The sequence below is a fragment of the Zobellia russellii genome, assembly GCF_018728565.1.
Taxonomy (GTDB): domain Bacteria; phylum Bacteroidota; class Bacteroidia; order Flavobacteriales; family Flavobacteriaceae; genus Zobellia; species Zobellia russellii.
Window position 1 is genome coordinate 1 of sequence record NZ_JACSOI010000002.1, and the last position, 461,373, is coordinate 461,373.

General features: G+C 38.9%; 394 protein-coding genes, 5 tRNA genes, 1 other RNA gene and 1 pseudogene (1 of these 401 only partly in view). 160 read left to right on the forward strand and 241 right to left on the reverse strand.

Features of this window, described 5'->3' with window-relative positions; all coding sequences use genetic code 11:
- Positions 1-1,119: PKD domain-containing protein (locus H9565_RS05525; protein WP_215438230.1), on the forward strand; the 1,119-nt coding region annotated here is incomplete at its 5' end.
- 69 nt (positions 1,120-1,188) lie between these two features.
- Here H9565_RS05525 and H9565_RS05530 read toward each other — a convergent pair.
- Positions 1,189-1,498 (reverse strand): annotated as a pseudogene (locus H9565_RS05530) (ATP-dependent DNA helicase RecG); the annotation flags it as partial.
- A 205-nt stretch (positions 1,499-1,703) separates the two neighbouring features.
- Here H9565_RS05530 and H9565_RS05535 point away from each other — a divergent pair.
- Positions 1,704-2,945, forward strand: coding sequence for an ATP-binding cassette domain-containing protein (locus H9565_RS05535; protein WP_215438231.1), 1,242 nt, complete (start codon positions 1,704-1,706; stop codon positions 2,943-2,945).
- 121 nt (positions 2,946-3,066) lie between these two features.
- On the opposite strand, the gene secDF is transcribed toward H9565_RS05535, so the two are convergent.
- Positions 3,067-6,063, reverse strand: coding sequence for a protein translocase subunit SecDF (gene secDF / locus H9565_RS05540; RefSeq protein WP_215438232.1), 2,997 nt, complete (start codon positions 6,061-6,063; stop codon positions 3,067-3,069).
- 157 nt (positions 6,064-6,220) lie between these two features.
- Entirely contained in the window at positions 6,221-7,147 is a 927-nt protein-coding gene (locus tag H9565_RS05545; RefSeq protein ID WP_215438233.1) for a malate dehydrogenase, read from the reverse strand.
- A 354-nt stretch (positions 7,148-7,501) separates the two neighbouring features.
- On the opposite strand from H9565_RS05545, the gene H9565_RS05550 reads away from it, so the two are divergent.
- Positions 7,502-7,879 (forward strand): hypothetical protein, encoded by a 378-nt coding sequence (locus H9565_RS05550; protein WP_215438234.1) that lies wholly within the window; start codon positions 7,502-7,504, stop codon positions 7,877-7,879.
- A 122-nt stretch (positions 7,880-8,001) separates the two neighbouring features.
- On the opposite strand, the gene H9565_RS05555 is transcribed toward H9565_RS05550, so the two are convergent.
- The 6 genes from H9565_RS05555 to asnB all read right to left on the reverse strand — a co-directional run bounded on the left by H9565_RS05555 (position 8,002) and on the right by asnB (position 15,929).
- Positions 8,002-8,844 (reverse strand): universal stress protein, encoded by an 843-nt coding sequence (locus H9565_RS05555; RefSeq protein WP_215438235.1) that lies wholly within the window; start codon positions 8,842-8,844, stop codon positions 8,002-8,004.
- A gap of 11 nt (positions 8,845-8,855) precedes the next feature.
- On the reverse strand, positions 8,856-9,956 hold the full coding sequence (locus H9565_RS05560) for a hypothetical protein (protein ID WP_215438236.1): 1,101 nt from the start codon (positions 9,954-9,956) through the stop codon (positions 8,856-8,858).
- A gap of 32 nt (positions 9,957-9,988) precedes the next feature.
- Positions 9,989-10,951, reverse strand: coding sequence for a hypothetical protein (locus H9565_RS05565; RefSeq protein ID WP_246560349.1), 963 nt, complete (start codon positions 10,949-10,951; stop codon positions 9,989-9,991).
- Between the two features lie 164 nt (positions 10,952-11,115).
- Positions 11,116-11,868 carry a F0F1 ATP synthase subunit delta gene (locus H9565_RS05570; protein ID WP_215438237.1) on the reverse strand — a complete coding sequence of 251 codons (753 nt, stop codon included), beginning with the start codon at positions 11,866-11,868 and terminating at the stop codon, positions 11,116-11,118.
- Between the two features lie 85 nt (positions 11,869-11,953).
- Complete coding sequence (gyrB, locus tag H9565_RS05575; protein WP_215438238.1) at positions 11,954-13,906, reverse strand: DNA topoisomerase (ATP-hydrolyzing) subunit B; 1,953 nt, start codon at positions 13,904-13,906, stop codon at positions 11,954-11,956.
- 358 nt (positions 13,907-14,264) lie between these two features.
- Positions 14,265-15,929 (reverse strand): asparagine synthase B, encoded by a 1,665-nt coding sequence (gene asnB, locus H9565_RS05580; RefSeq protein ID WP_215438239.1) that lies wholly within the window; start codon positions 15,927-15,929, stop codon positions 14,265-14,267.
- A gap of 239 nt (positions 15,930-16,168) precedes the next feature.
- Between asnB and H9565_RS05585 the strand changes: the two genes are divergently transcribed.
- Positions 16,169-16,717 (forward strand): DUF2911 domain-containing protein, encoded by a 549-nt coding sequence (locus H9565_RS05585; RefSeq protein ID WP_215438240.1) that lies wholly within the window; start codon positions 16,169-16,171, stop codon positions 16,715-16,717.
- A gap of 75 nt (positions 16,718-16,792) precedes the next feature.
- Here H9565_RS05585 and H9565_RS05590 read toward each other — a convergent pair whose 3' ends face one another.
- The 3 genes from H9565_RS05590 to H9565_RS05600 form a co-directional block, all read right to left on the reverse strand.
- A complete protein-coding gene (locus H9565_RS05590; protein WP_215438241.1) occupies positions 16,793-18,409 on the reverse strand; it encodes an amidohydrolase in 1,617 nt (538 codons plus the stop codon).
- A gap of 98 nt (positions 18,410-18,507) precedes the next feature.
- The gene (locus H9565_RS05595; RefSeq protein WP_215438242.1) at positions 18,508-18,936 is read right to left on the reverse strand and encodes a hypothetical protein; all 429 of its coding nucleotides are present in this window, start codon (positions 18,934-18,936) and stop codon (positions 18,508-18,510) included.
- An 88-nt stretch (positions 18,937-19,024) separates the two neighbouring features.
- Positions 19,025-19,789: an NYN domain-containing protein gene (locus tag H9565_RS05600; protein WP_215438243.1), complete on the reverse strand. Its 765-nt coding sequence runs from the start codon at positions 19,787-19,789 to the stop codon at positions 19,025-19,027.
- A 159-nt stretch (positions 19,790-19,948) separates the two neighbouring features.
- Here H9565_RS05600 and H9565_RS05605 point away from each other — a divergent pair, with 159 nt between their 5' ends.
- Positions 19,949-20,737 carry an NIPSNAP family protein gene (locus H9565_RS05605; RefSeq protein ID WP_215438244.1) on the forward strand — a complete coding sequence of 263 codons (789 nt, stop codon included), beginning with the start codon at positions 19,949-19,951 and terminating at the stop codon, positions 20,735-20,737.
- A gap of 9 nt (positions 20,738-20,746) precedes the next feature.
- On the opposite strand, the gene H9565_RS05610 is transcribed toward H9565_RS05605, so the two are convergent.
- From H9565_RS05610 to H9565_RS05625, 4 genes are all read right to left on the reverse strand, one after another.
- Positions 20,747-21,856 carry an OmpA family protein gene (locus tag H9565_RS05610; RefSeq protein ID WP_215438245.1) on the reverse strand — a complete coding sequence of 370 codons (1,110 nt, stop codon included), beginning with the start codon at positions 21,854-21,856 and terminating at the stop codon, positions 20,747-20,749.
- A gap of 106 nt (positions 21,857-21,962) precedes the next feature.
- Positions 21,963-23,408: a hypothetical protein gene (locus tag H9565_RS05615; RefSeq protein ID WP_215438246.1), complete on the reverse strand. Its 1,446-nt coding sequence runs from the start codon at positions 23,406-23,408 to the stop codon at positions 21,963-21,965.
- A gap of 147 nt (positions 23,409-23,555) precedes the next feature.
- The gene (locus H9565_RS05620; protein ID WP_215438247.1) at positions 23,556-25,310 is read right to left on the reverse strand and encodes a TonB-dependent receptor; all 1,755 of its coding nucleotides are present in this window, start codon (positions 25,308-25,310) and stop codon (positions 23,556-23,558) included.
- 98 nt (positions 25,311-25,408) lie between these two features.
- Positions 25,409-28,426: a tetratricopeptide repeat protein gene (locus H9565_RS05625; protein WP_215438248.1), complete on the reverse strand. Its 3,018-nt coding sequence runs from the start codon at positions 28,424-28,426 to the stop codon at positions 25,409-25,411.
- Between the two features lie 289 nt (positions 28,427-28,715).
- On the opposite strand from H9565_RS05625, the gene H9565_RS05630 reads away from it, so the two are divergent.
- The 5 genes from H9565_RS05630 to ppgK all read left to right on the forward strand — a co-directional run bounded on the left by H9565_RS05630 (position 28,716) and on the right by ppgK (position 33,896).
- Positions 28,716-29,399, forward strand: a complete 684-nt coding sequence (locus H9565_RS05630; RefSeq protein WP_215438249.1) for a cell division ATP-binding protein FtsE — start codon at positions 28,716-28,718, stop codon at positions 29,397-29,399.
- 161 nt (positions 29,400-29,560) lie between these two features.
- Entirely contained in the window at positions 29,561-30,634 is a 1,074-nt protein-coding gene (locus H9565_RS05635) for an endonuclease/exonuclease/phosphatase family protein (protein WP_215438250.1), read from the forward strand.
- A gap of 93 nt (positions 30,635-30,727) precedes the next feature.
- Entirely contained in the window at positions 30,728-31,543 is an 816-nt protein-coding gene (locus H9565_RS05640; RefSeq protein ID WP_215438251.1) for an NUDIX hydrolase, read from the forward strand.
- A gap of 40 nt (positions 31,544-31,583) precedes the next feature.
- Positions 31,584-33,068 carry a sulfatase gene (locus tag H9565_RS05645; protein ID WP_215438252.1) on the forward strand — a complete coding sequence of 495 codons (1,485 nt, stop codon included), beginning with the start codon at positions 31,584-31,586 and terminating at the stop codon, positions 33,066-33,068.
- Positions 33,069-33,146: 78 nt separating this feature from the next.
- Positions 33,147-33,896 carry a polyphosphate--glucose phosphotransferase gene (ppgK, locus tag H9565_RS05650; protein WP_215438253.1) on the forward strand — a complete coding sequence of 250 codons (750 nt, stop codon included), beginning with the start codon at positions 33,147-33,149 and terminating at the stop codon, positions 33,894-33,896.
- Positions 33,897-33,944: 48 nt separating this feature from the next.
- On the opposite strand, the gene H9565_RS05655 is transcribed toward ppgK, so the two are convergent.
- The 4 genes from H9565_RS05655 to H9565_RS05670 all read right to left on the reverse strand — a co-directional run bounded on the left by H9565_RS05655 (position 33,945) and on the right by H9565_RS05670 (position 38,072).
- Complete coding sequence (locus H9565_RS05655) at positions 33,945-34,847, reverse strand: hypothetical protein (protein ID WP_215438254.1); 903 nt, start codon at positions 34,845-34,847, stop codon at positions 33,945-33,947.
- Positions 34,848-34,947: 100 nt separating this feature from the next.
- Positions 34,948-36,750, reverse strand: a complete 1,803-nt coding sequence (typA, locus tag H9565_RS05660; protein WP_215438255.1) for a translational GTPase TypA — start codon at positions 36,748-36,750, stop codon at positions 34,948-34,950.
- Between the two features lie 191 nt (positions 36,751-36,941).
- A complete protein-coding gene (locus H9565_RS05665) occupies positions 36,942-37,481 on the reverse strand; it encodes a hypothetical protein (protein WP_215438256.1) in 540 nt (179 codons plus the stop codon).
- 117 nt (positions 37,482-37,598) lie between these two features.
- Positions 37,599-38,072, reverse strand: a complete 474-nt coding sequence (locus tag H9565_RS05670; RefSeq protein WP_215438257.1) for a hypothetical protein — start codon at positions 38,070-38,072, stop codon at positions 37,599-37,601.
- Between the two features lie 176 nt (positions 38,073-38,248).
- On the opposite strand from H9565_RS05670, the gene kdsA reads away from it, so the two are divergent.
- Positions 38,249-39,067 (forward strand): 3-deoxy-8-phosphooctulonate synthase, encoded by an 819-nt coding sequence (gene kdsA, locus H9565_RS05675; RefSeq protein ID WP_215438258.1) that lies wholly within the window; start codon positions 38,249-38,251, stop codon positions 39,065-39,067.
- 119 nt (positions 39,068-39,186) lie between these two features.
- Positions 39,187-41,154, forward strand: coding sequence for a DUF3857 domain-containing protein (locus tag H9565_RS05680; RefSeq protein WP_215438259.1), 1,968 nt, complete (start codon positions 39,187-39,189; stop codon positions 41,152-41,154).
- 19 nt (positions 41,155-41,173) lie between these two features.
- Here H9565_RS05680 and H9565_RS05685 read toward each other — a convergent pair whose 3' ends face one another.
- Positions 41,174-41,533, reverse strand: coding sequence for a DUF1801 domain-containing protein (locus H9565_RS05685; RefSeq protein WP_215438260.1), 360 nt, complete (start codon positions 41,531-41,533; stop codon positions 41,174-41,176).
- A 77-nt stretch (positions 41,534-41,610) separates the two neighbouring features.
- Here H9565_RS05685 and H9565_RS05690 point away from each other — a divergent pair, with 77 nt between their 5' ends.
- The gene (locus H9565_RS05690; RefSeq protein WP_215438261.1) at positions 41,611-42,282 is read left to right on the forward strand and encodes a DUF1361 domain-containing protein; all 672 of its coding nucleotides are present in this window, start codon (positions 41,611-41,613) and stop codon (positions 42,280-42,282) included.
- Between the two features lie 68 nt (positions 42,283-42,350).
- A complete protein-coding gene (locus H9565_RS05695) occupies positions 42,351-43,463 on the forward strand; it encodes an Sb-PDE family phosphodiesterase (protein WP_215438262.1) in 1,113 nt (370 codons plus the stop codon).
- On the opposite strand, the gene H9565_RS05700 is transcribed toward H9565_RS05695, so the two are convergent.
- On the reverse strand, positions 43,460-43,729 hold the full coding sequence (locus tag H9565_RS05700) for a hypothetical protein (protein WP_215438263.1): 270 nt from the start codon (positions 43,727-43,729) through the stop codon (positions 43,460-43,462). The two genes, H9565_RS05695 and H9565_RS05700, sit on opposite strands and share 4 nt — an antisense overlap.
- An 81-nt stretch (positions 43,730-43,810) precedes the next feature.
- Complete coding sequence (locus tag H9565_RS05705; protein WP_215438264.1) at positions 43,811-45,010, reverse strand: NAD(P)-dependent oxidoreductase; 1,200 nt, start codon at positions 45,008-45,010, stop codon at positions 43,811-43,813.
- A gap of 322 nt (positions 45,011-45,332) precedes the next feature.
- Here H9565_RS05705 and ssrA point away from each other — a divergent pair.
- Positions 45,333-45,730, forward strand: a transfer-messenger RNA (tmRNA) gene (gene ssrA, locus H9565_RS05710).
- A gap of 173 nt (positions 45,731-45,903) precedes the next feature.
- Positions 45,904-46,128 carry a ribbon-helix-helix domain-containing protein gene (locus tag H9565_RS05715; RefSeq protein ID WP_215438265.1) on the forward strand — a complete coding sequence of 75 codons (225 nt, stop codon included), beginning with the start codon at positions 45,904-45,906 and terminating at the stop codon, positions 46,126-46,128.
- Positions 46,129-46,297: 169 nt separating this feature from the next.
- Here the strand turns inward: H9565_RS05715 and H9565_RS05720 are convergent, their stop codons facing one another.
- Complete coding sequence (locus H9565_RS05720; RefSeq protein WP_215438266.1) at positions 46,298-47,335, reverse strand: hypothetical protein; 1,038 nt, start codon at positions 47,333-47,335, stop codon at positions 46,298-46,300.
- A gap of 1,082 nt (positions 47,336-48,417) precedes the next feature.
- Between H9565_RS05720 and H9565_RS05725 the strand changes: the two genes are divergently transcribed.
- Genes H9565_RS05725 through H9565_RS05740 form a run of 4 tightly spaced genes read left to right on the forward strand, consistent with a single transcriptional unit; the run spans position 48,418 to position 53,509 of the window.
- A complete protein-coding gene (locus H9565_RS05725; RefSeq protein WP_215438267.1) occupies positions 48,418-50,613 on the forward strand; it encodes a DEAD/DEAH box helicase family protein in 2,196 nt (731 codons plus the stop codon).
- Positions 50,614-50,617: 4 nt separating this feature from the next.
- Positions 50,618-50,833: a hypothetical protein gene (locus H9565_RS05730; RefSeq protein ID WP_215438268.1), complete on the forward strand. Its 216-nt coding sequence runs from the start codon at positions 50,618-50,620 to the stop codon at positions 50,831-50,833.
- A gap of 1 nt (position 50,834) precedes the next feature.
- Positions 50,835-53,027: a hypothetical protein gene (locus tag H9565_RS05735; RefSeq protein ID WP_215438269.1), complete on the forward strand. Its 2,193-nt coding sequence runs from the start codon at positions 50,835-50,837 to the stop codon at positions 53,025-53,027.
- Positions 53,027-53,509 carry a hypothetical protein gene (locus H9565_RS05740; protein ID WP_215438270.1) on the forward strand — a complete coding sequence of 161 codons (483 nt, stop codon included), beginning with the start codon at positions 53,027-53,029 and terminating at the stop codon, positions 53,507-53,509. Before H9565_RS05735 ends, H9565_RS05740 begins: the two co-directional genes overlap by 1 nt.
- Before the next feature lie 44 nt (positions 53,510-53,553).
- Here H9565_RS05740 and H9565_RS05745 read toward each other — a convergent pair whose 3' ends face one another.
- The 13 genes from H9565_RS05745 to H9565_RS05805 form a co-directional block, all read right to left on the reverse strand.
- Positions 53,554-54,042 carry a hypothetical protein gene (locus H9565_RS05745; RefSeq protein ID WP_215438271.1) on the reverse strand — a complete coding sequence of 163 codons (489 nt, stop codon included), beginning with the start codon at positions 54,040-54,042 and terminating at the stop codon, positions 53,554-53,556.
- The gene (locus tag H9565_RS05750) at positions 54,026-55,702 is read right to left on the reverse strand and encodes an ATP-binding protein (protein WP_215438272.1); all 1,677 of its coding nucleotides are present in this window, start codon (positions 55,700-55,702) and stop codon (positions 54,026-54,028) included. Before H9565_RS05750 ends, H9565_RS05745 begins: the two co-directional genes overlap by 17 nt.
- Positions 55,703-55,704: 2 nt before the next feature.
- Positions 55,705-56,097, reverse strand: a complete 393-nt coding sequence (locus H9565_RS05755; protein ID WP_215438273.1) for a DndE family protein — start codon at positions 56,095-56,097, stop codon at positions 55,705-55,707.
- Positions 56,081-58,168, reverse strand: coding sequence for an AAA family ATPase (locus H9565_RS05760; protein ID WP_215438274.1), 2,088 nt, complete (start codon positions 58,166-58,168; stop codon positions 56,081-56,083). The genes H9565_RS05755 and H9565_RS05760 overlap by 17 nt, the downstream gene beginning before the upstream one ends.
- Positions 58,165-59,529, reverse strand: a complete 1,365-nt coding sequence (gene dndC / locus H9565_RS05765; RefSeq protein ID WP_215438275.1) for a DNA phosphorothioation system sulfurtransferase DndC — start codon at positions 59,527-59,529, stop codon at positions 58,165-58,167. Before dndC ends, H9565_RS05760 begins: the two co-directional genes overlap by 4 nt.
- Before the next feature lie 350 nt (positions 59,530-59,879).
- A complete protein-coding gene (locus tag H9565_RS05770; RefSeq protein WP_215438276.1) occupies positions 59,880-60,599 on the reverse strand; it encodes a hypothetical protein in 720 nt (239 codons plus the stop codon).
- A gap of 225 nt (positions 60,600-60,824) precedes the next feature.
- Positions 60,825-61,082 carry a hypothetical protein gene (locus H9565_RS05775; protein ID WP_215438277.1) on the reverse strand — a complete coding sequence of 86 codons (258 nt, stop codon included), beginning with the start codon at positions 61,080-61,082 and terminating at the stop codon, positions 60,825-60,827.
- 523 nt (positions 61,083-61,605) lie between these two features.
- On the reverse strand, positions 61,606-62,442 hold the full coding sequence (locus H9565_RS05780) for a toprim domain-containing protein (protein WP_215438278.1): 837 nt from the start codon (positions 62,440-62,442) through the stop codon (positions 61,606-61,608).
- Positions 62,443-62,697: 255 nt separating this feature from the next.
- On the reverse strand, positions 62,698-63,738 hold the full coding sequence (locus H9565_RS05785) for a replication initiation protein (protein WP_215438279.1): 1,041 nt from the start codon (positions 63,736-63,738) through the stop codon (positions 62,698-62,700).
- Positions 63,739-63,740: 2 nt separating this feature from the next.
- Positions 63,741-64,013, reverse strand: a complete 273-nt coding sequence (locus tag H9565_RS05790) for a helix-turn-helix domain-containing protein (protein ID WP_215438280.1) — start codon at positions 64,011-64,013, stop codon at positions 63,741-63,743.
- A gap of 95 nt (positions 64,014-64,108) precedes the next feature.
- A complete protein-coding gene (locus tag H9565_RS05795; RefSeq protein ID WP_215438281.1) occupies positions 64,109-64,816 on the reverse strand; it encodes a hypothetical protein in 708 nt (235 codons plus the stop codon).
- Between the two features lie 27 nt (positions 64,817-64,843).
- Complete coding sequence (locus H9565_RS05800) at positions 64,844-66,109, reverse strand: tyrosine-type recombinase/integrase (RefSeq protein ID WP_215438282.1); 1,266 nt, start codon at positions 66,107-66,109, stop codon at positions 64,844-64,846.
- Between the two features lie 212 nt (positions 66,110-66,321).
- Positions 66,322-67,068, reverse strand: a complete 747-nt coding sequence (locus H9565_RS05805) for an arylesterase (RefSeq protein ID WP_215438283.1) — start codon at positions 67,066-67,068, stop codon at positions 66,322-66,324.
- 22 nt (positions 67,069-67,090) lie between these two features.
- Here H9565_RS05805 and H9565_RS05810 point away from each other — a divergent pair, with 22 nt between their 5' ends.
- Together H9565_RS05810 and H9565_RS05815 are read left to right on the forward strand one after the other, a co-directional pair.
- Positions 67,091-67,780: an ABC transporter ATP-binding protein gene (locus H9565_RS05810; RefSeq protein WP_215438284.1), complete on the forward strand. Its 690-nt coding sequence runs from the start codon at positions 67,091-67,093 to the stop codon at positions 67,778-67,780.
- Positions 67,781-67,827: 47 nt separating this feature from the next.
- A complete protein-coding gene (locus H9565_RS05815) occupies positions 67,828-70,323 on the forward strand; it encodes an ABC transporter permease (protein WP_215438726.1) in 2,496 nt (831 codons plus the stop codon).
- Between the two features lie 103 nt (positions 70,324-70,426).
- On the opposite strand, the gene H9565_RS05820 is transcribed toward H9565_RS05815, so the two are convergent.
- Genes H9565_RS05820 through H9565_RS05830 form a run of 3 tightly spaced genes read right to left on the reverse strand, consistent with a single transcriptional unit; the run spans position 70,427 to position 74,068 of the window.
- On the reverse strand, positions 70,427-71,269 hold the full coding sequence (locus H9565_RS05820; RefSeq protein WP_215438285.1) for an MORN repeat-containing protein: 843 nt from the start codon (positions 71,267-71,269) through the stop codon (positions 70,427-70,429).
- Positions 71,270-71,300: 31 nt separating this feature from the next.
- Positions 71,301-72,131, reverse strand: a complete 831-nt coding sequence (locus tag H9565_RS05825) for a DUF2490 domain-containing protein (protein WP_215438286.1) — start codon at positions 72,129-72,131, stop codon at positions 71,301-71,303.
- 2 nt (positions 72,132-72,133) lie between these two features.
- Positions 72,134-74,068: a hypothetical protein gene (locus H9565_RS05830; RefSeq protein WP_215438287.1), complete on the reverse strand. Its 1,935-nt coding sequence runs from the start codon at positions 74,066-74,068 to the stop codon at positions 72,134-72,136.
- A gap of 389 nt (positions 74,069-74,457) precedes the next feature.
- On the opposite strand from H9565_RS05830, the gene H9565_RS05835 reads away from it, so the two are divergent.
- The 11 genes from H9565_RS05835 (at position 74,458) to H9565_RS05885 (ending at position 88,827) form a co-directional block, all read left to right on the forward strand.
- Positions 74,458-75,519 (forward strand): ATP-grasp domain-containing protein, encoded by a 1,062-nt coding sequence (locus H9565_RS05835; RefSeq protein WP_317195430.1) that lies wholly within the window; start codon positions 74,458-74,460, stop codon positions 75,517-75,519.
- 6 nt (positions 75,520-75,525) lie between these two features.
- Positions 75,526-76,197: a VOC family protein gene (locus H9565_RS05840; protein ID WP_215438288.1), complete on the forward strand. Its 672-nt coding sequence runs from the start codon at positions 75,526-75,528 to the stop codon at positions 76,195-76,197.
- 305 nt (positions 76,198-76,502) lie between these two features.
- Positions 76,503-76,865: a hypothetical protein gene (locus H9565_RS05845; RefSeq protein WP_215438289.1), complete on the forward strand. Its 363-nt coding sequence runs from the start codon at positions 76,503-76,505 to the stop codon at positions 76,863-76,865.
- Between the two features lie 4 nt (positions 76,866-76,869).
- The gene (locus tag H9565_RS05850; RefSeq protein ID WP_215438290.1) at positions 76,870-78,507 is read left to right on the forward strand and encodes an FAD-binding protein; all 1,638 of its coding nucleotides are present in this window, start codon (positions 76,870-76,872) and stop codon (positions 78,505-78,507) included.
- 405 nt (positions 78,508-78,912) lie between these two features.
- Positions 78,913-79,155: a hypothetical protein gene (locus tag H9565_RS05855; RefSeq protein WP_215438291.1), complete on the forward strand. Its 243-nt coding sequence runs from the start codon at positions 78,913-78,915 to the stop codon at positions 79,153-79,155.
- Positions 79,156-79,272: 117 nt separating this feature from the next.
- On the forward strand, positions 79,273-81,024 hold the full coding sequence (locus H9565_RS05860; RefSeq protein WP_215438292.1) for a S8 family peptidase: 1,752 nt from the start codon (positions 79,273-79,275) through the stop codon (positions 81,022-81,024).
- A 59-nt stretch (positions 81,025-81,083) separates the two neighbouring features.
- The gene (locus H9565_RS05865) at positions 81,084-81,344 is read left to right on the forward strand and encodes a hypothetical protein (RefSeq protein WP_215438293.1); all 261 of its coding nucleotides are present in this window, start codon (positions 81,084-81,086) and stop codon (positions 81,342-81,344) included.
- A gap of 32 nt (positions 81,345-81,376) precedes the next feature.
- Complete coding sequence (locus tag H9565_RS05870; protein WP_215438294.1) at positions 81,377-81,685, forward strand: hypothetical protein; 309 nt, start codon at positions 81,377-81,379, stop codon at positions 81,683-81,685.
- Positions 81,686-82,010: 325 nt separating this feature from the next.
- Positions 82,011-86,582, forward strand: coding sequence for a hypothetical protein (locus H9565_RS05875; protein WP_215438295.1), 4,572 nt, complete (start codon positions 82,011-82,013; stop codon positions 86,580-86,582).
- Between the two features lie 111 nt (positions 86,583-86,693).
- Positions 86,694-87,467: a matrixin family metalloprotease gene (locus tag H9565_RS05880; protein WP_215438296.1), complete on the forward strand. Its 774-nt coding sequence runs from the start codon at positions 86,694-86,696 to the stop codon at positions 87,465-87,467.
- A 31-nt stretch (positions 87,468-87,498) separates the two neighbouring features.
- A complete protein-coding gene (locus H9565_RS05885; RefSeq protein ID WP_215438297.1) occupies positions 87,499-88,827 on the forward strand; it encodes a hypothetical protein in 1,329 nt (442 codons plus the stop codon).
- Between the two features lie 3 nt (positions 88,828-88,830).
- On the opposite strand, the gene H9565_RS05890 is transcribed toward H9565_RS05885, so the two are convergent.
- From H9565_RS05890 to H9565_RS05950, 13 genes are all read right to left on the reverse strand, one after another.
- Positions 88,831-89,280, reverse strand: a complete 450-nt coding sequence (locus H9565_RS05890; RefSeq protein WP_215438298.1) for a hypothetical protein — start codon at positions 89,278-89,280, stop codon at positions 88,831-88,833.
- Positions 89,281-89,294: 14 nt separating this feature from the next.
- On the reverse strand, positions 89,295-91,079 hold the full coding sequence (locus tag H9565_RS05895) for an amidohydrolase family protein (RefSeq protein WP_215438299.1): 1,785 nt from the start codon (positions 91,077-91,079) through the stop codon (positions 89,295-89,297).
- 12 nt (positions 91,080-91,091) lie between these two features.
- Entirely contained in the window at positions 91,092-93,845 is a 2,754-nt protein-coding gene (locus H9565_RS05900; RefSeq protein ID WP_215438300.1) for a S8 family serine peptidase, read from the reverse strand.
- A gap of 24 nt (positions 93,846-93,869) precedes the next feature.
- Positions 93,870-94,886 carry a peptidoglycan recognition protein family protein gene (locus H9565_RS05905; RefSeq protein WP_215438301.1) on the reverse strand — a complete coding sequence of 339 codons (1,017 nt, stop codon included), beginning with the start codon at positions 94,884-94,886 and terminating at the stop codon, positions 93,870-93,872.
- A gap of 43 nt (positions 94,887-94,929) precedes the next feature.
- Complete coding sequence (locus tag H9565_RS05910) at positions 94,930-95,685, reverse strand: trypsin-like serine peptidase (RefSeq protein ID WP_215438302.1); 756 nt, start codon at positions 95,683-95,685, stop codon at positions 94,930-94,932.
- Positions 95,686-96,115: 430 nt separating this feature from the next.
- Positions 96,116-97,939 carry a metallophosphoesterase family protein gene (locus H9565_RS05915; RefSeq protein ID WP_215438303.1) on the reverse strand — a complete coding sequence of 608 codons (1,824 nt, stop codon included), beginning with the start codon at positions 97,937-97,939 and terminating at the stop codon, positions 96,116-96,118.
- A 6-nt stretch (positions 97,940-97,945) separates the two neighbouring features.
- Positions 97,946-99,016 carry a phosphatidylinositol-specific phospholipase C1-like protein gene (locus tag H9565_RS05920; protein ID WP_215438304.1) on the reverse strand — a complete coding sequence of 357 codons (1,071 nt, stop codon included), beginning with the start codon at positions 99,014-99,016 and terminating at the stop codon, positions 97,946-97,948.
- A gap of 118 nt (positions 99,017-99,134) precedes the next feature.
- A complete protein-coding gene (locus H9565_RS05925) occupies positions 99,135-100,880 on the reverse strand; it encodes a RagB/SusD family nutrient uptake outer membrane protein (protein ID WP_215438305.1) in 1,746 nt (581 codons plus the stop codon).
- A 48-nt stretch (positions 100,881-100,928) separates the two neighbouring features.
- Positions 100,929-104,006 (reverse strand): SusC/RagA family TonB-linked outer membrane protein, encoded by a 3,078-nt coding sequence (locus tag H9565_RS05930; RefSeq protein WP_215438306.1) that lies wholly within the window; start codon positions 104,004-104,006, stop codon positions 100,929-100,931.
- A 1,028-nt stretch (positions 104,007-105,034) separates the two neighbouring features.
- Positions 105,035-105,958, reverse strand: a complete 924-nt coding sequence (locus tag H9565_RS05935; RefSeq protein WP_215438307.1) for a PorP/SprF family type IX secretion system membrane protein — start codon at positions 105,956-105,958, stop codon at positions 105,035-105,037.
- 9 nt (positions 105,959-105,967) lie between these two features.
- The gene (locus H9565_RS05940) at positions 105,968-115,117 is read right to left on the reverse strand and encodes an Ig-like domain-containing protein (RefSeq protein WP_215438308.1); all 9,150 of its coding nucleotides are present in this window, start codon (positions 115,115-115,117) and stop codon (positions 105,968-105,970) included.
- Positions 115,118-115,529: 412 nt separating this feature from the next.
- Positions 115,530-116,252, reverse strand: coding sequence for a ribonuclease activity regulator RraA (locus H9565_RS05945; protein ID WP_215438309.1), 723 nt, complete (start codon positions 116,250-116,252; stop codon positions 115,530-115,532).
- 21 nt (positions 116,253-116,273) lie between these two features.
- Positions 116,274-117,242 (reverse strand): sugar phosphate isomerase/epimerase family protein, encoded by a 969-nt coding sequence (locus H9565_RS05950; RefSeq protein ID WP_215438310.1) that lies wholly within the window; start codon positions 117,240-117,242, stop codon positions 116,274-116,276.
- Positions 117,243-117,341: 99 nt separating this feature from the next.
- Here H9565_RS05950 and H9565_RS05955 point away from each other — a divergent pair, with 99 nt between their 5' ends.
- The 14 genes from H9565_RS05955 (at position 117,342) to H9565_RS06020 (ending at position 134,877) form a co-directional block, all read left to right on the forward strand.
- The gene (locus H9565_RS05955; protein ID WP_215438311.1) at positions 117,342-117,839 is read left to right on the forward strand and encodes a shikimate kinase; all 498 of its coding nucleotides are present in this window, start codon (positions 117,342-117,344) and stop codon (positions 117,837-117,839) included.
- A 139-nt stretch (positions 117,840-117,978) separates the two neighbouring features.
- The gene (locus H9565_RS05960; RefSeq protein WP_215438312.1) at positions 117,979-120,234 is read left to right on the forward strand and encodes an alginate lyase family protein; all 2,256 of its coding nucleotides are present in this window, start codon (positions 117,979-117,981) and stop codon (positions 120,232-120,234) included.
- 10 nt (positions 120,235-120,244) lie between these two features.
- On the forward strand, positions 120,245-120,598 hold the full coding sequence (locus H9565_RS05965; RefSeq protein ID WP_215438313.1) for a cupin domain-containing protein: 354 nt from the start codon (positions 120,245-120,247) through the stop codon (positions 120,596-120,598).
- A 540-nt stretch (positions 120,599-121,138) separates the two neighbouring features.
- Entirely contained in the window at positions 121,139-124,264 is a 3,126-nt protein-coding gene (locus H9565_RS05970; RefSeq protein WP_215438314.1) for a SusC/RagA family TonB-linked outer membrane protein, read from the forward strand.
- Positions 124,265-124,297: 33 nt separating this feature from the next.
- Complete coding sequence (locus tag H9565_RS05975) at positions 124,298-125,728, forward strand: RagB/SusD family nutrient uptake outer membrane protein (RefSeq protein ID WP_215438315.1); 1,431 nt, start codon at positions 124,298-124,300, stop codon at positions 125,726-125,728.
- A 29-nt stretch (positions 125,729-125,757) separates the two neighbouring features.
- Positions 125,758-126,639 (forward strand): PKD domain-containing protein, encoded by an 882-nt coding sequence (locus tag H9565_RS05980; protein ID WP_215438316.1) that lies wholly within the window; start codon positions 125,758-125,760, stop codon positions 126,637-126,639.
- 43 nt (positions 126,640-126,682) lie between these two features.
- Positions 126,683-127,570, forward strand: a complete 888-nt coding sequence (locus H9565_RS05985; protein ID WP_246560354.1) for a polysaccharide lyase family 7 protein — start codon at positions 126,683-126,685, stop codon at positions 127,568-127,570.
- Positions 127,571-127,811: 241 nt separating this feature from the next.
- Positions 127,812-128,540 carry a FadR/GntR family transcriptional regulator gene (locus H9565_RS05990; RefSeq protein ID WP_215438318.1) on the forward strand — a complete coding sequence of 243 codons (729 nt, stop codon included), beginning with the start codon at positions 127,812-127,814 and terminating at the stop codon, positions 128,538-128,540.
- A 228-nt stretch (positions 128,541-128,768) separates the two neighbouring features.
- Positions 128,769-130,049 (forward strand): MFS transporter, encoded by a 1,281-nt coding sequence (locus tag H9565_RS05995; RefSeq protein ID WP_215438319.1) that lies wholly within the window; start codon positions 128,769-128,771, stop codon positions 130,047-130,049.
- 37 nt (positions 130,050-130,086) lie between these two features.
- Entirely contained in the window at positions 130,087-130,842 is a 756-nt protein-coding gene (locus tag H9565_RS06000) for an SDR family NAD(P)-dependent oxidoreductase (RefSeq protein ID WP_215438320.1), read from the forward strand.
- Positions 130,843-130,897: 55 nt separating this feature from the next.
- Positions 130,898-131,938: a sugar kinase gene (locus H9565_RS06005; protein ID WP_215438321.1), complete on the forward strand. Its 1,041-nt coding sequence runs from the start codon at positions 130,898-130,900 to the stop codon at positions 131,936-131,938.
- 17 nt (positions 131,939-131,955) lie between these two features.
- The gene (locus H9565_RS06010; protein WP_215438322.1) at positions 131,956-133,182 is read left to right on the forward strand and encodes a 6-phosphofructokinase; all 1,227 of its coding nucleotides are present in this window, start codon (positions 131,956-131,958) and stop codon (positions 133,180-133,182) included.
- 72 nt (positions 133,183-133,254) lie between these two features.
- Positions 133,255-134,523: an NRAMP family divalent metal transporter gene (locus tag H9565_RS06015; RefSeq protein ID WP_215438323.1), complete on the forward strand. Its 1,269-nt coding sequence runs from the start codon at positions 133,255-133,257 to the stop codon at positions 134,521-134,523.
- A gap of 192 nt (positions 134,524-134,715) precedes the next feature.
- Positions 134,716-134,877 (forward strand): DUF1328 family protein, encoded by a 162-nt coding sequence (locus H9565_RS06020; RefSeq protein ID WP_194524557.1) that lies wholly within the window; start codon positions 134,716-134,718, stop codon positions 134,875-134,877.
- A 173-nt stretch (positions 134,878-135,050) separates the two neighbouring features.
- Here H9565_RS06020 and H9565_RS06025 read toward each other — a convergent pair whose 3' ends face one another.
- The 3 genes from H9565_RS06025 to H9565_RS06035 form a co-directional block, all read right to left on the reverse strand.
- Complete coding sequence (locus tag H9565_RS06025) at positions 135,051-135,236, reverse strand: CsbD family protein (RefSeq protein ID WP_215438324.1); 186 nt, start codon at positions 135,234-135,236, stop codon at positions 135,051-135,053.
- Positions 135,237-135,335: 99 nt separating this feature from the next.
- Positions 135,336-135,746: an arsenate reductase family protein gene (locus tag H9565_RS06030; RefSeq protein WP_215438325.1), complete on the reverse strand. Its 411-nt coding sequence runs from the start codon at positions 135,744-135,746 to the stop codon at positions 135,336-135,338.
- A 74-nt stretch (positions 135,747-135,820) separates the two neighbouring features.
- Positions 135,821-137,404 carry a hypothetical protein gene (locus H9565_RS06035; RefSeq protein WP_215438326.1) on the reverse strand — a complete coding sequence of 528 codons (1,584 nt, stop codon included), beginning with the start codon at positions 137,402-137,404 and terminating at the stop codon, positions 135,821-135,823.
- A gap of 213 nt (positions 137,405-137,617) precedes the next feature.
- On the opposite strand from H9565_RS06035, the gene H9565_RS06040 reads away from it, so the two are divergent.
- The gene (locus tag H9565_RS06040) at positions 137,618-138,196 is read left to right on the forward strand and encodes a M48 family metalloprotease (RefSeq protein ID WP_215438327.1); all 579 of its coding nucleotides are present in this window, start codon (positions 137,618-137,620) and stop codon (positions 138,194-138,196) included.
- Positions 138,197-138,220: 24 nt separating this feature from the next.
- Here the strand turns inward: H9565_RS06040 and H9565_RS06045 are convergent, their stop codons facing one another.
- Positions 138,221-139,738 (reverse strand): GH3 family domain-containing protein, encoded by a 1,518-nt coding sequence (locus H9565_RS06045; RefSeq protein WP_215438328.1) that lies wholly within the window; start codon positions 139,736-139,738, stop codon positions 138,221-138,223.
- Between the two features lie 197 nt (positions 139,739-139,935).
- On the opposite strand from H9565_RS06045, the gene H9565_RS06050 reads away from it, so the two are divergent.
- Positions 139,936-141,321, forward strand: a complete 1,386-nt coding sequence (locus tag H9565_RS06050) for an exonuclease domain-containing protein (RefSeq protein WP_215438329.1) — start codon at positions 139,936-139,938, stop codon at positions 141,319-141,321.
- 341 nt (positions 141,322-141,662) lie between these two features.
- Here H9565_RS06050 and H9565_RS20235 read toward each other — a convergent pair whose 3' ends face one another.
- Positions 141,663-141,791, reverse strand: a complete 129-nt coding sequence (locus H9565_RS20235; protein ID WP_256439071.1) for a hypothetical protein — start codon at positions 141,789-141,791, stop codon at positions 141,663-141,665.
- Positions 141,792-142,020: 229 nt separating this feature from the next.
- Here H9565_RS20235 and H9565_RS06055 point away from each other — a divergent pair, with 229 nt between their 5' ends.
- From H9565_RS06055 to H9565_RS06065, 3 genes are read left to right on the forward strand one after another with little or no spacing between them, the layout of a single operon-like run.
- A complete protein-coding gene (locus H9565_RS06055) occupies positions 142,021-142,659 on the forward strand; it encodes an SLATT domain-containing protein (RefSeq protein WP_215438330.1) in 639 nt (212 codons plus the stop codon).
- A complete protein-coding gene (locus tag H9565_RS06060; RefSeq protein ID WP_215438331.1) occupies positions 142,656-143,195 on the forward strand; it encodes an ASCH domain-containing protein in 540 nt (179 codons plus the stop codon). The genes H9565_RS06055 and H9565_RS06060 overlap by 4 nt, the downstream gene beginning before the upstream one ends.
- Positions 143,196-143,217: 22 nt before the next feature.
- Entirely contained in the window at positions 143,218-143,646 is a 429-nt protein-coding gene (locus tag H9565_RS06065; RefSeq protein ID WP_215438332.1) for a DUF7079 family protein, read from the forward strand.
- Between the two features lie 84 nt (positions 143,647-143,730).
- On the opposite strand, the gene H9565_RS06070 is transcribed toward H9565_RS06065, so the two are convergent.
- The 9 genes from H9565_RS06070 to H9565_RS06110 all read right to left on the reverse strand — a co-directional run bounded on the left by H9565_RS06070 (position 143,731) and on the right by H9565_RS06110 (position 153,712).
- Positions 143,731-145,140 (reverse strand): MBL fold metallo-hydrolase, encoded by a 1,410-nt coding sequence (locus H9565_RS06070; RefSeq protein ID WP_215438333.1) that lies wholly within the window; start codon positions 145,138-145,140, stop codon positions 143,731-143,733.
- A gap of 124 nt (positions 145,141-145,264) precedes the next feature.
- Complete coding sequence (locus tag H9565_RS06075) at positions 145,265-146,995, reverse strand: SulP family inorganic anion transporter (protein ID WP_215438334.1); 1,731 nt, start codon at positions 146,993-146,995, stop codon at positions 145,265-145,267.
- 76 nt (positions 146,996-147,071) lie between these two features.
- Positions 147,072-148,220: a cytochrome-c peroxidase gene (locus H9565_RS06080; RefSeq protein ID WP_215438335.1), complete on the reverse strand. Its 1,149-nt coding sequence runs from the start codon at positions 148,218-148,220 to the stop codon at positions 147,072-147,074.
- Between the two features lie 140 nt (positions 148,221-148,360).
- The gene (locus tag H9565_RS06085) at positions 148,361-149,221 is read right to left on the reverse strand and encodes an SDR family oxidoreductase (protein WP_215438336.1); all 861 of its coding nucleotides are present in this window, start codon (positions 149,219-149,221) and stop codon (positions 148,361-148,363) included.
- Between the two features lie 65 nt (positions 149,222-149,286).
- Positions 149,287-149,838 (reverse strand): TetR/AcrR family transcriptional regulator, encoded by a 552-nt coding sequence (locus H9565_RS06090; RefSeq protein WP_215438337.1) that lies wholly within the window; start codon positions 149,836-149,838, stop codon positions 149,287-149,289.
- Positions 149,839-149,931: 93 nt separating this feature from the next.
- Entirely contained in the window at positions 149,932-150,564 is a 633-nt protein-coding gene (locus H9565_RS06095; protein WP_215438338.1) for a Crp/Fnr family transcriptional regulator, read from the reverse strand.
- 11 nt (positions 150,565-150,575) lie between these two features.
- A complete protein-coding gene (locus H9565_RS06100; RefSeq protein ID WP_215438339.1) occupies positions 150,576-151,352 on the reverse strand; it encodes an aldose 1-epimerase in 777 nt (258 codons plus the stop codon).
- 59 nt (positions 151,353-151,411) lie between these two features.
- Complete coding sequence (locus H9565_RS06105; protein ID WP_215438340.1) at positions 151,412-152,392, reverse strand: PLP-dependent cysteine synthase family protein; 981 nt, start codon at positions 152,390-152,392, stop codon at positions 151,412-151,414.
- A 78-nt stretch (positions 152,393-152,470) separates the two neighbouring features.
- Positions 152,471-153,712 carry an ABC transporter permease gene (locus H9565_RS06110; protein ID WP_215438341.1) on the reverse strand — a complete coding sequence of 414 codons (1,242 nt, stop codon included), beginning with the start codon at positions 153,710-153,712 and terminating at the stop codon, positions 152,471-152,473.
- A gap of 3 nt (positions 153,713-153,715) precedes the next feature.
- Between H9565_RS06110 and H9565_RS06115 the strand changes: the two genes are divergently transcribed.
- The gene (locus H9565_RS06115; RefSeq protein WP_215438342.1) at positions 153,716-154,978 is read left to right on the forward strand and encodes an exo-beta-N-acetylmuramidase NamZ family protein; all 1,263 of its coding nucleotides are present in this window, start codon (positions 153,716-153,718) and stop codon (positions 154,976-154,978) included.
- A 14-nt stretch (positions 154,979-154,992) separates the two neighbouring features.
- On the opposite strand, the gene H9565_RS06120 is transcribed toward H9565_RS06115, so the two are convergent.
- From H9565_RS06120 to H9565_RS06130, 3 genes are read right to left on the reverse strand one after another with little or no spacing between them, the layout of a single operon-like run.
- Positions 154,993-155,841, reverse strand: a complete 849-nt coding sequence (locus tag H9565_RS06120; protein WP_215438343.1) for a sterol desaturase family protein — start codon at positions 155,839-155,841, stop codon at positions 154,993-154,995.
- Between the two features lie 52 nt (positions 155,842-155,893).
- Entirely contained in the window at positions 155,894-156,376 is a 483-nt protein-coding gene (locus H9565_RS06125) for a GyrI-like domain-containing protein (protein WP_215438344.1), read from the reverse strand.
- Between the two features lie 31 nt (positions 156,377-156,407).
- Entirely contained in the window at positions 156,408-156,902 is a 495-nt protein-coding gene (locus H9565_RS06130; RefSeq protein ID WP_215438345.1) for a YkgJ family cysteine cluster protein, read from the reverse strand.
- Positions 156,903-156,977: 75 nt separating this feature from the next.
- On the opposite strand from H9565_RS06130, the gene H9565_RS06135 reads away from it, so the two are divergent.
- The gene (locus tag H9565_RS06135; RefSeq protein ID WP_215438346.1) at positions 156,978-157,685 is read left to right on the forward strand and encodes a class I SAM-dependent methyltransferase; all 708 of its coding nucleotides are present in this window, start codon (positions 156,978-156,980) and stop codon (positions 157,683-157,685) included.
- A gap of 50 nt (positions 157,686-157,735) precedes the next feature.
- On the forward strand, positions 157,736-158,662 hold the full coding sequence (locus H9565_RS06140) for a hypothetical protein (protein ID WP_215438347.1): 927 nt from the start codon (positions 157,736-157,738) through the stop codon (positions 158,660-158,662).
- A gap of 7 nt (positions 158,663-158,669) precedes the next feature.
- On the opposite strand, the gene H9565_RS06145 is transcribed toward H9565_RS06140, so the two are convergent.
- Entirely contained in the window at positions 158,670-159,302 is a 633-nt protein-coding gene (locus H9565_RS06145; RefSeq protein ID WP_215438348.1) for a 7-carboxy-7-deazaguanine synthase QueE, read from the reverse strand.
- A gap of 192 nt (positions 159,303-159,494) precedes the next feature.
- Between H9565_RS06145 and H9565_RS06150 the strand changes: the two genes are divergently transcribed.
- Genes H9565_RS06150 through H9565_RS06170 form a run of 5 tightly spaced genes read left to right on the forward strand, consistent with a single transcriptional unit; the run spans position 159,495 to position 163,894 of the window.
- On the forward strand, positions 159,495-161,003 hold the full coding sequence (locus H9565_RS06150; RefSeq protein ID WP_215438349.1) for a helicase HerA-like domain-containing protein: 1,509 nt from the start codon (positions 159,495-159,497) through the stop codon (positions 161,001-161,003).
- A gap of 46 nt (positions 161,004-161,049) precedes the next feature.
- Complete coding sequence (locus H9565_RS06155) at positions 161,050-161,598, forward strand: hypothetical protein (RefSeq protein ID WP_215438350.1); 549 nt, start codon at positions 161,050-161,052, stop codon at positions 161,596-161,598.
- A gap of 40 nt (positions 161,599-161,638) precedes the next feature.
- Positions 161,639-162,604: a YitT family protein gene (locus H9565_RS06160; protein WP_215438351.1), complete on the forward strand. Its 966-nt coding sequence runs from the start codon at positions 161,639-161,641 to the stop codon at positions 162,602-162,604.
- Positions 162,605-162,616: 12 nt separating this feature from the next.
- Positions 162,617-163,456 carry an alpha/beta fold hydrolase gene (locus tag H9565_RS06165; protein WP_215438352.1) on the forward strand — a complete coding sequence of 280 codons (840 nt, stop codon included), beginning with the start codon at positions 162,617-162,619 and terminating at the stop codon, positions 163,454-163,456.
- Between the two features lie 12 nt (positions 163,457-163,468).
- Positions 163,469-163,894 carry a VOC family protein gene (locus H9565_RS06170; protein ID WP_215438353.1) on the forward strand — a complete coding sequence of 142 codons (426 nt, stop codon included), beginning with the start codon at positions 163,469-163,471 and terminating at the stop codon, positions 163,892-163,894.
- Positions 163,895-163,940: 46 nt separating this feature from the next.
- On the opposite strand, the gene H9565_RS06175 is transcribed toward H9565_RS06170, so the two are convergent.
- The 5 genes from H9565_RS06175 to H9565_RS06195 form a co-directional block, all read right to left on the reverse strand.
- Positions 163,941-164,912, reverse strand: a complete 972-nt coding sequence (locus H9565_RS06175) for an aldo/keto reductase (RefSeq protein WP_215438354.1) — start codon at positions 164,910-164,912, stop codon at positions 163,941-163,943.
- Between the two features lie 47 nt (positions 164,913-164,959).
- Positions 164,960-165,820, reverse strand: coding sequence for an alpha/beta hydrolase (locus tag H9565_RS06180; protein ID WP_215438355.1), 861 nt, complete (start codon positions 165,818-165,820; stop codon positions 164,960-164,962).
- Between the two features lie 11 nt (positions 165,821-165,831).
- Positions 165,832-167,253, reverse strand: a complete 1,422-nt coding sequence (locus H9565_RS06185) for a Gfo/Idh/MocA family protein (RefSeq protein WP_215438356.1) — start codon at positions 167,251-167,253, stop codon at positions 165,832-165,834.
- Between the two features lie 41 nt (positions 167,254-167,294).
- Entirely contained in the window at positions 167,295-168,053 is a 759-nt protein-coding gene (locus H9565_RS06190) for a 3-keto-disaccharide hydrolase (RefSeq protein ID WP_215438357.1), read from the reverse strand.
- A gap of 236 nt (positions 168,054-168,289) precedes the next feature.
- Positions 168,290-169,594, reverse strand: coding sequence for an MFS transporter (locus H9565_RS06195; RefSeq protein ID WP_215438358.1), 1,305 nt, complete (start codon positions 169,592-169,594; stop codon positions 168,290-168,292).
- A 134-nt stretch (positions 169,595-169,728) separates the two neighbouring features.
- Here H9565_RS06195 and H9565_RS06200 point away from each other — a divergent pair, with 134 nt between their 5' ends.
- Positions 169,729-169,881 carry a hypothetical protein gene (locus tag H9565_RS06200; RefSeq protein ID WP_215438359.1) on the forward strand — a complete coding sequence of 51 codons (153 nt, stop codon included), beginning with the start codon at positions 169,729-169,731 and terminating at the stop codon, positions 169,879-169,881.
- A gap of 24 nt (positions 169,882-169,905) precedes the next feature.
- Here the strand turns inward: H9565_RS06200 and H9565_RS06205 are convergent, their stop codons facing one another.
- The 5 genes from H9565_RS06205 to H9565_RS06225 form a co-directional block, all read right to left on the reverse strand.
- On the reverse strand, positions 169,906-170,991 hold the full coding sequence (locus tag H9565_RS06205; protein WP_215438360.1) for a PAS domain-containing sensor histidine kinase: 1,086 nt from the start codon (positions 170,989-170,991) through the stop codon (positions 169,906-169,908).
- Positions 170,992-171,234: 243 nt separating this feature from the next.
- Positions 171,235-172,314, reverse strand: a complete 1,080-nt coding sequence (locus H9565_RS06210) for a PAS domain-containing sensor histidine kinase (RefSeq protein WP_215438361.1) — start codon at positions 172,312-172,314, stop codon at positions 171,235-171,237.
- Positions 172,315-172,466: 152 nt separating this feature from the next.
- A complete protein-coding gene (folD, locus tag H9565_RS06215; RefSeq protein ID WP_215438362.1) occupies positions 172,467-173,348 on the reverse strand; it encodes a bifunctional methylenetetrahydrofolate dehydrogenase/methenyltetrahydrofolate cyclohydrolase FolD in 882 nt (293 codons plus the stop codon).
- Positions 173,349-173,397: 49 nt separating this feature from the next.
- A complete protein-coding gene (gene ffh, locus H9565_RS06220) occupies positions 173,398-174,735 on the reverse strand; it encodes a signal recognition particle protein (protein ID WP_215438363.1) in 1,338 nt (445 codons plus the stop codon).
- A gap of 174 nt (positions 174,736-174,909) precedes the next feature.
- Positions 174,910-176,280: a hypothetical protein gene (locus tag H9565_RS06225; protein WP_215438364.1), complete on the reverse strand. Its 1,371-nt coding sequence runs from the start codon at positions 176,278-176,280 to the stop codon at positions 174,910-174,912.
- 108 nt (positions 176,281-176,388) lie between these two features.
- Here H9565_RS06225 and H9565_RS06230 point away from each other — a divergent pair, with 108 nt between their 5' ends.
- The 4 genes from H9565_RS06230 to H9565_RS06245 all read left to right on the forward strand — a co-directional run bounded on the left by H9565_RS06230 (position 176,389) and on the right by H9565_RS06245 (position 181,532).
- A complete protein-coding gene (locus H9565_RS06230; protein WP_215438365.1) occupies positions 176,389-176,901 on the forward strand; it encodes an RNA polymerase sigma factor in 513 nt (170 codons plus the stop codon).
- A gap of 140 nt (positions 176,902-177,041) precedes the next feature.
- Entirely contained in the window at positions 177,042-177,953 is a 912-nt protein-coding gene (locus tag H9565_RS06235) for a FecR family protein (protein WP_215438366.1), read from the forward strand.
- On the forward strand, positions 177,934-180,453 hold the full coding sequence (locus tag H9565_RS06240) for a TonB-dependent receptor (protein WP_215438367.1): 2,520 nt from the start codon (positions 177,934-177,936) through the stop codon (positions 180,451-180,453). Before H9565_RS06235 ends, H9565_RS06240 begins: the two co-directional genes overlap by 20 nt.
- An 89-nt stretch (positions 180,454-180,542) precedes the next feature.
- Entirely contained in the window at positions 180,543-181,532 is a 990-nt protein-coding gene (locus tag H9565_RS06245; RefSeq protein ID WP_246560360.1) for a serine/threonine dehydratase, read from the forward strand.
- Positions 181,533-181,539: 7 nt separating this feature from the next.
- On the opposite strand, the gene H9565_RS06250 is transcribed toward H9565_RS06245, so the two are convergent.
- Both H9565_RS06250 and argS read right to left on the reverse strand, forming a co-directional pair.
- The gene (locus H9565_RS06250; protein ID WP_215438368.1) at positions 181,540-182,343 is read right to left on the reverse strand and encodes a zinc-dependent peptidase; all 804 of its coding nucleotides are present in this window, start codon (positions 182,341-182,343) and stop codon (positions 181,540-181,542) included.
- Between the two features lie 77 nt (positions 182,344-182,420).
- Positions 182,421-184,205, reverse strand: a complete 1,785-nt coding sequence (gene argS, locus H9565_RS06255) for an arginine--tRNA ligase (RefSeq protein WP_215438369.1) — start codon at positions 184,203-184,205, stop codon at positions 182,421-182,423.
- Positions 184,206-184,346: 141 nt separating this feature from the next.
- Between argS and H9565_RS06260 the strand changes: the two genes are divergently transcribed.
- The 5 genes from H9565_RS06260 (at position 184,347) to H9565_RS06280 (ending at position 189,020) form a co-directional block, all read left to right on the forward strand.
- Complete coding sequence (locus tag H9565_RS06260) at positions 184,347-184,772, forward strand: hypothetical protein (RefSeq protein WP_215438370.1); 426 nt, start codon at positions 184,347-184,349, stop codon at positions 184,770-184,772.
- 15 nt (positions 184,773-184,787) lie between these two features.
- Positions 184,788-186,215 carry an SDR family oxidoreductase gene (locus H9565_RS06265; protein ID WP_215438371.1) on the forward strand — a complete coding sequence of 476 codons (1,428 nt, stop codon included), beginning with the start codon at positions 184,788-184,790 and terminating at the stop codon, positions 186,213-186,215.
- Positions 186,212-187,120, forward strand: coding sequence for a hypothetical protein (locus tag H9565_RS06270; RefSeq protein WP_215438372.1), 909 nt, complete (start codon positions 186,212-186,214; stop codon positions 187,118-187,120). The genes H9565_RS06265 and H9565_RS06270 overlap by 4 nt, the downstream gene beginning before the upstream one ends.
- Positions 187,121-187,129: 9 nt before the next feature.
- On the forward strand, positions 187,130-188,620 hold the full coding sequence (locus H9565_RS06275; protein WP_215438373.1) for a BCCT family transporter: 1,491 nt from the start codon (positions 187,130-187,132) through the stop codon (positions 188,618-188,620).
- Between the two features lie 250 nt (positions 188,621-188,870).
- A complete protein-coding gene (locus tag H9565_RS06280; protein WP_215438374.1) occupies positions 188,871-189,020 on the forward strand; it encodes a hypothetical protein in 150 nt (49 codons plus the stop codon).
- A gap of 137 nt (positions 189,021-189,157) precedes the next feature.
- Here H9565_RS06280 and H9565_RS06285 read toward each other — a convergent pair whose 3' ends face one another.
- Both H9565_RS06285 and H9565_RS06290 read right to left on the reverse strand, forming a co-directional pair.
- Positions 189,158-189,847, reverse strand: a complete 690-nt coding sequence (locus H9565_RS06285) for a LytR/AlgR family response regulator transcription factor (protein WP_215438375.1) — start codon at positions 189,845-189,847, stop codon at positions 189,158-189,160.
- Positions 189,834-190,862: a sensor histidine kinase gene (locus tag H9565_RS06290; RefSeq protein ID WP_215438376.1), complete on the reverse strand. Its 1,029-nt coding sequence runs from the start codon at positions 190,860-190,862 to the stop codon at positions 189,834-189,836. The genes H9565_RS06285 and H9565_RS06290 overlap by 14 nt, the downstream gene beginning before the upstream one ends.
- 193 nt (positions 190,863-191,055) lie before the next feature.
- Here H9565_RS06290 and H9565_RS06295 point away from each other — a divergent pair, with 193 nt between their 5' ends.
- Genes H9565_RS06295 through H9565_RS06315 form a run of 5 tightly spaced genes read left to right on the forward strand, consistent with a single transcriptional unit; the run spans position 191,056 to position 194,167 of the window.
- Positions 191,056-191,334 (forward strand): CREC-EF hand family protein, encoded by a 279-nt coding sequence (locus H9565_RS06295; protein WP_215438377.1) that lies wholly within the window; start codon positions 191,056-191,058, stop codon positions 191,332-191,334.
- A gap of 34 nt (positions 191,335-191,368) precedes the next feature.
- Positions 191,369-192,139 (forward strand): YHYH protein, encoded by a 771-nt coding sequence (locus H9565_RS06300; RefSeq protein ID WP_215438378.1) that lies wholly within the window; start codon positions 191,369-191,371, stop codon positions 192,137-192,139.
- A gap of 5 nt (positions 192,140-192,144) precedes the next feature.
- Entirely contained in the window at positions 192,145-192,750 is a 606-nt protein-coding gene (locus tag H9565_RS06305) for a toxin-antitoxin system YwqK family antitoxin (protein WP_215438379.1), read from the forward strand.
- Complete coding sequence (locus H9565_RS06310; protein WP_215438380.1) at positions 192,728-193,405, forward strand: SCO family protein; 678 nt, start codon at positions 192,728-192,730, stop codon at positions 193,403-193,405. The genes H9565_RS06305 and H9565_RS06310 overlap by 23 nt, the downstream gene beginning before the upstream one ends.
- Before the next feature lie 6 nt (positions 193,406-193,411).
- Positions 193,412-194,167 carry a hypothetical protein gene (locus tag H9565_RS06315; RefSeq protein ID WP_215438381.1) on the forward strand — a complete coding sequence of 252 codons (756 nt, stop codon included), beginning with the start codon at positions 193,412-193,414 and terminating at the stop codon, positions 194,165-194,167.
- Positions 194,168-194,251: 84 nt separating this feature from the next.
- On the opposite strand, the gene H9565_RS06320 is transcribed toward H9565_RS06315, so the two are convergent.
- The 4 genes from H9565_RS06320 to H9565_RS06335 all read right to left on the reverse strand — a co-directional run bounded on the left by H9565_RS06320 (position 194,252) and on the right by H9565_RS06335 (position 197,430).
- A complete protein-coding gene (locus H9565_RS06320; protein WP_215438382.1) occupies positions 194,252-194,986 on the reverse strand; it encodes a LytR/AlgR family response regulator transcription factor in 735 nt (244 codons plus the stop codon).
- A gap of 3 nt (positions 194,987-194,989) precedes the next feature.
- Positions 194,990-196,027, reverse strand: coding sequence for a sensor histidine kinase (locus H9565_RS06325; protein ID WP_215438383.1), 1,038 nt, complete (start codon positions 196,025-196,027; stop codon positions 194,990-194,992).
- Positions 196,028-196,031: 4 nt separating this feature from the next.
- Positions 196,032-196,364 (reverse strand): DUF4907 domain-containing protein, encoded by a 333-nt coding sequence (locus H9565_RS06330; protein ID WP_215438384.1) that lies wholly within the window; start codon positions 196,362-196,364, stop codon positions 196,032-196,034.
- Between the two features lie 70 nt (positions 196,365-196,434).
- Positions 196,435-197,430: a Kelch repeat-containing protein gene (locus H9565_RS06335; protein ID WP_215438385.1), complete on the reverse strand. Its 996-nt coding sequence runs from the start codon at positions 197,428-197,430 to the stop codon at positions 196,435-196,437.
- Between the two features lie 239 nt (positions 197,431-197,669).
- Between H9565_RS06335 and H9565_RS06340 the strand changes: the two genes are divergently transcribed.
- Positions 197,670-198,983, forward strand: a complete 1,314-nt coding sequence (locus H9565_RS06340; protein ID WP_215438386.1) for a DUF4270 family protein — start codon at positions 197,670-197,672, stop codon at positions 198,981-198,983.
- Complete coding sequence (locus H9565_RS06345; protein ID WP_246560361.1) at positions 198,967-200,223, forward strand: OmpP1/FadL family transporter; 1,257 nt, start codon at positions 198,967-198,969, stop codon at positions 200,221-200,223. Before H9565_RS06340 ends, H9565_RS06345 begins: the two co-directional genes overlap by 17 nt.
- An 8-nt stretch (positions 200,224-200,231) precedes the next feature.
- On the opposite strand, the gene ctlX is transcribed toward H9565_RS06345, so the two are convergent.
- The 38 genes from ctlX to rpsL form a co-directional block, all read right to left on the reverse strand.
- Positions 200,232-201,164: a citrulline utilization hydrolase CtlX gene (gene ctlX, locus H9565_RS06350; RefSeq protein ID WP_215438387.1), complete on the reverse strand. Its 933-nt coding sequence runs from the start codon at positions 201,162-201,164 to the stop codon at positions 200,232-200,234.
- Positions 201,165-201,298: 134 nt separating this feature from the next.
- Positions 201,299-202,213: a dimethylarginine dimethylaminohydrolase family protein gene (locus H9565_RS06355; RefSeq protein WP_215438388.1), complete on the reverse strand. Its 915-nt coding sequence runs from the start codon at positions 202,211-202,213 to the stop codon at positions 201,299-201,301.
- 123 nt (positions 202,214-202,336) lie between these two features.
- The gene (locus H9565_RS06360) at positions 202,337-203,623 is read right to left on the reverse strand and encodes a citrate synthase (RefSeq protein WP_215438389.1); all 1,287 of its coding nucleotides are present in this window, start codon (positions 203,621-203,623) and stop codon (positions 202,337-202,339) included.
- 130 nt (positions 203,624-203,753) lie between these two features.
- Positions 203,754-205,289, reverse strand: coding sequence for a glycogen synthase (locus tag H9565_RS06365; RefSeq protein WP_215438390.1), 1,536 nt, complete (start codon positions 205,287-205,289; stop codon positions 203,754-203,756).
- 132 nt (positions 205,290-205,421) lie between these two features.
- Positions 205,422-206,714, reverse strand: coding sequence for a phosphopyruvate hydratase (gene eno, locus H9565_RS06370; RefSeq protein WP_215438391.1), 1,293 nt, complete (start codon positions 206,712-206,714; stop codon positions 205,422-205,424).
- 119 nt (positions 206,715-206,833) lie between these two features.
- Positions 206,834-207,955: a glutamine-hydrolyzing carbamoyl-phosphate synthase small subunit gene (carA, locus tag H9565_RS06375; RefSeq protein ID WP_215438392.1), complete on the reverse strand. Its 1,122-nt coding sequence runs from the start codon at positions 207,953-207,955 to the stop codon at positions 206,834-206,836.
- A gap of 93 nt (positions 207,956-208,048) precedes the next feature.
- On the reverse strand, positions 208,049-208,615 hold the full coding sequence (gene rplQ / locus H9565_RS06380) for a 50S ribosomal protein L17 (protein ID WP_215438393.1): 567 nt from the start codon (positions 208,613-208,615) through the stop codon (positions 208,049-208,051).
- Between the two features lie 61 nt (positions 208,616-208,676).
- On the reverse strand, positions 208,677-209,669 hold the full coding sequence (locus H9565_RS06385) for a DNA-directed RNA polymerase subunit alpha (RefSeq protein WP_215438394.1): 993 nt from the start codon (positions 209,667-209,669) through the stop codon (positions 208,677-208,679).
- An 18-nt stretch (positions 209,670-209,687) separates the two neighbouring features.
- Complete coding sequence (gene rpsD, locus H9565_RS06390) at positions 209,688-210,293, reverse strand: 30S ribosomal protein S4 (RefSeq protein ID WP_215438395.1); 606 nt, start codon at positions 210,291-210,293, stop codon at positions 209,688-209,690.
- An 86-nt stretch (positions 210,294-210,379) separates the two neighbouring features.
- Positions 210,380-210,784, reverse strand: coding sequence for a 30S ribosomal protein S11 (gene rpsK / locus H9565_RS06395; protein ID WP_038238201.1), 405 nt, complete (start codon positions 210,782-210,784; stop codon positions 210,380-210,382).
- 13 nt (positions 210,785-210,797) lie between these two features.
- Entirely contained in the window at positions 210,798-211,172 is a 375-nt protein-coding gene (gene rpsM, locus H9565_RS06400; protein WP_194524636.1) for a 30S ribosomal protein S13, read from the reverse strand.
- A 2-nt stretch (positions 211,173-211,174) separates the two neighbouring features.
- Positions 211,175-211,291 (reverse strand): type B 50S ribosomal protein L36, encoded by a 117-nt coding sequence (gene ykgO / locus H9565_RS06405; protein WP_013305171.1) that lies wholly within the window; start codon positions 211,289-211,291, stop codon positions 211,175-211,177.
- Between the two features lie 24 nt (positions 211,292-211,315).
- Positions 211,316-211,531 carry a translation initiation factor IF-1 gene (infA, locus tag H9565_RS06410; RefSeq protein ID WP_013751343.1) on the reverse strand — a complete coding sequence of 72 codons (216 nt, stop codon included), beginning with the start codon at positions 211,529-211,531 and terminating at the stop codon, positions 211,316-211,318.
- 2 nt (positions 211,532-211,533) lie between these two features.
- Positions 211,534-212,877: a preprotein translocase subunit SecY gene (secY, locus tag H9565_RS06415; protein WP_215438396.1), complete on the reverse strand. Its 1,344-nt coding sequence runs from the start codon at positions 212,875-212,877 to the stop codon at positions 211,534-211,536.
- A gap of 12 nt (positions 212,878-212,889) precedes the next feature.
- Positions 212,890-213,342 carry a 50S ribosomal protein L15 gene (gene rplO / locus H9565_RS06420; RefSeq protein WP_215438397.1) on the reverse strand — a complete coding sequence of 151 codons (453 nt, stop codon included), beginning with the start codon at positions 213,340-213,342 and terminating at the stop codon, positions 212,890-212,892.
- A gap of 13 nt (positions 213,343-213,355) precedes the next feature.
- On the reverse strand, positions 213,356-213,538 hold the full coding sequence (gene rpmD / locus H9565_RS06425; protein WP_215438398.1) for a 50S ribosomal protein L30: 183 nt from the start codon (positions 213,536-213,538) through the stop codon (positions 213,356-213,358).
- Between the two features lie 11 nt (positions 213,539-213,549).
- Complete coding sequence (gene rpsE / locus H9565_RS06430; protein WP_215438399.1) at positions 213,550-214,074, reverse strand: 30S ribosomal protein S5; 525 nt, start codon at positions 214,072-214,074, stop codon at positions 213,550-213,552.
- Between the two features lie 8 nt (positions 214,075-214,082).
- A complete protein-coding gene (gene rplR, locus H9565_RS06435) occupies positions 214,083-214,439 on the reverse strand; it encodes a 50S ribosomal protein L18 (protein ID WP_215438400.1) in 357 nt (118 codons plus the stop codon).
- A 9-nt stretch (positions 214,440-214,448) separates the two neighbouring features.
- Positions 214,449-214,991, reverse strand: coding sequence for a 50S ribosomal protein L6 (gene rplF, locus H9565_RS06440; protein WP_215438401.1), 543 nt, complete (start codon positions 214,989-214,991; stop codon positions 214,449-214,451).
- A gap of 18 nt (positions 214,992-215,009) precedes the next feature.
- Positions 215,010-215,408, reverse strand: a complete 399-nt coding sequence (gene rpsH / locus H9565_RS06445; RefSeq protein WP_215438402.1) for a 30S ribosomal protein S8 — start codon at positions 215,406-215,408, stop codon at positions 215,010-215,012.
- A gap of 65 nt (positions 215,409-215,473) precedes the next feature.
- Positions 215,474-215,743 carry a 30S ribosomal protein S14 gene (rpsN, locus tag H9565_RS06450; RefSeq protein WP_013305180.1) on the reverse strand — a complete coding sequence of 90 codons (270 nt, stop codon included), beginning with the start codon at positions 215,741-215,743 and terminating at the stop codon, positions 215,474-215,476.
- A gap of 1 nt (position 215,744) precedes the next feature.
- Positions 215,745-216,296, reverse strand: coding sequence for a 50S ribosomal protein L5 (gene rplE / locus H9565_RS06455; RefSeq protein ID WP_215438403.1), 552 nt, complete (start codon positions 216,294-216,296; stop codon positions 215,745-215,747).
- A gap of 3 nt (positions 216,297-216,299) precedes the next feature.
- Positions 216,300-216,614, reverse strand: coding sequence for a 50S ribosomal protein L24 (gene rplX, locus H9565_RS06460; protein WP_215438404.1), 315 nt, complete (start codon positions 216,612-216,614; stop codon positions 216,300-216,302).
- Positions 216,615-216,627: 13 nt separating this feature from the next.
- Positions 216,628-216,996: a 50S ribosomal protein L14 gene (rplN, locus tag H9565_RS06465; RefSeq protein ID WP_013993867.1), complete on the reverse strand. Its 369-nt coding sequence runs from the start codon at positions 216,994-216,996 to the stop codon at positions 216,628-216,630.
- 1 nt (position 216,997) lies between these two features.
- Positions 216,998-217,258: a 30S ribosomal protein S17 gene (gene rpsQ, locus H9565_RS06470; protein WP_013993866.1), complete on the reverse strand. Its 261-nt coding sequence runs from the start codon at positions 217,256-217,258 to the stop codon at positions 216,998-217,000.
- Between the two features lie 13 nt (positions 217,259-217,271).
- The gene (gene rpmC, locus H9565_RS06475; RefSeq protein WP_215438405.1) at positions 217,272-217,463 is read right to left on the reverse strand and encodes a 50S ribosomal protein L29; all 192 of its coding nucleotides are present in this window, start codon (positions 217,461-217,463) and stop codon (positions 217,272-217,274) included.
- Between the two features lie 8 nt (positions 217,464-217,471).
- Positions 217,472-217,903, reverse strand: coding sequence for a 50S ribosomal protein L16 (rplP, locus tag H9565_RS06480; protein ID WP_215438406.1), 432 nt, complete (start codon positions 217,901-217,903; stop codon positions 217,472-217,474).
- Between the two features lie 19 nt (positions 217,904-217,922).
- Positions 217,923-218,645, reverse strand: coding sequence for a 30S ribosomal protein S3 (rpsC, locus tag H9565_RS06485; protein WP_038238165.1), 723 nt, complete (start codon positions 218,643-218,645; stop codon positions 217,923-217,925).
- A gap of 1 nt (position 218,646) precedes the next feature.
- A complete protein-coding gene (gene rplV / locus H9565_RS06490; protein WP_215438407.1) occupies positions 218,647-219,054 on the reverse strand; it encodes a 50S ribosomal protein L22 in 408 nt (135 codons plus the stop codon).
- Positions 219,055-219,057: 3 nt separating this feature from the next.
- Positions 219,058-219,336 carry a 30S ribosomal protein S19 gene (rpsS, locus tag H9565_RS06495; protein ID WP_215438408.1) on the reverse strand — a complete coding sequence of 93 codons (279 nt, stop codon included), beginning with the start codon at positions 219,334-219,336 and terminating at the stop codon, positions 219,058-219,060.
- Between the two features lie 13 nt (positions 219,337-219,349).
- Positions 219,350-220,174 (reverse strand): 50S ribosomal protein L2, encoded by an 825-nt coding sequence (rplB, locus tag H9565_RS06500; protein WP_215438409.1) that lies wholly within the window; start codon positions 220,172-220,174, stop codon positions 219,350-219,352.
- A 9-nt stretch (positions 220,175-220,183) separates the two neighbouring features.
- Positions 220,184-220,474, reverse strand: coding sequence for a 50S ribosomal protein L23 (rplW, locus tag H9565_RS06505; RefSeq protein ID WP_215438410.1), 291 nt, complete (start codon positions 220,472-220,474; stop codon positions 220,184-220,186).
- A 6-nt stretch (positions 220,475-220,480) separates the two neighbouring features.
- Positions 220,481-221,110 carry a 50S ribosomal protein L4 gene (gene rplD / locus H9565_RS06510; RefSeq protein WP_215438411.1) on the reverse strand — a complete coding sequence of 210 codons (630 nt, stop codon included), beginning with the start codon at positions 221,108-221,110 and terminating at the stop codon, positions 220,481-220,483.
- Positions 221,110-221,727: a 50S ribosomal protein L3 gene (gene rplC / locus H9565_RS06515; RefSeq protein WP_215438412.1), complete on the reverse strand. Its 618-nt coding sequence runs from the start codon at positions 221,725-221,727 to the stop codon at positions 221,110-221,112. Before rplC ends, rplD begins: the two co-directional genes overlap by 1 nt.
- A 187-nt stretch (positions 221,728-221,914) precedes the next feature.
- Positions 221,915-222,220 carry a 30S ribosomal protein S10 gene (rpsJ, locus tag H9565_RS06520; protein WP_007094989.1) on the reverse strand — a complete coding sequence of 102 codons (306 nt, stop codon included), beginning with the start codon at positions 222,218-222,220 and terminating at the stop codon, positions 221,915-221,917.
- Between the two features lie 12 nt (positions 222,221-222,232).
- Positions 222,233-224,368: an elongation factor G gene (gene fusA, locus H9565_RS06525; RefSeq protein ID WP_215438413.1), complete on the reverse strand. Its 2,136-nt coding sequence runs from the start codon at positions 224,366-224,368 to the stop codon at positions 222,233-222,235.
- A gap of 6 nt (positions 224,369-224,374) precedes the next feature.
- Positions 224,375-224,851 carry a 30S ribosomal protein S7 gene (rpsG, locus tag H9565_RS06530; RefSeq protein ID WP_013993855.1) on the reverse strand — a complete coding sequence of 159 codons (477 nt, stop codon included), beginning with the start codon at positions 224,849-224,851 and terminating at the stop codon, positions 224,375-224,377.
- Between the two features lie 73 nt (positions 224,852-224,924).
- A complete protein-coding gene (gene rpsL / locus H9565_RS06535; RefSeq protein WP_010519393.1) occupies positions 224,925-225,299 on the reverse strand; it encodes a 30S ribosomal protein S12 in 375 nt (124 codons plus the stop codon).
- A gap of 649 nt (positions 225,300-225,948) precedes the next feature.
- Here rpsL and H9565_RS06540 point away from each other — a divergent pair.
- From H9565_RS06540 to rlmB, 4 genes are all read left to right on the forward strand, one after another.
- Positions 225,949-229,224, forward strand: coding sequence for a SusC/RagA family TonB-linked outer membrane protein (locus tag H9565_RS06540; RefSeq protein WP_215438414.1), 3,276 nt, complete (start codon positions 225,949-225,951; stop codon positions 229,222-229,224).
- A 9-nt stretch (positions 229,225-229,233) separates the two neighbouring features.
- Positions 229,234-230,655 (forward strand): SusD/RagB family nutrient-binding outer membrane lipoprotein, encoded by a 1,422-nt coding sequence (locus tag H9565_RS06545; RefSeq protein ID WP_215438415.1) that lies wholly within the window; start codon positions 229,234-229,236, stop codon positions 230,653-230,655.
- Positions 230,656-230,739: 84 nt separating this feature from the next.
- On the forward strand, positions 230,740-231,399 hold the full coding sequence (locus H9565_RS06550; RefSeq protein WP_215438416.1) for a hypothetical protein: 660 nt from the start codon (positions 230,740-230,742) through the stop codon (positions 231,397-231,399).
- Between the two features lie 234 nt (positions 231,400-231,633).
- Entirely contained in the window at positions 231,634-232,380 is a 747-nt protein-coding gene (gene rlmB / locus H9565_RS06555; RefSeq protein WP_215438417.1) for a 23S rRNA (guanosine(2251)-2'-O)-methyltransferase RlmB, read from the forward strand.
- Between the two features lie 35 nt (positions 232,381-232,415).
- Here rlmB and H9565_RS06560 read toward each other — a convergent pair whose 3' ends face one another.
- Positions 232,416-233,159, reverse strand: coding sequence for a rhomboid family intramembrane serine protease (locus H9565_RS06560; protein ID WP_215438418.1), 744 nt, complete (start codon positions 233,157-233,159; stop codon positions 232,416-232,418).
- A 145-nt stretch (positions 233,160-233,304) separates the two neighbouring features.
- Here H9565_RS06560 and H9565_RS06565 point away from each other — a divergent pair, with 145 nt between their 5' ends.
- The gene (locus H9565_RS06565) at positions 233,305-234,582 is read left to right on the forward strand and encodes a replication-associated recombination protein A (protein ID WP_215438419.1); all 1,278 of its coding nucleotides are present in this window, start codon (positions 233,305-233,307) and stop codon (positions 234,580-234,582) included.
- Here the strand turns inward: H9565_RS06565 and H9565_RS06570 are convergent.
- From H9565_RS06570 to H9565_RS06600, 7 genes are all read right to left on the reverse strand, one after another.
- Positions 234,579-235,439 carry a hypothetical protein gene (locus H9565_RS06570; protein WP_215438420.1) on the reverse strand — a complete coding sequence of 287 codons (861 nt, stop codon included), beginning with the start codon at positions 235,437-235,439 and terminating at the stop codon, positions 234,579-234,581. The two genes, H9565_RS06565 and H9565_RS06570, sit on opposite strands and share 4 nt — an antisense overlap.
- 83 nt (positions 235,440-235,522) lie before the next feature.
- Complete coding sequence (locus tag H9565_RS06575) at positions 235,523-236,953, reverse strand: DUF5723 family protein (RefSeq protein ID WP_215438421.1); 1,431 nt, start codon at positions 236,951-236,953, stop codon at positions 235,523-235,525.
- Complete coding sequence (locus H9565_RS06580) at positions 236,950-237,495, reverse strand: hypothetical protein (protein ID WP_215438422.1); 546 nt, start codon at positions 237,493-237,495, stop codon at positions 236,950-236,952. Before H9565_RS06580 ends, H9565_RS06575 begins: the two co-directional genes overlap by 4 nt.
- Positions 237,496-237,550: 55 nt before the next feature.
- On the reverse strand, positions 237,551-238,240 hold the full coding sequence (locus tag H9565_RS06585) for a YjjG family noncanonical pyrimidine nucleotidase (RefSeq protein ID WP_215438423.1): 690 nt from the start codon (positions 238,238-238,240) through the stop codon (positions 237,551-237,553).
- Positions 238,233-239,528 carry a polysaccharide deacetylase family protein gene (locus H9565_RS06590; RefSeq protein WP_215438424.1) on the reverse strand — a complete coding sequence of 432 codons (1,296 nt, stop codon included), beginning with the start codon at positions 239,526-239,528 and terminating at the stop codon, positions 238,233-238,235. Before H9565_RS06590 ends, H9565_RS06585 begins: the two co-directional genes overlap by 8 nt.
- A 76-nt stretch (positions 239,529-239,604) precedes the next feature.
- The gene (gene radC / locus H9565_RS06595; protein ID WP_215438425.1) at positions 239,605-240,303 is read right to left on the reverse strand and encodes a RadC family protein; all 699 of its coding nucleotides are present in this window, start codon (positions 240,301-240,303) and stop codon (positions 239,605-239,607) included.
- Between the two features lie 109 nt (positions 240,304-240,412).
- The gene (locus H9565_RS06600) at positions 240,413-241,771 is read right to left on the reverse strand and encodes a UDP-N-acetylmuramate--L-alanine ligase (RefSeq protein WP_215438426.1); all 1,359 of its coding nucleotides are present in this window, start codon (positions 241,769-241,771) and stop codon (positions 240,413-240,415) included.
- Positions 241,772-242,046: 275 nt separating this feature from the next.
- Between H9565_RS06600 and H9565_RS06605 the strand changes: the two genes are divergently transcribed.
- The 6 genes from H9565_RS06605 (at position 242,047) to H9565_RS06630 (ending at position 255,657) form a co-directional block, all read left to right on the forward strand.
- Positions 242,047-244,914 carry a gliding motility-associated C-terminal domain-containing protein gene (locus tag H9565_RS06605; RefSeq protein ID WP_215438427.1) on the forward strand — a complete coding sequence of 956 codons (2,868 nt, stop codon included), beginning with the start codon at positions 242,047-242,049 and terminating at the stop codon, positions 244,912-244,914.
- Positions 244,915-244,917: 3 nt separating this feature from the next.
- Positions 244,918-245,856, forward strand: a complete 939-nt coding sequence (locus H9565_RS06610; protein ID WP_215438428.1) for a PorP/SprF family type IX secretion system membrane protein — start codon at positions 244,918-244,920, stop codon at positions 245,854-245,856.
- Positions 245,857-245,858: 2 nt separating this feature from the next.
- Positions 245,859-248,003 (forward strand): OmpA family protein, encoded by a 2,145-nt coding sequence (locus H9565_RS06615; RefSeq protein ID WP_215438429.1) that lies wholly within the window; start codon positions 245,859-245,861, stop codon positions 248,001-248,003.
- Between the two features lie 147 nt (positions 248,004-248,150).
- A complete protein-coding gene (locus H9565_RS06620) occupies positions 248,151-248,462 on the forward strand; it encodes a cupin domain-containing protein (RefSeq protein WP_215438430.1) in 312 nt (103 codons plus the stop codon).
- A 35-nt stretch (positions 248,463-248,497) separates the two neighbouring features.
- Positions 248,498-249,283: an SDR family oxidoreductase gene (locus tag H9565_RS06625; RefSeq protein WP_215438431.1), complete on the forward strand. Its 786-nt coding sequence runs from the start codon at positions 248,498-248,500 to the stop codon at positions 249,281-249,283.
- 320 nt (positions 249,284-249,603) lie between these two features.
- Positions 249,604-255,657, forward strand: coding sequence for an alpha-2-macroglobulin family protein (locus H9565_RS06630; protein WP_215438432.1), 6,054 nt, complete (start codon positions 249,604-249,606; stop codon positions 255,655-255,657).
- 19 nt (positions 255,658-255,676) lie between these two features.
- On the opposite strand, the gene H9565_RS06635 is transcribed toward H9565_RS06630, so the two are convergent.
- From H9565_RS06635 to H9565_RS06650, 4 genes are all read right to left on the reverse strand, one after another.
- Entirely contained in the window at positions 255,677-256,042 is a 366-nt protein-coding gene (locus tag H9565_RS06635; protein ID WP_215438433.1) for a hypothetical protein, read from the reverse strand.
- 209 nt (positions 256,043-256,251) lie between these two features.
- Positions 256,252-256,770, reverse strand: a complete 519-nt coding sequence (locus H9565_RS06640) for a DUF4136 domain-containing protein (RefSeq protein ID WP_215438434.1) — start codon at positions 256,768-256,770, stop codon at positions 256,252-256,254.
- Between the two features lie 103 nt (positions 256,771-256,873).
- Complete coding sequence (gene obgE / locus H9565_RS06645) at positions 256,874-257,875, reverse strand: GTPase ObgE (RefSeq protein ID WP_215438730.1); 1,002 nt, start codon at positions 257,873-257,875, stop codon at positions 256,874-256,876.
- Positions 257,876-258,062: 187 nt separating this feature from the next.
- Positions 258,063-259,169, reverse strand: a complete 1,107-nt coding sequence (locus H9565_RS06650) for an adenylate kinase (RefSeq protein WP_215438435.1) — start codon at positions 259,167-259,169, stop codon at positions 258,063-258,065.
- Positions 259,170-259,279: 110 nt separating this feature from the next.
- On the opposite strand from H9565_RS06650, the gene H9565_RS06655 reads away from it, so the two are divergent.
- The 5 genes from H9565_RS06655 to H9565_RS06675 all read left to right on the forward strand — a co-directional run bounded on the left by H9565_RS06655 (position 259,280) and on the right by H9565_RS06675 (position 264,189).
- The gene (locus tag H9565_RS06655; protein WP_215438436.1) at positions 259,280-260,452 is read left to right on the forward strand and encodes a 5-(carboxyamino)imidazole ribonucleotide synthase; all 1,173 of its coding nucleotides are present in this window, start codon (positions 259,280-259,282) and stop codon (positions 260,450-260,452) included.
- Positions 260,453-260,456: 4 nt separating this feature from the next.
- A complete protein-coding gene (gene purE, locus H9565_RS06660; protein ID WP_215438437.1) occupies positions 260,457-260,945 on the forward strand; it encodes a 5-(carboxyamino)imidazole ribonucleotide mutase in 489 nt (162 codons plus the stop codon).
- Positions 260,946-260,977: 32 nt separating this feature from the next.
- Positions 260,978-261,379 carry a hypothetical protein gene (locus tag H9565_RS06665; RefSeq protein ID WP_215438438.1) on the forward strand — a complete coding sequence of 134 codons (402 nt, stop codon included), beginning with the start codon at positions 260,978-260,980 and terminating at the stop codon, positions 261,377-261,379.
- 22 nt (positions 261,380-261,401) lie between these two features.
- On the forward strand, positions 261,402-263,420 hold the full coding sequence (locus H9565_RS06670; protein ID WP_215438439.1) for a M3 family metallopeptidase: 2,019 nt from the start codon (positions 261,402-261,404) through the stop codon (positions 263,418-263,420).
- Positions 263,421-263,667: 247 nt separating this feature from the next.
- Positions 263,668-264,189 carry a 5' nucleotidase, NT5C type gene (locus H9565_RS06675; protein WP_215438440.1) on the forward strand — a complete coding sequence of 174 codons (522 nt, stop codon included), beginning with the start codon at positions 263,668-263,670 and terminating at the stop codon, positions 264,187-264,189.
- Here the strand turns inward: H9565_RS06675 and H9565_RS06680 are convergent.
- Positions 264,186-264,545 (reverse strand): rhodanese-like domain-containing protein, encoded by a 360-nt coding sequence (locus H9565_RS06680; protein ID WP_215438441.1) that lies wholly within the window; start codon positions 264,543-264,545, stop codon positions 264,186-264,188. The two genes, H9565_RS06675 and H9565_RS06680, sit on opposite strands and share 4 nt — an antisense overlap.
- 120 nt (positions 264,546-264,665) lie before the next feature.
- On the opposite strand from H9565_RS06680, the gene H9565_RS06685 reads away from it, so the two are divergent.
- A complete protein-coding gene (locus H9565_RS06685; RefSeq protein ID WP_215438731.1) occupies positions 264,666-265,220 on the forward strand; it encodes a sigma-70 family RNA polymerase sigma factor in 555 nt (184 codons plus the stop codon).
- Positions 265,221-265,447: 227 nt separating this feature from the next.
- Here H9565_RS06685 and H9565_RS06690 read toward each other — a convergent pair whose 3' ends face one another.
- On the reverse strand, positions 265,448-266,272 hold the full coding sequence (locus tag H9565_RS06690) for a UbiA prenyltransferase family protein (protein WP_215438442.1): 825 nt from the start codon (positions 266,270-266,272) through the stop codon (positions 265,448-265,450).
- A gap of 125 nt (positions 266,273-266,397) precedes the next feature.
- On the opposite strand from H9565_RS06690, the gene gcvP reads away from it, so the two are divergent.
- The 4 genes from gcvP (at position 266,398) to H9565_RS06710 (ending at position 271,952) form a co-directional block, all read left to right on the forward strand.
- Entirely contained in the window at positions 266,398-269,250 is a 2,853-nt protein-coding gene (gene gcvP / locus H9565_RS06695) for an aminomethyl-transferring glycine dehydrogenase (protein WP_215438443.1), read from the forward strand.
- Positions 269,251-269,415: 165 nt separating this feature from the next.
- Positions 269,416-270,471 (forward strand): 3-oxoacyl-ACP synthase III family protein, encoded by a 1,056-nt coding sequence (locus tag H9565_RS06700; RefSeq protein ID WP_215438444.1) that lies wholly within the window; start codon positions 269,416-269,418, stop codon positions 270,469-270,471.
- Positions 270,472-270,516: 45 nt separating this feature from the next.
- On the forward strand, positions 270,517-271,041 hold the full coding sequence (locus tag H9565_RS06705; RefSeq protein WP_215438445.1) for a class I SAM-dependent methyltransferase: 525 nt from the start codon (positions 270,517-270,519) through the stop codon (positions 271,039-271,041).
- Between the two features lie 59 nt (positions 271,042-271,100).
- Positions 271,101-271,952 carry a glycosyltransferase family 2 protein gene (locus tag H9565_RS06710; protein WP_215438732.1) on the forward strand — a complete coding sequence of 284 codons (852 nt, stop codon included), beginning with the start codon at positions 271,101-271,103 and terminating at the stop codon, positions 271,950-271,952.
- A 75-nt stretch (positions 271,953-272,027) separates the two neighbouring features.
- Here H9565_RS06710 and H9565_RS06715 read toward each other — a convergent pair whose 3' ends face one another.
- From H9565_RS06715 to H9565_RS06745, 7 genes are all read right to left on the reverse strand, one after another.
- Complete coding sequence (locus H9565_RS06715; RefSeq protein ID WP_215438446.1) at positions 272,028-272,537, reverse strand: OmpH family outer membrane protein; 510 nt, start codon at positions 272,535-272,537, stop codon at positions 272,028-272,030.
- Positions 272,538-272,679: 142 nt separating this feature from the next.
- Positions 272,680-273,498, reverse strand: coding sequence for an OmpH family outer membrane protein (locus tag H9565_RS06720; protein WP_215438447.1), 819 nt, complete (start codon positions 273,496-273,498; stop codon positions 272,680-272,682).
- 91 nt (positions 273,499-273,589) lie between these two features.
- A complete protein-coding gene (locus H9565_RS06725) occupies positions 273,590-276,199 on the reverse strand; it encodes a BamA/OMP85 family outer membrane protein (protein WP_215438448.1) in 2,610 nt (869 codons plus the stop codon).
- 4 nt (positions 276,200-276,203) lie between these two features.
- Positions 276,204-276,911, reverse strand: a complete 708-nt coding sequence (locus tag H9565_RS06730; RefSeq protein ID WP_394370247.1) for an isoprenyl transferase — start codon at positions 276,909-276,911, stop codon at positions 276,204-276,206.
- A gap of 208 nt (positions 276,912-277,119) precedes the next feature.
- A complete protein-coding gene (gene porG / locus H9565_RS06735) occupies positions 277,120-277,818 on the reverse strand; it encodes a type IX secretion system protein PorG (protein ID WP_215438450.1) in 699 nt (232 codons plus the stop codon).
- Between the two features lie 101 nt (positions 277,819-277,919).
- Complete coding sequence (locus H9565_RS06740; protein WP_215438451.1) at positions 277,920-278,801, reverse strand: NAD kinase; 882 nt, start codon at positions 278,799-278,801, stop codon at positions 277,920-277,922.
- Between the two features lie 106 nt (positions 278,802-278,907).
- Positions 278,908-279,585 carry a CBS domain-containing protein gene (locus H9565_RS06745; protein WP_317195431.1) on the reverse strand — a complete coding sequence of 226 codons (678 nt, stop codon included), beginning with the start codon at positions 279,583-279,585 and terminating at the stop codon, positions 278,908-278,910.
- 72 nt (positions 279,586-279,657) lie between these two features.
- Here H9565_RS06745 and H9565_RS06750 point away from each other — a divergent pair, with 72 nt between their 5' ends.
- From H9565_RS06750 to clpX, 6 genes are all read left to right on the forward strand, one after another.
- Positions 279,658-280,374, forward strand: a complete 717-nt coding sequence (locus H9565_RS06750) for a pyridoxine 5'-phosphate synthase (RefSeq protein WP_215438452.1) — start codon at positions 279,658-279,660, stop codon at positions 280,372-280,374.
- Positions 280,371-281,144, forward strand: a complete 774-nt coding sequence (locus H9565_RS06755; RefSeq protein WP_215438453.1) for an alpha/beta fold hydrolase — start codon at positions 280,371-280,373, stop codon at positions 281,142-281,144. Before H9565_RS06750 ends, H9565_RS06755 begins: the two co-directional genes overlap by 4 nt.
- A 135-nt stretch (positions 281,145-281,279) precedes the next feature.
- Positions 281,280-281,630 carry a phage holin family protein gene (locus tag H9565_RS06760; RefSeq protein WP_215438454.1) on the forward strand — a complete coding sequence of 117 codons (351 nt, stop codon included), beginning with the start codon at positions 281,280-281,282 and terminating at the stop codon, positions 281,628-281,630.
- A 96-nt stretch (positions 281,631-281,726) separates the two neighbouring features.
- Positions 281,727-283,049: a trigger factor gene (gene tig, locus H9565_RS06765; protein ID WP_215438455.1), complete on the forward strand. Its 1,323-nt coding sequence runs from the start codon at positions 281,727-281,729 to the stop codon at positions 283,047-283,049.
- 103 nt (positions 283,050-283,152) lie between these two features.
- The gene (gene clpP / locus H9565_RS06770) at positions 283,153-283,833 is read left to right on the forward strand and encodes an ATP-dependent Clp endopeptidase proteolytic subunit ClpP (RefSeq protein ID WP_215438456.1); all 681 of its coding nucleotides are present in this window, start codon (positions 283,153-283,155) and stop codon (positions 283,831-283,833) included.
- 98 nt (positions 283,834-283,931) lie between these two features.
- Positions 283,932-285,167, forward strand: a complete 1,236-nt coding sequence (clpX, locus tag H9565_RS06775) for an ATP-dependent Clp protease ATP-binding subunit ClpX (RefSeq protein WP_215438457.1) — start codon at positions 283,932-283,934, stop codon at positions 285,165-285,167.
- A gap of 94 nt (positions 285,168-285,261) precedes the next feature.
- Here the strand turns inward: clpX and H9565_RS06780 are convergent, their stop codons facing one another.
- Positions 285,262-285,825, reverse strand: coding sequence for an alpha/beta fold hydrolase (locus tag H9565_RS06780; protein WP_215438458.1), 564 nt, complete (start codon positions 285,823-285,825; stop codon positions 285,262-285,264).
- Between the two features lie 72 nt (positions 285,826-285,897).
- The gene (locus H9565_RS06785) at positions 285,898-287,412 is read right to left on the reverse strand and encodes a GH3 auxin-responsive promoter family protein (protein ID WP_215438459.1); all 1,515 of its coding nucleotides are present in this window, start codon (positions 287,410-287,412) and stop codon (positions 285,898-285,900) included.
- A gap of 77 nt (positions 287,413-287,489) precedes the next feature.
- Between H9565_RS06785 and H9565_RS06790 the strand changes: the two genes are divergently transcribed.
- On the forward strand, positions 287,490-288,284 hold the full coding sequence (locus H9565_RS06790) for a DUF2797 domain-containing protein (protein WP_215438460.1): 795 nt from the start codon (positions 287,490-287,492) through the stop codon (positions 288,282-288,284).
- Positions 288,285-288,398: 114 nt separating this feature from the next.
- Positions 288,399-289,097 carry a TVP38/TMEM64 family protein gene (locus H9565_RS06795; protein ID WP_215438461.1) on the forward strand — a complete coding sequence of 233 codons (699 nt, stop codon included), beginning with the start codon at positions 288,399-288,401 and terminating at the stop codon, positions 289,095-289,097.
- Positions 289,098-289,104: 7 nt separating this feature from the next.
- Here H9565_RS06795 and H9565_RS06800 read toward each other — a convergent pair whose 3' ends face one another.
- Positions 289,105-291,825 carry an AsmA family protein gene (locus H9565_RS06800; protein ID WP_215438462.1) on the reverse strand — a complete coding sequence of 907 codons (2,721 nt, stop codon included), beginning with the start codon at positions 291,823-291,825 and terminating at the stop codon, positions 289,105-289,107.
- Positions 291,826-292,003: 178 nt separating this feature from the next.
- The gene (locus H9565_RS06805; protein ID WP_215438463.1) at positions 292,004-292,714 is read right to left on the reverse strand and encodes a queuosine precursor transporter; all 711 of its coding nucleotides are present in this window, start codon (positions 292,712-292,714) and stop codon (positions 292,004-292,006) included.
- Positions 292,715-292,820: 106 nt separating this feature from the next.
- Between H9565_RS06805 and H9565_RS06810 the strand changes: the two genes are divergently transcribed.
- The gene (locus H9565_RS06810; RefSeq protein ID WP_215438464.1) at positions 292,821-294,920 is read left to right on the forward strand and encodes an OmpA family protein; all 2,100 of its coding nucleotides are present in this window, start codon (positions 292,821-292,823) and stop codon (positions 294,918-294,920) included.
- Positions 294,921-294,994: 74 nt separating this feature from the next.
- Here the strand turns inward: H9565_RS06810 and sppA are convergent, their stop codons facing one another.
- A complete protein-coding gene (sppA, locus tag H9565_RS06815; RefSeq protein ID WP_215438465.1) occupies positions 294,995-296,758 on the reverse strand; it encodes a signal peptide peptidase SppA in 1,764 nt (587 codons plus the stop codon).
- A gap of 71 nt (positions 296,759-296,829) precedes the next feature.
- Between sppA and folK the strand changes: the two genes are divergently transcribed.
- A complete protein-coding gene (gene folK, locus H9565_RS06820) occupies positions 296,830-297,975 on the forward strand; it encodes a 2-amino-4-hydroxy-6-hydroxymethyldihydropteridine diphosphokinase (protein ID WP_215438734.1) in 1,146 nt (381 codons plus the stop codon).
- On the opposite strand, the gene H9565_RS06825 is transcribed toward folK, so the two are convergent.
- Positions 297,972-298,511 carry an RNA methyltransferase gene (locus H9565_RS06825; protein WP_215438466.1) on the reverse strand — a complete coding sequence of 180 codons (540 nt, stop codon included), beginning with the start codon at positions 298,509-298,511 and terminating at the stop codon, positions 297,972-297,974. The genes folK and H9565_RS06825 overlap by 4 nt on opposite strands.
- Before the next feature lie 199 nt (positions 298,512-298,710).
- On the opposite strand from H9565_RS06825, the gene mutS reads away from it, so the two are divergent.
- The 3 genes from mutS to H9565_RS06840 all read left to right on the forward strand — a co-directional run bounded on the left by mutS (position 298,711) and on the right by H9565_RS06840 (position 301,657).
- A complete protein-coding gene (mutS, locus tag H9565_RS06830) occupies positions 298,711-301,293 on the forward strand; it encodes a DNA mismatch repair protein MutS (protein WP_215438467.1) in 2,583 nt (860 codons plus the stop codon).
- A gap of 132 nt (positions 301,294-301,425) precedes the next feature.
- Positions 301,426-301,498: transfer RNA gene (locus H9565_RS06835), tRNA-Gly, on the forward strand.
- Positions 301,499-301,573: 75 nt separating this feature from the next.
- Positions 301,574-301,657, forward strand: a tRNA-Leu gene (locus tag H9565_RS06840).
- 165 nt (positions 301,658-301,822) lie between these two features.
- On the opposite strand, the gene H9565_RS06845 is transcribed toward H9565_RS06840, so the two are convergent.
- Entirely contained in the window at positions 301,823-303,187 is a 1,365-nt protein-coding gene (locus H9565_RS06845; RefSeq protein ID WP_215438468.1) for a DUF4041 domain-containing protein, read from the reverse strand.
- A 465-nt stretch (positions 303,188-303,652) separates the two neighbouring features.
- Between H9565_RS06845 and H9565_RS06850 the strand changes: the two genes are divergently transcribed.
- The 8 genes from H9565_RS06850 to H9565_RS06885 all read left to right on the forward strand — a co-directional run bounded on the left by H9565_RS06850 (position 303,653) and on the right by H9565_RS06885 (position 310,157).
- Positions 303,653-303,844, forward strand: a complete 192-nt coding sequence (locus H9565_RS06850; RefSeq protein WP_215438469.1) for a hypothetical protein — start codon at positions 303,653-303,655, stop codon at positions 303,842-303,844.
- A gap of 56 nt (positions 303,845-303,900) precedes the next feature.
- Positions 303,901-304,716 (forward strand): pyrroline-5-carboxylate reductase, encoded by an 816-nt coding sequence (proC, locus tag H9565_RS06855; RefSeq protein WP_215438470.1) that lies wholly within the window; start codon positions 303,901-303,903, stop codon positions 304,714-304,716.
- Positions 304,709-305,494 (forward strand): glutamate 5-kinase, encoded by a 786-nt coding sequence (gene proB / locus H9565_RS06860; RefSeq protein ID WP_215438471.1) that lies wholly within the window; start codon positions 304,709-304,711, stop codon positions 305,492-305,494. Before proC ends, proB begins: the two co-directional genes overlap by 8 nt.
- On the forward strand, positions 305,495-306,694 hold the full coding sequence (locus H9565_RS06865; protein WP_215438472.1) for a glutamate-5-semialdehyde dehydrogenase: 1,200 nt from the start codon (positions 305,495-305,497) through the stop codon (positions 306,692-306,694). It begins immediately after the preceding gene.
- 31 nt (positions 306,695-306,725) lie between these two features.
- Positions 306,726-307,571, forward strand: a complete 846-nt coding sequence (gene ablB, locus H9565_RS06870) for a putative beta-lysine N-acetyltransferase (RefSeq protein ID WP_215438473.1) — start codon at positions 306,726-306,728, stop codon at positions 307,569-307,571.
- 292 nt (positions 307,572-307,863) lie between these two features.
- Entirely contained in the window at positions 307,864-308,160 is a 297-nt protein-coding gene (locus tag H9565_RS06875; protein WP_215438474.1) for a hypothetical protein, read from the forward strand.
- A 56-nt stretch (positions 308,161-308,216) separates the two neighbouring features.
- Positions 308,217-308,852: a SanA/YdcF family protein gene (locus tag H9565_RS06880; protein WP_215438475.1), complete on the forward strand. Its 636-nt coding sequence runs from the start codon at positions 308,217-308,219 to the stop codon at positions 308,850-308,852.
- A gap of 51 nt (positions 308,853-308,903) precedes the next feature.
- On the forward strand, positions 308,904-310,157 hold the full coding sequence (locus H9565_RS06885) for an NRAMP family divalent metal transporter (RefSeq protein ID WP_215438476.1): 1,254 nt from the start codon (positions 308,904-308,906) through the stop codon (positions 310,155-310,157).
- A gap of 15 nt (positions 310,158-310,172) precedes the next feature.
- Here the strand turns inward: H9565_RS06885 and H9565_RS06890 are convergent, their stop codons facing one another.
- From H9565_RS06890 to H9565_RS06920, 7 genes are all read right to left on the reverse strand, one after another.
- Entirely contained in the window at positions 310,173-312,110 is a 1,938-nt protein-coding gene (locus H9565_RS06890) for an OmpA family protein (protein ID WP_215438477.1), read from the reverse strand.
- Positions 312,111-312,119: 9 nt separating this feature from the next.
- Positions 312,120-313,103, reverse strand: coding sequence for a PorP/SprF family type IX secretion system membrane protein (locus H9565_RS06895; RefSeq protein ID WP_215438478.1), 984 nt, complete (start codon positions 313,101-313,103; stop codon positions 312,120-312,122).
- 8 nt (positions 313,104-313,111) lie between these two features.
- A complete protein-coding gene (locus H9565_RS06900) occupies positions 313,112-316,816 on the reverse strand; it encodes an Ig-like domain-containing protein (RefSeq protein WP_215438479.1) in 3,705 nt (1,234 codons plus the stop codon).
- 151 nt (positions 316,817-316,967) lie between these two features.
- Positions 316,968-317,855 carry an ACP S-malonyltransferase gene (fabD, locus tag H9565_RS06905; protein WP_215438480.1) on the reverse strand — a complete coding sequence of 296 codons (888 nt, stop codon included), beginning with the start codon at positions 317,853-317,855 and terminating at the stop codon, positions 316,968-316,970.
- 69 nt (positions 317,856-317,924) lie between these two features.
- Positions 317,925-318,434, reverse strand: a complete 510-nt coding sequence (locus H9565_RS06910; RefSeq protein WP_155600286.1) for a gamma carbonic anhydrase family protein — start codon at positions 318,432-318,434, stop codon at positions 317,925-317,927.
- Between the two features lie 31 nt (positions 318,435-318,465).
- The gene (locus H9565_RS06915) at positions 318,466-319,194 is read right to left on the reverse strand and encodes a LytR/AlgR family response regulator transcription factor (protein WP_215438481.1); all 729 of its coding nucleotides are present in this window, start codon (positions 319,192-319,194) and stop codon (positions 318,466-318,468) included.
- A 29-nt stretch (positions 319,195-319,223) separates the two neighbouring features.
- Positions 319,224-321,179: a tetratricopeptide repeat-containing sensor histidine kinase gene (locus H9565_RS06920; protein ID WP_215438482.1), complete on the reverse strand. Its 1,956-nt coding sequence runs from the start codon at positions 321,177-321,179 to the stop codon at positions 319,224-319,226.
- Positions 321,180-321,423: 244 nt separating this feature from the next.
- Here H9565_RS06920 and H9565_RS06925 point away from each other — a divergent pair, with 244 nt between their 5' ends.
- Positions 321,424-322,611, forward strand: coding sequence for a vWA domain-containing protein (locus H9565_RS06925; protein WP_215438483.1), 1,188 nt, complete (start codon positions 321,424-321,426; stop codon positions 322,609-322,611).
- Between the two features lie 79 nt (positions 322,612-322,690).
- Here H9565_RS06925 and H9565_RS06930 read toward each other — a convergent pair whose 3' ends face one another.
- On the reverse strand, positions 322,691-323,707 hold the full coding sequence (locus H9565_RS06930; RefSeq protein WP_215438484.1) for a PorP/SprF family type IX secretion system membrane protein: 1,017 nt from the start codon (positions 323,705-323,707) through the stop codon (positions 322,691-322,693).
- Between the two features lie 133 nt (positions 323,708-323,840).
- Here H9565_RS06930 and H9565_RS06935 point away from each other — a divergent pair, with 133 nt between their 5' ends.
- From H9565_RS06935 to H9565_RS06945, 3 genes are all read left to right on the forward strand, one after another.
- Positions 323,841-324,755: a NifU family protein gene (locus H9565_RS06935; RefSeq protein WP_215438485.1), complete on the forward strand. Its 915-nt coding sequence runs from the start codon at positions 323,841-323,843 to the stop codon at positions 324,753-324,755.
- Between the two features lie 83 nt (positions 324,756-324,838).
- Positions 324,839-325,039, forward strand: a complete 201-nt coding sequence (locus tag H9565_RS06940) for a dodecin family protein (protein ID WP_215438486.1) — start codon at positions 324,839-324,841, stop codon at positions 325,037-325,039.
- A 243-nt stretch (positions 325,040-325,282) separates the two neighbouring features.
- Positions 325,283-326,119 carry a mechanosensitive ion channel family protein gene (locus H9565_RS06945; protein WP_215438487.1) on the forward strand — a complete coding sequence of 279 codons (837 nt, stop codon included), beginning with the start codon at positions 325,283-325,285 and terminating at the stop codon, positions 326,117-326,119.
- A gap of 15 nt (positions 326,120-326,134) precedes the next feature.
- On the opposite strand, the gene tsaB is transcribed toward H9565_RS06945, so the two are convergent.
- The 26 genes from tsaB to ruvB all read right to left on the reverse strand — a co-directional run bounded on the left by tsaB (position 326,135) and on the right by ruvB (position 357,413).
- The gene (gene tsaB / locus H9565_RS06950; RefSeq protein WP_215438488.1) at positions 326,135-326,809 is read right to left on the reverse strand and encodes a tRNA (adenosine(37)-N6)-threonylcarbamoyltransferase complex dimerization subunit type 1 TsaB; all 675 of its coding nucleotides are present in this window, start codon (positions 326,807-326,809) and stop codon (positions 326,135-326,137) included.
- A gap of 98 nt (positions 326,810-326,907) precedes the next feature.
- Positions 326,908-328,260 carry a TolC family protein gene (locus tag H9565_RS06955; protein WP_215438489.1) on the reverse strand — a complete coding sequence of 451 codons (1,353 nt, stop codon included), beginning with the start codon at positions 328,258-328,260 and terminating at the stop codon, positions 326,908-326,910.
- 31 nt (positions 328,261-328,291) lie between these two features.
- The gene (locus H9565_RS06960; RefSeq protein ID WP_215438490.1) at positions 328,292-329,431 is read right to left on the reverse strand and encodes an efflux RND transporter periplasmic adaptor subunit; all 1,140 of its coding nucleotides are present in this window, start codon (positions 329,429-329,431) and stop codon (positions 328,292-328,294) included.
- A 63-nt stretch (positions 329,432-329,494) separates the two neighbouring features.
- Positions 329,495-330,757, reverse strand: a complete 1,263-nt coding sequence (locus tag H9565_RS06965; protein WP_215438491.1) for an ABC transporter permease — start codon at positions 330,755-330,757, stop codon at positions 329,495-329,497.
- A 1-nt stretch (position 330,758) separates the two neighbouring features.
- Entirely contained in the window at positions 330,759-331,988 is a 1,230-nt protein-coding gene (locus H9565_RS06970; RefSeq protein ID WP_215438492.1) for an ABC transporter permease, read from the reverse strand.
- Entirely contained in the window at positions 331,978-332,682 is a 705-nt protein-coding gene (locus tag H9565_RS06975; protein ID WP_215438493.1) for an ABC transporter ATP-binding protein, read from the reverse strand. The genes H9565_RS06970 and H9565_RS06975 overlap by 11 nt, the downstream gene beginning before the upstream one ends.
- 108 nt (positions 332,683-332,790) lie before the next feature.
- Positions 332,791-333,903 carry an efflux RND transporter periplasmic adaptor subunit gene (locus H9565_RS06980; protein ID WP_215438494.1) on the reverse strand — a complete coding sequence of 371 codons (1,113 nt, stop codon included), beginning with the start codon at positions 333,901-333,903 and terminating at the stop codon, positions 332,791-332,793.
- A 60-nt stretch (positions 333,904-333,963) separates the two neighbouring features.
- Entirely contained in the window at positions 333,964-335,223 is a 1,260-nt protein-coding gene (locus H9565_RS06985; protein WP_215438495.1) for an ABC transporter permease, read from the reverse strand.
- Positions 335,224-335,255: 32 nt separating this feature from the next.
- Entirely contained in the window at positions 335,256-336,500 is a 1,245-nt protein-coding gene (locus tag H9565_RS06990; protein ID WP_215438496.1) for an ABC transporter permease, read from the reverse strand.
- A 100-nt stretch (positions 336,501-336,600) separates the two neighbouring features.
- Positions 336,601-336,834 carry a hypothetical protein gene (locus H9565_RS06995; protein ID WP_215438497.1) on the reverse strand — a complete coding sequence of 78 codons (234 nt, stop codon included), beginning with the start codon at positions 336,832-336,834 and terminating at the stop codon, positions 336,601-336,603.
- A gap of 38 nt (positions 336,835-336,872) precedes the next feature.
- Entirely contained in the window at positions 336,873-337,406 is a 534-nt protein-coding gene (locus tag H9565_RS07000) for a DUF420 domain-containing protein (protein ID WP_215438498.1), read from the reverse strand.
- Positions 337,407-338,129 (reverse strand): SCO family protein, encoded by a 723-nt coding sequence (locus tag H9565_RS07005; RefSeq protein WP_215438499.1) that lies wholly within the window; start codon positions 338,127-338,129, stop codon positions 337,407-337,409. It lies immediately after the preceding gene.
- 25 nt (positions 338,130-338,154) lie between these two features.
- The gene (locus tag H9565_RS07010; RefSeq protein ID WP_215438500.1) at positions 338,155-338,793 is read right to left on the reverse strand and encodes a hypothetical protein; all 639 of its coding nucleotides are present in this window, start codon (positions 338,791-338,793) and stop codon (positions 338,155-338,157) included.
- Positions 338,794-338,892: 99 nt separating this feature from the next.
- Complete coding sequence (locus H9565_RS07015; RefSeq protein ID WP_215438501.1) at positions 338,893-339,279, reverse strand: cytochrome C oxidase subunit IV family protein; 387 nt, start codon at positions 339,277-339,279, stop codon at positions 338,893-338,895.
- Positions 339,280-339,329: 50 nt separating this feature from the next.
- On the reverse strand, positions 339,330-340,319 hold the full coding sequence (locus H9565_RS07020; protein WP_215438502.1) for a cytochrome c oxidase subunit 3: 990 nt from the start codon (positions 340,317-340,319) through the stop codon (positions 339,330-339,332).
- Positions 340,320-340,416: 97 nt separating this feature from the next.
- Positions 340,417-340,998: a cytochrome c oxidase subunit 3 gene (locus H9565_RS07025; protein ID WP_215438503.1), complete on the reverse strand. Its 582-nt coding sequence runs from the start codon at positions 340,996-340,998 to the stop codon at positions 340,417-340,419.
- Positions 340,999-341,006: 8 nt separating this feature from the next.
- On the reverse strand, positions 341,007-341,906 hold the full coding sequence (gene cyoE, locus H9565_RS07030) for a heme o synthase (protein WP_215438504.1): 900 nt from the start codon (positions 341,904-341,906) through the stop codon (positions 341,007-341,009).
- Between the two features lie 177 nt (positions 341,907-342,083).
- A complete protein-coding gene (locus H9565_RS07035; RefSeq protein WP_215438505.1) occupies positions 342,084-342,788 on the reverse strand; it encodes an energy transducer TonB in 705 nt (234 codons plus the stop codon).
- A 53-nt stretch (positions 342,789-342,841) separates the two neighbouring features.
- Positions 342,842-343,264: a VanZ family protein gene (locus H9565_RS07040; RefSeq protein WP_215438506.1), complete on the reverse strand. Its 423-nt coding sequence runs from the start codon at positions 343,262-343,264 to the stop codon at positions 342,842-342,844.
- Complete coding sequence (gene gcvH, locus H9565_RS07045) at positions 343,236-343,616, reverse strand: glycine cleavage system protein GcvH (protein ID WP_215438507.1); 381 nt, start codon at positions 343,614-343,616, stop codon at positions 343,236-343,238. Before gcvH ends, H9565_RS07040 begins: the two co-directional genes overlap by 29 nt.
- A 156-nt stretch (positions 343,617-343,772) precedes the next feature.
- Positions 343,773-350,969, reverse strand: a complete 7,197-nt coding sequence (gene sov, locus H9565_RS07050; RefSeq protein ID WP_215438508.1) for a T9SS outer membrane translocon Sov/SprA — start codon at positions 350,967-350,969, stop codon at positions 343,773-343,775.
- A 5-nt stretch (positions 350,970-350,974) separates the two neighbouring features.
- The gene (gene ruvA, locus H9565_RS07055) at positions 350,975-351,556 is read right to left on the reverse strand and encodes a Holliday junction branch migration protein RuvA (protein ID WP_215438509.1); all 582 of its coding nucleotides are present in this window, start codon (positions 351,554-351,556) and stop codon (positions 350,975-350,977) included.
- A gap of 57 nt (positions 351,557-351,613) precedes the next feature.
- Positions 351,614-353,911 carry an NADP-dependent malic enzyme gene (locus tag H9565_RS07060; protein ID WP_215438510.1) on the reverse strand — a complete coding sequence of 766 codons (2,298 nt, stop codon included), beginning with the start codon at positions 353,909-353,911 and terminating at the stop codon, positions 351,614-351,616.
- Between the two features lie 110 nt (positions 353,912-354,021).
- Entirely contained in the window at positions 354,022-355,347 is a 1,326-nt protein-coding gene (locus H9565_RS07065) for an MFS transporter (RefSeq protein WP_215438511.1), read from the reverse strand.
- Between the two features lie 121 nt (positions 355,348-355,468).
- Positions 355,469-356,389, reverse strand: a complete 921-nt coding sequence (gene queG / locus H9565_RS07070) for a tRNA epoxyqueuosine(34) reductase QueG (RefSeq protein ID WP_215438512.1) — start codon at positions 356,387-356,389, stop codon at positions 355,469-355,471.
- 1 nt (position 356,390) lies between these two features.
- The gene (ruvB, locus tag H9565_RS07075; protein ID WP_215438513.1) at positions 356,391-357,413 is read right to left on the reverse strand and encodes a Holliday junction branch migration DNA helicase RuvB; all 1,023 of its coding nucleotides are present in this window, start codon (positions 357,411-357,413) and stop codon (positions 356,391-356,393) included.
- 118 nt (positions 357,414-357,531) lie between these two features.
- Between ruvB and H9565_RS07080 the strand changes: the two genes are divergently transcribed.
- On the forward strand, positions 357,532-359,796 hold the full coding sequence (locus tag H9565_RS07080; RefSeq protein ID WP_215438514.1) for an acyl-CoA dehydrogenase family protein: 2,265 nt from the start codon (positions 357,532-357,534) through the stop codon (positions 359,794-359,796).
- A 14-nt stretch (positions 359,797-359,810) separates the two neighbouring features.
- Here the strand turns inward: H9565_RS07080 and H9565_RS07085 are convergent, their stop codons facing one another.
- The 9 genes from H9565_RS07085 to H9565_RS07125 all read right to left on the reverse strand — a co-directional run bounded on the left by H9565_RS07085 (position 359,811) and on the right by H9565_RS07125 (position 372,615).
- Positions 359,811-360,632, reverse strand: coding sequence for a GIN domain-containing protein (locus H9565_RS07085; RefSeq protein ID WP_215438515.1), 822 nt, complete (start codon positions 360,630-360,632; stop codon positions 359,811-359,813).
- Positions 360,633-360,789: 157 nt separating this feature from the next.
- Complete coding sequence (locus tag H9565_RS07090; protein ID WP_215438516.1) at positions 360,790-362,616, reverse strand: cytochrome c oxidase subunit I; 1,827 nt, start codon at positions 362,614-362,616, stop codon at positions 360,790-360,792.
- Between the two features lie 67 nt (positions 362,617-362,683).
- Positions 362,684-363,787, reverse strand: coding sequence for a cytochrome c oxidase subunit II (locus tag H9565_RS07095; protein WP_215438517.1), 1,104 nt, complete (start codon positions 363,785-363,787; stop codon positions 362,684-362,686).
- 30 nt (positions 363,788-363,817) lie between these two features.
- Positions 363,818-365,155: a quinol:cytochrome C oxidoreductase gene (locus H9565_RS07100; RefSeq protein WP_215438518.1), complete on the reverse strand. Its 1,338-nt coding sequence runs from the start codon at positions 365,153-365,155 to the stop codon at positions 363,818-363,820.
- Positions 365,156-365,171: 16 nt separating this feature from the next.
- Positions 365,172-365,732: a c-type cytochrome gene (locus tag H9565_RS07105; RefSeq protein ID WP_215438519.1), complete on the reverse strand. Its 561-nt coding sequence runs from the start codon at positions 365,730-365,732 to the stop codon at positions 365,172-365,174.
- A gap of 2 nt (positions 365,733-365,734) precedes the next feature.
- The gene (locus H9565_RS07110) at positions 365,735-366,265 is read right to left on the reverse strand and encodes a DUF3341 domain-containing protein (protein ID WP_215438520.1); all 531 of its coding nucleotides are present in this window, start codon (positions 366,263-366,265) and stop codon (positions 365,735-365,737) included.
- Positions 366,266-366,267: 2 nt separating this feature from the next.
- Positions 366,268-368,019, reverse strand: a complete 1,752-nt coding sequence (gene nrfD / locus H9565_RS07115) for an NrfD/PsrC family molybdoenzyme membrane anchor subunit (protein WP_215438521.1) — start codon at positions 368,017-368,019, stop codon at positions 366,268-366,270.
- 35 nt (positions 368,020-368,054) lie between these two features.
- Complete coding sequence (locus H9565_RS07120) at positions 368,055-371,213, reverse strand: TAT-variant-translocated molybdopterin oxidoreductase (protein WP_215438522.1); 3,159 nt, start codon at positions 371,211-371,213, stop codon at positions 368,055-368,057.
- A 34-nt stretch (positions 371,214-371,247) separates the two neighbouring features.
- Positions 371,248-372,615, reverse strand: coding sequence for a cytochrome c3 family protein (locus H9565_RS07125; protein ID WP_215438735.1), 1,368 nt, complete (start codon positions 372,613-372,615; stop codon positions 371,248-371,250).
- Between the two features lie 234 nt (positions 372,616-372,849).
- On the opposite strand from H9565_RS07125, the gene H9565_RS07130 reads away from it, so the two are divergent.
- The gene (locus H9565_RS07130; RefSeq protein WP_215438523.1) at positions 372,850-373,221 is read left to right on the forward strand and encodes an SPOR domain-containing protein; all 372 of its coding nucleotides are present in this window, start codon (positions 372,850-372,852) and stop codon (positions 373,219-373,221) included.
- A gap of 62 nt (positions 373,222-373,283) precedes the next feature.
- Here the strand turns inward: H9565_RS07130 and infB are convergent, their stop codons facing one another.
- From infB to rimP, 3 genes are all read right to left on the reverse strand, one after another.
- Entirely contained in the window at positions 373,284-376,151 is a 2,868-nt protein-coding gene (gene infB, locus H9565_RS07135) for a translation initiation factor IF-2 (protein WP_215438524.1), read from the reverse strand.
- Positions 376,152-376,271: 120 nt separating this feature from the next.
- A complete protein-coding gene (nusA, locus tag H9565_RS07140) occupies positions 376,272-377,504 on the reverse strand; it encodes a transcription termination factor NusA (RefSeq protein WP_215438525.1) in 1,233 nt (410 codons plus the stop codon).
- Positions 377,505-377,520: 16 nt separating this feature from the next.
- Positions 377,521-377,982: a ribosome assembly cofactor RimP gene (gene rimP, locus H9565_RS07145; RefSeq protein ID WP_215438526.1), complete on the reverse strand. Its 462-nt coding sequence runs from the start codon at positions 377,980-377,982 to the stop codon at positions 377,521-377,523.
- A 192-nt stretch (positions 377,983-378,174) separates the two neighbouring features.
- On the opposite strand from rimP, the gene H9565_RS07150 reads away from it, so the two are divergent.
- A complete protein-coding gene (locus H9565_RS07150) occupies positions 378,175-379,548 on the forward strand; it encodes a cation:proton antiporter domain-containing protein (RefSeq protein WP_215438527.1) in 1,374 nt (457 codons plus the stop codon).
- A 54-nt stretch (positions 379,549-379,602) separates the two neighbouring features.
- Here the strand turns inward: H9565_RS07150 and H9565_RS07155 are convergent.
- Positions 379,603-379,674 (reverse strand) — tRNA-Gln (locus H9565_RS07155).
- 298 nt (positions 379,675-379,972) lie between these two features.
- Here H9565_RS07155 and H9565_RS07160 point away from each other — a divergent pair.
- Positions 379,973-383,359: a glycosyltransferase family 117 protein gene (locus tag H9565_RS07160; RefSeq protein ID WP_215438528.1), complete on the forward strand. Its 3,387-nt coding sequence runs from the start codon at positions 379,973-379,975 to the stop codon at positions 383,357-383,359.
- Positions 383,360-383,474: 115 nt separating this feature from the next.
- On the opposite strand, the gene H9565_RS07165 is transcribed toward H9565_RS07160, so the two are convergent.
- The 3 genes from H9565_RS07165 to H9565_RS07175 all read right to left on the reverse strand — a co-directional run bounded on the left by H9565_RS07165 (position 383,475) and on the right by H9565_RS07175 (position 385,863).
- Positions 383,475-383,771, reverse strand: a complete 297-nt coding sequence (locus H9565_RS07165; protein ID WP_215438529.1) for a thioredoxin family protein — start codon at positions 383,769-383,771, stop codon at positions 383,475-383,477.
- Between the two features lie 97 nt (positions 383,772-383,868).
- A complete protein-coding gene (locus H9565_RS07170; protein ID WP_215438530.1) occupies positions 383,869-385,092 on the reverse strand; it encodes a metallophosphoesterase in 1,224 nt (407 codons plus the stop codon).
- A gap of 48 nt (positions 385,093-385,140) precedes the next feature.
- Complete coding sequence (locus H9565_RS07175; RefSeq protein WP_215438531.1) at positions 385,141-385,863, reverse strand: copper homeostasis protein CutC; 723 nt, start codon at positions 385,861-385,863, stop codon at positions 385,141-385,143.
- Positions 385,864-385,926: 63 nt separating this feature from the next.
- Here H9565_RS07175 and H9565_RS07180 point away from each other — a divergent pair, with 63 nt between their 5' ends.
- The 7 genes from H9565_RS07180 to tsf all read left to right on the forward strand — a co-directional run bounded on the left by H9565_RS07180 (position 385,927) and on the right by tsf (position 393,769).
- A complete protein-coding gene (locus H9565_RS07180; protein WP_215438532.1) occupies positions 385,927-386,916 on the forward strand; it encodes an isoaspartyl peptidase/L-asparaginase family protein in 990 nt (329 codons plus the stop codon).
- A gap of 58 nt (positions 386,917-386,974) precedes the next feature.
- Positions 386,975-389,815, forward strand: coding sequence for a DNA polymerase I (gene polA / locus H9565_RS07185; protein ID WP_215438533.1), 2,841 nt, complete (start codon positions 386,975-386,977; stop codon positions 389,813-389,815).
- A 103-nt stretch (positions 389,816-389,918) separates the two neighbouring features.
- Positions 389,919-390,266 carry a T9SS type A sorting domain-containing protein gene (locus H9565_RS07190; protein WP_215438534.1) on the forward strand — a complete coding sequence of 116 codons (348 nt, stop codon included), beginning with the start codon at positions 389,919-389,921 and terminating at the stop codon, positions 390,264-390,266.
- A gap of 274 nt (positions 390,267-390,540) precedes the next feature.
- Positions 390,541-390,996, forward strand: coding sequence for a 50S ribosomal protein L13 (gene rplM / locus H9565_RS07195; RefSeq protein WP_215438535.1), 456 nt, complete (start codon positions 390,541-390,543; stop codon positions 390,994-390,996).
- On the forward strand, positions 390,996-391,382 hold the full coding sequence (gene rpsI / locus H9565_RS07200; RefSeq protein ID WP_215438536.1) for a 30S ribosomal protein S9: 387 nt from the start codon (positions 390,996-390,998) through the stop codon (positions 391,380-391,382). Before rplM ends, rpsI begins: the two co-directional genes overlap by 1 nt.
- Positions 391,383-391,637: 255 nt before the next feature.
- Complete coding sequence (gene rpsB, locus H9565_RS07205; protein WP_215438537.1) at positions 391,638-392,699, forward strand: 30S ribosomal protein S2; 1,062 nt, start codon at positions 391,638-391,640, stop codon at positions 392,697-392,699.
- 104 nt (positions 392,700-392,803) lie between these two features.
- Positions 392,804-393,769 (forward strand): translation elongation factor Ts, encoded by a 966-nt coding sequence (tsf, locus tag H9565_RS07210; RefSeq protein WP_215438538.1) that lies wholly within the window; start codon positions 392,804-392,806, stop codon positions 393,767-393,769.
- Positions 393,770-393,965: 196 nt separating this feature from the next.
- On the opposite strand, the gene H9565_RS07215 is transcribed toward tsf, so the two are convergent.
- A complete protein-coding gene (locus H9565_RS07215; RefSeq protein WP_215438539.1) occupies positions 393,966-395,837 on the reverse strand; it encodes a M61 family metallopeptidase in 1,872 nt (623 codons plus the stop codon).
- Between the two features lie 179 nt (positions 395,838-396,016).
- Here H9565_RS07215 and pyrH point away from each other — a divergent pair, with 179 nt between their 5' ends.
- From pyrH to H9565_RS07245, 6 genes are all read left to right on the forward strand, one after another.
- Positions 396,017-396,724: a UMP kinase gene (gene pyrH / locus H9565_RS07220; protein ID WP_215438540.1), complete on the forward strand. Its 708-nt coding sequence runs from the start codon at positions 396,017-396,019 to the stop codon at positions 396,722-396,724.
- A gap of 42 nt (positions 396,725-396,766) precedes the next feature.
- Positions 396,767-397,324: a ribosome recycling factor gene (gene frr, locus H9565_RS07225; RefSeq protein ID WP_215438541.1), complete on the forward strand. Its 558-nt coding sequence runs from the start codon at positions 396,767-396,769 to the stop codon at positions 397,322-397,324.
- Positions 397,325-397,460: 136 nt separating this feature from the next.
- Positions 397,461-399,857 carry an efflux RND transporter permease subunit gene (locus H9565_RS07230; protein WP_215438542.1) on the forward strand — a complete coding sequence of 799 codons (2,397 nt, stop codon included), beginning with the start codon at positions 397,461-397,463 and terminating at the stop codon, positions 399,855-399,857.
- A gap of 77 nt (positions 399,858-399,934) precedes the next feature.
- On the forward strand, positions 399,935-401,368 hold the full coding sequence (gene asnS, locus H9565_RS07235; RefSeq protein WP_215438543.1) for an asparagine--tRNA ligase: 1,434 nt from the start codon (positions 399,935-399,937) through the stop codon (positions 401,366-401,368).
- A 42-nt stretch (positions 401,369-401,410) separates the two neighbouring features.
- The gene (gene rpoN / locus H9565_RS07240) at positions 401,411-402,871 is read left to right on the forward strand and encodes an RNA polymerase factor sigma-54 (RefSeq protein WP_215438544.1); all 1,461 of its coding nucleotides are present in this window, start codon (positions 401,411-401,413) and stop codon (positions 402,869-402,871) included.
- Positions 402,871-403,476: a hypothetical protein gene (locus H9565_RS07245; RefSeq protein ID WP_215438545.1), complete on the forward strand. Its 606-nt coding sequence runs from the start codon at positions 402,871-402,873 to the stop codon at positions 403,474-403,476. The genes rpoN and H9565_RS07245 overlap by 1 nt, the downstream gene beginning before the upstream one ends.
- A gap of 8 nt (positions 403,477-403,484) precedes the next feature.
- Here H9565_RS07245 and H9565_RS07250 read toward each other — a convergent pair whose 3' ends face one another.
- The 8 genes from H9565_RS07250 to H9565_RS07285 all read right to left on the reverse strand — a co-directional run bounded on the left by H9565_RS07250 (position 403,485) and on the right by H9565_RS07285 (position 408,893).
- Positions 403,485-404,174, reverse strand: coding sequence for a porin family protein (locus H9565_RS07250; protein WP_215438546.1), 690 nt, complete (start codon positions 404,172-404,174; stop codon positions 403,485-403,487).
- A 73-nt stretch (positions 404,175-404,247) separates the two neighbouring features.
- Positions 404,248-404,730 carry an ExbD/TolR family protein gene (locus tag H9565_RS07255; protein WP_215438547.1) on the reverse strand — a complete coding sequence of 161 codons (483 nt, stop codon included), beginning with the start codon at positions 404,728-404,730 and terminating at the stop codon, positions 404,248-404,250.
- A gap of 23 nt (positions 404,731-404,753) precedes the next feature.
- Entirely contained in the window at positions 404,754-405,380 is a 627-nt protein-coding gene (locus tag H9565_RS07260; protein WP_215438548.1) for an ExbD/TolR family protein, read from the reverse strand.
- Between the two features lie 15 nt (positions 405,381-405,395).
- Positions 405,396-405,836, reverse strand: coding sequence for a hypothetical protein (locus H9565_RS07265; RefSeq protein WP_215438549.1), 441 nt, complete (start codon positions 405,834-405,836; stop codon positions 405,396-405,398).
- Positions 405,837-405,860: 24 nt separating this feature from the next.
- Positions 405,861-406,607 carry a MotA/TolQ/ExbB proton channel family protein gene (locus H9565_RS07270; protein WP_215438550.1) on the reverse strand — a complete coding sequence of 249 codons (747 nt, stop codon included), beginning with the start codon at positions 406,605-406,607 and terminating at the stop codon, positions 405,861-405,863.
- A 244-nt stretch (positions 406,608-406,851) separates the two neighbouring features.
- Positions 406,852-406,939, reverse strand: a tRNA-Ser gene (locus H9565_RS07275).
- Positions 406,940-407,050: 111 nt separating this feature from the next.
- A complete protein-coding gene (locus H9565_RS07280; protein ID WP_215438551.1) occupies positions 407,051-408,085 on the reverse strand; it encodes an asparaginase in 1,035 nt (344 codons plus the stop codon).
- A 40-nt stretch (positions 408,086-408,125) separates the two neighbouring features.
- Positions 408,126-408,893 carry a TatD family hydrolase gene (locus tag H9565_RS07285; RefSeq protein WP_215438552.1) on the reverse strand — a complete coding sequence of 256 codons (768 nt, stop codon included), beginning with the start codon at positions 408,891-408,893 and terminating at the stop codon, positions 408,126-408,128.
- Between the two features lie 37 nt (positions 408,894-408,930).
- Here H9565_RS07285 and H9565_RS07290 point away from each other — a divergent pair, with 37 nt between their 5' ends.
- Complete coding sequence (locus H9565_RS07290) at positions 408,931-409,371, forward strand: retropepsin-like aspartic protease family protein (protein ID WP_215438553.1); 441 nt, start codon at positions 408,931-408,933, stop codon at positions 409,369-409,371.
- 101 nt (positions 409,372-409,472) lie between these two features.
- Here H9565_RS07290 and odhB read toward each other — a convergent pair whose 3' ends face one another.
- Together odhB and H9565_RS07300 are read right to left on the reverse strand one after the other, a co-directional pair.
- Positions 409,473-410,696 (reverse strand): 2-oxoglutarate dehydrogenase complex dihydrolipoyllysine-residue succinyltransferase, encoded by a 1,224-nt coding sequence (odhB, locus tag H9565_RS07295; RefSeq protein WP_215438554.1) that lies wholly within the window; start codon positions 410,694-410,696, stop codon positions 409,473-409,475.
- Positions 410,697-410,744: 48 nt separating this feature from the next.
- Positions 410,745-413,558 (reverse strand): 2-oxoglutarate dehydrogenase E1 component, encoded by a 2,814-nt coding sequence (locus H9565_RS07300; protein WP_215438555.1) that lies wholly within the window; start codon positions 413,556-413,558, stop codon positions 410,745-410,747.
- Between the two features lie 97 nt (positions 413,559-413,655).
- Between H9565_RS07300 and H9565_RS07305 the strand changes: the two genes are divergently transcribed.
- Positions 413,656-414,192 carry an alpha-ketoglutarate decarboxylase gene (locus H9565_RS07305; protein WP_246560365.1) on the forward strand — a complete coding sequence of 179 codons (537 nt, stop codon included), beginning with the start codon at positions 413,656-413,658 and terminating at the stop codon, positions 414,190-414,192.
- Here H9565_RS07305 and H9565_RS07310 read toward each other — a convergent pair.
- The 3 genes from H9565_RS07310 to H9565_RS07320 all read right to left on the reverse strand — a co-directional run bounded on the left by H9565_RS07310 (position 414,189) and on the right by H9565_RS07320 (position 416,902).
- Positions 414,189-414,542: a hypothetical protein gene (locus H9565_RS07310; RefSeq protein WP_215438556.1), complete on the reverse strand. Its 354-nt coding sequence runs from the start codon at positions 414,540-414,542 to the stop codon at positions 414,189-414,191. The genes H9565_RS07305 and H9565_RS07310 overlap by 4 nt on opposite strands.
- A gap of 86 nt (positions 414,543-414,628) precedes the next feature.
- Positions 414,629-415,645: a UDP-glucose 4-epimerase GalE gene (gene galE / locus H9565_RS07315; protein WP_215438557.1), complete on the reverse strand. Its 1,017-nt coding sequence runs from the start codon at positions 415,643-415,645 to the stop codon at positions 414,629-414,631.
- A 102-nt stretch (positions 415,646-415,747) separates the two neighbouring features.
- A complete protein-coding gene (locus H9565_RS07320; protein ID WP_215438558.1) occupies positions 415,748-416,902 on the reverse strand; it encodes a DegT/DnrJ/EryC1/StrS family aminotransferase in 1,155 nt (384 codons plus the stop codon).
- 91 nt (positions 416,903-416,993) lie between these two features.
- Between H9565_RS07320 and H9565_RS07325 the strand changes: the two genes are divergently transcribed.
- Entirely contained in the window at positions 416,994-418,229 is a 1,236-nt protein-coding gene (locus tag H9565_RS07325) for a 3-deoxy-D-manno-octulosonic acid transferase (protein WP_215438559.1), read from the forward strand.
- 778 nt (positions 418,230-419,007) lie between these two features.
- Entirely contained in the window at positions 419,008-420,207 is a 1,200-nt protein-coding gene (locus H9565_RS07330) for a fumarylacetoacetate hydrolase family protein (RefSeq protein WP_215438560.1), read from the forward strand.
- Here H9565_RS07330 and H9565_RS07335 read toward each other — a convergent pair.
- A complete protein-coding gene (locus tag H9565_RS07335; RefSeq protein ID WP_215438561.1) occupies positions 420,193-420,750 on the reverse strand; it encodes an RNA polymerase sigma factor in 558 nt (185 codons plus the stop codon). The genes H9565_RS07330 and H9565_RS07335 overlap by 15 nt on opposite strands.
- 95 nt (positions 420,751-420,845) lie before the next feature.
- Here H9565_RS07335 and H9565_RS07340 point away from each other — a divergent pair, with 95 nt between their 5' ends.
- Together H9565_RS07340 and H9565_RS07345 are read left to right on the forward strand one after the other, a co-directional pair.
- A complete protein-coding gene (locus H9565_RS07340; RefSeq protein WP_215438562.1) occupies positions 420,846-422,018 on the forward strand; it encodes a FecR family protein in 1,173 nt (390 codons plus the stop codon).
- Positions 422,019-422,079: 61 nt separating this feature from the next.
- Entirely contained in the window at positions 422,080-425,091 is a 3,012-nt protein-coding gene (locus H9565_RS07345; RefSeq protein ID WP_246560367.1) for a TonB-dependent receptor, read from the forward strand.
- Between the two features lie 109 nt (positions 425,092-425,200).
- Here H9565_RS07345 and H9565_RS07350 read toward each other — a convergent pair whose 3' ends face one another.
- Positions 425,201-426,097 (reverse strand): AraC family transcriptional regulator, encoded by an 897-nt coding sequence (locus H9565_RS07350; RefSeq protein ID WP_215438563.1) that lies wholly within the window; start codon positions 426,095-426,097, stop codon positions 425,201-425,203.
- A 182-nt stretch (positions 426,098-426,279) separates the two neighbouring features.
- Between H9565_RS07350 and H9565_RS07355 the strand changes: the two genes are divergently transcribed.
- The 7 genes from H9565_RS07355 to H9565_RS07385 all read left to right on the forward strand — a co-directional run bounded on the left by H9565_RS07355 (position 426,280) and on the right by H9565_RS07385 (position 437,430).
- Positions 426,280-427,350 (forward strand): efflux RND transporter periplasmic adaptor subunit, encoded by a 1,071-nt coding sequence (locus H9565_RS07355; RefSeq protein WP_215438564.1) that lies wholly within the window; start codon positions 426,280-426,282, stop codon positions 427,348-427,350.
- An 8-nt stretch (positions 427,351-427,358) separates the two neighbouring features.
- Positions 427,359-430,478, forward strand: a complete 3,120-nt coding sequence (locus tag H9565_RS07360; RefSeq protein WP_215438565.1) for an efflux RND transporter permease subunit — start codon at positions 427,359-427,361, stop codon at positions 430,476-430,478.
- Between the two features lie 16 nt (positions 430,479-430,494).
- On the forward strand, positions 430,495-431,838 hold the full coding sequence (locus H9565_RS07365; protein WP_215438566.1) for a TolC family protein: 1,344 nt from the start codon (positions 430,495-430,497) through the stop codon (positions 431,836-431,838).
- A 41-nt stretch (positions 431,839-431,879) separates the two neighbouring features.
- Complete coding sequence (locus tag H9565_RS07370) at positions 431,880-432,968, forward strand: adenylate/guanylate cyclase domain-containing protein (protein WP_215438567.1); 1,089 nt, start codon at positions 431,880-431,882, stop codon at positions 432,966-432,968.
- 158 nt (positions 432,969-433,126) lie between these two features.
- Entirely contained in the window at positions 433,127-435,550 is a 2,424-nt protein-coding gene (locus H9565_RS07375; RefSeq protein ID WP_215438568.1) for a TonB-dependent receptor, read from the forward strand.
- A 45-nt stretch (positions 435,551-435,595) separates the two neighbouring features.
- Positions 435,596-436,744: a PepSY-associated TM helix domain-containing protein gene (locus tag H9565_RS07380; protein ID WP_215438569.1), complete on the forward strand. Its 1,149-nt coding sequence runs from the start codon at positions 435,596-435,598 to the stop codon at positions 436,742-436,744.
- 182 nt (positions 436,745-436,926) lie between these two features.
- Positions 436,927-437,430 (forward strand): SHOCT domain-containing protein, encoded by a 504-nt coding sequence (locus H9565_RS07385; RefSeq protein ID WP_215438570.1) that lies wholly within the window; start codon positions 436,927-436,929, stop codon positions 437,428-437,430.
- A gap of 70 nt (positions 437,431-437,500) precedes the next feature.
- On the opposite strand, the gene H9565_RS07390 is transcribed toward H9565_RS07385, so the two are convergent.
- Positions 437,501-437,582, reverse strand: a tRNA-Leu gene (locus tag H9565_RS07390).
- Between the two features lie 113 nt (positions 437,583-437,695).
- Here H9565_RS07390 and H9565_RS07395 point away from each other — a divergent pair.
- Positions 437,696-439,084, forward strand: a complete 1,389-nt coding sequence (locus tag H9565_RS07395; RefSeq protein WP_215438571.1) for a dipeptidase — start codon at positions 437,696-437,698, stop codon at positions 439,082-439,084.
- A gap of 136 nt (positions 439,085-439,220) precedes the next feature.
- Here the strand turns inward: H9565_RS07395 and H9565_RS07400 are convergent, their stop codons facing one another.
- Entirely contained in the window at positions 439,221-439,799 is a 579-nt protein-coding gene (locus tag H9565_RS07400; protein ID WP_215438572.1) for a PhnA domain-containing protein, read from the reverse strand.
- A gap of 272 nt (positions 439,800-440,071) precedes the next feature.
- On the opposite strand from H9565_RS07400, the gene H9565_RS07405 reads away from it, so the two are divergent.
- The 3 genes from H9565_RS07405 (at position 440,072) to H9565_RS07415 (ending at position 443,352) form a co-directional block, all read left to right on the forward strand.
- The gene (locus tag H9565_RS07405) at positions 440,072-440,437 is read left to right on the forward strand and encodes a BlaI/MecI/CopY family transcriptional regulator (RefSeq protein ID WP_215438573.1); all 366 of its coding nucleotides are present in this window, start codon (positions 440,072-440,074) and stop codon (positions 440,435-440,437) included.
- Between the two features lie 2 nt (positions 440,438-440,439).
- Complete coding sequence (locus tag H9565_RS07410; protein WP_215438574.1) at positions 440,440-442,125, forward strand: M56 family metallopeptidase; 1,686 nt, start codon at positions 440,440-440,442, stop codon at positions 442,123-442,125.
- 126 nt (positions 442,126-442,251) lie between these two features.
- The gene (locus tag H9565_RS07415; protein WP_215438575.1) at positions 442,252-443,352 is read left to right on the forward strand and encodes a DUF4407 domain-containing protein; all 1,101 of its coding nucleotides are present in this window, start codon (positions 442,252-442,254) and stop codon (positions 443,350-443,352) included.
- Position 443,353: 1 nt separating this feature from the next.
- On the opposite strand, the gene H9565_RS07420 is transcribed toward H9565_RS07415, so the two are convergent.
- The 15 genes from H9565_RS07420 to H9565_RS07490 form a co-directional block, all read right to left on the reverse strand.
- Complete coding sequence (locus H9565_RS07420) at positions 443,354-443,704, reverse strand: Hpt domain-containing protein (protein ID WP_215438576.1); 351 nt, start codon at positions 443,702-443,704, stop codon at positions 443,354-443,356.
- Positions 443,705-443,934: 230 nt separating this feature from the next.
- Positions 443,935-444,936: a metal-dependent hydrolase gene (locus H9565_RS07425; protein ID WP_215438577.1), complete on the reverse strand. Its 1,002-nt coding sequence runs from the start codon at positions 444,934-444,936 to the stop codon at positions 443,935-443,937.
- A gap of 21 nt (positions 444,937-444,957) precedes the next feature.
- Positions 444,958-446,730, reverse strand: coding sequence for a MutS-related protein (locus H9565_RS07430; RefSeq protein ID WP_215438578.1), 1,773 nt, complete (start codon positions 446,728-446,730; stop codon positions 444,958-444,960).
- 39 nt (positions 446,731-446,769) lie between these two features.
- Complete coding sequence (locus H9565_RS07435; protein WP_215438738.1) at positions 446,770-447,129, reverse strand: MmcQ/YjbR family DNA-binding protein; 360 nt, start codon at positions 447,127-447,129, stop codon at positions 446,770-446,772.
- 16 nt (positions 447,130-447,145) lie between these two features.
- Positions 447,146-447,679 (reverse strand): GNAT family N-acetyltransferase, encoded by a 534-nt coding sequence (locus H9565_RS07440; RefSeq protein WP_215438579.1) that lies wholly within the window; start codon positions 447,677-447,679, stop codon positions 447,146-447,148.
- Between the two features lie 5 nt (positions 447,680-447,684).
- The gene (locus H9565_RS07445) at positions 447,685-448,083 is read right to left on the reverse strand and encodes a Dabb family protein (protein ID WP_215438580.1); all 399 of its coding nucleotides are present in this window, start codon (positions 448,081-448,083) and stop codon (positions 447,685-447,687) included.
- Positions 448,084-448,108: 25 nt separating this feature from the next.
- Positions 448,109-448,732: a DUF4230 domain-containing protein gene (locus tag H9565_RS07450; RefSeq protein ID WP_215438581.1), complete on the reverse strand. Its 624-nt coding sequence runs from the start codon at positions 448,730-448,732 to the stop codon at positions 448,109-448,111.
- Between the two features lie 2 nt (positions 448,733-448,734).
- Entirely contained in the window at positions 448,735-449,085 is a 351-nt protein-coding gene (locus H9565_RS07455; RefSeq protein ID WP_215438582.1) for a DUF4260 domain-containing protein, read from the reverse strand.
- Positions 449,082-449,834: a cyclase family protein gene (locus H9565_RS07460; RefSeq protein ID WP_215438583.1), complete on the reverse strand. Its 753-nt coding sequence runs from the start codon at positions 449,832-449,834 to the stop codon at positions 449,082-449,084. Before H9565_RS07460 ends, H9565_RS07455 begins: the two co-directional genes overlap by 4 nt.
- 99 nt (positions 449,835-449,933) lie before the next feature.
- On the reverse strand, positions 449,934-451,067 hold the full coding sequence (gene hemW / locus H9565_RS07465) for a radical SAM family heme chaperone HemW (RefSeq protein WP_215438584.1): 1,134 nt from the start codon (positions 451,065-451,067) through the stop codon (positions 449,934-449,936).
- Between the two features lie 293 nt (positions 451,068-451,360).
- Positions 451,361-451,915, reverse strand: a complete 555-nt coding sequence (gene ruvC / locus H9565_RS07470) for a crossover junction endodeoxyribonuclease RuvC (RefSeq protein ID WP_215438585.1) — start codon at positions 451,913-451,915, stop codon at positions 451,361-451,363.
- Between the two features lie 10 nt (positions 451,916-451,925).
- Positions 451,926-452,396, reverse strand: a complete 471-nt coding sequence (locus H9565_RS07475) for a hypothetical protein (protein WP_215438586.1) — start codon at positions 452,394-452,396, stop codon at positions 451,926-451,928.
- A gap of 129 nt (positions 452,397-452,525) precedes the next feature.
- The gene (locus H9565_RS07480) at positions 452,526-453,665 is read right to left on the reverse strand and encodes a tetratricopeptide repeat protein (protein WP_215438587.1); all 1,140 of its coding nucleotides are present in this window, start codon (positions 453,663-453,665) and stop codon (positions 452,526-452,528) included.
- A gap of 1 nt (position 453,666) precedes the next feature.
- Entirely contained in the window at positions 453,667-455,631 is a 1,965-nt protein-coding gene (locus tag H9565_RS07485; RefSeq protein ID WP_215438588.1) for a M56 family metallopeptidase, read from the reverse strand.
- An 11-nt stretch (positions 455,632-455,642) separates the two neighbouring features.
- Complete coding sequence (locus H9565_RS07490; protein WP_215438589.1) at positions 455,643-456,023, reverse strand: BlaI/MecI/CopY family transcriptional regulator; 381 nt, start codon at positions 456,021-456,023, stop codon at positions 455,643-455,645.
- Between the two features lie 199 nt (positions 456,024-456,222).
- Between H9565_RS07490 and H9565_RS07495 the strand changes: the two genes are divergently transcribed.
- Positions 456,223-456,738, forward strand: a complete 516-nt coding sequence (locus H9565_RS07495) for a DUF456 domain-containing protein (protein ID WP_215438590.1) — start codon at positions 456,223-456,225, stop codon at positions 456,736-456,738.
- Positions 456,739-456,746: 8 nt separating this feature from the next.
- Positions 456,747-458,063, forward strand: coding sequence for a serine hydrolase domain-containing protein (locus H9565_RS07500; protein ID WP_215438591.1), 1,317 nt, complete (start codon positions 456,747-456,749; stop codon positions 458,061-458,063).
- 14 nt (positions 458,064-458,077) lie between these two features.
- Here H9565_RS07500 and H9565_RS07505 read toward each other — a convergent pair whose 3' ends face one another.
- Both H9565_RS07505 and H9565_RS07510 read right to left on the reverse strand, forming a co-directional pair.
- Positions 458,078-458,632 carry a nitroreductase family protein gene (locus H9565_RS07505; RefSeq protein WP_215438592.1) on the reverse strand — a complete coding sequence of 185 codons (555 nt, stop codon included), beginning with the start codon at positions 458,630-458,632 and terminating at the stop codon, positions 458,078-458,080.
- Between the two features lie 87 nt (positions 458,633-458,719).
- Positions 458,720-459,877 carry a homogentisate 1,2-dioxygenase gene (locus tag H9565_RS07510; protein ID WP_215438593.1) on the reverse strand — a complete coding sequence of 386 codons (1,158 nt, stop codon included), beginning with the start codon at positions 459,875-459,877 and terminating at the stop codon, positions 458,720-458,722.
- Positions 459,878-460,157: 280 nt separating this feature from the next.
- Here H9565_RS07510 and H9565_RS20240 point away from each other — a divergent pair, with 280 nt between their 5' ends.
- Entirely contained in the window at positions 460,158-460,283 is a 126-nt protein-coding gene (locus tag H9565_RS20240) for a hypothetical protein (protein WP_256439076.1), read from the forward strand.
- Between the two features lie 240 nt (positions 460,284-460,523).
- Here the strand turns inward: H9565_RS20240 and H9565_RS07515 are convergent, their stop codons facing one another.
- Positions 460,524-461,373, reverse strand: the 3' portion of a protein-coding gene (locus H9565_RS07515; protein ID WP_215438594.1) for an NAD(P)/FAD-dependent oxidoreductase. Its footprint extends 422 nt past the window's final position; 850 of the gene's 1,272 nt are visible here — the last part of the coding sequence; its start codon lies off the right edge, out of view; the stop codon is at positions 460,524-460,526.

Consider the following 461,373-nt stretch of genomic DNA (forward strand, 5'->3'; position numbering starts at 1 on the left):
TCTGGAGATGCTATATTGGACAATGTAAACCATACAGCCACCATTACAGTGCCCTTCGGAACCGATTTGCTCGTAGCCCCTACGAACCTTGTTGTCTCCACAGGAGCTAGTGTATCCCCATTAGGTAATGTCGAAAGGGATTTCTCTAATCCTGTAAATTATACCGTAATGGCAGAAAACGGTGATTCGCAGGTCTGGCAAGTTATTGTAAATGTGGAAGCAGATACTAGAAGTAATGAAAACGACATCACCCAGTTCACTCTGTCCCCAATCTCTGGAGATGCTATATTGGACAATGTAAACCATACAGCCACCATTACAGTGCCCTTCGGAACCGATTTGCTCGTAGCACCTACGAACCTTGTTGTCTCCACAGGAGCTAGTGTATCCCCATTAGGTAATGTCGAAAGGGATTTCTCTAATCCTGTAAATTATACCGTAATGGCAGAAAACGGTGATTCACAGGTCTGGCAAGTTATTGTAAACGCAAATCCTACTGTAGAAATAAATGACCGAGTATTAATACCACCTGGAGACTATCCAAAAACATTGAATTTTCAAGTAGCTAATTTCAATGATGATGGACGAATAGTAGATTATGAATGGAATTTTGATGATTTAGGTTCCGTAAATAATATCATAAATAATAACGATGATTCTTCGGTGTCCCATACATTTAATGCTGCTGGTACATATAATATTGTTTTAACAGTGACCGATGATCTAGGTGCTACTGGGTCGGACACAGTTGAAATTATTTTAGAAGAACCACTCGCTCCAGATTTTTCTTTTAGAGCAAACCCTTATGAACCAGAACCCTTAGATGGTTATTCCGGTCCAGTTGAAATATACTTTAACATATCTCCTAATAGTGCTTTGTTATCTGGCTCCTATACCATGGTTATGACAACAGGAAAAGCTAGTATAACTTTAGATGGTAGTACTTATAGGGAAGGAAGAAGTATTTCAATGACAACAGGTGCCGTGATAGGTAATTTTATTGATTTACAGCGTACAGAAGTAGTTAATATTACTTTCACCGTTTCTGAAGCGATAACTGGAATATCAAAATCACAAAACGTTACTCTGAGATATTGTATGGGAAATTGTCAATTATAATATTTTCCAATAACAAACCGAACAATCTTATACTACATTAAATTTACTTGAAAGTATATTCAGGTTTGTGAGAATATCATTGTCTCTTACAATGCCTGCTATCTTTAAGTTGAGTACGCCACTTTGCTGCGTGCCCATAATATCTCCTGGCCCCATTAGTTTTAAGTCGACTTCTACAATCTCAAACTATCATTGGTTTGTACCATGGTCTGCAGTCGGTTTTTTGCTTCGGAAGAAAGTTTGTGACCTGTCATGAGGGTACAAAAAATCTGATTAGCACCCAACATACACGACCGCGAGGCTGATGTAGTTGCGAAATTCCAAATCGTTCCGCACTCCCAATGATCATTACCGAAGCGTTAGGAACATTTACACTTACTTAATATTGACTTCAAGGCCAATCTAGCAAGATGTAATTACTTATAAAAGTTATGTCCAGAAACACTAGCTTATCTAATTAATAATTTCTATAATTCATACAAACATCATATCTTCTCAAAAAAAATGGATCTGAATAGTGATATGTATTTAGATAAAACTAAATCAAACCATACCTATACCGTACATATATTTAGAGTTCTTTTATGACACCAAAACATTGGGCCGTTTTTACGGCGAATACTTCACAAAAAGGGGAACTGATAACAGCACTTTTACAAGGACCACTTCCCGGAGGTTTTTATGAACTGAAAAACTTAAAGGGTGCCCTAATGTCTAAATTGGCCGTTGAGCGCTTTATTGACAGAGAAGACCGTCATGATAGCAAGGTTATTACATCAGATACCAAACAAAGTTTAAAATCAATGTCTAGTGGGGAGCAAAAAAAAGCGTTATTAAAATATATCCTTAGCAGCCAGCCAGATTTTATTGTTTTGGACAACCCATTTGATAATCTGGACACCGACGCCCAAGAAGACCTGAAGAATACACTTCAGAAAGTTTCGGTTCATACCCCCATGGTACAAATATTAAGTCGCAAAGCAGATGTAATGCCCTTTGCGAACACGTTTTACAAGCTGGAGGGTAAAGATTTAGTTGCCACAGGTACGCCTGATGGTTTTTCCAATCAGACCAAAAAGGAACTGTTTAAAAATAACATCCCCCAACCTATACACATTTATGAAATTGAAGGAGAGACATTAATAGAATTAAAAGGCGTAGGCGTATCCTACAATGAAAAGCCTATTCTACGTGATATCTCCTGGCATATTAAAAGAAGTGAGTTTTGGGAATTAAGGGGTAGAAACGGCAGTGGAAAGACAACCATACTTTCTATGATAACTGGTGAAAACCCTAAGGGTTATGGCCAAGAACTCTATATTTTTGGCCGTAAAAAAGGTTCCGGAGAAAGCGTATGGGAAATTAAAAAACGAATAGGCTATTTTACGCCTTCAATGACGGATAAATTTACAGGCTATCATTCGGTTAGTCATATGATTATTTCCGGATTCTATGACTCCGTTGGACTGTACATACATCCTACCGAAGCACAATTGAGGTTGGCAAAAGAATGGCTTCAACTTATTGGCCTATGGGGTATGAAAGATAAACTTTTTCATGACCTTTCCATGGGGCAGAAACGACTGATTATGTGTGCAAGAGCCATGATAAAACACCCTCCATTGCTTATTCTTGACGAACCCACAGCAGGACTGGATGATGACAGCGCAGCTCTTTTTGTAGCCTTGGTCAACAAATTTGCCTCTCAAAGCAATACTACCGTTATTTTTGTATCCCACAGAAAAGAACCTGGCCTTGAAGCTGAGTTCATCTATCAACTAGAAAAATCCGATACGGGCTCAACTGGAAAAGTATTGTCCTCCTAAACGACAGTCGCTTTTTTTAAGTCCAAAAACACCGGACAAAGAAAAAGCCGTTTGCAAATGCAAACGGCTTTTTGTAATTAATTGAGTTAGTTAGTTCTTAACTCTTCAAATATAGAGAAATTTATTTTACTTCCTCAGTTTCTTGTTTAGCTGTATCTTTTACTAGGTCACCAGCTCTAGAAGACTTGTTCAACGTATCGAACATTACTGGAGTTGCGATAAATAGAGATGAGTAGGTTCCTACTACAACACCTACTATCATAGCAAACATAAATCCTCTTAACGATTCCCCTCCAAAAATAAAGATAGCCAGCAATACCACAAATGTTGTTAAAGACGTATTTAATGTACGGCTTAATGTACTGTTAAGTGCCAAGTTGATGTTTTCACCACCGCGCCAACCACGCTCGCCAATTATCTCACGAATACGGTCAAAAACAACCACGGTATCGTTCAATGAGTATCCGATTACAGTAAGTATTGCCGCTATAAAAGCCTGATCTATTTCCATGTTGAACGGCATAATAGTACCGAACAAAGAGAATATTCCCAATACAATCATAACATCATGGAAAACCGCCACTACAGCACCTAATGAGAATTGCCATTTACGGAAACGGAACAATATATACAAGAATACCACTGCAAGCGATCCTAAAATTGCCAAGAACGCGTTGTTCTTAATATCATCCGCAATGGTAGGTCCAACCTTAACAGATTGCAATATACCTATTGATTTATCGCCTGAACCTCCTGCTTTAAAGTTTTCTTCACTAATACCGTCTGGAAGGTATTTCTGTAACGAGGTATATAATTTGTTCTGAATCTCATTATCAACCTCTATACCCTCAACATCTACCTTATATGGCGTAGTAATCTTAATCTGGTTGGCATCTCCAAACGTTTTTACGTTAGTTCCACTACCAAATACATCATTTAACTCGGAAGCTATCTCAGATGGATTAACTGACTGCTCAAAACGAACTTGATATGAGCGTCCTCCTATAAAATCGACCCCTTGTTGCAATCCGTTGGTTGCTAAAGAGAAAACACCTATACCTACTAAAATTGCAGATAGTATATAGGCAAACTTTCTTTTTGAAAGAAAATTGATATTTACACTTTTGAAAAGGTTCTTTGTAAGTGCTGTTGAGAAATCCAATGAACGACCTTTTCCTTCAATATACCAATCTACCAATAGACGTGTAATAAAGATTGCAGTAAATAAAGACGTTACAATACCTATAAGTAAGGTTGTTGCGAAACCTTTAATAGGACCCGACCCAAAAATAAAGAGAATAATCGCCGTAAGACCTGTTGTTATATTCGCATCAAGAATAGACGAAAGGGCATTACTAAAACCATCCGCTACCGCTAATGATTTTCCTTTTCCTTTTGCTAATTCTTCCTTTATACGTTCAAAAATAAGTACGTTCGCATCTACGGACATACCAATGGTTAGAACGATACCTGCAATACCTGGCAAAGTTAAAACAGCACTTAAGCTGGTCAACACCCCAAATATCAACAGAATATTCAACAGCAACGCAACATCTGCGAAAGCACCTGCTTTACCATAATAGAAAATCATCCAGACCAATACAATGGCCATAGCGATCATAAACGACATAAAACCACTATCAATAGCTTCTTGTCCCAAAGATGGACCTACAACTTCTGATTGAATGATTTCTGCGGACGCCGGTAATTTACCAGCACGCAATACGTTTGAAATATCTTTTGTTTCGTTGACCGTAAAAGTACCGGTAATCTCTGAACGTCCACCGGAAATAGGTCCCGACGAAACCCCTGGAGCAGTGTATACTTTATTATCTAGTACAATAGCAATACCAGTTCTATTATTATAAGCATCACCAGTAAGCTTTTCCCATTCCTTAGCTCCTTTGGTATTCATGCTCATGGTTACGGCAGGTTTACCGTTTACAAACTCGTCACGAGCATCACTAACAACATCACCACTAATTCTTGGTGTATTGTCACGATTAGATTTTAATGCATAAAGCTCAGCTATCTCCGAACCTTCAGATGGTCTCTCCCATAAGAATTTCACGAACTGCATACTTGCAGGAAGCAATCTCCTAACTTCTTTCATTCTTAGGTAAGAACCTATCTCCGCAGTATCTTGAACAGCGGCAACACCAACTGCATAACTAGGAGCCCCTAATTGAAATTTATCAAACAATGGGTTCTTCTGTCCGGCAATATCCAATGAATCTGTAGATACATCAGAAAGCAAAGAATCCAATTCCGACTCTTTCTTTACCGGCTCTTCATCATCACCCATATCTACAAGCGACTTCAACTTTTCATTGGCCTGAAAAAAGAAACCTTGTAATTCAGGATTATTAGGCTCATAAGTTTCCCAGAACTCCAATTGAGCGGTACTTGACAATAGGCTCTGCGCACGGGCAATATCTCTAGCTCCTGGCAATTCAACCAAGATACGGCCTGAGTTACCTTCACGTTGGATATTTGGCTGTGTTACACCAAAACCATCTATACGCTCACGAAGTACTTCAAAAGCAGAAACAATGGATTCGTCAATTTTTGTACGGATGATAGGCTTAACCTCATCATCTGACATCTGAAAATTAATTTCTCCACTAAGGCCTTTATTAGCAAAAATATCCGGAGAAGCTAGTTTAGTATCTCCTTTTATTTCATCAAAAGCATTAAAAAATAGCTCTATATACGTGTCATCGCTATTTTTTGAAGCGGCATCGGCATCTGCCAAGGCTTTATTAAAAACAGGGTTTTTGGTATTATTGGCCAATCCTTTTAAGATATCCTTTACGGAAATCTGAAGGGTAACGTTAATACCACCCTTAAGGTCAAGACCTTTGTTCAATTCTTTCTTTTTGGCTTCATTATAATTTGTAAAACCTAAAATAGAATTGTCTCCTATGGAGTCTAAATACCTAGTCTCTAATTCTTCACGTTTAGAAACGTAGTTCTCTTCTGCCTCTGAAATACGGCTTTCCGCATACGATTTAGCTTCGTTTTCTACTTTACCACCTATAAAAGTATAGGATAGTTGGTAGATACTTACTAGCCCAAAGAGTAGGGCAAAAAGCTTAATAAGTCCTTTATTCTGCATTGGTTATGTGAATTAATTGCGTGCTTTTTATAACAGCGTGCAAATATATGATTTTCCCATAGGAATTGGCAATATATTTGGAGTTATTGTAAAACGGAAACATCTGCCCCAGAAATATTTCCGGAACAGATGTTCTTATTTATTATTGAACCAACTACTATAATTCTAGTAGACCGTTGGTCTTTTTCACTCCTGCAGCGCTTTCTTGCATTTTAGCTTTTTCGGCATCGCTAAGTGGAATATCAACTATTTTTTCGATTCCGTTTTTACCCAAAACAACCGGAACACCTATACAGATATCGTTTAAATCATACTCACCTTCTAGCAAGGTAGAACATGGGAAAATCTTTTTCTGATCGCAAGCGATAGCTTGCACCAAACCTGAAACCGCAGCACCTGGCGCGTACCATGCACTTGTTCCCAATAATTTAGTAAGTGTAGCACCACCTACTTTAGTATCTGCAGCCACTTGCTCTAAGCGGTCCTCCGATAAAAATTCCGATACTCGAATACTGTTTCTTGTAGCATGAGATGTTAATGGCACCATACCGGTATCACTATGGCCACCTATTACCATACCATCTACATCTGATATTGGAGCCTCAAGAGCTTCGGCCAAACGGTACTTAAAACGTGCACTATCCAAAGCACCGCCCATACCTATAATTTTATGCTTAGGCAAACTTGTAGTTTTGTGCACTAAATACGTCATAGTATCCATTGGGTTACTTACTATGATAAGGGTTACATTTGGCGAGTGCTCTACAAGACTAGCCGATACCGTTTTTACGATACCCGCATTAATACCTATTAACTCCTCACGGGTCATACCCGGTTTTCTTGGAATACCAGAAGTAATTACGGCAATATCACTATTAGCAGTTTTAGAGTAATCATTGGTTACACCTGTTATCTTAGTATCAAAGCCGTTCAATGATGCAGTTTGCATCAAGTCCATGGCTTTCCCTTCGGCATAACCTTCTTTGATATCCAACAAGACTACCTCAGATGCAAAATTCTTTATGGCAATATACTCGGCACAGCTTGCTCCTACTGCTCCTGCCCCTACTACGGTAACTTTCATTTGTTATTATTTATTTGTTATTAAAGACTTTTCTTAAAAAAACGCCCTTTTTTGACCTTAATAAATCTTACTCGACTCTACTGAACCTAGTAAGCTTTGTTCTTATTAAAAATCATTTTTTTGAAAAGGGTTCCCAAAAATAAACAATCTGAAAGGAAAACTACGGTGAAAATTGGGTTAAATGGGAGAAATTTAACCGATAAACTACTCGTTGAAATACACTCCTGTTAAAAAAAATTGCGCTTTAACGAAGATAAAAGGGATTTGTTGCCGTACATCGAATTGTAGCAATAGGAATTTAAAAACAGGCGTTCTAATTTAAAGAAAACCCCCAATCAACTAAAACCTACGACAATGAAAAAAGTCTTTTCATTTTTAGCGATAATTGCCATAGTACTGGTAAGCAACTGTACCGAAATTCCCGAAAACAATGACCCCGTTATCGGCATTTGGTCAGACGTAGAAGTAACAGCAGCAAGTCAGACATCCAAAGGAGGGAGTACCATCCGTAAAGAATGGATATTTAACGATGCCTATTTAGGAAGATACCATCAAAAGAATAATGGGAAAATTACTTTTAAAACCGATTTTACATGGAGTCATGAGAATGACACTTACATAATATCATACCCCGGAACCGATATGGCAGACGAAATTGTCTCCATGAAAGCGTCTACGGAAGGAAGTATTCTATCCGACTCACAAGGCAACACAATGGCCTTACGGGAGTAAAAATTTTACTAGGTTTCAAATACGCTAAACCCCATATTCTTTATTGAATATGGGGTTTTAAAATAGAACAAATTCTCATTAACCCGTTTTCTTTAGTGGGCGGTGTATTTTTCTTTCACAAATCAATCCCTATAAATAGCCATTACGGGTGTATTAATATTCCTTATTAAATCCTCGGTTAAACTATAGGTAAACAATCTTTGATAAAAATTACGCTTATGATTGATCAAACAAACAATATCTATTTCATGCTGAATACAGTAGTCTAATAGCGACTTTTTAATGTCTATGGAATCTATAGTTTCAAACGTAACGTTACTTATATCAAAATTCTTTAGAGAAGCCTTGAACCGATCCATTAGCGGCACAATGGAATCTCCATGAGCCAAATCAAAATGAACTACATGAAGTTTTGCGTTAAACCCTTTAGACTCGTTTATTAAATCTTCCAAAGGTTCTTTCTCATCTTCATGATAATCTACCAAGAAAAGAATATTATCTAAGTTGCCATCAAACTTTGCGTTGCCCGGAACTACAATAACGGGTTTATTAATTTCATCCAGAATCTTTAATGTACTGGTCTCCGTAAACAACTGAAAAAGGCCACTCTTGCTAATTTGTGTCCCCATCACTACAAGATCAATCTTATCTTCCCTTTTATCAATATAATGGGTAAACGTTTCTATAAAATTTCCTTCACGAACCACGTATTTTACCTTTAGACTATCTATTTGTCTTTCTCTGAGTATTTTTTCAAAAGGCGGAAAGGTTTCTTTTTTATTCCTGAAATTCTGAATATCTAGTTTTTCGTACAACGCTTGCTCTACCTCCGAAGTTTCGGTTTCTAAATTATACGCATGAAAAACAATGATTTTCTTTTCTGTTTTTTTTGCATAGTCAACAGCATACAAAAAGGCATTCATTGAAACTTCGGAAAAATCTGTGGGAAAAAGTATACTCTCCATAGCTATTGTTTTTAAAATGATATTTCTAGGTTAAGTTCGTAGATATCTTCTGTATTACCATCTACCGTGGTATGTTCGGTATTTAAAATGAGCCGAATCATTTTATTCACCTTATATGTAAACCCTCCAATGACGCGCTGGGTCTCTTCATTTATCTCCTCTACTGTAAATTCATCAAAACGCCCCCAAATGGAAAAAGGGGATTTGCCAAATTTATACTCACCAAAGAAGCTATACCCATGATTGGCCAAAGCATGCGATGGGTCTTCCGCATCTACATATCTGGCTCTAAAATCCCCCACACCATCATGAAATTGAGCCGTTATTCTAAACTGCTTCTCCGTAAAGGCCAAAAAACCTAAAACCTGATTAAAATCCGGAGAAAACTCACTGTTTCCTTTCCCTCTATTAAAATAACCACTTAATTGCAATTGCGGCAACCTATTGGCCAAAGGGCGTACAGTTAAACGACCGGCCACCACTTTATTATTATTATTTTCTATTCCGGAATAGCCCCCTCCATTATATATTCCCAATGAATAACTAGCATATTTACCTTTCATAACACCGTTTACGTTTTTCAGGAATTCCTCATCCATTTTAGGCCCTATGTTACCCGTAACCGTTACACCAAAATCTGCAGAGTTGAATATCCTGTTTCGCTCTATAAACATGTTATCCTGAACTCTATAGGTGTTTATTTTTTGCTCATAATCTAACCAAGGCCTATGTACCATTCCTACCTCTATTCCGGTACCGGTAAACACCTTACTATTAATTCTAGGCTTGGTCATTAGATAAAGGTACTTTAAGCGTGTTTCAACATTACCCGCATCATCGCCTTCCGTATCTATAGTAAGATCCATAGTATACCTAACCGAAAAAACATCATTCAGCTCTTTCTTTAGCGTAAAATAACTTCGCTTTAAAACAAAACTACTTGTATGCTCATTTTCAACAGGTACGGTCTCGTCTGCCTGAACCTGTTTTATTCCGTCTCGGTAAGCAATAAACCAATCTCCGGACATCTCTACCAAGTCAGCTATATTTATGCCCTTTCTTTCATCCTCATCTTGCGCAATAGCATTGCTACACAGTAAAAAGACAGACATAAATACAAACCCAAGCTTCATTTTAAATAAAATTAAATAGACGTTGCCAAATATTTTACAGCGAATACCAAGATGATACTAACGACAAGACCTATAACCACCTTGACTAAATCCATACCCAACGATTTAAACATTTTTGCCCTGGGCTCGTTTTTCCTTAACATATAGTTCAACCCTATTTCACGACCTGCCAGAATACCAATAAAGACCCATGTGGTGCTCATAGGTACGTTATTCATTTCTTTGAAATAAAAGAGCACAATACCGTAGACGAAATCTATAATCGTTGCAGATCTAATGTCTACCGTATTTGTCTTTGATTTGATTATACTTTGAATTGCCCCACCTTTGGACGCAATGATAAAGGCCAACAAGCCCAAAATAACCACCAAGGAGAAAATCATTGAATAAACATCCAATTCGCGTGGCAAATAAACGTAAATATTAGCAAAATCCTGAATAAGCCACTGTGACCATAAAAAACCGGTAGAACACCATTGCAAGATTGTCCAGAGCCTTTCCTCCTTTGCCGTTATAGACCGTTCTATGAACCGTTTTTCCACCAATCTGGATATTGCCAAATAGAGCACAATAGCCGCTGCAAACGCCACTCCGTAGCCAGAGAGCGATTTAATGACCATACTGCTCAAATTTTTCTCGTTGAAGAAAGTAAGAATCAAAAATGATGTACTCACAGGAATACCTGTTCGTGTTAACAACATAAGGATAATGGGAGGCAATAAATAATACCAAGCAAACGGTTGGGGCATGGGATATTTTGCCAATCTCCCATAAGAAACATCCCCACCGTGGGTTATGTATCCAAAAATTAAGGTCGCCGCCAAGATACCGCCCGCAAACAACCACAGAACCCACCATTTTTTCCGCTCGTTAGAACTTAAAAAAGTACCCAATGTCTGTATGGTATCGTTTCCTACTACGGAGTAAGCGGCCAAGATGAAGCCCAAATACATAACTATAACTGAAAAATCCAATGTGCTCTGGTTTTATATTATGTGGTAAATAAAGAACATTTTAAACCAGAGGAACTTGGCTTAAAGATTATCAAATATTTAAATAATTGACAACTTAAAACAAAAAGGCCGCAATCATACTGATTGCGGCCTTTTTAAAATTATGAGTTGATCTATGCAGGATACTACATGTTATCTTCCAGAACAAACTCTGTGTAATCCAAAATGTATACACCTAACAGACTCCATTTGAATTTCTCCCCTCCGTACTTAGCTTTGAATTTTTCGTTATCCATAAACAAAGATTCAAAATGCTCATCAAAATCTTTCTTGGTCAACCACAGCACTTTTTCATCACCTTTTTTAATATAATACGACTTTGCGATTCCTCCCGCCAACTTCATACCTCCAACTCCAAAACTAGCGGTCTGCTTAGCCCATGGATCAGAATATACTTGAATAACCTGACTGAATTTTGGATTGATAACCTGCATCAAATATTCCGCTTCCTTCTTTTTGTTTTTTAAGGAAACCATTTGATTGGTGTACATGGTATAGCCTTTGTTCATATATTTTGAAGCATCGGTTTTACCCCATTTGGTAGCATCGTTCAAGAAATTACTCTGATTGTTCAATTTTTCAAGCCCAGAAGGAGCCATATACAGATCTACAATTTCTTCTGCCTTTACACGTAGCTTTTTACCATCTGGCTTAATAAATTTAATTTCATTGATCTGACCTTTTTTACGGTCAACATCTTTGATGTCCGCCTCTATCTTGGCTCCATCTTTAAGCGTAACGTAGGCTGGTTTTTTTCTAGAATAAGATGTGTAGGCCGGATCAAAGGCCGCCTGTTTTTCTCTTTCTTTTAGATTCTCCTGTCCAAAGCAAACTACGCTGGACATAAATAAAAGCATTGATACTAATTGTACTTTCATAATAGGGGTTTTGAATTATTGTATCCCCCTAAAATAGTTCGTCCGCCAAGTGGCGGACGAATATTTGTTGTGAAAACGCTAATTGTTATGCATCAATGTTCGCATAAACAGCATTCTTCTCTATAAATTCTCTTCGCGGCGGCACTTCATCACCCATTAACATAGAGAATACCCGATCCGTTTCGGTAGCATTATCTATCTGTATCTGACGTAATGTTCTGAATTCCGGGTTCATGGTGGTATCCCACAACTGCTCGGCATTCATCTCACCCAGACCTTTGTAACGTTGTATACTAACGCCACCACTATAGCTATCCGCGATTTCATCGCGTTCCTTATCTGACCAAGCGTAACGTTTTTTTGATCCTTTTTTCACCAAATATAACGGTGGTGTGGCTATATAAACGTGTCCGCTTTCAATAAGCTCGCGCATATATCTAAAGAAGAAGGTTAAAATAAGTGTCTCAATATGGCTACCGTCAACATCGGCATCACACATGATCACTACTTTATGATAACGCAACTTTTCCAAGTTCAAAGCTTTACTATCCTCTTCGGTACCAATGGTAACCCCTAAGGCCGTATAGATATTTTTAATTTCCTCGTTTTCAAAAACCTTATGTTGCATGGCTTTCTCCACGTTCAAAATCTTACCTCGTAGCGGAAGAATTGCTTGAAACTTACGGTCACGGCCCATCTTGGCCGTACCACCCGCAGAATCACCCTCAACAAGGAAAACTTCACACTGTGCAGGATCCTGCTCCGAACAATCCGATAGTTTCCCTGGAAGACCACCAATGCTCATTACGGTTTTACGCTGAACCATTTCACGGGCCTTAGTAGCGGCATGACGTGCTTGAGCGGCAAGAATTACTTTTTGAACTATAATCTTGGCATCATCCGGATGTTCCTCCAAATAATCCGACAACATTTCTGAAACTGCCTGTGAAACTGCGGAAGAAACCTCACGGTTACCCAATTTGGTTTTGGTCTGCCCTTCAAATTGTGGTTCTGCAACTTTAACGGAAACAATGGCCGTTAGACCTTCTCTAAAGTCATCTCCCTGAACCTCAAATTTCAATTTTTCAAGCATACCAGAAGCATCGGCATACTTTTTCAAGGTAGTTGTAAGCCCTCTCCTAAAACCGGAAAGGTGTGTTCCCCCCTCATGGGTATTAATATTGTTTACGTACGAGTGCAGGTTTTCCGTATAGCTTGTATTATAAATCATTGCAACCTCAACAGGAATATCGTTTTTCTCGCCTTCCATAGAAATTACATTCTGGATTAGTGGCTCACGGTTTCCATCAAGGAACTTAACAAACTCTTTTAAACCTTGATCGGAATAAAAACGTTCACTAACAAACTCGCCGTTTTCGTCTTTTTGACGTTTATCCGTAATAGTAATGCTTACCCCTTTGTTCAAAAAGGAAAGCTCACGCATACGATTGGATAAAGTCTCATAACTATACTCCGTAGTTTGCTTAAAAATTGTATCGTCCGGTATAAAGGTCACCACGGTTCCCCGCTTATCGGTCTCCCCTACACTTTTTACAGGATAAAGAGATTTACCTCTTTCGTACTCCTGCTCCCAAATTTTACCATCGCGGTAAACGGTAGCTTTTAGGTGATTTGAAAGTGCGTTAACACAAGAAACACCAACCCCGTGAAGTCCACCGGAAACCTTATAGGAATCCTTATCAAACTTACCACCGGCACCAATTTTGGTCATAACCACTTCTAGAGCGGATATACCTTCTTTTTTATGTAAGTCTACAGGAATACCCCTACCGTTATCCTGTGTAGTTATGGAGTTATCCTCGTTTATCGTAACACTGATCGTATCACAATAACCACCCATAGCCTCATCTATGGAGTTATCCACCACCTCGTATACCAAGTGGTGAAGACCTCTTACACCAACATCTCCAATATACATGGAGGGGCGCATACGTACGTGTTCCATACCCTCTAGGGCCTGGATACTGTCCGCTGAATATTGTTTTTTGTTTTCTTCTTTATTTGCTTCTTCGCTCATAAAATTAACTAGTTGTTAGACTTAATTTTTGGCAATCTCACAAATATACGCAAAACCCCATGGAATATAGGGTTTTGAGAATAACGATACCTCTAAGTTATCAACAAAAATTGTGGAAAATTACAACTATAGGGCAACATAGGAAATCTACACCTAACCAGCTCCTAAATCACTCAACTTCAACTTATAAAACCTCTGCTTATAAAAAACAGATTAGCAATACCAAAACAACTTTTATGATTTATAGAAACTTAAAAGCATCTCCTTCCATCTAAGGCGCAAACGAAAAAACCTGTTGGCTTCTATTGCACAACAGGTCATTTCTTAGCTAATTCTATAAAAGAATGGTTAAATACTTCTAATAGGCGTCATCGTGAACGTTTGCCACGGCTCTACCAGATGGATCGTTCATGTTCTTGAACGCCTCATCCCACTCCAAAGCTATTTGCGTACTACAAGCAACCGATGCTTCTTGAGGCACACATAATGCCGCAGCATCCGATGGGAAATGAGATTCAAATATAGAACGATAGTAAAATTCTTCTTTTGATGTTGGTGTTTGAATTGGGAAACGGAATTTTGCGTTTGCCAATTGCTCATCAGATACCTCTTCGTTTACAATCTCCTTTAAAGTATCAATCCAGCTGTATCCTACACCATCGGAAAATTGTTCTTTCTGTCTCCATGCTACGCTTTCGGGCAACATATCTTCAAATGCTTTACGCACTACCCATTTCTCCATACGCTCCCCATTGATCATTTTATCTTTTGGGTTGATGCGCATAGCTACATCCATAAATTCTTTATCCAAGAACGGCACACGACCTTCAATACCCCAAGCCGCCAAGGACTTATTGGCACGTAAACAATCGTACATATGCAACTTGCTCAACTTACGAACAGTCTCTTCATGAAATTCCTTATCGTTAGGTGCTTTATGAAAGTATAGATATCCTCCAAAAAGTTCATCTGCACCTTCTCCGGAAAGTACCATTTTAATACCCATAGACTTAATTACCCTTGCCATAAGGTACATAGGGGTGGAAGCTCTAATGGTAGTTATATCATACGTCTCCAAGTTGTAAACCACATCTTTAATGGCATCTAGACCTTCTTGAATCGTAAATTTAATTTCATGGTGAACCGTACCAATATGGTCTGCCACCTTTTGAGCGGCCGCTAAATCAGGAGAACCTTCAAGACCTACCGAAAAAGAGTGTAATTGAGGCCACCAAGCATCTGTAGTATCACCTGACTCTATACGTTTTTGTGCATATTTTTTTGCTATCGCCGATGTAACGGAAGAATCCAAACCTCCTGAAAGCAATACACCATAAGGCACATCTGACATTAACTGACGGTGTACGGCAGCTTCCAACGCTTCTTTAATTTCCTTTATGCTCGTTTCGTTTTCCTTCACGGCATCGTACTCCATCCAATCTCTAGAATACCATTTTTTGAACTCGCCATCTTCACTGCTCAAATAGTGTCCTGGAGGAAAAAGTTGAATTTTTGTACAGGTTCCTTCCAAAGCTTTCAATTCAGAAGCTACATAGAACGTCCCGTTTTGATCCCATCCTACATATAAAGGTATAATACCCATATGGTCACGTGCCACAAAATAAGAATCGTTCTCCGTATCATATATGGCAAAACCAAAAATACCGTTCATCTCATCCAAAAAACCAGCTCCTTTTTCTTGGTAAAGGGCCAAAATAACTTCGCAATCAGATTCGGTCTGGAAATTATACTTTCCTTCAAATTGCTTGCGCAACTCTCTATGGTTATAGATTTCGCCGTTTGCGGCCAAAACCAATTTTTTATCCTCACTGTACAACGGCTGGGTTCCGGAAGCTGGATCAACAATAGCCAAACGCTCATGCGCTAAGATGGCTTTTTCATCGGCATAGATACCACTCCAATCCGGACCACGGTGACGTATTTTCTTAGACATCTCCAATAATTGGGGTCTTAAAACATCTGAACTTTCTTTTAAATCAAATGCACATACAATTCCACACATAACTCTTTGTTTATTTCTAATTTGAAATCAAAATTGCAACTAAACTTTCAATTATAAAACACAAATGCCTTTATTGATTTCATATCGAAATATAAAACAATTTAAAAACTTCAATATATTGTTATTTTTGTTTTTTTTCATTAAAAATAATACATTCTGTAAGTAGTATAAAAATTAACGACTTTTTAGTAGATTTTACATTGAATACTAATTAGTTTTATAGCAAAACAAACACAATTATGAAAAAAGTACTTTTTATTGCTTTAATGGCCTTTGCCATGACCTTTTCTACAGATGCATTAGCCCAGAAATTTAGCGGGTTGGATAAAAGCCCTATGGATATGGCCGCATTCCCTACCGATTACAAGGTATCTACAAAAACCGCTCGTATTATTTATAGTCGCCCACAATTAAAAGGTCGTTCGCTATCCGAACTGGCTCCGGCAGGAAAAGTATGGCGTACCGGTGCCAATGAAGCCGCTGAGATTACATTCTATTCAGACGTAAATTTTGGTGGTAAAGAAATTAAAGCCGGAACCTATTCTATCTTTACTATTCCAGGTAAAAGCGAATGGACCGTAGTATTGAACAAAAATCTTAACCAGTGGGGTGCTTATTCTTATGATAAAAGCGCAGATGTTGCACGTGTAAGCGTACCTAGTTCTGAAGATTCCAATTCATTGGAGGAATTTTCTATTGCTTTTAAAGAAGATGGCGCTGGATTTAAAATGGTTATGGGATGGGACAAAACAAGAATTGCCGTTCCTATTACCGCTGCAAAAATGTAATTTATCCTGAAATCTATAATTAGAAAAACCGAAGCTTTAGGGCTTCGGTTTTTTTATTTTATGAACTCTTGCCCACTATCTTGTCTTACCGTTTATAAAGGTTTGTTCTGCCATAATGGTTGGAATCTCAGCAACGGGAACGGTCATCATATCCTTATCATAGATAACAAAATCCGCGAACTTCCCAGCCTCTATACTACCCTTCTCATCTTCTTCAAAATTAGAATACGCCGCCCAAATAGTCATACCCTTTAACGCTTCTTCGCGCGTGAGTGCATCCTGCATTTGAAAACCGCCTTCAGGGTACCCCTCAACATCCTTTCTGGTTACTGCAGCATAAAATGTTAAAAACGGACTTACCTGTTCTACCGGAAAATCTGTACCTAAAGCAAGTGTTCCTGCCTTATCCAAAAGCTTTTTAAATGCGTACGCTCCTTTCACACGGTCCTCTCCTAAACGGTCTTCGGCCCAATACATATCACTCGTAGCATGAGTAGGCTGCACAGAAGGTATTACCCCATTCGCAAAATAATCAAAGTCCAACGAATCTATAATCTGGGCATGTTCTACCCTCCAACGACGATTGGGCCTGTCCTTTAATACTTCTTCGTAAGTTCTTAGTACCACTGCATTGGCAGAATCGCCAATGGCATGAGTATTCATTTGATATTCCGAAATTGCCAAACGCCGCGCCAAATCCTCTATTTCATCTATAGGTGTAACCATGGCGCCATAATGCCCCCATTTATCGGAATAAGGTTTTTTTAAAGCGGCTCCCCTAGAACCAAGTGCACCGTCTCCATACACCTTAACGGAACGTACATTTAGCCTTTCGGTTTTTATAGGCCCTTTATAGATAAAATAGTCTACGTCTTCTGGATTATTACTCACCATGGCATACACCTTAATCGAAAGTTCTCCGGTTTGTTGCAAACTATCTATTAGCTCTATAGTAGCACGATTTAATCCTGCATCATCAACGGTAGTTAATCCATTATTCAAACAAATTCTTTCTGCATCTTTTAATGCCTTCACTTGAGCATCCAAGTCTGGCATTGGAATTTTAGAATACACCAGATCCATTGGGTTGTCTACCAGTACTCCGGTAATACCCATTGCACCTTTTACAATTTCTCCTCCCTCTACTTTTGTACTCCAATCGATACCCGCCAAATCCAAAGCAGCTTTATTAACTAACAACGCATGACCATCAATGCGACTTAAGGCCACTGGGGTATCCGGAAAAAGTTGATCTAATTCTTTACGGGTGGGATATTCTTTTACCTCCCAATCATTCTGGTCCCAACCATCTCCCAATATGAATTCTTTGGGATTCTCGCTTTGAAAAGCCTGAACACGTTCCAGAACTTCCTCAAAGCTTTTGGTACCTACCAGGTCTACCGTTTGTTGTTTAAGTCCCAAGCCGAAAAAATGGCAATGGGCATCAATAAGTCCTGGGGTTATAGTACGGCCATCTGCATCTACCAACTGGTTCGAGGTATATTTATCCCTAATTTCTTCGGTAGTACCTACTGCAATAAATTTACCTTTATGAACGGCAAAGGCTTCCGCTTTAGAAAACTCGGCGTCTACCGTGTAGACATTTGCGTTCACAATAACCAAATCTACTTTTTCCTTCAGGTATTCACAACCCGTAAGGAAGAGTACTAATAAAGGAAGTATTTTTTTCATAGTAAGAGAATTTGAAGCTTTCCAAAAGTACATAAATATTGTACTACTCCCTTACTACTAACTTTTGAGAAAAAAAGTGTTTTTCCCCAATTCTGGTTTTACATGATTTTTACACGTGCACCTTTTATTTGAAAAGTACCGTCCGCAGAGGTGTACGTACCCGTTAGAGCCTCACCCTTGGCTGTAAGCTTAACGGCAAAAACAGTTCCTTCCAAGGTTACTTCAAAACTGATGGTATTGCCTACCAAATTAACTTTTGTTCCTAAGATTTCCCTTTCATCCAATTGAACGAAGACATTGTTTTCTCCATTTTCATGAAAGATAGAAAGCGCTCCTACTTTGTACTTATCCGGTGCATTTTCGGCAGCGTATTCCCAACTTCCCAGCAACTCACTTTCGGCAGGTTTTGAGGCCTTATAATCTTCTACATCAACATTTATGACCGGGGCATCTATGGCGCTACTAAATGTTACACTCATTAAAAAAGCTGCAAATAAGGCGGATGAATTCTTTTTGAAAGTTTTCATGTATTCAACAAATTAATTCGTACTAATTTCCGGTACATTTTTCATTGAAAAATGAGACCATCTATTTAAAACGAACATAAGACCCTTATTATTTTGTAGAACGGGATTTTGGCTTTTCCGCCATTTTAACGTACACCAATTTTTTGCGCCCTTTAGAATCCTCGCGCCGGTCTACCTCAATTGATTTTATTGAATTTATAAGCGGGGTAAGTTTTTGAAAACCGTAGTTCCTAGAATCAAAATTAGGTTGTTTTTTCTGCAAAAGACTTCCTACATCACCCAGAAAGGCCCAACCATCATCATCGGCCACATCATCTATTGTTGAAGCTATTAACCTAATATCCTTGGCCGTAATCCTATCTACATTGTTCTTAGCAACTTTTGCGGTTTTATTGCTCACGGCATTCTCTTCCTCCTCATCTTCCTTCTTAAGGATTTCTATATAAATAAACTTATCACAAGCTACAATAAACGGATTTGGAGTTTTCTTCTCTCCTATACCAAAAACTTGCATACCGGCTTCCCGCAAACGAGTTGCCAAACGGGTAAAATCACTATCACTACTCACTAGACAGAAACCGTTTACTTTGCCCGAATACAAAATATCCATAGCATCAATAATCATAGCAGAATCCGTGGCATTCTTACCTTGGGTGTACCCGTATTGCTGTATTGGGGTAATGGCATTTTCCAGTAGGACATTTTTCCATTTACCCAAACGTGGATTGGTCCAATCGCCATAAATTCGTTTTATGGTAGGATTGCCATATTTGGCAATTTCCTCCATCATTTCCTTTACATATGCTGAGGGAATATTATCACCATCTATAAGTACCGCAAGATTTAAATCCATGTTATTCTTCTTTCTTGCAAGTTACGTTGATTCTTTCAGAAATAATAAGCTATATAAATTCATAGTTCAACGCTATCGCACAATCACCTTATCCTTGGTTATTTTAGGTTTTACCAGGGTTCTTTGTTAAGTTTGATTTTACCAAACCCTATATTTCATATGAAAAATTGCATCCAGAGTTACTTTACAACACTAGTTTTAATTTTCGCTATTGGCTTTTCTGCAAATGCACAAACTCAAGAACGTGAATTTTACCAGCTAAAAACCTATGTTCTCAAAGATAAAAATCAAGAAACCGCTATGGACAGCTATTTGGAAAATGCCTATCTACCTGCCTTAAAACGGGCCGGAATAGAGCATGTAGGCGTGTTCAAACCTATTCCGGAGGAAGATAGTGAAGAACTTAAAATTTATGTGCTCCTACCCTTTAAGTCGTTTGAACAATTCTTTACCTTGGACCATATGCTGTCTCAGGATAAAAGTTATGTTTCTGCAGGCTCCAGTTATATAAATGCAAAATATGACGATGCACCGTACGAAAGAATCAGTTCTACTTTAATGAAAGCCTTTTCAGAAATGCCAACAATGGAGGCTTCAAAAGTAAAAGGCCCGAGAAAAGATCGCGTATATGAATTACGTAGTTATGAATCTGCCACCGAAGCAATTTACCAGAATAAAGTAGATATGTTTAATGCGGGAGGCGAAGTAGAACTTTTTGAATCCTTAGGTTTTAATGCGGTTTTTTATGCCGAAGTCCTATCCGGTGACCGTATGCCCAACCTCATGTACATGACCACTTTTAAGGATATGGAATCTAGAGATGCTCATTGGGACGCTTTTAGAACCGCCCCAAAGTGGTTGAAACTAAAGGCCGACCCTAATTATCAAAACAATGTAAGCAAAGCGGACATCATGCTGCTTTACCCTACTGATTATTCAGATTACTAAAACATAAAGTTAGGGTGCGGGTTTGCTAATCATAAACTCCACCCTTCTATTTTTTCTCCTACCTTCAGAAGTACCGTTGTCCGCAATGGGTTTTTGGCCTCCATGACCTTTCCAAACTATCCGATTTTTGTTCAACCCTAAATGAACCAAATAATCCGATACCGCTTTTGCCCTTTTTTTGGACAATGACTCATTATATTTCTTGCTTCCAACAGAATCCGTATATCCATTTATTGAAATTTTGAGGGTCGGATTTTCAGACAAGTAAGAATAGATTTCATGAAGCTCCTGTTTTGCCGTTTGGAGTATGGCCGCCTTATCAAAAGCAAAGAGTACATCTTCAAAAACATGAATTTTATTGAGTTCAAACGTGCGCGGTTTTCCCTTGGGTAAGATAGTTTTATTGCCCATAGCTTCGGACACCTCAACCATATCCACATAGTAATATGCGCCTTGCTTGGCATTTCGCTTTGTCTTAAAAAGACGTGTACGCGCATTACTCTTAAAATTACCAATAATTAAATATTCCTCAGAACCTTTTGCTACAAATTGGGTGTGCACCAATATCCAATCTTGGGTATCCGAATAGAAGTTTGAATACCCAATTTCCAAATAATTGTAAACATTATTTTTCTGTTGATACAACTGCTTTTTTGATAGGGCTTTCTTTATGGGTACGCTTAATTTATTCTTAGCGAACAACACCCCAAATTCCTTTATGGCAAAATCTGAACGTTCGGCCAAACTCACAAAAAAAGATACTTTATAGGTAACCCCTTTTGTTAAAGGTCGTAACAATTTGGTCTGAAAATATTCTCTGTAATCATCTGGCGCATATAGATACAACCCTGCATAACCCTGACCAAAATCTGCCGGTTGCGAACCATTGAAGTTTTTTGGTGTACCCATTTCCGCACTACACCCATTAAAGTAATCTGTTGAACCCTCGGTAGGTGTTGACCAACCTTTTACATCTGCACTAAAGTTGCCCAAATGTTCAGGACAATGTACAAAGTCTTCAAAACTGGGGTTTTCAACTAGGTTTTGCGACTCCATGCGAAGTAAAAAACAAAGCCCCAACAAAAGAAATACAAAATCCCTCAGTGAAAATTTGGTCATTATAGAGCGTTTAAACGGACTCTAAAATAAGTAAATTAAGGCGATGTTCCTGTATTTCAGTCTATACAGCTACTTCTACATGAAAATTGAAAAGTATTTTCGAACGTTAATCCAAAGAATCAATATACGCTTGAATTAGATCTACACCTTCCGTATGTAATTGCGTAATGCCAACAAGTGGCATAGATGGGCCGTAAGCTGGATCTGTTTCTACTCTTAACCTAATATCGGCCTTAAAATCCTCTACATTACTATCCGCATACGAGGTTTCATATCTAAAATCCGGACGGACACCTTGGTTAGAATTATGATAACCGCTAGGTTGGTGGCAGTGGGCACAGTTCACATCCATATAGGCTTTGGCACGTTCGGTTAACGTAAAAGAATCATCCAACCAATCCGGCAAACGTTCAATCTCCGAAATGGCAGGCGCACCGGAAAGCAACCCTTTATCAATAAAATATTGAAGTTGATTTTTGCCATTATAGACAAAATTTAAATTTCTTGCCTTGGGTCCAATAGGAATGGTAGTATTGTTAACGTCATGGCACTGCGTACAGTTAACGCTAAACGGAACCTTATATCCTACAGATTGACCACTTCCCGAGCTATCTATCCAGTTTACTTGGATTACCGGTGCCTCGTTACTAAGTTCCGCTTCGGTCTGATCTTCATTCCAAAGGTAGTTCCCCATGTCCCACGTACCGTTGGTCTTTATCAAAATTCGGGTTTCAAGTAGTTTTTTTCCCTTTGATGGGTCTCTTTCATCATTGTAATAAAAGAATGTTTTACTAATAACCGTGTTATCCGGAAACTGTAAAAGGCCTTGGTCATTATAAGTCATCTGCGCACCTTCAGGAAGGGATATCGTTCTGAATTTTTGAGCATAATCACTATAAAGAGGTGTACTTAGACTATATTCATGCGAAGTTGTATTAGGAATTAAATCCGATGGATTTCCTCTAAATATTTTAAGATCGGCCAATTTAGGAAGGAACTGGGCAACGGCATAAACCGTATCATCCAAATATGGATTGCTTCCTGCGGTTACCTCATCGCCATTATTTACACCGTCCGCATCACAATCTGCACTTTTCCAAATGTTGTTCGCAGCGTTGTATCCTGTATAATTTTCATCTTGCACGGGATCACACGGATTCTCTTTATCAGTACCATCCGCATCCTCTTGGAAATCAGGAATACCATCCCCGTCAGAATCTTTAATTTCGTTTACATAAGGGTCCGTACCATTGGCAAGTTCTTCGGAATTGGTAACTCCATCCGTATCACAATCGGCTCCTAGCCAAATGGCATTATCAACATCATAACCTGTATAACCACTATTTTGTTTAGGATCGCACGGATTGGTCTTACTTGTACCATCCAACACTTCCTTAGAGTCAAGAATACCGTCCCCGTCCGTATCCATATCAGATGTAGATGGCGTACCGGAATCATCGGAACCACAGGCAACAAACAGAACCATTGATACTAAAAAAATGGCGCCAAGCACTTTTTGCCCTAAAAGGAACCCGTAATTACTTAGGCTCACACAAGCCTTTTTATTCTTATAAAACATGATACATTTTCTTTATAGCAATAGCTACAAAAATACGTATTCTACCATGAATCTTACATCGGTATAGATAAGACCCTATAAAAATCGGTTGAATACACCCTATTTATTTTTACTTTAAACCTAAAGATCAAACTTATAGGTTAACCCGCCCATAACCTGCAAGCCCTGAACCGGATAGTTCGCAAAGCGCTGGTAATTGTTATTAGCGATATTCGCTACTTTTAAGAAGAAGGAAAGTTGATCGTTCCACCGGTAGCCCACATGAAAATTAGCGTCAAAATAACCATCTAAAGTTATTGGCGTAGCAAAGAAATCTGCCGGGTTTCCGCTTGCGCTGGCAATAGTGGCCACATCATCTCTTTCGCCCACATAAAAAAGGTTGGCTCCAGCATACCACTTTTCCCCTATTTGATAATCCATGAACAACGAGCTTGTTAAGTTTGGTAAGTTCCAAGCCGGGTTATCCGTTTCGGTGTTGTAGTTAAAGTACTCCACATTTACTCCCAAACTAAAATTCCGGTTTACATCTACATTCAACTCTCCAAAAGCTCCAATAGTTTTTACATCGTCATAAAACACCTCAAAAGAGTTACCATAGTAATAGCCTTTTTCATCGGTCCTTGAGTCATTTCTAGCATTAAGTTTATACAATGCCTTTCTATCTTCCGTGGTATAACTTACTTTGGCGTTATAGCTTAAATTAGGCAGGATTTGCCCTTTAAGACCCACATAGGCATCGTACTTCTTGTCCGTAGGAACAATGGTCAATGTTGGAGATACGTACGGGTTGTCCTCTACAAAACCGTAGTATGAATTTTGCATTAAATCACCCTCTACCCCACCGTAAACGATGGCCATGTCATCTAACAACCTGTAAGATGCGGTAACCGCTGGATAAATATAAAAATTACTATCGCTGTTTTGGGTATCCAGACCATACACAAGGTTTACCCCTAAATTCAACGATAAATCCTCATTTACCAATACCAGGGTAGGGTTAATACCTACTTGTAAATTGCTATAATCTATTCCCGGTGTATTAGTTAGGTTGTTAAGACTGGAGTTTTCAAAACTACCGCTTACGTAATCCACTTTTGCTTTGACCTTAAAATCTTCATCTGCCACCGGAAATGAAAAGCCAGTTTTAAAAACAGCCCTATTTTCACCGGATTTAACAGCATCCCAAAATCTTCTGTATTCTAGTTTTGCGTTCTCAAAATAAGAATCCTCAACATTTATGTGACCCGATGCTTCTGCCATATAATAATTCTGACGCTCATCAATACCATCTACGGTTTCCTCCGTAAAGGTAGCATCTGGAATACCGTACCAATTGTAAAGTTGATGTTGAGCACCTACATCTACTCCCCAGTCAAAATCACTATCCCTTTTGGTGTAACTGGCATTTAATTCCGTGTTCGAGTAAATATTATCCAACGCTACACCATCAATATCCCCACGAGAGGAATTATGTCCCAAACCAAGGGTATATCCGGATTCACGATCAATAGTTCTGCTCGTATAAAACTTACCCATTAAATTGGCGGGATTACCAATACCCGCAGAAGCATATGAGTTATACAGTACTGGTGGCGGGGTTTTCTTTACGGCCGAAGCCTTGCCCTTGGCAGGTGTAAATGTTGACGCTACCGGAACGGAAAAAATACTATAATTGATTTTCTTCTTTTGCAATACGATAGAATCATTAAGATTAGGCATGGTCTTAATCTTAAAAGCATCATTGATCGTTGGCGTATAGGCCTTGGTTACTGTAACGGTTTCCGTACCTATATCATCTTTTTCTTCTTCTTGCGCTATGGCTAACTGAAAAACACCCGTAAGAAAAATAAGAGTAAGCTTTATATGTTTGTGCATTCTGTGTTCTTTTTTGAATTTACACCTTAAAAGCGAAGCCGGTTCTAAGACCCCACTCGGATTCAATTTTTTCAATCTTGTTAATCTATTTCTTAATGTTAGTCCGTTTGCACAGATGAGTTGCTCTGTGCTTCCTTAGCCTTAATAATGGAAAGTTCCGCTTTGGCCTCTGAAACGATCTCATCAAACTGACCGAAATTACTTATCACACTATCCAAAATATAAGTAGCTTGATATGCATCTCCCAAGGCATAGAAATTTTTGGCCATCAAAATCAGCCCTTTTCCTCCCCATTCTTTATAACCGGAATAATCCTTTGCCAGTTTCTGTACCGCAATATTGGAGTTTTCATAGTCCTGCGCCTTACTCTTAAAATACGCATCATAGTATAGTGCTTCCGCCGCAGTAGAACCTGATGCTATTTTCAAAACATCTGCATAGGCTTTCTCCGCTTTTGCTTCATCTCCCGTAGCAATTGCAGAACGGGCAATCATTATTTGAGCATCACTTTTAATACGATTATCTATAATAGGTGTGACCAAAACTTTTTCGGCATAGGCCAACGTCTTACCGTAATCTTTTTGCTTGTAGTAACCTTTCATTAAGTTAGACTGGGCAAAAGTTCTGTTTTGCTGAATATCCGCTTGATTTTCCAATCGCTGTAAATAAGGCAATGCCGAAGCATAATCTTCTTTGCCCAAATAGATTTCACAAACCCGTGTCAGCGCCTGCTCTGCATACTCGCTCCCCATTTTATCCGCAACGAACTTATAATTTGGCAATGCCTGTTCCTTTTCTCCTTTTGCAAAATACAATTGCGCCAAGTTGAAATTGGCCTTGACCGCATTTAATCCGTTCGGGAACTGCTTTATGTAATTTTCGTATCCTTTAATGGCAGCATCTTTTTTGCCCTCCATATTTTGCTTATCCGCAGATTCAAAAGTGGCATTATCCAGCTCGCTATCCGTAACCTCTACAAAGTCTAGTTTCTGAACCCATTCTGCATACTCATCAACCCGGCCTAAATCAACATAAATTAATTTTGCCGTAGAAACTGCCTGAATAGCTTCTTGTGTATTAGGAAAATTATGGACCACCGCTTTAAACTCCTTTAAGGCTCGTTCGTTTCGGCTGGCATTATAGTGCACCAAACCTTTGCGCATCATAGCCTGTGGCACCAATGAACTGGCTTTATATTCCGTAATCATCCTTTGATAGGTCTGAAGCCCCTGTTGCTCCTGTCCTGTAGAAATTAAGGTATTGGCCAACTCAAAAAGGGCATCGTCCTTTAAACTGGATTTTGGATAGGCCGACACAAAGGTTCTTAACTCTTCTATTTTGGTATCGCGTCTATCTACAAAACCATAACTGATGGCCTTTTGGTAAGCCGCATAATCTTTCTCCGGTCCGGAAAGGGCAAGTGCCTTGTTATAGGTTTCAATGGCTGGCCAATATTTACTGGTTACAAAGTAACTATCTCCCAAACGCAGATAACCGTCATATAATTTCTGTGTATCGTTAGACCCTGCATTGGTGAAATTACCAAAATACGATATGGCATTACTATAATCCTTCAACTTAAAATAAGTATATGCCAAGTTGTAATCCAACTCTTTATATTCCTCTGTAGATTTAGCCGATGGATTTTGCTGAAACTGAATATAATCTACCAATGCATCTCCGTAATCATTGAGCGCATATTCCGCTTCTGCTTTCCAATAATTGGCTTTCGCCTTAAAAAGATTACCCTCTGCACTACCTAATGATTTTCCTAAATTTTCAACGGCTCCTTGATAGTCACCGTTCATGAACAGTTCTATACCACGATAGTAGGCCACTTTCTGATAGGTAGATTTACTAGCATAATTTTTGTTCTTTTCCAGAAGTTCCATAGCCCCTGCAAAATTTTTGGAAGTGATATAGGAATCTACCAACAGCTCTTGCATTTCTTCTGTATTAGCGCTATCCGGATATTTGGCCAAATAATCCGAAATAACCTGTGGCACCGGCTCATAGGCATTACCCACCTCATAACTCAAACGGGCATAGTTTAAATAGGCATCCTTTTGAATCTCCTGTGAGAAGTCCATTTGCGAAGCATTTCTAAAAGCGTTCAATGCCTCTTGTTTTTTGTCCAACTTTAAATAACATTCCGCTAAATGATAATACGCATTTTGCGAAACACTGTTGGTTCCCCCTATAATTTTATTGAATTGCTGTACCGCATTGGCATAATCTCCTTGCTTGTAGTATGAATATCCCAAAAGGTAGTAATCCGTATTGCTCCACCTGCCTTTTTTACCTTGGTAATCCTCTAGGTAAGGAATAGCATTGGCATATTCGTTCAAGTTAAAATAGCTTTCTCCAATAATTTTACTGAGTTCGGATTTCTCCTTTCGGTCTCCTTTTGCCATTTGCTTCTTTGCCAAAGCTATGGCCTGATCAAACTTACCCAGCTTAAAATTCATATCAGCTTGGTAATAATCCATCTTTTCTTCAAGAATTTCAGGATCCTTTATCTGGTCAAATCGTTGGTTTGCCGTATCGTAATCATCTTGCTGATAAGCTATGTACCCCATGTAATATTTGGCCTGAGAGCCATAAACCGGAGAATTTTCTACCTTTTGAAGGTAGCTTTCGGCCTGCTTTTGTTTTCCCGAAGAAAAGAGCGAATATCCATAGTTAAAATTAAACTTGTCCATCTCCTTACGAGACAAGGCGCTTTGCTCAACCTTATTGTACCATTTTAAAGCATACGGATACTTTCCCGTCTCAAAATAGTATTCGGCTACATCTACATAAGCGGAATTCCTTTTGGTAGAAGTTGGATAATTGGTCACAAAATCCTCCATGAGCCTATCCGCGCCCAACTGGTTGAGCCTTACGGCAGCATTTGCCTCATAGTATGCACTATTGGCCTTGGTCTCCAAATTATTGGTATTGTCCTTGACCTTTGCAAAAATAGACTGTGCCGCTTGGTATTGCTCATTGTTATAGAGCGCCAAGGCATCTTGATATTGTTTTTGATCGTGGGTATAAATTTCAGTTTCTTGAGCAATTCCCATAGAAACCATCCCCAAGAAAATAGGGATAAGCGCGGTGATTTTTTTTAGCATAGTGTTCTAACTAGAAATATGTATTACCGTTAATTAATTTTAATAACGTTGAATATTGCATCTAAGTATATGGCAAGCGGTGTTTTCATTTTAATAATTACACACTCTGAACAATCTTGCAAAAAAGCGAAAAGATTTTGTCCGTGCCTGCCGTACGTTAGTTTTTAACTTATTACTTTTATATCAATATTACGAATCAAAGTTCGAGATTTGGCGATCACAAAGTAAAACTGCGCCCTACCTTTAACGATTGATTAACAAATTAACCTTAAACCCACTACCGCTAAACATGTCCGAAACGATTTTAGAGCTAAAGGATGCAGCAATTTTCCAAAAGGATAGTCTTGTTTTAAACGAGGTAACACTTGATGTACTTAAAGGCGAATTCGTTTATTTGATAGGTAAAACGGGAAGTGGCAAAAGTAGCTTTATGAAAACGCTCTATGGAGACCTTCCCCTAAAGCAAGGTAGCGGGCGTATTGTAGATTTTGACCTCACCAAATTACGGGAAAAGGACATTCCGTTTTTACGACGGAAAATTGGTATTGTTTTTCAAGATTTTAAATTGTTGCCCGATCGTAATATTAATAAAAACCTCTATTTTGTACTCAAGGCAACGGGCTGGAAGGATACCCACAAAATGAACCAGAAAATAGAAGAGGTCCTGAACAAAGTGGGTATGAAGACCAAGGGGTTCAAATTCCCGCATCAGCTTTCGGGAGGGGAACAACAACGTGTAGCCATTGCGCGGGCCCTTTTAAACGACCCTGAGCTTATTCTAGCCGATGAACCCACTGGAAACCTAGATCCGCAAACCAGTGTAGAGGTAATGAAGGTCTTGCAGGAAATCCATAAATCCGGCCGGTCTATTTTAATGGCAACACATGATTACGCCTTAATATTAAAATACCCTTCAAAAACATTGAAGTGCGACGGAAACAAAATTTTTGAGGTCGTACAGCGAGCCGTGTAGCGTATTGCCCCACTTACACATAATATAACCGTATCCCTACAAAAGCATAACATAGAAGGCCGGTAATTTTCATAACTTTAGACAGGTATAGGCTTTAAGCATTTTTTAAAATGCCGGGCAGAACCTTGTTAGGTAATGTAATTTTCTAAATACAAAACGTTATGTCCCACATTAACTTTGCTTGGTGGAATCTCCAAAACTTTTTTGATACGGATGATGACCCAATTTCCAACGACTTCAGTTTTACACCTGCGGCGGGTTGGACAGAAAGTGTTTTCAACAAGAAAAAAGAAAATCTGGCGGAAGGCCTAAATCTTATTTGGCCCAACGAGCAAATTGATCTGTTGACCGTTTGTGAAATAGAAAAAGACACCCTCTTACAAGATTTATTGGACGAGGCGGGTATGAACCACCTTAGCGTGGTTTTTGATGCTTCCGGCACAAGCGATTTAAGGGGAATTGACGTAGCCATGGCCTATAATCCCAGTAAGCTTACCGTGGTTTCAAGAGCATCTCACCTGGTTCACCTAAGATACCGTACCAGAGATATTTTTGAAGTGACTTTTAGAATCAATGATACCGGAGAAGAATTTGTAGTAATTGCATCGCATTGGCCTTCGCGTAGCAGAGGTCAATACCATTCGGAACCTTTACGCATTGCCGTTGCCGAACATATTTCCTTTCTAGTGGATGCGCATACCAAAGTAGAATCTACTACCTATGAAGAGCTACAGGCCAATAATGACCTTGCAGCCATCCAATCTAAATGGGAGAGTAAGGTTTTGGTAGTGGGTGATTTTAATGATGAGCCTTTTGACCGCAGTATCGTTCAACATTTAAAAGCTTCCAGAGACTTGGACAAGGTAACGGGAGGCACCAATGATTTTGACAAATTCGTTCACACTTCAAAATACCGTGCGCGAGAAATTTTCCTCTATAATTTAAGTACGTCTATCATGAACAAATCCGCCACTGGAAATACGGGTACTTACTTCTTAAGCGGATTGTATGACGGCACCGTTTTTGCCAACCGCTACCAAATGCTAGACCAACTTGTGGTTACCCGCGGATTCCTTTCCGGTAACGGCATAGAAGCCCAAATAGAAACTTTTGACATTGTTAACGACCCTGTTTTGGCCACCTCCAGCGGAAGGCCCAGGTCTTTTAAATACAAATCTTCAAGTCCCAAAGGATACTCGGACCACTTGCCACTAAAATTGAAACTTACTTACTGATTACCCACCAAAAACAATGGTTCTACAAATTGAAACGGCTATCTTTAAAATCCTATAAAAGATTTGCTGCAACGGCAGCCTCAAGCCTACATCATGATTTTAAAAAAACAAACCTACAGACCGGACAAACCCGTAAATCCTTTTATTGGTGCACTCCTATTTCTGATTTCAATTGTTCTTTTACTCATTACAGGGCCACTTGGCTTTGTATACGGTGTTTTCCATAGTCTGTTTACCAGAGGTGTAAAAGGCATTGGGGAGTATCTATTAAAAATTGCTATTTCTGTAGACCAGTTAGGCAATGTAATGATGCAGCATTTAATGAACATCTTGTGGACGACTAGAAACGGTTATAAATTCGGAAATAGGGATGAGACTATTTCAAGTGCTTTAGGCCGAAACAAAAAGTTGGGAACCCTCACGGCCGCAGGAAGATTAATGGACAAAATTTTAGATATTATAGACCCTGACCACTCCCTAAATTCCATTGATTACTATGTGGAACCTTCCGAGGATATTATAGATCATTTGGCATGGATACTTATTAAGGACGAACAGATACTATGCTTAAAAAAGACGAATAAAGACTTCTATTTTATCCCCAAAGGAATTCGCATCAAGGGCGAAACCGATGCACAAACCCTCGCTCAAAGCACCAAGAAAAACTTTAACATAGCTATTGATATCCCAACTATGGAGTTCGTGGGTATTTTTGAAGCGCAGGCACATGGCAAAAAACCGGGAATTCTATCCCGCATGACCTGCTATACCGCCAAACACAGCGGCACACTACAACCCGACTCCCAAATTCATGAAATAGCCTGGTTATCTTATGAAGACAAAGAGAATTTAAGTGAAGTAGACCAACTTATTTTTGATGTTTTGTACCAAAACGGTGAGCTTCCTTAAAATCTGTATCTTTAGTTTTTACTTACCAAACCCAACTAAGATGCTCAAACATTTTGCCGCGCTATTACTCATAGTAGGCCTTAGCAACAATAACCAGCTATTGGCCCAAAACCGAGAAAAACCCAATGTCCTGTTCATTTGTGTAGACGACCTCCGTACGGAGCTAGGTGCTTATGGAAAACACTATGTAAAATCGCCCCATATAGATGCCTTGGCAAAAAGCGGAGCGCTGTTCACCAATCATTATGTTCAAGTGCCCACGTGTGGTGCCTCAAGGCATGCTATCCTTACAGGTATGCGCCCTTCAAAACCTATTCATATATCCAATAATGCCATAGTTGAAGAAATTTCCAATCAGCCTGAAAAATCCGTGCCGGAAACATTCATCCATCGTTTTAAACAAGACGGATATCACACAGTAGGCATTGGAAAAATAAGCCATTCGGCGGATGGATTTGTATATGGCTACGAAGAACAACCCTCTACAAAAAAGGAGCTTCCTTATAGCTGGAACGAAATGCTTTTTGACCCGGGCAAATGGAAAACCGGTTGGAACGCCTTTTTTGCATACGCTAATGGAGAAAACAGACAAAGCCTTAAAAAACAAGTAAAGCCGTACGAAGCAGGAGAAACCGATGACCAAGGTTATCCTGATGGTCTAACGACCAATCTTGCTATTTCAAAATTAAAGGAGCTGAAGAAAAATGGAGAACCGTTTTTTATGGGTGTTGGTTTCTTTAAACCCCACCTTCCCTTTAATGCCCCTAAGAAATACTGGGACCTGTATGACGAGGAGAAAATACCGGTTTCACCAAATCCCAATATCCCCGAAAACATAAGTTTAAAGAGCCTACATACCAGCGGCGAGTTCAACCAATACGCTTTAGGGGAAGAAAAGGCTGGTCTTGACACCCAAGTATCGGATGCTTATGCCAGAAAATTAAGGCATGGCTATTTGGCTTCAATCAGCTACATAGACGCGCAAATTGGCAAACTATATCAAGAATTAAAAGATTTGGAATTGGATAAAAACACCATCGTTGTCATTTGGGGAGACCATGGCTGGCATTTGGGAGACCAACGCGTTTGGGGAAAACACACCCTTTTTGAAAATGCCTTAAAAAGCGCGCTAATTATCAATTCACCCTATCCGCAACACAAAGCAAAAAAAGTACGGGCCATTGTGGAAAGTGTGGATATCTACCCCACTCTACTGGATATGTGCGGTATAGACCAAATAAAACCTACCGATGGAGAAAGCTTTGAAAAACATATAAAATACAACATTCCGGATACTGAGGAAGTTGCATATAGCTATTTTAGAAACGGAATTTCAATGCGAACCAAAAATTATAGGTTAACCAAATACTTTAGAAAAGACCAACCCGTAATTGAACTTTATGACCATCATAAAGGCAATGCAATGGAGAATAAAAACATAGCAAAAGAAAACCCTGAGACAATAAAAGAGTTAATGCCACTTTTTGAAAAAGGTGATACCGGCATTTTCACAGTAACCGAATAAAATGTTCGCAAGTCCATAACATTGGATTACTCTGAAAAGTTTTTGTTACTTTGCCCCAACAAATTTTAAAAAGGAATAATGGAAGTTTTAGGTATAGATGTAGGAGGTTCTGGCATGAAAGGTGCCCTTGTAAATATTGAAACCGGAAAATTGGTTTCGGAACGTCATCGTATACCTACGCCCGCATCTCGCAAACCCAAGGATATGGCCAATGTAATTGCCCAAATCGTTGAGCATTTTGATTATAAGGGAAAAGTTGGTGTTGGATTTCCAACGGTTATTAAAAGAGGCGTCTGTAAATCCCCTGGAAACCTTCATAAAAGCTGGCAGAACACGAATGTAGAAGAGCTTTTTGGCAAAAAAACGGGTCTTGACGTTACCGTGGTAAACGATGCCGATATTGCCGGCTATGCTTCTATGAATTATGGCACGGGTAAAGACATGGAGGGCCTTGTGGTAATGATTACAATTGGCACCGGTCTTGGAAGTGGTGCTTTTCTAGATGGTAAATTGATCCCTAATTTTGAGCTAGGTCAAATTCCTTATAAAGAATACAAAAAAATTGAGCTCTGGGCGGCGGGTTCCGCTAAAGACAGAGAAGGGTTATCCTATAAGAAATGGGGCAAACGTTTCAATAAATTTTTAAAATTAGTTGAACTTATCGTTTCACCGGATACTATACTTATAGGTGGTGGTGCCTCAAAAGACTTTGATCAATTTAAAGACTACATTACCATAGAAACTCCTGTTATACCGGCAGGTCTTCAGAACCACGCAGGTATTGTAGGTGCTGCTGCAGCAGCCTTCCACAACATATCATACCATTAAAAAACTATAGAACAAAAAAAAGGCCTTAACTAGATTAAGGCCTTTTTTCTATTTAATTTCCGCATTATCCGGAACTGCAAAGAAATCTTTGTCAATATCCTTTACAAAGTGGATATCCGAAATATCTATTTGAGTAATATACTCTCCCTGTTTACCGTCTTTGGTAGTCCAGTGGGTTTTCAGTTCTTTAGGCAATAATACACCGCTTACATCCAGTAACTCACCAACTTCCATGAATTTTTCAGGATTATGACCTCCATCCTTAAAATATTCCGGATAAGAAACTATGTAACGCGTAGCCGTCAACAAATGGCTTTCCTTATCAAACTGTAGAATATAGTAATCATCTGGAGCATCTCCGGTACCTGCGGCAAAAGTTACTTTTACCACATCATTGGCCTTACCCTTATAAGTTGCTTCAGGTAATAATTCCAAGTTTACACCTTCTCCATCCAAAATAAAAGGGTGCCCCATTAAATATAATGGCGTCAAGGCCCAAAACTTGGTATCATACGCGAATGCTGTAGAATCCTTGGCCTGTACCCAAGCCGTTTTTCCATCCCAACCAAACCTTGCCGTACTATCCGTAGCACTGGTATGCACCGCTTTATTACGCCAAACATCTACCACTTGATAGCTATCACGTTGCGTACTACCGTCCAACGGCTGATAATTAAAACGAAAAGACAACGCTCCGTTCCCATACCAATTTTTAAGACCTCCATGAGCCTCCATAGCTGCCCACACAATCTTACCCGCTTCTGATTGTTCTAATTTATCTTTAGCTTTTTCTACGCGGTTATTTACCCAAGACTCAGGTATCACGTAATCCTGAGCTTGTTCTTGAACAACAGCTGTAGTTTCTGATTTTTTGCTTTTAGGCTGCTCGTTGCACGAGGATAGCAAGGTGCCAATCAATAAGAAACCAGCTATTTGTACGTTAATTTTCATAGACTTGTTTTTAGGTTAAACTGTGTAGTCGAATCCGTTTGGTATACCTTTCAATAGAAGGCAAAAAAAAAGCCCTGAAGAGAAATTCAGAGCTTTTAAATTATGCTATTTTATACCTTTTTCGGTCAACTTCTTTTAGATATATCTTTCTAAGTCTAAGATGGTTTGGAGTAACCTCCACATACTCATCTTTCTGAATATATTCCAATGCTTCCTCTAACGAGAATTTAATTGCAGGAACAATTTTAGCCTTATCATCCGCCCCTGAAGAACGCACGTTAGAAAGTTTTTTGGTTTTAGTGATGTTCACGGTCATGTCATCACCACGAGAGTTTTCACCAATTACCTGACCTTCATAAATATCTTCACCTGGATCTACAAAGAACTTACCTCTATCCTGTAATTTATCTATAGAATAAGGAATGGCTTTTCCGGTTTCCATAGAAACCAAAGAACCGTTCTGACGCTGTGGAATATCTCCTTTCATAGGTTGGTATTCCAAGAAACGGTGTGCCATAATAGCCTCACCTGCAGTAGCCGTCAACAATTGGTTACGAAGACCGATGATACCTCTTGATGGAATCAAGAACTCACAGACCATACGTTCGCCTTTAGCTTCCATACTGGTCATTTCACCTTTACGCATAGAAACCATTTCTACAGCTTTTCCAGAAACTGCTTCCGGTAAATCTATAGTTAGAGATTCAACCGGCTCACATTTAACCCCGTCTATCTCTTTAATAATAACCTGAGGCTGACCAATTTGAAGTTCATACCCCTCACGACGCATAGTCTCGATCAATACGGAAAGGTGCAAAACACCACGTCCAAAGACCAAAAACTTATCCGCACTATCCGTTTCGCTTACACGTAACGCCAAGTTCTTTTCAAGTTCTTTCTGTAATCTCTCATTAATATGTCTAGAGGTAACGAACTTACCGTCTTTTCCAAAAAATGGACTATCATTAATAGTGAACAACATACTCATAGTTGGTTCATCTATTGCAATAGTCTTAAGACCTTCCGGATTTTCTATATCGGCAATAGTATCTCCAATTTCAAAACCTTCAATTCCGGTAATAGCACAAATATCTCCAGTAGCTACTTCTTGTACTTTTAGCCTTCCCAGACCTTCAAAAGTAAAAAGTTCCTTGATTTTGGATTTTACTATAGAGCCGTCTCTTTTTACCAAAGAAATTTGTTGTCCTTCTTTTAATGTTCCTCTTTGTAACCTACCAATTGCGATACGACCTGTAAAAGAAGAGAAATCCAAAGATGTAATCAACATTTGTGTATTACCCTCTTTTGGCTCAAAAGTTGGAATATGCTCAATAACCATATCCAAAAGAGGCTCAATGTTCTCTGTTTCGTTCTGCCAATCATCGCTCATCCAGTTGTTCTTTGCCGAACCGTAAACGGTAGGGAAGTCTAACTGCCACTCTTCAGCACCCAACTCGAACATCAAATCAAAAACCTTCTCATGAACTTCTTCAGGAGTACAGTTTTCTTTATCTACTTTATTGATAACCACACAAGGTTTTAAACCTAGATCAATTGCTTTTTGAAGTACAAAACGCGTCTGAGGCATAGGACCTTCAAAAGCATCTACTAACAACAGAACCCCATCGGCCATGTTCAATACACGCTCTACTTCACCACCAAAATCGGCGTGACCAGGAGTATCAATGATATTTATCTTGGTACCTTTATAAACAACGGATACGTTCTTTGAAGTAATGGTAATACCTCTCTCCCGTTCCAAATCGTTATTATCCAAAATTAAATCTCCTGTGTTCTGGTTCTCACGAAACAATTGACAGTGATACATAATTTTATCTACCAAGGTTGTTTTACCGTGGTCTACGTGCGCAATGATCGCGATGTTCTTAGTTGTTGTTGACATATGTAATTATTTAATAGCAATCCGCCGCTATTTTAAGCGTGCAAAGATACTGCTATTTTTCTAGCAGTAACACAAACTTATGTTATTTTTATGTTGTTGATTTTTAGAGAGTTCGCTACAATTGTAGTAGACAACTTTGAACTAAGCTTATTTTCTCCCGTAAACTGCGCGGAAAAATATGTGTCAGAGGCTTAACGACGTTTTCCGAATGCCCAGCCTATACGTGCAGCCAATAACAAGGCCAAACCATTTTCATTCTGAGTTTCAGAATACCCCAAACCACCTTCCAAACGATAGAAAAACCCTCGTCTATAGGTACGTTGAATTCCATAAACCGGGCCAACGGCAAGAATACTTTCGGACAAGGTTAAATCGCCAATAAAAGGTTTTTGGTCTTGATACGCCATTAATATGGCAATATAGTTTCCTGAATTACCGGAAATATTTTTCCCTTTATCCAGCCGCCTGTCCATATTGTAATAGTAACGCAACTGCCCTCTTAGAATGGGATAAATACCAAATTCGGTCTCGCAACCGGTACAACCTCTTAAACCAAAGCCAGAAACAAACTCCACAGTAGCTGTTGTATTCCTGCCCAATCCTTTCTCATAAAGAATAGCGGGCATGGGCAATCCTAACTGAACTTGATGTTCCTCTACATTTTTTTGGTTCTGTGCATTTGCAAAAATTGTAAAAACAAAAAAAACGAGTAAGATATTGGTATTTTTCATATAATGGTTCAGCTATTAATTGAGTCTAAACAATCATCAAATATCAAGCCTAAAATTCATTTCCCCCAAACAATTTGTAAGAAAAATAACTCGATTTATTTTCGATTAAAAAACACATTAACGCCCTACACACCATCGTTTTTCACTAATAATCCAGCCAATACTTAAATTGGCTACAGGATAAACACCACCTTTAAACTGCCCTGAATAGTAGGCTGCACCAACATCTACGGAAAAATTAAAACCGGAATCATAACTGCGCTGCAATCCTGTTACCAAACCCGCATAACTAAAAGCCGCTTTTACTTCTTCTCCTTTAACTGTTCGAGAACCAGGAAAAAAAACCGCCATAGCAGGTGCTACATAATTGGCGGAATTACCATAAATCTGTCTTCTATTTTGTTGCCTTTTTTCAAAGTTATAGTAATACCGATACTGACCAGCAGCGGCAGGAAAAAAACCTAGTTCTTCGTAAATATTAGATCGTAACGGATCCAAACCCACTTGCATTCCTGCCTTAACATCAAAAGTAGTGTTCGTGCCAAGTGCCATTTCATACTCAAAACCAGGGTTTAAGAGATTGACTTTCATTTGTCTCAACTCACAATTTTTACCAAATTGCGCATTTACTTGGCAAACTAGTAACAATAGTAAAAACAAGGGTAAGCATTGTTTAAAGTACATGTAGATCTTGTTTTTATACAATCTTATGTAAAGACAACAGTTAGCCTCATAAAATAGTATCTTTGCCTAAAAATTTTCGACGAATGGACTTATCCTTAATTCCTCAAATAAAACATACCGATAGCAATAACTTTTTTCTACTTGCTGGCCCTTGTGCCATAGAAGGTGAAGATATGGCGCTGCGCATTGCAGAACATGTTGTAACAATTACCAGTGATTTAAAAATACCATATGTATTTAAAGGTAGTTTCAAAAAAGCAAATAGAAGCAGGCTTGACTCTTTTACAGGTATTGGCGATGAAAAAGCGCTGAGGATATTAAGGAAAGTTTCTGAAACTTTTAAAGTACCTACGGTAACCGATATTCATACAGAACAAGATGCCGTTATGGCTGCGGAATATGTGGATGTATTGCAAATTCCGGCTTTTTTAGCACGACAAACGGATTTAGTAGTTGCTGCTGCAAATACAGGGAAAACCGTGAACATCAAAAAAGGACAATTCATGAGTCCGGAAAGCATGAAACATGCGGTTAATAAAGTTACCGAAACGGGTAACCAACAAGCAATTATTACCGATCGGGGCACCATGTTTGGCTATCAAGATATGATAGTTGATTTTAGAGGCGTACCTACCATGAAACAATTTGCTCCTGTTGTGCTGGATGTAACCCATTCGTTACAACAACCAAATCAATCTTCAGGAGTAACGGGTGGCAGACCTTCACTAATAGGCACTATGGCGAGGGCAGGAATTGCAGCTGGCGTAGATGGGCTTTTTATAGAAACACATTTTGATTGTGCCAATGCAAAAAGTGATGGTGCCAATATGCTAGATTTAGGATTAATGAAAAAATTGTTGACTGATTTGACAGCTATTAGAAAAACTATTAACGATTTTTAATAGTCATTTCATAAGAACATGTCATGTAGTTGATAGATTATCGAAAAAAATCTGTTCAACGACAAAACTTCACAATAATTACTTCTTAAAAGGGTTATCGAATTGATTAAACCATCAATATGCGTATTCGATACACTTTTTATGTTCTTTTTTTCGCTTTGACCAGTATTTTACGAGCTCAACACAATGAGACATTCGGATCAATAAAACCGGACGAATTTAAAATGACGGTCTACCCCAATGATTCCACAGCTAATGCAGTTGTGCTTTACGAAAGTGGCAACAATTACTTTGAGGTTATTAATGATAGAATTCAAATTGTAAAGGAGTACCATGTAAAAATTAAAGTTTTTAATGAAAAAGGCTATGACCAAGCCACTATTTCAATTCCTTTAAGGAGAAATAAAAAGTCTTCGGAAAAATTAGAGGAAATAAAAGCTATTACACATAACGGAGCCAACCAAACCCAAGTACTTTCCAAAGATATATTTACAAAAGACCGGCATGAATTTGCCACGGAAAAGACCTTTACTTTTCCCAATCTAAAGAAAGGAAGTATTCTTGAATACAAATACAAATTGATATCTCCGTTTATTTACAATTTTAAAGGATGGAAGTTTCAATCTGATATTCCTAAAATATTTAGTGAGTTTAAAGCTAAAATTCCGGGAAACTACCTCTATAACAGGGCTATGATAGGAAGTTTGGAATTAGACATAAACGAATCGGATATTAAAAAGAATTGCTTTCACATTGAAGGGTATTCCCAAAGTGCCGATTGTGAAGTATTGACCTATGCAATGAAGGATATTCCGGCATTTGAAGTAGCCGAAGAATTTATGCTTGCACCTTCCAATTATATTTCACGTATTGATTTTGAACTTTCCGAACATAGAAGAATAGATGGCGTAGTTGACCGTTATACCAAAAGCTGGAAAGATGTTGACCAAGAGTTCCGCACCGATAAGAACATAGGAAGACAACTTACCAAAAAAGGATTCTTTGAAAACCATGTACCGGAAACCCTATTGAGCGAACCGGATAAACTACAACGTGCTAAAAACATTTATGCATTTGTCCAGAACCATTTTAGCTGGAACGAAGAATATGGAATTTACGGAAAAGCCCGGGTCAAAGAAGCTTTTGATGAGGGTCGTGGGAGTGTTTCCGAAATAAACATGTCTTTAATAAACCTTTTAAATGCGGCCAATATTAAAACTAACCTAATGTTGATGTCTACCCGTAAAAGCGGTCTGCCCAAAAAATCCCATCCGGTAATGAGCGATTTCAACTACTGCATTGCCAAATTGGATATTGATGGTAAAACATACTTGCTAGACGCTACCGATAAGTACTTAGAATTTGGAATGTTACCTTTTAGAGCCTTGAATTATTATGGCAGAGTAATGGATTTTAAGAATGATAGTTACTGGCACACCATAGAGGCCGAAAGTGCCAACCAACATAAAATACGTATTCAATTAGATTTTGATACGGAAGAAAAAAAAGCAACGGGTCTATTAGACATATCCAATACAGGATACAATGCCATTAGCACTCGCAAGAATATTGACACTCAAACCAATGATGAGTATTTAGACAGCATAGAAGAAAGCTTTGAAGGAGATTTTAGAATTACCTCCTATGAGCAGAAAGAGGAAAAACAAAGTGATCTAAAAACATCGGAACGCCTAGGTTTTGAAATACCCAATGCCTTGAATGGAGAAATGGTCTATTTCAATCCCTTTTTAGTACGCTTTTTCCCAAAAAACCCATTTTTGCTTGAGAAAAGGGCTTACCCTGTAGATTTTGGTTACGCCCGTAAATTCAATTATCTAATGGCCATTACCATTCCTGAAGGTTACCTAGTTCATGAACTTCCAAATTCCAAAACCGTACAAATGGGAGAAAACTTGGTCAGAATGAATTTTCAAACACAAAGTAACAGTAATCATATAACTATTCTATTTGAGCTTTCTATCAATTCCCCACATATAGGCGCAGATGATTATGAAAACCTAAAGGCCGTCTTTAAGCATGTAACGGATATACAGAACAATTCGCTTATAGTATTAAAAAAAATATAATATCTGATGTTTTCTTGGTTTACTTATAAAACTTCGCATCCCGCACAGCATATGCCTCTTTCAGCACGTCTTTAAGGACTCTATCGTTTATATCTTCCAAGGAAGTATAGCGCAAAGATTTCATAACCTTGCGTCCTTGGGTAACCATATGCTCTTGGTGTACGGTCAGGTGGGCCGCTTTCCAAAAACCTAGATCAACATAACTTTTGCTCTGATTTAAATAACAAAAAGGTTTCCCATTGATATAATAAAATGGAATTCTATATTTGAACTTTAAATCAACATCGGGAACCGCTCGTTCTATAACCGATTGCAAATGCAATAAGATACTTCTAAAAGGCTCAGGCTTATCAAGAATATAATGTTCTGCTGGGTTCATTGGCAAAAGTTAAGTTCAACAACAACAAATATAACCACCTCCCGTTCTACTTTATAGACTAAATCTTCAGTTTTTTCATGATTATCAGCGCTTTAAAAAACAATTTATTTCATAAGAGATTACTGTTGCTCACTGCATTGGGCACCATACTTCTGGCGTTACGGGTATATTTAACACAATCCATAGATTTTACTTTTTTACTGTGGAATCTGTTTTTGGCGCTTATCCCCCTGTTTCTTTCCAAGCAATTTTTATTCAATGTTCAGGTTGGAAAATCGCGGACATTACGTATTGTAATCCTAATGTTGTGGATACTTTTTTTACCCAACAGTCCGTATATTATTACAGATTTTGTTCATTTAGATGGCTCAAGACCCACTTTTTGGCTGGATCTTCTATTATTCTTCGTTTTTTCTTTGAACGGATTAATTTTAGGTGTTCTCTCTATGATGGATGTCTTTAGCTACCTTAGAAAACGAAACCATCCTGTCTTGGCCAATGCCATTATGCTATTTGTAAGTTTATTGAGCGGTTATGGTGTTTTTCTTGGTCGTTTCTTACGTTTTAATTCGTGGGATATTGTAACGAAACCTTTGACTTTAGCTCAAAGTCTTTTTGACTCCTTGTTATTAGTTGACGCATGGTTGTGGATTTTTGGTTTCGGAAGTTTTATTTGGGTGTCTTTTTGGGCACTTAAACCGTTCTTACGAGGACACGGTACAACGTCTTTAGATAATTCAAAAATTTAACTTTACTTAATACGGTTTTATAAAGGTTGAAATTGTTGTTGTATATTTTAGCAACATAAACCAACCTCATGAAAAATTTAGCCTTTTTAGTCGTATTCCTTACTCTACAGCACACCTTTTCACAAACACACTCCCATAGTGGAGCGCAACCTATAACCTACCCTGATATTGACGGGTACAAAACCTTAAAAACGGATTTACACCAGCACACCGTTTTTTCGGACGGGAATGTTTGGCCCACCATTCGTGTGCAAGAAGCATTACGGGAAAATCTTGATGCCATTTCACTTACCGAGCATCTAGAGTATCAACCTCATGAAGCGGATATTCCACATCCTAACCGCAACCGTTCCTATGACCTTGCCCTGGCCGAAGCCAAGGAACACAATCTTCTAATTGTTCACGGTTCGGAAATTACACGTTCGGCGCCTGTGGGCCATAATAACGCGATTTTTATTCAAGATGCTAATTTATTGAATGTTGATAAAGCCGAAAAAGCGTTCTCGGAAGCCAAAAAACAGAACGCCTTTGTCTTCTGGAATCACCCGGCCTGGTATGCTCAAAGCCCTAAAGGCACTCCCATTCTAACAGATTTTCAGAAAAAACGCATTAAAAAAGGAGAGTTGCACGGCATTGAGGTCATAAATTCTGTTGACTATTCTGAAGAAGCACTAACCTTGGCGCTAGAAAATAATTTGACGATAATGGGTACAAGTGATATTCACGGACTTATTGACTGGGATTATACCGAAAAAGGAAATCACCGCCCCATTACCTTAGTTTTCGCCAATGAGAAAAATATGCAAAGCTTGCAAGAAGCCCTTTTTGCAGGCAGGACCGTGGCCGTTTACAATGATTTAATGGTAGGCAAGGCCGAATTCTTAAAACCTCTATTGCAAAATAGTTTAGAGGTGGTAAAGGCCAAATACAGACCAAAATCCCAAATACTGGAAATACAGTTAAAAAACATAACCAGCAGCGATCTGTTGTTTGAAAATGAAATGGAATATACTTTCTATGACAGTTCTCCCGTATTTGAAATACCCGCTGGAGAAACAAAACAATTACTGGTCAAGACGTTGGAAACCAAAACTGAAATACTACTAAAATTAAAAGCGCTAGGCTGTTTTACCGCACCTAGACAACAGCCCATTATTGATTGGAAAATATCCGTAAACTAGTGGCTGGCCAATGCCATCTCCATTTTCTTATTAAAATCCGGTTTAATCTGCTGTAGATACAGAAGCGGAGTGTCATCTGACAAGGTTACTTTCTTAGAAACAAGATCAACATTAAAATGAAAACATGAAAAATCCGAACAGCATTCCATATCAAAATGTACAATCAAAAACTTAATGATTTTTGGTCGAAACTCGTATTCAAGTTCTATACATAGACGATGTAGTTTCTCATCTATTTCACGACCAGTAATCCAATTGAATGTCATAGGTTCTTGTTTTAAAAGCATCACAATATAACAATTATTAACAATACCTTAACAATAAAAAAACTATTTATTTACCTTACATTATGACTCCACATAGTCCGATAAATACTGGTAACGTGGTGTAAGCTTACCATTTTTGGTCATTCTTGCCCGTTCTAACACTCCATCCTTATCTCCATTAAAAAAAGCAGGGATAACATTCTTAACAAATGCCTGTCCAAACCCTTCGCTAGCATCTTGAGGAATTTCGCAAGGTAAATTATCTACCGCCATAACGGCTATGGCCGTATCATTTTTGAAATCGGTTTCAGATTCTGTTTTAGGGTCATACCCGTAAATAGGATCCGCAATTGTAGAAGGGCGTATGGTGGTTGCCACAGGACCATCTATATCGCAACTTACATCTGCCACCACCTTTATTTTAAAATCTTCTTTTTTAGCATCTTCCCGAGTAAAAAGGTACGGGGCTCCCTGTCCGTAAAAATGTCCAGCAATAAAAAAGTCCGACACTTGGGTGAAACGGAAAAAATTGCTCCTGTACTCTTCTGGGTTGGCAAAAAAGTCGGCTTTATTGCCTCTTACGCCGTCTTTCCTTTTATTATAATCCGATGCATCTATTTGGCAGTAAACGGGCTCATTGAACGTTTCTTCTAGATATTCCGTGACATTAACTTTTTTAATATTCATGGCATCTAACATTTCGCGCGCGCCATTACCTACCCTGCCCCTACCAGTTAATATAATTTTTATGTTAGGAAGGCTAATTTTATGAAGCTCCGCGATCAACTCTTGCTGATTTGCCAAATCCTCTGCTTTTGGCAATTGATACAAATTGTATTTGAGTCCGTATGTACGTAGTCCGTTATACGCCCCAACAATACCGGCATAACGCCCAAAGGCCACCAAACGTTGTTCTTTTTGATTGGTAATTACCTCATGATCGTACAACTCAATATTATTTTTGAGAACCGCACGTAAAAGGTCTCGGTTATAAGGTTGTTTTTTTATGGTGTGCGAGAAGAAAAAATATTTTTTGTTGGGAACCAGGTTTTTAATAGGTACTTCCTTTACCCCTAAAAGTACATCGCACTCTTCCATTTTTGAAGCTACCGTAATGCCTTTTGCTTTATATGCCGCATCCGAAAAAACCCTGATTGGCGACGGTTCTACAATAATTTCCGCTTTTGGCTGATTGGCCAAGACTTTTTGGCAGGCCTCCGGCGATAATACTACACGGCGATCTGGTGGATTTTTACGCTCCCGAATGATTCCAAACTTCATGATAATGGACTTTTATAACTTATGGATAGACTATGGTTTCAAATGTAACTTATGATTGCAGCCTATCAAAACTTTTTTTGGAATACTTTTTGGGGTATCTTTGCCGACCGTGGTAGTTTTTGCTACAACAGATTTTGCGTTAGGGATAGTAGCGGTTACCCCCGCAGGACAAATTTGTTTTTTTTTGCAAATTGGGCCGAGGAGTAAAAGCGGATAGCCCGCTCGAACGCACTAATAACGATTACGCCTTTCTTAATAAATTGAGGCAGTTCTTTGAAAATAAAATGAGTTTTGGACAAATGAAAATTTGCCATCTTATTACGGGGCCGACTGGTTTTGACAGCGAGACCAATGGTATTGTAAGCATGTTGAGCGCTGGGGTACAGCTCATTAATATCATACTTCACACTTTTAATTGGCGAAAACAATTACGCTCTTGCCGCATAATCTGAATTATAGTAAGATTTGCCTCGTTCCAACAAGGTTGGAAAGCGAGATGTCTCTGAACAGCCCTTGTTGGCGGCGGTTCATTTAGAGGCACCAGAAAAGTCAACATAAGGTCGTTATTGCTTTGGTAACGGCACCAAAACTTTAAGAAGCTAAGTGTATATTAGGCCGTTTCCGGTCAGGTATGCATCGAAAATTAATCGGGAACTAAACATGTAGAAAGCTCTATTATTGCTTGTTTGGACGAGGGTTCGAATCCCTCCGGCTCCACATTTAAACCTCGTAAGACCTTTGTTTACGGGGTTTTTTATTTTTAGTTGACAGAATCGTTGACAATTTAAAGTTTACCACTCAACTCCAAACTAATCTCTTTTTTGTATTCATAATTCTATTGCAGAACTCTTTCCAGATAGTTTACTATATTTAAAATTATACAAAGACTACAAATGAAACTCAAACTTTCAAAAAAGCATAAACAATATATCTCCCAACAAATGGCATCAGGACGATACTCCAATGTTGATGAGTTATTTTCAGAGGCAATTTTGATTCACTCTTTATATTTGAAAGAGAAAAATGCCTATTTAGAAAAAGAAATTTTGAAAGGTTGGGATGGACCGGATAATAAAATTACTATTCAAGATTTGATTGATCGATACAAAGCAAGCTAATGCTCACTAGTTAAAGTCCAACTTTTATAATAATCAAAATGCTTTTCGTAGAAAGGCTAAGAAAAACATTCCTTATTAAATAAATCCTATTTTCTAAAGTTAGAATAATGGGAAAACCAGTATTTGAAGTACAAAAAAGAGAATAGTTGGCTTTGTAAGAGAGATTATTTCAATATGGATTTGTTAGAACCTCTACTTCGACTATACCACTAATAGTATGACCATCGTTCGATATTGCATAAAATAACTCACTCATATTTGGATCTATACGTCTTGTACTCGAACCATTGGGCGTTATGAAACTAACTTTATCATATTTAACATTGCAACGATAGCCACTAATTGAATTTTCATCTTTGTGACAACCTGCTACTGATGCCTTGGAGTTTAAGACAATGTTACCAGTTATCAAATCTTCAGTATTGACCAAATAATCAATTTCATTATTATAATGATAATCATTGGCTAAAGCTCGTTTTCCATAGTTGCTCGACAAAGTACCGACAAATACTATCGAATTATTACCCAAATAATCCCGTATCGTTGAATAACCGTATTGTATTGCTGCTTTGTCATAAACATAATTTAACCTATTATTCTTCAAATTAAATGTAATTGACCCTTGTAATCTTCTACAATCATCATTATGTTCTGGATAGAGATTTAGATTCTTGGTTCTTATCCGCAGTAGTGTAAGTGGTTTATACCCGCTTTCTATAGTTTTTAGCTTCCAACCATACGCTTTGTTGCGAACACTAAGTGGTCCACTAGCCGTAGGGTACACGGGATACAAATATTGTCCGTTTTCAAGCTTTGATTTAATTGAATACAGCCCATTGCCAACTGGTTCTATCATCCATTCTGCTTCCGAACCAGGGGTGCCACTACGCGTTAATCTCACAAAAGGTCTTTCACCTTCATTTGAGCCTTCATAATGGGTCAAATAAGTTGAATAACTTAAAATATTTTGCTTAGGTAATGTAATATAAAAAGATTCATTTTTAGTGTAAGTAAATATTAACTTCACTGGAGTGTTGCCTTCTACAGATGTTTCCAAATCAGGCATTATATCGTATTGATCTCTTGCAGGGCGTAATTGAACTGGAAAATCATCAACTGTGTATAGATTGAATGTACCAGTGGATTGTCCTTGAACATTTGTAATACATATCCCAAAAAATATAATGGCAAATAGTATCTTCCTCATAATGCATGATTATTAGTTATTAAATGATGTGGACTTAAAACTAGTAATTCGGTCTATATATTAGTTTAAATATGTATAACTGGACATAAATCGCACTTAAACTGTAGGAAATAATGTATGTTTATTTTCCACAAATAAATATAATAGCCAATTGAATGAGGAATTTGCATCATGGTTTTAACTACGCCTTTTGTTGTAATGGGCAACTGTAAAAAATACACTAACAGTAACATAACCAATCAATTAAACATTAATAAAGATTATGATTGACTAGAAATTACTATTCAAGATTTGATTGATCGATACAAAGTTAACTAGTTAAAACCCCACTTTTATTATAGTCAAAATGCTTTTCGCAGGAAGGCTAAGAAAAACTCTTTTTAAATTGAACAAAAGCCACACTATCTTAAAATATGAAATAAAATTATCCAGCGCTATTATGGGTAAACCACTAACTAAGTTAGACTACTTTGAAAAATCTCTCAGCGTAAAATATAATGTACTACTTGGGTTGACAACAGTTATCGTAATTTTGTCAATAGTCACATCTATATTACTTAGTCATTAAGACAATCTTCACTTAATTATTTAAAGATAATTACTTCTTATCCGTTATGATTTGCACCGCTCACTATAAGCATATCATTTAACGAGTTGTTATGATTTTTAGCTCTTCAATTAGACTGATTATTACTAACCCAAGAAGCGACTGGTTAAGAACCCAGCATATCTTAATATTCTAGTTAAAATTCAATTTTTATTTTGCAAGTCTTTATAAGATAATGGTTCATGAATTAAAGGATATATTAAAAGGATTGGTTTTATTGTTTGCGAGGGAGGAAAGAAACAATTATAAACTGGAATCTCTTTAGAAAGGAAAAATATCTCCGAACAAGTAGCTTTAAAAACTACAGTAATATTAGTCGATTCTTAGCTGAAGTTCATGTTGACTATTTCCAGATGTTAAATTGTAAAAACAACACTTATTATCTATTTTTAGATACAAATTACAGAATTCCGTAATTTATATCAATATAAAAGATTTAACTTGTTTATTATTTTGAATTTACCAAGCCTTATATATGAATTTTAGAAAAATTCAATTTCCTTCCACTTATAAATATAGCTCTGACTCTCAACATATTCCTCTTGAATTTTACGAGGAAGCTTTTCCTGTTTCCAAAAAAATAGATTTGCTCTTAGGATATTTTAGCTCCAACGCTATTAAAGTATTGTCCAAAAGTTTTGCTGAATTCATTTTCAATGGTGGAGAAATGAGGCTGATTACAAATCACATATTCAGCCTTAATGATTTTGAAAATTTAATTGATAATATTGAGCTTGAAGATGAGGATAAAATCATTGATATTTTCTCTGACTTAACAGAAATTGAAAAAAACCTATCTCAATCTGGAAAACACTTTTTCGATTGCCTGAAGTATTTATTGAAACAGGGTAAGTTGACGATTATTCCAGTAAAATTTAACAAGGTTGATTTAGCTCATTGTAAGAAAATGATTCTTTATGATGGTACAGATTACATTCTAACAGAGGGAAGTATCAATTTCACATTATCTGCACTGTTGAAAAACTCCGAAAGTTTTCAAGTTGAGACTCCATGGAATGGCGAAGTCAGTGTTAAAAGAATTTCTAGTGAGAGAGATAGTTTTGAGAGAATTTTCAATAAAACCCACCCTAGTTACCAGTATATTGACAAAGAACAGATTGAAGTAATAATTAATGCCGTAGGTAGGGACAAAGACATTGCTGATTTACTTGACGATTGCTTACAATTAGAAAAAGATGAGTATAGTGAAAAAGTAAAAGCTATAATTCAAAAGAAAAGTGAACGGTTTGATAAAATAATAGAAGAGTTTACTTCTACTCCCAAATTTCCTTTTGCTGAAGGTCCTAGGGATTATCAAAATGAGGCTTATAATGCATGGGTGAACAAGAATTATTCGGGTGTATTTGCTATGGCCACAGGAACCGGAAAAACAATAACTTCCCTTAACTGCCTACTTAACATATTCAATACTGAAAAATCTTATAGGGCAATCATTTTAGTTCCTTCAATAGCATTGTTAAATCAATGGGAAGAGGAAGTTAAATCCTTCAATTTTAAAAAAATACTTAAAGTTGGTGGAGGTAACAATTGGGAAAAAGAATTTGCAAACTACACGAGCAACTACTCATGGGGTTTAAAGGAAGACTTGGTTATTATATCAACTTATGGCAGTTTTGTTCTAGATAGGTTTCTGAAACTATTTAAAAAAGTTCAGGATGATTTTTTAATGATAGCTGATGAAGCTCATAATATGGGCGCGAACAATATAAAAAGTAAATTAAACAACATTACTGTCCATAGGAAAATTGGCCTTTCTGCTACTCCTAAAAGGATTTATGATCCAGAAGGCACTTTAGCTCTTGATTCATTTTTTAATGACTCTCCCCCATATACTTATAGCTTTGGAATGGAAAAAGCTTTAGAATATGGATATTTAACAGGGTATAAATACTTTCCCAAAATTGTTCAGTTAACAGAAGAAGAGTTTGATGAGTATACTATAATTTCAAAACAACTCTTAAAATTTTTTGATTTTAAAACCGGGAAATTTAAAGATGACCCAATTGTAGAAATTCTTTTATTAAAAAGGAAAAACATAATCCACAAAGCGCATAATAAAATATCACTATTCTCTAGCATAATTGGGGAGTTGAAAAGGGTTAAGAAAGACAAATACGTATTTGCATACATTCCTGAAGGATATACAATAAATATAGAAGGGGAAGACGTTAAATTAATGGATGAGTATATGAAGCGTATAAACGCAAATTATCCAGATATTAAGATGAACTCATATACTTCTGAAGATCAAAACTTAGGTGATATTTTACGCGGTTTTGAAGATGGAAAAATTGAAATCTTATTTGCTATGAAAATGTTGGATGAGGGTGTTGATGTTCCAAGAGCAGAGGTTGGAATTTTTGCAAGTAGTACAGGGAATCCAAGACAGTTTATTCAAAGAAGGGGGAGGCTTTTAAGAAAGCATAAAGACAAAGCATACTCAACCATCTATGATATGGTAGTTATTCCAAATCTTGAGAATCCGTCTGGAGAGCTTTATAATATTGAAAGAAATTTGGTTAAGAATGAATTAACCAGGGTTGCATATTTTGCAAGCTTATCTATGAATTTTTATGACAGTAAAGAAGCATTAATGAATGTTTGCATGAAGTACGATTTAGATTTAGACACAATAATTAACGACCTATAATTTTATGGAAAGAGATCAAATATTAAGGGAAATTTTATCAGACCCTGATTTAATGTTAAAATATGGCATTAAAGAAAGTGAGTTGGAAAATTTGACTACAACTCCACCATATCACAAAAAAATAATTGAAGTACTTTCTGTTATTATCAATGAAAATGATAATCACTTAAATACATCCATGATTTATAAAAAACTTAAAATAATCCACAATATAGGTTAGTATGGCATCTATTATAAACAGTATCTCGTTTAAAAATTTCTTCAACTATTATGGGGAATTTGAAGATACAAAATATGATTTTGAAGAAGGGGTAAATATTATAGTGGCAGATAATGGTGCTGGAAAATCAAAATTTTTTAATGCCTTTCTCTGGTTATTTTATGACCAAATTTTAGACTCCGATGATAAACAAAAGAAGAATGTTAAGGATTTTGCAGTAAAGATTATCTCTGATAAGGCAAAAAATGAAACCTCCATAGGAGACCAAGTGCAAACAGGTATTAAGATTGAATATTCTACTGGCAGGTATAAATATCAAGTCATTAAATCATTTACTGCAACTAGGATTAGTGAAAAAATTACGGATTTTGATAGTTGGCAGGTTACAATTGATGATATTGAAGTTGATAAAACTGACCATGTCCTCCCAAAATACAAGCCTGTTTACGATGCTGAAGAAAAACAGAAAATTATTAGTCAGCTCATTCTCCCTACACTAAGACAATATTCGTTCTTCCAAGGAGAAGAGGTGGATAAGATGATTGATTTCAGTAAAAAATCTAGTATTGAAGATGCGGTTAGAACGCTGACGAACATTAGTAAATATGAAGAAATCGCAAAAATTGTTAAGGATGTAGCTATTAAGGCAGAAAAAGATCTTAACAGCCAAAACAAGTCTACTGCGGAACATAATGAAAGGTTGGAAATCGCAATAAATACTAAAAAAGATTTACAGTTAAAACTAGACCAGGAATCAGAAAAATTAATTGAGTTTAAAGGGTTATATGAAGCCGCAGAACAAGAAAAAAACAATTTAGAACAAAACTTTGCAAATGCCGAAAAAAGAAAAGAATTAGATGATAAAATTGTAGAAAAGAACAAAATACTAAAAAGAGTTAAGGAGGATTACGATTCTTTTTTAGATGGAATTAATAACAGATTTTTCGATGGTAATTTCTCCTGGATATCACTTGGCTTTGAGGAATCTATAAATGACTTCAAAAACAAAATCAAAGAATTCAGGGAAAAAAGATATGAAAAAAGGACACTCCTTCATGCCGCGGACAACCCTAATGAATACTTTACCATTCTACCATCCAACTCTCCAGATGCTGTTACTTTACAAACAATGATAGACCATAAAAAATGTTATGTCTGTGGAACCGATGCACCTGAAGGAAGTAAACAATTCGAATATCTATTAAAATTAAAAAACAGACCCAACGAATCAAATAATAAAAAGGAATTTGTAAAAAATGATTTGGAAGACTTTTTCGGCAATCTTCAAATCAATGCCGCTCCATTTTTAAATAAGTTCGAATCAATTCCTCAAAGTGTATTAAGAACTAGAGAAAGGGAACTAGAATTACGTAAACGTGTTGATAAACTAAATTCAGAACTGAAAGCCTTAAAATCCCAAAGAAAGGATATTCTAATTGCCGGAACAGAGTCTGAAGGTACAGACAATTCTTTATCTATTATTAATCAATATAAAGGTTCAATTCGGAGGATGGAGCAAGCTTCCAATAGGATTGAAAGACTTCAAGAAGCCATAAGTGGTTTTAAATCTAAAATATCTACAACGGAAAAAGAAATTAAAAATCTACGACCAAAAGATATAGCTGAAGGATACGTTACCAATTATGAAATAAGTCAAGATTTAGTTGATGCAACTTTAGAAGCTAAGGAACGGGTATTTGACAAAATGGTGGACCTTCTACAAAATCATGCAAACGAACATTTCCAAAATTTAATAAAGTACAACGATATAAAAGGAGGTGTTTTAAGCTTTGAGAAATCGCCATCAGGAGGTATATCATTAGATTATCTAGATGAGAAAGGAAATGAGGTTTCTGGGGCTTCTGAGGGCTTTCAACGTATGAAAAAGTTTGCTGTAGTAATGTCTATTATATCCGCTAACACATCCCAATACAACTATCCTCTTTTAGCAGACGCTCCCCTATCGGCATTTGGAAAAGCTTTTAATATGGGATTCTTCGATGCTATACCAAATGTTTTTCCTCAGAGCATCATATTAGTAAAAGACCTATATGATAAAGACTCCGCAGATAAATTAACTGATTTAGGTCAAAAGCTTATGAAAAGTGATTTCGTTAAAACACTACACTTAAATGAAGTTGACGAAGAATTGCCGCAGATTGAAAGAACTACTAAAATTGAAAGAAGAAAATAATGAATAGCCAAGAATTCAAATCCAATTTAGTTACCAAAAGGCCAAGATACGCCAATAGTAGAATTCCTTTAATCGAAGCCTTGGCCAATAAAGGAAGTAGGTCATCTGAATACAGCCAATTTGGACCAATATACGAGCTTTATATTTATGCTATGATGACTGGCATAAAAAAGAAAAGACGCTTGCCTCTACCTCCTAGAAATCTAACTTCAGATTTTTTAGAAATTGGTAAATGGAAAAGGGATTCCTCTTTGGTAGATTTTTTGTTAATGGTGATTTTTACCCAAACTGAAGATTTAAACATTAATTGGAATGAGTTAGAAGATATGGAAGAAGACCAATTAAACAAAGTAATCTCAGATGTGGTAACGCTTATTGAAGAGTATGCTAATGGTGGTCTAGAGTACCTTGAAAATCTTTATGAAAAAGGAGAGTTAGAGAACTCTCATTATATGTTTATTGATTTATATAAAGACAGCTGATTATTGCATTATCCAAAATAATCTGGATTAAAGTTCTTAAATGATTAAGTTATGTAATCCACAACTTTTTCAATGATATTTTCAGAATATTGTTCTGCAAATTTCCAGTCTTCAATTTTTAAACTTTTAGGTGTGCTCCTGGAGGTATCGGATACAATTTTAAAATAATCAAATTCTGGCTCATAACTTGGAAAATATGTCTTAAGAAGAATAGATGGTGATTTGGTTAGAAGAACATGTAATGAATGTTCAACAGCCTGAGTAATGGTTCGCCATTTAACTGCAGGATAATTTTCTCTTATCTCATTTAATTCTACGGACACAAGATTTACTTTATCAAAGTAATCTATAGATGGGGTTCCTTGCTTTTTAACTTTAAGGCTAAAAGTTCCGGTCTTGTGAAAATGTTGGACCCATCGAGAAAATGTTATTTTTTGAGTCTCACCAATATAAACTATGTCTTTGGAAAAAATAAAATAAACAAAAGAGCCATCAAGTTCATACTTTGTAAATCCATCAACTTTCAGTTTCATATAAATCCCAGTTGTTATTTACCCAATGGTCGAGTTGGTTCGAAGATGCCCTATTATACTTTTTAAATATTTCTATTGCAATATCCGCTTCTACACTTACAAATTTTTGAATTGTTTGATTTTCACCTACTGCCAATGAAAAAATTAACGCTTCAATTGATTGTCTTTCTGCAGACCCAACGTCAAATTTTGAAATTACCAAATCATAAAAAGGATGTAAAGTATTTATCAATACATATGTACCTTCTAATCTATCTGTAGCACTTTCCCATAAATTTCTTCCTTTTTGCCAATATCTAACTCTTCTAAAAACTTTTTTATCACCTTCTTCTTCATAATCAGGGTCATCTTCAACGGAATGTTCTTCAGATTTCTCTTCTAGTTTAGTTTTCCTTTCAAGAACTTGGACACTTGCAGCATCTGTTGTTTCATCCTCCTCTTCCTCTAGAGTAGCATTATTATTATTAAATTCAGAACCTTCTGTACCATTGTTTTGAAGCGCTTTCACCACTTCATCACATATTTGAAAAAGCTCCTTAGATTGTCCACGGGCTACTTTTGTAAGGGTATCTAATTTCTTTTCAACTTCTTCAGATACCGTTAAATGCTGTTTTGAAACATCAACATCGAATAGATCATCATGTTCTGTCCCAAATGAAATTTTAGCACGAAAACCAAACAACCTAGACAGAAATAATTTTTCTCCCCATTTTATTAATCGTCCATTTCTATAGAAATAGAATCCGCTATTTTTTAAAGTAACATCATATTCTTTGATGTCTTTTCTTTCATCTTCTGAAAAGCTAGCAAAACTCTTCATGCTTGCTTTGGGGAATATTGTAGCCTGAATTCTTATTTTTTCCCCATCAATATCCATTGGGTTTTCGAAGTACTCATCTAGAACCTTACAAGGTTTTTTGCAGTCATAGTCTTCCTTATTAAATGTATCTAATGCCTTATCCCAAAAAAGTATATCTCTAGGTTCTACGTTTCTTTTTTTAACGACAGTTTCAGAATTCTCATCTGCTTTTATAACCTCGACTTTAAAAGTTACATCTTCTGGTTTTAAGTAATCGCAGTAGCTTACTCCAGCTCGGTCAGCTATTTCAGCAATTATATTAGCAGCAGTAACACGACTTGTATAGGTTAACTTGTCAATAGTAATAACTGTTCCTGATTCATAAGTGCTTAATAAACCCAACTGGCTTTCAGGTACATTTTCTTTTTCATACCCAAAAGCATCTTTAGCCCTTATAACATCTCTATCCAAATAGAATTTTTCAGATACGGAACCATTTATTTTACTAACAACCTCTATTCTCTCACCTAATGAAAACCCCGCAGATTTTAAACCTAAACCATATTTAGAAAGACTATTTGTACCATAAGCCACATCAGAACCCAACTGTAAAGCCTTCTCGATGCCTTTATCATCCATTCCTTTACCATTATCTACAATTTGTATCTTATCAATATTTTGAATATTGTTAAGTGTTTTTCCCTTTTTCATAAAAAGCCTAACAATCATATTTTTTGCTTCAGCTACAACAGAGTTATCTACTATATCAAGAATAGCTGAACTTGGTTTATATCCAATTTTAGAAATAGCTTCACAGATTCTATCAGCATTAATCTGTAAAGGTTTAAAATTATCTGACATACTTATATTTTTTTAAGGCCATAATTTATTTTATCAACTAAAAAATCAAATCCATCAATATTAGACCTTTCTACAACTTCATCATGAAGTAATTGCAATCCATCATCAATATGCATTTTAATATATTTAGGGAGGTCCTTATCTGATATATGTATACCATAATGCAAGGCGACCATTCCTAAATAATAATCTAAATAATGACCAAATAAAACAGACTTGGTATATTCTTTGCCGCTAGAGTTTTGAATATCTTCTAGCTTTAATTTTCTATCCTGTGATAAAGAATATGCTAGTGCTATTCTAGAAATAATATTCTCTGTCCCTAAGTTTAAACGTCTAGTTAATTTAGCAACTACCTCTCTGTTTTCTTTACTGGTTCTAATATGCGTAAACATCTTTTTCTTTTTTAAATTCTTTAAACAAATTATTTACACGCGTAGAAATAATCTCAGAGCCTTTATCAGTATTATGAATTAAGAAAGTCTTGTTTAAGTTCGGCTTTAAAAGCTCATACTCTGCTTCTGACAACTCTTTTTCCAATAAAGGGAACAATACTACTTGCTCTGAAATAGATGGGTAAAACTCTCTAATTATGTTCTTAGAATGGTATTTATCAAACTTCTGCAATGGACTATCAATAAATACAGGAAATTTAATTCCAGATTCGTCTACAAGTGCTTTTAATAAAGCTGTAGCATATAACTGTTGCTCTCCTTTTGACAATGAATCTTTATCTATTACTAATCCCTTTTTATCTAACAAGTCAATATCCATAACATCATCAATAATATTAACTCTAACATTTGAGATGAAATCTTTTTTATGCATCAACTTCTTTAAACCCAAAGAGACAGATTTTTGTAATGAGTATTTTTTGTCTTCCTTTATTCTCTTAATCAACTCGTTAATCTTAACCAAAAGCTTTTGAGTTACCTCATACTTCTTTTTATCAGTTTCAACCAAATTAAAATTCTTCTCATATTCAGACCTAACTTTTTTATGCGAAGTTAATTTTAATCTTAATCCACCAAGCTCTTCTAAAAGCTCATTCTTTTCATTTAAAAGGTTTTCAATTTTAGCATCAGCATTAACTTTTTCATTTCTAAACTGTTTAGCTAAATGATTGTCCTTTCTTGCCTCTCCTTGCTTAATTTTATTATTAGTTCTACTAAGTAAAGCTCTATTGATTTTCTCTTTTTTAACAATATCATTAAACTGACTTAAAAATGTTGTTTTAATATTGTTGCAAATAGCTTCAAACTCTCTAAATGACTCCTCACTAAACTCAAGATAAACTTTACCTACTTTAGACTTCGAATCTTTTTCCTTGAATTTTGATTTGATAGAAATACTAATTGCTTTTTCAATTTTATCTTTAACTGAAGTTTCTAAACTTAGTAAGTCTTGATTAGCCAGAATACTTTTTGAAAAGGATTCTAATTCTTTCTTTAAAAGCTTTTCTGTTAAAGCTCCATATAAATCGTCATTCTCTAAAACCAGTTGATTATACAGCTTACTTAGATGCTTTCCAGCAATTACAAGTGGTACTAAATCTAAAAGTTTTCTTAACTCTTGTTTTATGCCAGTAGATTCTTCTTTTAGAACATCACGCTTAGCCTTTAAATCTTTTAATTCTTCTAGTGTAATTGAGTTACCCTCACGAATTAACTTCTCTTGAAGGGAATCACTTTCTGATTTTAAAATAGCAAGATGCTTATCTATTTCATCTTGTTTATCTTGATTGTGACTAATTAGTTTTTCTAATTCTTCCTCCTCAGATAAAAGTTCTTTTAGTTTAAACTCTTCAAGATCTGAAACACCTCTTCTTCGAAGCTTAGTTAAAAGCGACTCTAAGTTGTTTTTAAGCTCTTCATACTTCTTTATGCCTAAAACCTCAGAATATGCTTTACTTAAACTTCTCAATTCAGCTTTAGACTTTGCCTCGGCAAGAGATACTATTTTTTCTGCATCAAAAAAGAAGAACTTAGCAATCTCTCTAGGTAAGATAAAATCATTAATAAAAACTTCAAAACCTACATCTTTAGTCAGCTCATTTTCATCACCGTCAATTAGAATTTGTAATGTTTCTTCTTTGGTTTTAAGGCTATAAGCCCTTCTGATATTCACTGTTCTACAAGGAATAGAAGGAATCAATAAATCTTGTAACTCAACTTCAACTGAAAAGGAGGACTCTGTAGATTCTTCTTTAATATCCCTATTTAATAATGACAGTAAATAATTATCATACCCCCCAATATTCTTAATATCTTTTTTATACTTATCCTCTACCTGAGTCATCAGTTTTCCATAAAAGCACCAAATCAAAGAAGTTAAGAAGGTTGTCTTGCCAAAACCGTTTTTACCAGCTATAACACTAATATTCTTATCCCTTTTAGACATGAGGTTTAATTCATTGGCGCCTTTATAAATTCTAAAATTGTTTAGTTTAATATTACTTATTTTCATTTTTCATATTCATTTACGAAAGACTCTATCCTGTTTTCCACATCATTATGCAATCCGTACTTTGAAATCATGAGAGTTTTAGTCTCTTGTAATGTTATAAGATTGTCTATTAAATGATAATAGGAGACATCTTCTTTACATATATCTTTCAAAATCCTTCTTTCCGTATCGTCAAGAGACTTAATATTATTCGTGCTTATTTCTTTATTATAAACTTCTCTATAGATGTCGCCAACGTTAAAATCAAATATTAAGTCCCTATTCCAAGTAACCTGGATAGCGATTAATTCTTGATTTGTAATTAAAGTGACATGAGGTCTTTCTTCTTGAACCTGTTTTTGTATATCTAGTAATTCTCTTAGAACTCTAGCTCGATAACCTGCCGTATAATTACCTTGGTTATGACCACTCTCATCAATTGCAAGAACCCCATTTCTTCTTGTCTCTGACCTGTTCTCACTTATATTTCTATTCTCAACTAACCTATCCCTAAAATCTAGTAATGGTTTCATCCAATGCTGACCATTGTCTATTAAAGCAGTCATAGATTTATCCTTTTTTACAACGGTGCAGGTCCAACAACCAAATCTACTTTGTCCACATGATGAATGGGCTTTATTCGTAACCACCGTGGGACACTCATAGTCATCTGCACTTGCATCGGCATAGATTTGGAACAATATAGAGTTGTCAAACCCCCATGGTGAAGGAACAGCATTAATAATATACCAAACCTCCTCTAACATTAAATCTTTTATTGGGGCGTAAACATAAGTGTTAGCAGTAGTATTGTGTTTAGAAAGCCTATTACCTTCTACCTCGTGTTTTTTCATTGACCTTTCACGTGTGGCACTTTCCTCGTATCTAGTACCCAACAAAACAACTGCCTCACCCTTTTCATCAATTTGTTCTAACAAAAAATTGGAAGTAGGCCTGATTTTTAGTTTATCCGTACACCACCTAAAGGTATTGTTGGGAACCGGGTAACCTTTTCCAATAACACTTATCCAAAAGGATTCTTCTAACCTAGGAACTGTTTTTTTAACGATTATTGGAATTCCCTGGTCTCTAGCCTCCTCTTCTATTTTAACCAAGACGTCGTCAATATAACTTGAAATAACAGGATTCTCTACCATAGTGTCGTTACAAACAACATATACTGGCCTACCTAATTGAAAGGGGTAAGGTAAATTTTTCTTTATTCGCTGTAATGCTATCCAGACCAATGTTAGTAAAACAGTTGAATCCTTTCCTCCGCTAAAGCCAATAATCCATGGCCTTTCTGATGTATCCGCATAAGTATATTGGTCTATAATTTCAGAAATTATAGCTTCCGCTTTTTTACTTCTTATTGTATTCATTCTTAAAATTGTAAGGAATTGAAAATTATTTATAATAGAACTAAATTCATAGCTTTATAACAAATTATTGTACATTAAATATAAACAACCTCAAAAGGTCTACTTAACATCAAGTTTATAATCCATGACTAAAGATAAATCAGAAAAAAAATGGCTAACGAGCAAAGAAGCAAAATCCTTCGCAAAGATAAAGAGTTGTGACTTAATGCATCTTCGTCAAGCCGGTAAATTAGAATTTAAAAAAGAGGGTAATTCCTTCCTGTACTCAAAAGATAGTTTTTTATTTTAAATTGTAAAAAATACATCAAGGCAATATTTACACTATCTATTCCCCAAAATGTAATCATTCTTTAAGAATCAGATTTCTTAGGAAACAACTGGAAACTTAAATCGTCCCCAATTATATGATATACCTCGTATGAATACTTTGTATTGGCCTTAATCAGATAATCCTCATTAAAACATATTTCTCCAGAGTAATGTGGTTCATCAATATAGTGATTATCAAGCTTTCTCTTTAACCTAATGATAATCCCATCTTTGGCACTATTATCTTTAATTAGATATGAGCGTTTTAATAGCTTCAATAATCTCAAATTTGTTTTAAGTGCATTTTCTAATTCTGAAATCAGTTGTACATCGAATGGTTTTTCACAAAGCTCTTTTTTATCAGCGGTGATATTCGCGTCATAAAAATAATCAGATTCTTTGAGAGAAAAATCTTGTGTAGTTTCAGTTTTCTCTGCCATTCCCCCCTCATTTTGCTGTGAACTTGTACATACATCACATATCCACAACGGAGCTAGAATTCGCTTAGCTTTGGCCTGACTGTCGGTCTTGTACTGTCTTTGAATATGACACTTTTTGCAAGCTTTTGATATTTTTAAAATTCCTACTTTTCTACCAATGCGAGTAACCTCTATTGTTCGTAGACCGTAATGTTTTGCAATTTTAGACGGTTTTTCGAAAACTCCGTGATTCTGTTTCCAGTAGCGCATGGCAATTTCACGTTCCTTAATAGAGAGGTGTTCGGCAAGAATAATTTGGACTGAAGGTTCTTTTTTTTCCATAAAAAAGCGTGGAACTGAACTCACAGGTTAAGAAGGTATCGCCAGACACCCGACAACCAAGCAAGAACAGCCCACGCCGAAGCGTGGGCGTCAGTACTTTGATTGTGGTTGTCTTTAAAACTGGCGATTTTACTTAACCTAATCAAAAGCTAACGCTTTCGTATATTGAAATTCTATTATGTTCCTTATTTCATATTTATAATTAAAAATCAAATTTAGCAAAAACTACATCAACGTAACCCTAGTCCATCCTGATTCGGGTAATTGATACCGGTCTATTTTCATAATAGCAGTATCTCCTTCCAAATATTTATACTTCAAAAATGTACAATCGCTATTACTTTCTATATAAAATGATCGTAGACGCTTAGGTATGCTTAGTTTCATGTTTTCACAAGCAAGCATAAGTTGGTGCTTTCCTATTTCTTTAAGCAAATGCTCTATTGCAAACTTATCTGAATTTCTATAAACAACGTTTCTCATAATATTAGTACTTATTCCAAAATTATGGAAATATTCCAAAAACATAAAATAACATGATATAATTTGGATTTTAGTTTTAAGAATTACTTAGCGATTACCCCCTAAATCTTACTAGGAAGCCGCTTAAAGAGCTTTTTGTAGTCAATCCAAGAAGTTCAGCTAAATAGCAATATGCGAAATTAGAACAGTCCTAAACGACACTGTATGAAATTTGTAGATTATCATATACTATTATAAAGTAATTTTGAAGTAGAACAAAAATGTTACATTATTGTAATATAATAAAGTAACAGAGTATGACTATTAGATTATGAGATTATTATACAGTATTAAGGTATGAAAATTACATTGTGACTTTCGAACCATCAAGATTAAGGAATGGAATTGACCTCTTTTATACATTCAAATTTCACTAAAATTTTCTTTTTTTTCACTTAACGAGTTGCGAGTTGAAATATCCGTTTTTTAAACGGCAAGAGTTTTAAGGGTACTTAAAACACATCTTGCCGTTACATCTTCCGCACTAAGAATGCCGTAGAAAATCATTCAAATCATTGTAATCTTGATACAGATTTGACTTATCTACACAGTTCACGGATCTATTTAAAAAATACTTAGTAGTTCTAACTCCAGTTTCGTCATTATCTAGATAAAGATCTACGAAATCATATTTGTGAAATTCTATTTTGGCTCTATCACGCATGGATGTAGAGTTTAAAACTATTACGTTAGCCGAAGAGAACAAGTTAGGATTTATGGTTAATAATGATAATAAATCAAACATTCCCTCTGTTACGACCAAAGAAGATTTATTGTTATTTATTAATGTGATATCTTTTGGTGAAGTTGAATTTTTAAAATATTTATTTCTGAGTTCCCACCCACCGGAACTATTCTTCAACCCTAATGAGAAGTATGCTCTACCCTTAATTGAATAATGTACTTCATTGCAAATCAATTGTGCTATTTTCAGAGAAACTCTCCGTTTGTCTAAATAATCTATCAAACCATTATGCTGAATATTTCTTATATCAATGATTTCTACTTTTGGTTCTTTAACTACTCTTAAAAAATTTTGCGGGTGAGAAGAAAAAGAACCTTTACGTTCAGACAAAAACTGGAGGGCCGTTGGAATATCAAAACCATAATATTTTATAATAAAATCAACAACACCTCCTCCTACTCCATTTGCATAATCAATCCATAAATTTTTTTCGATTGAAACTTTGAAGGAAGGCTCCTTTTCATCCCTAAAAGGACTAATAAAATAAGCTACCGAAGAGTTAACCCTTCTAGGTACATGGCCCACTAGTTTTAGAATCGACAACATTGGGATAGAGTTAGCTTGTTTACAATTCATAATTTGTTGTTTTACCTCTCTTCCATCAAAAATTCTATTATGGCTGAATAAAATCACACTTTTTTACTAGTTTTTTAACACCAGAATATAACAACAGCGGTAATCCCATTTTTTTTCTCACTAGCAAATTATTAATCCAGACCAACCTTGTATTTATATTGTAGGTTAACCTAATTGTACAAGGTCCTGAAGCCCTATAATCATTAACCTTCCCGAAGACAAATCACACTATTTTACTAAGTTAAAATCTTCAAATCACACTATTTTACTAAACAAATCACACCTTTTTACTAAATCCTTTACCAATTCACACTCCTTATTATTTTGGTGTGAACTTCTATTCTTCTTAGGCTTTGGGAGTCCAAATTCAGGCAGTATAACATACTTCAGCAAATTTGCTATATCTTGTTTAGTCTTTCCATTTGCGAATTCCCTATCGAGTCTTTCAAAACGATAATAAGCTTTATTAATATTGCCTTTTTGAGCAATTCGTTCTACTATTTCCAATGCTTTGTTGTTTTGATAATTAGGATAAAACATTAGCAGAAAATTATAGACGTAAGAATAGTGCTGTTCATTGACTCCCAAATAAGTATCTTCTACATTTATAGTGTTCTTATGTATTTTAATATGAATAAAAGAGTATTTCCTATGCCCGTTTTTCGAAAGTGAATATGAAAAATAGTAATCGGCTTTAGTTTTTAATTCATCCGATGCTACATCTAAAACCTTTTGACGGAGATGTGCTATTTGATTATATTTTCCTTCAATGGCCAAAACTTCCCTAAGCTGTTCAATTGTACAACTGAAACCTCCTTTATCGGCCCATCGACAACAGAACTCATACATTAGTTTGGAATAAATAGAATTGAGATTTATAACAATACAAATTTGAAGTCGAGTGTATCCCCCACCTATATAGCAGAAAAAAACACATGCAGATTTAGGAACATAAAAAGTTACATATCCGGAGTTGACCACATAATCCAAACCACTAATTAACGTAGTTACTTTCTTTTTTATTTTATCGGTACCAGGGACGTTCAACTCGAACTCCACTTCTCTGGACACAATTGAGGAAAAAGCCTTTCTTAACCTTGTGTAATTATTTAATGAAGATATATCACGGAAAGCTATTCTCACCTCTTGCTCTTTAAAATTATAATGAACATCATTTTGAAGGTAACCTTGTAATTTTCCAACAATAGCGTAAATAATATTCCATTCTATGGCCTTAAGTTTCAACTTGGACCTTGTTATGTGATGAGGATGCTTAGACAAAACATTCTTAGTCATATCTATCTTTTATACTTAATAGATTTGACTTCATTCAATGAATCAAATAGCTCCGAGTGGACAATCAATATTCTTCGGCCTATATAACTAGCCTTAATATTGCCTTTATCAATATGGTTCCTGATAGTTTGACGATCAACCTTTAATAACTCTGCAGCTTCATTAATACTATACCATTTAGAAGTATAGTCCTCAGCCGGTTGATTTAAGAGTTTTGTAACCATTCCTTTCAATTCTATAATATCGGAATGAAGTGTTTCGAACGGATTATTCATAATGCAGTAATTTATGTTTATTACCGCAATGTTATCGCTGCCTATAAAATCAACTTGTCAATTTGATGTCAATTGACATCAAATTACATAGCTTATTAGCAACGGATATGTTTGACAAAATCAAGGGTCCGATATGAATTGAGATCCTTTTCGGCAATTTCATCAAGCTCTATGTCTTTTATAAGCTTAGTCATTTCTGCATAGTCAAAGTCTACAGAAAAAGAATCTTTTGCTAGTTGCCAAATTTCTTTCTTAGAGCTATAGTTGAGCAATTCGGCATCAATCAAGATTGCCATTAACAATGATACGTCCCTAGTTCTTTTTAATGGACCACCTACCCATTCGTTTTTAACGTTTATTACTTTTAACTCTCTTAACCCATCAATAAGTTCATTAAAAGAGTTTCCCCTGAAAATCTCCCTTAATTTTCTATCTGTATTGGACTCGTAATCATCTGTTTTAGTAAGATTTATATTTCCCACGCTTGAAGTCCAAAAATACCGTCCTTTCAATAAAAAAATGAAGCTAACAGCAACTAGCATTAAATTTAATCCAGTCAAACCTATTTCAGAGACCCCAAAACTCCTAGAAGATACAGGATATATAGCTAGCAATTCATTCGTTAATAAGCAAATAAGCAGAAAGAACAACAAGTGAAAAAATACCCTCATCCTATCCTTGGATGGATCCCATTTGAACTGACCAGCCATATAGCTCGAGAGATAAGGCATTAAACTAAAGAAAAGAATCCCGAAACCTAAAAAAGCTAGTAAACCGTTGATTGATTGAATTGTTATTTTCATTTCCAAAAATTATACTTTGAAATACTTCTAGTTAACCTTCTTTAAAGCATCGAATTTCACATCAAATACTTTTTCGACTGCCTCATTTCTGGCGTCGTCATCTATCTGATAATATTGGTTTAAAGTTTTCATATCCTTATGACCGGTAATTGAAGCTATTAACTTATCACTGACCCCCTGGCGTTTCATCATAGTTATAAATGTTCTCCTCGCAGTATGACTTGACACGCGATCATGGAACTTAAGAGTCTCACGAATACTTTCCTTTCCCTTAGTAGTTATTTTCTCTGTATCCCATGTATAACCAGCTTTTATAAAAACCTCCTTTATGTATTCATTATGTTTTTGATTGGCAATCAACGGTAATTTATATTCATATTTTCTCAACAAAAATTTAGAAATGTCATTTAGCGGTATTCTACGTTCTGGCTTATCTACATCCTTTTCTTCTTTGAGATGAATTTCATCTTTAATTACATTTTTCTTTGAAATAAACTTTAATTCTCCAAAACGCATACCTGTAACACAAGCAAAAACAAATACATCTCGAACTTTTTCCAATCTAGAAGTTTCAAAATCAAGCTTCATTAAATTCTGTAAATCTTCGATTTTTAATGCCAATTGCTCAGTTACGACAGTTTTCTTTTTTTCAAATTTTCTAAACTCCTCATTATGGGTAAATCCATTATTCAAAGACCATAGCATAAATGTTTTGAATAACCCGAGATTTCTTGAATATGTATTGTTTATATGTTTTCTATCCTTCATGCAGTAATCGGTAAATTCTGCATAAAAATTAGACGTTATTGAATTGAAGGTAAGTTTATAACTTCTTTTCTGTTCAAAATCTTCTAGAATATTTTTAATGTTTGTATACCTAATAATTGTACTAGGAGACCAATCACCTACTTTAATTTTATAGGCCATGAATTTGTCATAAACATCGAAAAACGAATTTTTAGATGCGAATGCTTTTTTAAACTTCTTATCAAATTCATCCTTCAACAATTTTGAAGTGAAAACTTCTCCAAAGGTTTTACACCTAGCTTGAAGAAAATCGAAATGTTCTGGATATCTATTAATTTGAGTCCTAATAATATTCGCTATAGGCGATTTTTTTCCCTGATTTTTAGGTTGATGCGATTTGGCATCCCAAAAATCCGGATGAATCTTCTCTCCTGTAGAATAAACAAACTTCTTCTCCTCAAATTTAAAATAACAGGAAAATAGAATTAAGGTATCTTTCTTACTCTTAGGTTCTTTTAAAAAGAACGTTGATGAAAGGGTTGACATTGTAGTTGACAAATTAGTTGACAATTATTATATATACTAGTATAAAAACGAGTTATAGGTAAATATAACAAAACACTGGTAATCAACCAATTTTATGGATTAATCAAGTTTTAAGAAGTATTAAGATTCGATAGGTGCAATACCCTCCGGCTCCACAAAATTAAAAAACCACCTAAAAGAGTGGTTTTTTAATTTTATCGCAGGTGCAACATCTAACTTTTAAGCAAAGGCTGCAAAGTCTCCCATACCGTATTGGCCACAATTCTATGACCTTCTATGGTAGGATGGATTCCATCGGACTGATTTAACGCAGCAACACCACCTACATCTTTTAAAATAAAGGGAATAAAACCTATATCATTTTTATCTGCTATATCTATAAAAAGCTGCCTGAATTCCGTGGTGTATTTTTCTCCCATATTTGGGGGCAACAGCATACCGGCCAAAATGATTTTGGTATCCGGACTTTTCTCTCGCACTACATCTATTATGCCTTGTAGGTTGGCTCGTGTTTCGGATAAGTCTACTCCGCGTAGGCCGTCATTGGCTCCCAATTCCAAAACAAAAATATCTATATCCTGCTTTATGACCCAATCAATTCGGCTTCTGCCTCCAGCGGTAGTTTCTCCACTCACCCCTGAATTGATTACGGTATAATCCAAGTTCAAGGAATCAATCTTTTGCTGCACCACTCCAGGATAGGCATCATTGCTATCATCAAGCCCATAACCCGCTGTTATACTATCACCAAAAAACAGAATGCGCTTTGTTTCGGTATCTGCCGTTATGGTTTCTTCTACTGCTTCCGAAGTATTCCCTACCTCAGCCGTCTTTTCCTTTTTTGCATCACCACAAGAAAGTAGAAACAGGGCTATAAAAAAATAACTAAACTTTATGAGTTTCCGCTCCAATGACATTGGCAATTTAGAACGGAAATCTTTATTATGCGGCTTGAACATAAATGGTATTTAAATTAAGATCATGTCAAAGATATTAAAGATTACCGGTTTGGAGCGAACCTACACCAGCGGTAACAAGCAATTAACAGTTTTGCACGACATTACTTTTGATGTTGAGAAAGGACAGACTTTTTCAATCGTAGGACCCTCGGGAAGTGGCAAAACAACCTTACTGGGTTTATGTGCGGGTTTAGATGCGCCAAATGCAGGTTCAGTAGCGTTATGCGGACAAGATTTAAATACCTTAAATGAAGACGAGCGTGCCCAGTTACGTAATAAGGAAGTCGGTTTTATATTTCAGAATTTTCAGTTATTGCCCACATTGACCGCTCTGGAAAATGTGAGCGTGCCCCTAGAACTTCAAGGTGCCAAGGACGCAACAGAAAAAAGCAAGAACTTATTGGAAAAGGTGGGCTTAAAAGACCGCTTACACCATTATCCTTCCCAATTATCCGGGGGTGAGCAGCAACGGGTAGCATTGGCAAGAGCTTTTGCCAATTCGCCTTCCATCTTATTTGCTGATGAGCCTACGGGAAATCTAGATACGGAAACCGGTGAGAAGGTCATTCAATTGTTGTTGGACCTGAACAAGGAAAACGGAACCACTTTGGTCATCATTACCCACGATTTAGAATTAGCCAACCGTACGCAACAAATATTGCGGCTTAAAGGTGGAAAAATAGTAACCAATCAACCTACTGCTTTAATTTGATGAATTCTAAATCTAACGAAAGTTTACGAACACCTTGGCTTTTTAAAATGGCTTGGCGCGATGCCAAAGCCAGCAAAGTGCGCCTGCTATTATTTATGGCTTCGATTATTCTGGGCATTGCAGCGGTCGTTTCCATACAATTGTTCAGCACCAATTTAAAGGATAATATACAGCGCCAATCAAAAGCGCTGATGGGTGCCGATTTTAAAATAGACTCAAAACAAATTCCTACGGAACGGGCTCAGGCCATTATAGATTCGTTACAACCCGGTGCTTATGAGGTCAACTTTGTATCCATGGTGGTTTTTCCGAAAAATGATGGCACCAAATTGGTAAAGGTACAGGGCTTGGACGGCAATTTTCCCTTTTATGGAGACATTGATACCGAACCAATAACAGCTGCAGAAACTTACCAAAAGTCGGGCGGCGCATTAGTAGATGCCACATTAATGCTTCAGTTTGATGTACACCCCGGGGATTCCATAAAAATTGGCGAACTTACCATTCCTATTGCAGGGGCATTAAAAGCTATTCCCGGAAGCACGGCCATTTCAAGTTCTGTGGCACCACCGGTAATCATTCCCTATCGCTATATTGAAGCGACAAATCTGTTGCAATTTGGAAGCCGAAAGGAATATCAATATTACTACAAGGTACAAGATACGGTCAATTTAAAGCGACTTCAGGACCAACTAGAACCTGAACTGGAACTAGAAAATGCGGATCTAGACACGCATACCAGTACTACCAACCGTTTAGGCCGGCGTTATGACAACGTGGGCAAATTCTTGAACCTAGCAGCCTTTATCGCCTTGCTTTTAGGGTGTATTGGTATTGCCAGTTCCGTTCACATCTATATCAAAGAGAAATTAAAGGCCATCGCCGTTTTGAAATGCATGGGGGCTTCAAGACTTCAAAGTTTTCTGATTTTCTTAATTCAGATAGGCGGAATAGGTATTGTTGGAGGTCTTATTGGCTCCTTGATAGGTATTGGTGTTCAAGAGCTATTTCCATACCTGCTTAAGGAATTTTTACCTTTTGACCTTGAAATTACCATTACCGCACAACCACTGATTATTGGTGTGTTGCTCGGGCTATTTATGTCCGTTTTGTTTGCGCTTTTGCCTTTATTGAGAACTTGGTACGTATCACCATTAGATGTACTGCGTGTAGATGAAAATTCATCGCAAGAACCGCAATCCATAAGAATGCTGGTGTTCGGGACAATCTTGGTATTCTTGTTTTTATTTTCTTTTTGGCTGATAAAGGATGTGAAATTTGCCTTGGCCTTTGTGGGCGGTACCGTGGTTACATTTGCCGTCTTGGCAGTTGTAGCCCTAATTTTTACCAAGATGGTAAAACGCTTTTTCCCCAAGCATTGGAGCTTTACGGCTCGCCAAAGTTTACTCAACCTTTTTAGACCGAACAACCAAACGGTTGTATTGGTAGTTGCCATTGGCCTAGGAACCTTTTTGATCAGCACTTTGTATTTTACAAAGGATATTTTGCTGGCAAAGGCAGAAATTGGCCAGACCTCCAAAAATGCGAACATTATTATCTTGGATATACAACCAAAACAGCGCGATTCCGTAGCAAGAAGTATTAAGAACAAAGGTTTTCCCGTTCTTAAAGACATTCCTTTGGTTACTATGCGCATGCATAACATTAACGGCACATCTGTAAACGAGCTCAGAAAAGATACTACACACCAAATTCGCCGTTGGATATTGAACCACGAATTCAGGACTACTTACCGTGACTCACTTGCGCCTTCCGAGGAATTACTAGAAGGCACCTGGACGCCTGAGGTAAAACAGGGTGAGCCCGTATTTATATCAATTTCCGACAATCTTGCCAGAGACGCAAAACTAAGTATTGGAGACCCCGTTGTTTTTAATGTACAAGGTGTTTTAATGGAAACCACCGTTGGTAGCATACGTGAAGTAGATTGGGCGCAGATGCAGCTTAATTTTTCTGTGGTTTTTCCTAAAGGGGTTCTGGAGCAGGCGCCACAGTTTAATGTTTTTACCAGTAATATCCCGGACGAAAAAGGTTCAGCATTCCTGCAGCGGGATTTGGTCGCTCAATTTCCGAATCTGACCCTTATCGATTTACGCCAAGTTTCTACGCTAATTGAGGACATACTGGACCAAGTATCCTGGGTTATAAACTTTATGGCCTTCTTTAGTATTTTCACAGGTATAATCGTCCTTATCGGCTCGGTTAGAACTAGTAAATATCAACGTATAAAGGAAAGTGTACTGCTTCGTACTTTAGGCGCCAAGAACAACCAGATTTTAAAGATAAGCGCCCTGGAATATGTATTCCTAGGTTTATTAGGTAGTTTGGTGGGAATTGTACTTGCCTTGGTAAGTAGCCTTTGCCTAGCCGTATTTGTTTTTAAGGAACCTTTTGTACCCTCACTGATACCATTTGTGGTGTTTTTACCGGGAATTACGGTACTGGTATTGGCAATTGGCCTGAGCAATATTAGAACCGTATTAAGTAGTTCTCCTCTGGAAGTACTCCGAAGAGAATCCTAGTAATGTATTTCAGCCGAAAATAGAAGCCAACAAAAATCCCCGTAAACACTATGTTCACGGGGATTTTTATTTTGTATTAAAGAATCTTTTATCGCTACTCTTCTTACTTATCGTTGATTTCAACCAACTTATCATCACTCCATTCTCCCCCCGCAACTAAATCGCCATGGGAGTCAAAGAATTTGCCTGTTCCGCTGCGCTTGTCCTCTTTCCATTGACCGGCATATTTTTCGCCATTGGGCCAGTAGTACGTTCCAAAACCACTACGTTTGTCATTCTTGTACGTACCAATATAATATTCGCCGTCAGGCCAGTAAAAAGTACCTTCGCCCTCACGGTTATTATTTACCCACTGCCCTTCATACCTGCTTCCACTATCTAAAAGAGCAATGCCGTAGCCATTGGCCTTTCCGTTTTTTACTTTTCCTACGTAGTGCATAAAATTGCCCTTGGCACTTTTAAATTTTAGATATTCCCCAAAAGACCTATCCTTCATTTGGCGCTTTAGACGGGCCAATTGTACCTTTGTTTTTTCCAACGTAAAATTTAGGGAATCGTATTTACGAACCTCATTTGCCGAAGCTAGCGCTGGTTTCGGCAGACTGTCTAATTCCGCTCTTAAAGAATCTTCTTTTGGTTGAGCTCCGGACTTCGCTTGCGCCAATTTCTGCGCCAATGCAATGCGTAACGGGATTCCCATTTTATTTTCTTCCTTCACTTTTAAAGAAGCGGTATAGGATTCTATTGCCGTATCGTAGTTACCAGCCAGAAGCATGGAATCTATCAACGCCAATTTTTCATACTCGCCAAGTTCCTCGGAAATCTGGCCTTGTTGCTCCTGCATTTCTTCCAGTTGCTTACTTAGAGAACTAGACTTGGTAAAATAGAACACGGAACTACCAGTAGTTACCGCCAGAATCAAATAGAGAATTATATTCTTTTTCATGGTTTTCTTCATTTTACGTTTTAGATACGCATCAATCGTCCAAATGGATTTCTGGTAATTTGTTTTTAACCCTTCTAAAATCAGGCGAATAGTACATGTGAAAACGTAAGGTCCAAGCCTGTTTATAATATCCTGCATTAGTAAAATCCTGCCCTTGCGAGTACATTAATCCCGCTGCAAATGTTAACCTTGGTGTGGCAATGTACCCAAAGGTGGTGGTCAATCGCAGGTCTTCCATGGGGCTGCCCACAACTTCTTTTCCACTTTGCATAATCAATTCCGCTTCCGGGGAAACGTAAAACGTTTTGGGTTTAAGTTTGTGACTGTTCAACGGTACTTTGGCCCGGAACATATAACGCCATCGGTTTCTAAAGATGTATTCGCTATTTTCTTCGAAACCCTGTGTCCAGCGATGCTCAATTCTGATACGGTGATAGATCATTGCCGAATATAACGGCATGGCAAATTGGTATTGGTGCCAAATACGCCACTCGGGAACTACGTTTCTATCTTCTGAATCCTCATCCGTATTAAAATTAATGCGCACTACCCCACCCAAACTAAAATTCACTTTTTTAGAATAGATATACCCAATGGCATGACGGTTATAAATCTGACCAATTTGGCCAATAAACGGTGTATCCTCGGTTTCTTGAAAACGAAAATGGGTCTGTGCATCCCAAAACAAACGTTTTCCTATTCGGATTTTACCATACGTATTCACCCAAACTTTGGTGGTTGGGTCCTTATATTTTGAATACGCAGGTAATTCTACTTTTTCCTCTTCCTGAGCGACTACACTATTGGTTACAACCAATAGAATAAGTACGAGCCAAATAAAATTGAATTTTCTACTTTCCATTTCTATTTTTCTTTGGCGATTGATTGCTCATGGAGCAGTTTCATAACTTCTTGCGGATTCTTCTCCTTACGCAACTTGCGTTCTAATTTTTTGGTATCTCCCTCCCTAAGCTTTACCATACGCTTATTGGTATGGGTTATTTGCTCCGTAAGTGGTTTTACCTTTTCACAATTTGCTGCTGTAGCTTCTTCTAAAAAATGGGGTATCAATATTTCGTTATAGGCAGAGGTAATACGTTTTTTTACACCTTCTTGCATAACCGTGGCCATAAACGGATTCCAAATGGCATCCTGGTAGAGTTCTTCTATTTCTAAAGATGTATGGGGAAGGTCTCCCAAAACGCCTGTTAACTCGTGTAATTCGGCCAGGCATACCTTTAACTTGTTTCCAAAAGCCAATTTCTTTTCAGGGTTTTTCAACAAAGCATAATCCCCAAGTAACCCATCTGCTAGATTCTTCAAGTTTTTCAAAGGAGCTTTGTAATCCAGAGTAAGTTCCGGTTGCAATGAATCTATTTTTTGAACCAAACTGTCATTAGCCGCAATCAAATCCTTTTCTAGTCCGTTCAGTGCTTGTAGGCGCGCTTCGTTCGTTAATCTATCGGATAAGGACTCCATAAGCTCTTGCAGGCTGAGTTTCGCATATTCGGCTATTGCCGAGACCGTTTTAGTGGAGTTCCCGTTAAAATTGAATTCACCTGTATTGGCAAGCACAAAAGTTCTTAGATTTTGGGCCGTATCCATTACAACTTCAATTTTCGTATTGGGTTTTCCGGAGGGCCACAATTGCTGCATCAATTTAGGAAGCTCCATATATTCCAGAATATCTTCCTCCTTGTACTTTACAAAAGTGCTGAGCGGTTGCAGAAAATCGACATTTATTTTTTTGACCACTTCATATCTGTACTGTGCATCGGCATCGGAGCGACGTACAATATTCAAGTGACTGTTATTTAAAAGGGTATCACTTATTGCTTGAGCAGCTTTGTAGTCTCTTGCTATTTGATTTATGGTCTTCATCTGCAAAGAGTCCAATGCGTAAAACGGGACTTTTACCTTAAAATTGGGAGCAACACTGGCTGGCCCCATTTCATTGAGGATATCATTCAGCTTTTTATAATAACCATTGTTCTTGGACAAAAGTTCGGAAACCCCGCCAGAAAAGTCTACTGATCCATTTGAAGAAATTGTAGCTTTCAACAGCTCTAAATAACCAGGATTTAAGGCTACGACCTTATACGTTTTGTCCGTTCCAAAAACTGGAATCCGATTTGTTAAACCATCCGTTACGGTTACAATTTCTTTTAACACACCTTCTTCAAAAATCCAGTTTTCCGTATCATCTATAGCATTGGCAGCGTAGGAGGTCCACTCGTCATGTGCCAGTCCGTTACGTAAAAACCGGCCTATAAGTACGGTACTATCATTTTCAATCTGAAAGCTTTGCTGGGGTATTCCGTTTTTAAAATTGATTACACTTTTAAAAAGAGTCTTTTCAACCTCCGAAGATTTTATTTGATTTACCTCATACGTCCATTTATCGTTAGGTATCCCATTTACAAGCTTCCCTTTAGATTCTTCTTGACGGCCACTTATCAATACCCGATACTCGTACCCTACTAGTTTGCTTTCACTCTCAGTTTGAAACTCCCCAAACTGAAAATGCCAAGGACCATTGGGCGTGCCCTTGTCAAAATTTCCATCAATAAGAAAAGAGGTATCTTCTTTTTCAACTAAAGCTCCAAGATTGCTACTTTGGAGTTGAAACGTACCATTGTAAAGGGTGTCTTGTTCCTGTACTACATAAGAGTAATTTGCTTTCCCCTCATAGCCTCCCACTTGCAGTGGGCCACTGTACTGCTGCTTCTCTTGACCATAAGACTGGCACAGGAAACCTAGGAAAATAAAAAGAACAAGCCGTTTTTTTAAATAAGTCATCCGGCGTAATTAGGTATTTTATTGGTTAGTCTTCAGGGTAAAATACGGAGCTTACCGCCTTATGGATGTCTAGCCACAATCTTTTTGACAAATACGGAAGGGAGAACGTCTATTTTTATGGATTCATCAGATATTCAACCACTTCCGTTAGAAAACAGAGTAAACTTGCTTAGTTTCAAACGGATGCAAAAAAACATCAATCACACTTAAGCGCTTAATAAAGTCCTCTTTCTTAAGATTATTATCTAGCCCGAATAATTCTGTTAATTCCTTTTTTTACCTTTATCTTTCTAAACTGCCCTAGCCGGTATTTTTACTTTTCCAAAAAAAAACTATACCTATTGAACCGTACAGGGCAATGAGTTTATCAATATTTTATCAAAAATATCGTGAAGAAAATAGCTATACTATATCAAGCCAAACTCCCTCCAATTAAAGATGGCGTACAGAAACCTATGAAGCTTGGCGGATATTCAGATAGTGGGGCAGATATTGCTTGTGAGCTATATAAAAATGGTGTGGAAATTGTAACGCCTGTACACCGACCCAACATAGAAACCGATTTGGATTGGGTTTTTCCGGACACTAAGGAGGGTATTCAAAAAGCTCTGGATAAGGGCGCCAACACATTTTGGCTGAATACCGTTTTATACAAAGACCATGATGTTACACACTTTTTTAGTCGGGATATCAAGTTTGTAGGACAGCTACCTGAGGAGGTAGATATGTATGATGATAAATTTTTTACGAACGAAATTTTAAGGAAAAACAACATCGCCATTCCAAAGACCCAATTGATTTCAAGTGAAAATTTAACGGATTATTCCCTTGAAATGGATTTTCCTCTGGTCGTTAAACCCTTACGTGGCAGGGGCAGTCAAGGTGTATCTCTAGTAAAAGACCCTAAAGAATTGGACCTAAAACTTAACGAGATTTTCTCAGACGAAGAATATGGCAAGCTTGTGTATGTAGAAGAATTTTTAAATGGTCAGGAAATTACGGTAACGGTAATGCCTCAGGGCACTTATACCATCAATGACCAGGAAGTAAATTACAAGAATCCATGGTGTCTTCCAGCCGTTAAAAGATTTAACCATAAAGACGGTATTGCCCCCTATAACGGGACGGTTGCGGTAATGACAAACAGTAGCGTTCTGGAAGAGGATGAGTTGAATTCAAAAGAAATTAAAAGGGCATACGAGCAATGCGTAAAAGCAGGCGAACTATTAAATATTAAAGCTCCCATACGAATAGATTGCCGTGCGGATATAAAGGGGAATTATTTTTTATTCGATTTGAATATGAAACCCAATATGACCGGACCTTCAAGACCCAGCAGACAAAATCAGGATAGTTTGACTTTACTGGCCGCACGAAAAATAGGATGGAGTTATATAGATTTATTGAGAAATATGCTCAAACAAGCTTGGAAACCCCATAACCGACTATAATTAACTATGCAGATCAAAGAATTAAAAATATACAGTTCGCATCTTAAAGAACAAACCCACTTTTACACTAATGTTTTAGGGTTAACCGTAGTAAAGCATACTGAAAAGAATGTTGTCTTTCAAATGGGCAAATCAATGCTCAACATAGAATACAAACCAAAAACAACACCCTACCATTTTGCTATAAATATTCCTTCTAACAAGGAAATTGAAGCGTTAAATTGGGTAAAATCAAAAGTGGATATATTGATGAATGGCAGCCAAGAAATACAGGATTTTGAATTTTGGAATGCCAAGGCCATTTACTTTTATGATAGCGATCAAAATATAGTTGAGCTTATTGCCCGAAAAAATTTGAACAATTCTTCAGAACAAAAATTTGACACTGATCAGTTAATTGAAATTTCAGAGATAGGTTTGCCAACCAAAGACATTGAAAAAGAATTCATTCAGCTAAACAGTATAACTGGCATTGAAATCTACAATGGTTATTTTGACCGATTCTGCGCTATTGGTGACGAAAACGGACTTTTTATATGCATCAACAAAACAATAAAAGATTGGTTCCCCACTAATGACAAGGCCTTTTCTTCCGATTTTGAAATTAAACTAACCGAGAAAGGTAAAACCTACCAAATTGCCTATAAGAATGAAAAAATACAGATGATTGAAGGGTGATTTATTAAATCCTGGGTATCTCAATGAAATTAAAAACAACCTCGATATTAGAGTTAAAATCCTTTGCTAAAACAAGTTAACCGATTTTGATTCTACTAGGTTTTAGTCAGTTTTTAAAATTTTTACAGTTTTAGGCCATTTCAATTCTTCAAAAAATACCACTTATACAAAATATAGGTTAGTCCATACAAATTACCTGTAGACACCTGTCCATTCTATGTAAATTAGAACATCTATTCCCTCTACCGAATATCATCATGTAACGTTTTGTGAAATTTTACTTCACAATTTAATTACTTCTAAAAATGGATATTAAGCTACGTAGAGTCTATATCATTAGCGCAATTTTACTTCTTGCTGCGCTATCCCTACAATCTTGTTACACCACTCGGTTGGTAAGCACACACGGCATGCCCATGCCTCCTGAAACTATGGAAGGCCAAGATTGGTACCGCGATAAAATGTACGGAGAATATACGGCAGTAGTAAAAACTTCTGTACTTACAGATGGTATGATGATCAAAGTACCCAAAGACAAATGTGAATCCGGAAAACTATTTTCGGTTGAATTCACGGACACTTTTGGAGGCAACCTTTTGTACTTAGTAACTTTTGGAAGCCGTAGAAAAGTGAAGATAAAATATGTATGTATGCTACCTGATCTTTAAAATTATGGCCAAGACAAGTGAATTATTAGTTGGAAAATGGGATACGCTGCACGAGAACGGGGCTTTTGACCTGAAGCGTCAATATATTACCCGTCACGAACACAAAGCCACTATGCCCAGCAGGGTGCTGCGCTATAACGATGCTGCGGAAGAAATTCAGCGCTTGATTAAAAAATGTGAAACGGAAAACGAGGGTTTCCGGGCGTACGGTTCGCGTTGGTCCATGTCCAAAATTGCGCATCAGAAAGATAATATGCATCAAAACAATTTGATGTATCTAGACCTTGAAATAGAGGAAAGTGATATGCACCCGGATTCTGAATACGCGCATGAAAACATCTTCTTTTTTGAATGCGGAAATACCATTAAACGTATTTCGCAAAAATTGAACGAATACGGTAAATCTTTAAAAACCACAGGTGCCAGTAACGGGCAAACCATTGCCGGGTGTATTTCCACAGGCGTACATGGGTCCGCTTTTGATATGGGCGCCGTGCAAGATTATGTGGTTGGCCTTAATATAATTACCGGACCAAACGCCACTGATAACGTGTATTTGGAACGGCATACAAAACCCAGTCTAAATGATGCTTTTGCACATAGCATAAATGCCAGGGTCATTAGAAATGATGAGCTTTTCAATGCTGCTTTGGTCAGTTTGGGAAGTTTTGGGTTCATTCATGGCGTAACCTTAGAGGCAGAAGACCTTTTTTTGTTGGATAGATATGTGAGACGAATTGATAAGGACCTGGCCTTGTCCTTATCCAAAACTTTAGATTTTAAGAATTCAGAGTTTAAAATTGATAACGAGATAGATGAAAACGGAAAGCCCAGCAGACCCTACCATTACAAAATTTTCATTAACCCTTATGTAGATGAAGATCAGTACGTAGTTGAGGCCATGTACAAGAAAAAATATACCCTAGCCTATCCAGACCCGTTTACTAAAATTGAAAAATCGCTCTATAAAGACCTTATTTATTTACTCATTAAATTCAGTGAAAAATTCCCAAAAAGTATTCCGTGGTTTATAAAAAGTTTGCAGAAAAGTATTCTTCCGGAAATTACCAAGGACGAAGAAAAAATTAGGGCTACACTGTACGAAACTTTTTGGGATGCCGGCTACAAAGGCCCCGCTTTTGCCTGCTCTATGGGAGTGGCCATTGAAGATTCTGAAAGAGCGCTGAACGCCCTAGTAAAAATGACTAAAGCGCACCCTATTCCAGGGATTTTTGCGATGCGTTATGTAAATAAATCCGAGGGTACATTGGCTTTTACCAAATTCCATAAAACCTGCGTTATTGAAATTGATGGTATTCAATGGAACAAATCCGATAAAATCCCCAGCTTGAAAGAATATGGCACTTTTATGATCGAGGCAATGCAAGCTGAAAACATTCCGTTTACCGTGCATTGGGGCAAAAGTATGGATTATGCGTTTCCTAATTTGGCCAACCACATGTACGGCAATAATGTTGAAAAATGGATGAAATGTAGAAGCTGGCTACTTTCCGAAAAAATGGCGAACATATTTTCCAACGAATTTATTACCACATTAGGATTGGAAGCATATCAAAATGTACCAAATGATTTTATTGAATCTTTGGATAAAAGCGGGCAGCCATTGCATTTAATTGCATAAGCCAAAACCACAAAACCATACTTTCTGATAATACCGATAACGCCTCATCATTTGGTTCATTCCAATTTTGATGAGGCTTCTTCTTTTCTGTACTTTTTATCGATTTTTAACACTGGCAAAACGGTGATAATCGACTAATAAAAATTAGTCCAAAATGTTGAGCACCTTCAAATTAAACATAATTTAATAACAATTTAACATGTTGAAATACAGCTACTTGAGACATAAACAATAAATACCGCAGATTATAATGAATTTCCATCAAACTATACAAATCAGGTTTTTTAAAGTGGCCTAATTCGGTACGTTTGTCATGTAATAAAAAGACACATTCTCCCTTTAAAACTAAACTTGATTCCAGTTTCAAAATTGAAATTGTAATCCGTATTTAGATACAGAATTGGTATGGAATTGGTAATTCAAACCGGGAGACAAGAGAAGGACCTATGGAAAATTCCAAAGGTAAAAACCGTACTCCACCCCTACCATCCGGTAATTTCCGGAGAAGCACTTTGTTTGAATGACAAATGCTATCATTATGTTAGGATAGATGACCATGCTCCGTTTCAGGAACTTATTGATCAATTGATGCAAATCAAGGGAATTACAGCTTCCTACCAAAAACCCCTAGACTTCCCTCCAATGTAGCAGCTTCAATCATTAGATGAAACTGTTATCCGATTTTAAATACCCCCGATCTTATTAGGAACTCATTATTAACCTTGGTCGATACCAATAAAAAGGTCGACCTATAAATTCAATTTTATGGCAACAAAAAAAAGTAAAGTAGTTATCGATTCGCCATCGGGTTCACCACCAGAACTCATTGTCGTCTCAAAAAGCGTTGAGGCCCCTCATGCAGAGGAAGCCCTCACCGCTGCAAAATCGAAATCCAAACCATCTACAAATACCCTAGCGGGTTTTGTAGTGGAAAAAAAACTGCAACTTGTTCCGTTATTCGCAGACACAGATGCAGAAGTGGCAGAACTGGTTTCAAAATCAAATCAAGAAGAAGGTGCCGAGGACCTTTCAAAAATGCGGCAGTTTTATAAACTAGCAGCACCGGAAGGAGAAGACCTGGAAAGTATTGCAGCCTCATTGAACGAACTGGACGAAGTGGATGGTGCGTATGTAAAACCAGGTTGTTTACCTCCCGTTTATTTTGGTGAAGATGGTATGGAAGACGCTCCAAGTGATGATGCTCCGCCCATTGCCCAAAATCTCACGAGCACCCAAGGGTATTTAAATGCGGCACCACAAGGTGTAGATGCACGCTACGCCTGGACTCTACCCGGCGGCCGTGGTAACGGTGTTCGTATAATAGACATTGAAGGCGGATGGAACTTTAACCATGAAGATCTACGGGTTAATGTGGGCGGCCTCCTTGGTGGAAACAACAATACGAGCGACCTACGTTGGCACAATCACGGTACGGCGGTTTTTGGAGAAATGACCGGAGACCGAAATAGCTTTGGGGTAACCGGAATCTGCCCTAGCGCTAATGTCAGGGCCTATTCCATATTTGGTGTTGGTACCGCCAATGCTATTAGAAGAGCTGCTGATAACCTTAGAGCGGGAGATCTTATGCTAATTGAACTGCATAGAGGTGGGCCTAACTACCCAGGTGGTAATACTCAAATGGGCTTTATAGCCATTGAATGGTGGCCAGATGATTTAGCAGCGTTACAATATGCCACCAACAAAGGCATCATAGTCATAGAAGCAGCTGGAAATGGGTCTCAAAATCTTGATGCCGCAATCTATAATACTAGACCAAATGGGTTCCCATCTAGTTGGCGAAATCCTTTCCGTAGAACCGCAGGTCACGATAGCGGCTGTGTTATTGTGGGTGCAGGTGCACCACCTCCTGGTACTAATGGAGGAAATTGGGGTGCTGACCGTAGCCGTTTAGGCTTTAGTAATTACGGCTCTTGTGTTGATACCCAAGGTTGGGGCCAAGGGGTAACTACTTGCGGATATGGTAGAATAACCGGAACAAACCCAAATAACAAAAATGAATGGTATACCACACGGTTTAATGGCACCAGTAGTGCTTCGCCTATCGTTACAGGTGCTGTAGCCTGTTTACAGGGAATTCAAAAAGCAGCAGGAAGGGCTATGCTTACGCCTCGTAGAGCCCGTCAATTGCTGAGAAGCACAGGTTCCGCACAACAAGCAGGAGCTAACCCGGTATCTCAGCGTATTGGCAGACGTCCGGACCTAAGGGCACTGGTTAGGGCTACCGCTTCGCGTAGACCTTGGTGCGGGGTTCAATTTAACGGTAGTGTACCACCTAATGCCACCCGCAGATGGTTCACCCATAGCTGGCCGGACCATTACCATGTGATTTGGACGGTAGTTCCAACAGCGCCGGCAATTGACGGTTCTGCACAAATAGAATTTAAAGTAAAAACTACGAGACAGGCTTTTGGTCTTATCAAATATTACATAGAGATAAAAAATCTCAAAAATTATACGGTAAACGTACAAGCGCGGTACTGTGTAATTGCATCTTAAACGAAAATCATTAATCTGGAAGGACCAAAAAAAAGTCCCTCCCAAAAATCTAAAAAATTATGAGAGTAGGTGTTCAATTTACTGGCAGTTTACCTGCAAATAGTACAAGAAGATGGTTTACCCATAGCTGGCCTGAGGCTTGGCATGTGGTATGGAATTGTGTCGCAAAAAGCCCGATTAGGGATGGGGGCGCGCAATTGGAATGGAAAATTAAGGTATGTAGGCAAAGTAGTACCAAAATCAAGTATTTCATTGAGGCTAAAAATCTTACGGGCTCAACATTACAATTTGAAGCACGGTATGCTATTATGAACCGATAAATTTATTTGGTAACACTAAAAATATATGAACTATGAACATAAATATTAATATAAACGATTCATCTGATGCTACAAATGACAAAACTGTAGATACCATGGAAACTTCAAATCCCGTAGCAGATGCAGGGCTTCCACCCTCTGATATTGCTGTTGATTCCGCAGATGGACATGACACAGATTTTACGAATATAACTGCTTCAACAGAAGACGGGCACGTAGATATTGGAGGTCCACCAGAATGGCTCCTTCAAGCCATATCCGAGACGTCCGAAGTAGACGATGTAACCGCCGCTACCAATGAAGAGATGGACGATGGTGGAACCAGTCCGGAACTGGACTAATTTACAATTTAGAATTCTAGGCCCGTACGGTATAAACTGTGCGGGTTTTTTGTTTTTGGGAAAACGAAAACAGCTATCTCTTTTAGACTAATGTAAATACCAATCATACAACGTATGATACCATCTATACAAATTTGAAATAGATAATTGAAAAATTAAATAAATTAGGTTTTTACTTACTATTTAAATAGGTAAATATTTATAACCCCCTCCAGTTTTGCGCAAATCCAAACCTTGACAATTTCATCTTGTCATGGTTTAATTCAGTTTAGGAATGTAGAAAACAAGAACTACGAGAAGCTAACACTACCTAATTCTAGAGACCATGCCAAACACATCTAACCTAGGTAATTCAATAAATAAAACTTTCACGGCAAGGAAGCGCATGTTTACTATGCTAAGCATTGCCATTGCCATTATCGCTGTATTCTTTGGCCTTTACTATTCTTATATAAAACATAATGAATATCACTATCAGGAAAGCCGATTTCGGAGTCTTGATGCCAATTTTGAAATTATTAAAAAACAGCTTGATAATAAATACCAAGAATTATTCGCTAAAAACACAGATTACAAAAATCTATTTCTCAACGAGACTATTAATAATGAAGCAAAGAATGTAACAGGATTTACCCAATATATTAGTGGTGAAAAAGAAAAAATAGAAGAAAGAAAAAATAACAAAGAAATAGATGAAAACGAAGAAACTAGACTACTAAAGATATATGAGGATTTAGACGACAATTTTGAAAAAAACAATAGTGATTCGCTAGACAATTATTTAAAGTCGATAAAAAGAAATCCTAATGTAGATATTAATGAAATATATAATCTGTATGAAAAATTTGTAGAGACGAAAAATACTATTATTCAAGAAACAATTAATTCCAGAATCGACAGCATCCCTTTATTAGAAAGTGAAGTAAATATCCCCCACCAATTTACTCAAACCTTCGACGAACAAATAATTTTTATCGTAAAAAGCAATCAATCCAAAAATTCTAATGATTCAGAAATAAACAAAGAAAAAAACAATCCAATACCTGTCCATAAGCAACCAATCATAATAACTTCCTTAAAAGGAGCGGTAGTTAAACCTATTCTCGATAGTCTAAAAAAAATTGACCCTTACAATATCGGAGCGACTCTTGCAATTCCTAAAAAAAATATACAATATCAACTTTTTTCAAAAAATTACACCTACAACTATGAAAATAAAAGTATTAAATATGAAATTTCAATGGTCGGTTTTATAGAAACTGAACGCTACAATTCTGCCAATAGAAAATTAGACGCGTGGATAATTGCTATAATGTCCCTATTTCTCCTTCTAGCCATTTTTGGCCTGCCCTATTTTAAGATGTTATTTATTGCAGAAGACGAACGGGTATCAAATAATGATGTTATCCTATCTGGCATCTCCATTATTGTAGGAGCTCCAATTCTTATTTTAGTGTTTTTCTCTTTGACAGAACATTATTACGACTACACCGATCGTGTTCCTAGCGAGCTTGAGAAGTTGAGTACAGAAATAAAAAAACGTTTTGAAGAAGAGAACAAAAATATGGTAAATAGCTTGAATGCTATAAACTTAATCGAGGAAGACAGCAAGTATAGTGAAGAAACCAAAACAGCTTCATTTTACCCCAAGAACGCATACTATTCAAAAAACTTCAAATTCATTGCAAAAGTAGATAATATAGGTAAAGTTGATTATTACATCAAACTTATTTTCAATAATGGAATTGAAGAAATTAACAATCTACAGACAAGGCCTTATTTTAAAGCTTATAATGATTTTAAAAATATCTGGTCTGTTGAAAACAATACTAAACATTTTATAACCGAACTAACGGATAGGCTTGATTCTATAAGCAACATTTCCAACCATGCAGACTCCCTACCAATAACCAAAAGCTTTTTAAATACATTAACCAAATATCTACATAAAAAAGACGACACCACAATTTCTAAAAAAACAGAAAGCCCGGTTGAAACGCTAGACTTTATAACAAAAAGGTTCAATGTTCTAAATGACTCAGTAGAGGCAAAAAAAAGCCCTATAAAATATTCCATGAGCCCCGTAGTTTCAATAGAAGACGATGGTCAAAAAGAAGAACTCGTTTATGTTTTAGAAAATAAATTTGATTATACCACTGGTTATAGAATTGGAGCGGCGCAATTATCCTCCGTTCATGAAACGATTCTACCGTTTGGTTATCAATTTGCCATTATCAATAAAGAGGGAGATGTATGGTTTCATTCAGAAAAAAGACGGGCAACTTTAGAAAACTTAGAAAATGTCAGTAGAGAACATGACAAACTTTTTGCCGCAGTTGCCAAAAGAGTTAGTACTCATGGAAAATTTATCTATCGAGAACAGGGGCATTTATACCATATCCAACCAATAAAAGGAACTGACCTAAGTGTTATGACCTTTTTTGATATTGACTTATTACGCACACAAATTTCAGAGGTGTTGACTATGTCTTGTATTGTTTTACTATTGGCCTTTTTAATCGTGGTTACTATAACTATTCTGTCCCTTATTATCAGAAATCCCAAATTAGGTTTATATAAATACGATACGTTTCGTTTTGATTTTCTAACTCCCAAAAAAAAATTAAGACATAGCTACTTTGTACTTTCCGTACTACTTCTTATATCCTTAATCTTCCTTGCTACAGTGGCCAACTGTTTAAATCCGGTAGAAACATTCTTTCTATGCTTATTAGTATCGATTAACTCTTATCTTATCATATTTTACACTCTTCACAGACAAGGGTATAAACCGGGTACTAAATACTGCGTAAGAGACTTAATTCTATTATCCAGTATTATTTTATTACACGTACTGTTCTATAGAACCAATGATTCAAATTGGTCAAAAGAGTTAATTATAAGTGTCTGTGTTCAGTCTTTTTATATTCTTTATATCATTCACAAAAAACTAACTTACAAAAAGAAAAATACCGATGATAGAGCAAAAAAAACATGGTGGTATACCCGAAAAAAAACAATTCTAAAAAAAATCGCACAGCAAAACGCCCAATTAAAACTTACCTATAAATATTGGTACGCTCTTTTTATGTTTTTATGGTTGGCCTTGGCCTCTATTTATCCTTCATTTCTAATATTTCAGAATGCTAAAGAAATTAATGATACCATATGGCTCAAAATTGATCAGTATGACATGTCCGAAAAATATTTAGCAAAAGAATTAGCGTTGAGAGAAAATTTACCAGCTTTCGATAATCAGAACGCAAAATTTCAAGAAATATACAAAACCCATTTAGACAGCGGACAATATCACCATGATGGATTAACAATAACACCTTACGTTGGCGAATATCCTGACGACAGCAACTCGTCAAATCATAAAAAAAAATACTTGACTGATTTTATTTGGGCCATTAGACCTCAGTTTCACGAAGACACCAATAACTTTCAATCTCTTGTTAAAGAAAACGCTGATGATTCTAGCTGGCTGATAATAGACAAAAAAATAAGTAATTCCCTTAGTTCAAAAAAACTGGTCGTAAAAAGCCCCAGCGGTAATCAAGAAGCTATAAGATCTGAAGTAAATGTTCAGCCTAAATCATATAATTTTTTCTTCCATGTCTTGAATGCAACAGGGCTACTAATTATTCTGGCTGGTCTTTTTTCCCTAATTCTATTTTTTACAGACAGATTTTATGCCTTTAGATTCAACCACCTTAGTGCTGCGGATTTTGACATCAACCCAAAAGCCAATTATCTCAATAAGTTTAAAAATGTCATCTATGATGAGGATAGCAATTCCGGTTTACTTTTAATTGGACCACCGTTTAGTGGCAAGAAACGTTTTGCTGATAAAATTCTTAAAAAAGCCAACTATAAAATTCCTGACACACTCTCAATGTTAAAACTAAACACTGTTAACGTTGATACCGAAATGACAAAACTTATACCTACTCTTTCTACAAAAACAGAAGATCAAAAGCCATACAATTTAGATAACCATGAAGCTTTTATAATTGACCATCTGGAGCACAACATTAAGTCTTATAAATCAAATCATCTTAAACTCAAAATTATTTTATTTCTCATTGCTTCAGGTAAGCGGATTATACTGTTATCTGAGGTTTACCCAAGTCAAATTTTTGCGATGTATGAAAATCCGCCAGAAAACTTGGATTTACCATGGGGCAGTATAGAAGATGATTTTAATTCTTGGAGAAATATTCTTGGTGCCTTTCCCCAAGTGTTGATAAGCATCACAAAAAACCCGGAAAAAATAAAACTGAGATGTGCCTTTAATCTAGAAAAGGATGAAAAGCCGAATGCAAATGACGCTCAATTCTTATTAGGAGAATTGGGTTACAGCAACTTTCTGCCCAATTTGGCTCCTATAGTAGTTTCAAAATCCCTTGTTGACACAAAAAAATCAGGCCTAGATCGCCAACGTTTGGTTATGCATATTCAGAACTTAGCCCATGGCTATTACAATGATATCTGGAATACCCTACCCACTCGCGAACGATATATGCTTTATGATCTTGCCAAAGATGGTTTTATGAATATAAAAAATCGCAATAGCCTATTTTCACTAATGAAAAAAGGACTAATCGTTTGGCGAGACCGGCCTAGAATATTTAATAATAGCTTCAGAAATTTTATTGTCACTTCGGTTTCGTTAAATGAAGCGCTACGACTAGAAAACAAAAACCGAGGCAAAGGGAGTTGGGCGAATACCCGCATCTTATTGTATTTGATTATTGTAGTAATTATTGTCTTTATAGGACTTGGAAACCCAGAGTTTATAAAGGACTTTGAGTCTCTCTTGGCCGCTTTTGGCGGACTGGGAGTGGTTATTCCATTAGTGAGCAGAATGCTAGCCTCTAGTGGCCAAAAGTAGTATTAACCTAATAATTCCTCCAAATAAGAACTGTTGACACTTTGGAACGAAAATTAGCACTGAATTTCAAATAACATAATTTGAATAAATCTAATATAAAATGAAAACATCATGGGAAAGAAAACAAATTCAAAAGAGCTATACGCTCAAAAAAGCAAAGAAGAACTAATGGAAAACGAGCAATTTGGCGTACACAGATACGGCGATAACTTTATTTGTGCCACGGACCGCTCGGGACATTCCACACCGGGTGACCGATCTCCGCTTGAAATTCTGGTAGATGCCAGTGAAGGGTTCATTCCCCTTTGGGCACAACATCAGGTTTTACGTTGGACATTTGACGAAACTGCCCTGTATTACTATCAGAACCCTGAAGGTATAAAAACCTACGTTCGGGAATTGTTGGGCGAAGCCCTATTAGGGTGGGGCGATGCGGTTCCAGTTCGCTTCAATGAGAATGCGGACAATTCCGATTTTCAGATACATGTATCGCCGTCCGATAATTGTAACGCTCACGGATGCGTTCTGGCAAGTGCCTTTTTTCCCGATAGTGGACGGCATCAATTGGTGATTTACCCAAAAATGTTCGAGCAAACGAAACAAGAACAGTTAGAGACTATGATGCACGAATTGGGACACATTTTTGGGCTTCGCCATTTTTTTGCAAAAATCAGCGAGCAGGCCTGGCCATCGGAAATATTTGGGGAGTACAAACCTTTTTCTATTATGAATTATGGTGCAAAAAGTGTCATGACCGAAGAAGATAAAAGGGATTTAAAAAAGCTCTATGAAATGGCTTGGAACAAATGTATTGTGGATATTAATGGTACACCCATACATTTAGTAATGCCTTTTCATACCATAAATACCGCTGCTGTTGTATAACAACTTAAACTCTATATTAAAAGAACCCCTTATGAAAAAAATAGTTCCATTAGTATGGTTTTCCTGCCTCTTTTGTTGTTCAATAGAGGCACAGGAAACCATTACGTTCAAAGCCGATTTAGCAAAAAAAGAATTAGAACATGTAAATACAGACGACCTTAAAGCGAATGAGTTTTACGATTTAAAAATAACAGGAATCAACACCGCTTTTGTTGATATCGTAGTTGAAACGACCGATTACAGTCTAACCTCCAGCACACCGGATTTACTAAAATCGCTTTTACTTAAAATTCCAGATTCGGGTATTTTGGGTTTCATGTCTCAAGAAAGCGCTGGCCCACAGTATAACCTTGTTTACAACCAATCCCTAGAGCACGTTAAAAAACTCGATTCACTTAAGGAGCGTGCCAATGCACTGTACGAGGCCTCCAATGACAATGCTGAGTTTAGAACGCTGGATATGGTCAAAGGCATTCAAAATAAAGCAAAGTTTCATTTACGTGAACTCAACCAAAATTTTAATACAACTCCGGAGTTACTACAACCAAAAGAAGTGGATTATGATGTGTTGAGAAACAGTGTGGCTCAATCCTACCATTACATCCAAAGTGCTAAACACTATTATAAGACGCTTATTGAGAATTCTGACCTGCGTATAGATTCTGGTGTAGTTAATGAATTAATTCTGTATTCTTCCTATTTGGAGGTGTTGAGTGAAGCTATAGATTTAGAAACCAGCTTAAGGTATTTTGATTTTCTTGTGGGTTCTACAGAGATGAAAAACTACAAGCAATTTCCTGAACTGCTAAAGGCGTCCAAAGATATTATGGAGGCAAAAATAACGCTTATCAATACATTTACGAACGACACGATTTTTACTAAAAAAATCGACTTTTTCATAAAGAAAGGTGGTTTTAAGTTCGATTTTTCAACAGGGTTCTTTTATAACAACCTCAATGAAAAATCATATTATTTAGAAAGTCAGGATGATGGACGAAACCAAATACTAGAAGAAAATGGAAGTAATTTTGATGTTTCCATTGGTGCCCTTGCGCATTTCAGTTATCAATTTAAAACGGGCCTACGAGGCGGATTGAATGCTGGCGCTGCGGTATCTCCTTTGGATGGCATTACCCGATATCTTTTTGGAGCCGGTATATTAATCGGCAGAGAGCAGCTCATAGGCATAAATGCGGGAGCTTCGTTAGCGCGATTAGATGTACTCTCAAATAGTGTGGAAGGCGAGAATGGAAATTTGTACGTTCCCGCAGAATCCACCGCAGTCCCCACTTATAAAAAATCCAAATGGGGCATCTATGTTGGACTTACCTATAATCTTACCCGAGAGCGAAAAAACTAAGAATTATCTGTTTAGCTCCGGATACAGTTGCTTTGCTTTTTCTGCAATGCTCTGCAATTCACTCGAGGATATTTCCATTTCCAGACCCCTATTTTCCATTGACTTATTTTGACTGCCTTCCGCTTGCATAATCATTGCACCAAGAACGAGTCCCTTATTGTGCTCCGCTACTTTCTCGTCTTTGATTTTTTCCTTTTGTTCCTCTACCTGTTTCTTTTCGATTTCCGCTTTTTCAGCTCGCTGTCTGTTCACTTCTTTTCCGAATAGAAACCCCACCGCAGCAAAAACAATGGCCTCTACCCCGGAAAACAAATAAATTAACCGGCTCCAACTTGGGTCGCCACTATCTACCTTTCCAATTAAAAAATAGATAAAGAAGCCGTAGGCAATGAGCAAAGCTATAGCAATCACAAACTGCATAACAGCTATTGAAGTCACGTTATTATTGTTCATCTTTTGTCATCATATTAATCAACTAGCTCCACATTAGGCGCATCATTACTAGAAATTATTCTGGAAAAGTTATCTCCTAAAAATTTTGAACCGTTTATATACAGTATCTTTCTCACCACCTTCTCCAAATCCTTTTTCTTCTTGGTAAATTCAAACAGGTCGTTTGTACCTCCGTTTACTTTCTGATATTCCTTGGCAGCTACGGGCAACCATTTCATTAAACAAGCTTCTAAATTTTTCAAATTTCTACTGTCGCTACAAACTCTTAAGGGCTCAATAAAACCATCAAAATCACTGCCAATACAAATGTATTCTTCGGCTGAATCTTTATGTGCAGTCTTTAGACCGATAACCGCCAAAATATGAACGATATTAAAACAAAGGCTCAATGGATGCAGCTCTCGTCGGTTCGGTTCTAGCCAAGACTCTTGGGCCCGTATTTCTTCGGCGGTAGCATACTCAAGAAGTCGTATACTTTTATAGGGGAAAAAGTGGATAAAATCCGGAGTGGTCAGAAATTCGCAATTGTCTTTTTCATCCATAAAATTGGAATCATATCCCAAAATATCAACATCCAGACTTACACCTATAAGTCCTCCGCTATTGGCTATTTCTATGATATCTTCATCCATTAAATTAATCGAATTCGGATTGAAATTAAATCCCTTTTTATCATTTGCTCCCCAATAACCCGCTTCTTTGGGCCGGGTATACGTTTTGATGGTTTTTATACCTTGATCCACATGGTTTTTACATTTTTCAACCTCAAGATTATGTTTCCAGCCGTTAACAGAATAGCCGGTTACCCCAATATGAGAAGCTATTAACGGTATTTTTTCAAAACCTTCTTTTCTTCGGAACTCATATAGATCTTCACGGGATTTTAAACTTAAATGGGTAACATCTATAAACACCGGAGCTGATTGCTTAGCCACACCATCTTCACCTTTCTTATTATTGGGCGTTTTGCTATCATTTTCTTCCACTTCAATTTGCAGGGTGGAGGCGCGTTTAACCACTTCTTTACCAAGTTCAGTCAACCCATTGCCAAATGGGTAAAATGAAGGATGCTTCATAGATTTTGTTCCAAAAGCGTGTGTTGCCAAATGTTGTTCGGGGATATGGGTAAGTTGTGCTAAAGTGAGATAGAGAACTTCTAATTTTTTCTCCCTCATTTTGTCAACCAGCGACTCCAGAACATCGGCAGGGCTCTTAGATGGGATTTTGCCGGGGTCATAAAAATCACCCTTCGTAAAATTTTCAAACTTATCATACTCTAATGCATTCCCTATTTTTTTCATACAAAGGTTATGTCCTCCTCCGATAGCAAAAACCAAATTAAGTACAGATTCGTTGAGCTCATGGGCATTACCCCGGTTTAGATATTTAATATCACATTTTTCTTTGAGGTCTATATATTGCTGTATTTCCTTCAGCAGTAGATTAATATAAGATACCTTGCCTTCTTTGACCATCTCAAAATATGGTTCGGCAATGGGCTTTTTCAAGCCGCTTTTTAAAATATCTGTAAAAAAACCTTTACTTGAAGCCATACCAAATTGCAAAGCGCTTACGGATGCTACCCCAAAACGAACCATGCCCTCGTTTAGATAATCAATACAACTTTGGCTCTCTAACTTTCTTAGTACCGTTTCATTGGTATAATCTTTAAAGTCTTTTGACATTGAGACTGGACCAACCAAGTCTTCAACCCTGTTTTTTTCAGAGGTTTCCTTAGGTTTAAGAGCCAGGTGATTTTTCGCCAGTGGATGAATATGTAGGTCAAAGTAATTGTTCATGACATTGAATTTTTAGTTGAAACTTTCGAAGTATACTTTTAATAATCTTTCCGTTTGATCTTCATCAAACTGATCATAGCTCTCAAAAACTTTATTTACAGGTCTACCGGTCATGGCTGCTACACTTATCCGTGCTCTTTCGGTCAGCGCTTCCTGAGCCGTTGTACTCTCAAAACCAGGAGTCAGTTTTTTCCTTGCCGTATTCCATAAAAAGTGTACCGTTTCCCGAACGCCCAAATCCCACTGAGCAGACTTTTCCTTACCACGGTAGGCATGTTCTAGACTTGTAAACATTTTTTCAATGTCATTAGCCTTAACGGGCATTTTTTGTTTCAGCAATTTTTCTACGTCTAAAATTCCGGCACCAAATCGCTCTTCATTCCACTTACCGCCGTTATGGTTAGGGTCTTTTTCTGCGGTAGCCTTTAAATGTTTTCTAAACAGTTCAACAATTTGCCAAGGTTCTTTTACATGCTTTTTAAGAAAATCGGAATGTTGGGCTTTCCATAAAGCAGCTGCAGAGGCAACATGTGGCGTTGCATAACTGGTTCCGGACCCAAAGACCATAATATCTTCTTGACGTTTGTTCTTGAAAGGAACATACACATCTTCGCCTGGTGCCGCAATATCTACTGCCGGACCATACGAAGTATACCGCCAAGGCTCATTGTTAGGATTTGTTGCCGCCACCGCAATAGTACCCGGATACACCGCAGGAGCGATTACGGATTCTACCATATTGCCCGCTGCACAGACCCAAATAATTCCCCGTTCATAAGCCGTCTTCGCAATACTATAGATCATAGGCCTCGGATAACTACCCATGCACATAAAAATAATATCAGCTTCAGAATTTATGGCTTGGGAAACTGCATTGAACAAATTCCGCCCCCTACCGATCAAGATTACCGACTTAGAAATCCGATATGGGATTACCTTTACCAAAGCCTTGTCCTCTTCACTGACCACCACCCCTTGGTTCCCATCATTTTTAATAGCTCCGTTAGAACGTTTACCAACAACAATGCTAGCGGTTCGCGTGCCGTGGCCCGGTTGCCGCAACAAGCCTACGCTCATTTCATCACGAGCATCTTCGCCATCAATAAAATCTTCGTCCTGCAGTAAATTATAACCGCCCATAACCTTGGAATGGTCTGTGTAGCCCGTATCTAACTGTACTAATTTTACCTTTGGACCATTTACAGCTATTCCGTCCAAGTTTACCTTAGGTAATTTTATGGCTGTCCTGTTCCACTCTCTGTATTCTTGACTTTTGCCATTTTGAATCAAGTCTTTTACCAAATGGGCATTGGCCCATTTTATTTTAAAATCTCCTTCACTTTTATCCCAGTCTGCGGTACCGTCATCCAAAGATTCTAAACTCTCATTTCCCGACCATCGCCCGTAATGCCCTGGTTTAATATCCGTTGACATTTCTAGATCGGGAGTACAGGTTTCAATCTGTGGAAGCCCCTCTAGATCGGCTGCAACTTCCCACGGACTTTTATCTGATTCTACATGGATGTAAAAAAAGTTCCTATGTGCCTTTTCCGTGGACATTGGGTATAGTGGTTCGCTCAAAACAAGCCCTGGAACCAAACTGCTAGCATTCTCCTTCCAGTCATTTTGCATTTCTTTTACCTCGGAAAGTTGAATCTCAAAATATTGCGTTTGCTTAGATGCACTTTTTGAACGATTCATAACATACGGTTTTGATAATGTAGTTTTATTTTCTGTAAGAACAGGGTTTGTATTTGTATCTACAATACCCACCAAAGACGACTTGTATTTTTCCATTGCTTTGCTAACAGGCATTTTCGCTATCATATTCAGAATACTGCTGATACGAATACCTTCATTCCCCATCCAGTCAATCATATTATCCGGGTCTCCGGGCTGTACTACAGAGCCATCTTTTCTCAGCCATTGCCCATGTCTGTTTTTTCTAGGTACGGCACTATGGTGAAGGGCCACTACTTCGCCAGTTCCCAAACCAAGGACCATACTACCGGACGAACCGGGAAGCGTGTCCGATTCATAAATGAGAAAATCACCCTTAAGTACCAGCATGCGAATGTCTTTCATGACTATTTTCTTGTAATCCCCTTTCGGATGCTGTACGATTGCACAGTTTTCGCCATCAATTATCTTACCCAATTTTTTATCCAATCGGGCGATAGGAAAATTACTAATGGGCGTGCCCTCATTAGACACTTTCTCTACAGCAACAATGGTAAAATCCAGGCCGCTATAGGGGTCACCGGCATCTTTTTTATAATGCGAAGTCATAAAGAATTCATCCGGTAATAAATTGAAACTTTCAGATTTATTAGGGTTGCCAAATTGATCTAACTCGTAGTTGAATTGAATGGTAGAATTTCTTGCCGTATCCGCCGTACCCAACACATGGTTATTGGTAAGAATGAGGTTTGGAGCGATCAAAAAACCGGTACCGTAACCTGTGTTGCCCAACCTGGAATTGGTGGTAATCCTACCCACGGCCCGAGACAATTCTACGATACGCTGAATGATACGGATATCCTGAAAATTGGCCTCCCCGTTAATGCGTTCTAATGCCTGAAGTTCCGCTGTTCCTTCTCGCGAAATACGATTGGATAATCGCTCAGTATCGGTTTGAATTTCAGACAGTTCTACTTTCCCCTGGCGTACATGGGTTATATCCGTTTTTATGCGATCTATGTCATTTAAGACACTCGCATAATTTGAATACGATTCTTCAGCTAACTCCCTTAGTTTATCATCCATAATCTACAGCGTTACAAGTGGTTATTAATTGTCAATCAATTCTAAATCCTCTGCATAATTTTCCAATACGGCTTTATTCAACTCATGGGGAGCTCCCATAGTCGCAGATTCCAACTCGGCATAATTCAATTCAAAATTTTGGTATGAGGTATGGAGTCCGTTCAGCATTTCTATAAACTCCGGTTGCGGAAAGCAATCCGTTTTATCGGTTCTCACATTGCAGTGTGTCCATATTCCAGGTTCTCCGTTTTGGGCTTCTTTGCTTATATCAAACCAAGAACTATCGTATTTGAGGTTTTTTACGGGAATGTCAAAAATTGTAGCCATCGTGAGTATCATTCGCTCACATTCCTTGATTTGTTTATCGGTATATTTTTGAAAATATTGATGCCCTCTCCACGGCGTGTTCAACTGACAAACCTCAGATTCTGGCACGGCTATTTTCTTGGAGTTACTCTGAAAATAAAACTGACCATCACTACTTTTTTTCAAATGCCCCAACGAGCATATTTCAATACCGATAGATTTTTGGTTGAGCAGTGTATTGTTTTTTAATTTTGTACCTAAATGATGTGCCCAGAACATTTCATTAAAAGCCCTGTAAGTGACCCCATCAAACATGTCATCACCTTCCAATGACTTTCTACCAATAACAAAAGAGGTGCCTACTCTATTTAAAGTTCCCGGTTTATTATCGTTTTCCCACCAACCAATAGTATAATCGGGTCTGTGCAGTCCTGCCGTATGGTGTAAATAAATGGTGTCCTTCTCCGTGTAATCATGCATCCACTCATCATCTTCAAGAATATAATCTGTAGTGCCCCATCCAAAATCATAGCCAGTAAGCATTAATTTCTGCCAGGTATTTTTGCCAACAATTCCATCTACACCAAGAAAATTGGCACGTTGAAACTGTACCACTTTTTCATGTGTAAGCGCATCAAAATCCGAAGAAATTTCCAGTGGATACCCTGACCGTCCCAATAGTTTTTTTAAGAATGAAACGGAGGAATCAAAACTGCCTTTACGCAATGTTTTCATTACTTTTTGTTTTTGAGGTTAGAAATATGCTATACCTACGATTTTACCAATTGGCAACCCCGTCAATAAATTCTTGATATAAATCCGAGGACTTGTTAGGGCAACCTCCATAATTGTGAATACCTACGCCAATACATCTGTTCCTCAAAAGCGGACTCCCACTTTGCCCACCGAAAGTATCCGCTTGGTATAAAAACCGGCCGTGCTCTTTTACCAAGTTGTCCGACATTTTATATTGAAAAATACCATTGTCTCGATCCGCAGGGTACCCACAGATTTCAGCAATATTGGGGTCTTCCATGGCTGGAGTAATAAAACTGTTATGGCTTACTGGTCTGTCAATCTTAATAGCTCCCATATCATATCTTGGCGAGGCACCATCTATCCATCCTTGAGTAGCCATAAGTTCCGTTGCTTCGTATCTGCCGTAGGGTTCTGAATATCCACATTTACCGGGTATAACAATAATTGATGTTTTCCACCCACCTGTGCCTTTATTGTAAACGCAATGCCCAGCAGTGTACAAACGGTCTCCTGCTACTAACCAACCAGAACCTACATAATTCAGTCCGTTTTTGGCTTTCATGTACAATTTGCAAATAGCCATATACGGCATTTGCAAGGTTGCCAAAACTTTTTGACGTTGGTCTATTCCACAGACGGATTCGTTCGATAAATCTTCGTCACGCTCTATCCATGATTGTAGGGTGATTTCTTTCTCGTTTATTTGCTGATTTTCGTCAACCAGTTTATGAAAAACAAGCTCCTTTTCTAATTCGGTGGTGATTACATCTCCCATGTTTATAAAAATTATTGATAAAAGTTGATTATGATATGCTCAGAGATGACAACATCAAAAACATTCTATAGTTTTTACAGGGGGAACTATCCTAGATACCAATTAGAGACTAGGAACAAATGGATACTCTAACTGATATAAATATGTGTGATTTGAACTTTTTAAGAGGAAGAATATGATTTCATTTTCCCATTAGACAGGCCAATAACCACACATGATCATATATGTAATAAATTGCAAATAGTAACCTCGCTTCAAGCAAGCCACGTTACTTACATAAATTTAATAATCAAATGTTTACACGGAATTTCAAAATGTATGAATGGTATGAATTTACGTACAAATGGCGAATTTCTCTTAACGAGCTCGTGCTAATTTTAGTGATATTAGAAGGCCTTATTCAAAAAAAAATAGAATATATAATTATGAGTTAATACGGAATCAACTCTCCGGTTCTTATGTTTACACTAAAATTTTCTGAGGGCTCTCCTACCATTTGCTTTTTAAATATTGATGCGAATTGCTTTAGTAAAAGTTGCTCATCATTTTTGTTTTCTTGGGACCATTGGTCCAATAAAAACTCATACGCTTTTAAATGTGTAGCATCAATGTCTCTTTTAGCAAGTTCGTCTCCGTTCCTAAACTTGTAAAAGTCAACTATAAGGTCCATTCCTTGCCAAGATGAGAAATCTTCTATGGTCAATTCTTCTTTTTGAAGCTCGGCTTTAATTTTCTCTTCGGAATTTGAAGCGGTCAAAAGCTCCCAACCATTTCGGTTGAGCAACTGCTGAACGAGTTCTTCCGGCCAATCGCTAGGTAAGAATTGTAAGCGTACCAATTCTTGCAAGTGCGTTTTGGTATAGTCTAAATACGAAGCCGTGGAAAGGATATCCTTTTCCCATACCTCATCGGCAAAATGAGAGGCTCGAAAATCATGTTCCCTTTCATACGCATCAAAGAAGATATCGTACCCTTTTACCTCATCCAGAACCACGGTTTCAACCTTCATATGTTTTGGGTTCTTGATCGTAATAATTTTATACGCGGGTACGTAGGCCGCCAAAGACGGGCTCTGAATGTTCACCAACGTATTTCCCCTTTTTGTAGTGAACACCCCTGTATCGTTCAAATGCATATGACCGCCCACATGCACTTTTAGGCCAATATCGGCAAAGGTCTCCCCTACCAAATCTGACGGAATACGGTGTGCTTGAAAGGCCTTTTCACCAAATAAGGCAGCGATGTCTTTGGAAGCACCATCGTTAAAATCCACCATGGGGTAATGACTATATGCGATAAGGGTTTTTCCCAGTCGGTTTGCTTCTTTGACAACTTTTTCCGTCCAGCGGATAAGATGTTTTTTGTGTGTTAAAACTTCGTTGTAACCAATTCCGGCATTACTAAAACCACCATTTTCTTTTGGAAGGTATACATTGGCATCTAAAGCCAATAACCAAAGCCCTTCTACGGGCTCCACCACATAACTAACATCTGGCAGAAGCACCTCAGACGTCTCTAAACGGTAATTTCTACGCGCCAAATCAGAAGCCGTTTTAGCTTTTTCAAAAGTATACTCTTCAACCGAATATTCAGAAAACGGAGTGGACCAAAAAAGATAGTTCTCTTTTGGAAAAAAGCCATGGTTATGCAGCTCTTGCACCATATCTGCATAGCCCCACTCTTGTAAATCGGCCACCACTTGGGTTGGGTTTTGATATTCCTCATTGGCCCTGTATTTTCCCATCTCACTCATAAGTGGCTGGGCTTTCCCGTTCGCACCTAAAAAATCGGACTTCCCTCCTTCATCACCAAAAGGAGTGGTTGGGTCGTGATTTCCGTTAATAAGAAAGAATTCTATATCATATTCGGCAGCGTAGCGGTCCAATATTTTTCTTAGACCTTTTATGTGTAATGGCTGACCATCATCACTAAAATCACCTGGCAAAGCAATGGTTTTGATCCCTTTGGCCACCGCATCATCCAAAGCGGCAAAAAAGGCAAAATAGTTCTCGTTGAAAAGTCGGGTAGAATGTAATTGCGCATTCATAGTTCTTAACAAAGAACTTCGGTTTTGCACACTATCATAAATGCCTTTAAAGTCGCTCTCGTCTAGGTTGGGATAGACATCGGCAAAATGTATATCCGCCATAAAAGCAACTTTAATTTCCTTCTGTGAATTCTCCTTTTGAGATGGCTCTGTTTTACATCCGTAAAAAGCGACAACCAACAGGTAGGGCATTACTTTTCTAAACATTCTTTTTTACTCTCGGATTCTTTCGTAACTGTCGTTTTCAAAACTAACTTTAAAATCGGACTTAAAAAACGTGCTGGGCAAGTAATAATCAGTAGTGATTATTTGTGCACCCGATGCTTTTGCTTTTTCAAACCGATTGTAATCATTATCCCTAGCTTCTTGAGTATTGGCATCTGCACGCGTGCGCACCATGTACCCCAAACTCACCAATTTTTTAATTTGCTCAAAACTCTCAATTGGGTCGTTTAGAATCCGAAAAGCAGCAGTTGGGTTTCCTTCTTCTTGATTGACGAACAAAGCAGCTCCCTTTAAATTGGGGTAACTGGACAAATAGGTTTCCATTTTTTTCCCACCTTCATCCAAGACAAATAAAAATCGATTACGTACTTTGCTCAATAACGGCCAACCTTGTTCTAAAACAGCTTCTTCTAAGGTATCAAAATCACCCCGTACCAAATCTGGGGTCACCAACCGTTCTGAGGAAAAAACCGCTAAGATTTCCGCATTCAAATTTTTTAAAGCTTCCACATCAAACGGTAGTGGTTTTCTGGTGTTTGGTATTTCACCATCTTTTGTATTGATAGTTATGATAATAGGGTTGTGCCCTTCGTTGGCATCGGACCACGATTTTAGCTCCTCTAAAGCTTCCTTAAACACCAATTGATGGCTTCTAAAGTCAATTTCCTGCACATGAAAAACTTTGAGACCAGGTGTTTGTAGCTTTTTCTCCTCATCAAAAGGCTTTGGTTCGGCACCGGCAGCTTTCACGATTTCCAATCCCTTTGGGTTAGAATAATACCCACCTTCCGGATCATGAAAAACATCTAGTTCCAAACTGCGCAAACCTAATTCTAATTGTTCCGAAAGAGTAATATGCTCATACTCCAATCCGGACATAGCAGGATTCTTTTGCAACAAATACTCAAACAACGGTTTTTCAATGGCCACCTTATAGCTGTTGTGGCTACCAATGACCTGAATATCTGTCATCTTAAGGTTCCCTTTTTGTTCCGGCAATGTTTTTTTTACGAAAAATGCCGTCAATACCAATAAGATTAGAAGGTAAATAGTTTTCATATAGACTGGATTAAGGTGTGATCTCTTTAAATTATTTTTTAAATCTTGAATTTAGTGTGAAAAAAAGCGGCAAGAAAGTTTATTTCTTGCCGCATCTTCTTTATTCTTATAAATGAAATTAATAACCAGGATTTTGCACCAAAAAGCCCTGCTCACTTGAAGCTCCATCCATTGCTTTTTGAGGAATTGGGAACAACCTTTTGTTTACATCCGTATCAGTTTTACCCGTCCAGCTATCTTCATATTTACCGAAACGTATTTGGTAGTTTCTTCTGAAACCTTCCCAATACAATTCAAATCCGGTTTCACGGAACAAGATATCCAAATCAATGGCGTCCAACGGCTGTGGAATTTGCTCTGGGCGCGCGGTTCTTGACGTTCTTAAAGTATTGATATCCGCCAATGCACCAGCATTATCGCCATTTCTCAATTTCGCTTCGGCACGCATCAAATAAATCTCACCCAAACGAATCAAAACCAAGTCTACGCTACTGTTCGTACAACAGTTTGGTGCGGTGTGACTGAACTGGTATTTTGAGAAACGGTAACCTGTGTTGTGTAAACTACCTTCATCGGAAAAATCAACTTCTAGATTATGATCTACATAACGAATGTCCGCACCACTACTTCTTTTGTTGATAACCGGGTAAATTCTTACCGTACCGTCATCACAAGTTAAAACATTGCCACCTTCATCTTTTCTAGGTCCCCAAATAATACCACGGATGATACCACGGTCTACTTCAAAATCTTGTGCTTCCACACAGTAATAGTGCTCAGAATCGTTAGTAGGGTTCACTCCCGTTAAATCTTGAAGTTCCTCTGGAATGATAGTATTCGTTTGCGAGAAACGGGCATCGGCATCCGCTGGATCAACATCGCCGTAAGCATCTACCCATGTTTGATAAAAATCAGAAGTAGCCGCTACCGCATCTGTACCACGTGTACTTGGGAATTCAGGTCTCGGAATCTGATCCCCGGACATTGACCAGTAGGCCCAACGGCTATGCTCCGTTTGTAAAACCCCTCTTTGATCCAGCGCAAAAATAAGCTCAGGATTGGTGTTGTTATCGTCATTGAACAATTCAAAATATTCAGCGGATAACGAATAAGGTCCGGAAATGATATCGCTCGTATACTCAATAACCTTATCCATATCCTCAGTGGTGAAATTTGGTGTTCCGTAAGGGTCGCGATAAACGGCAGCATTCAAATACAAACGGGCCAATAAAGCACTAACGGCATCTTTATTCAAACGGCCTGGGCCTTTTTCCGTACTGATAACATCAACAACGGATAAAAGTTCACCTTCTATATAATCTATAGCATCTTGCCCTCTTAAAATTTCAGAGATTTCCTCTGAACTGGTTTTCTTAAAAACAAGACCCCAATTATCTAAAGTAAGCATGTTTAAATACGCTTTCATGGCAATCATTTCGTACAATGCCGCTTGTGCTTCGGCATCACCAGCTTCCGCTTCTGGACGCAACCTTTCTTCTGCTAAAACCGCTCTGGAAATGGTCAAAGTAATATTTGTCCAAGCATCGGATACCAAGCCATTGCCGGGCGTCATAAGGTGTTGGTGAACCGCAATAAATTTACCACCGTCAAACCAATCCGTTCCACCACGATACGGAAGTATACCTTCATCCGAAGCTACTTCCTGCAGTCCAAAATTAACGGTGTGCAACCATACATTTCTAAGCATACCATATACTGGAGCAATGGACCCACTAACGACTTCAGCCTCACCGGTTCCGGTCAACGACTCGTCAAGAATCTCTTCTTCCAAATCCGTACAGCCCAGAAATGGGAGCATCATTATAGCTATCGCCCATATTCTATAAACTATTCTATTTTTCATTTTATTTTGTTTTTCTAAGTGGTATAAAAGTTATCTATTGTATTCCTTTTAGAACGTTACGTTAAGACCTACCATGAACGTTCTTGCCCTTGGATATGTAAAACGATCAATTCCGAAAGTTTGAATTCCGCCATCTGTTATACCTGTATTTACTTCTGGATCAAACCCTGAATAATTTGTGATTACAAAAAGGTTTTGACCGGTAACCGAAAAACGGATATTCTGTACGGCATCTCCAAATCCGATTTTATCCGGATTAAGATTGTAGCCCAAAGTGGCATTGTTCAACCTTAAGAAGGAACCATCCTCCAAGTAACGTGTAGATACAGTATTAGAGTTATTAGGAGACTCACTTGGAAACTCCGTAGCAAAATCAGTACTGTTATTGGATCTAGACAATTGTGCCTTGCTAAAAAGGGTCATAGTGGTATGATTGTAAATCTCGTTACCGGAAACCCCGTTAAAATTCAAACCAAGGTCTAGTTCTTTATACTTAAAGTTCATGTAAAAAGCATAGATTAAATCAGGAATAGCACTACCTACAACACTACGGTCATCATCTAAAACTTCTCCATCTCCATTGATATCTTTAAACTTGTTTAGACCATCTTCCCCAATACCATCAAATGTTAACATGTAGAAAGCACCAATAGACTCATTATTGATGTAGCCGTTAATGGTAGCATCCGTTTGACCCGAACCTTGGGCGGCGCCTGTTGTCAATACCGAATATGGCGAATCTTTTACCTCATTTTGAATGTAGGTAATGTTACCTCCAATGTTATACGAGAAATCTCGTGTAGCATCACTATTGTAATCCAAGCCAAATTCTATTCCTGAGTTGTGGATTTCCATATCCTTAATATTGCTCCAATAGGTAGATGTAGGTTCTACCGGGTCTGCAGGAACAACTTCCAACAAAATATTGGTAGACTTTTTATTGAAGTAATCCAAGGTACCGGTCAATCGATAATTGAAAAGTGCAAAATCTATACCCAAATCTATTTGAGTAGAAACCTCCCATTGTAAATCTGGATTAGCCAAACGTGTAAATACAATTCCGTATGGATACCCATCTATAGAAGTGGCATCGGTATCGATTGGATAAGTGCTTAAACTCTCGCCACCTGTTACCAATCTATCTTCTGCAAAACTAGCTTTTGTGATTTTTGAAGGAATTTCTTGGTTACCCGTTTTACCCCAGCTGGCACGAATTTTTAAATTATCGAACATTGAGTTAGCCATAAAAGCTTCATTGCTAATATTCCAACCCAGAGCAAATGATGGAAAATATCCGTACTTGTTGTTCTCTCCAAATTTTGAAGAACCATCCGCACGAAAGGTAGCCGTGGCTAAATACCTATCATCATAGGTGTAGTTCAACCTTCCAAAATATGACTGCAATTCATTTTTTTCAGCTGCAGAACTTACTGAGGTAGGGTATTCATCCGTACTTGTCTGATCTTGGTATTTAGGTTCTATATTGTTATTCGCAAAACCTCTATATGAAAATGTTCTAGTCTCATCTTCGAACTTCTGATATGAATGGCCCGCTAAAACAATTAGGTTGTGCACATCATTTTCCCAAGTGTAAGTAAGTGTATTTTCAACCAGTTGATTGGTATTGGTACTGATTTCACTTTCCAGCGACCCGTCCGAAACATTAGACTCGTTCACAACAGATGGAAATGGCCTATATTGTCTATCTCTGTTAGTAGCGGAGTAATCAACACCAAGGTTTAGTTTGTACACAAAGCCATCTACTAGAGTTACAGATGGAGAAATACTTGCCAAAATACGGTTGTTCACAGAAGTATCGCTATAAAGTTCATAACGCGCAACTGGATTCAAAGCGTTGGTGTTCAACAAGGTTGGTTCACCGTTGGTGTATGGGGCAATTGTTGGGTTTAAGCTCAACATATCGCTAATGGTAGAATTGATGTCCGGCCTCAAATTTTCGGTGTGGGATGCGGTAATATTATAATCTACGTTTAACCGACCATCAAACGCTTTTTGGTTCATGTTCAGTTTTCCCGAGTATCTTTTCAAATCACTGTTTTTCAAAATACCTTCTTGATCTTGATACCCTGCGGATGCGAAATATGAAAACTTCTCACTTGTAGCTCCGCTCATTGAAAAGTTCACGTTTTGCGAAAGTCCGGTTTGGGTCAATTCATCTTGCCAATCGGTGTTCGCTCCAAAATCTTCAAGCGTTCCGCCAGCGGCAACCACCTCTCTCCTAAAATCATCGGCACCAAAAACATCTATCGTATTTGCCATAGAAGACATTGCCGAAGACACAGAAAAGTTCATTTCGGTTTTCCCTGATTTTCCTCTTTTGGTCGTAATAACCACAACCCCGTTTGAAGCTCTAGAACCATAGACCGCAGTGGCACTGGCATCCTTTAAAACATCGATACTTTCAATATCATTGGGATTCAAAAAATTCAATGGGTTGGTGGCAACACCTGTAGAGGAATTATCCAATAAAAACCCATCTACAACATACAATGGCTGCGTACCTGATCGTAAACTCCCAATACCTCTAATAATGACATTTTGAGATGCTCCAGGCTCACCACTTGTGGCAGCAATATTTACCCCAGCCATTTTACCTTGTAAAAGTTCGCCAGGATTGGCAACCACACCTTGGTTAAAATCTTCACTTTTTACAGAAGCGATAGCACCTGTGATATCAGAACGCTTTTGCGTACCGTAACCTACCACCACCACATCTTCTAATTGTGTAGCATCTGGATCAAGTTGTACGTTTAAATTGGATTGGCCGTTTACGGATACTTCTCTAGTTGAGTACCCTAAATAAGAAACAACAAGCACAGCATTTTGAGAAGCGTTGATAGTGTAGTTACCATCAAAATCTGTGGTAGTTCCGTTGGTGGTTCCTTTTTCAAGTACGGTCGCACCCGGTAACGGCGTGCCAGTTTCATCTGTAATAACACCGGAAATAGCTTGTTGTAGAGGCTCTAAGCTACTGTTAGTTGACACTACCGTAGTTTCTTTACTATTAATAGCTAACGAATCGGATGGACTGGTACTGAACCCCGCCCACGTTACGAACCATACCGAAGCACAGACGATTTTTGAAAATCGAATTTTTGAATACATAAATTAAAGTGTTGAATTATTTAGATTGCTCTACATTTCAGAGCCTAGTTTAATAGGTTCTTTCTTGGCGCAAAACTATTTTATTTGAAGACTGGCATTGTTAAGACACCTTTAGGAATATATTAACTACCCTCTAACGTTTTGGCCTAATGTTAGCAGATTGTTACCTTTTTTGTAAGGCATCAAAAAGCAAACAAACAGCATAGTCTTTAATCAACGTATTACGATGAAATATCTTACAAACACTAAATGGCTGTTTTTTTTGAAGCTTAAGGCGGTTGAAATTTTTCTATGGATAAAGTAGTTCAAGACGAGGCCTTCATATTTCTTTTATAAATTGTGGTCCTAGCTAAATACAGAATATTAACATAGGTATCACCTCCTCCCCCAAAAACCAACAGAGCAACATTAGAAAAATCAGTGCGAATAAAAGTTTGGTAATAAAAGAAGAGACAAACAAGGTCCTGCGCCCAAAAGGTTTACCTAAAATGTGATGTACAAGGGTAATTTTCGTAAATAGAAGAAATATGGCGCATTAAAGTGTCTCAGAGCTAGAAAGAATGAAGAAGCTGAAAAGATGACAATTCACCGTTGAAAAAATCTTTCCACTTGTTTGAGCTTGAACCGATAGATTTTGTAAGGCATGCAAAAAAAACATCTGATACGGTCGCTAAAACTTCAGATGCTCAATAAGGTTATGAAAAGACAGTTAAAATGGTATCTCGTGATTCAATACCCGAGTAATGAAAAAGACGGTCAAAGAAATGACCAAACAAACTATTCCTGCTAAAACATCCTCATTCTCTACCTGACGTATAAGTTTATTATACAGACCTTTCATACCACATAATTTTCTGCAAAATTCCGTTTAAATGGCGATTAACAGACAGAAAATCGATAAACGGAGCGTCTAACGGGTTAAGGTTTATACCCTATTTACATCATCTAAAATTATGTGCTTTGTATCGACTTTATTGTTTTTAAAAGTTAGAACCACAAAACAAGGTAGCTAACATCTACATATAGCCTTAGAAGAAACGAGGTGACTTTAATCGGTTCAATCGAGAAATCCATTGGTAACGCAGGAATATCTCGTGTGTACCCGTATTGTAATTCCCCAGACCACTAGTGGTGTAATCGTACGCGTAACCAATGTTGAACTGTGGAGAAATCTGTAAACCGAAAACACCGGCCAGAGAGTCGTCCCATCTATAGTTGACCCCTAAAGTAAATTTTTCGTTGAACATAAAATTCGCAGATACATCTACCGAAACTGGCGCTCCTATTACCTGCTTTATAAAGAAGGAAGGTTTGAATTTTATTTGATCGTTCAAATCCATCACATAGCCTCCAATGAAGTTAAAATGAACCTCTTCATCACTGGTCTGCTCAATTTCATTATCATAATGCTCCGAAGGAAATAGATTCGGTACCGAAAAACCAAAATAGGCCTTTTCGCTATAATAGAATGCACCGACACCAATAGACGGAAACAATTTACCTTTTATATTTTCATTAAATTGAACATCATCTGCATCTCTTCGTATACCACGGGAAAAGTCTAAATTAAATACCCGAACTCCCGCTTTCAGTCCTAATCCGAGTCGGTCACCCCTTTGGTTGATTACCAATTGGTGGGCATAGTTACCATCTACATACGTTTCCGTAGCCGGCCCCAACTCATCTTGAATCAAAGAAAGGCCTAATCCGTCAAACTTTCCCACAGGGGTATCCATACCAAAGGTTATGGTTTTAGGCGCACCTTCAATACCTGCCCATTGAGTTCTGTACAAAGTCAACAAGGTCAAATGCCCCCTTGAACCTGCATAGCCCGCATTTACACTCAGCGGATTGTATTGGTATTGCGTATACTGCGGATCTTGCTGACCCCAAACGCAACCCGTAACGAACCACAGGCAAATGCATATTTTAAATAAATGATTTACTTTCATTTTGTCTTTTTATCTACTGATATATAACCAACCTGATTTTGGTGATGTTGTGCCGTCACCCAGTTCTAAGGTGTAATAATACGTTCCTACAGGAAGCTGATCCGAATCTCCTAATTTTGCTCTGTCCAATGACCTTCCATCCCAGGTATTGTCGTAACCTATTGTGGTGAAGACCATGGTTCCCCATCGGTTATAGACCGTTAGCACATTATCCGGATATTCTTCTATGCATTCGATAAAGAAAATATCGTTGGCACCATCACCGTTAGGCGAAAATTCATTGTACACCGTTAAACAGCTGGATTGAGTCACATCCGGCGTAGCCTCTGCCCTATCGTTATCCATGTTTAAATCGATTTGATCTACGTAAATCAATTCGGCAACATTGGTATAATCATCAACATCCGTAACCGTTACCGTCATTTCTAAATTCGCTTCGGTATCCACAGGCAAGGAAGGAATTTCCCAAGTGGACGTGGTTTCATTATACGCACCGTAATCCGCCGTATGGCTCACTAAAACATATCCAGAAGGCAAGACATCTTCAATACCAATGTTCGTAGCCTCGTATGCGTCATTATTGCCTACAATAACTCTAAACACTACCGTATCACCATGGAACGTCTGCGACTTGTCTACCATTTTACTGATTTCCAAATCCACACTTGGTGCATTTATGATGTGTAAAACCTCATCGTCTTCACTTTGATTTCCATCATCATTATTCGGACTAGAATCAGGATCAAACTGGTCCATTGCCGTAATCTGTGCAATATTGTCGTATTCACCAATTGCATTTGTTGGTGCATTCAAGGTTACTTCATAACTCACTGTTTGGCTTCCGACACCTACTGTGGCCATAGACCAAGTGATGGTATTTCCGGAAACAACGCCACCATTATTTACCGTACCCAAGGTATAACCGATTGGCAGCACATCTTCTACCGATACGTTGGTTGCGATACCCGGACCGTCATTGGTAACCGTCACTTCAAAAGTTACCGTATCACCTGCATTTGGTGTTGGATTGGATGCCGCGCTCAAATTCTTAGATAGACTTAAGTCCGCTGGAATCAATACAATTTCAGCATTGTCCTCGTCATCTTCGCTTTGATCGCCATCGTCATTATTCGGACTAGAATCCGGGTCCAATTGGTCAACCGTCGTAACTTGAACCGTGTTGAAATACTCACCATCAGTATTTGTAGGCACGTTGATAGTTACCTCAAAAGTTATTGTTTGGCTCGTACCGCCAGGTACCGTAAGTCCGTTCCAGCTGATAGTATTTCCGGTTTGGGTTCCGCCATCGTTAATAGTCGTTACCGTAAATCCGGTAGGCACATAATTTTCAAGTGCAATACCCGTGGCATCATCCGTACTGCTGTTGATAATCTCAATGGAGAATGTTAATGTATCACCCGGGTTACCCGAATCCGGGTTCACCGTATTTACGATTTCCAAATCCGAAGACTGCAGTCGCATAGAAACGGCATCCTCATCATCTTCACTCTGATCACCATCCTCATTATTAGGCACAGAATCTGGATCATACTGATCAACGGTGGTTACCTGAACCGTGTTTAAATATTCATCTGCTACGTTCGTAGGATCATTTACGGTCGCATCATAAGTCAATGTAGTCGTCGTACCATTCGGAATGGTCAACCCTGACCAAGTGATGGTATTTCCGCTTTGTGTACCCGCATCGTTTACCGTAGTTACTGTAAACCCGTCAGGAACGATATTTTCTAGGGATACGTTTGTAGCATCATCCGGACCGTTATTTTGAACGGTTACCGTCAACACCACTATGTCATCAGGATTTCCGCTAGGCTGAGAAATGGTATTCGTTACTTCTAGATCCGCCACTTGTGGAATTACCTCAGCAGAAGCTTCGTCATCTTCACTTTGGTCGCCATCATCGTTATTCGGAGCGGAATCGGAATCGTAATTCGTAGCCGAAATCACCTGCGCAATATTCAAAAATTCGTTAGGTGTAGCTGTTGGAGCATTTACCGTTGCAGAAATATCGATTGCAACTGAATTTCCATTGGTCAATGCAGACAACGTCCAATCTCCCGAAACCGCATCATAGGTTCCATTACCAGCGCCACTAGTATCACCTGTGATGGTATATCCCGTAGGAAGTACATCATTTATAACTGTTCCGCCAATATCATCACTAGGCCCGTCATTATAAGCCGTCAACGTAAATGTTACCGTATCGCCCACATTAGGTGCCGCATCATCTACAATTTTTTCAATTCGAATATCAGAAGTTGCATTCACGGTAATCGTAAGGCTATCGGTATTTTCACAAGTATTTCCATCGGTACCGATTACGGTATAGGTGGTCGTCACTAGCGGATAGACCGTATCACCATCGGTTACACCATTATCCCACACATAGGAAGTCGCTCCGGAGCCCGTTAAAGTAACTGGTTCCCCTGCGTTTATAGTCGTAGTAGTCGCATTTGCCACTACATTTGGCAATGGATGAATCGTTAAGGAAACCGCTGTTCTATTGAAACTTGTACACGCCGAAGTATCGTCACTGCTTTCCGCATAATAGGTTACATTACCCACTGCATCAAGAATTGGATTGGCTACAACAGTACCACCAGTTGCGGCATCATACCAAACTATACTTGCTCCCGCAGGCGCCGTTGCCGTAGCGGTCAACGTTTGAGTTGGGTTGGCATCACATTCTACCTGATCACCACCGCTAATCGGGTCGGCCGGAGTTGCTTCCATCGTAAGTGTAACAGCTGTTCTGGTGCTACTGATACAGTTCGTCACATTCTCTACACTTTCCGCATAGAAAATAGCTGTTCCCACAGTAGATAAAGATGGGTCGGCAACCACACTACCGCCTGTTGGCGCATCATACCAAACTATGGTTGCATCTGCAGGTGGCGTAGCCGTAGCAGTCAACGTTTGAATCGGATTTTGCTCACATTCCGTTTGGTCACCTCCACTTGTTGGCGCATCTACAACTGGACAACTACAATCCGGAGCCGTAATAGCCAAAGTCTTTGTACAGGCATTTGGTGCCGTAACCGTTAACGTAATATTGTTTCCGGCAGTAACTCCTGAAATCGTCCAGTTATTTCCACCATTATCTACTACTGTACCCTCTGTAGAAGTTACCGTTCCTTCGCTTACATCTACAGAAACCGAATAAGTCAATAAGTCCGGCGCACAAGCCGCCGCCGTTGCAATAGAAATATCTGGTGTATCTTGAATCGTTAAGTTTACCGGAGTTCTGGTAAAACTAGTACAAGAAGTTGAATTGTTTTCACTCTCCGCAAAGTACGTAATAGAACCAACCGTATTTAATGTTGGGCTGGCCACAACGTTTCCGCCAGTAGCCGCATCATACCAAACCACGCTTGACCCTGCAGATGCAGTTGCCGTAGCTGTCAATGTTTGAATTGGGTTTGCCTCACATTCCGTTTGGTCTCCTCCGCTAACGGGTGCACTTGGTACAGCCTCAATAGTTAGGGAAACCGCAGTTCTCGTTAAACTCGTACATGAAGTCGTACTATTTTCGCTTTGTGCATAGTACGTTGAAGTTCCTACAGTATTACGGGTTGGGCTAGCAACGATATTTCCACCTGAAGGGGCATCATACCAAACTACCGTTGAACCTGATGGCACAGTTGCCGTAGCGGTCAAAGTTTGAATCGGGTTTTGCTCACATTCCGTTTGGTCACCTCCGCTTGTTGGTGCAGTTGGTGCCGCATCAATAGTTAAAACAATTGCCGTTCTGGTGCTACTCACACAGTTGGTCACATTATCACGACTCTCCGCATAATACGTTACCGACCCTGTTGTATTTAAAGAAGGGTCCGCTATTACACTGCCACCAGTTGGCGCATCATACCAAACTACAGTAGCATCTGCAGGTGGTGTTGCGGTAGCAGTCAACGTTTGAATAGGATTTTGCTCACATTCCGTTTGGTCACCTCCACTTGTTGGAGCTGCCACCACTGGACAGCTACAGTCCGGAGCCGTAATATCTAAAGTTCGTGTACATGCATTTGGTGCCGTAACCGTCAACGTAATATCAGTTCCGGAAGTGATACCCGAAATGGTCCAGTTATTCCCTCCGTTATCTACTACCGTACCTGCGGTAGAAGTCACTGTGCCCTCGCTCACATCAACAGAAACAGAATAGGTCAATAAATCGGCAGCACAGGTTGCCGCAGTTGAAACTGAAATATCCGGTGTATCTTGAATGGTCAAACTCACTGGTGTTCTGGTGAAACTTGCACAAGAACTTGAGTTGTTGCTACTTTCCGCAAAATAGGTTACCGTACCAACCGCATTTAAAGTTGGACTAGCAACTACATTTCCACCAGTTGCAGCGTCATACCAAACCACACTTGAACCTGCAGGTGCAGATGCCGTAGCGGTCAAAGTTTGAATAGGTGTAGCCTCACATTCCGTTTGGTCACCCCCACTTGTTGGTGCATTTGGTGTTTCATTTATTGTCAAAACCACAGCGGTACGTGTAGCACTCACACAATTGGTTACGTTTTGTACGCTTTCCGCATAATAGGTTATTGTACCTACTGTATTTCTTGTTGGGCTTCCTACCACGTTTCCACCCGTTGGCGCATCGTACCAAACTACAGTTGCATTAGCAGGTGGTGTTGCGGTAGCCGTTAATGTTTGAATCGGATTTTGCTCACATTCCGTTTGGTCTCCTCCACTTGTTGGGGCAGCTACTACCGGACAGCTACAATTTGGTGCTGTTAAGGTTATAGATTCTGAACAAGAATTTGCCGCTGTTGTGGTTACCGTGATATTGTTACCCGCAGGGATATTCGAAATGGTCCAGTTGTTACCTCCGTTATTCGTTACCGTTCCTTCTGTGGATGTTACAGTTCCGTTACTCACATCTACCGATACCGAATAAGTTGAAAGGTCTGCGGAACAAGTAGCACCTCCAGTGCTTTCTGTAATGGTAGGCGTATCTTGAATAGTAAGTACCACAGCTGTTCTGTTGTCACTCACACAAGATGTTGTATTATTTTCACTCTCCGCATAATACGTTACCGTTCCTACGGAATTTAGAGTTGGACTAGCAACTACAGTTCCACCCGTAGCAGCAGTATACCAAACTACACTAGACCCAGCTGGTGCCGTGGCTGTTGCCGTTAAAGTTTGAATAGGTGTTGCTTCACATTCCGTTTGGTTGCCTCCACTTGTTGGTGCAACTGGATTCGGTTCAATTGTTAAGCTGACCGCTGTTCGCGCATGGCTAACACAACTGGTGCTAATATTTTCACTTTCCGCATAATATGTTACCGTACCCACAGCATTTAAAGTTGGGCTTGCAACTATGTTTCCACCAGTTGCAGCATCGTACCAAGTAATGGAAGTTCCTGGTGCACTTGAAGCAGTTGCAGTAAGTGTTTGGGTTGGTGTTACCTCACATTCCGTTTGATCACCTCCACTTGTTGGTGCCGCAGGAGCCGCTTGAATCGTTAGGTTTATAGCCGTTCTTGTTGTACTTGTACATCCATTTACATCATCAACACTTTCAGCATAATAGGTAGTTGAACCAACCGTACTCCATGTGGGGCTTGCTACTACGTTTCCGTTAGAAGCAGCATCATACCACACTACACTTGCACCTGTAGGAGCTGTTGCCGTAGCCGTTAATGTCTGAATTGGATTTTGCTCACATTCCGTTTGGTCACCTCCACTTGTTGGAGCGTTTACTGTTGGGCAAGCACAATTAGGTGCATTGATGTTGATAACATCCGTACACGAATTTGCATCCGTTACGGTCACTGTTATATTATTTCCGGAAGGTATAGCTGAAATCGTCCAGTTATTTCCTCCGTTATCGGTTACCGTTCCTTCACTTGAAGTTACCGTACCTCTATCCACATCTACAGAAACCGAATACGTAGATAGGTCTGCAGAACAGGTTTGCGAACTAGGCGTAACCGAAATGGTTGGATTGGGATGCATTGTTAAGGTTACCGCTGTTCTTGTTTCGCTCACACAACCACTACTTGTAGTTCTACTTTCCGCGTAATAAGTTACAGTTCCGACAGCATTTAAAGTTGGGCTTACCGCACTACCACCTGTAGCGGCTGTATACCACATGACCGTGGCACCTGCAGGTGCAGTTGCTGTAGCTGTCATGGTTTGCGTAGGATTCACTTCACATTCTACCTGGTCACCACCACTTGCTGGAGCAGCCGGAATAGCATCAATTGTCAACGTTACCGCTGTTCTTGAAAGTGAAATACAATTTGTAGTATTGTTTTGACTTTCGGCGTAATAGGTAACCGAACCGACCGAACTCCATTCTGGACTAGCCACAACATTACCCGCAGTAGGAGCATCATACCAAGTCAATGTAAAACCTGAAGGTACCGTTGCCGTTGCGGTTAAAGTTTGAATAGGATTTTGCTCACATTCCGTTTGGTCACCTCCACTTGTTGGTGGAGCTGGCGCAGGTTGAATAGTAAGAGAAACAGCTGTTCGTGTTAAACTAGGACAACCTGTACTATTATCTTGACTTTCAGCATAAAAAATTTCAGTTCCGACAGAACTCCAATCCGGATTGGCGACTACGTTACCACCGGAAGCCGCATCATACCATACTAAAGTTGAACCAGCCGGTGCAGTTGCGGTAGCCGTTAACGTTTGAATAGGGTTTTCTTCACATTCTGTTTGGTCACCACCACTTGTTGGTGCTACGGGTGCAGGTTGAATAGTTAAGGTTACTGCAGTTCTACCCACACTTGGGCATCCGTTTACGGTATCATTACTTTCCGCATAATAGGTTATCGTTCCAACTGTATTTAAAGTCGGGCTTGCCACAACATTTCCGCCAGTAGCCGCATCGTACCATATGATGCTTGCCCCTGATGGAGGTATTGCCGTAGCGGTCAAAGTTTGTATCGGGTCTTCTTCACATTCCGTTTGGTCGCCTCCACTTGTCGGAACTGGCGGAGCTGTATTTACCGTTAAAACCGCCTCGTCTGAGGTAGCATCCGAACAGCTTGCAGCTGGACTTGTGGCTATTGCACGATATCTATTACCGCTCATGGTGAGGGTTACATTCGTTACGGTAAGTGTGTTTGTAGTTACTCCACTATGTGGTGCTGTATTGTTTAAATCATTCCAATTAGTGCCATCAAAAAGCTGCCATTGAATAACACCTGACCCAGAAGCCGCTACGTTAAAAGTAACTGTACCGCCTTCACAAACAGCTTCATTTGTAGGCTGCGTGGTTATGGTAGGTGCATCATACACATTGACATTTAATCTTGTTCTTCCTCCTTCACAAGTAGCACTTCCGTTTACACTTGATTGTGTTACCCAAAAAGATTGTTGTCCCGCTGTTGACGTATCAGGAGTAGTCGTTCCTGGAATTTCGTTACCACCCGTTGCCGCATCGTACCATCTTAAATTCGTTCCGGTTGCATGCGAGTCTAATTGTGCGGAAGCATCACCGATACAATAATCAACTGGTGAATTCACCGTGGGTGCCATTGGTATGGCATAAACTATTACATCTATTTGCGTTCGTTCACTTTCACATGTGGTAGAATCATCTATTTGACTTACATAATAAGAAGTAGTTCCTGCAACGGCAGTACTTGGTGTTGGCGCTGTTGCACTAGCTGTTCCCCCTGTTGCTACCGTGTACCATTGTAAGGTATGATTTGAAAGCGCCGTTGCCACCAATGGTGTTGCGGTTTCCCCTACACAATATTCTATAGGGCTATCCGCTGCTGGTGGAGCGGGTCTTGGTATTTGGTAAAGATCTATTGATAAGAAATTTTCACTGGTACACCCATTAGAATTTTGGGAATACACCGTATAGTTTCTAAAAAAATCAGCAGAAGCTGGTGCTGTGTAGGTCGTAACACCACTCGCTACCAAATTTCCGTTCCCGTCATACCAATTAGCTGTTTCACCACCCGCAACATCTACAGTTACGGACATCTCAGGAGGGGTATCTCCTTCGCAATATATGTATTCCGTTGAACCTGATGGTGGGTCTACATCATTCTCTACTGTGATATTAAAAGACCTTTCTGAAAAATTACCAGAAGCATCTCTTACAGTATATCTAATAGTAGTAGTACCAATATCAAATTGATCACCGCTATTAAGTCCGGTTCCATCCGTTCTGAAAATTACATAATCTGCTAATTCACAACTCGTATCATTAATATTCGTAACAACGGTTCCAGGAATCAACAAATCATCTAAATAAGCTTCCATACCAGAGTTGAACAATGAGGAAGATGAATATCTAATCCTTATTTGATAATTCCCGATTAAGTTAAAAGGAATAATTTCTTGTTGAACCCCTGTTGTCGTGTAAGTCTTACTAAAAAAATCAGTAGTAACCGTATTTCCATCCTCATCCAATATATCCAAATGAATAGAAGGAGAGTTCGTGACTGCAGATATACTATGAGAAAAAGTAATTTCTCCAAAGCCATTGAAGTAAAAAACCGGCGTTGTCATTGAACTTGCAAAAAAGGCATTACTAGATATTCCAGTGGAAACTAGATTACGGGAACCATTTATTTGGCCGCCATTAGTAATGGATGAACGCACAAACGTATAACATTGGTTAATAGCCGCTTCAAAATCCTGAAGTACGGGAGCTTCTCCTTCTCCAGGAGGACAGTTATCCGAAGCCGTTGGTTCTGCCCAAGTATGTGGGGCAGTACATGTGTTAGGGTCTGCGGTTAAAGTTACATCAGTAGGGAAAGTATCAAAAACGGGATCTTGGTTATCATCTACCGTTACATTAAAAGAACAAGTAGAAACATTCCCTCCCGCATCTTCGGCCCTATAAATAACAGCAGTAGTTCCCGGCAGAAAAGAATCTCCCGGACTATAATTGCTGGTAACGCTCACTGCATCTGCAGAAGCCGTGGGGGGTGTCCATGTTACTACAGCGCTACACTCATCGGTTGTATAGGTTACTACAACATCAGAAGGCGGACAATTAGAAAACGTTGGAGGTGCATCGACTGAAACTTCATTAGGAAAAAAAGCTTCGGTATCGGGAACGGGAATTTTCTCTACAAATTCAATATTCGTAGAAAAACTTGATAAGCTTGCCAGAAGCAAGATAGCAAAGAACACTTTTGGTAGGTTTCGCATAATTTATGTAAAACTTCAAGACATGCCCTAGATTTTATTCAATCTTGAGCATATTTAGTTATACATAACGCAAATTCCGCATCCTAATATTTGTAAATGCCAAAATTGTTGTGAATAATTAACAATTTGTTGTGTGCATGACTTTTAACAAGGTTATATTATTTAATAAAATGATAAAAACTTAAAAAACAGTGATTTAAAAAGTAGGTATTCAGCCACAAATATACCCTAGGGTATATAGAACCGAAGGCAGTACCAGTTATGCAATTATCGATAATCTGCACATCAAATTTTACTTAAAATATTGCCGAGATCAACTACTGTTTTTTTTACCATTTCTGGTACCCGTTGTTATGTGTTTTATCCGTTAAAGGATACAATATAACTATAGGCGTACCACCTTATACCTCATTCATAACTTATTCTTCAAAAACATCCATTGCTTAAATTGTGCGCTATATGCTTTATCCGTTAGCGGGTATAGACCTACAATAGACCTCCCTTTTTGAACTTCACTCATTACATAACTTTCAAACTGTGTCATTTGTAAACATTCATCGGCTACTATATCTGCAATTTCCGAGGGAATGACCATAACGCCATCATCATCTCCTACGATAAAATCACCGGGAAAAACAGCAACATCACCACAACCAATGGGCTCATTAACGGCAATAGCTTGGTGCAAAGTCAAATTGGTTGGGGCGGTAGGTCTGTTGTGGTAAGATGCAAAATTAAGGTCGGCAATTTCGCCCGCGTCTCTGAACCCACCATCCGTAACCATACCCTCAACCCCACGTACCATTAAGCGTGTAGCCAATATAGAACCTGCAGATGCCGCTCGGGCATCCTTTCTACTATCAATGACCAGAACATATCCTTTAGGGCATTCTTCTACGGCAACACGTTGCAAATGTCTAGGATTTTGAAATACCGTAATAGGATTTAAGTCTTCCCTAGCAGGAATATAACGGAGTGTATAGGCTTTTCCCACCATAGTAGGTTTTCCGCTCTTCACCGGCTTCACATCCTGTATAAACTGGTTCTTTAATCCTTTTTTGAACAAACAGGTAGCAATAGTAGCTGTGCTTACCTTTCTAAGTTTGTCCGTTGTGGTTTCACTTTTTTCTGCCATGTTCAGGTTGTTTAGGTTTTATTATTCTGCTTTTGCCCATGTCTCTTTTAGAAAGATAAGGTCCTTTTTCATTTTTGCATATATTTGGTCCTTATCCATGGTAATTTGTTTTGCACCGTGTTCAGCACCTCCAAGATCATATTCTAGGTGTAGCGATACAGGTACGTTTATCTTATATTTTTTTAATAAAGAAAAGTAGCGATTAAAATCTACCATGCCTTCCCCTAAAGGTGTATTTACCGGCTTCCATTGGCCATTGAACTTTCCCCATTTGAAATCTTTTATAACTATTGACCTTATATACGGAGCAATACGCCGCAAATCCAATTCCCAACTCATACCTCCCTCTACAACTGCATGGCGTATATCATACTGGCAACCCAAATACCTACTTTCGGGAGATGGCAATAAAGGAGGCATGTCCCAAATAGGAGCCCCAACATGGTTTCCTGCGTGATTCTGATAACACCCTATCAAATCTAGATTACCGTTTACCATCTCTAGTTCCTTAAAAAGTTTCCGGTAAGTTCGTTGACAATCCTCTATACTTTGGTCATCAGGATAACTGAGCCACCCGGTCCTATAATGTGTTATACCCAACTTACTAGCTGTTTTCAGTACTTTTTTGTCAACATCCGTTTTAAATTCGAGAACATTGGTTGTCATCATTTTTGGACTAAGCCCATACTTTTTCATGGCCTCAATAGCCTTAGGCAAGTCGCGCTCCACATTTTCCGGAAGAATATGTCCCTTGGGCCTCACGGTTAAATCCAAACCATTAAATCCTATTTTGGAAGCTACTTCAGACATTCCTTCATACCCTAGAAATTGCAAGTGTTTTGAAAACAAATAAATCTGAAGCTCATTATCGGATTCATAGGGTCCTGATGAAAACGAACTTACCAGCGGCAAAACAGGTATTGCCAAAAGTCCAAAACCAGATTTTTTCAAGAAGTTTCTACGGTCCTTCGTACGTTCAGAATTACTCATAATTAGCTATTTAAGGTATATTTTTTTACTTAACATTTTGTTAATAGCCAAATATAACTATATTTGGTAAACCAAATTGGTTAACCAATTTTTTAACAGATGAAGAAAAAAGAAAATTTTATTGTTATTCTAGTAGGCCTTTGCGGTACCGGAAAGAGCATTGCCGGTCAGAAAATTGCACAAAAACTAGAAATCCCCTTTTTTGATGCCGATGTTGTTCTTCACCCTGAATTACAGGAAGATAAGAAAAATAATAATACCAACTCCAAATGGTTATCTGCCATTACAAACCTTATTGAAGAAGAGTTCTCAAAAAAGGGCTGCGTAGTTTCTTGCTCCATATTAAAGAAAGAGCAACGACTACAACTTTCTGAGAATCTAGGCCATGAAATTGATTGGATTTTTATGAGCGGTACCTACGAAGCTATAAACCAACGTCTAGAAACAAGTGGTACTCAACGACAAACTGAATCTTCACTAGAGTCCGACTTTCAACTTTTAGAGATTCCAAAGCGGGCTTTGACCGTAGATATTTCTTTTTCGGAACAGGAAATTGTAGATACCATCCTAAAATATCTAGCTCGTAAATACGGTTGAAAAGCCGTTTAAAACAGTAAACCGTTAAAATTCAAGATATAATACCCCAATAATTTGGTCAACAAAAAAATATTTCTATTTTTGGTAAACCAAACTGGTTAACCAATTTAATTATCTGATTTTGGTCCAATACACAAACATGATAAAGAGCCAATTTAAAATTACTTTACAAATTCTAACCTTATTATGGTTTGTATCCTTTAATGGATTCACCCAAGAGCACCCTAGTCTTATATTAACTAAAGACGGAGTTCAGAAAATAAAGAAAGAATTGGGTAATGTGCCTCTTTTTGATGCTTCTTTAGAACACGTAAAAGCTGAAGTAGATGCGGAAATCGCCTTGGGTATAGATACGCCAATTCCAAAAGATTATTCCGGTGGGTACACGCACGAACGTCACAAACGCAATTTTTTAACCCTCCAAAAAGCTGGTGTCCTTTACCAAATTTTAGACGATGAAAAGTACGCTGAATACGTAAAAGCAATGTTGTTTCAGTACGAGGCCATGTATAAAGATTTGCCCGTACATCCGCAAACACGTTCCTATGCCCGTGGCAAACTATTCTGGCAATGCCTGAACGACTCTAACTGGTTAGTGTATGTTAGCCAAGCATACGATTGCGTTTACAATTACCTTACTAAAAAAGAGCGCAAGCAGTTGGAGAAAAACCTTTTTAGACCCTTCGCTAATTTTATATCCATAGATAATCCCCAATTCTACAACCGTGTTCATAATCACAGTACCTGGGGAAACGCCGCCGTAGGCATGATCGGTTTAGTAATGGGTGATGATGAATTGGTACACCGTGCCCTATATGGTATTGAAGATGACGGATTACCTATAGATGCAAAAGATAATGACGGAGGATTCATAAAAAAGGAAGGCCAAGAGGTAGGTTTTCTTGCCAATGTAAACGAACCTTTTTCTCCGGACGGTTATTATACTGAAGGCCCCTATTACCAAAGATATGCCATGTACCCATTTTTAATTTTTGCTCAAGCACTGCACAACGTAAGGCCCGAAGTAAAGATTTTTGAACATAAGGACAGCGTACTTCTAAAATCAGTAAATGTGCTTCTCAACCTTTCTGATGCGGATGGAGAGTTTTTTCCGTTGAACGATGCGCAAAAAGGAATGTCCTATAAATCACGTGAAGTGGTTACCGCTGTAGATATAGCCTACCTATACGGAGGGCACAACCCACAACTACTGAGTATTGCCAATGAACAAGGCCAAGTTTTATTGGATGATTCCGGGCTAGCCGTGGCACTGGGCATTAGAAATGGTGAATCCACAAAATTTCAAAAAAAGTCCATCAATCTTACAGATGGTGCCAATGGAAACGAAGGAGGTGTAGCTATCCTTAGATATGGTAATGAAGACATGGCGCTAGTCTATAAATATGCCGCACAAGGTTTAAGTCATGGCCACTATGACAAACTATCCTTTTCGCTCTATGAAAAAGGAACAGAAATAGTTCAGGATTACGGTTTGGCGCGTTTTGTAAATATAGAACAAAAAGGAGGCGGCAATTATTTAAAAGAAAATAAAACTTGGGCCAAACAAACCATTGCCCACAATACCTTGGTGCAAAACCAGACCTCGCACTTTAATGGAACATATGAAATTGGCAGTAAGCACCACTCAGAACTTTACTTTTTTGATGCTTCGGACACCAATCTAAAAATCGTTAGTGCCAAAGAAAGTAACGCCTATCCCGGAACGGAAATGCAAAGAACCATGGCACTTATTAAAATTGATGATTTTGAAAGGCCTTTTGTTCTGGACATTTTAAAAGTTGCGTCGCAAACAAAAAATCAATATGACCTTCCCTTCTATTTCATGGGACAAGTCATACAGACCAATTTTAACCTTAGTTTCCCTAAGATAGTAGAACCTTTAGGAAGTGAAAATGGCTATCAACATATATGGTCGGAAGGTTTGGGCCATCCCAATGCAGACAACAGCAAACTAAGTTGGCTTGAAAATGGAAAGTTCTATACATTGACCACTACCAGCCAAAAAGAAGATGAACTACAATTTGTTCGTATTGGAGCCAACGATCCTGAATTTAATTTAAGGAGGGATGCAGGCCTTATTATCAGAAGAAAAAATACACAGAATACCACATTTGTTTCGCTAATAGAATCGCACGGAAACTATAGTCCGGTTTCTGAGTTTTCGGTTAACTCAAATAGTGCAATATCTAAAATAGAACTTGTGTCAGATACAAAAGAATACACGTCCGTAATAATACAAATCAAGACTAACGGAGAAAAACTAATGCTCGTAATGGCCAACAATAATAAAGATCCGGACAAAGATCATACTATAAAAATTAAGAACAAGGAGTACCACTGGACGGGCCCTTATACATTTATCAAAATCAAATAAATTATAGATTATGGAAACTTTTGGAGCAAGTAAAGAATTTTTAATAGGAGAAGATATCCCGTGGGAGACTGTAGGCGAAGGTGTTCAGCGCCAGATTATGGGGTATGATGATAAAATCATGCTTGTAAACGTAAAATTTGACAAAGGCGGAATTGGGCCAATGCATGAACACTATCATTCACAAGTAACATATGTAGTTAGCGGAGAATTTAAAATGACCATAGGAGAAGAGACAAAAATCCTTAAAGGAGGCGACTCTTTCTATATTCCACCTCATGTTATGCACGGGACAACATGCCAAGAAGCAGGGGTATTAATAGACGTCTTCAGTCCAATAAGAGAAGATTTTATGGCTAAAAAGTAAGCCAGAGATTAAACAAGGGAGTCATTTGTGCAAGTAGTAGCACCACAACTACTGCCGTACTCCCTTTCCACAAAGACGGTTGAGATGGTATTTAATTATCATTTTAACAAAATGCAGTTCTTTAAAATAGTAGATAGCCAATTTTAACACCAACTTTTCTTGATATTAATTTTTATTTAACAAACTATTAAGTTATATTTGGTAAACCAAATTGGTTAACCAAAATGGAAAACCAATTAAAGTATAAAATTTAGGCTAATATTAATTAAAGAAACAATTCATGAAAGTATAAGGTACCCAATAAAAAAAGGATGGGTGCACGCCCATCCTTTTAAACTGAAATTACTTCATTCTGAAGGGAAGTAATACTAAGAACATGTACATTTTACTATACACGCTCATTACAAAAATACAAAAATTCAGGGATCTTAATGAGTTTCGTGCATTAGTAAGTTGAAGATTGAATGAGATGATGCTGATCATCCTCATTTGGGGCTCTAGCCTTAAACCGATGAACATTACTAACTTAACATTATTCAAATGAATTTAAAAACTCAACTAACACTTATAGCTTTATTGTGTCTCAACATATCGCTATTTGCCCAAGATGGTTACACACTGTCAGGCACAGTTTCCGATGCGGACAACGTTCCAATACCGGGAGTTAATGTCATAATCGCCAATACAACCAAAGGAACCTCTACAGATTTTGACGGATTATTTCAAATAACCGTATCAGAAGGCGATATTCTTCAATTTTCATACATTGGCTACGTTACACAAACAATTCCCATAACAGGGCAAGCCGAGTTAAATATAACCATGGCCGAAGACGCCAAACAATTAGACGAGGTGGTTGTTATTGGTTATGGGGGAACCCAAAAAAAATCGCATTTAACCGGTTCAATCTCTAAAGTAGTCAACGAAGACCTTGATCAAATAGCAGTAGCTCGTGTAGATGACGCCTTGGTCGGGCAGGTATCAGGAGTAAATATTCAAGCTACCGATGGCGAAGCCGGAGCCGCTCCTACCATAAATATCAGGGGTGTAGGCTCAATGGCCGGTGACTCTACCCCATTAGTTGTTGTCGATGGTGTAATTGTAAGTTCGGATTTCCTAGGTTCATTGAACATGAACGATGTAGAGTCTTTCGAGATTTTAAAGGATGCAGCATCATCTGCCATTTACGGTTCAAAAGGTGCCAACGGTATTATCATGATAACCACAAAAGGTGGTGTTGAAGGTAAGACCCGTATCAACTATAGTACCTATACTGGTTTTAAAGAAGCCAGACATAGTGAAGCGTATACCTTTTCAATAGAAGAAACTGCACAAGCCCAATTGGCCGCAACCGGGTCATTATCCGACAGAACGAAATACAAACAACTCATAGGTGTTGACCGTTCTTGGCAAGATGTCATTTTTGATGGCGGTACCATTACCAGTCATTCCCTATCGGCTCGCGGTGGAAGTGAAAAAACAAAGTATAGCACCGCCATTAACTACTCACATGACGAAGGTGTTTTAATTACCGATGATTTCAAAAAATACGGATTAAGGCTCAAAGTAGATACCAAAATAAACGATAAGTTTTCCTTTGGTGTAAACTTTACCCCTTCTTACACAAACAGAAGAAGGTTTGATGGAAGTACCCACGATATATTAAGACAGACCAATTGGCTGCCTCTCTATCATGATGAAAACACTATTCAATTTGTAAACAGGGTTCAAGATAATGGGGCATGGGCCAATGTTCAAGTTGGTGATTACGCACAACAATATCATTTTGATGGTTACGACCTAGACGCAGGTGCCCCTGCAGATTCTGGCGGGGTAAGCATCAGTAACACATCTAACGCCAACCCAGCGGCCAAAGTATTGGAGCGCGAACGTTACGACAAAAAATTCAAAATGTTCGGTAGCGTTTACGGCAATTACAACATCATTGACGGTTTAAGTTTCCGATCTACCCTATCCGGTTCGTACCAAGACACCAAAAGGACAAGATGGCAAGGTACCCTATCCAGTAGAAACGGTGCTGCAGGCGCCTCAATGGATGAATATTCACAAAAAGAAATATATCTTATTACCGACAACTTCCTATCCTTTAACAAGAGTTTTGGTAAACATGATTTAAGTGTAATTTTAGGTGTAACCGCCGAAACTAAAAAATCGTTTTATTCACAAATTAGCGGAACCGGTTATACTTCTGATGCAGTTAAGCAAATCACCAACGCTACGACCATTTCAAACGCAGATGCTTTTGAATGGGAAAAGAATGGCCTATCCTACGTTTCCAGGCTAAACTATGCTTATGATGATAAATACCTTGCTTCATTTAGCTATAGAAGGGACGGTAGCTCTATTTTCGGTCAAGACTTCAAATACGGTAATTTCACGGCTGCCTCCGTTGGTTGGAATGTTGCCAAAGAAAACTTTTTACAGGATAGTGATATAGTAAACACATTTAAATTAAGAGCCAGTTACGGTCTTACAGGAAACGATTTACTTAACGTAGGTAGTGTTGACCCCGATACCAGTAGTAGTACCAGTTCTTTGAGCACAGGTAATATTTTGGTAGACAACTATCCATACTTAGCTCTTTTAGGCTCAACAACATATTCAGTAGACGGTTCATTACAAGCGGGCTTTAACCCCCTGAACATAGCCAATGCAGGACTTCAATGGGAACGTTTGCGAGAATTTAACCCTGGTTTGGATTTCGGTTTTTTCAATAATAGAGTATCGGGGTCCGTTGATTATTACCAAAGAACCAGTGACCAACTACTATTGAACAATCCAATTTCAGTAACTACAGGTTTCAACAGTGCCCTTGTTAATTTAGGTGAAGTCAAAAACGAAGGTTATGAAATTGAACTGAGAACAAAGAACATTGCTACAGAAAACTTTAGGTGGGCCTCTACAATCATAGCTTCAACGAACAAGAACACTTTAGTAGATTTCGCCGACTCTAACGGTCAAATTACAAATGTAGACTCTAAGAGGGCAGCAGAGTGGATCAACCTTGAAGGACAACCGATTTCCACATTCTACGGCTGGGTCGTAGACAAAGACATTCCGCTTGAATACTTGAACGATGCTTTCCATCCTGTAGGTGGAGAAGCCCAAGATGTTTACGTAAAAGATTTAAATGGCGATGGTATTATTGATGATGAAGATAAAGCCGCTTTAGGAGACCCATATCCAGAATTAGTCTGGAGTTTCACCAACGAATTTAACCTTGGTAAGTTTGATTTTAGTTTCATGTTCCAAGGTTCACATGGTGCTGAAATAAGAAACATGGGAGACCAGTACCTGTTCAACCATTTTAATTCCTCTCAAGATTTTAATCCTGAAACAACACCTAACCAAGAATTTATCAAAGAAAAAATATTCACCGATGATATTATTCAAGACGCTTCGTACATAGCATTGAGAAATGTAAATATTGGATACAATTTCCCACAAGACGTTTTGAGCGATTATGGTGTGTCTGGTTTAAGAATATATGCTACTGGCCAAAACCTTATGTATAAGACGGCAGATGACTATACAGGTTTCAATCCTGAATCTATAGATAGAACAAGTCCAACATCTTACGGTTACCAAAGGGCAGGTTCCCCTATCTTTAGAACGATTTCTATAGGACTTAACCTTGATTTTTAATCAGAACAGTATAAACAAAATTTACGATATATTATGAAACAATTCAAACTAATAACGATGCTTTTGGCGGTAGTCGTAACCTTTACGGCCTGCGAGAAGGACTTCTTGTCTCCCGCACCAACATCTGGAGTATCTTCGGAAACCTACTTCTCTACAGAAGAAGAACTAGAAACCGCTTTAATCAATATGTATGACGGTATTCAAGGTGTAAATTCTACGGATCCCGATGACAGACATGGTATTCAATACGAATTCTACATCACAGAAATGCGGAGCGATAATACCCGCACCAAAAGTAGTGAAGGTGAAGCAGCACAGTTCGAAAGTTATAACATAACACCGAATAACGGTATAATTGCCAACTATTACGAGAGCTATTATAACATTATCTACAGAGCCAATATAGTATTGGACAATCTTGAAGTAATAGAAAACGTAGCCACTAAAGCATCATATGAAGCCGAAGCTAAATTTGTTAGAGCTTATGCCTATTTCAATTTAGTACGCCTCTATGGTGATATTCCTTTAATAGATAGAGTAGTCGGACCTTTAGAAACCGATATTCAATTTACCCGTGTTGCCGCATCTTCTATATATGACTTTATCAAGAGCGACTTGTCCACTGCAGTTGAGGGGCTAGACAACACCTACCGCACTAGAGCGTCCAAAGCTGCTGCACAGACCTTATTGGCAAAAGTATACTTAACCTTGGGTGAAAACTATTCAGAAGCTCAGACCCTATTGGAAAGTGTTATGGCTTCAGGCTACTCCCTAGAACCAGACTTTGAAGATGTATTTTACAACGAAGAAAACAATGAAGTTATTTTCTCAATAGGCTACCTTCCTAACCTGAGTTCAGACAGTCAAAACTTTTCGGCAGAATGGCTGAACGGCGTAGGTAGAACTTCAGGGGTTAACTATGTAACTAGCGAGGCCGTTGCCGTATTAGATGAATTTGGAGGCGATAGGACCGCAATCTCATATAGGCTAGACCCCTCACAAGTAGGTCAGTACCAAGCAACCAAATACCTTCCGAATGGCGAAGATGGTGGTTCGAACGGGAAAAGCTTTGATAGCGACCCGACACTTGCGGGCAACGATTGGATCGTAATCCGATACGCCGATGTACTTCTTCTCCATGTAGAAGCCATTATGGCCGGTGGTGCCAGTACTACCGCTTCAAAAGCTTTGGCCTCATTTCAGGCTGTACGCAACAGAGCGGGTCTTACCGACCCGGTTACCGAAGTTACAAAAGAAGATTTGTTGTTGGAAAGAAGGGTCGAATTAGCCTTTGAGAATCATCGCTTCTTCGATTTGGTTCGATTTGGTCAAGCGGAATCGGTTTTTTCCACCTTCTCCTCAGCTAATAATCTTGGGTATTCTTCAACCGACTTGTTACTGCCTATTCCACAAAACGAGATTAACCTAAGCAACGGATCAATGAGTCAAAATCCGGGATACTAATCACTTAGTTTACCATAAAAACTGTAAAAATGAAACATATTTTAAATATCGAAATATTGAGAAACAAGTACTACGGATTTCTATCGCTCGTCGTAATTTTATCCGGTATTGCTTGTGAAGACACCTTCGAGTACGAACTGCCCGAAACAAATTCAAAGGTTGACTTGACGCCTCCATCGGCAAGTTTTTCAATCTCCCCGACCGATGACTTCCTAACATTTACCTTTGGTAACAACTCCAGTAGTGCTACTGATTATGTATGGGATTTTGGAGATGGTAATTCTTCTACATCTGTAGATGGCACCAATACATACCCAGCCGAAGGAACTTATACGATAACACTTACCGCTACGGATAAATTGGGGGTATCGAGCACCGTATCACAAACCGTTGATGTTATTGAACCAGAGGTACCTCTGGCCATAACACCAAATATTGGCGGTGCCGCTTTTGATGATGGTGTTGATGACAGTTGTGCAGATAGTAGGGATTGCTGGAGACTTGAAGGGGCTACCATTCACCAAACAACAAGTGATGGAGAAGCAGATACAAGAGGTGCCAAATATCCCTCTGGAAGCGATAATAACCGTATTACCTATCAAGCAGTTACAGTTTCGCCGAACACCAAATACGTCTTGACCGCCAGATATGCATTGCAAGCTGATGGAGACAGTGTTCGGGCAAGTGTTATCGATGGACAACTGAGTAATTTCAGTGAGTTTGCCAACGCTGCCTTATTGGCACAAGAATCAGGAACCGTAAATGAAGGCAAAGGCAACTTTAGCACGCTTACGGTAGCTTTCGAGACGGGTGCCAATGGTGACATAAGCATATTGTTTGATCACGACGGTAACGAAAAAGATTCCTACTTGGATAATGTTGCTATTGCACCAGTAGAAGAACAACCTTAAAGAAAAAATGCAGTTTTTAAACAACTTTTTTAGATCTTGTTATTTGAGTTTAGTTTTGGTTTCCGCCGGAAACTGCCAAGACAGTAATGACTTGGCAGTTGCGGCAAATCACCAAGATGAACCCTATGCGAATATAGACACCCCGGAAACCAAGAGTGTCGACATCAAAAAATATAAGTTACCAAAAATAGACCTGAATCATTGGAAGCTTACCCTTCCTGTTGGAAAACCAACAGAAGTTGAGCCTCCAGAAATTTTGGACTACGCTACGAATGAAGTCGTACGCCACTATTTCTACAATGATTCCACCGATGGTTCATTGGTTTTTTATGCTTTTCCGAATTCAACTACGGCCAACACTAAGTATTCTAGAAGCGAGCTGCGCGAGCAAATGGTACCAGGTGAAAACAATGTGAATTGGACATTTGAACAAGGAGGAAGGATGAAAGCAACTTTGGCAGTAGATGAAATAACAAAAGATATCAATGGCAAATACCATCGAACCATAATCATGCAAATTCATGGCCGATTGACCAACGAGCAAAAAGAGCTCATTGGGGCAAAAGACAATAATGCCCCGCCAATATTAAAAATATATTGGGACAAAGGCTATGTGCGGGTAAAGACCAAGGTATTGAAAAACAAAAGCGCTTCAAATCAAGAAATTTTACACGAAGAAGCTTGGACCGACGATGAGGGGTATACCTTCCCTGATTATGTTGGATTTAAAAAGTTTAAACTTGAGGTCAAGGTTTCCAAAGGAAAATTGGTAGTCATTATGAACAATACAGAATATGCGGTCTATGATGATGTTAATATTAAAAGGTGGGGAATCTTCGAAAATTACTTTAAGGCAGGAAACTACTTTCAAAGTAAGGATGAAGATAGCTACGCTAAGGTAAAATTTTACGATTTAGAAGTTGCACACTAGTTAGTTTTTTATAAAGAAGAAATACCTGCTTTAAAAAATAACAGTTAAAATTTTGTTGTTTTGAGTTAGATTGAGAGTAATTTTGCCGACTCGCTCACCACGGGTCGGTAAAATTCAAAAAACGCTGAGAACCCCCCTAAAATAGTAACTCTTTTAATTTAAGAAATACTTTTTTTGTAGTTTAAAATTTTATAATTTTAACAAACCAATCTGGTTAACCAATTTATAATATACATCAAATATGAAGTTAGAAATACTTACAAAACATGAGAACAAAGAAGTTCAAAATGCGATCATTTCTAATATTCGTGATTTAATCAATTACAAAAATCTAGAACCCGGTGATAAGTTGCCTGCAGAACGCGTACTTTCCGAAAAGTTTGGTGTAAGTAGAAGTAACGTTCGCGAGGCCATTCAAAAGCTTGAGTTCTACGGTATTTTAAACTCAAAACCGCAGAGCGGAACGTTCATTGCCGAGATTGGTCAAATTGCCATGAACGGTATGATTGATGATATTTTGAGTTTGGAAGATCAAGATTTCAAATCATTGGTTGAAACTAGGATTTTACTGGAACTAAAAACGGTTAAACTGGCTGCTTTAAGAAGAACCGATGAAGACCTAGAACGCCTAAAATCTGCTTTTGATGCTTACAAGACCAAGATGATAGCTGGCGAAGATTGTTTGGAAGAGGATTTGCTCTTTCACCTTGCCATAGCTTCGGCAAGTAAAAATAGTACAATGAATACCCTTATGCTATTGATAACCCCAGAGATTATCGTTGCATATGACAAAGACCGTGTATGTGATGGAGATGTTGCATTGGCAGAAGTAAAAAAGCACGAAGACATCTATTTGTCCATATTGGAACAAAACCCGCAAAGGGCCAAAGAAACAATGAAATTACACTTTGCCAAATTATACGATTACATTTATGGCGAAGACAGAAAAGTAAAAATACTAGAAGGATAAAAGTGCACGATTTATCTTTTTACAATTCATATACTGAAGGGAAACTAATACTAAAAAAAACTTATCCAATGAAGGTAAACGGCTAAAGCCGGACATACCAATCCTATTACACAATACGTATTTAAACATCTTAAATACAGGCTTTTAGAACTAACAATTCTCCTATCCCATAGAACTAGGACAGCCATTCGTGTATCCGATTATAAAGAATAATTTAAAAGAACGAAGATGAAAGTCAAAGGTTTAAGATGGTGGGTTATAGCCCTAATTTGTTTGGCAACGGTCATTAATTATATAGACCGTACCGCTTTTGGTGTTATGTGGCCAGAGATGGGCAAAGATTTGGGAATGGATGAGTCGGATTATGCCATTATGCTCAATGTTTTCATGATTACCTATGCTGCCGGAAAGTTTCTGTCCGGTAAGCTTTACGATATGATAGGTACCCGTATGGGATTTGTCGTATCCATAGTAGTGTGGTCCGTAGCGTCAATATTACACGCTTTTGCCAGAGGCCTAATTTCTCTCACACTTTTTAGGGCTATGCTAGGTTTAGGCGAAGCAGGTAACTGGCCAGGCGCGGTTAAAAGCAATGGCGAATGGTTTCCCGTTAAGCAAAGGGCCATTGCACAAGGTATTTTTAATGCAGGTGCATCGTTGGGAAGTGTAATAGCACCCGTACTGATCGCTTATTTATATGGTCATTTCGGATGGCGTTCCACCTTTATCATCATTGGAGCCATTGGGTTGTTGTGGGTCATTCCGTGGTTGTTCATCAACAAGGCCAAACCGGAGAAACACCCATGGATAACAGAAGAAGAACAAAAATTGATTCTTGCCGATAAAATTGCTTTAGGCCCTTCAACGGAGGAAAAGGAAAAAGGTCTTTCCGTGGCAAAAATCCTAAGCTACAAAGAATCATGGGGAGTACTTTTGTCCCGCTTTTTTATAGAGCCTATTTGGTGGTTGTTCGTTGGTTGGATGCCACTTTACCTTAACTCTAAATTTGGTTTTAGCATTGAGGAAATAGGGTCTACTATTTGGATTTCCTATCTAGGCGGTATGGCGGGCAGTATCATAGGAGGCTGGTATTGCGGTAAACTCATGGAGACCAAAACTGTAGATGCGGCAAGAAAGATTACAATAACCATTGGCGGCGCATTGATTTTCATGGGCCTATTGGGAATAATTTTCTTAGTAACGGAAAAGAACCCTATGACCTTTATTTATATCGTGGCAGTGGTACTCTTTGGCTTTCAATTTGCCATCGGTAATATTCAGACTATTTCGAGTGATTTGTTCCGCGGACCATCTGTGGGTACTTTGGCAGGTTTGGCAGGTACCGTTGCGGCAGTATCGGTTATCATAATGAACTCATTGATTCCTATGATCGCATCTGTATCATACACCCCCGCATTTATTGTCATCGCGGTACTAGCTCCTCTTGCAGTACTATCAATATTTGGATTAATAAAGAGAATACGACCCGTAGAATTGGAGTCAGTTTAATACATATAAAAATTCACTAACAGTAACTAACATAGAAATGAAAGGAAAAGTAGCAGTAATAACAGGAGCAACAGGTGGAATAGGTTTCGCCGTGGCAAAAAGATTAGGGCAAGATGGGTATACCGTTATCCTTAACGGCATAGACAATGAAGCCGGTGCGCAGAGAGTAAAAGAACTATCTGCAGAGGGCATTGATGCGGAATATTATGGTTTTGATGTCACCAATGAAGAAGCCGTAACCAAAAACATAAAGGCAATTGGCGAAAAGTACGGAAAAATAGATACCCTTGTAAACAACGCAGGTGGTCTAGGTGGCCGATCTAGATTTGAAGAAATGACCACGGAATTTTATAGATCTGTTATGGCGCTGAATCTAGATTCTACATTTTTCGCATCAAGAGCAGCTATACCTTTCCTTAAAAAAGGAGAAGATGCATCCATCATCAACTATACCTCAAACGCAGCTTGGACCGCTGGCGGACCAGGAGCTGGTATCTACGGAACTTCTAAAGCAGGTGTTCATACCATTACCAAAGCTTTGGCAAAAGATTTGGCCGAATACGGTATTAGGGTAAACGCGGTATCTCCAGGTACTATTGACACCCCTTTTCATGCACAGATCAAAGCTACAAAACCAGAAGTTTTTGCTTCATGGGCCAACAGCATTATGTTGGGTAGATTAGGTCAGCCTGAAGATGTTGCCGGTGTGGTATCTTTCCTAGCGAGCAGCGATGCTAAATTCATTACCGCAGAAACCATCCAAATTGGTGGTGGGCAAGCTTTAGGAATCTAACGGTATATATCTAAAACTAGCACTTAAGAACAGTAATACAGTAACACAATTTGAAATGAAAAAAGTAGTAACCTTTGGAGAAATAATGTTGCGTTTAGCTCCTCCGGGATTTTTAAGATTTTCACAAGCCAATACTTTTGATGTTGTTTATGGCGGAGGCGAGTCTAACGTAGCCGTATCGCTCGCCAATTATGGCGTTCCCGTAGATTTTGTGACGCGTTTACCAAAGAACGATATTGGGGAATGTGCACTTATGGAAATGCGAAAAAGAGGCGTAGGAACGGATAAGATTGTCTATGGTGGCAACCGTCTAGGAATTTATTTTCTAGAAACGGGTGCCGTTTCCCGTGGGTCTAAAGTGGTTTATGACCGCGCTCATTCCGCTATTTCTGAGATAGAATCCGGTATGATAGACTGGGATTCTGTTTTTGAGGGTGTGGAGTGGTTTCACTGGACAGGTATTACACCAGCTATCTCACAAGGTGCTGCAGATGTTTGTTTGGAAGCGGTAAAAGCGGCCAGTGCAAAAGGCATAACTATTTCAACCGATTTGAATTACAGGGCCAAGCTTTGGAACTATGGAGGTGATAGAGAAGCTATCATGACCGAACTTACTTCTTACTGTGATATTATTTTAGGGAACGAAGAAGATGCAGAGAAGCACTTTGGTATTCACCCTGAAGGTTTGGATGTTCATAAGGATGGTGCCGATGTTAAAGCGGAAGCATTCTTATCAGTCTGCAAGCAGATGATGAAAAAATTCCCAAAAGCAAAAAAGGTAATTACAACGCTAAGGGGCTCTATTTCTGCTTCTCACAATACGTGGGCCGGTGTACTATGGGATGGTTCCAAAATGTACGAAACACGTCAGTATCAAATTACGGATATTGTGGATCGTGTTGGTGGTGGCGATTCTTTTATGGGCGGATTGATCTACGGATTATTGAAATACCCAGAAGATGACCAGAATGCTCTAGACTTTGCCGTAGCGGCATCCTGTTTAAAGCATACTATAAAAGGTGATGCCAACTTGGTTACCGTAAGTGAAGTAGAAAAGCTAATGGGCGGTGACGCTTCGGGAAGAGTTGCCCGCTAATTTGTAAAACTTGAAACATGGCTTCTAAAAAATCGATATTGATTATTTGTGGTGGAGGCCCTGCTCCGGGCATTAATGCTGTAATAAGCACAGTAGCCAAGATTTTTCTGAAGGATGGCTATCGCGTACTGGGACTTCACGAAGGTTTTAAGGGAATTTTTTCCGAGGAACCCCAAATAAAGGAATTCGATTTTCCCCATGCAGACCGTATTTTTAGTCGAGGTGGTTCTACTCTTATTATGAGTAGATTCAAACCCAGCGATGAAAAAATAAACACGAAGCTTTTTTCCGATAATAATGTAAAACTATTGGTCAGTATTGGCGGTGATGACACCGCCTCTACGGCCAATAGAATTACAGGGTACCTGTCCAAAGAAAATATCTTTATTTCAAACATTCACGTACCCAAAACAATTGATAATGATTTGCCCCTACCCGACCGGAATCCAACTTTTGGATTTCATTCGGCCAAGGACGAAGGTGTTCGTATAGGCAATACCACTTATGAGGACGCCCGTACCAGTCAAAACTGGTTCGTTATGTCTACCATGGGTCGTTCTGCCGGGCATTTGGCATTTGGTATAGCCACCAGCTGTCATTTTCCCATGATGGTCATTCCCGAAATGTTCAACAAGACTTCCATCACTTTTGACAAGGTGGTTCGCTTGATTATTTCATCCATCATAAAGCGAAAAATACTGAACATTAATTATGGTGTAGCACTGGTTAGCGAAGGTGTTTTTCACATTATGCCGGATAGCGAACTGGACCATTGCGGCATTAACTTTACCTATGATGATCACGGCCATCCGGAATTGGGCAATGTAAGCAAGTCTCACATCTTTAACATGCTGGTCCAATCAAAATTGAAAGAACTGGGCGTAAACATAAAAAGTAGACCTGTAGAACTTGGCTATGAGCTTAGATGTTGCAGACCTATAGGGTTTGACCTAACTCTTTGTACACTTCTGGGGCTTGGCGTAAAAAAACTATTTGACCAAGGCGTTAGTGGTTGTATTGTTACCGCAAATTCCAAAGGTGAAGTAACGCCGTTATTTTTAGAAGATTTGCAAGGCAAAGATGGTAAAATTGCCCCTCGTCTAGTGGACATAGATTCGGAATTTGCTCGACTTTGTTTTCAGAACATGCACTTTATTGAGGAGGCCGATTATGAAGCTGCAAAAGCTTATTTACCAGACCCTGAACGTTATGATTTCAATAAAATCCTAGCTCAATTAGAGTAATTATCAAGTTGAATGCAACTTATATTTTACCTCTTCCCCTAAAAGTACTATTTCACCAAAAAGTATCCCAACATGGCAGAACAAAAGACTAGTTTTTGGAAAAAAATAATCGCCCTAGCACTTGCTTTTGGTCCGGGTATTTTTGCTATTGGGTATACTATTGGAACCGGAAGTGTAACCTCTATGATCGTAGCGGGCAGCACCTATGGTATGCAGTTGTTATGGGTTTTGGTATTGAGTTGTATTTTCTCTGGAATGCTGATGTACGCCTATGGAAATTATGCATTGGTAACTGGAGAAACGGCCCTATACGCGTTTAAAAAACATCTAAAATGGGGAAAACCCATTGCCATTTTAATCATTCTGGGCGTTTCGTTCGGGCAGTGGAACTCACTTATGGGAATACTTGGTATTTCGGCAAATATCATCTTTGAGATATTTTTGATTTACTTCCCCTCATTGGCCGATTATCAATATGAGTTGGTTTTGACTATTGCTATCTTGGTTATTGCTATTATGTATCGTTTTCTATTAATAGGAAAGTATGTTTTCTTCGAGAAAATATTGGTGATTTTCGTTACGATTATGGGACTCTCTTTCTTTGTTTCCCTTTTTATGGTCTACCCCTTACCTATAGAAGTAGCCGAAGGGCTTATCCCCACTGTTCCAAAAGTAGAAGGAGGAGGAATGATGGTTGCCGCCTTTGTGGGCACCACTATGGCAGCAGCAACTTTCTTGTCCCGTCCTTTATTCGTTAAGGGAAAAAAATGGACCATTGCGCACCTTAAGCAACAAAAAAAAGATGCCATAATAGCGGCCTCACTTGTATTCGTAATCAGTGCAGCCGTAATGGCCGTAGCCTCTGGAGCACTATTTCACCAAGGCCAGCCCGTTACCAAAGTTTTGGATATGGTAAACACCTTGGAACCCGTTGCCGGAAAGTTTGCGCTTACCCTTTTCTTTTTTGGCACGTTAAGCGCCGGTCTTTCCTCTATTTTCCCCTGTTTACTTATCGCTCCTATTCTCCTTGCGGATTATCAATCCGGCGAATTGGACACAAGCTCTAAACAATTTAAGACCATTACCGCCATTGCTTGTCTATTTGCTTTAATAGTGCCCGTATTTGGCGCTAACCCTATTGAAATGCAGATTGTTTCTCAGGTTTTTAATGTTTTTGTGCTACCGCTGGTAATCTTGGGAATCATACTGCTGTGTAACAACTCCAAATTGATGCACACATATAAAGCCGGACTTCTTCTTAACATTGGGCTTTTTGCCGCGCTATTCTTCTCTATTGTAATCTCTTATAACGGAGCTATAGCCCTTTTGGACTATTTCTAAAATGGTATTGAATGCTGTTCCAGCGTCCCATTTTATTATCAATGTTGCTGAGTCCCTACGGAAATACAGTTAGTTTTAAATTGCATACAGTCAAGGTCATCCACTTCATTTTAAGACCTTTACCTTAAATGATACGAACTACAAATTGTATCAAAAAAGACAATTTATTACTAATCATAAAAACCACAAGATATGTTACGTTGGACAGTTATATTTATCATATTAGCCATTATTGCAGGAGTATTCGGATTTGGAGGAATCGCTGCAGGTGCCGCTAGTATTGCCAAGATTTTATTTTTCATCTTTATCGTACTTTTTATAATCAGCTTGATTATGGGACGTAAAAAGATTTAGAGACCAATAACTCATACACTAAGGATTAAAGGATAGCTTTTGGCCATCCTTTTTTTTTGCAAGAACGCTGAACAACTTCCTGTTCCTTCAATTTTAAATATATCTAAAAATAACATACAAAAAGGCCCGAGCGTAAATGCCCGGGCCTTCTTACTTTTTAAACTACAACTGTATTACCAGCTTGCAATTTCTGCTTTCAGCTCTTCTTTTCCTTTTCCAACTTTTTCCTGTACCCTTCCGAGCATTTCATCAAATTTGCCTTCGGAATAGGTTACGTCGTCATCGGTAAGGTTTCCGTATTTCTGTTTTAGTTTTCCCTTTACTTGGTTCCACTTTCCTTCTAATTGTTCTTGATTCATCTTTATTATTTTATGTGATTAAACTTCAACTTAACTGTACTTAAAATTAGCAATGAAAATTGCCAACAAGTGATACAAAAGAATAGATTCTTAATCTTATTAATTATAAGGCTTGTCTAGCGCAGCACTGTCATCATCCATAAACTTTACAAAATCCGAAGGATTGTGAATAGGAATAAATCGTTCTCCTTTTATAACTACCGGAAAAGCTAAAGTTGATGGGGATTTCTCCAGAATACGCAACCAATCATGCTCATCTAAATCTACCTTCTCGTTCCCATATTTTTCTTTAAAATCAGGATGATCCTGATTTACCAATTTTCCCACAGGTACGTTCATATTATGAGCAATTTCCGCCCATTGGGTACCCGTTACATTTGTTTTTGAAATATCTATAGCCAGAATATCTTCATCTGCAGATTCTACGTAAGCATACGTTTGTTTACCGATTGAATTTTCTGAATTATAATATAGCGTTATCTTCTTTTTATCTTTTGAAATGACTCCCATATCCTTGAATTTTAGTTTCTAAATTACCTTCTTCAAAGTACTTTTTCCCTGCCTTGTAGATTACCTCTAAAAAATTAATTTTTTCTCCTTTTATTTTTTCCGTTACCTATAATAGTAGAAGTCAAACCGTCATTAACATTTAGCCACAGATAATTAAAAAAGGACTTTGTGGGGTCTCTTTCTGCTTCAATACCGCCATATCTGTATCCGTTTTCATCGGTATTGGAGCCGTCGTTCACAAATATTCTTCCTATTGACGTCAATACTTTATTTATGCTCAGACGGTCTTTCTTTAAGACTGAAAATTCAAAATCTTCATACTTCATTTTCATATCGCCTGCGGACGAAACCGCATCTCCGCTTATGGTAAAATAGAGTTCTTGAATTTCGCCTTTAGCACGTACCCGTAAATTGGATTCTAAAAAAGGATTGATGTTCTTTGAACTAAAACTTTTTACGGTACCGGAAGCCAAAAATGCATCTGTATTATTTTTGGCGTCAAACGACCAGTTTAAGGTTATTGGGGCTTCGCCCATGAGCAAAGCGTTGGCGGCTAAACTAGTTTTTTCCTTTCGTTCCGGTACATTTTGAATATGAACGATTTTAGCGTTTACATCACCAAAAATAATCTTGCCGGGAGTCGTTTCCCTATTCACTCGCTCACTATAAGTAATTGCACCATCCTGTATCTGTATTTCGGGAACATCTAGCTGTATGGGCAGTTTACGAATGGCTTCGCTGTACATTTTCTTTCTCTCCAAATCATCGGCCACTAGCTTATCTCTGTACATTTCTAAATTGGGTCCCTGCAAAGTCCCCTTTCCGGTACGCACCCAATATTTAGCATCGGCATAACCAAAAGCAATCTCATCAAAATCTACTTGGGGAATTTTTAAATCTATATAGTCATGTTCTTTTCGCAAGTGCGCAGACAGCTTGGTCTTACTATATTTTGATTTTAGTTTTAAGTCCGTTACCCGGAGATGGCCTTGATCCAAATGAATTTCATTTACGTTTAGCGCCTCGTAGGGACCTAAATCCGCGTAAAGCGAATTCCCATTAAATTTTACATCGGAATAGGCAACGGGAATCTTGGAATTAATACGATTCCTATCTGTAACAACCTCATCCATTTCAAAAAAAACCGAGTCCAATTTCATAGCCACACTATCTTCTGGGTTCTTAAACAGGGTTACAGAACCATTCTTGATGTTGATGTGGTCTATATGAATGGACTTTTTAAGCCCTATACTATCATTTTTTGATTTTGTGGCCTCATCTTCTTTTCCTTTTAAATAGTATTTTACAACCGGCTTATCTACATTAATATTAGTGAGCGTTATTTTCTTGTTGAAAAGAAACTGCCAATAGCCCAACCCCACAACCTCCAATACTTCTATTTTTGCGGATGCCCTAGGCCTGATAGAATCCGAAATTCCAATGTTCAAATCAATAGTATTCAGTTTTGTCGTTCCAGTCAAAACGTTTACATCTATGTCTTCATATGCCAATTGAATATGTGGTGGCAATTTGGTCTTTAAAAAATTCGCGATGGCATCCTTTGCCAGAAGTTGGGCCCCAAGTAAGGTTAGGGCCACGAGTACCAGTAATACCAAAATGATACGGGAAATAATTTTTATGGTTCGCTTCTTATGCATTGTTCAAGTTTAATTTGGCAACGAAACCCTTAGGCATCCTCCCCAATTTTAAAATTCCCTCTTTAAACCTTAAAATGAGTGTGCTTTCCAATTTATAATTAACCGGTTAGGTAAAAGGGTTTTAATCTACAGCAGGGTTTTATATATTATGTCTCATTAATGTAAACACGTATAATTTAGGTTTTGTATCACTTTAAACTATTCATATTCTTCATGGCTTTTGTCCAATTAAATGCACAACATACAGTTCCCGATGTCATAAAAAATGAGGCCCGGATTGCGCTATCGCACTACCCGGAATTGGAACAAACACCCATAACCTTTAAAATTGTAAAGAAGATCAAGCAATCTACCATGCAGGCGCAGCCCAAATTCAACAGTCTTTTTAAAGGACGAAAGAAGCGTGCCTATGTTATTCTAATAAGTGAAAAAATAAAGATTTCCGATACCGTCTTTTTCACCAAAGATGTACCAAGTGACATTATGATTGGTTGGTTGGGGCATGAACTGGGGCATGTAATGGATTACAGGAACCGCAGTACCCTAAATCTTATTTGGTTTGGCCTTAAATATTCATTTTCCGGCTCATATATTAAAGAAGCGGAACGTGCAGCGGATACTTTTGCCGTTGCCCACGGAATGCACGATTATATTCTAAAAACGAAACATTTTATTCTTGATCATGCCGAAATTGAAGAAAAGTACAAAGAACGTATAAGACGTTACTACTTGTCTCCCGAAGAGATTATGGCTATTGTAAAAGAAAGGGAGACTACTGAAAAGAAACCCTAATCTCCTTACCGCTAAAACTCACCCCTATGGATTCACAAAAGCTTCCCATTCCTTAAATTTCTCCTCGCCCATAACACGCTCCATTTTTACTTGTCCGCCTTTCTTTTTATTCTTTCCGTTCCAGTCATGGAAAACGGATGGCGGCACGGTTACGACCTTTACACCCTTTAATGCTTTAGAACGTGCCACTTTATAGTTCTTGTTGGCATTTTTAAGAGATTCGTCCAACGCATTGGCCAATTCAACAGCATCTGTTTTGTCTTCCGTGCCCAGATACCAGCAATGGTAAAACTCACCGTCTATTCGTTTGGCGCATAAGGTATATTCCGGAATTCGGATACTGAATTTTTCTTCCAACTTCTGCACACCCGCATCCATTTTATTTACTGATAGTTGAGAACCCACTGTATTCAAGAAGAACTTGGTTCTACCCGTTATTTTTATTTCTGCGCGTTCTACATTCGTAAATTCAATGGTGTCCCCAATAAGATAGCGCCACGCTCCGGATACGGTGCTTATGATTAATACATAATCCTGACCTTCTTTAACTTCGGAAAGTTTTATGGAGGGTGCATCATCACTTAGCGAACCATCTGGCTGAATGTATTCCGGCTCAAAAGGAACAAATTCAAAATAGATACCGGAATCCGTAGAGAGTTGCATGGCATCTGTTTCGGGTCGGGATTGAAATGCTATAAATCCTTCCGAAGCCAAATAGGTATCTATTACGGTTACGGGTTTGCCCAGCAACGCGTTAAAACTCTTTTTATACGGCCCAAAAGCCACCCCGCCCGAGGTATAGACCTGTAGATTGGGCCAAATCTCGTGAATATGTTGCAAACCATGGTAGTCTATAACTTTCTGTAACATCAACTCTATCCAAGAGGGAATACCGCTTAATGCGCCAATATCCCAATTGGGAGCTTCTTCCGCTATTTTTTGCACCCGCTCGTCCCAATCATCGATCTCCGCAATTTCTTCGCCCGGCTTATAATAACCCCTGAACCAAGTTGGTATATTACTCGCACTTATGCCACTGATCTCCCCTTCTTCGTGACCTTCTACCTTGTTCAAATCCGTAGAACTGCCCAACATTAGAATTCCGAGCTCAAAAAAATCAGGAGGTAAGTCAAAATTGCTCAAGGCAAACACCTGCTCTACCCCTGTACTCCGGATCGCATCTATCATATCATTGGTAACCGGAATTCTTTTACTCGTTTTTCCTGTAGTACCGGAACTCAACGCAAAATAATCCGGTGTTCCCGGCCAAGTTACATCCTCTTCTCCTTCGTGCAGTTTCTGCCACCATTCCTTATTTATTCGGTTATAATCAAAATAGGGAACAGATGCAGCAAAAGCATCTGCAGGACTACTGGATTCGCGGATAGCCTTAAAATTGTAGTGCTTTCCAAAAGCAGTGTTTTCGGCCTTTTTTAAGAGCGCTTCAAGTACGGCTTCCTGTTCCTCAACCGGATTTTTAGTTCCTGTGAGCTTATCCCTTACATCAATGAATCCTTTTATAATATGTCCTATGATCGGCATGTGAATCGTTTTGTGTAAAAATAATCCTAAACGGATTGGAGACTGTTCTTTATGCAATGTTTGATTAACCCAAACGACTGCTTTTTACCCCTATTTTTTCTGCTGAATTCCTGTCCCACTTTTGGCCATAACGTTAAACTTTTTAAAGCCGAAAGAAGTTTGCGTAATTTTACGGTCCAATTCCACCACACATACATTTGTACAGCATAGTAGACATAGAGACTACCGGCAACGGTATTAAGGGTAACAAGATTACCGAGATTTCCATATTTATATTTGACGGTCATGAGATTGTAAATGAGTTTACCTCCTTGGTAAATCCGCAATCTGAAATTCCCTATTTCATAACACGATTAACGGGAATTGATAATGACATGGTCCGTGATGCCCCTACGCTTGACGAAATTGCGGAAGACATTCTAAAAATTACCGAGAATACCATTTTTGTGGCCCACAGCGTTAATTTTGACTACAACGTAATTAAAAACGAGCTGAAACTCTTAGGGTTGGATTTTATACGAAAGAAACTCTGTACGGTTCGTCTATCCCGTAAACTCTTGCCCGGCTACCATTCCTATAGCCTGGGCAAATTATGTTCTTCGTTAAATATACCTTTAACGGATAGGCACCGTGCCCGTGGAGATGCCCATGCCACTACCCTACTTTTTAAAAAACTTTTGCGTGCGGATGGTGCCGCCCAAGTTTTTAAGACCTTTCTAAACGCCCGCTCCCAAGAAGCCACTTTACCTTCGGCATTACCCAAGGAAGCTTTTGAAAAGTTGCCCACGACACCTGGTGTGTATTACTTTAAGAACGGAAAAGGAAAAATCATTTACGTGGGCAAAGCCATTAACGTTAAAAAACGTGTACTTAGCCATTTTTACGATAAGTCCACCAAAGAAATAGCCCTTTGCCAAGCAACCGCGGATATTGATTTTGAACTTTCCGGAAGCGAGCTTTTAGCACTCTTAATGGAATCAGAAGCTATAAAACACCATTATCCGGAATTTAACCGCGCTCAGAAAAGAAAGATTCAGCCGTATGGTATATTCAGTTATGAAGACCGGAACGGCATTATGCACCTGGCGTTCAATAAACTGAAAATGGCCCCCAATTCTGTGTTGACGCTCTACGGCCCAACGGACTGCCGTTTGTTCATAGAGGAAATCTGTAAAAGTTTTAGGCTATGCCCTAAATACTGCCACTTACAGGAGAACGTTAAAAGCTGCAACCATTACCGGTTAGAAAGCTGTGATGGCATTTGTAGAGAGGAAGAAGATATTGCTCTATACAACGAAAAAGTACAATTGGCCTTGCACCATATTAAAGCGCAGAAAGAAGATTTTGTCATTAAGGAAAAAGGGCGGAATCCGGAAGAACAGGCTTTTGTTCTGGTAAAGAACAGTACATACATGGGGTACGGTTTTATAGGCGGGGAAGAAACAATTACTACGGACCATGAATTGGAAACTTTTCTAGTACAACAGAACAACACTCTAGAAACGGAGAGTATAATCAAGTCCTATATCAGTAAAAATCCGGGTAAGATTATGGTGTTAAAAAGTGAACATCTGGGCAGTTAGCGCTTAGGCTATTTATTCAGTTTCCTGTACATAAGAATTACGAACAACAACCATACACTAAATATGACGATTACAACAGTGGTATATATCCATATAGCATCCATAAGTTTGGTTTCAGTTGGTACAACAGTTTGGCGGCTTTAACGGACTAAAAATATTGGCTTAAAAAAAGTCAATCAATTTGTAATCCAATTCCTACTAAAGATAAGTAATAAGATGTAAAAACACCTCATTAGCTTTATGATTGTCTTAACATTTGCAAAAATTGCAAGAAAAAAGTGCTAAGCCTGTCTTATTCGCAACAAAAAGTAACTTAAATGCACAAAACCAAGAAGATACGGTTACTTTTTTCCGCCACTATTTATAAAAAGAATAATCATAACCACCAGAGCAATACATACCAAAGCAAAAATGGCGATCATAACAATACCGTTGCTATAGTTAACGAGAGGTAAATTTTGTGAAATCATAGGTCAATTATTTATAACTCCACAAATCTATAGTAGACCTACTACCCAAACTATGATAATTGTCAGGGTAGCCGGTTTTTAGAAAATAGAACACAATTCCGTAATTGAATTTGTCAGAAATTTCTAGTATTTTTCCATTAGGAAACATTAACAAGTTCGTAATGTTGTTTTTCACATTTTTGTCAAGAGTTTCAAAAAATATGACTAACCCAAAAATTAAAGAATCTTGATGAGTAATGAATTAGAAACCACATCTGGACAGCAATATTTAGATAAAGATTTTAGTGTTGAACTAAACTTTAAATTTTGGACAACGAAAGGAGCTAGATTTGTTGCGAGCCATAGGTTGAAATCAGTTAATAAGCTTTCTTCATATTCATTAGGTTTTTTATCCGCTTATTTAATAATTCTTGGTCTATTAAGTGTATTTGAAGTTGGGCCTGAAACACCAATTTCAGCAAAGAATTTTGCTCTAATCTCAACCAGTCTTTCAATTTTAATTCTTGTATTTAGTCAACTAGAAGGATTTAATGACTATCGACTACGAGCAGAGAAATTTCACGATTGTGCACTAGAAATAAGTGAGCTATATAATAAATTACGATACTTAAAAACAAGCTCAATGAAACAGGATGAGATAAATAAACTTTCCGAGAATTTATCCATTGAATATTCTAATGTTTTAAAAAAATATGAAAACCATAAATACATTGACTTTTTAATGTTTCAAACTACAAAAAATGACTATTTCAAACTAAATCTGTTGAACATTTTAATAATAAAGCTAAGATATTATTGGAGTACCCAATTTTTATATCATGTCTTAATAATCCTTCCTCCAATTTTAATCTATTTACTAATAAAATGAAAAACCTCATCCTAATCGTTTTTCTGATTCTGGCCAGCTGTAAAGGCGAAACCAAAACAGAGCAAGAGGTTGCTATAGACCCATCCGTTCCGGAAATGTGGGAGGTTTTTATAACATCCCATCCAGAGTTTAAGGGTGAGGAACAGCCAGAATCTTGGTTTTTTCATAACAATAAAGCCGATGCCGATCGGCTCGCAAAATTGGTCTTGACAGGCAAAAAGCAAGCAGGTTCCGGGCTGTATGCTTGGTACGAAGAAGCCAACGCAGATTTACCCTCCGTAGGAACCAAACACATCATCACCAATTTTGACGGAAAAGCGCAAGCTATAATTAAAGTAACAAAAGTAGATACCATACCCTTTAATGAAATATCAGAAGCATATGCTGCTCTGGATATGGGAATAACAGATGACCCTCTCAATAAATGGAAAAAAGCCCATTGGGATTTCTTTTCTAGCGCAATGAAAGAAAGTGGAGAAAAACCAACAGAAGACATGCTCATTGTTTGCGAGTGGTTTGAAACCGTATGGCCCTAAGTCCAAAACACTTGTTACACTCATGAAGCCAGACCAAATTAAGTCAAATAAATCGGTACCAACTACCATGCAGATGGAATTGGAGCAAAGATTTCCGGTATGGAATTCCATTTCGGAACTCTACTTGGATACGGAGCTACAAGATTATAATTACGACACCATAACACGCACTTTCATTAACTCCGGCTTTTCTCTAGAGGAATTGAAAGCTATTGACCGCCACGAAGTTTTTCCCGTACTCAAAGCTAACCTATTGAACATCTTTGGCGAATGGAGAGGTTTTGACGAGCAATGGTTGAACGAAGAATGCACCAAGCGTTATTTAAAAAGAGAGAACCGCTGGTTTAAGTATAAGAACCAGTTTTACGATTATTTTTTGTTCTCCATGCGAAAAGACCACTGGACCGAAATTGAAAACCGAATGCAAATACATAGTGCCAATGCCAAATAGCACCCCAAGATTATCTAAAATCCAGAAAACAAAAACCCCCATTGCTCCTCTAAAACAATGGGGGTTTTATCTGTTTGTACGTACTTACAAGGTAGTAGGACAAACATAGTCTGTTGCAGGAACTTCGGCCTTTTTAAGAGCTCCAAAACCACCTGCTATATCAATAAAGTTGTGAATACCGCGGCTCTTTAAAATAGATTCCGCTATCACGGAACGGTAGCCACCGGCACAGTGTACCAAAAAGGTCTTGTCCTTAGGAAATTCGTTCAGGTAATCGTTCAAGCTATCTAAAGGTGTGTTCTCCGCACCTATTACATGCTCGGAAAGAAATTCGCTTTCCTTACGCACATCAAACACCTCAGCTTCTTTACCCTCGATTTTTGTTTTTGCCTCTTCCGCAGAAATAGAGGTGATGGTATCGTAATCCTTACCCGATGCTTTCCAAGCGTTGAATCCGCCTTTCAAGAATCCTATGGTAGCATCAAACCCTACACGGGACAAACGGGTTACCGCTTCCTCTTCCATATCTTCCGGCGTTACCAACAAAAGGGGTTGTTTAGTGTCTGCGATAAGAGCTCCTACCCAAGGGGCAAAATCCCCATTAAGGCCAATAAATATAGACCGTGGAATGTGGCCTTCTATATAATCTTTTTGATGCCTTACATCCAGAACCACCGCTCCGGATTCGTTAGCGATCAGTTCAAAAGCATCTGGATCTAAAGCCGTAGTACCACGGTCAAGAACATCGGCTATATCTTCATATCCTTCTTTGTTCATCTGTACGTTCAAAGGAAAATATTTGGGTGGCGGCATCAGACCGTCCGTAACTTCCTTAATAAATTCGTCCTTGGTCATATCCGCTCGCAACGCATAGTTTACTTTCTTCTGGTTACCCAGGGTATCTACCGTTTCCTTCATCATATTCTTACCACATGCAGAACCTGCACCGTGTGCGGGGTACACAATAATATCATCGGACAAAGGCATGATTTTGTTCCTTAAGCTATCGAACAAGATACCTGCCAAGTCTTCTTGGGTCATATTTGCTGCTTTTTGAGCAAGGTCAGGTCGGCCTACATCGCCCAAAAACAAAGTATCTCCGGAGAAAATAGCATGGTCCTTACCGTTTTCGTCTTTTAACAAATAGGTAGTACTTTCCATGGTATGCCCAGGGGTATGCAATGTTTTTATGGTAATATCGCCCAGCTTAAATTCTTGACCGTCCGTTGCGATCAATGCTTCGAAAGAAGGGTTGGCATTAGGGCCGTACACAATTGTGGCGCCCGTTTCTTTGGCAAGGGTAACATGACCACTAACGAAATCCGCATGAAAATGGGTCTCAAAAATATACTTGATTTTTGCCCCTGCTTTTTCCGCTCTTTCCATATAAGGATGAACCTCGCGCAATGGGTCTATTATAGCCACCTCTCCTTTACTTTCAATATAGTAGGCACCCTGTGCCAGGCATCCGGTATAAATTTGCTCTATTTTCATGATGACATATTTTTAAATTTCCTAAATTGGAAAAATTATACATTTCTAAATGGCCTTCCTAAAAAGGATAACCTTTACTTCTTCTCTTCAAAAATACGGCTATCCCCTAAATTAGAAAGTAACATTAGTTACGGTTACGACGATTCTGGTAGGCAACTTTTTCGCTCAATACCGATAAGGGCGTCATATTATCAAAATAATCTACCGCTTCTTTAGTCTGTACGAATAAATATTGCTTGTGCAAGGCTTCTATAATTCCACTACTAAAAATGGTATCCCTAGTGGGGCCCGTAGCTCCCGAAATATAAAACTGAAGCCCTCTGTCATGTAGTTCGTCTATTACACGAATAAGCATTTGAGCTGCACTGGAATCTATATAACTAATGGCCTCCGCATTAAGGATGACCCCTTTTAGACTATCGCCTTTGGCGTCTACATTCCTGAACAGTTCCTTTTTAAAGAAATTCTTATTACCAAAATACAATTGGGAATCAAACCGAACGATAAGCAAGTCTTCCCGTACCAGAACATTTTGTCCAAACCGGTCTATATTTTTATAATAATCAGAACCGTCTATTCTACCCAACACGGCAAAATGTGGTTTTGAGCTCTTGTAAACCATTAACAGCAAGGATAACAATACACCTATTAAAATCCCCTCGGAAATACCGACAAATAGGGTAATCAAAAAAGTGGTTAACAGCACAAAAAGTTCATCCTTACGGTATTCCCAAAGGCTTTTAGGATAGGCAATATCAATAAGTCCGTAGACGGAAACCATAATAATACTTGCCAATACCGCCTTGGGCAAATAATAAAAAAGTGGTGTTAGGAACAAAAGGGTTACGGCCACTACAATTGCACTGAACAATAAGGCCATAGGCGTTTTTGCACCTGCCTGACTATTTATGGCCGAGCGAGAAAAACTTCCTGTTACCACGTAAGATTGGAACAGCGACCCCAACATATTGGAACTGCCCAAAGCTATAAGTTCTTTATTGGCATCTATGGTCTCCTCCCCTGTTTGTTCCTCCATAGATTTACCGATGGAAATAGCTTCTAGATACCCAATAAGGGCCATTGTTACCGCAATGGGCGCCAATTCCAGTATAGTATCTACCTTTAATTGTGGCATGGTAAAAGAAGGAAGCCCCGTGGGAATCTCCCCAACTATATTAACACCCACAGCCGGAAGCTGTAAAAAATAAACCACCAGAATACCAATGATAACCACAAAGAGTACACCCGGTATACGCTTATCCCATTTCTTTAAACCTACGATTATCAGGATTCCTATAAACCCGATGGCAAAATCATACAGATTGGTTTCGGATAATTTTTCAAAGGCGTTCATTAGCAACAGGTCAAACCGGTTGCTACGCGCAATATCCACTCCTAAAAGGTGCTTTAACTGACTGAACATAATTATAAGTGCCGCCGCCGAAGTAAAACCGCTTATAACCGGCTTAGACAAGAAATTCACCAAAAAACCCATCCGCAGAACCCCTAATATCAATTGCACTGTACCAACTGAAAAAGCCAAGAGCAATGCCATGGTAATATAATTGTCCGTAGAGGTAATGGCCAAGGTTCCTAAACCTGCCGCCACCAAAAGGGAATCCATTGCCACAGGCCCTACGGCCAACTGTCTAGAAGTACCAAAAAACGTATAGGCAATCATAGGCACCAAAGAAGCGTAAAGCCCATAAACCGGTGGTAAACCGGCAATCATGGCATAAGCCATACCTTGGGGAATAAGAATAATGCCAACGGTAAGTCCGGCTATGAGATCTTTGGAAAACCAACTCTTATTATAGTCCGTAATCCACTCCAAAAAAGGAAGAATTCTTCGCATGGGACAAATGTACCATTAAATCTAAAATGGCTGTGTTACCTGTGTTACACCAACGTAAAGAAACCAAAATAAAATCTTATTGAATATTACCGCCTACTGGTAGACCACTGGGCACACTTTCCGGTAAACTCGTATCAAAATTGGTATCGTTAAGCGTATTTAAAAACGAAATGATCTGGGACATTTCCTTAACGGACAATTTCAGTTCCCTAACGAACGGATCGTACTTTTTAACCGGCACATGTTTGTTCCGTTCCTTACCATTGGCAATATCCTCATAAAATTCCAGCACCTTTTTAAGGGTAGTTAAACTGCCGTTGTGCATGTAAGGCGGCGTAAAACGTAAGTTTCGTAGCGTAGGCGTCCGAAAAGCAAAGGTGTCTTTAAAACCTGCATCCGGTTGTACTAACTTTTCGTTCTCCGGCGTGCCCAGGACATGCATTTTGTAATCCGAAAACATAGGGCCGTTATGACAGTTGACGCAGCCAACCGATTTAAAAAGCTCAAAACCCTCCTTTTCCGAAATCAAGATAGCATCCTGATCGCCCCGCATATATTGATCAAACCGGGAGTTATTGGTTACTAGCGACCTTTCAAAAGCTGCTATAGCCTTAGCCAGATTTTCTACGGATACCGCATTAGGTTCCCCAAAAGCATCCGCAAACAACTTTTGGTACTCAGGAATATTTTTCACACGGTCTACTACGGTCTGGAGAATATTGGCTTCGGCAATACCGTGCCCCCGCATTTCCTCAAAAGCCTTTATAGGTTCCAAAGCCTGTTTTTCAAGACTTTTTACACGGTCGTCCCAAAACATGGTTGCCTCAGAAGGTTCATAATTACCAAAAGCATCCATTCCATTATATGCCGAATTAATAATAGTAGGTGCATTTCTTTTTACAAAGGGAATATCATTGGACGCATTAAACTTACGCTTACTGCCCAAACCACTGGCGTTAGGACCGATACTGATATCCAAAAATTCTGCATACCCATTATCCGGATGATGGCAGGTGGCGCAAGCCACATCTTTATTTCCGGAAAGAATAGGGTCGTAAAAAAGTAATTTGCCCAGCGCTTCCTTTTCCGGTGTAGAGGGATTGTCTGCTGGAGATTTTACCGTTTTGGGCAACGCCGTATACGTAGTTACGACCCGTGCTGTATTCTGGGTCTTTTCCTGTTTTTTACCATCACCGCCGCAACCAATGAGAAACATTAGTAGCATGCTCGGTAACAGGATTTTTTCTATTCTAGACATAAAATAACTACGCAACAGAACAGTAAAAATAAACAATAAAAGACAAATGAAATATGATTTTTGTCAGCTAGGCTATTGAAAATCAGCCCAGCTGACATAGTCCCTATTTATAAAAAAGCATTCTTAACCTGGTTTACCAATTTGGTTCCGTCCGGGTCAGCTTTTGTCTTCAACTCACATAACTCTTCTGCCCATTTAGACGTACGAATGCGCATTGGTGGGTGCTCGTTTTCTGCAATATTCATGATTACGGCAGCCACTTCCTGACCCGTTTGGTAAATTTGCGCGGCACCCTCGCTCGCTCTCTCTTGGTTCTTTTTTAAATATTGCTGAAAAATTGGTAAATATTCTCCGGTAGCCAATTGACCATCAACCGCAGTTTTCTCTACGGCGGAAGTCATGAATTCCGTAGAGATCCCGCCAGGCTCAACACAGCTAAATTTAATATTAAAAGCATCGCCAAGATAACTGGCCAAACCTTCCATATACCCTTCTACTCCAAATTTTGCCCCACAATACAGCTCGTTAAAAGGTTGGCCCACCAAGCCACCAACAGAGGTAATACTAATTACCTGCCCGGACCTTTGCTTACGCATATACGGTAAAACGGCCTGTGTACAGAATACCACCCCGTGGTAATTTACATCCGTAACCCATCTGATTTCCTCTTCGCTAGCCTGTTCCGTAGTTTTGGCAAAACCCGCTCCGGCATTATTGACCAAAACATCTATCTGCCCGTCTTTCTCTATAATGGTTTCCACAGCCTTTTTAATGGAATCAACTTTGGTAACGTCCAGTTCCAAAATTTCAATATCCAAATGGGCTTCATCAATTTTTTCCTTTAAAGCAGTTGCCTTTGCCAAGTTTCGCATTGAAGCGTACACTTTATACCCTTTTTGTGCAAAAAGTAATGAGGCCTCTAGCCCTACTCCTGATGATGTTCCTGTTATTAATACGTTTCTTTTCATTTTATCTTAGTTTTAAAATATGTATTTTGGAATGAACATTCACTCCAATTTATGATTAAATTTTTTTAGCCCTTTATTCCATCCCAAACCATGTTCACTTGATGTTGAATAGAATTTGACGGTACACTTTCCTGTGAATGGTACCATCTTAAATAAGAGACCACTGCCCCACCCATAAACTGGATAAGCTCATCTGTTTCTATATTCTTTATAATCAGCAATTCTTTTCCCTTGTTGAGCAAATCATAGACCGGAAGTACCGTTGCCAACCCTTTTTTCTTACTTTCCTCAGTAATAATAGGTGAAGCCCTAATCTGCTCCATGAACATAAAATACTGGGCATTATCAATAAAAAACAGGATTATGTCTTTAAAATATCCTTCAAACTGGGATTTAATAGGTTGGGTTTCATCAAAATCAGGAAAAGCGGTATTCTCCTGCTCCTTAATGCTTACATAGAGTTCGTTGATCAATTCATCCTTAGTAGGGAAATAATTGTATATCGTTCCCATACCCGTTCCGGCATTTTTTGCAATAGCCGACATGGGCGTATTATGCACACCCTTTGTTACCAAAAGTTCCAAAGCGGACCGTAAGATGTTTTCTTTCTTATTCACAGGGCAAATGTATTCTTTTTGGAATAAACATTCCAATTTTTAACTAAACTTTAAATTTGAGGCTTTTAAGCTTCTAAGAAAGTTGAAGAAAATCTATAAATCTACCACCTTAATCCGGTTGCGTTGCATCTCTATCCTTCCTTCTTTTTCCAGTTTTTTCAATAACCTTGAAATCACTACACGAGAAGTATTTAGATCGTAAGCTATATCTTGATGTGTAGTCTGCACAAATTCATCATGGTTTACCATAGCCTTGTCTTGAAGGTGTTTCAGTAATCTTTCATCCATCCGTAGAAAAGCCAAGGTGTCTACTGTTTCCAATAGCTCGGTCATTCGGGTATGGTAGCTGTCCAAGATAAATTGCCGCCATGTAGCATATTTCGCCATCCAAACTTCCATCTTTTCCACGGGAATCATAATGAGTTCCGTGTCACTTTCGGCTACCGCACGTATCTCACTTTTATGGGTACCCACACAACATGAAAAGGTCATGGCACACGTATCTCCCCTTTCCAAAAAATACAATAAAAGCTCGTCTCCGTTCTCATCTTCGCGCAGGATTTTAATAGCGCCACTCAGTAACAAGGGCATATGGGATATGGTTTCGCCAATATCCATAATTACGGTACCCTGCTTAAATTTTTTCAACATACCTACGGTTTGCATTTCTTCTAGGAGGGCATCCTCAAAGAGATAGCCATAATTTTGTAAAAGACCTTCTTTCATATATCTGGAGATTATATGGCACTAATGGAAACCTTATATTCCCGATCGGTATTCTGAAGGTATTCAAACCCTTCGTGAAGTTTTGTTTGCTCTACTGCATACGGATAAAATGTAATAGGCTCTATGCAAACCATATTTGGAACTTCTGTCCACAACATAAAATTACCAAAGCCTTCCGTACGAATACGAAGTTCTTTCTGGTCTTTTAAGATGATTTCAGAACAATCAGGCACTTGTAGCGCCCTACTGCCCACATCCATAATTTCCTTAAGGGTGATTTCTTTTTTACCGGCCAATACTGTTGGACCGTCTGCATAGAGTTTAAAAGCTGGATGATACCCCAACATAAACGGCATATCCCGTTCCCCCGAAACCGTAAAAACAACTTCAAGTCCCGTCTGGGTTAAACGGAAGGTTTTTTTAAAGCTGAAATCATACGTCCAAAACAACCACTCCTTATTGGATTTATTCGGGAATTTTGAGTTTTTTATTCGCGTACCCGCCGTATACTTTTTTTCTAAAACAGCTTCTGTGTCCGTAGTGGAAACTATCTCGTACGTCATCTCGCGAAGAAGACCATGCTGATCTTGGACAGCTATATCCCTTGGTGTCTGTACTTGAAACTTGGCATCGGCCGTAGGCCCGATAATAGGAAACATTTCGGTATCCGAACTACGCCACCCCGGACTCCCTTTTTGGTGAATATATTCATACCCATCTACCGTATACCCCACCAATTCTCCGGCATCTATATTTACTTTTTGATTTTCAAGCTTTAATTCTATCATCTCACTAAATTTTGTAGCTGTTTAACAAGAAGTCGTTTTTCTTATCCTGTCTTACAAAGCTAATCTAAAAACCCTTTTTCACGCATCCAATCATCATTGAACATTTTTCCAACATACCGGCTCCCATGGTCATGAAAAAGTACTACAATCAGGTCATCTTTTTTAAAATGTTCCTTTAATTGTAATACCCCTTTTATAGCCGCCCCGGCAGAATTGCCCAAAAACATAGCCTCTTCTTTAGCCAAACGTTGGGTGTAAACCGCTGCATCCTTATCCGTAACTTTTGTAAATCCGTCAATGACATCAAAATCTACATTTTCCGGTAGAATGTCCTCCCCAATACCTTCGGTGGTATATGGATAAATTTCTTTGGGGTCGAATACTCCGGTTTCATGATATTTTTTAAACACCGAACCATAGGTATCTACACCCCAAATTTTAATATTAGGGTTCTTTGATTTTAAAAACCTGCCCACACCGGAGATTGTTCCGCCCGTACCCACACCCACTACAAAATGGGTAACCTTGCCATTGGTCTGCTCCCATATTTCAGGCCCGGTAGTCAAAAAATGGGCCTTGGAGTTACTAGGGTTATCATACTGGTTAACGTACCAGGAATTAGGTACTTCTTTTGCCAATCTTTTTGCGGTGGAGTAATAACTACGTGGATCACTAGGTTTTACATCTGTAGGGCAAACGTGCACCTCGCTCCCCATAGCCCTTAGAATATCTATTTTTTCCTTGGACTGTTTATCACTTATAACACAAATAAGCTTGTACCCCTTTACCGTTGCCGCCAATGCCAGACCCATACCTGTATTTCCTGAAGTAGCCTCAATAATTGTTCCTCCAGGTTTCAATACACCTGAGGTCTCGGCGTCCTTAATCATCTGCAAGGCCATGCGGTCCTTGACGGAATTTCCGGGGTTAAAAGTTTCGTACTTGGCCAAAACCATGCAGGGCAACTCAGAAGTTAGTCGGTTTAACTTCACTAAGGGCGTATTACCAATGGTGTCCAGAATGTTTTCCGCGTATTTCATGAGCTAACTGTTCGGTTTATATATAGGGAAAATACGAAGAACGTCCCACATATAAAAAGAGGCCATATCTATGTGCCCCTATTCGAACTTAATTGCCTTAACGGGAGTAATTTTAGTGATGATATAGGACGGCACCAAAAGCATAATAACACAAAGTACCAGCACGCCAATATTTAAGGCCACTACGGTAATAAAATCTATATGTACCGGCACATAATCTATGTAATACTCTTTGGGGTTTGGGAATTTTAATACCTGAAATTTATCCTGAATAAAGATGGCTCCCAAGCCAATGACATTACCCCAAACAAGGCCTATACCAATGAGGTAGCTGGCGTTGTACAAAAACACTTTACGTATGCTCCAGTTGGCGGACCCTAAAGCCTTTAATATTCCGATCATCTGGGTTCGCTCTAAAATCAACACTAATAAAGCGGTAATCATATTAAACCCGCTTACGATAATTACGATGCCTATGATCAAAATAATATTAAAATCGAACAGGCTTATCCATTCAAAAATCTTGTAATACTTATCTATAATAGTCTGCGTATCTAACGTGGACAGGGTTTTACCATAAATCTCCCTGCTCTTCTCATCTATATCATCAAAACTATTCAAGAAAATTTCAAAGTTCCCCACTTGATCATTGCCCCATTTGTTCATACGCTGAATATGGCGTATGTCCGTAAACAGATAGAGTCCGTCAAACTCCTCAAAACCGCTATCGTAAAGTCCGGTAATCTTAAATTTCCGTTGGTTGGGCAATTTTGAAACATCGCCATCCTTTAAGAAAAAAGCATAAAATGTATCTCCGGTTTTTAAGTGCAAACGGTTGGCCATGAGCGTAGACATGAGAACTTCCTCATTTAGCTCGCTCGTATAATCGGGCAATTTACCGTCTACCAAATACTCTTGAAAAGCAGACCAATTATAATCACTACCTACCCCCTTGGCAATAATGCCTTCAAAAGTAGTTTCGGTTCTAATGATACCCGCTTTGCTAGCTACTGCCTGTACATGGGCAATACCATCAACGCCCTTAAATTCCGGATAAAAATCCTGTTCTAACGATACCGGCATTACGGAAACGTCCGAAGCATTATTATCGTAACTAGAGATTTGGATATGACCATTAAAAGCGGCCACTTTCTCGCGAATTTTATGCTTAAGCCCCACTCCGGTAGCGATAGCAATGAGCATCATTACAACCCCCAAGGCAATAGCTGCAATTGCTATTTTTATTATTGGAGCGGAAATACTAATTTTATGCGCCTCACCTTTGATGAGCCGCTTGGCCAAAAAATATTCAAAATTCAATCTATGGCGTTTTTAAACTGTTTCAAAAGTACATTTTTCATTTGGTTTTTGCTTATTATAGCCTGCGGAAACACGCCTAAAGCCGAGAAACCTAGTTCAGAACCAATTTTGGTGCCCAACGATACTATTGTTGAAAAGCCCGTTATAGTTGCAGCAAATAGGACCGATGCCTATTTACCCTTATTAAAAGGAAAGAAAGTGGCCGTTGTAGGAAACCAGACTACCATTATTTTTAAAACGACCAAAGCGGACACGGAGTCTTCCGCCCCCTACGTTCACCTAGTGGATTCTTTACTGGCCCTGAATGTTGATATCAAAAAAGTTTTTGCTCCCGAACACGGGTTTAGAGGCAGTGTTGATGCCGGCGAAAAGGTGAAAGACGGAGTTGACAGTAAAACCGGACTTCCGCTCATTTCGCTATACGGAAAAAACAGAAAACCTTCTGCCGCACAGTTAAAGGATATTGATGTGGTGCTTTTTGACATTCAAGATGTGGGCGTTAGGTTCTATACCTATATTGCCACGTTGCAATTGGTAATGGAAGCTTGCGCGGCAGAAAACATACCTCTGATCGTTCTTGATCGTCCTAACCCCAATGCGCATTATATTGATGGGCCTACTATGGAAAAAGCCCACACCGGCTTCTTGGGAATGACGGAAATTCCATTGGTCTATGGAATGACCATTGGCGAATATGCTCAAATGATCAATGAAGAACAATGGATAGAAGGTGAGAAAAAAGCAAACCTTACCGTAATATCCTTAGAAAATTGGACACACGAAACGGAGTATAGCTTGGCCGTTAGACCTTCTCCCAATTTACCCAACGATATTGCCATTAATCTCTACCCCAGTTTAGGTCTTTTTGAAGGCACCAATGTTAATGCCGGAAGAGGAACGGAACTACAGTTCCAATGTTATGGAGCTTCATTTTTAGATAGCACCCAATATAGCTTCAGGTATACGCCAATGCCTAATTTTGGTTCCAAAAACCCAAAAGAGAAAGGAAAAATTTGCTTTGGAAAGGATTTATCCGAATTTCCTAAAATGAGCGGGGTATCCGTTCAATGGCTTATAGATGCCTACACCAACTCCAAGGATAAATCCAAAGTGTTCATCACAAGTGGATTCACAAAACATGCAGGCACACAAAAACTACAAAAACAAATAGAAAGCGGAGAAACCGAGGAAACCATAAAAGAGAGCTGGCAACCCGATTTGATTAAATTCAAAAAAGTAAGAAAGAAATATTTACTTTATCCATAACCATAGAATCGTTATTACAAGCTACTTTCCGTTTCGGACCAAGTGGTGGGCTTTCTAGATTTGTGAAAGGGCTGTTTTAGCAATCCTTTTATGCTTGCGTTTTCAACCTCATCAGGAAACGTATCTACCCCGTAAACGATACTTTCTCTATCAAACTTCATAAAAGTTCCAAACAGACGATCCCATATAGAAAATATGTTTCCATAATTACTATCCGTATAAGGTAATTTATAATGATGATGCACTTTATGCATATCCGGTGAAACAATGACCCAGCTTAAAACCTCATCTAGCTTTCTGGGCATTTTAATATTGGCATGATTAAACTGGGTAGCCACTAGAGAAAGTGATTGGTACAACATAACAATACCAATAGGAGTACCCACAATTAACACCCCGAACAATGTAAAGACAAAACGTATCATGCTTTCTAATGGGTGGTGGCGGTTGGCCGTAGTGGTATCTACATTATGATCGGTATGGTGCACCAAATGAACTCGCCACAAAAGCTTTACTTTATGCTCAACAAGATGTGCCAAGTATGCCCCGATCAAATCCAAAAGCAAAAGACCCACAATTACATACAACCATAAGGGCATTTCCGGCAACCAGTTGATGATTCCAAAATTTTCGGTCACGGTAAAATCTGCGGTTTTTAGCAACAGAAAGGCCAGTACGAAATTTACGATTACCGTTGTAAACGTAAAAAAGAGATTGGGCAAAGCATGTTCCCATTTCTTATAGGTAAAACCAAAGAGGGGTACAATGCCTTCTAACACCCAAAAAAAAGTAATCCCTCCCACCAAGATAAGCGAACGGTGTAAAGAAGGGATAGTTTCAAAATAATCGATTATGAATTCCATACTTTAAATATAGAAAATTTAAAGTATTGCAAAACAAAGGGTGCTATAACTGCTATTTTAATTTTATCGGTATCCAAACCTCTTCTTCGGAATCAGGTTGGTTGTTTTTGTATTTCTCTCCTAAAATTTCAAAATGAGGCCTGCGGTCCAATTCATACTTGGAACTTGGTATCCATTCCTTAAAAATAAAATTCATGGTTTTAGCAAATTCACTAGAGGGCCCCTTGTGAATGAACACTGCGTATAATCCCCCATGTAAATCCAAGGTTTTGAAATCTTTGGCATACGCGCCGTATGCACTCACTTCTGTGACCGCCCACTTTGTAAACTCCGTAGTTGGATTAAACCCCACCTCGCCCGGGAAGGTATCATACACTTGTAAAGAATATAAATCTGAACCTATACTATTTGTAATATGCTTTTTAAGTGACATAAAACCGCTCCATAGCTCAAACGTGCGATTATTGGCCAGACTCATTTTTAAAGCATGTCCTACCAGTTTCTTTTCTTCAAGCTCAACTATTCTGGGCTCCATACAGCGTGTTCAATTAAGGTTCTAAAAAAAATCAGTTACCAATGGCTTTCTTCATTTTCTCTACGATATTGAATGCCGCAGGGCAAATGGCCACGTTTTTTAAAGTTAGGTTAGAGATCTGCTGAAACTTTTTACGGTCCGTATGCGGAAACTCCCGGCAGGCCTTTGGCCGTACGTCATAAATTGAGCAATAGTTATCCGCCCCTAAAAAAGTGCAGGGAACTTGCTGTAACACATAATCGTTCTCCTCATCAACACGTAAATATTGCTCTATGAATTTTTGGGGCTTTAGCCTAAAATATTTAGCAATACGCTCTACATCGGCTTTCGTAAATAACGGGCCTGTTGTTTTACAGCAATTGGCACATTCCAAACAATCGGTTCGCTCAAATTCATCATCATGTAATTCTTGCATTACATAATCCAAATTCTTGGGTGGCCGCTTTTTAAGCTTGGCAAAAAATTTGCGGTTTTCATTGTGCTTATCCTTCGCTTTCTTGGGAAGTTCCTTTAAAATTTGCTCCATCCTCTTAAAAATCTGACCAAAACTAAACAAGAAATACTTAAAAAGTCCAATTTTGCCAAACAAACCACTTCTCCTATGATAGACGTATTTGGCCGTGCCATATTAGATTTTCAAAAAGACAACTACACGGAAGACATTATTACCTTCTCCTCTTTGGATGAAGAAGATGTCATTCCTGTGCCCTATTTGTTCAGAAACTTCAAAGAAATGCCAAAGCTGGAGCAAGAGGCGCTACAGCTTTGTAAGGGATTGGTTTTGGACGTTGGCTGCGGCGCCGGAAGCCACAGTCTGTATTTACAGGAAAAAGGTTTGGACGTGACCGCCCTTGATTATTCCGAAGGAGCCACCAAAACATGTAAATTACGCGGTTTACAAAACGTAGTGTATTCGGATATCTACAGTTTTAAAGACCAAAAGTTCGATACGTTGTTATTATTAATGAACGGTATTGGCATTGTGGGCAAATTAAACCATATGTCCAAATTCTTGGAACACTTAAAAACCCTAATGAACCCAGGTGCACAAATTTTATTGGATTCCAGCGATATCATTTACATGTTTGAAGAGGACGAAGATGGTGGTGTTTGGGTACCGGATACCGGTTCTTACTATGGTGAAATTGAATTCCAAATGAAATACAAAGACCAAAAAAGCGATTCTTTTTTCTGGTTATACCTGGATTACAACACCTTAGAAAAAGCCGCTGAGGCCAATGGTTTTAACTGCAAACTTGTAAGAAACGGCGAACATTACGACTATTTGGCTAAATTATGGCTTAAATAACAGTATTTTTCGCCATTTTTGTTCTTAATGAAGGCCCCTAAAATACAAGGATGAATAAATTACGAATACTTCTAGCAGTTTTAACTCTTATCTTTTTTATAGGATGTTCCAAAGATGATTCCGTACAAACTCAGGAGAGAGAGACTGCCCAGGCCAAAGAAGCTAGCCTTAAAAGTGCCGGGGCTTCGGCAACAGACCTTTTATCTAACGACAACTTTACCAAGCTTTTAATAGAGATTGCCTACGTAGACGGGTTTAAGCCAACCGAAGAGGCCATGGAAGGTTTTGTATCCTATTTAAAACAAAGAACATTCAAAGAAGATATTGAATTAAAATACACCAAACTGGAATCTCCGGACGAAGAAAATCTGACTTTGGAAGAAATAGCCAAACTAGAATCCGAAAACAGAACGGTTTACAATGAAGGCTCTACCCTTGGTCTATACATTTACTTTGCAGATGCTCCTGCGGAAGGCGATGATGACGAAGAAGGATTGGTAACCCTAGGTGCGGTATACCGGAATACTTCTATGATCCTACACGAAGTAACCATTCGTAAACTGGCGGACCGAAGTTTTTTCATTACGGATGCCGATGTTGAAAATTCTACATTGAACCATGAATTTGGCCATCTGTTCGGGCTTGTAAACTTGGGTACACAACCCGTTAACGACCATGAGGATATTGAACGTGATGAAGACGGAAAACCCGTTTTGGACGAAGAAGGCAATACAAAAGGCAACAACCACTGTTCAGTTGAAGGTTGCTTGATGCGAGCCGAACTTCAATTTGGTGGTTTTAGCGGAAAATCTGCCAAAAGTGCAACGGATAACGGTTCCATTACGGCTGCGTGCCGCCTTAGCGGAAATGATGTGCTTAGAATGCTGGAAGCAAAAACTTCCAAAGGTATTCTACCAGAACCTCCTAGTTTAGACGCAGAGTGCCTTCTAGACCTACGCTCTATAGGAGGGCGCTAAAGAAGAATTACGGAATATTTAAATACTTATGCGTCTGTAAGCTTACCTTCCATTTTGGGTTTTGCATAACATAGTCTACGATCATAGGCACCACTTTGTCCCGAACGCTCCATTCTGGTTGTAGGTACAAAATGCAATCTTTATTCGTCTTTGCCGCTTCCTGTTCCGCAAAAATTAAGTCGTGCTTATTGTATACTATAACCTTTAGCTCATGGGCTTCGTCATATACCTTACCCATGGGCAATTTGTTCTTTTTTGGCGAGAGACAAATCCAGTCCCACGTACCGGTCAAAGGATAAGCACCAGAAGTTTCAATATGGGTCTTTAAGTTCTTGGCCTTTAGGGCATCGGTTAAAGGTTGCATATTCCAAGTTAGGGGTTCCCCACCTGTAATAACAATAGTATCGGAATACTTAGCGGCGTTCTCGGTAATCTGCTCAATAGCCGTTGGCGGATGGGTTTCTGCATTCCAGCTTTCCTTAACATCGCACCAATGGCATCCTACATCGCAACCACCTACACGAATAAAATATGCTGCTGTACCTTTATGGAAGCCTTCTCCCTGTATGGTATAAAATTCTTCCATTAAGGGCAACATGTTCCCTTTATCAACTTCCTGTAAAACTTCCTTTTTAACCATCGTGCAAAGATACGCGTTGAAAATACCAAAACCCAAATTCTCAAACTTAAATTATGTGCATGCATAATAATCCGCTAAGTCTGTAATTTTCATTGCCTACGGCCCCTATTCAGCTTTGTTCAAACCCAAACTTCTCTAAAAGTCTCGGCTAAACAGTAAAAATTCCCTTATTTTTACTTCAAAATACGCCGTATGCCAACTAAAGACAAATTTGTAGAACATATAGAAACCGGTTATACCACCAAAGGTGATTATATAGTTATGGGTGCCGCCATGCTCAATGGTGAAGCGGTTACCAATGCCCATGTAAAAGTGCCCCTAAAGACATTAAACCGTCACGGACTTATTGCAGGAGCAACGGGAACAGGTAAAACAAAAACACTTCAGGTACTGGCCGAAAATTTGTCGGACAAAGGCATTCCGGTTCTGTTAATGGACCTTAAAGGTGATTTAAGCGGACTTGCACAACCAAGTCCCGGTCATCCAAAAATAGACGAGCGTCATGCCATGATAGGCAATCTTCCGTTTGAAGCAAAGTCGTTTCCGGTAGAGATTCTATCCCTTTCCGAGCAAGACGGGGTAAAACTTAGGGCCACAGTTTCAGAATTTGGACCAGTGCTCCTATCACGTATCCTAGACCTTACCGAAACACAAGAAGGTATTGTAGCCGTGGTCTTTAAATACTGCGATGACAACAAATTGCCTCTGTTGGACTTGAAAGATTTTAAGAAAGTACTGCAATACGCAACCGGTTCGGGCAAAGCGGAATTCACCAAAGATTACGGTAGAATTTCCTCTAGTTCAACCGGTGCCATTCTTAGAAAAATTATAGAGCTAGAGCAGCAAGGTGCCGATTTATTTTTTGGCGAAAAATCATTTGATGTAGACGATTTAACCCGAGTTAATGAAAATGGAAGGGGCTACATTAACATTTTACGCTTGACGGATATTCAAGACCGCCCAAAACTGTTCTCTACTTTTATGTTGAGCCTACTGGCGGAAATCTACAGTACATTTCCTGAGCAAGGCGATAGTGACAGACCAGAATTAATCCTGTTTATAGACGAAGCCCACCTAATTTTCAACGAAGCTTCAAAGGCACTATTAGACCAAATTGAAAGTATTGTAAAGTTGATACGCTCAAAAGGAATAGGGCTTTACTTTGTTACCCAAAACCCTGCCGATGTTCCCAATGAGGTTCTTTCGCAGCTGGGGCTAAAAGTTCAGCATGCGCTGCGTGCCTTTACCGCCAGAGACCGAAAAGCGATTAAACTTACGGCTGAAAACTACCCTATTTCCGAATATTACGACACTAAAGAAGTCTTAACCTCTTTGGGTATTGGAGAAGCCTTGATTTCCGCTTTGGATGAAAAAGGAAGACCTACTCCACTTGCCGCCACATTGCTTCGCGCCCCCATGAGCCGTATGGATGTATTAACGGAAAGCGAGCTGAAAACTGTGATAAAAAATTCTAAGTTGGTCACAAAATATGGTGAGGTCATAGACCGTGAAAGCGCTTATGAGATCTTGAACGAAAAGATAGAAAAGGCAGAAACAGAAGCAGCAAAGGAAAAGGCTAAACCAAAAACCACATCTAGAAGACGAAGCACAAGCACACGCCAGAATCCGGTTATAAAGGTACTGACCAGCGCCACTTTTATTCGTGGTGTTTTAGGGGTTTTGAAAAAAGTAATTCGATAAAGTAAAACGCAATTTTCAGATAGCAACGAACAATCTACACAAATACATGAAAAGTATACTAATTAGCATCTGCCTAATCCTATGTCTCGCAAGTTGTAATGAAGAAAAGGACACGTCCTTCTCTATTATAAAAGACCGTGTAGGCAAATTGGATCGTATTAGTCTGGTACGCGACTTAAAAATTATATACGAAAACGATTCTATCGTAAAGGATAGCACCAGCATTAATAGCGCTAACAACAGTAAAAAAGTTAAGGTGTTCGAAAAAGGGGGAAAACCCTTATTGACCCTTACTCCAAACTCGGATAGCATACCCACTATTGAGAATATTCGCATTGAAGACCCACGTTTTACTACGGATAAAGGTGTTGGCCTAGGTAGTACTTTTAAGGATATTAAAGACAACTATACTATTCGCAAGGTCATTACATCTATGAACAACGTGGTTATTCTTCTAAAAGATAGCGATGTCTATTTTACTATAAGTAAAGAGGAGCTGCCTTCTAGTTTGCGGTATGCCTCAAGTGTAAATATAGAAGCTGTCCAAATTCCGGATGATGCCAAAATCAAATATATGATGGTTGCTTGGGACTAGGTTTTCCTCGTAGTTACATATTATAATTTAAAACCGTACCATGAATTCAATTTTACAATATCTCTTGGTACAACGCGCCAAAGCCAAATTAAAGGGCGAAAAGGCAATTGCCAAAAGACAACTTGTTAAAGAAGTCAGGTTGAGCCAAGTAGAGTTTGTCCATGCCATAAAAGAAATACTTTTTATTGCAATTGGTGTAGGCGCTGCAGGTTTTGGTCTTAAAGGTTTTTTATTGCCCAATCATTTTATTGATGGTGGGGCCACTGGGGTTTCTCTATTGATCCAGGTAAAATCAAATATCTCATTGGGCATTTTATTGGTATTGGTGAATATGCCGTTTATCCTTCTTGGTGCCAAGACCATCAATAGAAAATTTGCCATACGAAGCATTTTTGCCATTATAGCGCTCGCCATTGTGGTTCATTTTGTCCCCTACCCTATTATCACTAGTGATAAGCTGTTGATTGCCGTTTTTGGGGGATTTTTCTTAGGTCTAGGTATTGGTATGGCCATGCGAGGTGGTAGCGTTATTGATGGTACCGAGGTACTGGCCATCTATCTTAGTAGAAAATGGCACTTGACCATTGGTGATGTTCTTCTCCTTATTAATATTGTCATTTTTTCCGCAGGTGCTTATCTTTTAAGTATTGAAACGGCGCTATATGCTATTCTCACCTACTTAGTAGCCGCAAAGACCGTAAACTACGTGGTTGATGGTGTAGAAGAGTATATTGGCGTTACGGTAATTTCCCCTAAAAATGAAGAGATACGGATAATGCTCACCGAAAAAATGAGCCGGGCATGCACGGTTTATAATGGAAAAGGAGGATATACCAAAGATGGAAATTCCCGGGTTTCAACAGAAATTATCTATACGGTAATGACGCGTTTGGAACTGGCCCGGTTAAGTACGGAAATAGATAAAATAGACAAAAACGCCTTTATAGTAATGGGGGTAGTAAAAGATATTAAAGGAGGGATGATTAAAAAGAAGCCCTTAAAATAGTTCTCAAAACCTATGCAAAAAACCCTGAACAAAATGCTCCCTAAAGTCTATGGGCGCTATTTTAATATGCTCGCAAGAGTGTCCAAGAAAAAAGCCGCTAAGAAAGCTTTTTATGTTTTCTGCACCGTACGAAAAGGCAGGGTACTCCCTAATCAAAAGGAATATCTAGACCAAGCAAAAGGTGACACTATTGAAGTTAAAAAGCATACGTTACAGACTTATCACTGGCCAGGAAATAAAGAGACGGTTCTTTTGGTTCATGGGTGGGAAAGCAACACGTTTAGATGGCGTAATCTCATAGCCAAGCTTCGTGAGGCAGATTACAATATTGTGGCGTTTGATGCTCCTGCACACGGGTATTCTTCCGGGAAATATTTAAACGTACCCCTATATTCCGATGGGGTGCAGGCCATGATTCAAAAGCACGATCCAAAATACCTAATAGGACATTCGGTTGGTGGTATGACCTTGATGTACAATGAATTTAATCATCAAAATCCAAATGTTGAAAAAATGGTTACAATTGGCTCACCTTCCGAGTTTTATGAAATCATGGACCACTATCAGCGACTGTTAAATTTCAACAATACGGTCCGCAAAGCGTTAGAAGCACTTGTCTTAAAACGTTTTGGTTTTACCGTAGCTGAATTTTCGTCTTCACGCTTTGCCGAAAAGAATACCAAAAAAGGACTTTTGTTTCATGATCAAGAAGATAAACTAGCTCCTTTTCATGCTTCCGAAGCTGTTCATGCCCACTGGAAAAATAGTACTTTTGTTCGTACAAAGGGCCTTGGACACTCTATGCACCAAGAACATATAAATGACCAAATCGTAGATTTTTTAAATCATTAATTCCCAAAAAATATGCAAACCGTAACCCCTTTTCATATTGCTATACCCGTTCATAATCTAGATGAATGCCGAACATTCTATAGAGAAACGTTAAACTGTGAAGAAGGCCGTAGTAGTGACCATTGGGTAGATTTCAATCTATTTGGACATCAATTGGTAATCCACTACAAGCCAAAAACAGAGACCGAAGGTATCCATAGCAACCCAGTAGATGGCAAGAATGTACCCGTACCGCATTATGGTGTTGTTTTACCTTGGGACGTTTTTGACTCCTTCTCGCAAGAACTTAAAGAAAAAGGAGTCACTTTCGTAATTGAACCTTACGTACGATTTAAGGGCCAGACCGGTGAACAGGCTACGATGTTCTTTTTAGACCCTGCGGGAAACGCTTTAGAATTTAAAGCATTTAAGGATATGGAACAGTTATTCGCCAAGTAAAAACCGTACCACTCTTTGACTGTGCTCAGAGTGGCACAGTAGTATTCTATTGTGACCACTCGGTGGGCTTTCTTACCCAACGGTGTTTTTTCAATTCTTCTATGAGTTCCTTTGGTAATCCGTTTCCATCACTGGTTGCTGTATTGGCCAAAACATTACGCTCTTTTCGCATACCAGGTATGGTCGTACCAATAGTCTTGTTCTCCAATATAAATCGCAGTGCCATTTCGGCCATGGTCATTCCTTCTGGAATTAATGGTCTTAACGCTTCTGCATGTTCTACACTAGAATTTAAGTTTTCCGGAACAAAATAGGTACCTCGCCAATCTCCCTCTGGAAAGGTGGTTTCCTTGGTAAGGTTACCGGTCAAAGTGCCTTCATCAAAAGGAACACGTGCAATTACGGCAATATCCATCTCCTCACACAAAGGAAAAAGTACGTCTTCGGGATTTTGGTCAAAAATATTATAAATGACCTGTACGGCATCTATCAAACCTGTTTTTAAGGCCTTGATTCCGTTTTCGGGCTCCCACCTGTTTACACTGATGCCCATGGCGCCAATCTTGCCGGACTTCTTTAAGTCTTCAATAGCCCGTTGCCATTCCTCACGGTGAGACCACCCATCGTCCCAAGTATGAAACTGCATTAAATCTATACGTTCCATGCCCAGATTGGTCAAGGTTTTCTCTGTATACTCAATAATGTGATTTGTAGGATAGGAATCCTCAAATGCATATTCCGGTCTTGCCGGCCAGTTAAAATTTTTAGGCGGAATCTTACTTGCGGAATACAATTTGGTTTTGGGATGCCTACGGATAAGTTCCCCTAGCAACTCCTCACTATGCCCCTCACCATAACCCCATGCGGTATCAAAAAAATTAACCCCGTTTTCAACCGCTAAATCCAACGATTTAGCAGACTGTTCATCATCTGATTGTGTCCAACCGGCCATTCCCCACATACCGTACCCTACTTCACTAACTTGCCAACCGGTTCTCCCGAATCTTCTGTAAATCATTCTATATTTTTAATTTTATTTTATTCCCTCAAAACGGATACCTACCATTAATGCTGATGAAAAGCATCGGACACAAAACCAAGAACCTCCGGTAGTGATTCCCGCCAATACGTCCAAGTATGGCCGCCATCGCGCACTCGGTATTCATGTGGAATTTTCTTTTTTGTCATGGCAATATGCACTAAACTATTGCCCTCGAACAAGAAATCATCATCACCACAATCTATATACCACCTAACGGATTTAACATCTTCTTCCGGTACGGTCTTTAACAATTCCAACGCATTATGCTTTTTGAAATATTCCTTTATTTCAGCTTCACTATACTTTACATCGCTTTTCTTTAACCGTTCTTTAAAATCGGCAATAGTTAACGGTCCAACATAAGCACTTAATGGACAAGCCGAAGAAAAGAGTTCAGGCCGGTGCATTGCATACATAAAGGTTCCTCCTCCCCCCATGGAAAGTCCAGAAATAGCCCTGTAACGTTTTTCGGCCTTAATGCGGTACTTCTTCTCTATATGGGGCATAAATTCCTCAAAAAAGAAATCTTCATAACGCCAATCCTTTCCTTGATTAAAATAACCACGTTTACCCGTATTGGCATCGGGCATAACAATTATCATTGATGTGGCCGTACCCGCTTTTATCGCGTTGTCAGTAATGCGTAGAACCTCTCCAAACTGTACCCAACCTGTTTGGTCATCACCCGCGCCGTGCAACAAATAAAGAACGGGATAGGAACGTTGTGAGGTTTCGTAATCCGGAGGCAGGTATACCGCATACTTGCGTTCCCCTTTTAAGATTTCGCTTTTTAGGGTCAATTCGTCAAATACCTTTCCTGTTTGACCGAAAAGGGAAACATTTAGAAAAAGACCGATGAAAATTGTAGTAATTAATCTATTCATAATCCGTCTTATTAAAACTCTCGGTAATCACCACCTAAGAATTGATTGGCTTCATCCTCGGAAAATTTAGCACTCTGCGCATCCCAATGCAAGGTCTGATTAGGAAAACGACCGGCAATTACACCAAGCAAAATAGTCTCTGTTAAACGTCCTGCATACGAAAAAGGAGCCGTAGTCTGCCCTTTACCCAAGCAGGCATCAACAAACTGATGATAATGCTTTGGACCTTCCGTATCATAATTGCGAATAGGCTCTCCTAAATTATTGGCTTTGGAAACCTCAGCAATTTCTTTGGAGATATCCACATATTTACCTTTTACAATTTTCTTTGGCAATTGCATAAAATGAGGTAGTAACAAACGTCCCTTTTTACCAATGAACATAGCACCTTGATCAGGTAATTGACCTGCTCCGGCTACACCTGCATCTAACGATATATCATTTTTTTGACCTGCGCCATTTTTTTGTTGTTTGCCCGCACCTTTACTGTCCGGCAATATTAAATCTTCATGCTCCGGTGGCATTCCAGGGCCGTCATACCAAATCCATTTAAGGTTTTTTGTAGTGTATTCCGTTCCAGGGAATTCATAGGTTACGGTATTGTTCTCAGGAAAACCATACCCGTTAGGCTCACGACATTCATTTTTAATAGTTAAAGGCACATCTAAATTAAGGGCATTATAAGGTGTATCAAAAATATGTACCCCCATATCACCCAATGTACCGCAACCATAATCTAACAGCCTTCTCCATTTGCCGGGATGGTAGTACCCCTCTTTATAAGGGCGTTCTTTGGACGTACCTAACCAAAGGTTCCAATCCAATTGGTCCGGCACCGGGTCTTCCCCTTGAGGCTCATCTCCGTTGTAACCCCATGATTTGGGAGACCAGGCATGTACAGTATGTACCTTGCCTATGATACCACTTTGAATTAAAAGGGTAGCCAAGCGGTAATCATAAAACGAATGCACCTGAATGCCCATTTGGGTCACCAAATTCTTTTCTTTGGCCAACTGCATCATTTTTCTTGATTCATCTACATAATGAGTCAATGGCTTCTGACAGTACACGGGCTTGTTCATTTCCATAGCCATTAAGGAAGCAGGCGCATGGGTATGGTCCGGTGTAGAAACGACTACGGCATCAATCTCATCTCCCATTTCATTTAGCATAGCCCTATAATCAAAAAACACACGTGCCCCTGGGTGCAGTTTATGTGCTTTTGCCAAGTTGACGGAATCTACATCGCATAACGCAACAACATCTACAGAACCATGAGAAGCAATTGCGTTCAAATCTTCAGCTCCCATATTACCCACACCAATATGGGCCGTTCTAAGTCTTTTTCCATTTTGGAAAGCCCACGCCGCATTGGGCAACAAAGCGAACGAAGATACGGCCGCCGCGCTTTTTAAAAATTCTCTTTTATTCATTTTCAAGTAATTTGGATTGTTTGAGTATGTAGTTTAGTATTCTAAAGTTGTTTGATTTTTACATTTTTAAGCCAAAGTGGACTATCATGGTCCTGAAAACCGATATAACCCTTTTTAAAAGATCCGTATTTAGGAGCATCTTTCCATTTTCCTTTGGCCTTACGTTCTTTCCAGTCTTCTGACCAGGGCACGAAAGACAATAGTTTTTTTCCGTTAAGCCAATGCTCTACATTTTCTGGGGTAAAAATGATGCGTGACGTATTCCACTCTCCCGCAGGCTTGACTATTTTTTGACTTACATCCGGTAAGTGCATGGCGTAATCCGCACCTGTTTTTTGCCATTCCTCTAACTTGGCATTATTAATTTCTTCCCATTTAAGGTCATCCAGCATCTGATATTCGGGAGAGACCTCGGGTATGCTCCAATCCCCTTCTTGAATATGATACAACAATCCGCTATTACCTCCTTCCGGTATTTTCCATTCCCAATACAGTTCAAAATTATCGAACTCTTGGGCCGCATAGATAATATCCTTACCGCCTTTTCTATTTGCTTCGGTTCGTTTTTCGGTATCAAAAGTTAGGGCTCCGTCCTTAACTACCCATTGCGGCGGCAAATCATCTCCGTTATAGGCACGCCAGCCTTCTGTAGTAGTCCCGTCAAAAAGGTAAATCCATTCATCTGCTTCCGGGGTGGTTTCGGCCGTGGAAGCCGCTTTTGTCACTTCGTCTTTTTTTGTCTCGGTTTTACATGAGACAAGGGCTACCACAAGAGATAGCGCCAGGGCCATTTTTTTCATTTTAATAGGTTGTTTAGGTTTTCGTTAATTCCATCATCATAGCAAAATTGAGGCACATTGCTACAACACCTAAATCTAGGAACAATAGCGCAAGAATCAAAATGCAACTTTACCAGCTGCCTATCAAAGAACAAACTATGCCTCTTCTAGGGTTTAGAAAAGGATTTAGAACCCAGAGAAGTCTGAAAAAAACAAAATAGAAAGCTATCTAATTGTAATTATAAATCAAATTATGATTACTGCGGATTATTTGCCTTAACCGAACCTATGGCCAAAAAAAGTAGAAAAACAAGTCCTAGATACCCAAGTAACCTATACGACCCAAACGTACTGAAACAAAGACTGAAAATGGGTGGTGCAAGAGCGCTTCCCAAAATTAAAAACGACATCACCTTACCGGTTATGGCCCCTAAATGCGTACGGCCAAAGAAACGAGGCCATACAATAGCGTTAAGTACGGCAAAAAAGCCGCCTAAAACTCCAAAGCCACCAATTAGCATGGGAATACCAAAAGAAGAGGACAGGAACAAAAAACCCACGGAAGCCATAATCCCTCCTAAAATCATCAAATACAAATAAAGTTTAAGATGCAGGTAATCGCTTAAAAAATTAAAAATTAGAGAAATGGTTACTGCTACGACGGATGCCGGCAAAAATATGGATATGGCATCATCTTTCGGAAATCCTTCACTGGCAAAAACGGATACTACGTGAAAAGTTAACCCGGTAATAAAAAAACTATTAAATGATAAGATCAACGCATACATCCAAAATGCCCGGGTCTGCTGTGCTTCTTTTGCCGTATACTGTTTTGCCAAGGGTATGTTCTTGGACTCTTCTTGGTTCACCAAAACTTCGCCATCCGGTAATAGACCGTGCTCTTCCGGTTTATTCTTATAAAACTGTAAGATACAAATTGAGAAAACCACTAGTGCCGCAGCCAATATTTGCCATGTAACCTGCCAACTATAACTTTCAATGAGTGCATTTACCCAGAGCGGTGAAGATGAAAAACCAAACGATATGGCCACACTGCTAATTGCATTGACCTTACCCCTATTCTTATCGAACCAAATCATGATAACATTACGGGAAGCCATAGTAAGTACTCCTTGGCCAGAAAACCTTAGAACAAAAAAGAGGGAAGCCATTATAACAAAGGGAACAAGCCACGTATCAACGTTTAACAAGCTTTTTACGAACGTACTCATTTGTACGGACCAAGAACAGAGCATAAGAGCCACTGCCAATGTAATCGCGGCAAAAAATGCCACGTAGCGAGCCCCATACTTATCAAACCAAACCCCGGCACGACCAATAACCAAAGAACTACATATAGTACCGATCATATACGCATTACTAAACTGGTTCCTACTCAAACCTAAAGCATCCTTTACGGGATCGGTAAATACAGATACACCAATGGTTTGGCCAGGAATACTACAGTAAATACCAATGGTACCGATTACCAAAATAACATAACCGTAAAAAATTGGACTTTTAGCAGGGTCTACGAAAGAAAAACGGTTTGTATTGGCCATGGAATATGCAAAAGCCGCAAAAGTAAAGGTTTTGCCTTAGCACCTGCATTTCAACGTGTAAAGATTATGCAAAATTTATACATAAAACGCTGTTTTAAACGTTATGTACATTCAAATCTATTATTACTTGACCTATGAAAAAGTTCGCGTTTGTATTGTTCCTTCTTACGGTAATCATCGTAATAAGTAGTTGCAGTATTGATGACAGCAATGATATTGAAGTTATAAAACCCGGAGATACCGTAATTACAGGAAAGGTTTTAAAGGAAAAGAAATTTCTAAACTAGGCGTTTGGAACCCGTTATTACTTCTTACGACCATTCTTCGAATACAATGGTAAAGGTGGTTCCCTGATTTATTTTGCTATCCACCTGTATACTTCCGCCTAAACTGGTTATATGCTTTTTTACCAAGTATAGGCCAAGTCCCTTGTTACCATTGGCATTATGGAAGTTTTGACTGAGTTCAAAAATAAGGTGGCCATATTTTTTCATATCAAACCCCAAGCCATTATCCATATAAATCAACTTTTTCCGGCCCCTATCCATTTGAGTCTTGATAGAAATAATAGGTGCGACGCCAGGCCTTGCATATTTGGTTGAATTGGAAATCAAGTTTAGAAAAATACTCTTCATATATTCTCCATTGAACGGAACGAATTCCGCCTCGGAAAAATCCGTAATAAAATCTACATTGTAACCGCTCAGCAACGTACCAATGGATTGTGTAACCTCTTGAAATACCTCATTGAAATAAACGTCATCCAGTGCCTCTGCAACGCTTTCGCTTTCCGTTACGGCGTCAACATAAGCGTTTAATGATTCCTTCAATCCATCTGCAGAGCGTTTTACGTGCTCTAAAATCTGTAAGGTGGTGTCATCATTGATTTTGTTGGTATCCAGCATTTCTACGAGATAGACCAAATTATTTACGGGCGACCTTAAATCATGGGAAGTAATATGGTTTAACTGTTTGAGCTTTTCATTTGTTTTCACTAAGTCACTTACAAGAGAAATGCGCTCATTCTCCAATTCTTTTTTATGTGTTATATCCTTGGCTATGGCATAGACCAAGCCTTCATCTACGGACGGGGTAGCCGTCCAGTACAGCCATACCAACTCCCCAGTTTTAGAAACGTATCTATTTTCAAAATTGCACAAAGGAATGTTATTGATCAAGTTCTGACCATGCCGGGCCGTTAACTCGCGGTCTTCCTCATAAATAAACTCCGTTATGGGCTTTGAATACAGTTCCTTATCCGTATACCCCAAAAGTTTTGTAAAGGCAGGATTTACTTTCTTAAAGAAACCTTCAAAATCTGTGATACAAAGATTATCTGTTGATAAGTTAAAGAACGGATCTAGCTTAAAGTTTTCGGTTTCTATTAACTGTCTCATTGGTTTTGGTAAGGTATAACGAATTTAAAACGCTAAGTATAAGACAATTGTTGCTTAATCTCCAATTATTTTCATCGAATGAACAATTTTTTCTTCAGCAAAACGTTTGTTTGGATTTTTATAAAAAACTCTAAACAAATTACAAACTACTAACCGGATGTCTTAAAATACGAGCCATACGAGAAGCGGATAATCAATGTACGGAAGGATTAATATTAGAATCCCGTTAAAAATTGGCACCGATCAAGATTTAAATTTAATGGTAAAAGTACTACCCTCGTTTACTTTACTTTCTACACTTATACTACCTCCTAGACTGGTTATATGGTTATGCACTAAATATAATCCCACTCCTTTACTGTCTTTAGTATTGTGAAATCTTTGATTTAGGTTAAAGATTAGGTGCCCCACTTTTTCCATGTCAAAACCAAGTCCGTTATCAGAAAAAGTAAATGTCTTTTCACCGTTATTTTCGGTTGTGGTAATCTTAATTTCAGGGAAGCTGTCCGGCCTAGCGTATTTGATTGAGTTGGTAATAAGATTAAGAAAAATACTCTCCATGTAAGACGTATTGAACTCTACACTTTCCATTCCGGAAAAGTCCGCATAAAATTTTGCTTTTGAGTCCTTGATTAAAGAACTGATAGAGTTTTGTACTTTTTGAAAAATAGTTTCAAAATACACTTCCTCTACCCTAACATTAGATTCTTCATTTTCCTTTAACGCATCTACATAGGAGTTTAATGAAGTTTTAAGGCCTTGTGCAGATTGCTTTATATATTCAAGTATTTTTTCATTATCCTCATCACTATTATCGTTAGACCCCAGAATATCCGCCAGATAAAGTAAGTTGTTGACCGGAGACCTTAAATCATGTGAAGTAGTGTAATTTAGCTGTTTAAGTTGTTGGTTTATTTTTGATAAATGAGCCACATGGGAGATACGTTCCGACTCCAAGTTCTTTTTGTGGGTTATGTTTTTGGCTATAGCATAGACCAATTGCTTGTCCGGCATGGGGATAGATGTCCAATGCAGCCATACCAATTCTCCGGATTTACAGATATACCGATTCTCAAAATTGACTAAAGGCTTATTATTTATCAGACTTTTTCTGTGGGAGGCGGTCAGTTCACGGTCTTCCTCATAAATAAATTCACAAATAAGGGAAGAAAACAGCTCCTCTTTAGAATACCCCAACAATTCAATAAACGCAGGATTTATTTTTCTAAAATATCCATCGTATCCAGCAACACAAAGATAATCCATGGATAAATCAAAGAAAGGATCCAATTGAATATCGGCAGAGGCAAGTGCTTCTAACATAAGATGGTTGGTTTATAAAGCGCTAACGCTCAAAACTAAACAATTGTTGCACTTAAACGAGAAAACAGAAAAGAATTAAAGCTATAAAAAACCCATAGCCGCAAAACCCAATTTTATCGACTCAAAAAATCAATAAAAATTCTAATGCACATTTAGCTATTTCTATGTCTTTCTCTGGCTAAAAGGGTATTTTTAAGAAGCATAGCAATGGTCATTGGCCCAACACCGCCAGGAACAGGAGTTATAAATGAAGCTTTAGGACTAACCTCTTCAAAATCAACATCACCGGTAATATAATATCCTTTTTCCTTGGTTTCATCGGAAACCCTGGTAATACCAACATCTATGATAACCGCACCCTCTTTGACCATATCGCCTTTTAAAAAGTGTGGAACACCCAACGCAGATACAATTATATCTGCCTGCAAAGTCAATTCCTTAATATTCTGAGTTCTACTATGAGCTAAGGTAACCGTACAGTTTGCGGCTTCTCCTTTCTGGCTCATTAAAATGCTAATGGGTCTACCTACAATATGACTACGGCCAATAACAACGGCATGTTTTCCCTGAGTATCTACCTTATAACGCTTAAGAAGTTCCATAATACCAAAAGGAGTGGCAGATATGAAGGTTTCCATATCCAATGCCATTTTTCCGAAGTTTGTAGGGTGGAATCCGTCTACATCTTTATCCGGATCAACAGCCATTAAAACCTTTTCCTCGTCTATATGCTTTGGCAAAGGTAGTTGCACAATATACCCGTCAATATCCGCATTGGCGTTAAGCTCATGAACTTTATTTAACAGCTCTTCTTCTGTAGTTTCACTAGGCAAGTGAATTAAAGTAGATTCAAAACCAATTTTTTTGCACGAGCGTACTTTGCTACCTACATACGTTAGACTTGCTCCGTCATTACCTACCAGAACAGCTGCCAAATGAGGTACTTTCTCACCGCGTTCTTTCATCTTCGCTACCTCTAAGGTAATCTCGTCCTTTATCTCGTTGGAAACTTTTTTTCCGTCTAGTAATGTCATAATATTCGGTTAGGTCTTACTGGTCGTATATTTTTTTTTAAACTTGGTTTTATTTCATGCCACGCATGTTCCCCATCATCTGCATCATCTTTTTACCGCCACCACCTTGCATCATTTTCATCATTTTGCTCATCTGGTCAAACTGCTTCAAAAGTTGGTTTACTTCTTGCACTTCTCTTCCACTTCCTTTGGCGATACGTTTTTTACGGCTCATATTCAATTTGGAAGGATTTGAACGCTCATCTGGCGTCATACTATGTATAATGGCTTCAATGTGCTTAAAGGCATCATCATCTATATCCAATCCTTTAAGTGCTTTTCCGGCACCAGGAATCATCCCCATTAAATCCTTGATGTTACCCATCTTTTTGATTTGCTGTATCTGGGAAAGGAAATCATCAAAACCAAACTTGTTTTTGGCAATTTTCTTCTGGATCTTACGGGCCTCTTCTTCATCAAACTGCTCTTGGGCACGTTCCACCAAAGAAATAACATCACCCATGCCCAGAATACGCTCGGCCATACGTGAAGGATGGAAAACATCAATAGCTTCCATTTTTTCACCTGTACCGATGAATTTTATAGGCTTATCTACTACCGATTTAATTGAAATGGCAGCTCCACCACGGGTATCACCATCTAACTTGGTAAGTACTACCCCGTCAAAATTTAAAATATCATTAAAGGCCTTTGCCGTGTTTACAGCATCTTGACCCGTCATAGAATCTACTACAAAAAGCGTTTCTTGAGGTTGTATGGTTTTATGGATTTCAGAGATTTCGTTCATCATCTCCTCATCTACCGCCAAACGACCCGCGGTATCTATAATAACTACGTTGTAGCCTTCTGATTTTGCTTTGGCAATACCGGCCTGTGCAATCTTTACCGGGTTCTTCTCATCACGATTGGAATATACCTCAACCCCAATTTGCTCCCCAACTACGTGCAACTGATCTATTGCCGCAGGACGGTACACATCACACGCCACCAATAAAGGCTTCTTTGTTTTTTTGGTTTTAAGGAAGTTGGCCAATTTACCTGAAAAGGTAGTTTTACCCGAACCTTGTAAACCGGACATTAAAATTATGGAAGGAGTTCCGGAAAGGTTAATCCCTTCTGTTTCCCCGCCCATAAGCTCCGTAAGCTCATCCTTAACAATCTTTACCATTAATTGGCCAGGTTGTAAAGTGGTCAATACATCTTGACCCAAAGCTTTTTCTTTGACCTTATTGGTAAATTCTTTGGCTATCCTGAAGTTAACATCCGCATCCAACAAAGCCCTACGGACTTCTTTAGTGGTCTCGGCAACGTTAATTTCCGTAATCTGCCCATGGCCCCGTAGGGTGTGGAGGGCTTTATCTAGCTTATCACTTAAATTGTCAAACATCGTCTTACTTGCTTTTGAAGAAAGGCAAATTTAATAATAACTACGCTAAAGAACGGGGCGTAAAGAAAAAAATATGATATCATAAAAAAAGCACCTCTCTCACGAAGGGTGCTCTTTAAAAATCTGTGGGGCAAAAATAGGTATCCGGTTACTCTAATCCTTAATTATTAAAAGTTAGTTGCAAACTTTGCTCAGTGCAACAACTTCTTCTTTTCTCTTTATTTTCATGTACTCCTGGCCGCATTCAAGCACCTGCCATTCGCCAATGTAACTTTCTAAATTCTCGGTAAGACCTTTTAAAATCAACACATTTTCCGTAACGTCCCAACTTCCTTCATCTACCACTTCTCCATTGGGGTCATAAACCAGAAGACCTTGTTCCGCGAATTTTACGTTCTGTTCCTCAAAAAACTCACCTTTTTCATCCGCCAGTCTCCAGTTACATACTCCCAATCGTTCAACAATGGTTTCCTTATTACATATTTCCGGTTGATAGTCGCAATTCTTTTCTAACACCATAGAGTCATCGTCTACGAACATTTTTATCTTACCTTCTTTAATTTCGTATACTTTCCAAGTATTGGTAAAATAATCGTTTGCTTCAAAATTAATTTTCACAACAACTCTATACTCCTCAACGAACGTACTCCAATCACCGTCTATTCCGTAGCCATACTTATCATAGGCCGTGACCTTTCCGTCTTCCATAAAGGACAACGCATAACTATTGTATTGTTCAGATTGGTTTTCAGCTTTTGTTTGTACTTGAATTAGATTCCAAGGGCAATCAATTAACACATTGTCTAATTGGGGCTTTGTAAAATCATCATCATTGTAATCGTTATCATCATCTTCATCACATGCCTTTTTGGCCTGTTCCAAAATACTGGATATCTCTGTATTTGAGTTAACCACAACCTCGGTGCCATCTAAATATATTAAGGTGACCGGATAATCAAAACTCACCAAATCCGTATCTTCAAGACCAGCAAAAAATCTTCTTAACTCTGCATCATGGGCAACGGTTACAGAAGCCGTTTGTTGAAAATCAGGATTATAGGTAAATACGGTGGCAGGATAGACCAAGTCTACGCACTCAATATCCGCATCCGCACCTCCTTCAACGCATTGAGTCACAAGTTTTTCCAAATCGGCTCTAGAACCTACGGTAACTTCCGTGTAATCTGCCATAGTAACGGTTACTGGAAAAACAATAACCATAGTACTATTAAAACCTTCTAAAGCATCTAAAAATTCTTCCAGAACCTGTAGGCCCTCCATAGAATCAATTGTTAGCCTTTCATTGTTCACTATAACCGTATAGGGAAATTGAATATTAAAACAACTGGCACCATCTACAATATTGTCATACGAACCATCATTGGAAACCGCTTCTTTTAGAAGTTCTAAAGTGGCGGAATCAACAGTTAAAGTTTTTTCAGCATCTATAGACTCCTCAAAGGGCTCTTCATCTTGACATGCGGTCAAGGCCATTAGCAGAGCCAGTAGGAAAGCTACTAATGAAAATTTAAAACACTTCTTCATACTGATTTGGAATTTAGGGGTACTTTGAAATTGAAACAACCCATTTTTGAAATACCCTACCTGAGCAAATTCATTTTTTTCAAATACCTTTGAAAAAAAATACCCTAATTGGAAACCAAAAATACAGGCAATGTTTGCGAAGAGCAAGTCTTTGATACAATTTTCAAAGCTAATTCTAAAACGGTTTTCAACTATATATATTATAAGTTTGGCAATGAGGAGAAAGCCCATGATGCCGTTCAAGAGGCATTTGTAAAACTTTGGGAGAACTGTGCCAAGGTTTCTCCTGAAAAAGCCAAATCGTTTGTTTACACCGTTGCCAACAATTTGTACCTTAATGTGATAAAAGCCGAGAAGGTACGTTTAAAGTATGCGGACAAGACCTTAAAGGTTACCCATGAATCGCCCGAATTCTTGATGGAGGAAGACGAATTCAAACAGAGATTGAACCGTGCCCTGGACAGCCTTCCGGAAAACCAACGGACCACTTTTCTATTAAATCGAATTGATGGAAAGAAATATGCAGAGATAGCCGAAATGGAAGGAGTAAGTGTAAAAGCTATTGAAAAAAGAATGCATTTGGCATTGAAATCGCTTCGAGAAAAGATTGATGGGATATAGTTTATAGTGGTTAGTGGTTAGTGGTTAGTGGTTAGTGGTTAGTGGTTAAAATAGTTTTTAATACATAGCTACAATGTACCAAAAATAAAAAGTAGGGTATTTACGTAATGAATTGTTACTAAGGCATAAAGCTAGAATTGATGCAAGAAAATCACTTAGCAAAATGGTTGAACAATGACCTCACCGAGGCCGAGCTCGCAGAGTTTAAAAAGTCTGCGGAATATGCTTCCTATGAGCGCATTATTGCCGCTTCGGGCCAGCTAAAAGCTCTCGAATTTGACGCTAACGAAGCCCTTATGGCCTTAAAGAACCAACGTACTTTAAAGGACACCAAGGTTGTACAGCTGCATCCTTTCAAGAAATTTTTACGTATTGCGGCAGCGGCGGCCGTTATTATGTTCGGTTCGTATTTTTATCTCAACTCTTTAGATGAAAACATTGTTACCAAATATGCCGAAAACAAAGAAATTACCCTTCCCGATAATTCCAAAGTACAACTAAATGCAGATTCCGAACTCTCTTTTAGTGAACGGAAATGGAGCAAAGAACGAAATGTTGAACTTAAAGGTGAGGCGTTTTTTAAAGTGGCCAAGGGCGAGCGTTTTACCGTTGAAACAAAAGATGGCGTAGTTGCTGTTTTAGGAACTCAATTTAATGTAGAAAACAGACCGGGCTTTTTTGAAGTTACCTGTTTTGAAGGATTGGTAAGTGTTACTTTTAACGATAAAGAAACCAAGTTGCCCGCCGGAAATTCCTTTTTGGTCATAGATGGTAAAATTACCCAGGTACCGGTATCTAAAACGGAACATCCGTCTTGGATCAATAATGAAAGTACTTTCAAAAGTGTTCCGCTTAAATACGTCCTTAGTGAATTTGAAAGACAGCATAATGTTACGGTTGAAACAAAGGATATAGACACAGAACAATTGTTCACCGGAACTTTTAACAATACGGATGTGGATGTTGCGTTAAAGAGCATAAGCGCACCCTCGCAAATAAAGTTTAAATTTGAGGGCAGCAAAGTGCTCTTCTATGGCGATAAAAATCCGTAAACTTCTTCTTTTTATTTTAGGTCTTACGTGTTTTATAACCTCACACGATACTATAGCACAAACTGGTGAAAAAATAGCGCTGTCTACTTTTTTGCAACAGCTAGAGCAAGAATTTGATATTAAATTCTCTTATGCGGATAGTGAAGTACTTGGCCTTGAAATTTATGTCCCGCAAGAAACTTCATTGCCCATCATTTTAGATGATATTGAGACCCAGACCCAAGTTGAGCTAGAAAAAATTAACGAGCGGTATTACACCCTTACCAAAAGTAATTTTATTTCTATCTGCGCCACGGTTCTGGATAATTTTAAGATGAATACCCTCTACGGTGCCAGTGTAAAGGTCTTGGGAACCAACATTACCACTTTTATTGATGAGACCGGCACATTTGTATTGCACAACGTTCCCAGAAGTGCCTCTGTCCAAATTAAGCACTTAGGCTATAAAACCCTTTTTGTTAACGCTGATGAGCTCATTAAAAAAGCACCTTGTAAAACCCTTTTGCTCGCCCAGTTTTACCAACAACTAGAAGAAGTGGTTGTTTATGAATTCCTTACCAAAGGCCTTGTAAAACAAACCGATGGAAGCTTTCAAATGAACAGTGAGGAATTTGGCATCCTACCGGGACTTATAGAACCTGATGTTTTACAGACAGTTCAAGCATTGCCCGGCATAGAGAGTACGGACGAAACCGTGTCCAACATTAACATACGCGGGGGAAGCAATGACCAAAACCTTATTCTTTGGGATGGTATAAAAATGTACCAATCCGGACACTTTTTCGGGTTGATATCGGCGTTTAATCCTTATTTGACAGACAAAGTAACCTTAATAAAAAATGGCACTGGAAGTCAATATGGCGATGGCGTAAGTGGTATTATAGATATGCGTACCAAAGATGCCATTGCAGACACTTTTTTTGCAGGTGCAGGTTTCAATCTTATTGGCGGTGACGTTTACGGACATCTACCCATTACGGATAAGGTTGCTGTTCAATTTTCGGCCAGACGCTCCCTTACAGACCTTATTGACACCCCGACCTATGATAAATTCTTTACTCGTGTTTTTGATGACAGTCAAGTAACTCAAGAGGGGAATTTCTATTTCTATGATTTTACGGGTAAGGTTTTGTATGATATTAATGACCGGCACAAGTTTCGTTTTAGCTTTATAAACATTAATAATCTATTGGATTACACAGAACGTGACATGTCCGATACCAATGAAATACACAGCGCCTTAAACCAAACCAACTTATCTCTTGGAGCAAGCCTAAGTAGTGACTGGACCGAAAAATTCGCTACGTATATCAACCTCTACAGTACACAGTACCAATTAGACGCCCGGAATATTTCCGCTAATGCGGAGCAGATACTTTTTCAGAATAATGAAGTTGAAGAAACGGCCTTAAAGCTCAGTACCAATTTTATGCCCAATGATAATTTCAACTGGCTTAACGGCTATCAATTTACAGATACGGGTATTGCCAATGAAACATCGGTAACACAACCACCTTTTGAGAGTAACGCCCGAAACGTTATTAAGAGTCACGCTCTTTTTTCTGAACTCACCTTTACATCAACCGATAAAAAAATCTATGCAAGAGGCGGACTTAGATTGAACTATTTAGAAAACCCGGACACTTTTAAGGAGTATATTTTAGAACCAAGATTAAGTTTTAACTATGCTTTTACAAGGCATTTAAAAGTTCAGGCGCTGGGCGAATTCAAGAGTCAAGCTATCAACCAGATTATTGATTTGGAGCAAAATTTTCTAGGTATAGAAAAACGTCGTTGGATAGTATCGGACGGAGAAAACCTGCCTATTACCAAGAGTAAACAAGGCTCTATAGGTATCAACTACGACCATGAAAATTTTTACGTAGGACTTGAGGCCTTTTATAAAGAAGTGAATGGCATTAGCACCTCAACGCAAGGCTTTCAGAACCAGAATCAGTTTAATGGGGAAATAGGAAAGTACGATGTAAAAGGCGTTGAATTTCTAATCAACAAAAAGACCGATAACTATAGTGTTTGGGCCAGCTACACCTACAATTTCAACAATTACAATTTCTCCGAAGTTCTACCCCCCAATTTCCCGAACAACCTAGATATAAGACATGCCGCTACCTTTGCCGGGACCTATACGCTGGAGAACTTTAAATTGGGTATTGGACTAAACTATCGTACGGGAAAACCCTATACGGAGCCAGATCCGGATGAACCATTGGACACTTCTTTTTTTCCTAACAGAATTAATTACCAAGACCCCAATAGTAGCCGGCTACCCGAATATTTACGCGCCGATGCTTCCGCCATTTACAATTTCAACCTTACAGAAAAATTGAAAGCATCCGCAGGTATTTCCGTTTTGAATTTTACTAGTAGAAAGAACATTTTAAACAGTTACTATCGCCTGAATGAAGACAATGAGATAGAAAAAGTAGAAAACGTTTCCTTAGGTCTTACGCCCAATGTTAGTTTTAGAGTCCGATTTTAATAAGAATTCAAGAGCTCTCCCCCATTAATTATAGTTAATTTTAAAGGATTAATTAATTATTTCTTTCACTTCTTAGAAACCTTCCATTTATGCCTACAATAGAAGATATTAAAAATGCCAGAAAACGCATTGACAATTATGTGCTCCAAACCCCAATTTTCACCTCCTCTTTATTAAATGATTGGCTCGGGCATGAAATTTATTTTAAAGCGGAATGTCTTCAAAAAATAGGTGCATTCAAAGCCAGAGGGGCCTGCAATACAATTGCCTGGCTGGTAGAAAACAACAAAAAACCAAAACACATCATTGCCAATAGTTCCGGCAACCATTCGCAAGCGGTTGCTTGGGCCGCACGCCAATTCAACATTCCTGCTACTATTTATATGCCCGTATACGCATCAAAAATTAAGATACAGGCTACTCAATCCTACGGTGCCAAGGTAGCACTTTGCGAAAATAGAAACATTGCCGATGAAAGTGTACTCTCCGCTTCCAAAGAAGAAGGAACGTATTGGATACCGCCATATAACCATAACCAAGTCATAGCCGGGCAAGGAACGGCCGTATGTGAGGCACTTGAGCAGGTTTCAGGTATAGATGCCGTTTTTGCCCCTTGTGGGGGAGGCGGACTTTTATCCGGTACCGTAATCGCAACCAATGCCTTATCTCCAAAGACCAAAGTTTTTGGCGTTGAACCTTTAAATGCCAATGATGCAGCAGAATCATTGCGAACCAACCAAATTCAGAGATTACAGGCCACACCGGACACACTCGCAGATGGTGCAATGACCATGGCAGTAGGAGACATTACATTTGAGTACCTAAAACGTTTGGATGACATGTACGAGGTTGCAGAAGCCAAGTTAATTTACTGGACCCAATGGCTGACCCATTTATTAAAATTGCACGTTGAGCCTACAAGTGCCATGGCAATGGAAGGCGTAGTGCAATGGCTAAAAAACAGCCCTAACAAAAAAAGGGTGATGGTAATTTTATCCGGAGGGAACATTGACCATATCAATCAGCTTAAAATATGGCACACCAACCATTTGGACACTAGACCTAGCTTGGCTATGTAAGACATTATTACGTTTCTAGGGCTACCCCACCTAACGGTTCATTAGGAAGTACTTGAAAATCAAAACCTAACATTTTTTGAATAATACCGTACAATTCCGGAAAATCAGCTAAAAATAGGTGCGGTGTCTCGGCATAATTTTCAACGGCAACGGAGAAGAATTCCTGTAGATTAGTCATACCATAATCCCTAAAATAATTGGAATCCACTAACTTCTGCGCGTAGCCCTCCCTAAGAAAAAGTTCTTTTATTTTCTTAAGTCCCACTCTAAACTTCCGAGCTTCCCATGAGCTCTGTTTAATCATTTCAAAACTTAGCGCATGTGCAAATTCATGCAAGGCCAAGTTTACATTATCATCGGCAATACGGAATCCTTCCCAAATGGTATCTGCAGAAAAAATTACCGTTTTAAAACGAGGATTGTACTCCCCTAGATGGTGCCTTCTATTAATACGGGAATAATATTTTGAGGGATAAATAACAATACGCAACAGTGATCTACGCATTTTATAGCTCTTAAGACCCAAAGTCATTAGAACCACGGACGCACTTAAAAGTAACGTCAACTCCTTCTTTTTATCCACTTTTCCATAGAAAATGAACTTTTTTCTACTTCTGAACCATATAATCCGTTTATCACATTTTGCCTTTAGGGAAGGGCTAAGCTTAGAATACACCGCAAAATTATCAGTAAGAAACCTTTTTTCTTTATCCGTAAGAGGTTTGGTCCTCACAAACGGATTCAACGCATAAAGCCCCAACGTATAGTACACTATATAAAGGGCCTGAATGCAAAGAAATGCTACTGCCAAAATCTTGAAATTGTACTCTGTTAGCATATCCTCTACAACTCCAAAAACGGATTTAAATTGCGTAAAGCCGCTTGGGCTTACATACGATCGGGAACATTAATCCCCAAAAGTTTAAAGGCGGATGCAATTACCTCACTCACTTTTTGGGATAGCTGCACACGAAGTACTTTTTTGTTTTCGTCCGTTTCCCCAAGAATTGAAACCTGCTGATAGAAGGAGTTAAATTCCTTCACCAAATCGTACGTGTAATTGGCAATAAGTGCCGGGCTATAGTTCTCCGCTGCCAATTGTACGGTCTCAGGATATAACTGTAACTGTTTAATAAGTTCTTTTTCTTTGGGGTGTAAACCACCAAGAGCTGTAATTTCTATATCCGTAGCGGTATCAAAATTGGCCTTTCTTAAAATAGATTGGATACGTGCGTAGGTATATTGGATGAACGGCCCCGTATTTCCTTGAAAATCTACTGACTCTTCCGGATTAAACAGAATTGTCTTTTTAGGATCTACTTTTAGAATGTAATATTTTAAGGCGCCTAAGCCTATCAATTTATAGAGGGAGTTTTTTTCTTCTTCAGAATACCCCTCCAGCTTTCCAAGCTCTTCGGATATTTGAGCTGCCGTGCTGGTCATATCGTTCATTAGATCATCTGCATCCACAACGGTACCTTCCCTACTCTTCATTTTACCGCTAGGTAAATCTACCATTCCGTAACTTAAATGGTGTAGGTTTTCAGACCATGAAAAGCCTAGCTTTTTCAAAATCAGAAACAACACTTTAAAATGGTAATCCTGTTCATTACCAACCGTGTATACCATACCACCCACATCTGGATAATCCTTAACCCTTTGTATAGCAGTACCTATATCTTGGGTCATATAAACCGCAGTACCATCGGAACGGAGCACTATTTTTTCATCAAGACCTTCATCAGTTAAATCTATCCAAACACTACCATCTTCCTTTTTATAGAAAATACCCTTTTCCAATCCGCCGGCCACAACGTCCTTACCTAGCAAATATGTATTGCTTTCATAGTACAGCGTATCAAAATCTACCCCAAGATTTTTGTAAGTAACATCAAAACCTTTGTAGACCCAGCCGTTCATTTCTTTCCAAAGCGCTACAACTTCTTCATCACCAGCCTCCCATTTTTGAAGCATTTCTTGGGCTTCTAATAGAATTGGAGCTTCTTTTTCTGCTACTTTCTTGTCTGTTCCATTAGCAACCATTTCGGCAATTTCGGCCTTATAGGCCTTATCAAAAGCTACGTAATAGTTACCTACAAGCTTATCACCCTTTAACCCTGTACTTTCCGGGGTTTCGCCATTTCCAAAACGCTTCCATGCTAACATACTTTTACAAATATGTATTCCACGGTCATTGATAATTTGGGTTTTATACACTTTTTTCCCCGAGGCCTTTAAAATCTCAGCTACAGAATATCCTAAGAGGTTATTTCTAATATGCCCCAAGTGCAACGGCTTATTGGTATTTGGCGAAGAATACTCTACCATTATGGCATTATTGTCCTCTTGGGGTACATGACCGTATGTGGCATCATTTTTTACTCCATTAAAGAAATCAAGATAAAAACCATCTCCGATCACCAGGTTCAAAAAACCTTTTATGACGTTAAAACCGGTAACTTCAGCAACCTCTTTTTCCAAGTAAGCTCCAATTTGCTCACCTATCTGAACTGGATTTCCTTTAACTACACGAAGCATGGGGAATACAACCACCGTAACATCACCTTCAAAATCCTTGCGTGTTGGCTGAAATTCTACCGACGGCAGTTCTTTTTCAAAAATAGCTGCGACCGCTTCCTTAACCTTGGTTTCTAAAATTGCTTGAATACCCATATCATGTTTCGTTTCAGGCTGCAAAACTAATCATTTTTTGCGCTTTTACCCTAAGACAGGCGGTATTGGCCTCGCTTTTCTTTAACTTTATAGAAATGCAGCCCCTGAGCGCAACAATCCAATTTGTAAATAGGACCATATATGCTTTTGAACGTATCATATACCGATAAACAGGTTACAAAAAAAATAGATGAAGCGGTAGGCAAGCCCTTTCCATTAAGGGAACGCTGGAACATGGGCGGTATTGGCTCGCCTAGATTGTTCATTACCGAAACGAGCATTGAAATTAGAAACTTGCTCATTTTGGATAACAATCGCGATCAATGTAACATTGAGCTAAGGCCCAAAGGTATTATTGTTCGTTTCAGGTCTTTATTAGAGACCTTTGCTTTAGTTATTCCGTTTTACAAACTTACTTTATACAAAGGTGACATTGGTATTTACTCCATATATCGAGACCATTATTTTATTAAGGTAAAAGCCGATACCAAAGCGATTCAGAAGTTTTTTATCAAAATTCAGAACTTTAAAGCCGATAATGCCCCTACTTCCATCGAAGACTTATAAACATCCAAAAAGCTTATGAAAATTCTCTTAACGGGCGCTAACGGTTATATAGGAATGCGATTGCTACCCCAATTATTGGAATTGGACCATGAGGTGGTATGCACAGTACGAGATGAAACCCGATTTTCTATTGAAAAAGAAATGCGGGCTCAGATACAGGTCCTAGAAATAGATTTTTTAAAGGACATGCAAAAAGGAGTGGTCCCAAAAGACATAGATGTAGCCTATTTTTTGATTCATTCCATGAGTTCGTCTACACAGGATTTTGACACCCTAGAGGCCAAGACCGCAGAAAATTTTAATGCTTATCTAAGTGAAACCCAAGTAAAGCAAGTCATTTATTTGAGTGGTATCGTCAACGAAGAGAATCTTTCCAAGCACCTCTGGTCCCGAAAAAATGTGGAGCGCATTCTCTATGAAGGTTCTTTTGAACTTACCGTTTTAAGAGCTGGAATTATTGTAGGCTCAGGAAGTTCTTCGTTTGAAATTATTCGTGATTTATGCGAAAAATTACCCGTAATGATTACTCCAAAATGGGTATTGACCAAAACACAACCTATTGCCATCCGGGATATTCTAGCTTTTTTGACCGGTGTTATGGGTAATGAAAAAACCTATAACGATTCTTTTGATATTGCCGGTCCGGACGTACTCACCTATAAACAAATGCTAGAGCAGTATGCGGAAGTACGCGGTTTTAAGAATTATATTTTTACCGTGCCCGTAATGACGCCAAAGCTATCTAGCTACTGGCTCTATTTTGTTACCTCAACATCGTACAAATTGGCATTGAATCTTGTTGATAGTATGAAAATTGAAGTTATTGCCAAAGATCAAAGGTTACAAAAGCTTTTAGGTTTAAAACCTCATTCCTATAAAGAAGCGATTGATTTAGCCTTTAAGAAAATAGAACAAAACCTGGTGGTCAGCAGCTGGAAGGATAGTATGGTAAGCGGCCGCTTTAAAAAGAACTTAGAAAAGTATATTCAAGTTCCTAAGTATGGCGTTCTGAAAGACGAGAAAAAAATAAAAGTAGATAATCCGGAACAGGTCTTGCGCAACATTTGGAGAATTGGTGGAGAAACCGGTTGGTACTATGGAAACTGGCTTTGGAAAATAAGGGGAATAATCGATAAATTTTCAGGCGGGGTGGGATTAAGACGTGGACGAACGCACCCCGATAAAATTTATGCCGGCGACTCATTGGATTTTTGGCGGGTTCTTCTAGCCGATAAAAAAGCAAAACGCTTATTACTTTTTGCCGAAATGAAACTACCCGGAGAAGCTTGGCTAGAATTTAAAATTGACGAAAACAATGTACTGCACCAAACGGCAACGTTCAGACCTAGGGGTCTCAAAGGACGATTATACTGGTACAGTATTGTACCTTTTCATTATTTCATCTTTGGTGGTATGATCCGCAATATTGCCAGAGCAAAATGAACCAACTGCACATATTCATTTTACTATTGGGCCTTGCAACGTTGAACTTTGTTCACGGTCAGGCTTCCGCTTCAAGTGAATTGGAGATGCCTCAAAGGGCTCCCTTGGGCTATGAATCTATTGTAACCGTAAAGCTCAAAGAACCTTTGCAGTTAGGTAAAGCATATGAAATTGGGTTTTGGATTTTTGGAAGACAATTGCCAGACCAAAGTTATTCGTATCCTATAGCCGTATTTCCATCGGACCATGGCGCAATCAATGCGAATGTTTTGGATAGTGTAGATGCTGTTCAATCCGAACCTGAATTAACTGTTCATTCGCCTCCATCCTATACTTCCCGGGGCTATTTCACTTTTATTATTCGTCCTGACAAAGCTTATGACCATGTAACCATAGCCCTTAAAATTGAGAGCAAACAATCTTCATTAATCGATTTTAACAAAGACATTACCGTTACGGGCATTGCTGTAAAAGCCCTCCCTTCCCGACCAAAGGACAAAACCGGACTTCTAAAAAAAGAAGGTGTAACCCATACGAATCCACCTGATAAAATTGCGGACCGCATCTTAATAGACAGTAAAAAAACTTATACAGTTCTTGAAAAAAGAGTGCGCTTGGCACTTTACGACCACCGCAGAATAGATGATGATATCGTGACCATTTACTTGAATGGGGCAGTTGCTATTCAACATGTAAAATTGAAGCGTAAAAAGCAATTTTTCAATCTCACATTACAGCCCGGGAAAAATACGATTACCCTACATGCCGAAAATTTAGGTGAAGTAGCCCCGAACACCGCGGCCATTCTTATACAGACAAAAAAAGAAGAGTTTATGGCAGTATTGGAGTCGGATTTGGGTCAAAGTTCTTATTTTACGCTTGTTTACCAAAAACCCGAACCCTAATTACCGAGCATGCGGCACCTTAAAAACCCTTTACTTTCCGTTTCCATCGGTATAATTTTCCTGTTTACCCTTGTCGTTTTCTTTGCCACGGAAACCAGCTATGAAGCTATTGAAACGGCTTCGGTGTGGGTCAGGAATTATTTTGGGTTCCTCTACCTTTATCTAGGGTTGGGATGCGTGCTTTTTTTATTGGCAATCGCCTTTTCGCCTTTCGGAAAAATTAAATTGGGCAAGAAAAATTCAAAACCCGAACACTCCCTTTGGGCTTGGACGGCTATGCTCTACAGTGCAGGAATGGGCTCAGGAATTTTGCTCCGTGCCGTACAGGAACCTGTTTTTATGCAACAGCACCCGCCCTACACTTCTGATTTGCAACCCGAAATTTTAGCATTGGAATTCACCTTCTATCAATGGGGGTTTACAGCTTGGGCCTTTTACGGACTGTTTGCCATGGTTGTAGGCTATGCACTCTTCGTAAAGAAAAAGAAAGTAAGGGTAAGCTCTACCATAGCGGATACTATTTCCAATCCTTTGGCCAAAAGTGGAATTGATATCATGACCATCATTACCACTGTTTTTGGACTCATAGCTGCAATAGGTTTGGGTACAACACAAATAAACGGCGGTCTTAATCATGTTTTCACCACCAATTTTGGTGTAACCACTACGTTACTTTTGGCCGTTCTCATCTCGGCAATCGCATTCTATTCCGCTTGGCAAGGGGTCAATAAGGGCATAAAGATTATTTCAAAAGTGAATATTCTGATTACAACCGTTCTACTTCTGTTCATTTTTTTTATGAGTGATGTCTTAGGAATAGTGAAGTCCTTTGCCATGGCTACCTTTAACTACCTTGTTGATTTTGTCCCTATGAGCCTCGCATACGGGAACTATAACCCCGGAATGACCTTTCTAACCGATTGGACTTTCTATTATTGGGCCTTTTGGTTGGCTTGGGCTCCGTTTACAGGAATCTTCATTGCACGTATATCAAAAGGGCGCACCCTACGCCAATTACTTTTGGGCGTTCTGATCATTCCGTCTTTGGGGACATTTTTTTGGTTTTCGGTTTTTGGCACTTCGGCTTTTGAACTTATAACGTCTTGGGGTACGTACAACAATGAATTTGGAGATGTCTTTTCCTCCATTTTTGTATTCTTTGAAAACTATCCCATGGCAACGCTCCTAAATTTTACTACCATTTTTTTACTTATTAGTTTTTTGGTGACCTCTGTAGATTCTGCAGTTTTCGTTCTTAGCATGTTTACGGATCATGGGAAAAAGAACCCCAGCAAAAAACACAGACTTATCTGGGCCGTTTTTATTTTACTGGCCACCATGTCCCTACTTCTTTTAGGAAACGCCAAACCGGATATAGATGTACTTACGGCAGTTCAAAAGTTATTGATCGTAACCTCGTTACCTTTTGCCCTTTTCATGGTCTATATGGCCGGAGCTTTTGTTTGGGAGGTTGGTTTTAAGAAGCAAAAACACGACTAATACATCACTCTTTATCATTGTACATGTCTTATAGGACCTGATTAAACTTCAAAAACCAAATTTAATAAGCTTCCAAAAACAGCAGTAAAAACAGCACTTCCGATGAAGTGATAGAAAACATCGTTAAGCAAAAATGGTATTCAACATTATACTTTAGTTTGACATCAGAAAAAGCTCATTTGGCAACAATCGGGTTTTTTGAGTCCATAGTCGCCGTAAATTAGCTTCAGAAATCAAAACCCCCACCATTATGAACAAGAAATTAAAAAGCCTACTTTATTTTGCAAGTTTTGTAACTGCAATTATCGTTTATGACAATGACAATAAGAACCATGAGGCGGATAATGCTGTTGCAGAAGTAACAATAGAACAAAATTCAACCCAAGAGGGATTGAACTAAAAATATTTTGAAAACTATTTAGGTTTCCCAAAAGCCTATCTGTTTTCACCTAGAACATACCTACTTAAAATGCAAAAAGGACCTAGAAATATCTAGGTCCTTTTTTTTTACTCGTACAGCAGACCAATTAAAGCTGCTTAAAACAATTCCTCCTTTACTGCATCAAAATATTGGGCACTCACGGGAATCTCTTTATTCCCTATATAAATATCACGCCCTTTTAAAGACGTTACTTTTTTACGGTTTACAATAAAAGAACGGTGTACCCGCATAAATTGGTCTGTAGGCAATAGTTCTATCAGTTTCTTTAGCGACTGCAAGCTCATGAACTTTTTATCGCCCAAATAAAAATTAACGTATTCACTATCACTTTCAATATAGAGAATGTCATCATACTTAAGCTTGTGAAGGTCATAACCCGACTTAATGGTAATACTATCCGCAGAGTCCTTGTCTTTAGTATATACTTCTTTATTAGGTTTTGCTTTATTTACTGCCGATAAAAAACGTTCAAAACTAATGGGTTTCAACAAGTAATCCAGTGCACTAAGCTCAAACCCCTCCAAAGCGTATTCGGAATAGGCTGTGGTAAATATGACCTGTGTATGATTCGGGACCAGCTTAGCCAAATCCGTGCCTTTTATTTCTGGCATCTGAATATCTAGAAAAAGTAAGTCTACCCGCTCACTTTTCATAATGTTCAGGGCATCCAAAGGGTTGGCAACTTCGGCCACGAGCTTTAAAAAATCCAACCGTTCTATATAGGCTTTTAATAGGCCTCGCGCCAGTTCTTCATCGTCTACTACAATACATTTAATGGGTTCCATCTAAATTGATGCTAAGATTTACGGTATAACTTTTAGGGGTCTGTTCAATATTTAATTTGTGTTTATGCGGATAAAGAATTTCTAATCGTTTTTTAACATTCTCCAATCCTATACCACCAACGGCGTCTTTTTGAGCGGGCGTTTCCGAAACACTATTGGACACATAAAAATCTATCTTTTGGTTATCCGAACGTACTTTTATTTCCAAATATCCATCTGCTGCATGGTCTACATTTCCGTGCTTTAGGGCATTTTCAACAAAGGGTATAAATAGCATTGGTGCTATGATCGCATTGGAATTGGACAATTGAAAATCGGTTTTTATCGGAAAAGGTTTACTGCTCTTTAAACGGAATAAATCCAGATAATTACTAATATAAGCAATCTCCTTTTTAACGGAAACCATAGGCTGTTCGCACTCGTACAATACGTACCTAAGCATATTGGACAAAGTTCCTATACTCTCTTGCGTACGGCCGGAATCAATTACCGAAAGGGCATAAATATTATTAAGCGAATTGAACAAAAAATGTGGGTTAATCTGAGACTTTAAAAACTTCAATTCCATCTGAAGGTTTTCATTTTTGTTTCTAATGGTCTCCTCTTCTTTCTTTTGGGCGAACAAAAAAGTTTCCACAAATGTGGCCAACACGTAGGCAATGGAAAGTATTAAGAACTGAATTAAAATTTGGGGAGGAGCCATTGGCGGACCACCTCTACGCGCTCCCGGTGGGGGTCTCATACTATTCTCAGGAGACATTAAATTTTCAGAAATCAGAAACGAACAACTAATCAATATAACAAAGGACACTACTCCAAAAAGAACATACTTTTTCTTGAAAAGTAAGGCTGGGGCAGTTAGATAAATTAGTGCGGCTATAACCACGATCTGCATGATAAAGGAAGATACGTTTTTGTTTAAAAACCGCGCATTTTCATTAAGTAACAACCAAGCCATAAACCAAATGGCCATCCATAAAAATACATGAAAAAGAAAACGATGTGTTTGTTTCATGCTACAAATTAAAGTAATTATTTCTCGTCAGAGCCCTAAAAATACCATTCTAAACGGCTAAAACTATACAGTTTACAGAGTGTAAACCGGCATTCACTGAAAACCTTCCATCACTTACAGATTACCGTCATTCCGTATCTAACCTTTGCCCACCTTTGTCATCACAAATAGAAATAATTAAAAAATAAATACAATGAACAAAAAATCATTTTACACAGTAATCGCTACTACAGCTTTTACCCTTATCGCAGTTCAAACTTCATCTGCCCAAGAAAAACGAGGTCAAGAGCCACCATCGGCCACCGAATTGATAAAACAGATGGATGCAGATGAGGACGGTAAACTTTCCGAAATAGAGGTAAAAGGCCCTCTAAAAAACGACTTTGTAAAAATAGATACGGACGAAGACGGATACCTTTCTCTAGATGAACTCAAAAAAGCGCCAAAACCCAAAAGAGGAAAAAAGCAATAGAAAGGCCAAAAATCAATTTAATTAAACAAATATTATGAAAAAAAAAGCCCTAAAAAAAATCATCCCATTTGGTTTTGCCGCTGTATTAATATCTATTGGATTTATTGCCTGTAGCTCCGATAGCGTAACGGATTCTGACCTAAACGAAGATTCCGAAGAAGAAATCGTAACAGAACTGCATGCTGCCTTTGCTGCTTTCAATCCCGATGCTACCACTATCTATTTAGATGGTTCCCAAGTGGTTATTGAAACTACCGGCCTACCTAATCACGAAACCGTATACTGGGGCGAAGGTAGCTCCCTCTATAAAGAAGAACCGGATGTGGCATTGACGCCCAGCATCATGACAAGCAACAACAATGCAACCACTATACGCGTAGACGCTACGCTAAACCTGACCGGTAATACCGTAGAGACTGATTTTAACACCATTGGCATTGCCGTGAGCGGCTCCTCTATATTTAATGATCAAGAAGGTGGCGGACCATTGGACCAGGCTGCTGCCAGTTTGGATTGGACCGGCGCTCACATCGGGCCGGGAGTGTACCACTATCACCTAGAACCTAAAGCATTTTCAGATGATGATGATAAGTTAGTGGGCATACTTTTAGACGGTGTCTTTCTATACGGAAGAAAGTGTAATACCACGGGAACATACCCCACAGACCTTGACGCTTCGGGAGGGCATGTTTCCACTACGCAGTATACCGATGGTGAAGAAGAGTACCACTACCATATTATTAATGAGGTATATTCTACAACAGGTTCTTATTTAGCCTTTGCAGGACCTTACCAAGGATACTAGACATTATGGCGAAATCACTTTTTTGTTGTATGCTATTGTCAATGCTCTTTATTTCTAGTTGTAAGGAGGTCTCGGCAGTAGAACCCGTTGCCGAAAAAACCATTGTCATCAATAATTTTGAACTACAAAAAAAGCATTTAACGCTCAACCCAAATGAAGGCAAGTGGTACTATAAAGACGAACCCTTTAATGGGTATTCCATAGCAAATCACCCAAATGGTAACCGAAGTGAGAAACTGGGGTATCTAAATGGCAAAAGAGAAGGCATTGCTAAAAGATGGGAAGCCAATGGTACGTTGCGCATACAATCTTACTATAAACAGAACCGTCTTGTAGGTAATTATAAAGTTTGGTGGCCAAATGGCAAACTGGCCGAACAATCTACCTATGTAGACGGAGCATTGGAAGGAACCCAAAAAATGTGGTACGCCAATGGCGTTCTCGCCAAAGAAAGAAAACTCTCAAATGGCAAGGAAAAAGGTGTACAAAAAGCTTGGCTGCAAAATGGAAAGCTATACGTTAATTATGAAGCTAAAAATGGACGGATTTTTGGCATGCGAAGAGCTAACTCTTGTTATCAATTAGAAGATGAAGTTGTTGTTAGAAATTAAAAATATCACTCTTACACTCCTTTTCACCCTTACACTTTTTACAGGTTGCAAAGAGGAAAAGAACCAAGCGGGAACCAGTAGAGTAGAATATCTTCCCTACTATGAAGACAAATCTTTTACGCCCCATTGGCTAGAACCAGGCTCGCCAGAAGAAAAGGCATTTCACAAAATTGGCAGCTACGCCCTTGTGGACCAAATGGGGGATACCATTACCCCTCGTACATTTGAAGATAAAATTTATGTAACGGACTTTTTCTTTACGACCTGCCCTGGTATTTGTTTAAAAATGACAGGAAATATGCAAAAAGTACAGGCTGCTTTTAAAAATGACCCAGAGGTACTATTGTTATCACATTCGGTGACCCCCACAATAGATTCTATTCCTCAGCTTAAATCATATGCGCAAAAAAATGGCATCCTTAACAACAAGTGGCATTTGGTTACCGGTGATAAAATGGAAATATATGATTTGGGAAGAAATCAATATTTTGTTGAAAACGACTTAGGTTTTCCTAAAGACATAAATGACTTTTTACACACAGAGAACTTCTTGCTCATTGATAAAAACAAACACATTAGAGGCATTTATAATGGGTTGAACCGAGCCTCAATCGCACAATTGATTACAGATATCAAAGCCTTAAAAAAAGAATAGTCACCTATGACAGTCTTTAGAAAAATACGAAAAAAGCTCTTGAGTTCGGGCAAACTCAAAAGCTATTTGGTCTATGCCTTTGGGGAAATTTTTCTTATTGTCATAGGTATTTTAATTGCTTGGAAAATTAACGATCTAAATGAGATCCGAAAAAACAGAATTGTAGAGCTCAAAATCTACGAAAGCCTGTACGACGAGCTAAACACCAACCTAAAAAACCTGAACAGTTCTATTGACCGCTATTCCAACACCACAAAAACACTGGAAGACACAATGAACTATATAGGTCTTTCTTCCGATGAAATTAGCCAGGGCGCAAAGGACACCATTGTACATATAGACTACTCGCAGATAAACCTACTGGACGGTGCCGTAAACTCGGTTATAAGCACTACTAAATTTGAGTTTATTGAAAGTGATTCCTTAAAGAGTTTGATTACCAATTATCCCGGTGAAATCCAGAAATTAAAATCGATAGATTTAAAAATCAGGGACATTATTCTGGGCAGATTACAACCTACCCTTGAGAAACACTTGGCCCTAAAGGATATGCTTTCTAAAGACAACCCAAAATACACACGTATAAAATCTTTTGGCGAGACTTCTGACTACCAGACATTGTTACGTAGTAAAGAATACCAAAATAGTTTAGTAGACCGTCTTTTACAAACCCAGAACTTACTTACAAGTGCCAAAAAACTTAGGAACAGAACCCAGGTAATGTCCATTAAATTAAAAGAAGAATTGGGGTATACCCTCTAGGTTACATGGCTTCCGTCCCGAAAAGAATTTTCATAGACCCAAAGAGCCCAAAAACCTCATTTTGCCCGAAACTCGTCGTATTTATTACAATCCTAACATTGAGAAAAACTGGGATTTATGGCTCTCCCCTATAGGTATACGAATATCGTCTATAACAATTCTATTGCGTTGTATGGTCTTGATAAAGTTCACATTTACCACAAAGGATTTATGAACTCTTATAAACTGGTTTTGAGGTAATTTCTCTAAAATATCCTTAAAACTGAGCAAGGTTAAAATAGCTCTATTACTTCCCACTACATGAATTTTCAGATAATCTTTTAGGCCTTGCACGTACTGTATATCATCTAAATTAATCTTGACACTTTCATGTTCAGATTTTACAAAAATGAACTTTTGGCTTTCATTTCCATCTCCATTGGACGGGAACACATTGGCAGAGACTAAAGCAGCAGGTGCTTCTTTTCTTGACAACAGCTCTTTAGCCCTTAAAACCGCTTTAATAAACCTTTGATACGGAATGGGTTTTACCAGATAATCTACCGCATTAAGCTCAAAACCCTCTACTGCATACTGAGAATATGCAGTGGTAAATATAAAAAGTGGACGATTTTCCAGTGCACTAATAAAATCAAGACCGTTTATCTGTGGCATTTCAATATCACAGAAAATAACATCTACTTTCTTTTCATTTATGGCCGGAATAGCTTCAAGGGGGTTCGTGAATGTACCCACCACCTCAACAAAACCTACTTTCATACAATAGTCTACCAATATCTCTATGGCCAACGGTTCATCGTCAATTAATATACAGTTCATAATCTATAGATTTAAAATTAAATTAACTTCATAATTAACACCGTCATCTTCTATTTCCAGGAAATGGGAATTTGGATATAGAAAATTCAACCTGTTTTTTACGTTTTGCAGGCCAACTCCACTGTTTTCAGTTTTCACCCTATGCTTGCCAATTTTGTTCAGCACGTACAACTGTATAGACCTCTCTTTTATCAAAAGGTTTATTTTAACCATGGTTTTACCTTGGTAATCGGTGCCGTATTTAAAGGCGTTTTCAATAAAGGAGATGAACAATAAAGACGGTATTATCTTTCCTGAATCGTCACCCGAAATTTTTAAGAATACATTTTCGCTATTGGCCAATCTTAACCTTTGTAATGCCACATAACTCTTAATGTATTCAATCTCCTTGTTTAAAGGCACAAGATCTTTATCCGCTTCATATATCATGTAGCGCATTAATTCCGATAAGTTTATAATAGCTTCAGAGGTGTCGGGTGATTTTTTAACCGACAGTGAATAGATGGTATTGAGGGAGTTAAATAGAAAATGTGGATTTAATTGTGTCTTTAAAAATTGAAGTTCAGATTGAACCTTTTCCTTTTCTACCGTTTTACGAAGATTCTCGTTTTTTTGCAACTCATTATAAACCCTAAGCATTATAGCGAAGCAATACGGCACCGCAAAGGTAACCAAGGGCATAAAGGCTCCCCGAAACGGGATTCTATTCCCTCTGTTTTCTTTCATATATTCCGCTAAGGGGCCAAAATTCTTTGGTATTTCAGGCGGAAACAATAGATGAACCCCGTAAGCGATTACCAACAATAACAGGATGGAAATAATTATATATGCCTTCTTCTGATTCTTTAAAAGAAACCTAGGAACCAAATAATAATAGTTGAAGTAAAACAAGGCTGCGGCCATTACCAATTTTATTAGGATATGGGGTGGCACGGACCTTGTTTCCAATAAAAAAGGATAGACTATTAACCCATAAAGGGCACACCATAAGAAGACATGCACCAACCATTGTGGGAAGTATTTTCTTTTAGTTGCCTTCATTTGGTCAATCTATATTGGATATGTTCAAATCTCTAAGCTGGGAAATTGTTACGAACGGAGCTTCCCCTTTTATGATTCTCCTTAAAACCTCATCTCCTACCCTTTTAGCTTCTTTTTTTGAAACGAAGGTCCTATCTTCTTGAACGGCGGGAATAAATTCTTGTTTGACCAAAACTTTCTCTTTGTATAAAATTTGATAGCCATAACCTTTACCAACCGCTATTGTTTCTAAGCGTGGCCTCGCTCCCTTTGTTTCTACTGCTCTATAATTGAGCGTAATATACACAACAGCAACAGTCAAGATTGCCAATAAAAAGTGAATTTTTGTTATTTTCATAGGTAGGTGATTAGAAAAAAGGGACAGCGCCAAAAGTGGTACCGCCCCATAGCTCACTCAAATAATTCTACTAATCTTCCTCTTCATACTCATCAAAAGGAAAAAACTCATACAAATCGTCTAGATAAAGGCTTCCCGTCCTACCCAGCCCTACTACCGCTTTGGTTCCGTTGGAGAAAACAACGCCATCTTGCCTAGTGGTTCCTTCAAAACTGGTTTTTACTTCCCAGTCATCCGTACTTGGATCATATTCCCAAACGGAACCTAAAGTGCCGCTAGATAGACCACATGCTATATATCCATATCCATTAAGGGTAAAGCCTACGGCATTGCTTCTTGTAATGGCATAGTCATCTTCTTCATCCAAATCCAGTTTTTTGTCCCAAGTTTCCGTAGAGGCATCAAATACCCAAAAATCATCAAGATAAATACCGTTGGAAACCCCAGTACCCAAGTATACTTTATTGCCAATAGTAAAAGTGGTAGCCGCTCTTCTTTTATCGCCTCCAAACCCAACTAATTCAGACCATGAATCTGTACTAGGGTCGTATTTCCAAAAATCCTTACGATCGTTTTCTCCGTCATAGCCCGTTCCAAAATAACCAAACCCGTTCACACCAAAAGCGACGGCACTACGCCTTCCTGATGTAGGCAAAGTTGCAATAGCCTGCCATGAGTTAGAGTTTGGATTGTACGCATAAAAGTCTGCCAATTCATCTAGACCATCATACCCAGAGCCTATGTATCCGGTTCCGTTAACTTCAAAGCCTACAGCGGCATTTCTTGCCGTACCAATAAAATCTGCTTTTTGAGACCAAAAGTCTCCCTCCATATCATATGACCAGAAAGAAGTTAGGTAATCATCGCCATCATATCCTACTCCCGTATACCCTATATTACCTATAGTAAAACTAGCAGTTCCACTACGTGGGCTTCCATCAAAAACCGACCTGTCTACCCAATTCCCCAGATATTCATCATCGTCATCACTAGAACAACTCGCCAGTGTACAGGTTATGATGCTAAAAATTGTTACGGTGCCTATATAGTGCTTGAATCCTTTCATTTTCTTTCTGTTTTGTTAGCCAGTTAATTTTCGTCAAAACTAGAGCACGGTCCCCATCCATGAAACCCAAATAGATGAAGCCCTTTATTTAACACATGAACAGGTGATTTTAATCTACCAAATCGATTTTCTTTTTAATAGTAGAAATACAGGCATTGGTCTTATAACTATTGGGGTTGGTCTATTGCTGTTTTTAAGCGCTAAAGGGCACGATACATTTACCCTAAAAATAAATGTGTATGAAAAATGCCTTGGTCGTTTTTGTTTTCCTGATCCTTTTAACCTCCTGTAGTTCGGACACTCTTAACGGTTCAGATTTTGAGGCGGGAGACACTTTTACCGATAGCGATATACGGGTGATTCAACTAGACACCATGACGGTAGACTTTTCAACCATGAAATTTGACAGTATAGATACGTCACAATCAGCACGCATGCTAGTCGGGAAATATAACGACCCTGTTTTTGGAACGGTCAAAACGGCCAGCTTTATGGAATTGGTTCCTAGCAGTTATTCTATTGATACCGATGCGGAATATGACAGCATTACGTTTTTACTAAGACCAGATGGTTATTTCTATAATGACACGCTACAAACAAGCACCCTTCTTATAAAACAAGTAAACGAAAGTCTTAAACCAGCAGACGGCATTAATTTTTACAATACTAGTGTCATAGACTATAACCAAGAAAACTTGGGCAGTCTGACGTATACCCCCAGACCCTTATCTACCGATTCTCTGGAAATAAAAATCAATAACACTTTTGGCCAAGCACTTTTTGACAATCTACAGCAACAAAACATTAGTACTTATGATGAATTTAAAAATCACTTTCATGGTATTACCGTTCAACCGGATGAGAACAACAATGCTTCCATCCAAGGTTTTTCATTGGCCTCCAACATGCGGCTTTACTATAGTATAGCTGGAGAAAATGAACGTATCCAATATTACACTGACTTTAGCCTTAACATTGCCAGCTCCCCTATTCCATTTTTTAACCAAATTTCCGCAGAAGAACCCAATACATATCTAACCGCATTGACGGACCAAGAAACCAACTTGTATAGTTTTGAAACTGAATACCAAAGTTTTATACAATCTGGTATAGGCATAGCTACCCGTATAGAATTTCCACATATAAAATCAGTCTTTAATATACAAGGACAGGGCACATTGTTGGATGCTTCCCTTAAAATTGCTCCAACAGTTGGTTCTTATAATGACCTATTGATGCTGAGAGATACCCTATCCGTATTTATCGTAAATCAAAACAATGAACTCTCCGGCCAATTATACGCTACGGATGGTTCGGCCGCGCTAGCCATTTTAAACCGAAATGATCAAGAGTTTAACGATATCTATTATGAATTGCCTTTTAGTGGATATTTGGAAGGTTTACTCTCAGTAGACCTAGAATCATCGGACGCCCTTATTCTACTCCCCAGCAACTACAATTCTACAGTAGACCGATTTGTACTCAACACAGATATAAACACCACAGGTACCACACTTGAACTTACTTATGCGATTTATGATGAAGATGAATAAAAAGTTACACTTTTTTTACACCATATTTTTGTTTGCCCTTTATGCGGCACAGGCACAATCCGAAGGTTTAACCAGTTCTCCCTACTCCCTATACGGTTTGGGCGCAATAAACCAGAGCAGTATTGGACGAACCAACGGTATGGGGTATACAGGAATAGGCCTTAAGACCTCTAATCAAATAAACAACCTGAACCCCGCAAATTTTGCTTTAATTCCCCAAGGCTCATTTTTTTATGATATAGGAATAAAAGGTGAATATAACCAGTACAGTAATAAAGCGGATAGTGAAACAAAGACCACCATTAATTTTTCTAACCTTGCACTTGCCTTTAGAATAGCGGAGGGACTAGGCGCGGGAATTTCTCTTGTACCATATAGCGAAATGGGATATTCATTGATAGGTATAAATACCAATATTGAAGGAACCGATGAAACTTTTATCAGTAATGTAAACGGAATTGGAGGCTTAAGTGAACTTAAATTTAATTTAGGATATACTGTTCTGCCCAATCTCAGGTTTGGAGCCAACGCGTCCGTACTCTTTGGAAATATAGAGGAGAATGAAAATTTCATCATCAACCAAAGTACATTTAGTGCTACGGAAACCACTAACTATTCCGGTATTCGATTTGGTTTAGGAATGCAGTTTAACGTTACCGAGAATTTCACATTGGGTAGTACGATACAATTTCCCACCAGTCTAAAAGGCGCTATTAAACGCTCCGTAATCAAGAGTCTGGATGGTACGGAAATTACCGTAGAAGATGGAGAAAGTGATTCTTCTTCCGATTTTAATATGCCTCTGGAACTTGGCATAGGGTTAAGCACGAACATCAAGGATTCCTTTACCCTAAGTGCCGACTACAAGAAAAATTACTGGAATGCCACAGGACAGACAGAAAGCTTGGGCAGCTATTCCAATCAGGACATTTACGGCATTGGCCTTGAGTATGTAAAAAAACCCACGGGTTACAAATACACAGACCGTATTCGTTACCGGACCGGATTTAACTATGACAACGGGTATCTTTCCATTAATGGCAAAAAGGTAGAGGGCTATAACATAACTGCCGGAATAGGAATACCCATTGGCCAAGGGCAAAGATCTATGATGAATCTTTCTTATAGCTATGGTTCTAAAGGTCAGATCCAGAACATCCTAATAAAAGAAAACTTTCATCTACTTACCTTAAACTTAAGTTTAGAAGACCTCTGGTTCCAAAAACGAAAAATCAACTAAAAAAATCCTTATTTCGAACGGGGCAGAAAAACTTCGGCCATCATACAGCGTGCACTCCCTCCACCACAGGTCTCTATGGTTTCCAAAGAACTATGGATAATCTCGCAATGCTTTTCAATAGCTTCAACTTGTGCTGGAGTTAAACTATGGTATGCCGAGGAACTCATTACCAAATATCTCTTGTCATCACTACCTGAAACTTGAAGCATATTTCCTGCAAAATGGTGCATTTGCTGCTCAGTAATGGCAATAACTTCCTTACCATCTTCTTTTAGATGACCAATAACATTTTTACGTTCCTTCTTATCATCTATAGTATCCAAACAGATAACCGAAAAATCTTCGGCCAAACACATCATTACATTGGTATGATATATAGGCATTCTCTTACCATCTACAGATTGGTTTGCCGTAAAGATGACCGGTGAATATTCAAAATCTTCACAGAACTCGATAAACAAATCCTCATCTGCCCTACTGGATAGAGCGCAGTACGCCTTTTTATTTACACGGTCTAAAGCCATACTTCCTGTAGCCTCAAGAAAAACACCTTCGGCTTCCGCAGATGTATAATCCACGATATTTTCTATCTGGAACCCGTTTTCCTCAAGAATTTCCAGAATATCCTCTCGTCTTTCATTACGTCTATTTTCCGCAAACATAGGGTACAGACCTACGGTACCGTTCGCATGAAAGGATATCCAATTATTTGGGAAAATAGAATCCGGAGTATCGGGTTCTTTCGTGTCCTCAACTACAACTACGTTTACACCCTTACTTCGTAAAACGGTTACAAAAGCGTCAAATTCCTGTTGGGCTTTTTCGTTAATGGTAGTATTTTGAATATCAATATCTTCTTGAAAGTAATTGTTGACCGCAGTCTGCTCGTTCATCCTAAAATTAACCGGACGAATCATGAGTATAGTGTTCGTAATCTGCATAATAAACTCAATTAAGTTGAGGCAAAATTAGTGCTTTTAAATCTTTGTAGCCTAGTGTAGAACAGAAAAATGAGAGGACACTATTGTTAAAACAAAACACCTAACAACGCCCCTAAAATATCCTGAATGTGGTATTAATCCCTAATTAACGGTAGGGTACTGCAACGTAAAAGGCCTTCCTGTTTTGCAATTTGGGCATACGGGATTTCCTCCACTGTAAAACCTTGCTCGCGCAACCAAGTGTTGAGTCGCGTAAAATTCTTTTCCGAAACTATTACTTCCGGTGAAATAGAGAATACGTTGCTAAACATTTGGTACATTTCATCTGCCGAAATTTCAAATATGTTTTCTTTTCCAAAGAAGTCTACCAACCATTGATACTCCTCTTCTATCAAAAATCCATTTTTATGCAATATGGCCTTTCCTTTTCCCAAGGGCTGAAAACAGCAATCTAAATGAAGTGCATTCTGCTTTGCATCAGTATTGGACTTACGCAACTGAAACGATTTGACCTTTTTATTCGGAAATTGTTCCGTAATATAATCTACGGCCGCTTGATTTGTTCTCGCCGTAATATAACTGGGATAATCATCTGCGGTATAAGTGCCAATAAAAATATAATCTTGCCAAGGCATGACATCACCACCTTCTACATGGACTTCAACAGGTGGATGTAAAATATTCTGGTCTTCAATTTTATCTAAAACGTGAAGAATGGCCTCTACCTCTTTTTCCCTATCCGGCAGAATATTGGCTATGATAAGTTTATCCTCTATAACAAATGCTATATCCCTTGAAAAAATCTGATTACAGTCCTGTAGGACCTCAGGTCTAAAAACCTGTACATCATATTTTTGGAATACCTTGGCAAAGGCTTCCATCTCCAAAACCATATCTTCTTCCTTTGGATAGGTTCCCGCCAAAATATGTTCCAATGATTTAGGGTCATACGCCTCTTCTGGCTTTGGAACGGGACCATTATTCTTGGCAGTACCCAAAACTACGGCCCTTAACCTAGAAATCTCGTCGTTAACATGAAGCTTTAGCATATACTATTTTTTTTGCCAAAGATAAGAGAACGAAATGACGGGCAATACACATTCCCGAAATAAAAAAAGTGTCCATTCTTGAGATTCTCAAAAATGGACACTTCTATAAATAGTTATTATAATCTATCTTAAATCTACATCTACAAAAGGACGTAAAGTAGCCCCAATATAAACTTGTCGTGGTCTTCCTATCGGCTCTCCTCTTAAACGCATTTCTCTCCATTGAGCAATCCACCCTGGCAAACGACCTAAAGCGAACATAACGGTAAACATTTCAGTAGGTATACCTAAAGCACGATAGATTATACCTGAATAAAAATCTACGTTAGGATATAATTTTCTATCTACGAAATACTGGTCCTCCAAAGCTTCTTTTTCAAGACCTTTGGCAATTTCTAAAATAGGATCTTCAATACCTAAATTACCCAATACATCATCCGCTGCTTTTTTAATAATTTTTGCGCGTGGATCAAAGTTTTTATAAACCCTATGTCCAAAGCCCATTAATCTAAACGGATCCGACTTATCCTTGGCTTTCGCCATATATTTCTTTGTATCTCCACCATCTTTCTCAATGGCCTCAAGCATTTCTAAAACTGCTTGATTGGCACCACCGTGCAACGGTCCCCAAAGAGCAGAAATTCCTGCCGAAAGCGAAGCGAACAAACCTGCATGCGAAGAACCTACTATTCTCACGGTTGATGTAGAACAGTTCTGCTCATGATCTGCGTGTAAAATCAATAATTTATCCAAAGCATCTATAACCAAATCGTTCTTTTGGTACACTTGGTTTGGTTTTTTGAACATCATTTTATGAATGTTCTCTACGTAACCTAAAGTATCATCGCCATAATCCAAAGGCAAACCTTTTTTCTTTCTAAGTGTCCAAGCCACAAGAACCGGGAACTTAGCTAAAATACGTACAATGGCATGGTACATGTCCTTATCAGAAGAAACATCTACGGTAGATGGATTAAATGCTATAAGCGCACTGGTCAAAGACGATAATACGCCCATGGGATGTGCAGATTTTGGAAATCCGTCCAAAATCTTTTTCATTTCTTCATCTACATGAGATTCATCTCTTATATCTGCATGAAATTTTTCTAATTCTACTTTATTCGGTAATTCTCCAAAAATCAAAAGGTAGGCAACCTCTAAAAAATCCGCTTTTTCGGCAAGCTCTTCTATAGAATACCCTCTGTATCTTAAAATTCCCTTCTCACCATCTAAGAAAGTTATGGCACTTTCACAAGAACCTGTGTTCTTATAGCCTGGATCTATAGTTATTATACCGTTTGTGGACGCTCGTAAACTCTTGATATCTATGGCGAGCTCATCTTCGGTGCCCTTTATTACTGGAAAATCGTATTTCTTACCGTTATACTCTAAAGTAGCTTTATCTGACATTTTTGAATTTTACTTAAAATTGAAGTGGATGTAAATTTACGGAAAATGTAACATCTTAACAATGATGTTTTTTCCTTTAGTTAATAATTAACAATGATTTAATTGGTTGTTGTAGAATAATAAATTTTTACTAGAGAACATACAATTTCTCATAGTATTCATCCAAAGATTTTTCCCAGGTAAAACGAACCTTTTCTGCATTACCCTTAATTTTTTTCCACTTGGCCTTATCGTTCTCCCAGACATCTATGGCCTCGCTAAAGTTCTTTACCATATTTTTTATTTTTTCATCATAGGTCTTTCCGTCAAAAGCAAAACCCGTAACATGATGTTCAACCGTATCTTTTAACCCTCCTGTATGATGAACAAAACAAGGGTTACCATTACGCATAGCCAACATTTGGCTAATACCACAAGGTTCAAAGAGACTAGGCATACAATACAAATCCGATTCCAAGTAGATGGAATCTATTAAATCTTCTGATTGACCATTGGTAAAAACAAAGTTATGGTGTTTGTAACTCATGCTACGGAAAAACTCCTCGTAATCCGGATCTCCAGTCCCTAAAAGCATAAAGATTCCGTCTACTTTTTGTAGTCTTTCCAGCATTTGCTCAAAGGCTTCCGGCGATCGTTTAAAAAAATAAAACTTTTGCTCCGTTAGCCTAGCTACACTAGAGACAATGAACTTAGGCTTTTCATCTACATGTTGCATGATTTTTTCGCCGGTATGGGCCAAGAAATCCGCTTTGTATTTTTTTGATTCATCCTGTAACCACCCAAAAAGTGCTTTAATCGTATTGCGGTATAGCAACCCTTTCTCGGCCTTTCTAATGTTATTATAGTTTGAAGCGTTTAGAATTCCTATTAAGCGTCCTTCATTATTTGCTTGCTGCAAATCTTTCTCCAAACTCTCTCCACCTACAAATTCGGGCCTGGCACTAGGCAACATTACATCTTCCTTATACGATGGTGACACGGTATGCACCGAATCCGCAAGGCGAATACCCACCGCCATAAGGTTAATACAATCTTCATATCTTGGATCTTTTAAGGCCTCATGATCTAACTGCAGTTCCGGAAACCAGTTATGTACAGATGCATAATTATCATAAAATGGTCGTATACCCTGTATAGCCAAGTTGTGAATGCTATAAACATATCTCATTTTCTTCAACTCCTTGTACCTTGGGTGATAAGTTTTTAGAAATAATAATGCGCTTGCATGCCAATCATGCATATGAACAACATCTAGCTCTCCAAAAGCACCCATTTTTATTGCTTCCGCGACGGCGGTGCAGAAAATGATGTATTTTATAAAATCAGTAAAGAAAGGTTCTGTGGGGTCATCATGATAAATATGGGCTATACCACCTTCTTGAATCTCCGGGTGATGAATGACATAATGAACGATATTGGGACATTCCTTTTTCCCGACTACCTCATAGAGCTCGGCACTGTATGTAGTTCCCCTTAACTGAAAATTAAGGTTTGTTCTAAATGTTCCGTTTAGGTGAAGCCTGGAGTACGATGGTACAACAACCTGTACCTTATCTCCACGTTTGGATATGTGCTTTGGTACATCTCGCACAACATCGCCCATGCCCCCTGCTTTACAATTAGGTATAGCATCATTTTCAGCAGCAACAAAGAGAAAGTTATTCATGCGAAGTTCTGGTTAGAAGTTTGTTAAAAAGGTAGGCAAACTTTGTCATTAGTCCAAAAAAAAAGCCTTTCTAGTTCGAAATATATCGAAAAGAAAGGCTTTTTTTAAATTACATTTAGCTGTCTTAAATCACTACTTGATCTTAAACGCTTTATCCTGAGGATAATAGGCCGTATCCCCTAATTCTTCCTCAATACGAAGCAATTGGTTATACTTGGCCATACGATCCGATCTAGAAGCTGAACCAGTTTTAATCTGACCCGTATTTAGCGCTACAGCCAAATCTGCTATAGTATTATCCTCTGTTTCACCAGATCTGTGGCTCATAACAGAAGTATATCCAGCATTTTTAGCCATATTAACCGCTGCAATAGTTTCAGTTAATGTACCTATCTGGTTTACTTTAATCAAAATTGAGTTAGCAATACCATTTTCGATACCTTTAGATAAACGCTCAACATTGGTTACGAAAAGGTCATCTCCTACCAACTGTACTTTATCACCTATTTTTTCGGTCAAAGATTTCCAACCGTCCCAATCATTTTCATCCATACCATCTTCAATTGAAATGATAGGATATTTAGCACTTAAATTTGCCAAGTACTGAGCTTGCTCTTCAGAAGTTCTTACCACTCCTTTATCGCCCTCAAATTTAGTGTAGTCATATTTACCGTCTACATAGAATTCAGCAGAAGCACAATCCAAAGCGATCATGATTTCATCACCTAATTTATAACCCGCATTCTCAACCGCTTTTGCAATGGTATCCAATGCATCTTCAGTACCTCCTGCCAAGTTAGGAGCAAAACCACCTTCATCACCTACAGCCGTACTTAGACCTCTATCATGAAGTACCTTTTTAAGGTTGTGGAAGATTTCAGTACCCATTTGCATGGCATGAGAAAAGCTCTTTGCCTTTACCGGCATAACCATAAATTCCTGAAAAGCGATAGGTGCATCTGAATGCGAACCGCCATTGATGATATTCATCATTGGCACTGGTAATGTGTTTGCACTTACACCACCCACATAACGGAACAAAGACATACCCAACTCATTGGCCGCTGCCTTTGCTGCCGCTAAAGAAACACCTAAAATAGCGTTGGCCCCTAATTTTGATTTATTTGGAGTACCATCTAAGTCGATCATTACTTGATCAAGAAGATTTTGCTCAAAAACGGACATTCCCAAAATTTCTTCGGCAATAACTGTATTTACATTCTCTACCGCTTTAAGAACACCTTTACCCATAAAGGTTTTTCCTCCATCACGAAGCTCTACAGCCTCATGTTCTCCTGTTGATGCTCCAGATGGTACTGCAGCCCTACCCATTACACCGTTCTCGGTAATTACATCTACCTCTACGGTCGGGTTTCCTCTTGAATCTAAAATCTGACGTGCATGTACACTTAATATGATACTCATAAATATAATTTTATGTTTCGAATTCTATTAAATTTAGCTAGCTGCAAATATACAAAACCGCGTAAGTAATGTATTGTACGGCGCAACTATATTACCGATATTATAACAATTACTTAACCTTATGCCAGGGCTACTGAATTTTTCTCAATCATTTCAAAGAATTGATCAAATAAATATTCTGCATCATGTGGACCAGCACTAGCTTCCGGGTGATATTGCACCGAAAACACGTCTTTGTCCTTCATACGAATACCGGCAACAGTTTGGTCATTTAGATGTACATGTGTAATCTCTAAATTGGTATTAGCCTCGGTTTCTTCTCTATTCACGGCAAAACCATGGTTCTGCGAGGTAATTTCCCCTTTTCCACTGAGCAGGTTCAAGATAGGATGATTAATTCCCCTGTGGCCATTATGCATCTTATAAGTAGAAACCCCGTTTGCCAAAGCAATAACTTGGTGTCCTAGACATATTCCAAAAACGGGTTTACCGCTAAAAATCATACCTTTTGCTGTCTCTATAGCATCAGACAAAGGTTCCGGATCACCAGGACCGTTTGAAATAAAATATCCATCCGCTCCCCATGCTTCCATTTCCTTAAAAGAAGTGTTGTAAGGGAAAACCTTTATGTAACCTCCTCTTTTGGCTAGGTTTCTTAGAATATTCTTTTTAATTCCTATATCTAATGCCGCAATTTTAAGAGGTGCATTGTCATCTCCATAAAAATAAGGCTCAGAGGTTGACACACTAGATGCTAGTTCCAGCCCTTCCATACTTGGCACTTTGGCCAATTTCTCCTTTAATTCTTCAATATTATCTACATCTGTAGATATTACGGCGTTCATAGCTCCATTATCTCTAATATAGCTCACCAATGCACGGGTGTCTACATCTGATATAGCAAAAAGTTCATTTTCATCTAAGAAACTCTCTAAACTCTTGTCCGCTCTTGGTCTTGAATAGTTGTAACTGAAATTTCTACAAACCAAACCAGATATCTTAACTGAATCTGACTCTACTTCTTCGGCAACGGTACCATAATTACCAATGTGGGCATTTGTGGTTACCATTATTTGACCGAAATATGATGGATCGGTAAATATCTCTTGATACCCCGTCATTCCAGTATTAAAACAAACCTCTCCAAATGCAGTCCCCTCTTTATCGCCTACTGATTTTCCGTAAAAAATGGTTCCATCGGCCAACAATAACAATGCTTTCTTTCGGGATTGATACTTCATACGTCTGTATTTTTTTTAATTTCACAAATAAACATAAAAAAAGGATAAACTATTAAGTTTATCCTTTTCCAAATATTATTAAATATCAACATCTTATTCTTCTGAATCGTCTGCTTTAGCTTCAATATCTTTCTGAGACCCCTTTTCAGAATCTTCAGCAACTACTGGTGGAGTCTTAGCTTCCTTAGCTTCTACCTTAGCAGCTTCTTCTTCGCCTTTACCACCACTTCTTCTACTTCTTCTTGTAGTTTTCTTCTTGGCTTTACCAGCATTGTAAAGTTCGTTAAAATCAACCAACTCTATCATAGCCATATCAGCGTTATCTCCTAAACGATTACCAAGTTTAATAATTCTAGTGTAACCACCTGGTCTATCAGCAACCTTTTCTGCAACAGTACTGAACAATTCTGTAACTGCATACTTATCTCTAAGGTTTTTGAAAACGATACGTCTGTTATGAGTTCCCTTTTCTGCAGTTAGATTGTTTTCTACTTTTGATTTTGTAATCAAAGGCTCTACAAATTGCTTTAAGGCCTTAGCCTTAGCTACAGTTGTATTAATTCTCTTGTGCTCGATCAAGGAACATGCCATGTTGGCCAACATCGCTTTTCTGTGCGCTGTCTTACGTCCTAAATGATTAACTTTTTTACCGTGTCTCATTCTTTTGTTCTAATGTATTTCTCCAACCCCAGGGAATTTCCCTTCGTGTAAGAAATATCGATTAATCTTTATCTAATTTATATTTTGAAAGGTCCATCCCGAAGCTAAGCCCCTTATTGATAACCAATTCTTCTAACTCTGTTAATGACTTCTTACCGAAATTTCTAAATTTCATCAAGTCATTTTTATTGAAAGAAACTAAATCTCCTAAAGTATCTACTTCAGCAGCCTTCAAACAATTTAAGGCACGAACGGAAAGATCCATATCTACCAATTTAGTTTTCAACAACTGACGCATGTGAAGTGATTCCTCATCATAAGTCTCTGTTTGGGCAATCTCATCTGCTTCCAAAGTAATACGCTCATCAGAAAACAACATAAAGTGATGAATCAAAACCTTAGCTCCTTCTGTTAAAGCATCTTTAGGATGAATAGAACCATCTGTAACAATTTCGAAAACCAATTTTTCGTAATCTGTCTTTTGCTCTACACGAAAGTTCTCAATACTATATTTTACATTTTTTATAGGAGTAAATATAGAGTCAATAGCAATCGTACCCAAAGCAGCATTGGATTTCTTGTTCTCATCTGCAGGAACATAGCCACGACCTTTGTCTATAACTATTTCCATGTTGATGTTCACTTTAGAATCCATATTACAGATAACCAAATCCGGATTCAACACTTGGTAACCCGAAATAAATTTCTGGAAATCACCAGCAGTCAATTGCTCTTTTCCACTTACGGAAATTGAAACTACTTCTGCTTCAGAATCTTCTATCTGCTTCTTAAAACGAACTTGTTTAAGATTTAATATTATTTCCGTAACATCTTCTACTATGCCAGAAACAACCGAAAATTCATGTTCCACACCATCCATTCTCACAGAGGTAATCGCATGGCCTTCTAATGATGAAAGCAACACTCTTCTTAGTGCGTTCCCTACAGTCAACCCATAACCGGGCTCCAAAGGACGAAATTCGAACTTCCCTTCGAAATCCGAAGAATCGATCATTATTACTTTATCGGGTTTCTGAAAATTAAATAATGCCATATGACTTAGTGTTCTTTATTATTTAGAGTAAAGCTCAACTATTAATTGTTCTTTGATATTCTCTGGAATTTGAAGTCTTTCAGGAACGGTTACAAAAGCACCTTCTTTCTTTTCTGAATTCCAAGTTATCCATTCGTACACTTTACTGTTAGCAGCAAGTGAATCTTGTATGGCCTGTAAAGATTTAGATTTTTCACGTACACCAACAACATCACCTGGCTTTAAAGAATAAGATGGTATGTTCACCAACTCACCATTTACCGTTATATGTCTGTGCGAAACCAATTGTCTTGCTCCTCTTCTTGATGGAGAGATTCCCATACGGAAAACTACATTGTCCAAACGTGACTCACATAATTGAAGTAATACCTCACCGGTAACACCTTCTTTTCTTTTAGCAGTAGCAAAAATGTTTCTAAACTGCTTTTCTAAGATACCGTAGGTATACTTAGCTTTTTGCTTCTCCATTAACTGTACCGCGTACTCAGACTTCTTACCTCTACGTCTTGCGTTACCATGTTGTCCTGGAGGATAATTCTTTTTTTCGAAAGATTTGTCATCTCCGAAAATTGCTTCGCCAAACTTACGGGCGATTTTACTCTTAGGTCCTGTATATCTTGCCATTTTCTTAAATTAAGAAGTGTGATTATGAATTAAGGCTTATCCTTCGATAATCGTAAAAAACACTTCTGTGAAATATTAGTAATTAATTAAACTCTTCTTCTTTTTGGAGGACGACAACCGTTATGCGGCATCGGTGTAACATCAATAATTTCGGTAACTTCTATACCAGAATTATGAACGGCACGAATTGCAGATTCTCTTCCGTTACCAGGTCCTTTAACATAGACCTTTACTTTTCTTAAACCAGCCTCATGAGCAGTTTTAGAACACTCTTCTGCAGCTACCTGCGCAGCATAAGGAGTGTTTTTCTTTGACCCTCTAAAACCCATTTTTCCAGCAGATGACCAAGAAATGACATCTCCTTTTTTATTGGTAAGGGAAATTATAATATTATTAAAAGATGCAGTTACGTGAGCTTCTCCAACCGAGTCAACGATTACTTTACGCTTCTTTGCCGCTTTTGCACCTGATTTTGTAGTTGCCTTTGCCATAATAACCTACTTATTATTTAGTTGCCTTCTTCTTGTTGGCTACCGTTTTTCTTTTTCCTTTTCTCGTCCTAGAGTTATTCTTTGTACGTTGTCCTCTAAGGGGAAGACCTGATCTGTGACGAATACCACGGTAACAACCTATATCCATCAAACGCTTAATATTAAGCTGTGTTTCAGAACGTAACTCACCTTCTATAGTAAAAGAAGAAACCGCATCCCTGATACGACCAATCTCATCATCGTTCCAATCAGACACTTTCGTATCCTCACTTACTTGGGCTATTTCCAAAATCTCTTTAGCCCTACTTCTACCGACACCAAAAATATAGGTCAATGCAATTACGCCCCTCTTCTGTTTTGGTATGTCTACACCTGCAATTCTTGCCATAACTATCCTTGTCTTTGTTTAAATCTAGGATTCTTTTTGTTGATTACGTACAACCTGCCCTTTCTGCGTACAATCTTGCAGTCGGCACTTCTTTTTTTAACTGATGCTCTTACTTTCATCGTTCTTATTCTTCTATCGTATTACTAATATCTATATGTAATTCTGGCCTTGGATAAATCATAAGGACTCATCTCCAATTTCACTTTATCTCCAGGAAGTAACTTAATATAATGCATACGCATCTTTCCTGAAATGTGAGCCGTTACTACATGACCGTTCTCTAACTCTACTCTAAACATTGCGTTTGACAATGCTTCAATTATAGACCCGTCTTGTTCTATTGCTGCTTGTTTAGCCATACTTATGCGACTTTTCTATTTTTCCCAGTTTTCATCAACCCGTCATAATGTCTATTCAGCAAATACGCATTTACTTGTTGTACCGTATCAATTGCCACACCCACCATAATTAAAAGTGATGTACCACCATAGAATAAAGCCCAACCCGCTTGAATATCCATTAATTTAACCACTATAGCAGGTAATACTGCTAAAAGCGCCAAAAATACGGAACCTGGCAATGTAATCAAAGACATTATTTTATCTAAGAAGTCTCCTGTCTCTTTTCCTGGTCTAATTCCAGGTATAAAACCACCACTTCTCTTCAAATCATCTGCCATTTTATTGGTCGGAACTGTAATAGCTGTATAGAAATACGTGAAAATAATTATCAATAAACCGAACAACACGTTGTAAGCTAGACCAAATATATCCTGAAACTGAACTTCCATCCACTGACCCACAGCGGTGTTGTTGAACGTTTTTCCTATTAAACTAGGAGCGAACATTATAGCCTGAGCAAAGATAATAGGCATAACCCCAGAAGCATTCAACTTCAAAGGAATATACTGCCTAGAACCCATTATATTCTTCTCATAACCACCAGAAGCAGTCCTTCTTGCATATTGCACCGGTATCTGACGCGTAGCCATTACCAAAAGTATACTGGCCAAGATCACCAAGAACCAAAGTATAATTTCAATAAGGATAAACATAAGACCACCATTGTTATCTACAGTTCTAGAAATGAATTCTTGAACAAAAGATTGAGGCATAGTGGCAATAATACCGATCATAATCAAAAGCGATATACCATTACCAATACCCTTATCAGTAATCTTCTCTCCCAACCACATTGCAAAAACACAACCGGTTACCAAGATAATAACTGCAGGAACCATGAAATCCAATCCTTTACCTAAAACAAAGGCACTATCTTGAACTCCAAAAGCTTCCAGACCGTATAAATAAGCTGGAGCCTGAACTACACAGATACCAATAGTTAACCAACGAGTAATTTGATTCTTCGTTTTTCTACCACTTTCACCTTCTTTATCCAACTTCTGTAAATAAGGTATAGCAATACTCATAAGCTGAACAACAATAGATGCCGATATATAAGGCATAATACCTAAGGCAAAAATTGATGCATTTGCAAAAGCACCACCAGTAAAAGCATTCAAAAGCCCAAATATACCAGAATCGGTACCTGAGGCTAATTCCGCTAATTGTGTAGAATCAATACCCGGAAGAACAATTTGACAACCAAAACGGTATACCAACAACAAACCAAGGGTTAGCATAATCCTATTCCTTAGCTCGTCTATCTTCCAAATATTGGATATGGTCTCGAAAAATTTCTTCATGGTCAGTTATGCTTATAAATTTATTGCTTCTCCACCAGCCGCTTCAATGGCCGCTTTGGCACTTGCCGTAAATTTATGCGCTGAAACCTTAAGTGAAGCTTTTAACTCTCCACCACCTAATATTTTTACAAGGTCCTTACTTTTGGCCAAACCGTTTTCCACCAACATTTCAAAAGTTACAGCGTCTTTAACCTTTTTGTTATCGACCAACTCTTGTAATTTCTCAATATTGATTCCTTGGTACTCCACTCGGTTTATATTAGTAAAACCAAATTTAGGCACACGTCTTTGTAATGGCATCTGACCACCTTCAAAACCTATTTTCTTAGAGTAACCAGATCTAGACTTAGCACCTTTGTGTCCTCTTGCAGCAGTCCCACCTTTACCAGATCCCTGACCTCTACCTATTCTCTTGCCAGCTCTATTGGTAGAACCATCTGCCGGCTTTAGATTACTTAAATTCATTATAATATGCTATTTAAGCTTCCTCAGTGGAAACCAAATGTTCAACTTTTGCTATCATACCGAGTATATTCGGCGTGGCATCATGCTCTACTACTTGACCAATTTTCTTAAGACCTAAAGCGGACAATGTACGCTTTTGGTTCTGTGGCCTTTTGATGCTGCTCTTTAACTGTTTTACCAGAATTTTCTTTGCCATAATATTTCTACTTATCCTTTAAAAACTTTTTCAAGAGAAACTCCTCTTTGACCAGCTACAGTTCTAGCATCCCTTAGTTGTAAAAGTGCATCAAAAGTAGCTTTAACCACATTATGAGGGTTAGAAGAACCTTGAGACTTAGACAATACATCTTGTACGCCAACTGCTTCCAATACCGCTCTTACGGCACCACCTGCAATAACACCGGTACCATGAGATGCCGGTTGGATATATACACGAGCTCCACCAAATTTCCCTTTTTGTTCATGAGGCAATGTTGCCTTGTTCAAAGGGATACGGATCAAGTTCTTTTTTGCATCTTCAATAGCCTTGGCAATAGCAGTTGCTACTTCTTTAGATTTTCCTAAACCGTGACCAACAACTCCGTTTTCATCACCTACAACAACTATAGCTGAAAAACCAAAAGCTCTACCACCTTTAGTAACTTTGGTAACACGTTGTATGCCTACCAATCTATCTTTAAGTTCCAACCCACCGGGTTTTACGGTCTCTACGTTTTTATATTTCTGGTACATACTACTATTTAAAAATTAAGTCCTGCTTCCCTTGCGCCTTCAGCTAAAGATTTCACTCTTCCGTGGTAAAGGTTACCACCTCTATCAAAAGCAACTTTTTCAATACCTGCTTCTTTACACTTAGCAGCTATAGCCTTGCCAACAAGGTTTGCAATTTCAATTTTAGTACCTTTTTCTTTTGCCAAATCTTTATCTCTAGAAGATACGAAAGCTAATGTAGCCCCTTTTGTATCATCTATAACTTGAGCATAAATTTCTTTATTACTTCTAAAAACGGATAATCTAGGTCTTTCCGCTGTTCCATTGGAAACCTTTCTGATTCTTCTCCGTATTCTCTGTTTTCTTTCGCTTGTTGATAATCCCATGATATACTATTAAGCTGATTTACCTGCTTTTCTTCTTAATTGCTCGCCAACAAACTTAACACCTTTTCCTTTGTAAGGCTCAGGCTTACGGAAGCCTCGTATTTTAGCGGCAATCTGACCCACCAATTGTTTGTCGAAAGATGTCAATTTTACAATTGGATTCTTTCCTTTCTCAGATACAGTTTCAACCTTAACTTCTGGAGCTATGTCTATTACTATATTGTGTGAAAATCCTAAGGCGATATCTAATTTCTGACCTTGATTACTGGCACGGTAACCCACACCTACAAGTTCTAATTCTTTTGTCCAACCTTTAGAAACACCTTCAATCATATTTCTAACCAGCGAACGGTAAAGACCATGCTTTGCCTTATGCTCTTTAGAATCTGACGGTCTAGTTACCCAAACCTGGTTCTCTTCAATTTTTATCTCGACGGCAGAAAACTCTTGAGTAAGCTCACCCAACTTGCCCTTTACGACAACCTCGTTTTCCTTTACCTCAACAGTAACCCCTTCAGGAATAGCTACCGGATTATTACCAATTCTTGACATTTCTTACTATTTATCCTATTAATATACGTAGCAAAGCACCTCGCCACCTACATTCTCATTTTTTGCCTGCTTGCTAGTCATAACCCCATGAGAGGTTGATACTATCGCTATCCCTAAGCCGTTCAAGACTCTTGGTAAGTTTTCAGCTCCTGCATACTTACGTAAACCTGGCTTACTAACTCTTTGTATTTTCTTAATAACAGGCTCCTTTGTTGCCTTGTCATATTTCAAGGCAATCTTAATAGTACCCTGAACTTTATCTTCCTCAAACTTGTAACTTAAAATATAGCCCTGATCGAACAATATTTTAGTCATCTCTTTTTTCACCTTGGAAGAAGGTATCTCTACCACTCTGTGACCAGCTCTGCTGGCGTTTCTAACTCTCGTTAGGTAATCTGCTATAGTATCTGTAACCATCTGTATATAATTCGGTAACGGTTTTCGTTTTCATTAACGAACCTGAAACCAGTTATTCAATAATTCTACCAGCTTGCCTTTTTAACACCTGGTATAAGACCTTGGTTGGCCATTTCTCTGAAGGTAACCCTAGAGATACCAAAAGTTCTCATGTAACCTTTTGGCCTACCTGTTAACTTGCAACGATTGTGCATACGAACAGGTGATGCATTCTTTGGCAACTTTTGCAATGCTTCGTAATCTCCAGCTTCTTTCAAAGCTTTTCTTTTCTCGGCATATTTAGCAACAGTCTTTGCCCTTTTGCGCTCACGGGCTTTCATTGATTCTTTAGCCATACTAGTTCTTTTTAAAAGGTAATCCTAATTCTGTTAATAATGATTTTGCTTCTTTGTCCGTTTCAGCAGAAGTAACAAAGGTAATATCCATTCCGTCAATTCTATTGATTTTATCAATATTGATTTCAGGAAAGATTATTTGCTCCGTTACACCAAGGCTATAATTTCCACGACCATCAAAACCTGTAGCTTTAATACCTTGAAAATCACGAACACGCGGCAATGCACTTGTAATCAAACGATCCAAAAATTCGTACATACGCTCACCACGCAAAGTTACTTTGGCGCCAATAGGCATACCCTTACGCAACTTAAACGCAGCAACATCCTTCTTAGATAGAGTAGCTACAGCTCTTTGACCTGTAATATTGGTCAACTCCTCTACTGCATGATCGATAAGTTTCTTATCTGCAACAGCGGCTCCTACACCTCTACTAACAACTATCTTCTCAAGTTTTGGCACCTGCATTACATTCTTGTAACCAAACTCTTCTTTAAGCGCATCTACTATACGCTCACCATATTCTTTTTTTAACCTCGAAACGTAAGCCATAACTTATATTACTTCATTGGATTTCTTAGAAAACCGGACTTTCTTTCCGTCTCTAACCTCGTACCCTACTCTTGTTGTCTCACCTGATTTTGCATCAATAAGGGCAAGATTGGAAATATGGATAGGAGCTTCTTTTTTAACGATACCACCCTGAGGGTTTTGCGCACTAGGCTTCTGATGCTTAGAAACCATATTAGCACCTTCTACGATGGCTTTGTTCTTTTCAAGATCTACGCTCATTACCTTGCCTTCGGTTCCTTTATGGTCCCCAGCAACGATACGAACCGTATCTCCTGTTTTAATTTTTAACTTTTTCATGCTTGCTATAATATTATAGTACCTCTGGGGCCAATGAAACAATTTTCATGAATTGCTTGTCGCGTAACTCGCGGGCAACCGGACCAAAAACACGGGTTCCTCTCATTTCTCCCGTTGGATTCAACAATACACAAGCATTGTCATCGAAACGAATATATGAACCATCAGGTCTTCTAACTTCTTTCTTTGTTCTAACAACTACCGCCGTAGAAACAGCACCTTTTTTGATACCTCCGTTTGGCGTAGCTTCCTTAACCGTAACAACGATTTTATCTCCGATGCTAGCGTATCTTCTCTTGGTACCACCAAGTACACGAATGGTCAAAACTTCTTTTGCCCCTGTGTTGTCCGCTACCTTTAATCTTGATTCTTGCTGTAACATATTATTTAGCTCTTTCTAAGATTTCTACTAAACGCCAAGTTTTAGTCTTGCTTAACGGGCGTGTCTCCATTATCTTAACGGTATCACCTTCGTTACAATCATTCTTTTCATCATGAGCAACGTATTTTTTCGTCTTCAAAACGAACTTACCGTACATAGGGTGCTTTACTCGCTTTACCTCGGCCACAACAATGGACTTCTCCATTTTGTTACTGGTTACAACCCCTATCCTCTCTTTTCTTAAGTTTCTTTTTTCTTCCATAAAGCCGAACCAGTTATTGGTTTTCCCTATTAGTTAATTCCGTTGCTAATCTAGCTACCGTTCTTCTTGCCTTTCTGATTTGAAGTGGATTCTCAAGAGGCGTAACATAGTGCGCAATTTTAAGATTCGCAGTCTCCTTTTTAAACTCAGCTAGCTTTTGCTTAAGCTCTTCTACAGACAATTCTTTAATTTCTTTGTTTTTCATGGTACAACTTAGATTAAATCTTGATCAACGTAGTCACGTGCCACAATAAATTTTGTCTTAACAGGTAACTTTTGTGCCGCCAACCTCAATGCTTCCTTAGCAACATCCATAGGTACACCAGCAACTTCAAATAAAACTCTTCCAGGCTTAACGACCGCTACAAAATACTCAGGAGCACCTTTACCTTTACCCATACGAACCTCAAGAGGTTTTTTGGTAATAGGCTTGTCTGGAAATATTTTTATCCATAACTGGCCTTGCCTTTTCATATATCTAGTAGCCGCGATACGAGCTGCCTCGATCTGACGTGACGTTATAAATTTTGAATCCAAAGTTTTGATGCCGAACATTCCATTAGACAATTGGAAACCTCTACCCGCATTGCCTTTCATGCGGCCCTTTTGCATCTTACGAAACTTGGTTCTTTTAGGTTGTAACATTGTTTACTTCTTTAAAAAATTACTTTCTACGACGTTGCTTTCTTCCGCCTTCACGTTTATCACCACCTTTTGAAGACTGACCTTTAGTCATACCCACCAACGGAGACAATTCACGCTTGCCGTACACTTCACCTTTCATGATCCAAACCTTGATACCCAATTTACCGTAAGTCGTTTGCGCTTCATGCAAAGCATAATCGATATCTGCACGGAAAGTAGATAATGGAATACGACCATCTTTATAAGACTCTGAACGCGCCATCTCAGCACCGTTCAAACGACCAGAAATCTGAATTTTGATTCCTTCAGCATTCATTCTCATTGCCGCAGCAATAGCCATTTTAATAGCTCTTCTAAAAGAAATTCTGCTCTCAATTTGACGAGCAACACTAGCTGCTACCAAATTTGCATCCAACTCAGGTCTCTTGATCTCATAAATATTGATCTGAACCTCTTTATTGGTGATTTTCTTAAGCTCTTCTTTAAGCTTATCCACCTCTTGACCACCTTTACCGATAATAATACCAGGTCTTGCAGTAGTCACAGTTATTGTAATCAACTTTAAAGTACGCTCTATAATTACTCTAGAAACGCTAGCCTTGGCCAAACGCGCATGAATATATTTACGTATTTTATCGTCTTCAGCTAGTTTATCTCCATAATCGTTTCCACCGTACCAGTTAGATTCCCATCCTCTGATAATTCCTAGACGATTCCCTATCGGATTTGTTTTCTGTCCCATTCTAGCTTTCTATATTATTATTAGACCCCAATACCAATGTAACATGGTTGGAACGTTTTCTAATTCTATGCGCTCTACCCTGTGGAGCCGGACGCAATCTTTTCAACATACTACCACCATCAACACGAATTTCCTTTACAAAAAGATCCGCATCCTCTACACTAGCATCCTCATTCTTAGATTGCCAGTTTGCCAAGGCAGAAAGCAACAATTTCTCTAATTTACGAGAAGCTTCCTTTGGATTAAAACGTAGTATTGCCAATGCTTGCTCTACTTTTACACCTCTAACCAAATCCGCAACCAAGCGCATTTTTCTAGGAGATGTAGGGCAGTTGTTCAATTTAGCGAACGCTATCTGCTTTTTCTCAGCCTTAATTCTTTCGGCCATCTGTTTTTTTCGAACTCCCATAGCTTACTTTTTTCCTTTGTTCTTGGCTCCTGCATGACCTCTAAAAGATCTTGTTGGAGAAAATTCGCCTAATTTATGACCTACCATATTCTCTGTAACGAAAACAGGAACAAACTGCCTTCCGTTGTGCACAGCTATTGTCTGACCTACAAAATCAGGTGTTATCATCGATGCTCTTGACCACGTTTTTATAACGCTCTTCTTTCCAGAAGAAACGCTTTGCTGGATTTTTTTATCCAAACTATAATGAACGTAAGGTCCTTTTTTTAACGATCGTGCCATTGTTTCTTACTTTTTATTTCTTTCTACGTTCTAGAATATACTTATTCGTCTTCTTGGTTCTAGTACGCGTTCTATAACCTTTAGCCGGAATTCCGTTTCTTGATCTTGGATGACCACCAGAAGCCCTACCTTCACCACCACCCATTGGGTGATCAACAGGGTTCATAGCTACAGGTCTAGTTCTAGGTCTTCTACCCAACCATCTACTTCTACCTGCTTTACCAGACACCAATAACTGATGATCGGAGTTTGAAATAGCTCCAATCGTAGCCATACACGTAGACAAAATCAACCTAGTTTCACCTGAAGGCATTTTAACCGTAACGAACTTACCGTCTTTTGCCATTAACTGAGCAAAAGTACCTGCACTTCTAGCCATAACAGCTCCTTGACCAGGTCGTAATTCTATACAAGAAATAATAGTACCTAACGGTATCTCGCTTATTGGCAATGCATTTCCAATTTCAGGAGCAACATTACTACCAGAAGCAACCTCTTGACCTACTTGCAATCCGTTTTGAGCAATGATGTATCTTTTCTCACCATCAGCATACTTCAACAATGCAATAAAAGCCGTTCTGTTTGGATCGTACTGAATTGACTCAACAGTAGCAGCAACATCTTGCTTATCCCTCTTGAAATCAATTACACGATACCTTCTCTTATGCCCACCACCTCTATGGCGAATGGTCATTTTTCCTTGACTGTTTCTTCCTCCCGATTTTTTTAACGGAGCGAGCAAGCTCTTCTCCGGCTTATCAGCAGTAATGGCGTCAAAACCATTTACTACTCTAAAACGCTGTCCGGGGGTTATGGGTTTTAATTTTCTAACTGACATTTCTTGTCTTTATAGATTACTGTAAAAATCAATAGCATCACCTTCAACCACATCAACTATTGCTTTTTTAATTGCATTAGTCTTACCATGCTGTACTCCAGTCTTGGTGAAACGCGTTTTTCTAGACGGACCATAATTCATGGTACGTACACTCTTAACCGAAACACCGTAAGTTGCCTCTACCGCGTCTTTAATCTGAATCTTGTTGGCCCTTGGATCAACTATGAAACCATAACGATTGTACAACTCGCTCTCGGCGGTCATTTTTTCCGTTATTATTGGTTTTATCAACACACTCATGGCTTTCTATTTTGTTAAGTTTGACTCCAATCCTTCTAAAGCACCCTCAAGCAATACGATACTGTTTGCATTAAGAATTTTATAAGTGCTTATTTCTGAGGAAGTTACAACTTCGGAACCTTTCAAATTTCGCGAAGACAAATATACGCTATTATTTGAATCACCCAAGACAAACAACGATTTTTTGTTTTCAAGCCCTAAAGACTTCAAAACACCTTTAAAATCCTTAGTCTTTGGCGTATCAAAATTAAAGTCTTCAACAACTAAAATTGCTTGCTCCTTAGACTTAATACTCAAAGCAGATTTACGAGCCAAACGCTTAACGTTTTTGTTCAACTTTTGCCCGTAATCCTTTGGTCTTGGTCCAAAAATTCTACCACCACCTCTAAAAATAGGAGATTTAATACTACCGGCACGCGCTGTACCAGTTCCTTTTTGCTTCTTGATCTTACGAGTACTACCCGCAATTTCCGCACGCTCCTTAGATTTGTGCGTACCTTGTCTCTGGTGTGCCAAGTATTGCTTAACATCCAGATACACGGCGTGATCATTTGGCTCTATTGCAAAAACAGCATCAGAAAGGTCTGCCTTTCTACCTGTTTCTTTTCCTTTGATATCTAAAACTGCTACCTTCATTACTTCTCGATAGTTACGTAAGCATTCTTATGACCTGGAACCGCACCTTTTACAACTAAAAGATTCTTCTCCGGCACTACCTTTAACACTCTAAGGTTCTGAATGGTAACTCTATCACCACCCATTCTTCCGGCCATTTTCATTCCTTTAAAAACTCTAGCAGGATAAGATGCGGCACCAATGGAACCAGGAGCTCTCAAACGGTTATGCTGACCGTGGGTAGCTTGACCTACACCACCAAATCCGTGGCGCTTTACAACACCTTGAAAACCTTTACCCTTAGACGTACCAATAACATCTACAAATTCTCCTTCCACAAATACGTCAACACCTACTGTGTCACCCAATTTGTAACCTTCATCAAAACCTTGAAATTCAACGACTTTTTTCTTAGGAGATGTACCTGCCTTTTTAAAATGACCTGCTTCGGCCTTATTAGCACGCTTATCTGCCTTGTCATCGAAACCAAGTTGAAGAGCACTATACCCATCAACCTCTTCGGTTCTGACTTGGGTAACTACACATGGTCCTGCTTCTATAACAGTACAAGGAATGTTCTTCCCGTTCTCGTCAAAGATGCTGGTCATGCCTACTTTTTTTCCAATTAACCCAGACATACTGATTTTAGATTATGGAATTCAGATTTTCACAAACCCGCCTTCCGTTTATATATACTTATTAAATACTCATTAACTATGGGACAAAAAAACAGGGTCAAAACAATTCAACCCTGATTGTTTTTCTCCGTTTTTCCCTCGCACGCAGCTCGGGACATGTCCCCCATCCTAACCGGACGGGTTATAACTATACTTTTATCTCAACCTCAACACCACTAGGAAGCTCTAACTTCATAAGGGCATCAATAGTTTTTGATGAAGAACTATAGATATCCAACAATCTCTTGTAAGAACTTAGTTGGAATTGCTCTCTAGACTTCTTATTTACGTGCGGTGAACGCAATACCGTAAATATTTTCTTATGCGTTGGTAAAGGAATAGGTCCAGTTACCACAGCTCCGGTAGTTTTTACCGTTTTTACGATTTTTTCAGCAGACTTATCCACCAAATTGTGATCGTAAGATTTTAATTTTATCCTTATTTTCTGGCTCATCTTTCTAAAAAATTAAGCGGTTGTAACACCTTTTGCTGCCTTAATAACCTGTTCTGAAATATTTGATGGAGTCTCAGCATAGTGAGAGAATTCCATTGTAGAGGTTGCCCTACCCGAAGAAAGTGTTCTTAGAGAAGTAACATAACCGAACATTTCCGATAATGGCACCTCGCCTTTAATAACTTTAGCTCCAGCTCTATCGCTCATACTAGAGATAGTTCCTCTTCTACGGTTCAAATCACCAACTATATCACCCATGTTCTCTTCCGGTGTCAACACCTCGATTTTCATGATTGGCTCCATAATTACGGCACCAGCAGCTTTACCAGCAGCTTTATATCCCATTTTTGCTGCAAGCTCAAAAGAAAGTGCATCAGAATCCACAGGGTGGAAAGAACCATCCTTTAAAACAACCTTCATTGAATCCATTTCAAATCCGGCCAATGGACCATTAAGCATTGCAGCTGCAAATCCTTTTTCTACAGAAGGAATAAATTCCTTAGGAATACGACCACCTTTTATCTCATCAACAAACTGCAACCCTTCTCCTTCGAAATCCTCATCTGCAGGACTCATTTCAAATACAATATCACCAAACTTACCACGACCACCAGATTGCTTCTTATAAGTTTCTCTGTGCGCAGCCATTTTAGTAAGCGCCTCTTTGTACTCAACCTGTGGCTCACCTTGGTTTACCTCTACTTTGAACTCACGTTTCAAACGGTCAACAATAATATCCAAGTGAAGCTCACCCATACCAGAAATAATTGTCTGACCTGAAGCCTCATCTGTTTTCACTTGGAATGTAGGATCTTCTTCAGCTAATTTAGCCAAAGCCATACCCAACTTATCTACATCAACCTTAGTTTTTGGCTCAACAGCAATACCAATAACAGGATCAGGAAAGTCCATACTCTCCAATACAATAGGATGCTTTTCAGCAGACATTGTATCACCTGTTTTAATATCCTTAAAACCTACCGCAGCCCCAATATCCCCAGCTTCGATAAAATCGATAGCATTTTGTTTATTGGAATGCATTTGATAAATACGTGAAATACGTTCTTTTTTACCTGAACGATTGTTCAATATATAAGAACCAGCATCCAAACGACCAGAATACGTTCTAAAGAACGCCAATCTACCAACAAATGGATCCGTAGCAATTTTAAAAGCTAAAGCCGCGAAAGGCTCCTTTACACTAGGTTTTCTAGACTCTTCTTGTCCAGTTTCAGGATTTACACCAACAATGGCATCCTTATCCACAGGAGAAGGCAAATATCTACAAACAGCATCCAACAAGAATTGAACACCTTTATTTTTAAATGAAGAACCACAGACCATAGGGATAATAGCCCTATCCATTACAGCAGCTCTTAATGCAGCATGAACTTCCTCTTCCGTGATAGAATCCTCATCTTCAAAGAATTTTTCCATCAACTCCTCATCATACTCCGCAACCGCTTCGATCAAGGCAGCTCTATACTCCTTAACCTCAGCTTTCATTTCCTCTGGAATATCAACAACATCAAAAGTTGACCCAAAACCTTCTTCGTGCCAAACTATTGCTCTGTTTTTAGCCAAATCAACAATACCTCTAAAGTCAGCTTCATCACCAATAGGCAATACAATTGGAACAGCATTTGACCCTAACATCTCCTTAACCTGCTTACACACGTTCAAAAAGTTAGAACCTTGACGATCCATTTTGTTAACAAAACCAATACGAGGCACTTTATAGTTATCGGCCAACCTCCAGTTAGTCTCAGACTGAGGCTCTACACCATCAACCGCACTAAAAAGAAAAACCAAACCATCCAAAACACGTAGAGAACGGTTAACTTCAACCGTAAAATCAACGTGTCCCGGAGTATCTATTATATTAAAGTGATAATCCTTGGTATCAGGCAACGGTTTTGCGTTTTCCATTGGAAATTTCCATGTACATGTTGTTGCAGCAGAAGTAATGGTAATACCACGCTCTTGCTCCTGCTCCATCCAGTCCATAGTAGCCGCACCATCATGCACCTCACCTATTTTATGACTAACACCTGTATAAAAAAGTATACGCTCAGTTGTTGTTGTCTTACCAGCATCAATATGAGCAGCAATACCTATGTTTCTTGTAAATTTTAAATCTCTTGCCATTTCTGATTAGAATCTAAAGTGTGAAAAAGCTTTATTAGCCTCTGCCATTTTATGCGTATCTACTCTCTTTTTAACCGCTGCACCTTCTTCTTTCGAAGCGGCAAGAACTTCAGCTGCTAATTTTTGTGCCATTCCTTTTTCATTACGCTTTCTAGCGAAGCTAATCAACCATTTCATCGCAGTGGAAATCTTACGATCAGGTCTAATTTGCATTGGAATTTGAAATGTAGCACCACCTACTCTTCTACTTCTAACCTCAACATGAGGCATAACATTTGAAAGGGCATCCTTCCAAAGCTCTAAAGCAGTTTTTTCGTCATCCGTCTTTTTTTCTTCTACGATATCCATTGCATCATAGAAAACACTAAAAGCGATTGACTTTTTACCGTCCCACATCATCATATTAACAAAACGTGTCACCAATTGATCGTTAAATCTTGGATCCGGTAAAAGTGGTCTTTTCTTTGCCTGTCTTTTTCTCATTACTTAATAATTTAGAGTCAGTAGCTTACATTGAAACTCACATCTCAATATTCACCCACAACTCTTTGTTCATTTACTTCTTAGGGCGTTTTGCACCATACTTAGATCTACGCTGAGTTCTTCCTGCAACACCTGCAGTATCCAAAGCACCTCTAACGATGTGATATCTAACACCTGGCAAATCCTTTACCCTTCCGCCCCTTACTAATACTATCGAGTGCTCTTGGAGGTTATGTCCTTCTCCAGGTATGTAAGCGTTTACTTCCTTACCATTGGTCAACCTAACCCTTGCTACTTTTCTCATAGCTGAATTTGGTTTCTTAGGTGTAGTCGTATAAACACGAGTACAAACACCTCTTCTTTGAGGACACGAATCCAAAGCCGCCGATTTACTCTTCTTAGTAATCGTGGACCTTCCTTTTCGTACTAATTGTGAAATTGTTGGCATACTAAATATATATGTATAAATAACCCCTTGTTTAAGGGTCGGCAAATGTAAGACTATTTCGCAGAAATTCAAATAGTTTGGGATTAATTTTCAAGATTTTTATTTCCTCCAATTTTTCATAAAGTTTTAAGACAGTAACCGAAACTATATTCATCTCACAAAAAGCACCATAAAATAAACAGCACACAATTACCAAATTCTGACAATTCAACTATGATAATCATAATACAAAACAAGATAACCATCCATCAATATCAAAGACAGCCACACATATAACAAAGTGTTACCATGGATTTAAAAACAAGCTAAAATAGCAAGCAACCCCTAGAATTCATTTTTTATTAGGATTATTCCTATTAATTTAGTCTTAAATCAATCATATTTTGCCAAAAATCGCTAAATATCGACATAATTGAATAATTCTAATTTTTTTAACACAAACCAACAACCCTTTTCATCAAAGGAACATAAAAATCGTTTTTTCTATAACTTTAACTTAACAAACTGTGTGATTTTACTAAATATATAGACTAAAACTTCATAATATCACACCCAAAAACCTATGCATGCATAATTTAGAGTTAAAAAAAATTGGATTATTAACGTGAAATTATGATTTTTGGCGCTAGCTAATTCAAATAATTATAAAATGAGAGCAAAACAAAAAGGATTGTTAACGCTGTTTTTGGCGTTAATTGTGCAGATTTCATTTGCACAAAACAAATCGATTACCGGTACGGTATCCGACCAAGATGGTCTACCACTGCCGGGAGTTAACATTGTTGTTCAAGGTACAACAAGTGGTACCCAAACAGATTTTGACGGTAACTATGCCATTTCGGCTAGTGAAGGTCAATCATTAGTATTCTCGTATATTGGATACAAAAATGAAACTCGTGCTGTTGGAGCTTCTAGTTCAATTAACGTACAGCTTCAAGAAGATGCTCAAGCTCTTCAGGAAGTTGTTGTTACTGCACTTGGGGTTTCAAGAGAAAAGAAATCTTTAGGTTATGCCTCCCAAGTAGTTGGAGGAGAAGAAGTTTCCACCGTAAAACTAGACAATGTTGTAAACTCACTTTCCGGTAAGGTTAGTGGTGTTCAGATTAAAGCCAACAACAACTTTGGTGGTTCGTCAAACTTTTTAATCAGAGGCTTTAGTTCTTTCACAGGAAACAATCAACCTCTATTCGTGATTGATGGAATTCCTATTTCAAACAGACTTAATAACACTACCTCTCAAGAGGGTGGAAGTACCGGTTATGATTATGGTAATGCTGCCAGTGATATTAATCCCGATGACATTGAATCCATAAACATTTTAAAAGGAGCAAATGCATCTGCAATTTATGGTTCTCGTGGAGCCAACGGTGTTGTGATTGTAACCACTAAAAAGGGTAAACAAGGTAAGCCAAAAATTACTATAACCTCAGGTGTAACTGTAGGTAAAATTGACAAAAATACTTTTATAGAGTACCAAGATAAATACGGCGCGGGCTATGGTCCTTACTATGGTTCAACCGGATATTTTGAAGACATTGATGTTAATGGTGACGGAAATCTTGATTTAGCCGTACCGACTTATGATGATGCATCATATGGCGCTCCTTTAGATGGACAGTCCGTATACCAATGGGATGCGTTTGTTCCTGAGCACCGTAACTATTTACAACCAACTCCTTACGTTGCAGGTGCAACTACTCCAGTAGATTTTTTCGAAACACAATACCAGTTTAACAATTCTGTTGCTATTCAAGGTGGATCTGAGAAAATGACTTATCGTTTAGGTTACACCAATTTTGAGGTAAGTGGTATGCTTCCAAATTCAAATCTTAATAAAAACACTTTTAACTTTAGCGGAACACTTCAGGCATCCGACAGATTAAAAGTTGGGGCTAACACTAATTTCCTAGTTCAAAGAACCGTAGGACGTAACTCCACAGGATACAGTGATAACCTCATGTCCCAATTCAGACAATGGTATCAGGTTAATGCTGACATAGATGACCAAAGAGATATCTTTAATCAAACAGGCCAAAATTATTCATGGAATCATGAAGGCGCACTTGTAACTGATGGAGTACAAGGATCACCTTTGCAACCGCATTACTGGGATAACCCATACTGGACTAGATATAAAAACTATCAGTCAGATGGAAGAACGAGGTTTTATGGTAACCTATTCGCTACTTACTCAATTACTGATTGGCTTGATGTAACAGCTAAAGGTGCTGTGGACACTTACAATGAGTTACGTGAAGAAAGAAGAGCGGTTGGATCGGTCGCCACCCCATTTGGCATATTGAGAGATGACGAGTCTTCAGGATATGATAGAAAAGACATTGACTTTTCAGAATACAATTACGACTTAATGTTTAATGTAAGCACTAACTTAAGTGACAATATTACTTTAGCAGGTGTTGCGGGTATCAATTTAAGAAAAGAGTCTTATAGTTTTTACCATCAATCTACAGCTGGAGGAATTGTTGTACCAGAATTATATGCACTAAGAAATTCTGTTAATGCTGTTCCGAAACCGGTTGAAACTTTAGAAGAGAAAAAGGTTGTAGGCTATTATGCAAACGCTTCTATTGGAATTGGAAACTCTCTATACATTGAACTAACAGATCGATACGATGTCTCTTCTGCACTTCCAGCAGGTAACAATAGTTATAACTATTACGGTGTAAGCTCTAGTTTAGTTTTCTCCAACTATCTTAAATCTGCGAAATGGTTAAACTTTGGAAAAATTAGAGCTGGTTATGCTGAAGTAGGTAACGACTTACCTGCAAACAATGTTTACGATACGTATACAATTATCAACAACTTTGGTAATGCCGTATTAACTTCTTACCCAAGCACTAAACAAAACTCCGAACTTTTACCTGAGAGAACGAAGGAAATTGAAGCTGGTCTAGAGACCAGCATGTTCAACAGAAGGGTTGGGTTTGATTTTACTTTTTACAAAAGAAATACTGAAGATCAATTATTAGACATTTCTCAAACAACTGCTTCTGGATTTTCCAAAAGATGGGTAAATGCAGGAGAAATGGAAAATAAAGGTTTTGAAGTTGGCTTAAACCTTGTTCCAGTAAGGACAGAAGCCTTTGAATGGGGAATTAATGTAAACTGGTCTAAAAACGAGAACAAAGTTATCAGTCTTTTAGGAGACTCTCAGAACTTACAATTACAATCATTTCAAGGCGGTATATCAATTAATGCAACCGTTGGAGAACCATATGGTACGATTAGAGGTAGTGGCTATGTTTTTGATGATAATGGCAACAGGGTAGTAAATGATAGTGGATATTACTTATCACAACCTGATCAAGTTTTAGGAAATGTAAATCCAGATTGGACTGGTGGTATTTCTAACACTTTTAGATACAAAAACTTATCTTTAAGCTTCTTAATAGATATTCAAAAAGGTGGTGAAGTTTTCTCTCTTGACAACTATTACGGTGGTGGAACTGGTCTTGCCGTACATACCGCAGGTCTAAATGATTTAGGCAATCCGCTTAGAGACCCAGTAACTGATGGTCCGGATAGTGGAGGTGTTTTGTTAGAAGGTGTTACAGAGTCTGGAGAAGTTAATACTACAAGAGCGGATGCTACTACTTACGGTGGGGTTTTCTATTGGGGAAATGCGTCCAGAAATCCAGCAGCTATACACGTTTATGGAGCTGATTACGTAAAATTAAGAGAACTGTCGCTTAGCTATAAGTTACCAGTTAAAAAATGGTTTGGAGACAACTTGTTCTCTGCAGCAAATGTTTCACTTGTTGGACGTAACCTTTGGATAATTGATAAAAAAGTTCCTTATGCTGATCCAGAATCTGGTTTAGGAGCAGGGAACGTTCAAGGTTATTTATCCGGTTCTTACCCTACTTTAAAGACCGTTGGATTTAACTTAAACCTAGAATTTTAAAAAAAAAACATGAAAAAATATTTAATAACAGCGATAAGCGCAGTTTTCCTATTCTCATGTGAGGTTAGTGAAGACTTAAATAGAGATCAAAAGAACCCAACGGTGGTTCCGGGAAGCAGTCTCTTTACCAATGCGGCCCGTAATCTATTCGATTTAATGAACGACCCTAGCTCAAATAGCCATGTTACACGGTTATATGCGCAATACTGGGCCCAAACCACTTATCCTGATGAAAGTCAATACAATCAGGTAACAAGAAACAACAGTGGAGATATTTGGAATACATTATATAGAGACGTGCTTCAAGATTTAAGAGGAGCAAGAGAAGTACTTATTGAAGAAGAAGCTTCCAATTTGCAGAATAAACTGGCTATAATAGACATGCTAGAAGTATACTCTTATTCTGTTTTAGTGGATTCATTTGGAGACATCCCTTATAGTGAAGCTGTAGACTTTGAAAATGCAACTCCTACTTTTGATGATGCTGCCACAGTTTATACTAGCATCTTAGAAACTTTAGATTCGGCCATAGCATCCATGAACGGAGGAACCGGTTTTTCTTCCATTCAAGACCCCATTTACAATGGAGACATGACTAAATGGAAAAAAGCGGCCCTCTCACTAAAACTAAGATTAGCTATGAGATTAGCAGATGTAAATCCAGCTCTTTCTCAACAAAAAGCAGAAGAAGCCGCTAGCCAAGCACTTATTGTAGAAAATAGCGATAATTTTGGTATTCAATATTTAGGTTCCGCACCAAATACTCATCCATTATGGGTAACATTAGTCCAAAGCGGTAGATCCGACTTTGTGGGTGCAGATACTTTTATTGACGTTCTAAATGATTTGGAAGATCCAAGAAGAGCTTACTATTTCGATGAATTGAATGGTGAGTATGTCGGAGGTGTTTATGGTAGTGCCAACTCGCCAGCCAGCTCATCTAACATAGACAATATGTTGAAACAGCCAGATTTACTCGGAACTATTATTTCATCTTCCGAGGTACATTTTCTATTAGCTGAAGCAGCAGCTAGGGGTTACGCAGTAGGAGGCACCGCAGAATCTTTCTATGAAAGCGGAATCTCCCAATCTTTTATGGAATGGGGAGCAACTCAAGAAGAACTTGATACTTATTTAGCTTTGCCAAATGTATCCTATGCAACTGCCGATGGAGATTGGGATAAAAAAATAGCTACCCAAAAATGGATTGCTTTGTATAACAACCCTTACGAAGGTTGGACTACATGGAGGATTTTTGACCAAGAAGCTATTACCCTAAAAGCTCCTGAAGGTATGACAGAGGCAGATATACCTGTAAGATATATTTACCCTTTATCTGAAGCTACTTTGAATGGTGAAAAACTAGCTGCCGCTGCCGATGCAATTGGTGGGGACAGTGCTTCAACTAAAGTCTTTTGGGATGTTAACTAGAATAATCTAACAAGTACCTATTAAAGGCTAGCAATTTTATTGCTAGCCTTTTTATGTTTTAATAATACTATAAAATTAATTTTTATGACCAAATCACTAATTATTTTGTTTTCATTTATCTGTTTTTACGGAAGCTCTCAAAATAGAAACGGCCCTCAAAACAGCATGTTTGCTAATAATCTTGATTTTTTTGCGTTGCAAAAGGTAGATGATGTCTATTTCAATTCCAATAATAATAATGTATCGGGCTCACCGTATTTATTCAATGATTGGAAAAAAGTAAGAATAGAAGCCAAATTCAAACAAAATTTTACTTATTCAATTTTAGCAAATTATAATATTTCTACTGATAATTTTATCATTAAACTTGAAGACCAAGAATATATTTTAAACCCAGAATCTGTAATATCAATTAAATTTGACAATAGGACTTTCAAAGTGAATACTTCATTTGACAAAAATTATCACGAGGTACTGGCAGATGGAAGTTCAATTGATTTAATTAGACTATTTAAAGTGACAACTCTAGAATCGCCTACCCAAACGCTCGGTTTAGTTGAGACAAAAATTAAATTAAAATCTGACGAATTTTTAGTAGACAGCACCAATCAAATAACTAAGTTGCCCAAGTCTAAAAATAAAATTTACGAATCTCTAAAAATCGACAAAAAAAATCGAGCTAAGTACAAACAATACAATGTTAAAAATCTTAATGAATTATCTAAGTTAATTTCGGAAATCTAATCATAAAAAGCCACCTCACAGGTGGCTTTTTTATTTAAAACTCCTTAATACAAACCACTTACAGGTTTTAGCAAAAATTAAATCCTCCTTGCTTCAAGTCAATAACTAAAAAATTCAAATGCTAAATAAGATTAATCCCACCTATTTAATTTTACTATTTATTCGAAAAGTTGTTTTCAGAAAGTAAACGAGTAATAACACTAATCATTTATCGAATATCATATATTTGCACCCATGGACAAAACAACTCAAATTTACGGTATACGTGCGGTCATTGAAGCTATAAATGCTAATGAACCTATAGACAAGGTATTTGTACAAAAAGGTCTCAAAGGTGATCTGTCCCGTGAATTGGAGAGTTTGATTCGAAAAAATGGCATCAACACTTCTTATGTTCCTATTGAAAAGCTCAACCGGTTAACACAAAACAACCACCAAGGTGTTGTCGCCAATATCTCCCCAATTACTTTCTACGAGTTAGAGGAACTTGTTGAGTCTGTCATTGCGGATAAAGAATCCCCCTTATTTCTCTTACTTGACCAACTTTCTGATGTACGTAATTTTGGAGCAATAATCAGAACTGCGGAATGTACCGGTGTAGATGGCATCATTATCCAGAAAAAAGGAGCCGCTCCTGTAACTGCAGATACGATAAAGACTTCTGCCGGTGCCGCTTTTAACGTGCCCATAGCTAAAGTAGACCATATTAAAGACGCCGTGTATTATCTTCAGGCAAGTGGCATTAGTGTGGTAGGTGCCACCGAAAAAACGGATACCTCAATTTACGATATTAACTTTACCGGACCATCGGCTATAATTATGGGGTCTGAAGACAGGGGTATTTCACCGTCCACTTTAAAAGCTGCTAATCATTTGGCCAAACTACCTTTGTTAGGAGAAATTGAGTCCCTAAATGTATCCGTTGCTTGTGCCGTATTCTTATACGAAACGGTTAGACAAAGAACTTCCTCCAGATCATAGGAGCCAAGTAAGACCTAGGTTCAATTTTTACAAATTTATTCCAAAGAGTCGGTTTCTTTGTTTTCTTTATAGTGATAGGTAATTTGTACGGTTTCTTCCGGTTTGATTTCTTCAGGTGGACTCTCTATAAAATTACCGTTTTCATCAAATTGACGTAAAAATGCATCGGCTTCTTCGTCATAATCATCCTCTTCCCAAGCATATTTTTTTATAGGCGGTGTTTCTGTCTTTAGTACAAATGCCAGTAGTAATCCCCCAAGAAATCCCCCCAAATGTCCTTCCCAAGATATTCCGTCTTCCACAGGAAAAATATACCAAAGCATACTCCCGTATATAAAGACTACGATTAGGGATAAGGCAACTAGACGATAATGTTTGGTAAATATCCCTTTAAAAAAAATAAAACTTGCCAAAAGGTATATAACACCACTGGCCCCAATATGATATGACGGTCTTCCTATCCCCCACGTGAATAGTCCCGAAATTAAGATTCCGAAAAACAGTACCCGTAATGCTGTACGTCTATAAAAATAAAATAGTGAAGCGCTTAAGACCACTAAGGGAATAGTATTATTATAAAGGTGCTCCAACGAGCCATGAATAAAAGGGCTAAATAAGATGCCTTTTAAGCCCGAAACTCGTTGCGGGTATACACCATAATCATTTAGGTTGATTTTAAAGCGTAATTCCACCCAAAACACCGTCCAAATAGAAATCACCGCCAATAATGGGGCAATTATTACACTGTTAGTGAATTTAAAATAAATGTTATCGGACATATAGTATAAATTTAGCAATAAGTTGGCCAACTGCTTATGGACTGCTAAATCGTCATTTACGAATGACAGTCTTTCTGTGCTTAAAAAAGTTCGTTTGCCTTTTTATAGAAACCATCTTCTAACATCTTTATTATACTTTTGTATTATGAACGAACCTTTAGCGGAACGCATTCGCCCCAAAAGCTTAGAAGATTATATTAGCCAGAACCATTTGGTAGGTAAAGAAGGCTCCTTAACCAACCAGATCAAGAGAGGCATTATACCTTCCCTTATCCTGTGGGGACCTCCTGGCACAGGAAAAACAACCCTGGCCAATATCATAGCAACGGAAAGCGAGCGTCCTTTCTACGTCCTTAGTGCCATTAACAGCGGGGTTAAGGATATACGCGAGGTCATAGAAAAGGCAAAAAAAAGTGGGGGGCTGTTCACTGCAAAAAATCCTATTTTATTTATAGACGAGATTCATCGTTTCAGCAAATCGCAACAAGATTCGCTCTTGGCAGCGGTTGAAAAAGGTTGGGTTACCTTAATTGGTGCCACTACGGAAAACCCTAGTTTTGAGGTAATTCCGGCATTACTATCTCGTTGTCAGGTTTATATATTGAATGCCTTTGGAAAAGAAGACCTAAACAATCTTCTTAAAAGAGCCATTAAAGAAGACAAATACCTGAAGTCAAAAAAAATAGATTTAAAAGAGACCGAAGCCCTCATGCGATTGTCCGGTGGTGATGGAAGAAAATTACTGAATATTTTTGAGCTAGTTGTAAACTCCGAGCCTGGGGATACTATAGAAGTTACGGATACGCTCGTTATGAGCAAAGTTCAAAAAAATACGGTGTTATATGATAAAACTGGAGAACAACACTATGATATTGTTTCTGCATTTATAAAATCCATCCGCGGAAGCGATCCCAACGGTGCGGTCTATTGGCTCGCAAGAATGATCGAGGGTGGTGAGGATATAAAATTCATTGCCAGGAGACTTCTTATTTCCGCTTCAGAAGACATTGGTCTTGCCAATCCTACCGCATTGGTCATAGCAAACAATGCTTTTCAGGCCGTTACTACAATAGGATATCCGGAAGCTAGTATTATCCTTAGCCAATGCGCAGTATACTTGGCTACTTCCCCAAAAAGCAACGCCAGTTACATGGCAATTAAAAAAGCTCAACAAAAAGTCAGGGAAACCGGAGATCTGTCCGTTCCCCTACCCTTACGCAACGCTCCTACCAAGTTAATGAAAGATTTAGGATATGGTGCCGAATACCAATACGCGCATGATTATGAAAATAACTTTGTAAATGTAGAGTTCCTTCCCGAGGAGTTATCCGGTACCTCTTTCTATCAGCCCGGAAACAATTCCCGAGAAAATGCAATTAAAGATTTTTTAAAAAACAGGTGGAAGGGTAAGTATGACCATTAAAATTTAATCGTCAATTCTTCCGTTTTAAGCGCTCCATCTACATATTGCTCAAAATACCATTTTCCGTTTTGTTGAAAAACAACTCCATTTTTTCCTTCGCCTTCAGCTAAGAAATAATCGGGTAATGAACTTTTAAAGATTTTCAACTGAATTTTAGGAGTACTGTCCACCAACTGAAATCCGTTAGCAATTTCTTGGGCATATAACGTACCCATTGCGGACGCCTCAGCCTTTATAGCAACACTAGGCGCTTGAACCGATTTTTTTACATGGGATGGCTGCGGCCTATTATCTTTATAACTTTGGTTTTCACGAGTTGCCACCTGCTGAACCATTGGTTGCTTATTTTTTGGCTCATAGCTCGTTTTTTCCTCTATTTGCTTTACATCATTTTTCATGTTCACGGTTACAGGTTCGGTCTTATCCGCTTTACCGTTATACTTGTAACTAATAGTGTTGAACGCCTTAAAAGCATTCCTTAAGGCCTCGCCGTAAGCCAATTTATAGTCCTTCTCCTTACTTTTACCTACAGGTGTCGCAAAAACTTCTTGTCCGTTGCAATTTTCCAAGACCACACCGGCCTTGGTTGTAAACATAGATGAATCATCAATAAGGTTTGCGGTTAGCCCTAGGCACCTATTGTTGTTCAGTTCATTGGGCAGCTCGTCTTCATAGACAGTTTGGAACCCTTCTTCGGTAAATAAAAATTTCACCAAAGTACTGGTTTGATACTGATTTACTTTTTTAAAACCATCAAACTTCTTTGGAACAATTATGTACTTGTAGTCATTAAGTTGTTCTTGGGCCATACCAATGAGACTTACCATGAAAAAACAGGTCAGGAATATATGCTTCACAATCTTTATATTTAATATTTGTAAATAGGAAGATGAAAAAAGCGTGCCAAACCTTGAAGTTGATCATTATTGACACTACAATATCATTTCTTGCCCCAAGATATGATATTTAATCCTAACTGAAAAGAAGCATAATTACTATCTGCCAAATTGCGATACGATAACAAATTATCTGCCATGGCATAAATATTTACCCGCCCCGCTTGTACGGAAAGGCCTAGACCTATGTTGGAATATGAAAATTTATCTACGGTATAAGTGGTCTTAACACTCATAAAGTTACCAAACCTTCTTTGGTAAAATCCGGTTAGCGCCATCTGTGGGCCCCTTGGCCTACTTATAACATACAATTGCCCACCAACACTATTAACATATTTGGCCCGTGCACGGTTACTAGAGGCATTTACACCACAGGCACAATTTGCCCGGTTGTCTACATGCTCTCCAAAGTTATAGCGCAAAGAACCATATAGCTTTGTTGGCCTAAAAGCTATGTAACTGTCTATATTGTCTTCAAAAGGGACAAAATCCTCTACATCATCAACAAGGTTTTGCCAAAAATCGGCATTTGGGTCTGCCGCTGCTTCCGGCAAAATTATCTCAATGCCCTCTATAGTTGCTCTTCCGTTTAACGTATAACTTCGGATATCTTTGGAATGATATATAAAACCTAGATCCAAAAGACTTCCCGTAAGGACGGTTTGGTCATTAAGTTGGTAAGTGAAGCCCAAATCTACACCAACCCCAAGATTACCTCCCAGAAATGCCCGTTTTGTAATGGTACTTCCAACAGTTCCATCATCTACAGCATCTTTTAACCCGTTAAGCCCTGAAGTACGTAATTGCATATCCGCCTCTACAGTACTACTGTAGATATTGTTTACGCCCTCTTTAGTTATAAAAGTACCTTTGTTTTTAGTAGAATTGAAATCGAAAATACTTGAGTAAAGTTTACCCCTGACCCCAATGGTAAGTTCATTATCTATTTTTTTGTTCAAGCCAATATGAAACACATTCATTAGCTCTCCTCTTGTCTTCAGATGCCCAAGATCAAAAGGTTGGTTGAGTCTGTCCGCATTTCCTTCAAAAGCCAGTATGGCATAATCTTGAAACCAATACCCTATGGCATCACCTTCAATATACATTCCTGCTGTATAGAAATTATCAGGATTTTTACCTCTAAAACCAAAGTTTAAAAATTCAATTTGAAAAGTACCACTTAGCTCATCTCGGGCATTCATTCCAAAAATGGCACGCTCCCTTATTTTGTCATTTATTCTTCGTCCGTCATCGGCAAAAATATCATTTACTGAAAGACCGCTAGAACCCGCCTGAAGTGATAAGCCTGACAATAACGGAACCCCTGCATACCACTGAAAATCCGTATCTACACCTGGGTTAACCATAGCAGATTGCGGAATCTCAACAAAATCGTACAACAGCTGTTTGTTCTGCCCGAACATAGTAAAGCATGCCCAAAAAAGGACTATAAAAAGTAGTTTAGGGGCTCTCATTCTATTTCTACTCTGAATTTTCCACTAGATTTAAGAATAACCTTGGGATCGGGTTCACTTGAAGTACTAGTAGTATCGCCCAAATTATTGGCCGTTACGCGAATGCTTGAGGTGTTCTTTATAATATCTATACTACGTCCTGCGGTTCCGTAAGCCACATCGCGCTGCAAAGAAGATGGTGTTGGGTCTACAGGAATTATTTCAATATCCAGAACGCTCCCATCCGCATCAAGCAATTCTATAGTAACCTCTAGCTCCTTACTCGTCGTATTTTCAACAATATAGGTTATGGTACCATCTAGTACTCGTTTTGAAAAAACGTCCGAGCTAAAGGCATCAAAATTAAAATTCCGAGAAAAAACATTCCCTCCACTTGCTGCATTAACCAAATCTTCAGGGGCTTCTACATAAAGAATGCTCGCCTCTAAGGTAGGTGTAACCCCTACCTCATCGTACTGGTTAAAATCTTGCTCCTCTATACACGAAAATAGTGTGAGGGAACAAACCGTACAAAGTAAAATGGATTTAAGTAATTTTATCATGGTAATACCTAATACAGGCCTTAGTTGGCGCAATTATGGCGTTACCTATATAACTCTATAAATAGATTTTTATTTCGTGTAAATCCTCAATGATTTCACAAAAATCGTGTTTTGGTTCTTGATGTACATTAAAGTGCAGGGCATGGTAGCCTGCAGCCTGTGCTCCCAAAATATCTGCTTCTAGATTATCTCCGATCATTAAGGAAGTCTCGGGCCTTGTTTTTGCCCTTTCCAAAGCCAGATTAAAAATAATAGGGTCCGGTTTCTTAACACCTGCCATTTCAGAATCAATAATCTGGTTAAAATATGCATGAATGTTAGAGTTTCTTAGTTTTCTTCCTTGAACTTCCTGAAACCCATTGGTGATGATATGAAGTTTATATTTGGGTTTTAAATAATCCAGAATGGAAATGGTATTGGGAAACAAGTGATTAAAGGACGATAAATGCGCAATATACTCTTCCGATAATCTATTGATGGTTTCATCGGAAACCCCATACTTTAAATCATCAAAAACCGATTTTAAACGTTGATACCTTAGCGCTTCCTTAGTTATTCTCCCTTCTCTATAAAGTTTCCAAAAAGCAAAATTAGCCGGAATGTATACTTCTAAAAAATCAGGCAGAGCAACTTCTATATGATTTTCCTTAAAAATTTTATCAAAGGTAAGAGCGGAGTTTTTTTCAAAATCCCAGAGGGTGTGGTCTAAATCAAAAAAAACATCTGTAATTATATCCTTAAACATGGCACTGTTGTAATACGGTTTCGTAAAATTTCTTCCAATCCATTTTTTCTTCACCTCCTAAAAGTTCGTTGGAAAAAACCGAGACAAACTCTCCGTTAACGGCCCTTACTTCATCACAAATAATACGTACTTGATCCAGAATACCGTCATCACTTGTATAATTAGAAAAGGCATAATCATGAAAGGCGAACGAATGAATTCTAATAGGCTGTTGCACCTCTAGATTAATATCATAAAAGTAAAAAGGGGTACACGTACTGGCACGAAAACCAATTTCATGTGTGTAGCCCATGGTGTAATCATCTACGAACTCTGCTTCCACCAAATTTCTATAGGTATGTGGAAGGTCTACCCTATTGTACCGCAAACGCGAAGCATTTATAGGCTTGTTGATTACACCCGTTAATTTTTTCTTCTCCTTTTTTAAAAGGTCTATCTCATTGAACGAGCTGTAAGACGCGGCCAGAGCTACCTTACTATAATCCGCGATGGATTTTATAAGAAATCGAAATTTATTATTATCCGGGGAAACGTTTTTATCAAAAGTAGAATAATCTGCAAACTGAAAAAAGAATATATCCTTTACCCCATATTTTTTATGAAGGCCTACCAAAAATGAAAAATTATCATAGGGATCCTCATGGGCATTGAACCACACTCTTACACGCTGTGCTACTCTTTTGAATTTTAAAGAACCTAGATCATAGAAAAACCCGGCAATACTCCGCACAACACCCCTATAAGCGAAACAATGTGACGTTGTAACATCTATGGCCGAAACGTAACGGTATTTCTTGGGCTTGTATTCTAAATCGGGAAACTTAAGCTTCAGTTCTTCCAGCAATCGGTACGCCCAAATATCAACTACGGGAGACCTTAAAAATTTGTGTTTGTAGGCCAAGCTATCCTTAACAGGAAACCTCTCGTGTATATCCTTTACATGAGGTAAATACTCTTCATACCTACTCAACAAATAAAAACTGGCAGAAAATATATCAAAAGGCAGATTACTACGCTCCCCTGCTTTAAAAAAGCACGGAACACCATCCCAATCGCTAACGGATATCTGAAGATCGTTTATACCTTGCTCAAAAAGAAGGTCATTACTCCTAACAAAAAATTCGTTCTGCAAAGGCTGCTTGGTATACGTAATCTTTGCTCCCGAGTGTTTTATAAAATCCTCTACTTTAGTGGTAAATGAAACTTCAATACCCAATATGCGCGTAAAGACCTGTTTCATGGTGTACCTGAAACGCGACGTAATCTTATGGGTATAAATAAGTAACATAACCTGCTAATGATTCAATTTTTGTTCTCTAATGTGGCATGTACTTTTGAGTGTCCGCTATCATTAGACTACAAATTTACAGAATACCTTCATCAGCAAAACTATAATAATCCTTTTGGGTAATTATCAAATGATCCAAAACTTTTATATCCAATGCCGCAGCGGCCCTTTTTAGTTTCTGCGTTACTTTACGGTCCTCCTCACTTGGCCTTAGCGTTCCGGAAGGATGATTGTGTGACAAGATTAAACCAACGGCACCTTGCTCCAGTGCCTGACGCATTACAATCCGCACGTCAACTAAAGTTCCCGTTAACCCACCTTTACTCAATTGGGCACGGTGCAATACCTTATTGGCATTACTTAGGTAAAGAATCCAAAATTCTTCATGTTGTAGCTCTCCAATCTGTGGTTGCAACAAATCAAAAACATCCTTGCTGCTATTAATCTTACTGATTTTCTGCGCTTCCTCACCACGTCTTCTCCTCCCTACTTCCAAAGCAGCCGCTATGCTTACTGCTTTAGCCTCTCCAACGCCCTTAAAGGCCATGAGTTGTTTGATGGAAAGTTTACCTAATTCGTTAAGGTTATTGTTTACGGAAGCAAGAATCCTTTTTGCTAGTTCAACTGCACTTTCGTTTCTGCTTCCCGAGCCAATGAGAATTGCGATTAATTCGGCATCGGATAATACCGACCTTCCTTTATGGACTAATTTCTCTCGTGGTTTATCATCGTCCGACCAATTTTTAATCGAAAACGAGGTTGGTTTTTCATGCATGATATAAATATAGCAAACTCTTAATTTAAAGAGTTCCATCACCGATGAAATAAGCAAACCACTCGCCAAGAGCACTTTGCTTCCAAACCTTACCCATTGACCCCAAATACTATGCGGGAAACTTTTCTTTTAATTTAACAAGATCTAGTCCTCCGTAATTTCCCGAGCTCATTAATAGTAAAACAGAGTTGTCATAATTCTGGTTGAAAACAAAGTCCTTAAAACTTTCCGCATTGGTAAAAATATTAAGATCCTTACGTTCAAATGCTTCTGAAATTTGTTCGGGCGTAACCTCTTTTAATTTTTTGATTGCCACGGACTCCGGCAAGTAGAAAATGACCGCTTCATCTGCGGCATCCAATGCTCCTTTGTACTCTTTCAAAAATTCAGGATTAAAACTGCTGTACGTATGCAATTCCAAACAAGCAATTAATTTGCGGTTAGCGTACTGTTCTTTTACGGCTTTGGTAGTTGCAGCCACTTTACTGGGCGAATGCGCAAAATCTTTATAGGCTACGGAAGTTTTTCCTTCTGCAATTTTTTCCAAACGTTTGGATGCTCCGGAGAACGTTGCAATAGCTTCATAGAAATCGTCTTCATCTACTCCCATGTTTTGGCATATCCACTTAGCACCGGCCAAATTGCTCAGATTATGCTTCCCAAAAACTTCAATAGGCATGGGTCCTTCTGGGGTTTCCAAAAGAGTGGTACCATCTTCAATGCTATACTCCGGGGTGGTGTACGGTAATTTTCTAATGGCATTTTCCGATGCTTCAACCACCTTTTTAACTTCTATATCCTCTTCATTATAAGTAATACTACCTCCTTTAACTATGCTGTCCACAAAAATCTGGAACTGCTCCACATAATTATCAAACGTTGGAAAAACATTAATATGATCCCAAGCTATCCCACTCAATAAGGCAATATTAGGTTTATACAGGTGAAATTTTGGTCTTCTATCTATAGGCGAAGAAAGATATTCGTCTCCTTCCAAAATCATGAAATCGTTATCATCCGTTAAATGCACCATGCGCTCAAAACCTTCCAACTGTGCACCCACCATAAAATCCACCTCCCTATCGTGATAGTTCAGCACGTGAAGAATCATGGAAGTTATCGTAGTTTTTCCGTGGCTTCCACCAATTACTACTCGCGTTTTATCTTTGGCATGTTCATACAGAAACTCTGGGTACGAATATATTTTCAAACCCAACTCTTGAGCCTTTAACAATTCAGGATTATCTTCCTTTGCGTGCATTCCAAGAATTACAGCATCTAAGTTTTCAATTATTTTTTCAGGATACCAGCCAAAACTTTCAGGAAGGAGTCCTTGTGCCTCCAATCGAGATTTGGAAGGTTCAAAAATTACATCGTCACTTCCTGTTACGACATCTCCTTTGTGTGCTAAGGCCAAAGCTAAATTGTGCATGGCACTACCACCAATTGCAATAAAATGAATCTGCATAAACGCTGTATTTATGGCAAATATAGGCATTGATTTGCCGAAAAAAAACATCTAAACCTGCTACAATTAATAGATTAAAAAATCCGATGAAGATTCAAAAACACCGACAAAATGCACACTTTTCACTAATCCTTTCTACGTATTTAGTAAGATTCACCCTTCAAATAAGAGCTTTGACAACATTTATTCCCAAAGGGCTCATCGTCAAACTACATTTGTTTTGGAGCAATATGTATTCTGCCCCCTAACAATACAAAATGACCAACCAGACTTACATGAGAACCATTCTGCAATTGGCTCTGTCCTTTTGCTTGTTTCTCTTTTCCGTAAATGCTACGGCACAATGTGCAGGTACAGACAATACTGTAACCGTATGTACAAAAGATGCCGATGAGGCCAATAAGACGTTTGACCTATTTGCAAAACTAGGTGGAGCCCCAACTCTTGGAGGCGCGTGGTCTACCAATGACCCGGCCAACTATTACGCCCTTGATCGGAACACGGGCGTTGTTAATCTTTGGGAAGTAAAAAACTCAGGGTTTCATGAATTTACCTACACCAATGACTGTAGCGGCACTACCGAGACCGCAATAATAACCATAATTCTGGGAGGATATCCCGGTGAAGACAATATAGATGGTTCCGCAGATGCCTGTGGCGATGATCCAAGAGTTAACCTCCATAGTTTTATAGGAGACGAAACAGAAGGCAAATTTCAAGATTTTAATGGTACTTGGGATGCGGTTACACCGGCTGCCGCACCACATTTATCAACAAACTTTTTTGATGCGGAATCCGCTGGAACGGGAATTTATGAATTTACACACACCGTGCCTGCCGTAGGTTCTTGCCCCAGTAGACAAGTAACCTTACTACTTGAAGTACAGAGACCTGCCAATTCCGGAATTGGCTCCAATTTAGTTGTATGTGCTACAGATGACTTATCTACTTATACCAATTTTGATCTTAACAGTCTATTGGAAGACGAAGACATAAACGGTACTTGGTCCGAAGGTGCCAATACCGATCAACTAGAGGATCTTACCGATCGATTTATAGACATACAGGCCATCCGTGATCGGCATATGTATGGCTCATTTACATTTCGCTATACGGTTTATCCTTCTCATGCCGTTTGTGACATTCATACCACAGATGTAGAAATAATAATCCTGCCCGTTTTACAAGGCACTATGGAATCGCCAAATTACTGCTCGGGCGCTCTAAAATATAGAATAGACATCACAGATTACAACGATATATTAATCGCCGATGGCACTTATAACATTTCCTATTTACTGACTTCTGCCAGCGGAACAGAAACAGGTGGGGACCAACTGGTACTTAACCCCGATAGAACCGGTTTCTTTGAGATTGATGCGAACCTCATCACTTTAAATGAGAATACAACTTTAACCATTACCTCATTAGGAGAAAGTGTTTGCCCTACTATTGAAGCAGACCCTATTTCCTTAGTAATCAGCGACCCCAACGTATCTGTAACGGATACCTGTGAAAATGAAGACTTATCGGTTTCTTTGAGTTCAATTTTTGACCCTTCGTTCTCACCTGCCAACGGAACTTATGATGTTAGCTACACAATTACCGCTCCCGGTGGAACAGAAACCGTACACATCGCAAATGACGTGACTTTTAATTCAGGCAATGCCAACTTAGTGATACCTGCCGCTCAAATTACAGAAGCTGGCGAGCATAGTTTTAATTTTGAAGTAGACAATGGTTTTCCTTTAGATTGTGAAATTACGAGCACCTCCACAATTACAGCCACTCCAGAAGCCATAGATTTAAATCTTGCAGTAGACAATTCTTGCAACGCTACCAGTATTGATGTGCTTGTTAACGCACCTACTTTAGACGATGGGGCCTACATAGTTACTTACGAAGTAGTCTCCCAAGAAACCAATACTGTTTTAATTGATAACACCATCAATTTTACTGGAGGAACGGCAGATTATCAAATTGATGTAGCTACACTTTCTCAAGGAAACTATACGGTTACCGTAAAAAGCACTCAAAATGACACCACACCTTGTAGAACGATATTCGATTTTGAGGTGAATGAAAATTTTGCCATTGAAGGCATCCCCGCTTTACCGGAAGCCGAAGCCGTACAAACCATCTGTCTTGCCGCTTTCCCATCATCCGTACCTACATTGCAGGATATTGAGGTAACTGCGAACGGCCAGATTATGTTTTACGAAACGGCTACGGATATGGATATTCTTCCGTTGGAAACCGAACTTGTAGATGGCGAGGATTATTTTATCTCCAATATAGACCCCAACAATAATTGCGAAGGTTCGGACAGGGTTCAGGTTACGGTCATTCTTTCCGATCCCGAAATGCCCATGTTATTTGTTGGAAATCCCGCTTTTTGCGGATCAGAAAGCCCAACGGTAGATAATTTAAATATGAGCGTTGCCAGCAGCAATTCCATTGTTTGGTATGAAACTGAAACTGGTGGTACGGTCCTGGATAATACCACCGCCCTTGTTGACGCAAAAAGTTATTATGCTGCTACTGAAGTAGACGGTAAATGTCAAAGCTCTATCCGCACAGAAGTTATCCCTACCATTTATGAACTTGAGCCGGCCACATTGGCATTTTCCACCTTGGCCCTTTGCGGGTTGGACAATCCTACAATAGCAGACTTACGGGATGCTGAGAGCAGTTCTTCTTATGTTGTGCTTTGGTACGATACTCCGGAAAATGGAATTCCTCTGGAAGAAGATGTGCTATTGGTCTCCGAAACCACCTATTATGCGGAAAGCTTTAACCCGGACACCGGCTGTATGAACCCAGATCGGATGGCCATTACCGTAGACCTTACCAACTGTGAACCTGAAGCCTATGATTTTTTCATTCCTGACGGATTCTCACCCAACGGAGATGGTAGGAACGACTCCTTCTTTGTTCCTAATATAGAGGTCATCTTTCCAGATTTCACCTTGGAAATCCTAAATAGATACGGAACCAGCTTGTTTAAAGGAGACCGCAAAAACCCCGCTTGGTACGGAAACAATGGAAGCAGCACCGCTCCCAATGGCGTGTACTTCTATATCATAAACTTTAACAAAGAAGGTCATAACCCAGTACAAGGCAGATTGTACCTCAACCGCTAGACCATGAAAGAAATAAAACGTTATTTTATTTTCCTGATGTTGGTATGTGCTGCGACCCATGGACAACAAGATCCCCAGTACACACAGTACATGTACAATATGAGCGTCGTTAATCCGGCCTACACGACCAATGAGCTGGGCATGCTCAATTTTGGGTCATTATACCGCTCCCAATGGAAAAATGCGGTTGGAAGCCCTACAACGCTCACTTTTTTTGCACATGCACCCATGAGCGATAAAATTGAAATGGGAATCTCTTTTATTACCGATAATATTGGTGATGGCGCTTTAAAGGAAAATAATATCTATGCGGACTTTGCCTATATTCTAAAGTTAGATGACAAGAGCAATATTTCATTAGGCCTTAAAGGAGGCTTTACCACTTTTGAGACCAACTTTAACGGTTTTAGACTTCCTGAATTTCAAGATGACCCTGCTTTCAACGAAAACTTGAACAGTACTTTTCCCAATATTGGTGTGGGTGCCTTTTACCATAGGCAGAATTTTTATGCCGGTGTTTCCGCACCAAACCTTTTAACCACAAAACATCTAGAAAATAAAGATGGCATTAACCGTATTGGTTCGGAGAAAATTCACCTTTTTCTCACATCGGGTTATGTGTATGAATTGAGTCCGGATATAAAATTGAAACCTTCGGCACTTGCCAAAATGGTACAGGGTGCCCCTTTAACCGTAGATCTCTCGCTTAATGCCCTTTTCTTAAATCGGTTTGAAGGCGGACTATCCTATCGTCTGGAAGATTCGGTTAGTGCCATGTTCAATATAGCGGCAACACCGGCGTTGCGCATAGGTTATGCTTATGATTATACATTATCCAACCTAAGTACCTACAGTTCCGGTTCACATGAAATTTTTGTTCTCTTTAATCTCGATTTACTGGGCCTCGGCAAAGGATACGACAAATCCCCTAGATTCTACTAAACATGAAAAAGATACTCTTCATATGGTTTATTGTAGGTCTAACCTTACCGACCTATGGCCAACAGGAACTAAAGCGTGCAGATACTTACTTTGAACGGGCGTATTACAGTGATGCTATTCCGTTATACGAGCAATTATTGCCTCGAAACAAGAGCTCAAAACTTATAAAAAACCTAGCCGACAGTTATTACCATACTTTTGATATGAAAGCTGCCGCCCGTTGGTACGGATATCTCATTTCCAACTACGGAACCAACATAGATGAAAGCTATCATTTTAAATTGAACCAGTCCTTAAAGTCGATTGGTGAGTACGAAAAAGCTAAAAAAGTCCTCATTGATTTTTATATCGAGCAAGGGCAAAACGATAAGACCATTCAAATTGAAAACAACTACACCTATATTGAAAACGTAGCTGCCATAGGGGAACGTTTTAATATTGAAAATCTCAATATCAATACCTCCACATCAGAATTTGGCGCGGCACGCATAGATTCTAATTTAGTGTACAGCGCTTCCAGAAAGCGGTCTTCCGGACTACCTAAATTGTACCGGTGGAACAATGAAAATTATCTGGACCTTTACACCCACCCGATTACAGAGATTAGCGCGGGAGATAGCTTAAGTACTCCACTAAGCACTGTTATCAACTCCAAGATGCACGAGGGTACTTTTGCCATTACCAAAGACCGAAAAACCATTTATTTTACCCGAAACAGTAAAAAGAAAACGGAAGAAGATAAAATCAGTAACCTAAAAATCTATCGTGCGGAATTTGTAAATGGCGAATGGAAAAACATCATCACGCTCCCTTTTAACAGTGATGATTTTTCTACGGAACACCCCGCGTTAAGTCCGGATGAAACCAAGCTTTATTTTTCATCTGACCGTGAAGGTGGTTTCGGGTCTTTTGACCTCTATTCGGTAACCATTCAAAAAGACGGATTCTTTGGTACTCCGGTAAACTTGGGAAAGACCATCAACACGGATAAAAAAGAACAATTCCCTTTTCTGGACAACCAAGGCAATCTTTATTTTGCCTCAAACGGCCATCCCGGTTTTGGACTTTTAGATATATTTATTTCAAAAGAAAACAACGGAGAATTTGAAAAACCGGACAACCTTGGTCTGCCGATAAACAGCGGTTATGATGATTTTTCATTATCACTGGACCACAACGGCAATACGGGATATTTTTCATCCAATCGTCCTGGTGGAAAAGGTAGTGATGACATCTATTCCTTTGCTGAAACCAAGCCCCTACTTATAGAAGATTGCAAGCAGTTTCTTGCCGGAATCCTAACGGACAAAACCACCCGAATTCCATTGCCCAACGCAACAATAGAACTTTTGGACGCTAACGGCAACCGCCTTGAAATGATAACCACCTCAACCGATGCTTCCTTTAAATTTCAAATTGAATGTAGCCAAGAATATCTTATAAAAGCTAGAAAAGAAGGCTACGAGGATAATTCCAAATCCATTATTTCAGATACGGAAAGAAATGCCATAAAAGACGGTTCCCTAACCTTGTTCTCGGTAGCGGAAAGAGAAGCCCAAAAGGCAAAAGAACTTTTAGCTAAAAAAGAAGAAGCCGAAAAATTGGCCTTAGTCCAAGAAGCCAAAAGAAAAGAGCGGGAAAAAGCAGCGGAAGTTGAGCGCATTCAAAAAGAAAAAGAAGTGGCCCTGCAAGAAAAGGCTACACAAGAGAAAGAAGAAAGAGAGCGTTTAAAAAAAATTGAAACTGCGATAGCTAAAGAGGATGCCATCGTTAAAGAAAATGAGCGCATCATTATCAAAACCGAAGAAATTCACTTTGATTATAGTCTTTGGTACGTAAGACGTGAAGCCAGGGAACGCTTGTCAAAAGTAGTTGCTATAATGAAAAACAACCCTGGAATGGTCATTGAAATCGGCACCCATACTGATATTAGAGGTAACTCCGAATATAACCGAAACCTATCGCAAAAACGTGCCGACTCCGCCAAAGAGTTCATGGTGAAAAACGGTATTGAAGAAAAACGCATCATCGCTAAAGGGTACGGAGAGTCTCAACCCATCGTAAAGTGCGAGACCGAAGAAAGCTGCTCCGAAGAGGACCATGAGTGGAACAGGAGATGCGAATTGGTAGTCGTAAAATGGGAATAGCTGTCATACACTGAACAGACAAAAAAAATAGAATTCACTTAAACGATAATTACCCATCCTAAACTTTGCCCCGAATACCTAAATAGGGTTCGGGGCTTTTCATTTCTGTTGCTATTCTTTTTATCTTCGTTAAAGAAATTTCAGTTTATGAACCTATCTACTATCCCATCAAAAGAAATTATGCCGGGTTACCACGGTAAACTGGTACATTCCGAAAATATGTCCATTGCTTTTTGGACTGTTGAAGAAGGTGCCGTAGTACCCGAACACTCGCACATGAACGAGCAAATTATGCACGTACAAGAAGGCCGTTTCGAGTTTACGCTTGATGGCAATACAAAAATCTATGAAGCCAATGACATTGTAATTATACCTCCCCATAGTCCGCATAGTGGCAAGGCACTTACACCGTGCAAACTTATTGATGTATTTAGTCCGGCAAGAGAAGAATACAAATAGAGAATCAAAGTACAAACACCCATAAATCGTATCATATGAACATCACTTTAAAAGGCAAAAAAGCATTGGTTGGCGGTAGCTCAGGCGGAATAGGAAAAGCAATAGCACAACAATTGGCCGAAAGTGGAGCAAGTGTAACGCTAATGTCCCGCAGTGAAGAAAAGTTACAGAAAATTGTGAGCAACCTACCTACAGATCAAGACCAAGCACATAATTATCTGGTCGTGGACTTTTCAGATTTCCATAGCTATCGTGAAACGATTTACAATTACTTTCAAACGAACAGTGTAGATATTCTAGTCAACAATACGCAAGGTCCTTCGGCCGGTAGTGCCCTAGAAAAACAGACTTCCGATTATCAAGAAGCTTTTGATTTGTTGTTTAAGACCGTTTCGTACACCACAGAATTGGCCCTGGAACACATGAAAACCAATAAGTGGGGAAGAATTATCAATGTAGCTTCGGTTTCCGTAAAAGAACCTTTGTCCTATTTGGCACTGTCAAATACAATCAGGGCAGCTGTTGTAACTTGGGCCAAATCTCTGGCCAATGACGTTGGGCAATATCATATTACCGTAAACAGCATTCTTACGGGTTATTTTGACACGGAGCGTATAGAACAATTAAACGCCAAGAAAGCAGAACAATTAGGTATTTCTGAAGGTGAAGTACTTGCTGACATGGAATCAAGAGTTCCCGTAAAACGCATTGGAGACCCAAAAGAATATGGGTATCTGTCAACCTTTTTGGCATCGGACCATGCGGCTTACATTACAGGCACTCAAATTCCAATAGACGGGGGACTTTTAAAAAGTCTGTAAGCGGATGGTTTATGAAGCTATTATCAATAAAACAATCAGAACAAAGAATAGTACAAATGTAGATTTGAGGGATGAAGCCCAACTATCAATAAAATTATTATCCATCATATAGGTTTTAGTTCATTCAAAAATAGCTTGATGACACAGGCAGGGTGAGCCCTAAAAACATATTATTTATCTCATACGCACCTTAAAATCCCCTCTTGCAGGCTATTTCCCACAAACTTAAAAACCTATTCCCTAACCGGATGGTAGCGTTCACTCATTTATAGTTTTTATTGGCACCGATTTTGCACAGTTTTGTTCCGTAATTTTATACTATGAAAAGATTCTCCCTCATATTCACCGTAATCCTTTTTTCGCAAATGCTAACAGCTCAAAATAACGGAGACTCCTATACATCGCTTTGGGAAGAAGTCCAAAAGCTAGAGCGCGAAGCATTGACCAAATCTGCTTTAAAGTTGGTTGAAACCATTTCGGCAAAAGCTGAGAAAGAAAAAAATTCAGAGCAGATTGTAAAATCATTGTTATTCGTATCCAAGTATGCGATGACCTTGGAAGAAGATGCGCAATTGCATATTATTAATCGATTTAAAGAAGAAATAGACAAAGCGGAGACCCCAACAAAAAACGTTCTAGAAAGCTATTTGGCCAATCTTTACTGGCAATATTTTCAGCAAAACCGCTATCAATTTTATAACAGGACTGCAACCGAAACCAAGGTAGACAGTCTAGATTTCAGGACTTGGGACCTTACCACTTTGTTTCACGAAATAGACATTCATTTTAAGGCATCTTTAGAGAATGAAAAAGAGCTTCAAAAAACCAATATAAAGACAGTCGACGAATTATTAAACCAACAAAAAGACTCGGAGAAATTTCGCCCTACTCTTTACGACCTGCTCGCACATACGGCGCTTCAATTCTATAAAACCAATGAAAACTCCATTACGCGCCCTGCGGATAAATATGAGATAAACGACCCGGAAACCCTATGTGAGGCGTATCAATTTATTCATCATGACCTAACTACGGACGATGATACTTCGTTGCAGGCCAAAGCGCTAAATGTATATCAAGAATTGATTACGTTTCATTTTGATGAACCAGAGCTAGAACCCTTGGTCATGGCAGATATTGAGCGTTTAAACTTTGTATACCAGAACGCCACTTTTACAAATAAAGAAACCTATTACGAAGAAACTTTAAAGAATTCAGCAGAAAGCCTAAAGCATAGCGAGCTTTCCTCACTTTACAATTACGAGCTTGCCAAGCTCTATCAAAACTTGGGACAAACATTCAGTCCTGAAGCTGCCGGAGAAACCCGTTGGAAGCTCAAAGAAGCTCTGTCCCTATGTGATGCCGTTATTGCTCGGTTCCCAGACAGTATGGGAGCGGAAAAATGCAAGTCATTACGTTCGCAGATTGTTGCCCCAAGCATATCTATTATTACCGAACGACAAATTCCAGTAAACAAACCTTCAAAATTACTGGTAAATTATAAGAACTTGACCTCTTTGCAATTAACTGCCTACAGGGTCAACGAGGGGCAAGCAAAGGAACTGAACCGTCTTTATCCGCAGAAAAAACAACTTGCTTTTATAAAAAAATTAAAGGAAGTAAAAAGTTGGAATGCCCCTGTTAAAAATGAAAAAGACTACCAGCAACATGGTATGGAGGTATTCCTTCCTCCTTTGGAAAACGGGCAGTACATTATTCTAGCTTCCCCAGAAACCAAAAACAAAAGCGATTTTGCTTTTAGTGAAATTCAGGTAACGAACATGGCCTTGGTAGAAACCAAGGGTAATCTGGAACAGCGTTATCAAATAATAGACAGAAACTCCGGAGAGCCTATAACCGGTGCCAATTTAACTTTTTCCTATACCAAGAATTATAACAAGCCATACCTTAAACGAACCGAAACTACGGATAGAACAGGGTTCGTTACTATTCCCCTAACCGATGAGAATTGGAACGATGTAACTATTGAAGTTGACCATAACGGTGAGAAAGCCTTTTTTGGAAACTACTATGTAAACGAAAAGCGAAATCAAACAGACCGCAACACTGTTTCTAACCGTATTTTTCTATTTACGGACCGAAGCATCTACAGGCCGGGGCAACCGGTTTACTTTAAAGGTATTCTTATGGAGACTATAGATGGAAAATCTGAAGTACAGCCAGAGGAAAGTGTATCCGTAACCCTGTATGACGTAAACGGCCAAGAAATAACCGAACTTGAGTTTACGACCAATGAATACGGTTCTTTTAACGGAGAATTTATATTGCCTAATTCCGGTTTAACAGGTGAGTTTTCTATTGAAGCAGATGCGCTGTCTGTAAACGCAAATAACACTCAATATTTTTCCGTAGAGGAGTACAAACGCCCAAAATTTGAAACCTCCTTTAAATCTGTAACCGAAACGTATAAAGTAAATGACAGTATTAAGGTAACAGGTGTTGCTACGGCCTACGCCGGAAGTAATATTACTGATGCCAAGGTAAGTTACCGTGTAAAAAGGGCGGTTTATTTCCCTCGTTGGTACTATTGGCGCATGCCGTATTACAATAATTCTCCCCAAGAAATAGCACACGGAGAAACCACAACGGATGCTTCGGGCAATTACAACATTATCTTTAAAGCCATTCCGGACAGCGGTGTGTCAAAAGAAAATCTGCCCACTTTCAATTATGAAATAACGGCAGATGTAACGGACATTAACGGAGAAACCCATAGCACTACTACTTTTGTATCCGTAGGCTATCATTCCGTTATCGCAAATGTATCCGTACCTGAGCAATGGGATAAAGATAAAAATGAGGATAAAATACATATTTCTACCTCTAACCTTAACGGACAGCCCATACCAGCTAAGGGAACATTAAAAATGTACAAATTACAGGCGCCTAAACACTTACTCAGAACCCGTGCATGGCCTGTGCCGGATTATAAAAACTGGACCCAAGAAGAATACCATAATCTGTTTCCGCATGAAGCCTATGATAAAGAAGACAGGGCGATAAACTGGAAAAAAGGCAAACTGGTTTGGCAGGTAAATTTCGACACCGAAAAATCGAAAAAATTCAGCATTAAAAACCTTAAAAAATGGGCGTCGGGCAAATATATAGTTGAACTGGAAACCAAGGATAAATTTGGTCAACTCGTCAAAGAAAAAGCCATAACCGAACTTACGAGTGAAAACGACAAGCAATTACCGGACAACCGTTTGTTCGATATTAAAACGGACAAAGCTGAATATAGCGTTGGAGATAAAGTGGAAGTTACCGTTTACTCCAATTCAGAAGACCTTGTGGTGACCGTATTTGTTGAAAAAGAGCAAAAAATAATTGACATCCGTAAAGTTCACCTGAGTAGAAACTCAAAATCCTTTTCCGTTCCAATAACAGAAGAAGATTTAGGTGGTTTTGCCATCAATTACACGTTTTCAGCCTACAACTCATTTCAATCCGGCACCATGTCCATTTCTGTGCCCTACCCTAATACGAACCTTGAAATTGAAACTTCTACATTTAGGAACAAGCTGCAACCGGGCACGGACGAAACTTGGTCCTTCAAAATAAAAGGACCCGAAGGTGAAAAAATATCGGCAGAACTATTGGCCAGTATGTATGATGCCTCATTAGACACCTTTAGGCCGCATAACTGGAGTTTTAATCCCCTTGCAAAAGGCTATTATTATTCTACAATTTACGCTAACGCACATACCAGTTATGGAACAAATTCCTTTAGAACATATTTGGAGAATAAAGGCTACAACTATACACCACAAGGCTACGACTCTTTTAATTGGTTCGGGTTGCACTTTGGCTATGCAAACCACTACCGCAGTAGTTTAACGCGAAAAATGTCACGTAGCGAGGCCGCACCTTTAGGGATGATGGCCGATGACGGAGCTGCACTGGAAGAAGTTGTTATTACCTCCCCCGAAGCTCCTGAGGAAAGTGAAATGGGTATGAGTAACCCAAGTCCCGAACAAGCAAACCCCAACGAGAAGGATTCAGAAACGGTACAAATCCGGAAAAACCTGCAAGAAACTGCTTTTTTCTTTCCTGAATTGAAAACGGATAAAGACGGCACGGTTTCTTTTAGCTTTACTACACCTGAAGCCCTTACCAAATGGAAACTACAGCTGTTGGCACATACCAAATCTTTACAGAGTGCCGTAAAAACCCTTCAAACCGTTACCCAAAAAGAACTAATGGTCATACCCAATGCACCACGTTTTTTAAGAGAGGGCGATGAAATCAATATTAGCACCAAAATTGCCAATCTAACCGATAAAAAATTATCGGGCGAAGCTAAACTAGTTCTTGTGGATGCCCTATCCGGAAAGGACATTTCCGAACAGTTATTTATTGGCAAGGGTCAAAATACATTTACTGTAGATGGCCTAGGGAACACTCAAGTTTCTTGGCGATTAAAAATACCTGAAAATTTACAGGCCGTTCAATACACGATATTGGCCAAAGCAGAAGGTTTCAGTGATGGGGAACAAAGTGTACTACCCGTATTGACCAACCGCAAGTTGGTTACCGAAACCCTACCGTTATGGATACGGAGCAACCAGAACAAAACTTTTGTCTTGGATAAATTAAAGGACAACACCTCAACTACATTAAAAAACCACAAACTTACCTTAGAGATTACTTCTAACCCTGCGTGGTATGCCGTACAGGCACTCCCCTATCTTATGGAGTACCCTTACGATTGTAACGAACAAACCTTTTCCCGTTATTACGCAAACCGTTTGGCGAGCCATATAGCCAATTCCAACGGAAGAATACGAGCGGTGTTTGACCAATGGGCCAATTCTGATGCTTTATTGAGCAACCTTGAAAAGAACCAAGAACTAAAATCACTTTTAATTCAAGAAACCCCTTGGTTACGCGATGCTCAATCCGAAACGGAACAGAAAAAGCGAATTGCGTTGTTGTTCGACCTTAATAAAATGAAGAACGAGGAAATCCGTGCTCTTGATAAATTAAAGAACAATCAGAAATACTCTGGAGCCTGGGCTTGGTTCAATGGTGGGCCGGAAAACCGATACATTACGCAACATATTGTAACGGGCATAGGTCATTTAAAACAGTTGAACGCGTTGCCAGCTTCGTCTGAAAATCAATCTTCCTTAAAAGAGCTAACAGAAAAGGCGATTGCCTATTTAGATACCGAGTTTATTGAAGAATACGAACAAATGAAAAAGTTCAGTTCTAACTTGAACAATGACCACCTGAGTCAAATGCAGATTCATTATCTATATATGAGAAGCTTCTTTGAGGATGTAAAAACTTCAAAGAAAATCGATAAAATTACCGAATACTACTTAGGCCAAGCAAAAAAATACTGGACCAAGAAAGGCTTGTATGCAAAAGGCATGTTGGCCTTAACCTTGCATAGAGCTAAAGAAGTAGCCACTTCAAAAAAGATTTTAAAGTCTTTAAGAGAGAATAGCATTGTTTCAGAAGAGTTGGGCATGTACTGGAAAGAAAATACAGCATCATGGTATTGGTATCAAGCCCCGATTGAGACACAGGCGCTTTTAATAGAAGCTTTTGGTGAAATAGAAAATGACACAAAGACTATAGACAACCTAAAAGTATGGCTCCTAAAGCACAAACAAACCAACCAATGGTCCACTACCAAGTCTACTGCCGAAGCAGTTTATGCCCTATTGTTAAAAGGTAGCGATTGGCTTTCGGTTTCCGATGCTGTTAACGTTACCTTAGGAGGCCAAACCATTGCTCCGGAAAAATTAGAAAACACCCAAGTTGAAGCCGGAACAGGATATTTCAAAACCTCATGGAACACCAATGAAATAGAACCAAAAATGGCAGAAGTACATCTAGAGAAAAAAGGAAATGGCATTGCGTGGGGAGCTTTGTATTGGCAGTATTTTGAGGATTTGGATAAAATTACATCTGCAAAAACGCCCTTACAACTTAAGAAAAAACTGTTCTTAAAAAAGAATACGGACACCGGTGAAAAAATTTCAGAAATTACTGAAACCACAAACTTAAAAGTGGGCGATTTAGTCCGTGTACGAATAGAACTGCGTTCTGATCGCGATATGGAATTCATTCACATGAAAGATATGAGAGCAGCGGGTTTTGAGCCGGTAAACGTAATTTCTAGCTACAAATGGCAAGATGGTCTAGGCTATTACGAGAGCACAAAAGACGCTAGCACTAATTTCTTTTTTGACTATCTACCCAAAGGAGCTTATGTCTTTGAGTATGATGTTCGTGTAAACAATGCCGGTAACTTCAGTAATGGTATAACCACTATCCAAAGCATGTATGCCCCGGAGTTTTCCAGTCACTCAGAAGCTGTTCGTGTGGAGGTTGGGGATTAAAACTGGGTAGAAAAACAACCTACAAGCTTACTGTAGGCCAAAGAAGCTTATAGATAATAACTCCCAAAATAAAACCAGAGCCTAAACCGCAGAGAATAACAACGGCGAACATCTGATTGGAAGATTTTTGAGATAATATATTTACCAAAGAAATGGGCGAACCGTTTTTACGAACCTCAAACTTGTTAATTTTTTCACCGTGAGAGGAATCACGACGTGCAATCCAATATCTGTTTTCCCCAATATTAAAGGTATGTTCCGCACGTAGTTTGGTTATTTTTTTGGAAACAGTTCTATCGTTCAAAAGCACTTTTTCCTTTCCAAAGAATGTATTGACCACTTCTATTTTATGATTATCAATATAATACAGTGCACTCTTGGGCATTAGAAAAGACTATTAAGTTTATTGAAGAGATAAATTACCTTAAGCATTTTTCATCACCTTCTTTAGACAATTTAGAATGATTAAATGAAAAAGGTTATTCGAAAATATGGAATAATAAATTACCTACACAGGAAAGTTTTTAACACTACAAACGCAACCATTTAGGCGCTTCTTTTCATAAGAGATAAAGATAAATAGTCCTAATTGAACTATTTGGGCGGATACTTAGAGAAAACCTTTGCTGCTAAAGCATGTAATTTTTCTTCACGTATCTCCGGAGACACATTTTCCTTAAAGTTGCTCAAGCCTTGGCCTTGCCAAAAGAGTTCGTCCTTCTTGGCATCAACAAAGTCAAAACGAATTTCTCGTTCCATTTTGGGTTGTCCTACAGGAATACCCACGGAAACACCACCGCCAACGCTGCGGCCTGTACCCCCCAAACCAACACCAACCGTGTTGTTCCTAGGTGCTTGAAAAGAGTTACTTTCTATGTTGATAAAAAAATCAGGGTCTTCTGAAAAGCGGATTCCTTTTAACTGCATTTCTTCATTTACGGCATCCAACAAGCGTTTAGCATCAAGCGCACTTAGCCCCGTATCCATATCAGGATAATAGTTGTAAGTGCTGTAATTCGTAAAATCCGTGTTTTTGTCATAATCGTAGTTCACACGAATGGTATTGCACGAGGCTAGAAACAAAATAACTAGTATAGTAAGGATACTTCTCATAGTCTCATTTTAAAGGAAACGACCTTTAGCGTATTCCAATCTGTACTCTAGTAAATATAAAGAATATAAATCGGATAAAAACCTGCTGCTCTTACGCTACTGCTTAACTATTCAACATAGTCCAAAGTTTATCTTTCAATTCCGTAATACCCTGCTGTGCAACGGAAGAAATGAACATATACGGCACCTGCTCCAAATCTTTGTCCAATTCCACACTCATTTCTGCCAGAAGCTCTTGATCCAGCATATCGCTTTTAGAAATGGCCACCAAACGCTCCTTATCCAACAATTCCGGATTATACCTTCGTAGTTCATCAAGAAGAATTCTGTATTCCTTTCCAATATCTTTACTATCGGCAGGAATCAAAAATAATAGTGTAGCGTTACGCTCAATATGTCTTAAAAAATAGTGCCCTAAGCCTTTTCCTTCGGCAGCCCCTTCTATAATCCCGGGAATATCCGCCATAACAAAACTCTGAAAATCGCGATATTCAACAATACCTAAATTGGGTTTAAGAGTCGTAAATTCATAATCGGCAATCTTAGGCTTTGCTGATGTAATTACGGACAGCAATGTAGATTTACCGGCGTTAGGAAAGCCTACAAGACCAACATCTGCCAATACCTTTAATTCAAGAATTACTTCTACTTCTTGTCCGGGAACACCAGGTTGGGCATATCTAGGAGTCTGATTGGTACTGGTCTTAAAATGCCAATTACCTCTACCGCCCATTCCGCCTTCCGCTAATATTTTTTCCTCTCCATGCTCGGTTATCTCAAACAATACTTCAGCCGTTTCAGGGTCTTTCACCACTGTTCCAAGAGGTACATCTAAATACACGTCTTCTCCATCAGCACCGGTACTACGGGACTTACTACCGTGTGCTCCATGACCGGATTTAAAATGTTTTTTGAACTTGAAGGTAACAAGCGTCCATAAATTTTGATTGCCACGTAAGATTACATGCCCTCCACGGCCACCATCACCTCCATCAGGACCACCTTTGGTAATGTATTTCTCCCTGTGCAAATGCACGGAGCCTTTTCCTCCTTTACCAGATTCCGCATAAATCTTAACGTAGTCTACAAAATTGCCCTCGGTCATAAAAATATTCTGATTTACATATTGGACGATAGCCAATATTTCTGCAAAAATACGCATTTCGCATGAAGCATTGCCATGCTATGCATTTAGAAGTTAGCCTCATAAAACTAAAAGAGAGTTGAAACGGACAAAAACCGAAGTTTATCTCCTTTTCAACTCTCCTTATTCAATGCTGGTTATTTAGCTGTTAAAGCTCTTCTATAACCTTACCCAAACGATGGGTTATCTCGTCTATAGCACCAATACCGTTTACGCTATGGAATTTATTCTGCTCCTCATAAAAATCTTTAAGAGGTGCGGTTTTCTCATTATACTCATCAAAACGGTTACGTATTTTGGACTCGTCTTGGTCATCACTACGGCCACTTACCTTACCGCGTTCCAACAAACGTTGAATCAATACTTCATCATTAGCTTCTAGAGCAATGGTTGCATCTATTTTCATGTCTTTTGTTGCCAAAAAGGTATCCAAAGCTTCCGCTTGGGCAGTTGTTCGCGGAAAACCATCAAAAATGAAACCGCTTGCTTCTGGGTTTTTCTCTACTGCATCCTGTAACATTTTTATAGTTACCTCATCCGGTACTAAATCACCACGATCAATGTATGATTTTGCCAGTTTGCCCAACTCGGTATCATTTTTCATGTTATAACGGAAAAGGTCTCCTGTAGAAATATGTTTCAGGTTGTACTTTTCTTTTAAAAATTCCGCTTGGGTTCCTTTTCCGGCACCCGGTTTCCCGAACAGCACGAGATTGATCATATGTTTTTGGTTTAATTGGTAAACTTCCCTAAGGTTACGTCCAAGTTCATTGTAATCCAGACCGTAACCCACAATAAATTTATCGGGTATATCTATACCCACATAATCAATGGTGTATTCACCATTGTATACTTCAGATTTATAAAAAAGACTGGCAATCCTAAATTCCTTTACGTTTGCCTTTGAAAAAAGATGCACTAATTTTTTAAGGGTGCGTCCTGTATCTATAATATCTTCCAGAATAATAACGCTGCGCCCTTCAATATTTTCGGAGACATCCAAAAGTGTTTCTACAATACCTGTAGAGGTCAAGCCCTGATAAGAGCTCAGTTTTACAAAAGAAACTTCGCAAGGATGTTGGTATTCCTTTAAAAAATCCGAAATAAACATGAATGCCCCATTAAGTACCCCCACAAAAATGGGCGTCTCGTCCTTATAATCGGCTGCAACTTCATCGGCTACTTTTTTAACGGCAGCCTTTATTTGCGCTTCGCTCAAGAACGGTTTAAAATGTTTATCGTGTAGCTTTATCACATCGCATTTTTAAAGAACGGCTAATATAACACTTTGATTTTGCTTTTTTAAGTACACACCTTGCGTTTTAAGAATTCGATGTATTTTTGCATCAGTTATAAATCAATTGCATGTCTACAGAAAATTCATCAGAGTACTTTTCATCACCTTTTAAACTGGGAATCCTAGGCGGTGGCCAACTTGGAAAAATGCTACTTTACGAAACCCGAAAATTTGACATCCATACCGTAGTTATGGACGCTTCGGAAGAAGCGCCCTCAAAAATAGCGTGCAACGAATTTATTCTGGGAGACCTTATGGATTTTGATGCCGTCTACAATTTTGGGAAACAGGTAGATGTACTCACCATTGAAATTGAAAACGTAAATGTTTCTGCACTTGAAAAATTGGAGAAAGAAGGGTTAAAGGTTTTTCCTCCAACCAAAGCCCTTAGGATTATTCAAAATAAAGCGAAACAGAAGCTTTTTTATGTGGATAACGACATACCCACAGCTGATTTTCAAAGATTCGCCTATAAAAGTGAGATTGAAGATAGTGTCATAAATGGCGGTCTAAACTTTCCTTTTATCTGGAAAGCGGCCCAATTTGGGTATGATGGGCAAGGTGTAAAGGTAGTTCGCAAGATTGAAGATTTAGAGGGGTTACCGGCCGGCGAATGTATTGCCGAAAAGATGATCGACTTTAAAAACGAACTTGCCGTTATTGTAAGCCGAAGCGCAAGTGGCGAAGTAAAAACCTACCCAGTGGTAGAAATGGAATTTCATCCGGAAGCCAACCAGGTAGAATATGTTATCTGTCCTGCCCGAATTAGTGAAACGGTAGCTAACAAAGCGCAAGAAATCGCATTAAAGGTTTCTGAAAAAATACAGCATGTAGGTCTTTTGGCCGTTGAACTTTTTCAGACCAAAGATGATGAAGTCATAGTCAATGAAGTTGCTCCCAGACCCCATAATAGTGGTCATTACAGCATTGAAGCCAGCTACACTAACCAGTTTGAGCAGCATATACGGGCCATTTTGGATTTGCCCTTAGGTGATACCAAAAGTAAAGTGGCCGGTATAATGGTGAATTTAGTGGGCGCCGAAGGCTACACTGGTGAGGTGGTGTACAAAAATATGTCCGAAATTCTAGGAATGGAGGGAGTAACTCCTCATATTTACGGCAAGAAACAAACCCGCCCCTTTAGAAAAATGGGACATGTAACCATAGTAAACGAATCAATTTCCGAGGCGCGTAAAATTGCGCAGCAAGTAAAGGAAACCATTAAAGTTATAAGCAAATAGCCATATGAGTAAAGTAGCCGTAGTAATGGGCAGCACTAGTGACCTGCCCGTAATGCAAGACGCCATAGATATTTTAAAGGGATTTGACATTGAGGTAGACGTAGATATCGTTTCTGCCCACAGAACCCCGGAAAAACTTTTTGATTTTAGTAAAAATGCGCACACCAATGGCTACAACGTAATAATTGCGGGTGCGGGTGGTGCAGCTCATTTACCAGGAATGGTGGCATCTATGTCTCCTCTACCCGTAATTGGCGTTCCCGTAAAGAGCAGTAATTCTATAGATGGTTGGGATTCCGTACTTTCCATTCTTCAAATGCCGGGTGGTGTTCCCGTGGCAACCGTTGCTTTGAACGGAGCAAAAAATGCTGGAATTTTAGCAGCTCAGATTATAGGAAGTTCGGACAAATGCGTTCTGGACAAAATCATCGTTTACAAAGAAGGCTTAAAGCAAAAGGTTATAGATGGTGCAAAATCCGTTAGCACCAAGTAACAACCCCTAAAACATCAAAAAAAATACAATTCATGAATTACCCATCACTTGTTGGTTTTATTCTTGGTGTACTGGCTATTATTGTTTTGGCTTTCGTAGAGAAAAAAGTTAAAAACCCCTATATTAAAAGCCTTTGGAGATGCTCTTTGTTCTTCTTTTCTATGTATATTTTAATTTTGACACTTGTTTTCATAAGGTGGAAATATTACGAAATGCAACTGGACTCTTTTGACCTTAATGGAGATGGCAGTATAAGTCTTACGGAATATACGGATCAATATAGATTTGTTAGGGACAAGGTAATGACCGGAGCAGACCGTAATTTTGCATTCGTAACCGGTGCCGCACTATCCTTTTTATTGGCAGGTCTTGCACTGATATTGGATTTTGTAAATACCTGGATGCAACTAAAGAACAACCCCATAAAATCTTAAACTAACAAAAATCTTGCGCTATATGAACCCTTTATTGACCCCATTTGACACTGCGCCCTTTTCAAAAATTGAAAATTCGCACTTTAAACCTGCTTTTCTACAGGCCATGGAAGAGGCTAGAGCCGAAATAGACCAAATTACGGCTAATGAAGAAGTTCCTTCTTTTGAAAACACCATAGAGGCTTTGGAGTTTTCCGGGCAGCAATTAGACCGTATTTCCAGTGTGTTTTTCAATTTAAACTCCGCCGAAACCAATGAGGAAATTCAAAAAATAGCCCAGGAAGTTTCTCCGTTATTATCGGAATTCAGTAATGATATTACATTAAACGAGGCCTTGTTCAAGCGCATAAAAAATGTTTATGACCAAAAAGATTCATTAGATCTATCGGTAGAACAACAAACATTACTTGATAAAAAATATAAAAGTTTCAGTAGAAATGGCGCTAATCTAGACGAAGATAAAAAGAAGCGTCTTCGTGAAATTGATGCCCAACTATCAAAACTAAAATTAAAGTTTGGTGAAAACGTACTGGCCGAAACCAACAAGTACGAAATGCACCTTACCAATGAAAACGATTTGGACGGTCTGCCCGAAGGCGAAAAAGAAGCTGCCGCCCAAGTGGCAAAAGCCAAGGACAAGGAAGGTTGGTTAGTAACTTTAGACTACCCAAGCTATATTCCTTTTATGAAATATGCCAAAAACCGTGAACTTAGAAAAAAGTTGGCGCTCGCATTTGGCAGTAAGGCCTTTCATGGTGATGAGCTTGACAATCAGGAAAACGTACTTTCCATAGCCAATTTGCGTTACGAAAGGGCAAATCTTTTAGGCTACAAAACCCATGCTCACTTTGTTTTAGAAGAGCGAATGGCAGAAACACCGGAAAAAGTACATGAGTTTCTAAATGAACTACTGGTAAAGGCAAAACCAGCTGCCCAAAAAGAATTTGACCAACTGGAAGATTTTGCAAAAGAACTTGATAGCATAGACCAATTGGAAAAATGGGACGGTAGTTACTATTCTGAAAAGCTAAAACAAAAGTTGTTCAATTTAGATGACGAGAAACTAAAACCATATTTTAAACTAGAGAATGTAATCTCCGGAGTTTTTAAGGTGGCCGAAAAGTTATTTGACCTTAAGTTTGAAGAAGTAACGGATATTGATAAATATCACGAAGAAGTAAAGACTTACAAGGTTTACGATACTTCCAATAACTTCATCTCTGTATTCTACGCAGATTTTCACCCTAGAAAAGGAAAGCGTGGTGGTGCTTGGATGACTTCCTACAAACCACAATACAGACGTAACGGAGACAATGTGCGTCCACACATATCCAATGTTTGTAATTTTACACGTTCCACACCAAGCAAGCCATCTCTTTTAACATTTAATGAGGTAACTACCCTATTTCATGAGTTTGGCCACGGATTGCACGGTATGTTGGCTAACACTACGTACCCTAGCCTTTCGGGAACATCCGTTTTTTGGGATTTTGTAGAGCTTCCCAGCCAAGTCATGGAGAACTGGTGTTATGAACAAGAGGCTCTTGAACTTTTTGCCACACACTACGAAACAGGTGAAGTAATCCCTATGGAACTGGTCCAAAAAATTAAAGAATCCGCTACTTTTCAAGAAGGTATGCAGACCTTACGCCAACTGAGTTTTGGACTGTTGGATATGTCATGGCATGGAGTGGACCCAACAGGCATAACCAATGTAAAGCAGCACGAAAGCGAAGCTTTTAAGGGCACAAACCTATATCCAGAAACTGGAGAAACTTGTATGAGTACAGCCTTTTCCCATATTTTTCAAGGAGGATACTCTTCTGGGTATTACAGCTACAAATGGGCGGAAGTTTTAGATGCCGATGCTTTTGCTTATTTTAAAGAAAAGGGTATCTTTAACAAAGACGTTGCTACTAAATTCAAGGATAATGTACTATCCAAAGGAGGTACGGAAAACCCAATGACGCTCTACAAACGCTTCAGGGGAGCAGAACCCAAAGTAGAGGCCCTATTGGAAAGAGCCGGGCTACTGAACTAAAAAAAAAGTAAAAAAATATACCGAGATTATGTTTTGTAAGTTTTTTCTTATATATTTACTAAACATAAGTAGGTTGAAAAGGTTATATCTAAAGTAATTTTTTTAACGGTTTTAAAAGAGGGTGTGGGGACGCCCTCTTTTTTTATGCCCAAAAACCAAAACATCTTTTAGGTTAAATAATTACTATTTTTTTTCAATTCGGTCCATCATTTCCAACGGTTTTTAGAACTTCGCAAAAAAAATACACATGGTTATATTTGTTGATATGGACGAGGTGATAGCAGACACCTACGGAGCGCACATAGAAGTTTACAATAAAGATTTTAATGAAAATCTAACATTAGACTTGTTTCATGGCAGTGAAGCTTGGCATAAAGTTCCTGTAGACAGACAACAAAGCGTACGTGACCATGCCAGAAACCGCGGCTTTTTTCGTAATCTGAAGCCTATAGCCAATGGCCAGAGCGTTCTAAAAAAATTAAACGAGAAGCACGAAGTGTACATTGCATCTGCTGCAATGCAGTTTCCAAATTCGCTTGAAGAAAAATCAGAGTGGTTAGATGAGCATTTCTCGTTCATACCATGGCAGAACCGTATACTTTGCGGGCACAAACACATTTTACGTGGTGACGTTCTCATTGACGACCGCAGTTACAACCTAGAAACTTTTGAAGGTAGATCACTTTTATTTACATCGCCGCATAACGTAAATACTACTGGTTTTGAACGTGTAAACAACTGGCTAGAAGTGGCGGAAAAACTGCTTTAATCTTTCTTATTGGCCATATAGGCATCATAGCCCCCTTCTAGGTCAATAACTTTCTTAAAGCCCAGTGAATCCAGAACATGGGCCGCTTTTGCACTACGACCTCCTTTTTTACAGTATACGTATATAGGTTTGTTCCTCTGTATAGTATCTACTTTTTTTACAAAGTCGGTATCAAACCAATTAATGTTCACCGCATTATCCAAATGGCCGCTTGAATATTCCTCAGGAGTACGTACATCTACTAAAATACCGGAATCTATATCATTCTGTGAAAATTCTGTGATACGTTTTCCTTTACTTTGAGCACAACCCACACAGATAACGCTCAACATTAGAAGCAAATAGTGGAATTTCATGTTTTTTAAGTTTAATCAAAAATACGAATTATGGCGGCATTAAATTATATTGGAAGGAATGAAAAAAAATTGAAGGTCATTACATCTAATTCTATTACTTTTGATAATGACACGATACGTATGGCAGAACATCAACTAAACCCAGAGACATGGGTAGACTTATATGCTGATTATCTTTTTAACTACGCAATAGGCCGTATTAGCGATGCCGAGGTAGCAAAAGACCTTGTTCAAGAAACCTTTATGGCGGGTTTAAAATCCGCTAAAAATTACAAGGGAGATGCCGCCGAACGCACTTGGCTAATTGCTATTTTAAAACGAAAAGTAATTGATCATTACAGAAAAATCAATTCAAAAAAGGGAAAAGCGGAAGTAAGAATGAACTACAGTTCTCAAACCGATGCCGAGGGCGATTGGCTAGAAGAACAAGTTGCAGACCCGTTTAGTTCCTTTGAAAACAGTGACATAGAGAACGAAGAGTTAGGACTTGCCATACAGTCCTGCATTTCAAAATTGCCAAAAAAACAAGCTTTGGTATTTACCATGAAGACCATTCAAGGAATTAGTACAGAAGATATTTGTAATGAGCTTGATATTAATCCGTCTAACCTGTGGGTAATGATCCATAGAGCTAGAACAGCTCTTATGGGTTGCCTTAATCAAAATTGGTTTTAACTTATGATTTCTTGCGACAAAGCCGCCATAATTTGCAATAAAACCCAATACAGGGAAGCAACTTTTATGGAAAAATTAAAATTGCGTTACCACCTGTTAATGTGTAAAGCCTGTTCTAAAGCAACCAAGCAGAATACGCAATTAACAACCTTATGCCAAAAGGCAGATCTTCATAGCTTAACCGAGCAGGAAAAGCTAAAAATGAAGCAAATTTTAGAGAAGGGAAACTAAAAAATAGCTGAAATTGCCACTAACAGTCCCCACCATAAAATAGATATTCCTTCTACCCAAAAAGAGGAAAAATATTTATGTTGATTTCGTTTTGTAATGAACATCAAACTTCCTAACATTATAAATAGGACACCACCAGCTATTGCCTCCTCAAGGCTTGCGTTATTTTTCAAAAGAATTAAAAAGAAATAAGGTAGCGTACCAAATGCCCCAAAAATCTTGGTGTTGGCCACCCCATAACGTTGTGGCAATGTTTTTAATTCCGGACTGTCATACGCTAAATCACGGATTTCAAAGGGAATCAACAAAATAAGAACGAACAAAAAGCGCTGTACAATCTCGATCCACACATCTCTTTCAAAAGTCCCCCCTTCCGATAGCACAGGAAGAACAACCGTTGCTCCCGCCCAAACCAATGCCACAATAAAAATTTTAAGTCCGCCCCAACTCCTTAAGTTCCTGGTATGCGGCAATAGAGGCAAGGCATATAGTCCCGTAAGTGCCACTAGCCCTCCTACTCCAATCCAAACTTCCAATTTAAGAAACCAACCATGATATAAGGCAATGGCCAACGCTATAAAACTGGCAAATTGGATGTTCTTATGATACCTACTGGCCACCAAAATATATTTTTTGGCCTCTACCCCATATTTCACAAAATTGTAGCAAGCAACGGAACCAAAAAAAAGAAACCACGCCAGATGCTGGTCCACTCCATAACCTAATGTAATATCCGTGACATGTACCAACGCAAAAACACCAAGCGCCACATGAATACTAGCGTCTAGGTAAAAGTCGAATATACGGTTTAAGACCTTCATATTACAAAACTAACCAAACTGTTCATAACCCTCCTTTTTAGTTAAAAACTTTCACCTTGATAAACAATTATGTGATTTTTTTAAGGGATTAAATGCCTAATTTTACGCCACTTTTATTTTAAGCTATGAAAACAGATGTATTTGCTTTACGCCATATAGGCATTAAGGAAGAAAATCAAGAGCACATGCTCAAAACTGTAGGTACAGAAACCTTAGATCAGCTCATATACGAGACCATTCCTGATGATATTCGATTAAAAAAACCGTTAGAACTTAGTGCCGCCATGAGCGAGCATAAATTTCTGGCCCATATTCAAGAATTATCGGAGCAAAATGAAGTTTTTCGCACATACATTGGCTTAGGATATCACGAAAGTTTAACCCCTTCGGTAATCAAGAGAAATATTCTTGAAAACCCAGGTTGGTACACGGCCTACACTCCTTATCAGGCTGAAATTGCCCAAGGTAGATTGGAAGCCCTGTTAAATTTCCAAACGGTGGTAACGGACCTTACCGGAATGGAACTGGCAAATGCATCCCTATTGGACGAAAGTACTGCAGCCGCAGAGGCAATGACCATGTTATTCGATGTTCGTAGCCGTGACCAAAAGAAAAACGGGGTGTTAAAATTTTTCGTTTCAGAAGAAATACTACCACAAACCTTATCGCTTTTAAAAACCCGCTCTACCCCTTTGGGTATTGAACTAGTTATTGGCAATCACGAGGAATTTACTTTTGACCAGGATTTTTACGGTGCTCTATTACAATACCCAGGCAAATACGGACAGATAAATGACTATTCCGATTTTGTAACCAAAGCCAAGGAAAATGATATGAAAGTGGCTGTTGCCGCAGATATCCTTAGTTTAACACTTCTTACCCCTCCTGGTGAATTTGGGGTAGACGTTGTTGTAGGAACCACGCAAAGATTTGGTATTCCGTTGGGCTACGGTGGGCCACATGCCGCATTCTTTGCCACAAAAGAGGCTTATAAAAGAAATATTCCCGGACGGATTATTGGAGTTACCAAAGATACTGACGGTAAAACGGCCCTTAGAATGGCCCTACAGACCAGAGAACAACATATTAAAAGAGACAAGGCTACTTCAAATATATGTACCGCCCAAGTTTTATTGGCTGTTATGGCAGGAATGTATGCTGTATACCATGGTCCGGAAGGCTTAAAATATATTGCGAACAAGGTACACCGCACGGCAGTAAGCTTAACGGATGCCCTAGAAAAATTAGGATTATACCAAACCAATTCGTCCTATTTTGACACAATTACCATTAAGGCCGATGCCAAGAAGGTGAGAAAAGTAGCTGAAGAAAATGCAGTTAACTTCCTTTATATTGATGATGAAACTATTTCCATAGCAGTAAATGAGGCTACATCATTACAAGACCTTAACCAAATTATTTCAATTTTCGCCAAAGCCCTTGGAAAAAATGGGCAGGAAACGAATACTCTTTTAGACAAATCCGCTATCAGTTCAACCGTACAGCGCCAGTCAGCTTTTTTACAGAACGAAGTTTTCAATAGGTACCATTCCGAAACAGAACTCATGCGCTATATCAAAAAACTAGAGCGCAAAGACCTTTCGTTAAACCATTCCATGATTTCTCTTGGTTCCTGCACCATGAAGTTAAACGCAGCTTCAGAAATGTTGCCGTTAAGCATGGCCCGTTGGGCAAATGTTCATCCGTTCGTACCAATTGAACAAGCTAAAGGTTATCAGTTTATATTAAAGGAACTGGCAAAAGATTTATCCACTATAACCGGTTTTGCCGCTACATCGCTTCAACCCAATTCCGGGGCTCAAGGCGAATACGCAGGCCTTATGGTCATTAGAGCATACCATGAGTCCAGAAACGAAGGACATAGGGATGTTTGTATCATACCTGCCTCGGCACACGGCACTAATCCTGCTTCCGCGGTAATGGCAGGCATGAAAGTAGTGGTTACAAAAACAGATGAAAAAGGAAACATAGACGTATCCGACCTAGAGGACAAAGTTTCTAAACATTCGGAAAACCTTGCAGCCTTAATGGTTACCTACCCTTCTACGCACGGTGTTTTTGAGTCTTCTATTAAGCACATTACCCAACTAATACATGATAATGGCGGGCAAGTATATATGGATGGCGCCAATATGAACGCTCAAGTCGGCCTTACTAATCCCGCAATTATTGGTGCGGATGTTTGCCATCTAAACCTTCACAAAACCTTTGCCATACCTCATGGAGGCGGAGGTCCGGGTGTTGGCCCAATTTGTGTTGCGGAACAATTGGTTCCTTTTCTTCCCGGTAACCCCGTGATAGAAACTGGTGGAGATAATGCCATAACTGCAATATCCGCGGCGCCTTGGGGTAGTTCTTTGGTGTGCTTAATTTCCTATGGTTATATTAAAATGCTTGGTGAACAAGGATTAAGGCATTCTACCGAAATTGCCATCTTGAACGCCAATTACATCAAACACAAATTAAGTGGAGCATACGATGTTCTCTATACCGGGGAAAAAGGTCGTGCAGCCCATGAAATGATTATAGATTGTAGACCGTTTAAAAAGAATGGCATTGAGGTCACTGACATTGCAAAAAGACTAATGGACTATGGTTTTCACGCACCAACCGTCTCATTCCCTGTTGCGGGAACCATAATGATCGAGCCCACAGAAAGCGAAAGCTTGGCCGAACTAGACCGTTTTTGTGAAGCCATGCTGTCTATTAGAAATGAAATTAGAGAGGCATCTGCAGATGACCACAACAACGTTCTTAAAAATGCGCCGCATACACTTGAAATGTTGACCGGAGACGAATGGAACTTTCCGTACAGCAGACAAAAAGCGGCATTTCCACTTTCCTATATTCAAGAAAACAAATTTTGGCCTTCGGTTAGGCGTGTAGACGATGCCTATGGAGACCGTAATTTAATATGCACCTGCGCACCGATAGAAGCATACTCAGAAGCGGAATAAAATGGTATAAACCCAACAAATACAAGCCTTTTCAAATGATTGAAAAGGCTTTTCCTTTTCTACGTACATTCTTAAAAACGTCTTGAACATCGTAATAATTATTATGCATGCATAATAATGAAGCCGTTCTTCCGTACCTTGTTAGGTGATAAAATAATTTGCATTATGGCGATTGAGATTACAGGAACAGGAAGTTATATACCCTCATTGGTAGTACCTAACGATAACTTTGAAGGTCATAATTTTTTAAACTCGGACGGCTCCCCTTTTACGCATGACAATGCCATTATTATTCAAAAATTTAAAGGCATAACCGGAATAAAGGAAAGACGCTATGCCGAAAATAATCTAAATGCCTCAGATATTGGTTTTCTTGCTGCTGAAAAGGCAATTACCAATTCAGGCATAGACAAAGAAACATTAGACTATATCATCTTTGCCCATAATTTTGGAGACGTCTCACCCAACAACGCACAAAGTGATATGTTGCCCAGTTTAGCAACACGTGTAAAACAACATTTACGTATTAAAAACCCTTCTTGTGTTGCATATGATCTTATTTTTGGTTGTCCAGGATGGATACAGGGTGTTATTCAGGCCAATGCCTTCATTAAAAGTGGTATTGCCAAAAAATGTTTGGTTATTGGTGCTGAAACCCTATCTCGTATAATAGACCCACATGACAGAGACTCTATGATTTATTCCGATGGAGCGGGAGCTACTATTATACAAAAAACAGAGGAATCCGGAGGAATACTGGCACATGCCAGTGCATCATACACCCAAGAAGAAGCTTATTTTTTATTCTTTGGAGAGTCGTACAACAAACTAAAGGACGATACCAAGTACATAAAAATGTTTGGCCGTAAAATTTACGAATTTGCCGTAACCCATGTACCCCAAGCCATGAAAGACTGTTTGGACGAAAGTGGTGTTGCCATAGACGACCTTAATAAAATATTCATACATCAGGCCAATGAAAAAATGGACGAAGCCATTATAAAGCGGTTCTACGGACTTTACAACCGCGAGGTGCCCGAAAATATTATGCCTATGAGTATAGGAAAACTAGGTAACAGTTCCGTAGCAACAGTACCTACCCTGTACGATTTGGTACGCAACGGAAAAATAGAAAATCAAGAGGTTCAAAAGGGAGATGTTGTTATCTTTGCCAGTGTTGGCGCAGGCATGAATATCAATGCCGTAGTCTACCGGATATGATTGAACCGGTAGAAACGCAAACCATGAAACTTGCAACCTGTTCAAATGTACGAGAAGACCTATCCAAGTAAACGTTTTCAGCATACCTTAGATTTCCTAAAGAAACATGTAACTCCAGACGAAACTGTTTTGGATCTTGGCGTGGCCAATCCGTTTTCAAAAATCATGAAAGAGGAAGGCTACTCTGTTGAAAACACCAAAGGTGAAGACTTGGATATTGATTACTCCTCCTTAGTTAGTTCAAATGCAGACGTGGTTACGGCCTTTGAAATTTTTGAGCATTTATTGGCTCCTTTTAATCCCCTCAGAGAAATCAAGGCGAACAAATTGGTGGCCAGTATTCCCCTAAAACTATGGTTTTCTCCTGCTTACCGCAGTAAAACGGACCCTTGGGACAGACATTATCATGAATTTGAAGATTGGCAATTTGACTGGCTTTTAGAAAAAGCCGGCTGGGAAATAAAGGATAGGGCAAAATGGACCAACCCTGTTAAAAAAATAGGTCTACGCCCCTTACTACGCAGTTTTACACCTCGCTATTATATTGTTTACGCGGAAAAAAACAGATAAATTAGGCTTCTAAACTCAATTCAAATTCATAGCTTCTGACCCATTAATGTTTTATGGCCATGCACTACTATGTAATTGTTCCCGCACATAATGAAGAAGGCTTCTTAGCGGACACCTTGAATTCCATTCTAAGACAGTCTCTGCAGCCCAAAAGAGTCGTTGTAGTGAACGATAATTCTACAGACAATACAGAGACCATTATTGACCAGTTCTTAAGCCTGAGTCCAATTTTTACAAAATTAAACACCGTATCCTCTACGGAACATATGCCAGGTAGCAAAGTTGTAAATGCGTTCAATAAAGGTTTAGAAATACTTGATAACGATTATGACTTTATCGTAAAACTAGATGCCGATATCATCCTACCCGATAACTATTTTGAAAAAGTAGTCTATATCTTTAGAGGACAACCTAAAGTGGGCATTGCGGGAGGTTTCATTTATGAACAGGCTGAAAATGGGCAGTGGAAGCTAAACCACCCCATGGATAAAAACCACGTAAGGGGGGCATTTAAAGCCTATACTAAAAAATGCTTCAAAGCCATTGGGGGTTTAAGGAACGCTATGGGATGGGATACCATTGATGAATTGCTTGCCCAATATCATGGACATGAAATCTACACGGACGACGGCTTAAAGGTAAAACATCTAAGACCTACCGGGAATGCCTATAACCCCAAGGCCAAACTTCTACAAGGAAAAGCCATGTATACCATGAGATATGGTTTGGTCATTACCATAATCGCCTCATTAAAAATGGCTGTAAAACAAAGAAAACCTAAAGCCTTTGCAGATAACATGTATGGATTTTTTGAAGCTCAAAAAGAAAAGAAACAGTTTCTTGTCTCTAAAACCGAGGGTGAATTCATTAGAAGATTACGCTGGCGAAATATTAAAAGAAAACTCTTCTAACACAAAAAGAATAAGTATTAAACAAAAAATGCCCACTGTAACAGCGGGCATTTTTTGTTTGAGTATTTTGATATATTATATACCCAACTCTTTCTTTACGTCTGCCAAAAGGTCTTTACCCTTAGCTACGATCAAACCTCCACCGGCTTGTGCATCAATTACGTAATCAAAACCTTGAGCGGCAGCTACTTTTTCAATTGCAGCCTTAGCTTTATCAGAGATAGGAGCAAAAAGCTCTCCTTGCTTCTTTTGAAGTTCTCTCTGTGCAGCTTGTTGCGCTTCACCAATATTCTTTTGAACTCCTTGAAGCTCTATTGCTCTTTTTTCGTTCTCTTCTTTTGATTTAGAAGGCGCCTCATTTTGGTACAAAGTAGCTTTGTTCTGAAACTCGGTCATTGAACTTTCTATATCTGCATTATAAGTCTCAGACAATTTTTTAAGCTCTGCTTCTGCACTTTTCATCTCCGGCATTGCACTTAATAATTGTGTAACATCAATATGTGCTACTTTGCTCTGTGCGTTAACAAAACTTGTAGTGGCTACAAACAATACTAAGGCTACTGCTATTTTCTTTAAGTGTTTCATGATAATTCTAGTTAAAATAATTGAGTGTTAATTTCTGGTTAATGTATATTTCTCGTTTCACATTTGCTAAGCAAATCGCCGCAATGTATTAAAATTATGTCTATTTAGCAGATGATTGCGAGACTTTGTTCAGTAAACCGTCTTACTCTTCAGTTTCTTCGTCATCTTGCCCGCCTCCTTGGCGTTCTTCTAACTTTTCTTTTCTCTTTGCTTCGCGTTCTTCCAACAACTTTTTTCTGCGTGCTTCATACGCTTTTTTACGCTCTTCTCTTAGCTTTAACTGCTCTGCACGTTTCTCTTCTGCTGTTTTCTCTCTTTCTTGTTGCGCCTTTTCGGCATTTTCTTTTCGCTCTTTAAGCGCATCGCTCATCTCCTCTTCAGCCTCTTCGTCATCAAACTTACTTCTACTATCCTTTTTGGGCTTACTTATCTTACGTGTTCTAGAAATACCTCTTAGCACCAAATCACTAATGTCATGCCTATTTTCTGAGTACAACATAACCACATCGGCAGATTTATCAAAAATAAAATCGTACTTCTTATTGGCACCTATTTTCTGTACTTCATTAAAAACCTGATCTTGTATAGGCTGGATTAAGCGTCTTTTTTGCAAAACCAAGTCGCCCTGAGGGCCAAAACGGTCTTGCTGATACTCTACCATCTCTTTTTCAAGAATCTGGATATCTTCTTCACGTTCTGCAATTAACTCATCTGTTAAGAGCACCCTTTCCGCCATTAGGTCTTTTTTTACCGCCTCTAGCTGACTTTGCTTTTGCTCTATATCTATCTTCCATTTCTGGACCTTATCCGCTAATTGCTTATTGGCATCTCTGTACTCCTCTACGTTCTCCAAGATATATTCCATATCTACGTAAGCAATACGTACACCACGCTGAGCAAAAGTATAGGCAGAACACAAGGTAAGTACCAATACAAAAAGAACGTTTGATTTTGTTTTCATTTCTTTATCGTTTTATCCAATAGAAAATATCGTGCCAAAATTACTAAAACTTTTAAAATGAGTGATTTAGCATAGTGACCGATTCTTTAAATTAAAACTGCTGGCCGATAATGAAGTGTGTTTGAAGTCCACTAGGTCCGTTTCCGATAGACTGTGGTCTAAGGTCTTCATCAAACCCGTAACCAAAATCAATACCTAACAACCCGAATGCCGGCATGAAAATGCGCAGCCCCACTCCGGCCGATCGTTTTATTTGAAACGGATTAAATTCCTGAAAATTGTTGAAGGCGTTACCTCCTTCCATAAATGCAAGCATATAAATGGAAGCTGAAGGTTTTAAAGTTAACGGATAACGTAGTTCTAGAGAGAATTTATTGTAAACCAAACCACCTTCTTGCTGGCCTGTAAGAGGGTCAATAGGCGTTAAGGATTGGTTCTCATACCCTCTTAACTGTACTACATCCCTTCCATCTAAAGTAAAGTTACCAAGACCATCACCACCTACAAAGAAACGCTCAAAAGGAACATCTCCTACATCATTGTTATAGTTGCCCAAGAAACCGAACTCCGCATTGGTACGCATAACCAAATCACCTACCAAAGTTGTATACCAGTCTCCTTTAAACTTTACTTTATAGTACTCTAACCATCTAAAACGTTGTTGATCGATATCCTCTAACTCTGCATCTTGTGCCGTAGTTAATCCAACCTGAGATTTTAGTGTTGTCAACTCTTCACTTCGATCACGCAAGGACTCATAATCTTTATTACTAAAGAGCGAGTAAGGTGGCGTAAACTTGGCTGTAACTTCAAAATTAGAACCTCCTCTTGGGAAAATACGTCCACCAGCGGTGGCGTTTCTTGAAATTCCCAATGTATAGGCAAAAGAGTTGGATTTTCCGTTTCCAAAGTTGAACAATCCTATATCATAGTTATTGAATTCATACAATTGGTAACTTAACGAGTGAGATATAGTAAAATAATCATCAGGCCATTGCACACGCTTAGCCAAACCTGCCGATATACCCGTTATAGCAAAACCACGATCTTTGTCAACCTCTATTCTACTGCTTGTAGAATTGTTATAATCTACTCCAAATTGCTGCGTTCTAGAAAGGTTTAAGCTAAATTGCACGGGTTTTCTTCCCCCTAACCAAGGCTCCGCAAAGTTTAGACTGTACACCCTAAAGGTTCTACTGGCCTGTACCCGCATGGCAAAAGTCTGTCCGTCTCCCATAGGAACCGGTTTATACTCCTCGCCCTTAAATATATTTTTTATAGAAAAGTTATTAAAGGAAAGCCCCAATGTACCGATGAATCCACCACCGCCGTAACCACCTTGTAATTCTATCTGACTGGAACCGGATTCTACCAAGTTGTACTTAATATCTACCGTACCCTCGTTTGGATTAGGGTTAAGAATATCCGGCTTAATTTGTTCCGCATCAAAATACCCTAGCTGTTGAAGTTCGCGAATGGTACGGATAATATCACTTTTATTGTATTTCTGACCGGGACGCGTTCTTAATTCACGATAGATTACGTGATCGTTTGTACGATCGTTACCAACCACATCTATATGGTTAAGAAAGGTCTCTTTACCTTCTATAACACGTATTTCAAAATTAATGGTATCATTCTCTGCAGAAACCTCCACCGGATTAATACTTGAAAATAAATACCCGTTATTCTGGTACAAACTGGTAACATCATTAGGCTCCGGTTTAGAATCATCTGCAATACGTTCCCTTAATAAAACCCCATTGTAGGTATCTCCTTTTTTGATACCTAAAACCGCGGCCAATTGACGGTCTGTATACACACTGTTACCCACAAAATCAATATCTCCAAAGTAATATTTATTACCTTCTTCTATTTGATACTTTAAGATAATATTGTTTTCATCTACCTTGATTAAAGAGTCGGAAATGATACGGGCATCACGATAACCATTCTCTGCGTACTTATCGGACAACAGTTCCAAATCATTCTCATAATCCTCTTCTATAAATTTGGATTTCTTCCAGAAACGCCAGAAACGTTTTTCTTTTGTTTTCTTAAAAGCTCCTTTAAGTTTTTTATCGGACAACTGCTCGTTACCCTCAAAAATCATCTTTTTGATTTTTACCTTATCTCCCTTATTGATATTGATGACCATTTTCTGGGCATTGGTCTCAGAAGTATCCTTTGCAACAATAATGGAAGTTTTGGCATTCAGAAAACCTTGTTTTTTATACTTATTGTCAAGGTAATTCTTGGTATTGGCAATTAAACTCTCGGTAATTTTCTTACCTTTTTTTAGATCGGTATCCTTAAGAAGATCATCAACCTTTCTAGGTTTAACTCCATTTATAGTAACCCCTGAAAGAGTTGGTCTCTCAATAATGTTCAATTCAAGAAAAACCTTATCCCCTTCTATATTAGTTATATAGAAATCGATATTTTTAAAAAGCTCAAGGCCCCAGAGTTTATTGATGATTCCGCTAATTTCCTCTCCTGGAAGCGTAATAGGTTGCCCCACACGTAAGCCGGTGTACGTTTTTACGGTCTGCTCGTTATAACTTTGCAGCCCAGTAACCTCTAACCCACCTAAAATGTATTTTTTACCGTCCTCAAAAGAAAGCTCTTGTGCGGCGCAAAATGTGGTTGCAAAAATTAATAGGAGTGTAATAAAAGGTTCGAAGGATATGAACCTTTTCATATCGCTAATTGAGTTGTTCGCTGGTTTTTCCAAATCTTCGTTCTCTGTTCTGATAACTTTTTATAGCTTCTGCCAAATGTTGACTACTAAAATCGGGCCAAAATACATCTACGAAATATAATTCCGCATAGGCGATTTGCCACAACAAAAAATTGCTGATACGATGCTCACCACTAGTACGGATAAGCAAATCTACATCTGGCAAATCATGCGTGTAAAGATGGTTATTAATAATGGTTTCGTCAATGTTTTCAATTGAAATTATATTATTTTTAACTTTGGCACTTATTTGTTTTACTGCACTTTTCAGCTCTTCCCGTGCACCATAACTTAAAGCCAAAGTAAGGGTCATTCCTGTATTTTCCCTTGTTTTTTCCATGACCTCTTTTAGCTCCTTATTGGCTTTTTTAGGTAAAGACTCAATATCTCCAATAGCATTTAATCTAATGTTGTTCTCGGAAAAAGTCTTTAATTCTTTCTTTAGGGAAGACACTAAAAGTTTCATTAAAGTATCAATTTCAATCTTGGGTCTTTTCCAATTCTCAGTAGAAAAGGTATACAAGGTTAGGTACTTAAGCTTTAGTTTAACACAGTTTTCAACTGTGGCCCGCACCGTCTTAACTCCATTTTCATGCCCAAACACACGAAGTTTACCTTGTTTTTTAGCCCATCTACCATTTCCGTCCATAATTATGGCGAGGTGGCTAGGCATTTTGTTTTCGTCTAATTCTTCTAGATTAACCATAAGGAATTGATCATACCACTCTAATACACATTCATTTATCCGGAGTAAATTTCATTTTCCAGTTTACAAAATGATGTTTTTTTTGAGCGCACGGCAAAAATAGCCTATAAATTTGAATTATACATAGTAAAGACCTAATGAAGAAAGGAAAAATGCCGTGTTACCTGAGTTTAAACTATTCAAAACACTCCATACATGGCTTTCTACCAAAGGTATAGGTCAAGGTGAAACCAGAGAACACATACCAGTCATCACTAAAAACGTTCCCGAACCTAAGATCGTTCAATTGACGGCTAACATTAAGTTTTTCTGGATTACTACCATCTAGATTATCCGTAAAAGTATAACGGGCACCTATTTCGGCACCTAAAATAAGGAACTGGTTTAAACGAATCTTTGCCCCAACGGTCATTGGAATAGCAAAGGAACCATCTCTTTGCGAGACATCCAAAAACTGACCGGCATCAAAATAGTTATAGTCATATCTAAAATAGGTAAGACCCGTATATAAATATGGCGTAAACGCAGGCCCTAACCTATGTAAATTATACTCTACAAAGTTAAATTCCAGACCGGCGGAAGCTTCTAATAAAGAATTATCCATAACGTATCCTCTCTGCTGTCTAGAAGGATCGTTAGACTTGGTATCATCTGCCGTAAATTTACCGTAAATTACACTGGCACGCCATGCATACCGCTTAGCTATATTCCATTTAAATATACCCCCAAGGGCAATATCCGAAGGTAAAATATAATTAGTCCGGCCTACATCTCCAATGGCATTGGCGCCTCCGGCAAAAATACCGGCTTCATAGGTTTGAGCTCCAACACTTCCAAAAGTGCACAGCAAGACTATGATAATGAATTGCTTCATAAATAGTATTAGTTTGCGAATATAACAATTGCACCCAACTATTATATTAATGTTCTCACATGATAAACAGGATTTGCGGTTTTTTATTGCCCGCTCAAGATTCAATTACGCCGATCTTCTCCCCACAATAGTTTATTCCGAAGTGTTTTTAAAAAGCTCTCCGATGTATATTCTATCATTTTAATTGTGAAGCCGGCTTTTTTTATACGAATTTCCTTTCCATTCTCCACAGATGCTATTCTAGAATCCAGAGAAATAAGATGGTTATCTTCCCTTCCCGAAACCTTTAACCTTATTTGCGTATCATCTGAAATAACCAACGGCCTAGCATTTAGGTTATGCGGTGCAATTGGGGTAAGTACCAAAGATTTTGCCGTGGGTTCAATGACCGGCCCGCCACAACTTAAAGAATACCCTGTAGAACCCGTGGGCGTAGAAATAATAAGCCCATCCGCCCAATAAGACGTAAGGTATTCATTGTTCAAATAGGTTTCAACCGTTATCATAGAAGTAGTATCCTTTCTACTTACCGTAATCTCGTTCAAAGCAAAATACAGTTCGTTCAATTCCGAAATCTCATCCCCATTATCAACTTCAACCAAACTACGTTCTACAACAGTATAAGCACCCTTGTTAAATTCTTGCACTACTTTACGCACTTCCTCCTTACTAAACGTAGAAAGAAAACCGAGACGGCCCGTGTTTACCCCAACAATGGGTATTCCCAAATCCCTTACAAATGTAGTTGCCCTTAAAATAGTACCGTCACCACCAAAACTAACGAACATATCAAAAGAACCGTCTAACCCCTCGGTATCCGTGAATACCTGATACCCATCTGATGCATGTTTTTCGGAGAGAAAATCGTGAAATTCCTTTTCAATGGCTATTACGGCACGTGCTTTTTCAAGCTCATCAAGCAACTCCATTACATATTGCAAGGTGTCCTCTTGATACATTTGACTGTAAATAGCAACTTTCATCCCTTAATTTTTATCTTTATTACTAAGGCCTTTTTGACCTTATGCGACAAAAATAAGGATTGTACCCTTGACTAATTACCCTTTTCAAAGATAATCGCAAGAAATTCTATACGTTGAGATATTTATCCAGATAATCGGACCGTTCCTTTAAATCTTCCAAGAACTGGTCATCTGTATTTCCGAACAACACATTGTAGTTATAACGGCGGAATGTCTGCAGAATGTCGTTTAAATTTGAAGAGGCAATTTTAATAGTTATCTGCACAACATCATTCTTAGAATCGGTAATAAAGCCGCCTATCAACTTGGTGTTATTACTTTCAACAATTTGTGCAATTTCACTAAACGAGTAATCCTTAATACCCTTGGCCACAACTATAATACCACCTGGTTCCGTAAAAAATGGGGTATCTATAAAAACGCTTACTATATCCGTAAGGTCATAATAACCATCAATTCTACCTTTTTCATCAATTATAGGCACAAGATTGGCCTCATTTCTAGCAAAAACCTCCAAAACATCTAACCAACTGGTTTCTTTCCGAACAAAAAAGGTCTCCAAATCATAACGATATTGCTCTACCTTTTTATTGGTATCAAAATTTTCTAGGTCATTTTCACTTAACACACCAAGGTAAGCCCCGTTCTCGGTAACTGCAACGTGCGAGTACGTGGTATCCTTAAAAAAGGTGATTATCTCTAATAGTGAATCCCCTATTTTATAGGACGGAATGTTCGTTACTATGTGGTCTTGAATATGCATAACTCTTTCTACTAAACGCAAAATACTAATTAAAAATATCAAAAGGTATGCCTAATTTGTATTTTTGTACCAAATGGTTAATTCTATCGGTAAATGACAAAACTAAGCGTAAACATAAACAAGATTGCAACTCTAAGAAACGCCAGGGGCGGCAATATGCCGGATTTATTAAAAACCTCAGCGGATATAGAGTCTTTTGGCGCCGAGGGTATTACCATACACCCTAGGCCTGACGAAAGACACATTCGTTACCAAGATGCCCGAGACCTAAAAAACTTGGTCACCACAGAATATAACATAGAAGGAAATCCTATTGGACAATTCGTAGACCTAGTTTTGGAAGTACGCCCTACACAAGTTACACTTGTACCGGACGCGGTAGACGCCATTACCTCTAATGCAGGATGGGACACTGTTAAACACCAAGCTTTTTTAATAGACGTTATCCAAACTTTTAAGGATGCAGGAATCAGAACCTCTATTTTTGTTGATGCCGATGCCAAAATGGTTGAAGGAGCTGCCAAAACCGGTACGGACCGTATTGAGCTGTATACAGAAAGTTATGCGGAACAGTACGCCAAAGGAAATCATAGCCAAGGGGTGAGTCCGTTTACCGAAGCTGCCAAAGTTGCACAGCAATGTAACTTGGGCATCAATGCCGGACACGACCTAAGCTTGGACAATATAAAGTACTTTAAGGAAAATGTGCCGCATTTATTGGAAGTCTCTATTGGGCATGCCCTAATCTGCGAGTCGCTTTACCTTGGCTTGGAGAACGTTGTAAATATGTACCTGAACAAATTAAAATGACCGAAACCCTACACTCCAAAATATTAGGAACCGGCACTCCCCTATTGATTCTGCATGGGTTCCTAGGAATGTCCGATAACTGGAAAACCCTAGGCAACCAGTATGCTAAAGAAGGCTTTGAGGTACACCTCATTGATCAGCGGAACCACGGCAAAAGTTTTTGGTCCAATGATTTTGATTACGACCTTCTTAGCGAAGACCTCAAAACCTATATGGAAACCAATCAATTGGAAAATGCCATGATCATTGGCCATTCCATGGGTGGTAAGACCGCTATGCAATTTGCTTGCAACTACCCTAATCGCGTAAGCAAAATGATTGTTGCAGATATTGGGCCTAAATTCTACCCGCCGCACCATCAACCCATTATTGATGGATTGAACGCCATAGACCTAAGCACCATTTCATCAAGAAACGAGGCCGATTCCGAACTCGGGAAATACATTACGGATTTTGGAACAAGACAATTCTTGCTCAAGAACCTTTACTGGGTGGAAAAGGGGCAATTAGGTTTTAGATTCAACCTTAAAGTCCTAAGTGAGAAAATGAACGAAATTGGTGAGAACATAGGCACTACCGACTCTTATGACGGTCCAACCCTTTTTCTTCGGGGAGACCGATCGGAATATATAATGCAAACCGATCTTGAAGTTATAGAAACACATTTTCCAAATTCTGAATTACAAACTATAGATAACGCGGGCCATTGGTTACACGCGGAAAACCCAAAACAGTTTTTTGAAAAATCTATTCGGTTCTTAGAATCATAACCACGCCTTAAAACTATTTTTCTTAACAAAGACGTCTAGAGAGGACCGTACGCAATACTAAAAACAACAAAATCTTTTCTTTATCTTTAAGGGTGGCATAATTATTTGCCCCTAACTAAAAAATACCTTTCAATTATGAAACTCATTTTACGTGTTCTCCTAAGTGCTCTTGCTGTAGTTATACTTTCAAAAATTTTACCACACGTCTCCGTAGACAGCTATATGACAGCGGTTATAGTGGCCATCGTACTCAGCCTTTTAAATTTTATAGTAAAACCTATTTTAGTGATACTTACACTGCCGGTTACTGTACTAACGCTAGGTCTGTTCCTACTCATAATCAACGCAATAATCATTTTCCTTGCAGACAATCTCATAGATGGCTTTAACGTAGACGGTATTTTATGGGCCATAATTTTCAGCCTATTATTATCCTTTCTTCAATCTATATTGTTTTCTCTTTTGAAAGAGGATAAAAAATCGTAACGATTGTTTGAATCTCAACGATTTAAAAACTTGCTAGGGTACATTAATTGTAGTACTTTTGCATCCCATTTTATGGAAACAAAAAAGAAGATTTAGATGAATATTACAAAAGAGCAGATCGACGATCTAAATGCCGTCGTTAAAGTGGCCATCACCAAAGAAGATTACCAAGAAAAGGTAGACAGTATTCTAAGTGACTATAGAAAGCAGGCCAATGTACCTGGTTTCAGAAAAGGCCACGTACCAATGGGGCTAATAAAAAAGCAATACGGAAAGGCCGTTTTGGTAGACGAAGTAAACAAACTTCTTCAAGATAACCTTAACAAATACCTTACCGAAGAAAAATTAGATGTTCTTGGCAACCCACTTCCTAAGCAACAAGATAATTTTGACTGGGACAATGAAGAATTGGCTTTTGAATTTGAGTTAGGTCTAGCTCCTGAGTTTGAGGTTCCTTTAAAAACAAAGAAACCCATCACTCACTATAAAATCGTTGCCGATGATAAAATGGTAAACGAGCAAGTAGAACGTATTCAAAAACAATACGGAAAACTTATCAGCAAAGATGCCGTTGAAAAAAACAACGAAGTAACCGGTACTTTCAAAAACGAGGAAGCGGAAATAGACAATAAAGCCACTTTAGAACTTGACAAAATCAAGAGCAAAAAAGCTTTGGACGCTTTAAAAGGCAAAAAAGTAGGGGATGTGGTTACACTAAAATCTAAAGGTCTTTTTAAAGAAGACTACTTGCTTTCCAGTGTTTTTGGTGTTTCTCAAGATAAAGCTGCAGACTTAGATGTTGAAGCTACTTTTACCATTGAGGAAATTAACGAAAGAGAGCCTGCTGCTTTAGATCAAGAGCTTTTTGACAAGCTTTTTGGTGAAGGCGAAGTTAAATCTGAAAAAGACTTGAAACAACGTATCAAGGACGATTCAGAAAAACAATTTGAGCAACAGTCCGATCAGAAGTTATTGAATGACATTACTGAATATTTTATAGAAAACACCAAGTTTGAACTTCCAACAGAGTTCTTGACCAAGTGGATTCAGATGACCGGTGAGAACCCGTTAACGGAAGAAGAAGCCAATGAGGAGTATGAAAAATCCGAAAAAGGACTTCGTTACCAGCTAATTGAAGGCAAGGTCATTAAAGATAACAATATTGAACTTCAGTTTGACGAGTTGAAAGAATTTGCCAAAGGTTTCATTAAATCTCAAATGGCACAATTTGGCCAATTAAACCCTCAAGAAGAAGAATTGGATAATATAGCTGCTCGTGTATTGGGCAACCAAGACGAAGTTAAGCGTCTATCCGAACAACTAATGAGCCAAAAATTACTTACCCTTTACAAAGAGAAAGTAAACCTTAAGACCAAAGAGGTTACTTACGAAAACTTTGTGAAGGAAGTATACGGGTAATATTTCCAAAAAATTATAAGTATCTTTACGGTGCCGAAAATGTGATTTTCGGCACCTTTTTTTATTTCATGCCCCAGGGTACTTAAACATCGAACAGAAAAATATGGATTACGGAAAAGAATTCAAGAACTACGCTATAAATCACCAAGGTATTAGCAGTACCTATTACGATTCGATCTTAACGAGCATGTATCCCGTTGGTCTTACCCCCAACATTATTGAAGAACGTCAAATGAACGCCGTTGCCATGGACGTATTTTCAAGATTAATGATGGACCGTATCATCTTCTTGGGAACCGGTATTAATGATCAGGTAGCAAACATTGTACAGGCACAATTATTGTTTTTGGCCAGTACGGATGCACAAAAAGATATTCAGATTTACATAAACTCACCAGGTGGAAGCGTTTATGCCGGCCTAGGAATCTATGACACTATGCAGTTCATTGCTCCGGACGTTGCCACCATTTGTACCGGAATGGCCGCCTCAATGGGCGCGGTGCTTCTTTGTGCAGGTGAAAAAGGCAAACGAAGTGGCTTAACCCACTCTAGAGTAATGATTCACCAACCTATGGGCGGTGCTCAGGGCCAAGCAAGCGATATTGAAATTACCGCACGTGAAATCTTGAAGCTAAAATCAGAATTATACGAAATCATAGCCAAGCATTCAGGCCAGACTATAGACAAGGTTAACGAAGATAGTGACCGTGATTATTGGATGAAAGCCGAGGAAGCTAAATCCTATGGTATGATTGATGAAATTTTGGTAAGGGGGAAAGAATAATTTCGACCAAATGCTCATAACTAATTGGTTTTTCGAGTAAAACGATGAACCAAAACGCATTTATTTGCGTTTATTTTTCAAAGAAAGTACACTTTAATATGGCTAAAGAAAATTTAGAATGTTCGTTTTGTGGCAGAAAAAAGCCTGAGACCAATCTTTTGATTGCAGGTCTTGATGCACACATATGCGATCGATGTATAGAGCAAGCCCATGGTATTGTTACCGAAGAATCAAGACAGACCAAAACAAATGACCTTTCTTCAGAACTTACCCTGAAGAAACCTATTGATATTAAATCATTTTTAGACACTTACGTTATTGGTCAAGAGCGTACCAAAAAAGTAATGTCCGTTGCCGTTTACAATCACTACAAAAGGCTTTTGCAGCCCAAGTCAAAGGAAGACGATATAGAGATTCAGAAAAGTAACATTATAATGGTGGGCCAAACAGGTACGGGAAAAACCCTTATCGCAAAGACCATTGCAAAGATGTTAAATGTTCCTTTGGCCATTGTAGATGCTACCGTTTTGACGGAGGCTGGTTATGTTGGCGAAGATGTAGAAAGTATCCTTACCCGATTGTTGCAGGCCGCAGATTACAATTTGGAAAAAGCGGAGCGCGGTATTGTTTTTATTGATGAAATTGATAAAATAGCGCGTAAAAGCGATAACCCGTCCATTACCCGAGATGTATCCGGGGAAGGAGTTCAGCAAGGCTTACTTAAATTACTTGAAGGTACGGTTGTAAATGTTCCGCCAAAAGGAGGAAGAAAACATCCGGACCAAAAGTTTATTGAGGTAAATACCGAAAACATTCTCTTTATAGCAGGTGGTGCTTTTGACGGAATTGAACGCGCCATTACCAAAAGGTTGAACATGCAGGCCATAGGATATAGCGCAGCTAAAAGTGATGACGCCTTGGATTTGGAGAACATTCTTCAATATATAATTCCAAAAGATTTAAAAGAGTTTGGCCTAATTCCTGAGATTATAGGAAGACTTCCGGTACTTACACATATGAATCCGTTGGATGAGAAGACCTTAAGAGCTATTCTTACAGAACCTAAAAATGCGATAATCAAACAGTATGAAAAGCTGTTCGCTATGGATGATATTACTTTTTCCATTACGGACCAAGCCTTGGATTACATTGTTCAAAAAGCTATTGAGTACAAATTGGGCGCGAGGGGTCTTAGATCGTTGTGCGAGGCTATTTTTACCGATGCTATGTTTGAAATGCCTAGTAACGATGAAACGGAATTTAAAGTTACCAAGCCTTACGCCGAAAATAAATTATCTTACGAGACCATTAAAAAACTGAAAGCAGTTTCTTAAATCTCTGGTTATAAAGCAACAAAAAGCGGAATCAAAATATATTTGATTCCGCTTTTTTACTTTCTTGAGTGTTAGTTTAAAACCTCTTTACTCTTTATATCACTTTTTGCTTATTCGTTTTTCCTGAAACCTGTGTAGCCGTATTCAGCAAGTCAAGACAAACCTTTTTAATTATCTTTTCATCAGTGTACATATTATGGCTAAATCCTTTTACAAGCTCTCCCTCTACTCCAACTTCTTTGTACCAAGAAGCTTTGGGCCTATACACGTCGGCATCGCCAAATAAAAGTCTCATTGGTACTTCTGGTTTTTCTACTTCCGAGCGTACCCTGGTAGAAGAGACCGCGTATAATGATTTCATAGGCAAACCGGAAAGCGCCGCTTTCCAAGCTATAGCTCCGCCAATACTAAAACAAAGGTAGTGTGCCGGTTCTTTTTCTTTTTTTAGAAGATGTGCTACTGCCGTTTCTATACCTCCATTAACGAAAGCTTGATGAATATTCTCCTCTGAGTTTACTTTTACATCAATATTTCCCAATTGCTGGCAATCATAAAAAGTAATATTAAAATGCTGCTGAAGATATCCTAGGTATGAAGTAATCCAGAGCCCCTTTTTAGCTCCCCACATGTCGGATATGATTACAAGTCTTTCTGCCATAATATTAAATTTAATTTGCCTTTAGGTTAGTTTTGGGAATCAATTTCAATATTAAACGGGCAAATACCACTTTTAATTGTTCATTTGAAGCAATTCTTCGATATAGTCCCTTTTATTGGATAACCTAGGTATCTTATGCTGTCCGCCCAACTTCCCTTTTAGCTTTAACCAATCATAAAAAAGGTTTTCTCGGGCAATATGAATGGTAGGCATATTCAACGTAATATTATTATAGCGTTTGGCCTCATAATCTGAGTTTAAGGACTTTAAAGCATTATCTAGATATTCCGTAAATACGTTTATATCATCTGGCGGGTTCCTAAACTCAATAACCCACTCATGCGCCCCTTTTTCTTTCTCTACCATAAAAATTGGGCCAGCGGTATAATCCTTAATTTCAGCACCGGTCTTAAGGCAAATATTCTTAAGCGCTTCTTCGGCATTTTCAATAATCAACTCCTCTCCAAAGACATTGATATGGTGTTTGGTACGACCCGTAACTTTGATTCTGTAGGGACTGGTAGATGTAAATTTAATAGTATCGCCAATCTTATAGCGCCACAAACCGGAATTCGTGGTAATTATAATCGCATAATTGGTATTCTTTTTCACCTCCCACAACGGAATGGCCATTTGCCCTTCCGTGCCATACTCACTCATTGGAATAAACTCATAAAATATTCCATAATCCAGCATTAGCAATAAATCATCTGCATTATTACGGTCCTGAATAGCAAAAAAACCTTCGGAGGCATTATAAATTTCATAGTACTTAAAGCTTTTTCTCGGTAGCAGTTTTTTATACTGTTCCTCATAAGGGTTAAAGCTTACTCCACCATGAAAATAGACCTCAAGGTTTTCCCACACCTGGAACAAATTGTCCTTACCCGTTTCTTGCAGTACCTTATTAAGAAGCACCAACATCCAAGAAGGCACTCCTGCCAAACTGGTTACATTTTCTTGGGTACTTTCTTTTATAATGGCCTTTAACTTACTCTCCCACTCGCTCATTAAGGACACCTTACTACTTGGTGTACTGCTAAATTCTGCCCACAACGGCATGTTATCAATAAGTATTGCGGACAAATCCCCAAAATAGGAACCGTTGTCCTCGTACAACTCCTTACTACCCCCTAACCTGAGACTCTTTCCCGTAAATAACTGAGAGTTTTCATTATTGTTCAAATACAGACAAAGTAAATCTTTGCCCGATTTATAATGACAATCTTCAAGCGCTTCTTCGCTTACAGGAATAAACTTGCTCTTGGCATTAGTGGTACCACTACTCTTGGCGAACCATTTAATAGATGTTGGCCAAAATATATTCTGTTCACCGCGGCGTGTACGTTCTATAATCGGTTCAATCTGTTCATAAGAAGAAATAGGGACCCGCTCCCTAAAAGTTTCATAACTATTGATGGACTCAAAGTCATACTTTCTACCAATTTCTGTGTCTTCGGCAATTTCAATAAGTTGATGAAGCACTTCTTCCTGAACCTCTTCCGGGTATTTCAAAAAAAGTTCTATCTGGTGATATCGCTTTTTCAGCAACCAAGAAGCAATAGAATTGAATAAGGTAATCGGCATTTTTGGGTATCTTTGAATTCGCTAAATTTAGCTTTAATACTTATCATTTTCAAATACATTTTAAATCATACTTTTTTATGCAGTACGAAGGCGTTCTAAGAAAAATGCAGACCGAAATAGGAAATCCCATTCAATACTACATGGTTTTTGAAAATGATTTTTTAAATGTAAATCAAATCTTGGACAAAGCGCTTGAAATCAATTTTATAAAATTCCAATGTTTAAATTGTGGTAGGGACCGTCCCATTTTTCGTCAAGGTTTCTGTAAAACCTGTTTTTACGAAACCCCTTCTGCAGGTGATTGGATTATGCGACCCGAGTTGAGCACTGCCCACTTAGGCAAAGAAGACCGTGATCTTGAATATGAGAAAAAAGCACAATTACAACCTCATATTGTTTATCTGGCCAATTCAAGTAATATTAAAGTAGGGGTTACACGTAAAGCCCAAGTACCTACACGATGGATAGACCAAGGGGCGCACGAAGCTATTGAAATCGTAGAAGTTCCTAATAGATATTTAGCCGGAATAACCGAAGTTGCTCTAAAAGACCATGTAGGCGATAAAACTAATTGGCGCAAAATGTTGACTAACAATGTTGAGGACGAAAATCTGGTTGAATGGCGAAATAAGCTAAAACAATACATTCCGGATGAAGCCCAAGAGTACTATATTGCCGATAATGCCGAAACCAACCTTGAGTTTCCCGTCCTTGAATACCCGGAAAAAGTAAAAAGCCTCAATCTGACCAAAACCCCCAATTACAAAGGGATTTTAAAAGGGATTAAAGGCCAATATTTTATTTTTGAGGACAATACCGTTTTTAACGTTCGTAGCAACGAAGGCTACTATGTATCGCTTCAAATTAGCTAATCGCATAAACCCCATAAACCTCTAGCTGATACTTTTGAACCAAAAATTGTACGTTTAGGACTATTCCTCCTCCTCCAGCACAGGTATCTTGTAGCCAGAAGAAAATAGACCTTTATGACGCTAGAAGATTCAAAAAGCAAAAGCAAATGGCCCGTATACCTATCCCTCACCTTGGCAGGTATTCTCGTTGCCGGTTATTTTACGGTACCCTCTCTTGAATCTTTTTTTAACGAGGCTTGGCAAGTTTTAACTAGCGGCAATAGAAAAGAGGTCGAAAACTGGGTGTCACAGTTTGGAGCTTGGGGACCCATTGTTTTAATAGCAGCAATGGTAGCACAAATGTTCATGATAGTAGTACCATCTATAGTACTTATGGTAGCCTCGGTTCTTGCCTACGGACCAATTTGGGGCAGTATTATCATTTTTGGAGCAGTGTTCTTGGCTTCCTCCGTGGGCTACGCCATTGGCAAACTTTTAGGCAAAGACCAAGTAGAACGTATCATAGGCAAGAAAACAGAGGAAAAGGTAACCGGTTTTTTAGAGGATTATGGGTTTTGGGCAGTAATAGTAACCCGCTTAAATCCATTTTTATCCAATGACGCCATAAGCTTTGTTGGCGGTATTCTAAGAATGGGCTACTGGAAATTTATAGGGGCAACCCTTATCGGAATTGCCCCACTTACTCTTTTTATTGCCATTCTTGGTAAAAGCACCAATAGCATGAAAACCGGTCTGCTGTGGGGTTCTCTAATTAGCCTGGCTATATTTTTAGGCTACGTTTGGTACGATAAAAAACACAAGCAAAATGCCTGAATTGGCTCTACTTCTCCTTTTTCTTGCCCAACAGACCTCCTAAAATATTTTTCGCTTTCTCTTTAACCACATCTTCTTCCTTCTTCTTTGGTGTCGCAGTGTCCGTTTTAACCGTGGTCGTATCTTTTTTACTACCTCCTAAAAGACCACCTAAAACTTCTTTTACATCATCTTTAGTAGATGTTTTGGTAGAATCGGTTTTAGATGAATTTCCACCTAAAACATTACCGATTAAATCTTTTGCCTTATCCTTACCTTTATTGACCAATTTTTGTTTCTGAATCTCAACCAATTGATTGGTTAAGGTCTTTACTCCAGAGGTCAAATCCGTACTTACACTAGGGTTTTCATAATTACCCCCAATATTGGCAACTACGGGAATCTTCAAGTCTTTAAGGTCATCCTCACCTATCTGAGCGATCAACTTACCTATATCACTACCTAAATATTTAGCAGGCACCTCCATAGTAGCCTTGTAATCCATTTTTTTATCAAAAGTGTGGCTACCCCCAACATTGATGGCTATATCCTTATATTTTACAGTAAAAGGCTTCACGTTTACCAGACCATTTTCAAAAGTAAGTTTAGTTTTCAGGTCGTCTAGATTAAGCTGCTTTAGGTCAATAAAATTTAACTTACTATCTAGAGCGGTAAGCAACGGGGCACTTTCCGAATCAATTTCCTTTGTCATGATATCCGCAAAGATATCACCGGTCAAAGTCAACAGGTCCGGCACCAAATCATCCGTTAGACTACCGGACAGTTTAATATCCGAATCTAGCGTTCCCTTTAAAATCTGAGCAATTGGTGCAACTGCCTTAAAAAGCTCAAGAGACTTAAAAGTTTCACTTATCCCCAACTGCTTCATATCTAAATTCATGGCAAATCTTGGGGTCTCTTCTTTTGTTGAAACCTCACCATTAAAAGCCATTTTACCATTAAAAATAGAAGAGGTCATATTAGAAAGTGTAGCCTTTTCATCCTTGATCTTCAAATTACCTTTTACATCTTTTAACGTAAGGTTGTCATACAGAACCGTATTTGCCGATGCATTTATATTAGCATCCAAGAAAGATGGAATCTTAATTTTCTCCTCGGTAGTACCTGCTGTTTTGCTTTCTTCAGTTTTGTTTCCGGATACTTCGGGTTCCGTCTCCTCAACCATAAAATCGCTTAATGCAAAAGTGTTTGAAGAAAGGTCAAAATCTCCCTCTACCTTTTCGTCATTGAACATAAAGCCCAACAGGTTCTTAATAGTTCCTTTGGCACTAAAATCAGTCTTTCCGGTAGTACCGCTCAATTCATTAAGGGTAACCGTAGAAGGGTTAAAGGTTAAACTTGTGGTCTTAAGTTTTACAGGGTTTGGTATTTCAGCGGACTTGTATTCAAAATCGCTAACACTAATTTTTCCGTTTGTGGTGGTCTTCTCATATTGCTCCTTCTCTATGGAAGCCATATCAAATGCCGTACTTACATCTGCCACTAGAAGTCCCTTTAAATCTAAATCGGCCGGAACAGGATATGCCTTCTTAAGATTGGCCAAATTCATTTTACCATCTATATGGGCCTTTACCTTGGTATTACCCATTAACTCCTTAATATTAGCAGTCATATTAAACTTATCCTCATCGATCATAAAGGAAAGCTTGTCAATATCTACATACGTATCCTCTGCAATACCAGTGGTATTGTTAATCTCTGTATCTATAAAGACGTTTCTAACGGATTTTGGTAAATCGGGATATTTAAGAGATGCATTTTCTGAATTGATCTTAATATTGAACTTAGGAATATGCTCCTCATCTACAATACCGTTAAACTTACCATCTAACATAAAGTTTCCGGTAGTTTTAACGTTCTCTATATTTTTTGAATACTCCTGTGGAATAACCGCCAAAAAGTTTTTAAAGTCGGAAGATGGGGTCTTGAACGAAATATCAATCTCTTGGTTATCCTCATTCACTTTAATAAAACCATCAAATACTAAAGCCAACTGATTGATTAGGGCCTCATTTTTCAAGAAAGTGTATTTACTTTCCTTTAAGTCAACACCAATAAGGGCATCTAACTGAATTTTATTCTTGTTCAAGTAATTGGTACTGTCCATTTCAAAAGAAACCAAAGCTTCCGTAAACGTATCCAACTCTGATTTCTCCAAAGAAAGGTCGCCTTTACCATTGTGTTGCATCTCCGAAATCTCCAAAAGCATTCCGGTAGATCGGTCATCATATACAATTTTGGTGTCCGTAATGGCATACGATTGCAGGTCAAGGTTAAAACCATCCGTGCTTTCTGTTTCGGCAGGTGCATTGGGCTCATCAGAAGGTATAGCTATGTCAAAACTGGCATTTTCTTCCTTATCAATAGTAACATTAACGAGGGCACCATCTACGGTTAGACTTTTAACCCCTATAGGCTCATCCTGCCCTTTAAACAACTCTCCAATACCCATGGAAAGCGCTACTTTTTTAGAAGCAAAAAGCGTATCGCCTTCAAATGGTGCTTTGTTCAACAGAACTACATCTTCCAGACTTACTTCTGCATTGGGAAAACTACTAAAAAGGCTTAAATCGGCTTCCGAAAAATCAAGTGTAGCGTTCACATTATTGTTTACGTTATTCTTAATAATATCTCCAATTTTGGATTCTAGAAAGAAAGGAGCCGCAATCAACACACCCACTATAAGTAGTACTATTACTCCTATAATCCTGATTATTTTCTTTTTCATATTTTTAATTCAAATACTGATTCAAATAAAATTTAACGGAACAAAATAGGCATGCGTTCATCCAAACCTTAAAATCGCCATTAAACAAACCTCAACCTAACAAAAGTGGAGCGGTCTTTTTAGCTCTTAAATCAAGATTCTTAACCCTATCGGATACAACTCAAAAAAGCATTGAATATTATACCTCTAAGGCTATTTCTTCGCCCACGGCCAATTTGAACCGTTTTCTCATGATATATACGAGCAAATACAAAAAAGGAGTATCTAGAAATGCTATAAAAATCTTAAAAATGAATCCACTTACCACTAAGCCAAAAAATAGGTGCCATGGCAGAATTCCAAAAACACAAAGCAGCCCTACCACGGTGAAGGTATCTACAAACTGAGAAAGAAAAGTAGAAAAATTATTACGCACCCAAAGATACTTGCCTTTAGTAAGCTTTTTCCAAAAGTGGTAAATAGCAATATCTATGTATTGTGCAAAAAGATAAGCGATCATGGATGCCAAAACCGCTATGGGAGAAAGTGCAAAAACATTGGTAAACGTACTATCATCTACCGGAGAAGATGGTATGGCAGGGGCCACCTCTGCCACAAGAATTATCCCCATAGAGAACAAACTTGCAAAAATGCCGGCCGTAACTATCTGGTTAGCCTTTTTTCTTCCGTAAATTTCAGAAATCAAGTCCGTGATCAAAAAAGTAATGGGGTAAGGTAGGATTCCAACGGATACCTCAAACAAGGATACGCCAAAAATAGTAAAATCACCAAACGGGTTCCAATAGAAAAACTTCTGAAAAATAAGATTGGAAACCACCAATGAGGTAATAAAAAGGGCTCCCAAATACAGGTATATCTGATATGCCAAACGGCTATCTCTCACATTCATATGTAATTTCTTATTAAAAACATCGGTGAACGTTACAATTTCGCCGATGGTCGTTCGTTATTGCATCACTACCTAAAAACCAAAAATAGCTTAAAAAATACCAAGCATGAAAAAAACGATACTTACATCATTACTTGTTTTAGGCGGATTAAGTGCCAAAGCACAATCGTATGTCGGTTTCTTGACAGACAACTACAGCGGTGTACACAGCCTAATTTCCAACCCTGCAAACATTACCGATTCCAGATTTAAAACCGATATAAACATTGTAGGCGCAAGTACTTTCTTCAGTAATGATTACTACGGATTGAAATTGGGAGATGTAGTTACATCCGATTTTGACTTTGATACGGACGGCACAAAATACCCAAAAGACAGCAACAACTTTTTTGGAAATGCAGATGTGCTAGGCCCCTCCTTTATGTTCAACCTTACCCCAAAAAGCTCCTTGGCCATTTTTACCCGGGGAAGAGTAGGCTACAACGTAAATAAAATAAACGGAAATACCTTTGAAAGCATCTCCAACGATTTTGATGAGAACGATGATCTTTTGATCGATGAAGACGATGTGTACCTAACTGCAAATGCATGGGCAGAAGTTGGGGTTACCTATGCGCAGGTCCTCATGAACAAAGATCAGCATTTCTTAAAAGGAGGTATCTCATTAAAATACCTACAAGGTATGGGCAATGCCTACGCCAGCGGTAAAAACATTACCATAGATTATGATGCCGATGGCACTCCCCTTCCCGGAGGACGAACTACAGGAAGTATTGAGTCCGTTGGTGAAGTAAACTATGGACATAGTGATAATATTGATGACAACTTTGAAGATTTTGATGTTGAAATCGTTGATGGTGCCACAGGTTTTGGCGTAGACTTAGGAGCCGTATACGAATGGAGACCGGATTACGCTTCCTATTCTTCAAAAGACGGTTTTAACACTTTTAAACATCAGAATAAATACAAACTGAAATTTGCCCTTGCCATTAGTGATATAGGTTCCATTAACTATAAAAATGGTACACAGAACAATTATGATATTACGGGAACGGTAAATGAAGAAGATTTTGAAAACGAAGACAATCTAGAGGATATCCTAGATAATTTATACACCCAGACAGGAACAGGGTCTTCTGAAAAATTCGCTTTACCCACAGCTCTTCATTTTAATGTGGACTATAGTTTGAACCAAAGGTTTTACCTGAATTTAAACACGGATTTCTCATTACGTTCCAACAGCAAGGTAAACACGAATAGAATACCTACTATGGTGTCCTTAACTCCACGTTTTGAAAGTAAATGGTTCAGTTTTTATATGCCCGTAAGCCTTACCCAAGGTTCCGGAGCACAATGGGGTGCCGGTTTTAGAGCAGGACCTTTGTATATTGGTTCCGGGTCTGTTATGACCTTATTGTTAAGTGACAATTCCAAAGCTGCAGATGTATATGCAGGATTAAAAATACCGGTATACCAAGGAAAACCTAAAGATCGAGATGGTGATGGAATAGTAAACAGAAAAGACGATTGCCCCGATGAATTTGGACCAGCGGAAAACAATGGTTGCCCATGGCCTGATACTGATGGTGATACCGTAGTTGACAAAGACGATAAGTGCCCTGAAGAAGCAGGTGAAGTTTTAAACGATGGTTGCCCCTTGGTAGATTCCGACGGTGATGATGTTATGGATGAAGATGATAAGTGCCCAAATGAAGCGGGTGCTGCCGAAAATGAAGGATGCCCATGGCCTGACACTGATGGCGACGGTGTACTGGATAAAAATGATGACTGCCCCAATGAAGCGGGAACGGTTGCCAACAACGGTTGCCCAGAAGCACCTGAAGTTACCGAAGAAGTACAGAAGCAATTGAACGATTACGCCAAAACTATTCTTTTTAATTCTGGAAAAGCGAGTATTAAAGCGGAGTCTACAAGTGTTATGGTAGACATCATTACTATTCTTAAAGAATACCCGGATGCCAAATTTACCGTAGAAGGACACACGGATAGTGTAGGAAGCGAAGCTACCAACCAAAGGTTATCAGAGTCCAGAGCTACGTCCGTAAAAGATTTCTTGGTAGAAAAAGGTATAGACAGCTCCCGATTAACCGCTGTTGGTTATGGCGAAAGCAAACCTATTGCCTCTAACATGTACAAAGATGGTCGTGCTCAAAACAGAAGAGTAGAAATCAACCTTGTAAAATAGAACATCAAAATCAATTATATACCAAAAGAGCCAGCTACACGCTGGCTCTTTCTATTTTAAACAACTGATCTTTGTTATTTTATGTCCAACACAAAAGGCATGCGCGCCTGAACGCCTTCTTGATTCATAGCGGACTTTACTTGCTTTAGTATAGAATATGCTTCCATACCTATTTCCTCTTCTATAAACTCTTGTTTCACCTTTGCGCTGGCACCTCCTAAATCTTCTAAGATACGTTCCAGACCGGTTTTATATTTCGGAAACTTTTTTATTCCGTAATCACTCAATTCTGCCATTCGGGCGGCTTCGGCAATAGCATCCTCTAAATTACCAAGTTCATCTATGAGGCCTATACGCTTTGCATCTACCCCACTCCATACTCTACCCTGTGCCAAGCTATCCGCTTCTGCCATACTAATATTCCTCCCCTGAGAGACCCTTTGCAAGAAGGTATCATATGTATGCTCAATACTTTCCTGAACGTATCCTCTAAACTCACTGGTCATAGGCTCAAAAAATGAATATTCCAGAGAATTTTTGTTGGTCCCCACCTGTTCTGCATTTACACCTATATCCGCGGCCAACTCGGTCATATTGGGCACGGTTCCAAAAACTCCTATAGACCCGGTAACCGTTGTAGGTTCCGCAAAAATCTTGTTCGCACCAACTGCAATATAATACCCACCGGATGCGGCAACGTTACCCATAGAGACTATAACAGGCTTCACCTCTTTGGCCAATTCTATTTCTCGCCAAATGATATCTGAGGTCAGCGCACTTCCACCGGGAGAATTCACCCTAAGAACTATTGCTTTTACATCCTCATCTTCCTTCGCTTTAATAATGGCTTCGTTTATAATACCTTGACCAATTACATCAGGGCCACCTTCGCCATAAAGTATTTCGCCTTGCGCAAAAACAACGGCAATCTTATCCTTACCTTTTTTAAGCACTTTCTTGTTGGAACGAATTACATAGTCCTCTAAGGCTACAATATTTAAATCGTCCTCTTTTTTCAGATTAATGGCATTTCTTAGTTTTTCTTCATATTGATCAAAGAAAATAACATCATCTAAGAGGCCGTTTACTTTAGCATATTCTGGGGTTCTCCCTCCTAAAGTATCTGCAATAATGTTAAGATCGGTATGCGAAATACCTCTTCCTTTAGAGATGTCCTCAATCATTGAATTCCAAAGCGAACCCATTAATTCTTCAATCTGGGTTCTATTGGCCTCACTCATTTCATTAGAGATAAAAGGCTCTACAGCACTCTTATATTTTCCATGGCGAATAACCTCCATCTTTACACCGGTCTTCTCTTGTAAATCCTTAAAAAAAAGAACTTCGGTAGACAATCCACGAAAATCCAATCCACCTACCGGATTCAAAAAAATAGAATCCGCCACACTGGCCAAGTAGTAATCTTTTTGCATGTAAAAATCGCCATAAGTATAAATAAATTTACCCGAAGCCTTAAAATCTTCCAATGCCTTTCTTACCGCCTGTGTCTGTGCCAGACCGGCCATCATAAAGTTATTGTTGATGCTTATACCCTTAATATCATCATCATCTTTTGCTACGGTAATGGCATGCAGAATTTCATCCAAACCTTGGGATTGTTCCATAAATGCCCCGGTAAACGGATCCATATCATTGTTACCCACATAATCACTAATAGGCAACTTTAATTGTAGCTCCAAAATGGAGTTCTTTTTTATGGAGACGGTTTCTTCGGAACTACCTGCAATGCCAATAAAAATAATGGTCATTATGAAAATAACTCCAAAAGCAATCAAGCAGCCAATTATGGCCGCCAGAAGATTTCTTAAAAATTTCATGAAAATTGGGTTAGTATTTTTACCCAAAGATAATGAACTCACCTCTACTTTTTGTTACTTTGCTATATATTATGAGCAACCCCAAAACAGTTTACCTATCACTAGGAAGTAATCTTGGTGACACCTTAAATAACCTGCAAGACGCAGTATTCGCTATAAACAGCACCGCCGGAGAAGTCCAGAAGATATCTCATGTGTATCAAACAAGCTCTTGGGGTTTTGAATCTAGCGACTTCATGAATATTTGCCTGTCGTTAAAAACCACCATGGCTCCGCAAGAGCTTTTGCGCACCCTTTTAAAAATAGAAACGCAATTAGGAAGAAGACGATTTACGGAAGAAGGCTACCAACCTAGGCCTATTGATATTGACATTCTTTATTACGAAAGGGAGGTCCTTATTTCCGAAAACTTGGTTATTCCCCATCCGGAACTGACGTACAGGAAATTCGTGCTTAAACCTTTATCCGATATTGCACCGCAATTTTATCATCCGATAGTGAACAAGGATACACGAAACCTTATTCAAGAATGTAGGGACAAAGGTAAATTAGAACGTACGGCCTTTAAGCTGCATCGCAACAGAGCCGACCTATTTGCCCATTTAAACTTCATTGCTATTGAAGGTAACATTGGAGCAGGTAAAACTACCTTGGCCAACAAAATATCGGAAGATTTTAACGGGAAACTGGTATTGGAGCGTTTTGCGGATAACGCCTTCCTGCCCAAATTTTATGAGGATCAAAGCCGTTATGCCTTTCCTTTGGAGATGTCATTTCTAGCGGATAGATACCAACAGTTTACAGATGACACCTCGCAATATGACCTTTTCAAAAAGTTCATGGTGAGTGATTACGACATTTACAAGTCCCTTATTTTTGCACGGATTACATTGCAGGCGGAAGAATTTGAACTGTACCGAAAGCTTTTTCATTTGATGTACAAAGAGGTGAAAAAACCTAAAGTATACGTCTACCTCTACCAAACTACGGAACGTTTGCTGGATAACATTAAGCAAAGAGGCAGGGATTACGAACAAAAAATAGCCCCTGACTATCTTAAAAAGATTAACAAGGGATATTTTGAGTTTATAAAAGGATATCCGGAACAGAACAACTTGATTATTGAATTGGGAGATATGGATTTTGTAGAAAACAAAGACGACTACAATACCATTATTGATAAGATCACCAAATTTGCCGTTCGGTTGCCCAACTAAGATTTTAAGGCATTCCATTTAGACCAGAGGTCCCAAACAACCACACCTGCACTCACCGAAATATTCAATGAATGCTTGGTGCCGTATTGCGGAATCTCCACTACCGTATGGCTGGCGTTCACCACTTCTTGCGAAACTCCTTTTACCTCATTACCGAATACTAGCGCATACTTTTTATCCGTATTTACGGTAAGCTCATTAAGCATTACCGCATTTTCTGCCTGCTCAATGGCCAAAACCGTATAACCGTCAGATGTCAAGGAATTTACCAGATCAACCGTGTTTTCACGATATTCCCAAACCACACTCTCGGTAGCGCCCAAAGCTGTTTTTCTTATGTCTTTATGCGGAGGCTGCGCGGTAATGCCACAGAGGTATATTTTTTCTATTAGAAATGCATCCGCCGTCCTAAAGACAGAACCTATGTTATTCAAGCTTCGTATGTTATCCAAAACAATAACAATGGGCGATTTTTCGGCCTTTTTAAAAGCTTCTACATCCAATCGGTTCAATTCTTCATTCTTAAGTTTGCGCATGCTAAGATTTCCCTAAACGGGTTATTTTTATGGTTACATATAAGGCAAAACACTGAAGATAAACTTATCCTGAAATATCAACAATGGTTTAACATCCCTATAAAAAATAGTACTTTCGTTTTACTGACTTTCGCCGTAAAATTAAACTATTCTTATCGCTTTGGGAAAATCGCAAAAAACAAAAAAGGTAACGCCTTTAATGAAGCAATACAACACCATCAAGACCAAGTATCCTGATGCCCTGTTATTGTTCCGTGTAGGCGATTTCTACGAAACTTTTGGTGAGGACGCCGTAAAAGCATCCAAAATTCTGGGCATTATACTCACCCACCGTAATAATGGTGGTGACCGCACAGAATTGGCCGGTTTTCCGCACCACTCCCTCAACACCTATTTACCCAAATTGGTAAAGGCCGGTGAACGGGTGGCCATTTGTGATCAGTTGGAAGATCCCAAAATGACCAAGACCATTGTAAAACGGGGCGTTACGGAATTGGTTACTCCCGGCGTTGCCATGAACGACGATATTTTAAGCGCAAAGACCAACAACTTTCTTTGTGCCGTTCATTTTGGTAGAAAATTATTGGGTGTATCCTTTGTTGATATTTCTACAGGCGAATTTTTAACTTCGGAGGGCACCGAAGAACAAATAGACAAACTCCTGCAAAACTTTGCTCCTAATGAGGTTTTGGTTTCCAAAAAGCACAAAAAAGAATTTCTAGATGTTTTTGGGAAGCAGTTTCACACCTTCTATATGGAAGATTGGGTCTTTCAGAACGATTATGCGCAAGAAACCCTAACCAATCATTTTAAGACCAGCACCCTTAAAGGGTTTGGCGTAGACCATCTGGCACACGGTATTATTGCTTCCGGGGTGGTATTGCATTATTTATCCGAAACGCAACACCGCCAACTGCAACACATAAACAGTTTAAAACGTATTGCGGAAGAGGAACATATTTGGATGGACCGCTTTACAATCAAAAACTTGGAACTTTACCATTCCTATAATCAAAATGCGGTAACCCTTCTAAGTATTATAGACAAGACCTTATCACCTATGGGAGGGCGAATGTTGAAGCGGTGGTTGGCCTTACCTTTAAAAAATACGGAGAAAATTAGCCGAAGGCATCAAGTGGTTTCCCATTTGCACGGCAACGATGATACTTTATTAAAAATACAGCAGCGCATTAAGCAAATGGGCGATTTGGAACGCCTTATTTCCAAAGTAGCTACGGGAAAGGTAAATCCAAAGGAAATCGTACAGCTCAAGAATTCACTTGAAGCCATTATTCCCATAAAACAGCTTACGGCACAGAGTAAAGACGAGTCGCTTCAGCTTATATCAGACCAGCTACATGCTTGCGATATGCTTCGTAGCAAGATCAAAGAAATGATCAATGAAGAAGCTCCTGTTCATATTCCAAAAGGTAAAACCATTGCCGATGGATACTCGGACGAGCTGGACGAATTGCGCGGACTGGCTTTTTCGGGCAAGGATTATTTGGACAAAATGTTGGCCAGGGAAACCGAGCGCACCGGAATCACTTCCCTTAAAATAGCCTCCAATAACGTTTTTGGTTATTACATTGAAGTCCGAAATACACATAAAGACAAGGTACCGGAAGAATGGATACGCAAACAGACCTTGGTAAATGCCGAACGCTACATTACGGAAGAGCTCAAAGAATACGAAGCAAAAATCCTGGGTGCGGAAGAACGTATTCTCAACTTGGAACAACAGCTGTTTTCCCAATTGGTAGTTTGGGCACAGGAATATATTGCACCTGTGCAGAACAATGCACAGCAAATTGCGCAATTGGATTGTCTTTGCGGCTTTGCACAACTGGCCAAAGAGAACAACTACGCCAAACCGGTAATTAACGACTCTACCGAAATCAATATTAAAAACGGAAGGCACCCGGTCATAGAAAAACAATTGCCCTTGGGCGAGACGTATATTGCCAATGATGTAATTTTAAACCGGGACGAGCAGCAAATTATCATGATTACCGGTCCTAACATGAGTGGTAAATCCGCCATTTTAAGACAAACGGCGCTAATCGTACTTCTTGCACAAATGGGCTCCTTTGTACCTGCGGAAGCTGCCGAAATTGGTTATGTAGATAAAATTTTTACACGAGTTGGTGCGAGCGATAATATTTCTATGGGTGAATCTACTTTTATGGTAGAAATGAACGAAACAGCCTCCATCCTAAACAACCTCTCAGAACGCAGCTTGGTTCTTTTAGATGAGATAGGCCGTGGAACCAGTACTTATGACGGTATTTCCATTGCATGGGCTATTAGCGAGTATCTGCACGAACACCCGGCAAGGGCAAAAACACTTTTTGCCACACATTATCATGAGCTTAATGAAATGTGTAACACTTTTGAACGCATCAAAAACTTTAACGTATCCGTAAAAGAGCTAAAAGACAATGTTCTTTTCTTGCGTAAATTAACCGAAGGTGGAAGCGAGCATAGTTTTGGTATTCACGTGGCAAAAATGGCGGGAATGCCCTCCCAAGTCATTCACAAAGCGAACAAAATTCTCAAAAAATTGGAGAAATCGCACTCCAGTGAAGAGCTAACGGACAAATTACAAAGTGCCCAAGATGAAATGCAATTGAGTTTCTTTAATTTGGACGACCCCCTACTGGAACAAATAAAGGAAGAAATCACCTATCTAGATATCAACACCTTAACACCCGTTGAAGCCCTTATGAAATTGAATGAAATTAAGCGGTTGCTCACCAAAAACAAGAAGGCCACCTCTTGATTTTTTAGTCCTGAAAACCGTTTTTTTTTATTTTTCAGATTTCATAAAAAATTTCTTTGCGTTTTAGAGAATTGTATTAAATTTGCATCCGCATCTGTGAAAGATGTCACGTTCTTTACCTTAATACAAAACGCGAAAATAGCTCAGCTGGTAGAGCGCCACCTTGCCAAGGTGGAGGTCGCGGGTTCGAATCCCGTTTTTCGCTCTAAGAGCAAAATACCGCTCAACGAATTGAACGCTGCATGACAGCGTTTTTTTGTTAAAGACTTTACCAATAGCGGCTCGAGTGGTGGAATTGGTAGACACGTTGGACTTAAAATCCAATGGACATTAGTCCGTACGGGTTCAAGTCCCGTCTCGAGTACTTTAAACCCTTGTTAATCTTCGGATTTTCGAGGGTTTTTTGGTTTTATCCTCTCCAGAATCTTAATAGTGCATTTTATTTGAAATCAATTTTTCCAAACAATGTATAATACCCACTTACCCAACATGTAGCACTATATAGCTTTACAAAAATTATATACTTATGCTATCTTTGTTCAAATAAATGCTTTGGAAATTTATTTGATTTTTTTGCGGCTTCATTTTGTTCTACTTGAGCTTGTCTAATACTAACAGATTCTTTGAATTCCTTCGCTTCACTAGTTCTCACAAACTCAATATTCTTATCCAATATTTTATTGACCTCTTTCTCTATTTCATCTAATGAAACTTTAAAGAACTCCTTTCTAAAATTTATTAAATTCACACTTCTCTCCTTAAAGACTTGATGTAGCTGATATTCAAGAGCAGGTGCATTTGTCGAGAATATTAATGCATGAACATCGAATTTGAAAGGAACGGAAGAATCACCAAGCTCCTTTACTCTATCTAATGGCTCTAATCTACGTGTCAAACCAATTTTATACATATTCTCTCCAAAGGACCCAATATTAGAAATAACATAAACATAACCCGATTTTGTTTGCTGAGCCATGGACAAAGCCCTTTCTTTCTGATGGCGCGCAATACTAAGGTTAGTCTCTAAATCAGATATTTGACTCTGTAATTTAACAAGTTCTTCTCCGTCTACTAATCCCAAATCGTGCTTGGCTTTTTCTAATGCCTTCTGATACATAGCTTCTTCTTTTTCAGCTTTTCTTTTAGCTATGTTATAATCCCTTTGAGCTTTTTCTTCTTCTCTTATTCTTGCTCTTTCCTCCCGCTGCGCTTCTTTTTCTTCATACTTTTTAAGACTATATTCGTGAGTTAATTCCAGTTCCTTTTCCTTAAGATGCCAATACTCCTCATTGATTAAGATTTGATTCGACTTACCGAGCGCATTGATAGAATTTATTGATTTTAGTATTCTCACTTTTATATTCAATATATTATTCCATTTGACTTTAGAAATCAAAGCATCACATTCATTATTGAAAGCTCTTAACATCAATTTCATTTGACGATTAGTCATAGCCGTTCCCTTACTTGCGCTTCCTTCAACATACCACTGAGTATAGCAAGTAATAGCAGTTTTGTTTGAAATCATTTCTTTCTGTAATGCCTTTACTTTATATATCTCTTCTTTATAGCTGTCAGCAGTTTCGAAATCAAAAATGGGTTCGTAATGGCCATACGACATCAATTCTAACCGATTCTCGTATAATTCTGTCTCACTAACCAATTCATTATAAAGTTTCCTCCCCTTTTCATATCTAGTCTCAAGGGTTTCCATATTTGTTCTTAAAACCTGTAGCTCATTAGTAACAGTCTCAACTTCCTTCTTTAAGTCAATGATTTTTGAATATTTGGATAGTAAGGCCTGCCTCTCAGAATCACATTTATGTTTCTCCGACCTACATTTTTCCAAGTCACTAGTAACCTCCTCTAACTTTTTTTTATTGAACAAATCCATTTTTTCAGGTTATTTATGAGTACTCTATAAATACAAAAGGGGGAACTAAAAATAAAGTTTATTACACTAATTTGAAAAAACCTATTGAATTATCTTCTCTGCTTATTTCGCCCAAAACCCTCCTCACTCTCGAAATGGATCAAAACTTATTCTTCCAATCGTTGATTCATCAGAATGAAACTGCATGATTAAAAAACGATAGCAACCTTACCATCATAATTGTAAGATTGTTTCTTACAAAACAATTACGTCATAAATTCTTATATTTTTCACAAATCCATTGTATTTATTATTCTTCACATTATTTCGGTTTCTTAGGATTCCCCATAAAACAACTACAAGTATATTGAAATACCTTACATTTTAAGTAAGATAGTAACCCATTTGGACTACAATAACAAAACCTTAACACCATATACTTGCGATAGCTATCTATTATGATATGTTACAAGCTAAATAAATTTTATGAGGCTATTATATATCAGAAGAAAAACAAAAACAGAAAAGCACTATAGCGCGAAAATGGGGCCCTTAACCACAAGGGTAACTTCCATTAAGCGCTACTTTTTAGGGCTACCTATCAACACCCTTCAGAAATACCGTAAAACCTATTACGGAAAAATAAAGAACTATGATGAATGTCAACTCTTTATCTAAAACCAACCTCAACACTTTACTTTAAATATTCAATAGTAATCTTTTAAAACAAATTCATGAAAGTACTAGTAATCGGAGCCGGAAATATGGGATTGACCTATGCAGAAGGCATGTCTAAATCTAAATTGCTCAAAAAAAAGAACATTATGGTATTGGACAGTTCCGAAGAGAAACTGAAAGAACTGAATGAAATAGCGCATTTTGACGCTTTTAAAACCTTAGAGGAATGTGTACCGCAAGCGGATATTATTTTCATTGCCGTAAAGCCGTACCATGCCACAAAATTGTTCGAGACCATAAAGCCTATGGTCAATTCGGAACAGATTTTAATCTCCATCATGGCAGGTATTACCATAGAAACCATGAAAGAGCAATCCGGCTTAAGTAAGATTGTACGCGCCATGCCCAACTTGCCGGCCAAAATTGGAAAAGGACTTACCTCCTACACCTCTTCAAGCGAGGTTTCACGAATTGAACTTTTAACCGTAGAAAGTCTCTTGGACACTACGGGCAAATCTATCCGTGTAAGCGATGAGAACTTTATTGATGCCTCTACCGGAATTTCCGGAAGTGGCCCTGCCTATGTGTTCTATTTTATGCAGAGTATGATGGAGGCGGCGCTACAAATGGGCTTTTCCAAAAAAGTATCCACTGTTTTGGTGAGCGAAACCTTTACGGGCGCCATTGAACTTTTTAACCAGAACAACCTAAGTCCTAATTCTTGGATGGACCGCGTAGCTAGTAAAGGTGGCACAACGCAGGCCGCTCTAGATTCTATGGATGACAATAATGTAAGTGAACTTATAAAAGAAGCGGCATTCGCGGCTTTTGACCGTGCTGTTGAACTTGGTAAAGAAGAACATTATGCATAAGGAACTTATAGTAATAAAAGTTGGCACCAACGTAATGACCAATAAGGACAACCGTATTGTACGGCCGGTCTTGCGCAGGTTGGTAGAACAGATTGCGGAACTCTATGAGCGGGGCATTATTACCATTTTGGTTTCGTCCGGATCGGTAATTGCCGGAAAGGAAGTTTTGGGCAATTCCAGTATTGAGAACGATACGCAAAGACGACAGGTATATTCCGCCATTGGCCAGCCTAGAATGATGCGGTTGTACTACAACATATTCCATGATTACGGTATGAAATGTGCTCAAGTACTTCCCACCAAACGCGATTTTAGTCCAGGTGTACACCGCCAGAATATGATTAAATGTTGCGAAGGATTGCTTTCGGAAGGGGTAATACCTATTGCCAATGAAGATGATGCTGTGTCCGTTACCATGTCCATGTTTTCAGATAACGATGAGTTGGCCAGTTTGATAGCTCAACTAATGAATGCCGATAAACTTATTATCCTAACCGATATTGACGGACTTTACACGGGGCACCCAAATGCTGATGACAGTGACCTTATTTCACATGTAGGACCAGAGGACGATTTCAACAAATACATAAAAGACAGTAATAAAGCTGCTGGCGAAGGACGCGGCGGTATGGGGTCCAAACTGGATTACGCCCAACAAGCGGCAGCCAATAGCATACCTACTTATATTGCTAACGGTAAAAAAGACCGTACGATAATAGATATTATAGACGGAAAAGATGTGGGCACTAGAGTTGCCCTAGAAAAACAAGAAGCATAAATGAAACTACTTACAACAGATATAAAGAACAACGTATTGGATTCTATGGTCCGTATTCTGAACGAAAACCGGACAGAATTGCTCCAAGCCAATACAAAGGACTTAGACCTTTTTAATAAAGATGACCAGGCACTCTATGAGCGTCTGATAGTTGATGACAAAAAAATTGACGAGATGATCGCTGCCGTAAACAAGGTGCGCTCGCAAGAAGATCCAGTTGGCAAAGAAATTTCAACTCAGGATTTACCTAACGGACTTCACGTAACCAATAAAACGGCTCCATTTGGCACCATTATGATCATTTACGAATCCCGACCGGACGTAACCATCGAAGCTGCCGTTCTTGCTTTTAAAGCGAACAATACCATCCTGCTAAAAGGAGGTAAAGAAGCGTTGCACAGCAATACGGTCCTTGTTGATTTTTGGCATCGGGCACTAGAGGAAAACAATTTACCCACGGATTATATTCAACTATTGAACATGAACCGTAAAGAAACCCAAGCCTTTTTAAAAAATCCTGAACAAAAGTTAGACTTAATTGTACCCAGAGGTGGTGAAAAATTGATTGCTTTTGTAAAAGAACATGCCAAATGTGCTGTTCTAGTAAGCGGGAGAGGCAATAATTTTCTATATGTTGATGAAAATGCGGATTGGGAGATGAGCCTGAAAGTAATATTGAATGCAAAGACCGCAAAGATATCTGCATGTAACGCATTGGATAAGATTTTGATTCATACTGATATTGAGGATTACTCGCAGAAAATGGTGGACTTGGCAAATATTCTCAAAACCAATGGTGTAAGTCTTTTGGTTGATGAAGATGCCAAAAAGGTTCTAAAGGACGAACCTCTAATTCCCGACCCATCCGTTTGGAAAGAAGAGTTTCTAGCCATGAAATGTTGTATAGGTACGGTCAACAAAACAGATGAGGCCATAGCAACCATAAACGAGCATTCCGGCGGGCATTCGGCCACAATTATGACCACAAACAAGGATACGGCCCAGCATTTTATGGAACAGGTAGATTGTGCTGCGGTCTACCAAAATGCTTCCACTCGCTTCACGGATGGCGGCCAAATGGGCGTTGGGGCCGAGTTGGCCATTAGCACGGACAAATTGCATCACCGTGGGCCTTTGGGATTAAATGAACTTGTAACCAACAAGTACTACATTTTTGGCGAAGGTCAGATCAGAGCGTAAATACAATAAAAAACACAAATCAAATAGATAAATGTTCGATACCCTAGAGAAAATTAATGGGGCCACCTTACAACATGGTCGCGCACATAATCGCGTATACCTTATGGATACGGAACAGTACAACTGGGATTTGCTAATAGAGAACATGAAAACCATAGCGCATAAAAAGGAATACGATAAAATTCTGAGTCGAGTTCCAGAAGAGGCTATTGATGTTTTTAAATCTAAGGGATATACTGTAGAGGCTAAAATACCTAAACTATACAACGGAGAGCAAGCCGGTTATTTTTTAGCCGATTACCTCAGTACCGAACGTGCCAACAGCCCTAGTCAGGTAAAGAAAACCATTACTTCGGTAAAGACAATTGCTCTCGCGGCCAATAGTTCTTCGGAAGATGCGTTCTTTGCTTTGCCTGATCATCTTGAGATACGTAAACTTGGTGAAAAAGATTTACCGTCTATCATTCGTTTGCACGAAATGGCATTTCAGTCCTATCCGTTTCCCATTCATGATCCAGAGTATCTAAAGCAGCTACTACATGAAAACCATGAATTTTATGGCCTCTTTGAAAATGATGCTCTTTTGGTTTCCGCTATCCTAAAAATTCAGGAGAATGAATCTAGCGTAGAAATCATGGATTTTGCCACACATCCCAATTATAACGGGCAAAATCTGAACTACTATTTAGTTCAAGAGATTAAGCAACGTGTTTCAAGCAACAAGTACAAAACTTTATACGCTTTGGTTCGTGCTACCTCATATGGTCTAAACATTACCTTTAGTAAACACGGTTTTATTCTTGGTGGTACCTTGATGAACAATACTGTAATTAGGGGAAACTTAGAAAGTATGAATGTTTGGTATTGTAATTTATAGACTCCGTTAGTCTTTAAATAATTGTAACAGGCCGACTTAAAATTGATTAAGTCGGCCTCTCTAATTTTAGAAAATATGACACCCTAGCTCTGCTCCATGAATTCTAAAATAATAGTCTCGTCAAAATACATTATTCCTAAATACCACATACTATAATAAACAAAATCCTACCACTCATCGAAATAATCAATGTAACTCATAATTTTTAACGTTATCCTCTATACCTCGAAATCATAATATTAACAATATTAGGCTAAGATTAGTTTTAGCCTTCATCTTAATTTATAGCAATATGGCCTCGAACTCTACACAAACATCAATCAATTTACTACACCCCAAATTTGAGCACCCAACGGAAAAGTTGATTGCAAAGCTTCAACAAATAAAACTCAGGTTTCAATCTAATTATTATGGTAATTCCGATGGCAGAAAGTATGAGACAGCCCGTAATTTTAATATTAAATTGAGCAACATTATTTTTGAGGCAAATACATTGGCCTCAAAGCTAGATTTAATTCCCAAAAGAGGGTATCTAAGCATACAATCGGAAATTCAACAACTAGAAAAGGATTTGAACGAGCTTATTTAAAAGAAAGCGCTCCTAGGCTTTCTTTTGCCTATATTTATATCATACTTAATATCTATATGAGAAAAAGGCTCTACAAAATTGGTGGATTACTTATTATAGTCCTTTTTCTCTTTATCCTGTTATGTGACTACATAATAAGTTCATCTGCAGAAGGTAAGACCTTTTCGGATTCAAATGAAATCACGAAAAACAGGGTGGGGTTGGTACTAGGAACTTCTAAAAAATTGATTGGAGGTCTTCCCAACCCGTACTATACTTACCGCATAAAAGCTACGGTTGAGCTTTATAATGCCCAAAAAATTGACTTTGTATTGGTAAGCGGCGATAACGGTACTCGCTATTACAACGAACCCAATACGTTCAAAAAAGATTTAATGGCTAATGGAATACCTCCTGAAAAAATATTTCTGGACTTTGCCGGATTTAGAACTTTGGATTCCATGGTTCGTGCCAAAGAAGTATTCGGATTAGACAACGTTACTGTTATATCTCAAGAATTCCACAACCAAAGAGCCATTTACTTGGCCGAGAAAAAGGGGTTAAAGGCTATTGGCTACAACGCAACAGGCATTAGTGGCAAAGAAGGTCTAAAGGTTCAGCTACGGGAATATTTAGCGCGAGTTAAGGTATTTCTAGATTTACTTTTCAACACACAACCCAAGTTTTTTGGCGAACGTGTTGAAATAAAATAAACCTCCCTTTCGTTTAAAAAACCTATTTTGGTTGCCTAAATTCATTTTAAGGTGTCAAAATTAAAAGTGCTTCTAAACAACCTCGGACCCGGACTACTTTTCGCCAGTATGGCAATAGGAACATCTCACTTGGTTCTTTCTACAAAAGCTGGCGCCCAATACGGATGGGTAATGGCGATTCCTATCATCTTGGCCAACATTTTTAAATATCCATTTTTTGAGTTTGGGGTGCGCTACACCAATGTTACAGGAAAAACGCTTACGGAAGGTTACCTCAACCGAGGTAGAGGTTATTTGTGGTTTTATGCCATTATTAACCTAATAACCACTTTTACCATTCTAGCAGCCTTATATACGGTAACCGCTGGGTTGTTCATTAATCTTTTTCAGATATCTGAAACTTACATTAATTATATATCTCTTGCCCTTTTTGCTTTTATAAGTCTCCTACTTATTATTGGCAAATATAGATTTATGGAGATATCCCTAAAGTTTGTGGTCTCCATTTTATTCCTTGCCCTTTTGGTCACAACCATTGTTGTTCTGCTGAAAGGCCCCGTAATACCGGTTTCAGACTTTACCTCACCACCAATTTTTGATAGCACGGGAATTCTTTTTCTAATTAGTTTAATGGGGTGGATGCCCACTACAGTAGAGGCTTCTAGCTGGGTAAGCCTATGGAGTGTAGAAAAATGGAAGACCCAACCCAAACCTTCCTTAAGGGAATCTCTACAGGAATTTAAGGTGGGGTATTTTACAACATCGTTATTGGCAATTTTCTTTCTGATAATCGGATGTATGACCCTCTATGGTACCAACACTGCGTTAAGCGGAAATGCAGTAACCTTCGCGGATCAAATCGTACAATTATTCACCACCCACATTGGACCATGGGCCTATATTCTAATTGCCATATCTGCCTTCGCAACCATGTTCAGTACATGTATGACGGCACATGACGCCTTGGCCAGGGTTAGCCTAGATATAATAGACCTGCTATTTTCTAACTTGAAATTGTCTGGAAATAAACGGATTTTCGCATTTGGCGTACTTGCCTTGGCATGTGTAAACTTTACCGTTGTAAGCGTCTTTAAATCCAACATGGGGCAATTAGTGGCCTTGGCAACTTTTGTTTCCTTTGTTGTAGCACCTATTGTAGGGTATATGAATTTAAAAAATGTAATGAGCGAAGAAATACCGGAAGCCAACAAACCGAATAAACCATTGCAACTACTGACCTACTTAGGTATTCTCTTTCTATCGCTCTTTTCCGTATACTACTTTTATATTGTAGTCTTCAATTAACCGTAGTAACCAAGCTTACTTACTTAGTTCCTCATAATTCTCGATAACAAATAGCGTTCTAAGGTTTTGCTTATGTAAAAAGTCCAAACAGTACACGCCATTTGTACAGTTATTGGTAATTTTTTCCTCGCCATAACCAACGGCCTTGGTAATGTTTTCATTTGGCACTCCGTTCGCCAATAAATAAGCTTTTATTGCTGCAGAACGTTTTTCAGATATACGTTTGTTAGAACTGCTACCTCCTCTACTATCCGTATGGGTCTCAATTGAAATTTTAAGTTTAGGGAATTTTTTTATGGCATCTACTACCTTGTCCAATTCCGGTGTCATGGCCAAGGTTACATTACTCTTGCCTGTCTCAAAATAGAAATTATTCAGGCTTAGCACATTCTTTCCTTCTTTCTCCCTAACAATATCCTCTAAAGAGACCAATTGTATTTGAGATGGCGCCTTCTGTAATTCTTCTAATTCCTTTGGATTGTATTTCTCTTTAAATGTTGAATAACCATCTTTGGAAATCTCCATGGAAACCACATCTGTATAGGGTATCTCTACTTGATAGGCCCCATTGGCATTAGTAACCAGTTGACTGAGTACAGCACCATCCTTATCAAAAACCGTTACGCCCACATTAGCTATAGGGGTATCGTAGGGAGGTTTCACTACCGTACCCTTAAATATAAGTGTGCGTGGCCCTGGTTTACTTGCTATCTTGAAGCCATAAATATCATCATTACCTTTACCTCCTGGTCTATTAGACGAAAAATATCCCATTAGCTCATGTCCTTCGCTTGGGCGAATAATAAAGCCAAATTCATCATATTTCGTATTGATTCCTTCTCCTAGATTTACAGGAATACTCAAGGTATTATCTGGCTGAATATTGCTTCGGTATACATCCATACCGCCAAGTCCATAAAAAACATCGGAAGAAAAGAAGAGACTATTATCGTAGACAAAAGGAGCAATTTCATTTCCAGGAGTATTGACTCTAGGCCCCATATTGATGGGTTCGGACATAACCTGACCGTTATTGGTTACAACATAATAAAGGTCGGTTCCCCCATAACTATCATCAAAATTTGCCGCAAAATATAATCTTTCGCTTGCCGCATCATAGAAAGGATAGTAAAAAGAGGTACTTAAGTCTTTTAGCAAAAACCGAAAAAGTCCGCCTTCATAGGCCATACCAATTGCCAGTGCATTTTTTCCTTTCTCATCAAACGAAAGTTGTTTTCCGTTAGCGTTGGAAAGCACATAGTACGTTCCTCCTGTAATACTGGAGTAATAAGGTGTAGATTTGTGAAAAGGGGAATCTGGCACGCCTTTGTATACATTTACATTGCTGATGTTTCCACCCTTTTCTATATCGGCCTCATAAATATCCAAGTACGACTCCCCAGATGGCCCATAAATTCGTTTTGATTTGTTCTTTCTACCACTACTAAACAGCAACTTGTCTTCGTGAAAAGCAGGTGAAAAATCGGAAAATTCACTATTACCGTTCAATGTAAAAATAAAGAACCCTGCAGACTCCGTTTCTTTGTTATCCTGTAGTAAATAATTGAAGTCCGCATTTTCTACCAATTCACTTTCAAGAACATTGCTTTTGGACTTCAAAAAGGCCTTTACTCTTTCTTGTTCCGAGATTTTAGCCAAGCTCTGCAACATCTTGTTAAACCGATGTGCAGACATGATAGTATCGTTCTTATTAATATCTAAATATAATTTAGATGCTTTATTATATTCTCCCGTTTTAAAATAGGAATCGGCCAAATTCAAGAGCTGATGGTTGGTAATGAACTTACCCTCTTGCATTTGTTTGTTATATTCTAAAATAGCATCTTCATACGCATAACTATAAAAATACTTATCGCCCTTAGATGTCATTTCTTGACCGAACGATGGTGCCACGGTCAACGTAAAAAGTAATATGAAGATTTTGAATTTCATAGTCTAATATTAGAAAAATCTTGGCGTATCTATTTGTTTTGGTTTTCCTTTTAAGCTCTTGTTGCCTCCTCCGGAACCATCACCTTTACCCAAGAAGAACTTAAGAATAACTTCATGGGAACCACTACTAAACTCTCCTAGTGGGTTTGTGTTGTAATCATAAGAATAACCAATAAAGCTACCACTCGTAATCTGAAAGCCAACTAAACCGCTAACGGCACTCCCCAAACGATAGGATGCGCCCATTGTAAACCGATCATTAAACAAAAAGTTAGCACTAAGATTGGTGTTCAATGGAGCTCCGTTAATATAATTCAATAAAAAAGCGGGTTTGAACTTTAATGTTTCCGAAACATCAAAAACGTACCCCCCAATAAAATTGAATTGCATTTTATCCTCTATAATCGTGGCGACATCATCATTATAGATTCCATCAGTTAAAAAATTGGGAATAGACGCTCCTAAATACCAAATATCATCTTCATACAAGAAGAAACCAGCCCCAATAGTCGGGTAGAATTTTGAAATGGTCTCACGCCCTAAAATAGGTTCTCCGGGGTTTTCGAACGTACCCTTTGAAAAATCTACGTTTAAGAATGAACCACCGGCATCCATACCAAAAGAAAGCTTTGCTTTATCCGATACATTAAATTGATAGGAATAAGCCAACTCTACATATGTCTGAGTTGATGGCCCCAATTGGTCGCTTATAATATTGAACCCCATGCCTGTTCTTTCATTGGCAAATGGTATGTTGGTACCTAAGCGAATCGTACGGGGAGACCCATCTACATCTAACCATTGAGCCCTATAGGCAGCTGCTATTTCAGGATTCTGAACCGATCCCACATAACCAGGGTTGAAGCTACCAATATTGTACATATACTGCGTATACTGTGGTTCTTTTTGGGCAAAACCGTTTGCCGAAATGAACAATACACCTATAGCAAAGCAGATGTAACCGTAAAAGGATTTTAATGTTCTATACTGCATTATCCAAATTATCTTATGAGCTGTATCCAGCCTTTTTTAGTGGTATTGGTATCAAAACCTTCTACTTCTTCTTGTAAGGTTAAATTCAAAACGTAGAAGTAAGTACCGTCTGGGGCCTCTTTACCTTCCCACATTCCGTCCCAAATAATTTCCTCGGTCATCTGATCGCCCTCGAAAACCACTTTTCCATATCTATTGAAAATTTTAATATCGTAAACAAGATCTACCGGGGTTGAATTGAAAGTACCATCCTCATTTCTCTGATACTTATTGATTTTTAATTCATCATTTACACCGTCATTATTTGGCGAAAATTGATTAAAAATCAATCCAAGATCTAAATCGGATTTTCTTGAGACCCTAACACGTACCGAATCAATATTATTCTCGTACTTGCCTTCACTATCTACAGGTGAAGACCTTATTATTTCTGCTTGATTAGTAAATTCTCCTTCTAAAGGAACCAAAACCCTTATTTCCAGAGTAGCCACCTCCCTATGTATAAGTTCAGGAATAGTCCACAAACCGGTTTGAAGACTATATTCTCCTTTATCAGCTACATGGTCTATATAATCAAAGCCACTTTCGCTTTCCTCGGCAATGACATCTAAAACTTGAATACCGGAAACTGCATCAATTTCGGACTCATTGGTAACCTTTATAGTAAAAACAACCTCCTCGCCAATTAAAGGGTTTACTTCACTTAGATTATTTTTTATACTGAAAGCATCCTCCGGGTCAACTATTCTTGCAAACTTTTCCAATACCAAATCAATGCCCTCGGGCAAATCAATATTTAAAGTCACCTCTGAGCTGTCATTATCCGGATTTTCATCAACGGGAAAAGACTGCAACAATTCGGCAACATTAGTATATGGTCCGCCATCTAGAACATCAACAGTTATACTTAAAGTTACCGTTCCATTAGCCGGAATCTCGGCAATTGTCCATTCACCAGTAGCTACTATGTAACTTCCTTCTGTAGCCGTATGTGATTTATACTCAAAGCCGGTTTCTAGCATTTCACCAATAGTAACATTTCTCGCTACCCTATCAGACAAATTATTTACCGCTATGGAAAAAATAACCTCATCTCCCGCTATGGCTTCGGCCTTATCAACCGTTTTTACAACCTGAAGATCTATTGGTGTAGGATCGCAATTTCCATTATTGATATCGGGATCACAAGCATCTAGAGGATTGGTACCGTCTGCCTCCTCTTGACCATCGGTAATTCCATCTCCGTCCGTATCACAAAGTCCGTTGGAGTTATCCGGAATACAGGCATTATTGTTGGCTGGATCTAACTGATCAACAACACCATCTAAATCCGAATCCAAAACATTAGAATCCAACGCATCTATAATACCATCACCATCTTCATCTAAAGGGTTATCAAAATCATCACCCACTTCGTCCCCGTCGTTTATTCCATCATCATCCGAATCCGGATTGTTTGGATCGGTTCCCAAAGTAGATTCTAATCCACCCAACAACCCGTCTCCATCGTCATCCGTATCACAACTGCTCACTGAAATTGTAAGCTCCGCTGTTTCATTTTCGCAAGGCGCCTGCGCTCCCGTGGTTGTATATTCAAAAACATATGTACCATTGGGCAAACCTTGAAAATCTACTACATTTTCTTCATTTATAGCAGGAGTAGCCGGACCAGAGGCCCATGCCCATGTACCCGCACTTGCTGCTTCCGAGAAAGTAGTATCTAAATCCAATGTGGTTGTTCCAAAGTTGGAATCATTACAAGAAGATGCGTCCTCTGGAGCTCCTGCGGTAACAGGAGGAAAAATAACCGCCTCAACCTGTACCCTTGGCGATGATTTACACCCATTGGCTTCTGCTTCCACATAATAGGTAGTTGTACTTGCTAAATTGTTAACGGCAAAACTAGCTCCTGTACCCACTGGTGAACCACCCGTAGCACGTGTAAACCAATTAATTGTAGCGTTTTGGGTTGCCGTAGCCCTAAGCACCACCCTTCCCGGACCACATCTACTGTCGCCCGCTGAACTTGTAATTTCCGGTGTTTCACTCTGAGCCAGCGTTAATGTTAACAAAGGGCTGGCGCAATCGTTTACCGCATCGTAATAAAATCCATAATATGTACCTGGCAAAGGATCATTTAGCCTGTTATTAGGAACAAAGCTACCCGTGGGGTCCGCATCATCGGTTGCCCAACGCAATACGGTACCGTTAGGCCCACTATTAGGCGCATAATCGTTTAGACCAGTGGTTATGTCATCACAAAAAGTTCTCTGTATACTCGTATCTAGAACCGGAGCTGCGTTTCCAGCGGTACAAGGGTCACAATCATCAACATTTATAGTTACCGATATAGAATCATTAGTACAAGGTGCCTCAGCACCTGTTGTTGTAAACGTATAAACATAAGCGCCTGCAGGCTGCCCTCTAAAGTTAACTTGATTATTGGCTCCCGTAGGATTAACCGTTGCTGGTCCTGAAGTATAGGTCCATGTACCTGCATCGTTACCTGTAATTAATGAATTTAATGGAATACGAGTTGGCCCAAAATCATCATTGGCATTATTACATGCGTTTGACGGAGTAGTTACCGTGCCTACGGACGGTGGTGTGTTAAAAGTTATGGTGACAGGGCTACTGGCCGTAAAACAAGAATTATCATCTGCCCAATAAACGGCATGATAAGTTCCCGTGGCAGTTATATTAGGGCTAGGTAATAGAGCACCTACTGTAGTTGGATTTGCATCATTACTCCATCGTAACGAACTACCCGCTGGAGCACTATTTGCACCTCCGGTTACATACGTATTTAAATTAACAGTAGCAGTAGGAGGGTTACAAACCGCATTTGCCCTTCCATTTATGGTTGGCGGGGTATCTCCTGCCGCACAATCATTATCAATAATTGTTACCGTGCGTTGCGCTACAGGCATTTGAGTGTACGAAAATTGGGTATTGTTACTTGGATTCCCGAGTGTTAAGATTATAGTTTCGTTGGCTTCAGGGTCTGTATCAGGGGTAGGGTCTACAACTATTGTCTGCGGGGCATTCCCGCCATTAGGAAAAACCAATTGACCACTTGCAGGACCAGGAGCCGTATAATCCGTACCGTATGTTGCTGTACCTTGATTTGCTCCCGCCGCATTAAAATTATAGGGAACGGTAACGGCCGCTCCTGTGGCATTTACCTTATCAAGAGAAAGCGTATAGGTTGCGGTAGCCGCACCATCTTCAGCCAATGTAGCGGGCGTTCTACTCAAGGTAAAAGTACCTGTATCATTGTCCGCAATAGTAAAATTGACACTGTTCTCCGTAGCACTAATTGCAGCCCCATTAGTTGCACTTGCAATAGAAACAACAATGGTCTCGTCCAACTCAATTAAATTATCATCGTTTATGTTGACTTCAAAGGTTCTTTCCTTAAAAATATTATTTAAAGTAAAAGATGTAGTAAGTGCCTGAAAATCTGCACCACTAGTGGCGTTACCTCCAACATTTATAGTTATAACATTAGGAAGCAGATTATTACCTGTTCTAGTCACTGTATAGGAACCTACTGAACCATTTTCAGAAGGCTGTACAGCTGTACGAGTAATTGATATCACTTGAGCATTAGCTCCAAAGCCAACACCAAAAAATAAAAGCAACAATAGAACGATTTTGCCATGTGCTCTCAAACTACGGGCAAAGCGAGCTTTTTTCTTTTTCAATTTCATAACTGTCCTTTGAACAAAAATTCAATTCACAGCAAATAAAGTAGGTCCTGGCTAAATGGGCATCAATATTACTAAAAAAATCATCCACAACCGTAAATTTGGGGTTAAATCAAGGTTTAATGGATGAACTACATCATATACGGATGAAACATCAACTTGGGATATCTGCCGACTGACTTTCTGCTCCTGGAGCTATTTTTCTAACCAACCCTTGCAACACTTTACCTGGGCCAACCTCTATAAACAGGGTGGCTCCATCGCTTACCATATTCTGCACACTTTGTGTCCATTTTACGGGAGCCGTCAATTGTGAAATAAGGTTCTTTTGAATTTCAGTGGAGTCACTTACCGCTACGGTAGTAACATTTTGATAAACAGAACATTTTGGCGTTGCAAAAGTGGTGTTTTCTATTGCCGATGCCAATTCTTCTCGTGCAGGCTCCATTAAAGGTGAATGAAATGCCCCTCCTACAGGAAGTACCAAAGCCCTTCTTGCCCCTGCTTCTTTCATACTTACACAGGCTGTTTCTATGGCTTCTACCTCTCCGGAAATCACCAATTGACCTGGGCAGTTGTAATTAGCGGCAACTACAACACCCGGTGTTTCTGCACATATTTTTTCTACTATAGCATCTTCCAACCCTAAAACAGCCGCCATAGTGCTCGGTTTAAGTTCACACGCTTTTTGCATGGCCAAAGCACGTTGTGAAACCAATTTTAATCCATCTTTAAAACCTAGCGTTCCGTTGGCTACCAAAGCAGAAAACTCTCCCAAAGAATGACCTGCAACCATATCCGGCTTAAAACTGTCACCCATTACCTTACTAAGAATTACCGAATGTAAAAAAATGGCCGGCTGGGTAACTTTGGTCTGTTTTAGGTCCTCCGGGGTACCTTGAAACATAATATCAGTAATAGAAAAACCAAGAATTTCATTTGCCTGCTCAAACAGTTCTTGGGCCAGTGGATATTTTTCATAAAGGTCCAAGCCCATACCTACAAACTGCGCTCCTTGTCCGGGAAATATATATGCGTTCATTCTTTTTAATTTTTTAGTGCGTGCAAAAATAGCAAATTAAGTATAAGTCCCAAGTACAGGGCACTGTTCTTACTCCTTAAACCAACTACTGTACATAACATAATTATTGGCTATACGGTCTATTTCCCCTGAACTCAGTTCCGGACTAATATCCTTTATCTTTTTTGCGGGTGTACCTGCAAATACACTTCCCGAGGGAATATGCGTGCCTTTTGTAACCACAGCTCCTGCCGCAATAATACTGTTGCTCTCCACAATACAATCATCCATAATGATACTTCCCATACCTACAAGCACATTATCTTTTAAAGTACACCCATGAACAATGGCGTTATGACCAATTGAAACGTTATTGCCAATTGTTGTTGGCGATTTTTGATAAGTACAGTGCACTATAGCTCCATCCTGTACATTAACCTTATTACCCATTTTTATAAAATGCACATCTCCCCTAAGGACGGCATTATACCAAATACTACATTGGTCTCCCATAGTTACATCACCAACAATGGTTGCATTCTCGGCAATAAAACAGTCCGTTCCAAATTGCGGGGTTTTCCCTTTTATCGTTTTTATCATTTTAATTTGCTTTACCCTAATTCTATATGTTCTAAAAATACGCCAAAAACTCTTTTTTCTTAGAGGCCGAAACCAATAACTCTTTTCCGTTTGAAACTACCACACTACCTCCCTTTCCCTTTCTATATTTCACTACCTCGTTAACATTAACTAAATACGATTTATGAATACGGGCAAATGAAAAACCGGACAAGGCATCCTCAAAATACTTTAGGGTCTTGCTGACCAAAATCTTTTTATTCTCTAGATAGATTTCGGTATAATTATCATCGGCTTTGCAATAGAGAATATCAGCAACATTCAGCACTTGAAAACCGTCTTGCTGCGGGAGGGTTATCTTCCCTTCTACGGATTTCAATTTAGGTCGTAATACCGTATCCGCCAGCTCAATTTCTTTTTGTTTAATTTCTTGAACGTATTCCACCGCCTTTATCAATTCATCAATGTTTATGGGCTTCATAAGATAATAGGCCGCATGGCTGTTCAAGGCATCCATGGCATATTGATTGTAGGCCGTTACAAATACGGTCTCAAACGTACGGCTAGGCAACTGGTCCAGTAAATCAAAGGCATTGCCAAAAGGCATTTCAACATCTAAAAACACAAGGTCCAATTCATGTTTTTGAATTAGTTCCAATCCTTCTTGAATGGATGCAGCCTCCCCAACCAAATTGACATCAACACAGTATTTCCCCAAATAGTTCCGTAATATTTCACGGCTGTTGGCTTCGTCTTCTACAAGTATGGCGTTTAATTTCATATTGGAATTTTAATTGAAAAAGCAGCTTATCAATCTTTTCGTAAAACAAATACCACCTTGGTTCCCGAGCCCTCTTTGGTAAGGTCAGAAATAGCAACATCTACCTTGTTTTTATACATATCGTTCAGAATGGCAATACGTTTTTTGATGTTTCCCATTCCTTTGGATTTTTGTTTCTTCTGGTTCTGGGTCTTTAATTGCGATGATTTTTTTCTGCCTATCCCATTATCAGTAATGGTTATTTCTAGGGATGTTGTCCCTTTCGGTTTTACATCAATTTTTAAAAGCCCCTTTTCATCTTTATATCTAAGCCCGTGCCAAATAGCATTTTCTATATAAGGCTGAAGCAACATAGGCGGAATTTCAAAAGCCGAAACATCTAGCCCCTTATCTACATTTAACTCATAACTGAACTTATCCGGAAAACGGGAATGCTCCAACTTTACGTAGAGCTCCAACAGTTCCAATTCCTTGGTCAGGGGAATAAAATCTTCTTCGGAATTTTCCAAAACCGAACGCATTAAGGTTGAAAATTCACTTAAAAACCTATTGGCACTACGCTCATCACTCTTTGCGATGTAATTATTGACCGAATTAAGGGCGTTAAAAATAAAATGCGGATTCATCTGCGAACGCAGGGATTTCAATGCCAAGAGATTGTTCGCTAGTTTTTGTTGTTGATTGCTACGGTAAAAGAAAAACGCCGCCAGACCCAACAAAATCATCCCGAATATCAGGGAATAGATAATCCACTTTTGGCGCTTATTACTCTCTTGAATAAGCTGCTGGCCCGTTACCGCTAAGTCATATTTGCTTTGAGACAACTCCCTCTCTTGCTCCAAACCAGAAATACGATTTTGCTTAGAGGCAATTTCACGATTAAAACGCGCCGCCCTAGAAATTTCTTGTTCCTTTTGCATGTATAGACTATCTACCAAGGATACATAATTACGATAGCTCTCAAAAGCCTTTGGATAATCCCCTTTATATTCAAATACCTCAGAAAGCTTGCGTGTGGCATCTTTTTGCACCACTAGGTCATTCTCTGAACCCGCCTCTTCTATACTCTCTTTAAGATACGGAATAGCCTCATCATACTTGTCCTGAGCAATGTACGCATTGGCAATTTTGTAATTGATACGTTGCGAGGTAATAGAATCAAAATCTCCTCGGGCCTCTTTTTTAGTAGTTCTTCCCTTAGGTAGGGTCTTTAGTTCATTAAGGCTTTTTTTACGAAGTTCTATTTCTGCACCATATTGACTTTTTTGATTGTAGAAATCGGCTACTTTTTCTTTTTCCTGTACCGCTCGTTTGGGGTCCAGACCTTCTGTTAATTGCAAGGAACTATTGTAATACGCACCTGCCTCAACCAGCTTATCATCTTGAGCGTACGTATCGGCAATTTTTGAATTTAAATCGGCTACTTTGGGAGATATCTGGTTCTTCCTAGCCACAATTAACCCTTCCTCATAAAAGGCTACGGCTTTATCTGTCAAACCTAATCCACGGTAAGCATCGCCCAAATTTTCGTTCAAGCTCACCTTTTGATTCGGTTTAAGTCCCTCTATTCTCAGTAAAGGCTGCAGTTCTTTTTCCGCTTCAGAAAATTGTTTGTTCAAAATATAGGCTTCACCCAGGAGCAAGGTGGTCCGGGTAGATTTGTGGGCTTCCAGAGCATCCTTATAATTGGTAATGGCCAAGTCATATTGTTTGTGATATTGATATACTTCGCCCAAAGCGACCAGTGATTCCGAAAGCGACTTTTTATCTGCCTGTTTCCCAAGAACGGCAATGGAATTGGTGATATAATCTATACTCCTTTTAATATCACTTTGCTTGTAGGAGTTGGCAGAATCCAAATACACTTTATGCAGACTACTTTGCGGTCGTGCCATTTTACTGCTACGCACCTCCTTTTGCGCCCACGAGCTCATTGTGGAGCACCCCAGAAACAGAAAAAACAATATGTAGCGAATTGTTTGCATTTGACTATTTATACAACGTAAACTTAGTTGAATTATGCGTCATTAAAAAACGTCATCTCTCACTAAATGGGCAAAAAATGAATTGTTTTAAAGGCTTCACACACCCAAAAGGAACGTTCCCTCTTTCAAAAGGCTAATTCACTCAAAACAGGTTTTACAAGAATTAAGTTGCTTCTACTTTTACCTCATCAACAACACATAAAAATATATTAACTCCCTCTTAATAGAGTTTAAAAATTAAATTATGAAAAACGTTAGACAGATTCTAGGATTGGCTTTTATGTCACTTGCTTTAACAAGCACGTATGGCTGCGAAATAAAAACAAAAAAAGAAACAACAAAACCTGTATTGGCCCAAGGTTTCTTACCTGATACAAATGAAAAGCCTAAAAGTAATACCGTTAAAATTGCCCTATTATTGGATACTAGCAATAGTATGGATGGGCTCATTAACCAAGCTAAGTCTCAACTTTGGGACATTGTAAACAAGTTCACTTATGCTAAATGCGGAAACGAGGACCGTCCCGTATTACAAATTGCCCTATACCAGTATGGAAATGACAACCTATCTTCTCGTGAAGGGTATATTCAGCAAGTATTGAATTTTAGTGGAGACTTGGATGAAATTTCGGAGAAACTTTTTTCATTAACTACTAATGGAGGCGAAGAATATTGTGGCGAGGTTATCCATACTTCTTTAAAACAATTGAATTGGGGAGATAACCCGGATAATCTAAAAATGATTTTCATTGCAGGTAACGAACCATTTACCCAAGGAAAATTAAACTATAAAGACGCAGTCACCAATGCCAAAGAAAAAGACATTGTGGTAAACACTATTTTCTGTGGTAATTATGAACAAGGCATAAATTCCGATTGGAAAAATGGCGCCACTTTAACCGGAGGTGAATATATAGCTATTGACCACAACAGAAAGGTGGTTCATATTGATACACCTTATGACGATGTTATTATACAATTGAATTCCAAACTAAACCAGACCTATATTTCGTACGGTGCTATGGGAAGTGTCAAAATGGAAAAACAACGTACTCAAGACTCCAACGCTTATGAACTGGAAGAAGCCGTAGCGGTAAAAAGAGCCGTAAGTAAAAGCTCCAGACTTTACAACAACAAGAACTGGGATTTAGTTGATGCCCTAGAAGATGAGTCTTTTGATATTGCCATGCTTGAAGAAACCGAACTACCAAAGGAACTAAAAGGGAAGTCAAAAACCGAAATGGAAGCTTATGTTCAAGAAAAGAAGAACGAACGAAGTAAAATCCAAAATGAGATTCAAGAATTAAATGCTAAACGTGAAAAATTCATTGCTGAACAACAGAAAGAAGGCGAAAAGGGAGAGCTAGAAAACGCAATGTTAGAGGCGATTAAAAAGCAAGCAGCTAAGAAAAATTATAAGTGGGAAGAATAAACCTCCTACATCTTAAGGCAAAAAAGCATCCCGATATACCGGGATGCTTTTGTATTATATCTAGTTATAATTTATGACTTTACTGTGCTGCAGGACAATAACAATCGTACTTACGTTCTTTTTGACCAAAATCGTAACCTAAGGTTATTTGGTGAAATCCCCCATTATCAAAAACAACACTTCCTGATTGATAGGAATAATTATAGGACACCATAAAATTTCCAACATTAGCACCCACAATAGGCGTAAACAATTGTAATCGCTGTTCACCAAAGCTATCTGCGGTTGCAAACTGGGCGCCTTCAAAACTTCTACGGTATGAAAGTCCACCCCAGAGACGTCCAAAATCTACATCCTTATATACTTTGGCATTTAAATCTATAGATTTCTCCTCTGTAAATTCACTCATCTGAAACAAAATAGAAGGCTCTAGCTGCCATTCTTGCTTACCAAAAATGTATCCTACAGAAAATAAATACCTTCGTAAATTATCAATTACAGGTACATTTGCAGGATCCTGTCGGCCAAAACGATATAAATTACGCTTACTACTTAACAGATTGTTTACCGCAAAATGGGCGTAAAACTCCATAAAATTATAGGAGAAGCCCAAATCAACATTAAAGTAACCTTCGCTTATTTTACTACCTATCAAAGCATTATCAGGTTGTGCCGAACGAAATTCGGTTTCATCCAAGCTGCTTTGTAAATACGTTGGGCTCAATCCAAAAGACAACTGGTTTAAAGTACGGCCATCTCCACCAAGCTTCAAATGATGCGCATAGGTCAATTTTACGCCGGTCTGAGCGTGATAACCGTTGGCGTCATTAAAAACAATGGCTCCCACCCCACTATTACTTTCCCCAATTCTAAAATTGGCATTTATGGTCTGTAAATTGGGAGCGTCATCAACATCAAACCACTGCATTCTTGCCGTAGCCCTTATTTTTCCTCCCTCGGTTATACCGGCCATTGACGGGTAAACCAAATAATAATTATCGGATAAATAATCAAAATAAACGGGAATACCCTCTTGAGCGTTAGATTGAAATGCAAAGGATAGGGATGCAAGCAAGAGCAGTAAACGATATTTCATCTGTTTGATATAGAGGATGATTGATTGATCGGTTAAATATAAGATATAACGGACGAAACGTAACATTATTATATAGGCAATTCCATACGGACTGTTCAAAAATAGGTTGTATTTTTACAAAAATTTTGACACCATGAAGGAGTACACAATTACGGTTGTTAAAACCAACAACCCAGCGATTCTAAAATTTGAGACGAATCATTTTTTAACTAAAAACAAGAACTACGAGTTCAAGAATATAGACGAAGCCAAAAATTCACCTTTGGCACAACAGCTTTTTTATCTTCCATTTATCAAGACCGTATATATCTCAGGAAACTTTATTGGCCTAGAGCGGTATGATATTGTAGACTGGGAAGATGTAAAGGATGAAGTGGCCCAGCAATTGGTAGAGTACCTTAACGCTGGCGAGCCGGTTGTAAACGAAGTTGAGGAAACCACTAAAAAAGTAGCGATTACGGTTTATGCAGAGGTTACTCCTAACCCATCTGTAATGAAATTTGTTGCTAACAAACCTATTGTACCGGCAGCATTTGAATTCAAAAATATAGACGAGGCTAAAAATTCGGAATTGGCCAAACAGCTATTTAATTTTCCATTTGTAAAGGAAGTTTTCTTTGACCTTAACTATGTTTCCGTTAGCAAATATGATGTAGCGGAGTGGGAAGATGTTACCATGCAATTGCGCGAACACATACGTGAGTACCTTGCTGATGGTAACGATGCCGTTTCCGAAAGTGCAATAGCTAAGACAAAAGAAGCTGCTCAGGATAGTTCATCACCTAATCAACCTGTAGCAGAATTGGATGACACTTCTCAACAAATAGTAGACATCCTAGAAGAGTACGTAAAACCTGCTGTTGCCAGCGATGGCGGAAATATTCTTTTTCAATCCTATGAAGAAGATAGCAAAACGGTAAATGTTATACTGCAAGGGGCCTGTAGCGGTTGTCCTTCCTCTACCTTCACTTTAAAAAATGGAATTGAAACCATGTTGAAAAATATGATGGGAGACAAAGTAAACGAGGTAGTGGCCATTAATGGCTAATGGACTAATTTTTATAGGTTTAGAATCAAGAATCCTGTTCAATAATTTCGTAATTTGAAACGAATCATAAAAAACAGAGTATTATGGCAGTTTTAAAAGTTATAGAAGTATTGGCAAATTCCGATAAAAGTTGGGAAGATGCAGCCAAACAAGCGGTTGCCCAAGCATCTAAATCAGTAAAGAATATTAAATCCGTTTACATTAACGAGCAAAGCGCTACAGTTAAAGATGGTAAAATGGATAATTATCGAGTAAACGTAAAAATTACCTTTGAGGTAAATTAGTACGGAAACCAAAACTAAAAAAAGCGTTGTAATCCTATTACAACGCTTTTTTTTATTGCTTGAATCCCTAAGATTAGTTGTATATCAACAGAAACACAGGCTAGATACACAGTCAATTTGGGCACATATAAACAAACTATTAACGCATTTAATTTTTGCACTCCGGATTAACAATAGTTTAATTAACTGAGTTTGATTGAAGCCTTTGATTTTAGTATGTTGCTCCCTTAAAAAAAATAGTACATGGAAAAATTTGCAGATTACCAAGAACATATTGATAAAGCTATAGATTGGATATGGGAGGTCTTGCCCGATGTTGTTATGGCCCTCATTATTCTGGTAGCCGGATTATGGGTGATTCGATTTTTGAATAAAATGGTCCGTAAGTTCTTCGAAAAGAAAGACTATGACCTAGCCTTAGAAAGTTTTCTACAGAGTTTTATAAGTATAGCACTCAAAGTCTTACTTTTTGTTTTGGTCATAACCCAATTGGGAGTTAAATCGTCATCACTTATCGCTATTATTGGTGCTGCCGGTCTTGCTATTGGTTTGGCCCTACAGGGTTCGCTTTCCAATTTTGCCGGTGGCGTACTTATCCTACTGTTCAAACCTTTTAAAATAGGCGATTGGATTTCAGCTCAGGGGGTTGATGGCTCCGTAAAGGAAATTACTATTTTCTACACCAAGGTAAACACCTTTGGCAACCAATTGGCTATCATACCAAACGGACAATTATCCAATAACAACGTGGTAAATTATAGTGCGATGCCAACAAGACGCGATAATATAAAGGTGGGTATTGGCTATAGCTCCAATATCAAAACCGCTAAAGATATCATGCTAGACATTTGTCAAAAAAACGAGAACGTACTTAAAGACCCCATGCCAGAAGTGTATGTAGATAGTTTGGGCGATAGCTCCGTAAATCTAACATTAAGGTTCTGGGCAGAGAATTCCGTCTTTTGGGCAGCTCACTTCTTTATTATTGAAGAAGTAAAAAGAAGGTTTGATGAAGCAGAAATTGAAATTCCGTTCCCACAACGTGATGTTCATGTAAAGGGTGAATCCTTAAAAGCTTAAATCAAAGCAACAGAATTATTTCTTTTTCTGTTGAAGGATAAAATCTTTTAAATAATAAGGCTCAAAGTAGGCTACATCTTCAAAGTGGCCTGCTTTGAACTTTTTATAGGACAAGCGGGCCATTTCATTTGCCGAAGGTACTACGGAAGTATCAAAACTTAAATTAGTGTTTGAGAGCACGGATTTACACTTTTCGGCGCCATTACCCACCAATAGAACCTTACCTTTTTTCATAAATTCAGCGAATGAATCTTCATCAATAATTTCGGCTTCGGTGGGTCTTACCTCGTTTTTATCCTTGTCAAAAACGGATGAGTACACCTCCATACGCCGCGCATCCAATACGGGAATTACAAAATCTATTTCCTTGGAAGATACTTGCTCTGCCATACTCTCTAGAGTGGCAATTGAAATTAAAGGTATATCCAAAGCAAAACATAATCCTTTAGCCGCAGAAACCCCAATACGAAGACCCGTGTATGAACCCGGACCTTTACTGACTGCAATGGCATCTAATTCGGAAGCATCCATATTTACCTCCTTAAGCACCTCTTGAATAAAAACATGCAACTGTTCAGCATGTGAATAATTAGGCGTATCGTGCTCTTTAATCACTAAAACACGCCCCTCTTTGGCTATACTTACCGAACAATTGGTAGTAGCCGTTTCTAAGTTTAATATTATGCCCATACAGCTGCAAAGATACACGAGAAGGTTTAATTTGCATACAAAAAAAAACCCGCCCAGTATTACACTAAGCAGGTCTTCAGTTTTTGGCAATTAGAATCTTACTTCAACTCCAAAGGCAGTCCAAAATAGAACTCCAATACTTTAAGTCTAAAAATATAGTCGTACTTGGTACGGATCAATTCAGCTTCTGCATTATCTACCCTTGATTGTGCCTGACTAAAGTCAAAAGCATTCATAAGCCCAACATCATAACGTTCTCTTGAATAATCGTAGGCAAGACGTCTTGCATCCAAGGTTTTTTGGGCCGCATCATAAGCCTTTGAAAAACTCTTGACATCTACATATGCTTGATTGATGCTAGTCTCCAAATCCAATTTATCCTGTTCCAACTGCAATTTGGCCTTCTCAACATTAATTTTAGAGCGCTTTATATTGTTCTTTACGGCGAAACCATTAAAGATTGGAATATCCAACCTAGCTCCATAAGAAATACCGTCATTAATCCATAATTGGTTTACAAAACTCTCTGCAGGAACCAGCCTTCCCGTAGCACTATCAAATCCGCCTTGATCTGAATATCTGGTATTGTAATTAAAGAAAGCCCCCAAGGTCGGGTAAATAGCGCCCTTTGCGATATCCAAATCTTTCTTGGCCAAATCTATATTGGATTGCGAAAATTTAATGTCGTTTCTAAAAGTTAAGGCCTCTGCAAAAATTTCTTTTGGTGATTTTGACTGCACCTCGGATGGAGGAACCTCAAAATCGGCATCCAAGACATCAAAATTTTCATAATCCGTTATCTGAAGCAATTGCGCCAGATTGATACGGGAAATCAACACTTGGTTCTGCGTATTTACGATTTGTTGTTCAAGGTTTGCGGCAGTTGCCTCTATTTCCAATAAATCTCCCTTGGGAATAACACCGGCATCCACCAATTCCTTAGACCTTTTTAAATCCTGTTCGGACACAGCAAACTGGGCTTCAAAAACCTTTAATGTTTCCTTATTTGAGAGTATCTGCAAGTAGGCATTGGCTACACTCAAGCGAATATCGTCCTTAAGATCATCCAAACGGTATTGATTGGATAATGCGTTCAGTTTGGCCCGATTTAAACGGTGTAGATTTCGCAAACCGTCAAAAAGTGTCAAAGACGATGTCAGCCCTCCATTGGCAGACAAAATTGTTGTGGTTACCGGCTGATTGGTGGTTGGGTCAAACGAAAGACCTGTACTACCCGTTACGCTTGCACTAGAATTCACCGCAGGTAACATTGCTCCCACCGCGTCCGATTTATCTATTTGTGCATTTTGCAGATCCAACTCATACTGTTCTACGGAAAGGTTATGTTCAACCGCATAGTCTACACACTCCTGCAGCGTCCATTTTTTCTGCTGGGCGCTAACGGCCCCAATAGAAAATAAGAGCAGTAATGCTGTTAGTTTAAAATTCATATTTTGATTATTTGATTATGATTGATGATTTTTACTCTTCTTTAGCTTCCTCTTCCTCTTCGTCTTCTCCTTTTTTAATAGGCTCGGTCTTGTTCCAAATCTTCACTTTGTCCGATTCCGTTAATCCTGATACGATTTCAACGTTAACCCCATCCGAAATTCCTATCTCAATATCCCTTCTTTCAAACTGCTGATCGCCAGTTTCAATCTCTACGTATGGTTTATCGGTCTTTTTATCAAACTGCAACAGCGCTTCGGGAATAACCAGTACGTCGTCTTTTTTCTCAAGAACCAATGATGCATTGGCACTATATCCAGCTCGTATAAAAATATCATCTTTTACCTCAACATCACCTTCAATCTTAAACTGTACCGCACCTGTTTCCTCTATTCCCTTTGGCGCAATAAAACGTAATTTTGCATCCAGCTCGGTTCCTTCTATTGCGCCCAAACTAATTTTTAAAGGTGTACCTACTTCCAATTTGGCAACCTCGCCTTCATCAACCTTTCCTTCAAAAATCATCTTGCTTAAATCGGCAATGGAAGCAATGGTTGTACCATCATTAAAATTGTTACTCTCAATAACCTGATCACCTTCTTCTACCGGTATTTCCAAAATAGTCCCGTCTACCGTAGCGCGTATGTTCGTATTGGCACTGCTGGAACCTCCGGCCGACCCTTGACGAATAATCTGATAGTCGGCTTTTGCATTTTCAAGCTCCTGTACCGCTTGATCGTTCTGTAGTTGTAGGGTATTAAAATCCTGGCTAGAAATCACACCTTTATCGAACAAGGTCTTGTTCCTGTTGTATTCAATTTTTATATTATTAAGTGCCAGTTCGGCATTCCTTACCCTACCTCTAGATTGGTTTAGGGCCTGTTCGTTTGGCACTACCTTAATTGTTGCTATTAAATCTCCCGATTTAACCTTCTGACCTTCCTCCAAGTATATTTTTTGGATGATACCCGAAATCTGAGGTTTTATTTCTACCTCATCCTCTGGAATTACTTTTCCTGTGGCCACGGTTTTCTTTTCTATATTAGAAATGAAAGGGTTTGACGTCTCATACGTAACAGCATCTTTACTGTTTGATTTCACGAAAAAAGCTGCGGCCCATAGGGCACCTAATATCAAAATACCAATTAAGATATATTTTACGATTTTGTTCATTTTTTCAGATGTGTTTATTGTCTATTGGTTCTGTTGTCTTCCGATTTGTTACAAAATAGCTTGTTATTCTTCACGTAGCGCGTCAATAGGCTTAATACTAACGGCACGTTGGGCAGGTATAAGCCCAATTAAGGTTCCTAATACCACCATAATGGCCAACGCCCCTAACACATAGGGTATAGGCACTGTTGGGTTTGTATAAGGGAAATCAATATCTTTTGTTAAACTAGCAATACCCGCCAAAGTCATGGCACCCAAAATAATACCCATGATACCTGCTATGACGGTTAGAAAAACAGATTCCAAAATAATCTGGTTACGCACTTCTGCAGGTGTGGCGCCAAGAGCCCTTCGTACGCCAAGTTCCTTGGTTCTTTCCTTTACCGAAATAAGCAAAATGTTACCAATACCTATAACCCCTGCCAAAATTGTAGCAATACCAACAATAAGGGACAGAAACGTAATTCCGTTGGCAAAACCAACGATTTTATTGAACTGTTCTCCCAAATTGAACGACCCAAAAGCACGGTCATCATCCGGATGTACGTTATGCAGGTTCTTTAACAAGTCCTTTATATTCTCCTCTACTTTTATAACATCTGCATCATCATAGGCCGCAATGGAAAACCATCCTACATTTTCGCCTGTATTGTACAATTTTTTGAAGGTGGTAAAAGGAATAAAAATATCGCCATCACCACCAAAACCACCACTAGGCTCAAATTTATGGACTCCTATTACTTGAAAATATACATTGTCAATTTTAAAATATCCACCAATGGGATTCTCATCCTTATCAAACAGCTCTTTTTGTGTACGCTCACCAATTACCGCCACTTTACGGGACTGCTCAATATCCTCATCATTAATAAAACGACCGCCATCATAAATTTTCTTGGGAGCTATTTTGGTAAAAGCCGGATAATCCCCAAACAAAGAATAACTACCCGTTTTGTTCTTACGGCCAATGTTGGCAGGGGGCGACCCAAAAAATCCACGTACGTTTCGTGGGGCAATATATTCTACTTCCGGTATACGATTTTCTATCATTACCGCATCTTCGATTTTTAATTGCATCTGCCTTCCGGTCTTGTACCCCTCATTGGGCATGCTTGTGCTTTGCCCCCATACGAACATACTGTTCCTGGCAATTGTCTGGAACATGCTCTCAAAACCATTGTCCATGCCCTTGGCCGCACCGGAAAGCGCTATGTAAATAAAGATGCCCCATAAAACCCCAACAACCGTAATGACGGTCCTAATCTTGTTCTTACTGATCGAACCGAAAATCTCTTGCCATGTATTTCTATCGAATATAAAGCTCATATTATTCGTCTCTTAGGGCTACAATGGGTTTTATACGTGCGGCACGCCTTGCGGGAACATACCCTGCAATGGCACCAAAAATAATCAGTACTATAGTAGCCGAAACCGCTATACCTGTATCTATATATGGGTTGGTAATAAAAAAGTCCTTTAGCTTTTCACCCATTGAACTTAAAATGACCACACCAACGAGCATCCCAACAAAACCGGAAACCGTAGTTATAAATACGGATTCCAATAAAATAGTTCCAATTACCGCTTTGGGCGTAGCGCCTAGTGCCTTCCGTATACCCAATTCCTTTGTTCGTTCCTTGACCACAAAGACCATAATGTTACTAATCCCGATAATACCTGCTATAATAGTTCCAAAGGCTACGAAACCTACAATGATCTGTAACACCCTGGCAAATTGCTGATTCTGTTTTAATTGATCGGCCACATTCCTGATGAATATTCCGTTTTGATCTTTAGGATTGATGTATTTTTTTGAGCGGATAAACTTATCCAAACTTTTTTCAAAGGCCATAGCCCCTGCATAGCCAATCTCCGGCTTAAACCCCACAACAATCTGATTGATTTTATCCGTGTTCTTTTCAATCAACTGTCGGGTGGTATATGGTATATAAACCACGCGCTCTTCATTATCTCCTCCATCATCTTGAAAAACCCCAATAACTTTAAAAGAGCTACCGCCTACATCTATATATTTACCCATTGAATTTTTAGCCCCAAAAAGGTCTTGCTCCACTAACCTACCAATTACAGCATATTTAGTCTTGTTTTTTATATCCAGGTCGTTTAAGTAACGCCCCTTCATCATAATGGTCATTTCATTGTACTGGTGTGAAGGCCCTACTGCTTGTGTTCTATAACTATTGGACTCGTTTTTGTAGCTAACCGTATCCTGGCGTGTTAATCTTGGTGAAATATAATCAAGGAACAAGGGGAAGTTTTTCTCAATATCTGCCAAATCACTATTATCGAACTCAATGGCCCTATTGGATTTGTAACCTTTATATGGCATAGTTGTCCTACCAGGAAATATATAGAACACATTGGTGGCATCATCACCAAAAAAATCATCAAAAGTATTGATGAGGCCATTGCCAAATCCAAAAAGCACAACAAAAATAAGAATACCCAAAGCCACGGTAAACCCCGACAAAAATGTACGAAGTTTGTTTTTTTGGATAGTCTCGAAAATTTCTTTCCAGTTGTCTCTACTTAACATATTGAGCAGCCCTAACCTGTTCTACTTTTTTATCTTCTACGATTACCCCGTCCTTTAAATGCACAATACGCTTACACATATGGGCAATGTCTTCTTCATGCGTAACCACAAGAATGGTATTGCCCTCATCATTTATGTTCTGGATAAGGTCCATTACTTCGTACGATGTCTTACTATCCAATGCACCGGTAGGCTCATCGGCCAAAAGTACTTTTGGTTCTGCGGCCATTGCTCTTGCTATTGCCACACGTTGTTTTTGCCCCCCGGAAAGTTCATTTGGCAAATGGGTTGCCCATTCTTTAAGCCCCACTTGAGCTAAGTATTTAAGGGCTTTTTCCTCCCTTTCCTTTCTAGGTACTTTTTGATAGTATAATGGAAGTGCCACGTTTTCCATAGCACTTTTGTAGTTAATAAGGTTAAACGACTGAAATATAAAACCTAAGAACTTGTTTCTGTATTTGGCCGCTTTGGTCTCGTTCAAATTCTTAATAGGAACTCCGTCTAGCGTATATGATCCGGAATCCGCCTCATCTAACATTCCCAAAATGTTTAATAAAGTTGACTTGCCCGATCCGGACGAGCCCATAATAGCCACAAGTTCTCCTTCTTCAATACTAAAATTCAACCCTTTTAAAACATGCAACGAATTGCTACCCATTTTGTAGGATTTATGCAGATCTTTAATTTCAATCATGGTAGTATTGTTAATTGTATTTGGAATTCTTGAACAATATGGCAATAGGACTTGTAAGTTGCCCAATTGTTACAAGATGGACTCCAAATTTTGTGTTAAATAATAAAATTATCCTTTTTCTTCCTCCTTTTCAATGGCATTCCAGACTTTGATTTTATCCGTTTCTGTAAGTCCGGATTTTACTTCAACAAAAATACCATCGCTGATTCCCAGCTCAATATCCTTGCGTTCAAAGCTTTGATCCCCACTTGACACTTCTACATAAGGCGACTTTGTTTTATCATCAAACTGCACCAAAGCTTCCTTAATAGCCAAAACACTATCTGCCTTACCTAGTATTACCGATGCATTGGCACTTAGCCCCGCCCTGATAAAAACGGAATCCTGCTTTTTCATAGTTCCTTTAATTTCAAACTGAATGGCACCGTTCTCTTCTTTTCCCTTAGGAGCTATATAATCTAGAACTGCATCAAACACCTTTCCCTCTAAAGCCCCAACAGTAATTTCAAGAGGCAAATTCTCTTTAATTTTACCTACTTCACTTTCGTCTACCTTTCCTTCAAAAATCATTTTATCTACATCTGCAATGGCGGCAATGGTAGTTCCTTCGTTAAAATTGTTACTCTCTATTACCTGATTACCCACTTCCACGGGCACCTCAAGTACCATTCCGCTAACGGTTGCCCTAATTTGAGTATTCGCGGCATTTCCATACCCTTTTGTAGTACCTGTTTTTACAATATCATAACGCTTGTTGGCCGCAGCATACCCTTGTTTAGCTTGGTCATAAGTAACTTCCGCACGTTCCAAATCTACTTTTGATATCACCCCTTTAGCGAACAACCCCTTTTGACGCTCCAGGTTTCTAAGCTGGTCATCTAAATTAATCTTGGCCTCATCAATTGTATTTCGCGCATCGTTAAGCGCATTTAGATTGGGCACCACCTTAATCCTACAAAGCAAATCTCCCGACTTTACATAATCACCACCTTCAACAAACACCTCTTCTATTACCCCGGAAATATTAGGCTTAATGAGTACTTCCTCCAAAGGAAGTATGCTTCCCGTGGCTACCGTTTTCTTTACAATAGTTTTTTTAGATGCCTGTTCCGTTTCATACACTACAGGGTCTTCAGCGTTTTTTTGGTATAGGTAATACATTGATCCGCCAAAGGCCACGACTATAAGCAAAAGGATGATTCTGGTTACTGACTTTTTCATTTTTATGATTGATTGATGTTACGTTATTCGATTGTTGTTTTTATAAAATTGATTCTCAGTTTACTCGGTTCTGAGTGCATCTATAGGTCTTACTTTTATTGCACTCTGTGCCGGAATAAAACCAGCTAAGAGACCTGAAAAAATAAGAATGAACAGAGCCACTACAACTACCCCTAAGCTTACACTAGGATTAGCGAACATATCTACCGGACCGTTCATATCTAGAAGCACATTGACCCCATAGATGAACAATGCACCTAAAGTAATCCCTGCCATACCGGATATAATGGTCAAAAAGATAGATTCCATTAAAATCTGTAGTTTAATGGACCAAGGGTCTTCTCCCAAAGCCCTACGTATTCCTATTTCCTTGGTTCTTTCCTTTACCACAATAAGCATAATGTTACTTACCCCAATTATTCCGGAAAGCAATACTAGAATCCCTACGAAATAGGCAATAAAACGTAACGCCCCAAATAAACTCTGAACGCGCTGAAATTGTTCATATAAATCAAAATGCCCAACGGCACGCTGATCTTCCGGGTGTACATTATGGTTTTCTTTAACCACGCCCATAATCTTATCCTTTAGACTAGTGATAGAAGTACCATCGTTTGCAGTTATGGCCATCCACCCCACATCATTCCCCCTATTAAAGGCTTGGGAGAATGTGGTAAAGGGCACGAAAATTTCCTTTTGCGCTTCCTCGCCATCGCCATCGTTGCTCTTCTTTTTATAAGTTCCGACCACCATAAAATTCACTCCCTGAATCTTTATAAACGAACCCAGTACTTCTTCATCTTTATCGTAAAGCCCTGCTCGTACTCCCTCTCCTATTATTGCAATCTTTCGTTTTTCCTTTATATCATTATAGTTCAAAAACCGCCCGGAAGTCATGGTCATAGGGTCTTGCTTGCTAATTTCAGGATAATCACCGTACACATTATAGGCTCCGGTCTTAATCCCTCGGACTACATTGTTGGCTCCATTAAACCCGCCAAGTTGGTTTCTTGGAGATATAAATCTTAAGTTGGGCACCTTATCCCTTATCGCCTGAACGTCTTCAACTTTAAAAAGAAAGCTTCTATTTTTTGGAAGACCCTTATAGGGCTTAGTAGTACTTCTAGACCACATGAACATGGTATTGGTAGCAATGTCTCCAAAGTCTTGCATAATGCCGTTCTCCAGCCCTTTTCCTGCCGAAAGCAACAGGATTAAGATGAAAATACCCCAGAACACCCCAAAGGCCGTTAATACGGTTCGGAACCAGTTACCGGTAAGTACTTCCAAAATTTCTTTCCAACGGTCTTTATTGAACATGATTGTGAAATAAAATTGGTTCAGATATTGTTCTATTCATCTCGTAATGCATCAATGGTATGAATATTGGCCGCCCTCCAAGCAGGAAAGAACCCTGCCACTGCCCCTGCCAATACCAAAACAAAAACTGTTGAAATAGCTACCGTAAAATTTACGGAGGGGTTTAAAACGTAGTCCACCTCTATATGAGGGCCAACAAACTCCAAGAGTCCCATACTAAAAATGAGCCCTGCAAAGCCAGAAATGGCCGTAATGAAAATAGATTCGTGCAAAATCATACCAACTATAGACCATGGCTTGGCACCAAGTGCCTTTCGTATACCAATTTCTTTTGTTCTTTCCCTTACCACAATAAGCATAATATTACTCACCCCAACCACACCAGCTATTATAGTACATATGCCAACGAACCAGAAAAACAAAGCAATATTATCCGTTAGACTATAGTACCTTTTAGCTTCTTCCATAGCACTCCATACGAATATAGCATTGGTGTCATCCGGTGCAACGGTATGAGCTTGTTGTAAATACGACTGAAGACTGTTTTTGAACTTTATGGATCGGGAAACTACTTCTTCAAAATTATCCGCGGGCGGTAAAGTATAAGCTAGGTTATTTAATCTATCGCCACCGTTAAAAGTGCTTTGGGCGGTGGTCATGGGTATGTAAATGCGCTCCTCTTCCCTGTCCTCGGTTTCATTGAATACGCCAACAATCTTAAAAGGTAGTCCTGAAATCTTAATGAATTCCCCAACCGGGTTATCAACTTTAGAAAAAACATCATCCGCTATTTTCTTTCCTATTATCGCTACTTTAGCCCTATCCCTTTCATCCTGATGATTTAAAAATCTACCCCCGGACATATTTGCATTCTCTATTAATTGAAATTGGGACGAAACTCCCTGTACCTGGTACACCAATGCTTCATTACCGTAGGTAACCGATACATTCCGAACAAAAATTCTAGGTGATTTAAATTGAATGTCATCTTCGAGCAACTTTGCCGAAAACTCGTAGTTGGCATTGGTTAACTGAATATTTCTGCCAGGGTTGAGCCCCTTATACTTTTTTGTGGTAGTACCCGGCCACACCCAAACACTGGTTGCCGCATCTTGTTCAAACTCATGGGCAATACCATTGCGAAAGCCTTCGCCAAAACCTAATAAAATAACGAGAATAAATATACCCGAAGCCACGGATAAACCGGTAAGGAAGGTTCGCAATTTATTTTTGCGAATCGTATCGAAAATTTCCTGCCACCTTTCGATGTCGAACATGTAGTTGATTTTGATTGATTGATGAGCACGATGGGGGATATCGTACAACTACAAGACTATGAAGGACACTTTTTGTTACACTAAATTACCAAAAGAAATGTTAAACTTCTTCTGGCGACCTATTTTTCATCTTTTTGTATACGAAATAAAAGAGTCCTCCTACAAGAATATAGGGCAAAGCCATAAGGTATACAATGCCGTTGTTTATACCTTCCGCTGCATCAACGTTACCACTACTTTCCAAAGCGGCACGACACATAGCACATTGCGCTTCCATATCTTGAGGAATCATTAAACTAGCTAAAAAAAGTAAGGCAAACAGGCTCTTTTTCATTCTCATGTATTAAACAATTATCTTCTTCCTATTTTCTTCTAACTTATATAGTAAGGTGAAATCATAATGTACACCACAACACCCGTAACCGCAACATACAACCATATTGGAAACGTAACCTTTGCCCATTTTCTGTGGCTTTCAAACTTTTCCAAATAAGCAAAAGCATAGGTTTTTAAGACCATAGGTATGATAGCGATTGAAAGAACAATATGCGAAATCAGAATAAAGAAATAGACATAGCGCATACCTCCTTCACCACCGTAGGATGTAGATTCTGAAGTCATATGATACGCAATATACATTACCAAAAACAACAGAGATAATCCAATACAACTGGTCATTATGTTCTGGTGTAGTTTCTTTTTACCGTTTTTTATGGCCCAAACAGCCACAATCAGCAACACGGCTGTAAGTCCGTTTATTGAAGCATAAATTGGAGGCAAGAAACCAAGTCTTTCTACATTTGGTATTTTAACCCCAAACAATATGGCCACCACTACCGGTACAATTATAGAAACTACCGTAATTAACTTATTGAACTTTTTTTCCTTGGCTAGCGTCTCCTCCATCTATTCTGCTAATAAACGTTTGATATCTTCTTTTAAAATTGAAATCTGCTCCTTTTCACCGTGGTCATTTTCACCTTGCTTCTCTGTAATGGCACCACGGTAGTAAATGATAGGGTTTCCAAAATCGTCTTTTCTTGACCTTAAATATCCTTCTTTGTCCACTAAGGCAAACAGACCGGAATGCTCAAAACCACCTGGTGCATCCGGCATTTCAGAAGCAAATATATTGAAACCATTATTGGCCAAATCGTAAATCTGTTCTTTATCGCCGGTCATTAAATGCCAGTCCAAATCTGTAATTCCATTCTTTTCGGCATATGCTTTTAATACCGTAGGAGTATCAAAATCCGGAGTTATAGAAAATGAAGCTATTCCAAATTGGTCATTACCCTTGAATTGGTTTTGTATTTCAACCAGATTTTGGGTCATGAGAGGACAAATAGAAGGGCAGCTTGTAAAGAAAAACTCCACAACAAACACTTTACCCTTATAATCCATATTGGATATGGCCAAGCTATCTTGATTAATAAGATTAAAAGAAGGCACTCTTTTCTTTTCTCCATTTAAGGTGATGTAGGACAAAGTACTCTTTGCGTTTTCTACATTCAAACGGTCATTCTCTACAATGGTTCCACTAGAAATACGGTTTACAATTTTTGGCACGAAGATGATTCCAAAAACCAGTATTACCAAAGACACCCAAACGTACGTATACTTTTTCATTACAGCATTTAAATCTAAACCGTTACTACTTTTGCCTATCGGCGCTATTCTTTTTTAGGGCCATGCGATATTCCGCCAATATAATCTTTACATCATCTTCCATCTTATTATTAAGTTCGGAAACCGATGAAGCATCAAAACCGTATAGCGTACCTTCCTTACCATCTTCCGTTCTGCCCCTAAGACTCAAATCTTTGTCAATAATAAAGGCATAGGGCGTACTTAAATCGCTTTCAAGCTCTATATCCGTATTCAGCGAATTGAAAAAATCGGTTACTTGCTGGTCATTACCAAAAACAAAGTTCCATTTTTTCATATCTACTAAATGCCCCAACTCCTTCTTTAACTCATCCGCTTGTGCCTCGGTTCCCTTTGGCATTACCATGACAAACTGAAAGTCTTTAAACTGATAAAAACGCTTGTATATTTTTTGATTAAGATTGAAGGCGTTACCATTTTTTTTATCGGGATTTTTACCCAAGAAGCCTACCACGGTAATATTGTCTTTAAGACTAACATTGGGATCCATGTGCGCAACGTCATTCACTCTTTCTGTCAAAACCGATAGCTTCCCAAAGTTAGTTACCCCTGAAGCAAAAAAGAGATATGCCACTATAGGCAAAATAAACAATACCACTAAGACCGAATACTTTTTTACCTGCATAACAAAAGAGTGCCGAACACCAAATTTAGTAAACCACAAAAATAAAAAAGACGGTTGTGAAACCGTCTTAGTATGCTGTTAATTTATTAAGATATTATTTTAGAAATTCCACTGTATGAAACCATCTTTGTATACGTTGTAAACATAATCTGCCTCAAAAAGAAGAATGAACAATAGATAAGCTACTAGAAAAATAGGAGTCCATACAATCGCCCTTCTCAAAGAACTCTTTTCATCACGTAAGTGCATAAAATCCCAAGCAATATAGTACGCCTTTACCAAAGTAAGGATTATGAATATCCAGTTCAACAACTTCATCCCAATAAAGTAGGAATGTGTTAATGATCTTGGTTTTACAATACCCAATACTACTTCAACCGCTGTAATAAGAGAAAGAAATATAAGTACTCCCCAAATTTTCTGGGTGTTGGACTTAAACTTCAACAGTCCTCTAAAAATTTCTAGTTTGTGTGCGTGTTGTGCCATATTATATAAATCTCAAATGCGTTATATATCGTTTTTTCAGGAAGAATAAATTATACCAAGTAGAAAAAGGTAAATACAAATACCCATACCAAATCTACAAAGTGCCAGTACAGACCAACTTTTTCAACCATTTCATAATGTCCTCTTCGCTCATAGGTTCCTAAAATCACATTAAAGAATATGATTACATTGATTATCACACCTGAGAAAACGTGAAAACCGTGAAAACCTGTTATAAAGAAGAAGAAATCTGCAAATAAACGACTACCATACTCATTACGAATTAAGTTAGCGCCTTCAACAACTAATTGACCGTCCTTTATTTTCTTAAGAGACTCCTCTCTATTGAGTAAAGTTTTATGCCCTTCGTGTTCGCCTTCCTGTACTATAGCCTCAGTTCGGATAAGGATGTTCGGGTTAGCCTTAAAGCCTTCCATTACCTCGTTAAACGAATAACTAGGCATATATCCTTCATCAAAAAACCACACTCCGTTCTTACGCTCATGTTCCGCACGCTCCGTAGGTATAGTCTTTGCAAAATCACGAATTGCAGCACGCTCGCCCGTTTCGGCATTTACAAATTGTAAAATACGGCCACCTTTAGTCTCAACCGCACCATAATCACCTTTTATAAACGTACCCCATTCCCAAGCCTGAGAACCTACGAATATAGCACCACCAATAATGGTAAGGAACATATACCAGATTACGGCGTTTTTCTTCATTTTATGTCCTGCATCTACAGCCAAAACCATAGTTACGGAAGACATAATAAGTATGAATGTCATAAAAGCCACATAAATCATGGGGTAATTACCATGAAAGAAAGGAACGTGGGTAAAGACCTCGTCCGCTATTGGCCATGTTTCTATAAACTTAAATCTTGAAAAGCCGTAAGCAGCTAAAAAACCTGAGAAAGTTAAAGCATCAGAAACGATAAAGAACCACATCATCATTTTTCCGTATGATGCTCCTAGGGGACTATTTCCGCCACCCCACACGTTTTCTTCTGCCGTACCAGTTGTTACCGTTGTATCCATATATTTTGTAGTATGGTTAGATTTTGCACAAATTTATAGTTTTCTTATGTATCGTGAAAGCGCTATACACATGAAAAACCAACTTTATTTAATTTTATTACCCTACGAAGTACATAAACGCCAGTAAATAAACCCATAACAGGTCTAAAAAATGCCAAAAAGTTGCTCCTAAATCTACTCCTAAATGCTCTTGAGGGGAGTATTTACCCTTTACCTGATTGTATAAGACCACTAATAAGGATATAAGACCAGCCGCTACGTGCACAATATGCACCATAGCAATCAAGAAAACATAAGACAATTTAATGTTACTTGTTGGACCCGTGAAATAGTATCCTGTGGCTATCATTTGGGAAAATCCGTTGAACTGAAACGCAACGAAGGCAATACCCAGCCCCAATGTAGCCAACAACCAACTTGTTCCTACAGTAGCGCTACCACTTTTTATGGCTTTTTTGGCCATAATATACGTTAGACTACTAGCTATGATCAATGCCGTACTCACAAAGAACGAACTTGGCAAATGAAGGTCACTGATCCAATCTTCACGGGAGCTACTTACAATATAAGCACTGGTCCACCCTGCAAAACCCATGATAAGGCTTACAATACCAAACCAGAGCATCATTTTTTTAGCCCTATCGTTCTTTTCTTTCCCCGTTCCTCTTGTTAAATCCATGATCATATTTAAATAAACTTATCTACTACGTAAACCACCTGCATTAATGTAATATAACTAACACTGGCCAACATTAATTTCCGTGCGGTAACGTTATCCCGTTTTTCGTACAAAAGAAAAGCGAAGACCAACATGACCATTCCCATTAAAAATATAATAATCGCTGCAGGAACGGAAAGTCCTAACCTACCTGTAAAACCAAATACAGGTACAATGGAAATAACCAACATCCAAATGGTATACATTATAATCTGCAATGCTGTGCCTTTGTCCTTTTTTCCAGTAGGTAACATTTTAAAACCTCCTCTTTTATAATCATCATCCAACATCCAACCTAAAGCCCAAAAGTGAGGAAACTGCCAGAAAAACTGAATCATAAATAATGTACCCGGCTCAATACCAAATTCATTAGTAGCAGCTACCCAACCCAGCATAAAAGGAATTGCCCCAGGAAAAGCCCCTACAAAAACCGCCAAAGGCGTCTTGGTTTTTAATGGTGTATAACAACTTGTATAGAGAAAAATGGAAATAGCCCCGAACATTGCCGTCTTAGGGTTCAGCACATAAAGGGAAACTACCCCTAGAACGGTAAGCAAAATAGCAATGAACAATGCTTTTCTAACGGACATCCTGCCAGAAGGAATAGGCCTGTTCTGAGTACGTTTCATTAACGCATCCAAATCCTTTTCAATAATCTGGTTGTAAGCATTAGACGCTCCAACCATACAATAACCGCCAAACGCCAATAACAAAAGTGAAACAAAGTTAATCTGATCGGCTCCCAGTAAATAACCGGCCAAAGAAGAAAAAACCACACTAATTGCCAGTCTGGCTTTGGTAATCTCCTTAAAATCCGCCATTGCCAACGCCAGAAAAGGAGTTGTTGCCGTATTCACCGCTGTCTTCATTCATCTTTTTTCGAACCGCAAAGATAGCTTTCAACCTCTATTTCTGCAACCAATTGGACATCTTTATATTATACCGTACAAAGCCATCAAAAATTAAAGAGCGATTATAAGGTTAATCAACAACAAAAAGCCTGTCTACGTTGTAGACAGGCCTTGAATATATTTTGTAAGCGATGCTTATTGCAATTTAAATGTAATAGGAATACTGAATGGAACCCTTACAGCTCTACCACGTTGCTTACCTGGTGTCATTTTAGGAAGCTTACTAATGATACGAGCAGCTTCTTTTTCTAGGTTTTTGTCCGGTCCACGCATTCTAACGTTACCAATGCTACCATCTTTTTGAATGGTAAACATTACACTAACCCTACCTTGAACCCCCATTTCCTGGGCAATTTCTGGATATCTAAAGTTTTTCCCGATGTGCTTTTGCATCATCTTCTGAAAACAAGCCCTTTTATCAGACTCACTTTCACAACCTGGAAAAATAGGTACATCTTCAATAACTGCAAAAGGCACATCTACATCTTCTACCTCTTCTTCAACGATTACATCTTCAACTTCAATAATCTCTTCTTCCTGACTTGTCTCAGTAGATTCAATTACAGTTTCCTCAACCTCTTCTTCATCTTCAACAACTTCAATAATTTCAGGAGCCGCTGGTGGCGGTGGTGGCGGTGGCGTCTTAATCTGCTCCGTCATAGGAACTTCTTCGTCCAATTCATCATCTACATTCATTGAAATATCGTAGTCATTTGTCTTATCGTACGTTTTCCACTCTAGCGCACCATATACCAATGCCATTGTAAGTGCCAGACCAATAACAAAATAGAGTCCGCTATTGCGGCCTATATCTGCTTTCGGATTCTTTTTCGGTTCCATAATTTTGTGTTTTAATGTTTGCTAATTTAATTAAATATTCCTTTAACAAGCAACTAATTTTTCCATTTTAACCACCTTTCCTTGGAAAAAAGGGATTTAACCGCCAATGACCCTAAGATTGCACCCACACTATTTGCCAATGCATCTAGGATATCGCCATGACGATCTGCTGTAAAACTATACTGTAATACCTCAATAATTATACCATAAATAATAGCCCCCACTACGGCATATAATACAGCCTTGCGTAGCTCCACACTTCCTTTTGTCCTTTCCTTGATAAATAGCACTGCCAAAAAAGCGGCCCCAAAGTAAAAAGAAAAATGAACTACCTTATCAAGGTTGGGTATATCTATATTGTCAGCTTCAGTATCAGAGAAAGAAACTAGGCTAAAAAAGGTAACAAATACCATCCAGCCCAAAAACGCAATCGTATACTTGTTGTTTTTAAGCACCAATAAGTGATTTGTAATCATCTGCAGACAAAAGATCGTCTACTTCAGAGGCGTCACTAATTTTAATTTTCACCATCCAACCATCGCCGTAAGGGTCAGAATTCACTTTTTCGGGAGCATCTTCCAGAGCTTCGTTGAATTCTATGATCTCTCCACTCAAAGGCTGAAACAAATCAGATACTGTTTTTACCGCTTCAACCGTTCCAAAAACCTCTTCTCTATCCAAGGTTTCATCTACGGTCTCTACTTCCACATATACAATATCGCCCAATTCACTCTGAGCAAAATCCGTAATGCCAACGGTAGCTACATCGCCATCTAATTTGATCCACTCGTGATCCTTTGTATACTTTAATTCTGCAGGTATATTCATGGTCTAATTTTTATGAAAACAAATGTATTGTTTTCTGAAAGAGTTTTCAAAAAAACAAGACCAAGTTAATGGGCAAAAGCCAAAAATTACCCTAACTTAATATTAGACCCAGGTATAGCGCACGATTTACACCTCTGCAACCCGTTGGAAAGCTTATTAATTACCAAAATTATACCTAATAGTAAATCCCGAATTGATTGTAGTCTGAGGAAAAGCAGTGGATACAGCAAACTGCGAGAATGAATGATCGTAGAAGAACAAGGCATTCAGGTTTTTGCTTAGCGCATAATCCGCAGTAAATTTAATGGACAATAAGTTTTGACCTGATGTAATCTGGTTATTGTCAATATCTAAATTTCTAATGATAGTGATGTTGTCTCTAAGCGTAACATCTGCCTTTAAATTCAAATCCCCCTTTAAACGCGTCTTGTTTCCGCCAATGTTGGTAACAAACTTAACATCCTTAAACCTATACCCAAGACCTACGGTGTATTCCTTACCGTTCATTTCGGTCATAAGGTTATTATCAAAGCTAAGCGCCAAGGTTCTACTGGTTCTCATTTCGGCTAGAACACTTACGGAGTTTTTCATTTCAAAATCCATACGCACCAACGGGTTGAACTCATCGTTCAATACCACGTTGTTTAAAATAAGGTCTGGCATTAAATCCCCATCAGAATCAACAGCATCAATACCCTCATTTTCCTTTTTAAACTGCACTTTTTCGAGATTAGTCTGAAATGAGTTGATACTATACGCTGCACGATACCCATGACTTACAGAAAAACGCTGAAACCTTTTCTTGAACCACTTGTTACGCATAAGACCTGTAAACTTCAAATTCCAGTTAGGAATTGGGATATCACGGAAAGTATCCAAATTTACACGTTCTGCATCTTGCCCGGTATATGCAGCAAAGAAAGCTGGAAGCAATACATCTTGCTGCGTTTTACTATACTTTTCAGGAAAACCTGTTTCTGGATTTATGTTTGCCACTTCTACCCTATCCGCTACTAAGCGATTGGCGATGATAATACGGTTTTGCTTAAACTGTTCAAACGTTTTGGAATCAAACTCGTCACTTTTATTGAAAATTGTTCCGAGCATTACTGTAGAAATACTAAAGTTCCCGTATTCGTTACCTAAAAGATTATTATACTCCAACGAACCGTCCGTATTACGTATAACACTAAAATTCTCCTGATAACTATTGGAAAACTGTCTATCCGCAGATAAATCTATCGTTAAATCTTTAATGGGCTGTGCGGTGGCCGTAATATTCAATTGTTTGTTGATATTCTGAATGTACTGCTCGTTAAACTCGTCAAAACCGGTCAACCATCCTTTTCTTGCGGCATCAAAACGCACATCTGCCTGACTACCAAAAACAAAACCGAACGAAGGCTTTAACGAACCTACGAAACCAACGGATTGCGTATACCCTGGAAGCACTTTACCTCTGCTTTCATTATAATTAAGGTTCAACCGTTTTACCATAGTGAGGATATCTACCGCCGTATTGAAAAGACCACTAGTTTTCTTTTCTGTCTTTTCACTGCCCGAGGCCGGGTTACCCGCTTTATCCCTTCGCACCGGAGCCCTATTGGCCGCAGATTTTCCACTTCGTTTTTTAAGCCCTATCATATCATAGAACTTCTGCATGGTAAGATTAGCAGTTAGATTGTGCGTACTAGCGTTTTGTACTGTATTAATGTCTTCCAACGCTACTTCCCTAAGTGCATCGCCACCACGCTGCCAATCAAAATTACTGGTATAGCTGTATTGTGCATTTATAAAATCCAGTACAGGAATTTTACTAAAAGGCAGGTCATAGTTTAATTCTAATTGTTGGGCATGCCTATTGGGCTCTCCCAAATCCCAAAAACCGTCCCAAAGTCCCAATGTCTCATCTATACGTTGGTCTTCATCACCAGTACCATTTACAAAATCTTCATAATAATTTCTAACGATGTGGTTGTTACTGGCGGTCATATTTAAACGGAGTGATTTGGTAAGGCTATAATTTACCGCATACTGCCAATTAAACTGATAATTTCTTTGTTGTAACGTTGGCAATTCCAATTTATCTACCCCTTCTTCCACAACATCCCTAAAACGTTGTTGGTTGAATTGCCTATCTATATTAGAGTTAACCGATATACTGGTAGGCAACAGACTTAAGTTCAATTCTTTTAACCACCTCCAATACCGACTAGTAAAGAGCGAGTCGTTTTTCATAAAAGGTGCCACTTCTACAGGCTTAAAATTATGGTTGTAAACCAAGCCTGCAGCAACGTTTTTATCCTCTAAAGAAGCAATTTCAAAATCTCTATGATTGGTTTCGTTGTACGAATAGTTAAAAGTAAAGTTCTCTACATCGTAAAAATTGGCATCGGCCTCTTCTCCTCTATCTTTGCGGACCCCTATAAAGTTTATACTGGTACGTTTGGTATAGTCCTCTGCCTGCTGTTCAATGGCCTTTGCATCTTCAGGGTTATCTGCAGCATCAATTCTGTCCTGTAACTTTAAATCATCATATACCGGATCAAACTCAGGCGTAATCATTTGTTCCGATATACCGTAGTTGAACGGAAGTTGAATACCCCATTTATTAGGAAGTAACTGTCCAAGATTTACATTGGTAACTACATCATAGGAAAGCGCGTCTTCACGAGCACGTTCATTAGGCATCTGATCAATGGCACCAAAACCTGAAGTACTGGTACTACCCGTTGCGGAGACATTCGCAAAATCTGCGAAGTTTGCATCTACGGCGGCCAATGCGGCCCAACCACCTTCATTATCCAAACCTGCCAAACGAAGTTCATTGAACCAAACCTCTCCTCTTGCCGGGGTTCTACTTACATTCTTTACCCCTACCATCATACTACGGATACTTCCTAAAGAAGGGTTACCCTGTATTCCAATACGTAATCTACCGGGAGTTCTTGCTGAAAGCGGATCCACTGAAACCACTTCCCCGTCTATCACTTCAAAATATCTGATTTCACTTAAGTCCGTTCCAGAAATCCAAACCGACTTTACCTTATTAAGGTCTGCTAGCACAATTTCCATCTGGTTATTATCCGGCCAAATAGCTTCTTCGGAAGTAGCTCCAAAAGAGGTGAACTCCAACGGAATTTCCAACTGATAAAAGTTCTCGGAGAAATCAGTTCCTATTCTAAGGAAACCTACCAAAGGTTGGTCAACATCATAAATATCCGTCTCTAAAATTTTCTCGGCATGTATGAACATTTTTAATTTTTCATACTGACGCACATCTATATCAAGATTCTTAAATACACCTCTAGAATCTTGAGACTCCAAATTTTCCACCACCAAAGAAAGAGATTGCTCATTCTGTTGTATAATGGTATTGTTATTGTTCAATTGCTCACGAAGAACACCTGGAGGCAGCACATAAGGAATAGGACTTCTACTTTCGTTTTCCTGAATGTTAACCGCATTAACATCTAAGGTAGTGGCATCATCTGCCGTATTTGGGTCATCTACATCAAGAGACTTAGTATAGGTTCTCCAATCTCCACGTACAAGATCCAACGTAGCAAAACGCAAAAGCACATCACTAGAGAAGCCGGTCATGTACATACGTAATGAGCTTATAGAGCGAAAATCATTGATACCACCTACTGCTTCGGTAAAATCACTTAACGGAATTTTATACTGGATCCATCGGGTACGCACTGTACTTTCATTAGGAATTCTATTTCCTGAAAGCACTAATGAATCACGAATGTCGGTTACATATTTATCGTTAATGGTCGTATTGGGTTTAATAGGAATCCGGTATTCATAGTAACTGTTTACCGTATTCATGGTCAAATCACGATCAATATCCTCTACATCTGGCAATGTGGTAGACCCTCTATTATCATTAGTTACCTCAACCGGCGAGTTTCCTTGCGGGTTGTTGAAGTTCAAATATCTATTAAGTATCCCGCCATCACGTTGCAAGAAGTATTCGTAGTTATCCAAAGCTGGATCTTCTGGATTATCGTTCCCATAAATTGCGGCTTCGGCTCCATCATTAAGACCATCAAAACCAAGATCTTGTTGTGAGCGACTGCCTTCATTAACATCAAAGGCATACACTAAGGCCTGGGTTGCCGGAACCGGACCCCACGTAGGATTTTCCGGTTTTACACTTCCCTCACCGTTAACTGGTAGTCCGTTTTCGTATTGCTTAAGGCCATCCGCCAAAATATCTTCGGAAATATTACCAAGGTTAAACACTAATTCTCCTTGACTTGTTGCAGTTCCTTCTAAATAAGGATCCATCACCCAAAACTGAACAAACTCAACATTGGCCTGCTCAAAATTGGTACTGCTCAAAGACCGCATGATACCACCCCATTTATCATTGGGAGATTCCGTACCAAAATTAGCATTTGCGTTATACGGACCTTTCAACTCAGGGTAATACGCTAAATCTAATGTAGTCTGTTGACGCGTCTGTCCTTGAGCTACTTCAACCTGAGGAAAAACCTCATCTATAAATATCCTTCTTGTGGCGTTTGTGGAAATATCATTATCACTGATACTCGCAGGCCTTTGGTTGGTATAAAAGACAGGGTCAATAGAATACCAAGCCATTTTTGCCCTACCGAAACCAGTTTCCAAACCTTTTTGAGTGGGTGAATCCAAAAATTCCACCGGTGTACTTGCCAGTGCCCAACCCAAAGAAGAGCGGATATCAATTAGAGCCTGAGCCCCTTCAAAATCATCTAAGTATGTTGTTGTTTCCCCTTGAAAGTCGGCATTTTTAGGTGAACTAGGCTTTAACCAAGCAACTTCTCCCCTAACCGAAAGATTAGACGGAACGTCCGTATCTATATTAGGTAGTTTATTGACCAAACGGGTCAAGAAAGGAACTTCGGTTGAAAAATTTCCATTGATTCCGAATACGGTATTATTCACAGGCTCTACGCCAAAGTTGGACTTTTGCGTTAATGGCCTTTCATTTAGGTTTAATAAAGTGGCCCCTAAAACAAAATTCTTGTTGAATTGATGCTCTACGTTTACGCCTGTAAAACGACGGGTTTGCTGACCGAATACGGCATTATTTTCTACTGAAATATTAATTGGGGTATTAGAAGCCTCTAAACTTGGATCAAGAATCTGAACCGTACCTGCCTGATAGTTTACCGTATAGTCTATACCTTCCTGCAACTGTCTTCCTCCAGCGGTAACACGCACAGAACCCCTGGGCACGTTAAAAGCTCCGATCGGAATGCCATTGCTTCCCTCTGACTTGTATCTACCTTTTAATAAGAACTTATCTTTTTCCGGGTTTTGTAAGGCCGCAGATTTGGTAAGCTCATACATATCCCTAAATACATATTTCTCTTGGTTGGCGTTATATCCGCTTTCGGTATTATAATCCCCACCACCTAAACGTTCAAAAAGATACTCTCCAAAAGGCTCAACTTTCGTAAATATAATTTGGCCGTTCTGCGTATCTACGGTTATGCCCGGAACAAAATCAAAAAAACCATCACCACCAGGTTGTACATCATTGTAGGCATTAAGTCTATCAAAATTAAAGACATCTAACAATATGCGCTCTTGCAAAGGTTTTCCTCCATCCGTTTGGGCCGGAAAATCTTCAACCGGAGTAATATAGTTCCTTGGTGTTGGGTTAGAGTAAAGGATATTCATTTTAAAATCTTCCTGACTCAACCTAAAAGCACCGGTGGCATAAATATTTTTCATCATCAAATCCCAAATAGGATCGGACACATTGGTAATATTACTTTTCAGTAATTTCAGCACTAAGGTGTTATTATCAATAATAGGGTTTTCCAAAGATCCGGAAACCGTTGTTGCATCTACCCCACCATTGGCAAATTCACCAACCTGATACACTTTTCCGTTATAGGTATATTGAAAGGCTACCGCCAATACCTCGTCATTGCTTAAACGTTGGTTTAATGAAATGTAGCCCAATTGAGTGTTAAATTGAAAATCCCTACCCTGCTCCAACTTTCTTGCGTTTTCAAGATAAGCGTAGTCAAACCCTTGATTAGGTTGGTAGCCCGAAACATTGAAACCTTGCTCAATGGTAGCCACATCACGAATACTCTGGGTAAGTGCCCCACCTTTACCAATTGACGCAGGATTGTAATCATTTGCATCGTTACGTGGCAACTGGTTAGGTTGCCCTGAATTTACATTGAAAAATCCTGCAGGGGCATTCCCTGAGATTCTAGTCTTATTTTCACCTGCTAACAATGGGTCATATTCTCCCAAATCTTGAATACCAACTATATTACGAACGTTTAAGGTTTGCTGACTACGGTTGGTAACCCAAACTTCTAAACGGGTTATCTGTACTTGGCTCCTGATATAGGGGTAGTTAACCAAAGCTGCATCATAATTATCCCTAAAATACTGGGCCAGGAAGAAATGCTTATCCTCATCATATTGAAGTGCCGAAACGGAAAATTCATTTACCGTACCCCCGCCCTGTGCTACAACTGTATTATTTTGAGAACGCTGTTCCGAGAAAACTGCGGTAACCGTGGTCTTACCAAATTGAAGCTGAGTTTTTACCCCAAAAAGACTCTGCGCGCCCGTTATAAGGGAGCTATTGAGCGGCATGTTTACGTTACCTACCTCTATTGACTGAATGATATCGTCCTCCGTAGGTGTATAATCCAGTTTAACAATATTCTGAAAATCAAAAGTAGCTTCTGTGTCATAATTGGCCGTAACCTGTAATCTTTCGCCTATTTTACCAAGCATACTTAGACTTATACGCTGATCAAAATCAAAAGATATATTGGTACGGTTTCTTGGGGATAAAGAGGGGTTGTCATTTTTTTGCCAGATAACCCCTAGATCCATAGCCACGGATCCCTGTGGTATTACCTCTATAGTGTTACCTCCAAAAATAGATTGAAAAAAACTGTTGTTTACGTAAAAATTGGGGAGTAAGTTTTTTCTTGCTTCTTCACTACCTTCTTTTTTTCCGGCATAGGCATCGGATTTTTCTTTAAAGTAGTCCTTTATTCCTTCTTGGCGTACCAGCTCATAATATTGCTCGGGAGTAAGTATCACCGGGTATCCAATATCAAAATCACCTACCTTTTCAGAGTAGATGTACATATTTAGATTTGGATCGTATTCGTATTTAGAGACAATACTTTCCGGGTTTTCCATTTTGAGCTTACCCAAAGAAAAACCGGTCTTTACGGAATCCACTTCCTGCTCTTCCCTATCTTCATTTTCTGTTTCTTGGGCATACGATACACCGGAGGAAACGAGCAAAAATAAAAATAGGAGTGTAAGCTTAAATGGTGATTTAAGAAATAGTTTGGCCCCTGTTTTCAAACTTGTTATAAATTTTTAAGCGCAAGTTTAATAATGTTCTCTACGCTGAGCGAGGGGTCTTGGATAAGTACTTTGTCAACTACCTTTTCGGCGGATCTTCTTACAAAGCCAAGAACCTCTAAAGCAGATAACGCTTCTTCTTTATTTGTATTGTTCGTAGGAGCGGAAACTTCGCCTATATCGTAAACTTTTAAAATCTTATCCCTAAGGTCTAGAATTACACGTTGGGCCGTTTTGGCTCCTATACCTTTAATGGACTGAATTGTAGCCACGTCTCCATTGGCAATTGCATCTCTAATTTGGGCAGGTTCCAATGAAGAAAGCATGGTTCTGGCCGTACTTGAACCAATACCTGAAACCGATAGTAAAAGACGGAAAATCTCGCGCTCAGATCTTTCGGCAAAACCAAAAAGCGTATGTGAGTCTTCCTTTACTTGAAGATGAGTAAACAAACTAATATTTTCCGAATCGCCTATCTTAGAAAAAGTGTTCAAGGAAATATTTACAAAATAGCCAACTCCAGCACATTCTATCACTACATAGGTTGGGTTTTTCTCTACAAGTTTTCCTTTAAGATGGGTAATCATATCCGGGGTTGTTTTGGGGAATTATTTTGCCCGGTCATTAGAACCGGGCAATTACTATTACTTGGCCTCTGTTTTGGCCTTTTTTCTCTTTTCTCTTTCCTGTGCATCTATAACAGCAACCGCCGTCATATTTACCATTTCATCTACACTTGCACCTAATTGAAGGATGTGTACAGACCTTCTTAGACCAACCATAATAGGACCTATACTATCTGCTTGGTTCAGTTCTTTTAAGAGTTTGTAAGTAATGTTCGCCGATTCCAAGTTTGGAAAAATTAGGGTATTTACCTTTTTACCCGCCAGTTTGGAGAATGGGAACTGACTCTGTAACAATTCTTTATTCAGGGCAAAATCTGTTTGAATTTCACCATCTACCACCAGACTTGGGTTGCTTTCATGTAAAATACGAACCGCTTCCCTTACTTTTTTTGCATGCGGATGGTTAGAAGACCCAAAGTTTGCGTAAGACAGTAAAGCCAATACAGGGTCAAATCCAAAAGTTGAAGCCACATTTGCCGCATTTTGAGCTATTTCTGCAATTTCTTCCGCATTTGGATCTATATTTATAGAGGTATCCGCCAAAAATAATGGACCTCTATCCGTAATCATAATGTTTACCGTAGATACCTTCTTTACATTTGACGCTCTACCAATAACTTCCAAAATTGGTTTTACAACCGTTGGGTACGCTCTTGAATATCCAGATATCATTCCATCTGCATCACCTTCAAGCACCATCATAGCTCCAAAATAATTGCGCTCGCGCATTCTTATTTTCGCACTGTAAAGTGTAGTGCCGCTACGCTTTCTACTTTCCCAGAACTTGGTTGCATAGCGTATATGTTTCTCATCAAACTCTTTGGAAGTTGGATCCAAAATATCTATCTCTGCATCAAAATCCAATTCCTTTTTCAACTCTAAAATAATCTCTTTTCTACCCAAAAGAATAGGCTCCGCAATACCCTCTTCATGCACGATTTGAGCCGCCTTCAACACATCAAGATGGTCGGCTTCGGCAAAAACAATACGTTTTTTGTTCATTTTTGCCCTGTTGTGCAATAAGCGTACTACTTTGTTATCGTTCCCAGAACGTTGTAGCAGTTCTTCTTTATACCGGTCCCAGTCATCAATAGGGCTTTTGGCCACGCCACTATCCATGGCAGCCTTGGCCACGGCCGGCGGAATTTCAGAAATAAGACGTTGATCAAACGGTTTGGGAATTATATATTCTTTACCGAACGTTAATCGTGTTTCCCCATAAGCAATGTTAACCTGTTCCGGCACGGGTTGTTTGGTAAGTTCGGCCAATGCCTTAACGGCGGCCATTTTCATTTCTTCATTAATAGCAGTAGCACGTACATCCAGGGCCCCTCTAAAAATAAAAGGGAAACCAAGTACATTATTCACCTGATTAGGATGATCGGAACGTCCTGTAGCCATAATGATATCTTTCCTGGTCTTTATGGCCAAGTCGTAATCTACTTCAGGATTAGGGTTTGCCATGGCAAAAACAATAGGGTTTTCCGCCATTGAATTCAACATATCCGGTGTTACAATATCAGCTATGGAAAGTCCGATAAAAACATCGGCATCTACCATTGCTTCGGAAAGAGTATCTATTTTTCTATCAGTAGCAAATTCTGCTTTGGAAGCAGATAGATTTTCGGCATCTTTTCTGATAACCCCTTTACTGTCCAACATCACAATATTTTCTGCCTTTGCACCAAAAGCCTTATACAGCTTTGTACAGGAAACAGCGGCAGCGCCAGCACCACTAATAACAATACGGACTTCTTCTATTTTCTTTTCGGACAGTTCCAGCGCGTTTAACAAAGCTGCAGCAGAGATAATGGCCGTTCCGTGTTGATCATCATGCATTACCGGAATATCAAGCTCTTCTTTAAGCCTTCTTTCTATTTCAAAAGCTTCGGGTGCTTTTATATCCTCCAAATTGATGCCGCCAAAAGTAGGAGCGATCATTTTTACGGTCTCCACGAATTTATCAACATCCTCCGTATCAACTTCAATATCTATTCCATCTATATCCGCAAAAATTTTGAAGAGCAATCCTTTCCCTTCCATAACTGGCTTTGAGGCCTCCGGACCAATATTACCAAGCCCCAATACGGCCGTACCATTGGATATAACGGCCACCAGATTTCCTTTAGAGGTATATTTATAGGCATTATCCTTATCCTTAGCAATTTCCAAGCAAGGTTCTGCTACACCTGGCGAATAGGCCAAAGCCAAATCTCGCTGGGTTGAATAAGGTTTTGTAGGAACGATTTTTATTTTGCCAGGTTGCGGTTTAGCATGATATATCAATGCTTCCCTTCTCTGTTTTTGATTGCCCATAGGAATATTAGATTTAAGAAAACAAATTTAAGGGTATTCTTCGGATATGTGTAGCCCGTTTAGAGGATAAATTTCCAAGAATTTACGCGATTTACAGGTATAAAACCCAACTAGCCCACATTCTCCTTTTTGGCCTCCTTTACGTTCAACCGTAAAGAAAGAACCGCAGCAAGAACAAAAAACACCCCAGCGAACAATATAGCGTTAACGGCATTACCACCAAGAAGGTTCTTAAAAATAGGTCCAAAAGTAAGCGTCTCTATCCCCATGGGAATAACGATCATCATATTTAAAATACCCATGTACACGCCTCGTCTATCCTGAGGTACAATCTTGGAAACCATGGTATAAGGTATACCCATCATAGCCGCCCAACCTATACCGAACAAGACCATAGGAAACAACACGGTAATAGGATCGGAAATATATGGAATTGTGAAAAGTGCTAGCCCCGTACCCAATAAACTTGCCGCGTAGACTTTTTTACTTCCAAATTTTAGCGCCAATGGCACCAATGCCAATGCTACGACCATAGTGGTAATATTGTAAGTAGTGCTCATTTTTGCCGATTGCGCGGCAGCTCCGGACAAATCAAACCCCATAGTACTCATGAACAAAGGTGTTATAAACTGCCAATACACAAATAGGGCGTACCATTGAAAAAGATAGACAGCGGAGAGTTTCCACATAAAAGAAGGCATTTCTTTTACCGCTTTGGCAATCTCTATGAAAGGCATATTAAAACGTTCCCCAAAAGAAAGGGCTTTATGAGCTTTGATTTCTTCCATTTCTTCTTCTGTAGGTGGAATTTCGGGAGTTTTTAATACGGACCAAAGAATGGTTGATACAGACAAAAAGGCTCCTATAAAAAAGGAGTAATACAACCACTTAGGTATGGAACCGGCTACATCCGCAACATCTCCGCCCCCAAACCAATCTTGGAACAAAAATATGGATGCGTTGGCTAAAACAATACCGGCACCAACAAATAGACTTTGCATTTGATACCCCAAACTCAATTGCTTTTCAGGCAACTTATCCCCTACAAAAGCACGGTAAGGCTCCATTGCCATATTGTTCCCCACATCTAAAATCCAAAGTAACCCTACTGCAAACCACAAGGCGGGACTTAACGGAAATGCAAAAAGGCAAAGACTACCAATAATAGCTCCAATCAGAAAAAACGGTTTACGCCTACCAAAACGGGGCGACCAAGTTTTATCCGATATAGCTCCGATAATAGGCTGAACGATCAAACCCGTTACAGGTCCAGCTATATTAAGAATAGGCAACATATCTTCCGATGCTCCCAAAAACAAAAAAACAGGATTGATTGCGGTTTGCTGAAGTCCAAAACTGAATTGGATGCCCAAAAAGCCGACATTCATATTGAAAATCTGCCAAAAACTTAAACTCGGTTTTTTAATAAAGCTCATTTGAAGTTGGTTTTGGTATAAAAACTACCAAACAAGATAGCACAATAAATCATCGACCTGAAAAAACTTGTCTAGAAAATATAAAAGATAGCAAACTCTAACGTTTTCGTAGTTCGCTGCTTTATTTTAGAAATTTGATATTGCGCTGTAAACCTGAGAATTTAGTCCTTTTTACTGCCGACTTCCGAAAAACTTTTCGGAAAACATCTTCGGTAATTTCTTCCCAATCCTTTTTGGACATGGATAATAATTCCGGATGTGGATTGAACAAGGGTTCTTGGTGAGGTTTTGAAAACCGGTTCCACGGGCATACATCTTGACAAACATCACACCCAAAGGCCCAATCATCAAACTTACCCTCAAATTCCGTTGGAATTTCATTTTTGAGCTCAATGGTAAAATAAGAAATACACTTACTCCCGTCAACCACATAGGGCTCCACAATAGCTTCCGTTGGGCATGCATCTATACAAGCGGTACAGGTTCCGCAATGATCCGTAACCCTAGAATCATATTCCAAATCCAAATCAACAATAAGCTCAGCAATAAAATAAAAAGAACCTACCCTTTGGGTGAGCAGGTTGCTGTGCTTCCCTATCCACCCCAGGCCACTTTTAGCGGCCCATGCCTTATCCAGAACGGGCGCGGAATCAACAAAAGCCCTTCCCCCAACTTCACCTATATTTTCAGAAATAAAATTTTGCAGCTCACGCAATTTGGATTTAATGACATGGTGATAATCTTGCCCGTAAGCGTATTTGGATATTTTATATGTGTTTTCCTCTTGTGTGTTTTCGGGATAATAATTCAGCAGTAATGAAATGACGGATTTAGCCCCGTCTACCAAAAGACGTGGATCTAAACGTTTATCAAAATGATTGGCCATGTACGACATTTCGCCGTGCATATTGTTATTGAGCCATTTCTCCAATCTAGGAGCCTCCTCTTCCAAAAAATCCGCTTTGGAAATACCACAAGACAAAAAACCGAGGCGTTTGGCTTCGGTTTTTATAAGTTCGGAATATTTCTCTTTAGAATTCATCTTAAAACAATCCTGGTTGCACTCCTCCTTTGAGCTTCCCCAAGTGTTTATACGCCAAATCCGTTACTTCACGGCCACGCGGTGTTCGCATAATAAAACCCTGCTGAATCAAGAAAGGTTCATATACTTCCTCTATGGTTTCGGCACTTTCGGAAACCGCCGTTGCCAATGTGGTAATACCTACGGGGCCTCCCTTAAATTTATCTATAATGGTAGTAAGAATCTTATTGTCCATTTCATCCAATCCGTGAGCATCTACGTTCAATGCCTTTAGACTGAATTTTGAAATATCAATATCTATGCTTCCATTACCTTTGATTTGAGCAAAATCGCGCACTCTTCTTAAAAGGGCATTACAAATTCTAGGTGTACCCCTACTCCTACCTGCAATCTCAATTGCAGCTTCTTGGGAAATAGGAACTTTTAGTATTTCTGCACTACGCTCAACTATGGTTGAAAGTAGTTCCGTAGAATAATATTGTAAGCGGCTCTGAATACCAAAACGAGCACGCATGGGTGCCGTTAACAATCCCGAGCGAGTGGTAGCCCCAATCAGTGTAAACGGATTCAGGTTTATCTGTACGGATCGCGCATTGGGACCCGACTCGATCATAATATCAATTTTATAATCTTCCATAGCGGAATACAAGTACTCCTCTACTATTGGGCTCAAACGGTGAATTTCATCAATAAAGAGTACATCGCGCTCATCCAAATTGGTAAGCAGACCTGCAAGATCGCCCGGTTTATCCAAAACCGGTCCGGAAGTAATCTTGATGCTTACCCCCAGTTCACTCGCAAGAATGTGGGCCAAAGTGGTCTTACCCAGTCCCGGAGGGCCGTGAAACAAGGTGTGATCCAATGCCTCCCCTCGTTGATTGGCGGCCTCCACAAAAACCTTTAAATTCTCCAATACCTGCTCCTGACCCGTAAAGTCATCAAAACTTATGGGGCGCAAAGCTCTTTCTATATCAAATTCCTCAGGGGTAAAATTCTCTCCTTCGGCGTCTAAGTACTCATTCATATTAAAACAAAGATAGCAGAAAAAGAAACAAGCCCACTATACTTCACACCCCTAATCTACCGTTTTCTATATGGCCATAGCCGCATTATTTTGAAGATAATTTTCGTAATTTCATTCTATGCAAGACTCCACTTATTCCTCAGAAATTCTTCAGTACATCCCATTTTACTATGTTATTTGGTCCGATGACCTGCTCACAGCATCCGAAATTAATGTTGTACAAAATGCGATAGATGCAGATAAAACCCTATCCGAAAAGAGCAGGGCACAATTACTAACGTGGCTTAATACACAAAATCCGCCCGCGAATACGGAATTAAAAAAATGGAAACAGACTATTTCCAATTCAGGAGTTAAATTAATTGAAAGTGAAACTTACCCATTAGCCACATTTAGCCAAAAGGTAGTGTGCCACTATAAAGATGAATGTCCATTTAACGAACAATTAAAACATATTGAAATACAACTGGGTATTCAACCCAATCATTACAATCACCTCTTTGATGTTGATGTAATTCATGAAACTACCTCGGAATTTTATGATTCCAAAGAGATCGATACGATTTTAAAAGGGAAACATGCCAAACTGGTGGATGATTTCAGGGAAGTATTGGCCGACCCTATTTTTAAGTGGGAAGTGCACCGAAACAAAGAAGATTTCAGAAATGTTGTTCTGAACCAAGTTAAATTCTTAGCCAATAAGGGCTATGGAGCCATGGCCTATCCAGAGGCATATGGCGGAACCGATGATATGGAAGGTTATGCTTACATGTTTGAAAATATGATGTTTGCCGATGGCAGCCTTTCTATAAAATTTGGAGTGCAGTTTGGTCTTTTTGGAGGAAGTATCCAAAAGTTAGGAACTAAAAAACATCATGACCTGTACCTCTCAAAAACAGGAAAAGCAGAGCTTTTAGGTTGTTTTGCCATGACCGAAACCGGCCATGGGTCCAACGTGCGGGGAATAAAAACTACGGCAACTTACAACAACGAAACAGACCAACTTGTAATTCACACCCCGGGGAAAAACGATAATAAAGAATATATTGGAAATGCATTGCACTCCAAGATGGCATCTGTATTTGCGCAACTCATCGTAAATGGAAAAAACGAAGGTGTTCACGCCATTCTGGTTCCGCTTAGAAATGAAAAACACGAACTTTTACCCGGAATAAATGTAGAAGACAATGGCTATAAATTAGGCCTGAACGGAGTTGATAACGGTAAAATTTGGTTTAATCAAGTTGCCGTACCCAGAGAAAATCTACTTAATAAATATGGGGATATTAAAGAAGATGGGACTTACCACTCTGATATAAAAAACCCAAATAAACGTTTTTTTACCATGTTGGGCACCTTGGTAGGCGGAAGAATTTGTGTGGCCCGAGCAGGTTTGGGAGGTGCTAAATTTGCTTTAACTGTTGCCATTAAACATGCCTTAAAGCGCAGACAATTTAATGACAGTATTAAGGTACAGGAAGACCTTTTAATGGACTACCCAACGCACCAGTTGCGTCTAACCCCTCTAGTGGCTAGCGCTTACGTCTATCACATAACCCTTGATAAGATGATGCAACAATATTGTGACCCATCCCAACCAGACAAGCGAAAGATAGAAACCCAAGTGGCGGGCTTAAAATCTATCATCACCTGGTATGCAAATGACACCATTCAAGAATGCCGCGAAGCTTGTGGCGGTAAAGGCTACCTTTTAGAAAACCGTATAGCCGACTTAAAAGGCGATGTAGATATCTTCACCACTTTTGAGGGTGATAATACCGTACTGTTATTATTGGCCGCCAAGGGGGTTCTATCAGACTTTAAATCGGAGTTTAATAGCGCAGGATTTTCCGCAGTACTAAAAATATTGGGCATACAGATCAATGACAAATTAACCACGATCAATCCTATTTACAGTAACAAAGTAGATAAGGATCATTTATACAATCCTAAATTCCACAAGCATGCGTTTGAATACCGTACCAGACGGTTGACCTACACCCTGGCTATGCGAATTAGAGATTATATTAAAACGGGAATACCTTCTTACCAAGCGTTTCTTAAAGTACAAAGCCACTTGCTGGCATTGGGCAAAGCCTATAGCAATGAACTAGCCTATTCTACTTACAATGATTTTGTAGAAACCATATCCGACGCCAAGAACAAAGCTTTGTTTCAGAAACTAGGAACATTACACGCACTTTATACTATAAGACAAGATGCGGAATGGTACTTAGAACAAGGTTATATTGGTGGGACAAAATCCAAGGCCATCCGCCAACGTGTAGAACGGTTATCAAGTGAATTAAGACCCCATATAGGGGTCCTAGTAGATGGGTTTGGCATACCGGAGCATTGTATGAACGCCCCTATTGCCAAATAACACCGTAGTTCTAACTATTTCTCCTTATGTAACTCAGAAGTATCTAGAAAGTCTATTATCTCTACCTTGCCCTCCCCATACAAATGGGTCCTGGCGTTACCACTAGAAGAAAGTTGTAAAATCTTGGTACTGTTTATATCCGCAGTAGCGGACTCCTCTACAGTAAGATAAACAGCTTCTGACTCTAATTTTTCAGCTTTTAGATTGGAATTTTCAAAAAGGTTGGCATACAATTCAAATGTGGTTCCTTCCAAAATAGCGGTAGCGTTTTTGTACAACTTTACATTGCTTAAATCACTTGTGCCAAATACCTTTACATCAACCCTATCTTTTAAAACCAAATTAATCTCTTGTCCTTTTAAGTTGAATTCCCCTGAACTGTTACCTTCCATATTGATATTAAAAACTTCGGCATCGGCATTTAAATCCAATTTTGCAGATTCATGTAGATCTACATAAAGATCCTTTGCATTAACCGCTCCGTCCATTTCAATTTTCCCATCATACATTGTAATGGCCTCCAGGTAAATATAGTTGACCGTAATCTCCAATTTCTTTTTACGGGTGATGTTATAGAAAGAGCTAATCTGAAGCACGCTATCTTGAACCTTAAACCTTAAAACGTCAATTAGGTTGTCATCAGCAGTGATAGCAACGCCTTCCTCAGTAGAATCATGTAGCTTAATATCAAGGTCATCACGCAGTTCAATTGCATGAAAAGCAGGCAATTCTTGATAAACATCTATCACAACCTTATTCCCCTTTATTTTGGGTTTACGTTGCCCAAAAGCCTGAAAAGTAAATAATAAAACAATTAAAAAAATAAAATTTCTCATACTACAGTCCCTTTGACACCAGTTGATTAGACCCTTCTCTTATAATTTGCAAATGTATCTCTTATTGTTCTTACGCAACAAGAATGTTAAATAAAAGTATCAAAAAAAATGCCCAACTATAAAAGTCGGGCATTTTAATTTGAGTTAGTCTAGTATTTTAATGTTGAAGCTCTTCTTCATCTTTTTGTAAAGGTACGGTCTGAGGAACAAAATCCTGACCTGGAAGAATGTACTCTCCGTTTTCATCTACCTTACTGTAATCATAAGCCCAACGGTGAACTTCAGGAATGGCTCCTGGCCAGTTACCGTGAATATGCTCCTGTGGTGTAGTCCATTCCAAGGTTGTTGCCTTCCAAGGGTTCTTAGGACCTACTTTACCGTAGAAAATACTTCTTACAAAGTTAAATACAAATATAAGTTGAACACCTGCGGTGATAATTGCAAACACGGTCATCAATACTTGAATATCCGTTAATTCATCAAACATTGGGAAAGCGGTATTCTCATAGTATCTTCTTGGCACACCGGCCATACCTACAAAATGCATTGGGAAGAAAATACCATACGAACCAACTGCGGTAACCCAGAAGTGGATATAACCTAAGTTCTTGTTCATCATCTTTCCTTCAAACATAGTAGGGAACCAGTGATAAATACCAGCGAACATACCGTATAGTGCAGAAATACCCATTACCAAGTGGAAGTGAGCAATAACAAAATATGTATCATGTACGTTAATATCCAATGTACTATCCCCTAAGATAATACCTGTAAGACCACCTGTTATGAAAGTTGACACCATACCTATTGAAAACAACATGGCAGGGTTTAACTGTAAGTTACCTTTCCAAAGTGTAGTAATCCAGTTAAAGGCTTTTACTGCAGATGGAATAGCGATCAAAAGCGTTGTAAATGTAAATACAGAACCTAAGAACGGATTCATACCCGAAATAAACATATGGTGACCCCATACAATTGTAGACAAGAATGCAATCGCCAAAATTGAAGCAATCATTGCACGATAACCAAAAATAGGTTTTCTAGCATTTACCGCCATTACTTCGGATACAATACCCATGGCAGGTAAGATTACAATATATACCTCAGGGTGACCTAAGAACCAGAAAAGGTGCTCATATAATACCGGTGAACCACCTTGGTAGTGTAATACCTCACCTTGTATAAATATATCCGACAAGAAGAATGAGGTACCAAAGCTTCTATCCATTATCAACAACAAAGCTGCAGATAATAGTACCGGGAACGATATAATACCGATAATGGCCGTTACAAAGAATGCCCAAATTGTTAGTGGCAATCTTGTCATAGACATTCCTTTTGTACGAAGGTTGATTACGGTTACTACATAATTCAACGATCCCATAAGAGATGAAGCAATGAAAATAGCCATAGAAACCAACCACAATGTCATACCCATTCCCGAACCAGGCTGAGCCATTGGCAATGCACTTAGCGGAGGATAAATAGTCCACCCTGCAGCCGCCGGTCCTGCTTCAACGAATAAAGAGGAAATCATTATTATGGAAGACAAGAAAAACAACCAATACGAAAGCATGTTCAAAAAGCCCGAAGCCATATCCCTTGCACCAATTTGCAACGGAATAAGTAAGTTACTAAATGTACCACTCAGACCCTGTGTAAGAACAAAGAATACCATTAACGTACCGTGAATGGTTACCAATGCCAAATAAACATCCGCATCCATAACTCCATCTGGAGCCCATTTTCCTAAAAAGGTCTCAAAGATACCAAAGGATTCCCCTGGCCATGCCAATTGCATACGGAACATAATTGACATTGCGATGCCTAGCGCTCCCATTATCAAACCAGTAATCAAATACTGCCTAGAGATCATTTTATGATCTTGACTAAATATATATTTGGTTACAAAAGTTTGCTTGTGGTGATGCTCATGATCGTCATGTGCATGGTCATCTAACTGTGCATTTGCAGTAACAGACATATTTGTTATTCTTTAATTTTAATTTTCTTTTAAAGCGCTCCTAGACTATACCTTACGAAAACTCGTATTAGTGACTAGCCGTTGCAGTTTCAATGTTCTTGAATTCATCTGTAGATGCTTGACCCATTACATTCTGCCCAAAGGTTTTTTGCTCGGCTATCCACGCATCATACTCTTCTTGAGTCTCTACAATAATCTTCATTTGCATATTGTAGTGAGACTTTCCACATATCTTATTACAAAGTAAAATATAATCGAACTCCCATGGATCGGAATTTTCCTCTCCATTAGCCGCTCTTTCCGATCTAATCTCGTTTGTACGTTTTACTTTATCAGCCACATCAGGATTCTGACGCATTTCTTCCGTAGTATAAATTGGAGTGAAAGAAAATTCAGTAATCATACCCGGAACACAGTTCATTTGAGCCCTAAAATGCGGCATGTATGCAGAATGAAGCACATCTTGCGAACGCATTTTAAAATTAACCTTTCTACCTACAGGAAGGTGCAATTCTTTAACGATAATATCATCTGCCGCATAGCTATCAGACTCATCCAAACCAAGTACGTTGGCCTTATTGATATCAATCATTCTAACGTTAGCCTTACCTAATACGTTATCCTCTCCGCCATATCTAGCCGTCCAACTAAATTGTTGTGCATAAAGCTCCACAATTAATGGATCGTCTTCGTCATTAACATCCATAATAGTAGTCCAAGTGTACAATCCCCAAAGGATAAGTCCAGAAAGTACTATTACAGGAATTATAGTCCATATAAACTCTAGACGATCACTGTCCGCAAAGAAAAGGGCCTTTTTACCTTCAACACCACGATACTTGTAACCAAAGTAGTGTAACAAAGCCTGTGTAAGTGTCTGCACAATGAAAATGATAATGAAGGAAACCAACATTAAAGAGTCATACTCCCCACCGTGAGCAGATGCAGCTTCCGGAAGTAAAAACTTAGAATATTTCCAGAAACTAAAAATTGTAATACCGTAAATAAAGATAAGAAACGCGAACAGAAGGTATCCGTTTGTTTTGTTATCCGAATCGTTGGCTATTTGAGAATTTTCGGCTTTGAGCTGAGACAATTCAAATATCTTCGTCATCTGCCATATCGCAATTGCCACCAAGGCTAAAACCACTAAAGTCAATAATGTAGTCATCGTATGTTCTACTATTATACGTTAAAAATACTAATAATGAAAATGTCTGCTCTCCTCAATAAACGGGTTACGCTTAGGCTGTAAAGGTGCAGTTGACAATGCACGGAACACCCAGAAAATGAATAGGCCGGCAAAGAAAAGAACAGCCCCTATTTCAGGTATACCTATAAACCATTGATCACCTACAGTTGATGGCATAATCATATTGAATATATCCATATAGTGCCCACCTAAAATAACGATACCTGTTAGAACCACAAACCAGTTCATACGTTTGAAATCGCTATTCATAAGAAGCAACACAGGGAACAAAAAGTTCATTACTATCATTCCAAAGAATGGTAATCTATAATCTGCAATACGAGTTACATAGTAAGTAACCTCTTCTGGTATGTTAGAGTACCATATAAGCATAAATTGAGAGAACCATAGGTATGTCCAGAATATACTAATACCAAACATAAACTTGGCTAAATCATGTATGTGACTATTGTTCACATCTGGCAAGTAACCTCTAGACTTCAGATACACGGTTACCATAGCTATTACGGTAATACCTGATACGAACATACTAGCAAAAACATACCATCCGAACAAAGTACTGAACCAGTGTGGATCAACACTCATAATCCAATCCCAAGACATGATAGATTCCGATACTAAGTAAAATACCAAGAATGCAGCAGACCATTTAAAGTTCAACTTAAAATTGGCATTGTCGTTAGACTCATCCTGTCTTAGTGAAAGTTTTCTAGAATACTCTCTGTAAAATATCCAACCTGCCAAAAATATAGCGGCACGTATTAAGAAGAAAGTAGGGTTTAAATAACCGGCCTTACCTTGTAAAAGGCGATCATGCGCAACTACATCGGCATCCATCCACACAAACAGGTGGTTCATGTGTAAAACCGACAGAACCAGTATTACAAAAACGATAATTCCACCAGGAACTATATATGCGGTAATACCTTCCATAACCCTAAAAAGTAACGGAGACCAACCGGCCTGCGCTGCACGTTGTATTGCATAAAAAGCCAAAACTCCTAAAGCAATCATAAAGAAAAAGAATGCGGCTACATATAAAGCGGCCCAAGGCTTATTCTGTAATTGATGTAAAAGGTGTTCGTCGTGAGAAGAATCATGTTCCTCACCATGAGCCTCAACAGCATCACCGTGTCCTTCTGCAACAGCGCCATGTGCTTCTACCGCACCATGGGCATCTCCATGTCCATCACCATGACTGGCCACTATAGCTTTTGCCTCTTCTACAGTACTTGGTGCCGATATAAATCCGATAGCAATACCAAGTATCCCAAGAGCCATTAAAATAAAGGAACCGATCTTTAATTTGTTTGAAAACGTATACATATCCCTTTTCTAAGTATTATTTCGTTAAGTCTTGTTTCAATTTCATCACGTACTCCGAAACTTGCCACATCTCTTTAGTATTCATCTGAGATGCATAAGAACCCATAGAGTTCAATCCGTAATGAATGGTATGGTAAGCTGTACCTATTGTAATGTTTCGAGCTTCATCCGCATATGTTGGAACACCCAAAATCTTTTCTCTTTTTACAAGCGTACCTTGACCATCACCTTTATCACCATGGCAAATAGCACAATAAATGGTATATAATTGACCACCCGCAGCTAAATCCTTTTCAATGTTCACTGAATCCAATGGACTTTTTTGAACTCTTGCCAACTCTTTACCTTCCGGTGTATTTTCATACCCGTAAGGAATCCAGCCACGAGAAATAGTATTTGCCGGTGGAACCATTGCCTCCTGACGATTAGGAAGAAAATCTACCTCACCATATGCCTCGTAACCTACTGGCTCGTACATATTCGGCATATATTGATAGTTGGGACTGTTCTTATCGGCACAAGCCGTAACACACAGTAGCAACCCAAAAACGATTCCTATTTTGCTAAAACTGTTCATATTTAATGACTGGTTTTTTCAACTATGTTTATCTCCACTGCCCCTGTAACCAACAACAGATCTTTTAACTCTTTTTCGTTACCATGAATATCTATCTCCATTAAGAAATGATCATCCGTAGTACGTACATCTGGATTTTCCGCTTTTTTGAAAGGCCATAAACGGCTTCTCATATAAAAAGTTATCACCATTAAGTGAGCCGCAAAAAATACAGTTAACTCAAACATAATAGGCACAAATGCCGGCATGTTCTCTATATAACTAAAACTAGGCTTCCCACCAATATCCTGAGGCCAATCCTCGATCATGATGTAGTTCATCATAAGCGTAGCCACACTAAGACCTATACAGCCGTAAATGAACGACGTAATGGCAATACGTGTTGGAGCCAAACCCATAGCTTTGTCTAAGCCATGAACAGGAAATGGACAATATACTTCTTCGATGTGATGCTTGGCTGCCTTTACCTTCTTAACGGCAAGCATTAGCACGTCATCATCATCATAATATGCATGTATCGCTTTAGATGCCATAGCTATTGTTTCTTATTATTTAATAATCTTGCCTGACCGGCCCAATCGTCTCTTTGCGCTCTACCTGGGAAAGATTCTGTTATTGAATCCAACAAATCATACTCCCTATTGGTCATTCTACCCACTTGGGCAAAAGTGAATATTCCAATTTCATTAAGTGTTGCTTCCATTTGAGGACCTACACCTTTAATTTGTTTAAGGTCATCAGCAGTCTCTTTTGTTGCATCAAACTTACCAATAGTACTCAAAAGTTCAGAAACGCTCTCGCTGGTATCTTGTTGCGGTACAACTTCTCCCATAAGCACATCATCTGTAATAACTTCTTCCTTAGTATCAGCAGCAGACAATTTAGTTATCTGATATAATGGCTGACCCGCATCTCTTAGTTTTTTATACTTACTTCCAGATGACTTCAAGATAGATTTAACCTCCGCTTGAGCGATTACAGGGAATGTTCTAGCGTAAAGAAGGAACAACACGAAGAAGAATCCAATGGTACCTACAAAGATTCCGATATCTACAAATGTTGGCGAGAACATAGTCCATGAAGATGGAAGGTAATCTCTGTGCAACGATGTTACGATAATTACGAAACGCTCAAACCACATTCCTATGTTCACTACAATAGATATAGCGAAAGAAAACATAATACTAGTTCTCAATTTTTTGAACCACATGAACTGAGGAGAGAACACATTACAAGTCATCATTGACCAGTAAGCCCACCAGTAAGGTCCAGTAGCTCTGTTCAAGAAAGCGTATTGTTCGTATTCAACACCTGAATACCAAGCCATGAAAAGCTCTGTAATATATGCACAACCTACAATAGAACCGGTTAACATAATAACAATGTTCATTAACTCAATATGCTGAACAGTGATATAATCTTCCAAGTGACACACTTTACGCATGATAATCAAAAGTGTATTCACCATTGCAAAACCAGAGAAAATTGCTCCAGCCACAAAGTATGGAGGGAAGATGGTTGTATGCCAACCTGGTATTACCGATGTAGCAAAGTCAAAAGATACAATGGTATGTACAGAAAGTACAAGTGGTGTAGCCAAACCTGCCAAAACCAACGACACTTCTTCAAAACGTTGCCAATCTTTAGCACGACCACTCCAACCAAAACTTAACAGACTATATATTTTCTTTTGAAAAGGAAGGATTGCCCTGTCACGTAACATCGCAAAATCAGGAAGTAGACCCGTCCACCAGAATACCAAAGAAACTGAAAGGTATGTAGATATCGCAAATACATCCCAAAGTAGCGGTGAGTTAAAGTTTACCCATAACGAACCAAATTGGTTAGGAATTGGCAATACCCAGTATGCCAACCAAGGACGACCCATGTGAATAATAGGGAAAAGACCCGCCTGAACAACAGAGAATATTGTCATAGCCTCCGCAGAACGGTTAATAGCCATTCTCCATTTCTGACGGAAAAGCAAAAGTACGGCAGATATCAAAGTACCCGCGTGACCAATACCTACCCACCAAACAAAGTTGGTAATATCCCAAGCCCAGTTAACGGTCTTGTTCAAACCCCATGTTCCAATACCGGTAGAGACTGTATAAATAATACAACCAACACCCCAAAGAAATGCCACTAAGGCAATGGAAAACACAATCCACCAATGCTTATTGGCCCTACCCTCAACCGGAGCGGCTATATCCACACTTACATCGTGGTAGCCTTTATCCCCAATAACCAAGGGCTTTCGTATAGGTGCTTCGTAATGCGACGCCATATAAATCTATTATAGTTGTTTACTTAAATACGGTTTTATGCTTCGTTCGTATTCCTAACCTTAACATGGTAGAATACATTTGGCTTAGTTCCCACATGCTCCAATAAATGGTACATACGATTACTTTCTGCCAATTTGGAAACTTCACTTTCCTTATCATTAACATCACCAAAGATTATAGCTCCTGTACTACATGCAGATGAACACGCTGTTTGGAATTCCTCATCTTTTACAGGACGACCATCTCTTTTCGCATCCAAGATAGACTTCTGAGTCATCTGAATACACATAGAACATTTTTCTATAACCCCTCTTGAACGAACATTTACATCAGGATTCAATACCATTTTACCCAAGTCATTGTTCATATGGTAATCAAACTCGTCATTGTTATTATACAAGAACCAGTTGAATCTACGAACTTTGTACGGACAGTTGTTTGCACAATATCTAGTACCCACACAACGGTTATATGCCATATGGTTTTGACCTTGGCGACTGTGAGATGTTGCCGCAACCGGACAAACAGTTTCACATGGTGCGTGGTTACAGTGCTGACACATTACAGGCTGGAATGCCACTTGAGGATTAGCCGCTGGATGCTCCAACTCACCAAAACCACCTAAAGAACCATTATCACCTGAAAGACCATCAAACTCATCCTTCTTAATATTGTCTCCCTCAAAAGTATCTTCCGAAGAATAATATCTATCAATACGCAACCAGTGCATATCCCTACTCTTTCTAACTTCTTCCTTACCTACCACAGGAACATTGTTCTCCGCATGACAAGCAATAACACATGCACCACAACCGGTACACGCATTTAAATCTATGGACATGTTAAAGTGATGACCTATAGTACGATCAAAACTATCCCACAAATCAACAGATGTAGCCGGAACCTCTTGGTGATCCAAAGAAACCACCGGAACTTCGTTCCACTCAGCGTGATCCTTTGTATTGAATATCTCCAAGGTAGTCTCCTTAATGATATCACCCCTACCCATTAAGGTCTTATGCAACTGAATACATGCAAACTCATGCATTCCCGAAGCTTTCTCAATAGTAGCTGCCTGAACATTGGTGAAATTCTGATACAACGGATAAGCATTAACACCTGTCTGCATCTCAGATTTCATTCCTACTTTTCTTCCATATCCTAATGAAAGACCAATAGAACCAATAGCTTGACCCGGCTGAATAATTACCGGAACGTTATTTAGTACAACTCCATTTACGGTAACGTTGGCATAACTACCGTCCAAACCTCCATTGGCAACGTGCTCGTTTACAAAACCTAAACGCTCAGCATCTGCCTTGGAAACGGTAACATAGTTATCCCAAGAAACTCTAGTAATTGGATCAGGAAACTCCTGCAACCACGGGTTGTTAGCCTGCTGACCTGCACCCATACCCGTTTTAGAGTAAAGAGTAAGCTCAACACCGCCTCCGCTGGTAGCATTTACCAAACTATTAATAGCCGTAGCAATAGGAATACCTGCCTGAGCAGTCACTTCCTCAATTACATCGGCACTTGCCGTTTCTTTATCTTCTTCTTCGGAAACCGCATTTTCTGGATCCGCATCAGAGCTTAAAGTCATACCTGCCGCAGAATAAACACCATCATGCAATGCTTTATTCCAATCATTTCCAGCCAATATTGACTGAGACCAGGTTTCCTTTACATATTCGTAATATGTTTTATCACTACCTAACCACTTTAACAATGCAGTCTGAAACTGTCTTGTATCAAAAAGTTCTTTAATGGTAGGTTGCATCAAACTGTATTGCCCTTTCTTGATTTGGGTATCTCCCCAAGACTCCAAGAAATGATTAGCTGCTGCAGTATACTGCGCTACTTCTGTAGTTTCATTCCAATTATTGGAGAACACAACAGAAAGACCAACTTTCTCAACACCTTCTTTAAAGTCAGTCGCATTAGGAAGCGTATACATAGGGTTAACACCGTCTACGATTAACGCGCCAACTTTGCCCGCCTTCATATCCGCAATCAACTTCTGCACTGCCTTAACATTTCCTTGTCTTACATAACGAGGAGAAGCAGGATCAAAAGCCTTACTACCCAACATTTCATTAATTGCAAGAACAACCGTTTGAGCATGTATATCATCAAGACCCGTAACTACTACGGCCTTACTTTTATTCTTTCTTATATGAGCAGCCACACCATCTATGGTCTTCTGAACATTTTCAGAAAGCTCACCACCAACACTTGTACCGTTCAACTTAGCATACAACTGAGCCAAAGCTATTTTCTGTTGCATTGGCGTTAAGGGCACACGCTTATCCGCATTGGCACCACTCAAGGTCATGTTTGCCTCAAACTGTACATGACGCGACATCTTACCATTTTTAGGCACTCTACCTTTTGCATACCCCCCATCATAGCTTCCTCCTTGCCAATCTCCTAAGAAATCCGCCCCAAAAGAAACTATAAGGTCTGCCTTTTCAAAATCATAATCCGCCAAAGCACGCTCACCGTATTTAGCTTCATAAGCACTAGCTGCGGCATCTTCGGCAATAGCATCATAAACCACATGGTTTACATTACCATACTCAGCTTTTAATTCACCGATTAATCTATCCGTAGACGGACTAGCATATGTTTGTGTCAACAATGCGATTTGCTGACCAGAACCTTTAAGGCTTCCTAATTTTGCTTTTACAGCAGCATCCAAAACAGACCACTCAGTAGGCTCTCCATTTGCCATTGGCCCCTGTAAGCGTGTACTATCATATAAAGAAAGTACAGATGCCTGAACTCTTGCATTGGCAGATCCGGCAACCTTGGCATCTTTATTATTTTCAACCTTAATAGGACGACCTTCCCTTGTTTTAATAAGGATACTTGCAAAGTCAAAACCGTTCGCTATAGTTGTAGCATAATAATTAGCAACGCCTGGAACAATATTTTCTGGCTGAACAACATAAGGAATAGATTTATGCACAGGTCCTTCACAAGCAGCCAATGAAGCCGCTGCGGTACTAAAACCAACGTACTTAAGAAAATCCCTCCTATTGGTAGATGTAGCAGATAGACTTTCCTTATCTCCCAAAAAATCATCTACTGGAATTTGCTCAACAAACTCGTTCTGTCTTAGCGTCTCAACAATGGAATCGTTCGGATTTAATTCCGCCTCGTTCTTCCAATATTTTTTGTTTGATGCCATACTTTCTATGTAATTAGCTACTTTCTAGATTCGATTAATAATGACACTTCCCACATTCCAGCCCGCCCATTTGCGCAGCCGTTAACTTTTCAACACCATATTTCTTGGAAAGCTCGGTATGAATTTTTTCGTAGTAAGCATTACCTTCTACCTTAATTTCAGTTTCTCTGTGACAGTTAATACACCATCCCATTGTTAGAGGCGAAAATTGATACATAATCTCCATTTCCTCAACAGGACCGTGACATTGCTGACACTCAATACCAGCAACACTTACGTGCTGAGAGTGATTGAAATATGCAAAATCAGGCAAATTATGAATACGCACCCATTCTACAGGCTGACTCTCACCAGTATATTTCTGATTTTCCTCGTCCCAACCTACAGCTGCATAAAGCTTTTTAATTTCTTTGTTATAATCAACACCATACTCACGCTTACCTTCTTCCAAAGTTTCATCAGCAACTTGGTAAATTGATTTATGACAGTTCATACACACGTTCAAGGAAGGAATTCCCGAAGTCTTAGAAACACGTGCAGACGAGTGACAATACTTACATTCTATTTTATTATCCCCAGCATGGATACGGTGTGAGTAATGTATTGGCTGAATTGGCTGATACCCTTGATCAACACCTACCTGCATCATCCATCCGTAAGCAAAATACGCACTACCCAACAAAAGAAAAATAACTGACACCAATACCAAAAATTGGTTTTTAGCAAACGCTTTCCAAAGTGGCAATCTCTTCTCGGATGCTTCATTTTCCAAAACAACCCCATTAGCTTCGGCTATTCTTCTCAATGTTTTGTTCACCAAGAACAACATCACCACCAAAAGACCAAAGACGAGCGCCAAAGCACCTAGAACTATTTCATTTGAAATTCCATCGGAAGCACCACCAGAGCCACCAGCAGCTTCACCACCAGCCGCAGCCGCAGGAGCAGCGGTTTTTGGAGGAGCGGCCGTATAAGCCAAAATATTATCAATATCCTCGTTAGACAAGGTTGGAAACGGAGTCATTGCCGCCTGATTGTACTCAGCATAAATCTTATTAGCATAAGAATCACCTGAAGCGATAAGCCCAGGACTATTCTTAATCCATTGATACAACCAATCACGACTTAAACCTTCGTCATCTGACAATCTAGTCTCTACATTGGCCAGAGCTGGACCTGTCATTTTTCGATTTAAAGAGTGGCAAGCAGCACAATTCTGATTGAACAACGCTTTACCTTTAGCCGGATCTCCCGCAGTATCACCAGATGCAGCAGCTTCGGAAGAAGCCCCATCTTCACTTCCACCATCTTGAGCAGATATAGAAACGGAAAATAAAAGGAAAACAAATAGAGTTAAACCTAAAACCTTAGAAATCGAATGGCGGTACGGAACCTTTTTCATATGAATCTTATTTCTATCGACATCTTGGCACGATAATTTCATTTATAGAAAACTTGTGTTATTCTTATCAGTGCTAAAATCGAAGGCAAAAATACGTAATAGACTTTATTTTGAAAATGTTAACGGATTGATAATTCCTAATTTATATCTATTCTAAATAATATGTCATCCTTTACAATGCCGAGGAATACGCTACTTTTGTATAAATTATTAAAACCCAATTATTTCACTACAATGAAGACAATTTTTGCACTCAGTTTCTCCCTTGCGTCTTTAACATTTGGATATGCCCAACAAGGCCAAATTAACATTGAACAAGACCAAAAAATCACTGATTTAATAGAAATATATAAAACCTCCAACGAAAGTTCGGAATATTACCGCATTCAAGTAGGCTTCGGCTCCTATAATAAGGCTCAAAGTATTCAAGCTAACGTTGAGCAAGATTTCCCGGACCTACCCTCAAAAATAGATTTTGATTCACCTACATACCGAGTAAGAGTAGGAAGATTCCAGAACAAGCTAGACGCCGAACGAAAGTTTAAAGAAGTCCGACAGAAATATCCGGACGCCATGTTATTAAAACCAAAAAAATCGACCCGTTAAGGTCGATTTTTTTTTGCTCTATACTTTCTCACTTAACAGTGATATGTATATTCTCAAGAAGTCTATTTAGATTTTAATTTCTTCTTAACCTCTACCTCTTTGAAAGCCTCTACAATATCCCCTTCAACTATATCATTATAGTTCTTAAGCTGCAGACCACAATCATACCCTTTGGCCACTTCCTTAACATCGTCTTTGAAACGTTTTAAGGATGTCAACTCTCCTGTATAAACAACTACACCATCTCGTATAAGACGTATACCTGCATTACGGAAAATCTTACCATTGGTTACCATACAACCGGCAATCGTACCAACTTTGGATATCTTAAAGGTCTCTCTAATCTCTGCGGTACCCGTAATCTCTTCTTTGATTTCAGGAGAAAGCATTCCCTCCATAGCATCCTTAAGATCATTGATCGCATCATAGATAATAGAGTACATTCTAATATCAATTTCTTCCTTCTCCGCAACATCTCTTGCATTACCCATTGGCCTTACGTTAAAACCAATAATAATAGCATCGGATGCCGAAGCTAACAACACATCGGATTCGGTAATAGCACCAACTCCTTTGTGTATAATATTCACTTGAATTTCTTCAGTAGACAATTTTTGGAACGAATCCGTTAAGGCTTCCACAGAACCATCAACATCACCCTTCAAGATAATGTTAAGTTCCTTAAAGTCACCCAAAGCAATACGTCTTCCGATTTCATCCAACGTAATGTGACGCTGTGTTCTAACAGACTGCTCACGCTGCAATTGCGAACGCTTAGTAGCTATCTGCTTAGCCTCTCTCTCATCTTCTAACACATGGAATTTATCACCTGCTTGTGGCGCTCCATCCAAACCTAGAATAGAAATTGGCGTGGCCGGACCAGCTTTTTGAACACTTTTTCCGCGTTCATCCTGCATAGCCTTAACCTTACCACTATTGGTACCTGCCAATACATAATCCCCAATTTTAAGGGTTCCACCTTGTACTAATATGGTAGAAACGTAACCACGTCCCTTATCCAAAAAGGCTTCTACTACAGTACCATTGGCCATCTTATTAGGATTAGCCTTAAGCTCTAACAATTCGGCTTCAAGCAATACTTTTTCAAGCAATTCCTTTACACCTTGACCTGTCTTGGCCGAAATATCGTGAGACTGTATCTTACCGCCCCAATCTTCGACCAATAAATTCATTTGAGCCAACCCATCCTTAATTTTCTCAGGGTTTGCCGTTGGCCTATCCACTTTATTTATAGCAAAAACAATTGGTACTCCAGCTGCTTGAGCGTGACTTATTGCTTCTTTTGTTTGAGGCATGATAGCATCATCTGCAGCAATAACAATAACTGCAATATCCGTTACTTGTGCACCCCTTGCTCTCATCGCGGTAAAGGCTTCGTGACCCGGTGTATCTAAGAAAGTGATTTTCTGACCACCTTCCAAAGTTACACCATACGCACCAATATGCTGCGTAATACCACCACTTTCACCTGCAATTACATTAGCTTGTCTAACATAATCCAACAAAGATGTTTTACCGTGATCCACATGCCCCATTACGGTAACAATAGGAGCTCTCGGTTCTAGATCTTCAGGAGCATCTGCCTCAACTTCTATTGATTCTTCCAGATCAGCAGTAACGAATTCAACTTCGTAACCAAACTCATCTGCAACAATAGACAAGGTTTCAGCATCAAGACGTTGGTTCATCGTAACCATAATACCAAGTGACATACAAGCCGAAATAATTTCAGTAGTACCTACACCCATCATGGTAGCAACTTCACCTACGGTTACAAACTCCGTAACCTTCAATACTTTGCTCTCTAATTCTTGCTGCTCAAGGTCTTTCTCCGTTTGTTGACGGTGTTGATCCCTCTTATCCCTTCTATATTTAGCACCTTTTCCTTTCTTAGACTTTCCTTGTAATTTCTCCAAGGTCTCTCTAATCTGTTTTTGTACATCTTCTTCAGTAGGCTCTACTTTAGGAGCACCGTATCTTGGATTTCCACCGCCACCTTTTCTAGCCGCTGGACCAGTACCGCGCTGTCTTGGAGCATTGCTCTTATTACCGCCGCCACTACCAGGACTACTAACTATACGTCTTCTGCGTTTTTTACGATCACCGGCAGCATCACCTGTTTTAGGCTCCTCTTTTTTCTTCTTAGGCTTGTTGAACTGAGAAAGATCAATTTTAGCCGTAATCTTTGGACCGGTAAGCTTCTTATACTTTGTAGTTAAGACACCATCGTCTTTTTTCTCTTCTGAGTTCTCAGAATCAGATTCCGCTTTGGTCTCTTCTACTTTTTCAGGAGCTTTTTCTTCTACCTTAGCTTTAGGTTCTTTTGGTGCTTCCGGTTTCTTTTCCTCAAGCTTACCAACAATTTTAGGTTTCTGAAGTATAGTCCTAGTTGGTTTCTCTTCAACCTTAGGCTTCTCTTCTTCCTCCTTTTTAGGCTGCTCTACTTCTTTTGGTTTTTCAACCTCAGCAACAGCCTCTTTTTCAACCTTTTCTTCTTTTTCCTCTACAGGAGCAGGAGTTTCTTTAGGCTTCTTACCGGCATCCAAGTCTATTTTACCAACTGTTTTGGGACCCTGAAGCTCAACTTTACCTGTCAAAGTTTTTTCTTCTGCCGCAGCTGCACGCTTTTCTCTAGCTAAACGTCGTTCCTCTTGCTCTTGCTCCAACTGCAATCGCAAAGCCTCTTTTTCCTTACGCTTTTCTTCGCCTACCTCTTTAGAGGCGACTTTTTTGCTTTTATCGGTCTGAAATTCTCCTTGAAGCACTTCATAAACCTCATCGGAAATCTTTGTAGTAGGTCGCGCATCAATCTCATGCCCTTTAGAGGCAAGGAAATCAACCGCCCTATCCAAAGAAATATTAAACTCTTTGAGGACCTTGTTAAGCCTAATTTTTGCAATGTCTGCCATAAATACTTTCTCCTAATTCTCTTTAATCCTTGCTAATATACAGAACTCAAAAGGGTTTTACATTCCAACACATTAGCAGTATTTTCCGCTAAAGTATTAAAACCCATGACGAGTTCATAGCTAATCTTCCAATTCTTCTTTAAGAATACGCACAACTTCGGAAATAGTTTCCTCTTCCAAGTCCGTACGTTTCACCAAATCGGCTACATCTTGCTCTAAAATACTACGAGCTGTATCCAATCCTATTTTCTTGAATTCTTCTATAATCCAAGCATCAATCTCATCTGTAAACTCTGTTAACTCAACATCTTCCTCAACACCTTCTCTAAACACATCAATCTCATAACCAGTTAATTGCCCTGCCAAACGAATATTATGTCCGCCACGACCAATTGCCTTAGAAACTTCCTCTGGTCTTAAGTAAACCTGCGCCGTCATCTTCTCATCATCTAACTTCACAGAAGAAACTCTAGCTGGACTCAATGCTCTCGTCACCATTAATTGTGGGTTAGCCGTCCAATTGATAACATCAATGTTTTCATTGCCCAACTCACGAACTATACCGTGAATTCTTGACCCTTTCATACCTACACAGGCACCAACCGGATCAATACGATCATCATACGAATCTACAGCAACCTTTGCTTTCTCACCAGGAATACGAACCGCCTTTTTAATGGTAATTAGACCATCGTAAACTTCCGGAATTTCTTGGAAAAACAATTGTTCCAAGAATTTAGGGGAGCTTCTAGACATAATAATAGTAGGCTTACTACCTTTTAGCTCCACACTTTCTATTACCCCACGAACATTATCTCCTTTTCTAAAGAAGTCAGATGGTATCTGTCTATCTTTTGGCAAAATAATCTCATTGCCTTCATCATCCAGCAAAATAATTGCCTTGTGACGAATGTGGTGTACCTCTGCGGTGTAAATTTCACCCTCAAGATCTTTAAAGTGCTTGTAAATGGTTGTATTGTCGTGCTCGTGAATTTTTGAAATCAAGTTTTGACGAAGCGCCAAGATGGCCCTTCTACCTAAATCTATAAGCTTTACCTCTTCCGAAACATCTTCACCAACTTCAAAATCCGGCTCAATTTTACGCGCTTCCGAAAGTGATATCTCTTCATTTGGTTCCTCAACCTCACCATCTTCAACAACTATACGATTTCTCCAGATTTCCAAATCGCCTTTATCCGGGTTGATAATAATATCAAAATTATCATCGGAACCAAATTTCTTCTTAAGCGCACTACGGAATACATCTTCCAAAATGGCCATTAGGGTTACCCTATCTATAAATTTGTCGTCTTTAAATTCCGAAAAAGACTCAATCAGTGCAATATTTTCCATTATGCTACTATTACCTTTAAAATTTTAAAATGACTTTTGCTTCTTTTATATCAGAAAAATTGATTAGCTCCTTCTTCTGAACTGTAACTTTCCCTTTTCCAATGGGTTTGGGTTCCCGTGCTTTCCATTCAAGAACAATACCATCATGGGTAGTTTCGGTTAAATTTCCCTCATAGGTTTCGGCCTCCGTTCGTACGGCAAGCTTTCTTCCCACATTTTTATTGTACTGTCTTGGCATTACCAACGGCGATGCCGCCCCAGCAGAAGCGACCTCTAACGAAAAATCATGTTCATCACGGTCTATATTATGCTCTATGGCACGACTAATTTTCATACAGTCCTGCACGGTTACGCCTTCATCTCCATCCAAAACCACCTTAATGGTATTGTCTGCAGACATCGAAAAATCTATTAAAAACAAAGACCCATCTTCCTCTAGGGCATCTTTTAAAAGGGCTTCGACTTTACTCTTCAACATAACATTTAGAAATAAAAAAGAGGACTAAAATGTCCCCTCATGAATACTTTTATATCCTTTCAGTGTTGCAAATATACGATTTTTTTGTTTCCCGCAATATCCGATTCATTTAAAGAGTTTTATATCATATCATTTCATCTAAAATTAACGATTTAATAGTACTTTTAAAATATCCCAACCAAATTAACAACCATGGAAATACTCTCTTCTTACAATATGATTATTGGTGCTTCTGCCATAGTCATCATCTCTTTCTGGTTTAATGGCATTTCTAAAAAAACCAATATTCCGTCCGTACTTATGCTAATAGTTCTGGGCGTTGTTTTACAATTTGCCCTGAAATACATTATTGGAACCGAAATAGATTTTGAAAAAAACCTGCGCGGTACCTTAGAAATAATCGGAACGGTAGGACTGATCATGATTGTATTAGAAGCCGCCCTAGAGCTTGAACTGAAAAGAGAAAAACTCATACCCATTCTCAAATCCATGGCCATTGCCCTACTCGGGCTTGTAGCTTCCGCTTGGGTAGCCGCCTTAATTCTTTACCAATTTATAGAAGGTATGACCATGCAGTCTGCCTGGCTGTATGCTACCCCTTTATCTATTTTATCCAGCGCCATAATCATACCCAGTGTTACCGGTCTTAGAGAGGACAAAAAGGAGTTTCACATTTATGAAAGCACCTTTTCGGACATAATGGGTATCATGATGTTCTATTTCCTTACCGGAGGATTGGATCCCGAAACCGATTCTAGCCCCGTTGCTTTTGCCGGTAATATTGTTCTGACCATTGTTATTGCCATTATTGCCAGTTACGCCTTGGTTCTGATTTTCCAAAAGATAAAAAGCCAAGCCAAGCAATTTTTATTGATTGCCGTACTGCTACTATTGTACGCTATTGGTAAAAAGATGCATTTATCGTCATTGATTATAATCCTCATATTCGGGTTGGTCATTGCAAACGTTAAATTGTTCTTTCCCGGAAAGACGGCTATTTTTCTTGAAAAGGAAAAAATGCACCAAATCTATCATGAACTGCACATCATAACCCTAGAAACGGCTTTTGTTGTCCGAACGTTTTTCTTCGTGATTTTTGGAGTTACCATTGTACTTGCTTCTTTAATGAGCCTAAATGTTGCTATGGTAAGCATTCTAATTATAGCCTCCATTTACGTAATCCGTTTTCTTGTTTTGCGGGTTTTTATCGGTAAAGGCATCCTACCACAAGCCTTTATTGCCCCAAGGGGATTGATTACCATACTTCTTTTCTACGCCATTCCTACGGAAGCAGAGGTTGCCGGTTTTGAATCGGGAATTCTTTTGTTCGTAATTATTGCCACCAGTCTGGTTATGACCTGGGCCATGATAAAGGACAAAAAGAAAATGGGCACTATGCTAGATGAGATAGACGAAGAGATTTTGGCACGGAACGAAGCAGAGGACCAACTGAACGAACATAACGAAGAAATGACGGAACAGGAAGCAAGTAATGAAAACCTATATACGGAAGACAACTCTCCCGAGCATCCCGAGGATACAGAGCCTGACAATCGCCCCATATAAAAAACTCCAACAAAAAAAGCCCGATACTTTTCCGTATAGGGCTTTTTAATTCTGTTGGCCTACTAGGACTCGAACCTAGAACGACTGGACCAAAACCAGCTGTGTTGCCAATTACACCATAGGCCATTACCGTAATTTCTGCCGAAACAAGTTCAGCATTTGAGCGTGCAAATTTAAAACAAAGTTTGGTTTGCACAAACATTTTCTGCTACAATAATTCCAAATCTACACAACTTACAGATTTTCAGCACCATAAAATTAATAATTTGATTCATTTTTATACGCTTAACCTCCGCCAACAAGCCTTTGACTACAATTCTTTCTATATTCACCTTACAAATAGCTTGTTAAAGGTTTATCAAAAATGACCTTCCATATCTATATTAATTAGTAAATTCGCCGCATTGGTTAAACCACGTAGTACATGTTTTCAAAGAACTTCGAAAAATGGGACAATCTTCTAGGATGGTCCGTCTTTTTTATTGCCCTAATTACTTACGCAATAACCGTTGAACCCACGAACAGTTTTTGGGATGCCGGTGAATACATTGCCACATCTGCAAAACTCCAAGTGGGCCACCCTCCCGGAGCACCACTGCTCCAAATGATCGGGGCCTTTTTTGCCATGTTCGCTTTTGAACCTGACCAAGTGGCTCGTATGGTAAATTACGTTTCTGGTGTTTCCAGTGCATTTACCATTCTGTTTATGTTTTGGACCATTACCAACCTTACCCAAAAACTCATAAAACAAAAAGATGATGTTATAACCAACAGCAAGGCTATTGCTATTTTTGGCTCTGGAATTGTTGGTTCCCTTGCTTTTACTTTTTCGGATAGCTTTTGGTTCAATGCAGTAGAGACCGAGGTATATTCCACAGCAAGTCTCCTAATGGCATTGTTACTTTGGCTTGGCCTAAAGTGGACGGACGACCTTGAAAACCCACGAGGAAACAAATGGATCGTGCTTATCTCATTTGTGGTTGGCCTTACTTTTGGGGTTCAGTTCATGGGCTTCTTGGCTATACCGTCAATAGGTTTACTCTACTATTTCAAAACATACAAAAAAACAACAGTAAAGAACTTTTTGTTGGCCAATATTGCTGTGATTGCAGTATTGATGCTGGTTTACAAATTCTCTTTAACCTATGTTCTTAAACTTTTTGGTTGGAGCGAAGTATTTTTCATTAACAGTATTGGCCTTCCGTTTAATTCGGGCACCATCATTATGGGGCTCATATTCATTGGCGCGTTCTATTTTGCGCTTAACTACACTAGAAAGAACAGTTACAAAACGGCCAACACCATTGTTCTATGCTTAATGTTCCTATTTTTAGGTTTCTCTTCATGGATGATGCTTCCTATTCGCGCAAATGCAAGAGTGGTCATCAACGAAAACAATCCGGAAGATGCCCGTGCTTTATTGGCCTATTATAACCGTGAGCAGTACCCCGGTGTTGATAGTCCGTTTTACGGGACGTATTACTCCAACACTTTTGGGGTTGGTGGCGAGGACAAAGACGAAGCACCTAAATACGAAAAGGACGAAAAGCTAGGGAAATATGTAATCGTAAATTATTACAAAGGCGCCGTACCTGGAGACGACCCTAAACACATAGGGTTCTTACCAAGAATGTGGAGCGGCCAGAACGCAGAAAACTACATGCGCTATTTCGGGCCCTTGGATTTTAAGATGACACAATCCAACGAGGAGTTGAGAAAAGCGGTTACCCAAGTAAAAGAAGGCTTTGCCAATGGCGAAATAGATGCCGAACAATATATTAGTTTCCTAAGAAGGTTTGGCGATTATATTGAGGTTCAACCTCCATCAGTTTGGCAGAACATTAAATACATGGTACAGTTTCAATTCGGATACATGTACTGGCGTTATTTTATGTGGAATTTCTCCGGAAAGAACAATGATGTTCAGGGCCGTTACAACGGAAACGGAGAATGGCTAAGTGGCATTGGGTTAGTTGATAGTCCACGTCTAGGAAGTCAAAGTAATCTTCCGGACGAAGTTAAGAACGACAAGGCCCGAAACACCTATTTCTTACTCCCCCTAATTCTAGGTATTGTAGGTATATTGTTTCAAATAAGTAAAAACCCAAAACAGTTCTGGGTACTTTTAATCTTCTTTTTGTTCACAGGTTTGGCTATTCAGTTTTACACCAATCCATATATTTTTCAACCTCGTGAAAGAGACTACTCCCTTGTAGGTTCGTTCTATATCTTTGGAATATGGATAGGCCTTGGCGTATACGGACTTTTTGATGAACTCAAGAAATACCTCACCCCTAAAATACTGGCTCCGGCCGTAACCGTCATCTGTCTTTTAGCGGTCCCTACTGTTATGGCAGTACAAAACTGGGATGACCATGACCGATCTAATCGGTTTACCGCAAATTCATCGGCAAAAGCCTATCTAGACTCCTGCCAAGAAGATGCAGGGGCCATACTCTTTACCATTGGGGATAATGATACCTTCCCGTTATGGTACGCCCAAGAAATAGAAGGCTACCGTACCGATGTTCGTATTGTCTGTACCAGCCTTTTTGAAACGGATTGGTATATTGACCAAATGAAGAGAAAGGCATACGAAAGTGAAGCCATACCATCACAAATTGCCCATGAGAAGTATCGCTGGGGAACTCGTGATGTGCTATACTACCAAACCGTAGACCCACTTTTCAACAAGAAAATATCAGAAAGCCGTTGGTCCATTCAAGATTTTATAAAGTGGGTAGATAGTGACAACCCACAAACAAAGCTGAAGTACATCCTTGAAAGACAGGAGAATATTGATATAGATGCTTATTCTGAAAGCAGCCAAAATATCGTGTACTACCCTACCAACAAATTACGCATACCGGTAAACAAGAAAAACGTCTTGGAAACAGGTCTGGTAAAAGAAAAGGATTCGGCCTTGATCGTAGACTATATTGATATAGACCTTCCAAAAAGTGCCATTACCAAGAAAAGCATGATGATGTTGGATATTATTGCCAACAATGACTGGAAACGCCCTATCTATTTCTCAGGAGGAAGTTTTGATGATGCCGAATTTATTTGGATGAAAGACTATTTGCAATTAGATGGCATGGCGTACAAATTAGTACCCATCAAGACCGAACGCAGAAACTCTTTTGAAATGGGACGAATTGATTCCGACCTGATGTATGATGTAGTTATGAATTGGGACTGGGGCAACTCTGGAAGCTCGGACATCTACCATGACCCTCAAACCCGTATTCAAGGCCTGTCTTACCGTAGTAACTTAGCAAGACTTTTAGAACAATTGCTAAAAGAAGACAAAATAGAAAAGGCCAAGGATATTATAGACCTTACTATAAAAAACCTTCCTGTTGAATACTTTGGCTACTATACTTTTGTTGAGCCTTTTGTAGATGGATATTACAAAGTAGGCGAAACCACCAAAGCTCGCGAGCTTTTCGGGAAATTGAAATATATTTATCAAGACCGTCTGGAATATTACGCCAGCATACCTCTTGAAGAGCAATATGACAAGATAGACGATATCATAGCCGATATGGAAGGTTACCGAAGAAATATTGATATTCTGATCGGAAACAACGACCGTGAGATGGCAGAAAAGGAAACTCTAATATTCAATGAATATATAGATAAGTTTCAGCATTTCTACAGGGACAATATTTTACAAGAGGATGATTTAGAACCTGGTCAGAATCCTGACTTAGAGGATACAGTTCCTGTTTCTGACACTACGGCAATAGACGCAGCTACGGCAGGAGAAAACCCCGTGGACACTACATTAGTCCCAGCCACTAACTAAGTTAGCTTACTCTATACAGAAATAAAAAAATGCCCTTCATTGCTGAAGGGCATTTTTTTATTATTCAACCTATACCGCTCAAAAGAAAAAGCGCTTTAGCAGCAAGTATTTATTATTATAGGTATTCGTTTAGGATTCCAATAAGTGTATTAGCATCTTGCTCACCACTTTGGCGCCATACCATTTCACCTTTTTTATAGATCATAAGTGTAGGAAGCCCTTTAACACGAAGTGCCTGAGCAAGCTCTTTATTTTTATCTACATCAATCTTAATAACCTTGCCTTTATCACCCAAAGCCGCGGCTACATCACGCAAAACGGCGTGCATCGCATTCGATTGCTCGTTCCAATCCGCATAAAAATCCAAAAGAACAGGGATTCTTAAATCTATAAGTTCACCAAACTTTGACATACGTAGTTCATTGGGTTAGGAGCCAAATGTAAGAAAAAATGTTAAATTGCCACCTATACCCCCAATTTTATAGACTTTAGGTGGCGTTAAAATCGTGTTAAGCTTTCTTTTTAAGCGTGATTACGGTTATTTCAGGCCAAATTCCTACCCTACCCGGATACCCTAAAAAACCAAAACCCCTATTCACATTTATATATTGCCCAAGCTCTTTATAGATGCCTGCCCAGTATTTATAGCGCCATTTTACAGGACTCCACTTGATCCAACCAGGAATTTCTATACCAAACTGCATTCCATGTGTGTGGCCACTTAAGGTAAGGTGATAATGATACGCATCGTGCAAAACAACATCTTCCCAATGAGAAGGGTCATGGCTCATGAGTATCTTAAAATCATCTTTATCTACATTGGCTACCGCCTTTTTAAGGTCTCCGGCTTTTTTAAAACCACCACGCCCCCAGTTTTCAACCCCAACCAAGGCAATCTTATCGCCTCCTTTTTGTAAAAACCGATTTTCATTCAACAACAGATCAAAACCCATGTTTCTTTGTAGGTTCTTTAAATCCTCCAAATTCTGATGTTTGGCTTCTTCCGTTTCCCAAGCTACATAATCGCCATAGTCATGATTTCCCAAGACTGAGAACTTACCGTCCTTGGCCTCAAGAGTGGTAAAAAGTTCTGCCCACGGCTCCATTTCGGTAGCCATGTTATTCACCATATCACCTGTAAAAAGGATAACATCGCTATTTTGTTTATTAATCAGGTCTACAGCATACTCTATCTTCTTCCTATCATCAAAACTACCACTATGCACATCGGATATCTGAGTGATTTGATAATCATGGAAACCAGCGGGCAAATCATCAAACTCCAAAGTATACCTTAATACTTTAAAATTGTACTTCCCCTTATACATTCCGTAGAGCAATGCGCCAAAAGGAATAGCCGCCAAGCCTAGACCCAATATGCTCAAAAATTTTCTGCGTTCTGGCAAGGTAAACTCTTTAGACTGACCAAAAAACTTTTGATACCCACTAGATATGACCCTAAAAATATCTTCGGAAAAAAGAAAAAGAATAGTCACCAACTGAAAGGCCAATACGGTCAATAAAAACCCAAAAGCATAGCTTTTAGACCTGCTCAGGACCCTACCCTCCTCTTCACCTAATGTAAATTGATAAATACAATTACCCAGTACTAATACGGCTATCGCAATAAAGAGATAGTACACCCAAGGGTATCTGGTTACGGTTTTCAAGGCCTGTAAAGTATAGAGGCCCATAACAATATAAACGGCAATAAAAATAATCCAACGTAGCATAGCTACAAAGATATTTTAAACTGAGACGGGTATTGCCTCATTTAGATTTTATTTAACCCTATTTACGATAGTTGCAATTGTACCTGAGTGGGTTACGGTAATTTCAGAATCGCTTAAAAACGATGGAGAATTCATTGGTACCCGGCCCGTTTCGGGCAATGTTCTTAACAGTTTAGTACCCGAAAGGTGAACCGCCTTAAATCCGGACGCCTTAAAACCCATTACATTATCCGGCTTCACACCACCTCCCGGCATAATGGTACAGGTTGTAGATTTTTCACGAAGCCCCTTCAAGAGCTCCAGCCCTTCAGGAGCAGATTTCCGCTGTCCTGAAGTTAATATATAATCTACACCCAAATCTTCCAGTTGTGCTAGTGCGACTATTGGGTTTTTCACCCAATCGAAAGCGCGGTGAAACGTAAACTTCAAACCTACTGAAGCTTCAATCATCTCTCGGGTTCTGTCCCTGTCCACTGTAAAATCAGTATTTAAAACACCGGAAACGATGCCTTCAAACCCCAGTTCAACACATAAGTGAATATCCCGCATCATAATTTTCAATTCATCGGGGGTATAGGTAAAATCACCGCTTCTAGGGCGAATCAATACATGAACGGGAATAGAAATTTGCTCACGAACGCTTTTCAACAGTCCGTATGAGGGGGTGATTCCTCCTACGGCAAGTTCAGAACAAAGTTCTATGCGATGCGCACCACCCTTTTGGGCATTTAATGCAGATTGCAATGAATTGGCACAGACTTCTACTAGCATTTTACTTATATTTAATGCCCAAGTGGCATTTTAAACTACTCCTAAAATAGAAATCTTAAACCCATGCAAAGAAGAAAGTTCCTAAAAAATTCAACTGCCGCCACGGCCGGTTTAATTTCAGCCCCCTTAATGGCTGGCAAAACTCCCCCGTCCACAGACCGGGTTACAGATAATTCCGCAGCTGTAAAGCCTATAGTTATATGTACTTGGGATTTTCATAAAGCTTCTTCCAAAGCATGGGAAGTCCTAAAAGAAGGCGGCACTTCTCTTGATGCCGTAACCCAAGGTGTAATGGTTGAAGAAAACGATGTAAACAACCAGACGGTGGGTGTTGGTGGCAGACCCGACCGAGACGGAAATGTTACTTTAGACTCCTGTATTATGGATAAAGATGGGAATTGCGGTGCGGTACTGGCCATGCAAAATATTGCAAATCCTATTTTGGTTGCACGTAAAGTAATGGAAGAAACACCCCATGTTATGCTTGCCGGAAAAGGAGCTGAGCAATTTGCTTACGAAATGGGATTCAAGAAAACCAACCTCCTTACCGAAAAATCACAACAAGAGTGGATAGAATGGAAGAAAACCTCGCAATACAAGCCTATTATAAATATTGAAAACCATGACACCATTGGCATGCTTGCCATAGATGCCAACGGCGATATTTCCGGCGCTTGTACCACAAGCGGCATGGGCTACAAAATGGCGGGTCGTGTTGGTGACTCTCCAATTATTGGCGCTGGACTGTTTGTTGATAATGAGATTGGCGGAGCCACAGCAACAGGTGTTGGCGAAGAGGTAGTTCGTACGGTAGGTAGCTTTCTTATCGTAGAATTAATGCGCCAAGGAAAATCTCCCCAAGAAGCTTGTAAAGAAGGTGTTGAGCGAATCATGGCCAAAAATAAAGGTCGGAATGATTTTCAAATAGGTTTTATAGCTGTTAACAAGGCAGGCGAAACCGGAAGTTATTGCATTCACCCGGGATTTACCTATCGGTCTTATTCTGAAGCTGGACATGTAAATAATCCATCGGAAACTTATATCAAATCTTAAAACACTTAAAAGAATTCAAAAACTTGATTAGCTTTGAATCCTCTTGAAAAACTATAAAATGCCAGAACAAAAACGACTCTTTTTACTAGACGCCTATGCACTTATTTTTCGTGGCTACTACGCACTTATAAAAAACCCCAGAATCAACTCCAAGGGCATGGACACCTCTGCCATTATGGGGTTCATGAATTCACTTTTTGATGTTATCAAACGTGAAAAACCAGACCATTTGGCCGTTTGTTTTGACAAAGGTGGAAGTGCTGAGCGCACCGAACTGTTCCCCGAGTACAAAGCCAATAGAGATGAAACCCCCGATGCTATCCGTACTGCCATTCCTTATATCCAAGACATACTTAAAGCAATGCACATACCCTCGGTAATTCTTGAAGGTTGGGAAGCGGACGATATTATTGGAACCCTTGCAAAACAAGCCGAAAAAGAAGATTACAAGGTTTTTATGGTTACACCGGATAAGGATTTTGGCCAGTTGGTCTCCGAAAATATCTTTATGTACCGTCCAGCAAGAATGGGTAACGGAATAGAAATTTGGGGCATTCCCGAAATACAAAAACGTTTTGGAGTTGAAAGGCCAGAACAGGTTATAGACTACCTAGGAATGATGGGTGATGCCAGTGACAACATACCCGGACTACCTGGTGTTGGGGACAAAACCGCAAAAAAATTCATTGAGCAATTTGGTTCTATGGAAGGCCTTTTAGAGAATACGGACCAGCTAAAGGGCAAAATGAAAGAAAAGGTAGAGGCGAACAAAGAGTTGGGGTTGCTCTCAAAAAAACTGGCGACCATCTGTATAGATTGCGATGTTACTTTTAATGCCGAAGATTATGAACTCTCAGTCCCCGACAGTGAAAAAGTGCAAGAGATTTTTGAGGAACTGGAATTTAGAAGGTTAAAAGACCAGTTTATTAAAATATTCTCTGGGGAAACAGAACCCCAAACCCAAGTAAGCAATACCGAAACGGCAAAAAAACAGACATCAACTTCCTCATCTGCCGGAAGCGGGCAATTTTCTTTGTTTGGTGGTGATGGCGCATCTGCAGCGACCATAGCGGACAGCTCTAGCAGAAAAACCATTAAGGATATTCCCCACGTTTACCAAAGCGTGGCACCGGGTATGGCCATGAAGCTGTTTGTCCAAAACCTAATGAAACAGACCTCTGTTTGTTTTGACACGGAAACTACATCGTTAAATCCGCTGGAAGCCCAGCTTGTAGGTATCGCATTTTCGTGGGAAGCCACTAAAGGATACTATATACCATTCCCCGAAAACAAACAGGAAGCACAGGAACTTATAGAAATTCTACGCCCTTTCTTTGAATCGGAGACTATTGAAAAAGTAGGTCAGAACCTTAAATATGATATTAAGGTCTTAAATAAGTATGATATTAAGGTCAAAGGCATGTTCTTTGACACCATGTTGGCGCACTACCTTATAAACCCGGATATGAGACATAATATGGATGTGCTTTCCGAAACCTATTTGAACTACACCCCTATTTCCATTACTGAACTTATAGGCAAGAAAGGAAAAAATCAGCTAAACATGCGCGATGTTCCTTTGGAAAAGCAAACGGAATATGCTGTAGAGGATGCAGACATTACATTTCAACTGGCACAGCATTTTAGACCGGAACTGGCCGAGGCCAAAACCGATATTCTTTTTAAGGATATTGAAATTCCGCTACTACGTGTTCTGGCGGACATGGAACTTGAAGGCATCAACCTGGACGAGAAATTTTTGAACAGCCTTTCTGAAGACCTGAACAACGATATTAAAAATCTTGAAGAAAAAATTTACGAAGCTGCAGGAGAAGAATTCAACATTGGTTCACCAAAGCAACTAGGTGAAATTCTCTTCAGTAAAATGAAATTAGTAGATAAACCTAAAAAAACAAAGACAGGTCAATTCTCTACAGCGGAAGATGTACTCTCCTATTTGGCCAAGGACCATGAAATTATTCAAAATGTATTGGATTACCGTGGGCTGGCCAAACTTAAAAGCACCTATGTTGATGCTTTACCGGAACAAGTAGAACCCACAACGGGAAGAGTCCACACAGATTATATGCAAACCGTTGCAGCAACCGGTCGTTTGAGCAGTAATAATCCTAATTTACAGAACATCCCTATCCGTACGGAAAGAGGCCGCCAAGTTCGTAAAGCCTTTGTACCTCGCAACGAAGACTACATTTTATTGGCTGCGGATTATTCTCAGATAGAACTGCGCATCATTGCCGCGTTAAGCGAAGAGACTACAATGATAGAAGCGTTTAAGCACGGCGAAGACATTCATGCTTCCACGGCATCAAAAGTATTTAATGTGCCTATTGAAGAAGTAACCCGTGAGCAAAGAAGCAATGCCAAAACCGTTAATTTTGGGATTATTTACGGGGTTTCCGCCTTTGGATTGAGCAACCAAACCGATTTATCCCGTTCCGAAGCCAAAGAACTGATAGACACCTATTACAAAACCTACCCAAAGCTCAGAAATTACATGAGCGAGCAGGTAGATTTTGCCCGTGACAATGGTTATGTACAAACAGTCCTAGGACGAAGACGTTATTTAAAAGACATTAACGGAAGTAATGCCATTGTACGTGGGGCTGCAGAGCGTAACGCCGTTAATGCCCCTATTCAAGGTAGCGCTGCAGACATCATTAAAATTGCCATGATCAACATTCACAAGAAATTATCGGAAGGCAACTACAAATCCAAAATGCTCTTACAGGTACATGATGAATTGGTATTTGATATATACAAACCGGAATTGGATGAATTAAGCGGATTGATAAAATCCGAAATGGAGAACGCCTATAAACTAGAGGTACCGCTAGATGTAGAGGTTGGCCTGGGCCAAGATTGGCTGGAGGCGCATTAGACATACAAAACCTGCCCTTTCACAACATTTTTTCGTGTAAAGGGCTTTTCAGTTTTACTTTTACAGTCCTATTCCAAATACAATAGGCCAAGTTAAATTTAAAATGAAAACGTTAGCGACCCTTTTTACCATTCTCTTTTTAGTGTGCAATAGCCATGCGCAAGATACACCAATGCACAAAACTGGCCATAGCACGAACATAACCACCAAAAAGAAAGTAAAGGTCTTTCCTAACCCCGCTAGCAACGTAGTTAATATTTTAGGTTTAAAGAATACCGCAAAGGCTAATATATCCGTCATGGATATTTATGGAAATACCGTATTATCCCATCAATGGGAAATCCGAAGAAATGCTATTAGCATACCTGTGTCCTCTCTAGATGCCGGGGCTTATATTATTAATGTACACTCTAACGAAGAAAAGATCTGCACTAAATTCTACAAGCAATAGAATTTTAGCTTCTCTACCACCTTTCTGTCAATATTTACATTCACCTCTAGAAACAAACCAGAAAGAACTTTTGTTAAATTTAGAATCTACGAATATCCAATTCTTTAAATCATTCGTTTAAGACCTTAATTTTTACCTAGATTTGCCCAAGAAATTGAAAAAGAGTGTTTTTAACTAAAAATATTCCAAAAACACCGCTTGTTTTTCAATAGAATTAGTGTACATTTGCAGCCCGTTTGACGGGATTGAAGTGTTTAATTAAAAAGTAACCGTAGTGGATACATTAAGTTATAAGACCGTTTCTGCCAATAAAACAACTGTGGACAAACAGTGGCTATTAGTTGATGCAGAAGGAGAGACTTTAGGCCGATTGGCTTCTAAAGTTGCCAAAATGCTTAGAGGAAAACATAAGCCAAGTTTCACCCCTCATGTTGATTGTGGTGATAACGTGATTGTTATCAATGCTGAGAAAATCAATTTAACAGGTAACAAATGGGACGATAAGACCTATTTGCGTTACACAGGTTATCCTGGTGGTCAGCGTTCTACATCTGTAAAAGAGCTTTTGGCCAAAAAACCTGAGCAAATTGTAGAAAAAGCGGTTAAAGGCATGCTTCCTAAGAACAGATTAGGTGCGGACCTTTTCAGAAACCTTAAGGTTTTTGTAGGTACGGCTCATAATCATGAAGCTCAAAAACCACAGGTTATCAACTTAAAAGAATTCAAGTAATGGAGACCATTCACAAAATCGGCAGAAGAAAAACAGCGGTTGCCCGTGTATACGTTTCAGCAGGTACAGGAAATATTACTGTAAACCAAAGAGACCTTAATGACTATTTTCCAACGGCAACTCTTCAGTACAAGGTTAAACAACCTTTTGCACTTACTGAAAACGAAGATGCTTACGATGTAAGTATTAATGTATACGGTGGCGGTATTACCGGTCAAGCAGAAGCTATACGTTTAGCCCTTTCTAGAGCTATGTGTGAAGTTGACGAAGAAAATAGACTAACTCTTAAACCAGAAGGTTTATTAACTCGTGACCCAAGAATGGTAGAACGTAAGAAATTTGGACAGAAGAAAGCTCGTAAGAAATTCCAGTTCTCTAAACGTTAATATTCAAGATTATTACGGTATCCATTTCACGATGGATACCTTTTTTTATATTTTTTCTTTAATCAAAGTTCATTGAAAGTTCGCTTAAAGCGAATAAATTAAAAACTATTTTTCACAAGATAGTTATTCGGGAGACCCAAGAGCATCTCATGCTCAAAGGCACCGTTAGTTTAGCATCTAAATGCTCGAGGCTTGTCTATTTATAGACATACCACTCAGGCATTGCCTATTCAAAAGAACGTAAACTAAATTCAAATGGCGAAAGTCGAAGTAAAACAATTATTGGAAGCTGGTGTGCATTTTGGCCACCTTACACGAAAGTGGAACCCTAACATGGCGCCCTACATCTACATGGAGCGTAACGGGATTCACGTTATCAACCTTTACAAAACAGTTGCAAAATTAGATGAAGCCAACGAGGCTCTTCAAAAAATTGCTGCATCTGGACGAAAAATTCTTTTCGTTGCAACAAAAAAACAAGCTAAAGACATTGTTGCAGAGAAAGTAGCGAACGTAAACATGCCTTTCATCACAGAAAGATGGCCCGGTGGTATGTTGACCAATTTCGTTACCATTCGTAAAGCGGTAAAGAAAATGGCATCTATCGATCGTATGAAAAAAGACGGTACGTTCATGACATTATCTAAAAAGGAGCGTCTTCAAGTAGACCGTCTTCGTGCTAAACTAGAAAAGAACTTAGGTTCTATTTCTGACATGACACGTCTACCTGGTGCATTGTTCATTGTTGATACTATGCGTGAGCACATTGCCGTTAAGGAAGCTCAAAAATTGAACATTCCTATTTTTGCAATGGTTGATACAAACTCAGACCCAAGAGATGTTGATTATTTGATTCCATCTAACGATGATGCTTCAAAATCCATCGATATTATTATGACTCAAGTAACCAATGCAATCGCAGAAGGTCTTGCTGAGCGTAAATCTGAAAAACAATCAGGTAAAGAAGGTGCTGAAGAAACCAAAAAAGAGCAACCAAAGAAAGAAGTAGCAAAAGAAGCTCCTAAAGCAGAAGCTCCTAAAGCAGAAGCTCCAGCTGCTACAGAATCTGTTGATCTTACAAAAATTGAAGGTGTAGGACCAAAAGCTGCCGAAGCTTTGGTAAACGCCGGTTTTGACTCTTACGCTAAATTAGCCGAAGGTGACCCTGAAAAAATCAAGGAAATCCTTACAGAGGCTAGCTCTAGAATGGCCCACCTTGACCCAACTTCATGGCCAAAGCAAGCTCAAATGGCTGCTGATGGTAAATGGGACGAGCTTAAAGAATGGCAAGATAGTGTTAAAGGAGGCGTAGAATAAGTTCTGCCACCTTATTGCAAACAATAATAATAACATAACATTTGCTTTAAGATAGAGCTGAAATTACACTCTATCTTAGAGCAAATTGAAAAATAGCACAGAAAATGGCAAAAATTACAGCCGCAGAAGTAAACAAATTAAGAAAAGCAACTGGCGCAGGAATGATGGACTGCAAAAACGCTTTGGTTGAAGCTGATGGAGATTTTGACAAGGCAATTGACGTTCTTCGTAAGAAAGGTCAAAAAGTAGCCGCAAAAAGAGCCGACAGAGAATCATCGGAAGGTGCTGCTGTTTCTAAATTGAATGCAGATCAAACCGCTGGTGTAGCAATCGTTCTAGGTTGTGAAACTGATTTTGTTGGAAAAAACGAAAACTTCCTAGCTTTAGCAAACCAACTTGCGGAAATAGCTTTAAACTATGACTCTAAAGAAGCTCTTTTAGATGCGGATTTTGGAGGAATGAGCGTTGCCGATAAATTAGTTGAGCAAACAGGAGTTATTGGTGAAAAGCTAGAAATCACTGCTTTTGAAAAACTAGAGGCTCCTTACGTTGGAACATATGTTCACATTAACAAGATTGCTGCTTTAGTTGGCCTATCCGCCAAAGTAGAGTCTGCTGACGTGTTGGCAAAAGACCTTTCTATGCAAGTTGCTTCAATGGGAGCTACTACATTATCTTACAAAGATTTTGACCCTGCATTTGTTGCTGCAGAAACAGAAGCTAGAATTGCCGTTATAGAAAAAGACAATGAAGAATTAGGCCGTTTAGGTAAAACCCTTAAAAACGTTCCTCAGTTCATTTCAATGTCTCAATTAACTGATGAAGTTATAGCCAAAGCAGAAGAAGATGCTAAAGCTCAACTTAAAGCTGAAGGCAAACCAGAGCAAATTTGGGATAAAATCCTTCCAGGTAAAATGGAAAGATTTGTTTCGGATAACACTACTTTAGATCAAGAACAATGTTTATTAGATCAAAATTTCATTAAAGATGAAAAAATAAGCGTTGCAAAGTATGTTGAATCTTACGGAGATGTTCATGTTACAGGCTTTAAGCGTGCAACAGTAGGATAAATCAGAGATTAAACCTTATATAAAACCCGGTCTAACAAATGATGTTAGACCGGGTTTCTTTTTTTCCCAATCTATTTCTCTTTTACACGAACAAAAGTTACAGACAACTTCCCATCAATTACAAAGTCCGTTTTAAAACAAAAAGAGCGCTACTGAGAAAGTAGCGCTCTTTGTTTATACTTATTGAAAAACCACCTTATTTCCCTTTCATCCAAATCTCCCTTAGCTTAACGGCATCTGCACTAGCATCTGCAATTGGAGTTATCGTTTCAATACTTAAAGTTGGATTACCAACCTTACCTTCTAACTCAAATTCTTCTTCTCCTCGTTTAACCGTCATTTTAATCTCAGTATCCGGAGACCACGCAAAACTCTGCCCTATAATAGACCTTATGGACGCTAAAGTAATTGGCGTACCGTTAATACTCTTTATAACATCGCCTCCCTGAGTCTGTAAGTCATTAAAGAAGCTATTTAACTGTATTCCTTTTCGTATAAAAACTACATTTTCATCGCCTTGCTCAACATCAATAAAAGGATTATCCCCATCTAAAAAATATCCAGTCTCCTGCTCAACCAAAGCGGTTTTTAACCCAACTTTTTTCAAGTAATCGTTGTAATTAATCGGGGTATTACCAATAACATGGGTATCAAAAAAAACACGGATTTCAGGATAGGTCATAGCTACAATTTCATCTATAAGCTCATCATCTTTAAACGGCGTGTTGTTACCATACTTCTTAGTTAACTCCTTCATCAACCATAACACACCTTTCTCTCCATTACTAAGCTCCCTCAATTGAATATCTAACGCCATGTTAATCAAAGTACCCTTTTCATAAACATTCGCATAGTTCTTTTCATAAGGCTCTACCAGAATGTTCTTACTCATTTCGGTAAAAGACATATCATCATCATAAGCTTTTGCATTATTTATCTTACCCATCATACGCTCATAGAAATCCGCCTCATCAATAAGCCCTTGTTGAATCTGAAAAAGATTGGCGAAGTATTCCGTGGTTCCCTCGTACATCCATAAATGCTGAGACATTTTAGGGTCGTTGAAGTCAAAATATTGCACCTCTTCGGAGTGCACATTTAACGGTGTAACGATGTGAAAAAACTCGTGAGAAACCACATCTACCATTGCCTGCTCCAATCTATCCTTTGTCATTGCTTCAGGCAAAACAACCACCGTAGAGGTATGGTGCTCCAATGCCCCAAAACCGGAAGCATCATCAGCTTCCATAGTTGACAAATACAATAGGATGTTATAAATTTTGGTTCCATTGATCTCTCCCAAAAATGTCTTCTGGGCTCCCATCATTTTCTCCATACGATCTCTTAGGCTCAATGCAGAATAAATTCCGCTTGGAGAGTAAACACTTAATGTAACCGTTATACCATTTATCTCAAAAGTCTCCGTATTTGGTTTGGCATAAAGAATAGGGTTGTCAATTACATCAAAATACCTATCCGCCGTAAAAACATCAACGTTTGCAACTGGAGACTCCAGTTTCTTGGGAGTTAAAGACGTTGTAGCCTGCAGTGCTTCTGGCCTTGAAATAGACAATTCATAAGGCACCTCCTTAAGTCCACCAAAATAACCAACAAAACCGTGTAGGTTGAGCATAAAGGTTTTACCCGCTATAATATTTGTTCCGGAAGGAGAAAAAACCTTATCCTTTACCTCCCCTTCCGTATCGTAGGTGTCATTTACATAATACGTAACTTTATCCAAGTTTCTTCCGTTGGAAATCGTCCATGTGTTATCATCCTTTTTAGAGAAAGCCAGCTCCTTTCCATCGTAATCCAAAGCCTTGAAGCCTTCAATATATTGGCCATAATTATCCGTACTGTAGGTACCAGGAACGGTTTTTGGTATAAAAAAAGACACTTCATCTGTGGTGAAAGCACCAGCATCTACCGTAACAGCAACTTTATCATCAACCACGTTCTTTAAATCCAAAACCGCCAAAACCGGAGTCTTATCCGCAGTAAGCAGATTCTTTGTTGCCCCACAACCGGCCAATAATATAGTTACGGCCAGTAAACTTAATTTTCTCATCGTATATATTTTAACACTCATATGTAAGTAATACCCCTATTTTTAGAGGATTACAAGGATATAAAATTTACTAGAATCCTGCACCATTATTAGGAAATAATTAAGCTTCGCTTTATCTACCACTTCAAAAACCAACCCTAAGATTTTTTGATTATTTTTGCCTCAACGAAATACTAGCCATGCAATACAAAAGAATTCTCTTAAAACTTAGCGGTGAAGCCCTAATGGGTGAAAAGCAATACGGAATAGACTCTAAACGTCTAGCCGAATATGCAGAAGAAATTAAAGAAGTAGCACAGAAAGGTGTAGAAATTGCCATAGTAATTGGTGGAGGAAACATTTTTAGAGGACTTACTGGAGCCGCAACCGGGATGGATCGGGTACAAGGCGACCATATGGGCATGCTAGCTACAGTTATAAACGGGCTTGCACTGCAAAGTGCCTTAGAAATGCAGGGCGTACAAACGCGACTACAATCTGCCATTCAAATTAACGAAGTGGCCGAGCCTTTTATCAGAAGACGTGCCATGCGCCACTTAGAAAAGGGCCGCGTAGTAATTTTTGGAGGCGGAACGGGAAACCCTTATTTCACAACTGACTCCGCTGCCGTTTTGCGTGCTATAGAAATTGAGGCTGATGTAATTCTAAAAGGTACCCGTGTAGACGGCATCTATACATCTGACCCTGAAAAAGACAAAAACGCAACCAAGTTTGACACCATCTCTTTTGCAGACGTACTTTTAAAAGGCCTCAAAGTAATGGACACCACTGCGTTTACGTTAAGCCAAGAGAACGAACTGCCTATTGTAGTTTTTGACATGAACAAAAAGGGCAACCTAATTAAATTAGTAGAAGGCGAAAATATTGGTACTGTTGTAAATCTTTAGCCTTAATTTAGTTTTATTTGTCGCTTATATTATATTTGAATTATGAATGAAGATATACAGTTTATACTAGACTCCGCCAAGGAAAGTATGGATGCTGCCATGAGGCATTTGGAAAAAGAGTTTATGAAGATACGAGCTGGTAAGGCAAGTCCGGCCATGCTTTCTTCTGTAATGGTAGAATACTATGGTTCTCAGACACCACTTTCTCAAGTAGCTAACATAAATACTCCCGATGGACGTACTATTTCTGTGCAACCTTGGGAAAAGAATATGTTACAGGAAATTGAAAAAGCCATTATGAACTCCAACCTAGGCTTCAACCCTATGAACAATGGCGACTTTGTAATCATTAATGTACCGCCATTAACCGAGGAACGAAGAATTCAATTAACAAAACAGGCCAAAGCCGAAGCGGAAGATGCTAAAGTAGGCATCCGCAGCGCTCGCCAAGATGCTAATAAGGAAATTCGTGATTTGAGCGATGTTTCCGAAGACTTGCAGAAAAACGCAGAAGTTGATGTTCAGGCACTTACAGACAAGTACATAAAAAAGGTAGATGCCTTTTTGGTAGTAAAAGAAGCGGAAATTATGAAGGTTTAACCTCCCGGTTTCCAATAGTATTAAAAAAGCAGCCTTAGTGGCTGCTTTTTTAATTTAGCTCCATACGTTAATTAAATATTACATTTTAGGAACAGACCTAATCATTCTATACCTTTGCGCTCGGAAAAATCGAACGATGGCAGCCAAACTTAAACAAGGTTTTTGGGAGAAGACAGCAAGTATAATCCTCCGAAATCGTATTTTGATACTTATTTTAATCGTTGCATTTACGGTTTTCTTGGGTATGCAATGGAAGAATATGCGCTTCAGCAACACTCAGGCCAACCTTCTTCCGGATGACCACCCTGTTAACTTGGAGTATCGTGATTTCCTTAAACAGTTTGGTGAAGAAGGCAACGCCATAGTTTTTGCCATTCACGATTCTACCCTCTTTACCCCTACCAACATAAACAGATGGAACAAATTCAGCAAACAGCTTGCTGCATTTCCTGAGATAGATTTTGTACTCTCTTTAGATAATCTTCAAGAACTAAAAAAGGACAACGAAAATCAAAAGTTTGTTCTTAAGCCGCTCATTAGCTCCAAGGTTAAGACCAAAAAAGAAATAGATAGTATAAAAAACCACCTGTTTAACGACCTACCTTTCTATGACAACTTGCTCTTTAACAAAGAAAGCGGTACGGTCAGAACTATAGCAAACTTAGATGGGGATATTGTAAATACGAGTGTCCGAAAAGATTTTATCCTTGAAGACCTTAACCACCTGATAGAAAACTTTGAATCTGAGACCGGACTGGATGTTCGTGTTTCAGGTATGCCCTATATTAGGACCATGAACTCCCAAAACATCATAGATGAAATTGGGAAATTTATCCTAGCCGCCCTAGGTGTTACCTCACTGATCTTCTTTTTCTTCTTTAGAAGTTTCCGGGCAACTTTCATTTCTATGTGCGTGGTTATAATTGGGGTAATGTGGGCCTTTGGTATTTTAGGCCTCTTACAGTATGAGATAACGGTTCTTACCGCTTTAATCCCACCGCTGATTATCGTTATAGGTATCCCTAACTGTATCTTCTTAATCAATAAATATCAGCAAGAAGTCAAAAAACACGGTAACCAAGCCTTATCGCTACAGCGCGTTATATCCAAGATCGGTAACGCCACTTTAATGACCAATATGACCACTGCGTCCGGTTTTGCAACGTTCATTATAACGGACAGTAAGTTACTTAAGGAATTTGGTATTGTAGCATCCATCAACATCATTGGTATATTTATACTATCGCTACTCATAATCCCCATTATTTACAGCTTTTTATCGCTTCCTAAAACAAGGCACTTAAAACACCTTAACAAGCGCTGGATAGATGCTTTTGTAAATTGGATGGAACGCATTGTTAGGGAACGTAGAATTGCGGTTTACATCGTTTCTTTGATTCTTCTTATTACCAGTATAATTGGAATCTATCAAATTGAAATTTCGGGAAGCCCTATAGAGGACATGCCCAAAAACGCTCAATTTTTTAAGGATATTCGTTTTTTTGAAAAGGAGTTTGACGGTATCATGCCCGTTGAAATCGTAGTGGATACAAAAAGGCCAAAAGGAGTTTTAAAACCGGCCAACCTAAAACGCATAGACAAATTAAGTGAGGTAATTACTGAAATCCCTGAACTTTCAAAGCCCATCTCGGTAGTAAATTTGGTCAAATATTCAAAACAGGCCTTTTACAATGGTATTCCAAAATATTATCAGTTACCTACTTCACAGGAAAACAACTTTATAATGAAAGTTGCCCAAAATTCCGACGGAAATGGAAACCTATTGAAAAACTTTGTGGACAGCACAGGTCAAACAGCGCGTATCACCACCTTTATGCAAGACGTAAAAACGGATCGCATGGAGCAAATTGAAGAAAGACTAAACGAGAATATCAATAAATTTTTCCCTGCAGACCGCTATAACGTTTATATGACGGGAAGCGCATTGCTATTCTTAAAAGGCACAAAATATCTCGTAAAAAACCTAATTCTATCCCTAGCATTCGCGATTTTCTTGATTGCCTTATTTATGGCCTATCTTTTTAGGTCGTTCCGGATGATTGTTATTTCACTCATTCCAAACCTACTACCGTTGGTCGTGACCGCCGGTATTATGGGATTTGTAGGTGTACCCATCAAACCTTCTACCATACTGGTATTTAGCATTGCTTTTGGTATTTCCGTGGATGACACCATTCACTTCTTGGCCAAATACAGGCAAGAGCTGATAGCCAATAGATGGCAGATTAAAAAATCAGTATACGCGGCCTTACGTGAAACTGGAGTAAGTATGTTCTATACATCCATCGTACTTTTCTTTGGGTTTTCGGTTTTTATCATTTCAAACTTTGGTGGAACCGTAGCTTTGGGCGCCTTAGTTTCTGCCACGTTAATGTTCGCTATGTTAGCTAACCTTATCCTCCTTCCTTCCCTATTATTGTCTCTGGAAAGGAATATTGCGAGTAAAAAAATCTTGAAAAAGCCTCAAATAGACATTCTTCCGCAAGGCGAAGACGATGTAACTAAAAATTGAGGTTGATTTAAACCGTTAGAAGTATTGATTCTTTTCTCAAAAACTTATCTTTGCGCTTCAATTTTCAAGTGACTTAGATGAACTCGTATAGCGTAAAAGAACTACTTTCAGAAAACCTCTTACTACAAGAAGTAACTATAAACGGATGGGTAAAAGCATTCCGAAGCAATCGCTTTATAGCCCTGAACGATGGGTCTACTATTAACAACCTGCAATGTGTTGTAGATTTTGAATCGTTTGACGAGAGCGTCTTAAAACAAATTAACACCGGAGCAGCTGTAAAGATTACGGGTACTTTGGTGGAAAGTCAAGGAAAAGGCCAGAAAGTTGAAATTCAGGTAAGCGACCTAGCCGTTCTTGGTGCCGCAGACCCGGAAACCTATCCTATTCAACCTAAAAAGCACTCATTAGAGTTTTTGAGGGAAAAAGCACATTTGCGCATACGTACCAATACGTTTGCTGCCATAATGAGGGTTCGTTCCGCATTGTCTTTTGCCATTCACCAGTATTTTCAACAAAACGGATTCAACTATTTTCATGCACCTATCATAACAGGTTCCGATGCCGAAGGTGCGGGAGAAATGTTTAAAGTAACAACTCTAGATAGCAAGAAACCACCATTGACCGAAGATGGCGAAATCAATTATAAAGAGGATTTCTTTGGAAAGGAAACCAATTTAACGGTTTCCGGACAGCTTGAAGCGGAAACGTATGCTATGGCATTGGGCAAGGTATATACTTTTGGCCCCACTTTTCGCGCAGAGAACAGTAACACATCTAGACATTTGGCAGAATTTTGGATGATAGAGCCGGAAATGGCTTTCTTTGACCTTAACGATAACATGGATCTTGCCGAAGATTTTATAAAAAACGTTATAAAATACGTTTTGGAAAACTGCCAAGACGACCTTGAATTTTTGGAAAAACGTCTTTTAGACGAGGAAAAAACTAAGCCACAGGCAGAACGAAGTGAAATGCCGCTGATTGAAAAGTTGAAATTTGTATCGGAGAACAGCTTCAAACGCGTAAGTTATACCGAAGCCATAGATATTCTAAGAAACAGCAAACCCAACAAGAAGAAAAAATTCCAATATCCTATAAACGAATGGGGTGCCGATTTACAAAGTGAGCATGAACGTTTCTTGGTAGAGAAACATTTTAAGTGCCCGGTTATTTTATTTGATTATCCTGCCAAAATAAAAGCGTTCTACATGCGCTTAAACGAAGATGGCAAGACCGTACGTGCCATGGATATACTTTTTCCCGGAATTGGCGAAATTGTAGGTGGTTCTCAACGTGAGGAGCGCCTAGACGTCCTAAAAGAAAAAATGGCCGCTCTAGGGATAGATGAGGAAGAACTATGGTGGTATCTAGACCTTAGAAAGTTTGGTAGTGCCGTTCATAGTGGTTTTGGTCTTGGATTTGAGCGTTTGGTACTTTTTGCTACGGGCATGGGTAATATTCGTGATGTAATTCCTTTTCCACGAACTCCCCAAAATGCAGAATTTTAGTTAGAAATAGTTATCTTAGAAGGCAAGCTATATTAGTCCTAAATGCTAAAACAACACTTACAGTTTAAATTATCGCAGAAGCTATCTCCTCAGCAGATACAGCTAATGAAGTTGATTCAGTTGCCTACTCAGGCTTTTGAACAGCGACTAAAGCAAGAGCTAGAGGAAAACCCTGCATTGGAAAGCGGCAAGGAAGATTTAGACGCAATGGACGATGAGTTTGCGGACACTTACGAAAATGAAGATTCGGATAGTGAAATCATTTCCGCGGAAGACATCAATATTGATGACTATTTAAGTGATGATGAAATACCGGACTACCGAACCAAAGCCAACAACTATAGCTCGGACGACGAGGAAAAAAACGTCCCCTACGCGGCGGGCACTTCATTCAATCAATATTTACTAAACCAACTTAACACGGTTTACTTAAATGATGAAGAATGGAGTATTGCCGAATTTTTAGTTGGGAGTGTAGATGAAAGTGGCTACATCCGTAGACCGATAGCCGATATTACGGACGACCTAGCTTTCACTCAGAATATCTATACTGACGAAGAAACAATTGAAAAGGTTTTAAAGTTGGTTCAAAAACTAGACCCTCCGGGCGTTGCGGCCCGTTCGCTTGAAGAATGCCTTATCATTCAACTAAAACGAAAAGAAACTACTCCAAGTGTTGAACTCGCCATCACTATTCTTGAAAAGTCTTTTGAGCAGTTCACCAAAAAGCATTATAAGAAGCTTATTCAGAAGTACAATATTTCTGAAGAACAACTTAGAGATGCTATTTCCGAAATTGAGAAACTAAACCCAAAACCTGGGGGCTCTTATTCCGGAAACAACAGGATGATAGAGCATGTCGTCCCCGATTTTTCCATTCGCATTGTAGATGGGGAACTAGAACTTACCCTTAACGGCAGAAATGCACCGGAGCTGCATGTCTCTAGGGAATACAACAACATGCTTAAAGGCTATAAAGACGCTAAGAAAAAATCAAAATCGCAAAAAGATACAGTCCTATTCATTAAGCAAAAATTAGACGCTGCCAAATGGTTCATAGATGCCATTAGACAACGGCAACAGACGCTTTTCATTACCATGAACTCTATCATGCACTACCAATCCGAGTACTTTCTTACCGGAGACGAGCGCAACCTTCGCCCAATGATACTAAAGGATATTGCAGATGAAATAGAAATGGATGTATCTACCGTATCCCGAGTTGCGAACAGCAAGTACGTTGATACCCCTTACGGCACCAAATTGATTAAAGAGTTTTTCTCAGAGTCAATGAAAAACGACCAAGGTGAGGATGTTTCTACCAAGGAAATCAAGAAAATTCTTGAAACGGTTATTGGCGAAGAATCCAAGAAAAAACCCCTTACAGACGACAAATTAGCAGCGATATTAAAAGAAAAAGGCTACCCTATAGCCCGTAGAACGGTTGCCAAATATAGAGAGCAGCTAGACATTCCTGTAGCACGATTGCGCAAACAAATTTAATGAAGGTTTTCTTAAAGGCTATATCCTACGTTTTTCACCCATTGTTCATTCCTGTAGCAGGAACTTTAGCCTACTTTCTAATTACGCCAAAATATAGCCCTATAGCCATTCAAAGTGCGAATGTCTTACCCATATTTATCTTAACGGTAATCATTCCTATAATCGTCTATTTTATACTTAAGAATTTAGGTTTGGTAACGAGTATTTTTATGTCATCTGCCAGGGAGCGTAGATACCCAATATACATTCACATTACTTTACTGCTATTCGTGGTTTACAAGGTTATTCCCAACACCAATATTGCTGAATTACACTTTTACTTTGTTGGACTCATAATCGCGTCTCTAACCACCCTAATTACGTTATTTTTTAAATTAAAAATAAGTATGCACCTCATGGGTATGGGGAGCTTGGTTATGTTTCTAACGGCACTAAGCATTCACTTTGAGGTAAACATAACCTTAGGGCTGAGCATATTTACATTGCTAACGGGACTGGTAGCTACTTCCAGACTATATCTCAAGACACACACAAGAGCAGAGATAATACTAGGATTTTTAGTTGGCTTTCTTTCGCAGCTAATGATTATACGCTTCTGGCTTTAAAACTTGGTCTATAAGATGTAGAAAATAAGCCCTATTCTAAGTGGTTTGGTATTTAAACTCTCGTTTCCTACTACCACATTATCGTTAAAAACCCCAGTTAAAGAATAATAGGCATGCAAGTTAAAGGTATTATATCCAAAGTTTAAGGTAAGTCCATATTGAAAGTCACGAATATCTTCATTATAAAAAGATATTTTACTAGTATCCACAGGCACCAACTTGGACCTTCCACCAAAAACATAGCCAAATTTCATCCCAGCATACAACCTCCAAAACTTATACTCAGAGGCTGTAGAGTTTCTCCAACGCACCTCAAAAGGCACCTCCAACATATGAGTTTCAATTTTATTACGCTCAAAGTCATTATCACTCTCAAGTATACTATACGAAATTCCCGAAGCTGTTTCCTCTGCTTTAAGATTGGAATAATAGGAATATACCCCATAACCAAACCCAAGCCCTAACGCGGTAGTACGACTATGATTTAAAGGGATATCCTTTATAAAACCCGCCTGCAGACCATAAGACAGGTTTCGCTGACTTACACCTTCTGGCTGATCTAAAAGAAAGTTATAGGTTATACCAATGTAAAATTGATCTTCAAAATATCTAGAATCAACGACTGTTGAATCTCCTACCACTTGACCATACATGCCATAGCAGCACATAAAAAACAGAATAACAACATAACGAATCATAACTCAAAATTAAGCAAATAAAAAGCGCCTCAGAAAAAATTCTGAGGCGCTTGTCATATAAGTTTAAGAAACGCTACTGCAAGTTATTAAAAGCATCTCCATCGTAAGTTGTATAGTTAACTTTCAATGCATTTACCTCTCTTAACTGTTGTTTAATATCAGATATTAAACCCATGTTAGCATTCTTATCTACTTTTAAAGCCGTTGTCAAAACATTTTGAAGTTCCTGTGGCTTCTTTGCTCTTTCTTGTAGAATATAATCACCTACATCAGAAGGAGAAGAAAACTTATCGTTCAATTGAATTCTAGCTTCCTTTCCAAATTGAGCTACATACTGAGACGTTGGCTCACCTACGTAAATATATATTACCCGGTCCTTCTTTTCCAATTTCTTGGTCTCACTAGCGTTAGGCAAAGTATTCTCTACTTTCAATGTGTTATCTTTCATAACCGTTACGGTCATAAAAAAGAATAAAAGCATAAATACAATATCAGGTAACGCAGCAGTATTTACCGCTGGTAAACCTCCGTCCTTTTTCTTTTTAAACTTTGACATATATTATTCTTTTATACTCTTAATTAATTGGATGATCCGGTCTCTGCCTCAGACAACTTCTGTGGAAATAAATCTTGTATCCTTTTAACCTTCTCCTTTAGATCCTCTTTTCTACCGGAATCAGTTTCTGGATTCAAATATTCAGCTTCCATATCAGTAAAATCTCTCTTATAAAGACGTTGAGCCTCACGGTTTCTTAAATCGTTGTAAGCCCCTACCAATTCGTTTTGAACCGTTATATAAGTGCTATACTTTGTCTCACGATCGTTCTTTAAAGAAATAATAGCTTTTGCCGGGTTATCAGATGACTCAGCGAGCCTCTTTCCTTGGCAGTAACTACAATATTCAGGAGAACCTGATGGTGCACCGCCGTTGTCCAAGAAAGCAACAGCCTTTTCTCTTAACTTTTTAATATCGGTAAGCTCATCTTCTACTAACAATTGACCATTACGGTTTATGTTAACGGTAAAGATGTTCTTTTCCTTAATTACCGGTGGCTCTTCCGTAGGCGGCTCAATAGGTGGCAACATACGATCCAAACCTGCATCCGTTTCAATGGTTGTGGTAACCAAGAAAAATATTAGTAGCAAGAATGCTATGTCTGCCATTGATCCGGCGTTTACCTCTGCTGGTCCTCCTCTTCTAGACATAATTTAGTTCTTTATTTATTTAATCATTTTTCTCACACCACCCCAAAGCATAGATCCTATAGCTACAAGAGTTAATATGAAAAATACATTTATGCCCGCTCCGATTTGCTTTATTTCAGATTCATCGGTAACTATACCTCTTTCGGCCATTTTTTCAATGCTAACATCTGTTCCGCTAGCCATTACAAAGCCAATCCCAACAACCAAAAGGAATCCAACAACTACAAATAGTGTTTTCTTCAAATTAGCTGGATTAGAAAATAGGTTTTTAAGAGCAAATACAAGACTGAACACTACCGCTATGCCTAATAGCAACCATGTAATAGCGAACATTGCATTAAGAGCTCCGTTGTCGACAGCCTCGGCAGCCGGCATTTCAGACTCTGGAAGCATGAACCACAAGGCAGCGCCTATCAAGCCCACAACAACCAATATAATCTTTACAATTTTGTGCATAATTTAAGGTATTACGTGTGCGACTTATTTTTTGTGATCCACCAACATATCTATCAAAACGATAGATGAATCTTCCATATCATTAACGATACTATCAATTTTTGCAATGATATAGTTATAGAAAATTTGAAGGATAATAGCAGTAATAAGACCAAATACCGTTGTTAATAATGCTACCTGGATATCACCTGCAATAAGAGATGCACTTAAGTTACCAACAGCACTAATTTTCTGGAAGGCCTGAATCATACCAATTACCGTACCCATGAAACCAAGCATTGGAGCAATAGCGATAAATAAAGACAACCAAGAAACGTTTTTCTCCAATTGACCCATTTGAACACCACCATAAGCTACAACAGCTTTTTCAGCAGACTCTACACTTTCTCCAGCTCTATCCAAACCCTGGTAGTAAATGGAAGCAACAGGTCCTTTAGTGTTTCTACAAACTTCTTTAGCAGCTTCAACACCACCCGATGCCAATGCATCTTCTACTTGTTGTCTTAGTTTGGCAGTATTTGTAGTTGCCATGTTCAAATAGATGATTCTTTCGATCGCTACCGCAAGACCAAGAATCAAACACAAAAGAACAATACCCATAAAGCCGGCACCACCTTGTATAAACATTTCTTTCAACACTTGGGTGAAACCTTTTTCAGCTTCAGCCGGGGCATCTTGCAGCATCATTGCTGTATTAGCCATTGCATTAACAGTATTTGTACTCATTACAAACAACCCGCCCACGGCTAGGATAGAGGATAATTTTTTCATTTGTTCAAACTTAAATTAGTTATTTAATAGGGTTAAAGATAAAAAAAAATCACAATAAAAAAAGTAAAACTTCGTTGCATCGGGGAAGTGGTTGCCAAATACTGAGCAAGACATTGAAACAGGTTTTCATACCCGTGTCCGTGCCCGAACGAATCAAGCATAGACCTCCATTTTGCATATAAAAATTAAACTTACAAATATTTCCAGTTCAAACTAATTTAAACTGAAAAATCTTTTTGTTCTGCAGAGAGGAAGGGATTCGAACCCTCGATACACTTTTGGTGTATACACACTTTCCAGGCGTGCGCCTTCGACCACTCGGCCACCTCTCTATTTTAAACCTGTCCTTTTCTACCTTTTTACAAAAACAGACCAGACAAGATCACCCTTTTTAAGGGGTGCCCAAATAACAAAAAAAATATTAGTTGATGAAATTAAAACTATTAATTTTCTTGAATCTCTCCACGTAGCGAAGTCTCAAATATACTCTTGAACAATTTTGGCGATACATTATTACCCAAAAGGTACATTAACTTGGCAATTGCAGCTTCGGTCGTAATGTCTTTACCATTAATAACTTGCAGCCGCTCCAACTGTTTACTTGTTTCATAACGCCCCATAGAAACACTACCTCCCGAGCATTGTGTAACATTTACAATATGAATATTATTTTCTTTTGCCTTTTCTAAAATATCTATGACCCAAGGCTCATTTGGCGCATTTCCGGCTCCATATGTTTCCAAAATTAAACCTTTTAATCCCGGAATAGCCACCACACTTTCCAAAACAGCAGACCCAATACCTGGAAAAAGCTTCAAAACCACAACATTGGTATCCATATTTTTATGGACCTTGAACCTTTTGCGCCTCACATAAGGTAGCAAATATTCTTCACTTACCTTTAAATGAACACCGGACTCAATCAATTCAGGGTAATTTAATGATGCGAACGCCTGAAAATGCTCCGCATTTATTTTGGTGGTACGATTGGCCCTGTACAATTTATATTCAAAATAAAGGCCTACCTCTTGCACTACAGGCCTTTTGTTTCGCTGCAAAGCCGCTATTTGAATGGACGTAATCAAATTTTCCTTTGCATCTGTCCGCAAATCCCCAATGGGCAATTGCGATCCGGTAAAAATGACCGGCTTGGCCAAATTTTCCAACATAAAACTTAATGCAGAAGCTGTATAACTCATAGTATCACTACCATGAAGTACCACAAACCCATCATGGGAATCATAATGACCCTCTACAATAGAAGCTATCTCTGCCCAATGCTTTGGGTTCATATTGGAAGAATCTATCGGTTCCTCAAAAGAAACGGAATCAATGGTACAATCCAACTGCTTTAACTCGGGTATATTCTTTAGTAATTTATCAAAATTAAATGCCTTAAGCGCCCCCGACTCATAATCCTTGACCATACCTATAGTACCGCCCGTGTATATTAAAAGGATGTTACTTTTATCTCCCAAACCCTACATATTTATTTTTAAACTGAATAAACAGGACGTTTTAGACCCCAAATACCTGCTTTGAATTTTCTGTGGTGACATCTGCTATTAGCTCCGTAGACACATTATAAACATCGGCCAGTTTTTCAAGCACGTTCATAAGGTATGCACTTTCGTTTCGTTTTCCACGATAAGGTACCGGAGCCAGGTAAGGCGAATCGGTCTCCAAAACGATGTGCTCCAGGGGAATTTCAGCCAAAAACGTATCTATTTTTCCATTTTTGAAGGTAACCACACCACCAATACCCAGCTTCATATTGTAGGATATTGCTTTCTGGGCCTGTTCCAAATTCCCCGTAAAACAATGGAAAATTCCATGCAAATCATCTCCTTTCTCACTCTCCAAAACCGCAAAAACCTCATCAAAAGCATCACGACAATGGATAACAATGGGCAATTTATACTTTTTTGCCAACTGAATCTGCGCCCTAAAAGCGTTTTGTTGCTCCTTTAAAAAGGTTTTATCCCAAAACAAATCAATGCCAATTTCACCAACGGCATAAAAATTACGTTGCTCAAGCATCTCCTCTACATGGCCCAACTCTTCCTTGTAATTCTCTTTTACATGAGTTGGATGCAAGCCCATCATCAAAAAAATATGTTCCGGGTATGATTTCTCTAGCGCCAACATAGCACTTGTATAAGTTGAATCAATAGCTGGTATAAAAAACCGTTTTACACCAATGGCAATTGCCCTATCAATAGCAATTTCCCTATCCTCATCAAAAGCTTCACTGTATAAATGCGTATGGGTATCCGTTAGTATCATGCTGCAAAAATAGCCTTATCTTTGACAAAAAGAATACATGTCCTCTTTGAAAAGATTCCTACGAAAAAAAAAGTACACCCAAATCCCGTTAAAACTCACCAAAACCGATCACTTTGAAATTTCAGCCAAAATAAATGGTATTACCGGAAGATTCATTTTAGACACCGGAGCATCAAACACCTGTATTGGCATTGATAAAATAAAGCAATTTGGACTTGCCTCCGAAGCGTCTGAAATTAAAGCCGCAGGAGCGGGAGCCACGGATATGGAAACCCTTATATCTGACAAAAACAAAATTCAAATAGGCAACTGGAAAGCGAAAACATTAAAAATTGTACTTTTTGATTTAGTTCATGTAAACCAAGCCCTAACCGCACACAACAGTTTTCCGGTAGACGGAATCATAGGCGCAGATATCCTAAAGAAAGCAAAAGCAGTCATTGATTATGACAAATATTGTGTATATCTAAGAATGTAGGCAACGTACCCAAAAACGTAATTACGCAACAAGAAAAAACCCTAAAACTCTTTAACAGACTTAAGAGTTTTAGGGTTATATATTATAAGGAATAGTATTTGCTACATTTCCAAAGCCTTCTTAACATTACCATCCATTAATAATTCTTCTGGATTTTCCAATGCTTCCTTGATTGCTACCAAGAATCCTACAGATTCTTTTCCATCAATAATACGGTGGTCATAAGATACGGCCACATACATAATAGGCGCAATAGCAATAGCCCCATCTCTAACAATAGGTCTTTCCACAATGTTGTGCATTCCTAAAATGGCGCTTTGAGGTGGATTGATAATTGGCGTGGACAACATTGACCCAAAAACACCTCCATTAGTAATGGTGAATGTACCTCCGGTCATTTCATCTACAGTGATTTCACCTTCACGGGCACGAATAGCCAATCTTTTTACTTCTGCTTCAACCCCCCTAAAAGTAAGGTTCTCTGCATTTCTAATTACCGGAACCATTAATCCTTTGGGACCTGAAACCGCAATACTAATATCACAGAAATCATAGGAAACCATTTCCTTCCCATCTATCATTGAATTTACCGCCGGGTACATTTCCAATGCACGAACTACGGCTCTTGTAAAAAAGGACATAAAACCTAAACCTACACCATGCTTGGCTTTAAAATCATCCTTATATTGCTTTCTAAGTTCAAAAATAGCAGACATATCAACCTCGTTAAAGGTGGTAAGCATTGCTGTTTCGTTCTTAGCGGAAACCAAACGCTCCGCAACTTTTCTACGCAGCATAGACAGTTTTGAACGCGTCTCCCCCCTACTTCCCCCGGTAGGTGTACCCATAGAAGGAACAGCATTTACAGCATCATCCTTAGTAATACGCCCATCTTTTCCACTTCCTTTTACAGCAGAAGAATCGATACCTTTTTCACTCAATATTTTTCTAGCAGCAGGAGAAGCTACTCCTGAAGCATACGTTTCTTTTGCCTGTGCAGGTTGCGGCGCTTTTGCCTCTTCCTTTTTAGGCTCCGCTTTTTTATCTTCAGCTAAATCCTTTTCCGCAGCAGCCCCTTCCGGTTTTGCAGCATCTGTATCAATTAAACAAACTACGGCACCAACGGCAACAGCATCACCAACTTCGGCCTTTAGCGTAATAACCCCACTTTCTTCAGCAGGAAGTTCTAATGTAGCCTTGTCTGAATCCACCTCGGCAATGGCCTGGTCTTTTTCAACGTAATCACCATCTTCTACCAACCATTCCGCAATTTCTACTTCGGTGATAGATTCACCCGGAGATGGGACTTTCATTTCTAATATCATGCTATACTTATTTGCTGTGTTATCTTTACTATTAAAATCGCCTAAAACTTAATCGTTAGTAGGTTTAGGTATTGGTTTTGACATATTATTCTTTGTCTTATCGAATACATAATCAATTACTTGCTGATGTCTCATTTTTGAACGCACCGCACTACCGGCCGCTGGAGAAGCATAAAATCTTCTTGAAGCTACCCTGAATTTGTGCGAATCACTAAAATGCATCATCATATGACTCCAAGCCCCCATGTTTCTTGGCTCTTCCTGTGCCCACACCAAATCGTCCACCTTGTCATATTTTGCAATGATTTCCTTCATTTTTTCAGCCGGAAGCGGAAACAATTGCTCTACACGAACCAATGCCACATCTTCCCTATTCTGCTCTTCTTTTACCGCCAATAAATCATAATAAAATTTACCGGTACAGAATACAAGAGTCTTTACCTTTTCTACAGTTACGGAAGCATCATCTATAACTTCTTGAAAACTACCGGTTGCCAATTCATCTACGGACGAAACTGCCTTTGGATGCCTCAATAAACTTTTTGGCGTAAATATGATAAGAGGTTTTCTGAAATTAACTTTCATCTGCCTTCTTAAAATATGGAACATCTGAGCTGGAGTTGAAACATCTGCTATGTACATATTGTCCCTTGCACAAAGCTGCAAATATCTTTCCATACGAGCAGAGGAATGTTCCGCTCCTTGACCTTCATAACCATGTGGAAGCAACATTACCAATCCGTTCTGTAGTTTCCACTTATCTTCTGCCGCAGAGATATACTGGTCTATCATAATTTGGGCACCATTACTAAAATCCCCAAACTGCGCCTCCCAGATGGTTAATGTATTGGGACTGGCCATGGCATATCCATAATCAAAACCAACCACACCATACTCGGACAATAATGAGTTATAAATCTGAAACTTAGCTTGTTTATCACTAAGATGATTTAACAACATTACCTCTTCTTCACTCTCCTCCACCTTCATTACGGCATGTCTATGCGAAAAAGTACCACGTTCCACATCTTGACCGGACATACGCACACCATAGCCCTCTTGCAACAAAGTACCATAAGCTAATAATTCGCCCATAGCCCAATCTAGCTTATCGGTCTCGAAGAACATGTTTTTACGGTCTCTCACCAATTTCTCTACCTTACGCAAGAATTTCTTATCCTTTGGCAGTTGTGTGATTACCTTTGCCACCTTGGTAAGTTCCTCCTTATCAACAGTGGTATCCACTTTCTCCATCATCTCCCACTCACGAACATTGGAAAAACCTTTCCATTCGTCCGCCATAAAGGGAGTGATTTCCGTTTTATCTTCTTTACGGGAATCCACAAGCTCTTCTTCCAAAGAAGCCTTGTATTCCTCTTCTAATTTTTTTACATAGTCGGCCTCTATAATTCCTTCCGCCAACAATCTTTCCGCATATATATCACGCGGATTTTGATGCTTAGCTATAGCCTTGTACAATTTAGGTTGTGTAAAACGAGGCTCATCACCTTCATTATGACCATACTTCCTATACCCTAGCAAATCAATAAACACATCTCTATTAAAACGCATACGGTATTCCAGAGCAAAAAGTGAGGCATGCACCACAGCTTCTGCATCATCTGCATTTACATGCAGAACAGGACTTAAAGTAACTTTACCCACATCCGTACAGTAGGTAGACGTACGTGCATCTAAATAGTTTGTGGTAAAACCTATCTGGTTATTGACCACCATATGAATAGTTCCGTTGGTCTTATAGCCATCCAAATTAGCCATCTGAACCAACTCGTACACAAGACCTTGACCTGCAATAGCCGCATCACCATGCACAACTATTGGCAATACTTTTGAAAAGTCATCCGGAAAATGAGCATCTTGTTTTGCACGGGCTATACCCTCTACAACGGCACCAACGGTTTCCAAATGCGATGGATTGGGTGCAATGTTCATTTTTATTCTGTTACCGTTATCCGTTTTACGTTCGGACGTCCAGCCTAAATGGTATTTTACATCACCATCAAAAATCTCTTGCTCATAATCCTTACCATCAAACTCGCTAAAGATATCCTTTGCGGCTTTTCCAAAAATATTGGTAAGTACATTAAGTCTCCCCCTGTGGGCCATTCCCATAACAAACTGCTCTACACCAAGCTCGGCAGCACGCTCCACTACAGCATCCAAAGCAGGAATCAATGACTCATTACCTTCTAGGGAAAATCGTTTCTGACCTACATATTTAGTATGCAAAAAACCTTCGAACGAAACAGCCTGATTCAATTTTTTCAGAATCCGTCTTTTGTGCTCGGCATCAAATTTTGGGTGATTGTCATTTACGTTCAACCAATTCTGAATCCACTCAACACGCTCCGGTTTACGGATATACATATATTCAACACCAATAGCATCGCAATAAATATGTTGTAAATGATCAATAATTTCTTTTAGACTACTTGCTCCAATACCAATAATCTCACCGGCATTGAAAACCGTATCCATATCACCTTGTGAGAGTCCAAAGTTCTCAATATCCAGTGTAGGCTCATATTGTCTACGTTCGCGAACAGGGTTTGTTTTAGTAAACAAATGCCCTCGGCTACGGTAACCATCAATCAAGCGAATAACCTGAAACTCCTTTTGAAGCGACTCCGGCATTTGCTGTACAGCACCGCCCTGTGCGCCACTCTCAGCTATTAAAGCCTCAACATCCAACCCGTCAAGAGCAGATTCGGTTCCAAAATCGAAACCTTGAAAAAAGGCACGCCAACTAGGTTCTACACTGTCGGGATTGATAAGATACTTGTCGTATAATTCCGCAAAAAAAGAAGTATGAGCGGTATTTAGAAAGGAATATTTGTCCATAGAAGATTCTCTGTCATGCAAATAAATGGGTACAAAAATACAATATTTCCCATTTCTGGGATGTATCTTAGTATGCAATTTTGAAAAAATAAAGATAATGATTAAAAAACTTTATAAGATCCCAAAAAGTACTTTTTTAGGGTTATTTCTTATCGTTTTTGCATTAAATTGTTCCGCACAGAACACTTCTGCACCTTCAGACTTCTGGAATAACGTAAAATTTGGAGGCGGGCTAGGTTTTGGACTCACCAATGGCGGCTTTAATGCATCTGTCTCACCTAGTGCCATATATCAATTCAACAATCAATTTTCCAGTGGCGTTAGTTTAACGTTTAACTATGCCAAATTGAACAATGACAAAAGGTACGCTTATGGCGGCAGCATCCTTTCTTTGTACAACCCTTTACCATTTCTTCAAATTTCTGCTGAATTAGAGCAATTACGAATTAACCGATCAATTGCTATTAACGGTTTTCCTGATATTGAAGACAATTATTGGTCTCCGGCACTATTCCTAGGACTGGGATATACAGACCGGAATTTTACGCTTGGAATTAGCTACAACCTGCTCTATGATGACAATAAGAGTATTTATGCAAATGCCTGGCTTCCTTTTGTGAGGGTCTACTTTTAGGAGTACTTGCTTTTAAGCCATACCTTTTGTAGTTCTCTTTTTAATATGAGAAAGGCCACTTGATCCGCTACCTCAACTACATCGGTGACGGTTATTTCTTTAAAGGCCTTCTCCGGAACATCTACAATGTAGAGCAAATTGAGGTATTCAGAAAAACGCTCCATGATAAGGTGATATATTTTCTCCTTTAGAACACTTTTTAAACCCTCCGGATGTACATCTGGACTAAGGCCAATATGAATATTGGCCAGACCAAAATCCTTTATCAATTGGGCAACCAACTTTTTATAAAGGTCGTTCTTTTCTGCATTGGCAAGCAATTCTGTACTATTGGAAAAATTCAAAACCATAAATTAACTACGTTGTTGAGTGTAACGTTGGTTTTGGATTTACAAAAAAAATAACCTCTAGTTACAGAAAACACAAGACAATTAGGTTAAGCCCTAATTTTTTGTTCCCACTCCCAAGCGGATTTCATTGCTTCATCTAATGTATATTGAGCTTTCCAGCCCAAAACTTCATTTGCTTTCTTTGTATCCGCATAAGCAGATATAACATCACCAGGTCTTCTATCTACAATTTTATAGTTCAGTTTTTTTCCTGAAACTTTTTCAAAACTGTGTATTACCTCTAACACTGAACTTCCTTTTCCAGTACCTAGATTAAAGACTTCGTAGTTATCTTCGTTTTTATTATCCAACAACCGCTGTAGTGCCTGTACGTGTGCTTGAGCTAAATCTACTACATAAATATAGTCACGAACACAAGTGCCATCTTCAGTAGGGTAATCATCCCCAAAAACAGATAGCTGCTCTCTTAGACCCACACCAGTCTGCGTAATAAACGGCACTAGATTTTGTGGCACACCAATAGGCAACTCCCCAATTTTAGCGCTCGGGTGCGCTCCCATAGGATTAAAATAGCGCAACGCTATCGCATTCAATGCAGGCGTAATAGCGCAGGTATCGCGAATTATTTCTTCGCCCATCTGCTTGGTATTACCATAAGGCGATTCTGCCGGTTTTACTGGGGCTTTCTCACTAATAGGCATTTCATCGGCTTGACCGTAAACCGTACAAGAAGAGCTAAATATAAAATTGGAATTGTCTTTCTTAGACAGTTCCTTTAATAGATATACCAGTGTACCAATATTGTTTTCGTAATACAGAAGAGGCTTCTCAACACTTTCACCAACTGCTTTTGAGGCTGCAAAGTGAATTACCCCTTCAATATCCTGATGTCTTCTGAAAAAATCTTCAACCTTTGCCTTTTCCTTTAAGTCTATTTTTTCAAAAAGTGGCATTTTACCGCTTATTGAAGAAATACCCTCCAATACTTTTTCGGATGAATTTGAACAATCATCTATTATTACCACCTCAAACCCCTTGTTCTGAAGTTCTACCACTGTATGCGATCCAATAAACCCGAGCCCGCCGGTCACTAATATTTTCATAGTTCAATTTTTTCGAAACCTATAAAACACCTGTTTGGTTCCTTCTATAATTTATAATCTAGTTCATTTTTAAAAATCCATGATTAAGAAGCGAAAGCACTCTTAACCATTTACAAAATTTAAAACTGTTGTTGTAATAAAATCTATTTGCTCATCATCCAGCTCTGTATGCATAGGCAATGAAATAACTTCTTTCACCAATTGGTTCGTAACCGGAAAATCAGCTTCATTATAACGCTCATCCGCATAGGCTTTTTGCTTGTGTAAGGGAATAGGGTAATAAACCCCGCAAGGAATATCGTTCTCAGCCAAATGCTTTACCAAAGCATCTCGTTTTCCGTTGGTGACCCTTAATGTATACTGATGAAATACGTGGCAGGTACAATCTTGGCAAATCTCATTTTTGCACTTGGTCGTTACAGGCGTAATAATATGTTCTTGCCCCTTAAAAGCGGAATTATAACTTCGGGCCGCTTGTCTCCTACGGTCACAGTACTCATCTAACTTTGGCAGTTTTGCACGAAGCACCGCCGCCTGTATAGAATCCAATCTAGAATTGACCCCTACCACATCATGATGGTAGCGCTCATACATACCATGGTTTACAACACCTCTTAATGTATGCGCCAATTCATCATCATTGGTAAAGATTGCTCCCCCATCACCATATGCCCCTAAATTCTTTGAGGGAAAGAAAGAAGTAGCGCCCACATGACCTATGGTTCCAGCTTTCTGTTTACCCCCATTATCGAACAAATAATCAGCTCCAATAGCTTGTGCATTATCTTCTATAACATATAGATTATGCTGTTCCGCCAATTGCATAATAGCATCCATATTGGCACATTGCCCAAACAAATGAACAGGAACAATGGCTTTGGTTTTAGGCGTAATGGACTTTTCAACAGCCGCAATATCTATATTGAACGAATCCGGCTCCACATCTACCAACACCGGTGTTAATTGCAAAAGGGCAATTACCTCTACGGTGGCAGCAAAAGTAAAGTCTGCAGTAATTACCTCATCTCCAGGCTGGAGCCCCAAGCCCATCATGGCAATCTGCAAAGCATCCGTACCATTGGCACAGGGAATAACGTGTTTTACACCTAAGTATTCTTCCAACTCCTTTTGAAACGACTGTACTTCCGGACCGTTTATAAAGGCCGAAGTTTCCATTATAGTAGCTATAGCCGAATTTACCTGTTCTTTTATTCCTTCGTACTGGCCTCCCAAGTCGACCATTTGAATTTTTTTCATCGCAATGAATTATATAAATCTGTGCAAAAATACGAAACCAAGCAGTACAATTTTATGTAAAGAAGTGTAATTTAGCCCAAAATATGAATCAGTGCATAGCATCTATAATGTGATTGTTCAGATTTCTTGGTTCTTCCTGAAAATTCTGGCCCATTTCAATTCTAAATTAAAGTTGTTCGTAAACGGCCGAAAGCATTCCTTTTACCTACTGGACAACGCTATTTCCAAAGAAGACAAAACACTTTGGGTACATGCCGCTTCACTAGGTGAATTTGAGCAAGGGCTCCCTATTATAGAAAAGCTAAAAAAAGAATACCCTACCCATAAAATTGTAGTCACCTTTTTTTCTCCATCAGGATACGAGGTAAAAAAGAATACCTCAGCAGCAGATGTTGTGGCCTACTTGCCAATGGATACCAAAAAAAATGCATCTCGCTTCATAAAATCCGTACATCCAGACTTGGCCATTTTTATAAAATATGAGATTTGGCCTAATTATGTAAGGGCATTGGAAGCCAACAAAGTCCCGGCCATTTTAATTTCTGCCTTGTTCAAAAAAAGCCAAGTTTACTTTAAGCCTTACGGCGGATTTATGAAAAATACATTAAAAAAATTCTCGGGCTATTTCGTTCAGGACGAAAATTCAAAAAAACTATTGAAATCCATTGGAATAACCAATACCGAAACTAGTGGGGACACCCGCTTAGATCGTGTTTCCGAAATTTTGGATAGAGATAACACCTTGGATTTTATGGAAGTCTTTAAAAACGATAAACTATGTTTTGTTGCCGGAAGCACTTGGCCCGAAGACGAAACCATATTAATAGACCACATTAACCATGCTCCTAAAAACTTAAAGTACGTACTAGCCCCACATACTATAAAAAAGGATAAAATTTTGGGCCTTGCCGGTGCATTTACAAAAAAAACCACACTCTACTCAAAAATTGATAACAACAATCTTCGCGATTATGATGTGTTAATTATTGACAATATAGGGATGCTCACAAAAATTTATAGTTATGCCGATATCGCCTACGTTGGCGGAGCTTTTTCTACCGGATTGCACAATACCTTAGAACCAGCTGTTTTTGGAATACCGGTTATTATTGGACCTCATTACGAAGGGTTTAAAGAAGCGGAAGATTTGGTAGACCGGAAGGGTATTTACCCCATAAAAGACCAATGGACATTTGGTGAACTGTTGAAAAAATTCTTAGATAGTCCCGAATTCCGAAAAAAGACAGGCGAAATAAATGCAGGCTACATTTCCAAAAATAAAGGGGCCAGCTCGGAAATCATGAACCACATTCGAAAGCTCCTGTAAATTTCTATTTAAAATTTACCCCTTTTGCAAGAATCCAGGTTTTCATAAACTTGTGATTCCCTCTAAAAAAGTGATGCAAGTTACCTGAATAATCGGTATTTCCATTTAACCAAGATACGTTTCACCGTTTTTATTACACACTTCAACCAAGAAACATACTAAACATAAGTCAGTTAAGTCAAATAATTCGCAAAAATCAAGCTTCATATTTATTAATTTCTTAAATTTAAAGAAATCTAACACTTATGGAACAAGAGCTAACTTTTGGAGTAAAAATGCTCAATGGATTTCTTAGAATTATGATTGCCTGTCTGGTATTTATCTTATTAGCAGTACCGGTGGCACTCGTTTTAGATTTGATAGGAATCTTATAGCACCCTAAAAACATTGAATTGACCGAACATAAAAATGGCCCTGTAGAAGGGCCTTTAAATTTTCATAAAATTACAAGTAGGTTCATAGCATAACCTGTTCTATTTACTATATCCAACAGAGATTTCCTTACCTGCTCCCAGGTTTTTCCAAACTTAAGTTTCCTTAATAGTCAATCTCACGCTAAAGCCTGTATCCTTCATAATTTTCCCAGCCCCCAGCAGGAGCTTCAATTTATATTTAGAATTTAGAGCAGTTCGTACTCAATCTCTAAATTCCTATAATACGTGTAATCTTTCTATTGTTTAATAGACCTATCTTAATAAAAGCCCTAGTTTTCATCCAAAAGTACAAACATCCAAACTAGATTTATTTACGTATTTTCTAAGACCACCAATACTACAAAATGAAATACATTGACTTGAACACCCTTATCCCCCAATTGGCGGAAACAGGTACATGGATAGGCAGATGCGCTGTACCATCAAAAAAAGCATATAATGGAGTGGCTGGACCCCACGTAGTTCTAGCCAGAAAAGGAAACGTTTATGATCTTTCTGCACATTACAATTCTACCAGCGAATTAATCAATAGTAAAGACCCCGTTACCAAATTAAAGGCATTGACCAATTTGCCCAAACTTGGTAAAGTAACGGACATTCTTAAGAACTCTCTGTATTTCAATAGAAATCCCAAGATTCCATATTTCATTGCTCCAAATGATATTCAGGCTATAAAGGCTTGTGGTGTTACTTTTATCAAAAGCCTACTGGAAAGAGTCATTGAAGAAAGAGCCAAAGGAGATGCCCATGCGGCCAATGACATCCGCCAGACCATATACGCCACATTAGGCAATGATTTAAGTAAAGTAGTAGCCGGTTCTCCCGAGACCGAGAAGCTCAAGGAAGAATTACAAAAAAAAGGTCTTTGGTCTCAATATCTTGAAGTAGGTATAGGAAATGACGCAGAGGTTTTCACAAAAGCCCAACCGTTATCCGCCGTTGGTTTTGGTGCGGAAATAGGTGTTTTAAAAAGTTCTAAATGGAACAATCCCGAACCGGAAATTGTACTTGCGGTATCCTCTTCCGGCAAAATAGTGGGCGCCACATTGGGTAATGACGTAAACCTTCGTGACTATGAGGGCAGGAGCGCCCTTTTACTAGGCGAGGCTAAAGACCAGAATGGTTCTTGCGCCATAGGCCCTATGTTTCGTTTGTTTGATGACACTTTCTCTCTAGATGATGTTAAAAATTGCGATGTGGAATTTGCCATGGAAGGAAAAGATGGTTTTACCACCTCTGGAAGCAATAAAATGAAAGAGATCAGTCGCACTCCTGAAAATCTGGTTTCTCAGGTGATAGGCAAGAACCACCAATACCCAGATGGTCTTGTTCTCTTTTTAGGCACCATGTTCGCCCCTACGGAGGATCGTGGTAAAAAAGGATTGGGCTTTACTCATAAAAAAGGGGATCAAGTAAACATTTCCTCAGCTCATTTAGGAACACTTATCAATTGGGTTAATACTTGCGATAAAATACCCAAGTGGAAATTTGGCATTGGAGCTTATACAAGCTATGTCTTAAAAAGAAGTTTAAAGAAAAGTTAGACTTAGACTCAGTAATAAGAAAGTAGTAGCATGCTGTCTTAAAAAGTGCAGCGCTTTAGACATTTGGTTTTCTACCGTCTTAATGGAGATACCCATATCCAATGCAATCTGCTTGTATTTCTTTTTTTCCAACTTATTTTGCACGAAAACTTCTTTACACCGCGGTGGCAGCTGCGAAATAAGAACGTTTAGATTTTCTAGCTTCTCGTCTACCCTGTCCCGTTCAAAAGCGGTATCGGCAATAACTTCCCATTTGATTTTATCCAAGGTATCAAAGTTTATTTTCTTTGCTCTAACGTGTTGTAAAAATTGATTGTAACAACATTTGAACAAATAATTCTTTACCGAACCATTAATATGTAACTGAGCTCGTTTTTCCCATAAATGCACCAAAGTATCCTGAACAATATCCTCTGCTAAATAGCGATTGTTACACATTTTAAAAATGTAGTTACACAACCAATCATAGTATTCGGAAAACAAATACCGGTACGCTTCGGCATTGCCGCTCTGCATCTTTTTGACCAGTTTCTGTTCGTTCATTCTTTATAGTATTCTTTCAAATTTAAATAAAAATCATTCATAAGTAGGGGTTTTTTGACAATTATGCATCATTAAGTTAAAAGGTGTAAATATTTATGAATTACCACGAACTAATTTCTAAATGGCTGGACGGGACTATTTCTTCCGAAGAGAAAACACACCTAAAGACCTGGGTATCTACAAATGAGGTCAATTTAAGCATCTTTAAAAAGAGAATTAGGGAATCCAATAAAGAAACCGCTTCAACTTTTGATTTTGAAAAAGGCTTTTCAACCTTTAACGCTAGAATTTCAGCAAAAAAACGCAACCGAAAACGGCTTTTTTACGGCCTATCCTTTGCTACTTTAGGCATACTGTTGGTATTGGGAGGCTTAAAGCTCCCGAACTCTCCATTCTCAACAAATAAGGCAGAACCCATTATATCGGGCATTGATACTGATCAAGAACCCATTGAGCACATAACCATTACTTTGGCAGACGGCAGCACCAAAATTCTATCCAGTAATGGTTCTGAGGTATTGACGGATGCGGACGGAAACATAATTGCCGACAAAAACAGAGGCGAACTCAGCTTTCAGTCCAAAAACCAGAATAGATATATGCCGGTGGTTTATAACGAAATTTATATTCCCTACGGGCAGACCTTTAAACTTAAACTGTCCGATGGCACTTCTGTTTGGTTAAACGCCGGTTCCAGGCTAAAGTTTCCTACCAATTTTAATAATGATTCTTTAGTAAACAGAACTGTTTTTCTTGAGGGCGAAGGCTTTTTTGATGTTACCGAAAACAAGAAAAAGCCATTTTTGGTAAAGACCCAAGGTCTTACCGTTAAAGTGCTAGGCACACAATTTAATGTTTCGTCATACCAAAACGATGAAACCATTGCTACTACATTAGTAGAAGGCAAAGTCAGTATTAACGAATCTAACGCTCCTAGCAACGAAATAAACCTGACCCCAAGTTTCCAGGCCAATTACAAAAAGTCCGAAAGTAACTTTAGCAAAGCAAAAGTGCAGACAGAGCTTTATACCGCCTGGATGCAGAACAAACTAATTATTGATAACCTTAAGTTTTCCGAAATCCTGGTCAAACTTGAAAGGATTCATCAAGTAAAATTTCAAAATAACGCACAACATCTAAACAATGAAGTCTTTAAAGGCGAATTTGAAAATGAAAGCATAGAGTCTATACTCAATACAATTTCACTTAGCACTCCATTTAATTATACAATAAATCAAAACACAATAACCATAAAAAGCAAAAGCTAATGTAACACTCTCATTTATAAACAAAAACAACTAATTAGTAACTATCAAATTCACAATGATCATGAAAAAAAACCAAAAACACAGTGCTCGGGCCACCAAGCGCCTCAAGCAACTAAATCTAAAGACCATGCTCAATTTGTTTTCGCTGTTCTTTATTGTTTTTCAGGTGAGCGCGGGCACAACATCTCAAAAAAAGATTGAGTTGGATTATGAGAATACGCCGCTAAAAAACATCTTGAACGAAATAAAAACGCAAACCCAATATCGTTTTTTCTACAATACAAAAGAGATAGACGATACCAGAAAGATTTCGTTTCACGCCAAAGAGGAAGCACTTGAACAGGTATTGACCAAGCTTTCTGAAAAGGCCAATTTCGATTTTAAGATAAACGGAAAGCAAATTGTACTCACCAAGAAAACAGAAGCCCCCAGTTTACCCCAAGAAAGGGAGATTCAAGGTACCGTTAAGGATGCATCCGGCGAACCCCTCTCCGGAGCGAGTGTCGTAATCAAAGGGACCACAACAGGAGCACAAACCGACTTTGACGGTAATTTTACCATTACCGCTCCAGATGACACCGCTGTTCTTGTTGTATCTTATATTGGGTACGAAACCTTGGAAGTGGCCATTGCCGGAAAAAGTTCTTTTAACATTACCTTGAACGAAGCTGCAGCCCAGTTAGACAATGTGGTTATTGTGGGCTCAAGAAACCCCAACAGGACTTCTACGGAGACAGCTACCGCAGTTGACGTAATTCCTATGGAGGATGTGGTTTCCAAAACGGGTAAAATTGAGGTAAACCAATTATTACAATATGCGGCACCCTCTTTTAATGCGAACAAACAGTCCGGATCCGATGGAGCAGATCATATTGACCCCGCTTCTTTACGTGGTCTGGGTCCTGACCAAACCTTGGTTCTGATCAACGGGAAAAGAAGACACCAATCTTCATTGATCAACGTATTTGGAACACGTGGTAGAGGCAACACGGGTACCGATCTTAATGCCATTCCATCGTCTGCAATTAAAAGAATAGAAATCTTAAGGGACGGTGCATCTGCACAGTATGGCTCGGATGCCATTGCCGGTGTTATTAATATTGTACTAAAAGATAGAACGGATGAACTTTCCGGGTCTATTAGCTATGGTGCCTATAGTACCAATGCCCAAGGAGATTTCCCTGATGGGACACCCAACACAGAAGGTAACCGACTAGACACGGAAAGAGATGGAAACGCCATAGGTGACGATCAAAACTTTGACGGTGGGTCTATAAAATTCGCTGCTAATTATGGTGTTAAGATTGGTGAAGAAGGTTACGCCAACTTTACTACGGAGTACATAGCCAAAAACAAAATTCTAAGACCTGGTTTTGATTTTAGAAGGGGCTTTGGCGAGGCTGCTATAGATGGGTTTAATTTCTTTGGAAACATAAACATTCCGGTTACGGATAATACGGAAATCTACGCTTTTGGAGGTAGAAACTATAGAGATACAGATGCCTTTGCCTTTACCCGGAACAATCCTACTGAACGTAATGTAGTAAGTATTTACCCTAATGCTTTTACACCTCGTATCACTTCTAATATTATTGATAACTCTGTTGCTGTTGGGGTACGAACTGAAATGGAAAACGGTTGGAACGTAGATATAAGTAACACTTTCGGAAAGAATTTGTTCCATTACTTTATTAAAGGTTCTTTAAATGCTTCTCTTGAAGAAACATCACCTACAGATTTCGACGCTGGTGGACACAGCCTTAGCCAAAACGTAACCAACTTGGATGTTTCTAAATTTTATGAAGATATCATGTCCGGTATGAACCTAGCCTTTGGTGCAGAGTACAAAACCGAGAATTTTGAGATTTTTGCAGGTGAGGCCTCGTCATACGGAACTTTTGATGTAGATGGTGTGCTAATTACAAACCCTGCCACACAGACCATTCCTACGGATCCGATAACGGGCAATCAAAGACCTGGAGGCTCACAAGGTTTCCCCGGTTATAGTCCTGCCAACGAAGTAGACCGAAGCAGAAGCAACGTTTCACTTTATGGAGATTTAGAACTGGACGTTACCGAAAAATTCTTGGTCAGCGGTGCCGCTCGTTTTGAGTATTTTAGTGATTTTGGAAGTACCACTAACGGTAAGTTGGCGGCAAGATTAAAAGCATCCGAGAACATTAACATAAGAGGTTCCGTTAGTTCAGGTTTTAGAGCACCTTCATTAGCGCAAATCTACTACAACCTTAAATTCACCAACTTTATTGGTGGTGTAGCTTCGGAATCGCTTCTTTCTCCAAATAACAGTCCGGTTACCGCTTCTTTCGGTATAGGGCCATTAAAAGAAGAAAAAGCATTTAATGCCGCACTAGGCTTCACCGCCAAAGCCGGAAACTTTACCGCAACGGTAGATGGTTACTATATAAAAATTAAAGACCGTATTGTACTTACGGGAGATTTCCCTGCACCGCAGATACCCAATGTAAATTCGGCTCAATTCTTTGTAAATGGTGTAGATACTCAAACTTCAGGTCTTGATGTTATTTTAGCTTACAAAAATACGCTTTCGGAAAATAGTTCATTTGGCGTAACCTTTTTGGCCAACTTCAATGATATGAAGATTGATAATGTAAATAACGGAAGTTTAGATGAAAACACTTTCTTTGGTGAGCGTGACAAAGGTTTCTTATTGGCCTCTGCACCTGATAGTAAATTGAACTTAAACCTAAACTACACAAAAGGTTGGTTTGATGCTGCACTAAGCTTTACCCGTTTTAGTGAAATAGAACTCATTGACTACCAGATTTTTGAGGATTTTGCTGATTTAGGTTATTCTTCGCAAGCCGATTTATTAGATGGAGCAACCGATAGGTATAGTGCAAAAATAGTTACCGATCTAAATTTTGGGTTTGAACTATCTGAAAGTTTAAAACTAAGTGTAGGTGGTAATAATCTGTTTAACGTATATCCTGACCAACAAGATGACTGGTCTGATTCAGGCGGGTACTGGGATGCCGTACAAATGGGCTTTGCAGGTTCTTATTACTATGCAAGACTCGCATTTACCTTCTAAAACAAGCACTTATATTTGTTTTAGCTAAGTGCCAAAAGCCACTCAATTGTATGTTGAGTGGCTTTTTTATTTTTCGACCCTATTTACAATCACAATAAGAAATATTAAATTAACCATCTACATTTAGTAGTTCTTTCTGCTTCTTTCTAAAGGCTTTAGGGGTTTCACCTACAGCTTTTTTAAATGTTTTTGTAAAGTATGAATTGTCATAAAAATTAAAGAAATGGGCAATTTCTTCGCTACTCATATCCGTATATACTAGATACCTTTTTATTTCTATAATCAACTTTTCATTGATCAGTTCACTTACGCTCTTTCCCATTGCCTTTTTGGTAATGCGGTTAAGGTTTTGGGGCGTCATATATAATTGAGCGGCATAATCTACCACACTTCTATTATTCTTAAACTGTTTGTTTATTAAAGACTCTAAAGCCATCATATGCTGGGTGTCAACAGTTACTTTATTCTCTTTTGAAGCTCTGTAAAGTCTTGATAGTTTTACGAGAACTTGGGTGAGTTGAGCTTCAAGCATTTCGTATTTTAAAAAATCATCATTCACATATTCTGTGTCCATTTCATTTATAAGCCGTTGAAACATCAGTAAATCTTCTTCTGATAATTCAATAAAAGGCTCACTTAAAAATCTATTGAAAATGGGTAAGGATTGTAACCATTGTTGTGCTCCATGTCTTAGGATAAAGTCAGCCTGAAAGAGTACGCCAATACCTTCTGTAAACTCACCATTAATAGCGAAAACTTGCCCGGGGCTACCAAAATAGACCGTGTTTTTTTTGGGTTTGTAACTATTAAAATCAATATTTAGCTCACTATTACTTTCCACAAAAAATGAGATGCCGTAGTTAACGTTTCTAAACGGATTGCCACTTTTTATGTATTCGGGCATATTTTCAGGCTTCAGTAAAATAAATTTCGGCTGCGTGCTACTCTTTTGATTTGCGTAATCAGCATACAGTTCCGGTATTCCAATTTGTGGTATATCTTCCATAAAAAATGGTATTTATTTATTTAAAACTACCATTTTATGAGCTAAATAGTGCTTTTTTATGGTGTAATGTTCTAATAATACCATAATAGGATATTTAATTACCATTTTTGCGATTAAATGCTACATTAACTTTGCGCCTCAAAATAGATAATTCTAATATGATGCGTAAATCTAAATTTGGTATGAAGAATAAATACCTGTGGTATCTACCAAAAAGTCTTTCAATTGTTTTTTTGGTGCTATTAACTATAAGTTGTGGTAACGAAGAAAAACCCAAGGTAAATAAAACCATTAAGGTAGAGGTTATGAACGTTGGTCTCAATACCAATAATTCTCAAGGTAAAGTAGCTTATAATGGTACAATAGAAGCAGATGTAGCTATAAAGTCTAGCTTTCAAGTATCGGGCAATGTATTACATGTTCCTGTATCTATTGGCGACTTTGTAAAGAAGAACCAATTGGTCGCGCAAATTGATGCTACTATTTACTCTAGCCAATATGAGCAACAACTTGCCCAGGTACGTTTGGCAAAAGAAAATTACGAGCGTATCAATAATGTTTTCCAAAAAGGAAGTATTGCAGAGATAAGAATGTTAGAAGCTAGATCACAATATGAACAGGCACAGGCAGCTGCAAAAATGACCTATGAAAATGTGCGCCATGCAAAACTATATGCCCCAATGGACGGGTATGTTAGTGACAAAATGATGGATGTTGGAGATTTGGCACAACCTGGTCAACCGGTAGTGGAGATCGTGAATATTAACGCTGTAAAAGCTGTATTTCCAATACCTGATGGAGAAATCAATTCCATAACAAAAGGTGATTCCGCAAATGTAAATCTCCCAACATTGGACAAATCAGTTATAGGAATTGTGGATGAAGTTTCCATACAATCCAATCAAGGTTCACCAGTGTATACGGCGTATGTAAAATTGCACAATCCTAATAAACAGATAAAACCTGGTATGACCTGTAATGTGCGTTTACAGGATAAGGTAGACAATGGTAAAAATGTAAAAGAGGTTATCGTAATTCCTTCAGAAAGTATTGCGGTTACAGAAGATGGTAAACAGTATGTATATATAGTAGATAATGGTATTGCAGAAAGAAAATATATAGAAACTGGCGAATTGTATGATAGTGGTATAGTGGTTAAAAAGGGACTAGCCAAAGGAGATCATCTTATTATATCTGGTTATCACAAACTAACACAGAGTACACCGGTAGAAATTGTTAATGACGCTAAGTAGTTTTTAAGATGAAGAAAAAAAGCGGAGCCATAGATTGGGCCTTTAAACATTCTACATTTCCTATAGTACTTGCGTTATGCTTGGTGCTTATGGGTGCTTATGGGCTTTTTAACATGCCTAGAAACGAATTCCCCGACTTTACCATAAGACAAGGTCTTATCATTGGGTCGTATCCGGGTGCCTCTTCTGAAAAGGTAGCGCAAGAACTGACCTCAAAAGTAGAAGAGTTTTTATTTGGGTATAATGAGGTTGATAAGACCAAAACCTATTCGTATTCCAAGGATGGTCTAATGTACATCTATGTAGAGATAACGGACAAAATAGACCATAATGCTACTGAACAGTTTTGGAATAAGTTAAAGTCAGAGGTGTTGATCTTTCAACAGCTTGAGCTTCCTAGAGAAGTTCAGGGTGTTATGGTAAACAGTGATTTTGGTAGTACGGCAGCCTTAATTCTTGGTGTACAGTCAGATACCAGACCGTACAAAGATCTGCAACACCATGTAGAGGATATCGAAGATGAATTAAGACAGATAGATAACATGGCAAAAATTTCGCATTCGGGCGGACTTACAGAGCAAATTGCCGTGTATGTGGATCAAGATAAATTGGCTAGTTATGGCATAACACCTAGCAGTATTTCCAATAGTTTACAGAATCAAGGTGCCGTGGTTAGCGCGGGTACCTTGGAAAATTCAGAAAGGGAAAGACCTATTTATCTTGAAACTACCTTGAAGACCGAAGCCGATATTGCCAATCAATCCATAAAAACGGAAGAAAACGGAAATATCATACGTGTACGAGATGTTGCCCGTGTTGTTCGTGAATATGATGACCCAGATTCTTATTTGACCATTAGTGGCTCTAAGGGTATGATTATTACTTTAGAAATGGCGAAGAAAGGCAACATTGTTCAATTTGGTGAAGAAATAGATGAGCGATTAGAAAAGGTGATCAGTGAATTGCCAAGTGATATTACCATTACAAAAATTGCGAATCAGCCAGAAGTGGTGGATCATTCTATAAGCCACTTTATGAAAGAGTTTGGTTATGCCTTGATCGGTGTAATCATCGTTACCCTAATATTGCTTCCGTTCAGGGTGGCATCGGTAGCGGCAGCAACCATACCTATTACCATTTCAGCAACACTTGCCATAATGTACTTTATGGGAATAGAACTGAATACGGTAACGTTAGCGGCACTTATAGTGGTACTGGGTATTGTGGTAGATGATCCTATTGTAATTATAGATAACTATGTAGAGAAACTTGATGAGGGTATGTCAATACCTGAAGCTGCCGTTAGTAGCGCCAAAGAACTTTTTCCATCTGTATTTACCGCAACATTGGCTATCTCGGCAACATTTTATCCGTTGTTGTTCTTCATGGAAGGTGTGGCATCAGATTTTATTAGTGCATTTCCGTACGTTATAATTATTGCGCTTACATTATCCTTGATCATATCTATTTTATTGGTGCCTTTCATTAATTCACTTTTCATAAAAAAGGGATTACATGATAACCCTCAAGAAAAAGGACAAGATGATAAAAAATCTATGCTGGATAGACTGCAGTCCTTTTTTGACAATGCGGTCAATAAAGCCATGGAGCGTTATAAGTTGACCATTGGTTTAGGTATTGCGGCAGTAGTGGTAGGTGTATTGCTTTTTGGAGGCATTAGCCAGCAATTATTTCCAAAAGTGGAACGTAATCAATTCTCAATAGAGATCAATTTAAACCCAGGGAGTAGTCTAGATGAAACTACCAAGGTGGTAAACGGATTGGAGAAAGTATTAAAAGCCGATGAACGTGTAGCATTTTACACCAGTTTTATTGGTCAGAGTTCTCCTCGTTTCCATACGCTGTATGCACCGAACCTGCCAGCAAAAAACTATGCGCAAATTTTGGTAACCACCATATCTGACGATGCTACGGTTGAGGTTTTGAACGAGTATGATGAAAAATATGCGGATATGTATCCAAATGCATATTTAAGAATGAAGCAATTGGATATGGCGGGTGCAAACGCGCCTATAGAGGTAAGGTTGTATGGTAATGATGTTGATCAGCTTAAAAAGTATGGCGATACCATAATCAATATTGCACGTAATACTCCAAAAACACTTTGGAGCAGAACTGACTTTGGCAGTATGAAAGAAGCTGTTAAAATGGAGGTTAAGCAGAATGAAGCTGCAAGGCTAGGTCTAAACAACAGGGATATTGCCAATGCCGTTGCAGTGAACACTAAAGGTTTAAAAGCTACAGAGGTTTGGGATGAGGAGTATACCATTGATGTGAAGATTAAAAGTGAGAATCAGCATCGCCAAAATGTATCGGATCTGCGTCAGCTATCCATAATTTCTGCTCAGAAACAAGCAAAGGTTCCTTTACGACAAGTAGCTGAGATTACTCCGCAATGGTCTCAAGAACAAATTACCAATAGAAATGGAAACCGTTGCCTTACTGTTCGTGTAGATATTACCAAAGATGCGGTTGCCAATGAGGTACTCGCAGAAATGACACCTCATATTGATGAAATTACCTTTCCCGAGGATATCAGAATAGAGTATGGTGGTGAGTACGAGCTGCAAATAGAGAACAATAAACCAATGGGACTTTCCCTTATGCTTAGTGTGGTATTGATTTTCTTGATACTGCTATGGCACTTCAAAAACTTTATGCACGCACTTTTAAGTTTTATCACCATGCCATTGAGCATTTTTGGCGCGGCTTTAGGATTGATATTGATGCAGTATCCTTTTGGATTTACCTCATTTCTTGGTCTTTTAGCGCTATGTGGTATTGTAGTAAGAAACGGAATTATATTAATTGATTATGCAGATGAGTTAAGGCATGAACATGGCTATAGTGTTAAAAAAGCGGCTATTCTAGCAGCGGAAAGACGTATGCGCCCCATTTTCTTGACATCTTCCGCAGCAGCTGTTGGGGTAATACCTATGATCGTTAGTCGCTCTAGCTTATGGGGACCGTTGGGTACCGTAATTGCATTCGGACTCATGTTCTCCATGGTACTTACTTTATTTGTTCTTCCTGTGCTGTACTGGTTGTTCTTTAGAAAAGAGGATAATGAGACTACCACGGAAGAAGTGGTCAACACTAATGTTTAATAGTAGAATTTAAGTAATGAAACACATAAATACTTATTTATCCAAGTTTGGTAAATCACGTAGCTTTTTAACGATATTTTGTTCCGTAGCTATTTTAGGGAATGTATTTGCCCAACAAATTTCATTGGAAGAAAGTAAAGAAGCTGCTTTAAAGCATAGTAATGCCATTAAGAACGGTTTGCTGACCATAGAGAAGTCAGAAGCCTTTAAACGTGAAATGGTAGCAAACTATTTTCCTAATGTAGAGGCTAGTGCACTTGGGCTATATGCACCTAATGATCTTATTGGTCCTATAGACGGTTTTCTTCCCAATGGTATAGATAACTTATATAATGCCAGTGCAACGGCAACCGAAGTAATTTATGCCGGCGGAAAAATTAGAAATTCCAATGCATTGGCAGATATACAACTGGAGACTTCTCAAATTAGGGCAGAACAAGCGGTAGATAGTGTTTTGTTGGTAACCGAAAATAAGTTTTGGCAATTGGTTCAAATACAAGAGCAACAAAAAGTGGTAGAGACCAATGAAATTTATCTAGATGAACTTTTAAAGCAACAGCAGGACCTATTGGAAGCGGGTCTTATTGCCAAAAACCAATTGCTACAGGTAAAGGTCAACCGTAGCGAATTGCTTTTAAATAAAAGTAGATTGGAGAATATGCGCAAACTGGCATTGCTGGATTTTTCTCTTTATGTAGGCGTGGCATATTCACCAAACATGAAAGTCGCTGCAGATTTTGATCAAACGATGGTTCCTGATTTTATGTATACCGAGCCAGATATGGATCTAACTGGTAACAGTAATTATGAACTGCTTGAAAAGTCTATAACGGCAAGTAGCCTGCAGACTAAAATGGCAAAAGCAGATATGTTACCTTCTTTGGCGGTAGGAGTGAGTGCCGTTGAATTTGGTGCTTTTGATGATGATTTGGATAGCCAGTTTACCGGCTTTGCCTTTGGTTCTTTAAGTATCCCCATTTCAGATTGGTGGGGTGGCGGTAAGCAAAGACTTAAGCAAGAAAGAATACAAGAGGAAATAGCCCAGAACAACCGAATGGATGGTATAGACCAATTAAAAGTGGCTATTACCCAAAGCTGGTATGATTTATTGAATGCACACGAACAAATTCAATATGCATTGGAAAACAAGCAATTGGCAGAAGAAAACTTAAAAGTGAACAGAGACAATTATGATAATGGCTTAAGTAATTTAACCGATTTATTAGATGCACAAGCCATGGCGCAGAATGCCCAATCTACATTGATAGACGCCTATACAAATTATGAAAATAAAGAAATCACCTATTTGTACAGAACGGATCAATTGGTAGTTCCAACTTTAGAGAGTTTAAAAGAATAAAAAGATTTGCATTTTAATCAGGTCATTGCCTAACTAACCATATGAAGAAAAAACAGATCATCAGGGTATTAACACTAGCTCTGATGTGGCTTTTTGCTATCATAGCATTTGATGTTGTTCTTAACATCAAGGTTTTTGAAAAAGGAGATTGGCTACCGTATCTAGAGTACACTTTTTCGGTAATTGTTCCTATCACAACTTTGTATTGCTTAACCATTGGCATAAGTGAAGTTTTGTTCATGCGGACAATGATTCGTGACTATCCATTTGCCATCGTTGTACTATTTAAAACCGTTTTACAGCTCACGGTCATCTTTATACTTCATTTGGGCAGTTCCTATTTCATAAGAGAACTACTGCCCTTAAGTCCTAATGAAGCTGTAAATAAACATTATAGTTACTTGACCACATCCCTTAACTTAGTCCATACGATATACTTCTTTGTAGTAAGTTTTCATTTTAGTGTATACTTTCAGGTGTCTAGAAAATTTGGATCTACCAATCTGTATGATATCATAATGGGTACGTATTTCAAACCCAAGGAAGACAAACGCATTTTTATGTTTTTAGACCTTAACAAGTCAACCACTATAGCAGAAGAAATTGGACATTTAAAGTACAGCAGGCTTATTCAGGAGTGTTTTGTAAAACTGACTAGCCATATCGAGAATTATAATGCCGAAGTCTATCAATATGTGGGCGATGAGGCTGTTCTTACGTGGAGAATCTCTGACCCCAATGCTGCTCAAAAATGCATTGATCTGTATTTGGATTTTCATAATTCGCTGCTCAATGCTCAGGACAGTTTCTTAAGAAATTACGGAATTGTCCCCAAATTTAAGGTTGGTGTTAGCTATGGCTGCGTTGCCATTGCCGAAGTTGGCGATTACAAAAGAGACATTGCCTTTCACGGTACCGTTCTGAATACAGGAGCAAGGTTATGTCAGCTATGTAAGGAAATTGAAGAGGATGTACTTTTCTCATCTGATTTCAATATATTACTAAATGAAAACAAACATCATCTGGATTATGTGGGTGACTATATGCTAAACGGAAGGCGTACACTGGAAAAAGTCTATAAACTTTCCCATCGGCAAGACTCAAGCTATACTCATACTTTTGCAATGTAAATATCTATCAACATTTAGTTGTACCTGCACCGCTGTATCAATTATAATTTTCCACTCAAGAAACCCTTTATTTAAATTAAATCTAAATAATTTTTGTAGGTTTTACGCAAAAAATTACTTTTGCCGAAATCAATTATTCATATTTAGTCTAAATAAGCATGAGACAACTACTTACGGTAATTCTTGTTTTTTCCTCCTTAACCTCATCGTTCGCTCAAGTCGGTAAAATTGAAGGAATCATTACAGATAACTCCCAAACCCCTCTTATGGGGGTGAACGTATCAATCAAGAACAGCAACGTGGGAGCGTATACCAATGAAGACGGCAGTTTTGAAATTCAAGACATCAGCACCGGAGAGCATATATTGACCATATCCTACCTTGGTTTTAAGACCAAAGAATTGACTCTAACCGTTATTGCAAACGAAACCAAAGACCTAGGAAGCATTACGCTCTATGAGGGAAATGAAATATTAAGTGAAGTGGTCGTAAAAGGAGAAAGGCGCAACAAGTTTTCTAGAAAAGAAACGGCCTACGTGGCCAAACTGCCTCTTAAAGACCTAGAAAATACACAGGTGTATAGCACCATAACTACAGATTTATTAAAATCCCAAGTTACTACAACCTTTGAAGATGCCCTAAAGAGTGCCGTAGGTGTTGAAAAACTATGGACTTCCACAGGCCGTGGTGGTGACGGTGCCGGTTATTATTCGCTTCGCGGATTTTCTGTGCAACCCCAGTTGGTAAATGGATTGCCAGGTCTTACCAACGGAACCATCAATGCCGCCAACATTGAGCGTATAGAAGTTATAAAAGGCCCATCGGCAACGCTTTTCGGTAATGCCGTAACTTCCTATGGCGGTCTAATAAATGTTGTTACCAAAAAACCGTATGTAGGTACGGGCGGCGAATTGTCCTTTACCTCGGGCACCTATGGCTTTAATCAAATTAGTGGTGATTTCAACACCCCGCTAGATAAGGCCAACAATATTTATTTTAGATTGAATACCTCCTATGCCACGGAACAAAGTTTTCAGGACGCCGGATTTAGAAAGTCTTTCTTTGTGGCTCCATCCCTCTCCTATCGCGTAAATAATAAACTATCATTTTCATTCTACGGAGAAATTTCACAGGCAGAACAAACCAACCCCATGTTTTTGTTCCTAAACCGGAGCGCTCCAACAGAATCGGCCAATCTAGAAGAACTAGGGTACAACAATAAATTGTCCTTTACAAGCAACGACCTTTCTCTGGAAAATCCCACCCAGAACTACCGTATAGAAATGGATTATAAACTATCGGATTCTTGGCAATCGCAGACCATTCTTTCCAAAAGTTCTACTTCAACCCGTGGTTACTATTCTTATTTATTCGATTTTGGTGTGCTGGGCAACGACACTTTTACCCGGTACATAAGCAAGCAAAATGCAAATACCCAAACTACGGATATTCAGCAAAATTTTATCGGAAACTTTAAACTGGCCGGTATGCAGAATAAACTTGTTTTTGGTATTGATTACTACAACTCTACCCAAACGGACAATAGTACAGGGTATGCTTTCTATGGCAATATCACTCCCGAAGGTGGCTCAAACGGAGACAATCCGTTTACGCCAGAGGTAGAAGAAGACCTCTTCCCTTTGTCCACGGCCGGGGTAGATGCCGCACTTGCTTCACAGGGTGTAAGTAATATAAAATCCAAATCGCACATCTACAGCGCTTACGCCGCAGATGTATTGAACATCACCCCTTCGTTATCGGCTATGGTAGGTTTGCGTTTGGATGTTTTTGATAATGAAGGTGATTTGGCCACATTGGAAGATGATTTTGACCAAACGGCTTTCTCTCCTAAATTTGGCTTGTTGTACCAACCGATCCAGGACAAATTATCGGTCTTTGCCAATTACCAAAACGGCTTTACTAATGTTGCGCCTGCTTTAGTTGGCGATGTAAATGCAGGCCCACAAACCTTAAAAACCTTTGACCCCGAGCAAGCCAATCAGCTAGAATTCGGCATAAAGACCAACCTTTTCAACAACCGTCTCAACGCTACAATTAGTTATTATGACATAAACGTAAAAGACAGGGTAATTACGGATCCAGCCTCGCCATTTAATAAAATCCAAGGAGGAGAAGTTGAAAGCAAAGGATTTGAGATAGAAGTTAACGCCAACCCTATTAATGGCTTAAATATTAGGGCCGGTTACAGCAATAACGATAGTGAGACCACAGTATCCGACAATGCTGAAATATTAAACCGAAGACCTTTGGAAGCAGGGCCGGAAACCACATACAATTTATGGGCTAATTATGAATTCCAGGACGGTTCTCTAGAAGGGTTCGGACTTGGGTTTGGGTTTAATGGTGCCAGTGAACGTTTTGCCATTAACTACGCATCAACAGGAGAGTTCATATTACCAAGTTATACCATTGCGAATGCTTCTGTCTTCTATCAAGCAGACAAATATCGCATTGGTCTGAAATTGAACAACGTATTCAACAAAGAATATTATAAGGGGTGGACCACCATTACACCACAAACTCCAAGGGCGCTTTATGCCAATTTCACTTATACTTTTTAATATTTGGCGAGCAACGGGTAATAATCTATTTATATAAACAGCATTATGAAATATAGAAATTCAATTCTTACACTTCACAAAGTTATTGGTCTGGCTACGGGTCTGGTGATTTTTATTGTTGCCGTAACCGGATGTTGTTGGACCTTTAGGGAAGAGATTGAAAGTCTGTATGACGGATATAAAAAGGTTACGCCCCAAGAGGCCGCAATGCTAACTCCTACAAAAGCAAGGGCATTGGCCAAGGAAATTTTTCCGGACAACCATGTACATGGTACTGTCTTTGGACAAAAAGATGATGCCATTGAGGTTATTTTTTACGATGCAGAACCCGAATTTTACCAAAGTGTTTTTCTAAATCCGTACACGGGAGAACTTATTCAGGTGGACAACCATCTTACAGGATTTTTTGCCTTTATTCTAAAAGGACATATGCGCTTGTGGCTACCCAAGGCTATTGGCGAACAAGTGGTTGGGATTTCTATTCTACTTTTTATGCTCATCATTATTTCCGGAGTAATTTTATGGATACCCAAAAAGCGTAAAAACCTAAAACAAAGGCTAAAGTTTGACTGGAAAGAAACCACACGATGGAAGCGCAAGAACTTTGACCTACATTCCATTATTGGATTCTATATCTGTTCCTTAGCTTTTGTCCTGGCCTTGACCGGCTCCATTCTTTCTTACGGTTGGCTCCAATACGGAATGTACAAAATGATAGGAGGCGAAAAAGAAGCCCGTTTTATCATTCCCGAAAATAATAGCGAAGCCCTTGCCGCCAATACCGATGTACTACCAATAGACAGGCTAATCGTAAAGCTCCAAAAAGAATCTCCTGAAGCCAAAAGCTTTGAATTACATTATCCGGATTCCGAAAAATCCAGTGTATATATAGAAGTATCCAACAGTGATGGTCTTTTTTATGATTCCGATTTTCGGTTCTTTGACCAGAATACGTTAGAAGAGATTGAAACCCCTAGTATTTATGGGAAATACAGCAATGCGGACGTTTCGGATAAAATTCTCCGGATGAACTATGATATTCACATTGGCGCCATTGGAGGCATTGTGGGCAAAATTATTGTATTTATCGTTGGACTTCTCACCGCCAGTTTACCAGTTACCGGTGTACTATTGTGGTATGGACGTACGTACAAGAAAACTAAAAAACTTAGAGTGGCATCGGCACAAAGCTAGGTTTAGATAAGTCTGAAAGCTCAGAAAAAATTTATGAGAATTTACCTATGACAATGTCCATCTGATTTTCTCACTATAATCTACTTTTTATTGGACAACAGACTTTTGTTATTTACGCAATTCTGTAAGTTTTTACATTGGATTATTTGTAATATTGCTTCTGCAACCCAAACTATTTAACAATGAGGAATTTAGCATTTATTTTTTTACTAATCATAGTTTCCGTAAACGCACAAAAAAAGCAAATAGGAGTCTATAAAGCAGATAATGGCGTAACCTACAAGTTAAAAGATAAAATCACACTTAACGTAGGTTCTGATACGGATGGCACTTTTAATTACGTAACTATGCCATTGGTTTCAGGTGACGATAAAAGAGGTGGTAGGCATTTAGCTAATAGTCTTTTTAAGATAATAGGTATAGAAAAATATAGCGGAAAGAAAAGAACAGGAGTTAATATTGTTGCCAAAAAAGGGCTTGGCTTAATACATATAGATATTATAAACGCAATCAGAACATGTGAGGTTACACCATGTACTCAAACATCATCTACTTCTCCTGTAGTAATAAATGAGTCTGACAAGTATGATAAACTTAAAAAACTAAAAGACCTTTATGACGATGGTGTAATAAATAAGGATGAATACGAAGCAGAAAAACAAAAAATCCTAGCGTCCGAACAATAAGGTTAAGAAATATTACTATACAAAAAAACCTCAACATTCTAATGTATAGATAGTTGAGGTTTTGTACTTGTACAGGCGGAGAGACTCGAACTCTCACACCTTGCGGCACTAGATCCTAAGTCTAGCGTGTCTACCAATTCCACCACGCCTGCATCTCCCAATCAAATTGGGATGCAAATATAATGCAAAATTTTAATTCTCTAAATTTTCCACCACTTAAAAACGTTCTTTTTCGTATTTTTAATTTACACTCTAAATTTGCTACATGCAAAACGTACAAGAATACATTTCAAATCATAAGCAAAGGTTCTTAGATGAACTTATACAACTCCTTCGTATTCCGTCAGTAAGCGCGGACTCCGCCTTCTCCCAAGATGTTTTTGACACCTCGGAAGCAGTAAAAACCGCACTGGAAAATGCCGGGTGCGATACGGTAGAAATATGCGAGACGGATGGTTATCCCATCGTCTATGGCGAAAAAATAATAGACCCCAACCTTCCAACGGTTCTTGTCTATGGCCATTATGATGTGCAACCGCCGGACCCAATAGACCTTTGGAACTCGCCTCCATTCGAACCCATAATCAAGGAAACGGAACTACACCCAGAAGGCGCTATTTTCGCCCGTGGCGCCTGTGATGATAAAGGCCAGATGTATATGCACGTTAAGGCATTGGAATTTATGGTGAAAACCGACCAACTGCCCTGCAATGTGAAATTTATGATCGAGGGAGAGGAAGAAGTGGGCAGTAACAACTTAGCGGTTTTTGTAGCCAACAATCGTGAAAAGCTTGCCAATGACATTATATTGATTTCCGATACCGGAATGATCGCAAACGACGTTCCTTCCATTACCACAGGATTACGCGGACTAAGTTATGTAGAGGTAGAGGTTACCGGACCTAACAGAGACTTGCATTCCGGGCTGTACGGTGGTGCCGTTGCCAATCCTATTAACGCGCTTACCAAAATGATCGCTTCGCTCCATGATGAGAACAACCATATTACCATTCCCGGTTTTTATGATAAGGTGGAAAACTTATCGTTAGAAGAACGCGCAGAAATGGCCACGGCTCCGTTCAGTTTAGAAGCCTATGAAAAAGCATTGGATATCACTTCCGTAGACGGTGAAAATGGCTATAGTACCAACGAACGAAACAGCATACGACCCACGCTAGATGTAAACGGCATTTGGGGCGGTTATACCGGTGAAGGTGCAAAAACGGTCATAGCCAGTAAGGCCTACGCCAAAATATCCATGCGTTTGGTCCCCAACCAAGATTGGCAGGAAATCACCCAATTGTTCAAAACCCATTTTGAAAGCATTGTCCCAAAAGGGGTTACGGTAAAAGTAAAACCGCACCATGGCGGACAAGGGTATGTTACCCCAATTGACACAATTGGCTATCAAGCGGCTTCCAAAGCCTATGAAACCACTTTTGGCAAAAAGCCCATTCCACAGCGCAGTGGTGGTAGTATTCCTATTGTAGCATTGTTCGAAAAAGAACTGAACAGTAAGACCATTCTTATGGGCTTTGGGTTGGATAGCGATGCCATTCATTCGCCCAATGAACATTTTGGAGTTTGGAACTATCTAAAAGGCATAGAGACCATACCTTATTTCTATCATCACTTTACCCAAATGAATAAGTAAACGACCTCAGGGCAAGCCCATAAGACATTAAAAGGGAAATTTAACTTAGATTTCAACGCTAGCGTCGGAGCATTTTAAATCTCGATTATCGAGTAAAATTAAAAGGGAATCGGCACAAAACCGATTCCCTTATTTTCTATGTTTTCTTTACGTATTTGGTAATAATCACAATTTGTTGACCATCAACCTTACCTTCAATATATTCGGCATTTTCACGATCTAAGGAAATCCTCCGTACCGGTGTTCCTTGCTTGGCCACCATACTAGAACCTTTTACCTTAAGGTCCTTCACGAGCACAACATTATCACCGTTCTCCAAGATAACCCCGTTCACATCCCGGTGAATGATTTTTTCGGCTTCGGACAAACCTTCTCCGGTAGCTTTCGCCCATTCCAAAGTTGCGTCTTCAAGATACATCATATCCAACAAGTCTTTAGGCCAACCCTCCGCTTTTAAACGGGAAAGCATACGCCAGGCCACTACCTTTACAGCATCGTACTCGCTCCACATGCTATCGTTCAAACAGCGCCAATGGTTGGCATCCGTAGTATCAGGATTTTCAATCTGGCCAACACACGTAGCACACGCCAGTAGGCTACCATCAATCCCACCCGTAGAAACAGGTGGCACTTCGTACACACTAAGCTCATTGGTGGCACCACATAGTTCACAGGTATTGCCACTTCTACCCTTTAATTCTTCAAGTACACTCATAACGTTTAAATATGGGGCCAAATGTAAAGTTTTCAACCCTAATACGTCCCACAGTACTGCCCTTTTTATCCCTTAAATCCCAAGAAGGACGTTCCCGCTAAAAAGCGGGCCGGGCTATACATTACAAGTACGCTTAGCAAAAAAGCTAATGCGGGCTTTGCATTACTATCCCTAACGCATGTTCAAAATTACATTAACTAACAATTAACAACTCTACGTTTGTAGAATAAAACTTTATGCTCTATGTTTGTAGAATACAAATGCAGAGTATTATGCAATTATCCAAAACAGAAGAAGAACTTATGAATATTTTATGGAAGCAAAAGAAAGCTTTCATGAAAGACCTATTGGATGCATACCCTGAGCCAAAACCCGCTACTACAACTGTAGCAACCCTTTTAAAAAGAATGACGGACAAGGGTTTTGTGGCATACAAAAGTTTAGGGCGATCCCGTGAATACTATCCATTGGTCAGAAAAAAAGACTACTTCTCCAAACACGTAAACGGACTCATTAAAAACTTTTTTAATGATAGTCCGGGGCAATTTGCTTCTTTCTTTACCAGAGAAACGGACTTGAGCAGAGAGGAGCTTGAAGATTTAAGAAATCTCATAGACAACGAAATTAAAAAGCGATAACCATGGTTCTCTTCCTACTAAAATCTACCGCTTGCTTGGCCCTATTTATGGCTTTCTATAAGTTAGTTTTAGAGAATGAGCGTATGCACGGTTTTAAACGCATATATCTTCTTCTGGCCTTAGTACTGTCCATTGTAATTCCATCAATAACGTTTATGGAGTATGTAGAAGTTCCTTCTTTGGCCCATGAAATAGACCACGTTACAACGGCATCAAACCAAATGGCAATGCCTACAAGCGAAGAAGAGTCCGTTAGTTTGGATGCCACCACCCTCTTACTATTCATATACTTGCTAGGGGTGCTACTTTTTTCCTTTCGGTTTTTTAAAAATTTAGGACATATCCTAATTAACATCCGCAACAATCCAAAATTACGGATGCAATCTTTTATTAATGTTTTGCTTAGTGATATTACTGTACCCCATACCTTTTTCAATTACATTTTCCTGAACAAACAAGAATTTGAAGCAAGGGAAATTCCCCAAGAAGTACTGCTGCATGAGGCTGCGCATGCCCAACAAAAGCACAGTTTGGACATTCTATTTATAGAACTATTGCAAATTATCTTTTGGTTTAACCCACTGGTATACATCATAAAAAACTGGATCAAACTAAATCATGAATTTCTTGCCGATCAGGCAGTTATTAACCAAGGTACTCCAACCCCTAAATATCAAAATATACTTTTAGCGTTTGCCTCATCAACAAACGGTAAAGATTATCAGTCGAGTCTGGCTAACGCCATCAATTATTCATCAATCAAAAAACGTTTTACAGTCATGAAAAAAACAACCTCAAAAGAATCGGTGGTCTTAAGAAGTGTCGCCGTTCTGCCTTTGATTACCATTCTCCTATTCAGCTTTAGCGAACAGATTACCGTACCTAAAGAAACCTCTGCCGTACAAGCCTATCAAAGCGAAGCCACTGAGCAGGAAGTGGCCCGTTATAACGCACTGGCCAAAAAGTACAATGCTATTCCAAGGGAAAAGAGAAATATATCCCTAGAAGATATAAAGACTTTGGAGCTTATTTATGGTAAAATGTCCAAAAAACAGCAAACCGAAGCACAGCCATTTCCTGAATGCCCTGAAAACAAAAGCGATAAAAAAGGAGCTTGTGCAGAAGAGATTTCTGAATATAATGGATTGGCCAAAAAGTACAATAAAATGTTAGCCAAGGGCAAAGGCATTCGTATCCAAAAGACAGAATTAGACCGTATGGCTTACCTCTATGCCCAAATGAGCACAAAACAACGCTCCAGCGCCCAGCCTTTTCCAAATTTACCCGAGCCGCCGGAACCCCCAACTCCACCTACCCCTCCTGAAGCAAAAATTGAAATTGAGAAACTTGTGGAACATGCCGTTGAAAAAGCCCTGGAAGAAATAGTTGCTTTCGAAGATGTACATATTTCAGAGCTTACAGACCTTACTTTTAATGAGGAGAAATTTGAACACAGAATTCACATTATAAGACCTGAAAGTCCACCAAAACCAAAAACGCCTCTGGAGCATGTTAAGGAAATGGCCACGAAAGATGCCGTATTCTATTTGGACGAAAAGGAAATAAGTTCTAAAAAGGCCATTCAATTACTAAAGAAAAACAAAAGCATAAATATAGACACACGCACAAGCAACAATCAACCACCCAAGGTAAAATTATCCGTTAAGCCAATTATAATTAACAACTGACCGTAACCCATTTGTGTCTTAAAGCCTTCTAAACAGAAGGCTTTTTTTGTAACAAAAAACGTAACTTACGTCTAATTCATCATCAATCTGCCCAGCAATGGGTATCATCAAAAAAAATCGGACATCATGGTACAGCAATTTTTTATCCTCTGCTCGGGGGCAGACACCTCCATTCTAAAAACCTGTTCTAAAGGCGAACAGAACAAATATGCCGGTATTGGTGCTACTGTATTCTTTACCGCACTCATGGCCTTTATTGCCAGTAGTTATGCTCTCTATACTGTTTTTGACAATGTATACACGGCTGTTTTCTTTGGTCTCATTTGGGGACTCTTGATTTTTAACCTAGATCGCTTTATTGTCTCCACCATTAAAAAACGGGATAGTTTTGACAACGAACTTTTGCAAGCAGCACCGCGCCTGCTACTGGCAATTATCATTGCCGTAGTTATTTCAAAGCCGTTGGAAATGAAAATTTTTGAAAAGGAAATCAATCAAGTGTTATTGGAACAAAAAAATGAGATGACACTGGCCAATAAAAATCAGCTAGCTTTACAGTACACCCCAACCATTGAAAAACTAAATGCTGATATTACTCAATTAAAGGACGAAATTTTAACCAAAATAGCTGAAACGGATGCTTTGTACAACACCTATATAACCGAAGCAGAAGGGACTTCCGGAACATTAAAATTGGGCAAAGGCCCAGTTTATGAAGAGAAACGTGAAAAACACGATGCCGCTTTGGCGGAGTTGAATGCTCTAAAAGAAACCAATGCCCAAAAGATAACGGGAATAGAGAACGAAATTTCAGCTTTAAATGCAGAATATGCAGATGTGGTTAAAAATTCCCAACCTGTAATAGATGGTTTTGATGGACTCATGGCCCGGATCAATGCTCTTAATGAGCTGCCGTGGTGGCCCTCTTTCTTTATATTTTTATTATTTCTTGCTATTGAAACCTCCCCTATTATTGCCAAACTGTTATCCACAAAAGGAACTTACGATGTAAAATTGGAGGAAGAAGAAAGTATGGTTCATACATGGGCACGTCAAAAAATACAACAACGAGAACAAATACTTTTAGCAGACACGGCTCTGAACGAGAAAATCTACAATGAGATAAAACGAGAAGAAGAAGTTTACGCGTACAAAAAGAAAAAAACCGAGGAACTTTTAAAATTACAGGCAGATGCCTTTAGAGACCTTCAGGTGAAACAATTATAGGTTAGTAATCCAGCAGTTCTAAAAAGACATTTATTTTTTTGAGTACTTTTTTAAAGTCCTCATCCAAAGCTGCATCTCCCGCATGCAACCTTTCCTTATGCTCTTCTGCAAAGGCAAAGGTTTTTTCCATGCCCAGTACGCTTATCTTATATTTTAATTTGTGTACTATTTCTGCAGCGGCTCTGGGTTCATCTAATTTTATGTGGTAAAGATATTTACCAAGGTCCCATGAAAATTCGGATTTTAGAAGGGTTACGAATTTGCGTTCAAATTCTAAATCACGAGCACCTACGAGGTTCTCCACGTAGTTTAAACTTGGTCTTTCATCCCTATATCCCACAAAATCCTCCATAAAACCTATCTCTCTTTTAAACTCTTCAATCCGTCATTTCTTCAAGATAAACTAAAGGTAAGAATTATACTACCTCAATTTTCTTGTTTGTTGTGAAACCGTCAAAAAAATACGTTACTCCCTAAAAAAAAGATGTTAACGATTAGAAAAAAGTGCCGAATGATATCATTTTCGCAGTAAATGAACAGTTTAAAAAATCTATCTACACTCAGGTACAGCACTCTAAAAAACTAGTTGCCCCATATACGCTCCCAAAGCGCACTTAACAGTCGTTTGGCATCTGCGCGGTACTTGGGCATTTCTTGAACAGTTAACCCGGCACTATCTCTTTTAAGCTCATAGCTGAAAGCAAACTTAGACTCTTTAGGGTCTATACTAACAAGCCCAAACCTTAGGTCATTAAAATATAATTTGCCGGCCTTCTCGGTTATCGTATACCAACCATTGGTTATAGCAATAAGTCGTTCTACTTTATCATCGGATTTTAAGTCTCCAAGAAGTTCATGGTTCTTGGGATAAGAGGTGAATTTAATTTCTTGAGTATCAAAAAAAGAATAATACCCTATCAAGTAGGAATCACCAGCGTCTACATTGGCCGTCCACAAAAGAGAATTGAACGGCATAGGCCGGGTATCTATGGCTTCATAAGATATGCTTTGTATTTCCAAATTATAAAGAAACTCTTTATAGGCAACCCATTTTAAAATTAAGGTAGTCAACAGATAGGCCGTACTTACCGTTAACCCCAACCTATTATACCTTTTTCGTTTGGGCGATGTCCTTTTTTGCCGCATGGCCATTATCAAGAATATGATAAACGGAACCGTGTACAATGGGTCTATGACAAAAATATTCTGAAATGCCAATCGGATTTTAAAGGGCCAGAACAACTGGGTGCCCCACGTGGTAAAGGTGTCCAATATAGGGTGTGTAAACATACCCCAAAACATTAACCAAGACCAATCTTTAAAAGTAGCTTCGCTTTTCTTTTCCATCTTGGAGATAAGCCATCCAAATAGGGGCGCAAACAGTAAGGAAAAGAAAATGGAATGGCTAAAACCCCTATGAATTTCGGTTGCGGTAACCGTATCAAAAAGAAAACGTGCCGTGACGTCCAAATCTGGAATAGTGCCGGCAATAGCCCCATAGAGCATAGCCTTGTTCCCAACCTTTTTACCTAAAACGGCTTCACCTACCGCGGCTCCTAAAACTATCTGGGTTAACGAATCCATTTTTGATTGTTAGTTGACTAGCTATTCTACAATTTCCATTTTCTTCAACAAGAACGAAGCGTTCATATTCTGACAAATTCCGTCCTTAAACTTATAATCAAAATGAAGTTCATCATTAATGATTTCAGCGTCAAAATAATGGTTCTCAACCTGAGGCAATGTATCGGCCACCTCGCAAAGGCTTAAGTCATGCGTGGCAATAATTCCGGTAGACTTTGAAGCTACCAAACGCTCCACGAATTTCCGGCTACCCTCGGCCTTATCCGTACTATTGGTTCCTTTCAAAATTTCATCCAAAACAATAAAATAACGATCCTCCTGAATTTCGTCTACAATGAATTTCAATCGTTTTAATTCCGAAAAGAAGTAAGACTCGTCATCCGTTAACGAATCCGTAGTACGCATGCTGGTAATCAATTTTATGGGAGAATACACCACCTCTTTAGCACAAAGCGGAAGCCCTACATTGGCCATTACAATCTGTAATGAAACGGTACGTAAAAAAGTACTTTTCCCGGCCATGTTAGCTCCGGTAACGATAAAGAACTGTTCCCGATCTATTTGAAAGTCATTTAGGACGCTCTTTTCCAGATTAAGCAATGGATGTCCTGCCCCGGTGGACTTTAGAACCACTCCATCCTTAGTAACGGTAGGATAATTGTACTGCGGATGATTGAACCCAAAATTGCCCAGACTGTTATACGCGTCAAAGATTGCGATAGTATCAAACCATTTTTCTACAAAAGCACCATGCTTTCCGATCCATTTTTCAATCTCATAACAGTGTGTTAAGGTGCGAAGAAAAAAACCGTTCCCAAAGAAGAGGTAAATAATGTTATTGTTCTTGTCCAGACTATTGAGCTGTTTGGAAAACTGTGCTATGATCAAAGAAGTCTTTTCTTTATCCCGAAGCACGTTACCCTTCAACTGCTTTAGATAATCGGAAGTAAATTCCGTATCCTCGATCAACGTTAGTAATTTGTTGTACTGTTGAAAACTGCTCTGTACTTGGGAAGCATCTCCTCCAAGCTTGGTGATTTTTTTAGTATAGATTCCCGTGATGCCCATACCTAGGACAAGCCAGAGTACTAAAACCGATTCCGGAGCAAAATCAAAAAAATAAAGCGCGAACAATAACACGGAAACTACGGAAAACACCATTGGCACATACCGTATTATTTTTGGAACAAAAGCTTCGTAACCCGCCAACCATTTTACAATAGCATCCGTTTTACCCTCGGTTTTGGCCAAAGAAGCCGTTGCCGAAAAGTTTTGGCGCCATTCCGGCATTTTGGCGAGTTCCTGTATAGCTTCCTGTTTCTTAGGAATTCCGTCTATCTCGTTAGCCTTGAAAAGAGCAGCAAAGGTTTCCGCCCCTTGTTTTAAAGCGGTACGGTTGGCATACTGAAAAAATGAACCCCTACCGAACAGGTCTATATCCTGACTGAAATAATGAAGTGGATCCTTAAACTCATCGCCTTCGGGCAGGTCATGAAAGTCACGGTGCAATACTTTTAATTCGGTCCGGTTAATATCCAGCAGTGCCAACAACCTATCTCGTTTGTACTGAAGTCCGGCATGTCTGGTTACCAAAAAAAGAAAAAGTACAATGGTTACCAACACTACGGCCATAACCCATTTCGCGTCTCCTAAAGTTAGATAAACGCCAAAACCGGCAATACAAAATATGGCCAAACGCAGCATGCTCGAAGCAAATAACAGCTTCTTTATTTGCGCTAACTCTTTTGTGTATTTTTCAATTTCACCGTTATAAAAAGATTCTAGTTGCTGCATATATCCTACACGGATTTTTTAAATAAGTGATGACGTTTTCTAAGAAAGAGCATCATACTCCGCCTTGAGCTTTTTGGTAAATTTGGAAATAACCAAATCATAGGAATGGTCTACCAATTCCGTGATTAGTTTTGGAGACAGGTTATCCAACAAAAGCGTATTCCAATGAACTTTGCTCATGTGGTAGCCGGGTATGATATGACCATCAAACTCTTCCCGAAGTATTATTGCCCTATCTGGATCACACTTTAGATTTACTTGAGGTGGAAGCCTTTCCAGAGCACAAAGAGCGAACATTTTACCCATAACCTTAAATACCAGGGTCTTCTCGTCAAACGGAAATTCCTCTGTTACTCCTTTCTTGGCAATGCAATACTCCCGAAATACTTCAACGTTCATCATTTCTTAAGGTACTTTACTGTTGGGGTACTTTCAGTTTTTCCAAGGACGACCAATGGTATCTTACTTTCATGATAGGCGTATCCCCAATATCGTTCCCTTCTACGGTCTCCAATCGTTTTCCTCCGCGAGAGTCGTAAAACCCTTGTGCCAATTTGTTACCCTCAAGCACCCACAAATACACGCCCTTATCAGAAGTACTTTTTTCTACCTCATCTGCAACGCGCGCCATTAAATGTCTTCCAATACCAAGGCCTTGGGTCTCTGCTGAAACATGCAAATTATCCAATAGGGCACCATAGGTGTTGTCTTGGTTCAAAAATACGCACGCAAAACCAAGCATAACTCCGTCTTTCTCCGCCATGATTACCTTTTGGTCCAAACTTGGGGTACCAAGTCTATCCCGCCATACTTTTTGGCGATCGGAAAGAGCCAATTCATCCAAGTAATTATCGCTAAAGACTCCTCGGTAATTCTCTTGCCAACTTTTAGTATGTAACTGGGCTATTGCCAACGCATCTTCCAGCATGGCATACCTATAAACGACCATAAAACTTACTGTATTCCCTTAGAATCGTAAACGATTACCTTTTCCCATAATGCGCTAGATTCCTCTATAAATACCTTATGAGGAGCTTCGTCCTGATAGTTCTGCTGCGCTTCGGCAGATTCAAAAGTTACAATTAACGAGTAGGTAAACGAACCATCTACCACATCTCTACTAGCCTTTGGCGGAACGCCTATAAAACTGGTTTTGGCATAGGCCGAATTATCCAAAAATTTCTGAAGCGACTTCTCAAATGTAGCTCGGTCTTCTTTGCTATCCGGATTTTTAAACCAAAAGTATACGGTATGGGCAAAATTAGGGTCAAATTCTCTCATGTCATTCTTTGTTTGGCCATTAGCGGTAATGGCAAGTGTTAAAAATAATATTGAAATAGTAAGTGTTCTCATGTCTATTGTTTTTAATATATGTAAATTAATCTTCGAGCATTTCTTTTTGTTTTTCCGTAATCTCCAAAGCCGTGTAATCTAGTTTCCAACCAATGGTCTCTACTATTTTTTCAATTAATAAAACAGCTTGAATAGCTTCTTTCCTGGCGGTTTGCATCAGTCCACTCTGCGGAATCTTTTCTCTTATGTGCTGTTTGGCCTCTTTGTTCAATAGGGTTAAATCATCTGAAGAAAAGAAATTGAACATACCACTCTGAATATCATAAAACTGAATATCCGGCTCTATGGATAGAATCTCTGGCTCCGGAAAATGGGTCAGGATAATTTTTTTATTCTCGTCATCGGCCTTTATCCTTACTTTTTTTAGATCATAACCAATATGGGCCTTGGCATTGATGACCAGCAGCGCCTTTTTCTTGCTGCTTACCAAACTCATAAAGCGTTCCTTTATATTCTCGTACCTGTAGATTTCTGCAAAATCGCCTTCTACCGAAACCAACTTACAAACGCTTTGTATTTTCTCTACCAATACTGTAGATTGGTGTTTGGTAAGTTCTTTACTTTTTTGTTTCCTGAAATAAGAATACACCCAATACATTAGAATAGCACCTAGAATAAGACCTAAAAAAGTATCGAAAATATTATCCATTCTTATTTTCCTATTTGCCCCAAGTGGGTAAACTTAAAACCTTTATTATATTTTAGACCATACCCAAAAACACGGTCCATTGCCGCATGCGAAAATAAGATAATCCCTACCAATTGCAATACGGGTGCCGAAAGATACACCCCAATTATATAGATGGCAAGAGCAATTCCTTTGTGATGAAAAATATTATAGAAAACGGCACCCCATTTATTCCCCAAAAGATAGCCCAACATACTAAAATCCGGAGTTAACAGCAACACTACGAACCACCACCAGACATATGGCAAAAGACTGAACATGTATATCCCAAACAAGAACATACCCAACTCCTCTACCTTTATCCACTTGGTCATTTTTGTATAATTCTATAAAGTACAGGTCTACTGGGGCTGGCATCATTTTCAAAAGGAGCCACCTGAATATTTAACAGATACGTGCCATCTTCAATAGAATTGGAAACATAAATAAACTCCGTTATAGTGGCTTTTTTTCTGAGTTTTCCTCCAAAATTCCAGAAAGCTTTATGGGCTACCAGTGCTCCATCATCCTTTTCTTTATCTACGGAAGGTAAGTCTACCAACAAATGCTCCACACCTTTTTCTACAAGAAACTTAGCAGCCTCTTCTGTGAGGTAAGGAGGGTTTGAATGTGAATATTGGCGGGACTTTTTCTGTTTCATATTAGGCAGGGTACGTATAACCACGGCCTCTCTCTTTTTGTTCCCCAAAGCATATTTAAGCTGCTTTTTTGAAACCACAAAGTCGTTATCTACCATTTCCGGAGCAATGGTAATGACTTCCGCCAGAAAGAAAAATTGTTTTAAGTTTTTATTGATAGAATGAAAATCTTCTGTAATATGACCTACACATTCCGTATGTGTGCCGTGGGCATGCGGGTTGAATGAAATATCATTAAAATTGATGGAAGCCCCTTCGGACACTTTACCAACATACCCTTTTTCTTCGTGTGGCTCAATTGTTGGCGGGGCCACATACCATGCACTTACATTTTGCTCGCCGCCCTTTATGGCTATTGAAATATCCAAGGGTTTGGTAAGGTCTATGGGGTAGTTTCTTGTTCTATGTTTTATAGTAGCAATCATAAAAAATATTCTGTTTTTAGGACAATCCTTGCTTTAAAAAACTTAAAAGCGGTTATCCTTTTCCGTACTGTACAACAGCACTTATTTTCACTTTCATATTTACCCCAAATTTACCATAAAAAGGTCGGATGCGAGACCGTCTGCCAAAAAACGACCTTTTTTAGTGGTCAGTAGTGTGTCTCTATTAATATGAAGTAAGTTATCCTTAAGATGTTTTTCGGCCTGCATTAAAGCGTACTCACGATATTTTTCACCAAAATCAGATGCAATTCTAGAAAGCGATACACCCCAAATGGTTCGCAAGCCTGTCATTACATATTCATTATAGGTATCGGTCATTGATAATGTTTCGGTTTCCATAGGGAGCTCCCCTTTTTCAATGGACTTCAAATATTTTGGGTTGTTATTGATGTTCCAGCCCCTACTAACCCCATCATAGGAATGGGCAGACGGGCCAATACCCAAGTACTTCTTCTGTTGCCAGTATGCTGTATTGTTCCGCGAAAAATATCCGGGCTTCCCAAAATTGGATATCTCGTAGCTTTCAAAACCGGCGGCTTCCAAAGTTTCGGACAAAATATGAAAATGCGCCTGTGCCACCTCATCATCAACATTCTTTACCAAGCCTTTTTTAATAAAGTTGGCAAGGGCAGTTTGTGGCTCAACAGTGAGGGCATAACTGGAGATATGCGGAATCCCAAAGGAGAGAGCCTTGTCTATGTTTTCCCTCCACCGTTCGTTGGTCATATCCGGAATGCCGTAAATTAAATCGATAGATATATTATCAAAATATGTGGTGGCTTCCCTTATACAATTTTCGGCTTCGCTGGCGTTGTGCGCCCGGTTCATCAACTTTAAATCCGCCTCAAAGAAAGATTGAATCCCTATACTTAAACGATTAATAGGACTCTTGGAAAGAGATATTATTTTCTCCGTGGATAAATCATCAGGGTTGGCCTCTAAGGTAATTTCCGGATGCTCCGAAACCGAATAGTGCTCATAAACCGAATCAATTATGGACTGAATTTCTTCAGTTTTCAATACACTAGGTGTTCCTCCCCCAAAATAGATGGTTTCTACAATCTCATCCTTAAACTCATCCTTTCTCAAGGAAAGCTCTTTCTGCAAAGCCTGGACCATAGCCTCTTTCTTTCCCATTGAAGTAGAAAAATGGAAGTCGCAATAATGACAAGCCTGTTTGCAAAAAGGAATATGAATGTAGATGCCGCTCATGTTTTTTAGTAATAGTATTAAGTACTGAGTAGTTAGTAGTTAGTAGTTAGTAGTTAGTAGTTAGTAGTTAGTAGTTAGTAGTTAGTAGTTAGTAGTTAGTAGTTAGTAGTTAGTAGTTAGTAGAAGTTAAAAAACGTCCATCAGGAAATGCTTTACACAAGATTTTTTTCGTTTAATTATCCTTTACCTCTACTTCTAACTTCCTCCTATTTATATATTTCATCGTTGAAATCCCATTACTCAGTACTCTTTACTCCATACTCAGTACTAACTACTAACCACTAATCCCTACCCTACTTCTTCACCCTTTTTGCATTCTGCTTTACAAAAGCGTCCCACCCGCTGTAACTTTTACCAACTTCTACCCTTCCTTCATTATAGAAATGGCATACCGCAGCGGCTAGACCATCCGTACTATCCAAATTCTTGGGTAGGGTTTTTAACTTCAACACACTTTGCAGCATTTTAGCAACTTGTTCTTTACTGGCGTTTCCGTTTCCGGTAATCGCCATTTTTATTTTTTTTGGCAAATATTCGGTAATGGGAATTTCGCGTGAAAGTCCGGCAGCCATAGCCACACCCTGTGCACGGCCTAGCTTAAGCATAGATTGTACGTTTTTCCCAAAGAAAGGCGCCTCAATGGCAATTTCGTCCGGGTGATAGGTATCTATCAGTTCTATGGTACGCTCAAAAATGAGTTTAAGTTTGGTGTAGTGATCGTCATACTTTTTGAGCATCAATTCGTTCATTTGGATGAACTCCATTTTTTTTCCTACCACTTTTATAAGACCAAAGCCCATAATGGTAGTACCTGGATCAATACCGAGTATAATTTTTTCTGTTGCCAAATATTTTAATTTATTGAAGCACTATGGGAATTCTAAATTTAGCCCTAACCGGAATGCCTCTTTTAAGTGCGGGTTCAATTTTGGGCAAACTGTTCAGGCTTTTTTCTATTTGTTGATCAAAACCTGGAAGCTGGTCTTCGGTTATATTACCTTTATCAATATGTAAAAGGGATATGGCCCCTGAAGCCTCCATTAAAAAGTCTACAAAAATAGTGTCTTTTATTGCTTCTTGAACCACAAAATCCGATTCTTCTAGCGTTTTGGAAAAATGTTTCAAAAGCGTTGCCATAAAGCATTGCTTTTGCTCTTGTTTAGAAGCAATTTCATCACAATCGGCAAAAAGAGGGTATTGGTCCACATCTTCCCAATCTATGCTCAATATCTCTTTATTGACCAATTCTTGGGTCTTCTCTTCCTTTGACGCCGACCAATTGCATGCGGTAAGCAAGAACAAAAAACATAAAATTGTGAGGTTTCGCATTGCCCTAAATTCTAGGCGGAAATTACGATTTTTTGTGGAGGTTTGTGCTATGAATCGCTATTCTCGCAAGGAAAATACTCCAAAATGGCAATTTTCAATTAAAAAAATGGAATTGAAAAATGATAGTGGTTATTTTACATCATAATGGATTTCCTCTTTTAATTCAGAAATACGCTTGTTTACCATTTTGGACATATAGTCGTTTTTATCACCAAATCTCTCGTCAAATTTTTGATAATACGTTAATTTGATTTTAGGGTCTTTGTAATACTGATCCGCCACTGTACAAACATTGTGATAGACCAGTGCATCATCCGGGTCTTCTTGATGTGCCAGTTTGTAGTATTTTAAAGCTGTTTTCATATCGTCCTTATTCCTTGCGATTCCCGCTAAAGCTACATATTCTCTTAACAAAAAGGGCTTTTGAACCGTAATGGATTCTTCAATATAGTATTGAGCGCTATCTATTTGCCGGTCTTTCCAAAACACCTGACCCAAATTGAAATAAGCATCGGCATTTTCATCATTCAACTCCAGCACCTTTCTATAATTTATCTTTGCCGGCTCAAACTCCCATTCTTTAAAATAACAGTAGGCCAATTTATCGTAGATATACTCCTTATGCTCGCCCAATGCTATTAACTTTTCAAAATACGGACGCGCTTTAGTGTATTCATCATTGTTATAATACGCCAATGCTTTTAAGTTGAGCATCGCCACATCATTTTCATAGAAATGAAGTCCCTTATCAATAAATGTTAAGGCCGAATCTTTTTCTCTCTGGCCCACATAATATTTCCCTAATTGAAACAGACTTCTTAAATGTGTACTATCAATTACCACTGCATTTTTGTAAGACGCCAGACCACGCTCCGTCTTTTTTTCTTCACGAAAAGTCTCTCCCAAATAAAAATGATACTCGGGGTTGTTACTTGCAGCATGCGTCAGTTCTAAAAATAGGGCCTCCGCATTCGTAAAGTCTTTTGTTTTCAGATACAGCTTTCCCAGTTCAAATTTTGCAATTTGAAGCGTTGCATCTTGAGACAGCACATTCTGATACTGCGCAATTGCTTTTTCATAATTGCCAATAGCGTTATAGGCTCTAGCAATCTGTAAAGTAGAAGTAATGGAACCATCTTCGGCATAGTGGTTAATCGCCTTTATGTAGTTACCTGTAGCGAAGAGACTATCTGCTACGGAGGCTGTTGCTATTTGGGCTTCTGATGTAACACAGAAAACCAACAAAAAGATACTAACTATGACTCTCAAATTAGCGAAGTCTAAAGGTTATAGGTATGGCATACGGCACATTCACTTGCTTCCCATTATGTCTCCCAGGGATTATTTGTGGTAGTTTAGCAATAATACGTCTTGCCTCTTTCTCAAGAGATTCATCAGGTCCTCTAGTAGAAATGTGGGTGATATTTCCAGATGTATCCATCAGAAAAATAACGCTTACCCTTCCCTGAACACCTCTTTCCTGTGCATTCTCCGGGTATCTGAAATTCTTGGAAATATGCCGATACATACTTTTCTTAAAACAATCTAAGATGTCATCTGCGTTTTCACAGCCAGGAAAAACAGGAGGATTGTCAACATTTCTAAATGCTACGGAATTCCCATAAGCCATTTGCGCCTCAGTAGATAACTTGGCTATTTGTTCCTGTTGCATCTGCACATAGTTAGCATCTACTGAAAATGGATTGAACCCTGCTTGTTCTAATCTAAAAAATATAGGAATTGAAAATGGGACCTTCACGATTTTACCTTCATAAGAACCCGGTGTCATACGTGGCAATTTTTCAATGATACGAACCGCTTCATTTTCTAATAATTCATGGGGACCTCTTTTTCGAATATCTACAATTGAACCATCTTCATCAATAGTAAACATAATACTTACCCTGCCTTGAATTCCTTGTCTCTGAGCTTCTTCGGGATATTTAAAATGTTTACTAATATGTTTCTGGATATTTTGTTGAAAGCAAGCTCTCACGTCTGCTTCACCTTCACATCCGGGAAAAACCGGCACTTTATCTACATAAGAGAAAGGCACTAGATTTTCTTCTCTATAAATCTTCTTCCAATCGTACGGTTCGCCTGCAGAAGGTGTAAAGTTTTTGAAGTACTTTGGCGAACCATTATTATCAATAGTCATTTTAGCCCGAATTGGCTCATTGTTAATCCCCGAAACAAATACGTCATCCTTTGTACTTTCCAACTTCAAAGAAATTTCAGAATCTTCTACCTTTAAGCTCCAGGCTTCTTCAGAATCGGCTAGCGACCTCAATCTTGCATACACCTTAGTTTCCTCTTCTTCAGAGAGGTTATCTACGCTACTTACGGTTATGATATTTTCATTATCCTCCAGACTGTTTTCATCATCGTTTTCGCACGAAGTATAAAACAACATCCCCAAAATCAAGGGCACCAATGCCAAATACTTTAATTTGAAAACCGATTTTGATTGTGATTTTTGTAACATGACAATTCGTTTTTTGATTAATGATGATTTAAAAAAATGATTGATGAATGATATATTCTGTGTTTGGAATACTTGGGAAAGCAACAATTGGTATTGTTCGTTTTTATTGTTTTTCGCAACTTTTGCATCGGCGATGAACTCGTGCAATTCCGAAATTCTATTTTGATAGACATAAACCAGCGGATTAAACCAGCCAACAATGCGCATAAGCTCAAAAAAGAGCAAATCCCAAGAATGGCCTTGCTTAATATGAACCAATTCATGGGCTATGATATTGGTGTAATCCGTTTTTGAAACTTTATCCCCAATAAAAATTGATTTAAAAAAGGAGAAAGCCATATTACTATTGGGAATCAATATTTGCGTAAACTCCTTGAAACTAATCCTGTCTCCTTTTGTACTCAAAAGATACAGCTGGCGCAGCTTATAAACCAATAACAACGTAGCTACTAGTGCTCCAGATACAAATAATACCATTTGCCATGAAATGTCTATTGCCGTAGGCTCCTGAACCCCAACTACAAGGGCATTATTTACCCCCCAAAATTCCTCGCCATATTCAATATAGGGCTGTTCCACTGTGGTTTTAAAAGCTTCTATTTTTATAAAGGGCAGCACTAAAGACAGCAAAAACGTGCTCAAAAGATAAAAGCGATTCCATTGAAAAAAGGTCTCCCGTTTTAAGAAAAAATCATAAATAACAAGAAAAACCAATTGAAAGGCAATGCACTCTAGAATGTACTGTATCATCAAAACAGATTTTAATTATTCTTTTTATTTGTCTCGTCAGGTTTTTTAATATCCTTTAAAATGGACTCCAATTCCGATAGGCTCATATCATTCTTCTTCATAAAGAAAGAGACCATACTTTTAAAGGAACCCTGAAAATAGCCGTCTACCAGCTTATTAATACTCTGATTGCTATAATCTGACTTCTTCACGATAGGAAAATACAAGTAGCCCTTCCCTTCCTTTTCATGACCTACAAAACCTTTACTTTCTAAAATCCTTACAATGGTGGATACGGTGTTATATGCCGGTTTTGGTTCTGGTAATTGTTCAATAATAGCGGCAACATTGCATTTTTCCAGTTGCCACAACTGCTGCATCACCTCTTCTTCTGCTTTTGTTAATTGCTTCATTTAACTAAGTATTTAGTTCATCTACAAAACAAATATAACTAAAAATATAGTTTAAACTAATATTTTAGTTTGAAAAATAAAAATCACATCAACGGATACTAACTAACTGAACATCAAACAAAACAGTAAGTAATTAAATTCATATCCTTTTAGGGTGTAACAAAATGAGGTTATCTTCGTCAAACAGAAAATTGATAAAATGGACATTGTATTACTCATTTTAGGCTTCATCTTTATGCTCATTGGCATTCTGGGAAGTTTCCTACCGGTTCTACCCGGACCTCCTATTAGTTGGGCAGGCCTATTGTTATTACACCTTACTCAGGCGGTCCCCCAAGACAATTTGTTCTTGGGAATTACAGCCGCTCTGGCCCTGTTGGTTTTTGGCTTGGACTATGTAATTCCGGCCATGGGGACAAAGAAATTCGGGGGTACAAAATATGGTGTTATTGGTACCACTCTTGGTCTTTTGGTTGCCCTTTTCTTTCCAATTTTAGGTCCGTTTGGAATTATAATTTGGCCATTTGTTGGTGCCTTAGTTGGCGAATTACTGAACAAAGCCGATGGAAAAACAGCCACTAAAGCCGCATTTGGGTCGTTCTTAGGCTTTTTGACCGGAACTTTTATGAAGTTCTTGATCGCTATAATCTATTTAGGACTCTTTATCTCCAAAGCATGGAACTACCGGCTAGAATTATTTCCATTTCTTAACTAATACATCTCATGAAAAAGATAATCTGCTTACTTGGTTTTACCCTCATTAGTCTTTCTCTTTTTTCGCAAGATTTCAGTTCCCCAAAGCTAGACAGCCTATTTACCGCTCTGGAAAAACATGACCGTTTTATGGGAAGTGTGGCCCTTTCCCATAATGGAAAGACCATCTACACCAAGACTATTGGTTATGCCGATATGGAAACCGAAAAGAAAGTAAATGTAAACACAAAATTCAGAGTGGGTTCCATTACTAAAATGTTTACTTCCGTACTTACTTTTATGGCCATTGAAGAAGGAAAAATAACTCTGGACCAACCTATAGCCAACTTTTTTCCAAACATTAAAAATGCCTCTAACATTACCATTGGTAATTTGCTTAATCACCGAAGTGGTATTGCCAATGTTACCAGCAGACCGGATTACCTCCTGTGGAATACGCAACCTAAAACAAGACAGCAACTACTGGAACTCATAGAACAAGGGGGTAGCATTTTTGAACCTAATAGTAAAGGAGAATACAGCAACTCCAATTATCAGCTATTGACTTTTATTCTGGAAGACGTGTTAAAGGACAGTTACGCCAATCTTATTAAAACAAAAATAACTGACCCCCTGCAATTGAAAAACACCTATATGGGGAGCACCATAGATACCAACAACAATGAGGCTTTTTCATATAATTATGACACCCGCTGGAACAAGTCTTATGAAACCCATATGTCCATCCCAATAGGAGCTGGGGCCATAGTCTCTACTCCTACTGACCTTAATACCTTTTCCACCGCTCTATATGAAGGAAAACTCATTGCCAAAGAAAGTCTAAAACAAATGAAGACTTTTGAAGATGGTTACGGCATGGGATTGTTTGAAATGCCTTATTTTACTAAAAAAGGATTTGGACACAATGGTGGTATAGACGGTTTTACTTCTCAACTAGCTACATTTCCCAAGGACCATATTTCCGTGGCACTCACATCTAACGGCACTCGTTATAGCAACAATGATATTCTCATTGCAGTTTTAGCGGCATATTATGACAAGTCTTTTAACCTACCCAATTTTCAAACCATTGAGGTTACGGCAGAAGATTTAGAAAAATATTTAGGCATTTATGGAAGCAAACAACTGCACTTAAAACTTACTATTACCCAGAGTGAAGGAAACTTAACAGCACAAGCTACCGGTCAGCCTTCATTTCCGTTGGAAGCTGTAGAAGAGCATGCTTTTGAGTTTCACCAAGCAGGCGTACGTCTGGAATTTAACCCAGAAGAAAAGACCATGCTACTAAAACAAGGAGGAAGCACGTATACGTACACTAGGGAATAGGCTTTGGACGGGCCTTAATCCATCCAAACTACTTTATCCGCAATTGGGGTCCGCTGCCCCTCTTGGATGGCCTCATCCGTATAGCCCATATAGAAAAAACCCAAACAAGCTTCGCCTTGGTTCATTTCAAAGAAATCGTTCATGTGCTTAACGAGTCCCGGTGAGCTCCAATAGCAACCTATACCCATATCCGTACAGCAGAGCCACATGTTCTGGACCGCCATTGCCGTAGCAGCTACTTCTTCCCATTCAGGAATACTTTGAGCGGGGTCCCTTTGCATACAAATAGCAATAATTGCACCGGCACGTTTAGGATTTTCAATCAGTTTTTTGGCTTTGAATTCTTTTGGGTTCGGTTCATTCTCCAAATATTTCAGAGAAAGGAATAATCCCAATTTTTCTTGGGACTCGCCCTGTAAAACTCGAAACCTCCACGGTTCGGTTTTCTTGTGGGTGGGTGCCCAATTGGCCGCTTCCAATATTTTCTCAATATCGGCCTTGGCTATTGGCTTATCATTGTATTGCGCCGGAAAGACAGAACGTCTATTTTTTATTAAATCTAATATCACTTATCTTTTATTTTCTTTTTCAAAAGTATCCAAAAAGCGAGAGTCTAGCATGGGCTTTAGCAAAAAGATAACAGACCTCTCATAGATCTACTCCAACCAACTTTTATAATATTTGCCATCATCTATATCCATGGCCTGTTGGGTGAGTTTTAGCGGCTTAAACGTGTCTATCATTACCGCAAGCTCTTCGGTTTTGCTCTTTCCTATACTGGCTTCATAGGTGCCTGGATGCGGACCATGGGGAATACCCGCTGGGTGTAAGGAGATGTACCCTTCATCAATACCTTTTCTACTCATAAAATCACCATCTACGTAATAGAGCACTTCATCCGAATCTATATTGGAATGATTGTACGGTGCGGGAATGGACTGCGGGTGATAATCGTACAACCTAGGACAGAACGAGCATACTACAAAGGCACTGGTCTCAAACGTCTGGTGTACTGGTGGCGGTTGGTGTACGCGACCCGTAATAGGTTCAAAATTATGAATTGAGAACCCATACGGAAAATTATATCCGTCCCAGCCCACAACATCAAAGGGATGTGTAGCATAAATCATATGGTGCAATTGCCCTTGCTTCTTCACTTTAATTAAAAACTCGCCCTTTTCATCAAAAGTCTGGAGATTTTGGGGCAACTTAAAATCACGCTCGCAAAAAGGCGAATGCTCCAAGTGTTGTCCAAACCAGTTACGATATCTTTTAGGTGTGTAAATAGGATGATAGCTTTCGGTTATCAACAAACGGTTGTCTTCGGTATCAAATTCAATCTGATATATCATACCCCTGGGAATCACCAAATAGTCCCCATATTCAAAAGGAATTTCTCCTAACAAGGTCTTTAACGTTCCCGAACCCTTATGAACGAACAAAAGCTCATCTGCATCTGTATTCTTATAAAAGTACTCCGTTAACGATTTTCTTGGTGCCGCAAGCCCTACGTGAACATCATTGTTAAAAAGAACCGTTTTACGACTCTGCAAATAGTCATCTTCCGGAGCAACCTGAAACCCCTTGAGCAACCTAGATTTTATATTGTATTCTACAGCGGCCCTTGGAGCAATATCTAAAGTTTTGCCCACTTCTTTTACTTGGGTAGGCCTATGTAAATGATATAGTAAAGAAGACATGCCATCAAAACCAATGGTGCCGAACAATTGTTCGTAGTGCAAAGTGCCATCGTCTTTTTTGAAAATGGTATGTCGCTTTTGCGGAAACTTTCCTAGTTTATGATATAAAGGCATCGTTTTTTCTTTAAAAATCTAGTTTAAAAATACGGCTTTTTTATCGATATCGCATATTTGGCCCTTTTTATAAATGGATGAAATTATTAGAACAGGACAAAATTCTTAAAATGGAAAAAACGTTTTATTAACGTGTTTCATCGATGAAAACAAATCTATTTGCCGTAAGTTTGAAGTGTTGTTAAGTTGATGAGAATGAGCGATGTAAAACTGAAAAGATTCAACTCTTTTGACCAGTTTTAAAAAACCAGTAAAAAACCAAAACCTTAAACCTCGTATCATGCAAAAAACACAATATCAGTTAAAAGCGGAAAAGGCAAAAAAAGCATGGTTATCCATCCAGAACAAAGTAACTTCTAAACGCAACCAAGAAAATCTTCTTGAACGCCAACTGCAAAAAATCTAAGCTTTTAGAGTCAGAATATCATTAGGTCTACCTATTAATTCCTAAAGGTAGCCCGATGGTTTCATGTGTCCGATCGCTACCCTAAAAGGGAAACCACCTGCAAACAGCGCACAAAAAAAGCCTTCCAACATGGAAAGCCTTTCATTGGCCCAAACCTATACAGGCTCTGGGTCACAACACAACATGGCAAAGATACTAAAGCATTTTAATTAATTGCTATCTGTACCGCTAAACTATGATCTAGGGGTTAAAACGCCTTAGAATAAGCCTTGCCGCTTTATCATAATTGATGTAATTGTAGGCCCAGTTAAAAAATACAATCACCTTGTTCCTAAAACCAACAAGCGCCATTAAGTGCACGAACATCCAAATGAACCATGCAAAAAAGCCTCCAAATTTTAGTTTTTTGATGTCGGCTACGGCCTTATTTCTTCCTACAGTAGCCATGGTTCCTTTATCTACATAGGTAAAAGGTTTCATTTCCTTACCCTCTAGCAATTTCTCCAAATTTTTGGCCAAAAGCTCCCCTTGTTGGATTGCAGGTTGCGCCACTTGTGGGTGCCCTTTAGGAAAAGCCTCTGTTTCCATATAAGCAATATCTCCAATAGCAAAAACCGAATCATACCCCTCTACTTGATTGAACCGGTTTACTTTATACCTATTCAATCGTTCTACCAATATATGGGGTGCAAAACCCTCAATTGCAGCACCCGTTACACCCGCCGTCCAAATAAAGTTTTTAGTACGTAGCGTGCTTCCGTCCTTTAAGGTAACCTGTTCTCCATCATAATTACTGGCAATAGCATTTAGATGTACGCGCACACCCAATTCCTTTAAAAATTTGGTAGCCTTTTTAGAGGCGTTCTCACTCATTGGAGGTAAGACCCTAGGGCCGCCCTCGAACAGGTTGATTTCCATTTCATCTACATTCAGGTGCCTATAATCCTTTGGAAATACATTATTCTTTAATTCTGCAAATGCCCCGGCAAGCTCAACTCCCGTTGGTCCCGCTCCCACAATGCAAAAATTAAGTAAGGCTTTGCGCTCTATAGGATCTTGGGAATCATCTGCCTTTTCAAAATTCTGCAAC

Coding starts and splice junctions, on each gene's coding strand:
- H9565_RS06740 (WP_215438451.1), bottom strand. CDS start 278,801: ATGAAAGTTGCTATTTACAGTCAAATGTATCAAGAGGACACCTTGCAA.
- H9565_RS20240 (WP_256439076.1), top strand. CDS start 460,158: ATGCAAAAAACACAATATCAGTTAAAAGCGGAAAAGGCAAAAAAAGCA.
- H9565_RS05680 (WP_215438259.1), top strand. CDS start 39,187: ATGCGTATTCGATACACTTTTTATGTTCTTTTTTTCGCTTTGACCAGT.
- H9565_RS05740 (WP_215438270.1), top strand. CDS start 53,027: ATGAATAGCCAAGAATTCAAATCCAATTTAGTTACCAAAAGGCCAAGA.
- rpsD (WP_215438395.1), bottom strand. CDS start 210,293: ATGGCAAGATATACAGGACCTAAGAGTAAAATCGCCCGTAAGTTTGGC.
- H9565_RS07430 (WP_215438578.1), bottom strand. CDS start 446,730: ATGCAGCAACTAGAATCTTTTTATAACGGTGAAATTGAAAAATACACA.
- H9565_RS06225 (WP_215438364.1), bottom strand. CDS start 176,280: ATGAAGAAGTGTTTTAAATTTTCATTAGTAGCTTTCCTACTGGCTCTG.
- H9565_RS07450 (WP_215438581.1), bottom strand. CDS start 448,732: ATGGATAATATTTTCGATACTTTTTTAGGTCTTATTCTAGGTGCTATT.
- ppgK (WP_215438253.1), top strand. CDS start 33,147: ATGGAAGTTTTAGGTATAGATGTAGGAGGTTCTGGCATGAAAGGTGCC.
- queG (WP_215438512.1), bottom strand. CDS start 356,389: ATGAATTCTAAAGAGAAATATTCCGAACTTATAAAAACCGAAGCCAAA.
- H9565_RS07460 (WP_215438583.1), bottom strand. CDS start 449,834: ATGATTGCTACTATAAAACATAGAACAAGAAACTACCCCATAGACCTT.
- H9565_RS07260 (WP_215438548.1), bottom strand. CDS start 405,380: ATGTCTAGAAGAGGAGGACCAGCAGAGGTAAACGCCGGATCAATGGCA.
- H9565_RS07170 (WP_215438530.1), bottom strand. CDS start 385,092: ATGCTACGTTGGATTATTTTTATTGCCGTTTATATTGTTATGGGCCTC.
- H9565_RS07290 (WP_215438553.1), top strand. CDS start 408,931: ATGTCCTCTTTGAAAAGATTCCTACGAAAAAAAAAGTACACCCAAATC.
- H9565_RS06140 (WP_215438347.1), top strand. CDS start 157,736: ATGAATAAATTACGAATACTTCTAGCAGTTTTAACTCTTATCTTTTTT.
- H9565_RS06990 (WP_215438496.1), bottom strand. CDS start 336,500: ATGTTCGACATCGAAAGGTGGCAGGAAATTTTCGATACGATTCGCAAA.
- H9565_RS06790 (WP_215438460.1), top strand. CDS start 287,490: ATGCAGTACGAAGGCGTTCTAAGAAAAATGCAGACCGAAATAGGAAAT.
- H9565_RS06100 (WP_215438339.1), bottom strand. CDS start 151,352: ATGATAGAATTAAAGCTTGAAAATCAAAAAGTAAATATAGATGCCGGA.
- H9565_RS07385 (WP_215438570.1), top strand. CDS start 436,927: ATGAGGAATTTAGCATTTATTTTTTTACTAATCATAGTTTCCGTAAAC.
- H9565_RS05770 (WP_215438276.1), bottom strand. CDS start 60,599: ATGGAAAAAAAAGAACCTTCAGTCCAAATTATTCTTGCCGAACACCTC.
- H9565_RS05930 (WP_215438306.1), bottom strand. CDS start 104,006: ATGTATTCAAAAATTCGATTTTCAAAAATCGTCTGTGCTTCGGTATGG.
- H9565_RS05585 (WP_215438240.1), top strand. CDS start 16,169: ATGAAAAAAGTACTTTTTATTGCTTTAATGGCCTTTGCCATGACCTTT.
- H9565_RS07230 (WP_215438542.1), top strand. CDS start 397,461: ATGGCAGCCAAACTTAAACAAGGTTTTTGGGAGAAGACAGCAAGTATA.
- H9565_RS07190 (WP_215438534.1), top strand. CDS start 389,919: ATGAAAACGTTAGCGACCCTTTTTACCATTCTCTTTTTAGTGTGCAAT.
- rplN (WP_013993867.1), bottom strand. CDS start 216,996: ATGTTACAGCAAGAATCAAGATTAAAGGTAGCGGACAACACAGGGGCA.
- H9565_RS07095 (WP_215438517.1), bottom strand. CDS start 363,787: ATGACTACATTATTGACTTTAGTGGTTTTAGCCTTGGTGGCAATTGCG.
- H9565_RS06095 (WP_215438338.1), bottom strand. CDS start 150,564: ATGAAAGAAGGTCTTTTACAAAATTATGGCTATCTCTTTGAGGATGCC.
- H9565_RS05940 (WP_215438308.1), bottom strand. CDS start 115,117: ATGCGAAACCTACCAAAAGTGTTCTTTGCTATCTTGCTTCTGGCAAGC.
- H9565_RS07375 (WP_215438568.1), top strand. CDS start 433,127: ATGAGACAACTACTTACGGTAATTCTTGTTTTTTCCTCCTTAACCTCA.
- H9565_RS06810 (WP_215438464.1), top strand. CDS start 292,821: ATGAAAAAAACGATACTTACATCATTACTTGTTTTAGGCGGATTAAGT.
- H9565_RS06145 (WP_215438348.1), bottom strand. CDS start 159,302: ATGGTTAAAAAGGAAGTTTTACAGGAAGTTGATAAAGGGAACATGTTG.
- rplO (WP_215438397.1), bottom strand. CDS start 213,342: ATGAATTTAAGTAATCTAAAGCCGGCAGATGGTTCTACCAATAGAGCT.
- H9565_RS06005 (WP_215438321.1), top strand. CDS start 130,898: ATGAAAAAAGTAGTAACCTTTGGAGAAATAATGTTGCGTTTAGCTCCT.
- rplX (WP_215438404.1), bottom strand. CDS start 216,614: ATGAAAAAGTTAAAAATTAAAACAGGAGATACGGTTCGTATCGTTGCT.
- H9565_RS06915 (WP_215438481.1), bottom strand. CDS start 319,194: ATGAAATTAAACGCCATACTTGTAGAAGACGAAGCCAACAGCCGTGAA.
- galE (WP_215438557.1), bottom strand. CDS start 415,645: ATGAAAATATTAGTGACCGGCGGGCTCGGGTTTATTGGATCGCATACA.
- H9565_RS05760 (WP_215438274.1), bottom strand. CDS start 58,168: ATGAAAATAAGTAATATTAAACTAAACAATTTTAGAATTTATAAAGGC.
- H9565_RS06680 (WP_215438441.1), bottom strand. CDS start 264,545: ATGAAATTCCACTATTTGCTTCTAATGTTGAGCGTTATCTGTGTGGGT.
- H9565_RS05745 (WP_215438271.1), bottom strand. CDS start 54,042: ATGAAACTGAAAGTTGATGGATTTACAAAGTATGAACTTGATGGCTCT.
- H9565_RS06020 (WP_194524557.1), top strand. CDS start 134,716: ATGTTACGTTGGACAGTTATATTTATCATATTAGCCATTATTGCAGGA.
- H9565_RS05535 (WP_215438231.1), top strand. CDS start 1,704: ATGACACCAAAACATTGGGCCGTTTTTACGGCGAATACTTCACAAAAA.
- H9565_RS06330 (WP_215438384.1), bottom strand. CDS start 196,364: ATGAAAATAACAAAAATTCACTTTTTATTGGCAATCTTGACTGTTGCT.
- H9565_RS07130 (WP_215438523.1), top strand. CDS start 372,850: ATGAAGACAATTTTTGCACTCAGTTTCTCCCTTGCGTCTTTAACATTT.
- H9565_RS06670 (WP_215438439.1), top strand. CDS start 261,402: ATGAACCCTTTATTGACCCCATTTGACACTGCGCCCTTTTCAAAAATT.
- ablB (WP_215438473.1), top strand. CDS start 306,726: ATGTTCGATACCCTAGAGAAAATTAATGGGGCCACCTTACAACATGGT.
- H9565_RS06600 (WP_215438426.1), bottom strand. CDS start 241,771: ATGCAGATTCATTTTATTGCAATTGGTGGTAGTGCCATGCACAATTTA.
- H9565_RS05785 (WP_215438279.1), bottom strand. CDS start 63,738: ATGACTAAGAATGTTTTGTCTAAGCATCCTCATCACATAACAAGGTCC.
- rplV (WP_215438407.1), bottom strand. CDS start 219,054: ATGGGAGTTCGAAAAAAACAGATGGCCGAAAGAATTAAGGCTGAGAAA.
- H9565_RS07440 (WP_215438579.1), bottom strand. CDS start 447,679: ATGGTCGTTTATAGGTATGCCATGCTGGAAGATGCGTTGGCAATAGCC.
- H9565_RS06620 (WP_215438430.1), top strand. CDS start 248,151: ATGAACCTATCTACTATCCCATCAAAAGAAATTATGCCGGGTTACCAC.
- H9565_RS06085 (WP_215438336.1), bottom strand. CDS start 149,221: ATGAAAAGAAACGTATTAATAACAGGAACATCATCAGGAGTAGGGCTA.
- H9565_RS05860 (WP_215438292.1), top strand. CDS start 79,273: ATGGCAACAAAAAAAAGTAAAGTAGTTATCGATTCGCCATCGGGTTCA.
- kdsA (WP_215438258.1), top strand. CDS start 38,249: ATGGACTTATCCTTAATTCCTCAAATAAAACATACCGATAGCAATAAC.
- H9565_RS06675 (WP_215438440.1), top strand. CDS start 263,668: ATGGTTATATTTGTTGATATGGACGAGGTGATAGCAGACACCTACGGA.
- H9565_RS05545 (WP_215438233.1), bottom strand. CDS start 7,147: ATGAAAGTTACCGTAGTAGGGGCAGGAGCAGTAGGAGCAAGCTGTGCC.
- rplC (WP_215438412.1), bottom strand. CDS start 221,727: ATGTCTGGGTTAATTGGAAAAAAAGTAGGCATGACCAGCATCTTTGAC.
- H9565_RS07100 (WP_215438518.1), bottom strand. CDS start 365,155: ATGTATACGTTTTCAAACAAATTAAAGATCGGTTCCTTTATTTTAATG.
- H9565_RS06205 (WP_215438360.1), bottom strand. CDS start 170,991: ATGAGACAGTTAATAGAAACCGAAAACTTTAAGCTAGATCCGTTCTTT.
- eno (WP_215438391.1), bottom strand. CDS start 206,714: ATGAGTATCATATTAAGTGTACATGCACGTCAGATTTTAGATTCAAGA.
- H9565_RS07000 (WP_215438498.1), bottom strand. CDS start 337,406: ATGGAGGAGACGCTAGCCAAGGAAAAAAAGTTCAATAAGTTAATTACG.
- H9565_RS05825 (WP_215438286.1), bottom strand. CDS start 72,131: ATGGAAAGTAGAAAATTCAATTTTATTTGGCTCGTACTTATTCTATTG.
- H9565_RS06185 (WP_215438356.1), bottom strand. CDS start 167,253: ATGAATAAAAGAGAATTTTTAAAAAGCGCGGCGGCCGTATCTTCGTTC.
- H9565_RS07020 (WP_215438502.1), bottom strand. CDS start 340,319: ATGGATACAACGGTAACAACTGGTACGGCAGAAGAAAACGTGTGGGGT.
- H9565_RS06150 (WP_215438349.1), top strand. CDS start 159,495: ATGCCAACTAAAGACAAATTTGTAGAACATATAGAAACCGGTTATACC.
- H9565_RS05705 (WP_215438264.1), bottom strand. CDS start 45,010: ATGAAGTTTGGAATCATTCGGGAGCGTAAAAATCCACCAGATCGCCGT.
- H9565_RS05630 (WP_215438249.1), top strand. CDS start 28,716: ATGTCCGAAACGATTTTAGAGCTAAAGGATGCAGCAATTTTCCAAAAG.
- H9565_RS06135 (WP_215438346.1), top strand. CDS start 156,978: ATGATAGACGTATTTGGCCGTGCCATATTAGATTTTCAAAAAGACAAC.
- H9565_RS06000 (WP_215438320.1), top strand. CDS start 130,087: ATGAAAGGAAAAGTAGCAGTAATAACAGGAGCAACAGGTGGAATAGGT.
- H9565_RS05980 (WP_215438316.1), top strand. CDS start 125,758: ATGAAACATATTTTAAATATCGAAATATTGAGAAACAAGTACTACGGA.
- H9565_RS05915 (WP_215438303.1), bottom strand. CDS start 97,939: ATGTTTAGAAAAGTAATGCCCTACCTGTTGGTTGTCGCTTTTTACGGA.
- H9565_RS06705 (WP_215438445.1), top strand. CDS start 270,517: ATGTACGAGAAGACCTATCCAAGTAAACGTTTTCAGCATACCTTAGAT.
- H9565_RS06035 (WP_215438326.1), bottom strand. CDS start 137,404: ATGCATAAGAAGCGAACCATAAAAATTATTTCCCGTATCATTTTGGTA.
- H9565_RS06730 (WP_394370247.1), bottom strand. CDS start 276,911: ATGCCTAGCCACCTCGCCATAATTATGGACGGAAATGGTAGATGGGCT.
- H9565_RS06925 (WP_215438483.1), top strand. CDS start 321,424: ATGAAAAACGTTAGACAGATTCTAGGATTGGCTTTTATGTCACTTGCT.
- H9565_RS06880 (WP_215438475.1), top strand. CDS start 308,217: ATGAGAAAAAGGCTCTACAAAATTGGTGGATTACTTATTATAGTCCTT.
- rpsM (WP_194524636.1), bottom strand. CDS start 211,172: ATGGCAAGAATTGCAGGTGTAGACATACCAAAACAGAAGAGGGGCGTA.
- H9565_RS05620 (WP_215438247.1), bottom strand. CDS start 25,310: ATGCACAAACATATAAAGCTTACTCTTATTTTTCTTACGGGTGTTTTT.
- H9565_RS07025 (WP_215438503.1), bottom strand. CDS start 340,998: ATGGATTTAACAAGAGGAACGGGGAAAGAAAAGAACGATAGGGCTAAA.
- H9565_RS07010 (WP_215438500.1), bottom strand. CDS start 338,793: ATGCAGGTAAAAAAGTATTCGGTCTTAGTGGTATTGTTTATTTTGCCT.
- rplP (WP_215438406.1), bottom strand. CDS start 217,903: ATGTTACAACCTAAAAGAACCAAGTTTCGTAAGATGCAAAAGGGCCGC.
- H9565_RS05815 (WP_215438726.1), top strand. CDS start 67,828: ATGGCTTGGCGCGATGCCAAAGCCAGCAAAGTGCGCCTGCTATTATTT.
- H9565_RS06045 (WP_215438328.1), bottom strand. CDS start 139,738: ATGCCGATCATAGGACATATTATAAAAGGATTCATTGATGTAAGGGAT.
- H9565_RS06290 (WP_215438376.1), bottom strand. CDS start 190,862: ATGAAACAAACACATCGTTTTCTTTTTCATGTATTTTTATGGATGGCC.
- typA (WP_215438255.1), bottom strand. CDS start 36,750: ATGTCAACAACAACTAAGAACATCGCGATCATTGCGCACGTAGACCAC.
- H9565_RS06180 (WP_215438355.1), bottom strand. CDS start 165,820: ATGAATAGATTAATTACTACAATTTTCATCGGTCTTTTTCTAAATGTT.
- rimP (WP_215438526.1), bottom strand. CDS start 377,982: ATGTTGAAGAGTAAAGTCGAAGCCCTTTTAAAAGATGCCCTAGAGGAA.
- secY (WP_215438396.1), bottom strand. CDS start 212,877: ATGAAGAAATTTTTCGAGACCATATCCAATATTTGGAAGATAGACGAG.
- porG (WP_215438450.1), bottom strand. CDS start 277,818: ATGAAGCAATTCATTATCATAGTCTTGCTGTGCACTTTTGGAAGTGTT.
- H9565_RS07150 (WP_215438527.1), top strand. CDS start 378,175: ATGGAAATACTCTCTTCTTACAATATGATTATTGGTGCTTCTGCCATA.
- H9565_RS06615 (WP_215438429.1), top strand. CDS start 245,859: ATGAAAAAGATACTCTTCATATGGTTTATTGTAGGTCTAACCTTACCG.
- H9565_RS06550 (WP_215438416.1), top strand. CDS start 230,740: ATGACCAAATCACTAATTATTTTGTTTTCATTTATCTGTTTTTACGGA.
- H9565_RS05970 (WP_215438314.1), top strand. CDS start 121,139: ATGAATTTAAAAACTCAACTAACACTTATAGCTTTATTGTGTCTCAAC.
- H9565_RS05975 (WP_215438315.1), top strand. CDS start 124,298: ATGAAACAATTCAAACTAATAACGATGCTTTTGGCGGTAGTCGTAACC.
- H9565_RS07245 (WP_215438545.1), top strand. CDS start 402,871: ATGAAGGTTTTCTTAAAGGCTATATCCTACGTTTTTCACCCATTGTTC.
- H9565_RS06625 (WP_215438431.1), top strand. CDS start 248,498: ATGAACATCACTTTAAAAGGCAAAAAAGCATTGGTTGGCGGTAGCTCA.
- rpmC (WP_215438405.1), bottom strand. CDS start 217,463: ATGAAAAACAAAGAAATTAAAGAATTGTCTGTAGAAGAGCTTAAGCAA.
- sppA (WP_215438465.1), bottom strand. CDS start 296,758: ATGAAATTTTTAAGAAATCTTCTGGCGGCCATAATTGGCTGCTTGATT.
- proC (WP_215438470.1), top strand. CDS start 303,901: ATGAAAGTACTAGTAATCGGAGCCGGAAATATGGGATTGACCTATGCA.
- H9565_RS06690 (WP_215438442.1), bottom strand. CDS start 266,272: ATGAAGGTCTTAAACCGTATATTCGACTTTTACCTAGACGCTAGTATT.
- H9565_RS05910 (WP_215438302.1), bottom strand. CDS start 95,685: ATGGGAGATGTAATCACCACCGAATTAGAAAAGGAGCTTGTTTTTCAT.
- H9565_RS06115 (WP_215438342.1), top strand. CDS start 153,716: ATGGCGTTTTTAAACTGTTTCAAAAGTACATTTTTCATTTGGTTTTTG.
- H9565_RS06070 (WP_215438333.1), bottom strand. CDS start 145,140: ATGAAAATAGAGCAAATTTATACCGGATGCCTGGCACAGGGTGCCTAC.
- H9565_RS05610 (WP_215438245.1), bottom strand. CDS start 21,856: ATGACCAAATTTTCACTGAGGGATTTTGTATTTCTTTTGTTGGGGCTT.
- H9565_RS06970 (WP_215438492.1), bottom strand. CDS start 331,988: ATGTTAAGTAGAGACAACTGGAAAGAAATTTTCGAGACTATCCAAAAA.
- clpX (WP_215438457.1), top strand. CDS start 283,932: ATGGCTAAAGAAAATTTAGAATGTTCGTTTTGTGGCAGAAAAAAGCCT.
- H9565_RS06015 (WP_215438323.1), top strand. CDS start 133,255: ATGGCAGAACAAAAGACTAGTTTTTGGAAAAAAATAATCGCCCTAGCA.
- H9565_RS07435 (WP_215438738.1), bottom strand. CDS start 447,129: ATGAACGTTGAAGTATTTCGGGAGTATTGCATTGCCAAGAAAGGAGTA.
- H9565_RS07215 (WP_215438539.1), bottom strand. CDS start 395,837: ATGAGAAAATTAAGTTTACTGGCCGTAACTATATTATTGGCCGGTTGT.
- H9565_RS06540 (WP_215438414.1), top strand. CDS start 225,949: ATGAGAGCAAAACAAAAAGGATTGTTAACGCTGTTTTTGGCGTTAATT.
- H9565_RS06900 (WP_215438479.1), bottom strand. CDS start 316,816: ATGAAATTGAAAAAGAAAAAAGCTCGCTTTGCCCGTAGTTTGAGAGCA.
- rpsQ (WP_013993866.1), bottom strand. CDS start 217,258: ATGGAAGAAAAAAGAAACTTAAGAAAAGAGAGGATAGGGGTTGTAACC.
- H9565_RS07165 (WP_215438529.1), bottom strand. CDS start 383,771: ATGTCAAAGTTTGGTGAACTTATAGATTTAAGAATCCCTGTTCTTTTG.
- H9565_RS06850 (WP_215438469.1), top strand. CDS start 303,653: ATGAGGCTATTATATATCAGAAGAAAAACAAAAACAGAAAAGCACTAT.
- mutS (WP_215438467.1), top strand. CDS start 298,711: ATGAAGCAATACAACACCATCAAGACCAAGTATCCTGATGCCCTGTTA.
- H9565_RS06800 (WP_215438462.1), bottom strand. CDS start 291,825: ATGAAAAAGAAAATAATCAGGATTATAGGAGTAATAGTACTACTTATA.
- H9565_RS06580 (WP_215438422.1), bottom strand. CDS start 237,495: ATGATAAAATTACTTAAATCCATTTTACTTTGTACGGTTTGTTCCCTC.
- H9565_RS05955 (WP_215438311.1), top strand. CDS start 117,342: ATGAAGAAAAAAGAAAATTTTATTGTTATTCTAGTAGGCCTTTGCGGT.
- rpsK (WP_038238201.1), bottom strand. CDS start 210,784: ATGGCAAAGGCAACTACAAAATCAGGTGCAAAAGCGGCAAAGAAGCGT.
- H9565_RS07015 (WP_215438501.1), bottom strand. CDS start 339,279: ATGGCACAACACGCACACAAACTAGAAATTTTTAGAGGACTGTTGAAG.
- dndC (WP_215438275.1), bottom strand. CDS start 59,529: ATGAATACAATAAGAAGTAAAAAAGCGGAAGCTATAATTTCTGAAATT.
- H9565_RS05830 (WP_215438287.1), bottom strand. CDS start 74,068: ATGACTTATTTAAAAAAACGGCTTGTTCTTTTTATTTTCCTAGGTTTC.
- ffh (WP_215438363.1), bottom strand. CDS start 174,735: ATGTTTGACAATTTAAGTGATAAGCTAGATAAAGCCCTCCACACCCTA.
- cyoE (WP_215438504.1), bottom strand. CDS start 341,906: ATGAAGACAGCGGTGAATACGGCAACAACTCCTTTTCTGGCGTTGGCA.
- H9565_RS07420 (WP_215438576.1), bottom strand. CDS start 443,704: ATGGAGGATTTTGTGGGATATAGGGATGAAAGACCAAGTTTAAACTAC.
- H9565_RS06960 (WP_215438490.1), bottom strand. CDS start 329,431: ATGAACAAAATCGTAAAATATATCTTAATTGGTATTTTGATATTAGGT.
- H9565_RS06210 (WP_215438361.1), bottom strand. CDS start 172,314: ATGTTAGAAGCACTTGCCTCTGCCGATATTCAATTGGATCCTTTCTTT.
- H9565_RS06160 (WP_215438351.1), top strand. CDS start 161,639: ATGAATTCAATTTTACAATATCTCTTGGTACAACGCGCCAAAGCCAAA.
- H9565_RS06700 (WP_215438444.1), top strand. CDS start 269,416: ATGGCGATTGAGATTACAGGAACAGGAAGTTATATACCCTCATTGGTA.
- H9565_RS06260 (WP_215438370.1), top strand. CDS start 184,347: ATGCTTTTGAACGTATCATATACCGATAAACAGGTTACAAAAAAAATA.
- H9565_RS07270 (WP_215438550.1), bottom strand. CDS start 406,607: ATGAAAAAATTATCCTCTATCCTAGCCGTGGGCGGGTTGTTTGTAATG.
- tsaB (WP_215438488.1), bottom strand. CDS start 326,809: ATGGGCATAATATTAAACTTAGAAACGGCTACTACCAATTGTTCGGTA.
- carA (WP_215438392.1), bottom strand. CDS start 207,955: ATGAAGTATCAATCCCGAAAGAAAGCATTGTTATTGTTGGCCGATGGA.
- H9565_RS05900 (WP_215438300.1), bottom strand. CDS start 93,845: ATGGATGATAAACTAAGGGAGTTAGCTGAAGAATCGTATTCAAATTAT.
- H9565_RS05890 (WP_215438298.1), bottom strand. CDS start 89,280: ATGAACAATAATAACGTGACTTCAATAGCTGTTATGCAGTTTGTGATT.
- H9565_RS05870 (WP_215438294.1), top strand. CDS start 81,377: ATGAACATAAATATTAATATAAACGATTCATCTGATGCTACAAATGAC.
- H9565_RS07410 (WP_215438574.1), top strand. CDS start 440,440: ATGGTTCTCTTCCTACTAAAATCTACCGCTTGCTTGGCCCTATTTATG.
- H9565_RS05780 (WP_215438278.1), bottom strand. CDS start 62,442: ATGAATTGTAAACAAGCTAACTCTATCCCAATGTTGTCGATTCTAAAA.
- rpsS (WP_215438408.1), bottom strand. CDS start 219,336: ATGGCACGATCGTTAAAAAAAGGACCTTACGTTCATTATAGTTTGGAT.
- H9565_RS06890 (WP_215438477.1), bottom strand. CDS start 312,110: ATGAAATTCAAAATCTTCATATTACTTTTTACGTTGACCGTGGCACCA.
- H9565_RS06075 (WP_215438334.1), bottom strand. CDS start 146,995: ATGCGAAGAATTCTTCCTTTTTTGGAGTGGATTACGGACTATAATAAG.
- rpsJ (WP_007094989.1), bottom strand. CDS start 222,220: ATGAGCCAGAAAATAAGGATAAAATTAAAATCTTACGATCACAATTTG.
- H9565_RS06630 (WP_215438432.1), top strand. CDS start 249,604: ATGAAAAGATTCTCCCTCATATTCACCGTAATCCTTTTTTCGCAAATG.
- H9565_RS07060 (WP_215438510.1), bottom strand. CDS start 353,911: ATGGGCAATCAAAAACAGAGAAGGGAAGCATTGATATATCATGCTAAA.
- H9565_RS05655 (WP_215438254.1), bottom strand. CDS start 34,847: ATGAAAATTAACGTACAAATAGCTGGTTTCTTATTGATTGGCACCTTG.
- H9565_RS06585 (WP_215438423.1), bottom strand. CDS start 238,240: ATGTTTAAGGATATAATTACAGATGTTTTTTTTGATTTAGACCACACC.
- H9565_RS06780 (WP_215438458.1), bottom strand. CDS start 285,825: ATGGCAGAAAGACTTGTAATCATATCCGACATGTGGGGAGCTAAAAAG.
- H9565_RS05570 (WP_215438237.1), bottom strand. CDS start 11,868: ATGAAAGTACAATTAGTATCAATGCTTTTATTTATGTCCAGCGTAGTT.
- H9565_RS06270 (WP_215438372.1), top strand. CDS start 186,212: ATGAACCAACTGCACATATTCATTTTACTATTGGGCCTTGCAACGTTG.
- H9565_RS05640 (WP_215438251.1), top strand. CDS start 30,728: ATGATTTTAAAAAAACAAACCTACAGACCGGACAAACCCGTAAATCCT.
- H9565_RS05670 (WP_215438257.1), bottom strand. CDS start 38,072: ATGAAAGTCAATCTCTTAAACCCTGGTTTTGAGTATGAAATGGCACTT.
- infA (WP_013751343.1), bottom strand. CDS start 211,531: ATGGCTAAACAAGCAGCAATAGAACAAGACGGGTCTATAATTGAAGCA.
- fusA (WP_215438413.1), bottom strand. CDS start 224,368: ATGGCAAGAGATTTAAAATTTACAAGAAACATAGGTATTGCTGCTCAT.
- H9565_RS06120 (WP_215438343.1), bottom strand. CDS start 155,841: ATGGAATTCATAATCGATTATTTTGAAACTATCCCTTCTTTACACCGT.
- H9565_RS06750 (WP_215438452.1), top strand. CDS start 279,658: ATGACAAAACTAAGCGTAAACATAAACAAGATTGCAACTCTAAGAAAC.
- H9565_RS06125 (WP_215438344.1), bottom strand. CDS start 156,376: ATGGAGCCCAGAATAGTTGAGCTTGAAGAAAAGAAACTGGTAGGACAT.
- H9565_RS05935 (WP_215438307.1), bottom strand. CDS start 105,958: ATGAAAGTAAATCATTTATTTAAAATATGCATTTGCCTGTGGTTCGTT.
- H9565_RS05690 (WP_215438261.1), top strand. CDS start 41,611: ATGATTATCAGCGCTTTAAAAAACAATTTATTTCATAAGAGATTACTG.
- H9565_RS06725 (WP_215438448.1), bottom strand. CDS start 276,199: ATGAAAAGGTTCATATCCTTCGAACCTTTTATTACACTCCTATTAATT.
- H9565_RS05885 (WP_215438297.1), top strand. CDS start 87,499: ATGAAAAAAATAGTTCCATTAGTATGGTTTTCCTGCCTCTTTTGTTGT.
- rpsH (WP_215438402.1), bottom strand. CDS start 215,408: ATGGTTACAGATACTATAGCAGATTACCTAACGAGAGTTAGAAACGCC.
- ruvB (WP_215438513.1), bottom strand. CDS start 357,413: ATGAATGAGTACTTAGACGCCGAAGGAGAGAATTTTACCCCTGAGGAA.
- H9565_RS07415 (WP_215438575.1), top strand. CDS start 442,252: ATGGTACAGCAATTTTTTATCCTCTGCTCGGGGGCAGACACCTCCATT.
- odhB (WP_215438554.1), bottom strand. CDS start 410,696: ATGATATTAGAAATGAAAGTCCCATCTCCGGGTGAATCTATCACCGAA.
- H9565_RS05925 (WP_215438305.1), bottom strand. CDS start 100,880: ATGAAAAATAGAATAGTTTATAGAATATGGGCGATAGCTATAATGATG.
- H9565_RS06575 (WP_215438421.1), bottom strand. CDS start 236,953: ATGAGAGCCCCTAAACTACTTTTTATAGTCCTTTTTTGGGCATGCTTT.
- H9565_RS06055 (WP_215438330.1), top strand. CDS start 142,021: ATGAGTAATGAATTAGAAACCACATCTGGACAGCAATATTTAGATAAA.
- H9565_RS05605 (WP_215438244.1), top strand. CDS start 19,949: ATGAAAAATTGCATCCAGAGTTACTTTACAACACTAGTTTTAATTTTC.
- H9565_RS06065 (WP_215438332.1), top strand. CDS start 143,218: ATGAAGCCAGACCAAATTAAGTCAAATAAATCGGTACCAACTACCATG.
- H9565_RS05895 (WP_215438299.1), bottom strand. CDS start 91,079: ATGAACAATTACTTTGACCTACATATTCATCCACTGGCGAAAAATCAC.
- H9565_RS06635 (WP_215438433.1), bottom strand. CDS start 256,042: ATGCCCAAGAGTGCACTGTATTATATTGATAATCATAAAATAGAAGTG.
- H9565_RS06940 (WP_215438486.1), top strand. CDS start 324,839: ATGGCAGTTTTAAAAGTTATAGAAGTATTGGCAAATTCCGATAAAAGT.
- H9565_RS06285 (WP_215438375.1), bottom strand. CDS start 189,847: ATGGAACCCATTAAATGTATTGTAGTAGACGATGAAGAACTGGCGCGA.
- H9565_RS05805 (WP_215438283.1), bottom strand. CDS start 67,068: ATGTTCAAGCCGCATAATAAAGATTTCCGTTCTAAATTGCCAATGTCA.
- rplW (WP_215438410.1), bottom strand. CDS start 220,474: ATGAGTGTGTTGATAAAACCAATAATAACGGAAAAAATGACCGCCGAG.
- H9565_RS06060 (WP_215438331.1), top strand. CDS start 142,656: ATGAAAAACCTCATCCTAATCGTTTTTCTGATTCTGGCCAGCTGTAAA.
- H9565_RS05920 (WP_215438304.1), bottom strand. CDS start 99,016: ATGAAAACTATTTACCTTCTAATCTTATTGGTATTGACGGCATTTTTC.
- H9565_RS07355 (WP_215438564.1), top strand. CDS start 426,280: ATGAAGAATAAATACCTGTGGTATCTACCAAAAAGTCTTTCAATTGTT.
- H9565_RS07305 (WP_246560365.1), top strand. CDS start 413,656: ATGATTAAAAAACTTTATAAGATCCCAAAAAGTACTTTTTTAGGGTTA.
- asnS (WP_215438543.1), top strand. CDS start 399,935: ATGAACTCGTATAGCGTAAAAGAACTACTTTCAGAAAACCTCTTACTA.
- secDF (WP_215438232.1), bottom strand. CDS start 6,063: ATGCAGAATAAAGGACTTATTAAGCTTTTTGCCCTACTCTTTGGGCTA.
- H9565_RS05685 (WP_215438260.1), bottom strand. CDS start 41,533: ATGAACCCAGCAGAACATTATATTCTTGATAAGCCTGAGCCTTTTAGA.
- H9565_RS05820 (WP_215438285.1), bottom strand. CDS start 71,269: ATGAAAAAGAATATAATTCTCTATTTGATTCTGGCGGTAACTACTGGT.
- H9565_RS06995 (WP_215438497.1), bottom strand. CDS start 336,834: ATGAAAAAGAGCCTGTTTGCCTTACTTTTTTTAGCTAGTTTAATGATT.
- rpsC (WP_038238165.1), bottom strand. CDS start 218,645: ATGGGACAGAAAACAAATCCGATAGGGAATCGTCTAGGAATTATCAGA.
- H9565_RS05600 (WP_215438243.1), bottom strand. CDS start 19,789: ATGGATTTAAATCTTGCGGTACTTATAGATGGTGATAATATTCCCTCA.
- H9565_RS07490 (WP_215438589.1), bottom strand. CDS start 456,023: ATGAAGCAATTAACAAAAGCAGAAGAAGAGGTGATGCAGCAGTTGTGG.
- H9565_RS07500 (WP_215438591.1), top strand. CDS start 456,747: ATGAAAAAGATAATCTGCTTACTTGGTTTTACCCTCATTAGTCTTTCT.
- H9565_RS06985 (WP_215438495.1), bottom strand. CDS start 335,223: ATGTTCAATAAAGACCGTTGGAAAGAAATTTTGGAAGTACTTACCGGT.
- H9565_RS07510 (WP_215438593.1), bottom strand. CDS start 459,877: ATGCCTTTATATCATAAACTAGGAAAGTTTCCGCAAAAGCGACATACC.
- H9565_RS20235 (WP_256439071.1), bottom strand. CDS start 141,791: ATGATTTCACAAAATTTACCTCTCGTTAACTATAGCAACGGTATTGTT.
- folD (WP_215438362.1), bottom strand. CDS start 173,348: ATGACATTACTAGACGGAAAAAAAGTTTCCAACGAGATAAAGGACGAG.
- rpsN (WP_013305180.1), bottom strand. CDS start 215,743: ATGGCTAAAGAATCAATGAAAGCCCGTGAGCGCAAAAGGGCAAAGACT.
- H9565_RS05715 (WP_215438265.1), top strand. CDS start 45,904: ATGAAACTCAAACTTTCAAAAAAGCATAAACAATATATCTCCCAACAA.
- H9565_RS06385 (WP_215438394.1), bottom strand. CDS start 209,669: ATGGCATTATTTAATTTTCAGAAACCCGATAAAGTAATAATGATCGAT.
- H9565_RS07380 (WP_215438569.1), top strand. CDS start 435,596: ATGAAATATAGAAATTCAATTCTTACACTTCACAAAGTTATTGGTCTG.
- H9565_RS07425 (WP_215438577.1), bottom strand. CDS start 444,936: ATGGATTCGTTAACCCAGATAGTTTTAGGAGCCGCGGTAGGTGAAGCC.
- infB (WP_215438524.1), bottom strand. CDS start 376,151: ATGGCAGACATTGCAAAAATTAGGCTTAACAAGGTCCTCAAAGAGTTT.
- H9565_RS05700 (WP_215438263.1), bottom strand. CDS start 43,729: ATGACATTCAATTGGATTACTGGTCGTGAAATAGATGAGAAACTACAT.
- H9565_RS07310 (WP_215438556.1), bottom strand. CDS start 414,542: ATGGTTTTGAATTTTTCCAATAGTACAGAATTGCTTGCCAATGCAGAA.
- H9565_RS05635 (WP_215438250.1), top strand. CDS start 29,561: ATGTCCCACATTAACTTTGCTTGGTGGAATCTCCAAAACTTTTTTGAT.
- H9565_RS06965 (WP_215438491.1), bottom strand. CDS start 330,757: ATGAGCTTTATATTCGATAGAAATACATGGCAAGAGATTTTCGGTTCG.
- H9565_RS07345 (WP_246560367.1), top strand. CDS start 422,080: ATGAAAAAAAACCAAAAACACAGTGCTCGGGCCACCAAGCGCCTCAAG.
- H9565_RS07330 (WP_215438560.1), top strand. CDS start 419,008: ATGAAATACATTGACTTGAACACCCTTATCCCCCAATTGGCGGAAACA.
- H9565_RS07485 (WP_215438588.1), bottom strand. CDS start 455,631: ATGATACAGTACATTCTAGAGTGCATTGCCTTTCAATTGGTTTTTCTT.
- rplD (WP_215438411.1), bottom strand. CDS start 221,110: ATGAAGGTAGCAGTTTTAGATATCAAAGGAAAAGAAACAGGTAGAAAG.
- asnB (WP_215438239.1), bottom strand. CDS start 15,929: ATGTGTGGAATTGTATGTGCATTTGATTTAAAAGAAAGTTCAGATGTT.
- H9565_RS07350 (WP_215438563.1), bottom strand. CDS start 426,097: ATGGAAGATATACCACAAATTGGAATACCGGAACTGTATGCTGATTAC.
- H9565_RS06175 (WP_215438354.1), bottom strand. CDS start 164,912: ATGATTTACAGAAGATTCGGGAGAACCGGTTGGCAAGTTAGTGAAGTA.
- H9565_RS05730 (WP_215438268.1), top strand. CDS start 50,618: ATGGAAAGAGATCAAATATTAAGGGAAATTTTATCAGACCCTGATTTA.
- H9565_RS05590 (WP_215438241.1), bottom strand. CDS start 18,409: ATGAAAAAAATACTTCCTTTATTAGTACTCTTCCTTACGGGTTGTGAA.
- nusA (WP_215438525.1), bottom strand. CDS start 377,504: ATGGAAAATATTGCACTGATTGAGTCTTTTTCGGAATTTAAAGACGAC.
- H9565_RS06785 (WP_215438459.1), bottom strand. CDS start 287,412: ATGCCGATTACCTTATTCAATTCTATTGCTTCTTGGTTGCTGAAAAAG.
- H9565_RS05945 (WP_215438309.1), bottom strand. CDS start 116,252: ATGGCAGAAAAAAGTGAAACCACAACGGACAAACTTAGAAAGGTAAGC.
- H9565_RS06265 (WP_215438371.1), top strand. CDS start 184,788: ATGAAAATTCTCTTAACGGGCGCTAACGGTTATATAGGAATGCGATTG.
- H9565_RS06610 (WP_215438428.1), top strand. CDS start 244,918: ATGAAAGAAATAAAACGTTATTTTATTTTCCTGATGTTGGTATGTGCT.
- H9565_RS06755 (WP_215438453.1), top strand. CDS start 280,371: ATGACCGAAACCCTACACTCCAAAATATTAGGAACCGGCACTCCCCTA.
- H9565_RS06280 (WP_215438374.1), top strand. CDS start 188,871: ATGAACAAGAAATTAAAAAGCCTACTTTATTTTGCAAGTTTTGTAACT.
- pyrH (WP_215438540.1), top strand. CDS start 396,017: ATGCAATACAAAAGAATTCTCTTAAAACTTAGCGGTGAAGCCCTAATG.
- H9565_RS06865 (WP_215438472.1), top strand. CDS start 305,495: ATGAAACTACTTACAACAGATATAAAGAACAACGTATTGGATTCTATG.
- H9565_RS05555 (WP_215438235.1), bottom strand. CDS start 8,844: ATGGAGAGTATACTTTTTCCCACAGATTTTTCCGAAGTTTCAATGAAT.
- H9565_RS07120 (WP_215438522.1), bottom strand. CDS start 371,213: ATGGCATCAAACAAAAAATATTGGAAGAACGAGGCGGAATTAAATCCG.
- H9565_RS05775 (WP_215438277.1), bottom strand. CDS start 61,082: ATGAGAAACGTTGTTTATAGAAATTCAGATAAGTTTGCAATAGAGCAT.
- H9565_RS07065 (WP_215438511.1), bottom strand. CDS start 355,347: ATGAGCTTTATTAAAAAACCGAGTTTAAGTTTTTGGCAGATTTTCAAT.
- H9565_RS05840 (WP_215438288.1), top strand. CDS start 75,526: ATGCAGATCAAAGAATTAAAAATATACAGTTCGCATCTTAAAGAACAA.
- folK (WP_215438734.1), top strand. CDS start 296,830: ATGAGCAACCCCAAAACAGTTTACCTATCACTAGGAAGTAATCTTGGT.
- H9565_RS05750 (WP_215438272.1), bottom strand. CDS start 55,702: ATGTCAGATAATTTTAAACCTTTACAGATTAATGCTGATAGAATCTGT.
- H9565_RS05905 (WP_215438301.1), bottom strand. CDS start 94,886: ATGAAAACATTGCGTAAAGGCAGTTTTGATTCCTCCGTTTCATTCTTA.
- H9565_RS06170 (WP_215438353.1), top strand. CDS start 163,469: ATGCAAACCGTAACCCCTTTTCATATTGCTATACCCGTTCATAATCTA.
- H9565_RS06665 (WP_215438438.1), top strand. CDS start 260,978: ATGAATTACCCATCACTTGTTGGTTTTATTCTTGGTGTACTGGCTATT.
- H9565_RS06235 (WP_215438366.1), top strand. CDS start 177,042: ATGCAAGAAAATCACTTAGCAAAATGGTTGAACAATGACCTCACCGAG.
- H9565_RS06560 (WP_215438418.1), bottom strand. CDS start 233,159: ATGTCCGATAACATTTATTTTAAATTCACTAACAGTGTAATAATTGCC.
- H9565_RS06975 (WP_215438493.1), bottom strand. CDS start 332,682: ATGATTGAAATTAAAGATCTGCATAAATCCTACAAAATGGGTAGCAAT.
- ykgO (WP_013305171.1), bottom strand. CDS start 211,291: ATGAAAGTAAGAGCATCAGTTAAAAAAAGAAGTGCCGACTGCAAGATT.
- H9565_RS06805 (WP_215438463.1), bottom strand. CDS start 292,714: ATGAATGTGAGAGATAGCCGTTTGGCATATCAGATATACCTGTATTTG.
- H9565_RS06795 (WP_215438461.1), top strand. CDS start 288,399: ATGACGCTAGAAGATTCAAAAAGCAAAAGCAAATGGCCCGTATACCTA.
- H9565_RS07085 (WP_215438515.1), bottom strand. CDS start 360,632: ATGAGAAATTTTATTTTTTTAATTGTTTTATTATTTACTTTTCAGGCT.
- H9565_RS05560 (WP_215438236.1), bottom strand. CDS start 9,956: ATGTCTGTCTTTTTACTGTGTAGCAATGCTATTGCGCAAGATGAGGAT.
- H9565_RS05995 (WP_215438319.1), top strand. CDS start 128,769: ATGAAAGTCAAAGGTTTAAGATGGTGGGTTATAGCCCTAATTTGTTTG.
- H9565_RS05735 (WP_215438269.1), top strand. CDS start 50,835: ATGGCATCTATTATAAACAGTATCTCGTTTAAAAATTTCTTCAACTAT.
- proB (WP_215438471.1), top strand. CDS start 304,709: ATGCATAAGGAACTTATAGTAATAAAAGTTGGCACCAACGTAATGACC.
- H9565_RS06920 (WP_215438482.1), bottom strand. CDS start 321,179: ATGCAAACAATTCGCTACATATTGTTTTTTCTGTTTCTGGGGTGCTCC.
- rplQ (WP_215438393.1), bottom strand. CDS start 208,615: ATGAGACACGGTAAAAAAGTTAATCATTTAGGACGTAAGACAGCGCAC.
- rpsB (WP_215438537.1), top strand. CDS start 391,638: ATGGCGAAAGTCGAAGTAAAACAATTATTGGAAGCTGGTGTGCATTTT.
- H9565_RS06025 (WP_215438324.1), bottom strand. CDS start 135,236: ATGAATCAAGAACAATTAGAAGGAAAGTGGAACCAAGTAAAGGGAAAA.
- hemW (WP_215438584.1), bottom strand. CDS start 451,067: ATGAGCGGCATCTACATTCATATTCCTTTTTGCAAACAGGCTTGTCAT.
- clpP (WP_215438456.1), top strand. CDS start 283,153: ATGGATTACGGAAAAGAATTCAAGAACTACGCTATAAATCACCAAGGT.
- H9565_RS07255 (WP_215438547.1), bottom strand. CDS start 404,730: ATGTCAAAGTTTAAAAAGAAAAAGGACGGAGGTTTACCAGCGGTAAAT.
- H9565_RS06305 (WP_215438379.1), top strand. CDS start 192,145: ATGGCGAAATCACTTTTTTGTTGTATGCTATTGTCAATGCTCTTTATT.
- H9565_RS06320 (WP_215438382.1), bottom strand. CDS start 194,986: ATGAACTGTATATTAATTGACGATGAACCGTTGGCCATAGAGATATTG.
- H9565_RS05850 (WP_215438290.1), top strand. CDS start 76,870: ATGGCCAAGACAAGTGAATTATTAGTTGGAAAATGGGATACGCTGCAC.
- H9565_RS05665 (WP_215438256.1), bottom strand. CDS start 37,481: ATGAAAAATACCAATATCTTACTCGTTTTTTTTGTTTTTACAATTTTT.
- H9565_RS07265 (WP_215438549.1), bottom strand. CDS start 405,836: ATGCACAAAATTGTAAAGATTATATTGGTTGTTGTGGGCTTGATAGGC.
- H9565_RS07370 (WP_215438567.1), top strand. CDS start 431,880: ATGAAGAAAAAACAGATCATCAGGGTATTAACACTAGCTCTGATGTGG.
- H9565_RS07445 (WP_215438580.1), bottom strand. CDS start 448,083: ATGAGAACACTTACTATTTCAATATTATTTTTAACACTTGCCATTACC.
- H9565_RS05875 (WP_215438295.1), top strand. CDS start 82,011: ATGCCAAACACATCTAACCTAGGTAATTCAATAAATAAAACTTTCACG.
- gyrB (WP_215438238.1), bottom strand. CDS start 13,906: ATGAGCGAAGAAGCAAATAAAGAAGAAAACAAAAAACAATATTCAGCG.
- H9565_RS07110 (WP_215438520.1), bottom strand. CDS start 366,265: ATGGCATCTAAAGCGATACATGCATATTATGATGATGATGACGTGCTA.
- H9565_RS06030 (WP_215438325.1), bottom strand. CDS start 135,746: ATGGGAGTCATTTCAAAAGATAAAAAGAAGATAACGCTATATTATAAT.
- rlmB (WP_215438417.1), top strand. CDS start 231,634: ATGGACAAAACAACTCAAATTTACGGTATACGTGCGGTCATTGAAGCT.
- purE (WP_215438437.1), top strand. CDS start 260,457: ATGAGTAAAGTAGCCGTAGTAATGGGCAGCACTAGTGACCTGCCCGTA.
- tsf (WP_215438538.1), top strand. CDS start 392,804: ATGGCAAAAATTACAGCCGCAGAAGTAAACAAATTAAGAAAAGCAACT.
- H9565_RS05595 (WP_215438242.1), bottom strand. CDS start 18,936: ATGAAAACTTTCAAAAAGAATTCATCCGCCTTATTTGCAGCTTTTTTA.
- rpsL (WP_010519393.1), bottom strand. CDS start 225,299: ATGCCAACAATTTCACAATTAGTACGAAAAGGAAGGTCCACGATTACT.
- H9565_RS06365 (WP_215438390.1), bottom strand. CDS start 205,289: ATGAATAACTTTCTCTTTGTTGCTGCTGAAAATGATGCTATACCTAAT.
- H9565_RS07175 (WP_215438531.1), bottom strand. CDS start 385,863: ATGCTAGTAGAAGTCTGTGCCAATTCATTGCAATCTGCATTAAATGCC.
- H9565_RS06190 (WP_215438357.1), bottom strand. CDS start 168,053: ATGAAAAAAATGGCCCTGGCGCTATCTCTTGTGGTAGCCCTTGTCTCA.
- gcvP (WP_215438443.1), top strand. CDS start 266,398: ATGAAAACAGATGTATTTGCTTTACGCCATATAGGCATTAAGGAAGAA.
- H9565_RS06155 (WP_215438350.1), top strand. CDS start 161,050: ATGAAAAGTATACTAATTAGCATCTGCCTAATCCTATGTCTCGCAAGT.
- H9565_RS06300 (WP_215438378.1), top strand. CDS start 191,369: ATGAAAAAAAAAGCCCTAAAAAAAATCATCCCATTTGGTTTTGCCGCT.
- H9565_RS06845 (WP_215438468.1), bottom strand. CDS start 303,187: ATGGATTTGTTCAATAAAAAAAAGTTAGAGGAGGTTACTAGTGACTTG.
- tig (WP_215438455.1), top strand. CDS start 281,727: ATGAATATTACAAAAGAGCAGATCGACGATCTAAATGCCGTCGTTAAA.
- H9565_RS05950 (WP_215438310.1), bottom strand. CDS start 117,242: ATGAGTAATTCTGAACGTACGAAGGACCGTAGAAACTTCTTGAAAAAA.
- H9565_RS05755 (WP_215438273.1), bottom strand. CDS start 56,097: ATGTTTACGCATATTAGAACCAGTAAAGAAAACAGAGAGGTAGTTGCT.
- H9565_RS05550 (WP_215438234.1), top strand. CDS start 7,502: ATGAAAAAAGTCTTTTCATTTTTAGCGATAATTGCCATAGTACTGGTA.
- H9565_RS06295 (WP_215438377.1), top strand. CDS start 191,056: ATGAACAAAAAATCATTTTACACAGTAATCGCTACTACAGCTTTTACC.
- H9565_RS07360 (WP_215438565.1), top strand. CDS start 427,359: ATGAAGAAAAAAAGCGGAGCCATAGATTGGGCCTTTAAACATTCTACA.
- rpoN (WP_215438544.1), top strand. CDS start 401,411: ATGCTAAAACAACACTTACAGTTTAAATTATCGCAGAAGCTATCTCCT.
- H9565_RS05790 (WP_215438280.1), bottom strand. CDS start 64,013: ATGAATAATCCGTTCGAAACACTTCATTCCGATATTATAGAATTGAAA.
- H9565_RS05695 (WP_215438262.1), top strand. CDS start 42,351: ATGAAAAATTTAGCCTTTTTAGTCGTATTCCTTACTCTACAGCACACC.
- nrfD (WP_215438521.1), bottom strand. CDS start 368,019: ATGGCGTCGCATTACGAAGCACCTATACGAAAGCCCTTGGTTATTGGG.
- H9565_RS06355 (WP_215438388.1), bottom strand. CDS start 202,213: ATGCTAAAGCTTCATGTTAACGACGAGATTTCTAGGTTAAGGGCCGTA.
- H9565_RS06360 (WP_215438389.1), bottom strand. CDS start 203,623: ATGTCAGATAAAGCTACTTTAGAGTATAACGGTAAGAAATACGATTTT.
- H9565_RS06200 (WP_215438359.1), top strand. CDS start 169,729: ATGAAAAAGTTCGCGTTTGTATTGTTCCTTCTTACGGTAATCATCGTA.
- H9565_RS05845 (WP_215438289.1), top strand. CDS start 76,503: ATGGATATTAAGCTACGTAGAGTCTATATCATTAGCGCAATTTTACTT.
- rpsI (WP_215438536.1), top strand. CDS start 390,996: ATGGAGACCATTCACAAAATCGGCAGAAGAAAAACAGCGGTTGCCCGT.
- H9565_RS07405 (WP_215438573.1), top strand. CDS start 440,072: ATGCAATTATCCAAAACAGAAGAAGAACTTATGAATATTTTATGGAAG.
- H9565_RS07475 (WP_215438586.1), bottom strand. CDS start 452,396: ATGCGAAACCTCACAATTTTATGTTTTTTGTTCTTGCTTACCGCATGC.
- H9565_RS06040 (WP_215438327.1), top strand. CDS start 137,618: ATGGCTTTTGTCCAATTAAATGCACAACATACAGTTCCCGATGTCATA.
- H9565_RS05865 (WP_215438293.1), top strand. CDS start 81,084: ATGAGAGTAGGTGTTCAATTTACTGGCAGTTTACCTGCAAATAGTACA.
- H9565_RS05800 (WP_215438282.1), bottom strand. CDS start 66,109: ATGTCAACCCTTTCATCAACGTTCTTTTTAAAAGAACCTAAGAGTAAG.
- H9565_RS06760 (WP_215438454.1), top strand. CDS start 281,280: ATGAAACTCATTTTACGTGTTCTCCTAAGTGCTCTTGCTGTAGTTATA.
- H9565_RS07160 (WP_215438528.1), top strand. CDS start 379,973: ATGTTTTCAAAGAACTTCGAAAAATGGGACAATCTTCTAGGATGGTCC.
- H9565_RS06010 (WP_215438322.1), top strand. CDS start 131,956: ATGGCTTCTAAAAAATCGATATTGATTATTTGTGGTGGAGGCCCTGCT.
- H9565_RS06605 (WP_215438427.1), top strand. CDS start 242,047: ATGAGAACCATTCTGCAATTGGCTCTGTCCTTTTGCTTGTTTCTCTTT.
- H9565_RS07250 (WP_215438546.1), bottom strand. CDS start 404,174: ATGATTCGTTATGTTGTTATTCTGTTTTTTATGTGCTGCTATGGCATG.
- H9565_RS07285 (WP_215438552.1), bottom strand. CDS start 408,893: ATGATACTAACGGATACCCATACGCATTTATACAGTGAAGCTTTTGAT.
- H9565_RS07080 (WP_215438514.1), top strand. CDS start 357,532: ATGCAAGACTCCACTTATTCCTCAGAAATTCTTCAGTACATCCCATTT.
- H9565_RS06315 (WP_215438381.1), top strand. CDS start 193,412: ATGACAGTCTTTAGAAAAATACGAAAAAAGCTCTTGAGTTCGGGCAAA.
- H9565_RS06655 (WP_215438436.1), top strand. CDS start 259,280: ATGTCTACAGAAAATTCATCAGAGTACTTTTCATCACCTTTTAAACTG.
- polA (WP_215438533.1), top strand. CDS start 386,975: ATGCCAGAACAAAAACGACTCTTTTTACTAGACGCCTATGCACTTATT.
- H9565_RS06685 (WP_215438731.1), top strand. CDS start 264,666: ATGGCAGAACATCAACTAAACCCAGAGACATGGGTAGACTTATATGCT.
- H9565_RS06275 (WP_215438373.1), top strand. CDS start 187,130: ATGCGGCACCTTAAAAACCCTTTACTTTCCGTTTCCATCGGTATAATT.
- H9565_RS05720 (WP_215438266.1), bottom strand. CDS start 47,335: ATGAGGAAGATACTATTTGCCATTATATTTTTTGGGATATGTATTACA.
- rplR (WP_215438400.1), bottom strand. CDS start 214,439: ATGGGATTATCAACAAGCGAAAGAAAACAGAGAATACGGAGAAGAATC.
- gcvH (WP_215438507.1), bottom strand. CDS start 343,616: ATGAATATACCTGCAGAATTAAAGTATACAAAGGATCACGAGTGGATC.
- H9565_RS07180 (WP_215438532.1), top strand. CDS start 385,927: ATGCAAAGAAGAAAGTTCCTAAAAAATTCAACTGCCGCCACGGCCGGT.
- H9565_RS07455 (WP_215438582.1), bottom strand. CDS start 449,085: ATGACCAAGTGGATAAAGGTAGAGGAGTTGGGTATGTTCTTGTTTGGG.
- H9565_RS06105 (WP_215438340.1), bottom strand. CDS start 152,392: ATGAAATACGCGGAAAACATTCTGGACACCATTGGTAATACGCCCTTA.
- H9565_RS07040 (WP_215438506.1), bottom strand. CDS start 343,264: ATGATTACAAATCACTTATTGGTGCTTAAAAACAACAAGTATACGATT.
- rpsG (WP_013993855.1), bottom strand. CDS start 224,851: ATGAGAAAAAGACAGGCAAAGAAAAGACCACTTTTACCGGATCCAAGA.
- H9565_RS07090 (WP_215438516.1), bottom strand. CDS start 362,616: ATGTCTGTTACTGCAAATGCACAGTTAGATGACCATGCACATGACGAT.
- frr (WP_215438541.1), top strand. CDS start 396,767: ATGAATGAAGATATACAGTTTATACTAGACTCCGCCAAGGAAAGTATG.
- rpmD (WP_215438398.1), bottom strand. CDS start 213,538: ATGGCAAAGAAAATTCTGGTAAAACAGTTAAAGAGCAGCATCAAAAGG.
- H9565_RS06720 (WP_215438447.1), bottom strand. CDS start 273,498: ATGAAAACAAAATCAAACGTTCTTTTTGTATTGGTACTTACCTTGTGT.
- H9565_RS07335 (WP_215438561.1), bottom strand. CDS start 420,750: ATGAACGAACAGAAACTGGTCAAAAAGATGCAGAGCGGCAATGCCGAA.
- H9565_RS06930 (WP_215438484.1), bottom strand. CDS start 323,707: ATGAAATATCGTTTACTGCTCTTGCTTGCATCCCTATCCTTTGCATTT.
- H9565_RS06910 (WP_155600286.1), bottom strand. CDS start 318,434: ATGATAAAAACGATAAAAGGGAAAACCCCGCAATTTGGAACGGACTGT.
- H9565_RS06345 (WP_246560361.1), top strand. CDS start 198,967: ATGATGAAGATGAATAAAAAGTTACACTTTTTTTACACCATATTTTTG.
- H9565_RS06165 (WP_215438352.1), top strand. CDS start 162,617: ATGCAAAAAACCCTGAACAAAATGCTCCCTAAAGTCTATGGGCGCTAT.
- rpsE (WP_215438399.1), bottom strand. CDS start 214,074: ATGTACCAGAAATATAAAAACGTAGAGACCGTAAAACCCGGTGGGTTG.
- H9565_RS05645 (WP_215438252.1), top strand. CDS start 31,584: ATGCTCAAACATTTTGCCGCGCTATTACTCATAGTAGGCCTTAGCAAC.
- fabD (WP_215438480.1), bottom strand. CDS start 317,855: ATGAACGCATATATATTTCCCGGACAAGGAGCGCAGTTTGTAGGTATG.
- H9565_RS07365 (WP_215438566.1), top strand. CDS start 430,495: ATGAAACACATAAATACTTATTTATCCAAGTTTGGTAAATCACGTAGC.
- obgE (WP_215438730.1), bottom strand. CDS start 257,875: ATGACCGAGGGCAATTTTGTAGACTACGTTAAGATTTATGCGGAATCT.
- H9565_RS07105 (WP_215438519.1), bottom strand. CDS start 365,732: ATGAACAGTTTTAGCAAAATAGGAATCGTTTTTGGGTTGCTACTGTGT.
- H9565_RS05725 (WP_215438267.1), top strand. CDS start 48,418: ATGAATTTTAGAAAAATTCAATTTCCTTCCACTTATAAATATAGCTCT.
- H9565_RS05795 (WP_215438281.1), bottom strand. CDS start 64,816: ATGAAAATAACAATTCAATCAATCAACGGTTTACTAGCTTTTTTAGGT.
- rplB (WP_215438409.1), bottom strand. CDS start 220,174: ATGTCAGTTAGAAAATTAAAACCCATAACCCCCGGACAGCGTTTTAGA.
- H9565_RS07495 (WP_215438590.1), top strand. CDS start 456,223: ATGGACATTGTATTACTCATTTTAGGCTTCATCTTTATGCTCATTGGC.
- H9565_RS06590 (WP_215438424.1), bottom strand. CDS start 239,528: ATGTTACTTATTTATACCCATAAGATTACGTCGCGTTTCAGGTACACC.
- H9565_RS07300 (WP_215438555.1), bottom strand. CDS start 413,558: ATGGACAAATATTCCTTTCTAAATACCGCTCATACTTCTTTTTTTGCG.
- H9565_RS06130 (WP_215438345.1), bottom strand. CDS start 156,902: ATGGAGCAAATTTTAAAGGAACTTCCCAAGAAAGCGAAGGATAAGCAC.
- H9565_RS06980 (WP_215438494.1), bottom strand. CDS start 333,903: ATGAAAAAGTCAGTAACCAGAATCATCCTTTTGCTTATAGTCGTGGCC.
- H9565_RS06825 (WP_215438466.1), bottom strand. CDS start 298,511: ATGCGCAAACTTAAGAATGAAGAATTGAACCGATTGGATGTAGAAGCT.
- H9565_RS05990 (WP_215438318.1), top strand. CDS start 127,812: ATGAAGTTAGAAATACTTACAAAACATGAGAACAAAGAAGTTCAAAAT.
- H9565_RS06565 (WP_215438419.1), top strand. CDS start 233,305: ATGAACGAACCTTTAGCGGAACGCATTCGCCCCAAAAGCTTAGAAGAT.
- H9565_RS06195 (WP_215438358.1), bottom strand. CDS start 169,594: ATGGCCAATACAAACCGTTTTTCTTTCGTAGACCCTGCTAAAAGTCCA.
- H9565_RS07035 (WP_215438505.1), bottom strand. CDS start 342,788: ATGGAACCGAAAAAGAATCCGAAAGCAGATATAGGCCGCAATAGCGGA.
- H9565_RS06240 (WP_215438367.1), top strand. CDS start 177,934: ATGGCGATAAAAATCCGTAAACTTCTTCTTTTTATTTTAGGTCTTACG.
- H9565_RS07395 (WP_215438571.1), top strand. CDS start 437,696: ATGCAAAACGTACAAGAATACATTTCAAATCATAAGCAAAGGTTCTTA.
- H9565_RS06640 (WP_215438434.1), bottom strand. CDS start 256,770: ATGAGAAGTATCCTTACTATACTAGTTATTTTGTTTCTAGCCTCGTGC.
- ctlX (WP_215438387.1), bottom strand. CDS start 201,164: ATGCAGATTACGAACACTATACTCATGATTCGTCCGGTTAATTTTAGG.
- H9565_RS06955 (WP_215438489.1), bottom strand. CDS start 328,260: ATGAATTTTAAACTAACAGCATTACTGCTCTTATTTTCTATTGGGGCC.
- H9565_RS06080 (WP_215438335.1), bottom strand. CDS start 148,220: ATGCTACTAATGTTTCTCATTGGTTGCGGCGGTGATGGTAAAAAACAG.
- H9565_RS07340 (WP_215438562.1), top strand. CDS start 420,846: ATGAATTACCACGAACTAATTTCTAAATGGCTGGACGGGACTATTTCT.
- argS (WP_215438369.1), bottom strand. CDS start 184,205: ATGGGTATTCAAGCAATTTTAGAAACCAAGGTTAAGGAAGCGGTCGCA.
- H9565_RS07125 (WP_215438735.1), bottom strand. CDS start 372,615: ATGAAAAAGGTTCCGTACCGCCATTCGATTTCTAAGGTTTTAGGTTTA.
- H9565_RS05965 (WP_215438313.1), top strand. CDS start 120,245: ATGGAAACTTTTGGAGCAAGTAAAGAATTTTTAATAGGAGAAGATATC.
- H9565_RS05625 (WP_215438248.1), bottom strand. CDS start 28,426: ATGCTAAAAAAAATCACCGCGCTTATCCCTATTTTCTTGGGGATGGTT.
- H9565_RS06945 (WP_215438487.1), top strand. CDS start 325,283: ATGGAAAAATTTGCAGATTACCAAGAACATATTGATAAAGCTATAGAT.
- H9565_RS05880 (WP_215438296.1), top strand. CDS start 86,694: ATGGGAAAGAAAACAAATTCAAAAGAGCTATACGCTCAAAAAAGCAAA.
- H9565_RS06935 (WP_215438485.1), top strand. CDS start 323,841: ATGAAGGAGTACACAATTACGGTTGTTAAAACCAACAACCCAGCGATT.
- H9565_RS07400 (WP_215438572.1), bottom strand. CDS start 439,799: ATGAGTGTACTTGAAGAATTAAAGGGTAGAAGTGGCAATACCTGTGAA.
- H9565_RS06710 (WP_215438732.1), top strand. CDS start 271,101: ATGCACTACTATGTAATTGTTCCCGCACATAATGAAGAAGGCTTCTTA.
- H9565_RS06245 (WP_246560360.1), top strand. CDS start 180,543: ATGCCTACAATAGAAGATATTAAAAATGCCAGAAAACGCATTGACAAT.
- rplE (WP_215438403.1), bottom strand. CDS start 216,296: ATGGCTTACGTTTCGAGGTTAAAAAAAGAATATGGTGAGCGTATAGTA.
- H9565_RS06895 (WP_215438478.1), bottom strand. CDS start 313,103: ATGCAGTATAGAACATTAAAATCCTTTTACGGTTACATCTGCTTTGCT.
- ruvA (WP_215438509.1), bottom strand. CDS start 351,556: ATGATTACCCATCTTAAAGGAAAACTTGTAGAGAAAAACCCAACCTAT.
- H9565_RS06325 (WP_215438383.1), bottom strand. CDS start 196,027: ATGAAGGCAACTAAAAGAAAATACTTCCCACAATGGTTGGTGCATGTC.
- H9565_RS05855 (WP_215438291.1), top strand. CDS start 78,913: ATGGAATTGGTAATTCAAACCGGGAGACAAGAGAAGGACCTATGGAAA.
- H9565_RS07005 (WP_215438499.1), bottom strand. CDS start 338,129: ATGAAAAAGTATACGTACGTTTGGGTGTCTTTGGTAATACTGGTTTTT.
- H9565_RS06545 (WP_215438415.1), top strand. CDS start 229,234: ATGAAAAAATATTTAATAACAGCGATAAGCGCAGTTTTCCTATTCTCA.
- rplF (WP_215438401.1), bottom strand. CDS start 214,991: ATGTCAAGAATTGGTAATAATCCGGTAGCTATTCCTGAAGGGGTTACT.
- H9565_RS06875 (WP_215438474.1), top strand. CDS start 307,864: ATGGCCTCGAACTCTACACAAACATCAATCAATTTACTACACCCCAAA.
- H9565_RS06335 (WP_215438385.1), bottom strand. CDS start 197,430: ATGAAAGGATTCAAGCACTATATAGGCACCGTAACAATTTTTAGCATC.
- H9565_RS07320 (WP_215438558.1), bottom strand. CDS start 416,902: ATGAAAAAAATTCAAATGGTCGACTTGGGAGGCCAGTACGAAGGAATA.
- H9565_RS05810 (WP_215438284.1), top strand. CDS start 67,091: ATGTCAAAGATATTAAAGATTACCGGTTTGGAGCGAACCTACACCAGC.
- radC (WP_215438425.1), bottom strand. CDS start 240,303: ATGCATGAAAAACCAACCTCGTTTTCGATTAAAAATTGGTCGGACGAT.
- H9565_RS05960 (WP_215438312.1), top strand. CDS start 117,979: ATGATAAAGAGCCAATTTAAAATTACTTTACAAATTCTAACCTTATTA.
- H9565_RS06310 (WP_215438380.1), top strand. CDS start 192,728: ATGAAGTTGTTGTTAGAAATTAAAAATATCACTCTTACACTCCTTTTC.
- H9565_RS06715 (WP_215438446.1), bottom strand. CDS start 272,537: ATGAAACACTTAAAGAAAATAGCAGTAGCCTTAGTATTGTTTGTAGCC.
- H9565_RS06340 (WP_215438386.1), top strand. CDS start 197,670: ATGAAAAATGCCTTGGTCGTTTTTGTTTTCCTGATCCTTTTAACCTCC.